At 68.5% G+C, this 446,464-nt stretch carries 447 protein-coding genes, 4 tRNA genes, 1 pseudogene and 3 riboswitches (2 of these 455 only partly in view); of the genes and pseudogenes, 204 read left to right on the top strand and 248 right to left on the bottom strand.

Features of this window, described 5'->3' with window-relative positions; all coding sequences use genetic code 11:
* Window positions 1–594 carry the 3' portion of a pyrimidine 5'-nucleotidase gene (locus PRL19_RS07250; protein ID WP_273744379.1) on the top strand. It extends 69 nt beyond the left edge of the window, so 594 of the gene's 663 nt are visible here — the last part of the coding sequence; its start codon lies off the left edge, out of view; the stop codon is at window positions 592–594.
* 71 nt (window positions 595–665) lie between these two features.
* Entirely contained in the window at window positions 666–1,865 is a 1,200-nt protein-coding gene (locus tag PRL19_RS07245; RefSeq protein WP_273744378.1) for a UbiH/UbiF family hydroxylase, read from the top strand.
* A gap of 64 nt (window positions 1,866–1,929) precedes the next feature.
* On the opposite strand, the gene dapA is transcribed toward PRL19_RS07245, so the two are convergent.
* Window positions 1,930–2,805: a 4-hydroxy-tetrahydrodipicolinate synthase gene (dapA, locus tag PRL19_RS07240; RefSeq protein ID WP_045981115.1), complete on the bottom strand. Its 876-nt coding sequence runs from the start codon at window positions 2,803–2,805 to the stop codon at window positions 1,930–1,932.
* 123 nt (window positions 2,806–2,928) lie between these two features.
* Here dapA and PRL19_RS07235 point away from each other — a divergent pair, with 123 nt between their 5' ends.
* Window positions 2,929–4,992, top strand: coding sequence for a lytic transglycosylase domain-containing protein (locus tag PRL19_RS07235; RefSeq protein ID WP_273744377.1), 2,064 nt, complete (start codon window positions 2,929–2,931; stop codon window positions 4,990–4,992).
* Here the strand turns inward: PRL19_RS07235 and PRL19_RS07230 are convergent.
* The 3 genes from PRL19_RS07230 to PRL19_RS07220 all read right to left on the bottom strand — a co-directional run bounded on the left by PRL19_RS07230 (window position 4,958) and on the right by PRL19_RS07220 (window position 7,787).
* Window positions 4,958–5,911, bottom strand: coding sequence for a DMT family transporter (locus tag PRL19_RS07230; RefSeq protein WP_084693760.1), 954 nt, complete (start codon window positions 5,909–5,911; stop codon window positions 4,958–4,960). The two genes, PRL19_RS07235 and PRL19_RS07230, sit on opposite strands and share 35 nt — an antisense overlap.
* Before the next feature lie 99 nt (window positions 5,912–6,010).
* Window positions 6,011–6,799 carry an inositol monophosphatase family protein gene (locus PRL19_RS07225; protein ID WP_045981091.1) on the bottom strand — a complete coding sequence of 263 codons (789 nt, stop codon included), beginning with the start codon at window positions 6,797–6,799 and terminating at the stop codon, window positions 6,011–6,013.
* Window positions 6,800–6,872: 73 nt separating this feature from the next.
* On the bottom strand, window positions 6,873–7,787 hold the full coding sequence (locus tag PRL19_RS07220) for a LysR family transcriptional regulator (protein WP_217844869.1): 915 nt from the start codon (window positions 7,785–7,787) through the stop codon (window positions 6,873–6,875).
* 92 nt (window positions 7,788–7,879) lie between these two features.
* On the opposite strand from PRL19_RS07220, the gene metF reads away from it, so the two are divergent.
* A complete protein-coding gene (metF, locus tag PRL19_RS07215) occupies window positions 7,880–8,752 on the top strand; it encodes a methylenetetrahydrofolate reductase [NAD(P)H] (protein ID WP_273744376.1) in 873 nt (290 codons plus the stop codon).
* Window positions 8,753–8,759: 7 nt separating this feature from the next.
* Here the strand turns inward: metF and PRL19_RS07210 are convergent, their stop codons facing one another.
* Both PRL19_RS07210 and PRL19_RS07205 read right to left on the bottom strand, forming a co-directional pair.
* Entirely contained in the window at window positions 8,760–9,836 is a 1,077-nt protein-coding gene (locus tag PRL19_RS07210) for a DUF2235 domain-containing protein (RefSeq protein WP_273744375.1), read from the bottom strand.
* 35 nt (window positions 9,837–9,871) lie between these two features.
* Window positions 9,872–11,026, bottom strand: a complete 1,155-nt coding sequence (locus PRL19_RS07205; RefSeq protein ID WP_273744374.1) for a type III PLP-dependent enzyme — start codon at window positions 11,024–11,026, stop codon at window positions 9,872–9,874.
* Between the two features lie 165 nt (window positions 11,027–11,191).
* On the opposite strand from PRL19_RS07205, the gene PRL19_RS07200 reads away from it, so the two are divergent.
* The 4 genes from PRL19_RS07200 (at window position 11,192) to PRL19_RS07185 (ending at window position 15,504) form a co-directional block, all read left to right on the top strand.
* A complete protein-coding gene (locus PRL19_RS07200) occupies window positions 11,192–11,623 on the top strand; it encodes an Lrp/AsnC family transcriptional regulator (RefSeq protein ID WP_273744373.1) in 432 nt (143 codons plus the stop codon).
* A 68-nt stretch (window positions 11,624–11,691) separates the two neighbouring features.
* Window positions 11,692–12,042, top strand: coding sequence for a DUF1428 domain-containing protein (locus PRL19_RS07195; RefSeq protein WP_194886228.1), 351 nt, complete (start codon window positions 11,692–11,694; stop codon window positions 12,040–12,042).
* 102 nt (window positions 12,043–12,144) lie between these two features.
* Entirely contained in the window at window positions 12,145–15,108 is a 2,964-nt protein-coding gene (locus tag PRL19_RS07190) for a valine--tRNA ligase (protein ID WP_273744372.1), read from the top strand.
* Window positions 15,109–15,180: 72 nt separating this feature from the next.
* On the top strand, window positions 15,181–15,504 hold the full coding sequence (locus PRL19_RS07185; protein WP_273744371.1) for a DnaJ family domain-containing protein: 324 nt from the start codon (window positions 15,181–15,183) through the stop codon (window positions 15,502–15,504).
* Here PRL19_RS07185 and PRL19_RS07180 read toward each other — a convergent pair.
* From PRL19_RS07180 to PRL19_RS07170, 3 genes are read right to left on the bottom strand one after another with little or no spacing between them, the layout of a single operon-like run.
* Window positions 15,491–16,594, bottom strand: coding sequence for a pyridoxal phosphate-dependent aminotransferase (locus tag PRL19_RS07180; protein WP_273744370.1), 1,104 nt, complete (start codon window positions 16,592–16,594; stop codon window positions 15,491–15,493). The genes PRL19_RS07185 and PRL19_RS07180 overlap by 14 nt on opposite strands.
* Entirely contained in the window at window positions 16,594–16,830 is a 237-nt protein-coding gene (locus PRL19_RS07175; RefSeq protein WP_045981082.1) for an Lrp/AsnC ligand binding domain-containing protein, read from the bottom strand. Before PRL19_RS07175 ends, PRL19_RS07180 begins: the two co-directional genes overlap by 1 nt.
* Window positions 16,831–16,855: 25 nt before the next feature.
* A complete protein-coding gene (locus PRL19_RS07170; protein ID WP_273744369.1) occupies window positions 16,856–18,229 on the bottom strand; it encodes an MATE family efflux transporter in 1,374 nt (457 codons plus the stop codon).
* A gap of 170 nt (window positions 18,230–18,399) precedes the next feature.
* Between PRL19_RS07170 and PRL19_RS07165 the strand changes: the two genes are divergently transcribed.
* The 3 genes from PRL19_RS07165 to plsY are packed head-to-tail and all read left to right on the top strand — an operon-like array spanning window position 18,400 to window position 21,211.
* Window positions 18,400–19,359, top strand: coding sequence for an aspartate carbamoyltransferase catalytic subunit (locus tag PRL19_RS07165; RefSeq protein WP_045981080.1), 960 nt, complete (start codon window positions 18,400–18,402; stop codon window positions 19,357–19,359).
* Window positions 19,359–20,639: a dihydroorotase gene (gene pyrC / locus PRL19_RS07160; RefSeq protein ID WP_273744368.1), complete on the top strand. Its 1,281-nt coding sequence runs from the start codon at window positions 19,359–19,361 to the stop codon at window positions 20,637–20,639. Before PRL19_RS07165 ends, pyrC begins: the two co-directional genes overlap by 1 nt.
* Window positions 20,636–21,211, top strand: coding sequence for a glycerol-3-phosphate 1-O-acyltransferase PlsY (gene plsY, locus PRL19_RS07155; RefSeq protein WP_273744367.1), 576 nt, complete (start codon window positions 20,636–20,638; stop codon window positions 21,209–21,211). Before pyrC ends, plsY begins: the two co-directional genes overlap by 4 nt.
* A 3-nt stretch (window positions 21,212–21,214) precedes the next feature.
* On the opposite strand, the gene PRL19_RS07150 is transcribed toward plsY, so the two are convergent.
* The 11 genes from PRL19_RS07150 to PRL19_RS07100 form a co-directional block, all read right to left on the bottom strand.
* On the bottom strand, window positions 21,215–21,589 hold the full coding sequence (locus PRL19_RS07150) for a hypothetical protein (RefSeq protein WP_045981077.1): 375 nt from the start codon (window positions 21,587–21,589) through the stop codon (window positions 21,215–21,217).
* A 173-nt stretch (window positions 21,590–21,762) separates the two neighbouring features.
* Entirely contained in the window at window positions 21,763–23,133 is a 1,371-nt protein-coding gene (locus tag PRL19_RS07145; protein WP_273744366.1) for a glutamate--cysteine ligase, read from the bottom strand.
* 71 nt (window positions 23,134–23,204) lie between these two features.
* A complete protein-coding gene (locus PRL19_RS07140; protein ID WP_139598527.1) occupies window positions 23,205–23,711 on the bottom strand; it encodes a hypothetical protein in 507 nt (168 codons plus the stop codon).
* A 40-nt stretch (window positions 23,712–23,751) separates the two neighbouring features.
* Window positions 23,752–24,186, bottom strand: coding sequence for a molybdenum cofactor biosynthesis protein MoaE (locus PRL19_RS07135; protein ID WP_139598528.1), 435 nt, complete (start codon window positions 24,184–24,186; stop codon window positions 23,752–23,754).
* The gene (gene moaD, locus PRL19_RS07130) at window positions 24,186–24,437 is read right to left on the bottom strand and encodes a molybdopterin converting factor subunit 1 (RefSeq protein ID WP_139085116.1); all 252 of its coding nucleotides are present in this window, start codon (window positions 24,435–24,437) and stop codon (window positions 24,186–24,188) included. Before moaD ends, PRL19_RS07135 begins: the two co-directional genes overlap by 1 nt.
* On the bottom strand, window positions 24,427–25,059 hold the full coding sequence (pgsA, locus tag PRL19_RS07125; RefSeq protein WP_252929555.1) for a CDP-diacylglycerol--glycerol-3-phosphate 3-phosphatidyltransferase: 633 nt from the start codon (window positions 25,057–25,059) through the stop codon (window positions 24,427–24,429). The genes moaD and pgsA overlap by 11 nt, the downstream gene beginning before the upstream one ends.
* Before the next feature lie 74 nt (window positions 25,060–25,133).
* On the bottom strand, window positions 25,134–26,984 hold the full coding sequence (gene uvrC, locus PRL19_RS07120; RefSeq protein WP_273744365.1) for an excinuclease ABC subunit UvrC: 1,851 nt from the start codon (window positions 26,982–26,984) through the stop codon (window positions 25,134–25,136).
* Between the two features lie 300 nt (window positions 26,985–27,284).
* A complete protein-coding gene (locus tag PRL19_RS07115) occupies window positions 27,285–28,064 on the bottom strand; it encodes an SDR family oxidoreductase (RefSeq protein ID WP_295169387.1) in 780 nt (259 codons plus the stop codon).
* Window positions 28,061–28,993 (bottom strand): calcium/sodium antiporter, encoded by a 933-nt coding sequence (locus PRL19_RS07110; protein WP_273744364.1) that lies wholly within the window; start codon window positions 28,991–28,993, stop codon window positions 28,061–28,063. Before PRL19_RS07110 ends, PRL19_RS07115 begins: the two co-directional genes overlap by 4 nt.
* Before the next feature lie 105 nt (window positions 28,994–29,098).
* Window positions 29,099–29,908, bottom strand: a complete 810-nt coding sequence (locus tag PRL19_RS07105; RefSeq protein WP_045981110.1) for a S49 family peptidase — start codon at window positions 29,906–29,908, stop codon at window positions 29,099–29,101.
* A gap of 44 nt (window positions 29,909–29,952) precedes the next feature.
* The gene (locus PRL19_RS07100; protein WP_045981069.1) at window positions 29,953–30,978 is read right to left on the bottom strand and encodes a LacI family DNA-binding transcriptional regulator; all 1,026 of its coding nucleotides are present in this window, start codon (window positions 30,976–30,978) and stop codon (window positions 29,953–29,955) included.
* A 110-nt stretch (window positions 30,979–31,088) separates the two neighbouring features.
* Here PRL19_RS07100 and PRL19_RS07095 point away from each other — a divergent pair.
* Window positions 31,089–31,165 (top strand) — tRNA-Arg (locus tag PRL19_RS07095).
* Window positions 31,166–31,492: 327 nt separating this feature from the next.
* On the opposite strand, the pseudogene PRL19_RS15685 reads toward PRL19_RS07095, so the two are convergent.
* From PRL19_RS15685 to PRL19_RS07080, 3 genes and pseudogenes are all read right to left on the bottom strand, one after another.
* Window positions 31,493–31,939, bottom strand: a pseudogene (locus PRL19_RS15685) (transposase); the annotation flags it as partial.
* A 1,156-nt stretch (window positions 31,940–33,095) separates the two neighbouring features.
* Window positions 33,096–33,239 carry a hypothetical protein gene (locus PRL19_RS07085; protein ID WP_273744363.1) on the bottom strand — a complete coding sequence of 48 codons (144 nt, stop codon included), beginning with the start codon at window positions 33,237–33,239 and terminating at the stop codon, window positions 33,096–33,098.
* A gap of 197 nt (window positions 33,240–33,436) precedes the next feature.
* The gene (locus PRL19_RS07080; RefSeq protein WP_273744362.1) at window positions 33,437–33,685 is read right to left on the bottom strand and encodes a hypothetical protein; all 249 of its coding nucleotides are present in this window, start codon (window positions 33,683–33,685) and stop codon (window positions 33,437–33,439) included.
* Window positions 33,686–33,958: 273 nt separating this feature from the next.
* On the opposite strand from PRL19_RS07080, the gene PRL19_RS07075 reads away from it, so the two are divergent.
* Window positions 33,959–36,640 (top strand): hypothetical protein, encoded by a 2,682-nt coding sequence (locus PRL19_RS07075; RefSeq protein WP_273744361.1) that lies wholly within the window; start codon window positions 33,959–33,961, stop codon window positions 36,638–36,640.
* Between the two features lie 81 nt (window positions 36,641–36,721).
* On the opposite strand, the gene PRL19_RS07070 is transcribed toward PRL19_RS07075, so the two are convergent.
* A complete protein-coding gene (locus PRL19_RS07070) occupies window positions 36,722–37,510 on the bottom strand; it encodes a Hint domain-containing protein (RefSeq protein ID WP_273744360.1) in 789 nt (262 codons plus the stop codon).
* A 341-nt stretch (window positions 37,511–37,851) separates the two neighbouring features.
* Here PRL19_RS07070 and PRL19_RS07065 point away from each other — a divergent pair, with 341 nt between their 5' ends.
* A complete protein-coding gene (locus PRL19_RS07065; protein WP_273744359.1) occupies window positions 37,852–38,028 on the top strand; it encodes a hypothetical protein in 177 nt (58 codons plus the stop codon).
* 136 nt (window positions 38,029–38,164) lie between these two features.
* Here PRL19_RS07065 and gltX read toward each other — a convergent pair whose 3' ends face one another.
* On the bottom strand, window positions 38,165–39,487 hold the full coding sequence (gltX, locus tag PRL19_RS07060; RefSeq protein WP_273744358.1) for a glutamate--tRNA ligase: 1,323 nt from the start codon (window positions 39,485–39,487) through the stop codon (window positions 38,165–38,167).
* Window positions 39,488–39,567: 80 nt separating this feature from the next.
* On the opposite strand from gltX, the gene PRL19_RS07055 reads away from it, so the two are divergent.
* On the top strand, window positions 39,568–39,975 hold the full coding sequence (locus PRL19_RS07055) for a metallopeptidase family protein (RefSeq protein WP_045981063.1): 408 nt from the start codon (window positions 39,568–39,570) through the stop codon (window positions 39,973–39,975).
* 1 nt (window position 39,976) lies between these two features.
* Window positions 39,977–40,930: a 1-phosphofructokinase family hexose kinase gene (locus PRL19_RS07050; protein WP_273744357.1), complete on the top strand. Its 954-nt coding sequence runs from the start codon at window positions 39,977–39,979 to the stop codon at window positions 40,928–40,930.
* A gap of 50 nt (window positions 40,931–40,980) precedes the next feature.
* Here PRL19_RS07050 and PRL19_RS07045 read toward each other — a convergent pair whose 3' ends face one another.
* Window positions 40,981–41,307 (bottom strand): DUF6280 family protein, encoded by a 327-nt coding sequence (locus PRL19_RS07045; protein ID WP_042251710.1) that lies wholly within the window; start codon window positions 41,305–41,307, stop codon window positions 40,981–40,983.
* A gap of 372 nt (window positions 41,308–41,679) precedes the next feature.
* Here PRL19_RS07045 and efp point away from each other — a divergent pair, with 372 nt between their 5' ends.
* From efp to PRL19_RS07030, 3 genes are all read left to right on the top strand, one after another.
* A complete protein-coding gene (gene efp / locus PRL19_RS07040) occupies window positions 41,680–42,243 on the top strand; it encodes an elongation factor P (protein ID WP_042251708.1) in 564 nt (187 codons plus the stop codon).
* Window positions 42,244–42,389: 146 nt separating this feature from the next.
* Window positions 42,390–43,373: an MBL fold metallo-hydrolase gene (locus PRL19_RS07035; protein WP_273744356.1), complete on the top strand. Its 984-nt coding sequence runs from the start codon at window positions 42,390–42,392 to the stop codon at window positions 43,371–43,373.
* The gene (locus PRL19_RS07030; protein WP_045999986.1) at window positions 43,370–43,735 is read left to right on the top strand and encodes a DoxX family protein; all 366 of its coding nucleotides are present in this window, start codon (window positions 43,370–43,372) and stop codon (window positions 43,733–43,735) included. The genes PRL19_RS07035 and PRL19_RS07030 overlap by 4 nt, the downstream gene beginning before the upstream one ends.
* Here PRL19_RS07030 and dinB read toward each other — a convergent pair.
* Genes dinB through PRL19_RS07015 form a run of 3 tightly spaced genes read right to left on the bottom strand, consistent with a single transcriptional unit; the run spans window position 43,732 to window position 47,188 of the window.
* Window positions 43,732–44,811, bottom strand: coding sequence for a DNA polymerase IV (gene dinB / locus PRL19_RS07025; protein WP_273744355.1), 1,080 nt, complete (start codon window positions 44,809–44,811; stop codon window positions 43,732–43,734). The genes PRL19_RS07030 and dinB overlap by 4 nt on opposite strands.
* Window positions 44,808–45,527 (bottom strand): CAF17-like 4Fe-4S cluster assembly/insertion protein YgfZ, encoded by a 720-nt coding sequence (gene ygfZ / locus PRL19_RS07020; RefSeq protein WP_273744354.1) that lies wholly within the window; start codon window positions 45,525–45,527, stop codon window positions 44,808–44,810. Before ygfZ ends, dinB begins: the two co-directional genes overlap by 4 nt.
* The gene (locus PRL19_RS07015) at window positions 45,524–47,188 is read right to left on the bottom strand and encodes an ABC transporter ATP-binding protein (protein WP_273744475.1); all 1,665 of its coding nucleotides are present in this window, start codon (window positions 47,186–47,188) and stop codon (window positions 45,524–45,526) included. The genes ygfZ and PRL19_RS07015 overlap by 4 nt, the downstream gene beginning before the upstream one ends.
* Window positions 47,189–47,485: 297 nt before the next feature.
* On the opposite strand from PRL19_RS07015, the gene PRL19_RS07010 reads away from it, so the two are divergent.
* Window positions 47,486–48,679, top strand: coding sequence for a pyridoxal-phosphate-dependent aminotransferase family protein (locus PRL19_RS07010; RefSeq protein ID WP_273744353.1), 1,194 nt, complete (start codon window positions 47,486–47,488; stop codon window positions 48,677–48,679).
* 112 nt (window positions 48,680–48,791) lie between these two features.
* On the opposite strand, the gene rsmD is transcribed toward PRL19_RS07010, so the two are convergent.
* Together rsmD and PRL19_RS07000 are read right to left on the bottom strand one after the other, a co-directional pair.
* The gene (gene rsmD / locus PRL19_RS07005) at window positions 48,792–49,367 is read right to left on the bottom strand and encodes a 16S rRNA (guanine(966)-N(2))-methyltransferase RsmD (protein WP_273744352.1); all 576 of its coding nucleotides are present in this window, start codon (window positions 49,365–49,367) and stop codon (window positions 48,792–48,794) included.
* Between the two features lie 76 nt (window positions 49,368–49,443).
* Entirely contained in the window at window positions 49,444–50,646 is a 1,203-nt protein-coding gene (locus PRL19_RS07000) for an NAD(P)/FAD-dependent oxidoreductase (RefSeq protein ID WP_273744351.1), read from the bottom strand.
* 74 nt (window positions 50,647–50,720) lie between these two features.
* On the opposite strand from PRL19_RS07000, the gene PRL19_RS06995 reads away from it, so the two are divergent.
* Window positions 50,721–51,206 carry a peroxiredoxin gene (locus PRL19_RS06995; protein ID WP_273744350.1) on the top strand — a complete coding sequence of 162 codons (486 nt, stop codon included), beginning with the start codon at window positions 50,721–50,723 and terminating at the stop codon, window positions 51,204–51,206.
* A gap of 75 nt (window positions 51,207–51,281) precedes the next feature.
* Here the strand turns inward: PRL19_RS06995 and PRL19_RS06990 are convergent, their stop codons facing one another.
* From PRL19_RS06990 to PRL19_RS06975, 4 genes are all read right to left on the bottom strand, one after another.
* Window positions 51,282–52,424: a GNAT family N-acetyltransferase gene (locus PRL19_RS06990; RefSeq protein ID WP_273744349.1), complete on the bottom strand. Its 1,143-nt coding sequence runs from the start codon at window positions 52,422–52,424 to the stop codon at window positions 51,282–51,284.
* A 101-nt stretch (window positions 52,425–52,525) separates the two neighbouring features.
* Complete coding sequence (locus PRL19_RS06985) at window positions 52,526–53,275, bottom strand: glycerophosphodiester phosphodiesterase family protein (protein WP_045999978.1); 750 nt, start codon at window positions 53,273–53,275, stop codon at window positions 52,526–52,528.
* The gene (locus PRL19_RS06980) at window positions 53,275–53,730 is read right to left on the bottom strand and encodes a RidA family protein (RefSeq protein WP_045981051.1); all 456 of its coding nucleotides are present in this window, start codon (window positions 53,728–53,730) and stop codon (window positions 53,275–53,277) included. Before PRL19_RS06980 ends, PRL19_RS06985 begins: the two co-directional genes overlap by 1 nt.
* Before the next feature lie 43 nt (window positions 53,731–53,773).
* Complete coding sequence (locus PRL19_RS06975; RefSeq protein WP_273744348.1) at window positions 53,774–57,223, bottom strand: chromosome segregation SMC family protein; 3,450 nt, start codon at window positions 57,221–57,223, stop codon at window positions 53,774–53,776.
* A 156-nt stretch (window positions 57,224–57,379) separates the two neighbouring features.
* On the opposite strand from PRL19_RS06975, the gene PRL19_RS06970 reads away from it, so the two are divergent.
* Together PRL19_RS06970 and PRL19_RS06965 are read left to right on the top strand one after the other, a co-directional pair.
* On the top strand, window positions 57,380–57,760 hold the full coding sequence (locus PRL19_RS06970; RefSeq protein ID WP_273744347.1) for a CidA/LrgA family protein: 381 nt from the start codon (window positions 57,380–57,382) through the stop codon (window positions 57,758–57,760).
* On the top strand, window positions 57,753–58,472 hold the full coding sequence (locus PRL19_RS06965) for an LrgB family protein (RefSeq protein WP_045999975.1): 720 nt from the start codon (window positions 57,753–57,755) through the stop codon (window positions 58,470–58,472). The genes PRL19_RS06970 and PRL19_RS06965 overlap by 8 nt, the downstream gene beginning before the upstream one ends.
* 77 nt (window positions 58,473–58,549) lie before the next feature.
* On the opposite strand, the gene mog is transcribed toward PRL19_RS06965, so the two are convergent.
* Together mog and PRL19_RS06955 are read right to left on the bottom strand one after the other, a co-directional pair.
* Entirely contained in the window at window positions 58,550–59,086 is a 537-nt protein-coding gene (gene mog, locus PRL19_RS06960) for a molybdopterin adenylyltransferase (RefSeq protein ID WP_273744346.1), read from the bottom strand.
* A complete protein-coding gene (locus PRL19_RS06955) occupies window positions 59,083–60,312 on the bottom strand; it encodes an argininosuccinate synthase (RefSeq protein ID WP_148911464.1) in 1,230 nt (409 codons plus the stop codon). Before PRL19_RS06955 ends, mog begins: the two co-directional genes overlap by 4 nt.
* 105 nt (window positions 60,313–60,417) lie before the next feature.
* Between PRL19_RS06955 and PRL19_RS06950 the strand changes: the two genes are divergently transcribed.
* The gene (locus tag PRL19_RS06950) at window positions 60,418–61,146 is read left to right on the top strand and encodes a hypothetical protein (RefSeq protein ID WP_273744345.1); all 729 of its coding nucleotides are present in this window, start codon (window positions 60,418–60,420) and stop codon (window positions 61,144–61,146) included.
* Window positions 61,147–61,184: 38 nt separating this feature from the next.
* Entirely contained in the window at window positions 61,185–62,426 is a 1,242-nt protein-coding gene (ilvA, locus tag PRL19_RS06945) for a threonine ammonia-lyase IlvA (RefSeq protein WP_045983339.1), read from the top strand.
* Here the strand turns inward: ilvA and PRL19_RS06940 are convergent, their stop codons facing one another.
* The gene (locus PRL19_RS06940) at window positions 62,427–62,786 is read right to left on the bottom strand and encodes a hypothetical protein (RefSeq protein WP_045999971.1); all 360 of its coding nucleotides are present in this window, start codon (window positions 62,784–62,786) and stop codon (window positions 62,427–62,429) included.
* Window positions 62,787–62,908: 122 nt separating this feature from the next.
* Here PRL19_RS06940 and PRL19_RS06935 point away from each other — a divergent pair, with 122 nt between their 5' ends.
* A complete protein-coding gene (locus PRL19_RS06935) occupies window positions 62,909–64,195 on the top strand; it encodes a PP2C family protein-serine/threonine phosphatase (protein WP_273744344.1) in 1,287 nt (428 codons plus the stop codon).
* On the opposite strand, the gene PRL19_RS06930 is transcribed toward PRL19_RS06935, so the two are convergent.
* Window positions 64,192–64,635, bottom strand: coding sequence for an NUDIX hydrolase (locus PRL19_RS06930; protein WP_273744343.1), 444 nt, complete (start codon window positions 64,633–64,635; stop codon window positions 64,192–64,194). The two genes, PRL19_RS06935 and PRL19_RS06930, sit on opposite strands and share 4 nt — an antisense overlap.
* 153 nt (window positions 64,636–64,788) lie before the next feature.
* Here PRL19_RS06930 and hslO point away from each other — a divergent pair, with 153 nt between their 5' ends.
* The 6 genes from hslO (at window position 64,789) to PRL19_RS06900 (ending at window position 71,187) form a co-directional block, all read left to right on the top strand.
* Window positions 64,789–65,817, top strand: a complete 1,029-nt coding sequence (gene hslO, locus PRL19_RS06925) for an Hsp33 family molecular chaperone HslO (RefSeq protein WP_045983336.1) — start codon at window positions 64,789–64,791, stop codon at window positions 65,815–65,817.
* Window positions 65,814–66,398 (top strand): NUDIX hydrolase, encoded by a 585-nt coding sequence (locus PRL19_RS06920; RefSeq protein WP_273744342.1) that lies wholly within the window; start codon window positions 65,814–65,816, stop codon window positions 66,396–66,398. Before hslO ends, PRL19_RS06920 begins: the two co-directional genes overlap by 4 nt.
* Window positions 66,395–67,540 carry a CCA tRNA nucleotidyltransferase gene (locus tag PRL19_RS06915; RefSeq protein WP_252928439.1) on the top strand — a complete coding sequence of 382 codons (1,146 nt, stop codon included), beginning with the start codon at window positions 66,395–66,397 and terminating at the stop codon, window positions 67,538–67,540. Before PRL19_RS06920 ends, PRL19_RS06915 begins: the two co-directional genes overlap by 4 nt.
* Entirely contained in the window at window positions 67,537–69,381 is a 1,845-nt protein-coding gene (locus tag PRL19_RS06910; protein WP_273744341.1) for an ABC transporter ATP-binding protein, read from the top strand. Before PRL19_RS06915 ends, PRL19_RS06910 begins: the two co-directional genes overlap by 4 nt.
* Complete coding sequence (locus PRL19_RS06905; protein WP_273744340.1) at window positions 69,378–70,601, top strand: class I SAM-dependent RNA methyltransferase; 1,224 nt, start codon at window positions 69,378–69,380, stop codon at window positions 70,599–70,601. The genes PRL19_RS06910 and PRL19_RS06905 overlap by 4 nt, the downstream gene beginning before the upstream one ends.
* 64 nt (window positions 70,602–70,665) lie before the next feature.
* Entirely contained in the window at window positions 70,666–71,187 is a 522-nt protein-coding gene (locus tag PRL19_RS06900; protein WP_045981359.1) for a L,D-transpeptidase family protein, read from the top strand.
* A 42-nt stretch (window positions 71,188–71,229) separates the two neighbouring features.
* Here PRL19_RS06900 and dalA read toward each other — a convergent pair whose 3' ends face one another.
* The 3 genes from dalA to PRL19_RS06885 all read right to left on the bottom strand — a co-directional run bounded on the left by dalA (window position 71,230) and on the right by PRL19_RS06885 (window position 73,696).
* Window positions 71,230–71,745 carry a divisome-associated lipoprotein DalA gene (gene dalA / locus PRL19_RS06895; protein ID WP_273744339.1) on the bottom strand — a complete coding sequence of 172 codons (516 nt, stop codon included), beginning with the start codon at window positions 71,743–71,745 and terminating at the stop codon, window positions 71,230–71,232.
* Window positions 71,746–71,834: 89 nt separating this feature from the next.
* A complete protein-coding gene (gene hemH / locus PRL19_RS06890; protein WP_273744338.1) occupies window positions 71,835–72,875 on the bottom strand; it encodes a ferrochelatase in 1,041 nt (346 codons plus the stop codon).
* Entirely contained in the window at window positions 72,872–73,696 is an 825-nt protein-coding gene (locus PRL19_RS06885) for a class I SAM-dependent methyltransferase (protein WP_273744337.1), read from the bottom strand. The genes hemH and PRL19_RS06885 overlap by 4 nt, the downstream gene beginning before the upstream one ends.
* 31 nt (window positions 73,697–73,727) lie before the next feature.
* Between PRL19_RS06885 and PRL19_RS06880 the strand changes: the two genes are divergently transcribed.
* Genes PRL19_RS06880 through PRL19_RS06865 form a run of 4 tightly spaced genes read left to right on the top strand, consistent with a single transcriptional unit; the run spans window position 73,728 to window position 76,090 of the window.
* Window positions 73,728–74,462, top strand: coding sequence for a ComF family protein (locus PRL19_RS06880; RefSeq protein ID WP_273744336.1), 735 nt, complete (start codon window positions 73,728–73,730; stop codon window positions 74,460–74,462).
* Between the two features lie 29 nt (window positions 74,463–74,491).
* Window positions 74,492–74,749 (top strand): glutaredoxin 3, encoded by a 258-nt coding sequence (grxC, locus tag PRL19_RS06875; protein WP_045981364.1) that lies wholly within the window; start codon window positions 74,492–74,494, stop codon window positions 74,747–74,749.
* An 8-nt stretch (window positions 74,750–74,757) separates the two neighbouring features.
* On the top strand, window positions 74,758–75,627 hold the full coding sequence (locus PRL19_RS06870) for a carbon-nitrogen hydrolase family protein (RefSeq protein ID WP_273744474.1): 870 nt from the start codon (window positions 74,758–74,760) through the stop codon (window positions 75,625–75,627).
* Window positions 75,602–76,090 carry a MarR family winged helix-turn-helix transcriptional regulator gene (locus tag PRL19_RS06865; protein WP_273744335.1) on the top strand — a complete coding sequence of 163 codons (489 nt, stop codon included), beginning with the start codon at window positions 75,602–75,604 and terminating at the stop codon, window positions 76,088–76,090. Before PRL19_RS06870 ends, PRL19_RS06865 begins: the two co-directional genes overlap by 26 nt.
* 4 nt (window positions 76,091–76,094) lie before the next feature.
* Here PRL19_RS06865 and ubiG read toward each other — a convergent pair whose 3' ends face one another.
* The gene (ubiG, locus tag PRL19_RS06860) at window positions 76,095–76,835 is read right to left on the bottom strand and encodes a bifunctional 2-polyprenyl-6-hydroxyphenol methylase/3-demethylubiquinol 3-O-methyltransferase UbiG (RefSeq protein ID WP_273744334.1); all 741 of its coding nucleotides are present in this window, start codon (window positions 76,833–76,835) and stop codon (window positions 76,095–76,097) included.
* A gap of 51 nt (window positions 76,836–76,886) precedes the next feature.
* On the opposite strand from ubiG, the gene pip reads away from it, so the two are divergent.
* The 6 genes from pip to infB all read left to right on the top strand — a co-directional run bounded on the left by pip (window position 76,887) and on the right by infB (window position 83,942).
* A complete protein-coding gene (gene pip, locus PRL19_RS06855; protein WP_273744333.1) occupies window positions 76,887–77,879 on the top strand; it encodes a prolyl aminopeptidase in 993 nt (330 codons plus the stop codon).
* Window positions 77,876–78,340, top strand: coding sequence for a tryptophan-rich sensory protein TspO (gene tspO / locus PRL19_RS06850; RefSeq protein ID WP_337960273.1), 465 nt, complete (start codon window positions 77,876–77,878; stop codon window positions 78,338–78,340). Before pip ends, tspO begins: the two co-directional genes overlap by 4 nt.
* Before the next feature lie 130 nt (window positions 78,341–78,470).
* Complete coding sequence (rimP, locus tag PRL19_RS06845; protein ID WP_045999958.1) at window positions 78,471–79,103, top strand: ribosome maturation factor RimP; 633 nt, start codon at window positions 78,471–78,473, stop codon at window positions 79,101–79,103.
* A 3-nt stretch (window positions 79,104–79,106) separates the two neighbouring features.
* The gene (gene nusA / locus PRL19_RS06840) at window positions 79,107–80,732 is read left to right on the top strand and encodes a transcription termination factor NusA (RefSeq protein ID WP_045981735.1); all 1,626 of its coding nucleotides are present in this window, start codon (window positions 79,107–79,109) and stop codon (window positions 80,730–80,732) included.
* Between the two features lie 22 nt (window positions 80,733–80,754).
* Window positions 80,755–81,378, top strand: coding sequence for an RNA-binding protein (locus PRL19_RS06835; RefSeq protein WP_045981736.1), 624 nt, complete (start codon window positions 80,755–80,757; stop codon window positions 81,376–81,378).
* Between the two features lie 8 nt (window positions 81,379–81,386).
* Window positions 81,387–83,942 (top strand): translation initiation factor IF-2, encoded by a 2,556-nt coding sequence (gene infB, locus PRL19_RS06830; RefSeq protein ID WP_273744332.1) that lies wholly within the window; start codon window positions 81,387–81,389, stop codon window positions 83,940–83,942.
* A gap of 162 nt (window positions 83,943–84,104) precedes the next feature.
* Here infB and PRL19_RS06825 read toward each other — a convergent pair whose 3' ends face one another.
* The 4 genes from PRL19_RS06825 to PRL19_RS06810 all read right to left on the bottom strand — a co-directional run bounded on the left by PRL19_RS06825 (window position 84,105) and on the right by PRL19_RS06810 (window position 86,830).
* Window positions 84,105–84,233 (bottom strand): hypothetical protein, encoded by a 129-nt coding sequence (locus PRL19_RS06825; protein ID WP_045981737.1) that lies wholly within the window; start codon window positions 84,231–84,233, stop codon window positions 84,105–84,107.
* Window positions 84,234–84,354: 121 nt separating this feature from the next.
* A complete protein-coding gene (locus PRL19_RS06820) occupies window positions 84,355–84,753 on the bottom strand; it encodes a (deoxy)nucleoside triphosphate pyrophosphohydrolase (protein ID WP_273744331.1) in 399 nt (132 codons plus the stop codon).
* Window positions 84,750–85,994 carry a bifunctional glutamate N-acetyltransferase/amino-acid acetyltransferase ArgJ gene (argJ, locus tag PRL19_RS06815; protein ID WP_273744330.1) on the bottom strand — a complete coding sequence of 415 codons (1,245 nt, stop codon included), beginning with the start codon at window positions 85,992–85,994 and terminating at the stop codon, window positions 84,750–84,752. The genes PRL19_RS06820 and argJ overlap by 4 nt, the downstream gene beginning before the upstream one ends.
* Window positions 85,994–86,830, bottom strand: a complete 837-nt coding sequence (locus tag PRL19_RS06810; RefSeq protein WP_045981740.1) for a peptidylprolyl isomerase — start codon at window positions 86,828–86,830, stop codon at window positions 85,994–85,996. Before PRL19_RS06810 ends, argJ begins: the two co-directional genes overlap by 1 nt.
* Before the next feature lie 204 nt (window positions 86,831–87,034).
* On the opposite strand from PRL19_RS06810, the gene secA reads away from it, so the two are divergent.
* Window positions 87,035–89,746 (top strand): preprotein translocase subunit SecA, encoded by a 2,712-nt coding sequence (gene secA / locus PRL19_RS06805; protein ID WP_273744329.1) that lies wholly within the window; start codon window positions 87,035–87,037, stop codon window positions 89,744–89,746.
* 102 nt (window positions 89,747–89,848) lie between these two features.
* Here secA and fmt read toward each other — a convergent pair whose 3' ends face one another.
* From fmt to PRL19_RS06765, 8 genes are all read right to left on the bottom strand, one after another.
* On the bottom strand, window positions 89,849–90,742 hold the full coding sequence (gene fmt, locus PRL19_RS06800; protein ID WP_273744328.1) for a methionyl-tRNA formyltransferase: 894 nt from the start codon (window positions 90,740–90,742) through the stop codon (window positions 89,849–89,851).
* 53 nt (window positions 90,743–90,795) lie between these two features.
* Window positions 90,796–92,196, bottom strand: a complete 1,401-nt coding sequence (locus PRL19_RS06795; RefSeq protein ID WP_273744327.1) for a flagellar biosynthesis protein FlgA — start codon at window positions 92,194–92,196, stop codon at window positions 90,796–90,798.
* Complete coding sequence (locus PRL19_RS06790; protein ID WP_273744326.1) at window positions 92,193–93,701, bottom strand: tripartite tricarboxylate transporter permease; 1,509 nt, start codon at window positions 93,699–93,701, stop codon at window positions 92,193–92,195. The genes PRL19_RS06795 and PRL19_RS06790 overlap by 4 nt, the downstream gene beginning before the upstream one ends.
* Before the next feature lie 12 nt (window positions 93,702–93,713).
* Entirely contained in the window at window positions 93,714–94,229 is a 516-nt protein-coding gene (locus tag PRL19_RS06785; protein WP_273744325.1) for a tripartite tricarboxylate transporter TctB family protein, read from the bottom strand.
* Between the two features lie 61 nt (window positions 94,230–94,290).
* A complete protein-coding gene (locus PRL19_RS06780; protein WP_273744324.1) occupies window positions 94,291–95,292 on the bottom strand; it encodes a Bug family tripartite tricarboxylate transporter substrate binding protein in 1,002 nt (333 codons plus the stop codon).
* Between the two features lie 58 nt (window positions 95,293–95,350).
* Window positions 95,351–96,409 carry a 4-hydroxythreonine-4-phosphate dehydrogenase PdxA gene (locus PRL19_RS06775; protein ID WP_148911447.1) on the bottom strand — a complete coding sequence of 353 codons (1,059 nt, stop codon included), beginning with the start codon at window positions 96,407–96,409 and terminating at the stop codon, window positions 95,351–95,353.
* Window positions 96,410–96,466: 57 nt separating this feature from the next.
* Window positions 96,467–98,173: a dihydroxyacetone kinase family protein gene (locus PRL19_RS06770; RefSeq protein ID WP_273744323.1), complete on the bottom strand. Its 1,707-nt coding sequence runs from the start codon at window positions 98,171–98,173 to the stop codon at window positions 96,467–96,469.
* Entirely contained in the window at window positions 98,170–99,081 is a 912-nt protein-coding gene (locus tag PRL19_RS06765) for a sugar phosphate isomerase/epimerase family protein (RefSeq protein ID WP_273744322.1), read from the bottom strand. The genes PRL19_RS06770 and PRL19_RS06765 overlap by 4 nt, the downstream gene beginning before the upstream one ends.
* A gap of 171 nt (window positions 99,082–99,252) precedes the next feature.
* On the opposite strand from PRL19_RS06765, the gene PRL19_RS06760 reads away from it, so the two are divergent.
* Window positions 99,253–99,921: a GntR family transcriptional regulator gene (locus PRL19_RS06760; RefSeq protein WP_273744472.1), complete on the top strand. Its 669-nt coding sequence runs from the start codon at window positions 99,253–99,255 to the stop codon at window positions 99,919–99,921.
* 50 nt (window positions 99,922–99,971) lie between these two features.
* Here PRL19_RS06760 and PRL19_RS06755 read toward each other — a convergent pair whose 3' ends face one another.
* From PRL19_RS06755 to def (PRL19_RS06740), 4 genes are all read right to left on the bottom strand, one after another.
* Window positions 99,972–100,709: a calcium-binding protein gene (locus PRL19_RS06755; protein ID WP_273744321.1), complete on the bottom strand. Its 738-nt coding sequence runs from the start codon at window positions 100,707–100,709 to the stop codon at window positions 99,972–99,974.
* A gap of 144 nt (window positions 100,710–100,853) precedes the next feature.
* Window positions 100,854–101,354 (bottom strand): peptide deformylase, encoded by a 501-nt coding sequence (def, locus tag PRL19_RS06750; RefSeq protein WP_273744320.1) that lies wholly within the window; start codon window positions 101,352–101,354, stop codon window positions 100,854–100,856.
* Between the two features lie 2 nt (window positions 101,355–101,356).
* Entirely contained in the window at window positions 101,357–101,872 is a 516-nt protein-coding gene (def, locus tag PRL19_RS06745) for a peptide deformylase (RefSeq protein ID WP_273744319.1), read from the bottom strand.
* Window positions 101,865–102,386 (bottom strand): peptide deformylase, encoded by a 522-nt coding sequence (gene def, locus PRL19_RS06740; RefSeq protein ID WP_045999944.1) that lies wholly within the window; start codon window positions 102,384–102,386, stop codon window positions 101,865–101,867. Before def (PRL19_RS06740) ends, def (PRL19_RS06745) begins: the two co-directional genes overlap by 8 nt.
* A 78-nt stretch (window positions 102,387–102,464) precedes the next feature.
* Between def (PRL19_RS06740) and PRL19_RS06735 the strand changes: the two genes are divergently transcribed.
* From PRL19_RS06735 to PRL19_RS06725, 3 genes are all read left to right on the top strand, one after another.
* Window positions 102,465–103,649, top strand: a complete 1,185-nt coding sequence (locus PRL19_RS06735) for a MalY/PatB family protein (RefSeq protein ID WP_273744318.1) — start codon at window positions 102,465–102,467, stop codon at window positions 103,647–103,649.
* A 107-nt stretch (window positions 103,650–103,756) separates the two neighbouring features.
* Entirely contained in the window at window positions 103,757–104,719 is a 963-nt protein-coding gene (locus tag PRL19_RS06730) for an acetyl-CoA carboxylase carboxyltransferase subunit alpha (RefSeq protein WP_045982486.1), read from the top strand.
* 357 nt (window positions 104,720–105,076) lie between these two features.
* Window positions 105,077–105,307 carry a hypothetical protein gene (locus PRL19_RS06725; protein WP_045999942.1) on the top strand — a complete coding sequence of 77 codons (231 nt, stop codon included), beginning with the start codon at window positions 105,077–105,079 and terminating at the stop codon, window positions 105,305–105,307.
* Here the strand turns inward: PRL19_RS06725 and PRL19_RS06720 are convergent.
* The 3 genes from PRL19_RS06720 to PRL19_RS06710 are packed head-to-tail and all read right to left on the bottom strand — an operon-like array spanning window position 105,292 to window position 107,686.
* Window positions 105,292–106,104 carry a lysophospholipid acyltransferase family protein gene (locus PRL19_RS06720; RefSeq protein WP_273744317.1) on the bottom strand — a complete coding sequence of 271 codons (813 nt, stop codon included), beginning with the start codon at window positions 106,102–106,104 and terminating at the stop codon, window positions 105,292–105,294. The genes PRL19_RS06725 and PRL19_RS06720 overlap by 16 nt on opposite strands.
* The gene (locus tag PRL19_RS06715) at window positions 106,101–107,012 is read right to left on the bottom strand and encodes a cell division protein FtsX (protein WP_045982483.1); all 912 of its coding nucleotides are present in this window, start codon (window positions 107,010–107,012) and stop codon (window positions 106,101–106,103) included. Before PRL19_RS06715 ends, PRL19_RS06720 begins: the two co-directional genes overlap by 4 nt.
* On the bottom strand, window positions 107,012–107,686 hold the full coding sequence (locus PRL19_RS06710) for a cell division ATP-binding protein FtsE (RefSeq protein ID WP_273744316.1): 675 nt from the start codon (window positions 107,684–107,686) through the stop codon (window positions 107,012–107,014). The genes PRL19_RS06715 and PRL19_RS06710 overlap by 1 nt, the downstream gene beginning before the upstream one ends.
* Window positions 107,687–107,799: 113 nt before the next feature.
* On the opposite strand from PRL19_RS06710, the gene PRL19_RS06705 reads away from it, so the two are divergent.
* Window positions 107,800–108,657, top strand: a complete 858-nt coding sequence (locus PRL19_RS06705) for a zinc-ribbon domain-containing protein (protein WP_273744315.1) — start codon at window positions 107,800–107,802, stop codon at window positions 108,655–108,657.
* Window positions 108,658–108,661: 4 nt separating this feature from the next.
* Here the strand turns inward: PRL19_RS06705 and PRL19_RS06700 are convergent, their stop codons facing one another.
* From PRL19_RS06700 to argH, 4 genes are all read right to left on the bottom strand, one after another.
* Window positions 108,662–111,121: a DUF4175 domain-containing protein gene (locus PRL19_RS06700; protein ID WP_337960272.1), complete on the bottom strand. Its 2,460-nt coding sequence runs from the start codon at window positions 111,119–111,121 to the stop codon at window positions 108,662–108,664.
* Window positions 111,122–111,204: 83 nt separating this feature from the next.
* The gene (gene lysA / locus PRL19_RS06695; RefSeq protein ID WP_045983639.1) at window positions 111,205–112,470 is read right to left on the bottom strand and encodes a diaminopimelate decarboxylase; all 1,266 of its coding nucleotides are present in this window, start codon (window positions 112,468–112,470) and stop codon (window positions 111,205–111,207) included.
* Window positions 112,471–112,638, bottom strand: coding sequence for a hypothetical protein (locus PRL19_RS06690; protein WP_273744314.1), 168 nt, complete (start codon window positions 112,636–112,638; stop codon window positions 112,471–112,473). It abuts the gene before it with no gap.
* Entirely contained in the window at window positions 112,635–114,035 is a 1,401-nt protein-coding gene (gene argH, locus PRL19_RS06685) for an argininosuccinate lyase (RefSeq protein ID WP_273744313.1), read from the bottom strand. Before argH ends, PRL19_RS06690 begins: the two co-directional genes overlap by 4 nt.
* 23 nt (window positions 114,036–114,058) lie before the next feature.
* Between argH and PRL19_RS06680 the strand changes: the two genes are divergently transcribed.
* On the top strand, window positions 114,059–114,607 hold the full coding sequence (locus PRL19_RS06680; RefSeq protein ID WP_273744312.1) for a TlpA disulfide reductase family protein: 549 nt from the start codon (window positions 114,059–114,061) through the stop codon (window positions 114,605–114,607).
* On the opposite strand, the gene PRL19_RS06675 is transcribed toward PRL19_RS06680, so the two are convergent.
* On the bottom strand, window positions 114,585–115,160 hold the full coding sequence (locus PRL19_RS06675) for a DNA-3-methyladenine glycosylase I (protein WP_420704416.1): 576 nt from the start codon (window positions 115,158–115,160) through the stop codon (window positions 114,585–114,587). The genes PRL19_RS06680 and PRL19_RS06675 overlap by 23 nt on opposite strands.
* Window positions 115,161–115,271: 111 nt before the next feature.
* Between PRL19_RS06675 and PRL19_RS06670 the strand changes: the two genes are divergently transcribed.
* The 3 genes from PRL19_RS06670 to phbB all read left to right on the top strand — a co-directional run bounded on the left by PRL19_RS06670 (window position 115,272) and on the right by phbB (window position 118,184).
* Window positions 115,272–116,072, top strand: a complete 801-nt coding sequence (locus PRL19_RS06670) for an EAL domain-containing protein (protein ID WP_045983643.1) — start codon at window positions 115,272–115,274, stop codon at window positions 116,070–116,072.
* Between the two features lie 130 nt (window positions 116,073–116,202).
* The gene (locus PRL19_RS06665) at window positions 116,203–117,375 is read left to right on the top strand and encodes an acetyl-CoA C-acetyltransferase (protein ID WP_045999935.1); all 1,173 of its coding nucleotides are present in this window, start codon (window positions 116,203–116,205) and stop codon (window positions 117,373–117,375) included.
* Window positions 117,376–117,458: 83 nt separating this feature from the next.
* Window positions 117,459–118,184: an acetoacetyl-CoA reductase gene (gene phbB, locus PRL19_RS06660; protein ID WP_273744311.1), complete on the top strand. Its 726-nt coding sequence runs from the start codon at window positions 117,459–117,461 to the stop codon at window positions 118,182–118,184.
* 81 nt (window positions 118,185–118,265) lie between these two features.
* Here phbB and PRL19_RS06655 read toward each other — a convergent pair whose 3' ends face one another.
* Genes PRL19_RS06655 through PRL19_RS06645 form a run of 3 tightly spaced genes read right to left on the bottom strand, consistent with a single transcriptional unit; the run spans window position 118,266 to window position 119,450 of the window.
* On the bottom strand, window positions 118,266–118,430 hold the full coding sequence (locus PRL19_RS06655) for a YdcH family protein (protein WP_064503545.1): 165 nt from the start codon (window positions 118,428–118,430) through the stop codon (window positions 118,266–118,268).
* 59 nt (window positions 118,431–118,489) lie between these two features.
* Window positions 118,490–119,248 carry a tRNA1(Val) (adenine(37)-N6)-methyltransferase gene (locus PRL19_RS06650; RefSeq protein ID WP_273744310.1) on the bottom strand — a complete coding sequence of 253 codons (759 nt, stop codon included), beginning with the start codon at window positions 119,246–119,248 and terminating at the stop codon, window positions 118,490–118,492.
* Complete coding sequence (locus tag PRL19_RS06645; protein WP_045983647.1) at window positions 119,241–119,450, bottom strand: putative signal transducing protein; 210 nt, start codon at window positions 119,448–119,450, stop codon at window positions 119,241–119,243. The genes PRL19_RS06650 and PRL19_RS06645 overlap by 8 nt, the downstream gene beginning before the upstream one ends.
* A gap of 74 nt (window positions 119,451–119,524) precedes the next feature.
* Here PRL19_RS06645 and PRL19_RS06640 point away from each other — a divergent pair, with 74 nt between their 5' ends.
* The 3 genes from PRL19_RS06640 to PRL19_RS06630 all read left to right on the top strand — a co-directional run bounded on the left by PRL19_RS06640 (window position 119,525) and on the right by PRL19_RS06630 (window position 124,633).
* Window positions 119,525–120,526 carry a polyprenyl synthetase family protein gene (locus tag PRL19_RS06640; protein WP_045983648.1) on the top strand — a complete coding sequence of 334 codons (1,002 nt, stop codon included), beginning with the start codon at window positions 119,525–119,527 and terminating at the stop codon, window positions 120,524–120,526.
* A 245-nt stretch (window positions 120,527–120,771) separates the two neighbouring features.
* Window positions 120,772–122,178 carry an ammonium transporter gene (locus tag PRL19_RS06635; RefSeq protein WP_273744309.1) on the top strand — a complete coding sequence of 469 codons (1,407 nt, stop codon included), beginning with the start codon at window positions 120,772–120,774 and terminating at the stop codon, window positions 122,176–122,178.
* Between the two features lie 175 nt (window positions 122,179–122,353).
* Window positions 122,354–124,633, top strand: coding sequence for a transglycosylase domain-containing protein (locus tag PRL19_RS06630; protein ID WP_273744308.1), 2,280 nt, complete (start codon window positions 122,354–122,356; stop codon window positions 124,631–124,633).
* 63 nt (window positions 124,634–124,696) lie between these two features.
* Here PRL19_RS06630 and PRL19_RS06625 read toward each other — a convergent pair whose 3' ends face one another.
* Complete coding sequence (locus PRL19_RS06625) at window positions 124,697–125,320, bottom strand: MlaC/ttg2D family ABC transporter substrate-binding protein (RefSeq protein ID WP_420704415.1); 624 nt, start codon at window positions 125,318–125,320, stop codon at window positions 124,697–124,699.
* Window positions 125,289–126,077 carry an MlaA family lipoprotein gene (locus PRL19_RS06620; protein WP_273744306.1) on the bottom strand — a complete coding sequence of 263 codons (789 nt, stop codon included), beginning with the start codon at window positions 126,075–126,077 and terminating at the stop codon, window positions 125,289–125,291. Before PRL19_RS06620 ends, PRL19_RS06625 begins: the two co-directional genes overlap by 32 nt.
* A gap of 122 nt (window positions 126,078–126,199) precedes the next feature.
* On the opposite strand from PRL19_RS06620, the gene PRL19_RS06615 reads away from it, so the two are divergent.
* Both PRL19_RS06615 and PRL19_RS06610 read left to right on the top strand, forming a co-directional pair.
* A complete protein-coding gene (locus PRL19_RS06615) occupies window positions 126,200–127,951 on the top strand; it encodes a type I secretion system permease/ATPase (protein WP_273744305.1) in 1,752 nt (583 codons plus the stop codon).
* A complete protein-coding gene (locus tag PRL19_RS06610) occupies window positions 127,948–129,273 on the top strand; it encodes an HlyD family type I secretion periplasmic adaptor subunit (protein ID WP_273744304.1) in 1,326 nt (441 codons plus the stop codon). The genes PRL19_RS06615 and PRL19_RS06610 overlap by 4 nt, the downstream gene beginning before the upstream one ends.
* Here the strand turns inward: PRL19_RS06610 and rnr are convergent, their stop codons facing one another.
* Genes rnr through PRL19_RS06590 form a run of 4 tightly spaced genes read right to left on the bottom strand, consistent with a single transcriptional unit; the run spans window position 129,274 to window position 133,850 of the window.
* Window positions 129,274–131,523 carry a ribonuclease R gene (gene rnr / locus PRL19_RS06605; protein ID WP_273744303.1) on the bottom strand — a complete coding sequence of 750 codons (2,250 nt, stop codon included), beginning with the start codon at window positions 131,521–131,523 and terminating at the stop codon, window positions 129,274–129,276. It abuts the gene before it with no gap.
* Window positions 131,524–131,527: 4 nt separating this feature from the next.
* Window positions 131,528–131,947 (bottom strand): GNAT family N-acetyltransferase, encoded by a 420-nt coding sequence (locus PRL19_RS06600; RefSeq protein ID WP_273744302.1) that lies wholly within the window; start codon window positions 131,945–131,947, stop codon window positions 131,528–131,530.
* Window positions 131,944–133,083, bottom strand: coding sequence for a succinyl-diaminopimelate desuccinylase (dapE, locus tag PRL19_RS06595; protein WP_273744301.1), 1,140 nt, complete (start codon window positions 133,081–133,083; stop codon window positions 131,944–131,946). Before dapE ends, PRL19_RS06600 begins: the two co-directional genes overlap by 4 nt.
* Window positions 133,083–133,850: a sulfite exporter TauE/SafE family protein gene (locus PRL19_RS06590; RefSeq protein ID WP_273744300.1), complete on the bottom strand. Its 768-nt coding sequence runs from the start codon at window positions 133,848–133,850 to the stop codon at window positions 133,083–133,085. The genes dapE and PRL19_RS06590 overlap by 1 nt, the downstream gene beginning before the upstream one ends.
* A gap of 179 nt (window positions 133,851–134,029) precedes the next feature.
* Here PRL19_RS06590 and PRL19_RS06585 point away from each other — a divergent pair, with 179 nt between their 5' ends.
* On the top strand, window positions 134,030–135,628 hold the full coding sequence (locus PRL19_RS06585; protein ID WP_420704424.1) for an acyl-CoA dehydrogenase family protein: 1,599 nt from the start codon (window positions 134,030–134,032) through the stop codon (window positions 135,626–135,628).
* Between the two features lie 81 nt (window positions 135,629–135,709).
* Window positions 135,710–136,165 carry an META domain-containing protein gene (locus tag PRL19_RS06580; RefSeq protein WP_052714564.1) on the top strand — a complete coding sequence of 152 codons (456 nt, stop codon included), beginning with the start codon at window positions 135,710–135,712 and terminating at the stop codon, window positions 136,163–136,165.
* A 3-nt stretch (window positions 136,166–136,168) separates the two neighbouring features.
* Here PRL19_RS06580 and recO read toward each other — a convergent pair whose 3' ends face one another.
* From recO to PRL19_RS06530, 10 genes are all read right to left on the bottom strand, one after another.
* Window positions 136,169–136,912 (bottom strand): DNA repair protein RecO, encoded by a 744-nt coding sequence (gene recO, locus PRL19_RS06575; RefSeq protein ID WP_273744469.1) that lies wholly within the window; start codon window positions 136,910–136,912, stop codon window positions 136,169–136,171.
* 98 nt (window positions 136,913–137,010) lie between these two features.
* Window positions 137,011–137,943: an EamA family transporter RarD gene (gene rarD, locus PRL19_RS06570; protein WP_127897784.1), complete on the bottom strand. Its 933-nt coding sequence runs from the start codon at window positions 137,941–137,943 to the stop codon at window positions 137,011–137,013.
* 40 nt (window positions 137,944–137,983) lie between these two features.
* Window positions 137,984–138,319, bottom strand: a complete 336-nt coding sequence (locus PRL19_RS06565) for a DUF1491 family protein (RefSeq protein ID WP_127897783.1) — start codon at window positions 138,317–138,319, stop codon at window positions 137,984–137,986.
* Window positions 138,312–139,271 carry a GTPase Era gene (era, locus tag PRL19_RS06560; RefSeq protein ID WP_273744298.1) on the bottom strand — a complete coding sequence of 320 codons (960 nt, stop codon included), beginning with the start codon at window positions 139,269–139,271 and terminating at the stop codon, window positions 138,312–138,314. Before era ends, PRL19_RS06565 begins: the two co-directional genes overlap by 8 nt.
* A complete protein-coding gene (gene rnc, locus PRL19_RS06555; protein WP_127897782.1) occupies window positions 139,268–139,957 on the bottom strand; it encodes a ribonuclease III in 690 nt (229 codons plus the stop codon). The genes era and rnc overlap by 4 nt, the downstream gene beginning before the upstream one ends.
* A complete protein-coding gene (gene lepB / locus PRL19_RS06550; protein ID WP_273744297.1) occupies window positions 139,954–140,745 on the bottom strand; it encodes a signal peptidase I in 792 nt (263 codons plus the stop codon). Before lepB ends, rnc begins: the two co-directional genes overlap by 4 nt.
* 73 nt (window positions 140,746–140,818) lie before the next feature.
* Complete coding sequence (gene acpS, locus PRL19_RS06545; protein ID WP_273744296.1) at window positions 140,819–141,229, bottom strand: holo-ACP synthase; 411 nt, start codon at window positions 141,227–141,229, stop codon at window positions 140,819–140,821.
* Between the two features lie 37 nt (window positions 141,230–141,266).
* On the bottom strand, window positions 141,267–142,001 hold the full coding sequence (locus PRL19_RS06540; RefSeq protein ID WP_045981026.1) for a pyridoxine 5'-phosphate synthase: 735 nt from the start codon (window positions 141,999–142,001) through the stop codon (window positions 141,267–141,269).
* Between the two features lie 30 nt (window positions 142,002–142,031).
* Complete coding sequence (locus PRL19_RS06535; protein ID WP_273744295.1) at window positions 142,032–142,850, bottom strand: 4-(cytidine 5'-diphospho)-2-C-methyl-D-erythritol kinase; 819 nt, start codon at window positions 142,848–142,850, stop codon at window positions 142,032–142,034.
* The gene (locus PRL19_RS06530; RefSeq protein WP_420704414.1) at window positions 142,847–144,664 is read right to left on the bottom strand and encodes a tetratricopeptide repeat protein; all 1,818 of its coding nucleotides are present in this window, start codon (window positions 144,662–144,664) and stop codon (window positions 142,847–142,849) included. Before PRL19_RS06530 ends, PRL19_RS06535 begins: the two co-directional genes overlap by 4 nt.
* 470 nt (window positions 144,665–145,134) lie before the next feature.
* Here PRL19_RS06530 and PRL19_RS06525 point away from each other — a divergent pair, with 470 nt between their 5' ends.
* On the top strand, window positions 145,135–145,320 hold the full coding sequence (locus tag PRL19_RS06525) for a hypothetical protein (protein WP_045981028.1): 186 nt from the start codon (window positions 145,135–145,137) through the stop codon (window positions 145,318–145,320).
* Window positions 145,321–145,949: 629 nt separating this feature from the next.
* Entirely contained in the window at window positions 145,950–147,779 is a 1,830-nt protein-coding gene (locus PRL19_RS06520) for a family 16 glycosylhydrolase (protein ID WP_273744293.1), read from the top strand.
* Between the two features lie 65 nt (window positions 147,780–147,844).
* Here PRL19_RS06520 and PRL19_RS06515 read toward each other — a convergent pair whose 3' ends face one another.
* Genes PRL19_RS06515 through PRL19_RS06485 form a run of 7 tightly spaced genes read right to left on the bottom strand, consistent with a single transcriptional unit; the run spans window position 147,845 to window position 154,807 of the window.
* Complete coding sequence (locus tag PRL19_RS06515) at window positions 147,845–148,693, bottom strand: fumarylacetoacetate hydrolase family protein (protein WP_273744292.1); 849 nt, start codon at window positions 148,691–148,693, stop codon at window positions 147,845–147,847.
* 15 nt (window positions 148,694–148,708) lie between these two features.
* On the bottom strand, window positions 148,709–149,422 hold the full coding sequence (locus PRL19_RS06510; protein ID WP_273744468.1) for an SDR family oxidoreductase: 714 nt from the start codon (window positions 149,420–149,422) through the stop codon (window positions 148,709–148,711).
* A gap of 30 nt (window positions 149,423–149,452) precedes the next feature.
* Window positions 149,453–150,919, bottom strand: coding sequence for a UxaA family hydrolase (locus PRL19_RS06505; RefSeq protein WP_273744467.1), 1,467 nt, complete (start codon window positions 150,917–150,919; stop codon window positions 149,453–149,455).
* A 47-nt stretch (window positions 150,920–150,966) separates the two neighbouring features.
* Window positions 150,967–151,977 carry a zinc-binding alcohol dehydrogenase family protein gene (locus tag PRL19_RS06500; protein ID WP_273744291.1) on the bottom strand — a complete coding sequence of 337 codons (1,011 nt, stop codon included), beginning with the start codon at window positions 151,975–151,977 and terminating at the stop codon, window positions 150,967–150,969.
* Window positions 151,974–152,750: an ATP-binding cassette domain-containing protein gene (locus PRL19_RS06495; protein ID WP_273744290.1), complete on the bottom strand. Its 777-nt coding sequence runs from the start codon at window positions 152,748–152,750 to the stop codon at window positions 151,974–151,976. Before PRL19_RS06495 ends, PRL19_RS06500 begins: the two co-directional genes overlap by 4 nt.
* Window positions 152,751–152,809: 59 nt before the next feature.
* The gene (locus PRL19_RS06490; protein ID WP_148911868.1) at window positions 152,810–153,748 is read right to left on the bottom strand and encodes an ABC transporter substrate-binding protein; all 939 of its coding nucleotides are present in this window, start codon (window positions 153,746–153,748) and stop codon (window positions 152,810–152,812) included.
* A gap of 33 nt (window positions 153,749–153,781) precedes the next feature.
* Window positions 153,782–154,807, bottom strand: a complete 1,026-nt coding sequence (locus PRL19_RS06485; protein WP_273744289.1) for an ABC transporter permease — start codon at window positions 154,805–154,807, stop codon at window positions 153,782–153,784.
* Between the two features lie 117 nt (window positions 154,808–154,924).
* On the opposite strand from PRL19_RS06485, the gene PRL19_RS06480 reads away from it, so the two are divergent.
* Entirely contained in the window at window positions 154,925–155,827 is a 903-nt protein-coding gene (locus PRL19_RS06480; protein ID WP_273744288.1) for a GntR family transcriptional regulator, read from the top strand.
* Here PRL19_RS06480 and PRL19_RS06475 read toward each other — a convergent pair.
* Window positions 155,824–156,750, bottom strand: a complete 927-nt coding sequence (locus PRL19_RS06475) for an aldo/keto reductase (RefSeq protein WP_273744287.1) — start codon at window positions 156,748–156,750, stop codon at window positions 155,824–155,826. The two genes, PRL19_RS06480 and PRL19_RS06475, sit on opposite strands and share 4 nt — an antisense overlap.
* Before the next feature lie 96 nt (window positions 156,751–156,846).
* On the opposite strand from PRL19_RS06475, the gene PRL19_RS06470 reads away from it, so the two are divergent.
* Window positions 156,847–157,689, top strand: coding sequence for an amidohydrolase family protein (locus tag PRL19_RS06470; protein WP_273744286.1), 843 nt, complete (start codon window positions 156,847–156,849; stop codon window positions 157,687–157,689).
* Window positions 157,686–158,015: an L-rhamnose mutarotase gene (locus tag PRL19_RS06465; protein ID WP_273744284.1), complete on the top strand. Its 330-nt coding sequence runs from the start codon at window positions 157,686–157,688 to the stop codon at window positions 158,013–158,015. The genes PRL19_RS06470 and PRL19_RS06465 overlap by 4 nt, the downstream gene beginning before the upstream one ends.
* A gap of 15 nt (window positions 158,016–158,030) precedes the next feature.
* On the opposite strand, the gene PRL19_RS06460 is transcribed toward PRL19_RS06465, so the two are convergent.
* Genes PRL19_RS06460 through PRL19_RS06450 form a run of 3 tightly spaced genes read right to left on the bottom strand, consistent with a single transcriptional unit; the run spans window position 158,031 to window position 161,186 of the window.
* Entirely contained in the window at window positions 158,031–158,417 is a 387-nt protein-coding gene (locus tag PRL19_RS06460) for a hypothetical protein (protein WP_127897771.1), read from the bottom strand.
* A 10-nt stretch (window positions 158,418–158,427) separates the two neighbouring features.
* Window positions 158,428–160,731 carry a xanthine dehydrogenase family protein molybdopterin-binding subunit gene (locus PRL19_RS06455; protein WP_273744283.1) on the bottom strand — a complete coding sequence of 768 codons (2,304 nt, stop codon included), beginning with the start codon at window positions 160,729–160,731 and terminating at the stop codon, window positions 158,428–158,430.
* Window positions 160,728–161,186 (bottom strand): (2Fe-2S)-binding protein, encoded by a 459-nt coding sequence (locus tag PRL19_RS06450; RefSeq protein ID WP_045983882.1) that lies wholly within the window; start codon window positions 161,184–161,186, stop codon window positions 160,728–160,730. The genes PRL19_RS06455 and PRL19_RS06450 overlap by 4 nt, the downstream gene beginning before the upstream one ends.
* A gap of 323 nt (window positions 161,187–161,509) precedes the next feature.
* On the opposite strand from PRL19_RS06450, the gene PRL19_RS06445 reads away from it, so the two are divergent.
* Genes PRL19_RS06445 through PRL19_RS06435 form a run of 3 tightly spaced genes read left to right on the top strand, consistent with a single transcriptional unit; the run spans window position 161,510 to window position 164,876 of the window.
* Entirely contained in the window at window positions 161,510–163,027 is a 1,518-nt protein-coding gene (locus tag PRL19_RS06445; RefSeq protein ID WP_273744282.1) for an ATPase domain-containing protein, read from the top strand.
* The gene (locus tag PRL19_RS06440) at window positions 163,024–164,469 is read left to right on the top strand and encodes a sensor histidine kinase (protein ID WP_273744281.1); all 1,446 of its coding nucleotides are present in this window, start codon (window positions 163,024–163,026) and stop codon (window positions 164,467–164,469) included. The genes PRL19_RS06445 and PRL19_RS06440 overlap by 4 nt, the downstream gene beginning before the upstream one ends.
* A gap of 32 nt (window positions 164,470–164,501) precedes the next feature.
* Window positions 164,502–164,876 carry a response regulator gene (locus PRL19_RS06435; protein WP_273744280.1) on the top strand — a complete coding sequence of 125 codons (375 nt, stop codon included), beginning with the start codon at window positions 164,502–164,504 and terminating at the stop codon, window positions 164,874–164,876.
* Between the two features lie 11 nt (window positions 164,877–164,887).
* Here PRL19_RS06435 and PRL19_RS06430 read toward each other — a convergent pair whose 3' ends face one another.
* From PRL19_RS06430 to PRL19_RS06420, 3 genes are all read right to left on the bottom strand, one after another.
* Complete coding sequence (locus PRL19_RS06430) at window positions 164,888–165,103, bottom strand: hypothetical protein (RefSeq protein WP_273744278.1); 216 nt, start codon at window positions 165,101–165,103, stop codon at window positions 164,888–164,890.
* A gap of 173 nt (window positions 165,104–165,276) precedes the next feature.
* Complete coding sequence (locus PRL19_RS06425; RefSeq protein WP_273744277.1) at window positions 165,277–165,516, bottom strand: hypothetical protein; 240 nt, start codon at window positions 165,514–165,516, stop codon at window positions 165,277–165,279.
* 480 nt (window positions 165,517–165,996) lie between these two features.
* Window positions 165,997–167,652, bottom strand: coding sequence for an electron transfer flavoprotein-ubiquinone oxidoreductase (locus tag PRL19_RS06420; RefSeq protein WP_273744276.1), 1,656 nt, complete (start codon window positions 167,650–167,652; stop codon window positions 165,997–165,999).
* A gap of 245 nt (window positions 167,653–167,897) precedes the next feature.
* On the opposite strand from PRL19_RS06420, the gene greA reads away from it, so the two are divergent.
* Both greA and PRL19_RS06410 read left to right on the top strand, forming a co-directional pair.
* A complete protein-coding gene (gene greA, locus PRL19_RS06415; RefSeq protein ID WP_046000775.1) occupies window positions 167,898–168,368 on the top strand; it encodes a transcription elongation factor GreA in 471 nt (156 codons plus the stop codon).
* A 4-nt stretch (window positions 168,369–168,372) separates the two neighbouring features.
* On the top strand, window positions 168,373–169,308 hold the full coding sequence (locus PRL19_RS06410) for a hypothetical protein (RefSeq protein ID WP_273744275.1): 936 nt from the start codon (window positions 168,373–168,375) through the stop codon (window positions 169,306–169,308).
* Here PRL19_RS06410 and PRL19_RS06405 read toward each other — a convergent pair.
* On the bottom strand, window positions 169,305–169,781 hold the full coding sequence (locus tag PRL19_RS06405) for a GNAT family N-acetyltransferase (protein ID WP_052714859.1): 477 nt from the start codon (window positions 169,779–169,781) through the stop codon (window positions 169,305–169,307). The genes PRL19_RS06410 and PRL19_RS06405 overlap by 4 nt on opposite strands.
* A 70-nt stretch (window positions 169,782–169,851) precedes the next feature.
* Between PRL19_RS06405 and PRL19_RS06400 the strand changes: the two genes are divergently transcribed.
* Together PRL19_RS06400 and PRL19_RS06395 are read left to right on the top strand one after the other, a co-directional pair.
* A complete protein-coding gene (locus PRL19_RS06400) occupies window positions 169,852–170,649 on the top strand; it encodes an AzlC family ABC transporter permease (RefSeq protein ID WP_273744273.1) in 798 nt (265 codons plus the stop codon).
* The gene (locus tag PRL19_RS06395) at window positions 170,630–170,956 is read left to right on the top strand and encodes an AzlD domain-containing protein (RefSeq protein WP_046000773.1); all 327 of its coding nucleotides are present in this window, start codon (window positions 170,630–170,632) and stop codon (window positions 170,954–170,956) included. The genes PRL19_RS06400 and PRL19_RS06395 overlap by 20 nt, the downstream gene beginning before the upstream one ends.
* On the opposite strand, the gene PRL19_RS06390 is transcribed toward PRL19_RS06395, so the two are convergent.
* The 4 genes from PRL19_RS06390 to PRL19_RS06375 are packed head-to-tail and all read right to left on the bottom strand — an operon-like array spanning window position 170,944 to window position 174,503.
* On the bottom strand, window positions 170,944–171,567 hold the full coding sequence (locus PRL19_RS06390; protein ID WP_046000772.1) for a hypothetical protein: 624 nt from the start codon (window positions 171,565–171,567) through the stop codon (window positions 170,944–170,946). The genes PRL19_RS06395 and PRL19_RS06390 overlap by 13 nt on opposite strands.
* 16 nt (window positions 171,568–171,583) lie before the next feature.
* A complete protein-coding gene (locus PRL19_RS06385; RefSeq protein WP_064503561.1) occupies window positions 171,584–171,736 on the bottom strand; it encodes an aa3-type cytochrome c oxidase subunit IV in 153 nt (50 codons plus the stop codon).
* A 53-nt stretch (window positions 171,737–171,789) separates the two neighbouring features.
* Window positions 171,790–172,806 (bottom strand): MBL fold metallo-hydrolase, encoded by a 1,017-nt coding sequence (locus tag PRL19_RS06380; protein ID WP_420704423.1) that lies wholly within the window; start codon window positions 172,804–172,806, stop codon window positions 171,790–171,792.
* Window positions 172,806–174,503, bottom strand: coding sequence for an acyl-CoA dehydrogenase family protein (locus tag PRL19_RS06375; RefSeq protein WP_273744270.1), 1,698 nt, complete (start codon window positions 174,501–174,503; stop codon window positions 172,806–172,808). The genes PRL19_RS06380 and PRL19_RS06375 overlap by 1 nt, the downstream gene beginning before the upstream one ends.
* Window positions 174,504–174,614: 111 nt before the next feature.
* Between PRL19_RS06375 and PRL19_RS06370 the strand changes: the two genes are divergently transcribed.
* Window positions 174,615–175,562 carry an L-threonylcarbamoyladenylate synthase gene (locus PRL19_RS06370; RefSeq protein WP_273744269.1) on the top strand — a complete coding sequence of 316 codons (948 nt, stop codon included), beginning with the start codon at window positions 174,615–174,617 and terminating at the stop codon, window positions 175,560–175,562.
* A 75-nt stretch (window positions 175,563–175,637) separates the two neighbouring features.
* On the opposite strand, the gene PRL19_RS06365 is transcribed toward PRL19_RS06370, so the two are convergent.
* The gene (locus PRL19_RS06365) at window positions 175,638–177,065 is read right to left on the bottom strand and encodes a Glu/Leu/Phe/Val family dehydrogenase (protein WP_046000768.1); all 1,428 of its coding nucleotides are present in this window, start codon (window positions 177,063–177,065) and stop codon (window positions 175,638–175,640) included.
* A 230-nt stretch (window positions 177,066–177,295) separates the two neighbouring features.
* Between PRL19_RS06365 and PRL19_RS06360 the strand changes: the two genes are divergently transcribed.
* From PRL19_RS06360 to PRL19_RS06345, 4 genes are all read left to right on the top strand, one after another.
* Window positions 177,296–177,934, top strand: coding sequence for a TetR/AcrR family transcriptional regulator (locus PRL19_RS06360; RefSeq protein WP_273744268.1), 639 nt, complete (start codon window positions 177,296–177,298; stop codon window positions 177,932–177,934).
* 138 nt (window positions 177,935–178,072) lie between these two features.
* On the top strand, window positions 178,073–178,567 hold the full coding sequence (locus tag PRL19_RS06355) for a hypothetical protein (protein WP_273744267.1): 495 nt from the start codon (window positions 178,073–178,075) through the stop codon (window positions 178,565–178,567).
* A 5-nt stretch (window positions 178,568–178,572) separates the two neighbouring features.
* A complete protein-coding gene (locus PRL19_RS06350; protein WP_273744266.1) occupies window positions 178,573–178,854 on the top strand; it encodes an I78 family peptidase inhibitor in 282 nt (93 codons plus the stop codon).
* Window positions 178,855–178,900: 46 nt separating this feature from the next.
* The gene (locus tag PRL19_RS06345; protein ID WP_252930032.1) at window positions 178,901–179,227 is read left to right on the top strand and encodes a DUF2794 domain-containing protein; all 327 of its coding nucleotides are present in this window, start codon (window positions 178,901–178,903) and stop codon (window positions 179,225–179,227) included.
* On the opposite strand, the gene hrpB is transcribed toward PRL19_RS06345, so the two are convergent.
* On the bottom strand, window positions 179,224–181,671 hold the full coding sequence (hrpB, locus tag PRL19_RS06340) for an ATP-dependent helicase HrpB (protein ID WP_273744265.1): 2,448 nt from the start codon (window positions 181,669–181,671) through the stop codon (window positions 179,224–179,226). The genes PRL19_RS06345 and hrpB overlap by 4 nt on opposite strands.
* A gap of 116 nt (window positions 181,672–181,787) precedes the next feature.
* On the opposite strand from hrpB, the gene PRL19_RS06335 reads away from it, so the two are divergent.
* Window positions 181,788–183,158 carry a YcjX family GTP-binding protein gene (locus tag PRL19_RS06335; RefSeq protein ID WP_273744263.1) on the top strand — a complete coding sequence of 457 codons (1,371 nt, stop codon included), beginning with the start codon at window positions 181,788–181,790 and terminating at the stop codon, window positions 183,156–183,158.
* Complete coding sequence (locus PRL19_RS06330; RefSeq protein ID WP_084693825.1) at window positions 183,155–184,219, top strand: YcjF family protein; 1,065 nt, start codon at window positions 183,155–183,157, stop codon at window positions 184,217–184,219. Before PRL19_RS06335 ends, PRL19_RS06330 begins: the two co-directional genes overlap by 4 nt.
* Here PRL19_RS06330 and PRL19_RS06325 read toward each other — a convergent pair.
* Both PRL19_RS06325 and PRL19_RS06320 read right to left on the bottom strand, forming a co-directional pair.
* Window positions 184,216–184,665, bottom strand: a complete 450-nt coding sequence (locus PRL19_RS06325) for a GNAT family N-acetyltransferase (protein WP_273744261.1) — start codon at window positions 184,663–184,665, stop codon at window positions 184,216–184,218. The two genes, PRL19_RS06330 and PRL19_RS06325, sit on opposite strands and share 4 nt — an antisense overlap.
* Complete coding sequence (locus PRL19_RS06320) at window positions 184,662–186,104, bottom strand: MORN repeat-containing protein (protein ID WP_273744260.1); 1,443 nt, start codon at window positions 186,102–186,104, stop codon at window positions 184,662–184,664. The genes PRL19_RS06325 and PRL19_RS06320 overlap by 4 nt, the downstream gene beginning before the upstream one ends.
* A 124-nt stretch (window positions 186,105–186,228) precedes the next feature.
* Here PRL19_RS06320 and PRL19_RS06315 point away from each other — a divergent pair, with 124 nt between their 5' ends.
* Window positions 186,229–187,887, top strand: coding sequence for an NAD+ synthase (locus PRL19_RS06315; RefSeq protein WP_273744259.1), 1,659 nt, complete (start codon window positions 186,229–186,231; stop codon window positions 187,885–187,887).
* Between the two features lie 3 nt (window positions 187,888–187,890).
* Here PRL19_RS06315 and PRL19_RS06310 read toward each other — a convergent pair whose 3' ends face one another.
* Together PRL19_RS06310 and PRL19_RS06305 are read right to left on the bottom strand one after the other, a co-directional pair.
* Window positions 187,891–188,580 carry a hypothetical protein gene (locus PRL19_RS06310; protein WP_273744258.1) on the bottom strand — a complete coding sequence of 230 codons (690 nt, stop codon included), beginning with the start codon at window positions 188,578–188,580 and terminating at the stop codon, window positions 187,891–187,893.
* A gap of 76 nt (window positions 188,581–188,656) precedes the next feature.
* On the bottom strand, window positions 188,657–190,312 hold the full coding sequence (locus PRL19_RS06305; RefSeq protein ID WP_045980930.1) for an MFS transporter: 1,656 nt from the start codon (window positions 190,310–190,312) through the stop codon (window positions 188,657–188,659).
* Window positions 190,313–190,666: 354 nt separating this feature from the next.
* On the opposite strand from PRL19_RS06305, the gene PRL19_RS06300 reads away from it, so the two are divergent.
* From PRL19_RS06300 to PRL19_RS06290, 3 genes are all read left to right on the top strand, one after another.
* Complete coding sequence (locus tag PRL19_RS06300; RefSeq protein WP_273744257.1) at window positions 190,667–191,626, top strand: L,D-transpeptidase; 960 nt, start codon at window positions 190,667–190,669, stop codon at window positions 191,624–191,626.
* Window positions 191,627–191,755: 129 nt separating this feature from the next.
* Window positions 191,756–192,577: a hypothetical protein gene (locus PRL19_RS06295; protein WP_273744256.1), complete on the top strand. Its 822-nt coding sequence runs from the start codon at window positions 191,756–191,758 to the stop codon at window positions 192,575–192,577.
* A 46-nt stretch (window positions 192,578–192,623) separates the two neighbouring features.
* Window positions 192,624–193,559, top strand: a complete 936-nt coding sequence (locus tag PRL19_RS06290) for a lytic transglycosylase domain-containing protein (protein ID WP_273744255.1) — start codon at window positions 192,624–192,626, stop codon at window positions 193,557–193,559.
* On the opposite strand, the gene PRL19_RS06285 is transcribed toward PRL19_RS06290, so the two are convergent.
* Entirely contained in the window at window positions 193,560–195,758 is a 2,199-nt protein-coding gene (locus tag PRL19_RS06285) for a primosomal protein N' (protein ID WP_273744466.1), read from the bottom strand.
* A 119-nt stretch (window positions 195,759–195,877) separates the two neighbouring features.
* Here PRL19_RS06285 and fsa point away from each other — a divergent pair, with 119 nt between their 5' ends.
* From fsa to PRL19_RS06260, 5 genes are read left to right on the top strand one after another with little or no spacing between them, the layout of a single operon-like run.
* Window positions 195,878–196,531 carry a fructose-6-phosphate aldolase gene (gene fsa, locus PRL19_RS06280; RefSeq protein ID WP_273744254.1) on the top strand — a complete coding sequence of 218 codons (654 nt, stop codon included), beginning with the start codon at window positions 195,878–195,880 and terminating at the stop codon, window positions 196,529–196,531.
* Window positions 196,532–196,555: 24 nt separating this feature from the next.
* Window positions 196,556–197,236: a DUF484 family protein gene (locus PRL19_RS06275; RefSeq protein ID WP_045980932.1), complete on the top strand. Its 681-nt coding sequence runs from the start codon at window positions 196,556–196,558 to the stop codon at window positions 197,234–197,236.
* Window positions 197,233–198,144 carry a tyrosine recombinase XerC gene (locus PRL19_RS06270; protein WP_273744253.1) on the top strand — a complete coding sequence of 304 codons (912 nt, stop codon included), beginning with the start codon at window positions 197,233–197,235 and terminating at the stop codon, window positions 198,142–198,144. Before PRL19_RS06275 ends, PRL19_RS06270 begins: the two co-directional genes overlap by 4 nt.
* Before the next feature lie 51 nt (window positions 198,145–198,195).
* Complete coding sequence (gene msrA, locus PRL19_RS06265; protein WP_084697183.1) at window positions 198,196–198,771, top strand: peptide-methionine (S)-S-oxide reductase MsrA; 576 nt, start codon at window positions 198,196–198,198, stop codon at window positions 198,769–198,771.
* Window positions 198,771–199,640 carry a 50S ribosomal protein L11 methyltransferase gene (locus PRL19_RS06260; RefSeq protein ID WP_273744252.1) on the top strand — a complete coding sequence of 290 codons (870 nt, stop codon included), beginning with the start codon at window positions 198,771–198,773 and terminating at the stop codon, window positions 199,638–199,640. The genes msrA (PRL19_RS06265) and PRL19_RS06260 overlap by 1 nt, the downstream gene beginning before the upstream one ends.
* Window positions 199,641–199,723: 83 nt before the next feature.
* Here PRL19_RS06260 and PRL19_RS06255 read toward each other — a convergent pair whose 3' ends face one another.
* Window positions 199,724–199,918, bottom strand: a complete 195-nt coding sequence (locus PRL19_RS06255) for a DUF1127 domain-containing protein (protein ID WP_042250734.1) — start codon at window positions 199,916–199,918, stop codon at window positions 199,724–199,726.
* Between the two features lie 191 nt (window positions 199,919–200,109).
* Entirely contained in the window at window positions 200,110–200,829 is a 720-nt protein-coding gene (locus PRL19_RS06250) for a 16S rRNA (uracil(1498)-N(3))-methyltransferase (RefSeq protein ID WP_273744251.1), read from the bottom strand.
* A 15-nt stretch (window positions 200,830–200,844) separates the two neighbouring features.
* On the opposite strand from PRL19_RS06250, the gene ubiA reads away from it, so the two are divergent.
* The 3 genes from ubiA (at window position 200,845) to PRL19_RS06235 (ending at window position 204,333) form a co-directional block, all read left to right on the top strand.
* A complete protein-coding gene (gene ubiA / locus PRL19_RS06245) occupies window positions 200,845–201,783 on the top strand; it encodes a 4-hydroxybenzoate octaprenyltransferase (protein ID WP_273744250.1) in 939 nt (312 codons plus the stop codon).
* 61 nt (window positions 201,784–201,844) lie between these two features.
* Window positions 201,845–204,007, top strand: coding sequence for an OmpA family protein (locus PRL19_RS06240; protein ID WP_273744249.1), 2,163 nt, complete (start codon window positions 201,845–201,847; stop codon window positions 204,005–204,007).
* A complete protein-coding gene (locus tag PRL19_RS06235) occupies window positions 204,004–204,333 on the top strand; it encodes a hypothetical protein (RefSeq protein WP_045980936.1) in 330 nt (109 codons plus the stop codon). Before PRL19_RS06240 ends, PRL19_RS06235 begins: the two co-directional genes overlap by 4 nt.
* Window positions 204,334–204,351: 18 nt before the next feature.
* Here PRL19_RS06235 and PRL19_RS06230 read toward each other — a convergent pair whose 3' ends face one another.
* From PRL19_RS06230 to smpB, 3 genes are all read right to left on the bottom strand, one after another.
* Window positions 204,352–205,533 carry an amino acid aminotransferase gene (locus tag PRL19_RS06230; RefSeq protein WP_273744248.1) on the bottom strand — a complete coding sequence of 394 codons (1,182 nt, stop codon included), beginning with the start codon at window positions 205,531–205,533 and terminating at the stop codon, window positions 204,352–204,354.
* Window positions 205,533–206,384, bottom strand: coding sequence for a 3-mercaptopyruvate sulfurtransferase (sseA, locus tag PRL19_RS06225; RefSeq protein WP_273744247.1), 852 nt, complete (start codon window positions 206,382–206,384; stop codon window positions 205,533–205,535). The genes PRL19_RS06230 and sseA overlap by 1 nt, the downstream gene beginning before the upstream one ends.
* Window positions 206,385–206,445: 61 nt before the next feature.
* Window positions 206,446–206,919 carry an SsrA-binding protein SmpB gene (gene smpB / locus PRL19_RS06220; protein WP_273744245.1) on the bottom strand — a complete coding sequence of 158 codons (474 nt, stop codon included), beginning with the start codon at window positions 206,917–206,919 and terminating at the stop codon, window positions 206,446–206,448.
* Window positions 206,920–207,012: 93 nt separating this feature from the next.
* On the opposite strand from smpB, the gene PRL19_RS06215 reads away from it, so the two are divergent.
* The 5 genes from PRL19_RS06215 to PRL19_RS06195 all read left to right on the top strand — a co-directional run bounded on the left by PRL19_RS06215 (window position 207,013) and on the right by PRL19_RS06195 (window position 212,133).
* Window positions 207,013–207,450, top strand: a complete 438-nt coding sequence (locus tag PRL19_RS06215; protein WP_273744244.1) for an ion channel — start codon at window positions 207,013–207,015, stop codon at window positions 207,448–207,450.
* A gap of 3 nt (window positions 207,451–207,453) precedes the next feature.
* Entirely contained in the window at window positions 207,454–209,112 is a 1,659-nt protein-coding gene (locus tag PRL19_RS06210) for a thiamine pyrophosphate-binding protein (RefSeq protein ID WP_273744243.1), read from the top strand.
* Window positions 209,109–210,098 (top strand): P1 family peptidase, encoded by a 990-nt coding sequence (locus PRL19_RS06205; RefSeq protein WP_273744242.1) that lies wholly within the window; start codon window positions 209,109–209,111, stop codon window positions 210,096–210,098. Before PRL19_RS06210 ends, PRL19_RS06205 begins: the two co-directional genes overlap by 4 nt.
* A 211-nt stretch (window positions 210,099–210,309) precedes the next feature.
* Complete coding sequence (locus PRL19_RS06200; protein WP_273744241.1) at window positions 210,310–211,779, top strand: NAD-dependent succinate-semialdehyde dehydrogenase; 1,470 nt, start codon at window positions 210,310–210,312, stop codon at window positions 211,777–211,779.
* Between the two features lie 99 nt (window positions 211,780–211,878).
* Complete coding sequence (locus PRL19_RS06195; protein ID WP_198143153.1) at window positions 211,879–212,133, top strand: GlsB/YeaQ/YmgE family stress response membrane protein; 255 nt, start codon at window positions 211,879–211,881, stop codon at window positions 212,131–212,133.
* Window positions 212,134–212,281: 148 nt separating this feature from the next.
* Here PRL19_RS06195 and PRL19_RS06190 read toward each other — a convergent pair whose 3' ends face one another.
* On the bottom strand, window positions 212,282–213,043 hold the full coding sequence (locus PRL19_RS06190) for a DUF1013 domain-containing protein (protein ID WP_273744240.1): 762 nt from the start codon (window positions 213,041–213,043) through the stop codon (window positions 212,282–212,284).
* A gap of 187 nt (window positions 213,044–213,230) precedes the next feature.
* Between PRL19_RS06190 and PRL19_RS06185 the strand changes: the two genes are divergently transcribed.
* Window positions 213,231–213,866, top strand: a complete 636-nt coding sequence (locus PRL19_RS06185) for a ribonuclease T2 family protein (protein WP_273744239.1) — start codon at window positions 213,231–213,233, stop codon at window positions 213,864–213,866.
* Here PRL19_RS06185 and PRL19_RS06180 read toward each other — a convergent pair.
* Together PRL19_RS06180 and PRL19_RS06175 are read right to left on the bottom strand one after the other, a co-directional pair.
* Window positions 213,863–214,849, bottom strand: a complete 987-nt coding sequence (locus tag PRL19_RS06180; RefSeq protein WP_045980946.1) for an NAD(P)H-quinone oxidoreductase — start codon at window positions 214,847–214,849, stop codon at window positions 213,863–213,865. The two genes, PRL19_RS06185 and PRL19_RS06180, sit on opposite strands and share 4 nt — an antisense overlap.
* 10 nt (window positions 214,850–214,859) lie before the next feature.
* Entirely contained in the window at window positions 214,860–215,513 is a 654-nt protein-coding gene (locus PRL19_RS06175; protein WP_046000747.1) for a COQ9 family protein, read from the bottom strand.
* Window positions 215,514–215,605: 92 nt separating this feature from the next.
* On the opposite strand from PRL19_RS06175, the gene rpsU reads away from it, so the two are divergent.
* On the top strand, window positions 215,606–215,812 hold the full coding sequence (gene rpsU, locus PRL19_RS06170; RefSeq protein ID WP_081994671.1) for a 30S ribosomal protein S21: 207 nt from the start codon (window positions 215,606–215,608) through the stop codon (window positions 215,810–215,812).
* Window positions 215,813–215,898: 86 nt separating this feature from the next.
* Here the strand turns inward: rpsU and PRL19_RS06165 are convergent, their stop codons facing one another.
* Together PRL19_RS06165 and PRL19_RS06160 are read right to left on the bottom strand one after the other, a co-directional pair.
* A complete protein-coding gene (locus PRL19_RS06165; RefSeq protein WP_273744237.1) occupies window positions 215,899–216,666 on the bottom strand; it encodes a hypothetical protein in 768 nt (255 codons plus the stop codon).
* Window positions 216,667–216,735: 69 nt separating this feature from the next.
* Window positions 216,736–217,197, bottom strand: a complete 462-nt coding sequence (locus PRL19_RS06160) for an Lrp/AsnC family transcriptional regulator (protein WP_046000877.1) — start codon at window positions 217,195–217,197, stop codon at window positions 216,736–216,738.
* A 134-nt stretch (window positions 217,198–217,331) separates the two neighbouring features.
* On the opposite strand from PRL19_RS06160, the gene ald reads away from it, so the two are divergent.
* The gene (gene ald / locus PRL19_RS06155; RefSeq protein WP_273744236.1) at window positions 217,332–218,450 is read left to right on the top strand and encodes an alanine dehydrogenase; all 1,119 of its coding nucleotides are present in this window, start codon (window positions 217,332–217,334) and stop codon (window positions 218,448–218,450) included.
* 3 nt (window positions 218,451–218,453) lie between these two features.
* On the opposite strand, the gene mscL is transcribed toward ald, so the two are convergent.
* The 3 genes from mscL to PRL19_RS06140 form a co-directional block, all read right to left on the bottom strand.
* Complete coding sequence (mscL, locus tag PRL19_RS06150; protein WP_045980951.1) at window positions 218,454–218,897, bottom strand: large conductance mechanosensitive channel protein MscL; 444 nt, start codon at window positions 218,895–218,897, stop codon at window positions 218,454–218,456.
* A 115-nt stretch (window positions 218,898–219,012) separates the two neighbouring features.
* Entirely contained in the window at window positions 219,013–219,636 is a 624-nt protein-coding gene (locus PRL19_RS06145; protein WP_052714547.1) for a DsbA family protein, read from the bottom strand.
* Window positions 219,637–219,666: 30 nt separating this feature from the next.
* On the bottom strand, window positions 219,667–220,191 hold the full coding sequence (locus tag PRL19_RS06140) for a DUF721 domain-containing protein (RefSeq protein ID WP_045980953.1): 525 nt from the start codon (window positions 220,189–220,191) through the stop codon (window positions 219,667–219,669).
* Between the two features lie 85 nt (window positions 220,192–220,276).
* On the opposite strand from PRL19_RS06140, the gene mutY reads away from it, so the two are divergent.
* The 3 genes from mutY (at window position 220,277) to PRL19_RS06125 (ending at window position 223,025) form a co-directional block, all read left to right on the top strand.
* Window positions 220,277–221,302: an A/G-specific adenine glycosylase gene (gene mutY, locus PRL19_RS06135; RefSeq protein WP_273744235.1), complete on the top strand. Its 1,026-nt coding sequence runs from the start codon at window positions 220,277–220,279 to the stop codon at window positions 221,300–221,302.
* Between the two features lie 9 nt (window positions 221,303–221,311).
* Complete coding sequence (locus PRL19_RS06130; RefSeq protein WP_273744234.1) at window positions 221,312–222,442, top strand: alkane 1-monooxygenase; 1,131 nt, start codon at window positions 221,312–221,314, stop codon at window positions 222,440–222,442.
* Between the two features lie 121 nt (window positions 222,443–222,563).
* A complete protein-coding gene (locus PRL19_RS06125; protein ID WP_052714550.1) occupies window positions 222,564–223,025 on the top strand; it encodes a BLUF domain-containing protein in 462 nt (153 codons plus the stop codon).
* A gap of 90 nt (window positions 223,026–223,115) precedes the next feature.
* Here the strand turns inward: PRL19_RS06125 and PRL19_RS06120 are convergent, their stop codons facing one another.
* The 5 genes from PRL19_RS06120 to PRL19_RS06100 form a co-directional block, all read right to left on the bottom strand.
* The gene (locus tag PRL19_RS06120) at window positions 223,116–224,246 is read right to left on the bottom strand and encodes a site-specific DNA-methyltransferase (protein ID WP_045980956.1); all 1,131 of its coding nucleotides are present in this window, start codon (window positions 224,244–224,246) and stop codon (window positions 223,116–223,118) included.
* A gap of 90 nt (window positions 224,247–224,336) precedes the next feature.
* Window positions 224,337–224,966, bottom strand: a complete 630-nt coding sequence (locus PRL19_RS06115; RefSeq protein ID WP_273744232.1) for a ribonuclease HII — start codon at window positions 224,964–224,966, stop codon at window positions 224,337–224,339.
* Window positions 224,963–225,442, bottom strand: a complete 480-nt coding sequence (locus PRL19_RS06110) for an ureidoglycolate lyase (protein ID WP_127897734.1) — start codon at window positions 225,440–225,442, stop codon at window positions 224,963–224,965. The genes PRL19_RS06115 and PRL19_RS06110 overlap by 4 nt, the downstream gene beginning before the upstream one ends.
* A 9-nt stretch (window positions 225,443–225,451) precedes the next feature.
* Window positions 225,452–227,074, bottom strand: coding sequence for a glycosyl transferase family 90 (locus PRL19_RS06105; RefSeq protein ID WP_273744231.1), 1,623 nt, complete (start codon window positions 227,072–227,074; stop codon window positions 225,452–225,454).
* Window position 227,075: 1 nt separating this feature from the next.
* Window positions 227,076–228,272 carry an MFS transporter gene (locus PRL19_RS06100; RefSeq protein ID WP_127897732.1) on the bottom strand — a complete coding sequence of 399 codons (1,197 nt, stop codon included), beginning with the start codon at window positions 228,270–228,272 and terminating at the stop codon, window positions 227,076–227,078.
* A 205-nt stretch (window positions 228,273–228,477) separates the two neighbouring features.
* Here PRL19_RS06100 and PRL19_RS06095 point away from each other — a divergent pair, with 205 nt between their 5' ends.
* Window positions 228,478–229,224: a GntR family transcriptional regulator gene (locus PRL19_RS06095; protein WP_273744230.1), complete on the top strand. Its 747-nt coding sequence runs from the start codon at window positions 228,478–228,480 to the stop codon at window positions 229,222–229,224.
* Here PRL19_RS06095 and PRL19_RS06090 read toward each other — a convergent pair.
* From PRL19_RS06090 to PRL19_RS06040, 11 genes are read right to left on the bottom strand one after another with little or no spacing between them, the layout of a single operon-like run.
* Window positions 229,221–230,714, bottom strand: a complete 1,494-nt coding sequence (locus PRL19_RS06090; RefSeq protein ID WP_273744229.1) for a class I adenylate-forming enzyme family protein — start codon at window positions 230,712–230,714, stop codon at window positions 229,221–229,223. The two genes, PRL19_RS06095 and PRL19_RS06090, sit on opposite strands and share 4 nt — an antisense overlap.
* Window positions 230,711–231,520 (bottom strand): oxepin-CoA hydrolase, alternative type, encoded by an 810-nt coding sequence (locus PRL19_RS06085; protein ID WP_273744228.1) that lies wholly within the window; start codon window positions 231,518–231,520, stop codon window positions 230,711–230,713. Before PRL19_RS06085 ends, PRL19_RS06090 begins: the two co-directional genes overlap by 4 nt.
* On the bottom strand, window positions 231,517–231,915 hold the full coding sequence (locus tag PRL19_RS06080; protein WP_273744227.1) for a PaaI family thioesterase: 399 nt from the start codon (window positions 231,913–231,915) through the stop codon (window positions 231,517–231,519). The genes PRL19_RS06085 and PRL19_RS06080 overlap by 4 nt, the downstream gene beginning before the upstream one ends.
* Window positions 231,912–232,910, bottom strand: a complete 999-nt coding sequence (locus PRL19_RS06075; protein WP_273744226.1) for an acyl-CoA dehydrogenase family protein — start codon at window positions 232,908–232,910, stop codon at window positions 231,912–231,914. The genes PRL19_RS06080 and PRL19_RS06075 overlap by 4 nt, the downstream gene beginning before the upstream one ends.
* Window positions 232,911–232,914: 4 nt before the next feature.
* On the bottom strand, window positions 232,915–234,096 hold the full coding sequence (locus PRL19_RS06070) for an acyl-CoA dehydrogenase family protein (RefSeq protein ID WP_273744225.1): 1,182 nt from the start codon (window positions 234,094–234,096) through the stop codon (window positions 232,915–232,917).
* Window positions 234,096–235,271 carry an acetyl-CoA C-acyltransferase gene (locus PRL19_RS06065; protein ID WP_273744224.1) on the bottom strand — a complete coding sequence of 392 codons (1,176 nt, stop codon included), beginning with the start codon at window positions 235,269–235,271 and terminating at the stop codon, window positions 234,096–234,098. The genes PRL19_RS06070 and PRL19_RS06065 overlap by 1 nt, the downstream gene beginning before the upstream one ends.
* A complete protein-coding gene (locus tag PRL19_RS06060; RefSeq protein WP_273744223.1) occupies window positions 235,268–237,352 on the bottom strand; it encodes a 3-hydroxyacyl-CoA dehydrogenase NAD-binding domain-containing protein in 2,085 nt (694 codons plus the stop codon). The genes PRL19_RS06065 and PRL19_RS06060 overlap by 4 nt, the downstream gene beginning before the upstream one ends.
* A gap of 13 nt (window positions 237,353–237,365) precedes the next feature.
* Window positions 237,366–238,199: an IclR family transcriptional regulator gene (locus PRL19_RS06055; protein ID WP_045980968.1), complete on the bottom strand. Its 834-nt coding sequence runs from the start codon at window positions 238,197–238,199 to the stop codon at window positions 237,366–237,368.
* A complete protein-coding gene (locus PRL19_RS06050) occupies window positions 238,199–239,527 on the bottom strand; it encodes a TRAP transporter large permease (protein WP_045980969.1) in 1,329 nt (442 codons plus the stop codon). Before PRL19_RS06050 ends, PRL19_RS06055 begins: the two co-directional genes overlap by 1 nt.
* Entirely contained in the window at window positions 239,527–240,033 is a 507-nt protein-coding gene (locus PRL19_RS06045; RefSeq protein ID WP_045980970.1) for a TRAP transporter small permease, read from the bottom strand. Before PRL19_RS06045 ends, PRL19_RS06050 begins: the two co-directional genes overlap by 1 nt.
* Before the next feature lie 4 nt (window positions 240,034–240,037).
* A complete protein-coding gene (locus PRL19_RS06040) occupies window positions 240,038–241,096 on the bottom strand; it encodes a C4-dicarboxylate TRAP transporter substrate-binding protein (RefSeq protein WP_046000728.1) in 1,059 nt (352 codons plus the stop codon).
* Window positions 241,097–241,241: 145 nt separating this feature from the next.
* Between PRL19_RS06040 and PRL19_RS06035 the strand changes: the two genes are divergently transcribed.
* Window positions 241,242–242,585, top strand: coding sequence for a L,D-transpeptidase family protein (locus tag PRL19_RS06035; protein WP_273744221.1), 1,344 nt, complete (start codon window positions 241,242–241,244; stop codon window positions 242,583–242,585).
* Window positions 242,582–243,403 (top strand): extensin-like domain-containing protein, encoded by an 822-nt coding sequence (locus tag PRL19_RS06030; protein ID WP_273744220.1) that lies wholly within the window; start codon window positions 242,582–242,584, stop codon window positions 243,401–243,403. Before PRL19_RS06035 ends, PRL19_RS06030 begins: the two co-directional genes overlap by 4 nt.
* Window positions 243,404–243,407: 4 nt before the next feature.
* Here the strand turns inward: PRL19_RS06030 and PRL19_RS06025 are convergent, their stop codons facing one another.
* Both PRL19_RS06025 and PRL19_RS06020 read right to left on the bottom strand, forming a co-directional pair.
* A complete protein-coding gene (locus PRL19_RS06025; RefSeq protein WP_045980973.1) occupies window positions 243,408–244,139 on the bottom strand; it encodes a Crp/Fnr family transcriptional regulator in 732 nt (243 codons plus the stop codon).
* Window positions 244,140–244,252: 113 nt separating this feature from the next.
* Window positions 244,253–245,575, bottom strand: a complete 1,323-nt coding sequence (locus tag PRL19_RS06020) for a FliI/YscN family ATPase (RefSeq protein WP_046000726.1) — start codon at window positions 245,573–245,575, stop codon at window positions 244,253–244,255.
* Between the two features lie 99 nt (window positions 245,576–245,674).
* Between PRL19_RS06020 and PRL19_RS06015 the strand changes: the two genes are divergently transcribed.
* The 10 genes from PRL19_RS06015 to PRL19_RS05970 all read left to right on the top strand — a co-directional run bounded on the left by PRL19_RS06015 (window position 245,675) and on the right by PRL19_RS05970 (window position 251,285).
* Window positions 245,675–246,064 (top strand): FlgB family protein, encoded by a 390-nt coding sequence (locus PRL19_RS06015; protein ID WP_045980975.1) that lies wholly within the window; start codon window positions 245,675–245,677, stop codon window positions 246,062–246,064.
* A 12-nt stretch (window positions 246,065–246,076) separates the two neighbouring features.
* On the top strand, window positions 246,077–246,469 hold the full coding sequence (flgC, locus tag PRL19_RS06010) for a flagellar basal body rod protein FlgC (protein ID WP_045980976.1): 393 nt from the start codon (window positions 246,077–246,079) through the stop codon (window positions 246,467–246,469).
* 12 nt (window positions 246,470–246,481) lie between these two features.
* A complete protein-coding gene (gene fliE, locus PRL19_RS06005; RefSeq protein ID WP_273744219.1) occupies window positions 246,482–246,766 on the top strand; it encodes a flagellar hook-basal body complex protein FliE in 285 nt (94 codons plus the stop codon).
* 15 nt (window positions 246,767–246,781) lie between these two features.
* Window positions 246,782–247,048: a flagellar biosynthetic protein FliQ gene (locus PRL19_RS06000; protein WP_042250834.1), complete on the top strand. Its 267-nt coding sequence runs from the start codon at window positions 246,782–246,784 to the stop codon at window positions 247,046–247,048.
* A 1-nt stretch (window position 247,049) separates the two neighbouring features.
* Window positions 247,050–247,766, top strand: a complete 717-nt coding sequence (locus PRL19_RS05995) for a flagellar hook-basal body complex protein (RefSeq protein WP_045980978.1) — start codon at window positions 247,050–247,052, stop codon at window positions 247,764–247,766.
* A gap of 9 nt (window positions 247,767–247,775) precedes the next feature.
* Entirely contained in the window at window positions 247,776–248,561 is a 786-nt protein-coding gene (flgG, locus tag PRL19_RS05990) for a flagellar basal-body rod protein FlgG (RefSeq protein WP_045980979.1), read from the top strand.
* On the top strand, window positions 248,561–248,974 hold the full coding sequence (gene flgA / locus PRL19_RS05985; protein WP_045980980.1) for a flagellar basal body P-ring formation chaperone FlgA: 414 nt from the start codon (window positions 248,561–248,563) through the stop codon (window positions 248,972–248,974). The genes flgG and flgA overlap by 1 nt, the downstream gene beginning before the upstream one ends.
* 11 nt (window positions 248,975–248,985) lie before the next feature.
* On the top strand, window positions 248,986–249,711 hold the full coding sequence (flgH, locus tag PRL19_RS05980) for a flagellar basal body L-ring protein FlgH (protein ID WP_046000723.1): 726 nt from the start codon (window positions 248,986–248,988) through the stop codon (window positions 249,709–249,711).
* A gap of 10 nt (window positions 249,712–249,721) precedes the next feature.
* Window positions 249,722–250,273: a hypothetical protein gene (locus tag PRL19_RS05975; RefSeq protein WP_273744218.1), complete on the top strand. Its 552-nt coding sequence runs from the start codon at window positions 249,722–249,724 to the stop codon at window positions 250,271–250,273.
* Window positions 250,274–250,358: 85 nt separating this feature from the next.
* Window positions 250,359–251,285: a glycosyltransferase gene (locus PRL19_RS05970; RefSeq protein ID WP_273744217.1), complete on the top strand. Its 927-nt coding sequence runs from the start codon at window positions 250,359–250,361 to the stop codon at window positions 251,283–251,285.
* Between the two features lie 3 nt (window positions 251,286–251,288).
* On the opposite strand, the gene PRL19_RS05965 is transcribed toward PRL19_RS05970, so the two are convergent.
* The 12 genes from PRL19_RS05965 to PRL19_RS05910 form a co-directional block, all read right to left on the bottom strand.
* Window positions 251,289–252,392, bottom strand: a complete 1,104-nt coding sequence (locus PRL19_RS05965; RefSeq protein WP_045980982.1) for a flagellar basal body P-ring protein FlgI — start codon at window positions 252,390–252,392, stop codon at window positions 251,289–251,291.
* Window positions 252,389–253,402, bottom strand: coding sequence for a hypothetical protein (locus tag PRL19_RS05960; RefSeq protein ID WP_045980983.1), 1,014 nt, complete (start codon window positions 253,400–253,402; stop codon window positions 252,389–252,391). Before PRL19_RS05960 ends, PRL19_RS05965 begins: the two co-directional genes overlap by 4 nt.
* A 2-nt stretch (window positions 253,403–253,404) precedes the next feature.
* On the bottom strand, window positions 253,405–254,850 hold the full coding sequence (gene flgK, locus PRL19_RS05955) for a flagellar hook-associated protein FlgK (RefSeq protein WP_273744214.1): 1,446 nt from the start codon (window positions 254,848–254,850) through the stop codon (window positions 253,405–253,407).
* A gap of 36 nt (window positions 254,851–254,886) precedes the next feature.
* Window positions 254,887–256,185: a flagellar hook protein FlgE gene (locus PRL19_RS05950; RefSeq protein ID WP_273744213.1), complete on the bottom strand. Its 1,299-nt coding sequence runs from the start codon at window positions 256,183–256,185 to the stop codon at window positions 254,887–254,889.
* A 76-nt stretch (window positions 256,186–256,261) separates the two neighbouring features.
* Entirely contained in the window at window positions 256,262–257,038 is a 777-nt protein-coding gene (locus tag PRL19_RS05945) for a flagellar motor protein MotB (protein ID WP_273744212.1), read from the bottom strand.
* A gap of 79 nt (window positions 257,039–257,117) precedes the next feature.
* Window positions 257,118–258,332, bottom strand: a complete 1,215-nt coding sequence (locus PRL19_RS05940) for a phenylacetate--CoA ligase family protein (protein WP_273744210.1) — start codon at window positions 258,330–258,332, stop codon at window positions 257,118–257,120.
* Between the two features lie 10 nt (window positions 258,333–258,342).
* Entirely contained in the window at window positions 258,343–259,164 is an 822-nt protein-coding gene (locus tag PRL19_RS05935; RefSeq protein WP_045980988.1) for an ABC transporter ATP-binding protein, read from the bottom strand.
* 55 nt (window positions 259,165–259,219) lie between these two features.
* Window positions 259,220–260,500, bottom strand: a complete 1,281-nt coding sequence (locus PRL19_RS05930) for an ABC transporter substrate-binding protein (RefSeq protein WP_045980989.1) — start codon at window positions 260,498–260,500, stop codon at window positions 259,220–259,222.
* Between the two features lie 47 nt (window positions 260,501–260,547).
* On the bottom strand, window positions 260,548–261,624 hold the full coding sequence (locus PRL19_RS05925; protein WP_045980990.1) for a branched-chain amino acid ABC transporter permease: 1,077 nt from the start codon (window positions 261,622–261,624) through the stop codon (window positions 260,548–260,550).
* Window positions 261,625–261,703: 79 nt separating this feature from the next.
* Window positions 261,704–262,687: a branched-chain amino acid ABC transporter permease gene (locus tag PRL19_RS05920; protein ID WP_273744209.1), complete on the bottom strand. Its 984-nt coding sequence runs from the start codon at window positions 262,685–262,687 to the stop codon at window positions 261,704–261,706.
* A gap of 33 nt (window positions 262,688–262,720) precedes the next feature.
* Complete coding sequence (locus tag PRL19_RS05915; protein ID WP_217845018.1) at window positions 262,721–263,542, bottom strand: ABC transporter ATP-binding protein; 822 nt, start codon at window positions 263,540–263,542, stop codon at window positions 262,721–262,723.
* Window positions 263,539–265,515, bottom strand: a complete 1,977-nt coding sequence (locus PRL19_RS05910; RefSeq protein ID WP_273744208.1) for an AMP-binding protein — start codon at window positions 265,513–265,515, stop codon at window positions 263,539–263,541. The genes PRL19_RS05915 and PRL19_RS05910 overlap by 4 nt, the downstream gene beginning before the upstream one ends.
* 171 nt (window positions 265,516–265,686) lie before the next feature.
* Here PRL19_RS05910 and PRL19_RS05905 point away from each other — a divergent pair, with 171 nt between their 5' ends.
* Both PRL19_RS05905 and PRL19_RS05900 read left to right on the top strand, forming a co-directional pair.
* Window positions 265,687–267,573 (top strand): hybrid sensor histidine kinase/response regulator, encoded by a 1,887-nt coding sequence (locus tag PRL19_RS05905; protein ID WP_273744207.1) that lies wholly within the window; start codon window positions 265,687–265,689, stop codon window positions 267,571–267,573.
* The gene (locus PRL19_RS05900) at window positions 267,570–268,271 is read left to right on the top strand and encodes a response regulator transcription factor (RefSeq protein ID WP_045980995.1); all 702 of its coding nucleotides are present in this window, start codon (window positions 267,570–267,572) and stop codon (window positions 268,269–268,271) included. Before PRL19_RS05905 ends, PRL19_RS05900 begins: the two co-directional genes overlap by 4 nt.
* Before the next feature lie 156 nt (window positions 268,272–268,427).
* On the opposite strand, the gene PRL19_RS05895 is transcribed toward PRL19_RS05900, so the two are convergent.
* Entirely contained in the window at window positions 268,428–269,870 is a 1,443-nt protein-coding gene (locus tag PRL19_RS05895) for an aldehyde dehydrogenase family protein (RefSeq protein WP_273744206.1), read from the bottom strand.
* Window positions 269,871–270,012: 142 nt separating this feature from the next.
* Here PRL19_RS05895 and PRL19_RS05890 point away from each other — a divergent pair, with 142 nt between their 5' ends.
* Window positions 270,013–270,669, top strand: a complete 657-nt coding sequence (locus PRL19_RS05890) for a peroxiredoxin (protein ID WP_273744205.1) — start codon at window positions 270,013–270,015, stop codon at window positions 270,667–270,669.
* Here the strand turns inward: PRL19_RS05890 and PRL19_RS05885 are convergent, their stop codons facing one another.
* The 9 genes from PRL19_RS05885 to PRL19_RS05845 form a co-directional block, all read right to left on the bottom strand.
* The gene (locus PRL19_RS05885; RefSeq protein WP_273744204.1) at window positions 270,670–271,506 is read right to left on the bottom strand and encodes a glycosyltransferase; all 837 of its coding nucleotides are present in this window, start codon (window positions 271,504–271,506) and stop codon (window positions 270,670–270,672) included.
* Window positions 271,491–272,282 (bottom strand): hypothetical protein, encoded by a 792-nt coding sequence (locus tag PRL19_RS05880; RefSeq protein WP_273744203.1) that lies wholly within the window; start codon window positions 272,280–272,282, stop codon window positions 271,491–271,493. The genes PRL19_RS05885 and PRL19_RS05880 overlap by 16 nt, the downstream gene beginning before the upstream one ends.
* Entirely contained in the window at window positions 272,279–273,403 is a 1,125-nt protein-coding gene (locus PRL19_RS05875) for a rhamnan synthesis F family protein (RefSeq protein ID WP_052715258.1), read from the bottom strand. Before PRL19_RS05875 ends, PRL19_RS05880 begins: the two co-directional genes overlap by 4 nt.
* Before the next feature lie 91 nt (window positions 273,404–273,494).
* The gene (pnp, locus tag PRL19_RS05870; protein WP_273744202.1) at window positions 273,495–275,639 is read right to left on the bottom strand and encodes a polyribonucleotide nucleotidyltransferase; all 2,145 of its coding nucleotides are present in this window, start codon (window positions 275,637–275,639) and stop codon (window positions 273,495–273,497) included.
* A gap of 230 nt (window positions 275,640–275,869) precedes the next feature.
* On the bottom strand, window positions 275,870–276,400 hold the full coding sequence (locus tag PRL19_RS05865) for a hypothetical protein (RefSeq protein ID WP_273744201.1): 531 nt from the start codon (window positions 276,398–276,400) through the stop codon (window positions 275,870–275,872).
* A 299-nt stretch (window positions 276,401–276,699) separates the two neighbouring features.
* Entirely contained in the window at window positions 276,700–276,969 is a 270-nt protein-coding gene (rpsO, locus tag PRL19_RS05860) for a 30S ribosomal protein S15 (protein WP_045982834.1), read from the bottom strand.
* A 134-nt stretch (window positions 276,970–277,103) separates the two neighbouring features.
* Window positions 277,104–278,057, bottom strand: a complete 954-nt coding sequence (locus PRL19_RS05855) for a calcium-binding protein (RefSeq protein WP_273744200.1) — start codon at window positions 278,055–278,057, stop codon at window positions 277,104–277,106.
* A gap of 197 nt (window positions 278,058–278,254) precedes the next feature.
* Window positions 278,255–278,380: a type B 50S ribosomal protein L36 gene (gene ykgO, locus PRL19_RS05850; protein ID WP_042245282.1), complete on the bottom strand. Its 126-nt coding sequence runs from the start codon at window positions 278,378–278,380 to the stop codon at window positions 278,255–278,257.
* An 82-nt stretch (window positions 278,381–278,462) separates the two neighbouring features.
* A tRNA-Val gene (locus PRL19_RS05845) sits at window positions 278,463–278,537 on the bottom strand.
* 155 nt (window positions 278,538–278,692) lie between these two features.
* Between PRL19_RS05845 and PRL19_RS05840 the strand changes: the two genes are divergently transcribed.
* Window positions 278,693–279,556: an N-formylglutamate amidohydrolase gene (locus PRL19_RS05840; RefSeq protein ID WP_273744196.1), complete on the top strand. Its 864-nt coding sequence runs from the start codon at window positions 278,693–278,695 to the stop codon at window positions 279,554–279,556.
* Window positions 279,553–279,963 (top strand): NUDIX hydrolase, encoded by a 411-nt coding sequence (locus tag PRL19_RS05835; RefSeq protein WP_273744195.1) that lies wholly within the window; start codon window positions 279,553–279,555, stop codon window positions 279,961–279,963. Before PRL19_RS05840 ends, PRL19_RS05835 begins: the two co-directional genes overlap by 4 nt.
* Here PRL19_RS05835 and PRL19_RS05830 read toward each other — a convergent pair.
* Together PRL19_RS05830 and pyrF are read right to left on the bottom strand one after the other, a co-directional pair.
* Window positions 279,944–280,648 (bottom strand): DUF998 domain-containing protein, encoded by a 705-nt coding sequence (locus PRL19_RS05830; protein ID WP_273744194.1) that lies wholly within the window; start codon window positions 280,646–280,648, stop codon window positions 279,944–279,946. The genes PRL19_RS05835 and PRL19_RS05830 overlap by 20 nt on opposite strands.
* Window positions 280,649–280,696: 48 nt before the next feature.
* Window positions 280,697–281,377, bottom strand: a complete 681-nt coding sequence (pyrF, locus tag PRL19_RS05825) for an orotidine-5'-phosphate decarboxylase (RefSeq protein ID WP_045982831.1) — start codon at window positions 281,375–281,377, stop codon at window positions 280,697–280,699.
* 147 nt (window positions 281,378–281,524) lie between these two features.
* On the opposite strand from pyrF, the gene clpB reads away from it, so the two are divergent.
* On the top strand, window positions 281,525–284,155 hold the full coding sequence (gene clpB / locus PRL19_RS05820) for an ATP-dependent chaperone ClpB (protein WP_273744193.1): 2,631 nt from the start codon (window positions 281,525–281,527) through the stop codon (window positions 284,153–284,155).
* A gap of 37 nt (window positions 284,156–284,192) precedes the next feature.
* Here clpB and PRL19_RS05815 read toward each other — a convergent pair whose 3' ends face one another.
* Complete coding sequence (locus PRL19_RS05815; protein ID WP_273744192.1) at window positions 284,193–285,083, bottom strand: 5'-methylthioadenosine/S-adenosylhomocysteine nucleosidase; 891 nt, start codon at window positions 285,081–285,083, stop codon at window positions 284,193–284,195.
* A 146-nt stretch (window positions 285,084–285,229) separates the two neighbouring features.
* Here PRL19_RS05815 and PRL19_RS05810 point away from each other — a divergent pair, with 146 nt between their 5' ends.
* From PRL19_RS05810 to msrA (PRL19_RS05800), 3 genes are all read left to right on the top strand, one after another.
* Window positions 285,230–286,198 (top strand): NAD(P)H-dependent flavin oxidoreductase, encoded by a 969-nt coding sequence (locus PRL19_RS05810; RefSeq protein WP_273744191.1) that lies wholly within the window; start codon window positions 285,230–285,232, stop codon window positions 286,196–286,198.
* Window positions 286,199–286,263: 65 nt separating this feature from the next.
* On the top strand, window positions 286,264–286,713 hold the full coding sequence (gene msrB / locus PRL19_RS05805) for a peptide-methionine (R)-S-oxide reductase MsrB (protein WP_273744190.1): 450 nt from the start codon (window positions 286,264–286,266) through the stop codon (window positions 286,711–286,713).
* On the top strand, window positions 286,706–287,212 hold the full coding sequence (gene msrA, locus PRL19_RS05800; RefSeq protein ID WP_046000698.1) for a peptide-methionine (S)-S-oxide reductase MsrA: 507 nt from the start codon (window positions 286,706–286,708) through the stop codon (window positions 287,210–287,212). The genes msrB and msrA (PRL19_RS05800) overlap by 8 nt, the downstream gene beginning before the upstream one ends.
* 139 nt (window positions 287,213–287,351) lie before the next feature.
* On the opposite strand, the gene PRL19_RS05795 is transcribed toward msrA (PRL19_RS05800), so the two are convergent.
* From PRL19_RS05795 to kynU, 4 genes are all read right to left on the bottom strand, one after another.
* Entirely contained in the window at window positions 287,352–290,405 is a 3,054-nt protein-coding gene (locus tag PRL19_RS05795) for an efflux RND transporter permease subunit (protein ID WP_045982825.1), read from the bottom strand.
* On the bottom strand, window positions 290,402–291,502 hold the full coding sequence (locus PRL19_RS05790; protein WP_273744189.1) for an efflux RND transporter periplasmic adaptor subunit: 1,101 nt from the start codon (window positions 291,500–291,502) through the stop codon (window positions 290,402–290,404). The genes PRL19_RS05795 and PRL19_RS05790 overlap by 4 nt, the downstream gene beginning before the upstream one ends.
* Window positions 291,499–292,563 (bottom strand): efflux RND transporter periplasmic adaptor subunit, encoded by a 1,065-nt coding sequence (locus tag PRL19_RS05785; protein ID WP_148911184.1) that lies wholly within the window; start codon window positions 292,561–292,563, stop codon window positions 291,499–291,501. The genes PRL19_RS05790 and PRL19_RS05785 overlap by 4 nt, the downstream gene beginning before the upstream one ends.
* 70 nt (window positions 292,564–292,633) lie before the next feature.
* Entirely contained in the window at window positions 292,634–293,821 is a 1,188-nt protein-coding gene (kynU, locus tag PRL19_RS05780) for a kynureninase (protein WP_273744465.1), read from the bottom strand.
* 61 nt (window positions 293,822–293,882) lie between these two features.
* Between kynU and PRL19_RS05775 the strand changes: the two genes are divergently transcribed.
* Window positions 293,883–294,677, top strand: a complete 795-nt coding sequence (locus tag PRL19_RS05775; protein WP_273744188.1) for an alpha/beta hydrolase — start codon at window positions 293,883–293,885, stop codon at window positions 294,675–294,677.
* Here PRL19_RS05775 and PRL19_RS05770 read toward each other — a convergent pair.
* Window positions 294,665–295,501, bottom strand: coding sequence for an aldo/keto reductase (locus PRL19_RS05770; protein WP_194886109.1), 837 nt, complete (start codon window positions 295,499–295,501; stop codon window positions 294,665–294,667). The genes PRL19_RS05775 and PRL19_RS05770 overlap by 13 nt on opposite strands.
* Before the next feature lie 52 nt (window positions 295,502–295,553).
* A complete protein-coding gene (locus PRL19_RS05765) occupies window positions 295,554–296,024 on the bottom strand; it encodes a YbaK/EbsC family protein (protein ID WP_273744187.1) in 471 nt (156 codons plus the stop codon).
* A gap of 113 nt (window positions 296,025–296,137) precedes the next feature.
* On the opposite strand from PRL19_RS05765, the gene PRL19_RS05760 reads away from it, so the two are divergent.
* From PRL19_RS05760 to bluB, 4 genes are all read left to right on the top strand, one after another.
* Window positions 296,138–296,884, top strand: a complete 747-nt coding sequence (locus tag PRL19_RS05760) for a DUF421 domain-containing protein (protein ID WP_045982819.1) — start codon at window positions 296,138–296,140, stop codon at window positions 296,882–296,884.
* A 3-nt stretch (window positions 296,885–296,887) separates the two neighbouring features.
* Window positions 296,888–297,220 carry a hypothetical protein gene (locus PRL19_RS05755; protein ID WP_273744186.1) on the top strand — a complete coding sequence of 111 codons (333 nt, stop codon included), beginning with the start codon at window positions 296,888–296,890 and terminating at the stop codon, window positions 297,218–297,220.
* A 118-nt stretch (window positions 297,221–297,338) separates the two neighbouring features.
* A complete protein-coding gene (locus tag PRL19_RS05750; protein WP_045982817.1) occupies window positions 297,339–298,607 on the top strand; it encodes a lytic murein transglycosylase in 1,269 nt (422 codons plus the stop codon).
* Window positions 298,604–299,278: a 5,6-dimethylbenzimidazole synthase gene (gene bluB / locus PRL19_RS05745; RefSeq protein ID WP_273744185.1), complete on the top strand. Its 675-nt coding sequence runs from the start codon at window positions 298,604–298,606 to the stop codon at window positions 299,276–299,278. Before PRL19_RS05750 ends, bluB begins: the two co-directional genes overlap by 4 nt.
* Here the strand turns inward: bluB and PRL19_RS05740 are convergent.
* From PRL19_RS05740 to rsfS, 6 genes are all read right to left on the bottom strand, one after another.
* Window positions 299,275–299,772 (bottom strand): RNA pyrophosphohydrolase, encoded by a 498-nt coding sequence (locus tag PRL19_RS05740; protein WP_273744184.1) that lies wholly within the window; start codon window positions 299,770–299,772, stop codon window positions 299,275–299,277. The genes bluB and PRL19_RS05740 overlap by 4 nt on opposite strands.
* A 4-nt stretch (window positions 299,773–299,776) precedes the next feature.
* Complete coding sequence (locus PRL19_RS05735) at window positions 299,777–301,198, bottom strand: S41 family peptidase (protein ID WP_127897689.1); 1,422 nt, start codon at window positions 301,196–301,198, stop codon at window positions 299,777–299,779.
* 16 nt (window positions 301,199–301,214) lie between these two features.
* Entirely contained in the window at window positions 301,215–302,384 is a 1,170-nt protein-coding gene (locus PRL19_RS05730; RefSeq protein ID WP_273744183.1) for a murein hydrolase activator EnvC family protein, read from the bottom strand.
* On the bottom strand, window positions 302,381–303,895 hold the full coding sequence (gene gpmI, locus PRL19_RS05725; RefSeq protein ID WP_273744182.1) for a 2,3-bisphosphoglycerate-independent phosphoglycerate mutase: 1,515 nt from the start codon (window positions 303,893–303,895) through the stop codon (window positions 302,381–302,383). Before gpmI ends, PRL19_RS05730 begins: the two co-directional genes overlap by 4 nt.
* Before the next feature lie 94 nt (window positions 303,896–303,989).
* Complete coding sequence (gene rlmH, locus PRL19_RS05720; RefSeq protein ID WP_273744181.1) at window positions 303,990–304,457, bottom strand: 23S rRNA (pseudouridine(1915)-N(3))-methyltransferase RlmH; 468 nt, start codon at window positions 304,455–304,457, stop codon at window positions 303,990–303,992.
* A 9-nt stretch (window positions 304,458–304,466) separates the two neighbouring features.
* On the bottom strand, window positions 304,467–304,832 hold the full coding sequence (rsfS, locus tag PRL19_RS05715) for a ribosome silencing factor (RefSeq protein ID WP_045982838.1): 366 nt from the start codon (window positions 304,830–304,832) through the stop codon (window positions 304,467–304,469).
* 357 nt (window positions 304,833–305,189) lie between these two features.
* On the opposite strand from rsfS, the gene leuC reads away from it, so the two are divergent.
* The 3 genes from leuC to PRL19_RS05700 are packed head-to-tail and all read left to right on the top strand — an operon-like array spanning window position 305,190 to window position 308,225.
* Window positions 305,190–306,608, top strand: a complete 1,419-nt coding sequence (gene leuC / locus PRL19_RS05710; RefSeq protein ID WP_045982810.1) for a 3-isopropylmalate dehydratase large subunit — start codon at window positions 305,190–305,192, stop codon at window positions 306,606–306,608.
* A 7-nt stretch (window positions 306,609–306,615) separates the two neighbouring features.
* Window positions 306,616–307,221 carry a 3-isopropylmalate dehydratase small subunit gene (gene leuD / locus PRL19_RS05705; protein WP_046000684.1) on the top strand — a complete coding sequence of 202 codons (606 nt, stop codon included), beginning with the start codon at window positions 306,616–306,618 and terminating at the stop codon, window positions 307,219–307,221.
* Window positions 307,212–308,225, top strand: a complete 1,014-nt coding sequence (locus PRL19_RS05700; protein ID WP_273744180.1) for an endonuclease/exonuclease/phosphatase family protein — start codon at window positions 307,212–307,214, stop codon at window positions 308,223–308,225. Before leuD ends, PRL19_RS05700 begins: the two co-directional genes overlap by 10 nt.
* On the opposite strand, the gene PRL19_RS05695 is transcribed toward PRL19_RS05700, so the two are convergent.
* From PRL19_RS05695 to PRL19_RS05635, 13 genes are all read right to left on the bottom strand, one after another.
* Window positions 308,211–309,440, bottom strand: coding sequence for an adenosylmethionine--8-amino-7-oxononanoate transaminase (locus PRL19_RS05695; protein WP_273744179.1), 1,230 nt, complete (start codon window positions 309,438–309,440; stop codon window positions 308,211–308,213). The genes PRL19_RS05700 and PRL19_RS05695 overlap by 15 nt on opposite strands.
* Window positions 309,437–310,087: an ATP-dependent dethiobiotin synthetase BioD gene (gene bioD, locus PRL19_RS05690; RefSeq protein WP_273744178.1), complete on the bottom strand. Its 651-nt coding sequence runs from the start codon at window positions 310,085–310,087 to the stop codon at window positions 309,437–309,439. The genes PRL19_RS05695 and bioD overlap by 4 nt, the downstream gene beginning before the upstream one ends.
* On the bottom strand, window positions 310,084–311,217 hold the full coding sequence (locus tag PRL19_RS05685; RefSeq protein WP_273744177.1) for an 8-amino-7-oxononanoate synthase: 1,134 nt from the start codon (window positions 311,215–311,217) through the stop codon (window positions 310,084–310,086). Before PRL19_RS05685 ends, bioD begins: the two co-directional genes overlap by 4 nt.
* A 15-nt stretch (window positions 311,218–311,232) precedes the next feature.
* Window positions 311,233–312,276 carry a biotin synthase BioB gene (bioB, locus tag PRL19_RS05680; RefSeq protein WP_046000679.1) on the bottom strand — a complete coding sequence of 348 codons (1,044 nt, stop codon included), beginning with the start codon at window positions 312,274–312,276 and terminating at the stop codon, window positions 311,233–311,235.
* A gap of 68 nt (window positions 312,277–312,344) precedes the next feature.
* Window positions 312,345–312,716 carry a hypothetical protein gene (locus PRL19_RS05675; RefSeq protein ID WP_045982803.1) on the bottom strand — a complete coding sequence of 124 codons (372 nt, stop codon included), beginning with the start codon at window positions 312,714–312,716 and terminating at the stop codon, window positions 312,345–312,347.
* Window positions 312,710–313,771 carry a flagellar type III secretion system protein FlhB gene (flhB, locus tag PRL19_RS05670; protein WP_148911171.1) on the bottom strand — a complete coding sequence of 354 codons (1,062 nt, stop codon included), beginning with the start codon at window positions 313,769–313,771 and terminating at the stop codon, window positions 312,710–312,712. The genes PRL19_RS05675 and flhB overlap by 7 nt, the downstream gene beginning before the upstream one ends.
* Window positions 313,772–313,781: 10 nt before the next feature.
* Entirely contained in the window at window positions 313,782–314,540 is a 759-nt protein-coding gene (locus PRL19_RS05665; RefSeq protein WP_273744176.1) for a flagellar biosynthetic protein FliR, read from the bottom strand.
* Window positions 314,537–316,636: a flagellar biosynthesis protein FlhA gene (locus PRL19_RS05660; protein WP_273744175.1), complete on the bottom strand. Its 2,100-nt coding sequence runs from the start codon at window positions 316,634–316,636 to the stop codon at window positions 314,537–314,539. The genes PRL19_RS05665 and PRL19_RS05660 overlap by 4 nt, the downstream gene beginning before the upstream one ends.
* On the bottom strand, window positions 316,633–316,908 hold the full coding sequence (locus PRL19_RS05655) for a hypothetical protein (RefSeq protein ID WP_052714842.1): 276 nt from the start codon (window positions 316,906–316,908) through the stop codon (window positions 316,633–316,635). The genes PRL19_RS05660 and PRL19_RS05655 overlap by 4 nt, the downstream gene beginning before the upstream one ends.
* Window positions 316,908–317,774, bottom strand: coding sequence for a flagellar motor stator protein MotA (gene motA / locus PRL19_RS05650; protein WP_273744174.1), 867 nt, complete (start codon window positions 317,772–317,774; stop codon window positions 316,908–316,910). The genes PRL19_RS05655 and motA overlap by 1 nt, the downstream gene beginning before the upstream one ends.
* Before the next feature lie 11 nt (window positions 317,775–317,785).
* The gene (locus tag PRL19_RS05645; RefSeq protein ID WP_273744173.1) at window positions 317,786–318,328 is read right to left on the bottom strand and encodes a MotE family protein; all 543 of its coding nucleotides are present in this window, start codon (window positions 318,326–318,328) and stop codon (window positions 317,786–317,788) included.
* On the bottom strand, window positions 318,321–318,671 hold the full coding sequence (locus PRL19_RS05640) for a hypothetical protein (RefSeq protein ID WP_046000675.1): 351 nt from the start codon (window positions 318,669–318,671) through the stop codon (window positions 318,321–318,323). The genes PRL19_RS05645 and PRL19_RS05640 overlap by 8 nt, the downstream gene beginning before the upstream one ends.
* Window positions 318,668–319,144, bottom strand: a complete 477-nt coding sequence (locus PRL19_RS05635) for a flagellar basal body-associated FliL family protein (RefSeq protein WP_046000674.1) — start codon at window positions 319,142–319,144, stop codon at window positions 318,668–318,670. The genes PRL19_RS05640 and PRL19_RS05635 overlap by 4 nt, the downstream gene beginning before the upstream one ends.
* Before the next feature lie 117 nt (window positions 319,145–319,261).
* Here PRL19_RS05635 and fliF point away from each other — a divergent pair, with 117 nt between their 5' ends.
* From fliF to fliP, 4 genes are read left to right on the top strand one after another with little or no spacing between them, the layout of a single operon-like run.
* Window positions 319,262–320,839, top strand: coding sequence for a flagellar basal-body MS-ring/collar protein FliF (gene fliF, locus PRL19_RS05630; protein ID WP_273744172.1), 1,578 nt, complete (start codon window positions 319,262–319,264; stop codon window positions 320,837–320,839).
* Window positions 320,836–321,408 (top strand): hypothetical protein, encoded by a 573-nt coding sequence (locus PRL19_RS05625; RefSeq protein ID WP_046000672.1) that lies wholly within the window; start codon window positions 320,836–320,838, stop codon window positions 321,406–321,408. The genes fliF and PRL19_RS05625 overlap by 4 nt, the downstream gene beginning before the upstream one ends.
* Window positions 321,396–321,653: a FliM/FliN family flagellar motor switch protein gene (locus PRL19_RS05620; protein ID WP_042245210.1), complete on the top strand. Its 258-nt coding sequence runs from the start codon at window positions 321,396–321,398 to the stop codon at window positions 321,651–321,653. The genes PRL19_RS05625 and PRL19_RS05620 overlap by 13 nt, the downstream gene beginning before the upstream one ends.
* Entirely contained in the window at window positions 321,653–322,360 is a 708-nt protein-coding gene (gene fliP, locus PRL19_RS05615; RefSeq protein ID WP_405045252.1) for a flagellar type III secretion system pore protein FliP, read from the top strand. Before PRL19_RS05620 ends, fliP begins: the two co-directional genes overlap by 1 nt.
* Window positions 322,361–322,388: 28 nt before the next feature.
* On the opposite strand, the gene dxs is transcribed toward fliP, so the two are convergent.
* From dxs to dapF, 6 genes are all read right to left on the bottom strand, one after another.
* Complete coding sequence (gene dxs, locus PRL19_RS05610; protein WP_273744171.1) at window positions 322,389–324,314, bottom strand: 1-deoxy-D-xylulose-5-phosphate synthase; 1,926 nt, start codon at window positions 324,312–324,314, stop codon at window positions 322,389–322,391.
* A 26-nt stretch (window positions 324,315–324,340) separates the two neighbouring features.
* On the bottom strand, window positions 324,341–325,204 hold the full coding sequence (locus PRL19_RS05605) for a polyprenyl synthetase family protein (protein WP_273744170.1): 864 nt from the start codon (window positions 325,202–325,204) through the stop codon (window positions 324,341–324,343).
* Window positions 325,204–325,440, bottom strand: a complete 237-nt coding sequence (locus tag PRL19_RS05600; protein WP_045982791.1) for an exodeoxyribonuclease VII small subunit — start codon at window positions 325,438–325,440, stop codon at window positions 325,204–325,206. Before PRL19_RS05600 ends, PRL19_RS05605 begins: the two co-directional genes overlap by 1 nt.
* Window positions 325,440–326,351 carry a histone deacetylase family protein gene (locus tag PRL19_RS05595; protein ID WP_273744169.1) on the bottom strand — a complete coding sequence of 304 codons (912 nt, stop codon included), beginning with the start codon at window positions 326,349–326,351 and terminating at the stop codon, window positions 325,440–325,442. The genes PRL19_RS05600 and PRL19_RS05595 overlap by 1 nt, the downstream gene beginning before the upstream one ends.
* Window positions 326,352–326,474: 123 nt before the next feature.
* Window positions 326,475–327,728: a tRNA (N(6)-L-threonylcarbamoyladenosine(37)-C(2))-methylthiotransferase MtaB gene (gene mtaB / locus PRL19_RS05590; protein ID WP_273744168.1), complete on the bottom strand. Its 1,254-nt coding sequence runs from the start codon at window positions 327,726–327,728 to the stop codon at window positions 326,475–326,477.
* Window positions 327,725–328,552, bottom strand: coding sequence for a diaminopimelate epimerase (gene dapF / locus PRL19_RS05585; protein WP_273744167.1), 828 nt, complete (start codon window positions 328,550–328,552; stop codon window positions 327,725–327,727). Before dapF ends, mtaB begins: the two co-directional genes overlap by 4 nt.
* 95 nt (window positions 328,553–328,647) lie before the next feature.
* Between dapF and PRL19_RS05580 the strand changes: the two genes are divergently transcribed.
* The 7 genes from PRL19_RS05580 to PRL19_RS05550 all read left to right on the top strand — a co-directional run bounded on the left by PRL19_RS05580 (window position 328,648) and on the right by PRL19_RS05550 (window position 334,576).
* Window positions 328,648–328,723 (top strand) — tRNA-Lys (locus tag PRL19_RS05580).
* Between the two features lie 126 nt (window positions 328,724–328,849).
* A complete protein-coding gene (locus tag PRL19_RS05575) occupies window positions 328,850–330,076 on the top strand; it encodes a glutathionylspermidine synthase family protein (RefSeq protein WP_273744166.1) in 1,227 nt (408 codons plus the stop codon).
* Window positions 330,077–330,095: 19 nt separating this feature from the next.
* The gene (locus tag PRL19_RS05570; protein ID WP_045981552.1) at window positions 330,096–330,680 is read left to right on the top strand and encodes a DUF1190 domain-containing protein; all 585 of its coding nucleotides are present in this window, start codon (window positions 330,096–330,098) and stop codon (window positions 330,678–330,680) included.
* Between the two features lie 185 nt (window positions 330,681–330,865).
* Window positions 330,866–331,771 (top strand): glycine betaine ABC transporter substrate-binding protein OsmF, encoded by a 906-nt coding sequence (osmF, locus tag PRL19_RS05565; protein WP_194886094.1) that lies wholly within the window; start codon window positions 330,866–330,868, stop codon window positions 331,769–331,771.
* The gene (locus PRL19_RS05560) at window positions 331,771–332,910 is read left to right on the top strand and encodes an ABC transporter permease (protein WP_273744165.1); all 1,140 of its coding nucleotides are present in this window, start codon (window positions 331,771–331,773) and stop codon (window positions 332,908–332,910) included. The genes osmF and PRL19_RS05560 overlap by 1 nt, the downstream gene beginning before the upstream one ends.
* The gene (locus PRL19_RS05555) at window positions 332,907–333,842 is read left to right on the top strand and encodes an ABC transporter ATP-binding protein (protein WP_273744164.1); all 936 of its coding nucleotides are present in this window, start codon (window positions 332,907–332,909) and stop codon (window positions 333,840–333,842) included. The genes PRL19_RS05560 and PRL19_RS05555 overlap by 4 nt, the downstream gene beginning before the upstream one ends.
* Window positions 333,839–334,576, top strand: a complete 738-nt coding sequence (locus PRL19_RS05550; protein ID WP_273744163.1) for an ABC transporter permease — start codon at window positions 333,839–333,841, stop codon at window positions 334,574–334,576. Before PRL19_RS05555 ends, PRL19_RS05550 begins: the two co-directional genes overlap by 4 nt.
* Here PRL19_RS05550 and PRL19_RS05545 read toward each other — a convergent pair.
* Window positions 334,573–335,247 carry a GntR family transcriptional regulator gene (locus PRL19_RS05545; RefSeq protein WP_139597903.1) on the bottom strand — a complete coding sequence of 225 codons (675 nt, stop codon included), beginning with the start codon at window positions 335,245–335,247 and terminating at the stop codon, window positions 334,573–334,575. The genes PRL19_RS05550 and PRL19_RS05545 overlap by 4 nt on opposite strands.
* Before the next feature lie 130 nt (window positions 335,248–335,377).
* On the opposite strand from PRL19_RS05545, the gene PRL19_RS05540 reads away from it, so the two are divergent.
* Window positions 335,378–336,076 (top strand): aspartate/glutamate racemase family protein, encoded by a 699-nt coding sequence (locus PRL19_RS05540; protein ID WP_273744162.1) that lies wholly within the window; start codon window positions 335,378–335,380, stop codon window positions 336,074–336,076.
* 33 nt (window positions 336,077–336,109) lie between these two features.
* The gene (locus PRL19_RS05535) at window positions 336,110–337,465 is read left to right on the top strand and encodes an NCS1 family transporter (RefSeq protein ID WP_273744161.1); all 1,356 of its coding nucleotides are present in this window, start codon (window positions 336,110–336,112) and stop codon (window positions 337,463–337,465) included.
* Between the two features lie 36 nt (window positions 337,466–337,501).
* On the opposite strand, the gene PRL19_RS05530 is transcribed toward PRL19_RS05535, so the two are convergent.
* The 6 genes from PRL19_RS05530 to glgB are packed head-to-tail and all read right to left on the bottom strand — an operon-like array spanning window position 337,502 to window position 348,756.
* Window positions 337,502–339,937, bottom strand: coding sequence for a glycogen/starch/alpha-glucan phosphorylase (locus PRL19_RS05530; protein WP_420704413.1), 2,436 nt, complete (start codon window positions 339,935–339,937; stop codon window positions 337,502–337,504).
* Complete coding sequence (locus tag PRL19_RS05525) at window positions 339,915–341,789, bottom strand: amylosucrase (RefSeq protein WP_273744159.1); 1,875 nt, start codon at window positions 341,787–341,789, stop codon at window positions 339,915–339,917. The genes PRL19_RS05530 and PRL19_RS05525 overlap by 23 nt, the downstream gene beginning before the upstream one ends.
* Complete coding sequence (gene glgX / locus PRL19_RS05520; protein WP_273744158.1) at window positions 341,786–343,870, bottom strand: glycogen debranching protein GlgX; 2,085 nt, start codon at window positions 343,868–343,870, stop codon at window positions 341,786–341,788. Before glgX ends, PRL19_RS05525 begins: the two co-directional genes overlap by 4 nt.
* Entirely contained in the window at window positions 343,867–345,291 is a 1,425-nt protein-coding gene (gene glgA, locus PRL19_RS05515) for a glycogen synthase GlgA (RefSeq protein ID WP_420704412.1), read from the bottom strand. Before glgA ends, glgX begins: the two co-directional genes overlap by 4 nt.
* Complete coding sequence (gene glgC / locus PRL19_RS05510) at window positions 345,291–346,550, bottom strand: glucose-1-phosphate adenylyltransferase (protein ID WP_148911153.1); 1,260 nt, start codon at window positions 346,548–346,550, stop codon at window positions 345,291–345,293. The genes glgA and glgC overlap by 1 nt, the downstream gene beginning before the upstream one ends.
* A 22-nt stretch (window positions 346,551–346,572) precedes the next feature.
* The gene (gene glgB, locus PRL19_RS05505; protein WP_273744156.1) at window positions 346,573–348,756 is read right to left on the bottom strand and encodes a 1,4-alpha-glucan branching protein GlgB; all 2,184 of its coding nucleotides are present in this window, start codon (window positions 348,754–348,756) and stop codon (window positions 346,573–346,575) included.
* A gap of 117 nt (window positions 348,757–348,873) precedes the next feature.
* Here glgB and PRL19_RS05500 point away from each other — a divergent pair, with 117 nt between their 5' ends.
* Complete coding sequence (locus tag PRL19_RS05500) at window positions 348,874–350,478, top strand: alpha-glucosidase (RefSeq protein WP_273744463.1); 1,605 nt, start codon at window positions 348,874–348,876, stop codon at window positions 350,476–350,478.
* A gap of 19 nt (window positions 350,479–350,497) precedes the next feature.
* Here PRL19_RS05500 and PRL19_RS05495 read toward each other — a convergent pair whose 3' ends face one another.
* Together PRL19_RS05495 and PRL19_RS05490 are read right to left on the bottom strand one after the other, a co-directional pair.
* Window positions 350,498–350,686, bottom strand: coding sequence for a hypothetical protein (locus PRL19_RS05495; protein ID WP_046000653.1), 189 nt, complete (start codon window positions 350,684–350,686; stop codon window positions 350,498–350,500).
* The gene (locus PRL19_RS05490) at window positions 350,683–351,657 is read right to left on the bottom strand and encodes a LysR family transcriptional regulator (RefSeq protein ID WP_127897656.1); all 975 of its coding nucleotides are present in this window, start codon (window positions 351,655–351,657) and stop codon (window positions 350,683–350,685) included. Before PRL19_RS05490 ends, PRL19_RS05495 begins: the two co-directional genes overlap by 4 nt.
* 120 nt (window positions 351,658–351,777) lie before the next feature.
* On the opposite strand from PRL19_RS05490, the gene PRL19_RS05485 reads away from it, so the two are divergent.
* Genes PRL19_RS05485 through PRL19_RS05475 form a run of 3 tightly spaced genes read left to right on the top strand, consistent with a single transcriptional unit; the run spans window position 351,778 to window position 354,034 of the window.
* Window positions 351,778–352,710 (top strand): ring-cleaving dioxygenase, encoded by a 933-nt coding sequence (locus PRL19_RS05485; RefSeq protein ID WP_273744155.1) that lies wholly within the window; start codon window positions 351,778–351,780, stop codon window positions 352,708–352,710.
* 17 nt (window positions 352,711–352,727) lie between these two features.
* Complete coding sequence (locus tag PRL19_RS05480; RefSeq protein ID WP_252929620.1) at window positions 352,728–353,282, top strand: NADPH-dependent FMN reductase; 555 nt, start codon at window positions 352,728–352,730, stop codon at window positions 353,280–353,282.
* On the top strand, window positions 353,279–354,034 hold the full coding sequence (locus tag PRL19_RS05475) for a VOC family protein (RefSeq protein ID WP_273744154.1): 756 nt from the start codon (window positions 353,279–353,281) through the stop codon (window positions 354,032–354,034). Before PRL19_RS05480 ends, PRL19_RS05475 begins: the two co-directional genes overlap by 4 nt.
* A gap of 67 nt (window positions 354,035–354,101) precedes the next feature.
* Here the strand turns inward: PRL19_RS05475 and PRL19_RS05470 are convergent, their stop codons facing one another.
* Entirely contained in the window at window positions 354,102–355,598 is a 1,497-nt protein-coding gene (locus tag PRL19_RS05470) for a VOC family protein (RefSeq protein ID WP_273744153.1), read from the bottom strand.
* Between the two features lie 153 nt (window positions 355,599–355,751).
* On the opposite strand from PRL19_RS05470, the gene PRL19_RS05465 reads away from it, so the two are divergent.
* Genes PRL19_RS05465 through aroQ form a run of 5 tightly spaced genes read left to right on the top strand, consistent with a single transcriptional unit; the run spans window position 355,752 to window position 360,271 of the window.
* Window positions 355,752–356,684: a pirin family protein gene (locus tag PRL19_RS05465; RefSeq protein ID WP_273744152.1), complete on the top strand. Its 933-nt coding sequence runs from the start codon at window positions 355,752–355,754 to the stop codon at window positions 356,682–356,684.
* Window positions 356,685–356,695: 11 nt separating this feature from the next.
* Window positions 356,696–357,238: a DUF924 family protein gene (locus PRL19_RS05460; RefSeq protein WP_127897650.1), complete on the top strand. Its 543-nt coding sequence runs from the start codon at window positions 356,696–356,698 to the stop codon at window positions 357,236–357,238.
* A 2-nt stretch (window positions 357,239–357,240) separates the two neighbouring features.
* Window positions 357,241–358,302: a histone deacetylase family protein gene (locus PRL19_RS05455; RefSeq protein ID WP_337960270.1), complete on the top strand. Its 1,062-nt coding sequence runs from the start codon at window positions 357,241–357,243 to the stop codon at window positions 358,300–358,302.
* Between the two features lie 34 nt (window positions 358,303–358,336).
* On the top strand, window positions 358,337–359,803 hold the full coding sequence (locus tag PRL19_RS05450) for an asparaginase domain-containing protein (RefSeq protein ID WP_273744151.1): 1,467 nt from the start codon (window positions 358,337–358,339) through the stop codon (window positions 359,801–359,803).
* A 39-nt stretch (window positions 359,804–359,842) separates the two neighbouring features.
* Window positions 359,843–360,271, top strand: coding sequence for a type II 3-dehydroquinate dehydratase (aroQ, locus tag PRL19_RS05445; protein ID WP_042250123.1), 429 nt, complete (start codon window positions 359,843–359,845; stop codon window positions 360,269–360,271).
* A 246-nt stretch (window positions 360,272–360,517) separates the two neighbouring features.
* Here aroQ and PRL19_RS05440 read toward each other — a convergent pair whose 3' ends face one another.
* The 3 genes from PRL19_RS05440 to cobO all read right to left on the bottom strand — a co-directional run bounded on the left by PRL19_RS05440 (window position 360,518) and on the right by cobO (window position 363,339).
* Complete coding sequence (locus PRL19_RS05440; protein WP_273744150.1) at window positions 360,518–361,876, bottom strand: alpha,alpha-trehalose-phosphate synthase (UDP-forming); 1,359 nt, start codon at window positions 361,874–361,876, stop codon at window positions 360,518–360,520.
* A gap of 9 nt (window positions 361,877–361,885) precedes the next feature.
* Entirely contained in the window at window positions 361,886–362,608 is a 723-nt protein-coding gene (gene otsB, locus PRL19_RS05435; protein ID WP_273744149.1) for a trehalose-phosphatase, read from the bottom strand.
* 101 nt (window positions 362,609–362,709) lie between these two features.
* A complete protein-coding gene (gene cobO / locus PRL19_RS05430) occupies window positions 362,710–363,339 on the bottom strand; it encodes a cob(I)yrinic acid a,c-diamide adenosyltransferase (protein WP_148911143.1) in 630 nt (209 codons plus the stop codon).
* 40 nt (window positions 363,340–363,379) lie between these two features.
* A riboswitch (cobalamin riboswitch) is annotated at window positions 363,380–363,605 on the top strand.
* Between the two features lie 95 nt (window positions 363,606–363,700).
* Here cobO and PRL19_RS05425 point away from each other — a divergent pair.
* From PRL19_RS05425 to cobJ, 7 genes are read left to right on the top strand one after another with little or no spacing between them, the layout of a single operon-like run.
* Window positions 363,701–364,111, top strand: coding sequence for a DUF1636 domain-containing protein (locus PRL19_RS05425; RefSeq protein WP_273744148.1), 411 nt, complete (start codon window positions 363,701–363,703; stop codon window positions 364,109–364,111).
* A gap of 2 nt (window positions 364,112–364,113) precedes the next feature.
* The gene (gene cobW / locus PRL19_RS05420; RefSeq protein WP_273744147.1) at window positions 364,114–365,157 is read left to right on the top strand and encodes a cobalamin biosynthesis protein CobW; all 1,044 of its coding nucleotides are present in this window, start codon (window positions 364,114–364,116) and stop codon (window positions 365,155–365,157) included.
* Window positions 365,157–368,330, top strand: a complete 3,174-nt coding sequence (gene cobN, locus PRL19_RS05415; protein WP_273744146.1) for a cobaltochelatase subunit CobN — start codon at window positions 365,157–365,159, stop codon at window positions 368,328–368,330. Before cobW ends, cobN begins: the two co-directional genes overlap by 1 nt.
* Entirely contained in the window at window positions 368,327–369,415 is a 1,089-nt protein-coding gene (cobG, locus tag PRL19_RS05410; protein WP_273744145.1) for a precorrin-3B synthase, read from the top strand. The genes cobN and cobG overlap by 4 nt, the downstream gene beginning before the upstream one ends.
* A complete protein-coding gene (locus PRL19_RS05405) occupies window positions 369,415–370,044 on the top strand; it encodes a precorrin-8X methylmutase (protein WP_273744144.1) in 630 nt (209 codons plus the stop codon). Before cobG ends, PRL19_RS05405 begins: the two co-directional genes overlap by 1 nt.
* Window positions 370,044–370,781 (top strand): precorrin-2 C(20)-methyltransferase, encoded by a 738-nt coding sequence (locus PRL19_RS05400; RefSeq protein ID WP_273744461.1) that lies wholly within the window; start codon window positions 370,044–370,046, stop codon window positions 370,779–370,781. The genes PRL19_RS05405 and PRL19_RS05400 overlap by 1 nt, the downstream gene beginning before the upstream one ends.
* On the top strand, window positions 370,778–371,506 hold the full coding sequence (gene cobJ / locus PRL19_RS05395) for a precorrin-3B C(17)-methyltransferase (protein WP_273744143.1): 729 nt from the start codon (window positions 370,778–370,780) through the stop codon (window positions 371,504–371,506). The genes PRL19_RS05400 and cobJ overlap by 4 nt, the downstream gene beginning before the upstream one ends.
* Here the strand turns inward: cobJ and PRL19_RS05390 are convergent.
* Complete coding sequence (locus tag PRL19_RS05390; RefSeq protein ID WP_273744142.1) at window positions 371,482–372,219, bottom strand: cobalt-precorrin-6A reductase; 738 nt, start codon at window positions 372,217–372,219, stop codon at window positions 371,482–371,484. The genes cobJ and PRL19_RS05390 overlap by 25 nt on opposite strands.
* Here PRL19_RS05390 and cbiE point away from each other — a divergent pair.
* The 6 genes from cbiE to cobF all read left to right on the top strand — a co-directional run bounded on the left by cbiE (window position 372,218) and on the right by cobF (window position 377,487).
* A complete protein-coding gene (cbiE, locus tag PRL19_RS05385) occupies window positions 372,218–373,414 on the top strand; it encodes a precorrin-6y C5,15-methyltransferase (decarboxylating) subunit CbiE (protein WP_273744141.1) in 1,197 nt (398 codons plus the stop codon). The genes PRL19_RS05390 and cbiE overlap by 2 nt on opposite strands.
* Complete coding sequence (locus tag PRL19_RS05380) at window positions 373,396–373,719, top strand: cobalamin biosynthesis protein (protein ID WP_273744140.1); 324 nt, start codon at window positions 373,396–373,398, stop codon at window positions 373,717–373,719. Before cbiE ends, PRL19_RS05380 begins: the two co-directional genes overlap by 19 nt.
* The gene (cobM, locus tag PRL19_RS05375) at window positions 373,716–374,483 is read left to right on the top strand and encodes a precorrin-4 C(11)-methyltransferase (RefSeq protein WP_273744139.1); all 768 of its coding nucleotides are present in this window, start codon (window positions 373,716–373,718) and stop codon (window positions 374,481–374,483) included. Before PRL19_RS05380 ends, cobM begins: the two co-directional genes overlap by 4 nt.
* Window positions 374,480–375,817 carry a cobyrinic acid a,c-diamide synthase CobB gene (locus PRL19_RS05370; protein ID WP_273744138.1) on the top strand — a complete coding sequence of 446 codons (1,338 nt, stop codon included), beginning with the start codon at window positions 374,480–374,482 and terminating at the stop codon, window positions 375,815–375,817. The genes cobM and PRL19_RS05370 overlap by 4 nt, the downstream gene beginning before the upstream one ends.
* Window positions 375,818–375,837: 20 nt before the next feature.
* A riboswitch (cobalamin riboswitch) is annotated at window positions 375,838–376,053 on the top strand.
* A gap of 31 nt (window positions 376,054–376,084) precedes the next feature.
* Window positions 376,085–376,750 carry an energy-coupling factor ABC transporter permease gene (locus tag PRL19_RS05365; RefSeq protein ID WP_273744137.1) on the top strand — a complete coding sequence of 222 codons (666 nt, stop codon included), beginning with the start codon at window positions 376,085–376,087 and terminating at the stop codon, window positions 376,748–376,750.
* Window positions 376,747–377,487, top strand: a complete 741-nt coding sequence (cobF, locus tag PRL19_RS05360; RefSeq protein WP_273744136.1) for a precorrin-6A synthase (deacetylating) — start codon at window positions 376,747–376,749, stop codon at window positions 377,485–377,487. Before PRL19_RS05365 ends, cobF begins: the two co-directional genes overlap by 4 nt.
* Before the next feature lie 15 nt (window positions 377,488–377,502).
* Here the strand turns inward: cobF and PRL19_RS05355 are convergent, their stop codons facing one another.
* A complete protein-coding gene (locus PRL19_RS05355; RefSeq protein WP_273744135.1) occupies window positions 377,503–378,378 on the bottom strand; it encodes a GAF domain-containing protein in 876 nt (291 codons plus the stop codon).
* A gap of 1 nt (window position 378,379) precedes the next feature.
* Here PRL19_RS05355 and PRL19_RS05350 point away from each other — a divergent pair, with 1 nt between their 5' ends.
* The 4 genes from PRL19_RS05350 (at window position 378,380) to PRL19_RS05335 (ending at window position 382,637) form a co-directional block, all read left to right on the top strand.
* Complete coding sequence (locus PRL19_RS05350; protein WP_337960274.1) at window positions 378,380–378,961, top strand: fimbrial biogenesis chaperone; 582 nt, start codon at window positions 378,380–378,382, stop codon at window positions 378,959–378,961.
* A 25-nt stretch (window positions 378,962–378,986) separates the two neighbouring features.
* The gene (locus PRL19_RS05345) at window positions 378,987–381,332 is read left to right on the top strand and encodes a fimbria/pilus outer membrane usher protein (protein ID WP_273744134.1); all 2,346 of its coding nucleotides are present in this window, start codon (window positions 378,987–378,989) and stop codon (window positions 381,330–381,332) included.
* Window positions 381,329–382,309: a Csu type fimbrial protein gene (locus tag PRL19_RS05340; protein WP_273744133.1), complete on the top strand. Its 981-nt coding sequence runs from the start codon at window positions 381,329–381,331 to the stop codon at window positions 382,307–382,309. Before PRL19_RS05345 ends, PRL19_RS05340 begins: the two co-directional genes overlap by 4 nt.
* A 127-nt stretch (window positions 382,310–382,436) precedes the next feature.
* Complete coding sequence (locus tag PRL19_RS05335) at window positions 382,437–382,637, top strand: hypothetical protein (protein WP_127897629.1); 201 nt, start codon at window positions 382,437–382,439, stop codon at window positions 382,635–382,637.
* Between the two features lie 27 nt (window positions 382,638–382,664).
* Here PRL19_RS05335 and PRL19_RS05330 read toward each other — a convergent pair whose 3' ends face one another.
* From PRL19_RS05330 to PRL19_RS05300, 7 genes are all read right to left on the bottom strand, one after another.
* Complete coding sequence (locus PRL19_RS05330; protein ID WP_127897628.1) at window positions 382,665–384,542, bottom strand: bifunctional sugar phosphate isomerase/epimerase/4-hydroxyphenylpyruvate dioxygenase family protein; 1,878 nt, start codon at window positions 384,540–384,542, stop codon at window positions 382,665–382,667.
* Window positions 384,539–385,399: a shikimate dehydrogenase family protein gene (locus PRL19_RS05325; RefSeq protein ID WP_273744132.1), complete on the bottom strand. Its 861-nt coding sequence runs from the start codon at window positions 385,397–385,399 to the stop codon at window positions 384,539–384,541. Before PRL19_RS05325 ends, PRL19_RS05330 begins: the two co-directional genes overlap by 4 nt.
* 3 nt (window positions 385,400–385,402) lie before the next feature.
* Window positions 385,403–386,896: a tripartite tricarboxylate transporter permease gene (locus PRL19_RS05320; protein WP_273744131.1), complete on the bottom strand. Its 1,494-nt coding sequence runs from the start codon at window positions 386,894–386,896 to the stop codon at window positions 385,403–385,405.
* A 9-nt stretch (window positions 386,897–386,905) separates the two neighbouring features.
* Window positions 386,906–387,406: a tripartite tricarboxylate transporter TctB family protein gene (locus PRL19_RS05315; RefSeq protein ID WP_273744130.1), complete on the bottom strand. Its 501-nt coding sequence runs from the start codon at window positions 387,404–387,406 to the stop codon at window positions 386,906–386,908.
* Window positions 387,407–387,492: 86 nt separating this feature from the next.
* Window positions 387,493–388,482 carry a tripartite tricarboxylate transporter substrate binding protein gene (locus tag PRL19_RS05310; RefSeq protein ID WP_045982582.1) on the bottom strand — a complete coding sequence of 330 codons (990 nt, stop codon included), beginning with the start codon at window positions 388,480–388,482 and terminating at the stop codon, window positions 387,493–387,495.
* A gap of 105 nt (window positions 388,483–388,587) precedes the next feature.
* The gene (locus PRL19_RS05305) at window positions 388,588–389,514 is read right to left on the bottom strand and encodes a LysR family transcriptional regulator (RefSeq protein WP_273744129.1); all 927 of its coding nucleotides are present in this window, start codon (window positions 389,512–389,514) and stop codon (window positions 388,588–388,590) included.
* Between the two features lie 65 nt (window positions 389,515–389,579).
* A complete protein-coding gene (locus PRL19_RS05300; protein WP_273744128.1) occupies window positions 389,580–390,020 on the bottom strand; it encodes a DUF421 domain-containing protein in 441 nt (146 codons plus the stop codon).
* Between the two features lie 204 nt (window positions 390,021–390,224).
* Here PRL19_RS05300 and PRL19_RS05295 point away from each other — a divergent pair, with 204 nt between their 5' ends.
* Entirely contained in the window at window positions 390,225–390,662 is a 438-nt protein-coding gene (locus tag PRL19_RS05295) for a DUF1810 domain-containing protein (RefSeq protein WP_273744127.1), read from the top strand.
* Here PRL19_RS05295 and PRL19_RS05290 read toward each other — a convergent pair whose 3' ends face one another.
* The 8 genes from PRL19_RS05290 to PRL19_RS05255 form a co-directional block, all read right to left on the bottom strand.
* A complete protein-coding gene (locus PRL19_RS05290) occupies window positions 390,663–391,289 on the bottom strand; it encodes a TetR/AcrR family transcriptional regulator (protein ID WP_148911118.1) in 627 nt (208 codons plus the stop codon).
* Window positions 391,290–391,448: 159 nt separating this feature from the next.
* Complete coding sequence (locus tag PRL19_RS05285) at window positions 391,449–392,168, bottom strand: sulfate/molybdate ABC transporter ATP-binding protein (protein ID WP_273744126.1); 720 nt, start codon at window positions 392,166–392,168, stop codon at window positions 391,449–391,451.
* A 13-nt stretch (window positions 392,169–392,181) separates the two neighbouring features.
* Entirely contained in the window at window positions 392,182–393,042 is an 861-nt protein-coding gene (gene cysW, locus PRL19_RS05280) for a sulfate ABC transporter permease subunit CysW (protein WP_273744125.1), read from the bottom strand.
* Window positions 393,035–393,874 (bottom strand): sulfate ABC transporter permease subunit CysT, encoded by an 840-nt coding sequence (cysT, locus tag PRL19_RS05275; protein ID WP_273744124.1) that lies wholly within the window; start codon window positions 393,872–393,874, stop codon window positions 393,035–393,037. Before cysT ends, cysW begins: the two co-directional genes overlap by 8 nt.
* Complete coding sequence (locus tag PRL19_RS05270) at window positions 393,871–394,845, bottom strand: sulfate ABC transporter substrate-binding protein (protein ID WP_273744123.1); 975 nt, start codon at window positions 394,843–394,845, stop codon at window positions 393,871–393,873. The genes cysT and PRL19_RS05270 overlap by 4 nt, the downstream gene beginning before the upstream one ends.
* A 23-nt stretch (window positions 394,846–394,868) precedes the next feature.
* Complete coding sequence (locus tag PRL19_RS05265; RefSeq protein WP_273744122.1) at window positions 394,869–394,994, bottom strand: hypothetical protein; 126 nt, start codon at window positions 394,992–394,994, stop codon at window positions 394,869–394,871.
* Window positions 394,995–395,011: 17 nt separating this feature from the next.
* Window positions 395,012–395,224, bottom strand: a complete 213-nt coding sequence (locus PRL19_RS05260) for a hypothetical protein (protein WP_194886050.1) — start codon at window positions 395,222–395,224, stop codon at window positions 395,012–395,014.
* Window positions 395,225–395,372: 148 nt separating this feature from the next.
* Window positions 395,373–395,837 carry an RrF2 family transcriptional regulator gene (locus tag PRL19_RS05255; RefSeq protein WP_273744121.1) on the bottom strand — a complete coding sequence of 155 codons (465 nt, stop codon included), beginning with the start codon at window positions 395,835–395,837 and terminating at the stop codon, window positions 395,373–395,375.
* A 193-nt stretch (window positions 395,838–396,030) separates the two neighbouring features.
* Here PRL19_RS05255 and PRL19_RS05250 point away from each other — a divergent pair, with 193 nt between their 5' ends.
* From PRL19_RS05250 to PRL19_RS05235, 4 genes are all read left to right on the top strand, one after another.
* On the top strand, window positions 396,031–396,513 hold the full coding sequence (locus tag PRL19_RS05250) for an Lrp/AsnC family transcriptional regulator (protein ID WP_273744120.1): 483 nt from the start codon (window positions 396,031–396,033) through the stop codon (window positions 396,511–396,513).
* 86 nt (window positions 396,514–396,599) lie between these two features.
* Window positions 396,600–397,199, top strand: coding sequence for an RBBP9/YdeN family alpha/beta hydrolase (locus PRL19_RS05245; RefSeq protein ID WP_273744119.1), 600 nt, complete (start codon window positions 396,600–396,602; stop codon window positions 397,197–397,199).
* A gap of 26 nt (window positions 397,200–397,225) precedes the next feature.
* On the top strand, window positions 397,226–397,360 hold the full coding sequence (locus tag PRL19_RS05240) for a hypothetical protein (protein WP_273744118.1): 135 nt from the start codon (window positions 397,226–397,228) through the stop codon (window positions 397,358–397,360).
* A 33-nt stretch (window positions 397,361–397,393) separates the two neighbouring features.
* On the top strand, window positions 397,394–398,791 hold the full coding sequence (locus PRL19_RS05235) for an FAD/NAD(P)-binding protein (RefSeq protein WP_273744117.1): 1,398 nt from the start codon (window positions 397,394–397,396) through the stop codon (window positions 398,789–398,791).
* 513 nt (window positions 398,792–399,304) lie between these two features.
* Here the strand turns inward: PRL19_RS05235 and PRL19_RS05230 are convergent.
* Window positions 399,305–400,207, bottom strand: a complete 903-nt coding sequence (locus PRL19_RS05230; RefSeq protein WP_045983370.1) for a LysR substrate-binding domain-containing protein — start codon at window positions 400,205–400,207, stop codon at window positions 399,305–399,307.
* 77 nt (window positions 400,208–400,284) lie between these two features.
* Between PRL19_RS05230 and pcaD the strand changes: the two genes are divergently transcribed.
* From pcaD to PRL19_RS05165, 13 genes are all read left to right on the top strand, one after another.
* The gene (pcaD, locus tag PRL19_RS05225; protein WP_273744116.1) at window positions 400,285–401,067 is read left to right on the top strand and encodes a 3-oxoadipate enol-lactonase; all 783 of its coding nucleotides are present in this window, start codon (window positions 400,285–400,287) and stop codon (window positions 401,065–401,067) included.
* The gene (gene pcaC / locus PRL19_RS05220; RefSeq protein WP_173403393.1) at window positions 401,064–401,453 is read left to right on the top strand and encodes a 4-carboxymuconolactone decarboxylase; all 390 of its coding nucleotides are present in this window, start codon (window positions 401,064–401,066) and stop codon (window positions 401,451–401,453) included. Before pcaD ends, pcaC begins: the two co-directional genes overlap by 4 nt.
* Window positions 401,450–402,163: a protocatechuate 3,4-dioxygenase subunit beta gene (gene pcaH / locus PRL19_RS05215; RefSeq protein ID WP_273744115.1), complete on the top strand. Its 714-nt coding sequence runs from the start codon at window positions 401,450–401,452 to the stop codon at window positions 402,161–402,163. The genes pcaC and pcaH overlap by 4 nt, the downstream gene beginning before the upstream one ends.
* Window position 402,164: 1 nt before the next feature.
* The gene (gene pcaG, locus PRL19_RS05210; RefSeq protein ID WP_194886046.1) at window positions 402,165–402,758 is read left to right on the top strand and encodes a protocatechuate 3,4-dioxygenase subunit alpha; all 594 of its coding nucleotides are present in this window, start codon (window positions 402,165–402,167) and stop codon (window positions 402,756–402,758) included.
* Window positions 402,751–403,590: a 3-oxoadipate:acetyl-CoA acetyltransferase gene (locus PRL19_RS05205; RefSeq protein WP_273744114.1), complete on the top strand. Its 840-nt coding sequence runs from the start codon at window positions 402,751–402,753 to the stop codon at window positions 403,588–403,590. Before pcaG ends, PRL19_RS05205 begins: the two co-directional genes overlap by 8 nt.
* A gap of 97 nt (window positions 403,591–403,687) precedes the next feature.
* The gene (locus PRL19_RS05200) at window positions 403,688–405,019 is read left to right on the top strand and encodes a lyase family protein (RefSeq protein ID WP_273744113.1); all 1,332 of its coding nucleotides are present in this window, start codon (window positions 403,688–403,690) and stop codon (window positions 405,017–405,019) included.
* Window positions 405,020–405,550: 531 nt separating this feature from the next.
* Window positions 405,551–406,648 (top strand): alkene reductase, encoded by a 1,098-nt coding sequence (locus PRL19_RS05195; protein WP_273744112.1) that lies wholly within the window; start codon window positions 405,551–405,553, stop codon window positions 406,646–406,648.
* 482 nt (window positions 406,649–407,130) lie between these two features.
* Window positions 407,131–407,418: a lipid-A-disaccharide synthase N-terminal domain-containing protein gene (locus PRL19_RS05190; protein WP_273744111.1), complete on the top strand. Its 288-nt coding sequence runs from the start codon at window positions 407,131–407,133 to the stop codon at window positions 407,416–407,418.
* Window positions 407,415–407,885, top strand: a complete 471-nt coding sequence (locus PRL19_RS05185; protein WP_273744110.1) for an ArnT family glycosyltransferase — start codon at window positions 407,415–407,417, stop codon at window positions 407,883–407,885. The genes PRL19_RS05190 and PRL19_RS05185 overlap by 4 nt, the downstream gene beginning before the upstream one ends.
* 24 nt (window positions 407,886–407,909) lie before the next feature.
* Window positions 407,910–408,629 (top strand): hypothetical protein, encoded by a 720-nt coding sequence (locus tag PRL19_RS05180; RefSeq protein ID WP_273744109.1) that lies wholly within the window; start codon window positions 407,910–407,912, stop codon window positions 408,627–408,629.
* A gap of 72 nt (window positions 408,630–408,701) precedes the next feature.
* Window positions 408,702–409,439: a glycosyltransferase family 2 protein gene (locus PRL19_RS05175; protein ID WP_273744108.1), complete on the top strand. Its 738-nt coding sequence runs from the start codon at window positions 408,702–408,704 to the stop codon at window positions 409,437–409,439.
* Window positions 409,440–409,625: 186 nt separating this feature from the next.
* Window positions 409,626–410,174 (top strand): BrnA antitoxin family protein, encoded by a 549-nt coding sequence (locus PRL19_RS05170; protein WP_273744107.1) that lies wholly within the window; start codon window positions 409,626–409,628, stop codon window positions 410,172–410,174.
* Window positions 410,175–410,247: 73 nt separating this feature from the next.
* Window positions 410,248–410,841, top strand: coding sequence for a hypothetical protein (locus tag PRL19_RS05165; RefSeq protein WP_273744106.1), 594 nt, complete (start codon window positions 410,248–410,250; stop codon window positions 410,839–410,841).
* Here PRL19_RS05165 and PRL19_RS05160 read toward each other — a convergent pair.
* The 8 genes from PRL19_RS05160 to PRL19_RS05125 form a co-directional block, all read right to left on the bottom strand.
* Window positions 410,819–411,529, bottom strand: a complete 711-nt coding sequence (locus PRL19_RS05160) for a biosynthetic peptidoglycan transglycosylase (RefSeq protein ID WP_273744105.1) — start codon at window positions 411,527–411,529, stop codon at window positions 410,819–410,821. The two genes, PRL19_RS05165 and PRL19_RS05160, sit on opposite strands and share 23 nt — an antisense overlap.
* 27 nt (window positions 411,530–411,556) lie before the next feature.
* A complete protein-coding gene (carB, locus tag PRL19_RS05155) occupies window positions 411,557–414,895 on the bottom strand; it encodes a carbamoyl-phosphate synthase large subunit (RefSeq protein WP_273744104.1) in 3,339 nt (1,112 codons plus the stop codon).
* A 139-nt stretch (window positions 414,896–415,034) separates the two neighbouring features.
* Window positions 415,035–415,808: a DUF1217 domain-containing protein gene (locus PRL19_RS05150; protein ID WP_052715248.1), complete on the bottom strand. Its 774-nt coding sequence runs from the start codon at window positions 415,806–415,808 to the stop codon at window positions 415,035–415,037.
* A gap of 7 nt (window positions 415,809–415,815) precedes the next feature.
* Window positions 415,816–416,220, bottom strand: a complete 405-nt coding sequence (gene flbT, locus PRL19_RS05145; protein WP_273744103.1) for a flagellar biosynthesis repressor FlbT — start codon at window positions 416,218–416,220, stop codon at window positions 415,816–415,818.
* Window positions 416,217–416,582 carry a flagellar biosynthesis regulator FlaF gene (gene flaF / locus PRL19_RS05140; protein WP_273744102.1) on the bottom strand — a complete coding sequence of 122 codons (366 nt, stop codon included), beginning with the start codon at window positions 416,580–416,582 and terminating at the stop codon, window positions 416,217–416,219. Before flaF ends, flbT begins: the two co-directional genes overlap by 4 nt.
* A gap of 86 nt (window positions 416,583–416,668) precedes the next feature.
* Window positions 416,669–417,511 (bottom strand): flagellin N-terminal helical domain-containing protein, encoded by an 843-nt coding sequence (locus tag PRL19_RS05135; protein WP_045982357.1) that lies wholly within the window; start codon window positions 417,509–417,511, stop codon window positions 416,669–416,671.
* Between the two features lie 169 nt (window positions 417,512–417,680).
* The gene (locus PRL19_RS05130; protein ID WP_273744101.1) at window positions 417,681–417,998 is read right to left on the bottom strand and encodes a hypothetical protein; all 318 of its coding nucleotides are present in this window, start codon (window positions 417,996–417,998) and stop codon (window positions 417,681–417,683) included.
* Window positions 417,995–418,192 carry a rod-binding protein gene (locus PRL19_RS05125; RefSeq protein ID WP_273744100.1) on the bottom strand — a complete coding sequence of 66 codons (198 nt, stop codon included), beginning with the start codon at window positions 418,190–418,192 and terminating at the stop codon, window positions 417,995–417,997. The genes PRL19_RS05130 and PRL19_RS05125 overlap by 4 nt, the downstream gene beginning before the upstream one ends.
* 152 nt (window positions 418,193–418,344) lie before the next feature.
* Here PRL19_RS05125 and fliK point away from each other — a divergent pair, with 152 nt between their 5' ends.
* Both fliK and PRL19_RS05115 read left to right on the top strand, forming a co-directional pair.
* The gene (gene fliK / locus PRL19_RS05120) at window positions 418,345–419,607 is read left to right on the top strand and encodes a flagellar hook-length control protein FliK (RefSeq protein WP_273744099.1); all 1,263 of its coding nucleotides are present in this window, start codon (window positions 418,345–418,347) and stop codon (window positions 419,605–419,607) included.
* A 9-nt stretch (window positions 419,608–419,616) separates the two neighbouring features.
* Window positions 419,617–420,285: a flagellar hook capping FlgD N-terminal domain-containing protein gene (locus PRL19_RS05115; protein WP_045982334.1), complete on the top strand. Its 669-nt coding sequence runs from the start codon at window positions 419,617–419,619 to the stop codon at window positions 420,283–420,285.
* A 117-nt stretch (window positions 420,286–420,402) separates the two neighbouring features.
* Here PRL19_RS05115 and cbbR read toward each other — a convergent pair whose 3' ends face one another.
* The gene (gene cbbR / locus PRL19_RS05110) at window positions 420,403–421,335 is read right to left on the bottom strand and encodes a LysR family regulator CbbR (RefSeq protein ID WP_273744098.1); all 933 of its coding nucleotides are present in this window, start codon (window positions 421,333–421,335) and stop codon (window positions 420,403–420,405) included.
* A gap of 98 nt (window positions 421,336–421,433) precedes the next feature.
* Here cbbR and PRL19_RS05105 point away from each other — a divergent pair, with 98 nt between their 5' ends.
* From PRL19_RS05105 to PRL19_RS05070, 8 genes are all read left to right on the top strand, one after another.
* A complete protein-coding gene (locus PRL19_RS05105) occupies window positions 421,434–422,312 on the top strand; it encodes an FIG domain-containing protein (RefSeq protein WP_273744097.1) in 879 nt (292 codons plus the stop codon).
* Between the two features lie 7 nt (window positions 422,313–422,319).
* A complete protein-coding gene (locus tag PRL19_RS05100; protein WP_273744096.1) occupies window positions 422,320–423,192 on the top strand; it encodes a phosphoribulokinase in 873 nt (290 codons plus the stop codon).
* A 21-nt stretch (window positions 423,193–423,213) separates the two neighbouring features.
* Window positions 423,214–424,674 (top strand): form I ribulose bisphosphate carboxylase large subunit, encoded by a 1,461-nt coding sequence (locus PRL19_RS05095; RefSeq protein WP_045982331.1) that lies wholly within the window; start codon window positions 423,214–423,216, stop codon window positions 424,672–424,674.
* Between the two features lie 12 nt (window positions 424,675–424,686).
* Window positions 424,687–425,106, top strand: coding sequence for a ribulose bisphosphate carboxylase small subunit (locus PRL19_RS05090; RefSeq protein ID WP_273744095.1), 420 nt, complete (start codon window positions 424,687–424,689; stop codon window positions 425,104–425,106).
* 74 nt (window positions 425,107–425,180) lie between these two features.
* Window positions 425,181–426,107, top strand: a complete 927-nt coding sequence (gene cbbX, locus PRL19_RS05085; RefSeq protein WP_371705834.1) for a CbbX protein — start codon at window positions 425,181–425,183, stop codon at window positions 426,105–426,107.
* A 28-nt stretch (window positions 426,108–426,135) separates the two neighbouring features.
* Window positions 426,136–426,819 carry a ribulose-phosphate 3-epimerase gene (gene rpe, locus PRL19_RS05080; protein ID WP_273744094.1) on the top strand — a complete coding sequence of 228 codons (684 nt, stop codon included), beginning with the start codon at window positions 426,136–426,138 and terminating at the stop codon, window positions 426,817–426,819.
* Window positions 426,820–426,956: 137 nt separating this feature from the next.
* Window positions 426,957–427,736: an SDR family oxidoreductase gene (locus tag PRL19_RS05075; protein WP_273744093.1), complete on the top strand. Its 780-nt coding sequence runs from the start codon at window positions 426,957–426,959 to the stop codon at window positions 427,734–427,736.
* Window positions 427,737–427,800: 64 nt separating this feature from the next.
* Window positions 427,801–428,880 carry an ABC transporter ATP-binding protein gene (locus tag PRL19_RS05070; RefSeq protein WP_273744092.1) on the top strand — a complete coding sequence of 360 codons (1,080 nt, stop codon included), beginning with the start codon at window positions 427,801–427,803 and terminating at the stop codon, window positions 428,878–428,880.
* Here PRL19_RS05070 and PRL19_RS05065 read toward each other — a convergent pair.
* Window positions 428,877–430,586 carry a glycosyltransferase family protein gene (locus tag PRL19_RS05065; RefSeq protein WP_273744091.1) on the bottom strand — a complete coding sequence of 570 codons (1,710 nt, stop codon included), beginning with the start codon at window positions 430,584–430,586 and terminating at the stop codon, window positions 428,877–428,879. The genes PRL19_RS05070 and PRL19_RS05065 overlap by 4 nt on opposite strands.
* A 147-nt stretch (window positions 430,587–430,733) precedes the next feature.
* A riboswitch (glycine riboswitch) is annotated at window positions 430,734–430,823 on the top strand.
* Window positions 430,824–430,981: 158 nt separating this feature from the next.
* Here PRL19_RS05065 and gcvT point away from each other — a divergent pair.
* The 6 genes from gcvT to PRL19_RS05035 all read left to right on the top strand — a co-directional run bounded on the left by gcvT (window position 430,982) and on the right by PRL19_RS05035 (window position 437,912).
* Window positions 430,982–432,097 carry a glycine cleavage system aminomethyltransferase GcvT gene (gene gcvT / locus PRL19_RS05060; protein ID WP_273744090.1) on the top strand — a complete coding sequence of 372 codons (1,116 nt, stop codon included), beginning with the start codon at window positions 430,982–430,984 and terminating at the stop codon, window positions 432,095–432,097.
* Window positions 432,098–432,108: 11 nt separating this feature from the next.
* On the top strand, window positions 432,109–432,468 hold the full coding sequence (gene gcvH, locus PRL19_RS05055; RefSeq protein WP_084693814.1) for a glycine cleavage system protein GcvH: 360 nt from the start codon (window positions 432,109–432,111) through the stop codon (window positions 432,466–432,468).
* Window positions 432,469–432,565: 97 nt separating this feature from the next.
* Window positions 432,566–435,400: an aminomethyl-transferring glycine dehydrogenase gene (gcvP, locus tag PRL19_RS05050; RefSeq protein WP_273744089.1), complete on the top strand. Its 2,835-nt coding sequence runs from the start codon at window positions 432,566–432,568 to the stop codon at window positions 435,398–435,400.
* A gap of 133 nt (window positions 435,401–435,533) precedes the next feature.
* On the top strand, window positions 435,534–435,893 hold the full coding sequence (locus tag PRL19_RS05045) for a hypothetical protein (RefSeq protein ID WP_046000590.1): 360 nt from the start codon (window positions 435,534–435,536) through the stop codon (window positions 435,891–435,893).
* Window positions 435,894–435,898: 5 nt separating this feature from the next.
* The gene (locus tag PRL19_RS05040; RefSeq protein WP_273744088.1) at window positions 435,899–437,776 is read left to right on the top strand and encodes a pyrroloquinoline quinone-dependent dehydrogenase; all 1,878 of its coding nucleotides are present in this window, start codon (window positions 435,899–435,901) and stop codon (window positions 437,774–437,776) included.
* A 60-nt stretch (window positions 437,777–437,836) separates the two neighbouring features.
* Window positions 437,837–437,912 (top strand) — tRNA-Ala (locus tag PRL19_RS05035).
* Between the two features lie 16 nt (window positions 437,913–437,928).
* Here the strand turns inward: PRL19_RS05035 and PRL19_RS05030 are convergent.
* The 8 genes from PRL19_RS05030 to PRL19_RS04995 all read right to left on the bottom strand — a co-directional run.
* Window positions 437,929–439,158, bottom strand: a complete 1,230-nt coding sequence (locus tag PRL19_RS05030) for a calcium-binding protein (RefSeq protein ID WP_273744087.1) — start codon at window positions 439,156–439,158, stop codon at window positions 437,929–437,931.
* Between the two features lie 148 nt (window positions 439,159–439,306).
* Entirely contained in the window at window positions 439,307–440,224 is a 918-nt protein-coding gene (gene argC, locus PRL19_RS05025) for an N-acetyl-gamma-glutamyl-phosphate reductase (RefSeq protein ID WP_273744086.1), read from the bottom strand.
* A gap of 69 nt (window positions 440,225–440,293) precedes the next feature.
* Window positions 440,294–440,623, bottom strand: a complete 330-nt coding sequence (locus PRL19_RS05020) for a DUF779 domain-containing protein (RefSeq protein ID WP_273744085.1) — start codon at window positions 440,621–440,623, stop codon at window positions 440,294–440,296.
* Window positions 440,620–441,675, bottom strand: coding sequence for a DNA topoisomerase IB (locus tag PRL19_RS05015; RefSeq protein WP_273744084.1), 1,056 nt, complete (start codon window positions 441,673–441,675; stop codon window positions 440,620–440,622). Before PRL19_RS05015 ends, PRL19_RS05020 begins: the two co-directional genes overlap by 4 nt.
* Before the next feature lie 82 nt (window positions 441,676–441,757).
* Window positions 441,758–443,284: an aldehyde dehydrogenase gene (gene adh / locus PRL19_RS05010; protein ID WP_046000587.1), complete on the bottom strand. Its 1,527-nt coding sequence runs from the start codon at window positions 443,282–443,284 to the stop codon at window positions 441,758–441,760.
* Between the two features lie 117 nt (window positions 443,285–443,401).
* Window positions 443,402–444,373, bottom strand: coding sequence for a GAF domain-containing protein (locus PRL19_RS05005; protein WP_232303328.1), 972 nt, complete (start codon window positions 444,371–444,373; stop codon window positions 443,402–443,404).
* Between the two features lie 78 nt (window positions 444,374–444,451).
* Complete coding sequence (locus PRL19_RS05000; protein ID WP_273744083.1) at window positions 444,452–445,675, bottom strand: ABC transporter ATP-binding protein; 1,224 nt, start codon at window positions 445,673–445,675, stop codon at window positions 444,452–444,454.
* 16 nt (window positions 445,676–445,691) lie between these two features.
* Window positions 445,692–446,464 carry the 3' portion of an alpha-amylase family glycosyl hydrolase gene (locus PRL19_RS04995; protein WP_052715245.1) on the bottom strand. Its footprint extends 769 nt past the window's final position, so only the last 773 of its 1,542 coding nucleotides appear in the window; the start codon falls outside the window, past its right edge; its stop codon occupies window positions 445,692–445,694.

Below are 446,464 nucleotides of genomic sequence, written 5' to 3'. Positions count from 1 at the left end.
CTTTTCGCGCAGATCGAGGTGCGTATGACCGCCTGGATGATGCGCGCGCTGGACGTGCCGCAGGATCATGCGAACCGCCTGCGCGCGGATTACTGGCGGCTGCACGGCACCACGCTGGCCGGGCTGATGGCCGAACATCAGGTCGATCCCGCGGCCTATCTGGCCGACGTGCACGACATCGACTTTTCGGTGCTGACCCCCGACCCGGACCTGGCCGAGGCCATCGCGGCCCTGCCGGGGCGACGGATCATCCACACCAATGGCGACGCGGGTTATGCCCGCCGCGTGCTGGCCGCCCGCGCACTGCCCGAGGACCTGTTCGACGCCGTCTATGGCATCGAGGAGGCGGGCTTTCACCCCAAGCCCGACCCGCGCGCCTATGCGCCGATCCTGGCCGCGTCCGGCATCGACCCCACGCGGGCCGCGTTCTTCGAGGATGACCCGCGCAACCTGATCGTCCCGCACGACCTGGGCATGCGCACCGTTCTTGTGGGCGACGGTCGCCACGGGCCCGACGCGCTGACCGGCGGGGTCGGCCCGCATGTCCAGCACCGCACCCATGACCTGACCGGATTTCTGCGCGCGCTGGTCTGACTGCGACAGCGCCGCCCCTTTCCCCCGCCCGCGCGGCGGGGCAGTCTGACCCGGAACCGAAGGGGCCTGCCATGACCGACACGCGCATCGACGACATCGACATCCTGATCTCGGGCGGCGGGCTGGCCGGTCTGATCGCCGCCTGCGCCTTCGGGGCCCAGGGGTTCTCGGTCCTCTGCGTCGATCCTGCCCCCCCGGTGACGGAGGAGGACGCGGCGGGCGCCGACCTGCGCTCCACCGCCTTCCTGATGCCCTCGGTCGCGCTTTTCGAACGCATCGGGCTGTGGGAGAGCCTCGCCCCCCACGCCACCGCGTTGCAGGTGATGCGCATCGTCGATGCCGGGGGCGCCACCGCCACGCCGCGCCTGACCCGCGACTTCGACGCGGCCGAGATCGGCGACCAGCCATTCGGCTGGAACCTGCCCAACTGGCTGATGCGGCGCGAGCTGATGGCGCGCACCCAGGCCCTGCCCTCGGTCCGGGTGATCCACGGCACCGGCACGGCGACGGTCCTGCCCCGATCCGAAGGTGCGGTCGTGACCCTGACCGACGGCCGCCGCCTGCGCGCCCGCCTGCTGATCGGCGCGGACGGCCGCGATTCCGCGGTCCGTCGCGCCCTGGGCATCGGCACGCGCACCTGGCGCTATGGGCAAAAGGCGCTGGCCTTTGCCGTGACGCATGAACAGCCCCACCACAACGTCTCGACCGAGGTGCACCGCTTCGGCGGGCCCTTCACGCTGGTCCCTCTGCCCGACCGCGACGGACAGCCCGGTTCGGCCGTGGTCTGGATGGACGACGCCGCCGCCATCGACGCGCTGCTGGCCCTGCCCGCCCCAGGCTTCGAAGCCGCGCTGAACGACCGCTCCGCCGGGGTGCTGGGCCACCTGCGCCAGGCGACCCCCCTGACCGCCTGGCCGATCGTCAGCCAGATCGCCGACCGCTTCGCCGGCCCCCGCACCGCGCTGATCGCCGAGGCCGCGCATGTCCTGCCCCCCATCGGCGCGCAGGGCCTGAACATGAGCCTGGCCGACCTCTCGGCGCTGCTGGAGCTCAGCCGCGCCGATCCGGGCAGCGCCGACAGCCTTGCCCGATACAACCGCACGCGCCGCCCGGACGCCTATGCACGCATCCTGGCCATCGACGCCCTGAACCGCGCCAGTCAGGCGCAGCTGCGCCCGCTGCGCGACCTGCGCGCCGCGGCTCTTGGCGGGTTGTACGGAATCGCACCCGTGCGCCGGATGATGATGCGGGCCGGCCTGGGTCTCAGCTAAGACACCGGCACCGCGCGACACCGGGGGGTGCGGGGGGCTGGCCCCCCGCCGTCGCGGGACGCACTCAGATCAGGCCCGCATGCTCCAGCGCCGCGTCGATCAGATGGCGCGTCGGTTCGGTCAGTGGCGTCAGCGGCAGGCGCACCCGCTCGTGGCACAGGCCCAGGCGCGACATCGCGTATTTCGCGCCCACCAGCCCCGGTTCCACGAAGATTGCCAGATGCAGCGGCATCAGCCGGTCCTGGATCTCCAGCGCCGCCGCGTAATCGCCGCGCAGCGTGGCCTCCTGGAACTGCGCGCACAGGCGCGGGGCGACGTTCGCGGTCACGCTGATGCAGCCCACCCCGCCATGCGCGTTGAAGCCCAGGGCCGTCGCATCCTCTCCGGACAGCTGGATGAAATCCGCCCCGCAGGTCATGCGCTGGCAGCTGACGCGCTCCAGCTTGCCGGTCGCGTCCTTGACCCCGATGATCGACGGGATCTTCGCCAGGACGCCCATCGTCTCGGGCATCATGTCGACAACCGACCGCCCGGGGATGTTGTAGATAATGATCGGCAGGTCGCAGGCATCCGTCAGCGCGGTGTAATGCGCGATCAGCCCCGCCTGTGTCGGCTTGTTGTAATAGGGCGTGACGACCAGACCCGCATCCGCGCCCACGCTGGCCGCGTGCTGCAAGAGGCCGATGCCCTCGCGCGTGGAGTTCGACCCGGCGCCCGCGATGACCGGGATGCGACCGTTCACCGCACGCACCACCTCCTCGATGACGGTGCGATGCTCGTCATGGGTCAGGGTGGGACTTTCGCCGGTGGTACCCACGGGCACGATGGCGTGGCTGCCCTGTTCGACATGCCATTCGACCAGCTTCTTCAGCGTGTCCAGATCCAGCTCGCCGTCCGGGGTGAACGGCGTGACCAGGGCTGGCATCGACCCTTTGAACATGACACGCTCCATGATGATCCTTGGTGAAAGCAGGCAATTGCGCGGCCATCCCTAACCAAGGGCCGCGAACTTGCCAAGGTTGTGAATTGCACGCGGGGCGTTTGACGGTGACACAGGGTGGTGATGCGACTTCTGCGTGACATGACGATGGCGGGCCTTCTGGCCCTGTCCCTGGCCCTGCCCGCACGGGCCGAGGATCCGGGCGCAATGGCGCTGGCCCTGGCCGCGACCCAGGTCCAGGACTGGGTGACCGCCCGTGACGCCGCCCGCGCCGCAGGCCCCTTGGGAGAGGCGCTGGTCGGCTGGCACGCCCTGCGCGCAGGCCACGGCGATTTCGCCGATTACGCGGGCTTTCTGCGCAACCATCCCGACTGGCCCGGCCTAGACCTGCTGATCCAGCGCGGAGAGGCGCGGCTGCGTCCCGGCGCCGATCCCGACGACATCCGCCTGTGGTTCGACGGCCGCAGCCCCACCACGCGGGCCGGCCTGAACGCGCTGACCGCGATCCTGCCCGACGCCGATGCCTCCCTGGCCCGTCAGGCCTTCTTCACCACGCAACTCCTGCCGGCCGAGGACGAGGCCGCCCTGCTGGCCGCCTTTCCCGAACTGCTGCCGCTGATCCCCGCGCGCATCACCGCGATGCTGGATGCGGGGGAATGGGCACAGGCCGAACGCCTGCTGTCCCGCCTGCCCGAGGCCGACCGCCCCCTGCCCCGCGCCCGGATCGCCGTGCAGGCGGGCCGTGCCGGCGTCGACGACCTGATCCTGGCGCTGCCTGCCGACCTGCGCTCCGATCCGGGCCTGGCGATGGACCGCTTCGACTGGCGCGTGGGCGCAAAGCAGCATGAGGGCGCCCAGGCCCTGCTGCTGGAATCCTCGACCAGCGCGGAGGCGCTGCGCGTTCCGGCGCGATGGGCGTCGATGCGGGTGGATTACACTCGGCTGGCCATGCGGAACGGCGACTGGGACCGCGCGCTGCGCTTGGCCACGCCGCATTTCCTGACGCCCGACAACCGCCATTACGCCGACCTGGAATGGCTGGCGGGCTTTGCCGCGTTGAAGACCGGCGATGCGGCCCGCGCGCTGACGCATTTCGACCATCTGGAAACCGTCGTCGGCGCCGCGATCAGCAAGTCGCGCGCCTTCTACTGGCAGGGCCGCGCGCATGAGGCCCTGGGCGACGATGCCGCCGCACGCACGGCCTTTGGCGCCGCGGCCGACCTGCCCGGCACCTATTACGGTCAGCTGGCGATGGAGAAGGTCGGCCGCAGCCTGCCCGCCGATTACGCCGTGGCCGACGCGGCCATCGACACCCTGCCCGACTGGCGCGGCAGTGCGCTGCGCGAGAACCCGATCTTTCGCGCAGGCCTGTGGCTGGTCGCCAGCGGACGGCGCGACGATGCGCAGCGCTTTCTGCTGCACTTGGCGGAAACCGCGGCGCCCGACGACATCGCCCGCATGGCGCGCCTGATGTACGAGGCCGGGACTCCCTGGCACGGGCTGCGCCTGGCCAAACAGTCGGCGAACCAGGGCGTGATCTGGCCCGTCGCGCATTTCCCCCTGACCGGGCTGGAGCGCGAGGACCTGGGCCCGCCCCCGGAACTGGTCATGGCCATCGCGCGGCAGGAATCCGAATTCAACCACACGGCCTCCAGCCCCGTCGGCGCGCAGGGGCTCATGCAGGTCATGCCCGGCACCGCCGAACAGGTCACGCGCCAGATCGGCATGCCCTATGACCTAGCGCGCCTGTCCAACGATGCCAGCTACAACGCGCGGATCGGGTCGCAATACCTGATCGACCTGGCCGACCGGTTCGGCCCGTCCGTGGCGCTGATCGCGGCGGGCTACAATGCCGGGCCGGGGCGGTCCGCGCGTTGGCTGAACGATTTCGGCGACCTGCGCCGCGATGCCGATCCCGTGGACTGGGTCGAGCTGATCCCCTTCGACGAGACGCGCAACTATGTCATGCGCGTGGCCGAGGCGCTGCCGATCTATCGTGCGCGCATCCATGGCACGCCCGCGCCGGTCGTCACCCGGTGGGACCTGTCGGGCGGCGGTGCGGTGCCGCCCCCGCCGGCGCGCCTGACGCTGGCCCTGTCGGCCAAGCCGCGGCCCAAGCCCTTCATCGGTCCGCGCCTGCCCGAAGGCTGGTTCAGCGCGACCGCATCCGCTGTCGCCACAGAGTGAACAGGCTGGCCGCGACCACGATCGCGGCCCCGATCACGACGTTGGCGCGCAAGGTCTCGTTGAACAGGACCACGCCCAGGATGCTGACCCAGACGAGCTGCGTATAGCCGAAGGGCTGCAGGGCCGACGCCTCGGCCAGCTCATAGCTGCGGATCATCAGGTAATGCGAGGTCATGCCGCAGACGCACAGGCAGGCCATCCAGACCCAGTCCATCGGTGCCAGCCACTGCCAGTCCCAGATACCCACCAGCGTCATGGCCACCGCCCCTGACACCCCGGTCCAGAAAAAGCTGACCATCGCCGGATCGTCGCGCGACACATGTCGCGTCAGCAGGCCGTACAGCGCGAACATCAGCGCGGCCGCAAAGGGCAGCAGCGCCGCCATGCTGATGACCCCGCCGCCGGGGTTCAGGATCACGATGATCCCGGCAAAGCCCACCGCGATGGCGGTCCAGCGCCGCCATCCGACAGCCTCGCCCAGGACCGGCCCGGACAGGGCCGCGACCAGCAGCGGATAGACGGAAAAGACCGCATGCGTCTCGATCAGGCCCAAGCGGACGAAGGCCTCGACCATGATCAGCACCTCCAGCGCCAGGATCACGCCGCGGGCGATCTGGGTCAGGGGGCGTTTCGTGCGGATGGCGCGTTTCAACCCGCCCGGCTGGCGCGCGACCAGCGCGATCACGAACAGCGCAAAGACCCAGTACCGGATCATCACGATCAGCACCGGCGGATAGCCCCCGCCCAGGATGCGAGAGAACACGTCCTGGAAGGCGAAGATCAGGCTGACCGCGCACATCATGGCGATGGCAAGGCCGGTGCGGTCGCGGACGGGGGCCTGCCCCTGCGGCGGAACCGGGGGCGGCGCCGCGACGGCGGCGGATGCGGCATAGGGCTGGGTCGGTCGGTCGTCGGACATAAGCGGGCGCCTTCAGGGTTGCCCCCTGTTGCGCCCACCATTCCGCAAGGTCAAGCGAGGGTCAGGGTTGCACGGTCTGCAACCCTGACCTGTTGCAGCCTAGTCGCGGGCGCGGATGATCTTGGCGAAGGGGTCCAGCAGGGTGGGGTTCGCCGCGATGAGACGACCCGATTCCAGCGGATCGTCGCCCTCGCGGATGCCGTGGACGAAACCGCCGGCCTCGCGCACCATCAGGATACCCGCGGCCACGTCCCAGGATTTCGTGCCGCGTTCCCAATAGCCGTCGAACCGTCCGCCGGCGACATAGGCCAGGTTCAGCGCCGCGGACCCGAAACCGCGCACGCCCGCACAGACGGGCATCAGCTGGGCCAGATCCTGGATCATCGCGGGCAGCGGGCCGGTCCCGGCATGCGGGATCCCGGTCGAGAACACCGATTCGGACAGCTTGGTGCGGCCCGACACGCGCAGGCGCTGGTCGTTCATATAGGCGCCGGTGCCCTTTTCGGCCACGAACATCTCGTCCTTGGCGGCGTCGAAGATGACCGCGGCGACGATCTCCTTCTTGTGCTCCAGCGCGATGGAGACAGCCCAGTGCGGCAGGCCGTGCAGGAAGTTCGTCGTCCCGTCCAGCGGGTCCACGATCCAGCGACGGGTGGGGTCGTCGCCCTCGGTCTTGCCGGTCTCCTCGCCCAGCCAGCCATAGCTGGGGCGGGCGGTCATCAGCTCTTCCTTGATCAGGCGCTCGGCCTCGCGGTCGGCGCGGGTGACGAAATCGCCGGCGCCCTTGACGCTGACCTGAAGGTTCTCGACCTCGCGGAAGTCCTTGACGAGGGCGCGACCCGCCTTGCGGGCGGCCTTGATCATCACGTTCAGATTGGCGCTTGCCATCGGGTGCTCCGGGAATTGGGGTTGGCCGCGTCATAGGGCAGACGCGGCGGAAAGCCAAGCATCACGCACCGGCCTAGCTGGACGGGCCGCGCAGCATCCGCAGGGGTTCGGTGCGCGATAGGCGCAGCACATGCGCCATGTAGGGCTGCGACAGGTCGTCCGACCGCACCGCCGCGTACAGACGGCGGCGGATCCCCTGCGGCCCCAGCGGCAGCAGCACCAGTTCCGGGTTCGCGGCCTCGCGCCGCAGGACCCAGTCCGGCATGACCGCGACGCCCCGCCCGGATGCCACCAGCATCAGCGCCACCGCGGTCAGTTCGACCGTGCGCTGGCGCGCGGGTTCGATGCCCGCGGGCGTCAGGAACTGGCTGAACACGTCCAGCCGTGCGCGGTCCATGGGATAGGTGATCAGCGTCTCGGCGGCCAGATCGGCGGGATCGGCATGGCCCTTGGCCGCCAGCGGATGTCCCGCCGGCACGACCAAGGTCGGCGCATAGTCGAACAGCGGCTGAAAGGTGACGCCCGCCAGATCCTCGGGGTCCGAGGAGATCACCAGGTCCACCTCCTCGCGCACCAGCGCGGGCAGCGCTCCGAAGGCCAGCCGCTGACGGATGTCCACGTCCACATCCGGCCAGGCGCGGCGAAAGATGTCCAGCACCGGCAGCAGCCAGTCAAAGCAGGCGTGGCATTCCATCGCGATGTGCAGCCGACCGATGCGCCCGGCCTCGACGCCCTTGAACTCTGCCTCGGTCGCCTCGACCAGGGGCAGGACCTGTTCGGCCAGGCGCAGCAGGCGCATGCCCGCGGCGGACAGGCGCATGGGCTTGGCGCGGCGCACGAACAACTGGGCACCCGACTGCTCCTCCAGCGCCTTGACCTGGTGGGACAGCGCGCTCTGCGTGATGTTCAGCACCTCGGCGGCGCGGGCCAGGCCGCCCTGTTCGTGGATCGCATGCACGGTGCGCAGATGGCGCAGTTCCAGATGCATGATGAAACGCCCTCACGTTGATGTTGAAGATTATGAATTTGTCTCACGCCACGCCCCATGGCACAAGAGCCGCCAACACGAAGGGATTCGCCATGACCACGCCGAATGTCAGCTTTGAGTTCTTCCCGCCCAAGACGCTGGAAGCCTCGTTCAAGCTGTGGGAGACCGCGAAGGTGCTGGCCCCGCTGGCCCCCGATTTCGTGTCGGTCACCTATGGCGCCGGCGGCACGACCCGCAAGCTGACCCATGAGGCCGTGACCACGATCAACCGCCAGTTCGGGTTGCAGGTCGCGGCGCATCTGACCTGCGTCGAGGCCACCCGCGCCGAGACGATGGAGATCGTGCAGTCCTATGCCGATGCCGGGATCACCCAGATCGTGGCGCTGCGCGGCGATGCGCCCAAGGGGGCCGACCGCTTCACCCCGCATGACGACGGCTTCGCCAATTCGGTCGAACTGATCGAGGCGATCGCCGCGCGCGGCGACATGACGATCCGCTGCGGCGCCTATCCCGAACCGCACCCGGACAGCGCCGATGGCGATGCCGACGTGACCTGGCTGAAGCGCAAGATCGAGGCCGGGGCCACCAGCGCCATCACGCAGTTCTTCTTCGAACCCGAAACCTTTTTCCGCTTTCGCGACAAATGCGTCGCGGCCGGCATCGACGCGCCGATCATCCCCGGCCTGCTGCCGGTCCAAAGCTGGGCCGGGACCAAGCGGTTCGCCGCGACCTGCAACACCACCGTCCCGGACTGGGCCGAGGAGGCGTTCCAACTTGCGGCCCTGGACGGCCCCGACGCACAGCGCGCGCTTGCGACCGACCTGTCGGTGGAGCTGTGCGAAAAGCTGATCGCGGGCGGCGTGGACCAGCTGCATTTCTATACGCTGAACCGTCCCGAACTGACCCGCGACGTCTGCGCCGCCTTGGGCGTGCGCCCCAAGGCCGGGCTGGAGGCCGTGGCCTGACCACCCCTTAGGCGGGATCGACGGGCGGGCGGCGCCAGCGCGCGGCGATGGTGGCGGGCGATCTGCGGCGCAGCGGGCGGTGCGCGGCCAGGTGTCCGGTCAGGCGGGCCGGGCCGGCAACGGGTCTTGGCACCGTCGGATGCAGCGCCTCGGTCATGTGGCGGCCGGCAAGGCGGGGCGTGCGCGCCAGGAACGCCTTGCCCCAATTGCGCCACGACCCGATTGACGGCGCCGCGGCATCTCCCGGAAACAGCCCCCGCCATCCGGGCGGCAACGGCAGGCCGACCTGTTCGGCCCGATCCAGCATCCAGACCAGCGGGATGTTCGCCAGGGGCCGCGACATCTCGAACCCGGACAGCTGTCCGCCGATGTCGGGATGCGCGCCGCGAAACCACATCTGCTCGATCCGACCCGCCGCATGGGCATCGTCCCACAGCAGCGGCGCAAAGGCGGCGCGGGTCTCATCCAGGGCCAAGGCCTGGAACCCGTGCTCGATCCCCTGCCCCAGATGCGCGTCGTGAAAGCGGAACCGCGGTTCCGTCAGCATCCACAGCACCGGCAGCCGCAGGCCCAGGGCCATCACGGTGTCGAAACAGCCGACCATGCGGATCGGCGCCTGCGCATGACAGCGCCTGCGCCGGAAGGCGGCCATCGCCTGCGGCGTGCCCCCCTGGTGGTAATAGCGCCAGGCCAGCCGGATGTGGCGTTCGGTCGCCGCTTGTGCCTGCAGCAGGCCCACGCGGCTGATCATCCCCGCCAGGCTGCGGATCGCGAAGGCCCCGCGGGAATAGCCCAGCATGAAGATCCGGTCGCCGGGGCGATAGCCGCTGGCCAGCCAGCCATAGGCATCGGTGATGCGGGTTTCCAGGATGCGGCCCATGACCAGGTCGGGCAGCGTGCGCCAGCGGGTCCATTGCTGTCCCATGCCGTAATGGACGCGGATGCGTCCGGGCGGCAGGGCGCCCAGCTGGCCCGTCAGCAGGCGGTGGATGCGGCCGATGGAACTGCGCCTGCCATCGGCCAGCGACGCGAAGGTGCCGTCCATCAGCACGACATGGATGGTGGGTGGTCTGGTCACGCTCATGCCCCCAAGCCTAGCATGGGGGCATGAGCAAACCGTTACGACAGGCGCATCACGGTCGCGTTGGTCATCGCGCCGAAACCGTTGAATCGCGTGTTCGTGACCGTTGAATAGGCGCCCGCGCCGTGGAAGATCACGAAATCGCCTTCCTGGATCGTGTCCGGCAGCGCCAGTTCGCCCGGCAGTCGGTCGACCGAATCGCAGGTCGGGCCAAAGATGACGCGGCCGCCGGCCTCGCCCTCGCGCGGGGTGCCCTTGGGGGTCAGGACCTCGATGCGGTCGATATTGCCGATGATCGGCAGCTCGGCCAGGCCGCCATAGACGCCGTCGTTCAGGAACACGTGGCCGCCGTCGCGCACGCCCTTGACCCGGGTGATCAGCGCATAGGCGTCGGCCACGATGCCGCGTCCCGGTTCGCAGACCAGATCGGGCGCGTCGGTGCCGAACATCTCGGTCACGGTGTCGGCGATCTCCTGGAAGATCGAGGTCAGGTCGGGCTCGACGCCCACGACGCGGTGCGAGGGGAAACCGCCGCCCACGTTCAGGCGCACCGCGCGCACGCCCGCCATGTCGCAGATGTCCTTGGACACGCGGATATAGCTTTCCCATGCGATCGGGTCGGTGCATTGCGTGCCCGGATGGAAGGTCAGCGACGGGACGTACCCACGGCGCGCGACCTCTGCCAGCAGCTCGGCCGCCAGTTCGGGCGATGCGCCGAACTTGGAGCCGAAGTCATAGGCCGCGCCCAGCACCGGCAACTTGAAGCGGGGCGATATCTCGACCCCCTTGCCGTCGACATGGGTCGGCACCTGATCGAACAGCTTGTCCAGTTCGGACCGGCTGTCCACGGACCAGGCGCGGATGTTCTGGGACACGCCGTGCGCGATCTCGGACCGGGCGCGGACGGGATTGTGGTAATGGCGCGCGGCATGCGGCGCCATGCGGCCGATCAGGTCGATCTCGAAGGGCGAGGCCACGTCGAAACCGCGGATGCCGGCGGCGACAAGGTTCTGGATCACGGCCTCGTCGGGGTTGGACTTGACCGCATAGGTCACCAGCCCCGGAAAACCGTCGATGAATTGCCGCGCACGGTCTTGCAAGACTGTCGGCGCGAAGACCATGACCGGATGTTCCGGGGCCAGATGTCGGATGACCTCGGCCGGATTTTCCCAGACGGTCTTCTGTTGTCCCATTGCGGTTCCTTTCGCACGAGGCTGGATGATGGGTTGCGGTCCTGCAACCCGGAATGGCGCTTTTGAGTTCCGATTTCACCGATGAAAAGGCTAGAATCGCATGTCATCCCGGTTATTATGACGCAGTTCATGTCATTTTGACGAAACAGGCAGGCAGGCGCGGCTTTGGACGATCTGGATCGCAACATTCTGGCGCAGCTGTCGGGCGACGCGCGCATGTCGGTGGCGGTGCTGGCCCGCCGCCTGCGCGTCGCGCGCTCGACCGTGCAGGCCCGGCTGGAGCGGCTGGAGAGCACCGGCGCCATCGCCGGATACACGCTGCGCCTGGGAGAGGCCGCGCGCGGGGCCCGCATCCGCGCCACCGTCCTGCTGGGCATCGAGCCCCGCGCCCAGCCCGGCGTGCTGTCGCGGCTCAAGTCCCTGCCCCAGGTCGAGCGTGTGCACACCACCAGCGGCCGGGTCGACCTGCTGCTGCAGCTGGCCACCGCCTCGACGACCGAACTGGACGAGACGCTGGACCGCATCGGCGGGATCGAGGGCGTGCGGTCGTCCGAAAGCCTGATCCACCTGGCGACCAAGCTGGATCGCGCCGTCTAGGCGCGACGCCTGTTGCCTCGAATCCCCTGCGGGCGGACACTGTGCCCACCGACGCAAGGGAGGATGCGATGAGCTATTATTCCGGCTTCGTGCTGGCCGTGCCCGCGGACAAGCGCGACGACTATGCCGATCACGCGACCAGGGCCTGGCCGGCGTTCAAGCGTCACGGCGCGCTGCGCCTGGTCGAATGCTGGGGCGAGGACGTGCCCCACGGCAAGCGCACCGATTTCTATCGCGCGACCGAGGCCACCGGCGACGAGGTCCCGGTGCTGTCCTGGATCGAATGGCCTGACCGTGCCACCGCGGATGCCGCATGGGCCGCGATGATGACCGAGGACCACCCCGACATGGCCGACATGCCCTTTGACGGGGCGCGCATGTTCTGGGGCGGCTTTGCCCCCATCGTGGACCTGCGCTGACGGGCCCGGCCGCGAACCGCCCCGGATGACATGCCCGGTGCCGACGGGCTTGGCCTTTGGCCCCGCATTCGCTAATCCCGCTGCAACAGATGGGGTGATGCGATGACGATGGACAAAAGCTTTGACGCGGCGGATGCCGAGGCCCGGATCGCGGCCGAATGGGAACGCCGGAACGCCTTTGCCGCCGGGGCCAATGCCCGGCGGTCGGAAACCTTCACCGTGATGATCCCGCCCCCCAACGTCACCGGCAGCCTGCATATCGGCCACGCGCTGAACAACACGCTGCAGGACATCCTGGTCCGCTGGCACCGGATGCGGGGCTTTGACACGCTGTGGCAGCCGGGTCAGGACCATGCGGGCATCGCCACCCAGATGGTCGTCGAACGCCGCATGGCCGAACGGGGCGAACCCGGCCGGCGCGAGATCGGGCGCGACGCCTTCACCGCCAAGATCTGGGATTGGAAGCGGGAATCCGGCGACACGATCATCAACCAGCTGAAGCGCCTTGGCGCCAGCGCAGACTGGAGCCGCAATGCCTTCACCATGTCCGGGGCCCCCGGTGCCCCCGCGGGCGAGGAGGGCAACTTCCATGACGCGGTGATCCGGGTCTTCGTGGATCTCTACAACAAGGGCATCATCTATCGCGGCAAGCGGCTGGTGAACTGGGACCCGCATTTCGAGACCGCGATCAGCGACCTGGAGGTCGAGAACCGCGAGGTTCCGGGCCACATGTGGCACTTCAAGTACCCGCTGGCCGGTGGCGAGACCTATGAATACGTGGAACGCGACGAAGACGGCCGCGTGACCCTGCGCGAGACGCGCGATTACATCAGCATCGCCACGACCCGCCCCGAGACCATGCTGGGCGACGGCGCGGTTGCCGTGCATCCGTCAGACGCGCGCTATGCCCCCATCGTCGGCAAGCTGGTCGAGATCCCGGTCGGCCCCAAGGAACACCGCCGCCTGATCCCGATCATCACCGACGAATACCCCGACCCCGATTTCGGGTCCGGCGCGGTCAAGATCACCGGCGCGCATGATTTCAACGACTATGGCGTGGCGATGCGCAACGGCATCCCGCTCTATGCGCTGATGGACGGCAAGGGCGCGATGCGCGCCGACGGGCTGTCCTATGCCGACAGCGCCGCCATCGCCTCCCGCGCCGCCGCGGGCGAGGATGTGGGCGACGTCACCGCCGTGAACCTGGTGCCCGACGACCTGCGCGGCCTGGACCGGTTCGACGCCCGCAAGCGCGTGATCGATGCGATCACTGCCGAGGGCCTGGCGGTCACCTATCTGCACCGTGAGATCGAGCCCGAAACCGGCGCCGAGCATCTGGAACGCCGTCCCGTGATCGACGCCAAGCCGATCATGCAGCCCTTTGGCGACCGGTCCGGCGTCGTGATCGAGCCGATGCTGACCGACCAGTGGTTCGTGGATACCAAGCGCATCGTCGAACCCGCGCTGGAGGCCGTGCGGTCGGGCCGAACGGAGATCCTGCCCGAGCAGCACAAGAAGGTCTATTTCAACTGGCTTGAGAACATCGAACCCTGGACCATCAGCCGCCAGCTGTGGTGGGGCCACCAGATCCCGGTCTGGTACGGGCCGTCACAGAAAGACGGGTCTTTCGACTATTCCGAAACGGTTCAGTTCTGTGCGGCGACCGAGCAAGATGTCATGAATTTGGCGCAAGCGCATTATGGCGATCAGGTTAGCATTGGCTTCTGGGACGAGGGTGGGACTAAACATGATCCTAACTCCGTTGTTGTGGAGTTGCATCGCGACCCGGACGTGCTGGACACTTGGTTCAGTTCGGGCCTTTGGCCCATCGGCACGCTTGGCTGGCCCAAGAAGACGCCCGAGCTGGAACGGTATTTCCCGACCGACGTGCTGGTCACGGGCTTCGACATCATCTTCTTCTGGGTCGCCCGGATGATGATGATGCAGCTGGAGGTCGTGGGCGATGTGCCGTTCAGGACCGTCTATGTCCACGGGCTGGTGCGCGACGAGAAGGGCGCCAAGATGTCCAAGTCCAAGGGCAACGTCATCGACCCACTGACGCTGGTGGACGCCTATGGCGCGGATGCGCTGCGCTTCACGCTGACCAGCATGGCGGCGATGGGCCGCGACCCCAAGCTGGGGCCCAAGCATGTCGAGGTGAACCGCAACTTCGTCACCAAGATCTGGAACGCCACCCGGTTCGCCGAAATGAACGGCGTGCGCGGCGGCGGGGTGCGTCCGCAGCCCAGCCATACCGTGAACCGCTGGATCATCGGAGAGACCGCGCGCATCCTGATGGCTGTCGACGAGGCGCTGGCCGCCTATCGCTTCAACGATGCGGCGACGGGGCTTTACGCCTTCGTCTGGGGCAAGGTCTGCGACTGGTACGTGGAATTCGCCAAGCCGCTGTTCGACGGCGATCACGCCGAGGAAACGCGGGCTACGATGGGCTGGGTGCTGGACCAGTGCTTTGCCATGCTGCACCCGATCATGCCCTTCGTCACCGAGGAGTTGTGGGCGCTGACCGGGGACCGCGACCGCATGCTGGTCCATGGCGACTGGCCCGAACTGGGCGCGGACATGATCGACGCAGAGGCCGACCGGCAGATGAACTGGGTCATCGCGCTGATCGAAGGCGTGCGGTCCGCCCGCGCCCAGATGGGCGTGCCGGCGGGCGCCAAGCTGGACCTGGTCGTGACCGAGGCAGACGCGGCCGCCCGGGCGGCGCTGGCCGCCAACGGTCCGCTGATCGAGCGGCTGGCGCGGGTGAACCCGGCCGCCGACGGGGTCGCCGGCAAGGGGATGATCGCCGTGTCGGTGCAGGGGGCCAGTTTCGCGCTGCCCATCGGCGACGTGATCGACGTGGCGGCCGAGACCGCGCGCCTGCAGAAGGCGGAGGCCAAGCTGCGCAAGGATGCCGACGGCCTGTCCAAGCGCCTGTCGAACCCCAAGTTCGTCGAGAATGCCGATGCCGAGGTGATCGAGGAGACCACCGGCAAGCTGGCCGCGCTGGAGGACGACATCGCCCGCCTGCAGGCCGCGCTGGCGCAGTTGGCGGCGATGTAAGCCTGCGGCCCGGCCTGCCCCGTCGGGCTGGCCGGGCCAAGGGTCTTTCGGCAAGGCGCAAGGGAGGCGCGGATGGGCTGGCTGGAGCGGATCGCCGAACGGATGATGCTGAAGGCCCGCGCCGAGGGCAAGCTGACGGGGATTGAGGGCGAGGGCAGGCCCCTGCCCGACCGGCCCATCGAGACGGATGCCACGGCGGCGGGGTTCCGGATCATGGCGCAGGCCGGGGTGCTGCCGCCCGAGATCGTGCTGAAGAAGCAGGTGATCGCCGCGCGGGCCCGCCTGTCCGACATGCCCGAGGGCCCGGAACGCGCGGCCCTGCTGGCCGAGATCGCCCTGCTGCAGATGCGTCAGGCCATCGCCGAGGAGGCCCGCCGCCGCTTCATGCGGGACTGAGGGCGGCCAGCGCGCGGGGCAGCGCGTCCTCGAACACGTCCAGTTCGTGGATCGGTGCGGCGCTGATGCGGATGCAGCGGTCCAGGGGGGCGACACCCGGCATGCGGGCGAACACGCCCTCGCGCTCCAGTGCGGCGATCAGGGCGCGGGCGAAGGCGCCATCGCGCTGGGTGTCGAGCGCCACGAAATTCGTGGCCGAGGGCAGCGCGGTCAGGCCGTTGGCGGCGCCGATATCGGCGATGCGCAGCCGGGCGGCCTGAACCTCGGCCACGACATGGGCCAGCCAGCCCTGGTCGGCCAGCGCGGCCAGCGCCCCGGCCTGGGCAATGCGATTCACCCCGAAATGATTGCGCACCCGGTCAAAGCCCGCGATCAGGTCCGGCGCGCCGATCGCATAGCCGATGCGCGCGCCGGCCAGGCCATAGGCCTTGGAGAAGGTCCGCATGCGGATCACCCGCGGATCGTCCGCCACGATGTCGGGAATGGCCGAGGCCGGCGCGAATTCCGCATAGGCCTGGTCCAGCACCAGCAGGCAGTCGGCCGGCATCCGGTCCAGCATCGCCGCGATCACCGTGCCGTCGTGCCAGGTGCCCATCGGATTGTCTGGATTGGCCAGATAAAGCAGCCGCGCGCCGATGGCATGGGCACGCGCGACCAGGGCATCCGGATCTTCGGCGTCGTCGCGATAGGGAACCGTGTGCAGCACCCCACCGAAGCCCGCGACGTGATAGTTGAAGGTCGGATAGGCCCCGTCCGAGGTGACCACCGCATCGCCCGGCGCGACCATCATCCGCACAAGGTTGCCCAGCAGGCCGTCGATGCCCTCTCCGACCATGATGCCGTCCGGGGTGGTGCGGTGATGGGCCGCCAGCGCGTGGGACAGATCAAAGCTGGGCGCGTCGCCGTATTTCCAGACCTGGCCCACGGCCTCGCGCATGGCGCGGGCGGCCAGCGGGCTGGGTCCGAACGCGCTCTCGTTCGCGCCAAGGCGGGCGGCGAAGGGCACGCCGCGGCGGCGTTCCAGGGTTTCGGGGCCGACAAAGGGCACGGTCGCGGGCAGGCCCGCCACCAGGGGTGCGAAGGGCGGCATCAGAACGCGCGAAAGGTCATGGTGGTCAGGGTGCGGCTGATATGCGGAATGTCGAACAGTCGGTCCGACAGGAAGCGGCCGACATCCTGGTCCTCGGGGATGTAGACCTTGGCGATCAGGTCGAAATCGCCGGAGGTGGAATAAAGCTCGCTGACGACCTCGCGGTCGTAGATGGCCTCGGCGACCTGATAGGTCCTGCCGGGCTCGCAGCGGAACTGGACGAAGACGGCGCGCATGAAAAAGCTCCTGTTTGGGGGCAGGTTAGACCGTGGCCGCGGCGCGGGTCCAGTCCCCGCGCGCGTGGCCGCGCCAGAACCGACGCATCAGCAGCACCGCGGCAAAGGTCAACCCGACGCACAGGCCCAGCCACAGGCCAGCGGGGCCGAAGCCCAGGGGAAAGGCAAGCGCCCAGGCCACCGGCATGCCCACGACCCAATAGCTGAAGCCCGCGATCCACATCGGCACCTGCGTGTCCTGGACCCCGCGCAGGAAGCCCAGGGCGATCACCTGGAACGCATCGGTCAGCTGGAACAGCGCGGCATACATCAGCAGCATCGCGCCAAGTGCCACGATCTGCGGGGCCTGCGGATCGGTCGGGTCCAGATACAGCCGCACCAGCTGTTCGGCGAACAGCAGGTACAGCATGATGGCCACGGCGGCAAAGGCCAGCGACATCCACACGACCGTGACCGCCGCATCGCGCATCCAGGCGCGATCGCCGCGGCCCTTGGCCTGGCCCACCCGGACGGTCGCGGCGTTGGACAGCCCCAGATGGGCCATGAAGGTGATCGAGGTGATCTGCAGCGCGATGCCGTGGGCGGCCAGCTGGGGCGTCCCGATCCAGCCCATCATGATGTTCGAGGCGACGAACAGTCCGCCCTCGGCCACCATGGTCAGCCCGATGGGCCAGCCGATCCGCGCGATCTGGCGCATGGCCTGCCAGTCGGGGCGCCAGAAGCGCTGGAACAGGTTGTACTTGCGCGCGACGGGCACCCAGCCCGCATAGGAGATCAGGGCCAGCAGCTGGACCACCTGGACGGTGACGCTGGCGATGGCGGCGCCGCGCACGCCCAGTTCGGGCGCGCCCAGGTTGCCGAAGATCAGCACCCAGTTCAGCGCCAGGTTCAACGGCAGCCCGGCCAGGGTGACCCACATGACGACCTGCGTCCGCTCCAGCGCGGCCAGATAGGATGACAGGGTCAGCTGGCCCAGGACCACCGCCAGGCCCCAGCCCGCGATGCGCAGGTAATCCTGCGCCAGCGCGCTGACCGTGTCGGTCTGGCCCAGGGCCTGCAGGATCGGTTCGGACCACCACATCAGCGGCATCACGGCCAGGGCATAGCCGGCCGACAGCCACAGCGCCATCCGAGCCCCGCGGCGGACCTCGGTCTCTCGGCCGGCGGCGACATGGGCGGCGATCAGGCCCAGCACGCCGATGCCGAAGCCCATGCCCAGAAAGAACAGGATGTGGAAGAAGCTGGTCGCGATGACCAGGGCGGCCAGCGGCTCGACCCCGTACCAGCCGACCATGACCGTGTCGCCCACGCCGATGGCCATGCGCGCCAGGTGGCTGCCGATCAGCGGCAGGCCCAACGACAGGGTCGCAAGAACATGGGGGCGGTATCGGCTGTGCATCGTTCTGCCATATCCGCAGCCGCAAAATGCGGCAAGGGGCGGCATTGCACGCCCTGCAACATTTCGCGCCGCATCGGCGGAAAGGCGGCGGCGGGGCGGGTCCGCGCGGCTTGCCGCCCCTGCCCCCATCTGCGATAGATCGCGCGAACACCGACCCCAGGAGGCCCCCGATGAGCTTTCGCGCCCGCCATCTTCTGGGCATCGACCATCTCAAGCCCGACGAGATCGTGTCGCTGTTGGATCTGTCCGAGGATTACGTCAGCCTGAACCGTCGCACGGTCAAGCATTCCGATGCACTGGCCGGCATGACCCAGATCAACATGTTCTTCGAGAACTCGACCCGCACCCAGGCCAGCTTCGAACTGGCAGGCAAGCGGTTGGGCGCGGACGTGATGAACATGGCCGTCGCGCAGTCGTCGGTGAAGAAGGGCGAGACGCTGATCGACACGGCGCTGACGCTGAACGCGATGCAGCCCGACCTTCTGGTGGTGCGCCACCCGCATTCCGGCGCGGTGAACCTGCTGGCGGAGAAGGTCAACTGCGCGGTCATCAACGCGGGCGACGGGCGGCACGAACATCCGACCCAGGCCCTGCTGGACGCGCTGACCATCCGCCGCGCCAAGGGGCGGCTGCAGCGCCTGACCATCGCCATCTGCGGCGACATCGCCCACAGCCGCGTGGCCCGGTCAAACCTGATCCTGCTGGGCAAGATGGAGAACCGCATCCGCCTGATCGGCCCCGCGACCCTGATGCCCGCGGGCGTCGCGGACATGGGGGTCGAACTCTATGAGGACATGCGCGAGGGGCTGCGCGGCGCCGATGTCGTCATGATGCTGCGCCTGCAGAAAGAGCGGATGGATGGCGGCTTCATCCCGTCCGAGCGGGAATATTTCCACCGCTTCGGGCTGGATGCGGAAAAGCTGGCCCTGGCCGCGCCCGACGCGATCGTCATGCATCCGGGTCCCATGAACCGCGGGGTCGAGATCGACGGCACCATCGCGGACGACATCAACCGCAGCGTCATCCAGGACCAGGTCGAGATGGGCGTCGCCGTCCGCATGGCCGCCCTGGACCTGCTGGCCCGCAACCTGCGCGCCAGCCGTGGCCGCGCCGCCGCCGGAGAATCGTGATGGACCTGATCTTCCGCAACGCCCGCCTGATCGACCCCGAAGCCCAGACCGACGACATCGGCAGCCTGCGCGTCACCGACGGTCGCATCGCCGGACGCGGCGCGCCCGAGGACGCCGCCCCCGAAGGCGCCACCGTCATCGACTGTCGCGGCCGCGCGCTGGCGCCCGGCCTGATCGACTGGGGCGTCAAGATCGGCGAACCGGGCGAACGCCACAAGGAAAGCTTCCGCAGCGCGGGCCGTGCCGCTGCGGCGGGCGGCGTCACCACGATCATCGCGCGCCCCGACACCACGCCCCCCATCGACACGCCCGAGGCGCTGGAATTCGTCGCCCGCCGCGCCAGCGACGCGCCCGTCCACATCCGCCACATGGCCGCCCTGACCAAGGCCCGCGAAGGCCGCGAGATGGTCGAGATCGGCTTTCTGACCGATTTGGGCGCGGTGGCCTTCACCGACGGCGTACGGGTGGTGCGCGACACCAAGCTCTTGGGCCGCTGCATGACCTATGCGCGCGGCCTGGACGCGCTGATCGTGGGCCATCCGCAGGACCCGTCCCTGTCGGCGGGGGCTGCGGCCACCAGCGGCAAGTTCGCATCCCTTTACGGCATCCCCGCCGTCTCCCCCATGGCCGAGGTGATGGGCCTGGACCGCGACTTGGCCCTGGTCGCGATGACGCGGGGGCGGTACCACGCCGACCAGATCACCGTGGCCGCCAGCCTGCCCGCCCTGGCGCGGGCGCGCGATGCGGGGCTGGACGTGACGGCGGGGATCTCGATCCACCACCTGACGCTGAACGAATTCGACGTGGGCGATTACCGGACCTTCTTCCGCTTCACCCCGCCCCTGCGGTCCGAGGATGACCGCCTTTCCATGGTCGATGCCGTGGCCCAGGGGCTGATCGACACCATCGCCAGCTTTCACACGCCGCAGGACGAGGAATCGAAACGCCTGCCCTTCGAGGCCGCCGCCCCCGGCGCCGTGGGCCTGCAGACCCTGCTGCCCGCAGCCCTGCGCCTGTATCACCAGGGCGGGCTGAGCCTGCCGCAGCTGTTCCGCGCCATGGCGCTGAACCCCGCGCGCAGGCTGGGCCTCTCGGCGGGTCGCCTGTCCGACGGCGCCCCCGCCGATCTGGTGCTGTTCGACCCCGACGCACCCTTCGTGCTGGACCGTTTCGCGCTTTTGTCCAAATCCAAGAACACCCCCTTTGACGGCGCACGGATGCAGGGCCGCGTCCTGGGCACCTGGGTCGCGGGCACCCCCGTCTTCGGAGAGCAGGCATGATCCTCTGGGCGATCTTCGGCTATCTTCTGGGCTCTGTCCCCTTCGGCTTGGTCATCACGCGCGCCCTGGGCCTGGGCGATCTGCGCCAGATCGGCTCCGGCAACATTGGCGCGACCAACGTGCTGCGGACGGGCAACAAGGGCGCCGCGCTGGCCACGCTGCTGCTGGATTCGGGCAAGGGCGCCATCGCGGTCCTGCTGGCCCGCCATTTCGGTGGAGAGGCGGCGGCGATTCTGGCCGGCGGCGCGGCCTTCCTGGGCCATTGCTTCCCCATCTGGCTGCGCTTCAAGGGTGGCAAAGGCGTCGCAACGTTCCTCGGAACGGTGATCGCGCTGAACTGGCCATTGGGCCTGATCGCCTGCGCGACCTGGGCGCTGACCGCCGCGATCACCCGGATCAGCAGCCTCAGCGCGCTTCTGGCGGCCGCACTGGCCCCGGTCTTCGCCTGGGGCCTGGGGCGGACCGACATCGCGGCGGTCGCGGCCTTCATGGCGGTGCTGATCTTCATCCGGCACCATGCCAATATCAGCCGCCTTCTGGCCGGTACCGAACCCCGGATCGGCCGCAAGTAACCCTCAGCGCTTGGCGACCAACCCGCGTCCCGGACGCACGGCCCGCACGGGCGCGGCGGCCAGACCGGTGGGCGTGAACGGCCCCTGCATCGGCGGGGCGGCCTCGGGTTCGACGGCGGCGACGGGCAGCGTGCCGCCCAACCGCTGCAGCGCATCGACGCCCCGCCGCGCCGACACCGCGATCGAGATCAGCGCAAGGCAGGCCCCCGCCAGCAGGATCAGCGCGACCAGCCCCACCAGCCCCAGAAGGATCGGCCAGGGCGGCACCCCTTCGGCCTGCCGGATCAGCAGCACGACCGCCGCCAGCAGCGCCAGCACCCCCAGCCCAAAGACCGCGGCCACCAACCGGCCGACCCATTGCATCACATCACCGCGCATCGCATGCCCCCGCATCTTTTTCGCCGGGGTGCCACCACCGGCGGCCCAGATCAAGACATCGCGGACGGGCGCGGCTCACACTCGCGTGCGTCGGCATCCGTCATGCGGGACACCCAAGGGGGGTCCGGGGGGACGGGACGTCCCCCCGGCACGTCGCGGGACGCAATCGGCGATCAGTAGGAATATTCGTCGTAGATCCGCGTCAGGTCGCCGTTCCAGGCGCCGCGATACTTTTCCAGCAACTCGTCGGCGGGGACCTTGCCGCTGTCGACGCTTTCCTTCAGCGCGTTCAGGAAATGCGTCTCGTCGGGGACCAGGCCGTCGTTTCCCGACCGGGCGCGGGCCTTCAGCCCGCCCTCGGCAATGGCCAGGACCTCGCGGGCCAGGTCGTGCATCTTCACGCCCCCCGCCTGCGCCTGCAGGCCGTCGCGGCCCGCCGACCGGCGCAGCGCCTCGCGGGTCTCGGCGTCCCATCCCTTGACCAGGTCCCAAGCCGCATCCAGCGCCCCCTGATCATAGGTCAGCCCGACCCACAGCGCAGGCAGCGCGCACAGCCTGCGCCACGGGCCGCCATCGGCCCCGCGCATCTCGATGTACTTCTTGACGCGCGCCTCGGGGAACACGGTGGTCATGTGGTCGGCCCAGTCCGACAGGGTCGGCACCTCGCCCGGCAGGGCCGGCAGCCGGCCCTTCAGGAAATCGCGGAAGCTCTGGCCCAGGGCGTCGATGTACTTTCCGTCGCGATAGACGAAATACATGGGCACGTTCAGCACATAATCGACCCAGGCCTCATAGCCGAACCCGTCCTCGAAGACGAAGGGCAGCATGCCGGTCCGCGCCGCATCCAGGTTCTGCCAGATATGCGCGCGCCAGGATTTCATCCCGTTGGGCTTGCCGTCCAGAAAGGGCGAATTGGCGAACAGCGCCGTGGCCACCGGCTGCAGCGCCAAAGCCACGCGCATCTTCTGGACCATGTCGGCTTCGGACGCGAAATCCAGGTTCACCTGCACCGTGCAGGTCCGGTACATCATCTGCGTGCCAAGCGTGCCCACCCGACCCATATAGTGGGTCATCAGCCGATACCGCCCCTTGGGCATCATCGGCATGTCATCCTGGCCCCAGATCGGCGCCGCACCCAGGCCGATGAAGCCCGCGCCGATATCGGCGGCGACAGCCTCGACCTCGGCCAGGTGGCCGTTCACCTCGTCGCAGGTCTGGTGGATCGTCTCAAGGGGCGCACCGGACAGTTCCAGCTGGCCGCCGGGCTCCAGGCTGACATTGGCGCCGTCGCGCTCCAGCCCGATCAGCTTGCCGGCCTCCAGGACCGGGGTCCAGTTGAAGCGGTCGCGCAACCCCTCCAGCATGGCCGTGATCGACACGGGACCCTCATAGGGCAGCGGCATCTTGCGCGCGTCGTCATAGCCGAACTTCTCGTGCTCGACGCCGATGCGCCAGGCGTCCTTCGGCTTCTCGCCGCTGGCGATATAGGCGGCCAGCTGGTCACGATGTTCGATGGGGCCTCCGCCCTGCTGGGGAATGGACATGGACGATGAGGCCTTTCAAGGGTTTCCGGTCGGTCACAGGTGGCAACGCGGACGGGCCAAGTCAAGCCGCCTCAGCCCGGCCTCCGCCAAACGGTGCGCATCGCGTCCTGCTGTCGGGCCACCTGCGCCAGTGCCGCCGACACCGCGCCCATGTCCAGACCGGGCAACGCGGTGAAGGCATCGGCCAGCGCCCCGGCCCCCGCCGCGTCGGCGGGGATCAGCAACGCCTCGCCCGACTGGCTGCGCAGGCGCCAATGCGCATGGCCGTCCAGCCGCAGCAGGCGGATCTCTATCAGGTCGCGCAGGGGAATCTCTCCGCCCATGTCGGTCGCGCCGTAATAGCGGATCGCCCCCTCGACGATCTCGACCACGCCGGGGGCGGCGACGGGGCGGCGAAACGGCGTGCGGCGCAGCGCCCCCAGGGCCAGGCTGCCTGCAACCAATGCCCCAGCCCCGCCCAGGACCGCAAAGAACCAGCCACCCCAGAACGCCACCCACAGCGCAGCCAGCGCCAGCGCCGCAAAGATCAGCAGTTCGGAGTGGGTGCGCAGCAGGCCGCGCAGGTCAGGCCGGATCACGGGTGGCGGCCGGGCATGGGTATTCGGATGACGAAGACGTTCACCACCGGGTCAGCGCGTCCTCGTCCTCGGGGCGGGCGGCAACCCAGCCCGTCGTGCCGTCGCGCGCGATCTCGCGTTTCCAGAAGGGGGCGCGGGATTTCAGCCAGTCCATCAGGAAATCGGCCGCGTCGAATGCCGCACGGCGATGGCGGGCGGCGGTGGCGACCATCATGATCTGTCCCCCCACCGGGATGCGGCCGTGGCGATGGACGATGCGCCAGTCGGCCAGCCCGAAGCGCGATGCGGCGGCCAGCCCGTGATCGGTCAGCGCGCGTTCGGTCATGCCGGGGTAATGCTCGATCTCCAGCGCGTCCAGCATGCCGCCGTCGTCACGCACGATGCCGGTGAAGGTGACGACCGCCCCGGCCCCCGCGCCAAAGCCCGCAAGTTCGGACGCCAGATCGAAGGGGTCGGACTGGACGCGGGCGCTCATCAGCCGCCCGTCATCGGCGGAAAGAACGCGACCTCTCGGGCGCCGGCCAGGGGCGCGTCCAGATCGGTCAGCTGCTGGTCCACGGCACAGCGCAGGGCCGCGATGTCGCCAAAGGCCGCGGCATGCCCGTCAGACTGCGCGGCCAGTTCTGCGATCAGCGCGCGGGGGGTCGCGGCCTCCGTCTGCACGGTTTCGCGGGGGTGGCCGATGCGTTCGCGCAGCCAGGCGAAATACAGGACCTCAACCGTCACGACGGGAATCCTTCAGATAGGGCAGCGCCTTGATGAAATAGTCCCAGCCCGTCCAGGCCGTCAGTGCCGCGGCGATCCAGATCAGCGTCAGGCCGGCATAGGTGGCAAGCGCCGCCCAGCTGCCCGACCAGATCAGCCCGACCTCGCCCACGCGGGGGGCCAGGCCGTGTTCGACATAGGCCAGGCCCGTGGCCAGGAACAGGATCGAGATGGCGACCATCTGCAGGGTCGTCTTCCATTTCGCCAGCTTGGTCACCGCCAGCAGACGCGACTTGTCGCCCAGGTATTCGCGCAGGCCGGACACGAAGACCTCGCGGAACAGGATGATCGTCACCGGCAGGATCAGCCAGGGGTTCATCCCGGAATACCCGGTGATGACCACCAGCGCGATGACCACCATGGCCTTGTCCGCAATCGGATCCATCGCGGCACCAAAGCGGCTTTCCTGTTTCCAGGCGCGGGCCAGATAGCCGTCGATCCAGTCGGTGATCGCCGCGCCCATGAACAGCGCCAGCGCCGCCCAGTCGGCCCAGGGCCTCTGGAAGTACAGAAACATCAGCGGGACCCCGGGGGCCGCCAGCAGACGCAGAAGGGTCAGGATATTCGGAAGGTTCCAACGCATGGCCGCACGCTAGTCCCTGCCGCGGGCGTTGGAAAGGGCCAACGCGCCGCTGGCGAAGCTGTGATCCGGACCTGTCATCCCTTGGCGTTGAAGTGGTCATAGACCTTTTGCGCCATCGCCGCGGAAATGCCCGGCGCCGCCTGCAGATCGGTCAGCCCGGCGCGGCCCACGGCCTTGGCGCTGCCGAAATGCTGCAGCAGGGCGCGCTTGCGCGACGCGCCGATGCCCGCGATCTCGTCCAGGGGGTTGGCCATCTGCGATTTCGCGCGCTTGGCACGGTGGGTGCCGATGGCCCAGCGGTGCGCCTCGTCGCGCAGGCGCTGGACGAAGTACAGGACCGGGTCGTTCATGCGCAGCGCGAAGGGGCGCTGGCCGTGGCGGTGGAACTCCTCCTTGCCGTGGTCGCGGTCCTGGCCCTTGGCGACGCCGATCATCGGGATGTCCTCGACGCCCAGTTCTGCCATGATCTCGTGGACGGCCGAAACCTGCCCCGCGCCGCCGTCGATCAGCAGCAGGTCCGGCCAGGCCTCGGTCTGGCGGTCGGGATCGTCCTTCAGCAGACGGGTGAAGCGGCGCGTCAGCACCTCCTTCATCATGCCGAAGTCGTCGCCGGGAGTGATCTCGGTGCCCTTGATGTTGAACTTGCGGTACTGGTTCTTGATCCAGCCGTCCGGCCCGGCGACGATCATGCCACCGACCGCGTTGGTGCCCATGATGTGGCTGTTGTCATAGACCTCGATCCGACGCGGCGGGCTGGGCAGTTCGAACGCGTCGGCCAGCCCCTCCAGCAGGCGCAGCTGGGTGGCGCTTTCGGACATGCGCCGCGCCAGGCTTTCGCGCGCGTTGCGCAGCGCGTTGGTCACCAGGTCGGACTTCTCGCCGCGCAGGGGAACGGCCACCTCGACCTTGCGGCGGGCGCGCTCGGACAGGACATCCGAGGTCAGGTCCGGATCCTCGGGCGGGTGGGACAGCAGGATCTGGCGCGGCGGCGGGGTGTTGTCATAGAACTGCATCAGGAAGGCCTGCATCACCTCGTCCGGGCTCTCGGCCCCGCCAAGGCGCGGATAGAAATCGCGATTCCCCCAGCTTTGATTGCCGCGGATAAAGAAGACCTGCACGCAGGCCTGCCCCCCCTCCATGTGCAGGGCCACGATGTCGGCCTCGGCCACGCCCTTGGGATTGATCGCCTGCACCGACTGCACCGCGGTCAGCGCCTTGATGCGGTCACGCAGGGCGGCCGCGCGCTCATACTCCATGTTCTCGGCCGCGCGGGCCATCTCGGTCGCAAGATCGGACTGGATGGTCGTGGTCTTGCCCTGCAGGAACCGTTCCGCGTCATTGACCAGAGCGTTGTAGTCGGGCGCGCTGATGCGGCCCACGCAGGGCGCGCTGCACCGCTTGATCTGGAACAGCAGGCAGGGGCGTGTGCGGCTCTCGAACACGCTGTCGGTGCAGTTCCTCAGCAGGAACACGCGCTGCAGCTGGGTCAGCGTGCGGTTGACCGCCCCTGCGCTGGCAAAGGGGCCGTAGTAGTCGCCCTTTTCCGACTTCGCGCCGCGATGCTTCTTGATCTGGGGATAGTCGTGGGACTTGGCCACCAGGATGTTCGGGAACGACTTGTCGTCGCGCAGAAGCACGTTGTAGCGCGGCTTGAGCTGCTTGATCAGGTTCTGCTCCAGGAGCAGCGCCTCGGTCTCGGTGTTCGTGGTCAGGAACATCATCGACGCCGTCTCGCGGATCATCCGCGCGATGCGCCCCGAATGGCCCGACGGCCGGGCATAGTTCGACACCCGCGCCCGCAGGTCGCGGGCCTTGCCCACATAAAGAACCGCCTGCTGGGCATCCAGCATGCGATAGACGCCGGGACTGCTGTCCAGCGTGCGAAGGTAATCCTGGATGAGGGCGTGGCCGGTTTTCTGGGTCATGACGTGAACTTGGTGATTCTCGGCCCCGCTGCAAGTTCCGGGGACCGAAGGCAAGAAGGAAGCTTTCCACGGAATCTGTGGATAATTCTGTGGGTGGGCTGTGAGGATGACCCCGCAGGGCCAGCAATCGTTACAGTTCCGTGAAGTTGCCCTTATTTTAGGCAGATCGCAATGGCATTGTTATTGCTTGATAATTTTTATTCAGGCCCGTTGTGGACAGAAAAATCTTGCAGAATCCGCATCTTGCAGGGGTCTGCCGCGGTGCCGTGGACAAAACGATCCGATCGTTCCGGATCGGGCCTATTCCGGCCCCAGGACGTCGGGCGTGCGCCACCCCAGATGCTGTCCGCCATCGACGCAGATCAGCTGTCCGGTGACCGCACGCGCGTCCAGGAAGTACCCCAGGGCGTCGGTGATCCCCTGGGCATCCGCCCCCCTGCCAAGAACCGTCGCAGCCCTCTGGGCGGCGAAATGGCGGTCGCTCTGGCGGGCGCCCTGCAGGGTCGGACCGGGACCGATGGCGTTCACGCGGATGTCGGGCGCAAGGGCCTGTGCCGCGGTGCGCGTCAGCGACCACAGCGCGGCCTTGGCGATGGAATAGGTCATGAACTCTGGCGTGGGCTTCAGAACCCGCTGATCGACCATGTTCACCACCAGGCCCGCGGCCTGAGGCTCGCCGTTCTCGTCGGGGCGCGCCTTGGGGCATTGCGCGGCAAAGGCCTGCATCAGCTGGAAGGGCGCGCGAAGGTTCGACCCCAGGTGCCGGTCCCAACCCTGCATCGTCGCGCTGCGCATCGTGTCGTATTCGAAGATCGAGGCGTTGTTGACCAGCACGGTCAGCGGCCCCATCGCCGATGCGACGTCCGGGACCAGCGCGGCGGTCGCATCGGCGTCCAGCAGGTCGACCTGGAAGGTCTGCGCCCGGACGCCCAGGGCGCGTGCGTCAGCAGCCGTGCGCTCGGCATCGTCGGCCGAGCCGGCATAGTGGATCGCCACGTCATGGCCGCGCCGCGCCAGTTCCAGCGTCATCGCGCGGCCAAGGCGGCGGGCCGCCCCCGTGACCAGCGCGACGCCCGTCACAGCAGCACCCAGGCATAGGCGGCATAGCCCGCCACGAACAACGCACCCACCGGCCGCGTCAGGCTGATGCCGCGGAACAGGAACGGGAACAGCAGCAGTGCCGCGCCCAGCATCACCCACAGGTCCAGCCGCAGCATTTCGGGCGGGATGGGCAGCGGAGAGATGACCGCGGTGATCCCCAGGATGGCCAGGATGTTGAAGATGTTCGAGCCGACCACATTGCCAAGCGCCATGTCCGCCCGACCCTTCAGCGCGGATGCGACCGAGGCCGCCAGTTCCGGCAGCGACGTGCCGATCGCGACCAGCGTCAGCCCGATCACGGTCTCGCTGATGCCGAAGGCGCGGGCGATTTCGGTCGCGCCATTGACCAGCAGGTTCGCCCCGACCGGCAGCAGCACCAGGCCCAGGCCCAGCCAGACCGCGATGCGCCCCCAGCCCGCGCCCAGGGTCGCGCCGTCCACGCCGTCGGCCTGCGTGTCCTCGGCGCGGCCTGTGGACAGTTGCCGCCACAGGACCGCGGCCAGCGCCAGCAGCAGGATCACGCCCTCAAGGCGCCCGATCTCTCCGGTCAGGGCGATGCCGATCAACAGCAGCGAGGCCGCGATCATCATCCCCCAGCTTTCGCGCAGGTCGTGCCCTTTGGTGACGATCACAGACACCAGCGCGGTCACGCCCAGGATCACCAGCACGTTGGCGATGTTAGAACCCACGACATTGCCCATGGCGATGCCGCTGGACCCCTTCAGCGCCGCCGACAGCGACACCAGCAGCTCGGGCGCCGAGGTGCCAAAGGCCACAACGGTCAGGCCCACGACCAAGGGCGTCATGCCCAGTTTCAGCGACAGCCCGACGGCGCCCTTGACCAGCAGGTCGCCCCCCAGGACCAGAAGGGCCAGTCCGCCCAGCACCAGAAGCAGTTCAACGATCACGATGGTCGATCCCCAGGAATTTTTTCAGAAAACGGCGCAGGCCCGGTCCGCGCAGCAGGGCGACGACGACCATGACCAGCAGGAACAGGAGGACGATGCGCAGCATCATCCGCGGGTGCCGAACCGCTGGAAGGCGGCGCGATCCTCGGCCGCGTCCATCAGAAGGTCGGCGGACAGGCCCAGGCGGCGCAGCAGCGGCCGGCGCATGCCGTGCACCTCGAAGCGGATCTTGTCGCCGTACAGCGCCTTGAGCCGCGGGACCGGATGGGCGATGCCGTCGGCCAGCCCCAGGCGCACGGATTCCAGCCCTGCCCAGAACTCTCCGGTAAACAGGTCGCGTTCGGCGTTCAGGCGGGTGCCGCGACGGGCGCGGACATGGTCCTTGAACGCCTGGTGGATCGGCTCGAGAATCGCGTGCAGGCGGGCCACGTCGTCGGGATCCTGCGGGCGGAACGGGTCCAGCGTCGATTTCGACGTGCCGGCCGTATGGACGCGGCGTTCGATGCCCCATCGCTGGATCAGCTGGTCGAACCCGAACCCGGCCGAGATCACCCCGATCGACCCCAGGATCGAGCTTTCGTCCGCCCAGATGTCGTCGGCCGCGCAGGCCAGCCAATAGCCGCCCGATGCGGCCACGTCCTCGACGAAGGCATGGACGGGAATGTCGGTCTCATCCGCCAGCCTGCGGATGCGCGCCGCGATCAGCGACGACTGCACGGGCGACCCGCCCGGCGAATTGATGATCAGCGCCACGGCCAGGGGCTTGCCGCGCCGGAACGCGCGTTCGATCACGGGGGCAAGGGCCGCATCGTTCAGGCCGCCGCCGCGCCCCGCACCACCGATGGTGCCGGACAGGCGGATGACCGCGACGCGGGGCTTGCGGGACAGCAGGCGAGAGACGACGGGAATACGCATCGCCCACAGATAGGCCGCGCGGGGGCGGCCCACAAGGCGGGACGTCAGGCGGGGATGTCGCGGATCGTGTCGCCGGGCAGAAAGGTCGGGGTCAGCGCGATGATGCGGTTGTCGGGCGCCGCGTCCTTGCCCGACACCAGCCGCGCCGCGCGCCGCCCGACATCGACGCGCCGCGCATCCGTGGTGGCCAGGCGCATCGGCAGCCCGTCCAGCAGGTCGACCCCGTTGAACCCCGCCAGCCCCAGCCTGCCGGGCACGTCATAGCCGCGGTCGATGCAGTGCAGCAGCCCCCCTGCCCCGATCATGTCGTTCGAAAAATACAGGAAATCCAGGTCCGGTGCGCGGGTCAGGATGCGCTCGGTCAACTCGCGCCCCTTCAGCAGGGACGATCCGCCCTGATAGTATTCGCGCGCCTCCAGCTGGACGCCGGCGGCGGCCAGCCCCTCCTCGAAGCCCAGCAGACGTTTGCGGGCGCGGTGATCCTCGGGCATGTGGGTGCCCACGAAACCGATGCGGCGATAGCCCGCCGCCAGGATACGGTCGGCCATCTCGCGCCCGGCGCGGATATGAGAGATGCCGACCAGCGTGTCGATCCCCTCGCCGTCGACATCCATGATCTCGACCACCGGCAGACCGGAATTCTGCAGCATCGCGCGCGCCGCCTTGCTGTGCTCCAGCCCCGCCAGGATCACGCCCGAGGGCCGCCAGGACAGCATGTCGTACAGCACCATCTCCTCGCGCGCGGGGGAATAGTTGGTGACGCCGATCACCGGCTGCAGGCCGGTATCGTCCAGTTCCGCCGAGATGCCGCCCAGCACGTCGGGAAAGACCAGGTTCGACAGCGACGGGATGACCACGGCGACCAGGTTGACCCGCTGGCTGGCCAGTCCGCCCGCGATCTTGTTGGGAACATAGCCAAGCGTCTTGGCCGCGGTCAGTACCTTTTCACGCGTGGCCGCCGACACGTCGCCACGGTTGCGCAGGACCCGGCTGACGGTCATCTCCGAAACGCCCGACGCCTCGGAGACGTCTCTGAGGGTCAGGGGGCGGCGCGGTCGAATGGGCAGCATGGGGCGTTCCGATCTGTGGATGGCCGATGTTAGCGAAGGACAGACCGGCCCACAACCGCCCCTGCCGCCGCTTGCCAAGCGCCCCCCGGTTTGAGTATGCATGCCCGGCAGGCCCCGTGGCTCAACTGGATAGAGCAGCCCCCTCCTAAGGGGCAGGTTACAGGTTCGAGTCCTGTCGGGGTCACCATAACCACCAGTTAGTTAGATAGACTCTTGGATTTGCCAGTCGCGATCGTGGGCCTGATACAATTCGCATAGGGTTGGGCGATCACAAAAGCGTCCGATTGAAGGTCGGGCGCTTACAGACGGTAGAGCATAGAGCTGGTTCAGCTAACGCTAGCTAAGGTGACCGTTCATTGCGCTTAGATCACAGGAACCGATCCATAGACAGTTGCGTCTGAGTAAGTCGATGTGCGACTAGGCGAAAGGAACGAACAAGAGATCTGTTAGCAGCTTCATTGGAACTCTGCTCGTTCTCGCCTGAACCAAAATAAACGACTGTATTGGATTTTTATCACAACCCCTGTTGGTCGAAGTCCCGTGCCATGAGGCATTGACCCAGCAATTTAGCACAGTTCATCTTGGTCTCGATGCGGCGTCGCCGGTAATATCCGGTAATATTTAGTCCAGTTTCGCCAGATCGCGCGGCTGAGGTATTTCGAAGCTCGCCGGGCCTGGCTTCTGGGTCCGGCACCCGAAGAAACAGCCTTCCACGGCTTAACGTTTTTGCAGGGGGGATGACGGCATTCGCCCCGCGGTCAGGGATGGCGTTGTGGCATTCACGGGTATCGAAAGCACCATCTGTAGTGATGCTTCCGATGGCCTTGTCCGCCGGGATCTGGTTAAGCAGATCCGGCAGCACCGGGGCATCACCGGTATGACTCCAAGTGACCTCGACGGCCCGAACCTCCAGCGTTTGCTCAGCGATTTCAAGATATCCCTTGCGCCAGACCCGCCGCTTGGACCGGTAATCCTCCCCATGCTTGCGTGGGTTCCACTCGCCCTCACCCTCGACCTTGACGCCGTGCTATCGATCATCAGGTGTAGCGGGCCGTTGGGGCCACGATATGGGCTATTCACGGCCAGCGTCCTCTGGCTGCGCAATAGCGTGCCGAACTCCGGCATAGCTCAATTAGAACCCATGAGATGCAACAGGCTCTAGAAGAAGCCACTCGCCAAGATCACTCGGACCAGTGTCGTTTCGATGGCTCGATCTGCCGTAATGCCATGTCGAACAGATCCTTCATCATCAGACAAGTATGGATGACGGTATCGTCGTAGACCTATTGGCGGTCACACTTGCCTGATGGCGCGGCATTCCGGTGCACCTCGGGGTCGAACCAGATCGTAGCGAACTACGGCGCTTGGGCGCTTCATTGCAGGCCGGCCAGTTCCTGGTCCTGTAAACTGGGGGTGTCGGGTTGCTCATGTAGCCGAGTTACCAAGCTGGGTTCATAAGATAAATCCCTTGCAGAATTTGTGTAGCAGAGCCGGCGGAAGCGACACATTTCAACGCGGCTCAAGATACAATAAATAAAACAGAAATCTTTATTATGCAGTATACGCACGAAAGCAAAGCCTGATTTCCAATCCACAGCGACAAGGAGGAAGCTTAAGTCTAACGATCGACATGGCGCCACACATTACCATCAAGCTGAGGGATTCTTTGAATAGCATGCACCGACATAACCTATGCCAAAACCATACATAAATTATTATATTTAAATATATTAACGGCGCCAAATCAGCGCTTATCATTGCGTCGTTCAATTAGGTGAGCATGACTTTTTCAGTTGAGATACTTAAAAAACAAGTTGTGCTAATAATAATTCATTATTTAATAAAACAGTAAATAATTCGGGAATTTTTTTCCAAAAAAGCCGTTATGATCAAAATTCTATAATAATACATTTAAGTCGGGGCTACCCGTTTTATAAATAAGTCCGCAAACACAAACCGTAAAAATTTATTTAGCTCTATATTTCATTTATAAATTGCTATTTTTGATCTTATCGTCCATTCTATTGCCCTCATACAATTACCCTACACACAAGTTCTTTGTGAATATATAGCGCAATATATTTCAGCAGAGCTGGATGTACGCCGGCATAGCATGATCAAGGATGCCGGACCTTGGGCAGGGGGATGACGACTACTCGGTCGCGCTGATCCTCCGCTACAAGTGCTGCAACCTTTGCGCGGACCGTGCGATAGGCGCTGTTGTGCTGATAGGACGACAACGCGTCATCAATCAGGCGCAATTCATCCTCGGTAAACAGTCGGGCCAACGATATCTCTCCAATTGCTGCGTCAAATCACGTGGCGGGGTGTAAAGGATCGATCATTAACAATTTGCACGGAATGCATTCACCACGCTTCGACGGATGCCGGCAAGTAAGGTATCTGTGACCCTGCGACATCTTGCGCATTAGGCGAAATGGCGCCCCATCTTCCGCCGTCAGGCCGACGGCGTGAAGCGGCGCATTGTCAGTTCGACGACCTCCTCGTCATCGGGAAGCGGGATCGCGCTTTCCAGCATCACCTTCTGCATCTTGCCGTCGATCTCGATCAGGCCTTCGGCATATTGTGCCAGCTGATCCTGCGTCATCTCGGTCGTGGTGCGGATCCGGATGTAATCGCCACCGGTGTCGACGATCTCTCCCGACAGTTCGGGGCCGTCTTCCAGGGTCAGTGTTGCATGGGTCATCGTTAACTCCTTGTCGGCCTGCTTATGTGCAGCCCTCATCCGAACGCGCGATGGCGGGAATGGGTCCGCGATCCGCCCGGCAGGTACCGCAACGTTCGCTTGGCCGTGCGGAGGCTGGCGCGACGCGCGACCGTACAGCGCCCGGTCCTCGCCTCGACCGTTGCGGATCCGTTGCCGGCGAACCGGCACCTGCAACGCGCGCATGGTTAAGGAAGTATTACCGCAAAGGCTGTGTAACGGGCCCTGCAAACAGCGCAGATCGGAGACGTCACCATGCCGACCGGAAAGATCGCGGCCCGCCTCGGGGTCATCAACAGCGAAAGCTCCCGCCCATTCGTCAACGCGTTCAAGCAGGCCTGGTCGTGGCAGTCGGACCGGGGCGGCCTGCAATGGGACGCACTAGTGGCCGCAGGGCACATGACTGCCGGTGGGCGGCTGATCTCGATCCCGCCGAACTCGGGGGGCTTCCGGACCCGCGTCTTCCACAACATGCCGGCCCAGGCCGGCGGGACCGGTCGCTGGCGCCTGCGCTGGCAGGGGACCTGCACGATCGACGTCATCGGCGGCACGAACATCAACCGGTCCCTGCCGAACGAAATCTATTTCGACTTCACCGCGAACGGGTCCAGCTGGGTCGACATCATCGTCCGGACCATTGACCCTGCCGGCGGGCAGATCCGCAACATCCGCCTGAACCACCGGGACGACTGGCCCGACGCCGACCGCGGCGCGATCTTTCGCAGCCAGTATCTGGACACGGTGCGCGGCTTTGGCGCGCTGCGGTTCGACGAATGGGTCGGCATCCTGACCAGCGCGGACCAGGGTGGTCTGCGGATCACCAACTGGGCCAGCCGCGCCCTGCCGACCGACGAGATCTTCCACCGCTTCGTGCCCTACGAGTGGATGGCCGCGCTGTGCAACCAGGTCGGCGCGGACATGTGGCTGTGCCTTCCGACCGCGGCCACCGATGATCATTTCCGCCAGTGTGCCACGCTGATCCGGACGCTGATGCCCGCGCCGCGGCACGTCTATGTCGAATACAGCACCAAGACCTGGGACTTTTCTGGCACGCCCCAGGCGCATTACTGCGCCGAGCAGGGCCGCCTGGCCTTTGGCACCGCCACGGGGTCCGAGTTCCGCAACTGGTACGGCATGCGCGCCACCCAGATGGCGCAGGCCTGGCGCGCGGTCTGGGGCAACGACACCCGGCTGCACACCGTGGTCCAGCACCAGGCCGATTGGGTCGGCGGCGAGGCCGACATCCTGGTCGCCCCGCTGTGGCGGGACCGCAGCGGGACACGCGGGCTGCCGACCTATGTCGCGCCGCATTCGGTGATCGACATGCTGACCGTGCATGCCCAGATTGACGGCGGCATGGCCTATGGCGCGCGCGTGGCCCAGATCGACGGCTGGCGCACGACCCTGTCGCAAAGCGCGGCATTCGACCGGATGCGCGACCAGATGCTGACGGGCGCGAACTGGGCGGCCGATCGGACCGTCAGGGCGCTGACCCCCAAGTGGCGCCATTACCGCACCGAGGCGACGAAGTATGGCATGGAGCTGGGCGCCTACGAGGTCGGCAACCATCTGAACGGTGTCGGTGGTACCACCGCCACGCGGGCGTTCCTGCATGCGTTCTCGGTCAGTGCGCAGATGGGCGCGGTCTATGCCGCCACCATCGCCGCGCTGCGGACCCAAGGGTTCGACGGGCCGATGGCGATGTCGGTCGAATGCCGGTTGCCGGACGCGAATGTCTGCCACGGCCTGCAGCGCTGGCTTGGCGACCGCAACCCGGCCTGGACCGCGGTCGCGGCGCTGATGGAACCAGTGGTGGTCCCGACGCCCACGCCTACTCCTACTCCTACGCCGACCCCGGCGCCTACACCCACTCCAACCCCGACGCCGACACCAACGCCAACCCCTACTCCTACTCCAACGCCGACCCCTACTCCCACCCCGACTCCGACGCCCCAGGAACCGAATATGAGCGATCGCAAGAAACTGACCGACGTCTTGGCGGCCCTGCTGGCCACGACCACGGACCTGCAAGCCTATCTGGCTGCGCAGCCGGCCGTGACGCCCGCACCCGTTCAGCCGGCACCGGTTACGCCCGCACCGGTCACGCCGACGCCCACCCCCGCGCCGACCCCAGCACAACCCGCGCCCGTCACCCCGGCTCCTGCGCCGGTCCAGCCTGCACCCGTGCAGCCGGCACCTGTCCAGCCCGCCCCGGTCGCGCCGCTGCTGCCCACGGGCTATCGCGCCGTTCAGGACTTTACCATCGACCGCGCGCTGTCCTTTGACTGGAGCAGCGCGGGGGGCATCAACATCTTCCTGCCGAACTGGGCCGGGGGCGACCGGGGCAACGGCGTGGGCGGCAGCCTGGGCACGCCGGCCCGCGTCACCTACAACACCGACAAGTCCGTCTCGATCAGCGCAGCGATGGAGGGGGGCCAGTGGCGGAACGGTGCGATGCAGCTGAACCGCCCATCCGCCGCCATCGGCAAGTGGGGCGCGGTGGTCACCAGCCACACCAGCAGCGCCGTCAATGCCTTCTTTACCCACGCGGACAACGGCAAGGAGCTTGATTTCGAACTGGTCAAGCGCAACGGTGTGATCGGCTGGGCGCCGGCCGTCCACATGCCCCGCACCGGGGGTGGCCGTGCATCGTCCGACCGCCGCACGCTGGCGCTGGGCGAGTTCAAGCCGGGCGTGCCGCAGCGCCTGGAGTTCGAGCTGTTCGCCGACCGCTGCGTGTTCTCGATCGACGGCAAGGTGTTCGAGACGGTGCGCCATGCCGACATGGCGTCCGGCTTCATCTGGGACCTCACGACGAGAATGGCGACGCTGACGACGATCGAACGTCATGCCGCTTGGGCCGGCTGGACCACCGAGGACTATGCCCGCGAAAGCCGGATGACCATCCACGGCTTTGCCCTGCCCACGATGCCCTGACGGTCAGACGCCAAGGAATGAACCATGCCCCGCCATCGTGCGGGGCATGGTCTATTGCATGGGATGGGTCCGAATCCGGTGTCAGGCCGCCGCAGGCAGGGCGTCCGCCCGCGACAGGCGCGGGGCGACCGGGTTCGCGGCATGGTGATCGACCAGATGCGGAAAGTCCTTGGCCAGCTTCAGATCCTTGGTCAACAGCAGTGTTTCTGCCACCAGCACGGTCCCGGCATCATCGGCCTTGACCGAGAGCCAGCTGTGATCCTCGACCAGGATATGGAAATAGCTGCGGCCGTCGATCAGACCGCGTTTGCTGCTGACCGCGCCGGCCTCGACGTTGAAGCCGTCGACCTGCACGCCATGATTGGCCGAAAGACGAACGCCGGCGACGATGCTAGGACGGTCGCGGAACTGCGTCGGCTGCCATGATCCGACCGACAGGACGCGCTGCGGCCCCTTGGAGGTGGTGACGATGTCGCCGGCCTGGATGGTCTCGACCTTGACCCATGCGTTGTCCGCCAGGATCAGCGTGCCTTCGCAAAAGCACGGACCGCCGATGTTCTGCGGCGGGTTGGATCCGACATCGTCGCCGCCGCGCGTCCCCAGATACAGCAGGGCAAGCGGGATCAGCGCCAGCCAGTAATTGGGCGCATTGCCAACGGCCGCGACGGGCGTAGCGGCGGGGGTGAATTCCACGATTGGCGCCACGTAACCGCCTGCATAGGCCGCAACGGAACTGCCGAAGGCCGCGACACCGGCCGTCAGCGCCTGAAGCAGGCGATGGGACGATTTTGCAGAACCCTGGGAAATGCTGTCGTCACGGCCGAAGCGGTTGCCGATGGCCGGCGCGGTGCGCTTATCGCTGATACGCATACTGTGCGATCCAATTCACTTGTGACTGATTGTCGCGCAAGATGAACGCCCTCTGCTGCCGATAAAAGCGGCAATTTGAGGCGAGAATTGGGCAGTGACGCAATTCAGGGTTTAGTTAATTGTCATTACAGTGGGTTGAATATTCAGATGCCTGTCCAATTATACAGGTGGTTCCTTTTCGCCGAAACGCCCGCGTTCGGGTGTTTATGCCGAGGCGCTCCACATTCAGCAAAAGCACGATACTCTGCGCCAATTTCCTTCGGAATCAGTCGACATCGCGGTCTTGCTGCGCTGACCGCCCCTGGCGCACGACTGTCCGGTGGTTATCAGCGCCTTCTCCAATGGCAGGCGCTGATAACGACTGGCAGGCGGAAGGAGTGAAATCAGAACGACAGTGGATGACGCTCAAATTTTCCAATGAACAGCGCGCACTTTTTAGAATGCGCATCAGCCACGACAATACCAAGATGATGATCCGCAATTCACCGGCAATTACGGTGCAGGTATCGGCGGCATAATATTTTCGGATTGTATTTAGCGCGCATCGCCTGTCAGGCACTGCGCCCGGCATTGGTGCGGGACGCACCATTCGATGCCGTCAACGCGAACGGGTCCGGCTTTGGCCGGACCCGTTCGGATCGTGGGGTGGATGGGTCAGGGACGCGCCTTGACGACCTGCAGCAGGGGCATGACGTCGGACATGTCCGGGCCATGCGCCTGGCCGGTCACGGCCTTGCGCAGCGGCATGAACAGGCCCTTGCCCTTGCGGCCCGTGGCCTCCTTGACCGCCGCGGTCCATTCGCCCCAGGTCGCGTCTGTGAAGGGGCCCGCAGGCAGCAGGGTCATGGCCTTCGCGATGAAGTCGGCATCCTCGGGGTCGATCTGGGGCTCCGCGCCCTCGCTGAAGATCCGCCACCAGTCGCCCAGGTCGTCCAGGCGCGTGATGTTCTGGGACGCCACGCGCCAGAAGCGTTCGGCCTGATCGTCCGGCACGCCCAGGGCCGCGATGCGGTCGGCCACCGCCGCGAAGGGCAGCGCCTGGTTGCGTTCGCGCGTCAGCGGCCACAGATCCTCGGCATCGAACTTGGTGGGCGATGCGCCGAACTGGCCCAGATCGAAGGCCTCTGCCAACTCGTCCAGCGAGGCCAGCCCGACCGGCACGCCCGACCCCAACCGCGCCATCAGCGCGATCAGCGCCTCGGGGGCCACGCCCGCCTCGCGCAGGTCCTTGAGCGACAGGGCGCCGATGCGCTTGGACAGCTCCTCGCCCTTGGCGCCGGTCAGCAGGCTGTGATGGGCAAAGGCCGGGGGCGTGCCGCCGATGGCCTGGATGATCTGGATCTGGGTGGCGGTGTTGGTCACATGGTCCGAGCCGCGCACGATATGGGTCACGCCCATGTCGGTGTCGTCCACGCTGCTGGCAAAGGTGTACAGCACCTGGCCGTCGGCCCGGATCAGCACCGGATCGCTGACGGATGCGGCGTCGATCGAGATGTCGCCCAGGATGCCGTCTGTCCATTCGATCCGGTTCTGATCCAGCAGGAAGCGCCAGTATCCCTCGCGCCCCTCGGCCCGCAGGCGATCCTTGTCGGCATCTGACAGCGACAGACCGGTGCGGTCATAGACCGGCGGCTTGCCCATGTTCAAAAGCTTCTTGCGCTTCAGGTCCAGCTCGACCGGGGTCTCGAAGACTTCGTAGAGGCGCCCCGACGCGCGCAGCGCATCAGCCTCGGCGCGATAGCGGTCCATGCGCAGCGACTGACGCTCGACCCGGTCCCAGTGCAGGCCCAGCCATTCCAGGTCGCGCTGGATGCCGTCGACATATTCCTGCTTGCTGCGTTCCTGGTCGGTGTCGTCCAGGCGCAGGATGAAGGTGCCGCCGGCCTTGCGGGCGATCAGATAGTTGAACAGCGCGGTGCGCAGGTTGCCGACGTGGATATGGCCGGTGGGCGAGGGCGCGAAACGGGTGATGGTCATGGGGCGTCTCCTGTTGCTGTTGCTCTTTCACAGCCGGGCATTTTTGTCCATATCGGGGGGACCATGCAGGAGGCGCTGGAATGAGTGACTGGAACGGCCGCACGGCCCCCGACGCGGCCGAGATCGAGGCCATGGCCCGGCACGCCATGACCACCCTGCCCCCCGAATTCCGCGAAGCCGCGGCCCAGGTCGCCATCCGGGTCGCCGAATTCGCCCCAGAGGACGTGCTGGACGAGCTGCAGATCGACGACGCGTTCGACCTGACCGGCATCTATGACGGCATCCCCGTGACCGAGAAATCGATCAGCGACCAGCCGGGCGGGCCGGACATCATCTGGCTGTACCGCCGCCCGATCATGGACGAATGGGCGTCGCGTGGCGACGTGACCTTGGGCGATCTGGTCACCCATATCGTCACGCACGAGATGGCGCATCACTTCGGCTGGTCCGACGACGACATCGCCACCATCGACCGCTGGTGGGAATGAGATGAGCGGTCAGGCCCCCATCCTGACCGTCACGCTGAACCCGGCGCTGGACCTGTCAACCGCCGCCGACAGCGTCGTGCCCGACCTCAAGCTGCGCTGCGACAAGCCGGTCGTCGATCCGGGCGGCGGCGGCATCAATGTCAGCCGGGCGATCAAGATCATCGGCGGCCAGTCCACCGCAATGGTGGCCCTGGGCGGCGCGACGGGCCAGCGCATGGCCGACATGCTGAAGGCGGCGGGGCTCAAGGTGCTGCGCCTGACCGCGCCGGGCGAAACCCGCCAGTCGCTGGCCGTCACCGACCGCGCGACGGGCGGGCAGTACCGGTTCGTCATGCCCGGCCCCGAATGGCACATGACCCAGCTGGCCAGCACCATCGCCGCCATCGCCGAGGCCGCGCTGGCCGGGGGCTGGGTGGTCGTGTCGGGGTCGAACCCGCCGGGCATCGCGCCGGGGTTCGAACAGATGCTGACCGTCAGGCTCAAGGACGGGCGGGCGCGGCTGCTGGTGGACACTTCGGGGGACGCGCTGCGCGCCCTGGCGGGGTCGTCCATTCCCGTCGACGTGCTGCGCATGGACAGCCACGAGGCCGAGGGCCTGGCGGGACGCCCCCTGCCCCTGCGCAGCGACAGCGCCGAATTCGCGGCGGGGCTGGTGCGCAACGGGGCAGCGAAATCGGTGATCGTGGCGCGCGGCGCGGACGGGTCGGTCATCGCCGGACCCGACGGCGCCTGGCATGCCGCAGCGGCGCCGGTGCGCGTGGTCAGCGCCGTGGGCGCGGGCGACAGCTTCGTCGCGGGCTTCGTGCTGGCGGCGGCGCGCGACTGGCCCATGCAGGAGGCGCTGGCCCTTGGCGCGGCGGCCGCCTCGGCGGCGGTCATGACGCCCGCGACCGAGTTGTGCAACGCCGCCGACGTCCGCCATTTCTATTCACAGCGCATCATGACGCGGCTGTAACAAAAGAGGCCGCCCGAAAGGGCGGCCCTGATCGTCGATGCGCGCAGGTTTCAGGCGGCTTCGGCTTCCTCGGCCTCGGCGGCCATGCGGCGCTCGCTCTCCTCGCGCGACAGCGCGACCGAGGTGCGCACGCCCTTGGACACGAATTCCATCAGACCCTTGACCACACGCTCGTTCGGGTCGATCCCGGCGCACGACAGCACCTCGCGTCCATCGCGCGAGCGCGCCCAACGGGCGATCTGTTCGGGGCCGTTGCCGTATTTCTTGTCATCCGCAATGGCATCATCCAAGGCTGCCAGCACCACCGCTGCAAACAGCTTGCGGGCACGCTGGCCCTGTTCGAAATTGAAGGCCGAGCCGTCGACAAAATCGCGCATCTTGTTTTCGTCCATTCTCTTGCGGCCCCGATCGGGAGTCAGGGCCTTATGGGAAAACTTGACGTTTCCCCTGTTTCTTGAATCCGCTTCTCTGACGGTGCCTGCTGCCTTAGCCGTTCGGCCCGCCGATTCGGTATCCCTTCACTCGCATGTCTGCCATGTCCTTACTGCATGTCGCGCAAATTGCGGGAAAAATCGTGACCCCACTGCGCCAGTGACGTGGCGATGATCTTGTTGGCATCTTGACAACGCCGCAGTTCCGTTCTGGTTGCCTGATGCCGCAGCCCTCGATATAGGGGGCCAGAATTGTCGTTCAACGGCTGGCAATGCCAGGACGGCCCGAAATTTCCGCAAACGCACGAGACCCATCCCATGCCCAAGATCAACGGCAATGAAATCCGCCCCGGCAACATCCTGGAACATGACGGGGGCCTGTGGGGCGCCGTCAAGGTGAACCACGTCAAGCCCGGCAAGGGCGGCGCCTTTGCCCAGGTCGAATTGAAGAACCTGCGCGACGGTCGCAAGCTGAACGAGCGTTTCCGGTCAGAGGACAAGGTCGAGCGCGTCCGCCTGGACCAGAAGGACCAGCAGTTCCTGTACGAATCCGACGGCAAGCTGGTCTTCATGGACAGCGAGACCTTCGAGCAGACCGAACTGGACGCCGACCTCTTGGGCGACCGCCGCCCCTTCCTGCAGGACGGCATGACCGCCACCATCGAATATTACGGCGAGGAGGCCCTGTCGGTCTCGATCCCGCAGAAGGTCACCTGCACCGTCGCCGAGACCGAGCCGGTCGTGAAGGGCCAGACCGCCGCCAACAGCTACAAGCCGGCGATCCTGGACAACGGCGTGCGCATCATGATCCCGCCCTTCGTGGGCGAGGGCGAGGCGATCGTCGTCAACACCGAGATGTTCGAATACAGCGAACGCGCCTGATCCACGGCCCGACCTGACACGCGCGCCCCGCAGGCCCCCTGCGGGGCGCGTCGCGTTCTCACCTTTGCGTGAACGCGCTGATGGGGCGTGGTGCCGGGCATCGCTTCGCGGGAAAGATCGCACAAACCCCGAAAAAGGAGATGCCCGTGACCGTCCTGTCCCGCCGCCACCTGATGCTGACCGCAGCGGGCGCCGCCGTCGCGATGCCGTTCCTGGGCCGCGGCCTGGTCTTTGCCCAGGAACCGGCCGCCGCCGCGATCCCGGCCTTTCTGCCGACCGTGCATACCCGCATCCTGGGCAACACCACCGTCACCACCATCGCCGACGGGCATTTCGACTTTGCCAAGGATCTGGTCGTCAACCTGGACGATGCGGCCTATGGCGCGGCCCTGCGTGCCGCCTATCTGGACCCCGAACAACCGATCCGCGTGCCGGTCAGCGTGCATCTGATCCGCCAGGGCGATCAGCTGACGCTGGTCGATGCGGGCGGCGGGTCGGCCTTCGGTCCCACCACCGGGCATCTGGCGGCCTCGCTTGCGGCATTGGGCGTGACACCCGACCAGATCACCCGGATCGTGATGACGCACCTGCATCCCGACCATGCGGGCGGACTGGTGGGCGATGCGGGCGCGGTCTTTGCCAATGCCGCGCTGCACGTCAACGAGGACGAGCTGGCCTTCTGGACCGACGAGGCGACGGCCAGCGCCGCGCCCGCCGATGTCCAGCCCTTCTTCGCGCTGGCCCGCGGGGTCCGCGACGCCTATGGCGACCGCGTCCAGACCTTTGCCGGAGAGGCCGACCTGGGCGGCGGCATCACCACGATGGCCCTGCCCGGCCACACGCCGGGCCACAGCGGCCTGCGCCTGTCGGATGGCGACGCACAGATGATCATCCTGGGCGATGCCGCCGCCTTGGCCGCGCTGCAGTTCCGCCACCCGGATGCCGGCGTGGCCTTCGACACCGACGCAGGCCAGGCGGCCACGACCCGGCGGAACCTGCTGCAGATGGTCACCGCCGACCGGATTGCGGTAGCGGGCACGCACCTGCCCTTTCCCGGCATCGGCCATGTCGAGGCGCGCGGCGACGCCTTCGCCTGGGTGCCCGAGGACTGGTTCGCGACCCGCGCATGAACAGCGCCCTGAACCTGACGGGCCGCCTGCTGATCGCGGTCCTGTTCATCGGCGGCGCGCTTCAGAAGGTCGGCGATCCGACGCAGGTCATCCGCATGATCGAAAGCCTGGGCCTGCCCGGCGTACTGGTCTGGCCGGTCGCGGCCTTCAACCTGGTCGCGGGCATCTGCCTGATCCTGGGACCGCGCGTGCGGACCTGGGCGCTGCTGTTGGCGGTCTATTGCATCGGCACCAGCTGGTTTCACTGGCAGCTGCGCGCCGACCCGTGGCAGGTCACCATCGTGGTCAAGAATTGGGCCGTGGCGGGGGGCCTGCTGATCCTGGCGGCGCAGGGTCCGGGCCGGTGGGTGCGCTGGCGCTAATCGAACAGCGACAGCTGGGCGGGGCCGTCATCGGGGGCCTCGAACCCCGACAGCGTCACACCCAGCAGGCGCGCGCCGCGCGGATCGGGCAGCACCCCCGCCGCCAGATCGCGCGCGATGGACAGCAGCTCGTCCTGAGAGGCCACCGCATGACCCAGGCTGCGGGCGCGCGTGATCTGCTGGAAATCGCTGAACTTGACCTTCAGCGTCACGGTGCGCCCGCGCAGCTCGTGGCGCGCGACGGCCGCCCAGACCTTGGCGGCCAAGGGCTCCAGTGCCTCCAGCGCCGCCTCCAGCGCCATGATGTCGGCGGAATAGGTGTTCTCGGCCCCCACCGACTTGCGGATGCGGTCGGGGCTGACCCGGCGGTGGTCGATGCCCCGCGCGATGTTCCAGTAGTACCGCCCCGACTTGCCGAACCGCCGCAGCAGGAAGTCCAGGTCCTGCGCATGCAGGTCGGCCCCGGTGGCGATGCCCATCGCCTGCATCTTGGCCGCCGTCGCGGGCCCCACGCCGTGGAACTTGCCCACCGGCAAGGACAGCACGAAGCCCGGCCCCTGTTCTGGCGTGATCACGCACAGACCGTCGGGCTTGTTCTGATCGGATGCCAGCTTGGCCAGGAACTTGTTGTAGCTGACGCCCGCGCTGGCGGTCAGGCCCGTGGTCTCGCGGATGCGGGCGCGTATCTGGGACGCGATCTTGGTCGCGGTGCGCCCGTCAAGGTAATCGGTCACGTCCAGATAGGCCTCGTCCAGGGACAAAGGCTCGACCAGGGGGGTGTAGTCCAGGAAGATGTCGCGGATCTGCTGGCTGACCTGCTTGTAGACGTCGAACCGGTGCCGCACGAAGATCAGGTCGGGGCACAACCGGGCCGCCGTCACTGACGGCATGGCGGACCGCACCCCGAACACCCGCGCCTCATAGCTGGCGGCAGCCACGACGCCCCGCGCGGCAGACCCGCCCACGGCAACCGGCTTGCCGCGCAGTTCCGGAAAATCGCGCTGCTCGACCGAGGCGAAGAAGGCATCCATGTCGATATGGATGATCTTGCGGGGCCCCGGCGCGGGGTCGGTCACAGCGGGAACAGCCGCGCCTCGCCGGCCTGCATCTCGGGGGCCACGCGGTCGTGGCGGACATGGGCGATGGCCTGCCCGCCGGACTGGGTGAAGACCGCGCCGACCTCTCGTCCCTCGGCGGTGATCGGCGTGCCGACAGGGGCGGCACCCTCGATCCGCAGCACGGTCAGGCCCTTGCGCAACTCGGTCTTGTGCTTCATCCGCGCGGTGACCTCTTGACCGACATAGCAGCCCTTGCGGAAATCCACGCCGTGCAGACGCTCGAACCCGGCCTCCAGGATATAGGTGTCGTTCGGGATCAGCTCGACCAATGTCTCGGGGATGCAATGCGCGACGCGGATGGCGTCCCAATCCGTGCCGTCATCCCCCGCCGCGCCGTAATGCCGCCAGCCCAGGGCCGGATGCCGCGGGTCGGCCACCGCACCCTCGGGTGCGGGACCGGTGCCGCGTGCGACGGGCATGTCCACAAGGTCCAGCGCGACCTTGCTGCGCAGCTTGTACATCGACAGGCGGCGCAGCAGGTCGTCGGCCAGCCGCGCATCGACGTCGATCAGCAGCGCGTCGCCGTCGGGCACGACCAGGAAATCGGCCAGGTACTTGCCCTGCGGCGTCAGGATCGCGGCCCAGACCGGGGCACGGGCCACATCGTTGGTCACCAGCCCCTGCAGGAAAGGCAGGCGGTCCTCGCCGGTCAGGCGGATGATCTGGCGGCTCATTCATTGTCTCCGAATTGCAGCGCGACAAGGCGGGCATAGGCGCCGCCCTTGGCCATCAACTGGTCATGGCTGCCCTGTTCGACAACCCGTCCCGATTCCATCACGACGATCTTGTCGGCGTTGCGGATCGTCGACAGGCGGTGGGCGATGACCAGCGTGGTGCGTCCGCGCGACAGATGGTCCAGCGCATCCTGGACCAGACGTTCGCTGGCCGTGTCCAGGGCGCTGGTCGCCTCGTCCAGCAGCAGCACGGGCGCGTCGCGCAGCAGGGCCCGGGCGATCGCCACGCGCTGGCGCTGTCCGCCCGACAGGGCCGACCCGCGCGGGCCCACGGGGCTGTCCAGCGTGCGGCCATCGTCCAGGAAGTTGATGACATTCGCGGCCTTCAGCGCGGCCTGCAGGTCGGCATCGGATGCGTCGGGGCGGCCCATCAGGATGTTGTCGCGCAGGCTCTCGTCGAACAGAGCCGATTCCTGGGCCACGGTCGAATACTGGTCGCGCAGCACGCCCAGGTCATAGTCGCTGACCGGCGCGCCGCCCAGGCTGACCAAGCCGCGGTCTGGGTCGACCATCCGGGTCAGCAGGTTGAAGACCGTGGACTTGCCCGCCCCCGACGGGCCGACCAGCGCGGTGGTCTGGCCGGCCTTGGCGGTGAAGGACAGCCCGTGCAGCACGACCTGCCCGTCATAGGACAGCCAGACGTCGTCCAGAACGATCTCGGTCGTGTCGGGCGGCGCGGTGCGCGGGCCGGACACGACCGTCGGACGGGTGTCGAAGACGTGATAGATGCGCTCCAGGCTGGCGGCGGCGGTCTGCCAGACGCCGGCGATCCCGCCAAGGCGGCGCATCGGCTGGAACGCCAGCGCCAGCGCGGTGAAGAACGCCATGAAGTCGCCGACGCTGCGATCACCGTCCATCACCTGGTTTCCGCCCAGCGCCAGCACCGCGACGAAGCCGATGCCCGTCACCACGTCGGTCAGTGCCGGGATTACGCTGGATGTCGCCGCGACCTTGGTTTCGGATGCCCGGATGCGGGACACGATGGCCGCAAAGCGGGCGGTCTGGTCCGCCTCGGCCCGGTTCAGCCGGATCGAGGCGATGCCGTGCAGCACCTCGTCCAGCCGGGTGGCGCGCAGGCTGGCGTTCACGCGGTTCTGGCGCACCTTGCGGCGGATGTATTTCTGCACCATCGCGGCGGGCATGATCAGGATCGGCGCGCCCACCAGCGCCCCCAGCGTCCAGATCGGATCGATGCTCAGCGCCACCCCGAACAGCATCACCAGGCTGATGGCGTCGCGCGTGGCCCCCGTGATCAGCGTGGCCCAGACCCCCTGGACCGCCATCGTGTCGCCCTGGATCCGCTCGATCATCGCGCCGGGCGAATTGTCTCGGAAGAACCGGCTGTCCAGCGTCAGGATATGCGCTAGCAGCTGCGTCTGCATCGTCGTGGACACCGCCAGCGAGATCGTCGTCAGCAAGGCCCGGCTGGCCACCAGCGTGACCGCGCGCAGCAGGAAGATGCCGAAGATCGCCGCCCCCACCCACCAGATCGCGCCCGGCTGCTTGCCGATGAAGACCAGGTCGAACAACGGCTTCAGCATCCAGCTGATCAGCGCCAGGGTGGACCCCTCCAGCGTCATCAGGAAGAAGGCCAGCGCCATCTTGCCCCAGTGCTGTCGCAGATAGTCGTCCCACAGCCGCCGCAGTAGGCCCGGCACCTTGGACGCATCCGGGGCGGGCGGCACGGTCGCGCCGCGCGTCGCGGCGGCAATCAATCGGGAGGGGCTGTCCTGGCGCGGGTCCACGTGTCTGTCGGGCCTTTCGGTCGCGGGCGCGGGCGCCCTTTTCGATCACGCCCAGCCATACCCCGTTCCGACCTTGCGCCACAAGGCCACCCCCCGTTGACGCGGACGGGGTGTGGCCGTACCGATCTTGCACGATGTGAAGGAACGCTTGCGATGAGCCTTGCCCCCGGACCCGACCTGATTGCCATTCCCGGACCCTCGCCGGTGCCGGCCCGCGTGCTGAACGCGGCGCACCGCGCCTCGCCGGACATCTATGCCGACGATCTGGCGCAGGTGAACCTGCAGGTCATGGCGCAGCTGAAGCGCCTGGCGGGGACGCGGGCAAACCTGGCGCCCTATATCGGCAACGGCCATGCCGGCTGGGAGGCGGCGTCGGCCAACATGTTCGCCCCCGGCGACCTGGCGCTGGTGCTGACCAGCGGCCATTTCGGCCGGTCCTGGGCCGAGATGACCGAAGGTCTGGGCGTCTCGGTCGAGCGGCTGGACTTCGGCGCGCTTGCCCCCGATCCCGCGCGCCTGGCGGCCCGCCTGGCCCAGGACCCGCAGGGCCGCATCCGCGCCGTGATGGTGTGCCAGACCGACACGGCCAGTGCGACCCTGGCCGACATCCGCGCGATCCGGGCGGCGATGGGCGATCACCCGGCGTTGCTGGTCGTGGATGCCATCGCGTCTTTGGGCTGCGCGCCGATGCGGATGGACGACTGGGGCGTCGACGTGCTGATCGCCGCCAGCCAGAAAGGGTTGATGTGCCCGCCCGGCACGGTCTTCGTGTGGTTTTCCGACCGGGCGGCGGCGCGCGGGCGGACGTCGCTGACGTCTCCATGGTGGGACTGGCACCTGCGCGCGGGGTCGGACGCGCTGTGGCGCTGGTGGGGCGGCACGCCGCCCGTCCAGCAGATCTTCGCCCTGTCCGAGGCGCTGACGATGATCCTGGACGAAGAAGGGCTGGAGGCAACTTGGGCGCGCCACGACCGACTGGCCCGCGCCACCTGGGCCGCGGTCGACGCCTGGTCGGTCGGCGGCGGCATCCGCCTGTCGGTGGCCGATCCCGCCGCCCGGGCCTGTTCGGTGACCGCGGTGACGCTGCCCGGGGCCGACGCGCTGCGGGCTTGGGTGACACGCGAATGCGGCGTGACACTGGGCGTGGGCCTGGGCGCGCCCGACCCGTCGGGTGCGCTGCGCATCGCGCATATGGGCCACACCAACGCGGGCGTCCTGCTGGGCACGCTCGGCGCGATCGAGGCCGGGCTGACCGCCCTTGGCATCCCGCACGGAACCGGCGCATTGGAGACGGCGGCGGCCAGCATCGCCCGTTCGGCAGGAACCGCCGACGGCGGCCGGCACTGACGCGCCGGGCCGTCAGGCGCCACGCGCGCCAGGCTGCTGGTTCGGACCAGTGCGACTGCGTGCAGGTGACGGGCGTTCGCCTCAGGTTGGATACGACATCAAAAGGTGGCTTTTACGCAGCTTCGTTGCCTGCGACGCGCGCCAAGGTCACCACCGTATCGCCATAGCTGCGCCGGCCCAGCAGCGTGACTCCGGCGGGCAGCATCGGCGGGCGCGATTCCTCCCAGATGATCCACGCCCCCGCGCCGATCCAGTCGCCCCGCATGGCAGAGGCCAATGCGACCTCTCCGCGCCCCTGGCCATAGGGCGGATCAAGGAACACGACGTCGAACCTCGGCCCCTCGTGCCGCCCCAGCCTGGTCGCATCACGGCGCAGCAGGCTGGTTTTGTCCTGCACCCTGGCCTTGGTGATGTTCTGCCGCATCAGGGCATGGGCGCGGGCGCCGTCATCGACCAGGGTCGCGTGGGCCGCGCCGCGCGACAACGCCTCCAGCCCCAGCGCCCCGGTCCCGGCGAACAGGTCCAGCACCCGCGCCCCCGGCAGCGGATTGCCGTGCGTGCCGTTGATCAGCAGGTTGAAGATCGCCTCGCGGACGCGATCGGTCGTGGGGCGCAGATGCGCCGCCGGATCGCCTGCGCCCAGGTCTGCCAGCTTCAGGCCGCGCAGCGTGCCGCCGACGATCCTCATGATGGCGTCCCGCGGTGGCGGCGGGGGGCATCCTGCCCCCCGCACCCCCCTGGGCCGATCTGCGAACCGGACCCGGTCATGCCATCAGCGCCTTGAGGTCCGCGACGGTCGATATCGCCGCCGGGTCCGGACTGATCCCGCCCTCGATCAGGCGCTTGCCGATCATGTAGGCGCGGGCGTCGTTCAGCGCATCGACCGCGATCAGGGTCCCCTGCCGGTAATACCAGACCGATGCGGCGTGATCGCCCTGCCCCGCCCGCGTGACGACCTGATCATGACCCGCATTCAGACCCGCGATCTGCAGCTTGGCATCGAACTGGTCCGACCAGAACCATGCCTTGGGCACATAGTCCCGCGTCAGCCCCAGCATGTTGTCGGCCACGCATTCCGCCATGTCGATCGCCCCGCCCACGCTCTCCAACCGCAGCCGCCCGCCCTGCCAGGGCGTGCTGGCGCAATCGCCCGCGGCCCAGATCGACGGATCCGACGTGCGGCCGTGCAGGTCAGTCGCGATGCCGTTGTCCAGATCCAGCCCCGCCGCGCCGGCAAGCGCGGTTTCCGGCAGCACGCCGATGCCCATTATCACCAGATCCGCGTCGATCTGCCGGCCGTCGGTCAACGCGACCCCGGTCGCCCGGTCGTCTCCGGTGATGCGGCTGATCCCTGTGCCTTCCAGGATGGTGACGCCGTGCGCCCGGTGCAGCGCGCGGATTAGGTCCGCGGTCTGGGCGGCCGCGACGCGGCCCAGGATGCGCAATGCCGCCTCGATCAGCGTGACCTCCAGGCCCAGCTTGCGCGCGACTGCCGCCGCCTCCAGTCCGATATATCCGCCGCCGATCACCACCAGGCGCCGCCCCTCGCGCATCTGCGGCGCCAGCGCGTCGACATCGGCCAGGCTGCGGATCACATGCGTGCCGGGCAGGTCGCCGCCCATCGCCGCGGGCAGGCGCCGCGGCGCCGCGCCCGTGGTCAGCGCCAGCGCGTCATAGGAATACGTGCCCCGATCGGTCGTCAGGACCTGCCCCGCCCTGTCGATGGACAGCGCGGTTTCAGACAGGTGCAGCGCGATCCCCTGGTCGCGCCACCATTCGGGCGCGCGCAGCGTCAGGCGGTCCAGCCCCATCTGGCCCAGCAGATAGGCCTTGGACAAGGGCGGGCGCTGATAGGGGGCGGCGGGCTCGTTTCCGATCACGGTCAGCGGCCCCTCGTGGCCCTTGGCCCGCAGCCGCGCCGCCATCGACGCTGCCGCCTGCCCCCCGCCCACGATCACGATGCGCATCTGCCGCCTCTCTGGTCTGTTCACCGGAGGCACCCTATAGTCGCCGCGAATCCGTTGCAATTCAGGAGAATGCGATGACCATCACCGCCGGGGACAAGCTGCCCCAGGGCCAATTGCTGCGCGTGAGCGAGGCCGGCCCCGAGACCGTCGACACAGCCGACCTGATGCAGGGCAAGGTCGCCCTATTCGGCCTGCCGGGCGCCTTCACCGGCACCTGCACGAACGCGCATATGCCCAGCTTCGTGCGCAGCGCCGACGCGTTCCGCGCCAAGGGCGTGTCGCGCATCGTCTGCATCACCGTGAACGATCCCTTCGTGGCCAAGGCCTGGGCCGATCAGACCGGCGCGACCGAGGCCGGGATCGAGGTCCTGGCCGATGCCGACGGCAGCATGACCAAGGCCCTCGGCCTGAACTTCACCGCGCCTCCGGTCGGCTTCTTCGGCCGCTGCAAGCGCTTTGCGGCCTATGTCCAGGACGGCGTGGTCAAATCGATGGATGTCGAGGACAGTCCCGGCACCTGCAGCGTCAGCGCCGGAGAGGCCCTGCTGGAAAAGGTCTGACCGCAGACCCATGGCACGACACCGGGGGGGCCGGGGGGCTGGCCCCCCGGCCCTTCGCGGGACGCAACGGCCCACTCACGGCGACGGATCACCCTTGCGGAAGGGAGTGAACTCGGCCAGCGCCTCGATCTCGGCGCCCATCGCGTCGCGTTCCTGATCCAGATAGTTTTCCAGCGCGCGCAGGAAGCCCGGATCGCGCACCCAGTGCAGCGAATGGATCGGCACCGGCTCATATCCCCGCGCCAGCTTGTGATCCCCCTGCGCCCCCGCCTCGACCCGGCCCAGCCCATGCGCGATCGCATGGTCGATGGCCTGGTGATAGCACAGCTCGAAATGCAAAAAGGCGTGATCCGCGACGCAGCCCCAGTAGCGGCCATAGATCGCGTCCGGCCCCAGGAAGTTCAACGCCCCCGCGATGGGCCGGCCGTCGACCTCCGCCAGCACCAGCAGGATGTCGTCGCGCATCGTGTCCTGGATGCGGTCGAAGAAGGCCCGCGTCAGATAGGGCTGCCCCCATTTGCGCGCCCCGGTGTCCTGATAGAATTCCCAGAACGCGTCCCAGTGATGCGGCCTCAAGTCGTCGCCGGTCAGGTGCCGGATCGTGCCGCCGAACGCCTGCGCGCGGGCACGCTCCTTGCGCAGATCCTTGCGCTTGCGCGAGGACAGCGCCCCCAGAAAATCGTCATAGCTGGCATAGCCGCGGTTCAGCCAATGATACTGCTGCGTCACGCGCGGCAGGAACCCCGCCGCCTCGCCCAGATCGGCCTCGTGCTCGGTGCAGAAGGTGACATGCGCCCCCGACACGTCCAGCCGCTCGGCCACCTGCATCAGACCAGCCAGAAGGCCCGCGCGGGCCTCGTCGTCGCGGGCCAGCAGGCGCGCGCCAGTGGCGGGGGTGAAGGGCACCGCGCATTGCAGCTTGGGATAATAGCGCCCGCCCGCCCGCACATAGGCCTGCGCCCAGGCATGGTCGAAGATGTATTCGCCCTGGCTGTGCGACTTGGCATAAAGCGGCGCCGCGGCGACGATCTGCCCGTCGCGCTCCAGCGTCAGGTGCAGCGGCTGCCAGCCGGTGCCGGTGCCCACGGATCGGGACTGCTCCAGCGCGGACAGGAAGCGGTGCGTGGTAAAGGGATTGCCGTCGCCCAGAGCGTCCCAGACCTCTGGGGCGATGGCGGCGATCGAGGGATGGGTGGTCAGGGTCATCATGTCGGTCATGCCCCGGAAGATAGGGTGCGGGGCGCGGCTTGTCAGGGCCCGCCGGTGTCGCGGGGCGCCGCAGGTCGGCGCCCCTTGGGTATTTGTGCAGCGAAAAGGCGTCAGATCGCCGCGCGATAGCCTTCGAAGGTGATGTTCGTGGCGACGCGGCGGGCGGCCTCTTCCTCGGCGGCGCTGCGGATGGTCCAGGTCAGCACCGGAACGCCCTGCGCGCGCAGCGCATCGACGCGCGGATTGTCCAGATCGCCCTTGTCATGCGAGATGAAGCACGCCCCCACCGCATCGAAATCGCGGATCTGCGCCAGCTCCTCGCGTCGGGCGGGCGCGACCTGCGGCCAGTCGCCCTCGGGAAAGGCGCAGGTGGTCAGGCCCACCGGCACATCCGGAGCCGCGGCGCGGAAGGCCGCGATCATGTGCGGGTTGAAGGACATGACCGCCACCGGCCCGTCATAGCCTGCCAGCACCTTGGCCACGCGCGTGGACAGCGGGCCGACATCTGGCCCGCAGGCGCCGTCCTGGTCCTTGATCTCGATCAGCAGCGGCACCTGGCCCGCGACCAGGTCAAGGAACCGGGCCAGCGTCGGCACCGGCTCGTCCGTGCCCAAGAGGCGCAGACCGGCCAGCGTCTGCGCGTCGGTCGCGCCGATCACACCCTCGGCCCCGGTCAGCCGCTTCAGCCGATAGTCGTGAAAGACCAGCGGCTCTCCGTCCGGGCCGGGCTGGATGTCGCATTCGATGCCGTAGCCCGCCTCGATCGCGGCGCGGGCGGCGGCCAGGCTGTTCTCGGGGACCCCCGCGCCATGCAGGCCGCGATGGGTGATCGGCACGGTCAGAAAGCGCGGGTCCAGCATCAGCGGACCTCGAAGACGGCTTCGATCTCGACCGCGACGCCGAAGGGCAGCGAGGGCGCGGACACCGCGGCGCGCGAATGACGCCCGGCCTCTCCGAAGACCTCGACCATCAGATCGGAACAGCCGTTGATGACCTTGGGCTGATCGGTGAAGTCAGGGGTCGAGTTCACAAAACCGGTCAGCTTGACCACCCGCGTCACGCGGTCCAGGTTGCCGATCGCGGCCTTCAGCTGCGCGATCAGCGCCAGCCCGCAGCGGCGCGCGGCGGCGGCACCGTCCTCCAGACTGGTCGTGTCGCCCAGCTTGCCGGTGATCAGGCCGTTGTCATCCGCGCTGATCTGGCCCGAGATGAAGACCAGGTTGCCGGTCTGCACGAAGGGGACATAGTTCGCCGCCGGCATGGGTGCTGCGGGAAGGGTGATGCCTTTTTCGGCCAGGGTCTGTTCGACGCTCATGGGATCCTCGTTTGGTTTCGCCCGGACCCTAGCGCGGGTCGCGTCAGGCGACCAGAGCCTCGGCGCATTTCAGGTCCACGCTGACCAGCTGGCTGACGCCCTGCTCGACCATGGTGACGCCGAACAGCCGGTCCATCCGGCCCATCGTCACGGCATGGTGGGTGATGATCAGGAACCGCGTGTCGGTCCGGCGGGTCATCTCGTCCAGGAGGTCGCAGAAGCGGCTGACATTGGCATCGTCCAGCGGCGCGTCGACCTCGTCCAGCACGCAGATCGGCGCGGGATTGGCCAAGAACACCGCAAAGATCAGCGCCATCGCGGTCAGCGTCTGTTCGCCCCCGGACAAAAGACTCAGCGTCGACAGCCGCTTGCCGGGCGGCTGGCACATGATCTCCAGCCCCGCATCCAGCGGGTCGTCGGATTCGACCATCACCAGACGCGCCTCGCCGCCCCCGAAAAGCGTCGTGAACAGGGTGGCGAAATTGGCGTTCACCGTCTCGAACGCGGCCAGAAGGCGCTCGCGCCCCTCGCGGTTCAGGCTGCCGATCCCGGCGCGCAGCTTGCGGATCGCCTCCTCCAGGTCGGTCTTCTCGGCGGCCAGCCCGTCGCGTTCGGCCTCCAGGGCGCGCTTGTCCTCGTCGGCGCGCAGGTTGACCGCGCCCAGGGCCTCGCGCGCGCCGCGCAGGCGGGCGATCTCCTGTTCCAGCCGGTCGACGGGGGCGGTCAGGTCGATCTCGCCCAAGGCGGCGCGCAGCTGGTCGGGGCCCTGCTCGGTCTCCTCGCGGATGCGGGCGCGGGCCAGGGCCTCGGCCTCGCGGGCGGCCTCCTGGCGGGCCTCGCGCGCGGCGCGGGCCTCGCGTGCCTCGCCCGCCTGCCGCTCTGTCTCGCGCTCGGCCAGGGCGGCGGCGCGTGCGGCGTCCTCGGCGGATGTCAGCGCGGCGCGGGCCGCCGTCAGCCGCGTCTCCAGCTGCACCCCGCGCGTGACCAGCGCCTCCTCCTGCTCGGCCAGGATGGCGGGCTGGTCCTGCGCCTCGGCCAGCTCATCGGCGGTGGCGTCGCGCCGCGCGGACAGCTCGGCCGCGCGCGTGCCGGCCTGCTCCAGGCGCAGCCGCCAGCCCGATTCCTCCTTGACGATCTCCTGCAGACGCTTGGTGCGGGCCTGCCCCTCGCGGCGCAACTCGTCCAGCGCGGCGCGGCGGGTCATCGTGGCGATGCGCGCGCCCTCGACGCCGGTGCGGGCATGTTCGACCGCGGCGGCGGCATCGGCGCGGTCGGGCAGCGCGGCCAGCTGCGCCTCGGCCTCGGTCAGGCGGCTCTGCGCGTCGGCGGCATCGGCGCGGTGGCGCGCCAGCTCCGCCCGCGCCCCGTCGGCGCGACTGGAGGCCATGGCCAGATCGGATTCGGCCCGCGTCGCGGCGCGCGCGGCCTCGGACAGCAGGCGCTCGGCCTCGCGACGGGCATCGCGGGCCGACTTCTCGACCTCGGCGGCCTGGGCCAGATCAGCGCGGGCCGCCTCGTGGGTCTCGCGGGCCCCCTCGGCGCGGGCCTCGGCACGTTCGGCCTGTTCGGTCACATGGGCCAGCTCGTTGACCTTCTGCAGATGCAGCGCGGACGAGGACAGCGCCTGCCCCGCCATCACCCGCAGCCCGTCCCACCGAAACAGGTCGCCCTCGGGCGTCACCAGCCGCTGTCCCGCCGACAGCATCGGCTGCAGCGAGGCCCCCTGGCCTGCGTCCAGCACCAGCCCCGTCTGCGACAGCCGCCGCGCCAGCAGATCCGGGCCGCGCACATGTGGTGCCAGCGGCACGGCGCCGTCGGGCAAGGGCTGCGGATCGTCCCAGCCCGGCAGGTCGTGCCAGCCCGACCCGTCGCCGCCCACGCCCGCGCGCAGATCGTCACCCAGGGCGGCCCCGAACGCGGCCTCGTGCCCCCGCGCGACGGCCACCTGATCCAGAAGCGTGGCACCCCCGGAGCGCCCGCGATCGACCAGCCGCTGCAGGGCGGTACGTTCGGCGGCCAAGGCCGCGGCCTCGCCCTCAGCGGCGGCGCGGGCCTGACGGGCGGCGGCCTCGCGGGTCTCCAGCGCGGCGCGCCCGGCCTCGGCCTCGGCCAGCGCATCTTCGGCGGCCTCGGTGCGGTCGCGGGCCTGATCCTGCGCGGCATCCGCCCGGTCCAGCGCGGCGGCCGCGGCCTCTCCGGCGGCATCGGCGGCGGCCAGCGCCTCGGCGGCCTCGGCGGCGGCCCGGTCGGCGCGGTCGAACATGGCGCGCAGGTCATGGGCCAGACGCTCGGCCGATTGATGGCGGGCGGCCAGGCGGGCGGATTCGTCGGTCAGCTCGGCCAGCCGGGCCTCGACCTCGTGCAGCGTCTCGGCGGCGGCCTCGGCCTGGGCTGTGGCGGCGTCCAGCCGCGCGTCATGCCCCTCGCCGCCCGCGCGCAGCTGCTCGGCCTCCCAGGTCATGCGGCGCACGACCTCCTCGGCATCGCGGTTCAGCGCCTGCTCGCGATCGATGTCACGGTCCAGCTGCGCCAGACGCCCCGACAGCGCGGTGATGGCCTGGGTCGCGCGCCGCCCGGCCTCGGCCAGGGCCTCGGTCTCCACGGCCAGCCGCTGGACCAAGGCGGCGGCGATCTGCTCTTCCTCGCGCAGCGGCGGCAGCGCGGCCTCGGTCTCGGTCCGCCGCAGGGCGGCGGCATCGGCGGCGGCGCCCGCCTGACCGGCGGCCCGCACCGCCTCGGCCAGGGCCTGCGCCGCAGCAAGGCGCGCAGCCTCGGCATCCGACCAGCGGCGATACAGCAGCAGCCCCTCGGCCAGCCGCAGCGCGGCGCCGATCTCGCGGTACTTCGCCGCCGCACGCGCCTGCCGGGCCAGGGTCGCGGCCTGGGACGACAGCTGGTCCAGCGTGTCGTCGACGCGCGTCAGGTTGCCTTCGGCCCCGTTCAGCTTCAGCTCCGCCTCGTGGCGGCGCGCGTAAAGCCCCGAGATCCCCGCCGCCTCCTCCAGGATGCGGCGACGCGACTTGGGCTTGGCGCTGATCAGCTCGCTGATCTGGCCCTGCCGAACCAGCGCCGGGCTGTGCGCCCCGGTCGAGGCATCCGCAAACAGCATCTGCACGTCGCGCGCCCGCACGTCCTTGCCGGCGATCTTGTAGGCGCTGCCCGCGTCGCGGGTGATGCGACGGGTGATGTCGAACTGGTCGTCCTCGTTGAAGCCCGCAGGCGCCAGACGGTCGCGGTTGTCGACGCTCAGCGAAACTTCGGCATGGGCACGGGCATTGCGGCGCGTGGTGCCCGCAAAGATCACGTCCTCCATCCCCTCGCCGCGCATCGCGGTAGGGCGGTTTTCGCCCATGACCCAACGCAGGGCCTCCAGCAGGTTGGACTTGCCGCAGCCGTTCGGCCCGACCACGCCCGTCAGCCCCTCGCGGATGACCAGATCGGTCGGGTCCACGAAGCTCTTGAAGCCGTTCAGTCGCAGGCGGTCAAAGCGCAAGGGGTCGGGTCCAGATTCGAAAAGGCTGGCGGATTGTCCATCCGCAGGGGGGACAAGTCAACCGGACCGCAAGATGTCGCCCCGCCGGGATACTTATCCACAAGATGCGCGGCGTCGCCACTGGCGCGACCGGGGGCCGCACGCTACTCTGGCGGCATGATCCGCAGCCTTGCCATCATCCTGACGTTCCAGCTGCTCGGAGAGATCACCTCGCGCGGCCTGGGCCTGCCCCTGCCCGGCCCGGTGGTCGGACTGATCGCGATGGTCGCGGCCTTCATCCTGCGCCCCGACCTGGCGCAGGCGATCCGCCCCACGGCGACGGGACTCTTGGCGCATCTGTCGCTGTTTTTCGTGCCTGCGGGCGTCGGCATCGTGGCCCACTGGGATCTGCTGCGCGAACAGGGGCTGGGGCTGGCCGCCGCCCTGACGGGATCGACGGTGCTGGCCATCGCCGCAGGGGCCTGGGCCTTCACCGCGGTGGCCCGCCTGACCGGATCCGAGGAACGCGCCGCCCTGAGGGACCAGGGGCGTGAGTGATCCGGTCCTGATCTGGTCCTATCTGGCGCAGGGGCCGCTGTTGTGGCTGACCGCCACGCTGGTCGCGTACCTGGCGGGCGATGCGGTGTCGCGCAGGCTGGGCCGCGCCAGCTGGGCCAACCCCGTGCTGATCGCGGTGATCCTGCTGGCGGTGCTGCTGGGGATGACGGGAACCGACTACGCCACCTATTTCGACGGCGCGCAGTTCGTGCATTTCATGCTGGGACCGGCCACCGTGGCGCTGGCGCTGCCGCTTTATGACAACCTGCCCCGCGTGCGGCGCGCGGCGTGGCCGATGCTGGCAGGGTTGCTGGCCGGATCGGGCGTCGCGGTCGTCTCGGCCCTGCTGATCGCCCGCGCTTTCGGGATCGAGGGATCGGTCCTGGCCTCGCTTGCACCGAAATCCACCACCGCGCCGGTGGCCATCGGCATCGCCGAACAGCTGGGCGGTCAGCCCACGCTGACCGCGGCGCTGGTTCTGCTGACGGGCATCTTCGGCGCGATCGTGGTCACGCCTTTGCTGAACGCGATGAAGATCCGCGACTGGCGCGCGCGCGGATTTGCGGTGGGCGTCGCCGCGCATGGCATCGGCACCGCCCGGGCGTTTCAGGTAAACGCCACGGCAGGCGCGTTTTCGGGCATCGGCATGGGCTTGAACGCGGTGCTGACGGCGATCATCGCCCCGCTGGCCCTGCGTCTGTTCGGCGGCTAGGCGCTTTCAGGTATTTGGACAAAGAAGAAGTCAGTCTCCTTTGTCCAAATACCTCCTTTTCCGGCCCTTATGGGCGGTCAGGTCAATTTGGGACGAAAGGCCTGGATCCGTGCAGGATCGGTCTCGATGCGCGCCGCACCCATCAGGTCCAAGCAGTAGGGGACAGCGGCAAAGACCGCATCCAGGCAGGTGGCGATGGCCGAAGGCTTGCCGGGGATGGTGATGATCAGGCTGCGCCCGCGGATCGCCGCGGTCTGGCGCGACAGGATGGCGGTCGGTACCTCACGCAGGGAGGCGCGGCGCATCTCCTCTCCGAAGCCGGGCAGTTCCTTGTCCATCACGTCGGCCACAGCCTCGGGCGTCAGGTCGCGCGGTGCGGGGCCGGTGCCGCCGGTGACCAGGATCAGGTCCGCGCCCCCGTCAGCCAGATCGCGCAGGGTGCTGGCGACGCTGTCGCGGCCGTCGGGGATGATGTGGCGTTCGATGGTCATGGGCGAGGTGACGACACCCCGCAGCCAGGCCTCGGCGCCGGGGCCGCCCTTGTCCTCGTACTCGCCTCGCGACGCGCGGTCGCTGACGGTCACGATGGCGATGCGGGCGGCCCCGGCGGTCATTTCGCCACGCGGGCGTTGCGGTTCGCGATCAGCTTCAGGCGCAGCGCGTTCAGGCGGATGAAGCCCGCCGCGTCCTTCTGGTCATAGGCGCCCGCGTCGTCCTCGAAGGTCACATGCGCCTCGCTGTAGAGCGAATGATCCGACCAGCGGCCCACGCAGGTCGCCAGACCCTTGTAGAGCTTCAGCCGCACCGTGCCGGTGACATGCTCCTGGCTCTTGTCGATCAGGGCCTGCAGCATCTCGCGCTCGGGCGAGAACCAGAAGCCGTTATAGATCAGCTCGGCATAGCGCGGCATGATCGAATCCTTCAGGTGGCCCGCGCCGCTGTCGAGCGTGATCTGCTCGATGCCCCGATGGGCCTCCAGCAGGACCGTGCCGCCCGGCGTCTCGTAGATGCCGCGCGACTTCATGCCGACGAAGCGGTTCTCGACGAAATCCAGACGGCCAATACCGTGACGGCCGCCCAGCTCGTTCAGCTTGGTCAGGATCGTGGCGGGCGACATGGCCTCGCCATTGATCGCCACCGCATCGCCCTTCTCGAAGGTCACCTCGATGAACTCGGGCTGATCGGGCGCGTCCTCGGGGTTCACGGTGCGCTGATAGACATAGTCGGGCGCGGCCTCGGCAGGGTTCTCCAGCGCCTTGCCCTCGCTGGAGGTGTGCAGCAGGTTCGCGTCCACGCTGAAGGGCGCCTCGCCGCGCTTGTCCTTGGCGATGGGGATCTGGTTCTTCTCGGCGAACTCGATCAGCTTGGTGCGGCTGGTCAGGTCCCATTCCCGCCAGGGCGCGATCACCTTGATCGACGGGTCCAGCGCATAGGCGCTGAGCTCGAACCGGACCTGGTCGTTGCCCTTGCCCGTCGCGCCATGCGCCACCGCATCCGCGCCTGATTCCTGCGCGATCCGCACCAGATGCTGCGAGATCAGCGGCCGCGCGATCGACGTGCCCAGCAGATACAGCCCCTCGTACAGCGCATTGGCCCGGAACATCGGGAAGACGAAATCGCGCACGAATTCCTCGCGCACGTCGACGATGTGGATGTTCTCGGCCGCGATGCCCAGCATCAGCGCCTTTTCGCGCGCGGGCTCCAGCTCCTCGCCCTGGCCCAGATCGGCGGTGAAGGTCACCACCTCGCAGCCGTATTCGGTCTGCAGCCATTTCAGGATGATCGAGGTATCAAGCCCCCCCGAATAGGCGAGGACGACTTTTTTCGGCGCGTCGGACATGCGGTTAACCCTTCGTCGAAGTTTCAGCGGGAATACGGCGATTTGCGCGTTGTCACAAGGGTTCGGGGGCGATTAGGGTCTGGGCGATTTCAAACGAGTGATTTGATGCTGGCCTTTCGCCTTCTCCGCCATTCCATTCTGCAGCTGACCGGCAATCTTGGCGCGGCGCTGACGCTGTCGGTTCTGCCGCTGTTGCTGGCCGTCCTCGGCATCGGCATCGGGATGGCCGCGCACCAGGCCCTAGCGGTCGGCGATCCGCCCGGGATCATTGTCGCAGTGGTGGCAGTGGCGATCGTCGCGACCTTCGTGCTGGCCTTCGTCAGCCTGGCTGCATCCTGGCATCGTCACGTCCTCCTGGGGGAACGCCCGCAGGTCTTTCGCAGCATCGGAGGTTCCGAGGCGCGCTATTTCTGGGCGGCGGTCAGGATGAGCCTCGTCATCATGCTGATCGTCTTCATGCCCATGATCCTCATCGTGGCGCTGACCTCGGCGCTGAACGGCAGCATCTACGTCACGATGCTGGCCAGCCTGATCATCGGGATCGCGGTGGCCATCATCGGCCTGCGCCTTGGAACAGGGCTGGCCGGGGCGGCCATCGGCGCCGCAAAGCCGCTGACGACCGGCTGGAAGGGGACGGAGTCCTGCCTGGGCACCCTGCTCCTTCTGGCCGTGTTCAGCCAGATCCTGCAGACCATTCTGAACCTTGCGTCGCAGATCCCCGGTCTGGTGGGGCTGGTGGCCACGCTTCTGGCTGCCTGGCTGGGCACCCTGCTGTCGCTGTCGATCATCACCACGCTCTGGGGGCATTTCGTCGAGGGTCGCGCGCTGCGCTGACCCTTGCCAACAGGCCCGTTTCGCGGCATGGGCGGGGCATGGAAAACTTTGTCGCCGCCGTCCGTCTGGCCGAGGCCGCGCTTCGCGACCTGTTCGAGCCTACGCCCCTGCAACGCAACGACCATCTGTCGGCGAAATACGGCGCCGACATCTGGCTCAAGCGCGAGGACCTGACCCCCGTGCGCAGCTACAAGCTGCGCGGGGCGTTCAACGCGATGCGCAAGCAGGTCACGCCCGGCGCGCCCGGGCATTTCGTCTGCGCCAGCGCGGGGAACCATGCCCAGGGCGTTGCCTATGCCTGCCGCCATTTCGGCGCGCGCGGCACGATCTTCATGCCGATCACCACGCCGGGACAAAAGATCGACAAGACCCGCATGTTCGGCGGAGACGCGATCGAGATCGTGCTGAAGGGCGACTATTTCGACCAGACTCTGGCCGCGGCCCAGGCCTTCTGCGCCGAACAGGGCGCGCAGTTCCTGTCGCCCTTCGACGCCCCCGACGTGATCGAGGGGCAGGCCACCGTCGGCATGGAGATGCTGGCGCAGCTTGGCCGCGCGCCCGACCTAGTCGTGCTGCCCGTGGGCGGGGGCGGCCTGTCAGCGGGCGTCACCAAGCTGCTGGCGACCCAGGCGCCGGACACCCGCTTTGCCTTTGCCGAACCCCTGGGCGGCGCCAGCCTCAAGGCCGCACTGCAGGAGGGGGCGCCCGTGGCCCTGCCGGCGGTGGACAGCTTCGTCGACGGAGCCGCGGTCGCGCGCATCGGGGCCCTGCCCTTCGAGGCGCTGCAGCGCTTTACCCCCGCCGACGTCTATCTGGCCCCCGAGGACCGCATCTGCCGCACCATGCTGGAGATGCTGAACACCGAAGGCGTGGTGCTGGAACCCGCGGGCGCGCTGGCGTTGGACGTGCTGGGTGATCTGGGCGACCTGTCCGGCAAGACCGTCGTCGCGGTCTGTTCGGGCGGCAATTTCGACTTCGAGCGCCTGCCCGAGGTCAAGGAGCGGGCCCAGCGGTTCCAGGGGGTGAAGAAGTATTTCGTGCTGCGCATGCCGCAGCGCCCCGGCGCGCTGCGCGATTTCCTGGACCTGCTGGGACCGAACGACGACATCGCGCGGTTCGAATACCTCAAGAAATCCGCCCGCAACTTCGGTTCGGTGCTGATCGGGATCGAGACGTCGGACCCGGCCAACCTGATCACGCTGATGGCGCGGCTGGACCGATCGGGCTTTGCCTATCGCGACATCACGAACGACGGCATCCTGTCGGAACTGCTGGTCTGATCACGACGCGCGGGCGGCGGCCTGACCGCCCTGGTCGCCGTCCATCACATGCGGCAGGTCGCGCAGGAACAGCTGCTTTGTATGGCCGAAGCTGGCGCGCAGCGCCGCAGGGGCCAGGGCGGTCTGGTCGCCGCGGGCCAGCTGCTGTTCGGCGCGCAGGCACTGGGCGCAGAACTCGGTGAAGCCGATGTTCAGCGCCAGGCCGCGCAGCAGGTGCAGGTCCTCGGCCAGGTGCAGGGTACGGCTGTCCAGCGCGAACAGATGCGCCTCGATCTCGACCAGGATCATGTCGATGATGGGCAAAAGCTCCTCGGGGCCAAGCTCGTCGCGCAGCTCGATCACGCGGTTCCAATCGATCATTCCCCAAACCCTTCGAATCGCTGACATGCCCTTGTCTAGCGCGGCCGCGTTGCGAAAAGTTTAACCGTGGGAAACGGGGCGGTTTACTCGAAATTTACGACCGGCACGCTATGCATGGTCCCATGACAGCCGCGAATCGCCCCTCTCCCCTCTCCGACACGGCACCGCCCAAGCAGAAGCGGCTGGTGCTGCTGGTCGATGACAGCGCCGCGCAACGCCGGCTGCTGGCGCGGCTGCTGAAACGCGGCGGCTATGACGTGATCGAGGCCGCCAACGGGGCCGAGGCGCTGCAGCTGTGCGAAAGGCTGGCCCCGGACCTTGTGCTGTCGGACTGGGTGATGCCCGAGATGACCGGCCTGCAGTTCTGCGCCGCGTTCCGCCAGTTGTCGCGCCCGAACTATGGCTATTTCGTGCTGCTGACGTCGAATGCTGACGCCCATGCCATCACCGAGGGCTTGCAGGCCGGCGCCGACGATTTCCTGACCAAGCCCGTGGCACCCCAGGAACTGCTGGCGCGCCTTGCCGCCGGCGAGCGCATCCTGCGCATCGAGGAGGAGCTGCGCGCCAGCAACACCCAGCTGCGCCAGGCCCTGTCGCAGCTGTCCGAGACCCAGGCCGCGATGGAACGCGACCTGCGCGAGGCGCGCAAGCTGCAGCAGGGGCTGGTGCGCGAACGCTCCGGGCGGTTCGGCCAGATCGAGATCAGCCTGCTGTTGCGCCCGGCGGGCCATATCGGCGGCGACCTGGTGGGGTTCTTTCCCATCGGCGACGACAGGCTTGGCCTCTATGCGCTGGACGTATCAGGGCATGGCGTGACCGCGGCACTGCTGACGGCGCAGCTGTCGGTGCACCTGTCGGGGTCGTCCGACCAGAACATCGCGCTGCGCGGCGCGCTTGGCGGGGCGGATGCGGGGGGGCCGGCGGCGCTGGCACATTTCTTCAACACGATGATGCTGGAGGAGATGAACACCGACACCTACTTCACCATGATCTATGCCGAGCTGAACCACATGACAGGGCACCTGCGCATGGTCCAGGCGGGGCACCCCCACCCCGCGCTGCAACGGGCCGACGGCACGGTGACGCATCTGGGCGCGGGCGGCATGCCGATCGGCGTCTTCGAAAGCCCGCTTTTCGACGAGATCGACATCACCCTTGGTCCCGGCGACCGTCTGCTGATCGCATCCGACGGCATCACCGAGGCCACGACCCCCAACGGCCGCCAGCTGGGCAATGACGGGTTGGAGGCGGTGATGCGCACCAACGCCTTCCTGAACGGCCATTCCTTCCTGGAATCGATGGCCTGGTCGGTGTCGGAATATTGCCGCGGCGAACGGCAGGACGACATGTCCGCGGTGCTGGTCGAGTTTCGTGGCTCCGGCAAGGTCATCCGCCTGGACGACGGCTAGCGTCCCGCCAGCCACCCCGACAGCGCCGCACGCGACCCCGGATCGGCCAGCGCGTCCATCGCCTGTGCGGGCGTCATCCAATGCGCACTGTGTCCCGGTTCGGTCGGCGGCGACAGGCGGCTGATCGGCCGTGCCACCCAGATCTGACAGCGCTTTTCGGCGTGCATGTCGTAATCGGGCATGAAGCAGAACCGCCGATAGCTGCCCAGATAGCGCGGCGCGCCGATGGTCCAGCCGGTCTCCTCGGCCACCTCGCGGTGCAGGGCCGCCAGGGCGTGCTCTCCGGGGTCGATGCCGCCGCCGGGCAGCTGGAATTCAGGTTCGGGCGCCTGCTGATGCGTCATCAGGATGCGCCCGTCGCGCCACAGGATCGCATAGGCGCCGGGCCTGCGGCGATAGCGGGGTCCGGTCAGCGGCGGTTGTCCGAAACGCGGGATCATGGGGCACCTGTCTGATTGCCCGCCCGTGATAGCCCGGACCGGGCGTGGCGGAAAGCGGCGTGCCCGGGCCCCCTTGGGATCGGCGGAAAATGCCTTATATTGGGCGCAACCGGGCCCGCAATGTCGGCGCCGACACCACCTCAAGGATCAATCATGAGCAAGATCAACCAGATCGCCTGGGACGACACCGTACTGCCCTTTCAACTTGACCGCAGCTCCATCCGGGGCCGCGTGGTGCGTCTGGACGGCGTCTTGGACCATATCCTGTCGCGTCACGACTATCCGCCCGCCGTCAGCGCCATGGTCGCCGAGATCGCGCTGCTGACCGCGCTGATCGGCCCGACCGTCAAGCTGCGCTGGAAGCTGAGCCTGCAGGTGCGCGGCAACGGCGCGATCCGCACGCTGGCCGCCGACTACTTCGCCCCCGAGGGCGAGGGCAAGCCCGCCCGCATCCGGGCCTGGGCCAGCTTCGACCCCGATCGCCTGGATGCCCGCGCCCCCTTCGAGCAGATCGGAGAGGGCTATTTCGCCATCCTGATCGACCAGGGACCGGGCAGCACCCCCTATCAGGGCATCACGCCGCTGACGGGCGGGTCGCTGTCGGCCTGCGCGCAGACCTATTTCGCGCAATCCGAACAGCTGCCGACGCGGTTCCAGCTGGCATCGGGTCAGTCGCGCCTGTCCGGTCAGGACGCGCAGTGGCGCGCCGGCGGCATGATGCTGCAGACTTTGCCCGGCAATCCGGCGCAGCCGACCGAGGGTGGCAGCGGCGAGGGCGGGCTGATCGAGGCGGCCGACATCCTGCAGGGCGCGGAATCCGAGGATTGGAGCCGGGCCAACATCCTGCTGGACACGGTCGAGACGCTGGAGCTGATCGGCCCCACCGTCGGCCCGACCGACCTGCTGCTGCGCCTGTTCCACGAGGAGACGCCGCGGGTCTTCGACGCGCACCGCGTGGAGTTCGGCTGTTCCTGCGACGCCGACCGGGTGCGGGGCACGCTGTCGATCTATTCGGCCAAGGACATCGCGCACATGACCACCCCGGAGGGGACCGTGACCGCCGATTGCCAGTTCTGCGGCGCGCATTACGTCTTCGACCCGCAAAGCCTGGGCTTCGAGGCGACGGTGGATGCCGACGGCAACCCCCTGCCCGACAGCGACAGCGACAAGGCGGCCGAGTGACGGAGTGGTCCGAATCCCGCCTGCGCGGCGCCCTGCGTCGCGCGGCGGACCCCAGCTCTGACTATGACCTGAACCCCGAAGCCGCGCCGCCGGACGCGCCCCTGCGCCCGGCGGGGGTGCTGGCGGCGTTTCGCGCCGATGACGGGCGCCTGGTCCTGACCAAGCGCGCGTCAGGGCTGCGCCACCACCCCGGCCAGATCGCCCTGCCCGGCGGCAAGGTCGATCCGGGCGACGCCGATGCCGTCGCCGCCGCCCTGCGCGAGGCGCGCGAGGAGATCGGTCTGGACCCCGCCCAGGTTCGCGTGCTGGGCTGCCTGCCGCCGCACCGCACCGTCACAGGCTTTTCCGTGACCCCGGTCCTGGCTTTGATCGACGGCCCCTTCGCCCCCGTCCCCGAGGCCGGAGAGGTGCAGGAGGCGTTCGACCTGCCCTTTGCGCATGTCGCCGACCCCGCCCGGTATCGCGTCGAACGCCGGCGCTGGCGCGGCGGCTGGCGCAGCTATCACGCGGCGCCGTTCGGGCCCTATTACCTGTGGGGCGCGACCGCGCGCATCCTGCTGGGACTGGCGCGGCGCCTATGACCCGGTTGCCCGCGCATGTGCTGGAGGATGCCGCCCTGATCCGGGTGCTGGACGCGCTGCAGGCAGAAGGCGATCACGCCTATCTGGTGGGCGGCGCGGTGCGCAACGCGCTGTTGGACCAACCCATCGACGACATCGACATCGCGACCGACGCCCTGCCCGACCGGGTGACCCGGCTGGCACAGGCTGCGGGCCTGCGCGCGGTGCCCACGGGCATCGACCACGGCACCGTGACGCTGATCGCCGGCGGGCGCGGGTTCGAGGTCACGACCTTTCGCCGGGACGTCGACACCGACGGTCGCCATGCCGTGGTCGCGTTCTCGACCGACCTGGCCCAGGACGCGGCGCGGCGCGATTTCACCATCAACGCGCTTTACGCGGGCCGCGACGGGGTGGTGATCGATCCGATGGGCGGCCTGCCCGATCTGGCCGCGCGTCGCCTGCGCTTTGTCGGCGACGCCCACGCGCGGATCACCGAGGATTACCTGCGCATCCTGCGCTTCTTCCGCTTTCTGGCCCGCTACGGGCAGGATGCCGACCCGGCCGCCGTTGCCGCCTGCGGCGCGCATCGCGACGGCCTGTCGCGCATCGCCCGCGAACGCATCGGGGCGGAACTGAAGAAACTGCTGGACGCGCCCGACCCCGGCCCGGCGGTCGCGCTGATGGACCGGACGGGGGTGCTGCATCAGTTGCTGCCCGGTGCCGATGCCGCGCGCCTGCAGGCGCTGCTGGACGCGGAACCCGCACCCGGCGGCTGGCTGCGCCGTCTGGCGGCGCTTGGTCCGGTCCAACCCGACCTGCGCCTGTCGCGCGCCGATCAGCGCGCGCTGGCGGCGCTTGACCGGGCACGCGGCTGGTCGCTGGACCGCGCAGCATGGCACCTGGGCGCGGATGCCGCGACCGACCATGCCGCCCTGATGGCCGCCGACGGCCACCCGCTGCCCCCCGACTGGCAGGCCCGCATCGCGCGGGCGACCCGGTCCCCCCTGCCCGTGGCCGCAGCCGACCTGGCCCCGCTGCAGGGGCCTGCCTTGGGACGGGCCCTGAAGGCCGCAGAGGAGGCGTGGATCGCGTCGGCCTTCACCCTGCCCGCCCCTGCCCTGATCGACGCGGCCCGCTTGGCCGGGAAGGACGACGAATGAGCCTGCACACCCGCTTCGGCCGCATGGTCGACGCCTTTCGCCCGGCCGAGGGCGCGCCGCCCGCCACGCTGATGGCCTTCTTTCGCTGGTGCCTGTCGGGCGCCTGGCCGGGGCTGGGCTTTGCCGCCATCGCCTCCGCCCTGGGCGGGGTGGCGGATGTCGTCTCGGCGCTGCTGCTGGGAATGGTCGTCGATGCGGTCACGACCAGCGCGCCCGGCGTCTTCTGGGACCAGAACTGGGGCCTGGTCGCGCTGTTCGCGGGGTTCTTCCTGGTGGTGCGCCCGGCGATCTATGGCCTGTCCACGGCCAGCTCGAACGTGATCATCGGGCCGAACATCCTGCCGCTGGTGCTGTCGCGCCTGCATCGCTGGACGATGGGACATGCGGTCACCTTCTTCGACAACGACTTTGCCGGGCGGCTGGCGCAAAAGCAGATGCAGACCGCGCGCGCGGTGACCGATGTCGCATCCGAGATGGTGAACGTGGTGGCATTCGCCTTGGCATCCGTGCTGGGATCGGCGGCCTTCCTGCTGGCCGTCGATGGCTGGGGCGCGGTGGCGCTGCTGGTCTGGCTGGCGGCCTATTTCGCGCTGATCCGGTTCTTCCTGCCGCGCATCCGTGCGAAATCGGGCGCGCGCGCATCGGCGCGGGCCAATGTCACCGGACAGGTCGTCGACACCATCACCAACATCAAGACGGTCAAGCTGTTCGCCCATGCCGACCACGAGGATCAGGCCGCCTTGGGCGCGATGGCCGGGTTCCGCGAACGCGCGCTGGATTTCGGCGTCGTCTCGACCTGGTTCCGGCTGTCGCTGATGGTCGTGGCGGGGATCCTGCCGGTGATTTTGGTCGGCGGCGCGATCCTGCTGTGGCGCGAGGGCACCGCGACCGTGGGCGATGTCGCCGCCAGCGGTGCCATCGCCATGCGCCTGTCGCAGATGACCGGGTGGGTCAGCATGGCCCTGATGGGCATGTGGGGCAGCATCGGAGAGGTCGAGGACGGGATGAAGACCCTGTCCCCGCCCCATGCCCTGACCGACCGCCCCGGCGCCCGGATCCTGTCGCGCGTGCAGGGCCGGATCGAGTTCGACCATGTCGAATTCGCCTATGGCCGCGACGCGGGCGGCATCCGCGACCTGACCCTGACCATCCCGGCCGGAGAGAAGATCGGCATCGTCGGCGCGTCCGGCGCTGGCAAGACCACGCTGGTCGGCCTGCTGCTGCGGCTCTACGATGTCGAACGGGGCACCATCCGCATCGACGGCCACGACCTGCGCGATGTGACCCAGGAAAGCCTGCGCCGCCAGGTGGCGATGGTCACCCAGGACACCGCCATGTTCAACCGATCCGCCCGCGACAACATCCTGTACGGTCGCCCCGACGCGACGCAGGACGAGGTCGTGGCCGCCGCCAAGGCCGCCGAGGCACACGACTTCATCCTGACGCTGGAGGATTACGCGGGCCGCACCGGGTATAACGCCTATCTGGGCGAACGCGGCGTCAAGCTGTCGGGCGGCCAGCGCCAGCGCATCGCCCTGGCCCGCGCCTTCCTCAAGGACGCGCCGATCCTGGTCCTGGACGAGGCGACCAGTGCGCTGGACAGCGAGGTCGAGGCCCAGGTCCAGGATGCCCTGACCCGCGCCATGCGCGGCAAGACCGTGCTGGCCATCGCGCACCGACTGTCCACCATCGCCGAACTGGACCGCATCCTGGTCATCGAGGACGGGCGCATCGTCGAACAGGGCGGTCATGACGACCTGCTGGCCCGCGACGGCCGCTATGCCCGCTACTGGAACCGCCAGTCGGGCGGTTTCCTGGGCACCGAAGAGGCTGCCCAATGACCCAATGGACGATCGAGCGGCTTGGCCGCAAGGGCGACGGCGTGGCCCTGTCGGGCGACGCCCGCGCGCTGGCCCCCCTGGTCCTGCCCGGAGAGGTCGTCGAGGGCGAGGCCCTGGACGGCCGCATCGCCGCCCCGCGCATCGTCACCCCGTCCCCGGACCGCATCCGCCCCGTCTGCGGCCATTACCGCGCCTGCGGGGGCTGTTCGCTGATGCACGCGACCGAGACCTTCACCACCGCCTGGAAGACCCAGGTCGTGCTGACCGCGCTGGCGGCCCAGGGGATCGCGGCGCCCTTGCCGCAGGTCCACGTGTCGGCGCCTAACAGCCGCCGCAGGGCCGTGCTGTCGGGGCGGCGCACGAAGAAGGGTGCGACCGTGGGGTTTCATGGCCGCGCATCCGACGTGATCGTCGATCTGACCGAATGCCACGTGCTGCGCCCGCAGATCCTGGCCGCGCTGCCGCTGCTGCGCCGCATCGTCATCGCCGGGGCATCGCGCGCGGCCGAACTGTCGCTGGTCGTCATCCATGGTCCGGCCGGGCTGGACGTCGCCGTGCGTGGCGGCAAGCCGATGGACCCTGCGCTGTTCCAGGCCCTGGCCGCCCTCGCGGACGAGGGCGATCTGGCGCGGCTGGACTGGGATGGCCAGGCTGTTACCCGCCGCGCGCCCGCCCTGCCGATGGGGCGCGCGCATGTCGTCCCCCCGCCCGGTGCCTTCCTGCAGGCCACCGCCCAGAGCGAGGCCGCACTGCTGGCTGCGGTGCGCGACACCGTGGCGGGCGCGTCGAAGATCGCCGATCTTTTCGCGGGCTGCGGGACCTTCACGCTGCCTTTGGCGGAACAAGCCGCAGTCCATGCGGTCGAGGGGCTGGCCGCACCCTTGTCCGCCCTTGATTCGGCGTGGCGGGCCACGTCCGGCCTGAACCGTGTCACGACCGAGGTCCGCGATCTGGCCCGCAGGCCGCTGATGCCCGATGAACTGGGCCGTTTTGACGCGATCGTGATCGACCCGCCCCGCGCCGGGGCCGAGGCGCAGATGCGTCAGATCGCCGCTGCTCGCGTCCCGGTGGTGGCGGCCGTGTCCTGCGACCCGGTCAGTTTCGCCAAGGATGCGCGGATTCTGGCCGATGCCGGCTATGGCATCGATCGACTGTGGGTGGTCGACCAGTTCCGGTTTTCCCCGCATGTCGAACTGGTGGCGGCGTTAACGCACCGCTAGGCAGGCATGGTGTATCCGTGATATTCCGGGCCCATAAAAAATCAAAAACGCTTCAGAGGCAGTGATGATCAGAACCACCCGTCGGACGTTCACGATTTCGATGCTGGCCCTGCTGGCTGCCTGTGGAAAGCCGCAGCAACCCAGCAAGTTCCAGCGCTATTCCGGGCCGCCGATCACCCAGGTGCAGGTGAACAAGGGCCAGCGTCGCATGCACCTGTTCAGCGGCAGCACGCCGGTCCGGTCCTATGACATCAGCCTGGGCAACCAGCCGGTGGGACACAAGCAGTTCTCGGGCGACGGAAAGACCCCCGAAGGCGTCTATTACATCGACCGCTTCAACCCGCGCAGCGCGTTCCACCTGTCGGTGGGCATCTCGTATCCGAACCCCAACGACCGCGCCTTCGCCGAGCAGTACGGCATGGATCCGGGCGGCGACATCTTCATCCACGGCCGCGGCCCTCAGGGCAACAACCTGTTCCCCCGCCAGCGCGACTGGACGGCCGGCTGCATCGCCGTCACCGACGAGGAAATCCAGGAAATCTATGCGATGCTGATGCCCGGCACGCCGGTCGTCATCTATCCCTGACCCCCGCGACCGATGCGGCCCCGCATGGGGGCCGCCCGATGCCTAGCGTCCGGTCAGCAGCGTCCACCAGACCTTGCCCGACGGCTCCTTGAACCAGGCAAAGCCCAGCTGCGTCGCGGTCGGGTCCATGATCACGTCGCGGGTGTCGCGCGTGGACATCCATGCGGCCAGCGTCTCGATCTCGTTCTCGTAGGTCTCCGAGATGTTCTCGCCAATGAGCTCTCCGCCGAACCCCTGACGCTGCGCCCGGTCAAGGGGCGACGATCCGTCCGACCCCCAGTGCCAGGCCCGGTTCTGGGCCGACATGTCGCGCGAATGGACCAGCGACGCCGCCTCCAGCGCGGGGCTGGGCTGCAGCGGGGACAGGCCGATATTGCCGCGCAGCGTGTTGATCTGCTGCAGCACGCGCCCCGCGATGGCCGCGTTGCCGTCGACAACCGGGGCCGCCGCCGCGGCCGGGTCCATGGGCAGGGCCATCGGCGCAGGCGCCAGGTTGCGCGGGCCGCACGCGCCCAGCACGATCAGGCCCAGAATCGCAAGCGCGTTGATTTTCTTCATGTTCCGGCCACTCTCCTCGCGCACATGGCCTAGTCCTATCCAATGCCTTGCACCGGATCAAACCCAACTTGGCGTGAACGCGCCGACGCTCAGCGCGGCTGCACCCAGCCGCCGATGTTCTCGCGCACCACCTCCAGCATGACGCGGATATGGGCGGGGTCGTCGTTCAGGCAGGGGATGTACTGGAATTCGTGCCCCCCGGCCTCCTCGAAGGCTTCCTTGATCTCGCCGTTGATCTCCTCCAGCGTCTCGATGCAGTCCGACGAGAACGCCGGAGAGATCACTGCGATGTCGGTATGGCCCTGCTTGGCCAGTTCGGCCACATGCTCCACCGTATAGGGCTTCAACCACTCCTCGCGGCCGAAGACCGACTGGAAGGTCGTGTCGATGATCCCCTCTGGCCAGCCCAGCTCCTCGCGCAGCAGGCGCGACGTCTTCTGGCACTGGCAGTGGTAGGGATCGCCCTGCATCAGATAGCGCTTGGGCATGCCGTGATAGCTGGCGACCAGCTTCTTGGGCACCTTGCCGTCCAGCGCGCGGCGCACGCTGTCGGCCAGCGCCTTGATGTAGTCGGGGCGGTTCACATAGGGCTCGACCGTGCGCACGGCGGGCTGCAACGTCTCCTTCATCAGGACGCGGAACAGCTGGTCGTTGGCCGTGGCCGAGGTCGGCCCCGCATATTGCGGATAAAGCGGCAGGAACACGATCCGCCGACAGCCCGCATCGACCATCCGCCGCACCACGTCCCCGGTCGATGGATTGCCATAGCGCATGCAAAAATCGACCATCACCTGATCGCCCCATTCGTCATGCGCCATCTGCGCCAGCGCGCGGGTCTGGGCCTTGGTGATGGTCAGCAGCGGGCTTTCGTTCGCCTCGTGGTTCCAGATCAGCTTGTAGTTCTTGCCGGAACTGAAAGGCCGCTTGGTCAGGATCACCCCCTGCAGCAGCGGCTGCCAGATCAGGCGGTTCACGTCGACGACGCGGCGGTCGGACAGGAACTCGTTCAGATAGCGGCGCATCGACCAGTAGTCATAGCCGTCCGGCGTGCCCAGATTGGCGATCAGGATGCCGGTCTTGGCGGGCTTGACCGCGGGATGGTCGGCAGGCGCGTGGGTGGGTCTCATCATGACTTCCTGAGTTTTGTCAGCGCATCGGCCAGCGAGGTGGTGGCCGATCCGGGGCGCAGGGGCTTTGGCTGGCTGTCCGAGGGCGCCCAGCCCGTCAGAAAGACCAGATCGAAGGTGACGGCGACACGGGACGGATCGTCGCGGTCGGGACTGTGGGCGGCCAGCAGATCGGCGGCGCGGGCCAGCACGGCGCGCGGCGTGGGCCGGCGCAGGCGCGCGGCCATCGCGTTGCCCTCGCCCATCGCACGCAGGTCGCGGCCCAGGTGGAACAGGTCGCGGTAGCTGGCGCGTTGCGGGAGCAGGTCGGCCACCGGCAGCGCCAGCCCCGCGCGGGCCAGCAGGCCGCCCAGGTCGCGGATCTCTCCCATCGGCAGGATTCGGGGCGACAGGCCGCCGGTGATCTCGGCCTCGGCCTGGGCCAGGGCGGCGCGGGGTTCGGACAGGGTCTGGCCGCCGAACAGGACGCCGATGAACAGCCCGTCCTCGCGCAGGGCGCGGCGGCACTGCACCATCTGCCCGACCGGATCGTCCGCCCAATGCAGCGACAGAGCGTGGATCACCAGGTCATGCGCGCCGGGGTCCAGGTCCAGCACCGGGTCGTCCGCCACCACCCGCGCACCAGGAAAGTGCGGGCCCCAGATGTCGGGAAAACCGGTCACCAGGGCGGGGGCCGTAAAGGTTCTGTTAACCTCGGCCAGCCTATCGTGGATCTCGTCCGCGGCGATCTGGTGGAACAGGTCGACCATGCCGTCCCGTTGGGCGCGGCGGCGCTGGCGGGTCAGGGCGATGCGGTCGGTCAGGGCGGGTCTGGGGTCACTCATGGGACGGGAACATAAGGTGCTTTCGGGGGCGATGAAAGCCGCGCTGCGGTTGTTCTATCCGCCCCAATGCCTGTCCTGCGGCGCGGGGGTGGCCGACGGGGGCGCGGGCGCCGTGCATCTGTGCGCCGACTGCTGGCCCGAGGCTGCCTTCATCACCGGCGCCTGCTGCGATTGCTGCGGGGCGCCGCTGTCCGATGACGGGTCGGGCGTGGACACGGTGCTGGTCTGCGACGACTGCTTGGGCACGGTGCGGCCCTGGACGCGTGGGCGCGCGGCGATGGTCTATGGCGGCACCGCGCGCAGGCTGATCCTGGCGCTGAAGCATGGCGACCGACTGGACCTGGCCCCACCCATGGCCGCGTGGCTGGCGCGGGCGGCGGCACCATTGGCGATGCCCGGCATGATCGTGGCCCCGGTGCCCCTGCACCTGCGCCGCCTGGCAAAACGCAAGTACAACCAATCCGCGCAGGTGTCGGGCCGGGTGGCGCGCACCCTGGGGCTGGATCACCAGGCCGACCTGCTGGTGCGGGTGCGCCACACGCAGGCGCAGGACCATCGCGGCGTCGCCGACCGCTATGCCAACCAGCAGGACGCCCTGGCCGTGCATCCGCGTCGCGCGGCAGGCGTGGCGGGGCGGCCGGTGATGCTGATCGACGACGTGATGGCGTCGGGGGCCACGATCCACGCGGCGGCACTGGCGCTGCTGGCGGCGGGATCGGGACCGGTTTCGGTGGCGGTGCTGGCACGCGCGGTCAAGGATCACTAGATAGGGGGCAGCCACCAAAAAGGACCGCCATGAGCATCGAGATCTATACCACCCGCACCTGCCCCTTCTGCATCCGCGCCAAGCAGCTTCTGGACCAGAAGGGCGCGTCCTATACGGAAATCGACGTCGGCGCCGACCCGGCGCTTCGCGACAAGATGACGAAACGCGCGGGCAAGCGCAGCGTGCCGCAGATCTTCGTGGGCACCACGCATGTCGGCGGCTGCGACGACCTCTATGCGCTGGAGCGGTCGGGCAAGCTGGACCCGCTGCTCAAGGGCGCCGCCTGATGGGCGCGCTGACCGTCGGGCTGATCCAGCTGACGGTCGGCGACGACCCGGCCGCGAATCTTGGCCCCACGATCGCCCTGATCCGCAAGGCCGCGGGCCGGGGCGTGCGGCTGGTCCTGACGCCCGAGGCGACGAACCTGCTGTCCCCCGACCGCGCGCGTCAGGCCACCCTGCTGCGCCCCGAGGATCAGGACGCGACCCTGGCCGCCCTGCGGGCCGAGGCGCGGGCGCTGGACATCTGGCTGCTGGTCGGATCGCTGGCGCTGGCCAGCGGCGACGCGGACGGGCGGTTCGCGAACCGCAGCCTGCTGATCGCCCCCGACGGGACGGTCGCAGCGCGCTATGACAAGCTGCACATGTTCGACGTGACCATCAGCGACACCGAATCCTATCGCGAAAGCGCCGCCTATCGCCCCGGCGACCGGGCGGTCACGGCCCCCGCGGCCGGGACGGTGCTGGGCATGACGGTCTGCTATGACCTGCGCTTTCCGCACCTGTACCGGTCGCTGGCGCAGGCGGGCGCGCGCATCCTGACCGTGCCGTCGGCCTTCAACCCGGTCACGGGGGCCGCACATTGGGAGACCCTGCTGCGCGCCCGCGCGATCGAGACAGGGTGCTTTGTGCTGGCGCCCGCGCAATGCGGCACCCACCCCGCGCCCCACAGCCAGGACCGCCCCGCCCGGCGCAGCCACGGCCATTCGCTGGTCGTCGACCCCTGGGGCCGGGTGCTGGCCGATGGCGGGGACGATCCCGGCATCACCATTGTATCCCTTGACCTTTCGGCGGTGGATGAGGCACGGTCTCGCATTCCCTCGCTGTATCACGACAGGCCCTTTGCGGCCCCGGAAGGCCATGACGACACCTGCGCCCAACCCTGACAAAGCCGCCGAGGCCCGGTCCACCGACCGGCTGGCCGCAAGCCTGTTCGCCGAGGTGCTGATCGCCGACCAGCTGTCGCGCAACCTGATCGGCAAGGCGCTGCCCAAGGGGATGCAGATTTCGCACTTTTCGGTGCTGAACCTTCTGGCCCACGTGAACGAGGAACGCACCCCCGCCCAGCTGGCGGCGGCGTTCCACATCACGCGGGGCGCGATGACCAACACGCTGGCGCGGCTGGAATGGGCGGGCCATGTCCACATCCGCCCCGATTGGGACGATGCACGGCGCAAGTTCGTGTCGATCAGCACGGCGGGCCGGGCGGCGCGCGATCAGGCCATCGCGGGCTTCATGCCGCTGATCGCGGGCGTGGTGCGCGACATCGGCGCGGAACGGGTGCGCGGCGCCCTGCCCGTCCTGCGCGAGCTGCGCCTGCGGCTGGAGGCCGACCCGCCCAAGCCCTGAGGCCTCAGGCCCGACGCGCCGTCATGATATAGTTCACCGCCAGGTCGCGATCCGACATCGACCAGCCGAAGGTGATCGGGTTGAACACCATCCCCTTGCGGTCCGCGACCATCAGCCCCGCCGCCTGTGCATGGGCGGCCAATTCGTCCGGGGTGATGAAGCGCGCCCAGTCATGCGTGCCGCGCGGCAGCCAGCGCATGATCCATTCCGCCCCGATGATCGCCGCGCCGAAGCTGCGCGCGGTGCGGTTCAGTGTCGACAGGATCAGCAGCCCGCCGGGGCGCAGCAGGTCGTGGCAGGTCGCGACGAAGGCCGCGGGGTCGGCGACATGTTCGACGATCTCCAGCGCCAGGACCGCGTCAAAGCGTTCGCCCGCCGCGACCAGCGCCTCGGCCGTGGTGGCGCGGTAATCGATCGCCAGCCCCTGCTGATCGGCATGGGTCTGGGCCACGGCGATGTTCACCTGGGTCGCATCCGCGCCCACCACATCCGCGCCCAAGCGCGCCATCGGTTCGCTGGCCAGCCCGCCGCCGCAGCCGATGTCCAGCACCCGCAGCCCCGCGAAGGGCCGCAGGCTGCGCCGGTCGCGCCCGTATTCGGCCGCGATCTGGTCGCGGATATAGTCCAGCCGCAGCGGATTCATCAGGTGCAGGGGGCGGAACTTGCCGTTGGGATCCCACCATTCGGCGGCCATCGCCTCGAATTTCGCGATCTCGGCCTGGTCGATGCTGCTGGGCGTGGTCATTGGGGGGCGGTCCTTCTGGCGGGCGGCGTTGTCTGTGCTTATAGTGGCAGGATGGACCGATTGGCAGGACAAATCTCCGCGTCACATGGCCGCCTTCACCCGGCGGTCGAACCCTTTGCCCGCCACGAGATCGACGTGGGCGACGGCCACATCCTGTACGCCGAGGAATGCGGCAACCCGCAGGGCCGGCCCGTTCTGGTGCTGCATGGCGGGCCAGGCGGCGGGTGCAGCCCCTATATGCGGCGCTTTTTCGACCCGGCGCATTACCGCGTGGTGCTGTTCGATCAGCGCGGCTGCGGGCGGTCGCGGCCCACCGCGTCGGTGCGGGCCAACACCACCGCGCATCTGATCGACGACATCGCCCTGATCCGCGCACGCCTTGGCATCGACCGCTGGCTGCTGTTCGGCGGCAGCTGGGGTGCGACGCTGGCCCTGGCCTATGCGCAGGCGCATCCGGACCATGTCACCGGGCTGGTGCTGCGCGGGGTGTTCCTGGGGATGCGGTCCGAACTGGACTGGTTCTATGGCGGGGGCGCCGCGCGGTTCTTTCCCGACCTGTGGGAGCGCTTTCAGGAGCCGATCCCCCCATCCGAACGCCAGGACATGATCGGCGCCTATCACCGGCGGCTGTTCGACGACGACCTGGGCCGTCAGGCGCGATTCGCGCAACCCTGGCTGATGTGGGAAAACGCGCTGGCGGGGCTGCAGTCGCAGGCCGCGGGCCATGCCCCCGCCGATTACGCCCGCGCCTTTGCCCGGCTGGAGAATCACTATTTCAGCAACGGCTGCTTCCTGAGCGAGGGGCAGCTGTTGCGCGACCGCGGGCGGATCGAGCACCTGCCCGCGATCATCGTCCAGGGCCGCTATGACATGGTCTGCCCGCCCGTCAGCGCGCACCGGCTGGCCCAGGGGTGGGACCGGGCCGAACTGCGTCTGGTCCCGGCGTCGGGCCACGCCCTCTCCGAACCCCGCATTACCGCAGAGCTGGCCGCCGTCATGGACGGCATCCGCGACGAGGACCGCAGCCGGAGGGCGCCCCGTTGATCCTGTTGCCGATCTTCCTGCTGGCCAGCGTCGCCGCCGCCGCGACCGGCGTCATCTTCAAGCCCGGCGCGTGGTATGACGGGCTGCGCAAGCCCGGCTTCACCCCGCCGAAATGGGCCTTTCCCGTGGCCTGGACGATCATCTACCTGCTGTCGGCCGCGGCCGCGACGCGGGTGGCGGGCCTGCCCGGCGCGGGGGCCGCGCTGGCCCTGTGGGCGGCGCAGATCGCACTGAACACGCCGTGGACGCCGGTCTTCTTCGGGGCGCGGCGGATGGCCCTGGGCATGGCGATCATCGCCACTTTGCTGGTGACGGTCGCGGCCATGACGGTGACCTTCTGGTCGCTGGACCGGATCGCGGGGGCGATGCTGTTGCCCTATCTGGCATGGCTGGGCGTCGCATCGGGGCTGAACTGGCGCATCTGGCGCGACAACCCTGCCGTGCCGGGGCCCGCCGCTTAAGATCGCTTGCATTCGGGCCCGCCTTTGGCTATAGGACCGATCAACAGCGGTGCAGGCGTCCAAACCCTGCCCACCGGAACTTCCGCATGGGGCCCGCTGACGGCCCCTTTTTCCTGTCCAAGAGGATCTGATGTCCGACGATCTGCCCGTCACGAACGACCTGATCGCCAAGACCGCGATCGACCGCCGCCTGGCCGAGATCATCACCCCGGTGATCGAGGATCTGGGATACGAGCTGGTGCGCGTCCGCCTGCAGGGCGGCAAGACCGCCACGCTGCAGATCATGGCCGACCGCCCCGAGGGCGGCATCAACGTGGACGACTGCGCCCAGATCTCGACCGCGGTCAGCGCCACGCTGGATGTCGAGGACCCGATCGAGGACAACTATCACCTCGAGGTGTCCAGCCCCGGCATCGACCGTCCCCTGACCCGCCTGAAGGACTTTGGGACCTTCGAGGGCTATGAGGCGCGGCTGGACCTGAACCAGGCGATCGACGGGCGCAAGAAGTTCAAGGGCGTCCTGGCGGGCGTCGAGGGCACCGAGGTGCTGATCAACATCGAGGACAAGGGCCAGACCCACACGATCGGGCTGGATTTCGACCTGCTGTCGGATGCCAAGCTGGTCCTGACGGACGAGCTGATCAAGGAAATGCTGCGTCAGAAGAAGGAAGCCGGGGTCGAGATCGACAACCTGGACGAGACCGCCTTCGACGAGATCGAAACCGATGATGACGGCGCGACCGCCGTGCAACCCAAGGAGTGAGTGATGGCCATCACCTCTGCCAACCAGCTTGAACTGCTGCAGACGGCCGAAGCCGTCGCCCGCGAGAAGATGATCGAGCCCGAGCTGGTCATCGAAGCGATGGAAGACAGCCTGGCCCGCGCCGCCAAGTCCCGCTACGGCGCGGAGATGGACATCCGCGTCAAGATCGACCGCCGCACCGGCAACGCGACCTTCACGCGCGTGCGCACGGTCGTGGCCGACGATGCCGTCGAGAACTATCAGGCCGAACTGACGGTCGAGCAGGCTAAGCCCTATCTGGACAACCCCCAGATCGGCGACGAGATCATCGACCAGGTCCCCCCGGTCGAACTGGGCCGCATCGCCGCGCAATCCGCCAAGCAGGTGATCCTGCAGCGCGTCCGCGAGGCCGAGCGCGACCGCCAGTACGAGGAATTCAAGGACCGCGCCGGCAGCATCATCAACGGTGTCGTCAAGCGCGAGGAATACGGCAACATCATCGTCGACGTCGGCCGCGGAGAGGCGATCCTGCGCCGCAACGAGAAGATCGGCCGCGAAAGCTATCGTCCGAACGACCGCATCCGCGCCTATATCAAGGACGTGCGCCGCGAGACGCGCGGGCCGCAGATCTTCCTGTCGCGCACCGACCCGCAGTTCATGGCCGAACTGTTCAAGATGGAAGTCCCCGAGATCTACGACGGTGTGATCGAGATCAAGGCCGTGGCCCGCGACCCCGGTTCGCGCGCCAAGATCGCCGTGATCAGCCATGACGGCAGCATCGACCCGGTCGGCGCCTGCGTCGGCATGCGCGGCAGCCGCGTGCAGGCCGTCGTCGGCGAACTGCAGGGCGAAAAGATCGACATCATCCCGTGGAACGAGGACCAGGCGACCTTCCTGGTCAACGCCCTGCAGCCCGCCGAGGTCAGCAAGGTCGTCTTCGACGAGGAGGCCAACAAGATCGAGGTCGTCGTCCCCGACGAGCAGCTGTCGCTGGCCATCGGCCGTCGCGGCCAGAACGTGCGCCTGGCCAGCCAGCTGACCGGCCTGGACATCGACATCCTGACCGACGAGGAGGAATCCAAGCGTCGTCAGGCAGAGTTCAACACCCGCACCGCGCTGTTCATGGAGCAGCTGGACCTGGACGAGTTCTTCGCCCAGCTGCTGGTGGCCGAAGGGTTCACCAACCTGGAGGAGGTCGCCTATGTCGACCAGGACGAGCTGCTGACGATCGACGGGGTCGACGAAGGCACCGCAGCCGAGCTGCAGGCCCGCGCCCGCGACGTGCTGGAGGCCAAGAACAAGGCCGCCCTGGACGCCGCGCGTGCCCTGGGCGCCGAGGACAGCCTCATTGAATTCGAGGGTCTGACACCCCAGATGGTAGAGGCGCTGGCCAAGGACGACGTCAAGACGCTGGAAGATTTCGCGACCTGCGCCGACTGGGAGCTGGCCGGTGGCTGGACCACCGTCAACGGCGCCCGCGTCAAGGACGAAGGCCTGCTGGAACCCTATGGCGTAACGCTGGAAGATGCGCAGACCATGGTCATGACCGCGCGCGTGATGCTGGGCTGGGTCGATCCGACCGAGCTGGACGACACGGATGCGGAAGACGACCTGCAGGACGATGACGACAACGAGGAGGCCGGGGCCTGATCGCCCCGGATCGGAGCACAGATTGAGCCGTGGTGGACATGACAAGGACCGGGACGACGACCCGGAACGCCGGTGCATCGCCACCGGCGAGGTGCAACCCAAGCGGGGCCTGATCCGTTTCGTGATCGGCCCCGACGGGCAGGTCGTGCCCGACCTGGCGGAAAAGCTGCCCGGTCGCGGCATCTGGGTCGCCGCCGACAAGGCGGCCCTGAACAAGGCGGTGACCAAGGGATTGTTCTCTCGTGCCGCCAAGGCTCCGGTTCAGGCGGCCCCCGACCTGGCCGATCTGGTCGAGGCGGGCATCGCCCGCCGGCTGGTCGAACTGGTGTCGCTGACGCGGAAATCGGGCCGCGCGGTGGCGGGGTTCGAAAAGGTCAAGGGCTGGCTGGCCGAAGGTCGCGCCAAGGTGCTGCTTCAGGCCAGCGACGGGTCGGACCGCGGCAAGGGCAAGCTGTGGACGCCCACCGGCGGACGCTGGTTCGGCTGCCTGACCGCATCAGAATTGGGTTTGTCCTTTGGGCGCAGTCATGTCATACACGGCGCGCTTGCGAAGGGTGGCCTGACGGACAAGGTGATCTTGGAAGCCGGCAGACTAACGGGTCTGCGCGGGCATGACGACGGCAATACGGCTGTCGGGAAGGAATGAAGACGCAGATGAGCGACAAAGACGGAAAAACCCCCTTGGGCCTTGGTGGCGGTAATCGCCCCGGCGCAGTCAAGCAAAGCTTCAGCCACGGTCGCACCAAAAGCGTCGTCGTCGAAACCAAGCGCAAGCGCGTCGTGGTGCCCAAGGCAGCCGCGCCGATGACGGATGCGCAGAAAGAAAAGAACCCGCTGACCGCCCGCGTGGCCGGCGACAGCTCCAAGCGCCCCGCAGGCATCTCTGATGCCGAGATGGAACGCCGCCTGAAGGCCCTTGCCGCCGCCAAGGCACGCGAGGCCGATGACGCCGCCAAGCGCCTGGCCGACGAGAAGGCCCGCGAGGAGGAGCGCGAGCGCCGCCGCGCCGAGATCGAGGCCAAGGCCCGCGAGGAGCGCGAGCGCGAGGAGGCCCTCAAGGCCAAGGCCCTGGCCGAGGCCCAGGCCACGCAGGACGCTGCCGACGAGGCCCGCCGCAAGGCCGAGCCGCGCCAGGAGCGTCCCAAGCCTTCGGCCGGTGCGACCAAGCCCGCCGCCCCCGATCAGGCCGCGATCGAGGCTGCCGCCTCGCGCGCCGAGACCAAGGGCGTCATGACCGGCGTGGCCCGCAAGACCGACCGCGTCGAGCGCACGGACCGCGACAAGACCGCCAAGGCCAAGACCACCGACGACAACCGTCGCGGCGGCAAGCTGTCGCTGAACCAGGCGTTGAACGGCGAAGGTGGCCGCCAGCGCAGCATGGCCGCGATGAAGCGCAAGCAGGAACGCACCCGCCAGAAGGCGATGGGCCAGTCCGCCCGTCCCGAAAAGCAGTTCCGCGAAGTGCGCCTGCCCGAGACCATCGTGGTCCAGGAGCTGGCCAACCGCATGACCGAACGCGCCGCCGACGTGGTCAAGGCGCTGATGAAGATGGGCATGATGGTCACCGCCAACCAGCCCATCGACGCCGATACAGCCGAGCTGGTGATCGAGGAATTCGGCCACAAGGTCCTGCGCGTCAGCGACAGCGATGTAGAGCAGGTCATCGCCCCGACGGTCGATCGTGACGAGGACATGCAGCCTCGCCCGCCGATCATCACGATCATGGGTCATGTCGACCACGGCAAGACCTCGCTGCTGGACGCGATCCGCAAGGCCTCCGTCGTTTCGGGCGAAGCCGGCGGCATCACGCAGCATATCGGCGCCTATCAGGTGACGACCGACAGTGGCGCCGTCCTGTCCTTCCTGGACACGCCGGGCCACGCGGCCTTCACGTCGATGCGTGCCCGTGGCGCGAACGTCACGGATATCGTGGTGCTGGTGGTCGCGGCGGATGATGCCGTGATGCCCCAGACCGTCGAGGCCATCAACCACGCCAAGGCCGCCAACGTGCCGATGATCGTGGCGATCAACAAGATCGACAAGCACGAGGCCGACCCGCAGAAGGTCCGCACGGACCTGCTGCAGCACGAGGTGGTCGTCGAGGCCATGTCGGGCGACGTGCAGGATGTCGAGGTCTCGGCCAAGACCGGCCTGGGCCTAGACAACCTGCTGGAGGCCATCGCGCTTCAGGCCGAACTGCTGGAGCTGCGCGCCAACCCGAACCGTGCCGCACAGGGCGCGGTCATCGAGGCGCAGCTGGATGTCGGACGCGGCCCCGTGGCCACCGTCCTGGTGCAGCACGGCACCCTGCGCCGCGGCGACATCTTCGTCGTGGGCGAGCAGTGGGGCAAGGTCCGCGCCCTGATCAACGACAAGGGCGACCGCGTCGAGGAAGCCGGCCCGTCCGTCCCGGTCGAGGTTCTAGGCCTGAATGGCACGCCCGAGGCCGGAGACGTGCTGAACGTGGTCGAGACCGAGGCCCAGGCCCGCGAGATCGCCGAGTTCCGCGCCCAGCAGACCAAGGACAAGCGCGCCGCAGCCGGTGCCGCGACCACGCTGGAGCAGATGATGGCCAAGGCCAAGGCGGACGTGAACGTGTCCGAACTGGCGGTCGTCCTCAAGGCCGACGTGCAGGGTTCGGCCGAGGCCATCGTGCAGGCCCTGGAAAAGGTCGGCAACGACGAGGTCCGCGTCCGCGTGCTGCATTACGGCGTGGGTGCGATCACCGAATCCGACATCGGCCTGGCCGAGGCGTCGGGTGCTCCGGTCATCGGCTTCAACGTCCGGGCCAACGCTCCGGCTCGCAACGCCGCGAACCAGAAGGGTGTCGAGATCCGCTACTACTCGATCATCTACAACCTGCTGGACGACATCAAGGCCGCCGCTTCGGGCATGCTGTCCAACGAGATTCGCGAGAATTTCATCGGTTACGCGACCATCAAGGAAGTGTTCCGCGTCACGGGCGTCGGCAACGTCGCCGGCTGTCTGGTGACCGAGGGCGTAGCCCGTCGTTCGGCCGGCGTGCGCCTGCTGCGCGACAACGTGGTGATCCACGAAGGCACGCTGAAGACGCTCAAGCGCTTCAAGGACGAGGTCAAGGAAGTGCAGTCCGGTCAGGAATGCGGCATGGCCTTCGAGAACTATGACGACATCCGCCCTGGCGATGTCATTGAGATCTTTGAACGCGAAGAGGTCGAACGCTCGCTGTAAGCGACCGTCTGCGACATGCGAAAGCCGGGCGATACGATCGCCCGGCTTTTTGCGTTCCAGGGTCCGGCAGGATGGAACGGAAAAGGGGGTGACCCTTTCGGATCACCCCCTTGGTGTTCATGCGGTTCCCTTGGCGCTACGCTCCCCCGTGCGCCGGAACGGTCAGTGGCCGACCGGCTTGCCCTCGAAGGTGCGGTTGCCGACGCGGACCAGGATGTTCCCATCCGCGGTCGAGCCTTCGAATAGACCCTGGATCGAGATGTAGCTGCCGACGGAAATAGTGCGAATCATGTCAAGCCTCCTCTGTGCCCTAAACAAAGTTAGTCATGAAATGGTTAAAAAATCGTTCGCAACTTGATCATCTACGACTTTTTTCAGCAACAATGCAATCGGATCACTCAAATTTGCGACACTATAGCCACATCTGCAGGGCCGGGATGAGGGGAATGTCTGCCGCCGGCATGGGGTAATCGCGCAAATCGCGCGCCCGGACCCAAGCCAGCTGCTGCCCTTCGCGCGGCTGGACGATTCCTTGCCAGCGGCGGCAGGCGAACAGCGGCATCAGCAGGTGGAACATGTCATAGGCGTGGCTGGCAAAGGTCAGCGGTGCCAAGCAGCTGTTCCAGGTCTGGATGCCCAGCTCCTCCTCCAGCTCGCGGATCAGGGCGGCCTCGGGGGTCTCTCCGGGTTCGACCTTACCGCCGGGGAATTCCCACAGGCCCGCCATGGACTTGCCCGGCGGGCGCTGTGCCAGAAGCACACGCCCGTCGGGATCGATCAGTGCCACCGCGGACACCAGGACGGTCTTCACGACCGGTAATCCGCGTTGATGTCGATATAGCCGTGCGTCAGATCGCAGGTCCAGACCGTCCGCGCCGCGTCGCCCAGGCCCAGATCGACCGCGATCCGCAGGTCCTGGTTGCGCATGTAGGCACTGGCGGCGGCTTCGTCATAGTCGGGATCGCGCCAGCCGTCGCGGGCCACGACCATGTCCCCGAACGCGATGCACAGGCGGTCACGGTCGGCGCGCGCGCCCGACTTTCCCACCGCAGCCACGATGCGGCCCCAGTTCGCGTCCTGTCCGGCGATGGCGGTCTTGACCAGCGGCGAATTGGCGATGGCCATGGCCACGCGATGCGCGTCGGCCGCATCCGCGGCGCCCGTCACGGCGATCTCGACGAACTTGGTCGCACCCTCGCCGTCGCGGACGACCTGATGGGCCAGATCGCGCATGACGCCGTGCAGCGCGGTCACGAAGTCGCGCCCCGCATCGCTGTCCAGATCGGTGATGGGCGCGCCCGCCCCCTGCCCCGTCGCGGCCAGGATCAGCGCGTCGGACGTGGACGTGTCGCTGTCCACGGTGATCGCGTTGAAGGTCGCGTCCAGCCCGGAGGACAGTGCCTGCTGCAGCACGGCTGCAGGCACCGTGGCATCGGTGAACAGATAGACCAGCATCGTCGCCATGTCGGGCGCGATCATCCCAGAACCCTTGGCGATGCCCGCGATGCGGGTGCCGTCCGCCAGGATCGCGGACGCGCCCTTGGGAAAGGTGTCGGTGGTCATGATCGCACGCGCCGCATCGGCGACCCCGCCCGCATCCAGATCACGTGCCAGATCGCCCACGATGGCCACGATCCGCTCGTGCGGCAGCGGCTCTCCGATCACGCCGGTCGACGAGGTGAAGACCCGCCCCTGCGGCAGGTCAAGCGCACCCGCCACGGCCGCGCAGACGGCATCGACCGACTGCTGGCCGCGCGCGCCGGTGAAGGCATTGGCGTTGCCGGAATTGATCAGGATCGCCGCGCCGTCAGGCGCATCGCCCCCCTGCGCCAGCTTGGCCTGGTTGTCCAGGATGCACGCGGCGCGCGTGGACGACCGGGTGAAGGCCCCGGCCACAGTGCTGCCCGGCGCGATGCGGATCAGCGTGACGTCGCTGCGGCCCTGGTACTTGATCCCGGCGGCGGCGCTGGCGAAATCGACGCCCGCGATCACCGGCAGGTCAGGAAACCGCGCAGGTGCCAGAGGCGAGACAGGCAGACCCGCCTTTCCCATCACTCGGCCTCCAGCAGGTCGGTGGCGTTCAGCTGGGCGGGGTCCAGACCTTCGGTCTTCTTGACGTCGGCGGCGGTCACCAGGCTCTGGATCTGGGCCTCGACCTTCTCGCGCAGGACCATCTGGCTGATCTGGTCACGGACCTCGGCCAGCGGGGGCGCCTCGCGCAGGCGGGTCTCGTTCAGCTTGATGACGTGCCAGCCGAATTCGGTCTCGACCGGGTCGCTGACCTGGCCCGGCTCCAGCGCGGCGACGGCCTCGGCAAAGGGCGGCACCATCTGGTCGGCGGCGAACCAGCCCAGGTCGCCTTTGTTCGGACCCGACGGCCCGGTCGAGTTCGCCTCGGCCACGGTGCCGAAATCGGCGCCGCCATCGACCTCGGCCTTCAGTTCGGCGGCCTTCTCCTGGCTGTCGACCAGGATATGGGCGGCGTTGTATTCCGTCACGCTGCCCGCATCGGCGAACAGGCGGTCATAGCTGGCCTGCAGCTCCTCCTCGGTGGGCTCGGCCTGGGCGATCTGGCTGACCGCGGCCGAGGCCAGGGTGTTGCGGCGCTGCAGCTCCAGCTGGGCGCGCACGCCGGCGGTGTCCTCGGCGGATTCGGCCACGGCGGTCTGGCGGATCAGCTGGTCCAGCATCACGTCCCACAGCGCCTGGTCGGGCATCTCGGCCATGGCCGGGTCCTGGATCGACTGCTTCATGACGATCATCTGGCCCAGGGTGATCTCCTGGCCGTTCACGGTGGCGACCACCTGGTCGGCATCGGCGTCCTGCGCCAGGGCGGGGGCGGAAAGGGCGGCAAGCACGGCTGCGGCCAGCAAAGTCGATCGGGTCATGGGGATGGGTCCTTTCACGGCGCGCACCCCCGCGGGGGCCGGGCCAACATTGACAGTCAGGTGGGCTGCGCCTACATCCAAACCAACTCCGTGGAAGGCGCCGCCGCCGCGTTCGTTCAACGCCCCTGATACGGCAATGCGACCGGCGCGGGCAAGTGGGCCGCAGGTGACGTCCCTTCCCGACAACGTGATGGCGAAGGTAACATGATCGGTAATCTGGCGAAGATGGTCTTTGGCACGCCCAATGACCGCAAGGTCAAGGGCACGCGCGCGCTGGTCGCCCGCATCAACGCCCTTGAGGACAGCTTCAAGGCATTGTCCGATCAGGGGCTGGTCGACAAGACCGCCGAATTCAAGGCCCGCGTGGCGGGCGGCGAATCGCTGGACGACATCCTGCCCGAGGCGTTCGCCAACTGCCGCGAGGGTGCGCGCCGCGCGCTTGGCCTGCGGGCCTTCGACGTGCAGCTGATGGGCGGGATCTTCCTGCATCAGGGCAACATCGCCGAGATGAAGACCGGCGAGGGCAAGACCCTGGTCGCCACCTTTCCCGCCTACCTGAACGCGCTGTCGGGCAAGGGCGTCCATGTCGTCACCGTCAACGACTATCTGGCGAAACGCGATGCCGAATGGATGTCCAAGGTCTATGCCCAGCTGGGCATGTCCTGCGGCGTGGTCGTGCCGTTCCAGCCCGAGGGCGAAAAGCGCGACGCCTATGCCTGCGACGTGACCTATGCCACCAACAACGAGCTGGGCTTCGACTATCTGCGCGACAACATGAAGGGCAGCGTGGCCGAGATGGTCCAGCGCGGTCACAACTTCGCCATCGTCGACGAGGTCGACAGCATCCTGATCGACGAGGCACGCACGCCGCTGATCATCAGCGGCCCCAGCCAGGACCGGTCCGAGCTGTACCGCATCCTGGATGCCTATGTGCCCCTGCTGACCGAGGAGCATTACAAGCTGGACGAGAAGTCCCGCAACGCGACCTTCACCGAGGACGGCAACGAGTTCCTGGAGACGCGTCTGCAGGCCGACGGCGTCCTGCCCGAGGGACAGACCCTCTATGATCCGGAATCGACCACCATCGTCCACCATGCCAGCCAGGCGCTGCGCGCGCACAAGCTGTTCCTGAGGGACCAGCATTACATGGTGCGCGACGGCGAGGTGATGCTGATCGACGAGTTCACCGGCCGGATGATGAAGGGCCGCCGCCTGTCGGACGGCCTGCACCAGGCGATCGAGGCCAAGGAAGGCGTCGAGATCCAGCCTGAGAACGTGACCCTCGCCTCGGTCACCTTCCAGAACTATTTCCGCCTGTACCAGCGCCTGGCGGGCATGACCGGCACGGCATCGACCGAGGCCGAGGAATTCGCCGAGATCTACAAGCTGGGTGTGGTCGAGGTTCCGACCAACCGCGGCATCGCGCGGATCGACGACCATGACCGCGTGTATCGCACCGCGACCGAGAAGAACGCCGCCGTCGTCGAGGCGATCAAGGAGGCCCATGCCAAGGGTCAGCCGATCCTGGTCGGCACCACCAGCATCGAGAAGTCCGAGCTGCTGTCCGAGATGCTGAAGAAGGACGGCGTGCCCCACAACGTCCTGAACGCCCGCCAGCACGAGGCCGAGGCGCAGATCGTGGCCGATGCCGGCAAGCTGGGCGCGGTGACGATCGCCACCAACATGGCCGGTCGCGGCACCGACATCCAGCTGGGCGGCAATGTCGAGATGAAGGTGATGGAGGCCCTGAAGGCCGATCCGGACGCCCATCCCGACGAGCTGCGCGCCCGGATCGAGGCCGAGCATGCCGGAGAGAAGGAAAAGGTCCTGGCGGCGGGCGGGCTGTTCGTGCTGGGCACCGAACGCCACGAAAGCCGGCGGATCGACAACCAGCTGCGCGGCCGTTCGGGCCGCCAGGGCGATCCCGGACGGTCGCTGTTCTTCCTGTCGCTGGACGACGACCTGATGCGGATCTTCGGCTCCGAGCGTCTGGACAAGGTCCTCTCGACGCTTGGCATGAAGGAGGGCGAGGCGATCATCCACCCGTGGGTGAACAAGTCGCTGGAACGCGCACAGGCCAAGGTCGAGGGCCGCAACTTCGACATCCGCAAGCAGCTGCTGAAGTTCGACGACGTGATGAACGATCAGCGCAAGGCGATCTTCGGCCAGCGCCGCGAGATCATGGACAGCGAGGAGGTTGGAGAGATCACCGCCGACATGCGGCACCAGGTGATCGAGGACCTGATCGACGAGCACATGCCGCCCCGCAGCTATCCCGAGCAATGGGACACCGAAGGGCTGAAGAAATCAGTCCGCGAGCGGCTGAACCTGAACCTGCCGATCGCGGATTGGGCGGCCGAGGACGGCGTGGACCATGACGTGATGCGCGAACGCATCACCGAGGCCAGCGACGCCTATATGGCGGACAAGGCCGCGGCCTTCGGCCCCGAGACCATGGTGCAGATCGAGAAGCAGGTCCTGTTGCAGCAGATCGACCAGAAATGGCGCGAGCACCTGATGACGCTGGATCACCTGCGTTCGGTCGTGGGCTTCCGCGGCTATGCGCAGCGCGACCCGTTGGCGGAGTACAAGACCGAGGGTTTCCAGCTGTTCGAGACGCTGCTGGACGGCCTGCGCTTTGACGTGACGCAGCGGCTGGCGCAGATCCGGCCCCTGACGCAGGCCGAGCGCGACGAGATGGCGGCCCAGATGGCCCGCCAGCAGCAGCATGTCCAGGAGGAGGCATCGGCGGAACCCGAGGCGGCAGCGCCCGCGCTTGCCGCGCCCGAGGCTCCTTCCGCGCCACGCCCGGGCTTTGACGAGGCCGATCCGTCGACCTGGGGGATGCCTGCGCGCAACGATCCGTGCCCCTGCGGATCGGGCAAGAAGTTCAAGCACTGTCACGGCGCGATCTGAACATCACGCGGGGCGCCGTTTGCGTCCCGCGATGGCGGTCGCGCCCGCCGGGTGGGGGCAAGCCCCCACCACGTCCGGGCGCGACGGGCCGCTGATGCAGCCCTAGCCCAACCGGGGGGGCAGCGCCCAACCGCGCAGCAGGTCGGCAGGAGTCATCGGCCGCTTGCCCGCACGTTGTGCCAGTGTGATGCGCACCGCCCCGGAGCCGCATACGATGGTGAAATCGGGCAGGACCGTTCCGGGGTCACCCTGTCCCGGGACGACGGTGCTGGCCAGCAGCTTTACGCGTTCGTTCCCGATCATGCACCACGCCCCCGGAAAGGGTGACAGACCGCGGATCTGGCGGTCCACCTGTTCGGCAGGCAGGGTCCAGTCGATACGCGCCTCGGTCTTGTCGATCTTGGCGGCGTAGGTCACGCCATCCTGCGCCTGAGGCACGGCAGGCAGCGGCAGGCGGTCCAGCACGTCGCAGATCAGGTCCGCCCCCATCGCCGACAGTCGGTCGTGCAGGCTGGCCGTGGTGTCGTCCGCGGCGATGGGCGTGCGGGTCAGGGCCAGCACCGGGCCGGTGTCCAGCCCCGCCTCCATCTGCATGATCGCGACGCCGGTTTCCGCATCCCCCGCCAGGATCGCGCGGTGGATGGGCGCCGCCCCTCGCCAGCGCGGCAAAATTGAAGCATGAATGTTCAAGCAGCCAAGGCGCGGTGCATCCAGCACCGGCTGCGGCAGGATCAGGCCATAGGCCACGACCACCGCCACATCCGCGTCAAGCGCAGCGAAGTCGGCCTGGTCCTGGGGGTCGCGCAGGCGGGCGGGGGTGCGGACCGGGATCCCCAGGTCCTGCGCCGCCAAGGCCACCGGAGAGGGGCGGGGCTTCTGCCCGCGTCCGGCCGCGCGGGGCGGTTGGGAATAGACCGCCACCACGTAGTGGCGCGCGGCGATGGCCCGCAGGGCGGGGACCGAGAAGTCGGGCGTTCCCATGAAGATCACGCGCATCGGGCAGGCCTCCGGTTGGTGCCTGCCCTCAATGCCCGCGTGGCGGACGGGCTTCAAGCCCCGGAGACAAGCCCCCAATCGGTGACGGCGTCCTGCATCCGGCGCAGCCGGAGGAGCGTCGAGCCTTCGTCCAGTGCAACGTCGCCACACAGAATCGGTTGCCCTGCCGCGACGTCGCGGCGCAGCGTCCGCCCGGCGGCCAGGTAGTACGGCACCGGCGCATCGTCCGCGACCGCCCGCGCGGGCGTCATGCGGCCCGAGACATGGGCGATGCTGTGATGATGCCCCTCGGCCCGCAGGACGGTGCCGGCGGGCAGGTAGGACTCGGCGAAGGCGGTCAGATCCACGACCGGGCGCGGGGCGCGCGCGCCGGAGGAGACGCCGTGCAAGGCGGCCTCAAACACCGTGGTCGCGGCCTCCAGCCCCAGCAAGTGGCGCGGCAGGCCGATCATCGCGGTGCGCCCGTCGCGGGACACGACATGGCCCTTGTCGCGCAGCATGTCCCATGTCGCGGCGTCATCGCAGGCCACGGTGACGAAGACGCCGCCCGCGAAGCTGACCTCGCCGGCCAAGCGCAGGCAGTGGAACACGTCCAGCCGCCCCTGCCCCGACAGGAGCCCGTCCTGGTCGGTCATCAGGTCCGCGACCTCGGGGATGCGGGCGATGGGGGCGTGCAGGTCAGAACGGTCCGGCATCAGCCCCAGGGCATTGGCGACCAGTGTCAGTTCGCACAGGTCCGGCACGGCGCGCTGCGGCAGCGCGCGCAGGGCGTGCGCCCGGCCCGCGGCCACATCGGCCCAGGGCCGATCCGCCGGGTCCAGCCAGTCGGCCAGCCCCGGCGCGGCCACAGCCGTGCCATTGCTGATCGCCTGCCCCGTATCGGGATCGAAGACGAAATCGTATTCGCTGGACTTGCCCGCCGCGACGATCCGCAGGCCGATGACCTGCGCCCAGGTCGCAAGCCCGATCAGCAGGCTGGGCTGATCACCGTCCACCGGCGCCACGACCACGCCCCGGTCGCGGGCCATGCGCGACAGGATCGGGCCGATGACGCTGTCGGTCTCCTTGGTGACCATGACGACGTGATGTCCCGCTGCAATGGCCATCTCCGCATGGCGGGCACCCGCCTCGGGGTCGCCGGTGGCCTCCAGCACGACGTCCAGCGGGAGGGCGGCCACAGCGGCCAGATCGCCCGCGGCGATGCAGTCGCCGGCCTCCCAGGCCGCCCGCGCACTGGCGGCATCGGCGCAGACCGCGATCCGCGCGGGGTCCACGCCGACAGATGCCAGCGCCGCCGCCGCCGTCTCTGCATCGCGGTCCACCGCCACCCGGCAGGCCAGCCCGTCCACATGGCGCGCCTGCGCCAGAAAGCTGCGCCCGAACCCGCCGGTCCCGATGATGGCGGTCTGAACGGTGCGCGCCTGGCGGGCGGCAAAATGGCCAATCAGGTTCATGCGACCACCTTGCGGTTGCGGCGCAGGCTGAGCGCCAGGCCAAGCGTCTTGGGCAGGATCAGCAGCGCCAGCGCCACGATCATGATCCCTGTCACCAACGGGTTGGCAAAGAAGATGCCAAGCGATCCGTCCGACAGCAGCATCGACTGGTGGAACGCGTTCTCGGCCTTGTGGCCCAGGACCATGGCAAGGATCAATGGCGCCAGCGGATAGTCCAGCTTGGTGAACATGAAGCCCACGAAACCGAAGATCAGCACCAGCCACAGATCGAACGTCGCCCCGGACACCGTGTAGGCGCCGACGAAGCAGATCGCGACGATCATCGGCCCGATGATGGTGAAGGGGATGCGCAGCAGCGCCGCGAACATCGGCACGGTGGCCAGGACCAGGATCACGCCCAGCAGGTTCGACACGTACATGCTGGCGATCAGGCCCCAGACGAAATCGGGCTGGGTCGCGAACAGCATCGGCCCCGGCGTCAGGCCCCAGATCATCAGCCCACCCATCATCACCGCCGCGGTGGCCGAGGACGGCACGCCCAGGGCCAGCATCGGCAGCATCGCGCAGGTGCCCGCGCTGTGATCCGCCGTTTCAGGCGCGACAATCCCCTCGGGGCGTCCCGACCCGAAGGCCGCGCCCTTGCGCGATGCCTGGCGCGCCACGCCATAGGACATGAAGCTGGCCGCCGTCGGCCCGCCCGGCGTGATGCCCATCCAGATGCCGATCAGGCCCGACCGCAGGGTCGTGGCCCAATACTTGGGCAGCTCGGCCAGGGTCTTGAGCACATCGCGCAGGTCGATCCTGGAGGACACGCCGCGGAACCGCAGCCCGTCCTGCACGGTGGCCAACAGCTCTCCGATGCCGAAGAGGCCGATCACCACCACCAGGAAGCTGATCCCGCCCAGCAGGTCCGAGAACCCGTAGGTCAGGCGGATGGACCCGGTCACGCTGTCCATGCCCACGGATGTCAGGATCAGGCCGGTCGTCAGCGACACCAGCGTCTTCATCGGGGCGGCGCTGCCCATGCCGATGAAGGCCGCGAAGGCCAGGAAATAGACCGCGAAATATTCGGGCGCACCGAAGCGCAGCGCGAATTGCGACGCCCAGCCCGCCAGCAGGGTGATGACCAGAATACCCATCAGCGCGCCCACCCCCGCCGACACGAAGGCCAGCGTCAGCGCGCGCGTCGATTCGCCGTTTCGCGCCATCGGATAGCCGTCGAAGGTGGTGGCGACCGATGACGGTTCCCCCGGAATGTTGAACAGGATCGACGTGGTGGACCCGCCGAACAGCGCCCCCCAATACATCGATGTCAGCAGGATGATGGCCGATGTCGGGTCCAGCGCAAAGGTCAGCGGGATCAGCAGCGACACCCCGTTGGGCGCCCCCAGCCCGGGCAGCACCCCCACGACCAGTCCCATCAGCACGCCCGCGACCATCAGCATCAGGTGCATCGGGGTGATGGCCACGGAAAACCCGTGCATCAGCAGATCGAAATTGCCCATTGTCGCGGCCCCTTAATAGATGCCCAGAAGCGGCTCCAGCGGCCCCTTCAACAGCGGAATCTGAAAAATCGTCTCGAAGATCAGGTACAGGCTGACGGCGAAACCCGCGCCGATGGCCAGGCCTTTCCACAGGCGGAACCCGCCCTGCCGCCAGGCGGTCAGCCCGATGTAGAAGGTCGCCGCGACATAGAAGCCGACCGTCAGCATGCCGATGACGAAGGCCGTCATCGCCCCCAGGAAGGTCGCGATGCGGATCAGGTTCTGGCGTGGCAGGAACGGCTCCTCCGGGTCATCCAGGGGGTCGGGGGGCGTGCGCTGTGCCTTGCGATGCGCGACCAGCGCGCTGCCCAGGTTCCACAGGCTGCCCGCGATCAGGACGATCGCCACCCAAAAGGGAAAATAGCCAGGTTGCGGGCCATGATCGCTCCACCCGGTGCCCAGTTCGGCGGCGCCGATGATGGCCGCCACGCCCAGGGCACCGGTGGTGATTGCCGTGCCGATCTCGGCATGAAAACGTCTGACGGTCATGACCCTCCCTTTCCCCATAGGCAAAAGGGGCACCCGGACGATCCCGGATGCCCCGATGCGCTTACTGCGCGGCGGCGGTGACCCAACCCTCGGCCTCGAAGACGGTCACGGTCGCGGCCTCGTTCTCCTCGATGAAGGCCGTCAGGTCGTCCCCGGTCAGCACCGCCGCGGTCTGCGAGGTCTTGGAAAGGTAGTCCTTCCATTCCTCGGTCTCGGCCACGCGGGTCAGGGCGTCCTGGTAAAAGGCCACCACCTCGGGGTCTGTGCCCGCGGGCAGCCAGACGGTGCGCGGCATCTGGTACCGCTCGATCTCCAGCCCCTGTTCGGCGCAGGTCGGGATGTCGTGCCAGCCCATGTCGCCGCTGACCGGCTCGGATTCCGCCATCCGTTCGGGCGAGAACACGCACAGCGGACGGATCGCGCCGGCCTGCCACTGGCCGATGTTCTCGTTCGGGTTGTTGACGTTCGCGGCGATATGGCCGCCGGCCAGCTGCACGCCGACCTCTCCGCCGCCGTTGAAGGGGACGTACTTGAAATCGGCGCCGGTGGTCTGTTCGATCAGCGCCACCAGCGTCTCGTCGGTGTCCTTGGACTGGCTGCCGCCAAAGACGATGGCGCCGGGTTCGGCCTTGGCCGCCTCGATCAGCTCCATCGAGGTCTGCCAGGGGGCGTCGGCCTTGACCCAGATCAGGAACTCGTCCAGCGCCAGCGCTGCGACGGGCTGCAGGTCCTCGGCCGAATAGGCCAGCTGGGCCACATGGGGCAGCAGATAGACGTTGTTCGTCCCGAAGATCAGCTTGTGCGGATCGGCGGCGTTCTGGCGGGCGTACAGGAACGCCTCGGCCCCCGAACCGCCGCCCTTGTTCAGCACGACCATGTTCTGGTCCAGGATGTCGTTGCGCGTCAGCGCGGCCTGGATGGTGCGGGCGAAATTGTCGGTCCCGCCGCCGGCCCCGGATGCCACGACGAATTCCACCGGGCGTTCGGGGGTCCATTCCGCCAGCGCCGGGACGGTGGCTGCCAGCAGGGCGGTGCCTGCGATCAATGCGGTCTTGATGGTCATTTTATCTCTCCTCCCAAAGATGATGCGACCCGCTTGCGGCGGGAAAAAGACCGGGCGCCTATTCGGCGACCAGCAATGTCGGGGCGACCTCTGCCTGCGCCCAGCCCGCGGGCAGCGCGCGCGGCGCGCGGGCAGGGTTCAGCGCGGCCAGGTCGCGGCCAAGCCGCGCGGCGGTCAGCGTCGCGCCCAGATCGGCGCGCCCCTGCCCCGCGATGTCGAAGGCCGTGCCATGCGCGGGCGTCACGATCGGAAAGCCGTAACCCGCGATCAGCGTCACGCCGCGGTCAAAGCCCATCAGCTTCATCGCGATCTGGCCCTGGTCGTGATACATGGTCAGCACCGCGTCGAATTCGCCGCGGATGGCACGCACGAAGACGGTGTCCGACGGGATCGGCCCCTTGGCGTCGATGCCCAGGGCCACGGCCTGCGCCACGGCGGGGGCCAGGATCTCGTCATCCTCGTGGCCGAAATTGCCGCCGTCGCCCGCATGGGGGTTCAGCGCGGCGACGCCGATCCGCGCGCCGGGCTTGCCCGCACCGGCCATCACCTCGGCCGTCAGGCGCAGGCTGTCCAGGATGCGTTCGGTGGTCAGCGTCTCGGCCACCTTGCGCAGCGGGATGTGGCTGGTCACGCGGGCGTTCCAGACCTCCTCCAGGACGTTGAACTCTCGCCCACTGCGATCCGCGTGCAGAACCGCGTCGATAAATCCGATCTCGTCGACATAGCTGGGACGGGCCAGCCGCATCGAATGCTTGTTGAAGGGCGTGAACATCGCCGCATCCGCGATCCCCGCCCCTGCCAGCTGCAGCACGCAGCCGAAATTCTGCAGGCTGGCCGCGCCGGCATGGGCACTGGACTGGCCCAGGGTCATGCCGTCCACCGCGCAATTCGCCAGATCCAGAAGCACATGGCCCGGCGCCATGTCGGGGCCGACCTGATCGGCGCCGATCCGCGGCAGGTCCAGCGTGACCCCTGCATGGCGCGCGCCCATCTCCAGCACCCGCGCATCGCCCACGACGATCACGTCCAAGGCCTTCATGTCGTCATGGGCCAGCAGTTTCGCCGCCAGTTCCGGGCCGACGCCCCCGGCATCCCCCAAGGCCAAAGCAATGCGCATGTGTCTCTCCGTCTGGAATATTGTTGGTGGGCGGCGCGTCGGTCGCGCCGCCCGAATTCAGCGTGCCAGCGCCCCGGCCACGATCCGCGCGCACAGCGCCAGCGAGATCGCGCCCGCATCGGGATGCCCGATGCTGCGTTCCGCCAGCGGGCGTGCCCGGCCAAGACGCGGCGTCAGGTCGGCGGTGGCGTCGGCGGCGGCAGTCGCCGCACGGGCGGCGGCATCCCAGGCATCGGCCAGCGCGGCACCTTGGGCGACCTGCCCCTGCAGCGTGTCGACGAAGGGCGCAAAGGCATCGACCAGCGTCTTGTCGCCGGGCCGCGCGCCGCCCAGGCGGGTCACTGCATCGATCCCCGCCCGCGCCCCTGCGGCCACGCGGGCCGCATCGGGCACATCCGTATCGCCCAGCGCCTGCCCCCAAGCACGCAGGGCCACGCCCCACAGGGCACCCGACGTGCCGCCCGCGCGATCCGCCCAGGCGTCGCCCGCCAGCGACAGGACGGTGCCCGCGCCCGCGCCCTGCGCCGCCGCATCGCGTGCCGCAGCCGCGGCTGCCGCCGACCCGCGCGCCATGCCCTGGCCGTGATCGCCGTCGCCCGCGATGGCGTCGATGCGGCCCAATTCTGCCTCTGCCTCGGCCAGCGCCTGGGCCAACCGTGCCACGATGTCGGCCACGCAGCCGGCCTGCGCCGCACTGGCGGGTTCGCCGCGCGGAACCGCTGCGATGGCCGCTCCCTCGCGGGCCACCTGACGCGCGCCCTGGGCGGCCACGGTCCCCTTGCGGAAGGCGGGTGCATCAGCAGGCGCACACCACAGATCGGCCAGCGCATCGTCCAGCCACAGGATCGACAGAGAGCACCCCTCCATGTCCAGGCTGGTCACGAACTCTCCGACCTCGGGGTCGATGACGGTCAGGCCAGCGTCGGTCATCAGCCCGGTCAGATGATGCCACAGGACAAACAGTTCCTCGTATTTCGTGCGGCCAAGGCCGTTCAGGACCACGGCCACGCGGCCGTCATGGCCTTGGGGCCGTTCCGCCAGCAGCGGCTCCAGCAGCATCCGGGCCAGATCGGCAGCGGGCAGGATGGCCTGCTCGGCGATCCCCGGCTCGCCGTGGATGCCCAGGCCAAGGGCGACCTGCCCCTCGGGCACGGTGAACAGGGGTGCCGCCTGTCCCGGCAGGGTGCAGCCGTCGAAGGCCAGCCCGAAGGACACGGTCCGCGCATTGGCGCGTCCGGCCAGATCCATCACCGCGTCCAGATCCAGGCCCGCCTCGGCCGCGGCACCGGCGATCTTGAAGACCAGCAGGTCGCCCGCCACGCCCCGCCTGCGCGCTGCGTCGGTCGCGGGCGCGCTGGCCACGTCATCGGTCACGGCCAGGATGCGCGCATCGATCCCTTCGGCGCGCAGACGTTCGGCAGCGGCGCCAAAGTTCAGCACGTCGCCCGCATAGTTTCCAAAGCCCAGGATGACGCCTCCGCCCAGGTCCGCCGCCCGCGCCACCCCGGCCACCGCACTGGTCGAGGGTGACGCGAAAACGTCCCCCGCCACCGCCCCGTCGGCCAGGCCCGGACCGACATAGCCCAGGAACGCCGGATAATGCCCCGACCCTCCGCCCACGACCAAGGCCACCTTGCCCGGCGCCCCGGCATATGCGCGCAACGCGCCGTGCGGGACGGGAATGACACGGTCGGCATGGGCGGCGCAGAATCCCGCCAGCGCGGTCGCGGCGAAATCCTCGGGGCGGTCCACGATCTTGGTCATGGCAGGGTCCTTCTCTGCGCCAGGATGCGGCGGATGTAGTCGCGGTTCTCGGCGCAGACCCCAAGTCCGTCGCCGCCGTAATGCTCGACCAGGAAGGGGCTGGAAAAGCCCAGGTCCAGCGCGGTGTTGATCGCCGCGCGCCAGTTGATGGTGCCGCCCATCATGGGCGCGGGATGGGACAGGATGACCCCCGACGGGTCGGTCATCCGGTAGTAGTTCTTGACGTGCCAGTAGCCCGCGAAAGGCGCGCACAGCGCGATCATCTCCGTCCAGGGCTGCACGGGCCGATGCAGGCGGATCAGGTTGCCGATATCGATGTTCAGCCCGACCGACGGGAGGTCCACGTCGGTGACGAAGGCGACCGCGTCGGAGGCGGTGCCCAAATAGGTGTCCTCGTACATCTCCAGCGCGACGTGGATGCCGCGATCGGCGGCGTGGCGGCCCAGGTCGCGGATGCGGGCAACGGCCAGGGCGCGGGTGGCGGGGTCGTCGGGGTTCGTCACCCCCGGCTCGGTCCAGAACCACAGGGCGGCGCGCTGCGCGTCGCTCAGCGGGCCGAACAGGCCAAAGCTGACATGCCCCGCGCCAAGATCGGCGGCGCAGTCGATGACACGATGGCAATAGGCCAGATGGTCGTCACCCTGCACCGGGTCGATCACGCTGCGCCGTGAGGTCGAGATGGCCGGAACGGTCAGTCCCAGGTCACGGCAGATCGCCACGAACCGCGCCCGTCCAGCATCGTCCAGATCGGCCAGCCGCAGCCAGCTGTCGGTCGGATCGACCGCATCGAACCCCGCCGCCGCGACCTGGCCCAGATCGCGCGCCCAGGCGGCCGGCCCGGCATCCTGGACGGATGCGAACGGGATCATCGCACAGGCGATGGGCCAGTCCTGCGGCGTCCAACGCATGGTGTTCCCCGACATCGATCCCCCTCCCGAATCACGTCCCGGGTTCTTGCTAGCACGGCCCCAAAAGCGTATCAATAATTCTGTATACAGCACACAGAAGGCAATATTGACTTGCCACCCCCGCCGTCATAGCCAGAGAGAGACGCGCCAACGGAGACGCCGGTGACCGACATGTCAGACACAGACGCCCGCATCGAACGCCTGCCCCTGCTGGACGCGATCCTGTCGCGTCTGCGCGACATGATCATCGAAGGGCAGCTGCCACCCGGGACCCGCCTGAACGAGGGCCAGATCGGCCAGCAGCTGGGCGTGTCCCGCACGCCGCTGCGCGAGGCGATTAAGTACCTGGCATCCGAGGGGCTGGTCGAACTGGTCCCGGCACGGGGCGCGGTGGTCAAGCAGTTCGGCGCGCGCGAGGTCCGCGACATGCTGGAGGTGATCCGCATCCTGGAGCAGCAGGCAGGGATCATCGCCTGCGCGCAGGCGACGGATGCGGGCATCGCGGGGGTGCGGGCGCTGCATGACAGGATGCTCGCCTGCTATGCCCGGCGCGACCGCATGGCCTATTACAAGCTGAACCAGGCGATCCATACGGCCATCGTGGCACTTGCCGACAACGGTGCCCTGTCCGAGGTGCATGCCCGCCTGCAGACCCGGTTGAAGCGCGTCCGCTTCATCGGGCACGAAGGTGCGGAAAAATGGGCCAGCGCGGTCGGCGAACACGAACGGATGATCGCGGCGCTGGAGGCGCGGGATGCGGACGGACTGTCGGACATCCTGGGCCGCCACCTGACCCTGGCGTGGGAGCGGGTGCGCGACGACCTGCCTGCGCAGACATGAAAAAAAACCCCGCGCAGGGCGAACCTGCGCGGGGGGACCGCCAAAAGATCTTACCAGGAGAAGTCGTCGCTGCTCATCTGGTTCAGGCGGAAATCCTCGATGACCAGCTGGTTGGGGCCAAAATTCAGCACGACGTCGGACCCGCTCTGCACGGCGGCGCCGCGGATCTGGGCATAGCTGTCGACATTGGCCAGGGCGCGCAGGTCGATGTCGTCGTCGCCGTTCTCGAAGTCGGTGATCCGGTCGCGCCCGCCGTTGAAGACGAACACGTCCGCCCCCTCGCCGCCGGTCATCGTGTCGTTGCCCAGCCCGCCGTTCAGCGTGTCGTTGCCCTCTCCGGCGATCAGGCGGTCGGCGCCGAAGCCCGCGATCATCCGGTCGTCGCCCTCGCCCCCGGTCAGGATGTCGTTGCCCGCCCCCGACGCCATGCGGTCGTTTCCGTCACCGCCGTCCAGCGTGTCGCGCCCGGCGCCGGCGTATAGGACGTCGTCGCCATCGCCGCCCCAGACGCGGTTGTTGCCGTGGCCGGCGGCGACGATGTCATTGCCCTCGCCGGCGGCGATCACGTCGCTGCCCGCGCCCGCCCAGATGCGATCGTTCCCCGAGCCGCCGGACACGCGGTTCGCGCCCTCGCCGGCCCAGATGCGGTCGTTGCCCTCGCCTCCGTCGATCGTGTCGTTGCCACGAAAGCCATAGAGCGCATCGTCACCCGACCGGCCATAGATCAGGTCGGCCACGTTGGTGCCGGTCAGGCGGTTGTCGTCGTCATTTCCGAACAGTCGTGCCATGGGGTGCATCCTTCTGAAAATCCTGGCGCCGCGGCGATCTTGCGACGGGGCGCGACGCCGGTCCCCGTTGCACGGACGGCCTTCCGGGCCATTCGACAGCAGAACGGGACGACGGGTCGTTCTATTCCATAACGACGGAAAAAATCAGCGGCGGTGCAGCTTGGCCGACCGCGCGACCAGCATCTTGCGGCGCAGGGGGGTCAGGTGGTCGACATACATCCGCCCGGCCAGGTGGTCGATCTGGTGCTGGACGCTGATGGCCCACAGGCCGACGAAATCACGGTCCTCCTCGACGCCGTCCTGGTTGAGGAACCGCACCTTGACCGCCCGGGGGCGGCTGATCGGGGCCGAGACGCCGGGCAGGTTGGGGCTGGCCTCCTCGTGCTCGCGCAGCTTGACGCTGGCATGCAGGATCCGGGGGTTGGCCATGCGGACCGCCTGTCCGCGCGGCCCCGAGGCATCGACGACGGCCAGCGCCATCATGATGCCGATCTGGGGCGCGGCCAGGCCCACGCCGGGCATCGCCTCCATGGTGTCGACCATGTCCTCCCAGATCATGCGGACGGATTCGGTGATCTCTGCCACCGGCGCGGCGGCGCGATGCAGGCGGGGGTCGGCATAGGGCAGGAACGCGCGCGCGGCCATGGTCAGTCCTTCACGATCAACAGGCCGTCCAGGTGATCGACCTCGTGCTGGGCGATGCGGGCGGCGGGACCCTGCATGTCGCGCACCTGATAGCGGCCGTCCAGATCATACCAGCCGATTCCGATGGCGGCAGGCCGCGTGACGTCGACGGGGCGGCCGGGGATGGACAGGCACCCTTCGGGCGCGGTCTCGGTCTGCGGCGACCGGACCAGGATCTCGGGGTCGATCAGGACCAGGGGGGCGGGCGCGCCGTCCTTCCAGCCGGCATCCATGACGAAGATCCGGCGCAGCACGCCGATCTGCGGGGCGGCCAGGCCGCGGCCCTGAGCGTGATACATGGTGGCCAGCATGTCGGCGGCCAGCACGCGCAGTTCGGGGCCGGTCATGTAGCCGGCGGGTTCCGCGCGCAGGCGCAGGCGCGGGTCCGGCCACAGGACGATGTCGCGCAGGGTGCCGCGGCCAAGATCCCCCGGCAGGTCGGGGCGCATCCAGCCGCTGGCACCCGTGCGATCAGGCACGGGCCAGGTCCCGCTTCAGCTTGACCATCTTGCGGGTGATCATCTGCCGCTTGATGGCGGAGAGGTGATCGATGAACAGCACGCCGTCCAGGTGGTCCAGCTCGTGCTGGGCGCAGGTGGCCCACAGCTCGTCGAACTCGCGTTCATGGGTCTTGCCGTCCAGCCCCAGCCAGCGCATGCGGATCTGCGCGGGCCGCGTGACCTCTCCGTACTGGTCGGGGATGGACAGGCAGCCCTCCTCATAGGTGTTGGGCGTGTCCGACGCCCAGGTCACCTCGGGGTTGACCAGCACCAGGGGCGCGCGCGGCGCCTCGGGGTCGCGGTTGGCATCCATGGTGAAGACGCGCAGGCCCACGCCGATCTGCGGCGCGGCCAGGCCGATGCCGGGCGCCTCGTACATGGTGGCCAGCATGTCCGCGGCCAATGTCTCGATCTCGGGCGTGATGCGGGCCACGGGTTGGGCCACCTTCTTCAGGCGCGGATCGGGATGGATCAGGATGGGTCTCAGGCTCATGGCAAGGGATTTAGGGCAAGCCTTCACCATAAGCAACAACCCCGCTAGGCTAGGGTGACGCAGCCAGCAGGAGCCCCCATGACCCAGCCCGATTTCGACCGCATCATCGACCGCCGCGGCACGCATTGCAGCAAGTGGGACGACATGCAGGCCGCATACGGCGTGGGCGCCGATGACGGCCTGGCCATGTGGGTGGCTGACATGGATTTCGCGCCCCCCGCGGCGGTCCAGGCGGCGGTGGACCGCGCCGCGGCACATGGCGTCTATGGCTATCCTGGCGCGAACCCGCCCTATCTGGCGGCGATCGGCTGGTGGATGGCGCATCGCCACGGCTGGCAGATCCGGCCCGAATGGGTGTTGACCTGCGCGGGGCTGGTCAACGCGGTCGCGATGGCGCTGAACGCCTATACGCGGCCCGGCGACGGGGTTGTCGTGATGGCGCCGGTCTATCACGCCTTCGGCCGGGTGATCCGCGCCGCCGGCCGCGACGTGGTCGAGTTGCCCCTGGCGATGACCGACGGCCAGTACGCCCTGGACTGGGACGCGTGGGAAAAGATGCTGACCGGGCGCGAACGGATGATGATCCTGTGTTCGCCGCACAATCCCGGCGGCCGCGTCTGGTCCGAAGCCGAACTGCGCCAGGTCGCCGATTTCTGCGACCGCCACGACCTGATCCTGATCTCGGACGACATCCATGCCGACCTGGTCCTGCCGGGCGGCCCACGTCACCGGATGATGGCGACCGTGGCACCCGACATCCTGCCGCGCTTGGTGACGCTGACCGCCGCCACCAAGACCTTCAACATCGCGGGCGCTCATATCGGCAACGCGATCATCCCCGACCCCGACCTGCGGGCGCGGTTCCAGGGCGCGCTGGCCGCCGCGGGGATCTCTCCGGCGATGCTGGGCCAGGACATGGTTGCGGCCGCCTATTCGCCCGAGGGCGCGGCCTGGGTCGATGCGCTGGTCGATTACCTGGACGGCAACCGGCGGATCTTTGATCAGGCGGTGAACGCGATTCCCGGTCTGCGGTCGATGCCCCTGCAGGCGACCTATCTGTCCTGGGTCGATTTCCGCGACACCGGCATGACCGACGCGGAAATCACCCGTCGCATCCAGGACGACGCCCGGATCGCGGCCAATCACGGCGCGACCTTCGGGCTGGGTGGCGACGGGTTCATGCGCTTCAACATCGCGACGCCGCGGGCGCGGGTGATCGAGGCGGCAGACCGGCTGCGCGCGGCCTTCGCCGACCTGCAGTGACGCGGGCGCGGCGCCCGGCCCCGCGGATGCCGGCTGCCGCGCCCGCGTTGCAACCCGTCCCGCACCGACCTATATAGCGCCAAACCCGAACCCCAAAGGCATGCCGCATGGTCTATCTGGATTTCGAAAAACCGCTCGCCGACATCGAGGGCAAGGCCGAGGAACTTCGCGCCATGGCCCGCAAGGGCGACGGCACCCTCGACGTCGAGAAGGAGGCCGCGGCGCTGGACCGCAAGTCGTCGGATTTGCTGCGCGACCTCTACAAGACCCTGGACCCCTGGCGGAAGACGCAGGTCGCCCGCCATCCCGACCGCCCGCATTGCAGCGACTATATCCAGGCGCTGTTCACCGAATACACGCCTCTGGCGGGCGACCGCGCCTTTGGCGACGACCACGCGGTGATGGGCGGCCTGGCGCGTTTCAACGACGCACCCTGCGTGGTGATCGGGCATGAGAAGGGCAACGACACCAAGTCGCGCATCCACCACAATTTCGGCATGGCTCGCCCCGAGGGGTACCGCAAAGCGATCCGCCTGATGGACATGGCGCACCGCTTTGGCCTGCCCGTGATCACGCTGGTCGACACGCCCGGCGCCTATCCCGGCAAGGGCGCCGAGGAGCGGGGACAAAGCGAGGCGATCGCCCGCTGCACCATGAAATGCCTTGAGATCGGCGTGCCGCTGGTCAGCGTCATCATCGGCGAAGGCGGGTCAGGCGGGGCCGTGGCCTTTGCCACCGCGAACCGCATCGCCATGCTGGAACATTCGATCTATTCGGTCATCTCTCCGGAAGGCTGCGCGTCGATCCTGTGGAAGGACGCCGAAAAGATGCGCGACGCGGCCGAGGCGCTGCGCCTGACCGCGCAGGACCTGAAGAAGCTGGCCGTGATCGACCGCATCATCGCCGAACCCCTGGGCGGGGCGCAGCGCGCACCCGATGAGGCCATCGCCGCCGTGGGCGCCGAGATCACCGCGATGCTGGCCGAGATGTCGGACATGAAACCCGACCAGCTGATCAAGGACCGCCGCGCCAAGTTCCTGGCGATGGGCTCCAAGGGGCTTGCGGCCTGACGCACACGATACTGTGACCGACCTGCAACAGCCGTCCCGTCTTGGGGCGGCTGTCGCGTTTTGCCGTCTTGCGCGAAATGCAAGGCTGGGCCAGCCTGCACTCCTGCCCGCAACGCATGCGCGAAAGGAGGGGCTCATGACATCATATGCCAATGCCCCCGCCCTGACCCGCACCGGTTCGATGCGTACCTTGTCATCGCGACAAGGCGCCTGACCGCCGCAAGGCAGACCCCGCTGACATCATGACCTGACACGACCGCGATCCGCGGGCCTGTCCACATGGCGTCATCCCTTCCCTGAACCCCATCGACCGCACAAGGCACCGCCCTGTCCGGTCCCCCTATCCGGAGACTGACGATGATTGCCGATCTTCATCCGCAAAGCGCCCGCCTGCGTCCCGCGATGCACCGCCTGATCGCCCGACACGGCGCGACGGCGGTCTTATGGGCCGCGATCCGCGCGGCGCTGCTGCCACGGCGCAGGCGGCCGCGGCCGCCCGATCCGTACCTGATGTCCCCGCACATGCGGCGCGACATCGGGCTGCCGCCGCAGGGGCCGCATGTCCCGCGCTACTACGACCTGAGGTGAGAGCGGTTCCGGGCGGCGTCATCGGCGTCGCCCGGTTCCGGCAGGACCAGCCCGGCCTCGGCCATCAGGCGGTCGGAATGGGTCTCGATCTCGGCCCGCAGGCGGGGCAGGAAACCCTCCGCCGGGATGGCGGGATCGATGGGCGGCAGGAACTCGACCACCGCGCGTCCGGGGCAGATGCCCCACCCGCTGCGCGGCCAGAACATGCCCGTGTTCACCGCGACGGGCACGACCGGCAGGCCGGTCCCCTCGCGGATCGTGACCACACCCTGCTTGTAGGGCTTGCGCTGGCCCGGCAGGGTGCGCGTGCCCTCGGGATAGATGATCAGCTGCCCCAGCCCCTCGGCGGACAGGCGCTGGTTGATGGTGCTGCTGATCGCGGCCATCGCGTCGCGCCCGCGCGACCGGTCGATGGGGATGCAGCCGGTCTTCCACGCGTACCAGCCCATGACCGGGACGCGCATCACCTCGCGCTTCATGATGAAGGCGCGGCGGGGAACGGCATGGGCGATGACCATGATGTCCCAGAACGACTGGTGCTTGGCGGCGACGATGCAGTCATGGGTCGGCGGCGTGCCGCGGATCTCGCAGGTCAGGTGCAGGTGGATGCGCGCGGCCCAGACCATGTAGGCGATCCAGCGCGTGGCGATGCGGTTCGCGCCTGCCCGCCCGTGGCGCAGCGCAGGCAGGCCGAACAGGCCGATGATCAACGTGGCGCAGGCGACATGGGCATAGAACAGCACGTTCTGGACGTACTGCCAGGGGGTCAGCGCGCCGGGACGCGCGCCGTCGGTCATCGCACGGCCTCCAGCATCTTCAGCGCCGCCCACCGCGTGGCGACAAAGCCCACACCGGCCGCGATCAGCGGGATGGTCAGCGGCATCAGCCAGTCGGCGCCCTGAAAGCCCAGCCCGGTCAGGAACCCGCCCGCGGCGCTGGCATCGGGCAGGATGGCGATCGCGCCCATGCCCAGCACGGTGCCGACGGCGGACCCCATCGCGGCGCGCCGGGTGAACCGGCGCACGAAGGCCGTGGCGATGGTCAGGTCGCGCGCGCCGATCAGGCGCAGGACGCGGATCACCTGGACGTTCGCGGCCAGCGCGGCCTTGGCCGCCAGCGTGATCATCGCGGCCGAGGCGGCCCCGATCAGCATCAGCGACACGATGCCCAGCATCCGCAGTCGGTTCGCGGCCGAGACCAGCGGCCGGCGCCATTCGGTGTGATCGTCCAGCACCGCGCCCGGCACCTCGGCCTCAAGGCGCAGGCGCAGGCCCTCGGCATCGAACTCGCCCTCGACGGGCAGGTCGATCAGGGCGGGCACGGGCAGCGCGTCCACCGGCATGTCCGGCCCGAACCACGGCTCCAGCAGCTGGGCCAGCTCGTCCTCGGGCAACAGCCGCGGGGTGCCCGCGCCCGGCGTGGTCTGCAGGATCGACAGCGCCGATTGCACCAGCGCGTCCTGTTCCGCCACCGGCGCGCTGACGCGGACCGTCACGCTGCCGGCAAGTTCGGAGGACCAGCGGTCGGCCAGCCGCCCCGTCGCCAGCGCCAGCGCCAGCGCGAACACCGCCAGGAACGCCATGGCGCCTGCGGAAAACAGCGTCAGCTGCGCCGTGAACCCGGTCGGCGGCACGATGCGGTCGCCGGCGCCGTCCTTGTCACCCGTCAGGCCCTGCCACAGGCTTCCGATATTCAGCCGTCCCATCAGAGATCCGCCCCCGCCAGATGCAGGCTGCCGCCGGTGATCCGCAGGACGCGCGCCGTCACCTGCGCCTTGGTGGCGCGGATCAGGTTTAGGTCATGGGTCGCCACCAGGACGGTCTTGCCCGACTTGTTCAGCTCGATCAGCAATTGCATCAGCCGCATGGACATGTCCCAGTCCAGGTTGCCCGTGGGTTCATCCGCCAGCACCAGGTCCGGCGACAGGATCACCGCGCGGGCCAGCGCCGCCCGCTGGCGCTCGCCGCCCGACAGCGACGGCGGCAGGGCGCGGGCGTGCTGGGACAGCTGGACCCAGCCCAGAAGATCGCGCAGCGCGTCCATGTCCACCTCCTCTCCGGCGATGGAGAGGGGCAGCGCGATGTTTTCTGCCAGGGGCAGATGGTCCAGGAACTGCGGGTCCTGGTGGACCACGCCCACGCGGCGGCGCAGATCGGCGATGCCGTCGCGCGACAGCTCGCGCATGTCCTGGCCAAAGGCCGTCATCTGGCCCGAACTGGGCAGAAGATCCGCAAAGCACAGCCGCAGCAGCGTGGTCTTGCCCGACCCGGACGGTCCGGTCAGGAAATGGAACATGCCCGGCTGCAGGGTCAGCGTCATGCCCGACAACAGCTCGTCCTGGCCCTGATAGCCGAAGCCGACATCCCGCATCTCGATCAAGCGCCACCTCTTTTCCGCTGCGACCCGTCTGGTGCGGGCCCTTGGCGCCCGGCGCGACTTGGAAGCCGGACCCGCGCTTGATAGAACAGCCGCACGATGAATGCGAGGGTGGCATGGCTGAATTCAAGTTGATCTGTCCGGGTTGCCGCGCCGAATATGCGCTGCCCCCCGACGCCATTCCCCAGGGCGGCCGCGAGGTCGAATGCCCCGCCTGCGGCCATGTCTGGCAGGCCCATCCCCCGGCCGCCGGGGGACGGCTGGATCTGGGCCGCTTCTTCAGCAGGCGCCCCGACCAGGACGAGACGCCCCGCCCCCTGCCGCCGGCCCGCGCGCGCCTGTCCCCGGACGTGCTGGACATGCTGAAAAGCGAGGTCGATCACGAACGCCGCCTGCGCGACGCCGAACAGCAGGACGACCCGCGCCCCGGCGCCGAGGAGATCGACTGGCCCGCGACCACCGTGACGCTGCCCCCAATGCCCGCGGCCCTGCCCCCGCCGTCCCCGGCCATCGCGGCGCCGGCCATCGCGGCGCCGATCATCGCGGCGCCGATCATCGCGGCGCCGACCCCCGCGATTCCGGATGCGCCCCGCGCCCAAGCACCCCATGGCCCTGACGCCCGTGACGCCCGTGACGCCCGTGACGCCCGTGACGCCCGTGACGCCCGTGACGCCCGTGACGCCCGTGAACCGGAACGGCGCCAGCCGGACCTGCGCCAGCCCGAATTGCGCCAGCAGGCCGAAACCACGGTGCATCGCCGTGCCACGGTCACGCCCATCCGGGTGATGCGACAGGGCCGCGGCTTCGGCGCGGGCATGACGATGGCCCTGCTGGCGGCTGCAGCGGTGCTGGCGGTCTATCTGCTGGCCCCGGTGGCCGAGGCGCGCGGCTGGCCGCTGTCGGGGACGCTGGCTACGGCGCGCGACGGGCTGGACGCACTGCGACAATGGCTGGCGACCCGCGTCGGCGGCTGAGCCGTCAGAACCGGTCCAGCAACCGGCCCAGGTAATCGCGTTCGTCCTGCGGGCGGTCCGGCTGCCCGCTGCGGCGGCGGATCTCGTCCAGCAGGTCGCGGGCACGGCGTGCGGGGTCCAACCCCTCGGCCAGCGGATCGCCGTTGGTAATGACATTGCCGCCACCCATGCTCTCGCGGCCCAGGGGGTCCAACTGCGGCCGGCCCTGATAGGGCTGCCCCTGGCTGCCCTGCGCCGACTGGCCGGGTTGCTGGCCGGGCTGCTGCCCCTCACCGCCCGGCTGGCCCTCCTGACCCTCCTGCCCCTCCTGGGCCATCATGTCGCCCAGGGCGCGCATCCCCTCGCGCATGGACTGGATCGCATCGGCCTGGCGCTGCATCGCGCCGGCCATGTCGCCGTCACGCAGGGCCTGTTCGGCATCCTCCATCGCGCGCCCAGCCTCGTCCAGCTGACGCCGCGCCGCGTCGCCCTCGGGTGATCCCTGCCCCGGCATCAGCCCCTGCTGCTGGCCCAACTCCTCGCGCAGCGCGCGCTGGCGGTCGGCCATGCTGCCGCCGTCCTGGCCCTCGTCACCGGGCTGCTGGCCTTGGCCGAACTGGCGCTGCATGTCGCGGAACGCCTCGTCCGACAGCTCCTGCTGCTCGCGCAGCGTGTCGGCAAGGCGGTTCATCGGCTGGCTGCCCTGCCGGCCCTCTCCCTCGCCCTGCCCCTGGCTCTGCTGAACCTGCAGGTTCTCCATCATCCGGTTGAACTGGTCCAGCAGGGCCTCCGCCTCGGCCATGCGGCCCTCGTTCATCAGGCGCTGGATCTCGTCCATCATCTCCTGGATCTGATCGGCGGTGATGGTCTGGCCCTGCTGGCCGCCCCGGTCAGGGCTGTCGGCCTGATCCTGCGGCTGGCTTTCCTGCGCCAGCATGTCGGTATAGGCGTCGGTCGCCTCGCGCAGCTCGTCCATCAGCCGCTGGACTTCGTCGGGGCTGGCCCCATTGCGGATCGCCTCTGACAGGCGCTCCTGCGCGGCGCGCATCCGTTCCAGCGCATCCGACAGACCGCCATCCTCCAACAGGATCGCGGCCTCCCACAGGGCCTCGGCCAGACGGTCGCGGGCTTCCGGGGTCAGCTCGTCCCCGTCCAGCAGCCGCACCGCCGCGCGCAGCTCGGCATACAGATCGTCCTCGACGAACCCCTCGGGCTGCCAGGTGATGGCGCGCAGGATCTCGGCGCTGCGCCCGGCATTCTGGCGCGACCACAGCAGGTCGCGGCGCAGCTCGATCAGCGTGGCCGCGAACGGATCGAAGAACCGCCGCCCCGGCAGCGGCAGCGCCATCGGGTCGGACTGGCCCGCTTGGTCGATCCCGTCCACCGCGCGCAGCGTGACGGTCACGGGCAGGTTGGCCCAGGGGTGGCGCGACAGGTCCTCGGCCAGCTGTCCCTGCACATCACGGCGGTCGCCCCGTGGCAGGGGCAGGTCCAGCGCCACCGGGTCGCGCGGCTCGGGCGCGACGGTCAGGCCAAAGCGGCGATCGACCGCGTCCAGGTCCAGCGCGATGACCGCCTGAGCCGAGATGACGCCGTGATCGTCCCCGGCCTGGTAATCCTGGATCATCCGCCCGTCGGCGCGGCGCGTGGGCGCGGCGCCTGCGCGGATCACCGGGACGGCATCGGGCTGTACGGTCACGGCGAAACGACGTCCCTGGACGTCGATGCTGCCAGAGCGGTCGGCCCGGAATGCCGGCGCCGTCGGATCGTCCGACGTGACAGGCCCGATGTCCTGGGTCACCTCTGCCCCCTGGGCATAGAGGCGAAAGCTGACCGTGCTGCCTTGGGGCAGGTCAAGCACCTGCCCCTCCTCCAGGGCGTTCAGGTACAGGGTCGGGCGGCGGGTATAGGCGGGCGGTTCGGCCCAGCCCTCCCAGACTGGCCCCTGCGGCGGCGCGGCGCCCGGCTGCGGCGTGGCCATCGTGGCGGCCAGGGCGCGCAGACCCAGGCCCATCTCGCCCGCCCCCCCGAAGATCAGCGCCATCACCAGCGCCACCAGCCCCGCCAATCGCAGGGCGAACGGGTCGCGCCGGGCAAGGTCCGCATCGGGGCGCACCGCGCGCGCGGCCAGCGCGGCATCGCGCATCTGCGCCAGATGCGCCTGCCACAGCGGCCCCTCGCCGCCGATCGCCGCACGGTCGGACAGCGCGGTCAGCGGGCGCCCGGGCAGGGTGCGGTCCAGCCGGGCCAGCGCCTCGGCCCGGCGCACGCGGCGAAAGCGCCATCCGCCCCGCACCGCCGCGATCACGACCGCCAGCAGCCACAGGCCCGCCAGCCAAGGCAGCAGCACTTGAGGCAAGGCCGCCACCGCGCCCAGCCACAGCGCCGCGATGCCGAAGAACAGCAGCGTCGTCAGCGGCCAGAAGGCCCGCGCCGCGCGTTCCCATGCCATGCCCGCGCGGGTCAGGCGCAGGGCACGGGCCACCGGCCCCGTCTCCGTTGTGAAAATACCCTCGGGGGTCCGGGGGCTGACGGCCCCCGGGCTGTCGGTGTCGTGCTGTCGCCCGATCAAAGCCATGCCGGGATGCTATCCCGTGCCAGCATTTCCTCAAACGTGGGGCGTGCCCGGATGACGGCGAAGTGATCGCCCTGCACCAGCACCTCGGGGACCAGCGGGCGGGAATTGTATTCCGACGCCATCACCGCACCATAGGCCCCGGCCGACCGGAACGCGACCAGCCCCCCTGCCGCCAGTTCGGGCAGATCGGCCCCCTTCTGGAAGGTATCGCCCGATTCGCAGACCGGACCGACCACGTCATAGGGCCGGACCGGCGCGCCGACGGCGGGCTCGACCAGTGGGACAATGTCATGATGCGCGCCGTACATGGCCGGGCGCAGCAGGTCGTTCATCGCCGCATCCACGATCAGGAAATCGCGATCCTCGCCGTTCTTGACATAGATCACCCGCGACAGCAGGACGCCGGCATTGCCGACGATGTTGCGGCCCGGCTCGATCTCGATCTGACAGCCCAGATCCCCCACCGTCTCGCGGATCACCTGCCCGTATTCGATGGGCAAAGGCGGCGCGCTGTTGTCGCGGCGATAGGGGATGCCCAGGCCACCGCCCAGGTCCAGGCGGGTGATGTCGTGCCCCTCGGCGCGCAGCGCACGGGTCAGTTCGGCCACCTTCAGATAGGCGGCGCGGAACGGCGCCAGATCGGTCAGCTGGCTGCCGATATGCACGTCCACACCCACGACGCGCAGCCCCGGCAGGGACGCGGCCTCGGCATAGACGGCCATGGCGCGGCTGATCGGGATGCCGAACTTGTTGTCGGATTTGCCCGTGGCGATCTTCTCATGCGTCTTGGCGTCCACGTCGGGGTTCACGCGGATCGCCACCGGCACCGTGGCGCCCATGCTGACGCACAGCGCGGACAGGGCGCGCATCTCGGGCTCGCTCTCGATGTTGAACTGGCGGATGCCGCCTTCGATGGCCATGCGCATCTCGGGGATGGTCTTGCCCACGCCCGAGAACACGATCCGCTCGCCCGGCACGCCGGCGGCCTTGGCGCGGGCGTATTCCCCGCCCGAGACGACATCCATGCCCGCACCCAGATCGCCCATCAGCTTCAGCACCGCCAGGTTGCTGTTCGACTTGACCGCAAAGCAGACCAGATGGTCGGTCCAGTCCAGCGCCTGCCGGAACAGGCCGAAATGCCGCGTCAGCGTGGCCGCGGAATAGACATAGACGGGCGTGCCGACCTGCTGCGCGATGCAGGACAGGGGCACGTCCTCGGCGTAGAGCTCGCCGTTCCTGTAGAGGAAGTGGTCCATCTACAGCTCGGCCGACACGCCGAACCGGGCATCGCCGCTGACGGTGACGCCCATCTGCTGCTGCAGGGGCTTCACGACCGGCCGCTGCGGGGCGCCGTCGACGCCGCAGCTGGCCAGGACGGCCACGACCACGACCAGGACGACGACGATGATGACCGTGTTTCTCATGCCAGTTTCTCCTTCCAGCGGGCGATCTGCGCGCGCACCTGCGCGGGCGCCGTGCCGCCATAGCTTTGGCGCGAGGCGACGGAATTGTGCACGCCCAGCACATTGAACACATCGTCGGTGATCTGACCATGCACCGATTGCATCTGCGCCAGCGTCAGATCGGGCAGATCGACGCCCCGCTGTTCGGCCAGGGCCACCAGCGATCCGGTGACGTGATGGGCGTCGCGGAACGGCAGGCCCAGTTCGCGTACCAGCCAGTCGGCCAGATCCGTCGCGGTCGAGAACCCGGCCCCCGCCGCGGCCTCCAGCCGGTCGCGGTTCGCGGTCAGGTCCGACAGCATGCCGGTCATCGCGGCCAGCGCCAGCATCAGCGTGTCGGCGGCGTCGAAGACCTGTTCCTTGTCCTCCTGCATGTCCTTGGAATAGGCCAAGGGCAGGCCCTTCATCACCGTGAACAGCGCGACGGTCGCCCCCAGGATGCGGCCGATCTTGGCGCGGATCAGCTCGGCCGCGTCGGGGTTGCGTTTCTGCGGCATGATCGACGACCCGGTCGACCACTTGTCCGACATGGACACGAAGCGGAACTGGGCCGACGACCAGATCACCAGCTCCTCGGCCAGGCGCGACATATGGACGGCGCAGATGCTGCTGGCCGCCAGGAATTCCAGCGCAAAGTCACGGTCGCTGACCGCGTCCAGCGAATTGGCCATGGGACGGTCGAAATCCAGGGCCGCAGCGGTCATGTCCCGGTCGATCGGATAGCCCGTGCCCGCCAGCGCCGCGGCTCCCAGGGGCGATTCGTTCATGCGCTTGCGCGCGTCCTGGAACCGCGACAGGTCGCGGCCGAACATCTCGACATAGGCCATCATGTGGTGGCCCCAGGTCACCGGCTGCGCGGTCTGCAGATGGGTGAAGCCCGGCATGACCCAATCGGCGCCGCCTTCGGCCTGCGACAAAGCCGCGCGGATCAGCGCGGTCAGCCCGTCGATGGCCGCGTCGCACTGGTCGCGCACCCACAGCCGGAAATCGGTCGCCACCTGGTCATTCCTGGACCGGCCCGTGTGCAGGCGGCCTGCGGGTTCGCCGATGACCTCCTTCAGGCGGGCCTCCACGTTCATGTGGATGTCCTCCAGGTCGGTGCGGAAGGCGAACTGGCCGGCCTCGATTTCTGACAAGACGGTGAGCAGGCCTTTCCCGATCGCCTCGGCATCGCTATCGCTGATGATGCCCGTGGCGGCCAGCATCGCCGCATGGGCCCGGCTGCCCCGGATATCCTGGGCGTAGAGCCGCCGGTCGAACCCGATCGAGGCGTTGATCGCCTCCATGATCGCGTCGGGACCGGCGGCAAAGCGCCCGCCCCACATGCTGTTGGCGGTGGTCTGGGGCCGGTCGGTCATCAAGTACGTCCTTCGGAGGTCACATGCTGCGTTCCGCCCTGCTTTATACGGCCCTTGTTTTCGGTGCAAACACCGCCTTCGCCGCAGGCCCCGACTGGCAGGCGGCGCGCGACGGGGGGCTGGACAAGCTGGTCGTGGCCGAAGACCCCGCCCCCGTGGCGGCCGCCGAGTTCACCGACCGCGACGGCGGCACCCACACCCTGGCCGACTGGCAGGGCAAGGTCGTGCTGCTGAACTTCTGGGCCACCTGGTGCGCGCCCTGCCGCGAGGAGATGCCCGCCCTGGACCGCCTGCAGGCCGAACTGGGCGGCGACGACTTCGAGGTGGTGACGATCGCCACCGGACGCAACGCGGTCGAGCGCATCGACGATTTCTATGCCGAGGTCGGCGTCGAGAACCTGCCGGTCCTTTTGGACCCGCGCCAGCAGGTCGCGCGCGAGATGGGCGTCGTGGGCCTGCCCGTGACGGTGCTGATCGACCGCGAGGGCCGCGAGGTCGCCCGCTATCTGGGCGACGCCGAATGGGATTCGAACGCCGCCAAGACGCTGGTCACCCAGCTGACAGCGCCCTGACGGGACCATGCCTGTGGCAGGTCACGACATGGTCGTTCACCATGCCCGTGGCCTGCATGAAGGCATAGGTGATCACCGGACCGCAGAACCCGAAACCGCGCGCCTTCAACGCCTTGGACATCGCGTGCGATTCGGTCGTGTCGGTGGGGACGTGTCCCAGGTCCGGCCAGTCGTTCTGGATCGGCGCGCCGCCGACAAAGGACCACAGCCAGGGGGCGAACCCTTCGGACGCCTCGATGTCCAGAAAGGCGCGGGCGCCGCGCACGGTGGCCTCGATCTTGCCGCGGTGGCGGATGATGCCGGGGTTCGTCAGCGCACGGTCGATCCGCGCCGCGTCCCACGCCGCCACGCGTTCGGGGTCGAACCCGTCGAACTCGGCGCGAAAGGCATCGCGTTTCTTCAGGATGGTGATCCAGGACAGGCCCGCCTGGAACCCGTCCAGCACCAGTTTTTCCCACAGCGCGCGCGGGTCGCGTTCGGGCACGCCCCATTCGGTGTCGTGATAGGCGACATAGACCGGCAGATCGCCGCACCATCCGCAACGGTCCATCATCTGTTAACCCAAACCTGAGAAAGAGATCACGATTCACGGCAGGTTAAGCCAATATGGGCAGACTGCAAGCAGACCCGACTCGGTAAGAGGCCGCCCGTGAGCGACAGAATTATGGACAACAGCTCGCCCCTAGAGGACGCGATCCGCCATCAGGACCGCATCACCCTGGCGGCCGTCACGTCGGCGGTGGAAAAGGGCAGCGCGACGCTGGCCTTCCAGCCCATCGTCCAGGCGCAGCGCACCAAGACCCCCGCCTTTTACGAGGGACTGATCCGCATCATCGACGACAGCGGCCGCCTGGTGCCCCTGCGCGATTTCATGCCCCAGGCCGAAGTCACGGAACTGGGCCGCAAGATCGACTGCCTCTCGCTGTCCCTGGGCCTGCAGACCCTGGCCGAGGATCCGGGCCTGCGCCTGTCGATCAACATGTCGGCACGCTCGATCCTGTATCCCGAATGGATCAACACCCTGCGCCGCGGGGTGTCCGACGACACCACGCTGGGCGAACGCCTGATCCTGGAGATCACCGAAAGCAGCGCCATGGGCATGCCCGAGGAGGTCCAGACCTTCATGGCCGAGGTGCAGGGATACGGCATCAGCTTGGCGCTGGACGATTTCGGGGCGGGCTATACCTCGTTCCGCTATCTGCGCGACTTCTGCTTCGACATGATCAAGATCGACGGCCAGTTCATCCGCGAGATCGCGACCAAGCCCGACAATCAGGTCCTGACGCGCGCGCTGCAATCCATCGCGCATCATTTCGACATGTTCACCGTGGCGGAATCGGTCGAGACCGCGGACGAGGCCGCCTTCCTGATCGATATCGGCATCGATTGCCTGCAGGGCTACTATTTCGGGGCCCCGACCATCGCCCCGCCCTGGAAGAAACCCCCGTCCTTGGCCAGCCGCTGAGGGCGACTTCCGCCCATCCGGGCGGGGGGCCATCATCCGAAAGTCCCAAGGCTTCGACTTGACGTAGCGTCCCGAAACAGCATCCTGACCCCAGGCCGGTTCGTCCGGCACTGATGCGAAGGAGTCTGCCGTGACCAAAGCCGTAATCGTTTCCGCCGCCCGCACCCCGGTCGGAAGTTTCCTGGGGGCCTTTGCGAATGTCCCCGCCCATGACCTGGGCGCAGCCGTCCTGGCCGAGGTTGTCGCCCGCGCCGGCATCGACGCGGCCGAGGTCGACGAGACGATCCTAGGCCAGGTGCTGACCGCCGCGCAGGGCCAAAACCCCGCCCGCCAAGCGCATATCAAGGCCGGCCTGCCGCAGGAATCCTCGGCCTGGGGCATCAACCAGGTCTGCGGGTCGGGCCTGCGCGCCGTCGCGCTGGCCGCGCAGCAGGTGATCCTGGGCGACGCCCGCGTGGTGCTGGCCGGGGGTCAGGAAAGCATGTCCCTGTCGGCGCATGCCGCCTATCTGCGCGCCGGTCAGAAGATGGGTGACATGCAGTTCATCGACACGATGATCCGCGACGGACTGTGGGACGCGTTCAACAACTATCACATGGGTCAGACGGCCGAGAACGTCGCCGCCAAGTGGCAGATCAGCCGCGACCAGCAGGACGAATTCGCGCTGGCCTCTCAGAACAAGGCCGAGGCCGCCCAGAAGGAAGGCCGCTTTGACGACGAGATCGTCGGCTATACCGTCAAGACCCGCAAGGGCGAGACGGTCGTCGACAAGGACGAATACATCCGCCACGGCGCCACGATCGAGGCGATGCAGAAGCTGCGCCCCGCCTTTACCAAGGACGGATCGGTCACCGCGGCCAATGCATCCGGTCTGAACGACGGCGCGGCCGCGGTCATGGTGATGACCGAGGACGAGGCCGCGCGCCGCGGCCTGACGCCCTTGGCGCGCATCGCAAGCTATGCCACCGCGGGCCTGGACCCGGCGATCATGGGCACCGGCCCGATCCCGGCCAGCCGCCGCGCGCTGGAGAAGGCCGGCTGGTCGGTCGGCGATCTGGACCTAGTCGAGGCGAACGAGGCCTTTGCCGCCCAGGCCTGTGCGGTGAACAAGGACATGGGATGGGATCCGTCCATCGTGAACGTCAACGGGGGCGCCATCGCCATCGGTCACCCGATCGGCGCCTCGGGCGCGCGCGTCCTGAACACGCTGCTGTTCGAGATGCGCCGCCGCGACGCGAAAAAGGGCCTGGCCACGCTGTGCATCGGCGGGGGCATGGGCGTCGCCATGTGCCTGGAACGCTAAGCCAATTCGGCGCGCAATGATCTTGCGCGCCGAAACTTCATTGATTAGCAATATTTCAAGAACCTAAAGAAGGAGGGGGAAACATGTCGAAAGTCGCACTGGTCACCGGAGGATCGCGGGGCATCGGCGCCGCCATCTCGAAGGCGCTGAAGGATGCGGGCTATACGGTCGCGGCCAATTACGCCGGCAACGACGACGCCGCGCGTGCCTTCACCGAGGAGACCGGCATCAAGACCTACAAATGGTCGGTCGCCGATTACGACGCCTGCGCCGAAGGCATCAAGCAGGTCGAGGTCGAACTGGGCCCCATCGCCGTGCTGGTCAACAACGCCGGCATCACCCGCGACGCGATGTTCCACAAGATGACCCCCCAGCAGTGGAAAGAGGTCATCGACACCAACCTGACTGGCGTCTTCAACATGACCCATAGCGTCTGGAACGGCATGCGCAACGCCAAGTTCGGCCGCGTGATCAACATCAGCTCGATCAACGGGCAGAAGGGTCAGGCGGGCCAGGCGAACTATTCGGCGGCCAAGGCGGGTGACCTGGGCTTCACCAAGGCGCTGGCCCAGGAGGGCGCGCGCGCGGGCATCACCGTCAACGCCATCTGCCCCGGTTACATCGGCACCGAGATGGTGCGCGCCATCGACGAAAAGGTGCTGAACGAACGCATCATCCCGCAGATCCCCGTCGGCCGCCTTGGCGAACCCGAGGAGATCGCCCGCGCCGTGGTGTTCCTGGCCGCGGACGATGCGGGCTTCATCACCGGGTCCACGATCAGCGCGAATGGCGGCCAGTTCTTCGTCTGACATCGAACCGCACTGCTGAAACGGCAAGGCCCGCGCGATCTGCGCGGGCCTTTTTCCGTCTGGTGTCGGGTCGGCGACGGGTCAGTGACCCAGTCTGTTGATCTGCTCCTTGAGACGCAGTTTCTCGCGCTTCATCGCGGTGATTTCGTGGTCGCGGGCACTGGGGCTCCTCTGGGCCCTCTCCACGGCAACCGAAAGGTTCTGATGCTTCTTGCGAAGCTCCTCGACATGGGAAGCAACCGTCATCGCGTACTCCTCTATAGTTGTCTCGAACCAGTCCAGTGCACCACAGCTTGTTGATTCTGTCACGCGGCTTTCGCAATTCCCATCGCGATCGGCGCACCATCGCGCAGAACCTGGGCAGCCAGGGGGGTCAGATCCTCGGCATCGCGGTCGTGGCGGGGGGCGGCATGGGTGATCAGGGGTGCCAGCAGGCGCAGCGGACCGCGCGCGCCCTTTCGCGCCGCGACCAGGACGCGCCCCGCCGGGCTGCCCTCCCGCGCGGCGATGGGCAGGATCGTCACCGCCCCGGCACGCGCGCCAAGCGCGTCCATCACCCCGTCCAGGCGGTCGGCCCGCTGGATCACCGTCAGCCAGCCGCCGGGGCGCAACCGCCTGAGGCCCGCGTCGATCCACTGCGCCAGCGGCGTCTCCTCGCGTCTGGCCAGGGCGCGGCCCGCGTCGGGCGCGGCCGTGCCGCCCAGGAAATAGGGCGGGTTCATCATCACATGGTCAAAGGAGGCGTCGCGCAGATCCCGCGGCGGGTCGGTCAGATCGCCGATCAGGACCGTCAGCGCGATGCCGTTCGCGGCGGCATTGCCGCGGGCCAGGTCCGCATAGGTCTGCTGCCGCTCCAGCCCGGTGATCGCCAGGTCCGGCACCCGCCAGGCCAGGCACAGGCTGGCCACCCCCGCCCCGCAGCCCAGTTCCAGCACCGCCTGCCCCGGCCGCGCGGGACAGGCCGCGGCCAACATCACCGCATCCGCCCCCGCGCGATAGCCGCGCGCGGGCTGACTGATGCGCAGCCGCCCGTCCAGGAAGCCGTCGATGCGGGTGTCAGTCATCCAGCCCGTTGTCGCGCAGGATGGCGCGGGCCATGAATTCGTCGCGGTCCGCGACCATCAGCCGCGCGGGCAGCACGCCGATTGATCCCTCCAGCACGCTCATGTGCTGATCCATCGGAAAGGTGGCGATCCCTTCGGATTCCAGCAGGCTGGTGGCGGCGGACATGCGGACCGGATCGTTGCTGCGGAAAAGCTCTTTCATGGGCGCGACGTTAAGCGGCGGTTGCGCATTTGTCGATGCCGTGGCAATGCACGGTCGCAGACACGGGGTATGGCATGACTGTGCAGGACAACGTCCGCAAACCGCTGGATCGGCTGAGCGAGGCCCTGACCGCCGAAATGGAGGCGGTCAACGCGCTGATCCGCGACCGCATGGCCAGCCGCCATGCCCCCCGCATCCCCGAGGTGACGGCGCATCTGATCGAGGCCGGCGGCAAGCGCCTGCGCCCGATGCTGACGCTGGCCGCGGCCAAGCTGCTGGGCTATCCCGGCCCGTGGCATGTCCACCTGGCCGCGACGGTCGAATTCATCCACACCGCGACGCTGCTGCATGACGACGTGGTCGACGAAAGCGCGCAGCGGCGCGGGCGCCCGACGGCGAACCTGCTGTGGGACAACAAGTCCAGCGTGCTGGTCGGAGATTATCTGTTCGCGCGCAGCTTTCAGCTGATGGTCGAACCCGGCAACCTGCGCACGCTGGAGATCCTGGCCAATGCCAGCGCCACCATCGCCGAGGGCGAGGTGCTGCAGCTGACCGCGGCGCAGGACCTGGCAACCGACGAATCCGTCTATCTGCAGGTGGTGCGCGGCAAGACGGCGGCGCTGTTCTCGGCCGCGACCGAGGTGGGCGGCGTCATCGCCGGTGCGCCCGACGATCAGGTGCAGGCGCTGTTCGATTACGGCGACGCCCTGGGCATCAGCTTCCAGATTGTCGACGACCTGCTGGATTACGGCGGCGCGACCGAGACGATCGGCAAGAACGTGGGCGACGATTTCCGCGAACGCAAGCTGACCCTGCCGGTCATCAAGGCCATCGCCAAGGCCGACGCCGAGGAACGCGCCTTCTGGACCCGCACCATCGAGGCGGGCGACCAGCGCGACGGCGACTTGGAGCACGCGCTGTCGCTGCTGGCCCGTCACGGTGCGATGGAGGCCGCGCGCGCCGATGCGCTGGCCCATGCCGCACGGGCCCGCGCGGCGCTGCAGGTGCTGCCCGCGCATCCGATTCGCGACATGCTGGCCGACCTCGCGGATTTCGTCGTCAGCCGCGTGGCCTGACCGACCCCCTTTTCGTCCTCTCCCACCCTGCGTTTTCGGCGGCCCTTTCGGGGCTGCCGCGGCCGCACGCGGCGCGCCTGAATTTCGGGCATCGCCCTGCATTACAGCCCATTTTCCCAGCATGACCGGTCTGGACGCCCTGAATCAGTGCCTGCGGCCTGTGCAAGCGGCTGCATTCTGCCAATCCAAGGGGCGAAGTTCGCCGCAGCTGCGGCCCGTGGGGTGATGTTAAGGATGAGAGAAGTATGAGAAAGCTTTCCGCATATGGTCTTTTGGCGGCGATCCTGTCCGCCGTCCCAGCCTTCGCGCAGGACGCCGCGGCCCCGGTCGTCGAGGCGGCGGCCCCCATCGTCGACAAGGGCGATGCCGCCTGGCTGATGATGTCGGCCGTCCTGGTCATCTTCATGACCCTGCCGGGCCTGGCGCTGTTCTATGGCGGCCTGGTGCGCGCCAAGAACATGCTGTCGGTGCTGATGCAGGTGTTGACCATCTTTTCCATCATCGCGATCCTGTGGGTCGCTTTCGGCTATTCGCTGGCATTCACCGGTGCCGGCAGCGCCGAGGACGCGACCTTCTTCACCCCCTATATCGGCGGACTGTCCAAGGCGTTCCTGGCGGGCGTGGGCACCGATGCCCTGGCCGAGACCTTCTCGACCGGCGTGTACGTCCCGGAACTGGCCTTCGTGATCTTCCAGATGGCCTTCGCCTGCATCGCCTCGGCGCTGATCGTGGGTGCCACGGCCGAACGGCTGAAGTTCTCGGCGGTGATCCTGTTCGTGGTGATCTGGTTCTGCTTCTCCTACATCCCGATGGCCCACATGGTTTGGTGGTGGGGCGGCCCGTCGGCCTATGACGCGCCCTCGGGCCTGCTGTTCGGGCATGGCGCGCTGGACTTTGCCGGCGGCACGGTGATCCACATCAACGCAGGCGTCGCGGCGCTGGTCGCGGCCATGGTCGCAGGACCCCGCCTGGGTTACCGCAAGGAGCTGCTGGCGCCCCATAACCTGACCTTCACGCTGGTCGGCGGCTGCATCCTGTGGGTCGGCTGGTTCGGCTTCAACGCGGGCTCGAACCTCGAAGCCAACGGCCTGACCGCGCTGGCGATGATCAACACCGCCGTCGCCACCGCCGCCGCCGTGCTGGCCTGGTCGTTCGGCGAATGGATGATGCGCGGCCATCCCAGCCTGCTGGGCGGCATCTCGGGCGCCATCGCAGGCCTGGTCGGCGTGACGCCCGCCGCGGGCTTCGTCGGACCCATGGGCGCCATCGTGATCGGCCTGATCGCCGGCCTGGTCTGCATGTGGTTCGTCATCTCGGTCAAGCCCCGCATGGGCATCGACGACAGCCTGGACGTGTTCGGCATCCACGGCGTCGGCGGCATCGTCGGCGCGATCCTGACGGGCGTCTTCGCGGCCCCGTCCCTGGGCGGCGGCGGCGTGTTCGACTATTCCACCGGCGCGGTGGGCGAATACGCGATGGGCGCGCAGGTCTGGAACCAGACCCTGGGCGTGATCATTGCCATCGTCTGGTCGGCGGTCGTGTCCTTCATCGCGATCCATATCGTCAAGGCGCTGATCGGCCTACGCGTCAGCGACAGCGACGAACGCCAGGGCCTTGACGTGACCACCCACGGCGAGAACGCCTACAACTGATCGGGCGCCCGCCCCACGGCAAAGGCCCGGCCCCTGCGGCCGGGCCTTTCGCATGACCGGCAGACGGGAAAATCACGCTTCGGTCAGCCCAATTCCCCCCGACGCAAACTTGCTGTAAGCTGGATGCCAATTCCGCCGGACCAACCGGCCACGCAGTCACGCAGGCACCCGACGCATGAAACGACCTACCGGTACCCCGCCCCGTTCGGGCAAAAGCCCTGTTGCCGACAAGCGCAGCCAACCCGCGCCGGCCAAGGCCACGCCCCGCAAGGTCAAGCGGCACGGAAAGCCGCGGCGCGGCGGCATCCTGGGATGGATCGCCGGTCTGGTGACGCTGGCCTGGCGCATCGTCTGGGGGTCGATCTGGCGCCTGGCCATGACGGTCGCGCTGATCATCGGCGCCGCCAGCGCCTATTTCTATGTCAGCCTCCCAGAGGCGCAGGACCTGTTCGACGGTCGCGCCCGCGGCAGCGTCACCATGCTGGACCGCGACGGCCGCGTCTTCGCCTGGCGCGGAGAGACATACGGCGCCGTCACCAGCGACCAGATCCCCGAGGTGCTGCAGCAGGCCGTCCTGTCGTCCGAGGACCGCCGGTTCTTCCGCCATTTCGGCGTCAGCCCGCGCGGCATCGCCAGCGCCATCCGCATCAACATGGCCGAGGGCCGCGGCCCGCTGGAGGGGAACGGCGGTTCCACCATCACCCAGCAGGTCGCCAAGCTGCTGTGCCTGGGCGACACGTTCGATCCCACCCGCTTTGCCAACGAGGCCGAGTTCGAGGCCGAATGCCGGTCGGGCGGCATCTGGCGCAAGATCAAGGAGATCCCCTATGCCTTCGCCATGGAGGCGAAGTACAGCAAGGAGGAGATCCTCTCGATCTACATGAACCGCTCCTATCTGGGCGGCGGCGCCCGCGGGTTCGAGGCCGCGAGCCAGGTCTATTTCAACAAGCCCGCGGCCGATCTGAACGTGTCCGAGGCCGCAATGCTAGCGGGCCTGCTGCCCGCACCCAGCCGCTATGCCCCGACCGCCAGCCTGGAACGCGCCCAGGCCCGCGCCAGCGTCGTCATGGGACTGATGCGCCAGGAAGGCTATCTGGACGACCAGCAGCTGGCCCAGGCCCGCGCCAACCCCGCGACCCTGTCGCAGGCGGCATCGGCCCGGGCGGGCGGTTACTTTGCGGATTGGCTGATGGAATCCGGACCCGGCTTCCTGACCAGCGAGACGACCGAGGACGTGACCATCACGACCACGCTTGACCAGCGCATCCAGCGGGCAGCCGAACGCGCCCTGCAGAAGGTGTTCGACGAGAAGGTCAAGGACGGCTCGACCGCCGAGGCCGCGGTCGTGGTGATGTCCGCCGACGGCGCGGTGCGTGCCATCATCGGCGGGCGCGACACGCGGGTGAACGGTGTCTTCAACCGCGCGACCCAGGCCAAGCGCCAGACCGGGTCCAGCTTCAAGCCCTTCGTCTATGCCGCCGCGCTGGAGGCCGGGTATTCGCCAAGCGACCGGATCGAGGACGGCCCCCTGACCATCCGCATCCCCGGCGGGCGCAACTGGTCGCCCCAGAACTATACCCGCAACTATCGCGGCATGGTCACGCTGACGCAGTCCCTGGCGCAATCGCTGAATACCTCGACCATCCGCCTGCAGGAGGTCGTCGGACGCGACCAGGTGATCCGCGTGGCGCGCGATTTTGGCATCGTCAGCAACCTGACCACCAGCCCGTCCCTGGGCCTGGGCGCGTCCGAGGCGACGCTGATGGAACTGACGGGCGCCTATGCCGGCATCCGAAACGGCGGCACGTCGGTCGCGCCCTACGGCGTGGTCGAGGTCGCGATGCAGGGCGACGACCGCCCGCTGATGGGCCAGACCGGCGGCTTTGGTGAACGCGTCATCAGCCAGCGCGCAGCGGGCCAGCTGATCTACATGATGCAGCAGGTGATCTCGAACGGCACCGGCGGGCGCGCACAGCTGGGCGACCGTCCCGTGGCGGGCAAGACCGGCACGACCAGCAGCTATCGCGACGCATGGTTCGTGGGCTTTACCGAACAGTACGTGACCGGCGTCTGGATGGGCAACGACGACAACACGCCCCTGACCGGGGTCACCGGCGGCGGTCTGCCGGCCGAGATCTGGCAGGCGGTGATGCTGGAGATCCATGACGGGCTGCCCGAGCTGCCCCTGTCGACCGTGTCGCCCGACGGCAGCGGGATCATCATGTCCAGCGGCGGCACGACCCCGCAGGTGGTGACCAGCGGATCGGCCGACGATCCGCTGGCCGCGGCGCTGGCCGGGGTGATGAACGGGATCGAGGCGCAGAACAGCGGCCGCGTGATCACCGCCCCCGGAGAGGTCCAGGGCGGGGCCCCCGTCACGCCGGGCAGCAGCGTAGGCGCCGATTCGGACGACGCCCTGTCCCGCGCCCTGAACGGCATCCTGGGCGGAAACTGACCCCCGGACATGAAGAAGCCGCCCGGTCCTGCGACCGGGCGGCTTTTTCGTGGGCCGGTGCGGTCAGCCCGCCTGACGCAGATCGGCGGCCAGCGCCGCGACATCACCCTGCCGACGGGCCAGCATGGCGCCGATCTCGGCCCGTTCGCTGGCCAGCATGTTCACGCCCTCGATGATGATGTTGAAATAGAGATCCTGCCCCGAGCGGTCCGAGACGTGCCATTCGACCTCCAGCGGCGCGCGACCGTTCAGATAGGCCACCGACGTCACCGCATAAAAGCTCTTCAGCTGCCGCGACCCCGTCACCTCGATCCGCGATCCGATGAACTCGCGGAACCGGGCGCCGTACTTGCGGCCGATATAGCCCTGGAACGCCTGCCGGTACTCGGCAAAGGTCGCCGGATCGGTCTGGCGCGCCGCCGGACCAAGCGCCGAACGCGCGATGACATCCACATCCGCATAGCGGGCAAAGATCGCCTCGAACTGCTGATACATCTGGGGGGCGGGCTGGCCCGAATTGATGACCTGATAGACCTCGGCCAGCGACCGGTCGATCAGCGCGTGCGCCCCATCCGCGTCCAGCGCATGGGCGGGACGCCAGGGCAGCACCGCCGTCAGCGACGCGCATCCGATCAGGCCCAGCAGCCCCCGGCGGTCAGTCCGAATAGGGGTCGATGACGTCCGCATCGTCATAGGGGTCGTAATCGTCACCGGTCTCTCCCAGGTCAAAGCGGCGGTTCATCAGCCAGATCAGCCGCGTCTGCGCATAGCTATCCGCACTGCCCTGCAGAATGCCATCCACCGTATCCCCAAAGCGCGCCCGATCACCGGCTTTTGACGCGACCCGCAGGGTGAATACCGTGGCGGCATCCCGACCGTCGAAGACGTGGTACAGCGGATCGATCAGCAGATCGACGACCTGCCCCACCGCATCGCGCTGCGTGGACGGGCCCAGCACGGGCAGTTCCAGATAGGCGCCCTCGGGGACGCCCCAGACTGCCAGCGTCTGGCCGAAATCGGTGTCACGTTCCGTCACGCCGAAACTGTCGGCGGCCGGATCGAAGACGCCGCCCAGCCCGACCGTCGAATTGACCGCGAACCGGGTCAGGTTCGCGCCCGCATCGCGGGGCTTGCCCTGCAGCAGCCCGTTCACGACCTTGACGGGCAAGGACAGGTTGCGCCCGGCATTGATGACCATCTGCAACAGCCCGATCGGCGCATCGGGGTCGCGCGGCGCGTCGTCACCACTGCCCTTCAGCCGGTTCGCGACGGGGCCGATCACCCGCGCATCCAGCCCCTTGTTGAAGGCATGCACGCGGCGGTTCTGCGCCTCGAACGGGTCGTTGATGGTGATGCCGTCCTTCTGGACGGGCGCCTGCGCGCATCCGGCGGCGACAAGCGCCGTCAGCAGCAGGGCCATGACGGGGGGGCTGTTGGGGCGCAAGGGATCCTTAACCTTTCGATGCGAGGGTCGCGGCAGGCTGGCATAAGCCCTGCGTGGTGATATGGTCGCCGCGGTAACGAGGCAAGCCCCGCCATCGGCGCGGCATTTTCGGGGCAAGACGTATGGCCAAGGCTGCGAACCTGACGGACGGGGCCCGGGAACTGCGCCAAGCGCGCGCCACGGGGTGGCCGCTGTTCCTGTCGGTGGGGGTCTTCTCGGCGGTCGTGAACCTGCTGATGCTGACCGGGCCGCTATTCATGCTGCAGGTCTATGACCGTGTGCTGGCCTCGCGCAGCGTCGAGACGCTGACCGCGCTGTTCGTGCTGGTGATCTTCCTCTTCGTGCTGATGGGTGCGATCGACATCATCCGCAACCGCGTGATGCAGCGGATCGCCGCCCGGTTCCAGGACCGGATGGAGGGTCGCGTCTTCGACGCCGCGCTGCGCGAGGGCGCATTGCGCGGCGACGAATCGGCCGCCACGGCGGGCGGGATGCGCGACCTGGATTCCGTCCAGCGGCTGATCGGGTCACCGGTCATGCTGGCTTTCTTCGACCTGCCCTGGGCACCGCTTTTCCTGGCGGCGGTCTTCATGTTCCACCCGGTCCTGGGCATCGTCGCAACCATCGGCGGCGGGATCCTGGTCGGCACCACGATCCTGAACCGCGTCCTGACCCGCGCGCCGCTGCAGGGTTCGGCCCAGGCCGGCGCGCAGGCGCAGCGCATGGCGGACCTCTATCGCGACGAGGGCGAGGTGATCGGCGCCCTGGGCATGCGCGGCGCCACCTTTGCCCGCTGGCGCCTGGCCCGGTCTGAATCACAGGACAATGCGGTCCGCGCCGGAGACCTGTCGGCGGGGTTCAGCGTCTTTTCGCGGACCTTCCGGCTGTTCCTGCAAAGCGCGATGCTGGCGGCGGGGGCCTGGCTGGTGCTGCGCCAGGAACTGACGCCCGGCGCGATGATCGCCAGCTCCATCGTGATGGGCCGCGCCCTGGCCCCGGTGGACCAGCTGGTCGGCGGCTGGCCATCGGTTCAGGCCGCGCAGGACGGTTGGGGCCGCTTGGCGGGCCTGTTGTCGCGCCAGCCGGCCGATCCGGTCCGCACCCCCCTTCCCCGCCCCGAGGCCCGGCTGGAGGTGCGCAACCTCTCGGTCGCCCCGCCGGGAGAGGGGCAGGCCACCCTGCGCGGCGTCAGCTTCGGCGTGGCGCCTGGCACGGCCCTGGGGGTCATCGGTCCGTCGGGCGCGGGCAAGTCGACGCTGGCGCGGGCGCTGATCGGCGCGTGGCGCGTGGGCGGCGGCAGCATCCGTCTGGGCGGCGCGACGCTGGACCAGTACCACCCCGACGTGCTGGGCGGCCTGATCGGCTATCTGCCCCAGCAGGTGACGCTCTTCGACGGCACGATCGCCGAAAACATCGCCCGCCTGTCCGACCGCCCCGACCCCGACCAGGTGGTGCGCGCCGCACAGGCGGCCGCCGCGCACCAGATGATCCTGGACCTGCCGCAGGGATACGACACGCGCATCAGCCAGACGGCGGGCCGTCTGTCGGGCGGCCAGATTCAGCGCATCGGCCTGGCCCGCGCGCTCTATCCCGACCCCGTGCTGCTGGTTCTGGACGAGCCGAACTCGAACCTGGACAACCTGGGATCCGAGGCGCTGAATGCCGCGATCCGGCGGCTGAAGTCGCAGGGCGGCGCGGTCATCATCATGGCCCACCGTCCCGCCGCGATCAACGAATGCGAAAACCTGCTGGTGCTGGAGGGCGGCGTCCGCCGCGCCTTCGGCCCGCGTGACAAGGTGCTGGAACAGATGGTGCAGAATTCGGCCCAGATCCGTCAGGCGCAGACCTCGGGCCAGGGCGGGGGCGTCGCATGAGCCGCGGTCGGACACGCGCGGCCTCGGGCGACCGGCGCTGGCCGGTGCGCGGCCCGATCATCGCGGGCGTGGTGGCGGTGCTGGTGCTGGTGGGCGGCTTCACGGTCTGGGCGATGTCCACGCGCATCTCGGGCGCGGTCGTGGCGGGTGGCCAGGTCGAGGTCGAACAGCAGCGCCAGATCGTCCAGCATCCCGATGGCGGCGTGGTCCAGGACATCGCCACATCCGAGGGCAGCACCGTCGCCGCGGGCGATCTGCTGCTGACGCTGGACGGCACGCTGCTGCGCACCGAGCACACCATCGTCGAGGGCCAGTATTTCGAGATCCTGGCCCGCCGCGGCCGGCTGGAGGCCGAACGCGCCGATGCCGACACGATCACCTTTCCCGACGAACTGGTGCAGGCCGCGACCGCGTCGCCGGCGCTGCAGAATCTGATCGCGGGACAGACCAGCCTGTTCCGCACGCGGCTGGACACGCTGCGCCAGTCTCTGGACCAGCTGGCCAAGCAATCCGACCAGATCGATTCCGAGGTCGACGGCATCGACGCCCAGTTCGCCGCCCTGGGCACGCAGCGCGACCTGATCGGGCGCGAGCTGACCGACCAGCAGAGCCTGCTGGACCGGGGGCTGGCCCAGGCCAGCCGCGTGCTGGCCCTCGAGCGCGAGGCCGCGCGCATCGACGGTGAACTGGGGTCGCTGCAGGCCAGCCGCGCCTCGGCCGCGATCCGCCAGACCGAACTGCAGATCCAGAGCCTGCGCCTGGCCGCCGAACGCCGCGAGATGGCCGAGACGGAACTGGGCGATCTGGGCTATCGCGAGCTGGAGCTGGCCGAACGCCGCCGCAGCCTGACCGAACAGCTGGACCGGCTGGAGATCCGCGCCCCCGTGTCGGGCGTCGTCTACAACATGCAGGTCACCACGCCGCGGTCGGTGATCCGGCCCGCCGACCCGCTGCTCTACATCATCCCGCAGGACCGCCCGCTGGTGATCGGCGCGCGCGTGGCGACGATCAACATCGACGAGATCCAGCTGGGCCAGCCGGTCGTCCTGCGCTTTTCCGCATTCTCGTCGCGCACCACGCCGGAAATCGACGGGCGGCTGGACCGCATCTCCGCCGATGCCCTGCTGGATGAGGCGACGCGGACCCCCTATTACCGGGCCGAGGTCTCGATCCCGCCCGACCAACTGGACAAGCTGGGCGGGCTGGCGCTGGTGCCCGGCATGCCGGTCGAGGTCTATATCCAGACCGGCGACCGCAGCCCGATGGCTTACCTGATGAAGCCGCTGGCCGACTACTTCAATCGCGCGTTCCGCGAAAGCTGATCAGCGCTTGCGCCGCCGCTTGGTGGCGCGCTTGATCTCGGCCAGCCGCGACTTGACGGCCATGCGACCCGGTCCACCGCCGCGGCGTCCCTTGGACGGACCGCGCGGCAGGGTCGCGCCCTCCAGCTCCAGCAGGTCCAGCAGCAGCCCCCCGGTCAGGGGCAGCGCCTCGGCCAGGCGCACGGTCACCCGCTGTCCGATGCCGATCTCCAGGCCCGTGTCGCTGCCGATCAGCATTTGGCGGTCGGGGTCGAAGTGGAAATACTCCTGCCCGATGGCGCGGATCGGCAGCAGCCCGTCGGCCCCCGTCTCGTCCAGCTTGACGAAGGCGCCGAACTTCTGGATGCCGCTGATGCGGCCGGTCATCTCGGTGCCCACGCGTTCGGCCAGGAACGCCGCCAGATAGCGGTCGGTCGTGTCGCGTTCCGCGGCCATGGATCGCCGCTCGGTCTCGCTGATATGGGTCGCGGTCTCGGGCAGGCGTTCGACCTGATCCTCGGTCAGCCCGTCCTTGCCCCAGCCATGCGCACTGATCAGCGCCCGGTGCACCACCAGGTCGGCGTACCGCCGGATGGGCGAGGTGAAATGCGCATAGCTTTTCAGCGACAGGCCGAAATGGCCGAAATTCTCGGGGTTGTAATAGGCTTGGGTCATCGACCGCAGCGTGCTGATGTTGATCAGTTCGTCAAAGTCGCTGCCCTCGGCCTGGGACAGCAGGCGGTTCAGGTGGCTGGTGTGCAGCACCTGCCCCTTGGCCAGCGTGAACCCCGAGGCCTGGGCCACCTCGCGCAGCGCGTCCATCTTGGCCAGGCTCGGCTCCTCGTGGACGCGGAACAGCAGGGGGCGCTTGCGACGGGTCAGCTCCTCGGAGGCGGCCACGTTGGCCAGGACCATGAACTCCTCGATCAGCTTGTGCGCGTCCAGGCGTTCGCGGAACGCCACGGCCGTGACGCGCCCCTCGGGCGACAGCTCGATCCGGCGTTCCGGCAGGTCCAGTTCCAGCGGCTGGCGGCGCTCGCGCGCGTCCTTCAGCAGGCCATAGGCATGCCACAGCGGGCGGATCACGTCGTCCATCAGCGGCGCGGTCTGCGCGTCGGGCACCCCGTCCGCGCCCGCCTGCGCCTGCTCATAGGCAAGGCTGGCGCGGCTGTTCATCATGGCGCGGTGGAACCGGTGGCCGGTCTTGTTGCCCTGCGCGTCCAGCCGCATCTCGACCGCGATGACGGGTCGGTCGACGCCCTCGTGCAGCGAACACAGGTCCGCCGACAGCGCCTCTGGCAGCATCGGCACCACGCGGTCGGGGAAATAGGTCGAGTTGCCGCGCCCCCAGGCCTCGCGGTCCAGCGCGCTGCCGGGGCGGACATAATGGGCCACGTCGGCGATGGCGACCCAGATCGTCGCGCCGCCGTCCTCCTCGACGAAGGCCGCGACCGCATCGTCGTGGTCGCGCGCGTCCGACGGGTCGATGGTGACAAGCGGCAGATGGCGCAGGTCGTCCCGCCCCTTCAGCGGCGCGGGCTTGGCGGCCTCGGCCTCGTCCAGCGCCTTTTGCGGAAATTCGTCGGGGATGCCGTGCTGGTGGATCGCGATCAGGCTGACCGCGCGGGGTGCCGACGGATCGCCCAGACGTTCGATGATGCGCGCCTGCGGCAGGCCCATGCGGCCGCGTGGGCCGATCTGTTCGCCCTGCACCAGTTCGCCGTTCTCGGCGTCCAGGGTGGCGTCGGCACGGACGCGCCATTCCTTGTCCTGGCCCTTGTCGATGGGCAGGATGCGGCCGCCCTCGCTGTCCTTGCGGAAAATGCCGGTGATGCGGTTCGCGCTGGCCGTGATGCGGCGGATCAGGCGGGCGCGGTACTGATAGTCCTCGCCCAGAACCGGCATCAGCCGGCCCAGGAACCGGTCGCCGCGGCCCAGGGCCGGATCGGCCTTCAGCGGCGCGTACAGGATCCGCGGCATCGGCCCGGTCCCCGACCATTCCAGCGGTCGCGCGAACAGATCGCCCGACCCGTCCGGCGCCAGCAGTTCCAGGACCGTCACCGGCGGCAGCGTCTCGGCGTCCAGGTAATGGCGGCGGCGGCGCTCCAGATGGCCCTCGGCCTCCAGCTCCTTCAACAGGCGCTTCAGCTCGATCCGCGCGGCGCCCTTGATGCCGAAGGCCTTGGCGATATCGCGCTTGGAATTGGCGTCCGGATTGTCGGACACCCATTCGAGGATCTGCGCCTTGCTGGGGATCTGGGTCTGGGTCATCGGCTCACTTCAGGTCCAGGGCCATGTCGCGATGCGGGATGCCCGCGTCGTCATAGACGGGGCCCTCGGCGACAAAGCCCAGCTTTTCATAGAAACCCATCGCATGGGTCTGCGATCCCAGCCGCACCTGGCGCACGCCACGGGCGGCCAGCGCGTCGATGGCGACCCGCATCAAGGCGGCACCCATGCCGGTTCCGCGCTGGTCGGCCAGCACGCAGACGCGGCCGATCTTGCCGATGTCGTCCTTGACCAGCAGGCGCGCGGTCGCGACCGGACGGTCCTCCGCATCGGTCGCCAGCAGGTGGACGGCGTCGCCGTCCAGGTCGTCCATCTCCTCGGCCTCGGGGACGTTCTGCTCCTCGATGAAGACGGTGCGGCGCAGCGCGTGGCAGGCGGCCAGGTCGGTCGTCTCGACGATGGTCATGCAAAGAACCTTTCCAGGATACGCTGATAGATCACCTGCAGCTGGCGGACCTGCTGGGCGGGGACACGTTCGTCCACCTGGTGCATGTGGGCACCGACCAGCCCGAATTCCACCACCGGGCAGTGATCCTTGACGAAGCGCGCGTCCGAGGTGCCGCCCGATGTGGACAGGACCGGCTGCCGGTTCGTCTCCTGCTGGACGACGCCGCGCACCATGTCGACGAAGGGGCCGGGCGCGGTCAGGAACGCCTCGCCCGAGATCTGGGCCTCGACGCTCAGCGTCACGCCGGTCTGCTCCTGCACCGCCGCCGCGCGGTCGCGCAGGCGGTCCAGCAGGCCCGCCCCGGTATGCAGGTCGTTGAAGCGGATGTTGACCACCGCCACCGCCTTTTCCGGGATCACGTTCGACGCGGGGTTGCCGCAGTCGATCGTGGTGATCTGCAGCCCCGAGGGGTCGAAATGATCCGTGCCCTGGTCCAGCGGTTCGGCGGTCAGGTCGGCCAGATAGCGGGTCAGCGCGTGCAGCGGGTTCAGCGCCTTGTGCGGATAGGCGGCATGCCCCTGACGACCCTTGGCGGTGATGGTGTAGGTGGCCGATCCACGCCGGCCGATCTTCATCATCTCTCCCATCACCTCGGGGTTCGACGGCTCTCCGACGATGCAGGCCTCCATGCGTTCGTCGTTCGCGGCCATCCAGTCCAGCAGGGCGATGGTGCCGTCGCGGGACGGGCCTTCCTCGTCGCCGGTGATGGTCAGGATCACGGCCCCGTCCGGGGGCGTCTGGCGCACGAAATCCACCGCGGCGCAGACAAAGGCCGCGACGCCGGATTTCATGTCGGTGGCGCCCCGACCCCAGATCACGTCGTCCGCGTCCCAGTGGCCGGAGAACGGCGGGTGCGTCCAGGATGCCGGATCACCCGGCGGCACCACGTCGGTGTGCCCGTTGAAGCCGATGGCCCGCGCTCCCTTGGCGCCCCATCGTGCGAACAGGTTCGGCGTGCCGTTGCGGTCGACGCGGTGGCAGTCGAAGCCCGCCTCCTCCAGCACCTCCTGCAGCAGGACCAGGGCGCCGCCCTCCTCGGGCGTGACCGAGGGGCAGCGGATCAGGCGGGCGGTCAGGTCGGCGGCGTCAGGCATCACAGGCTCCAGAGATCAAAGGCGCGGCGGATCAGGTTCAGCCCGGTCAGGACCAGCAGCAGCAGCGTCCAGCGGCGGAACTGTTCGACATCCAGCCGGTCCTGCAGCGCAAACCCCGCCATCATCCCCGCAAATGCCGGGATGCACAGGACCGCGGACAGGGGCAGGGTCGATGCGTTCAGCAGGCCGGAAAACAGGTGCGCCACCGTCAGGACGACCGCGCCGATCAGGAACACGACGCCCTGCACCCGCACCTGTTCGCGCTTTTCGGTGCCCACCGACAGCAGATAGACGATCAGCGGCGGCCCCCAGATGCCCGAGATGCCGCCGTACAGTCCGCCGATGACGCCCGACCACCCCTCTGCCCGCCTGCGGTGGCGCAGGTTCAGGACCAGCGGCCGGCCCGACAGCTGCCACAGCGCGAACAGCGTGATCGGCACGCCCAGCAGCGCGTACATCACCCATTGCGGGATCACCGCCGCGAACCCGGCAGAGACGCAGATGAAGATGCCGACCATCGCGATGTGCAGGCGGAACTTGACGGCCGAGGCCACGGCGGCGGGCCGCCCGTCGCGCACGGCCTGCTGGATGTTGGTGAACAGCGTCGGCAGGATCATCGCCGCAAGGGCCACCGGCGCCGGCATGATCGACCCGAAGGCCGAGATCATGATCATCGGCATGGCAAAGCCCAGGGCCCCCTTCACGAAGCCCGCGAAGGCGGTAACCCCGAAGGCCGCCATGAATTGCCAGGGCTCCAGTCCGAACATGGGGGCACGCTAACCGCGACGCCGGGAAAGGAAAAGGCCGCTTTGACGGATCAGTGACATGCGAATCCGGTGCGACACATTAGGTCGCGTGGCGGCCATTGGGCGCAAAATTGTTGCGCTGCAGGTGCGAAGGCGCTACCCATGCTGCAATGCCGCGAAAGGACGAATCGATGAAAGACATGACCCATCAGTCCCAGACCGTCCTGTCCGAACTGGACGATCTGCTGGCCCGTGCCAAGGAGGCCCTGCGCGCCCGCGTGACGGTGGACGGCCGCGTCGACACAGACGCGCTGGAGCGGCACCAGCATGCGGCGCATGCCCTGTCCTGGCTGGCCACCTATGTCATGTCGCTGCGCCAGCTGGCCGACTGGTCCGCGCGCGTGGACGGCCCCGTCGAGGCGCTGATCACCCGCATCGGCATGGGAGAATACCTGACCCAGATCCTAGGCGGCATCCCGATGAGCCAGACCGAATTCGCGCGCCTGTCCGATCTGGGCGTGACGTGGCAGCCGTCGGAACAGGCGCTGTCACTGATGGCGGGCAACACGCCCGAGGCGCGGGCCGAACTGGCCGCTCTGATGGCGCGCGACGCCGGCGCGGCGATCTTTGGCGCCAGCGGCCTGGACGAGGATCTGGAGATGATCCGCGATCAGTTCCGCCGGTGGAGCGACGACAAGGTCGCCCCCCATGCCCATGGCTGGCACCTGCAGGATCAGTTGATCCCGATGGAGATCATCAGCGAACTGGCCGAACTGGGCGTCTTCGGCCTGACCATACCCGAGGAATTCGGCGGCCTGGGCCTGTCCAAGGCCGCGATGGTCGTCGTGTCCGAGGAGCTGTCGCGCGGCTATATCGGCGTGGGCTCTCTTGGCACGCGCAGCGAGATCGCGGCCGAGCTTATCCTGTGCGGCGGCACCGAGGCGCAGAAGGCGCACTGGCTGCCGCGCCTGGCCAGTGGCGAGACGCTGCCCACCGCGGTCTTCACCGAACCCAACACCGGCAGCGACCTGGGCAGCCTGCGCACCCGCGCGGTTCGGGACGGCGACGATTGGGTGGTGACCGGGAACAAGACCTGGATCACCCATGCCGCCCGTACGCATATCATGACCCTGCTGGCGCGCACGGACCCCGCGACCGACGACTATCGCGGGTTGTCGATGTTCATCGCCGAAAAGACCCCCGGCACCGATGCCGACCCCTTTCCCACCCCCGGCATGACTGGCGGAGAGATCGAGGTGCTGGGCTATCGCGGGATGAAGGAATACGAGCTTGCCTTTGACGGGTTCCGCGTCGACGGCGCGAACCTTCTGGGTGGAGAGACGGGCCGCGGCTTCAAGCAGCTGATGGAGACGTTCGAATCCGCCCGCATCCAGACCGCGGCGCGCGCGATCGGGGTGGCGCAGAACGCGCTGGACCTGGGGTTGCGCTATGCGCTGGACCGCAGGCAGTTCGGCAAGCCGCTGGCGGCCTTTCCCCGCGTGGCCGACAAGCTGGCGATGATGGCTGTCGAAATCATGATCGCGCGGCAGCTGACTTATTTCAGCGCGTGGGAAAAAGATCACGGTCACCGCTGCGATGTCGAGGCCGGGATGGCCAAGCTGCTGGGTGCCCGCGTGGCCTGGTCGGCGGCCGACAATGCCCTGCAAGTCCACGGTGGCAACGGTTTTGCGCTGGAATATCCGATCAGCCGGGTGCTGTGCGATGCCCGCATCCTGAACATCTTCGAGGGCGCGGCAGAAATCCAGGCCCAGGTGATCGCGCGCAGGTTGTTAGGCTGATGCGCGCGCGGGCTGGATCGGCGCCGAAAATGACGCTAGACCACCTCAGCCCCGCTTGTCTGCGCCCATAGGAGCCTGCCCATGTCCCTGACGATCCGCCCCGCCCTTGCCCTGGCCGCCATCGCCACCTTGACCCTGTCCGCCTGCTCGGAACCGGCGGGCGACCCGATGGGCGGCATCCCGGCCAACGACTATGTGCTGGTGGGCATCGGCAACGGCACCGTGCCGCTGCGCAACATCACCCTGACGACCCGCCCCGAGGGCGTGTCCGGTCGCGGGCCGTGCAACGGCTATGCGGCCAAGAACACCGTCCCACTGCCCGCCGTCGCCTTCGAGCCGCTGCAGACGACCGGCGTCACCGACTGCAAGGATCTGGCCGTCGAACAGCGCTTCTTCGAGGCGCTGCAGCAAGCCAATTCGATGGAGTTCTATGGCGGCGTTCTGCGCATCAAGGGCCCGACCTGGCTGATCTTCGAAAGCGGCCGCCCCGCTGAACAGGCCACCGACGCGCTGTCGGCCGCCCGCGGCAACCAGTAGGCCTCAGCCGACCTGCGGCCCCGCGGCGGGGCGCAGCAGGCGCCGCACAAGCCGCCCCCGCGCGGCGGGCAACGGGCGTCCGACCAGGTCGGGCGCCAGCCGCCGTTCCAGGAAATGCCCGGTGATGGCCAGCCCCTGGGCCAAGTCGCGGCCGCGATTGTCGCCCGCCCCGCCCATGACCGCCGGCAGTGGCAGCAGGCGGTCGGCCCAGTCCCCCGCCCCCTGCCGGCTGACCGCACGGCCTGATCTTGGGCTGACATAGGCCAGCCCCTCGGTCGCGCCGGTCACCGCGCAGCTGGCAAGGTCCAGGCCGAACCCCATCTCGTCCAGCAGAAGCATCTCCCACGCCAGATAGGCGGGCGGCCAGTCGGCACCCGCCTCGATCTGGTCCAGCAGCGCCTCGGTCCGCTGGACCAGCATCGGGTGCGGATCGCGTTCGGGCAGCGCAAAGACCAGCAGCGCGCAGACGGCGTTCAGGCCGGCAAGCGCGGTCGAATCGGCCATCAGCCCCGCCCGCATGCGCAGCGGCTCGGCGGCAAAGCTGCCCAGCTGGTCCGACTGGCGCGCGCGCCAGCGCAGGGTCAGCCGCGCGCCGGGCTGCAGCATGGCGGCGCGTTTCTGCGATGCCCCGCCGGGGACGACCCCGGCATGGCGCCCGTGTTCAAGGGTCAGCACGTCGATGATGACGGCCGTCTCGCCATGGGGACGGCGGCCGATCACGGTGCCTTCTGCCTGCCATTCCATCACAGCCTCCGGGTCCGCCGACACAGCTTGCGCGATCCGGCCTGCGGGGGCCAGAGGGCGTCACGCGGGCCACGGTCGCGCGCCCCGCCGGCATGGGGTGCCTATTGCATGCGCCGGGCGGCCAGGTCGCGACGGTCGCGGCGTCTCTGGCCCGCCTGGCGGACCAGCGTCACCGAATAGATGACCAGCGCCGCCCAGATCATCGGGAACGCGATCAGGCGGGCCCCGTCGAAGGGTTCGCCGAACAGCACCACCGCGCACAGAAAGATCATCGTCGGCGCGATGTATTGCAGGATGCCGATGGTCGACAGGCGGATCAGCTTGGCCCCGTTGGCATAGAACAGCAGCGGGATCGCCGTGACCGGCCCGCATCCCAGCAGCAACAGCGCCTGGCCCCAGCCGGCGCCAGTGAAATGCGACTGGCCCTGCAGCGTTTGCCAGATCAGGAAGCCCGCCGCCAGCGGGGTCAGCAGCAGCACCTCCAGCGTGAAGCCCTGGTTGGGGCCAAGCGGCAGGCTTTTCTTGCAATAGGCATAGAGGCCCCAGGACAGCGTCAGGCCGATCGCCACCACCGGCAGGCTGCCCGCCTGCACGGTCAGCACGATCACCGCGGTGGCCGCCAGCGCGATGGCCGCGACCTGCCCCCGCGTCAGCCGTTCCCCCAGCAGCGTCGCGCCCAGAAACACGCTGAACAGCGGGTTGATGTAATAGCCAAGCGCCGCGTCCAGCGCGTGATCGTTCGAGATCGCCCAGACATAGATCAGCCAGTTGACCGAGATCAGAACCGCCGTCAGCGCCGCCATCGCCAGCAGGCGCGGCTGGCGCAGGGCTTGGCCGACCTCGGCCGCGCGGCCCTGCCACAACAGGACGGCCGCCGCGATGGGCAGCGACCAGACGATGCGATGGGCGATGATCTCGGCCGCGGGCAGATGCGCCAGCGCCTTCATGTAGATCGGCAGGAACCCCCACAGCCCATAGGCCGCGACGGCATAGGCAAGGCCCTTGGGCGAATCGGTTTGCGGGGTGCTGCTCATGGCGTGATGCATATTCTGCAAACAGCGACCCCGCCAGAGGTCAGAACAGTCCGTCGCGATCCAGCAGCGTGGTGCCGTCGCGCGATTCGATCTCGATCACCCACAGGTCGCGATCGCGGGACCGCTGGCGGGCGATGGCAGCGTCGATGTCACGCTCGGTGCCCCTGTCGGTCGCGACCCAGGGACGGGTGTCGCTGTCCATGTCCCATTCGCGCATCCACAGTGCGGCGGTGCCGTCCAGATGGGCGCATTTCACCGCGATCGCGCCCGCCGTATCGTCACCGCGCGCCAGCACATAGGCGGGGATGGTGGCCTGCGCCAGGCGGGCCAGATAGGCCGCGACCCACAGGGACGCGGCCAGGCGCGGCTCAGCCATCGCCGTCGCGGAAGTTCAGGCCGATCTCGTCATAGCGTTCGGCCTCGTTCTCCCAGTTCTCGCGGACGCGCACCTGCAGGAACAGATGGACGCGGCGGCCCATGAACTCCTCCAGCTCGACGCGGGCGGCCTGACCCACGGCCTTGATCGTCTCTCCGCCGCGGCCCAGGACGATGCCCTTGTGGCCCTGGCGGGCGACATAGACGACCTGTTCGACGCGGGCGCTGCCGTCGTCCTTCTCCTCCCAGGCCTCGGTCTCCACCGTCAGCTGATAGGGGATCTCCTCGTGCAGGCGCAGGGTCAGCTTCTCGCGGGTGATCTCGGCGGCGATCATGCGCATGGGCAGGTCGGCGATCTGATCCTCGGGGTAAAGCCACGGGCTTTCGGGCAGGCTGCGGGCCAGCCAGCCGCGCAGCTGCTGACAGCCATGGCCGCGCATGGCCGAGATCATGAACGTCTCGGCAAAGGGATAGGCCTCGTTCAGCTGCTGGGACAGGGCCAGCAGGGTCTCGGCCTTGACGCGGTCGATCTTGTTGATGATCAGCGCGACGGGCGTCCCCTTGCCCAGGTCGACCAGCTGATCCAGGATCGCCTGCGTGCCGTCGGTCAGGCCGCGATGCGCCTCGACCAGGACCAGCACGATGTCGGCGTCCGACGCCCCGCCCCAGGCCGCGGCGACCATGCTGCGGTCCAGCCGCCGGCGCGGGCGGAAGATGCCCGGCGTGTCGACAAAGACGATCTGCGCGGGGCCGTGCATGGCGATGCCGCGGATGCGTGCGCGGGTTGTCTGGACCTTGTGGGTCACGATGCTGACCTTGGCGCCGACCATCTGGTTCAGCAGCGTGGACTTGCCTGCATTGGGCTCTCCGATCAGGGCGACGAAGCCCGCGCGGGTGGGCCCGTCGGGTTGCGCCGCGGGCGGCTGATCGGGGGCGATGTCGTCGTCGGTCATGTCAGTCCTTCCAGCCGATCCAGCAGCGATTGCGCGGCGGCCTGTTCGATGCTGCGCTTGGTGCCCGTGCCGCGGGCCTGCGCGTCGCGGCCGTCTTCCAGCCGCACGGTGATCAGGAAGACCGGCGCATGGTCGGGGCCGCTGCGTTCGGTCTGTTCATAGACGGGGGGCGGCATGCCCTGGGCCTGGGCCCATTCCTGCAGGGCGGTCTTGGCGTCGCGGCTGTCGGCATCGACCCGCGCCAGACGTGGCGCCCAATGGCGCAGCACGACCTGACGGGCCGCATCGAAGCCCGCATCCAGATAAACGGCGGCCAGCACCGCCTCCATCGCATCGGCCAGAAGGGCGTCCTTGCGACGCCCGCCCGACAGCATCTCGGACCGACCCAGCTTCAGCACGTCGCCCAGGGACAGCTCGCGGGCCACCGCGGCGCAGGTCTCTCCGCGCACCAGCGCGTTGTAGCGCGGGGCAAGCTGGCCCTCGCTGGCGGCGGTGTCTGCGGTAAACAGCGCCTCGGCCATGACCAGACCCAGGACGCGGTCGCCCAGGAACTCCAGCCGCTGGTTGTCGGGCCGCGTGACGCTGGCGATCGAGCCATGCGTCAGCGCGCGGATCAGCAGTTCGGGCCGCGCGAATTCATGCCCCAGACGGGCCATGAAGGCCCGGATGTCGGCCGAGGGCGTCAATTCACCGCCTTGAAGAAGCGGTCGGACCGCCACGTCCAGAAATACAGCAGCGACCGCCCCGCCGACGAGAACATGATGCGGTCGGCGCGGCCGATCAGGTATTCGGCCGGCACGAAGCCCAGGCCGCCGATCTCGGCCGGGAAACGGCTGTCTTCAGAATTGTCGCGGTTGTCGCCCATGAAGAAGTACTGTCCTTCGGGGACGGTGAAGGTCGGCGTGTCGTCGGCCACCCAGCCATCGACGATGTTCAAGATGTCATGGGTATTGCCGCCCGGCAGCGTCTCGGTCATGCGTTCGCTGATGCAGTCGCCGCCCTCGGGCACCGGGTCGTTCACGCAGCGCGGGATCAGGCCCTGCGGCCCCTGCTGTTCCTTGACCTCGATGAACTCGCCGGCGGGGGTGACCTGGACCGGCTCTCCGTTCAGCCACAGGCGGCCGCCGCGCATCTGCACGGTGTCGCCCGGCAGGCCGATCACGCGCTTGATGAAATCGACGTTGCGGGTCGGGTGGCGAAACACGGCCACGTCGCCGCGCGCCGGTTCGCGTTCCAGGATGCGGCCGCTGATCGGGCACATCGAGAACGGGCAGCTGTGCGCGGAATAGCCATAGGCGATCTTGTTCACGAACAGGAAATCACCGATCAGCAGCGTGTCCTTCATGCTGCCCGACGGGATCCAGAAGGGCTGGAAGAACAGCGTGCGGAAGATGCCCGCGATCACCAGCGCCCAGAAGATCGTCTTGATCGTCTCCCAGATGCCGTCCTTTTTCTCGGGCGCTGCCGTTGCCATTCCGCGTGGTCCTCTTATCCCTCGGGCCGGGGGCCCTGCGTCGGGTGTTCATGGGCCGGGCACTGGGTCAAAGTCAAGCAGGCGCAGGGCCGGGACGCGCCTCGATCACCACGAAGGCCTGCGCCCAGGGGTGGTCGTCGGTCAGCGTGACATGCACGACCGCGTGATGATCGGCGGGCGTCATCGCCGCCAGCCGGTCCGCGGCCCAGCCCGTCAGCGCCATGACCGGCTGGCCCGACCGCAGGTTCGTCACCGCCATGTCGCGCCAGCTGATGCCCATGGCAAGACCCGTGCCAAGCGCCTTGGAGCAGGCCTCCTTGGCGGCCCACCGCTTGGCCAGGGTGCCGGCCTCGTCGGCGCGGCGGGCAGCCTTGGCCAGTTCGGTCTGCGTGAAGACACGGTTGCGGAACCGGTCGCCAAAGCGGTCCAGCGTCCCTTGGATGCGGTCGATGTTGGCCAGGTCCGTGCCGATGCCCAGGATCATGCCGTACGTCCCGACGGGTCTTTGGACAGGAATGGGATCACGCCCGCGCCGCGTCCATGCGCGCGCGCATCTCGCGGATTGCGCCCTCCAGCCCCAGGAACACCGATTCCGAGATCAGGAAATGCCCGATGTTCAGTTCGGCCACCTGGGGAATGGCCGCGATGGGACCGACCGTATCGAATGTCAGCCCGTGGCCCGCATGGACCTCCAGCCCCAGGTCATGGGCCAGCGCGGCACCCTCGCGCAGGGCGGCCAGTTCGGCGTCGCGCTCGGCGTGGCGGCCTTCGGTGTCCAGATCGCAATAGGCGCCGGTGTGCAGTTCGACCACCGCCGCGCCGATCCGGGCGGCGGCGCGGATCTGGGCGGGTTCGTGACCGATGAACAGCGACACCCGACAGCCGGCCTCGCGCAGCGGCGCGATGTATCCGGCCAGCGCATTGTCGTTGCCCGCGACGTCCAGACCGCCTTCGGTCGTACGCTCCTCGCGCTTTTCGGGGACGATGCAGACGGCATGCGGACGATGGCGCAGGGCGATGGCCTGCATCTCCATCGTGGCGGCCATCTCGAAGTTCAGGGGCTGGGTCAGGTTGGCCATCAGCGCGTCGATATCGGCGTCGCTGATATGGCGGCGATCCTCGCGCAGATGGGCGGTGATGCCGTCCGCGCCCGCGGCCTGGGCGATCAGCGCGGCCCGCAGCGGGTCGGGCCAGGGCGTGCCCCGCGCGTTGCGGATGGTGGCGACGTGGTCGATGTTGACGCCAAGGCGCAGCATGGGTTCCTCCGGGATCGGGTCGGGCGCAGTCTAGCCGCGCGCCGGGGCGGATGCCAGTTCGGTCGCCACCGCCCACCAGCCGTTGCGCGCAAGGGCCGCAGCCGCGCGCTCCGCGGCGCCGGGGTCGGCAAAGATGCCGAAGCAGGTGGCCCCCGATCCCGACATCCGCGCCAGCCCCGCGCCCTGCCCTTCCAGCGCCCGCAGCACGTCGGCGATGACCGGCGCCGCGGCAATCGCGGGGGGCTGCAAGTCGTTCCGCGTGGTGCCCAGCCAGCCCAGCAGCGCATCGACATCGGCAAAGGCGGGAATGGGCGGCAGGGGCGGATTGTCGCGCGACCGCAGGCCCGCGAAGATCGCCGGGGTGGGCACCGCGATGCCGGGATTGACCAGCACCAGGTGCAGCGGCGGCAGGGCGGACAGCGGGGTCAGCACCTCTCCGACGCCCTGCATGCGCGCGGGCGTCGACGCCAGGCAGACCGGCACGTCGGCGCCAAGCCATTCGGTCCCCTCGGGCAGCGGATGGCCCATCCGCGCCAGCCCGCGCAGCACCGCCGCCGCATCGGCGGACCCTCCCCCGATGCCCGAGGCGACGGGCAGCGCCTTGGTCAGCCGGATCGCGGCCTGTCCTCCGACCAGACGCGCGGCGCGCAGACACAGGTTGTCATCGGTGGACAGACCCGCCGCGAAGGGGCCGTCGATGCTCAGGGACAGCGGGCCGGGGGTCAGGGCGATGCTGTCGCCGACCGCCGCAAAGCAGACCAGCGAATCCAGCAGGTGATAGCCGTCGGGCCGCCGACCCGTCACGTGCAGCGCCAAGTTCAGCTTGGCGGGGGCCGCCTCGATGATCATTCGGCCGCGTCGGCCTCGGTCTGCGGGGCCTGGGTGGGGTGGCTGGCGACGGGGCCGTCCTCCTCGTCCATCACCGCGTTCAGGCCGCGATCCAGCTTGGCGCGGATGCGGTCGGCATCGACCTCTCCGCTTTCGCCGGGCTCCAGCGACAGGGCGCGCTGCCACTGGATCTGCGCCTCGCGGTGGCGGCCGACCATCCAGTAGATGTCGCCCAGGTGGTCGTTGACCAGCGGATCGGCGGCCATCGTGGCGATGGACTGCTCCATCGGGGCCACGGCCTCCTGATAGCGGCCAAGCCGGAAATAGGCCCATGCCAGGCTGTCCAGGATATAGCCGTCGCCGGGCGACAGCTCGACCGCGCGCTTGATCATGTCCAGCGCCCGGTCCAGGTTCTGGTCCCGGTCGATCCAAGAATAACCCAGATAGTTCAGCAGGCTGGCCTGATCGGGGCGGATCTCCAGCGCGGCCAGCAGGTCGGCCTCGGCGCGGTCGAACTGGCCCGCACGCTCCAGCGAGATGCCGCGCGCGTAAAGCGGGAACCACCGCGCCTCGGGCGGGGCGTCGGCCAGAAGGTCCAGCGCCCGGTCATAGCTTGGGATCGCCTCGGCGTATTTCTCCTGCTGGCGGGTCACGTCGCCAAGCGCGATCCAGGACTGCGCCAGGCCCGGATAGGCCGCGGTCAGCGCCAGGGCCGCACGCTCCGCCTCGGCGGGGCGTTGGGCGCGCGACAGGGCGTCGATGCGCGACAGCTCGGCCTGGGGGCGCATCTCGCCCATGCGGCGGACGGCGTCGAACTCGGCCTCGGCCAGGTCGAACTGCTGGCGGTCCTGCAGCAGTTGCGCGGTGGTCAGCCGGGCCTCGGGGTTCTGGGGCGCGATCCAGGACGCCAGGCGCGCATGGATCAGCGCCAGCGGTTCCGGGTCCGGGCTGCTGGACAGGGCCGAGGCAAAGGACAGCAGCAGATGCGCGATTCCGTCCGCCGGGCCGCCCACCACGTTGAAAGGCACTGGCTGCCCCTGTTCCAGGCGCTGGCGCAGGGCCAGCAACTGCGGCTCGGCCTCCAGCCCGTCGATCTGGGACAGCAGCGCCAGCGCCTCGTCGCCGCGATCCAGTTGCGACAGGATCTGGACGCGGGCGGTCAGGCCCATCAGGTGGCCGCTGGCCTCGGACTGCACGATCAGGCGGTCGGCGGCCTCATAGTCGCCCGCCAGCGCCCGGGCCAGCGCCAGGTGATAGTTCACGATGGGGGCCAGGTCCGCATTCGCGGCCATCGCCTCAAATGCCGCGATGGCGTCGGTGGCGCGTCCCGCACCCAGCAGCGCCCAGGCACGGATGGTGCCGTCCATCAGGTCCTGGTCCAGCGGGACGTCCGGCGCATGGGTCGCGTCGATCAGGTCGACCACGCCCTGCCAGTCCTCGGCCCGGACCAACTGCGCGCGGCGCAGAAGGCCGGCCAGTTCCGTCGGACGATCCTCGTCGAACAACCGTTCGGCCATGGCCACCGCCTGATCGACATCGCCCGCCGATGCCAGCGCGACCAGCGCGCTGTCCTGCAGATAGACGTCCTGCGGATCCTGCGCCGACGCCATGACGAAATAGCGCGCCGCCGCGCGAAAGTCGTTCTCGACGGTCGCCATGCGGGCGGCAAGATAGGGGCCGGCCAGGCCGCTGATCTGCGCAGGCTGCTGCGTCGGCTTCGGTTCGGGCGGGCCGTCCTGCGCCAGAGCCGGCAGGGCGGTTCCCGTCGCCAGCGCAGCCAGCACGGCAAGACGCAGCAGGGCAGCAAGGGGGCGGGTCTGGGTCAAGAGCGGCACTTCCGGAAATCACATTTGCGTTGCCCGCAAGCCTAGCGGCCGAGGCCAAGGCAGGCAACGCCCCTGCCCCAAGGTTTCATCACATGTTCGAGTAATCACGTGTGTTTTGGATTTTGACAGGGTCCCTTGAGGCATATCGCCGGTTGCCGTCGAAGACTGCAGAATGCGCGGTTTGTAGCGCACAGCGACGCGGGATACCCGCCCCGATCAGTTTGCAATTGTTAGTCGACGTACCGTCACGCTTGCCGAAAACTAAGGCATCGGCAGCAATCCGTGAAAATCGAACCATGTAACGGCATGATTTCGCCGCTTTTGTCCCGGATGTCACCTCTGCCTAGGCGTTTTGCCGATGTCCATGGTACGTTCAGTTAACCAAGATCGAAACGGTCATCCGCTCGCATCCTGGTTTCTGAATGAAACGTTGTGGCCACCTGTTCTTGAGGGGGTCGGCTATCGAATGGAGGGGTCGGATGATCGCAGCCAATCTTGCCTTTGCCCTAGCCGTGGCCATCGGCGTCATGATGCTGTTCCTGGTTAACGGGTTCGCATATTGGGAATGCCTGACGGCCTATGCACTCTGCGGAGGATTCTCGGTGCTGGCATTTGCCTGGGCATCGGCATCGCGGACGCCCGTCCGCACAGACCAGAGGTCATGACGGACGGGCACGTTGCCTGACTAGTAACCTTCGACACAAGGGAACGACCGGCGACGGGACGGACCTTATCTCTGACAATCGATACGCACGTCTTAGACTTGTGCATATGGCGCAATACGTCAATCAAATATAAGGTTGAATATAAATTAATAATTCACGCCTAAGTTGTTAATAAAGTCTTGATATTGCCATAGTCGTCGTGCGCGATTGCTTTCTGAAAGCTTTTTAGAATCTCCACAAAATAGCAAGCGCATTACCATCTTACGCCCTATACGACGGTGTACACCCCAATTTACGCCCCAATTATTGCATAAGTCAGATTTGCGAACCGAACCCGCACAGAGGCAGCACGCAGAGCCTTGTGTCTCCTGCTGGAGCTTCCGATCACCTTTGACAGGGCCATTGATATAGCTCGCCGACAGAATATCGCGTCGTTCTGGCAGATCCGACGCCGTTCTTTAGCCTGCGTTTGTCCCACATGGGACAAAGCACAAACCGCGCAGCGCAAGATCGCGTTAAAGTTGCATTAGGGTGTCCGGGTCATACTGAGCCTTCCGGTTTCCTGATCGGACCGCGTGCTGCCCTGCCCGTCTCGGCCGCCGCCGTCCCTGCGACCATCTGAGGTGAGCATGACCACGACCCCGACCGCCCCTGCCCTTGATCTGTACGAGATCGGCGAACAGCACGACAATGACAGCTGGCTGATCTCGGACTGGGCGGCCGGGCAATCAAGCATCATGCAGTGGTCGGATGACAATGTCCGCGTCGGCGCGGATGGTGCCATCGAACTGGTCCTGGGCCGGTCCCCATCCGGATCGCCCCGTCCCTATCAGGGCGGCGAGATTCAGGGCGCCCAGATCGCCACCACCGGAACATGGGGATGGACCGTGCAGGCCCCCGACATGCAACCGGGCGCGGTATTCGGACTGTTCACCTACAAGGCGGACTGGCAGCATCAGCCTTGGGTCGAATTCGATTTCGAATTCGTGGGGGGCGACACCACGCAGGTCCAGCTGGCCATCCACATGGAGGACGCTGCCGGAAACCACATTACGCTGAATGACGCCGGCCAGCGGCGCGCGGTGATCGACCTGGGCTTTGACGCGGCGGAAGGCTTTCACACCTACGAAGTCACCGTGACCGACCGTTCCGCCGTCTTCTATGTCGATGGGCGGGTCGTGGCGCAATTCAGCGCCGCGGACATGCCCGGCGGCATCTGGAACATCGGCCCCATGTCCAGCTATGTCGATCTGTGGGCGGTGGCGCCGGGGCAGGAAGGATGGGCTGGACGATGGACCGATCCTGGAGAACCCCTGGTTGCCCGCATCGCCGGGGCAGAGATCAGGCCCGGCGAATACGGCAGTAGCGTTCCCCCCGGCCCCGTGGTCGGCGGGCCGGGTCCGACCCCCGATCCGGTCCCCGGCTTTCCGCTGGTCCCCGCCGATGCCCCTCCGGGCAGCATCATTGGCAGCGCAGGTGCCGATCGCCTGCGCGGGACCGCGGCAAGTGACACGATGTTCGGGCTGTCGGGCAATGATGTCATCGACGGCATGGCGGGCGCCGACAGGATGTACGGCATGGCCGGCGACGACGTCTATCACGTCGACAACGCGGGTGACCGGGTGGTCGAAACGGCGAATGGCGGTCGGGACGTGGTGCATGCCGGCGTGTCCCACGCGCTGTCCGCCCATGTCGAGCATCTGGTGATGACCGGCACGGGGCGGGTGACCGGTGTCGGCAACGATCTGGCCAACCGCATGACCGGCAATGGGGCCGATACCATCCTGCGCGGCGCGGGTGGCGCGGACACGATCGCCGGGGGCGGCGGGGCCGACAGCCTTTTCGGCGGGAACGGAAACGACGTCCTGCATGGCGGGGTCGGCGACGACATGCTTTGGGGCGGGGCGGGCAACGACACGATCGATGGCGGCGCGGGAACGGACTGGGTCTCGTTCATGGGTCAGGCGCGGGCCGCGCGGATCGATCTGGCCATGACGGGCGCGCAGGCCACGGGGCACGGGACCGACGTGATCCGCAATGTCGAGAACATTCACGGCGGGATGGGAAACGACATCCTGCTGGGCGATGCGCGTGCGAACGTGATCCGCGGCGGGTTCGGCGCGGACATCCTTCACGGCAGGCAGGGCGATGATCGCCTGGACGGTGGGGCCGGAAACGACAGCCTGAACGGCGGTGCGGGACGCGATCAGCTGTGGGGCGGCGCGGGGGCAGATGTCTTCGTCTTCGGTCACGGTGCAGGGCGCGATGCGGTCATGGATTTTCAGGACGACATCGACACGATCCGCATGGTCGACTTCGGGATCGCCGGCTTGGCGCAGGCGCGAGACCATGCCGCGCAGATCGGCGCAAACGTCGTCTTCGATCTTGGGGACGGCGACGTGCTGACGGTGCGCAACATGACGATCGACGGGCTGGGCAACGACCTGATCTTCGTCTGACCGGGATTGGCCCGTAACGCCCGGCCCATGCGGGGCCAGGCGTCACGGGCGACGGCATGCGCCCATCAGGCCGGGTCGGCAATGACCTCCTGGCGCTGCTGGCCCAGCCCCTTGATGCCCAGCTCGACGACGTCGCCCGCCCGCAGGAAGCGTTGCGGCCGCATCCCCATCCCCACGCCCGGAGGCGTTCCGGTGGAAATCACGTCGCCCGGATGCAGCGTCATGAACTGGCTGAGGTAATGGATCAGGAACGGCACCTGATAGACCATCGTCGCCGTCGACCCGTCCTGCATCGTCTGACCGTTCACGCTCAGCCACATCGCCAGATCCTGGGGATCGGCGATCTCGTCCGGGGTGACCAGCCAGGGGCCGATCTGGCCGAAATTGTCGCAGGACTTGCCCTTGGTCCACTGGCCCGCGCGTTCGGTCTGGAACGCCCGTTCGGATACGTCGTTGGTCACGGCAAAGCCCGCGACATGGGACATGGCGTCGGCTTCGTCGACATATTTGGCAGGCTTGCCGATGATGACGGCCAGCTCGACCTCCCAGTCGGTCTTTTCGCTGCCGCGCGGGATGATGATCGGATCGTTCGGGCCGCAGATCGCGCTGGTGGCCTTCATGAAGATCACCGGTTCGGGCGGGACCTGCATGCCGGATTCGGCGGCATGGTCGGCATAGTTCAGGCCGATGCAAATGAACTTGCCGGTGCCCGCGACGGGCGGGCCCAGACGCGGATCGCCCTGGACCAGCGGCAGCGTCGCCGGATCAAGGCGCGCCAGGCCGGCCAGTGCAGCGGGATGCAGCGCCTGTCCGGACAGGTCCGACACATGCGCCGACAGGTCACGGATCTGGCCGTCCGCGTCGATCAGGCCGGGTTTCTCGGCGCCCGCGGCACCAAAGCGAACAAGTTTCATGTCGTCTTCCTTGGGTCAGAGTGTCCAGCCGCCGTCGATGCAGACGACTTGGCCCGTGGTATAGGTCGCGCCCGCCAGATACACGGCCAGATCGGCGATTTCCGCCGCATCGGCGATGCGCCCCATGGGCTGGCGCGCGACGAAGGCCGCGCGGGCCGCCACGGCATCGCCCGTCGCGGCAAGGCGGTCGTCCAGGGACGGCGACTGCACCGTGCCGGGGCAGATCGCGTTGCATCGGATGCCGTGGCCCACATGATCGGCGGCGACCGACTTGGTCAGACCCAGGACGGCGGCCTTGGTGGTGGAATAGGCAAAGCGGTTGGGCACCCCCTTGATGGACGAGGCGACCGAGGACATGTTGATGATCGCCCCCCGCCCCCGATCGACCATCCCCGGCAGGACCGCCCGGATCGTGCGCATCATCGATCGCACGTTCAGGTCGAATGCGAATTCCAGGTCGGCCTCGGATGCCTCCAGGATGCCGCCTGCATGCACGACCCCGGCGCAGTTGAACAGCACGTCCACCGGTTCCAGATCGGCAAAGAACGCCGCCACGGCGGCGCCGTCCAGCACGTCCAGGCGCGCGGTGCGGCACCCGTCCAGCGTCGAGAGCCCGTCCATGTTGATGTCGGTGGCGATCACCTCGGCGCCCGCCGCGGCAAAGGCCAGTGCGCTGGCGCGGCCGATCCCCTGGGCCGCCGCGGTGATCACGACGCGCTGTCCGGTCATGGGGGTTGGTATCATTCGCTGTCCTTTCACTTACATCACCGCGCCGATCTGCCAGGGCACGAACTCGACCGCGCCGAACCCCTGCGCCTCGCTTTTCGTCGGGGCACCGGAGGCGACGGCCAGCATCAGGTCGAAGATCTCGTGCCCCTTCTCCTGCAGAGTCGCCCCGGAGAGGATGGCACCGCAATCGACATCCATGTCCGGCTCCATCCGGCGCCACAGGTCGGGGTTCGACGCGATCTTGATGCAGGGCACCGGACGATAGCCCGACACGCTGCCCCGCCCGGTGGTGAAGGCGATCAGGTTGGCCCCCGACGCGACCTGCCCCGTCACCGAACAGGGGTCATAGCCGGGGCTGTCCATGAAGACGAAACCCGGCCGGTCGATGGGTTCGCCATAGCGATAGACCGCCGACAGCGGCGCGCTGCCCCCCTTGGCCACGGCGCCCAGGCTCTTTTCCAGGATCGTGGTCAGGCCGCCGCGCTTGTTGCCGGGCGAGGGATTGTTGTCCATCTCTCCGAAATTGCGGGCGGTGTAATCCTCCCACCATTCGATTAGGTCGATCAGCTTGCGGCCGGTCTCGGGATCGGCGCGTCGGGTCAGCAGATGTTCTGCGCCATAGATCTCGGAGGTTTCCGACAGGATCGAGATGCCCCCCTGCGCCACCAGCAGATCAGAGGCGATCCCCAGGGCCGGGTTGGCCGTGATCCCCGAATAGCCGTCCGACCCCCCGCATTGCATGCCCATCACCAGCGCGGATGCCGGGGCGGTCCGGCGCGTGGCGCGGTCGGCCTCGGCGGCCAGTTCGCGCAGGATCGCCACGCCCTTGTCGACGGTGGCCCGCGTGCCGCCCGTCTGCTGGATGGTCATATAGCGGAACCGGGCGCTGTCCTTCAGCGCGCGCCGGTCGATCAGGTCGGGGATCTGCATGACCTCGCAGCCAAGGCCCACCATCAGGATGGCACCGAAATTGGGGTTGTGGCCATAGCCCGCGATGGTGCGGAACAGCGTCTCGTACCCTTCGCCCTTGCCGGACATGCCGCAGCCGGTGCCGTGCACGATGGGCACGATGCCGTCCACGTTGGGGTAATCGGCCAGCCAGCCCTGACGCTCTGCCTCCTCGGCGATGAAGCGGGCGACCGATCCCGCGCAATTGACCGAGGTCAGGATGCCCACATAATTGCGCGTGCCCACCCGCCCCGATGGCCGGTGAAACCCCTGGAAGGACGCCGGCGCATGGGGGGCGGGCAGCGCACCCGCCGCGCTGCCAAAGCCGTGATCCTGCTTGTGCGCCCCCATGCCAAGGTTCTGGACATGGACATGCGCCCCCGCCGCGATGGGCCGGGTGGCGATGCCGATGACCTGACCATATTTCAGGACCGGTTCGCCGGGCGCGATGGGGCGGATGGCGACCTTGTGGCCCGCGGGGATCGCCTCTGTCGCAGCGCATCCGGCATCAAGCGGCGCGCCGGGGGCCAGGGCGATCAGGGCGACCATGATGTTGTCGCGGTCATGCAGGCGGATGGCGGTCGGTGGGGCTTGCGTCACGGGGTCACCAGGATCTTGACGATGTCGTCGCGGTCATCGACCAGCGCGGCAAAACGGTCGGGCAGATCGGCCAGCGGAACGACCTCGGACAACAGCGCATCGGTGGGGATCAGCCCGTCGCGAATGGCGTCGATGACCCGGTCGAAATCGGGGGCCTGCGCGTTGCGGCTGCCGATGATGCGGGCCTCGCGCTTGTGGAACTCAGCATCCGAAAAGCGGATGTCGCCCTTGACCACGCTGACCAGCACCGTGCTGCCGCCATGGGCCACGAGGGGAAAACCAGCCTCGATGGCCGGCGCGCTGCCGGTCGCGTCGAAGACGACGTCGAAGCCCTGCGCCAATTCGCCGGTCAGGATGTCGTCGCCCGGACGGTGCAGCAGGTCGAACCCGCACAGGCGCCGCGCCAGCGCCAGCCGCCGGTCGCTGAGATCCATCAGATGCACCTGGGCCCCGGCCAGCCGCGCGAACAGCGCGGTGCCAAGCCCGATCGGCCCCGCCCCCGTCACCAGCGCCAGATCGCCCTGCCCCACGCCCGAACGCGCGACGGCATGGGCGCCGATGGCCAGGAACTCGACCATCGCAGCCTGATGCACGCTCAGCCCGTCGGCGGGGTACAGGTTGCCCGCCGGAACCGCGATCCGCGCGCACATGCCGCCGTCGCGATGCACGCCCAGCACCGCGATCGCGGCGCAGCAGTTGAGCTTGCCGCGCAGGCAGGCACGGCAGGCCCCGCAGGACAGGTATGGGTTCACCACGACCAGGCTCCCGGCATCCGGTCCGCTGGCCACATGCCCGGACAGCTCGTGCCCGATCACGCGGGGATAATCCAGATAGGGATGCTTGCCCTCGAAGATGTGGTAATCCGTGCCGCAGATGCCGATGGCGGCGATGTCGACAAGCACCCAGCCCTCGGGGGCATGGGTCGGCAAGGGCCGCGTCTCGATGCGAAACCGGCCGGGTTCGACGCAGACGCCGCATGCCATCGTGGTGGCGGATGCGTCCTTCATTGCACCGGCTCCGGCCTGCGGGCGGACCAGTCGGACGGCAGCTCTCCCTTGACAATCAGGCTGAGGACGTCGTCCTTGCTGACATCGCCGATGGAATGGGCGCCCACGACGCGGCCCTTGTTCATCACCACGACCCGGTCGCATAGCTCGAACACGTCATGGATGTCGTGGCTGACCAGGAATATCCCGATCCCGTCGGCCTGCAGCTTGCGGATCAGGTCTGCCACCATCGCCGTCTCGGACGGGCCCAGGGCTGCGGTGGGTTCGTCCATGATCAGCACGCGGGTGTCGAAATAGATCGCACGCGCGATCGCGATCACCTGGCGCTGGCCGCCCGACAGGCTGGACACGGGGTCGCGCAGGTTGCGGAAGTTGGGGTTCAGCCGGGCCAGCACCTCGCACGCGGCGCGCAGCATGGCCGCGTCGTCCAGGTTGCCGAACCGGGTCTTCAGCTCCCGCCCCAGGAACAGGTTGCTGGGCGCGTCCAGATGATCGGCCAGGGCCAGCGTCTGATAGATCGTCTCGATCCCCTTGGCGCGGGCGTCGTTGGGTTCGGCAAAGCGGACCGCCGTGCCGTTCACGCGGATCTCTCCGCTGCTGGGGGTCATGGCGCCCGACAGGATGCGCATCAGGCAGGACTTACCCGCGCCGTTATGCCCCAGAAGGCCCACCACCTCGCCCGGATAGAGGCTGACCGAGACATGATCGACGGCCCGGACGCCGCCGAAATGCTTTTCTATGTCGATCATCTGGACCAGCGGCTGGTCTGACATGGGCATGCCCCTTGCAACGTGTCGGTGATCGGGGACCGCGCGGGCGGTCCCCGGCAGCATCAGTAGAGGACGTTCCTGGCCTCGTCGGACTCAATGTTGGCCTTGTCGACCATCACCACGCCGGTGTTGATGAACGGCTCGACCGTCTCTCCGGCCAGGATGTCCATCACGGTCTGCACGCCCATCTCGCCCATGGCGAACGATCCCTGCACCGCCGTCGCCGTCAGCACGCCGTCGCGCACGAACTGCTGCAGGTCCTCGTTGCCGTCAAAGCCCAGGGCGGTCAGCTGGCCCGCCTTGCCCGCCTGCTCGATCGCGCGCCCCATGCCGACGGCCGTGGGTTCGTTCGCACCGAAGATGCCGACCAGGTCCGGGTTCGACGCCAGCATGTCGGTGGTCTGGTTCAGCGCGTTGGCCATCTGGCTTTGCGAATAGAGCGGACCCACGATCTCCAGGTCGGAATTCTCCTGCAGGTAGGTGGTGAAGCAGCCGACGCGCCCGATCTCGGACCCGACGCCCGCGACATAGGACATGATCCCCACCTTGCCGGTCGTGCCGGCCTCGTCGATCATGCGCTTGGCCACCTGCTCTCCGGCCGCGCAGTTGTCGGTCGACAGGAAGGCCTGGAACGCGCCTTCTGCGCCCTCGCCCAGGGCGCTGTCGATGATCACGACCGGGATGCCGGATTCGTAGGCGCGCTGCACCACGGGGATCAGCGCCTCGGGGTCGGACGGGGCCAGGACCAGCCCGGCCACGCCGCGGTTGATGGCGTTCTCGACCAGGCTGACCTGATCGGCCACCGCGCTTTCCGCGGCCGGACCGTCAAAGCTCAGCGTATGCTCGGACTGGCCCTCGATCGCGGCCTGGGCGCCCAGGTTCACGTTCTGCCAGAAGTTCGAGTTGGTCGTCTTGACGATGACCGCGATCTCTCCGGCCTGGGCGCCGGCGGCGGTCAGGGCAAGGGCGGATACGGCCAGGCATGTCTTCAGCAGTGTCATCTTGGTTCCTCCTCCGATGATGATGATGCGGGCCTAGCGGCGGTTGCGGACCTGATCGATCCAGACCGCGCCGATGACCACGAAGCCGATGACGATCTGCTGGATGAAGGCGGACACGCCCGACATGTTCAGACCGTTTCGCAGAATGCCGATGATGAACGCACCGATCATCGTGCCCGCGACGGTGCCCACGCCCCCCGACAGGGACGCGCCGCCGATCACCGCCGCCGCGATGGCATCCAGTTCGTACATCACCCCCTCGCTTGGCTGGGCGGTGACCAGGCGCGACATCAGTACGTTGCCCGCCAGCCCCGCCAGCGCGCCTGACATCGTGTATGCGTACATCTTGGTCCAGTCGACATTCACGCCGGACAGGCGCGCGGCCTCCTCGTTCGACCCGGTGGCATAGATGTGGCGTCCGATCTGGCGGCGGCGCAGCAGATAGGTCGCGACCACAGCCACGACCAGCAGCAGGATGGCCGGATAGGGGATGCCCGGAAAGATCACGCGCGGAAAGCCGTTCGGCTGCATCTCGACCACGCGGAACAGCGCGCCGTTGCCAAGCCGCCCGAAGCCCGCGCCCAGCTGCGAGATGGGCGTGGCCCCGGTCAGCTGCAGCGCCACGCCGCGCGCGATCAGCATCATGCCAAGCGTCGCCACGAAGGGCGGGATCCGCAGCCGGGTGATGACAAGGCCGTTGAACGCCCCGCAGGCGGCGCCGGCCAGGACGCCTGCGCACATCGCGGGCACCACCGGCAGGCCGGCCTTGACCGCCATCGCCGATACCACGCCCGACAGCGCCAGCACCGAGCCGACCGAAAGGTCGATCCCGCCGGTGATGATGACCATGGTCAGCCCGATCCCCAGCAGCCCGATGACCGATGTCTGCAACAGCACCGTCAGCCCGTTGTTGACCGACAGGAACGCCGGGCTGGCCATCGCAAAGCCGATGATCAGCAGGACCAGCGTCAGCAGGGCCGATGCGCGGTGCAGCTGGTCGCGGGCGATGGTCAGCCGACGCGCCTTGCCGTCGGCCCAGGGCTTGCTTGCGTCCGTCATCGTTCCTCCCCGACCGATTTCGTCCTGATGTCGGCAAAGCATGTGCAGGCACCTTGCACCTGTCAATTGTTTTTAATAATTTAGGACAAGAACCGCCTGACCCGAGGAAACCCCACCATGGCCCGCAGCGACACCCGCTATCGCGAGGCGTACAACCGCCTTCTGGACCACTGCGCGACTCTGACCCCGGGGGCCAACCTGCCCGCCGAGGCCGCGCTGAGCGAGATCGCCGGGGTCAGCCGCACCGTCGTCCGCCGCTGCCTGGCGCGGCTGGCAGAGCTGGGGGTGATCGCGCTGGATGGGCGGGCCAAGCGGGTGCTGCGCATGCCGGACCAGGACGACCGGATCGCCGTGATCCGCGCCGCCGACGGCCTGCAGGCGCTGGAGCAGCGGTTCCTGGACTGGATCCTGCGGTTCGACGTGCCTGCCGAAACGCCGCTGTCGGTGGCCGAGCTGGCGCGGACCTTCGGCGTCACCCAGCATCAGCTGAACGAGTTCCTGGCCGGCCTCAGCCGGTTCGGCCTGGTCGCACGCAGGCCCAAGGGCGGCTGGATGCTGCGCGGCTTCACCAAGGAATTCGCGGTCGAGCTGTCGGACTTTCGGCTGGTCCTGGAACTGGACGCGATCGCCAAGCTGGTCGAGGCACCGGTCGACCACCCCGTCTGGCCGCGTCTGGCCACGCTGCGCGTCCAGCACCTGGCCCTGGCAGACCAGATCGACACGCATTTCCACGAGTTCTCCAAGCTGGACGAGGCGTTCCACGAGGCCATCAACGCCGTCGTCCGCAACCGCTTCGTGGCCGAGTTCCAGAAGGTCATCTCGCTGATCTTCCATTATCACTACATGTGGGACAAGACGCAGGAAAAGCAGCGGAACGGCGCCGCGATCCAGGAACACCTGGCGATCATCGACGCGCTGGAGGCCCGCGACGCCGGCCGCGCGCTGGATGCCGCGCGCCAGCACCTGCGCACGTCGAAATCGACGCTGCTGTCATCCCTGCGCCATCACGACCTGGGCTAGCGCAGGACCTCCAGGTTGCGGCGCAAGGTCGCCGGATTGGCCGTGCCCAGCAGCACCGCCGCCGCCGCGGGATGGTCACGCGCGAAATGCAACGCCGCGATCGCAAGCGGCATCCCCTGCGCGGCGGCCTGATCCTGCAGGGCAGCCACGCGGTCCAGCACCTGCTGCGGGGCGGGGCCGTAGTCATAGGTCGCGCCGGCCACGGGCCCGGTCGCCAGGATGCCGGAGTTGAAGATCCCGCCCAGCACCAGACTGGTCCCGGCCACGCGACAGCGCGGCACCAAAGCGTCCTCGGCCGAACGGTCCAGCAGGGTCAGCCGCCCCGCCAGCAGGATCACGTCCAGCGGCCCGTGATCCATCACCTGCAGGCAGATCTCGGTTTCGTTGACGCCAAGACCGAATGCGCCGATGCGGCCGGCCTCCTTCAGCCGGACCAGCCGTTCATACCCGGACCCCAGGAACGCCTGCAGATGCCGGTCGTTGTCGGTGCCATGGGTATAGGTGCCCAGATCGTGGACATAGACGATGTCGACCCGCGCGACGCCAAGCCGGTCCAGGCTCTGCTCCAGGCTCTCCTCGATCCCGTCACCGGAATAGTCGTAATGCACGTCGTTCTGCGCGGGGCGGACATAGCTGTCGGCCCCGGGGATCGGCGCGGCGGCAGGGGTCAGGACGCGCCCGACCTTGGTCGACAGAACGGCCCCCGTCCTGCCCGTCAGGAACCGCCCCAACCGCTGTTCGGACAGGCCGCGCCCGTAATGGGGCGCCGTGTCGAAATAGCGGATCCCCGCATCCCATGCCGCCTGCAGAACCTGCTGCGCGTCCTCCTCCGCGACCTCGCGATACAGGTTGCCGATGCTGGCACAGCCGAACGCGATGCGGGTGATCTCCACCCCCGTCCGGCCGATCCTGATGGTCTTCATGCCGCCTCCTGTCCTCCCGGGTCGGGCGTTGACACGCCACGACCGCCTCCATACGGTTTATTATGATTAGAGACACAACCCGGCAAGGACATTCCCGTGATCATTGACGCCCATCAGCATTTCTGGCGGATCGCCCGGGGCGATTACGGCTGGATGACCGATCAGGTCGCGCCCATCCGGCGGGACATCCTGCCCGCGGACCTGGAACCCCTGGCGCGGACGGCCGGGGTCACCGGCACGGTGCTGGTCCAGGCCGCCCCCACGCTGGACGAGACGCAGTTCCTGCTGGAGATGGCCGACCGGTCGCCGCTGATCCGCGGCGTCGTCGGGTGGATCGACCTGACCGGCGACGTGGCCGCGCAGCTATCGCGCATTGCCCACCCTGCGCTGCGCGGCATCCGCCCGATGCTGCAAGATATCGACGACACCCGGTGGATCCTGCAGGACGGCGTGGTCGACGCCCTGCGGCAGGTCGCGGGGGCCGGGCTGCGGCTGGACGCGCTGATCACGCCCTGCCATCTGCCGGTCATCGAGGAATTGGCCGGGCGGGTGCCGTCCCTGCCCATCGTGATCGATCACTGCGCCAAGCCCGTCTTTGACGGCACGGACCCCGAACCGGACTGGCGCCGGGGCATCGACGCCCTGGCCGCCCATCCGCAGGTGTTCTGCAAGCTGTCGGGGCTGGCCAACGAATTCGGGCCCGGCTGGTCCGCAGACACCCTGCGCCCGGTCTTCGACCATGTCCTGCGGGCATTCGGCCCCGAACGGCTGATGTGGGGTAGCGACTGGCCGGTGCTGGAGCTTGCGGGCACCTATGCCGACTGGCTGCAGGTCGCGCAGACCCTGTGCGCGGACCTGTCCGATGCCGATCGCGCTCAGGTCTTTGGGCAGACAGCCGCCCGCTTTTACGACCTTAACGCGAAGGAACAGCGCCCATGAAACGCATGGCCCATGTCATCGGGATCGATCCGGACCGGATCGACGAATACACCCGCCTGCATGCCGATGTCTGGCCCGCGGTGCTGGACCGGCTGTCGCGGTCGCATATCACCAACTATTCAATCTTCCTGCGCCAGCCAGAAAACCTGCTGTTCAGCTATTGGGAATATCGCGGCAACGATTTCGCGGCCGATGATGCGGCCATTGCCGCCGATCCGGTGACGCGCGACTGGTGGGCGCTGTGCGGCCCGATGCAGCGCCCGCTGGACACGCGGGCCCCTGGTGAATGGTGGGCGGGCCTGACCGAGGTGTTCCATTCGGACTAGGCCGCGCCTGCCGGATCACCCGTCGATCAGGCCGACAAGGATCTCCTTGATCTGCCGGGTGCAGGCCTCCTCGTCCCCATCCTGGGCAAGGGTGCGGGCTTCGCCCAGGCGGGCACGCGCCTCGATCAGCTCCTCGCCACCGTCCCCGGCCTCATCGGCCTCCTCGACCGCCGCGGCGGCGTCGTCCTGATAGGGGACGGGTTCCTCTGCCGTCTCCTCGGTCACGGCCTGGGCCTCGCGGGCGCCCGCGACCCCCTGCCCGCCCGTCGAGGCCGAGATGGCCAGCCGCGACGCATCGTCCAGCGCCTCCTCGAGGAAGGTGATCCGGTCGGCGCAATCCGCCAGCGCCGGACCGGCCAGGACAGCAAGGCCGCCGGCCAGAAGCATCTGTTTCAGGGTCATGGACATGTCCTCAGCTGCGAAGTTGATCGGCCACCGGCAGGCGGCGGATGCGGGTGCCCGTCGCGGCAAAGATCGCGTTGACGATGGCCGGGGCGACGGGCGGCAGGCCCGGTTCCCCGACGCCCCCCAAAGGCTGGTCATAGCCGCCCGAGGACACGAGATGCACGTTGATCTCCCGCGGCGCGGTCTCCATGCGGGGGATCAGGTAGGTGTCAAAGTTGTCCTGCTGCGCGCGCCCGTCCTGGAAGGTGATCTCGGCCGTCAGGGCCTGCCCCGCGCCCATGATGACGGCCCCCTCCATCTGAGAGCGGATGCGGTCGGGATTCACATGCGCGCCGCAGTCAATGGCGATCTCGACGCGCGGAATGCGCACCGCGCCGTCCACGACCTTGACCTCGGCCGCCACGGCGACATGGCTGACAAAGCTGTAATGCGCGGCGATGCCCAGGCCGCTGCCGGCGGGCATCTGGCGACCCCATCCGATCGCGTCGGCCACGGTTTCGGTGACCGCCCGCAGGCGTCCGGTGTCGATGGGATAGCGCGCCGGGTCCTCGCCATAGTTCCAGACATCGCCGATCTCGCTGGGGTCGATGAGGCGGGCGGGGCCGATCGTCTCCAGCAGGTATTCCAGCGGATCGCGGCCCGCCGCGGCCGCCAGTTCGGCGATGAAGGACTGGATCGCGAAGGCATGCGGGATGTTGGACACCGACCGGTACCAGCCGATGCGCACATGGGCCGGGGCCTGCGGGTTCTCGGCCCGGACGTTGGGGATGTTCAGGGGCATGTTGGTCAGACCCATGCCCAGCTCGAACGGCAGTTTCTCCTTGGGGTCGGGGGCAAAGATCGACCCGATCGTGGGGGCGGCGGTGCGGTGCAGCCAGGCCACGGCCTTGCCCTGTGCGTCCAGCCCCGCCTCCAGCCGCTCGACCGAGACGGTGTGGTAATAGCTGTGGTGCAGGTCGTCCTCGCGCGTCCAGGTCAGCTTGACCGGGGCGCCCATCTCGCGGCTGAGGATCGCGGCCTCCAGCACGAAGTCGGGCTTGGACTTGCGGCCGAAACCACCGCCCAGCAGGGTGACGTTGACGGTCACGTCCTCCTCGGGCAGTTCCATCCGCTGTGCCAGGCGCAGACGGGTGACCTGCGGCGCCTGAACGCAGGCCCAGACTTCGCAGGACCCGTGGCGCACATCGGCCACGGCGGCTGGCGGCTCCATCGGGGCCTGCGCCAGGTGGGGGATATAGTATTCGGCAACCACGCGGGTCTCTGCCTCGGCCAGGGCCGCGTCGACGTCGCCCCGGTTCAGGATCAGCTTGCCGTCGCCGGTCTGCACCGCCGCCTCAAGCTCTGCCCTGAAGTCATCCGAGGAATAGGCGGCATGCGGCCCGTCCTCCCATTCGATGACCAGCGCTTCGCGCCCCTTGATGGCGGCCCAGGTGTTGCGGGCAATGACCGCGACGCCGCCAAGCGGCTGGAATTCCGCGGGGATGGCGGGCGGGTCCAGCCGCACGATCCGCTCGACCCCAGGCACCTGCAGGGCGGCGCTGTCGTCCAAGCTGGCCACGCTGCCGCCAAAGACCGGCGGGCGGGCGATGACGGCGTACAGCATCCCTTCGCGGCGCACGTCGATCCCATAGGTCGTGGTGCCGCGGGTGATGTCGTCATTGTCGACCAGCCCGATATCGGCCTTGCCGACGTAACGGAACGTCGCGGGGTCCTTCAGGCGCAGGCCCTCGCGGTCGGGAACCGGCAGGGCGGCGGCTTTGGCGGCCAGTTCGCCAAAGCCCATCATGCGGTCCGATCCGGCATGACGTACGACATGCCCCTCGGCGCGCACTTCGGACAGGGGCACGTCCCACGCCTCGGCCGCCGCCTGCTCCAGCATGGTCCGTGCCGAGGCCCCGGCACGGCGCATCGGGCCGAAGAAATGGCGCAGGCTGCGCGAGCCGTCGGTGTCCTGGTTGCCATAGCGCGGCTCGTTGCCGGGGGCCTGGGTCACGCGGACCATGTCCCAGTCTGCCTCCAGCTCGTCCGCCACGACCATCGCGATGGAGGTGCGCACGCCCTGCCCCATCTCGGAACGGTGGACGGTCACGGTGACGATACCGTCCTCGGCGATCGAGACGAAGACGTTCGGATCGTCACGCCAGCCGTTGGGCATCGCGTCGGCGCCGAACTGGACAGGCGCGTCCTGCGCGCGGCCCGGGCGGGGCAGTCCGATCGCAAGGACCAAGCTGCCGGCCCCCATACCCAGCAGCAGGGACCGGCGGCTGACATTGGCGATGCGGGCGGATGCGGGGACGCGGTTCGACATCATTCGGTCCTCGCTTCGGCGGCCTGCTTGATGGCGGCGCGGATGCGCGGATAGGTGCCGCAGCGGCACAGGTTCGCGCTCATCACCGTGTCGATATCCTCGTCGGTCAGGTCGGGGGTGGAATCCACAAGCGCCGCGGCCTGCATGATCTGCCCCGCCTGGCAATAACCGCATTGCGACACGTTCAGGTCACGCCAGGCGACCTGCACGGGGTGGTCGCCGTTCTCGGCCAGACCTTCGATCGTGCGGACGTCCGACCCATCCGCGATCGAGATGGGGGTGATGCAGGCAAAGGTCGGATAGCCGTCCAGATGGATCGTGCAGGCGCCGCATTGGGCGATGCCGCAGCCGAACTTGGTGCCGGTCAGTCCCAATTCGTCGCGCAGGTACCACAGCAGCGGCATTTCGGGATCGCCATCGAAACTGTGTTCCGTCCCGTTCACGGTCAGGGTGATCATGATGGCTTCCTCGCTTTCGGATCAGGGCCGGTCGGCGTCGTGCGCGCATGTGACCATCAAGGGCAACGCCCTTCGGTAAACCGGGTTCCCAAGAAATCGCGCGCCAGTTGCCGCCATGATCCGGAAAGGCATTGAGCCCGGTCCAGGCACCGGTCCCGTGCCAGGACCATCCTTTATCAGGTGGAGCTGTCCGCGGCGACGGATTAGGCGTGACGATCAGACTGCGCCTTTGGCGCTTGACGACCGGCACCCGGTCGGGACAGGAATCCGCCTTGTGTCCGGGGCGCGCACGGGCCGATACCATCCAAGGCATGGGACAGCAGATGAGCCAGGAAACAGCAGGCGCGGACATCGACGCGCGCTTTCGCACCGGAACCCCCGGCCTGGATGCCGTGCTGCTGGGCGGGCTGACGCCATCGCGGCTTTATCTTGTCGAGGGCACGCCCGGATCGGGAAAGACCACGCTGGCGCTGAAGTTCCTGATGGAGGGACGCCAGGCGGGTGACCGCGGCCTCTACATCACCCTGTCCGAGACCGAGACAGAGCTGCAGGCCGTCGCGCGGTCGCATGACCTGACGTTGGACGGCATCGACGTCTTCGAGATGATCGCCGAAGATGAGTTCGGCATTGACCACGAACAGTCGCTTCTGCATCCCAGCGAGGTGGAACTGGGAGAGACGGTGCGCGGCATCTTCGATCTGGTGGACCGGACCGATCCGGTGCGCGTGGTGCTGGACAGCCTGTCGGAACTGCGCCTGCTGGCGCAGAACCCGCTGCGCTATCGCCGCCAGATCCTGGCGTTGAAGCATTTCTTCGCGCGCCGGAACTGCACCGTGCTGATGCTGGACGACCGCACGGCCGAACCCGGCGACCTGCAACTGCATTCGATCGCGCATGGCGTCATCTCGCTGGAGCAGCTGGCCAACGATTTCGGCTCGGAGCGCCGCAGGCTGAGGGTCGTCAAGATGCGTGGCCTGAAATATCACGGCGGCTATCACGACTTTACCATCGAACGTGGCGGCATCCGCGTCTATCCGCGCCTGATCGCGGCCGATCACCACCGCCGCTTTTCGGCCGAACCGGTGACCACGGGGCTTGCCGGTCTGGATGCGCTGCTGGGCGACGGCCTGTTTCCCGGAACCAACACGCTGCTGGCGGGGCCTGCCGGGGTGGGCAAGACGACGACCGCCGTGCGCTGCATGATCTCGGCCCTGCAGCGTGGCCAGAAGGCGGCCTATTTTCTGTTCGACGAACGGCTGGCCACGCTGATGACCCGATCCAAGGTGCTGAACATGGACCTGCAGCCGTTCATCGACGCCGGCCTGCTGACGATCCGCCAGATCGACCCGGCCGAACTGTCCCCCGGAGAGTTCGCCAGCGCCGTCCGCAGCGCGGTCGAGAAGGACGATGTCGGACTGGTCGTGATCGACAGCCTGAACGCCTATCTGCACGCGATGCCAAGCGACAATTTCCTGGTGCTGCAGATGCACGAACTGCTCAGCTACCTGGCCCAGCAGGGCGTGGTCTCGCTGATGATCCTGGGTCAGCACGGGGTGACGGGCGACCTGCGGTCGGACCTGGACATCAGCTATCTGGCCGACACGATGATGATGCTGCGCTTTTTCGAGGCCGACGGAGAGGTGCGGAAGTCGATCGCGGTCATCAAGACGCGCACGTCGGACCACGAACGCACGATCCGCGAATTGCGGATCGACGGGGGCGGCATCGTCATCGGCGCACCGATCCGGGGCTTTTCGGGCATCCTGTCCGGGACCCCGGTGCTGGTGGGCACCGAGAACGACCTGATGGCGACCGATCCGCAAAGGGACCGGGCACGGTGACCGACCGGTCGGCCGCGCGCGACGACCTGGCCCTGGCGGTGGCGATCCTGGCGCCGCGGGGCCGCGACGCCGCCGTGGCCGCGGCGCTGCTGGACAAGGTCGGCATCGCGTCGGTCCAGGCACGGGACCTGCCCGCGCTGGCGGGGCTGGTCGGAGCAACCATCGGCGTGGCCCTGGTCACCGAGGAGGCCCTGGTCGCCGCGGATGAGGGGCTGCTGCAGCAGGCCCTGGCCGATCAGCCGTCCTGGTCGGACGTTCCCTTCATCGTTCTGGCGAACGGGACGTCGCGGCATCGATCGGACCGGGCCAAGGCCCGCATCGACGCGCTGCAGAACGGGGTGGTGCTGTCGCGACCGCTGCATGCGGAGGAACTGGTGCGCGCGGTCGGCTCTGCCCTCAAGGCCCGCGCGCGGCAGTACGAGGCGCGCGACCGCATGCACGAGCTGCAGACCCGGGAGGCGCAGCTGCACGACAGCGAGGCCAAGTTCCACGCCATCGCCGATTCCGTCGACCAGATGATCTGGTCGACCCGCCCGGACGGATTTCACGACTATTACAACCACCGTTGGTACGAATTCACCGGCGTGCCCGAAGGCTCGACCGACGGCGAGGCCTGGGCCGGGATGTTCCATCCCGACGATCAGGACCGCACATGGGCGCGCTGGCGTCAAAGCCTGGAGACCGGCCAGCCCTACGAGATCGAGTATCGACTGCGGCACCGGTCCGGCGAATACCGGTGGGTCTTGGGTCGCGCCAAGCCGGTCCGCGATGCGACGGGGCGGATCACCCGCTGGTACGGCAGCTGCACGGACATCAACCGCATCAAGGTGGTCGAGGAACAGCTTCAGCTGATGCTGGGAGAGATGAACCACCGGGTCAAGAACTCGATGGCGATGGTGCATTCCATCGTCTCGCAGACCCTGCGTCAGGCCGAGACGCTGGACCAGGCCCGCATGTCCATCCAGTCGCGCATCGGCATCATGGCGCAGGCCCATGACCGCCTGGTCAAGGCGACTTGGACAGAAACCGCCATCACCGAGGTGGTCGAGGCGGCCCTGGCCCCCCACCGCATGAGCGCGGACCGCTTCCGGGTTGCGGGGCCGGACCTGGCCCTGGGGTCCAAGCAGGCGCTGGCCCTGACCATGGCGCTGCATGAACTGGCCACCAATGCGATGAAATACGGCGCCCTGTCCGCCGAGACGGGCCATGTCCAGGTCCGGTGGGACCGCGACGACCACGCGGAGCCTGTCGGATTCCGCCTGTCCTGGCAGGAACATGGCGGGCCGACCGTCACCCCGCCCCGCCGCAAGGGTTTTGGCAGCCGGATGATCGAACAGGCCCTTGCGGGATACTTCGACGGGGTCGCGGAACTGGACTATGACCCCGGCGGTTTGCGTTTCGAACTGACATCACCGCTGACCGGCCTGACGCAGCAGGACTGAGCGTCCGCCACCCCATTCCCGGAAGAACCATCATGTCCCAGCCCCGCAACGCCGTCCTTGTCGTCGAGGACGAGATCCTGATCCGGATGGAAGCCGTCGACATGATGCACGACGCGGGCTTTCGGACCTACGAGGCCAAGTCGGCCGACGCCGCGCTGGTCACGCTGAACGGCACCTCCGACATCGCCATCCTGTTCACCGACGTCGAGATGCCCGGATCGATGAACGGCCTGAAGCTGGCAGCCCATGTCAGCGCCACCTGGCCCGACATCCGCATCATCGTCGCGTCGGGGATCCTGGGCGTCAAGGACGCCGACCTGCCGCCCGGTGCGCGGTTCTTTCCAAAGCCCTATCCCACGGACCAGATCATCGACGCCCTGCACCAGATGACCGGCGATCCGGCCTGACGCCCTGCGCGCTACCGGGACGGCGCGTTCGACAGCGCTGCCGCGCGGGCCGCGATGATCTGATCGCGCGTCTCGCGGACATGGACGATCTGCTGGGACCCCTGCCGATGCAGGCCGAGGATGGTCGCCCCCTCGGGTCCGTTCTCGATGGTGAACAGGGTGTCGGCCTCGAAACTGAGAACAACCGGGTGGTGCCCCGGCATTCCCGTCAGCGTCATACGGGGCATAACTTGCCACCTCCTGCGCGATGCTTTGATCCGCAGAGTTGGATACCGAATGCCGCCCTCCATCAAGTGATTTCGACGACATAGCGTACCCAGGTCGGACACCGTCCAGGCGCCGCCTCCGCCTGCCCTACATCGCAGACGGCCCCGCCTCGATTGATCGCGACCCCGCCGGCCTATGCGGTCGAGCGGCGATCCTGACGCGGCCCGGCCGGGGTCCGCGCCCTGTCGTCGCGCGCGTCACGGTGGCCAGCGACCTTGGCGCTGCGCGTCGCACCGTCCAGCGCGCGGACCATGGCGACCTGCATGTCCAGCTTGTCGCGCAGGTCGCGATAGACCGCATTGTGGGAATAAGCCGTCAGCGCCGTATCGATGATCTCCCAGTCCTTGTCGGACATGGACAGCCGAAACGTCATTTCCGTCGGAACACCTTGCATACTCGATACCTCGAACAACTATACGATGTGTGTACCCCCGTTTGTCCATTTTGCGCACTTGGCTATTTGTACAGCCATCTGCCGGGACAGCGATCGCGGCGCCCGCGCCTACGACAATCCGCCGACCGGGTGAGTTTGGTCGGGCCAAATGACAGAACCGTATGGTTCAATACACGCTCTGCGTGCATTTCTGACCATGAGGAGCATGTCATGACGATCATCGACCCCCAGATCTGCGCCATCCTGCAAAAGATGGTCAGACCTGCGAGGATGCGCAGACCCGGTCCCGTGCCCGAAAGATCGCCTGGGACCGCGAGCTGAGGGGCGCCCCTGATCCAAGGGCCGGAACCTGCCGCAGCGGCTAGACGGGCCATGCCGCCCCGCCACGGGGCGCAAGGCTGCAAGCCACCTGCAGGTCGGGGCAAGGAACCCGCCCCGACCTGCCTTATCGGACCACGGTCACATGTTGGGATAGTTCGGCCCGTCTCCGCCCTGCGGGGTGGTCCAGACGATGTTCTGGCTGGGATCCTTGATGTCGCAGGTCTTGCAGTGGACGCAGTTCTGGAAGTTGATGACGAAGCGCGGGCCCGACGCATCCTCGACCACCTCATAGACGCCTGCGGGGCAATAGCGCTGCGCGGGTTCGGCATATTCCGGCAGGTTCACCGCGATCGGCACCGAAGGGTCGCGCAGCTTCAGGTGGCAGGGCTGGCTTTCCTCGTGGTTGGTAAAGGAAAACGCCACGTTGGTCAGCCGGTCGAAGGACAGCTTGCCGTCCGGGCGCGGATAGTCGATCGGCTTGTGATCGCGCGCCTTGCCGGTGGCGGCGGCGTCCGACTTGCCGTGGCTCCAGGTACCCAGGGGGTTCCAGCCGGTCAGGTTGGCGGTCCACATGTCCACCGCACCCAGCATCAGGCTGGCCGACAGACCAAGGCGCGACCAGATCGGCTTGACGTTGCGCACGCGTTTCAGGTCGGCACCGATGGCACCGCCGCGCACCGCGCCGTCGTAATCGGTCAGCCGGTCGCCCTCGCGCCCCGCCTTGATCGCGGCGGCGGCGGCATCGGCAGCCTCGATCCCCGAGAGCATCGCGTTGTGGTTGCCCTTGATGCGCGGCACGTTGACCATGCCCGCCGAACAGCCCAGCAGCACGCCGCCGTCGAAGGACAGCTGCGGCAGCGACTGCCAGCCTCCCTCGGTGATGGCACGGGCGCCATAGCTGATGCGCTTGGCCCCCTCCAAGAGGTCCGCGACCATCGGATGGTGCTTGAAGCGCTGGAACTCCATGTAGGGATACAGGTACGGGTTGGCATAGTTCAGGTGAACGACAAAGCCGACCAGTACCTGGTTGTTCTCAAGATGATAGATGAAGCTGCCGCCGCCGGCATTCTTGCCCAGGGGCCAGCCCATCGTGTGCACGACGCGACCCTTGTGGAACTTGTCGGGAGAAACCTCCCAGATCTCCTTCATGCCCAGGCCGAACTTCTGCGGATCGCCATGGGCCGACAGGTTCAGCCGCGCATCGATCTGCTTGGCCAAGCTGCCGCGCACGCCTTCGGCGATGAAGACGTACTTGCCGTGCAGCTCCATCCCCGGCTCGTATCCGTCGCCGATGCTGCCATCGGGTTCGCGACCGAACTCTCCGGCGACGACACCCTTCACGCGATCCCCGTCCCAGACCACCTGGCTGGCGGCCATGCCGGGGAAGATCTCGACCCCCAGGGCCTCGGCCTGTTCGGCCAGCCAGCGGCAGACATTGCCCATGCTGACGATGTAGTTGCCGTGGTTCGACATCAGCGGCGGCATCGGCCAGTTCGGCACGCGCACCTGCCCCGCCTCGCCCAGGACATAGAAGTTGTCGTCGGTCACCTCGGTGGTGACCGGGGCGCCCTTGTCGCGCCAGTCGGGGATCAGCCGGTCCAGCCCGCAGGGGTCCAGAACGGCACCCGACAGGATGTGGGCGCCCACCTCCGAGCCCTTTTCCAGGACCACGACGGACAGTTCGGCGTCGATCTGCTTCAGCCGGATCGCGGCCGACAGGCCCGCCGGCCCTGCGCCCACGATCACGACGTCGTATTCCATCGATTCGCGAACGATCTCGGTCTGGTCTGTCATGTGCTGGGGCCCCCTCCGTGGCAATCTGGCTGCCAAACAGATAGCGACCCCGGCGGGCGGGGGCAATCGTGACGCGGCGGTTGGCCGCGTGCGATTGCGCGATTCGGGCCATGCAGGCTTGCATTAAGCGTCATTTTGGTGACCATGTCCCCGATCAGCTTCCGCGCCCCTGCCATTCCGCAATGGCAGGGGCGTTGGTTTGGCACCCGCAGGACAAACGCATCCCAACAAGGACCAGGGCAGCGATGGAAAAGATACCGATGACCCCCACCGGCGCGGCAGCGCTGGAACGCGAACTGGGGCAGCTGAAATCCAAGGAACGTCCCGCCATCATCCGCGCCATCGCCGAGGCGCGCGAACATGGCGACCTGTCGGAGAACGCCGAATACCATGCCGCCCGCGAAAAGCAGGGCTTCGTCGAGGGGCGCATCAAGGAGCTGGAGAGCCTGCTGTCGCGCGCCGAGGTCATCGACCCCGCGAAACTGTCGGGCAGCATCAAGTTCGGCGCCCGCGTCAAGCTGATCGACGAGGACACCGAGGAAGAGCGCAACTATCAGATCGTGGGCGAGGCCGAGGCCGACATCGAGCGCGGGCTGCTGAACATCCGCTCTCCGCTGGCGCGCGCGCTGATCGGCAAGGACGAGGGCGACAGCGTCGAGGTGACCACCCCCGGCGGCCAGCGCAGCTATGAAATCGTCGAGATCCGGTACGGATGACGCCATGTCCCTGATTGCACGCATCGCCAGCCTGGCCAACCGCGACCGCCTGACCACGGTCGGCTTTACCCTGACCGGCGTCTGGCTGTTCCTGGTCGCGCTGTTCTGGCTGCTTGGGCCCGCGGGTACCGATGGCGGCCCGTCGGGCGTGGCGCGCCTCGTCTCGATCATGGGGACGGTCCTGCCGCTGGCGCTGATCTGGCTGGGCGTGTCGCTGGCCCGCCAGCTGGCCATCCTGCGCGCCGAGGCCGAGGACCTGCGCGCCCGCCTGACGCATCTGCGGGGCGAGGCAGCCCCGGTGGACGACCTGCCGCCGCCCGCCCCCCGCGCCGCAGCCGCCCCCCGCGCCGCAGCCGCCCCCGCCGAACCGCAGTCGGCCGCCGCGCCCCGCCCCGCGGCCCCCCTGCCCAAGCCCCGCCAGACCGCCGATCAGCGCCAGGCCGCCCTGCGGTTCGAGGCCCAGGGCGTCCCGGTGGACGCCACGACGCTGATCCGGGCGCTGAACTTTCCCGACGGTCCCGACGATGTCGACGCGATCGACGCCCTGCGTCATGCGCTGAAGGACCCCGCGCATTCCAAGGTGCTGCGCGCCGCGCAGGATGTCGTGACGCTGATGGCGGGCCAGGATGTCTACATGGATGACCTGCCGCCAGAGATGGCCCGCCCCGACGTCTGGCGCCGCTATGCCGCCGGTGAACGCGGCAGCGCCGTCGCGGCCCTGGGCGGCATCCACCACCAGCCCGCGCTGGAGATCGCCGCCACCATGCTGCGCGAGGACGAGATCTTTCGCGACACCGCGCATCACTTCCTGCGCCATTTCGACGGGCTGACGGCCCGCCTGGTACCGGAATTGGACGACCTGCAGATCGCCGTGCTGGCCGACAGCCGGTCGTCGCGCGCCTTCATGCTGCTGGGCCGCGTGTCGGGCGTCTTCGGCTAGACGCTCAGGTGCAGCAGATGGACCTGCCCCCACCAGGGCAGGCCATAGCGGCCCCGCCCCCGGTCCGAAAACCCCACCCTGTCGTAGAAGGCCAGCGCGCCCCGGTTGCGGGCGCGCACCTCGGCCCGCAGGCCGGGGCGGCCGTCGCGGGCCGCGACCAGTGCCCCCGCCTCGATCAACGCGCGCCCCGTGCCCTGCCGGGTGTCGGTGACGGCAAGCCCGTCGATGACCAGATCGCCCGTGGGCGGCGCCGCGCGGAACAGCCAGCCTGACAGCCCCGCGCCGCCCTGCGCGAACCCGCCGGCACCATCGCGCAGACCCATCACCCCGCAGACCGCCCCGGATGCATCCACCGCCACCACGCCATGCCCGGCGCGGACCCGCGCAGGCCAGCGTCCGCGCCCGAAATGCGCGCGCCACAGCGCCGCCGCGGCGGGCAGCAGGCTGTCGGGGATCGGGTGCAGGATCTGCATCGGCTGGCCTTGTCTTGCCTTGCGTGTCGTGCAAGCAAGGTGCCGCGAAACGCAGGAAGACGAAAGCGCCATGTCCCCCGCCCCCGAACCCAGGCCCTCGGCCCGGCAAGCCGCCGCCGATCAGGCGGCAATCCGCGTATTGGCCCGGACGCCGGCCGCCGCGTTCCGCCACGGCATCGTCCAGTCGCTGCCCTTCCTGGTGGTGATCGTGCCCTTTGCGGTGCTGTTCGGCGTGGTCGCGACCGAGGCCGGGCTGAACCTGGCGCAGATCATGGGGTTTTCGGTGCTGGTCCTGGCGGGCGCGTCGCAGTTCACGGCGGTGCAGCTGCTGACCGACAATGCGCCGGCGCTGATCGTGATCCTGTCCGGGCTGGCGGTGAACCTGCGCATGGCGATGTATTCGGCGTCCCTGCTGCCGTGGCTGCGGGACGCGACGCCCGGCCACAAGGCCTGGGTCGCCTATGCGCTGATCGACCAAAGCTATGCGCTGTCGATCCAGCATTACGAACAGTATCCGCGCCTGACCATCGCGCAGCGGCTGGCCTATTTCGGCGGCACCGCGCTGGTTCTGTGCGTGCCATGGATGATCGCCACCTGGGCGGGCGCCACCGTGGGCCAGGCCATCCCCGAGGGGATCGCGCTGGATTTCGCGATGCCCATCACCTTCCTGGCGATGATCGCGCCGATGCTGCGCACGCCTGCGCATCTGGCCGCCTGCTTTGTCGCGATCGTCGCGGCGCTGGCGCTGGCGGGGCTGCCGTCGGGGCTGGGCCTGCTGATCGCCGCGCCCCTGGGCATGGCCACCGGCGCCTTGGTCGAGATCCGCACCGAACGCAAGGAGGCGCGCGATGCAGGCGTCCGCGACTGAGATCTGGGTCATCATCGTGGTGCTGGGCGTCGGCACCTACCTGATCCGCTGGTCGTTCCTGGGCGCGCTGGGCGACCGCGACCTGCCGAACTGGATGCTGCGGATGCTGCGCTATACCCCGGTGGCGGTGCTGCCCGCGCTGGTCGCGCCGCTGGTCGTCTGGCCCGCCGCGACCGGCGGCAATGCCGATCCGGCCCGCATGGCCGCCGCCGCCGCGACCGTGGCAGTGGGCGTGCTGACCCGCAACGTGATGCTGGCCATCCTGGCCGGGGGCATCACGCTGGCGGGCCTGCTTTACCTTCTGTAACCGCCGATCGTCCCGTCCTTCTGACGCAGCAGGACGTCGTGGTTGTTGGCCGGGTCGCCGTCATAGTGACGCTTGGACACCACGCCCGGCTGGCGCAGGAACCATTCGCGCAGCTTCAGCGGAGAGAACCCCCGCGGCACCGTCTCGAACCCCGGCACGCCGGACAGGACGTTGCCCGATTCGATCGCGCAAAAGCTCTTGTTGGCGGAACCGTTGGCCTCGGCCCGGCGGATCGCCAGGTCGGCCACCTCGCGCGGGACCAGGATCGTGTCCTCGGCCACCCAATAGGTCTCGCGCGCGTGGTAATCGATGTAGAAGTTCTTGAAGTTGTCGGTGATGCCGTAAAGCACGTCGCGCCGTTCGGGAATGCGCGGATGGCTCCAGCTGCCGGCGGGATCATAGATCACGCGCTGGCTGCCGTTGAACATCAGCGCCGAATGGCCGCCTTCGCCGCGCGGGATGCCGATCACCGTGAACAGCGTGATCGAGGTCGGCGTGGCGGACACATAGCGCGCGTCGCGCACGGCTTCGTCGCTGGCCCAGATGTTGTCGGCCCCGCAGGCGGTCAGCACGACCGGCAGCGTGGCCGCCAGGAAGACGCGTCGCTTCATGTCCCCGCCCGTCCGATCAGGCGTTCGTCAGGGCCATGAAGACCAGGACCGCCAGCGATCCGACGATGACCCAGGTGGATCCGCGGATGAAGCCCGCGAAGGTCTTCTTGTGGTCGGTCAGGTCCATCGTTCCCTGGGTCGCTTCGGGTTTGTTGTCGTAGTCGGCCATCACTGCCCCATCGGTTTGCGTTCATCCTGCGATAGCGGAAAGCGGCGCAGCTGTCACGCCCCCCACAGCACCGCACCCTGCGTTTCGCCCACAGGCCGGATGCGCCCGGCGCGGTGCAGGTGGTTCACATGGGCCACGGCCTCGACCATGGCCAGTCCGTACTCGGCCTCGCCGATGCGGCGGCGGAACAGGATGTCGAAACACCCGACCGCGGTGCGCGGGCCGTCCGCCAGGGCCTGCGCCAGCCGGTCCAGCCCGGCGCGGTGGTTCTGGATCAGCTGTTCCAGCCGGAAGGGCAGCCCGGTGAAGGGCAGCTTGTGTCCCGGCAGCACCAGCTGGTCGGCCCGCGCCAGCGCCGCCAGCCGGGCGCAGCTTTCCAGCCACTCGCCGACCGGGTCGGCCTCGGGCTCGGTCGGATAGACCCCCAGGTTCGGAGAGATCGACGGCAGCAGCTGGTCGCCGCCGATGACCAGATCGCAGTCCTGCGACCACAGCGTCGCGTGGCAGGGCGCATGGCCATGCCCCATCGCCACCCGCCAGCGCCTTCCGCCGAAGGTCACCACGTCGCCCTCGACCAGGCGGGTGAAGCCTAAAGGCAGCGGGTGGACCACGTCGGCAAAGTTGAAGGGCCGGTCGCTGGCGCGCCGGTCCAGCATCTCGGCCGCCATCCCGGCCCGTCGCCAAAACGCCAGCGCCTGCGGGCTGGCACGGTCCTGCACGTCCAAGACCAGCATCCGCGCCATCAGCCATGCGGTGCGGCTGATCCACAGGTCGGCGCCCCGCTCCATGAACCAGCCGGCCAGCCCGATATGGTCGGGATGGTGATGCGTGCCGATCACCCGCACGACCGGCCGCCCCTGCAGCGGCCCGTCCAGCAGCACCTGCCAAATCTCGCGCGTGCGCGCCGTGTCGAAGCCGGTATCGACCACCGTCCAGCCGTCGGGATCGTCGAAGGCATAGACGTTGACGTGGTCCAGCTTCATCGGCAGCGGCAGGCGCATCCACAAGACGCCCGGGGCGACGGTGATGGCCTGCCCCTCGGCGGGCGGGATGTCGTGCGGCGTGCGGATCACGCCGCGAAGTCGCCCGCCAGGGCGGCATCGCTCAGCGCAGTCAGGTCGCCCTGGCCCGCCTGCGCCTCGGCCAGATCGCCGGTGAACCGCGGCAGGACGCGCGCCATGAAGACCCGCGCCAGCGCCAGATGCGCCGGTCCGCCCTTCAGCGCCGCGCGCAGGTGGTAATGCCCGCCCAGCACCCGCGCAAAAGCGGTCAGATAGGCGACCGCGCCCGCGAAACGGTCGGTCATGTCACGCTCCAGCAGGGCCTGGGTCGCCTCGCGCAGGGTCTCGGCGGCCTGCCACAGCTGGTGGGCTAGCTCGGGATGCGCGGACTGCGCGGCCTTGGCCCCGTCCAGCACCTCGTCCAGCAGGCGCATCGCGGCCTCTCCGCCGTCCGACAGCTTGCGTCCGACCAGATCCATCGCCTGGATGCCGTTCGTGCCCTCGTAGATCGAGGTGATGCGCACGTCGCGCAGATACTGCGCGGCGCCCGTCTCCTCGACATAGCCCATGCCGCCATGCACCTGCACGCCCATGTCGGCCACGCGGATGCCCACGTCTGTGCCATAGGCCTTGGCGATCGGCGTCAGGAAGGCCGCGCGGGCGGCCTGATCGGCATCCCCCGTGGCGCGATCCATGTCGATGGCGGTGGCGCAGGCCAGGCCGATGGCGCGGGCGGCAAAGACCTCGGCCTGCGCGGTGGCCAGCATCCGGCGCACGTCGGGATGGCCGATGATTGGCCCCATCTGGTTGCGGTCCACCGCATAGGCCACGGCCTTCTGCAGCGCGGCCTCGGCCACGCCCACGCCCTGCATGCCGACGCCAAGGCGGGCCACGTTCATCATCGTGAACATCGCCGCCATGCCCTTGTTCTCCTCGCCGACCAGCCAGCCGGTGGCGCCGTCATAGGACATGACGCAGGTCGGGCTGCCGTGGATGCCCAGCTTGTGCTCCAGGCTGACCACCTTGAGGCTGTTGGCGACGCCCGGGTCGCCCTGCTCGTCTGGGATCAGCTTGGGGACCATGAACAGGCTGATGCCGCGCGTCCCCTTGGGCGCGCCCGGCAGACGCGCCAGCACCAGGTGGCAGACGTTCGACGTGACGTCGCTGTCGCCCCAGGTGATGTAGATCTTCTGCCCGCTGATCCGATAGGTGCCGTCGCCCGCCGGTTCCGCCCGGGTGGTCAGCGCGCCCACGTCGCTGCCCGCGCCCGGTTCGGTCAGGTTCATCGTGCCCGACCATTCGCCGCTGATCAGCTTGGGCAGATAGCGCGCCTTCAGATCGTTGCTGGCATGATGCTCCAGCGCCTCGATCTGGCCTTGGGTCAGCAGCGGGTTCAGCTGCAAGGACAGGCAGGCGCCCGACATCATCTCGGCCACGGCCATGTTCAGGGCCTGCGGCAGGCCCATGCCGCCGTATTCCGGATCGGCCGACACGCCGACCCAGCCTCCCTCCGCAATCGCCCGAAACCCGTCGGCAAAGCCGGGCGACGACCGCACCACGCCATTCTCCAGCCGCGCGGGGGTCTGATCACTGCCCCGGTTCAGGGGCGCCAGAACGTTCTGGGCCAGCTTGCCGGCCTCGGACAGGATGGCGGTCGCGGTCTCGGCCGTGGCCTCGGCAAAGCGGTTGGTCCGGGCCAGGTCGGCGAAGGGGACGACATGGGTCAGGATGAAGTCGATCTGGGCTGTCGGGGCCTTGTAGGTCATCGGGTTCTCCTCCTGGCGCCTTGGCATCGGGCCGCGGCGCGTCTATCAACGGGCGCTGGCGGCATCTTGGGCCGCCGTCCTTTCAGGCTCAACCGAAACCCCGCGTCACGAATGCAGACCCTGCGACTGATCCCCGACCCTGCCGGCCTGGCCAAGGCCGCCCGCCTGCTGGCCCAGGGCCGCTGCGTGGCGATCCCGACCGAGACGGTCTATGGTCTGGCTGCCGACGCGCGCGACGGGGCGGCAGTGGCCGGCATCTACCAGGCCAAGGGGCGGCCCAGCTTCAACCCGCTGATCGTGCATGTGGCGGACCTGTCCGCGGCGCAGGCCATCGCCGACCTGCCGCCGCAGGCGCTGACCCTGGCGCGGGCCTTCTGGCCGGGCGCGCTGACGCTGGTGGTGCCGCTGCGCACCGATGCGGGCATCGCGGGGCTGGTCACGGCGGGGCTGGACACGATCGGCATCCGCGTTCCTGCCCATCCCGTGGCGCAGGCGCTGCTGCGCGCATCCGGCGCGCCGCTGGCCGCACCGTCGGCGAATGCCTCGGGGCGGATCAGCCCGACCACCGCGGATCATGTGCTGCACCCGGACGGGGGCCTCGACGGGCGCATCGCCGCGGTACTGGATGGCGGTGCCTGCCCTGTCGGCGTGGAATCGACGATCATCGGCTGGCAGGACGGTCGCCCGACGCTGCTGCGTCCCGGCGGCATCCCGGCCGAGGCGATCGCCGCGGCCCTGGGCGAACCCCTGGCCGCGCATCATGCAGACCCTTCGGCCCCGAACGCGCCCGGACAGCTGTCCAGCCATTACGCGCCGCAATCGGCGCTGCGCCTGAACGCAGCCCCCGCCCCCGAAGAAACGCATCTGTCCTTCGGCGCCCCCGGCCCGTTCAGCCTGTCTGAGACGGGCGACCTGACCCAGGCCGCCGCGCGCCTCTTCGACCTGCTGCGCCGTGCCGATGCCCTGGGCCGCCCGATCTCGGTCGCGCCGATCCCGGACCACGGGCTGGGCCAGGCGATCAACGACCGCCTGCGCCGCGCCGCCGCCCCCCGCCCCTGATTTCTCCTTTGCCGGAAATACCCCGGGGGGAGTCCGCAGGACGGGGGGCAGCGCCCCCCTGACGCGCGGTCTTCCTCAAAGCCCCAGCGAATTGTAGACGTTCGAGATCCGGCGGATCGCCACCACATAGGCCGCGGTGCGCATGTCCTGAACCTTGGGATTGCTGATCCAGACCTCCTTCATCTTCTTGAAGCTCTCGCGCATCGTGTCGTCCAGGCCGGACCGCACCAGCTCCAGCTCGTCCGCGCCGGTCAGGAACGCCTCCTTGAAGCCCTTGGACAGGGTCCAGTTCAGGCCGGTATCGGCCGACAGACGCTCCAGCTCCTCGACGATCATGCGGGCGCGGGCCTCCTCGTGGCGGCGCTCCAGACGGCCCAGGCTTATCTGCGACAGGTTCTTGACCCATTCGAAATAGGACACGGTCACGCCGCCGGCATTGGCGTACATGTCGGGGATGATCACGATCCCCTTGCGGCGCAGGATCGCGTCCGCGTCGGCGGTCACGGGACCGTTCGCCGCCTCGATGATCAGCTTGCAGCTGATGCGTTCGGCGTTGTCGGCGTGGATCACGCTTTCCACCGCGGCGGGGATCAGGATGTCGCACTCCTGCTCCAGCATCGCCAGGCCGTTCTCGTGATAGTCGCCGCCGGCAAAGCCCTTGATGCCGCCGGTCGCGCGGATATGGCCGCGCAGCGCGTCGATGTTGATGCCCTGCGGGTTGGTGATGGCGCCGTCGCGCTCGATCACGCCGGTGATCAGGCACTTGTCCTCGACCGACAGGAACTGGGCGGCGTGATAGCCCACGTTGCCCAGGCCCTGCACGATCACGCGCTTGCCCGCCAGCACGCCCGTCAGCCCGGCCTGCTTCATCACGTCGTCATGGCGGAAGAACTCGCGCAGCGCGTATTGCACGCCGCGGCCCGTCGCCTCGACGCGCCCGTCGATGCCGCCCGCGGTGCGCGGCTTGCCGGTGACGCAGGCCTTGGCGTTGATGTCGTCCGGGTGCAGGCGCTTGTAGGCATCGGCCATCCAGGCCATCTCGCGCTCTCCGGTGCCCATGTCGGGCGCGGGCACGTTCTGCGACGGAGAGATCAGGTTCCGGCGCGACAGCTCATAGGTGAAGCGGCGGGTGATGCGCTCCAGCTCGTCCTCGTTCCAGGCGCGGGGGTCGATGCACAGACCGCCCTTGGACCCGCCGAAGGGCACCTCGACCAGCGCGCATTTGTAGGTCATCAGGGCTGCCAGCGCCTCGACCTCGTCCTGGTTCACGTCCAGCGAATAGCGGATGCCGCCCTTCACGGGCTCCATGTGTTCGGAATGGACCGACCGATAGCCGGTAAAGGTGTGGATCTGGCCGCGCAGCCGCACCCCGAACCGCACCGTATAGGTGGAATTGCAGACCCGGATCTTCTCCTCCAGCCCCGGCGCAAGACTCATCAGGCCTGCGGCATGGGTGAACATGCGGTCCACGGAATCCCGGAACGAGGTCGTGTTGACGGACATTGCTGCTTCCTCCTGGTGACGGCGCAAGGTCGATATGGCCGCACGCTAGGCCAATCCGCCCGGTGCCGCCACAGCGGATCGTCGCCGACGCCGCCATGTTTGCGATAAAAACCAGCAGCTTTTGCACGACACGCAGCCCGGCCGGGGTTTTCCTTTTCACACCATTTATTATGCTGATAGGGAAACCGCCTCTCTATCCGCGGTGTTTGGATGGAAACCAAGGAAGAAGAATGAAGACCGATACCACCCATGCACCGGCCCCCGGCATCACGCGGGGCCGCAAGTTCGATCAGGTCCGTGACGGGGCTGCCGTCATCTTTCTGCGCGACGGTTATGCGGCCGCCAGCGTCGACGACATCGCCCGGTCCGCCCGGGTGTCCAAGGCGACGCTCTACAGCTATTTCCCCGACAAATCCCTGATGTTCCGCGAGGTGCTGCGCGCCACGATGGACAGCGCCTTCCGCCAGCAGCCCTTCGCGGCCGACCCCGCGTCCCAAGCCCGGACCGAGCTGCCGCGGGTATTGTCGGACCTGGCGACATGGGCACTGTCGGAACCGCGGCTCAGCCTGCTGCGGGTGATGACCGCCGAATCGACGCGCTTTCCCGACGACGCGCGCGACTATGACGACGCCTTGGCCCACCGCGTCGCGGCCCCCCTGGCACAGATCATCGACGGCTGGATCGCCGCGGGGCAGATCCGCGACCATGACAGCGGTCAATCCTCCCGCCAGCTGGTCGCATTGATCACCGGGCAGGTCCAGCAGCCCGCCCTGCTGACCGGCACCACGCTGCCCGACGCGCAGGTCGCGCGGATCGCCCGCGACGCGGCGGCACTGTTCCTGTCGGCCTACGGCCTGCAGGCCGCCTGAGGGCGCGACGCGCCCAGGGGCTGTTGCATTCCTGCGATGATCGAAACGTGATCCATCACCCCGCTTCTCAAGGCCGGGGGCGCGGCCTATGCTGGCGGGAACAAGGTCCGGAAACAGGACCGGCAGGGGTGACAGGCGATGATCAGCAAGGACTGGACGATTCGGGCCGCGATGGCCGCCGGCGTGGCGCTGGCCGTGCAGGGCTGCGCATCGTCGCCGAACCGCATGCCGCCCGCGGGCGGCTATGCGGGGCCTGCCTATACGGCCCAGCCCGGCTATGCGCCCGCGCCCTATGCCGCCGCGCCCGCGCCCTATGCGCCACCCGCACCGGCCCCCTATCCGACGGCGCCCTATCCGGCCGCGGTCCCCTTCCCGGCGGCACCCGTGGTGGCGGACCTGCCTGCCGCGACGACCGGCATCACCGGGGTGACCGAACGCAAGCCCGACCTGTGCAAGGCCAGCAGCTACGCCTCCAGCGTGGGCCAGCCCGGCAGCACGATCCCGACGCTCGGCCTGCCCGGCGCCTATCGCGTGGTCGAGTATCGCGGGATCGAACCCCAGGACTATGACCCCGACCGGCTCGTCTTCCGCCTGGATGCGACCGGCACCATCACCAAGATCGATTGCGGATGACCCCCATGCACAAGACCACGCTTGCCCTGATCCTTGCCGCGACGGCCCTTGCCGCCTGCGAACCCGCCTATGTCGAGCCGACCCCGCACCCGGTCGTCGACGAATGCGGCGCCGCCGGCTATCAGGGCCTGATCGGCCAGCCCCGCACGGCCCTGTCGGCGATGAACTTCCCCTTGGGCACCCGCGTCATCGGCCCCGAGGACATGGTCACCGCCGATTTCCGCCCCGACCGGCTGAACATCGAATACGGCGTGAATGGACGCATCACCAAGGTCAGCTGCTTCTGACCCGTTTGGCGTTGCGCCGGCCGCGGCGGGCTGTCACCATTCCGACATGATGAACGCGATCCCGCCCGATGCCGACCGCGTGGTGTTCGACCGCAGGGAACTGAGCCTGATCCTGTCGACCTACGGCCGCTTCGTGGCCGCGGGTGAATGGCGCGATTACGGCATGTCCTTTCTGCGCGACGCGGCGGTGTTCAGCGTTTTTCGCCGCGCCGCCGAACACCCCCTTTACCGGATCGAAAAGCGTCCTCGGCTGCGTGCGGCCCAGGGCGCCTATGCCGTGATCGCGATGGACGGGCGCATCCTGAAACGCGGCCACGACCTGGCCCAGGTGCTGCGCGTGCTGGACGCCAAGCTGATCCGCCCCATCGACTAGGTGCCGCGCGGCTTGGCCCGCACCGTCGGATCGGCCGCGGTCGGGTCCTCGGGCCAGGGATGGCGCGGATAGCGGCCGCGCATGTCCTTTCTGACATCGGCATAGGAGCTGGCCCAGAACCCCGGCAGGTCCATCGTCACCTGCACCGGCTTGCCGCCCGGCGACAGCAGCGTGATCCGCAGCGGCCGCCCGCCCACCGCCGGATGGCGGGTGACGCCGAACAGCTCCTGCAGGCGCAACTCGATCGACGGGTCCGCGCCCCCGTAATCGATCGGCACGCGGCGACCCAGGGGGGTGGTGAACTGCCCCGGCGCCTCCTGGTCCAGCCGCTGCTGGCCTGCCCATCCGATCCGCGCCTTCAGCGGCTCGACCAGGTCCAGCCCGCGCAGATCGGCCAGCGTCCGCACCCGGCCCAGCCAAGGCAGCAGCCAGTCGCCATCCGACAGCAGGTCGACATCCGCCACAGAGCCAAGGTCAGGCACCAGCGCGATCCGCGCCCGCAGACGCGCCGCGGCCGGGGTCCAGGGCAGCCCGTCCAGGCGCAATCCCTCCAACGCGGCCGCGGCCATCGCCTCGGCCGGGGCGTCGGGCCAGGGCCGGTCCGACAGCACCAGCGCGCCCAGCCGCTCCTGCAGGCGGGCGACGACGCGACCCTCGCGGCGCGACCATTCGCACAGGGCCTGCTGGCCGATCCGGTCGCCATGCAGCGCGCGCAGATCACCCTCGTCCAGTCGCGCGGCCAGCCTGATGCGCGCCTCGCGCTGATCCCCGTCCAGATCCAGCGCCACGATCATCCGTTGCGCCGCCAGGCTGTCCTCCGATGCAAGCACCGCACCCTTGCCGCCCGACAGCACGAACCGCGCCTCGTCGCCCTTGCGACGCAGCCCGATCCGGTCGGGATAGGCCAGCGAGGCCATGCCGCCTGCCGACAGGGCCGTTAGGGGGGGTGCGGGGGGGACATCGTCCCCCCCGCCGTCGCGGGACGCAACCAGCCGCCGCAACCGCTTGGCCTCGGCCCTGATCCTCTCGATGCCCTGCCGGTTCACCTCGAACGCCGCACGCGCCCCCGGATCGCGGATCACCCGCAGCCGATGCTCCAGATCGGCCCCCGCCCCGCGCAGCGGGTCGCGGTCCGACAGCAGCGCCGCCAGATCGGCGGCAGCCGGCCCCGCCAGCGCCAGCATATGCGCCAGACGCGGATGCAGCGGCAGCCGTGCCAGCACCCGGCCATGCGCCGTGATCCGCCCCTCCGCATCCAGCGCGCCCAGATCGGCCAGCAGCGCCCGCGCCTCGGTCAGCGCGGCTTCCGGCGGCGGCGTCAGGAACGCCAGATCGGCGGCCCCCGCCCCCCAGACGGCCAGTTCCAGCGCCAGCCCGGGCAGGTCGGCCACGGCGATCTCGGGTGGCGCGAAAGCCGGCAGCGCCCCCTCCTCGGCCCGCGCCCACATGCGATAGCAGATGCCCGGTGCCACCCGCCCCGCCCGGCCGCGCCGCTGCTCGGCCTCGGCGCGGCTGACCCGCTCGGTCACCAGCCGCGACATGCCGCTGCCCGGATCGAACCGCGCCCGGCGCGCGCGCCCCGCATCCACGACCACCCGCACGCCGGGGATCGTCAGCGAGGTCTCGGCGATGGCCGTCGCCAGAACGATCCGCCGCACGGCTCCCGGCGGGGCCAGCGCCGCGCGCTGCGCCGCGGCCGGCAGCGCGCCATACAGGGGCAGCACCTCGCAGCCCGTCCCCGACAAGGCCGCCGTCACGCGGCGGATCTCTCCCTCTCCGGGCAGAAAGGCCAGGATCGTGCCGCCCGTCTCGCGCGTCTCGTCCTCGGCCCTTGCGATCAGACGCGCGGCATCGTCCGCCAACCGCCCGCCCGCGGGCAGGGGCCGGTCCAGCCAGCGCGTCTCGACCGGAAAGGCCCGCCCCTCGGACGTCACCACGGGTGCGTCGTCCAGCATCGCCGCCACCGGCCCCGCGTCCAAGGTGGCGGACATCACCAGCACCACCAGATCCTCGCGCAGGGCACCCCGCGCCTCCCAGACCAAGGCCAGCCCCAGATCGGCGTTCAGGCTGCGCTCGTGGAACTCGTCGAAGATCACGCAGCCCACGCCCTCCAGCGCGGGATCGGTCTGGATCATCCGCGTCAGGATGCCCTCGGTCACCACCTCGATGCGGCTGCCCCGAACCGATTCCCCGCGCATCCGGTATCCGACCCGCCCGCCCACGGCCTCGCGCAGAGACTGCGCCAGGCGCTCGGCCGCGGCGCGCGCGGCCAGGCGGCGCGGCTCCAGCATCAGGATGCGGCCCGCGACCTGATCCATCAGCGCCAGCGGCACCCGCGTCGTCTTGCCCGCGCCGGGCGGGGCCACCAGCACCGCGCGGCCGTGGCTGCGGATCGCCGCGCACAGCGCAGGCAGGGCGTCGTCGATGGGCAGGGCATCCGTCATGCCCGCCTTCTAGCGCCGCCGGGGCACCGGGCACAATCGCGCCGCTACACATCGCGCCTCCGCGGACCTATCTTGCACCCGCGGCGTTGGGTGTCGCGAAACGAACAGGGGCAGACATGGGTATCCGCAGCGACGTGATGGAGGGACTGGGCCTGTCCGATCCGGTGATCCGCATCGGCGTGACGGGCCTGTCGCGGGCCGGCAAGACGGTGTTCATCACCTCGCTGGTGGCGAACCTTCTGGAACGCGGGCGCATGTCGTCGCTGCGCGCCGCCGCCGACGGGCGGCTCAAGGCGGTGTGGTTGCAGCCCCAGCCCGACGACACCATCCCCCGCTTCGACTTCGAACGCCACCTGGCCGCGCTGACCGGCCCCGATCCGCACTGGCCCGACGGCACGCGTCACGTCAGCCAGCTGCGCCTGTCGCTGCGCCTGCAGGGCAGCGGCATGTTCGGGGGGCTGCGCGGCGCGCGCAACCTGCATGTGGACATCGTCGATTATCCCGGCGAATGGCTGCTGGACCTGCGCCTGATGGAACGCGACTTTGCGCAATGGTCGACCGAGGTGCTGGACCGCATCGCGGGCCGCCCCGGCGCCGACCGGTTCCTGACCGCGCTGCAGGCGCTGCCCCGCGATGACGGCTTCACCGAACCGCAGGCCCAGCAGCTGGCCGACATCTATACCGCGCATCTGAACGCGGCGCGCGACGCGGGCTGGTCGGACTGCACGCCCGGCCGGTTCCTGATCCCCGGAGAGCTGGCGGGTTCGCCCGCCCTGACCTTTGCGCCCCTGCCGCCCGACCTGCAGGCCACGCGGCTTGGCCGAGAATTCCGCCGCCGGTTCGATGCCTACAAGTCGCGGGTGATCCGGCCCTTCTTTCGCGACCACTTTGCCCGCATCGACCGCCAGGTGGTGCTGGTCGACATCCTGGGCGCGATCCATCAGGGCCCCCAGGCGGTCGAGGACATGCGCCGCGCCATGGCCGACATCCTGTCGGCCTTCCGCCCCGGCCGCGCAGGCTGGCTGGGCCAGCTTCTGGGCACGCGGCGGGTTGAACGCATCCTGTTCGCCGCAACCAAGGCCGACCACCTGCACCACACCCAGCACAACCGCCTGACCGCGATCCTGTCCGCCATGCTGCGCGAGGCTCGCGACCGCGCCGATTTCCAGGGCGCCCGGACTGAGGCGATGGCCATCGCCGCCCTGCGCGCCACGACCGAGGACATGATCGCCCAACCCGACGGCGACCTGCCCGCCGTGCGCGGACGCCTGCTGGACGGGCGGCAGGCCGCGTTCTTTCCGGGTGAACTGCCCACCGACCCCGCGGTGCTGCTGCATCCCGCACGGCAGGGCGCGCAGGCATGGCTGGATGCCGATTACGCGATCATGAACTTTGCCCCCGCCCCCCTGACCACGCGTCCGGGCGACGGCCCGCCCCACATCCGGCTGGACCGCGCGGCCGAGTTCCTGATCGGAGACCGCCTGTGACAGACGCCCCCAAACGCCCGCGCGGCCCGGTCCTGATGCCTCTGGACGACGATACCGGCACCCGGCCGCGGCCGCCCCGCACGGAAACCCGCGCGGACGACGCCCCAAGCCCCGCCGATGCCCCTGCCATCGACATCAGTGACGCCCCGCTGCCCCAGCCGCGCACCATGCAGATGGTGGCCCGCCTGGTCGGGCGCCCGCCGTCGCGGCTGACGCGGCTGTTCATCAATGCCGGGGCGGCGCTGTTCACCTTCCTTCTGGGCGTGATGGCGCTGGATTTCATCGACGGGCTGATGACCCGCTATCCGCTGCTGGGTTGGATCGCCGTCACGCTGTTCGCGGTCTTCACCATCGCGGCCCTGGGGATGGCGCTGCGGGAATGGCGAGCCTGGCGGCGGATGGCCAGGATCGACGCCCTGCAGCGGCAGGCCGGCGCCGCCCTGGCCGCCGAAAGCCTGGATCAGGCCAAGGCGGTTGCCGACGGCCTGGTCGCCCTCTATGCCAAGCGCCCCGAGATGGAGTGGCAGCGTCAGCGCCTGGCCGACCGCCGGGCCGAGACCTTTGACGCGCAGGCCCTGCTGACCCTGGCCGAGACGGAGCTGCTGGCCGGGCTGGACCAACAGGCGCGCCGCGAGATCGAGGCCGCCGCCCGGACGGTCGCCGCGACGACCGCGCTGGTCCCGCTGGCCCTGGCCGACGTGGCGGCCGCCCTGGCCGCGAACCTGCGCATGATCCGCCGCATGGCCGAGATCTATGGCGGGCGCGCCGGTGCCGTCGGCGGCTGGCGCCTGGCGCGGACGGTGATGACGCATCTGATCGCCACGGGCGCGGTGGCGGCCGGGGACGACCTGATCCACACGATGGCGGGGGGCGGCATCTTGGCCAAACTGTCGCGCCGTTTCGGCGAAGGTTTGGTGAACGGCGCGCTGACCGCCCGCGTGGGCATCGCCGCGATGGAGGTCTGCCGTCCGCTGCCGTTCCTGTCCCAGCCCCGGCCCAAGGTCGGAAACCTGGTCAGCCGCGCGCTGACCGGCCTGTTTTCGAACGATGACGCCCGCTAGTCCAGCGCCAGCTTGTATCCGACATGTGACGGGACGAACCCCAGCCCGTCATAGAACCGGTGCGCATCCGTGCGCGACCGGTCCGTCGTCAGCTGCACCAGCGCGCAACCCCGTGCCCGGCATTCCGCGATGGCCCAGTCCATCATCGCCCGGCCCAGGCCCGCGCCGCGATGGCTGCGGGCGACACGCACCGCCTCGATCTGGCCACGCAGCGCGCCGCCGCGCGCCAGCCCCGGGATGAAGGTCAGTTGCAGGGTGCCGACCACCCGGTCCCCGTCCTGCGCCACGGCCAGCAGCTGCGCCGGATCGGCGTCGATCAGGTCGAAGGCCGCACGATACCGTGCGGCATCCGCCGGGTCCTCTCGCCCTGCGCCCAGCGGATCGTCGGCCAGCAGGGCAAGGATCGCGGGCAGGTCGGCCGCGGTGGCGCGGCGGAACGCGGTCACGGGGCCTCGGCCGGCAGGTCGGGCGCGTCTTCGGTGGGGGCCATGTCGGTCGATCCCTGGTCGGCCTCGATCAGGCGGTTGTCCTGCCATTCGCCCGACGCGATCTGGCCGGTGGCATAGCGCATGACGCCCTGCCCCTGGCGCTTGCCCGCAGCAAAGGTGCCCTCGTACCGGTCGCCGTTGCCATAGGTGGCGACGCCGGTGCCGTCGATCTCTCCCGCCTTCCAGCCGCCTTCATAGATGAACCCGTCGGGCGTGGTCAGGCGGCCTTGGCCCTCGCGCAGCCCGTCCACGAAGCTGCCGGTATAGACCGTGCCGTCGGGATAAGTGGCCTGCCCCTCGCCGTGGCGCTGGCCGTCCTTCCAGGCACCGGAATAGACATAGCCGTCGGGATAGGACATGCGCCCCTGCCCGTCGTTGCGCGCGTTGCGAAAGCCCCCCTCATAGACCATGCCGTTGGCATAGCTGGCCTTGCCCTCGCCCTCGATCACGCCCTCGGACCACTGGCCCTCGTAGGTCGAGCCGTCGGCATAGGTGATCTTGCCGGTGCCGTCGGGCCGGTCGGCGCGCATCTGGCCCAGATAGACGGACCCGTCGGGATAGGTGATCTGGCCGCGGCCCTCCATGCGGCCTTCGGACCATTCGCCGACATAGACGTAGCCGTCCGCACCGGTGAACGTGCCCTGGCCGTGGCGGCGGTCATCGGCAAAATCGCCGTCATAGACGTCGCCGTTGGCATAGGTCGCGACTCCCTTGCCCTGCCGACGCCCGCCCTGCATCTGGCCCTCGTACCGGTCGCCCGTCGGCTGGACCAGAACGCCCGACCCGGACATCTGGCCCGCTGCCCAGACCCCCTCGTAGGTCAGCCCGTCCGACATCACGAGCTTGCCCTGGCCCGCGCGCTGGCCGGCCAGCATCGCGCCCTCATAGGTGGCGCCGTCGGGATAGGTGATCTTGCCCTGCCCCTCCTTGACGCCGGCGTTCCAGTCGCCCTCGTAGCGATAGCCGTTGGCCTGGGTCAGCACGCCCTGCCCCTGATGCAGGCCGCTGACGAACTGGCCCTCGTAGACGGACCCGTTGGCATAGCGGGCGACGCCCTGCCCGGTGATCTCTCCCTCGGCCCAGGCGCCTTCGTAGGTGCCGCCGTCGGCATAGGTGATCTTGCCCTGGCCATGCGGCTTGCCGCCCGCGAACTGGCCCTCATAGACGGACCCGTTGGGAAACGCGGCGCGGCCCTGGCCCATGATCTGGCCCTCGACCCAGTCCCCCTCGTAGCGATAGCCGTTGGGCAGGACATAGCTGCCCTGGCCGTGCTGCAGCCCGTTGCGGAAGGTGCCTTCGTAGACGCCGCCATCGTCGTACTGCTTGGTGATGACCTGGGCGGCCGCAGGGCCTGCCCAGATCGCCAATGCCAAGGCCGTTCCGATTGCCGCTTTCATCGCCTGTCGCCCCTTACGGTGTTTTGCCGCAGGTTTACCCCGGAAGGCACCCATGCGCAAAGGCCGACTTTTCCTTGGCCGGGCGATCCTCTATCCAAGGGGCCACACAACCGGGGTGCCCGTGATGACCGACCGTTTCCGCCTGACCATCGGGCAGCTGAACGCCACCGTGGGCGACCTGGACGGCAATGCCGCCCGCGCGCGCGATGCCTGGGAACAGGCGCGCGATGCAGGCGCCGACATGCTGGCCCTGCCAGAGATGTTCATCACCGGATACCAGACCCAGGACCTGGTGCTGAAACCCGCCTTCACCGCCCAGGCCGAGGATGCGATCGTGGCGCTTGGCACATCGCTGACAGGCGGCCCCGCCATCGGCATCGGCGGGCCGTGGCGCGACGGCGGCCGTCTTTACAACGCGTGGTGGGTGTTCCGGGACGGGGCGCTGGTGGCGCGCGTGCTGAAGCATCACCTGCCCTACAAGCAGCTGTTCGACGAATTGCGCCTGTTCGACAGCGGCCCGATCAGCGGCCCCTATCCGGTGGGCGCGGCCCGCATCGGCAGCCCGATCTGCGAGGACAGCTGGTACCCGGACGTGGCCGAGACGCTGGCCGAGACCGGGGCCGAGATCCTGGTCGTGCCGAACGGCAGCCCCTATCACCGCGACAAGCTGGACCTGCGCATGGGCCACATGGTCGGCCGCGTGGTCGAGACGGGCCTACCCTTGGTCTATGTGAACATGGTCGGCGGCCAGGACGACCAGCTTTATGACGGGGCAAGCTTCGTGCTGAACCCCGGCGGCCACAAGGTCGTGCAGCTGCCCGCCTTCCAGGAGGCGGTGGTGCATGTCGACTTTACCCATGGCCCCGACGGCTGGCGCGCCGAACCGGGCGTGATGGAGCTCCAGCCCGACGCGTGGGAACAGGATTACCATGCGATGATGCTGGGCCTGCGCGACTATCTGCGCAAGTCGGGGTTCCGCAAGGTGCTGCTGGGCATGTCGGGGGGCATCGACAGCGCCCTGGTCGCCACCATCGCCTGCGACGCGATCGGGCCGGAAAACGTGCGCTGCGTGATGCTGCCGTCGGAATACACCTCCCAGGCCAGCCTGGAGGATGCGGCCGATTGCGCGACGCGGCTTGGCGCGCGGCTGGACACCGTGCGCATCGACGGGGCGCGCGACGCGGTGGGGGATGCGCTGGCGCATCTGATGGAGGGCACGAACCCCGACATCACCGAGGAGAACATCCAGTCCCGCCTGCGCGGCGTGATGCTGATGGCGCTGTCCAACAAGTTCAACGAGATGCTGCTGACCACCGGCAACAAGTCCGAGGTCGCGGTGGGCTATGCCACCATCTATGGCGACATGGCGGGCGGCTATAACCCGATCAAGGACCTCTACAAGACGCGGGTGTTCGAAACCTGCCGCTGGCGGAACGCCAACCATCGCGACTGGATGATGGGCGCGCCCGGAGAGGTCATCCCCCAGCGGATCATCACCAAGCCGCCGTCGGCCGAACTGCGCCCCGATCAGCGCGACGACGACAGCCTGCCGCCCTATGAGGTTCTGGACGCGATCCTGGACGGGCTGGTGGAACAGGATCTGTCGCTGGCCGATCTGGTGGCGCGGGGGTTCGATGCGGACACGGTGCGGCAGGTGGAAAAGCTGCTCTATGTCAGCGAATGGAAGCGGTATCAGGCCGCACCGGGGCCGCGCATCTCGACCCGCGCCTTCTGGCTGGACCGCCGCTATCCCCTGGTGAACCGCTGGCGCGACCGGCTGTAGGTTTCAGAACTCCAGCCAGGTGCCCAGCCGGACGGCCTGTTCGGACGGGCCGGACAGGGGATTGACCATGCCCAGTTCCACCTTGACCGGGCCCGGCACGTCGAAGACCAGCGACGACATCAGCCGGGCGGAATACTCCTCGTCCTGGGGGTGCTCCAGCCACAGGCTGTTGATGACCATCAGCCCGTCACGCGGACGCAGGCCCAGGGTCACGTCGGTTTTGATCACCCGTTCGGCGGTCAGGAAGCTGGCGGCAAAGGACGGGCGCATGGGCGCGCGCGGGTCCGGCGCGCTGCCGGTCATCTTGGCCAGCACCTGCGCGGTGATCCAGCCCCGGTCGAAACCGCGCCCCCAGGACAGCGCGCCCTGGACCACCGGCAGGGTAAGGTCGTTCCGCCGGATCACCCCCGCGCCCGATTGCATCGCAAAGCGGTTCGGCCCCTGACCGTCGTCCAGCGCGCGTTGCAGCCACAGGATGGCGCTGGTCTCCGCCTGGTCGGCGCGGCCCAGTTCCATCCCCAGCGTGGTGCGCGGCGTCAGCCCGTATTCGGCATAGGCCGAGGCATAGCTGCTGTCCGCGCGATTGCGTTCCCCCGACAGCGACAGGAAGGTCCGCCCGGCCTCGCGCGGCCAAGGCCCGGCCTGCACCGCGGCGGGCAGCATCAGCGCCAGGAACAGGACAAGTCTGATCATCGGCCGGCCCTTTCGTGCCACGGGTCGCACCAGATCTGGCACAACCCGCGCGTGCGGGCGAGAGGGAAACGACCCGTCAGGGGATCTCGATCTTGCCCACCAGGGGCACGTCGTCTTGGGGGCCGACAGTGTGACGCTCGATCATGCGGTGGACCAGCGGGTCGGTGTCGCCCTTGTGCAGCGCGCGCAGGGCCACCGCGACCTCGGCATCCGACTTGGTGCGGCGCAGGTTGTGGCGGACATATTCGTCCCAGGTCGCGATGTGATAGCTTTCGCTCCACTGGTCGGGATGTTCCAGATCGCGCAGCAGCGACCAGTTGCGCGCCCCGTCCCGCCTGCGGATGTTGCGCCGCCGCTGCATCAGGCGCAGGAATTCCGGCACATCGGCCTGGTCGATGCGGTAATCGACCATCACCATGATCGGCCCCGACCGCCCCCGCAGGTCCAGCATCAGCGCGGGCTCGCGGAAGCGGTTCACCGGGTCCAGATCGACCGCCCCGAATTCGGGCGCCCGCAGCCAGAACCCGATGGCAGCCCCCAGCAGCAGCACACCCCCGGCGGCCGTCAGCGCCGCATCCAGGCCCTGCGTGCCCGCCACCATGCCCCAGATCCAGGCGCCCGCCGCCATGCCGCCGAAGGTCGCCATCTGGTAAAGCGCCAGCGCGCGGGCCACGACCCAGCGCGGCGTGGACAGCTGCACCGTCACGTTGAACAGCGACAGCGCCAGCACCCAGGACGCCCCCGCAGGCAGCATCGCTGCCGCGTGCAGCCAGACCGACTGCGTCTGGCCCAGGACCAGGGCCGAGACCGCAAAGCCCGCAAAGGCCATGCGCACGACGTTCTCGTTGTTCAGCCGGGCGCGGATGCGGGGGTTCAGCAGCGCCCCGCCGATCGCGCCGACGCCATAGCACCCCAGCAGGCCGCCAAACAGCAGCGACCCCCCCTCGGGGTGGCTTTTGGCGACCAGCGGCAGCAGCGCCAGCACGGCGATGGCGGCAAAGCCGAACAGCGCGCCGCGCGACATCACCCGCAGCAGGTTGGGCGACAGCGCGACATAGCGCAGGCCCGCCCCCATCGCGGCCATGAACGGCTCGGGCGTGGTGACGCGCGGCGCCAGCTTGGGCTTCCATTGCGACATCGCCCCCAGCAGCGGCAGATAGCTGATGGCGTTGACCGCAAAGGCAGCCGACGCGCCCAGTGTGGCTACGATCAGGCCGCCCGCCGCGGGCCCCACGCTGCGCATCAGGTTGAAGCCCACGGAGTTCAGGCTGACCGCCGCGGGCAGGTCCTTCCGGTCGACCAGATCGCCCATGCTGGCCTGCCAGGGCGGGTTATAGACCGCCTGCCCCGCCCCCAGCAGGAAGGTGAAGCCCAGCAGCAGCCATGGCGTCAGCCCCCCCGTCCAGGCCACCGCGGCCAGGGCCAGCGACACCACCGCCATGAAGATGAGCGCGCCCATCAGCAGCGTCTTGCGGTCAAAGATGTCGGCCAGCGCCCCCGCCCCGATCGCCAGCAGCATGATCGGCAGCGTGTTCGAGGCCTGCACCAGCGCGATCAGCGTGGCGCTGTCGGTAAGCTGGGTCATCAGCCAGGCCGCGCCCACGGCCTGCACCAGGCCGCCGAAATTCGACACCAGCGTCGCGCTCCACAGCAGGCGAAAGTCGCGATAGCCCAGCGGCGCCAGCGCGCCGGTCCGGGCGGGGACGGTGGTGGGGTCTGTCGAAGGGGTCACGGATCGGCCTTTCCTGCGGCGGGCATCGCGGTCAGCCTAGGCGGGCACCCGCGAACCCGCAACGCCGGCGCCCGCCCGATCGCCGCAAAGTTTTCGCCTGCACATGAAACCCGAAGACACGCCAAGTTGTTCATTAGGCGCATAAAGGTGATCCACCTGACGCCGTAGCGCCACAGAGATCGGGCGCAGACGCGGCACGGACCCCGTCGAGGGTGGCTCGGGGTTGACGCGGATCGGCGGGCGGCCTCATGGAAGAACATGCGAATCGCGCCCGCCTTGCGGCGCAACAGAACAGATGCTGCCTCGGAACCGCCTCTGCCGGCGCGACCGACGATGAACAAGGAACAAGCAACGATGCGCCTCGCTTCCCTTTTCGCGGCGCTGGCCCTGGGGCTGGCGGCCTGCGGTCCTTCGCAAGAGACCACGACCCCCATCGCCCAGCAGCCGGTCGAGATCCCCGAGATCTACAAGGCCCGCACCGACCGCGGCCCGGACGGAGAGCCGATTCCCATCGCGGCCGTCCGCGCTGCCTATCTGAACGACCGCAACACCCGCCAGCTGGTGTCCTATAACGGCACCGAGGCCCCCGGCACCATCGTCGTCGACCCCTATGCACGCGTCCTCTATCACGTGCAGCCCGGCGGGCAGGCGATGCGGTACGGCGTGGCGGTGGGGCGCGCTGGCCTGACCTTCGAAGGTCGCGCCACGATCGCGCGCAAGGCGGCCTGGCCCAGCTGGCGCCCGACCGACAACATGCTGCGGACCGAACCCCAGCTTTACGGCCAGTTCGCGGGCGGCCTGCCCGGCGGCATGCAGAACCCCCTGGGGTCGCGCGCGCTGTACCTGTACCAGGGCAGCGTCGACACCTATTACCGCATCCACGGCACGCTGGACCCCTCGTCCATCGGCAAGGCCACGTCGGCGGGCTGCATCCGGATGTTCAACCAGGACGTCATCGACCTGTTCGAACAGATCCCCACGGGAACCGAGGTGATCGTCCGTTCGCAGGCCGAAAGCGTCGCGATGGAAGGCCCGATGCAGGAAACGCCCGAAGGCTATGTCGTGCCCGCCGCCGCGGTGCAACCGACGGCCGACCCGGCTGCGACCGCGCAGGTCGCATCAGCGCCGATGCAGACCGCGATGGTTGCATCCGCGCCGGTCGAATCTGCCGTGCCGACGGGGTTCACCGATCCCTATGCCGCAATGACGGCGGTTCCGGCCGCGACCTCGGTCCAGCCGTCGCTGGTCAGCGATCCGTTCGCCACGGATGCGGGCTTCGTCTCGCCGGTCGAAAGCGCCGTGCCCTCCCGGTAACGGGGCGGCCGCGCCTGCGAAAAGATCAGGGGGCTCCGGTTGCGACCGGGGCCCTTTCCAATTGCAAACGCGCCGATTCCTGCGCACAGTCCTGCCGAACACATCATCCGTCCGCCAAGGGTCCCGCGAATGCCGAATTATGCCAAGCGCGAACAGGAACTGCTCAACCCCGATCAACTGTCGCTGGCCGAACAAAGCCGCCATCCCGCGCTTGGGGCGCTGGACGATGCGGCGTTACTGACGCTGATCGACGCGCTGCGCGCCGCCCGCGCCGAGGCGACGACCGCCGAGGGCGACCCGGCCCCGGCCGAGATGCTGCGCGCGGCCCTGCGCCGGACCGACATGGAACGCCGCAAGCGCCGTCTTGCCGCGCCCGGCACCCCCTCCGCCGCGCCGACGGCGGCCAAGGCGGCGGCCAAACCTGCCGGTGCCAAGCCCGCGACCGCCAAGCGCAAGCAGGCGACCGTGCCGCGCACCCCCGCCGACCGCAAGTCCGCCGAGACGCGCAAGACGGACCTGCGGACCGAACCGCACCGCATTCCCAAGCGCGGTGCAAAGGCCGCGCCCGCCCCGGCCGACGCCGTGGCAGAGCCCGCGACCACCGCGACTGCAAACGACGACAAGGCGCAGAAATCCGCCAAGCAGGCGGCCCGCAAGGCCCAGAAGGATGCCGCCAAAGCCGTCGAGAAGGAAGAAGCCAAGGCTGCCCGCAAGGCGGAGCGCCAGGCCGCCAAGCAGGCCCAGAAGGTCGAGGCCAAAGCCGCCAAGGCCGCCGAGAAGGAGGCCGCCAAGACCGCGCGCCGCGCCGCCCGCAAGGCCGAACGTCAGGCCGAGAGCCCCGAGGCCAAGGCCGCCCGCAAAAACGCCAAGCCCGCCAAGGACAAGCCCGCAAAGGCCAAGTCGGCCGAAGCCAAGCCTGCCAAGAAATCCAAGTCGAAGAAGTCCAAGTGATCGTCCGCCCGCGCACCGGGCGCGGGCGGATGAACGGCCCGTCGCGATGATGACCCTTTCCAGACATCTTGGTGCCGCCGTCGTGGCGCTGTTCTGCGTGGCCGCGCCCCTGTCCGCGCGCCCCGCCATCGACGCCGCCCACGGCCTGCCCCCGCCCCGCACGTCCGAAGACCTGCGCTGCAGCGATGACGGGCGCGACTGCATCGCGCGCGACAGCTATGCCGCGGATGTCTGCAAGCTGATCGAACGCAATGCCGCCGATCACGGGCTGGACCCGGCCTTCCTGGCGCGCCTGCTGTGGAAGGAGAGCCGATTCGAACCTTCTGCCGTCAGCCCGGCGGGCGCGCTTGGCATCGCGCAATTCATGCCGGGCACGGCCGACCTGTATTGGCTGGACGATCCGTTCAACCCGGCCCAGGCCATTTCCAAGGCCGCGTGGTATCTGGGCCACCTGCGCGACCGGTTCGGCAATATCGGCCTGGCCGCCGTCGCCTATAACGGCGGAGAGAACCGCGCTGCGCGGTTCATCGCGCAGGCCACGACCCTGCCCTATGAGACGGTCGACTATGTCGAATCGATCACCGGGTTCAGCGCGCATCGCTGGCGCGACAACCCCCCGCCCCAGCAGGAGGTCAAGCTGGCCCTGGCCGACGACCAGGCCTTTCGCCCGGCCTGCGAACGGATGGCCGGCGACCGGTCGCTGCGCGAGTTCAACACCCAGCCCCCGGCGATGCCCTGGGGCGTGGTCGTGGCCAGCCATCCCAGCCAGGCGGGCGCGGCCCAGCAGGTCGCGCGGCTGAACCGCACCCTGCGGCCGATCCTGACCGACGGGGCGCGGGTGGGCTATGTCCGCAAGCGGCTGAACAGCATGCCGCGCGCCGTCTTCACCGCGCAGGTCGGCTATTCGTCGCGCGACGAGGCCACGCGGTTCTGCACCCGGTTCAAGTCGCTTGGCGGGCGCTGCATCGTGCTGAAGAACTGATCACAGAAAGCTTTGCGGGTCGATGTCCACGGACAGGCGCATGTTCGTGGGCAGCTTGACCCCCGCCAGCCAATCGGCGATCGCCGCCTGCAGCGGCGCCTGACGCGGCGCGCGGATCAGCATGCGCATGCGGTGGCGTCCCCGCACCCGTGCGATGGGCGCAGGCGCCGGGCCCCACAGTTCGGCCCCGACCTCGGCCAGGGGGGTGGCCAGACCGGCCAGATGGCGCGCGAAATCGGCAACCGTGCCAAGGTCCGGATGGGACAGGATGATCCCCGCCAGCCTGCCGAAGGGGGGCATGCCCGCCGCCTGGCGGCCCGCGGCCTCGGCATCCCAGAACGTCTCGTCCTGGCCTGACAGGATCGCCCGGATCACCGCATGGTCGGGCTGGTGCGTCTGCAGAAGCGCAACCCCCGGCGCCGCCCCCGACTGCCGCCCGGCCCGCCCGGCCACCTGGCGCATCAGCTGAAAGCTGCGCTCCGCCGCGCGCAGATCGGCCCCCTGCAGGCCCAGATCGGCATCGACCACGCCCACCAGCGTCAGGCGCGGAAAGTTGTGCCCCTTGGCCACAATCTGCGTGCCGATGATGATGTCGGTGTCGCCTTCTGATATCTGGGCGATCGTCTCCTTCAGCGCGCGGGCGGAATGGAACAGGTCCGACGACAGCACGGTGGCCTTGGCGTCGGGGAACCGTGCCGCGACCTCCTCGGCGATGCGCTCGACGCCGGGGCCGATGGGGGCCAGCTTTCCCTCGACCCCGCAGCTGGGACAGGCCGTGGGGATGGGCCGCGTCTCTCCGCATTGGTGGCAGACCAGGCGGTTCTGGAAGCGGTGCTCGACCATCCGCGCATCGCATTGATGGCAGCCGATCTGCTCGCCGCAGGCGCGGCAGACGGTGACCGGCGCAAACCCGCGCCGGTTCAGGAAGATCAGGGATTGCTCACCCTTGGCCAGCCGGTCGGTCACCGCCTGCGCCAGCGTCGGAGAGATCCAGCGCCCCTGCTCCATCGCCTCGGCGCGCAGGTCGATCGCGGCCATCTGCGGCAGCTCGGCCTCGCCATAGCGGGATCGCAGGTCCAGGCGCGCGTATTTCCCGGTCGCGGCGTTCACCCAGCTTTCCAAGGAGGGCGTGGCCGAGGCCAGCACCACCTGCGCACGGTTGATGGAGGCGCGCAGCACCGCCATGTCGCGGGCGCTGTAATAGACGACGTCCTCCTGCTTGTAGCTGCCGTCATGCTCCTCATCGACGACAATCAGGCCCAGATCGGCAAAGGGCAGAAACAGCGCTGAACGCGCGCCCACGACCAGCCCGACCTGACCGCGCCCGGCCATGTGCCACAGCCGGCGGCGTTCGGTGCGGGTGATGCCACTGTGCCATTCGCCGGGCCGCGCGCCGAACCGCGCCTCGACCCGGTCCAGGAATTCGGCCGACAACGCGATTTCCGGCAACAGGACCAGTGCCTGCCGCCCCTGCGCCAGGCATTCCGCCACGGCCTCCAGATAGACCTCGGTCTTGCCCGACCCGGTGACCCCACGCAGCAGCGTGGTGCCGTAACCGCCCGCCCGGATCGCGCCGCGCAGCGTGTCGGAGGCCGCCTGCTGGTCGGGGGCCAGCGGCTTGCCGGGCCGCGTGGGGTCCAGCGCGGGATAGGGCAGATCGCGCGGTGCCTCGATCTCGGCCAGGGCACCGCTGGCGACCAGGCCCTTGACCACCGACGTGCCGACGCCCGCCAGCTGTGCCAGTTCGGATGCCGCAAAGCTGGCCCCGCCGTGATCGGCCATGACCTGCAGCACGCGGGTCCGCGCCTCGGTCGCACGACCGGGCTGGCCCGACCCGGGCACGATGATGCGCCGCGCGGCGGGCGGCTGGTCGATGTCGGGCGCGCGCGTGGCCATGCGCAGCATCAGCGGCAGCGGCGTCAGCGTGTATTCCGCCGCCCGCGTCAGGAAATCCAGGAACCGCGCATCGAAGGGCTGTGCGTCCAGCACGCGGGCGACGGCGCGCAGCTTGGCCAGGTCGAAATCGCCCTTGCCCGGCCCCCAGACCAGACCCAGCACCCGGCGCGGCCCCAGGGGCACCAGCACCAACTGTCCCTGGCGCACGCCCTCGTCGGGCGCCAGATAGTCCAGCACGCCGACCGTCTCGGCGGTCAGCACCGCGATGCGGGCGCGGGGGGGAAAGAATTCGGGCGGGGTCATGATGGCGCGATAAAGACGGGGCCGCGCGTCGGTTGCAAGCCCCTGCATGGGTTGTGCCCCTTCCCGCCCGCCCCCATCTGCAGTATCACCCAGACAAACGCACCCTGAGGAGACGCGCCATGAAATTCTTTGTCGACACCGCCGATATCGCCGCGATCAAGGAGCTGAACGACCTGGGCATGGTCGATGGCGTCACCACCAACCCCTCGCTGATCCTGAAGTCGGGCCGCGCCATCGCCGATGTCACGGCCGAGATCTGCGCCATGGTCGAGGGTCCCGTCAGCGCCGAGGTCGTGGCCGAGAAGGCCGACGACATGATCGCCGAAGGCCGCCACCTGGCCAAGATCGCGCCGAACGTCTGCATCAAGGTGCCGCTGACCTGGGACGGCCTCAAGGCCTGCCGCGTGCTGTCGGACGAGGGCCACAAGCTGAACGTCACGCTGTGCTTCAGCCCGGCCCAGGCGATCCTGGCCGCCAAGGCGGGCGCGACCTTCATCAGCCCGTTCATCGGGCGTCTGGACGACATCCACCTGGACGGCATGGACCTGATCGCCGACATCCGCGAGATCTATGACAACTACGGCTACGAGACCGAAATCCTGGCGGCATCGATCCGCACGGTGAACCACATCGTGGACGCGGCCAAGATCGGCGCCGACGTGATCACCGCGCCGCCCTCGGTCATCAAGTCGATGGCGAACCACATCCTGACCGACAAGGGTCTGGCGCAGTTCAACGCGGACTGGGCCCAGACCGGCCAGAAGATCCTCTGATCCGCGCCCCCCGGAGAGACCCGCATGACCGACGCGCTGGACCCTGAAACCCGCGACCGGCTGCTGGCCGATCCGGGCGCGATCCTGGCCGACCGGGACCTGATGCGGGCCCTGGTCGCCGCACGCGAGGCCGAGGTCGGCGACAACGTCATCGACATCCGCGGCCGCGCGATGCAGGCGCTGGAGACCCGGCTGGATCGTCTGGAATCCACGCATGAAAGCGTGATCGCCGCCGCCTATGACAACCAGTCCGGCATGGCGGTGATCCACCGTGCCGTCCTGGGCCTCTTGGAGACGGCCGACCTGGCCGATTTCATCGCCGCCCTGCAGACCGACATCGCCCCCCTGCTGCGCATCGAGACGCTGCGCCTTGTGGTCGAGGACGATCCCGCCCTGGACCTGCCGCGCGATGCGGTGGCGGTCCCTCACGGCACCATCGACCGCATCCTGACCGCCGGGCGGCGGGCACCGCGCGGCGACGACATCGTGCTGCGCGCGGCCCTGGTGGTGACCCGCCCCCTGCATGGCCGCACCATCGCGTCCGAGGCGTTGCTGCCCCTGGACCTGGGTCCGGCGCGACCGCGCACGGTGCTGCTGATGGGCAGCAGCGATCCGACGCGGTTCATGCCCGCGCATGGCACGGACCTGTTGCGGTTCTTCGGCCAGGTGTTCCGCATGGCCCTGCTGGCCCGGTTGCCCGGATGATGGCCCCGGCCACGGCCGACGCCCTGCACCGCTGGCTGGAGACCGAGGCCGCGGCCCGCGACCGGTCCGACCATACGGTGACCGCATACCGCGCCGACCTGGTCGCGTTCCTGCAGTTCATCGCGGCCCATTGGGGCGAACCCGTCCCCCCCGCGGCCCTGGCCCGCCTGCGCCAGGCCGACATGCGCGCATTCGCGGCATCCGAACGCGGCCGGGGTCTGGGCGCGCGGTCGCTGGCGCGGCGCATGTCCGGGGTGCGGTCGTTCCTGCGCTGGATCTCTGACCGCGAGGGGGTGGACCTGTCCGCCGCCCTGTCGACCCGCAGCCCGAAATACAGCCGCAGCCTGCCGCGCCCGCTGACCCCCCTGCAGGCCCAGGACACGCTGGACCGCGTGGCCGATCACGCGACCCCCTGGGTGGGCGCGCGCGACCTGGCGGTGCTGACCCTGCTGTGGGGATCGGGGCTGCGCATCTCCGAGGCGCTGGCGCTGGAGGGGGCGGACTGGCCCTTTCCGGAAGGGCTGATCATCCGCGGCAAGGGCGGGCGCGAACGGCAGGTGCCGGTCCTGCCGGTGGCCCGCGACGCGATCGCGACCTATCTGCGCCTGTGCCCCTGGGGGCACCGCACCGACGCGCCGCTGTTTCGCGGCATCCGGGGCGGCCGCCTGACCGCCAGCGCGGTCGAGGGCGCGATGCGCCAGGCCCGCGCGGCCATCGGCCTGCCGGCCAGCGCGACGCCCCATGCCCTGCGCCACAGCTTTGCCACGCATCTTCTGTCTGCGGGCGGCGATCTGCGCACGATCCAGGAACTTTTGGGCCATGCCAGCCTGTCGACCACCCAGGTCTATACCGGGGTGGACGACGCGCGGCTGATGGCCGTCTATCGCGCCGCGCACCCGCGCGGTTGAACCCCGGCGCGCCCGCAGGCGTTTGCCCCATCATCCACCAACGAGGCCCCGATGACCGATCACGCCATCTTTCACCGCCCCCTGGGGGCCACCCCGCCCGCCGGCTATGACCAGGCGATTTTCGGCATGGGCTGCTATTGGGGGGTGGAGCGGCTGTTCTGGAAGCAGAACGGCGTCTGGCTGACCGAGGTCGGCTTTGCCGGCGGCGACGTCCAGAACCCCACCTATGACCAGGTCAAGCGCGGCGACACCGGCCATGCCGAGGTCGTGCGCGTGATCTATGACAGCTCGCTGATCAGCTATGATCACCTGCTGCAGCTGTTCTGGGAAAACCACGACCCCACGCAGGGCGACCGCCAGGGCAACGACGTGGGCAACCAGTATCGCAGCCTGATCATGACCTTCACAGACCTGCAGGAATCGGCGGCCGAGGCGTCCAAGATCGACTATGACAATCGTCTGGCCGTGCAGGGCATGGACAAGATCACCACGCAGATCGTCCCCGCAGGCCCCTTCTGGCCCGCGCACGAGGCGCATCAGCAATATCTGGAAAAGAACCCCGACGGTTATTGCGGCCTGAAGGGCACCGGCGTACAGGCCAGCATTCCCAACCCGGATCCGATCTGATGGCCACCTATACCGCGCTGACCCACCTGCCCGGCCGCGAAGCCGCCGAAGACCTGGCGCTTGCCTGCGAGGACCTGACCCCCGAGCCCGTCGGCACCGGCGTCTTCGAGATCGAGGACGGCAGCGAACGGTGGGAGGTGGGCGCCTACTTCACCGAAGCCCCCGACGAAATCGCACTGGCGATCCTGGCCGCCGCCTATGGCGCCCAGCCCTTTGCGGTGTCCGAACTGCCCGATGTCGATTGGGTTGCCCATGTCAAACGCGAACTGACCCCCGTACGCGCGGGCCGGTTCTTTGTGCATGGCAGCCACGATGTCGACCAGATCCCCGATGGCGTCGAGGCGCTGTGGATCGAGGCCGCGATGGCCTTCGGCACCGGGCACCACAACACCACCAAGGGCTGCCTCGAGGCGCTTGACCGCCTGGCCACCGACGGGTTCAAGGCGACGCGCATCGCCGATATCGGCTGCGGCACGGCGGTCTTGGCGATGGCCGCGGCACGGCTGTGGCACGTCACGGTCCTGGCCAGCGACATCGACCCGGTGGCCGTCGACACCGCCGCCGCCAACGTGATCGCCAATGGCCTGGACGGTCGCGTGGAATGCGTCGAGGCGGCGGGGTTCGACCACCCGATGCTGGAACGTGCGGCACCCTATGACCTGGTGCTGGCCAACATCCTCAAGCAGCCGCTGATCGATCTGGCGCCCGACATGGCGCGCCATGTCGCCAAGGACGGCCGCATCGTGATGTCGGGCATCCTGACCACCCAGGCGGATGAGGTCACCGCCGCATATCAGGCCGTGGGCTTTGCCCCCGACCGGCGCGACGACATGGGCGACTGGACCACGCTGGTGATGATCCGGGGCTGACCCTGCGCCGACATCCGGACATGAAAAAACCCCCGCGAGCATTCCGCTTTCGGGGGTTCGTTCGTCAATTGTGGCAGCAAGCCTTAGAAGCCGCGCGCAACCCGCTCGATGTCGCCGCGGCACAGACCGATATCGTCCAGCTCGCGGTCCGACAGGCGGCCCAGTTCGCGACGCGTCATGCGGGTTTCCCGCCAAGACGCGATCAGCGACGTGATTTGCGCCACGACGTTGCCCACGCCTCCGACAGCCACGCTGCGGTTCGTTTCGATCGTCGACATCAGTTCACCTGTTTTCACTTTGCCCGGTCAGCGGGCACATTTCAGATAGACAGGAGATAGTTTCGGCAGCCCGCGAACGGTAGCCGCAAAACCGGCAACCCCGCTATGCGCTTTTCGCAACAGGTGGGCGTGTTTCTGTCGCAAAAAGGTCACGAAGGGACGCAAATCGAACCCCTTTGTCTGCCTGTTGGTTAACGCCAGTCGCCCAGGGCCGATTGCCACAGCGCCAGCGCGGCCACCGCCGCCGTGTCGGCGCGCAGGATTCGCGGCCCCAGGCTGACCGGCGTCACGAAGGGCAGGCGTGCCAGCCGCGCGCGTTCGGTGGCGGAAAACCCGCCCTCGGGGCCGATCAGGATGGCCCAGGGGCCCTGCGGCAGCCCCGCCAGCGTCGCGGCCGGCCCTGCGCGGGATTCGTCCGCCCACAGGATGCGCCGCGCCGGGTCCCACCCGTCCAGCACGCGCGACAGCGGGGCCAGGTCGGCCACCGGGGGCACGATGGTGCCGCCGCATTGTTCCGCGGCCTCGATCGCGTGCGCCTGCAGGCGGTCCTGGCGGATGCGGTCGGAATTGGTGTGGTCGGTCTGCACGGGCATGATGCGCGCCGCGCCCATCTCGGCCGCCTTCTCGACGATGAAGTCGGTGCGGGCCTTCTTGATGGGCGCGAAGATCAGCCACAGGTCCGGCGGGTCCTGCTGGATCGCGGTCTGCGCGACCACCGACAGGCTGCCGCCGCGCTTGCCGGCATCCAGCAGGGTCGCCTGCCATTCGCCGTCGCGCCCGTTGAAGACCGACACCGCGTCGCCCTGCCGCAGGCGCATGACGCCCGACAGGTAATGCGCCTGCGCGCCGTCCACGGGAACGGGTTGTCCTGCAACCAACGGGTGATCTATGAACAGTCTGATTTTAGCCATGATGGGCGCGACGCTATGCAAAGCCGGACAGAAAGGCCAGACGCCGTCTTTGACGCGCCCCCGGACAACTGGGTGGACCGCTTTGCGCCGGTGCGCACGCGGCCCTGGCTGCGGCTCAGCCGGGCGGACCGCCCCATCGGGACATGGCTGCTGCTGCTGCCCTGCTGGTGGGGGATCGGGCTTGCGATGATGGCGGACGGGCCGCGGTTTTTCGATGTGTGGATCGCGCTGGCCTGCGCCATCGGCGCCTTCGTCATGCGCGGCGCGGGCTGCACCTGGAACGACATCACCGACCGCGACATCGATGCGCAGGTGGCGCGGACCCGGTCGCGGCCCCTGCCCTCGGGGCAGGTCAGCCTGCGCGGCGCCTATCTGTGGCTGGGGGCGCAGGGGTTGGTCGGACTGGTGATCCTGCTGACGCTGGGCCGGGCGGCGGTGTGGATGGGGGTCGCATCGCTGGCGCTGGTGGCGATCTATCCCTTTGCCAAGCGTTTCACCTGGTGGCCGCAGCTGTTCCTGGGCTTTGCCTTCAACTGGGGGGTCATGCTGGCCTATGCCGCGCATATGGGCCGGGTCGATCCGGCGCCGGTGGTGGCCTGGCTGGGCGCGATCGCCTGGACGATCTTCTATGACACCATCTATGCCCATCAGGATGCCGATGACGACGCGCTGATCGGGGTGAAATCCACCGCCCGGCTGTTCGGCGACCGCAGCCCCGCGATTCTGGCGGGTTTCGCGCTGGTGACGGTGGCGGTTCTGGCCGTGGCCGTCGCGCTGACGGGTCGCAATCTGTTGATGGGCTGGGCCGGTGTGCTGGCCCTGGGGCTGCACCTGACGTGGCAGCTGCGGAATTTCCAGCCGGATCAGGGAGCTGTCTGCCTGCGCCTGTTCCGGTCGAACCGCGATGCGGGGCTGATTCTTGCGCTGTTTCTTGCCATTGCGGGGCTGGCATGATTGCGCCACCGCCCCCCCGTCGCTAGACGTTGCACGCTTGCAACAGCACAAGGTTTTTCCGATGGCCCGACGCCGCCGCCTTTCGACATCCCTGGCCACCATCATCGTGTTGGCCGGCGCGGGCGGATTGTCCTGGATGGGGGCCGAGGCCGCAGCGACCTTCGTCGAGGATCGCGCCGCGCGCGACGTGACGCAGGCGCTGCAGGCCGCGGGCCATGACTGGGCGCAGGTGGCGACCGACGGGCTGCGCGTCCGCCTGACCGGCACCGCCCCGTCCGAGGTCGAGCGGTTCCGTGCGGTGACCCAGGCCGGCACCGCCGTCGACGCCACGCGCATCCTGGACGAGATGACCGTCGCCTCGGTCGAGGCGATGACCCCCCCCGATTTCAAGGTCGAGCTGCTGAAGGGCGAACAGGGCCTGTCGCTGATCGGGCTGGTTCCCGCCGCCACCGACCGCGACGCGATCCTGCGCGGACTGCGCCCGGCGGGCCAGCAGGTGACCGACCTGCTGGAGGCCGCGGACCACCCCGTCCCCGACGGCTGGACCGAGGCGCTGCGCTTCGGCCTGCAGGCCGCCCAGATGACCGCGCAGGCGAAGATCTCGATCGCGCCGGGACAGGTGCAGGTGGCGGCGTTGGCCGCCGACCGCGAGGATCAGGGCCGGCTGGAACAGGCGCTGCGCCGGGCCGCGCCGCCGCAGGTCGCGCTGGACCTGCAGATCACCGCGCCGCGTCCGGTGATCGCGCCCTTCACGCTGCGGTTCGTGATGGATGATGACGGCGGCCGCTTCGACGCCTGCGCGGCCAGCGACGATGCGGGCCGCGACCGGATCGTGCAGGCGGCCCGCGATGCCGGCATGCAGAGGGTGCCGACCTGCACCCTGGGCCTGGGTGCCCCGTCCGACGACTGGGCCGAGGCCGCCGCCGCCGCCATCGCCGCCGTGGGGCAGCTGGGCCAGGGCCAGGTGACGCTGTCGGATGCGGACGTGGCGCTGGTGGTGCCTGCATCGGTGACGCGCCAGCGGTTCGACCAGGTCGCCGGCCGCCTAGAACAGGCGCTGCCCCCGACCTATCGGCTACAGGCCCAGCATGAAAAGGCGGCCGCCCAGGCCGCGCCCATCGAATTCCAGGCCACGTTGCCGCCCTCGGGCAGCCTGTCGATGCGCGGACGCATCGCGGATGCGCAGATGCAGCAGGCCGTGGACAGCTTTGCCCGGTCACGCTTTGACGTGGCGCAAAGCGGTCTGCGGACCGATCCGTCGGTTCCCGGCGGCTGGACCGTCCGCGTGATCGCGGGACTGGAGGCAATGGGCGCGCTGCACGCGGGCCAGGTTCGCGTGACCCCCGACATGATCGAGCTGACGGGCGTGTCGGGCGATCCACGCGCCAGCGACCGGGCCGCGGCGCTGCTGTCGGAACGGCTTGGCCCGGGCGCGCGCTATCGCCTGGCGATCAGCTATGACCGCCGCATGGACGAGGCCCTGGGCCTGCCCGACGGAGAGGAATGCGTCGCGCGCCTGAACATCATCATGTCCGAGAGCGAGATCGGCTTTGAACCCAGTCGCTCGTCGATCGCGGGCGATCCGGGGCCGACGATGGAGCGGTTCGTCCGCGCCATGGCCGATTGCAGCGATTTTCAGATCGAGGCCGGTGGCCATACCGACTCTCAAGGTTCGGAGGCGTTCAACGCCGAACTGTCGCGATCGCGCGCGCAGGCCATCGTCTCGGCGATGGCCGATGCCGGAATCAGCGTGGCGAACATGTCGGCCCGCGGCTATGGCGAAAGCCGCCCCGTCGCCACCAACCAGACCGAGGAAGGCCGCGAGATCAACCGCCGGATCGAGTTCCGCCTGCTGTCGCCGCACCCCCTGGATGCCGACACCATCCCCGCCCCGGTCACCATCGCCGGCGTCACCGGCGCCGAGGTCGACCCGGACCCCGCCGAGGATCTGACCCAAGGCCCGCGCCTGCCGCCGATGCAGGGGCCGCAGCTGCCCGACCGGGCGGCGCAGATGCAGGGCCCGCAGCTGCCCCACAGCCGTGCCGCGTCTGGGATGGTGCCGATGACCGTGGGCGTCGCGGAACAGTTCCAGACGCTGGACGAACGCGAGGAAAACCTTAGGGTGCCCGTGCTGACGCCCGATGACGACACCCCCCGCCCCGGCCCGCGTCCCGACAGCGTCGCAGAGCAGGCAGGCGCGCAAGACGAAGCGACAGACGAATGAACAGATCCGAATTCATAGCCGTGACCGCCCTGATTCTGTTCGGGGCCTTCGTGCTGGGCTGGATCGCCAGCTGGCTGGTCCATCGCGTCGCCCGTCCTGCCCGTGCCGACATGTCCGAGCTGGACCGCATGGCCCAGCAGCTGCACGAGGTCGAGGAGGAGCGCGACGAGGCCGTGGCCGCCCTGGCCGAACGCGAGGCGGCGCTGACCACCCGCCTGGCGGGCACGCAGGCCGAATTGCGCGATGCGATGGACGGCCTGCGCGACAGCCGCAACGAGGTCGAGGACCTGCGCGACTACATCGAGCAGGCACTGGCGCGTCGCTGACGCGCCAGTCCGCCCGGATCAGATGCCGGCGTCGATGATGGCGCGGGCCAGGACCGGCACCGTGTCACGGTTCAGACCCGCGATGTTCAGGCGCGAATCGCCCACCATGTAGATGGCCGCATCGGTCTTCAGGCGCTGCACCTGTTCGGGCGTCGCGCCAAGGCGCGAGAACATGCCGCGGTGATGGCGGATGAAGTCGAACCGGTCGCTGCCCGACAGATCGCGCAGTTCGGCTGCCAGCTGGTCGCGCAGGCCCAGCATCGTGTTGCGGACCTCCTCCAGTTCCGCCGCCCAATCGGCGCGCAGCGCGTCGTCCATCAGGATGGTGCTGACGATGCGCGCGCCATGATCCGGCGGGAACGAGAAGTTCTGGCGGTTCAGGAAGGCCATCGACCCCTGCGCCAGGTCGCGGCCCTTGGTGGTGTCGGCCAGCGCGATCAGGATGCCGGTGCGTTCCCGGTAGATGCCGAAGTTCTTGGAACACGACGCCGCGATCAGCACCTCGGGCAGGCTGCGGGCGACCAGGCGCGTGGCCTCGGCATCCGCGTCCAGCCCGTCACCAAAGCCCTGATAGGCCAGGTCGATCAGCGGGATCGCGCCCGATTTCTGCAGGATCGCCACGACCTCGGACCATTGCTCCAGGGTCAGGTTCGCCCCGGTCGGGTTGTGGCAGCAGCCGTGCAGCAGGACGACGTCGCCCTTGCCCGCCTGCGCGATGTCGGCCTTCATGCCCTCGAAATCGACGCCGCGGGTTTCCGCGTCGAAGTACCGGTATTCGGTATAGGGCAGGCCCATGAACGCCATGATCGACAGGTGGTTCGGCCAGGTCGGGTTCGACACGAAGACCCGCACGCCCGGATTGGCCAGCCGCGCCAGCTCCAGCGCCTGACGGATGGCACCCGTGCCGCCCACGGAGGCGACCGAGGCCAGACGGTCGGCGGGCAGATCGCCCAGCACCATCGTGGCCAGCGCGTTGCGATAGTCGGCCTCGCCCGCCAGTCCGGTATAGGCCTTGGTGGTCTGCGTCTCCCAGATGCGCTGTTCGGCCGCCTTGACGGCGCGCATGACCGGGGTGACGCCCTGCGGGTCCTTGTAGACGCCCACCCCCAAGTCGATCTTGCCCTGTCGGGTGTCGGCCTTGAACTCCTCGATCAGCATCAGGATCTTGTCGGGGCTTTGGGCTTTCAGGTCGGTCAGCATCAGGCGTCTCCGGTTGCGATGTTCAGGTCGGCGAAGCTGCCCCATTCGGTCCAGCTGCCGTCGTAAAGCGAATGGTCGCGATGGCCCGCCCGCTCCAGCGCGAAGGACAGCACCGCTGCCGTCACGCCGCTGCCGCAGGTGGTGATGACCGGCTTGGACAGGTCGATGCCCGCCTCGGCAAAGGCCGCGCGGATCGCGTCGGGCGCGATCATCGTGCCGTCGGCGTTGAACAGGCGACCGAAGGGCAGATTGCGCGAGCCCGGAATATGGCCCGCGCGCAGGCCCGCGCGGGGTTCGGGCTGATCGCCGCGAAAGCGTTCGGGGCTGCGCGCATCGACGATCTGCGGGTCGCCCAGCTTGCTGGCCGCGGCCACCTGGGTCACGTCGCGCACTAAGCCCGCCTGGCGCTGGACGGTGATGTGGCGGTCGCGCATGACGGGGGGCATGTCCTCCAGCGGGCGGCCCTCGGCGCGCCATTTCGGCAGGCCTCCGTCCAGCACGGCCACGTCGGTCTTGCCCATCAGGCGGAAGGTCCACCAGACGCGAAAGGCGCTGCGCACGTCGGAATTGTCGTAGATGACCACCTGGTGCCCGTCGCCCACGCCCATCGCGCGCAGGCGGCTGATGAACATCTCGGGCGGGGGGGCCATGTGCGGTAGGGCGGAGCGCTTGTCGCTGATCGCGTCGATGTCGAAGAAGCGCGCGGCAGGGATGTGGCCCGCGTCGTATTCGGCCCGTGCGTCGCGGCCCGTGGCGGGCATGTGCCAGCTGGCGTCGATGATGCGCAGGTCGGGATCGGACAGATGCGCCGCCAGCCAGTCGGTCGAGACCAGTGTCTTCGGATCGTCCATCGCCGTCCCCCTTGGCTTGTGCCGCCCCGATCTACAGGCCGGGGGCCAGGGCTGCAATGGCCTATCCCTGCTTCAGCAGGCGCGCCTTTTGACGATTCCAGTCGCGGGCGGCGCTGGTTTCGCGCTTGTCGTGGTTCTTCTTGCCCTTGGCGACGGCGATCTTCAGCTTCACCATGCCGCGGTGGTTGAAATACATCACCAGCGGAACCAGCGTCATCCCCTCGCGCGCGGTGGCCTGCCACAGGCGGGCCAGCTCGCGCGATTTCACCAGCAGCTTGCGGCGGCGCCGCTCCTCGTGGCCGAAGACGCCGGCCCGCGACAGGGCCGCGATATAGCCGTTGATCAGCCACAGCTCTCCGCCCTCGACCGAGGCATAGCTTTCGGCGATGTTCGACTGGCCCACGCGCAGGGACTTGACCTCGGATCCGGTCAGCATGATCCCCACCTCGAGATCGCTCTCGATGGCATAGTCGTACCGGGCCCGCCGGTTCTCGGCGATCACCTTGTAGTTCTTGCTGTCGTCATCCTTGGCCATGGCAGGTCAGATAGGCGCGGCGGGTGCATCTGTAAAGGCATGCGTTGCGCGATGGCCGTGCCCTGCGCTAGGTCTGTCGCGGGGGGGGGGGACATGCTGGGTCAGATCGCGTTCGGATCGGTGCTGATGGTGATCAGCGTGCTGATGGCCGCCTTGGCCATCTGGGCGCTGGAGACGGCATTCTCACGCAATGCCCGCTGGCTGGCCCGTGCGCCCCATCGGCCCAAGCTGGCTTTGGTGATCGTCGCGACCAGCCTGGCGGTGCTGGCGATGGTCACGGCGTCGGTCTGGCTGTGGGCGGTGGCGTTCCACCACATGGGCGTCTTCGCCACCTTCGAGGAGGCGATGTACTTCACCTTGGTCACCTTCACGACACTTGGCTATGGCGATGTGCTGATGCCCCAGGACTGGCGCATCCTGGGCGGGCTGGCGGCGGCCAACGGGCTGTTGCACTTTGGCCTGATGACGGCATTCATGGTCGAGGCGTTGCGCCATGTCCGCGTGCGCCAGATCGAATTCACGGAAGGGTAGCCGATGCGGCATGGCGGTCAGATCTTGGTGCAGGCGCTGCGCGCAAACGGCGTCACGCGGGTGTTCTCGGTTCCGGGCGAAAGCTTCCTGGCGGCGCTGGACGGGCTAGTCGACAGCGGCATCCGCAACATCGTCTGCCGCCACGAAGGCGGCGCGGCCATGATGGCCGAGGCCACCGGCAAGCTGACCGGCAGGCCCGGCGTGGCCTTCGTTACCCGCGGACCGGGTGCCACGAACGCCAGCGCCGGCGTGCATGTCGCCCGCCAGGACAGCACCCCCATGATCCTGTTCGTGGGCCAGATCGCGCGCGGCGACCAGGACCGCGAGGCCTTCCAGGAAGTCGATTACCGCGCCATGTTCGCCCCCTTGGCGAAATGGGTGGCCCAGATCGACGCCACCGACCGCATCGCCGAATACGTGGCCCGCGCCTTTCACGTGGCGATGTCGGGCCGACCCGGTCCCGTGGTCCTGGCCCTGCCAGAGGACATGCTGTCCGGCCAGGCCGACATTCCCGACCTGGCCCCCGCCCCGGCCCCGCTGTCCCACGTTGCGCCGCAATCGGTAGAGGCCGTGGCCGACGCCCTGGCGACGGCACGGCGTCCGCTGGTCGTCGCCGGCGGCAGCCAGTGGTCGCAGGACGCGGCCGAGGACCTGGCCCGCCTTGCCGCGGCGTGGGATCTGCCTGTGGCCGTGCCCTTCCGCCGCCAGGACCGCATGGACAACCGCCTGCCCCATTACGTGGGCGACCTGGGCGTCGGCATGAACCCCGCGCTGGCCGCGGCGCTGCGCGAGGCGGACGTGATCCTGTCGCTTGGCTCGCGCTTGGGGGACACGCTGACCGGGGGCTACAGCGCGATGGACCCGGTGCGTCCCCATGCCCGCGTGATCATGGTCCATCCCGACCCCGACCAGCTGGGCACGCTGTGGCGGGCCGATCCGGGCCTGGTCGCCGATCCACGCCGCGTGGTGGCCGCGCTGGCCGACCTGCCCGCCCCCACGACGCGCTGGTCCGATTGGCGGGCCCGGCTGCGCGCGTCCTATGATGACTGGCAGACCCCGCGCCCCACGCCCGGCGCGCTGCGGCTGGAACAGGTGGTGGGCTGGCTGGCGCAGAACCTGCCGGCCAACGCGATCGTCACCAACGGCGCGGGGAACTATGCCAGCTTCCTGCACCGCTATTACCGCTGGCGCTGCCATGGGACGCAGCTGGCGCCCACGTCGGGGTCGATGGGATACGGCCTGCCCGCGGCCATCGCCGCCAGCCTGACCCATCCCGACCGGACCGTGGTCTGCCTGGCGGGGGACGGCTGCCTGCAGATGACCGTGAACGAGCTGTCGACCGCTGCCCAGTACGGCGCGACGCCCATCGTCATCGTGGCCAACAACGGCCGCTATGGCACGATCCGGATGCATCAGGAGCGCCACTATCCGGGACGCGTGTCGGGCACCGACCTGTTCAATCCCGACCTGCCCGACCTGGTCCGCGCCTATGGCGGCCATGGCGAGCTGGTCGAGCGGGACGAGGATTTCGCCCCCGCCTTTGAACGCGCCCGCCTGTCGGGCCGCCTGTCCGTGATCGAATTGCGGCTGGACCCCGAGGCGCTGACCCCCGGCGCGACCCTCACCCAGACGCGCGACGCGGCGCTCAGGGCGCGGGCATGATCCGCGGCCCGCGCAACCGGATCACCGACGTGGCCGGGCTGCGCGTGGGCCACGCCCAAGACGACGCCCTGCGGTCCGGTGTCACCGTTCTGACTGCCGATGCGCCCTTTGCGGCCAGTGTCCACGTGATGGGCGGCGCGCCCGGGACGCGGGAAACCGACCTGCTGGCGCCCGACAAGCTGGTGGGCGGGGTCGATGCGCTGGTGCTGGCCGGCGGGTCGGCCTTCGGCCTTGCGGCCTGCGACGGAGTGATGGCGGCGCTGCACCGGGCGGGGCGCGGCTTTGCCGTGGGCCCCGCGCGAGTGCCGATCGTGCCGGGCGCGATCGTGTTCGACCTGTTGAACGGCGGCGACAAGGGATGGGACGCCAATCCCTATCCCGCGCTTGGCGCCGCGGCTTGGAGCGCGGCGGGGGTGGATTGCGCGATGGGATCGGTGGGCGCGGGCACCGGTGCGCTGACCGGCACGCTGAAGGGCGGGGTCGGGTCGGCATCCGCGGTGCTGCAGGGTGGGGCCACCGTCGGCGCGCTGGTCGTGGTGAACGCGCTTGGGCAGGCGACCGTGGGCGACAGCCACCTTTTCTGGGCAGCCCCGTGGGAACTGGAGGCCGAGTTCGGCGGCTTGGGCCTGCCCGCGCGCTTTCCCGCCGCCCATGAACCTGCCCCGGCCAAGCGCCTTGGCGAGGCCACGACGATCGCCATCGTCGCGACCGATGCCGCGCTGGACAAGGCCGGGCTGCAGCGCATGGCGACCGCCGCGCATGACGGCCTGGCCCGCGCCCTGGTGCCGAGCCACACGCCGCTGGACGGCGATCTGGTCTTTGCAGTGTCCACGGGCGCACGACCCCTGGCGGACCCCGCCAGCGATGCGTTCGTCCTGGGCCATGCGGCGGCCTGCGTGCTGGCGCGTGCCGTGGCGCATGGCGTGCACAGCGCCTCGGCGCGGCCGGGTGACCCGCAACCCAGCTGGCAACAGCGGTTCGGATAGGAAAAGGGCGGCGCGACCAGCGCACCGCCCCCGAGAGATCGCCAAGAGGGACAGCTTAGCGATTGCAGGCCGAACGCCGAACCCCGCCCCCGGTTGCGACGCCCGCTTCACGTTTCCGTCATCGTCGGCACCGACCGGCCCCGCGGCGGCTTTGACTTTGCCGCGCCGGGCATGTTCACATGCCGCAACCGAAATGCACCCCGAGGACGCCATGACCAAGCCGACCGATCTGAAAAGCCTTCTTCGCGACCCCTTGCTGTTGGAAACCCGTGCGTTCGTGGGCGGCGAATGGGTCGACGCCGACGACGGCGCCACGTTCGAGGTCACCAACCCCGCCCGCGGCGACGTCATCGCCCATGTGGCCGATCTGGGCCGGGCCGAGACCGCCCGCGCCATCGACGCCGCCGCGGCGGCGATGAAGGACTGGGCCGCGCGCACGGCCAAGGACCGCGCCCAGGTCATGCGCAAGTGGTTCGACCTGATGATGGCCAACCAGGACGACCTGGGCACCATCCTGACCGCCGAACAGGGCAAGCCCCTGGCCGAGGCCAAGGGCGAGATCGCCTATGGCGCCAGCTTCATCGAATGGTTCGGAGAGGAGGCCAAGCGCGTCTATGGCGAGACCATCCCCGGCCACCAGGCCGACAAGCGCATCAGCGTCATCCGCCAGCCCATCGGGGTCGTCGGCTCGATCACGCCCTGGAATTTTCCGAACGCGATGATCGCGCGCAAGGCGGGGCCCGCGCTGGCCGTCGGCTGCGGCTTCGTCGCGCGGCCCGCAGCCGAGACGCCCCTGTCGGCGCTGGCCATGGCGGTGCTGGGCGAACGGGCGGGTCTGCCCAAGGGCATCCTGTCGGTCGTCCCGTCGTCGCGCGCCAGCGACATCGGCAAGGAGTTCTGCGAGAACCACCTGGTTCGTAAGCTGACCTTTACCGGTTCGACCGAGGTGGGTCGCGTGCTGCTGCGCCAGGCCGCCGACCAGGTGATGAAATGCAGCATGGAGCTGGGCGGCAACGCGCCCTTCATCGTCTTCGACGATGCCGATCTGGACGCCGCGGTCGAGGGTGCCATGGCGTCCAAGTTCCGCAACAACGGCCAGACCTGCGTCTGTGCCAACCGCATCTATGTCCAGGCCGGGGTCTATGACGCCTTTGCCGACAAGCTGAAGGCCGCGGTCGAGAAGCTGCACGTGGGCGACGGGCTGACCGAGGGGACCACCACCGGCCCGCTGATCAATCAGAAGGCCGTCGACAAGGTCGAGGAGCATATCCGTGACATCACCCAGGGCGGTGGCCAGGTCCTGACCGGCGGCAAGCGCAAGGACGGCCTGTTCTTCGAGCCGACCATCGTCACCGGCGTCACCCGCGACATGAAGGTCGCGACCGAAGAGACCTTCGGCCCGCTGGCACCGCTGTTCCGTTTCGACACCGAGGATCAGGCGATTGCCGCCGCCAACGATACCATCTTCGGCCTGGCCGCCTATTTCTATGCCCGCGACATCGGCCGCGTCACCCGCGTCCAGGAGTCGCTGGAATACGGCATCGTCGGCGTGAACACCGGCATCATCTCGACCGAAGTGGCACCCTTCGGTGGCGTCAAGCAGTCCGGCCTGGGCCGCGAGGGCAGCCATCACGGATTGGAGGACTATCTGGAGATGAAGTATATCTGCCTCTCGGTCTGACATTTTCGACGCCGTCTTGGAACCGGGGGCCAGAGGCCACGTTGCGCTCACAGAAGGCGCCGACCGTCAGGGTCGGCCGGGACAATCAAGGAGAATGGCATGGGCTGGCTTGCAGCTATCATCGTCGGGGGCATTGCCGGTTGGCTTGCTGAAAAGTTCATGAAGTCCAACATGGGCCTCCTGATGAACATCATCCTGGGCATCGTGGGCGCGGTGCTGTTCAACTTCATCTTCGGCTCGCTTCTGGGCCTCTATGCGGCCGGTGCAAGCTTCAGCTTCGCCTATCTGCTGGCAGGCTTCGTGGGTGCATGTATCCTGATCGCCATCGCACGTGCGGTGCGCGGCCGCGCCTGACACTCAGGCGTTTGCAGAAAGGGCCGCGTCGGGGAAACCTGGCGCGGCCTTTTTCATGCGATCGTTGTTGCGGGCGGGCAGCCGGGCGTCCATCCCAAGATAAAAGGCCGGGCGATTGCCCGGCCTTTTTCATCCTCTGCGGTGCCAATCAGCGGCGCGACTTGCCGTGATCGTCCTCGTCGTCATCCTCGTCATCCGTATCGGGCAGGTTGAAGAACGTGTCCTTGTCCAGCTCCCGCTCGGGCTTGTCCTCGTCGCGCGACAGGCTGAAGTTCTCCAGCCCGGCGATCGCGCTGGGCAGGCGCGGCTCCTCGGACATGGACAGCGATGTCTCGGTGCTGACCAGCTTGCGACGCTCGTCGTCGGTCATCACGCCACCTTCGGCGGCCTTCTTCTTGGCGGCCTTCTGGACAGCCGCGTCCAGTTCGGTCTGCCGGCACAGGCCCAGGGCGACCGGGTCGATCGGCTGGATGTTCTGGCTGTTCCAATGCGTCCGGTCGCGGATCGACGCGATCGTGGGCTTGGTCGTGCCGACCAGCTTGGCGATCTGCGCATCGGCCAGCTCCGGGTGGAACTTGACCAGCCACAGGATCGCCGCGGGACGGTCCTGCCGCTTGGACAGCGGCGTATAGCGCGGCCCGCGGCGCTTCTCCTCGCCGTCGGCGGCGGGGTTGTGCTTCAGGCGCATGCGATAGATCGGGCTCGCCTCGGCGCGCTTGATCTCTTCGGGGTCCAGCTGGTTCGAGGCGACGGGGTCATAGCCCTTGACGCCCGCGGCCACGTCGCCATCGGCGATGCCCTGGACCTCAAGCTCGTGCAGACCGCAGAAATCGCCGATCTGCTTGAAGCTGAGCGTCGTGTTGTCGACCAGCCAGACGGCGGTGGCCTTGGCCATCAGCGGCTTGCTCATGTCAGTCTCCTTCGCGTGTCTCTTGGTCCCGAACATGGGGGCGAGGGCCGGAAAAACGGCTTCGGCTTGCGCCATTCCTCGTTTTCGGGGGGAATTGGCAGGTCGTATACCGATTTCGGAGGCCGGGGAAAAGAGGATTCGCACGTTTGCCGGTGCATGCCGGCGCGGGCGTCGCTATTGTCGCAGGATGCGCATCCTGTTCCTGACCCTCGCGGTCCTGCTGACACCCCTGCCCCTTGCCGCCCGCGACGTTGCGGGGCGGTTCGATTATTACGTGCTGGCGCTGTCCTGGCAGCCGACTTGGTGCAGCACGACGGGCGACGACCGCGACGCCCCCGAATGCCGCGACGGCACGGCACGCGACTTTTCGGTCCACGGACTGTGGCCGCAATACGAACGCGGCTGGCCGCAGGACTGCACGACGCCCGAACGCGATCCGTCGCGCCGCGAAAGCGCCGCGATGGCCGACGTGATGGGGTCCGGCGGGCTGGCGTGGTACCAGTGGAAAAAGCACGGCCGCTGCAGCGGGCTGTCTGCCGCGGGCTATTACGACGCGACCCGGCAGGCGGCAGAGGGCATCGTCATCCCGCCGGTGCTGGATGATCTGGCCCGCGACGTCGCGGCCCCGCCCGTGGTGATCGAGGAAGCCTTCCTGGAGGCCAACCCCGACCTGGATGCCGACGGCGTCACCATCGCCTGCCGCGACGGCGCCCTGACCGAGGTGCGGATCTGCCTGACCCGGGACCTGGAACCCCGGACCTGTGCCCCCGATGCGCGCCGCGACTGCGACGCGCCCCGCCTGCTGATCGAGGCCGTGCGCTAGCCCGCGACCTTCAGGACGATCTTGCCGATATGGTCGCTGCTTTCCATCCGGCGATGGGCGTCGGCCGCGTCGGCCAGCGCGAACTCGCTGTCGATGGTGACGGCGACCGACCCGGCGGCGATCATCGGCCACAGCCGCTTGCGGATCTGGTCGGCGATCTCGGCCTTGGCGACGTCGGATTGCGGGCGCAGGGTGGACCCGGTGATCGTCAGGCGGTTCACCATGATCTGGGCAAAGTTCAGCTCGACCTTGGGGCCTTCCAGAAAGGCGATCATCACCAGCCGCCCGTCCTGGGCCAGCGTCTTGATGTTGCGGGGGATGTAGCTGCCCCCGACCATGTCCAGGATCAGGTCCGCACCACCCGCCTCGGCCAGCACCTTGGTGAAATCCTGGCTGCGATAATTGATGGCGGTGGCGCCAAGCGCGGTGATGGCCGCGCATTTGTCGTCGCTGCCCGCGGTGGCAAAGACACGCGCGCCCAGGGCGTGGGCGATCTGGATGGCCATCATGCCGATGCCGGAGGTTCCGCCATGGACCAGAAAGCGGTCGCCCCCGGTCAGCCCGCCGCGCTGGACGACGTTCGACCAGACGGTGAAGGCGGTTTCGGGCAGGCACGCCCCGTCGCGCAGCGACAGTCCCTTGGGGATGCGCAGCGCGTGATCGGCGTGGCACACCGCGTATTCCGCATATCCACCGCCGGGCAGCAGGGCGCAGACCTGTTCGCCCTTCCGCCAGCGCGTGACACCCGCGCCAAGGCCCACGATCTCTCCCGAGGCCTCCAGCCCGGGCAGGTCGGACGCGCCCGGCGGCGGGGCATAGCTGCCCGATCGCTGCAGCACGTCGGGACGGTTCACGCCGGCATAGGCGATCTTGATCAGGATCTGGTCATGGCAGGGCACCGGCACGGGCCGGGTCGTGGCGCGCAGCTGATCGGCGGCGCCGGGGCCTGCGATCTCGATGGCGGTCATCTGGTCGGGGAACATGGGGTCGTCCTTATCGGGTCTTGCCGGGCAGCGCCCGGTCACGGGGCGCACGAATCCAGCCCAGGGCGGCATCGGCCAGCCTGGAGGCGCCGGGCAGGCTGCGCAGGCGCGCCTTGACGGTTTCGACCGACATCACGCCGTCGATGCGGCGGTCGATGAAGGCGCGAGTGTCGGCACGGCCCTCGGACTCGTCGCCCAGCCAGAACAGCACCGTGGCCGAGATCACCGCCGTTAGCGTCGCGCGTTTCGAATACCAGTTCACGTCCTGCGACCGATCGCCCAGGGCGGTCCAGATCACGTCCGCGGTCTCCCACACCAGCCGCGCGGCCAGGGCCGCATTCTGCGGCAACGCCAGCGTCGCGGCCCCGGCGCGGACCAGTTCGGGGTCCGACAGCTCCAGCCGCTGCCACAGGGCCTGGGCCACGCGGTCGCGGAACCGCCCCTCCAGCGGGGTGGCGGCCAAGGCCTCGCGCAGCGCCCGGTCGGCACGGCGGTGATAGGCGGCGGCCAATCCGGCACCGCCCTGCGGGAAATGCACCCGGATCAGGGCCGCATCCATGCCGATGTCGCGCGCACCGGCGGCCAGCGCCCGCTCGTTCATCCCCTCGAAGGGGACATGGACCAATGCGGCATCCAGCAGCGCGTCTCGGTCGGTGTTGGTCATGCATACCTCGTCTGGACATTTGCGCCCGCCCCTGTTAGAGGGACGCTTCCTGCAATCTATCAACTCTAACCTAGGAAGGTGGTGACAACCACATGCAGGTCAATGTTCGCGACAACAACGTCGAACAGGCGCTCCGTGCTCTGAAGAAGAAACTTCAGCGCGAAGGTGTCTTCCGCGAAATGAAGCTCAAGCAGCATTTCGAGAAGCCGTCGGTCAAGAAAGCCCGTGAAAAGGCCGAGGCCGTTCGCCGCGCCCGCAAGCTGGCCCGTAAAAAGGCACAGCGCGAAGGCGCGCTGTAAGACGACGCGATCTTGTGTCATTTGAAAACCCCCGCGGCGCCATGCCGCGGGGGTTTTCTTTCGTGGTGGGTCGATGCGGGACGCGATCAGCCGTTGCTGTCCGAACCGCCGTCGGAACCGCCATCCGATCCACCATCGGAACCGCTGTCCGATCCGCCGTCGGAACCACCGTCCGAACCGCCATCCGAATCACCGCCATCAGACGCGCCACCGTCAGCGCCGCCATCAGACGCGCCGCCGTCGGATGAGCCGCCGTCGGATGCGCCGCCGTCGGATGCGCCGTCATCGGCGCCATCGTCCGAACCGCCATCCGCGGCACCGTCATCACCGGCCCCGCCATCCATGCCGTCATCACCGGCACCGTCATCCGTGGCGCCATCTTCGGTCGATCCGTCATCGGTCGCGCCGCCGTCCACGGCGCCTGCCGTGCCGACGGGCGCTACGCCGGAATCATCGCCTGCCGAGGATGTCTCGGGGTCGTCCCGCGTCTCTACCCCGTTCACCGAGACCAGCCGCCCGTTGGCGGTGCTGTAGACGAGTTCGGTCGGCACGCCGGCGCGCTGTGCGGTCACCGTCAGGATAGGTCCCTCGCGCTGGATGTAGATGTCGGAATAGCCCTGGTCGGACAGGGTATCGGCGATGGCCTCATAATTCTCCAGGCTTTCCAGCCGCGGATAATCGCTTTCCGAGACGAAGCCGCCGGACGGCGATTCCTCCAGCGCGTCATCAGGGACGATGACGGTCGATTCGGGGGTCTCGATCACGGTGGTCTGTGCGATCGCGGTCGTGGCCATCAGGCTGGCTGCGGCGATCTGGCCGCCGACCAGCAGGGCCTTGAACGGAGTCTTCAGCATCGTGCGTCTCCTGTTGTCTGTCTGGCGGCATAACGCGCATCCGGGCCCGCAGGGTTCCCTGACCGCCGATCAGACGGGAATCGCGGTGGTCCGGAACACCGTGCGCAGGGCAAAGCTGGAATGCATCTGGGCAACTCCCGGCAGGCGCGACAGGTGCTGACGGTGGATGCGGGCGAAGTCGTCGGTATCCTCGACCACGATCTTCAGCAGATAGTCGGCCGTGCCCGCCATCAGGTGACACTCCAGCACGTCCGGGATGGTGCGCACGCCGCGTTCGAAGGCGTCCAGAACCTCGTCCGCCTGACCCGACAGGGTGATCTCGACGAAGACCGTCGTCTGGCGGCGCAGGGCGCGCGCATCCAGAAGCGCGACATAGCCCGAGATCACACCGGCCTCCTCCAGCCGCTGAACGCGCCTGTGGCAGGCCGACGGGGACAGATGCACCCGCAGCGCCAGCTCGGCATTGCTGATTCGTCCCTCGGTCTGGAGCAGGGACAGGATTCGTCGGTCTATTGCGTCAAGATCGGCCATGCCGGCAGAATCTTCGAAGACCGGTCCCGATGCCAGCGGTTTCTTCGCCGATCATCCGCCTATCGGGGGAATGTTCGCAGCACCTTGCGGGCCGGACGGGGCACCATCGGACCACAGCTCTGGGAGGAGAGACCATGAAGATCGGATGCCCCACCGAAATCAAGCCGCAGGAATTCCGCGTCGGCCTGACCCCCGCCGCCGCCGCCGAGGCCGTGCTGCGCGGCCACGACGTGCTGGTCCAGTCCGGCGCGGGCCTGGGCGCGGGATTCGCGGACCAGGACTACGTCGATGCCGGCGCCACGATCGCCCCCGACGCGGCGACGGTGTTCGCCGAGGCCGAACTGATCATTAAGGTCAAGGAGCCGCAGGCCGCCGAACGCAAGATGCTGGCCAGTGGCCAGATCCTGTTCACCTATCTGCACCTGGCGCCCGACCCGGACCAGACCCGCGACCTGCTGGACAGCGGCGTGACCGCCATCGCCTATGAGACGGTCACCGACGCACGCGGCGGCCTGCCCCTGCTGGCCCCGATGTCCGAGGTCGCCGGTCGCCTCGCCCCGCAGGTCGGCGCATGGGCGCTGCAAAATGCCAATGGCGGCCGCGGCATGCTGATGGGCGGCGTGCCCGGCGTGCGGCCTGCGAATGTCGTGGTGATCGGCGGCGGCGTGGTGGGCACCGCGGCGGCGCGCGTGGCGGTCGGCATGGGGGCCAACGTGACGGTCATGGACCGGTCGGTGCCGCGCCTGTCCTATCTGGACGACATCTTCATGGGCCGCCTGACCACCCAGTTCGCCAGCGCCGCGGCCACGGCCGAGGCGATCCGCACGGCCGACATGGTGATCGGCGCGGTCCTGATCCCCGGCGCCGCCGCGCCCAAGCTGATCAGCCGCGACCAGCTGTCGACCATGCCGCAGGGCGCGGTTCTGGTCGACGTGGCGATCGATCAGGGCGGTTGCTTCGAGACGTCGCGCGCCACCACGCACCAGGACCCCATCTATGACGTCGACGGAATCGTGCATTACTGCGTGGCGAACATGCCGGGCGCGGTGGCCCGCACCAGCACGCAGGCGCTTGGCAACGTGACCATGCCGCATCTGCTGGCCCTGGCCGACAAGGGCTGGCGCCGCGCGCTGACCGATGACGCGCATCTGCGCGCCGGGCTGTCGGTCCACGAGGGCCAGCTGACCTCGCCCCCGGTGGGCGAGGCCCTGGGCCTGGACGCCGTCACCCCGGCATCGGTGCTGGGGCTGTAGGCGTCAGGCGGGGCTGGCGCGGTCGGCCAGCAGGTCGCGGATCTGCGCCAGCAGCTCTTCCTGGGTGGGGCCGGCCGGGGGGGTCTCCTTGGCCTCCTCCTTGCGCATCGCGGCGCGCTGCAGGCGGTTCACGCCCTTGACCAGCAGGAACACCGCCCAGGCCACGATCAGGAAGTTCAGCACCGCCATCGCGAAGGCGCCATAGGCAAAGATCGCCGCCCCGGAATCGCGGGCGGCGGCCAGGCTGGCCCCGTCGGCCACGTTGCCGGACAGGACGACGTACTTGTCGGTGAAATCGATCCCGCCGGTCATCAACCCCAGGATCGGGTTGATCAGGTCGACGACCAGCGAATTGACGATGCCCGTGAAGGCCGCGCCGATGATGATGCCCACGGCAAGGTCGATGACGTTGCCGCGGGCGATGAAAGTCTTGAATTCCTGAATCATGACACACTGTCCCCGTGCTGCGCGTCAATTCCGCGCCCGCCGATCCTGCGACCATGCCGGACGAAAATCAATCGCGTGCGTGCAGGGCCCGCGCGGGGCCCTGCGGGGCGATGCGTCACTGGGCCGGGGCGGCCTCGGCCAGCTTGGTGTCGATGATTTCCTTCATGCTGTCCCAGGGCTGGTTCGACACCTTCTCTCCGCCGATGATGAAGGTCGGGGTGGCCTCGACCTCGTCGGCGGTGGCGTTCGTCTGGAACGTGGCGATCAGCTGTTCGACCTTGGCGGTATCCTCCCAGCAGGCGGTCATCTGTTCCTCTGTCATTCCGGCCTTCAGGCCGATGCGGCGCAGGTTCGTCGCGATCTCGTCGCCCGAACCGCCGGCCAGCCACTGTTCCTGTTCGTCGAACAGCATCCCGGACACGGGGAAGAACTTGTCGTCGCCACCGCAGCGCGCCAGGATTCCGGCCCACAGGCCCGGCTGGTCGAAATAGACGTCGCGCTGAACGAAGCGGACCTTGCCGGTGTCGATGTATTCCGCCTTGAGCTGCGGATAGACGTTGGCGTGGAAATTCGCGCAATGCCCGCAGGTGAAGCTGGCGTATTCGACGATGGTCAGGGGCGCGTCCTCGGCGCCCTGGGCGATGTCGGGCAGGGTTTCGGGGGTCGCGGCGGCGTCCTGCGCAAAGGCGGGGGCGGCCAGGGTCATCGCGACGGCGGTTGCGGCAAATCGCAGAAACATGGAAAGTCCTTTCAGGTCGTGCATGTCATGTCAGGTCCGGCGGCTGGCGACGTTCATCGCCAGTTGCGCCATGGCCTGGGCAAGGGTCGGATCGGAAAACTGCTGCCCCACCCCCCGGGCCTGCGCCACGATCGCGGGATCGGGCGCGCGGTCCGGGCGGGGCGCATGGGAAAAGGCCGCCTGCCCTTCGGCAAAGCCGGTTGCGGCGGTCTGCGTCAGGGTGATGCGGCTGACGGCGTTATAGCCGTAGCAGGCGTTGACGCGGTCGCGCAGCCGGGGCAGCTGCATCTCGACCATGGGCGCCATGGGGCCGGTGGTCAGCAGCGTCAGCGTGGCACCAAAGCCTGTGCGGGCGTGACTGATGCGGACCGGACGGGTGACGGGGGCCAGCTGCGGGCCCGCGATCTCGGCCCAGTTGGTCAGCAGGCGGGTGACCGCGAATCCGCGCCCCTCGGCCGCCTTCTGGACGCGGTCGGCCAGCAGGGTGGCTGCCGCCTGGAAGCCGCGGCTGCGACGACGGATCCGGGTCTTTGGGGCGTCGGACGGGTGGGCCATGGGCGCCTTTGCTGCTATCACCCGGCCATTCTTAGCCAGCCATCCCCCCGGATGAAAGCGCGCCCTTTTGCAAAGGCCCACATAATTGCGTGAAAGCAAGGTGATCGCCCCCGACCTGCTGGACTGGTACGACCGCCATGCCCGCAGCCTGCCCTGGCGGGTGCCCCCCGGCGGCGGCCCTGCCGACCCCTATCGCGTCTGGCTGTCCGAGGTGATGCTGCAGCAGACCACCGTCGCGGCGGTCAAGGCGTATTTCCTGCGGTTCACTGCGCTGTGGCCGACGGTCGAGGACCTTGCGGCGGCCGATGACGCGCAGGTGATGGCCGAATGGGCGGGATTGGGATACTACGCCCGCGCCCGAAACCTGCTGGCCTGCGCCCGTGCGGTGGCGGCGCGGGGCGGCTTTCCCGACACGCGCGACGGGTTGTCCGCGCTGCCGGGGATTGGGGCCTATACATCGGCCGCGATCGCCTCGATCGCCTTCGACCGGGTGGAAACCGTGGTGGACGGCAATGTCGAACGCGTGGTGTCGCGGCTGTTCGCAGTCCAGACACCCCTGCCCCGCGCGAAACCGGAACTGGTGGCGCTGGCCGACAAGCTGACACCGCAGTCCCGCCCGGGCGATTACGCGCAGGCGATGATGGACCTGGGTGCGACCATCTGCACGCCCCGCAGCCCCGCCTGCGTCATCTGCCCCGTCCAGGCCCAGTGCGACGCCCGCGTCCAGGGGATCGCGGCCGAACTGCCCCGCAAGACCCCCAAGGCCGCCAAGCCCACGCGTCAGGGCGTGGTCTGGCTGGCGCGCCAGGGCGATGCGCTTGTGCTGGAACACCGCCCGCCCAAGGGGCTGCTGGGCGGCACGCTGGCCTTTCCGTCGGCTCAATGGGACGGGCGCGACATGCCCCCGCCTGGCCCCGCCGACTGGCGCGACCTGGGCGCCGTGCGCCATGTCTTCACGCATTTCACGCTGGATCTGACCGTGCTGCTGGGCGATCTGACCGGCAATCCCACGCGCGGGGAACTGGTCCCCCTGCGGCAGATCGACCGCGACGCCCTGCCGGGGCTGATGCGCAAGGCCTGGGATATGGCGCAGCCGCATCTTCAGGGGTAGCATCGCGGCATGAGCCATGCCCCCCTGCCCGCCGCGGCGCCCTTCTGGCTGTCCGTCGCCCTGATCCCCCTGGTCGCGCTGGCGGCCTGGGGGGGCGGGATGTGGTGGCTGATCGTGCCGGTCTATGCCTGGTATCTGACCACGGTTCTGGACCGCGTGCTGGGCCTGAACGAGGCCAATCCCGACCCGGACACCGCCACCGACCAGCTGTTCTGGCACCGCGCCGTGACGCTGATCTGGTTTCCGCTGCAGGCGGCCACGATCCTGGCCTGCCTGTGGGTTGCGGGGCGCACGGACCACCTGTCGGGGTGGGAATCGCTTGGGCTGTTCTTTGCCATCGGCGTCATGTCGGGCAGCGTCGGCATCGTCTATGCGCATGAACTGCTGCACCAGAAGACGCCGGCCGAACGCTGGCTGGGGGACCTGCTGCTTGCGTCGGTTCTTTATTCGCATTTCCGCACCGAGCATCTGCTGGTGCATCACAGCTGGGTGTCGACCCCGCGCGACGCCGTCTCGGCCCGCTACAACGAAGGCTTTCACCGCTTTTTCGCCCGCGTCCTGATCGACGGCCCCCGCAGCGCGTGGCGGGCCGAGACGCGGTTCCTGGCCCGCGCGGGCCGCGGCCCTTGGGACCGCCGCAACCCCTTCTGGCGTTACGGCGTGCTGCAGGGGGCGATGCTGGGGCTGGCCATGGCCGTGGGCGGCTGGACCGGGCTGGGGCTGTTCCTGTTCCAGGCGCTGATCGCCGTCTGGCAGCTGGAGCTGACGAATTACGTCGAACATTACGGGCTGTCGCGCAAGCATCTGGGGGACGGCCGCTATGAACCCGTCCGCCCGCGCCACAGCTGGAACGCCAGCCACACCGCGACCAACTGGCTGCTGATCAACCTGCAGCGCCATTCCGACCATCACACAAAGCCCGACCGCCGCTTTCCGCTGCTGCAGACCTATGGCGCGGACGAGGCGCCGCAGCTGCCGATGGGCTATCCGGCGATGACGCTGCTGGCGATGGTCCCGCCGCTGTGGCGGCGGCGCATGAACCCCCGCGTGCGCGCCTGGCGGCGCCAGTTCTATCCAGAGATCACCGACTGGACCGACTATAACCGCGGCACGCTGCCCCTGCCCCGCAACGCGCTGTAGCGCGCATGCCGCAGGGGTCGGCAAATATCGCTAAAAGGCTGTGCAGCTTGTTTCCGGCGCAACCTTGCATTGTGTGCACAAAATGGAAAAGTGTCCCAAGGCGTAACAGGGACCGACCGGAATGAACGACGATTCGATGCTGATGCACAGCGATGCGCAGCCCTATCACTTCGCCGCGGGCGACAGTCTGGGCTATCTTCTGTACCGCAGCGTGGCCCGTCCCGGCATGCAACGCGACGACCTGGAACGCATCCTGCATCATGCGCGCGACCGCAACCGGGCGGCGGGGCTGACCGGATGCCTGCACCACGAGGACGGGCTGTTCTTCCAATGGGTCGAGGGGCCGCGCTTTCGCCTGTTCCGGCTGATCGACGTGCTGCGCGAGGATGACCGCCACCTGAACTTCACGGTGCTGGACCAGGGCCCGCTGCAACAGCGCCTGTTCAGCGATTGGGAGATGCGGTTTTCCGACCGCGAGGCCGCATCGCTGCTGGAATGGCTGGCCGAACGGCGCGACCGTGCCGGGTCCGACCAGGACGACGCCGAAAGCATCGCGGCCTTCATGCGGTCGATGAACGGCTGACGGATGAAAATTCCCCGCCATGCGGACATGGCGGGGCAAGGTGGTTCCGGCCGCGCGCATGGCGCGGGGGGAACGGGCGAAGGGTGAAGCTCAGTTGGGCCGGGGGGCGTCGCCCTCCATCTCGGCGCGGATCTGCTGGCGCAGGATGTCCAGCGGGATCATCTTGCCCTCGCGCCGGAAATGCCAATAGGTCCAGCCGTTGCAGCTGGGCGCGCCTTCCAGCGCGGCGCCGACCTGATGGATCGATCCCTTGACATCGTTCCCGATCAGTGACCCATCGGCACGGACCTTGGCCTTGTGGCGGTTACCGATCGAGAACAACTCCTCTCCGGGGCGCAGCATGCCGCGTTCGATGACCTGCCCGAAGGGGATGCGCACCTCGGCGCGCTTGGCGCGGGTGGTGGCGATGGCGTCGGCATCCAGCCGGCGCACGCGCGACAGGCGGCGGCCCGCGACCTCGCGATAGGCCTCCTCGCGCTCGATCCCGATATAGTCGCGGCCCAGCATCTTGGCGACCGCACCGGTGGTGCCGGTGCCGAAGAAAGGGTCCAGCACCACGTCGCCGGGGTTGGTCGTGCCCAGGATCACCCGGTGCAGCAGCGATTCCGGCTTTTGCGTCGGATGGGCCTTGTCGCCGGCCGCGTCCTTCAGCCGCTCGCCGCCGTTGCAGATCGGCAGCACCCAGTCGCTGCGCATCTGGACGCCCTCGTTCAGCGACTTCAGCGCCTCGTAGTTGAACGTGTATTTCGAGCTTTCCGACTTTGCCGCCCAGATCAGCGTCTCATGCGCGTTGGTCAGGCGCTTGCCGCGAAAGTTCGGCATCGGGTTCGACTTGCGCCAGATCACGTCGTTCATGATCCAGAACTGCTGGTTCTGCAGTTCGGCGCCGACGCGGAAGATGTTATGATAGCTGCCGATCACCCAGATCGCGCCGTTCGGCTTCAGCAGGCGGCGGGCGGCGGCCAGCCAGTCGCGGGTGAAGGCGTCATAGGTGGCAAAGCTGGAAAACTGGTCCCAGTGATCGTCCACCGCATCGACCAGGCTGTTGTCGGGGCGATGCAGGTCGCCCTTCAGCTGCAAATTATAGGGCGGATCGGCAAAGATCAGGTCCACGCTGCCCGCGGGCAGGCTGTTCATGATCTCGATGCAATCCCCGCCCAGAATCTGGTTCAGCGGTAATGGCCGCGCGGAATCCGCGCGCTGGTCCTTGGTTTTCGTCATGCTCTGCCTTCGGGAAATGCCGGCTTTTGCCGGTCTGGTATGTCCCCAAAGATGATTCAGATGCGAATCGCCGTCAATTTCTTTTTCGAATCAGTCACTTACCAAAGGGTCTTTACACAAGATGTTGTGGACCGGCCTGAACGACCGCCTATGATGTGGGGTTATCCCCAGATGTAGCAGGGCGCGTTTGTGGCCCGGCGTGGGGTATCCGGCATTCACGTCCCAGCCATATCCGGGGTGCTGTTGCGCCAAATCCACCATGATGCGGTCGCGCAACACCTTGGCCACGATCGAGGCCGCGGCGATCGACAGGCAGCGCGCATCGCCCTTGACCACCGCCTGCGCGGGCAGGGTCAGATCGCGGGGCAGCATGTTGCCGTCGATCAGCACGTGGCAGGGCGGCTGGCGCAGCCCGGCCAGGGCGCGGCACATCGCGACATGGCTGGCGCGCAGGATGTTCAGGGCGTCGATCTCGACCGGATCGACATGGGCCACGGACCAGTCGCAATGCGCCATGATCCAAGCGGCCAGCGCGTCGCGCCGCGCGGCGGTCAGCTTCTTGCTGTCGTTCAGGCCGTCAGGGATGTTCTGCGGGTCCAATACCACGGCCGCCGCGGTGACGGGGCCGGCCAGCGGCCCACGCCCGGCCTCGTCCACGCCGGCCACGCGACGCGCGCCCCCGGCCATGGCCAGGGTCTCGACGCTGTAATCGGGGGTCATGCGGTGATCCGCACCGCGGGGATGGTCACTTCCTCTAGGTTCGTGCCGGTCCCCTCGCGGTCCACGACCAGGAAATCGGCCGGCTGGTCCAAGGGCGTCAGCACGCCGTGCCAGGTTCCCGCATGCAGGTTCACGCCGGTATGCGCCGGGACCAGGAACGCCCGCAGGGCGCCGGGTCGGCCGTCGTCATCGGGCGCGACCACCGACAGCCACGGCCGGTCGCCAAGCGGCATGAACGCCTGCGACCCAAGCGGGTGACGTTCCAGCAGCGTGCAGTCATAGGGCAGGCTGACGGCCTGGCTGCGAAAAAGGGAAATGATCGCCTCTCCGCCGCCGCGTTCGACGGTGGCCAGGGCATGGTGGCGTTCGCAGCGGCCCGCATTGATCATGCGGTCGGGCGTGGCGCGCGGGGTCAGCACCTCGCCGAAGGGGGCGAAGGCGGCGGCGGTCAGGGGTTCGATGCGGATCGTGCTCATGGCGGTGTTCTAGCGCGCCGCAGCCAGCCCGTCGAGGATCAGACGCATCATGTCCGCCCGTGCGGCGGGGTCGCGCAGATGCGCGGCCTCGGCGCGCGCGGCACGCGACATGGCGCGGCAGGCGTCGGGATGGGCGCGGGCCCAGGCCAGCTTGTCCTCAAGGTCGGTCAGGTGGCGCGCGACGGGGATGAAATGCTCCCAAGGCCGGAAGCGCCCCGAATAGAACACCTGCCAGCCGTCATCCTCGGCCAGCAGCACGCCGTTCTGATCCAGCCCCGAGATGAAGTTCGACCCGTGGTCATACCCCGACAGGCACAGCTGATAGCGATAGGCCCGAAAGTCGCGCGGCCCCATGCGCGGGCGGCAATAGGGCGCGATCAGCGGGTCGTCGGCGTGCTGGCGGAAACCGTGCGCCATGACGATGCCCACATCGAAATCGGGATGATCGTGAAACCGGCGGACAAATGCCATGCGATTGGTGCGGCACAGGCCCTGCCATGCGGCCTCGCGATCCGCGGGGGTGGCGGCTTGGGCCAACCGCTGCAGCCAGACATGGCTGGCGGGACCGGGCTTCACCCCCTCGCGCATTTCCGACCCCGAGATCATGCCGCGCCACACCAGCCGGTCCTGCTTGTCGTCCCAGGGGATGTCGTCGTCGGGCGTGGCGGGATCGAACCCCGGCAGGCCGATCGCGTGCTGGTCCGGCAGGGGCCACAGGACCGCGTTCACCGCCCCCGCCCGGCGGTTGTGGCACAGGACCGGACGATCCAGGGGTGCGCCCTCGGGGCTGCCGAACCAGCGACTGTCCTCCATGTCGATCCAGACCGGATCGCGGCGGTCCAGCGCCAGGATGTCGTTGATCACCCCCTCGGCCCGGATCAGCTTGAAGGGACGCCCCTCGCGCGCCAGGGCCAGAGGTCGGTGGCCGGGGGGCGTCAAAAGGGTGAACTGCCGCGGCGCACCCGCCGCGTCGGTCACCGCGCCGCTGCCCGACAGGGTGCCGTCCCATCGGCAGGCAAATCCTGACAGCCCCTGCGCGCCGCCTGCCGCACCGGGGTTCAGGCCCGCAAGACAGAAGCGCGCGACATCCTGCGCCCAGCCCGGCGGTGCCTTGGGCATCGGCGGCGGGTCCACGACGGGGTCCGGGACGGGCCAGCGGTCGGGCCAGTGGTCGGGCAGCCCCCGGTCCAGCGCCAGCAACGGCCGCAACCGTGCGGCCAGGTCCGCGGGGGTGCTGTCGGTCAGGTCCAGCGTGATCAGCCGCGTGTCGTCCGCGAACAGGGCGCGCGTCGCGTCCAGATGCGCCTGCATCCCTTCGGGCCAGCGATGGCGGGGCGGGATGGTCAGCAGGAACAGCGCGTCGGGCAGACGGTCGCGCAGAAAGGCGACGCAGCGCCAGGCCTGCAATGCCGGGCGCCAATGGGGCCGGTCGCGGTACAGCCCCGTGATCAGCCGCGCGTTGGGCCAGCCGCGCAGGGGCTGCGTCCCCTGCCCCATCGCATAGACGATGTCCGCAGCCAGGCGCCCGCCGTCATGGCAGACCGCGCGATGGCCGTTGGCCTGAAACATCCGCGCCAGCGCCGCATCGATGGGGCCGTCGGGGCCGACATGAATGACGACCGGGTGGCCCATCTCAGCCCAGGCTGCGGCGCGGCAGCAGGATCGTCAGCAACCCCAGCACCGGCAGGACCGAACACAGCAGGAAGACCGACCGGATCCCCTGCGCATCCGCCAGCACCCCAAGCGCCGCGGCCGAGATCCCGCCCATGCCGAACGAGAAGCCGAAGAACAGCCCCGCGATCATGCCGGTGCGGCCCGGCACCAGCTCTTGCGCAAAGACCACGATGGCCGGAAAGGCCGATGCCAGCACCAGCCCGATCAGCACGGCCAGCACGCCCGTCGGCACCAGCCCCACATGCGGCAGCGCCAGCGTCAATGGCAGCGCGCCCAGGATCGACACCCAGATGACCGTCAGCGGCCCGACCCTGTCGCCGATCACCCCGCCCAGCATGACGCCCGCCGCCATGCCCGCCAGGAACAGGAACAGCATGATCTGCGCGCCTTGGGTCGACAGGCCGAACTTGTCGATCGTGAAGAAGGTGAAATAGCTGCTCATCGAGGCGCTGTAGATGTTCTTGGTGAAGACCAGCACCGCCAGCACCGCGATGGCGCGGATCACCGTGGCGCGCGGCAGGCGCAGCGTACGGTCGGGGGTGGCGGTGCTGGCGCGGCGCCGATCCTCGGCCCAGCTGCCGACCTGCCACAGGATCGCGGCACCCAGGGCGGCCGCGACCGCGAACCAGGCCACGGCCGGACGGCCCAGCGGCACCACGATGAAGGCGGCCAGCAGCGGCCCCAGCGCCTGCCCGCCATTGCCGCCCAACTGGAACAGCGACTGCGCGGTGCCGAACCGCCCCCCCGACGCGATCCGCGCCACGCGCGAGCTTTCGGGATGGAACACGGCCGATCCGATGCCGATCAGCATCGCCCCCGACAAAAGCCAGGCATAGCCCTCGGCCATGCCCAGCATCAGCACGCCGCACAGCGTCGAGGCCATGCCGAAGGGCAGCGACCGCGGCTGCGGGTGGCGGTCGGTGGCCATCCCGATCAGCGGCTGCAGCAGCGACGCGGTGACCTGGAAGGCCAAAGTCATCACGCCGATCTGGGCATAGGACAGGTCGAATTCGACCTGCAGCAGCGGATAGATGGCCGCCAGCATCGACTGCATCACGTCGTTGATCATGTGGCAAAGGCTGATCGCCATCAGCACGCCCCAGGATGTCAGCGTCGCGGGTCCGGGTGTCACCGAGGGATGGGTGGTCGAGCGCATCGAAAATCCGCCATCATGCTTGCACGATCTGCATTTATCAGACATCCTGCGAAAGGAAAGCGCCGTGCGCCCGTCCGCCCGGGGTTTTTCCCCGGCCCGCGGCCAGCCGGGATGTCGCATGGCGAATTGGACAGCTTCCATTCTTGTGCGTATCATTTATCAAATCGGGACAGGTATATGTCACGAGTTCTTCAAAATGGCCAAGTTGTCCCAAGGTTCGTCCGTTACGATCCGCTCTTCCGGCGTCGACGCCGAACGGCGGCGACTCAACACATGGCAGGCGATCCGCGCGGATGTGCTGGGCCGGATCAGATCGGGCGAATGGCCGCCGGGCAGCCTGATCCCCACCGAACAGATGCTGTCGATCGAGATGGGCTGCGCGCGCGCCACGGTGAACCGTGCGCTGCGTGAGCTGGCCGACAGCGGCATCATCCAGCGCCGCCGCAAGGTGGGCACCCGCGTGACCGCCACCACGTCCCGCCGAACGACCCTGTCGCTGCCGGTCCTGCGCGACGAGATCGAGTCGCTTGGCGCGCGCTATGCCTATCAGATGACCGAATGCCTGCCCTGCAACCCCAGCCCCGCCGCCATGCAGGCGCTGCAGGTCGATGCCGACGACATGATGCTGCTGGTCAAGTCGCGCTATCTGGCCGACGACCGCCCGCATTGCTGCGAGGCGATCTGGCTGAACCCCCGCGCGCTGGCCCTGCCCGATTTTCATCTGTTCGCACATGAACCGCCGCAGGAATGGCTGGCCCGCAGCCTGCCCGTCACGCAAAGTCGCTTTTCGATCCTGGCCGAAGGGGCCAGCGGGTCCTGCGCGGTGAACCTGACCATCGATCCGGGCACGCCGGTGATGACGATCGAGAGGGTCAACACGCTGGATTCGCTGCCTGTGTCGTTTGCCCGCCAGTTCTATCCGCCGATGCACCGCCTGGTGCTGGACGACTAAAGACCCAACAGGTCCGCGAAATGCGCGACAAGGCGGTGCTTGAGCACCTTGCCCGTCGCCGCCGCGGGCAGCGCGCCCGTCAGGATGATCCGCGTGGGCCGCTTGTAGGCCGACAGCCGCGCCGCCGCATGGGCCGCCAGCGCATCGGCCGTCACCGCATCCGGCGAAATCAGCTGACAGAAGGCCAGGATATCCTCGTCGCCCCCCTCGCGCGCGCGGCCGATCACGGCGGTCTGCAGGACGGCCGGATGATCGTTCAGAGCGGCCTCGACCTCGGGGGGATAGACGTTGAAGCCGCCGCGGATGATCAGCTCCTTGCAACGGCCCACGATGTGCAGCCGCCCCTGCGCGTCGATCCGGCCCAGATCGCCGGTGCGCATCCAGCCGTCCCGCAGCACCTGCGCCGTTCCCTCCGCATTGCGGAAATAGCCGCGCATGATGTGCGGACCGCGGGTCAGCACCTCTCCGGTGCCGGGTTCGCGGCCGATCGTCTCGTCCAGCGCGATCTCCACCCCCGGCAGCGGGTGGCCCGCCGACGGGTCCGGGTCGCCGATGGCGTTGTTCGTGACGGTCACCCCCGCCGTGGTCTCGGTCATGCCGTAGCCGTTCTGCAGCGCGATGCCATAGAACGTCTCGGCCCGCCGCTTCCAGTCGGGGTCCAGGGGCGCCGCGCCGCTGCTGACATAGCGCAGGGGCCGGGCCAGACGCTCCAGCCCTTGGGCTCGCGCCTCGGCCATGATGGCCGCGTGCATCTGCGGCACGGCGGGCAGGACGGTCACGTCTGCCTGCAGCGCAGCCAGCGTCTGCGCGGCCGAAAAGCGCGGCTCCAGCCGGATATGCGCACCCGTGGCCAGGCCCGCGGCCAGCATCGAGGTCAGCCCGAAGACATGCGTCAGCGGCAGAACGCCCCAGATGACATCATCCGCCTGCATCCCCCGCAACCGGGCCGAGCTTTCCCCGCCAAAGATCAGGTTCCCGTGGGTCAGCATCACCCCCTTGGGCGTGCCCGTCGTGCCGGTGGTGTAGAGGATCACCGCCGTCATCGCGTCCTGCGGCTCGACCTGCTCCGGCACGGCGTCGAAGGGTCCCGCGACATGCAGCGCCGCCCCGGCCAGCGTGACGGCGCGCGCATCGCCCGAATGGACACGCGCGGGTTCGCTGACATCGGACAGGAACAAGGTCAGGCGCGGTTCGGTATGGGCCGCGATCTTGGCCAGCTCCGGCGCGGTCATGCGCGCGTTCACGGGCACCAGCACCGCGTCCATGCGGCTGGCGGCCAGCAGCAGGACCGGCACCGGGGCCGCGTTCTCGGCCACCACCAGCAGCCGGTCGCCGGGGCGCAGGCCCATCGCCGCCAGATCCGCCTGCGTCCGCCGGACCAGATCGTCCAGCGCGGCATAGGTCAGGGTGCGTCCTGTCCCGTCGGTCAGGGCCGGACGGTTGGGATGGGCCGCGCGGGCGGCGTCGAACAGCTGGTGGATACGGGTCATGAATCCTCGCGAAGGCGGCGGAAATCGGGGGGGCGCTTGGCCAGGAAGGCGGTGATGCCCTCGGCCGCCTCGCGCGAGGCAAGGGCCGTGGCCATCGCGTCGCGTTCGGCACTCAGCTGCGCCTCCAGCAGGGTGGCGCGGGCGCCGGTCAGCAGATGCTTGATCGCGGCCTGCGCCTCGGCCGGGCCTGCGGCCAGGCGGTCGGCCAGGGCCATGGCGGCCATGATGGCCTCTCCGGGCTCGGTCAGTTCCTGGATGACGCCCAGAGCGTGCAGGCGTTCGGCGCCCACGGGTTGGCCGGTCAGGGCCATGGATGCGGCCATCTGCGGCGGCAGGCAGGCGGTCAGCGCCGCGGTCAGCCCGCCATCGGGCACAAGCCCGGCATTCACATAGGCCGCCGTGAAACGCGCATCGCGGGCCGACACGATCATGTCGCAGGCCAAAGCCAGCGACAGGCCCGCGCCGGCGGCGCCCCCCTCGACCACGGCGATGACCGGGCGGGGGCAGGCCACGACCGCGCGCATCAGGTCGTTCAGCGCGTCGATGCGGGCGCGGCGCTGATCCTCGGACATCTCCTGTGCCTTGATCAGCATGGTCAGATCGCCGCCCGCGCAGAAGAAGTCGCCCTCGCCCATGATCAGCACGGCGCCGATGCGGGGGTTGTCGGTCGCCAGTTCCAGCGCGTGGTGCAGGCCCTTGTAGAAATCGGGCGTCAGCGCGTTGCGGCGGGCGGCGTTGCGGTTCTCGACCACCAGGCGGTCGCCCAGGTCGCTGATTTCGCAATGCGGATTGGTGAGGTCGGTCATGGGGCGGCCCTTGTCTTGCGGAAGACGCCGGTCGCGGTGGCGATCAGCGTGCCGTCCTCATGCCGCAAGGCGCCCTCGATGAACAGGGTGGCGCGCCCGCCGCCCGTCACGCGGCCCGTGGCGGTCACGCGCCCCGGATGGCCCGGGGCCAGATAATTCACCGTCAGCGACAGCGTGGTGAAGGGATGGCGGCCCGTGGCATCGACCGTCAGGCTGCCCGTGGCCCCCATCGCGCTGTCCAGAAGGGTCGCGGCCAGCCCGCCATGCAGGATGCCCTGACGGTTCAGATGGCGGTCGTCCAGATCCAGCCAGCAGACCGCCCCCGCCCTGTCGCCCACGTCCAGGACATAGCCGATCAGGGACTGGGTGCCGGTTTCCCCGTGGATCAGGGTCATGCGAAGGCAGGCTCGCCGCGCGCGAAGCGCTCCAGGTGGAAATCCGCGTCGCCCATGGCTGTGTCGGCGGCCAGCAGGCGGCGGATCATGCCGCCGAGCGCATATTCCTCGGTCATCCCGATGCCGCCATGCAGCTGCACCGATTCCTCGGCCACCAGCCGCGCGACCCGACCCAAGGTGACCTTGCAGGCCTGCAGATGCCGGTCGCGCAGGGGTGCATCCGCATCCAGATGGCCCGCGAAATTGGTGACGGCGGACCGCGCCTGTTCGACCTCGACCGACAGGTCGGCGGCGCGATGCGCCAAGGCTTGGAACGCGATCAGCGGCTGGCCGAACTGCTTGCGGGTGCGCAGATAGTCCAGCGTCAGATCGACCGCCGCGCTCAGCGTGCCCAAGGCATAGGCCGCATGGGCCAGGACGCCGCGCGCCAGCACCGTGTCGAAATCGGCCAAGGCCCCAAGCCGCGTGGCGGGGGTGGCCTCAAAGATCAGGTCCGCGCCGCGCTGATCGTCCATCAGCGGATAGGGGCGGACGGTCAGCCCCGCCGCGTCGGGCGCGACCAACCACAGCGCATCGGCAGTGGTGACGATGATTGCCGCCGCCCCCTCGGCCCCCGCCACCATGGTCTTGCGCCCGGTCAGGCGGTCGCCATCGACGCTGATCGCCACGCCGCGGTCGTAACGCGTGCCGGGTTCGGCATCGGCAAAGGCGATGGTGGCCCCGTCGTCAGCAGGCTGACCCGCCTGCGCCAGGGCCGCTGCCCCGATCATCGTGCCGATCAGCGGCAGGGACGCGCCCGCCCGGCCCAGTGCCTCGAAGATCAGCGCCACGGCGGCGCCCGATCCGTCGAAACCGCCCTCGGCCTCGGTCAGCAGGGCCTGGGGGACGCCGGCCTCCAGCAGCGCGGGCATCAGCGCCTCGCCGGAATGGCGGGCCAGGATGCCGCGCAGGCTGTCCTGCAGCATGCGGTGGTCGTCGGAAAGCTGAAAGTCCATGGGCTTATCCTTTCGCCAGCGCGCCGGAAATGATGCTGCGCTGGACCTCGTTCGAGCCGCCATAGATCGACAGCTTGCGGTTGTTCAGCCAGGTGGCGCTGGCGGCCAGGGCCTCGTCGGCGCCCTCGGGGCCTTCGTTGCCCTCCAGCGTCAGGGCCATCGCCTGCCCGCCATAGGCGCGCCGCGTCAGCGCATCCAGCCGCTGGCGGATCTGGGTGCCCTTGATCTTGAGCATGCTGCTCTCGATGCCGGGCGCCTGGCCTTGGGCTGCGGCCGACAGCATTCGCAGGTTGGTGGTGGACATGGCCATCAGCTCGATCTCGACCCCCGCCATCTCGGCGGCGAACAGCGGATCGTCGGACAGCGGCTGGCCGCGATGGCGCTGTGCCTTGGCCACACGTTTCAGATTGTCCAGCGCGGCGGTGGCAAAGCCCACGCCCGCGATGTTCGTGCGCTCATGCGTCAGCAGGTATTTTGCATATGTCCAGCCCTGGTTCTCCTCGCCGACCAGATTGGCGGCGGGCACGCGGACATTGTCGAACCAGACCTCGTTCACCTCGGCCGTGCCGTCCAGCAGGACGATGGGGCGCACGGTGACGCCCGGCGTCTCCATGTCAATGAGCAGGAAGCTGATGCCCTCCTGCTTCTTGCCCGTCGCATTGGTGCGCACCAGGCAGAAGATCATGTTGGCGTGCTGGCCAAGCGTGGTCCAGGTCTTCTGGCCGTTGACGACATAATGGTCGCCGTCGCGCACGGCCTCGCAGCGCAGGCTGGCCAGGTCCGATCCGGCGCCGGGTTCGGAATAGCCCTGGCACCACCAGTCGTCACCGTTCAGGATGCGCGGCAGCCAGTGGTCCTGCTGCTCCTTGGACCCGAACTTCTGCAGGACCGGCCCCAGCATGGCGATGCCGAAGGGCACGATGCGCGGCGCATGGGCGCGTGCCGATTCCTCTTCGAAGATGTGGCGCTGGATCGCGGTCCAGCCCGCGCCGCCGAACTCCTTGGGCCAGTTCCCGGCCAGCCAGCCGCGCGATTGGAGTTTCGCGTGCCAGCCCTCCATCTCGGCCTTGGTCAGGTCGTGATGGAGCCGCACCTTGCGGGCCAGCGCGGGATCCAGCTCGGCCTTCAGAAAGGCGCGGATGTCGTCGCGGAAGGCGGTTTCCTCGGGGGTAAAGCTCATGTCCATCAGAAGATCTCCAGAAGTCCGGCGGCGCCCTGGCCACCGCCCACGCACATGGTCACGACGCCCCATTTGGCGCCCCGGCGGCGGCCTTCGCGCAGCAGATGGCCCGCGGTGCGCGCGCCGGTCATGCCGAAGGGATGGCCGATGGAAATGGCCCCGCCGTTCACGTTGTATTTCGCCGGGTCGATGCCGAGCGTGTCGCGGCTGTACAGGCACTGGCTGGCGAAGGCCTCGTTCAGCTCCCACAGGTCGATGTCGTCCACCGTCAGCCCGTGGCGCTCCAGCAGGCGCGGCACGGCAAAGACCGGGCCGATGCCCATCTCGTCGGGCGCGCAGCCCGCGACGGCAAAGCCGCGGAAGGCGCCAAGCGGTTCCAGGTTCAGCGATGCGGCCAGGTCGGCCTCCATCACCAGCAGCGCCGCCGCCCCGTCGGACAGCTGGGACGCGTTGCCTGCGGTCACGAACTGACCCGCGCCGCGCACCGGCTCCAGCTTGGCCAGCGCCTCCAGCGTGGTGCCGGGACGGTTGCCTTCATCGGCGGCGATGGTGACCTCGCGGTCGGCGGTCTCGCCGGTGGCCTTGTCGGTGACGGACATGGTGACCGTCATCGGGATGATCTCGTCGTCGAAAATCCCGGCGGCCTGCGCCGCGGCGGTGCGGGCCTGGGATTCGACGGCATAGGCATCCTGCGCCTCGCGGCTGACGCCATAGCGGGCCGCCACGATATCGGCGGTCTCGATCATGGTCATGTAGAGGTCGGGGCGGTTCGCCTCGATCCATCCTTCCCGCGAATGGCGCACGGGCGGCTGGACCATCGAGATGCTCTCGACCCCGCCGACCAGCACGGCGCGCGCGCCCTCATGGGCGACCATCTGCGCGCCCTGCGCCAGCGCCTGCAGGCCCGACGCGCAGAAGCGGTTGACCGTGGCGCCCGCGATGCTGTCGGGCAGGCCCGCGCGGATCACCGCCTGACGGGCGATGTTGCCGCCCGTCGCGGCCTCGGGATAGCCGCAGCCCCAGATGCTGTCCTCGATCAGCGCGGGGTCGATGCCCGCACGCTCGACCACGGCGCGGGCGGTGGCGCCGGCCAGCACGGCCCCGTGGGTCTGGTTGAAGGCGCCGCGTTTCGCGCGCCCGATGGCGGTGCGGGCGGTCGAGACGATCACGGGCTGTTTCATGCAGAGGTTCCTTGGTTCAGGTCGGCAAAGCCGCGGCCGTCGGCCACCAGTTCAGCCAGAAGCGGCGCGGGCTGCCAGAAATGGTCGTCGTCTTCGGCAAAGCGGCGGATGTCGGCCAGGATGCGGTCCAGCCCGTGGGCGTCGGCCCAGTGCATCGGCCCGCCCCGCCAGCGCGGAAAGCCGTATCCGTTCAGCATCACGACATCGACGTCCAGCGGTCGCAGCGCGGTGCCATCGGCCACCGTGCGGGCAGCCTCATTCACCATTGCGGCCATGGTGCGGGCGACGATCTCCTCGTCGTCGAAATCGCGGGGCGTGATGCCCAGATCGGACCGCACCGCGTCCAGGATCGCGTGCAGGTCCGGGTTCGGCTGCGGCTTGCCGTCGGCATAAACGTAATAGCCGCGCCCCGTCTTGCGGCCCAGATCGCCCTGTTCGTACAGGCGGTCAGCAAAGACCGGAACACGGTCGCGCGGATGGCGGTCGGCCGCCTTGCGCTGGCGGGTCATCGCGCCGATGTCCAGGCCCGCCAGGTCGCTGACCGCATAGGGGCCCATGGCGAACCCGAAATCGGTCAGCGCGCGGTCGACCTGCTGGGGCGACGCACCGTCCAGCACCATCGCATCGACCGCCGCGCGGTAATGCGACAGGATGCGGTTGCCGATGAAACCGTCGCAGACGCCCGCGCGCACGGCGATCTTGCCAAGGCGCTTGGCCAGGGCAAAGCCCGTGGCCACGACCTCGGGGGCAGTGCGGTCCGCGACCACGACCTCCAGCAGGCGCATGACATGGGCCGGAGAGAAGAAATGCAGGCCGATCACGTCGCGCGGGCGGCGCGTCGCGTCGGCGATGCGGTCCACGTCCAGATAGGACGTGTTGGTCGCCAGCACCGCATCGGGCTTTGCCACGCGGTCGATGGCGGCAAAGACCTGTTCCTTGACCTCCATCGATTCGAACACCGCCTCGACGATCAGGTCGGCCTGACCCAGGGCCGCGTAATCCGTGTCAGTGCGGAATGCCCCGGACAGGATCGCATCCCGGCGCGCGGCGGCCAGCTTGCCGCGGCTGACGGCCCCCGCCAGCAGGTCGCCGACCGTCGCCTGCGCGCGGGCGGTCGCCTGGTCGTCGCGTTCGATCAGGGTCACGTCCAGCCCGGCCAGCAGGCAGGACACCGCGATGCCCGCGCCCATCGTGCCGCCGCCGATCACGCCGATCCGGTCCAGGGGGCGCGGTGCCACGCCCTTGATCTGCGGCAGATGGGCCACGGCGCGTTCGGAAAAGAAGGCATGGATCAGCGCGGCGCGCTGCGGGCTGTCCATCAGCGCCATAAAGCCCGCGCGCTCAATCGCCATGCCCTGGTCGAAGGGCTGCGCCAGGCCGTCGGTCACCACGTCCACTGCCGTCGCCTGCGCGATCTGGCCGGGCAGCTTGCGCGCCAGGGTGGCCTTCAGCGCCTGCGCGGCATCCGGGTCCGGGGCGGGTGCGGGCAGATCGCGCGTCCGGCGCGGCGGCTGGCCCGCCAGCGTATCGGCCAGCGCGATCGCGTCCGCGCTCAGATCGCCCTGCGACAGCGCGTCGATCAGCCCCAGGTCCAGCGCCTGCGCGGCGGGAACCTGGCGGGCGCTGGTGATGATGTCCAGGGCGGCGGCGGTGCCGATCAGGCGCGGCAGGCGTTGCGTGCCGCCCGCCCCGGGCAGCAGCCCTAAGGTCACCTCGGGCAGGCCCATGCGGGTGCCGGGGGCCGCGATCCGCGTATGGCACCCAAGGGCCAGTTCCAGCCCCCCGCCCAGGGCGGTGCCATGCAGCGCCGCGACGACGGGCTTGTCCAGGGACTCGATGGCGGCGATCACGTCGGGCAGGATCGGGGCCTGCGAAGGCTTGCCGAATTCCGAGATGTCGGCACCTGCGACCCAGGTGCGGCCGGCGCACAGGATCACGGCAGCGTCTGCGCCTGTGTCCGCGGCAAAGTCGCGCGCCGCGTCCATCAGGCCCTGCCGCACGGCATGGCCCGTGGCGTTGACCGGCGGGTTGTCGATGGTGATCAGGCCGATGCGGCCTTGGCGGGCATAGGATACGGACATCTGGGAAAACCTCTCAGTCATTCGGGCTGCCGGGCCAGGCGGGCACGCCGTCGGCCCCGACCAGCCGTTGCAGGCGGGCGACCGTTTCGCGCAGCACGGGGCCGACATGGGCATGGATGCGGTCGTCGGGCAGCACGTCGTCCAGCGCCCCGCAGGAGAACATCACCGGGCCGGCCAGCCGCGCCGACCGGAACGGCACCGACACCGCCGAGATGTTGGACGAATAGCGCAGCCCCTGGCGCACCACGGTATAGCCCTTGGCGATCAGCTGGCCGCGCGCCTCCAGCCGCAGATCCTCCAGCGTGCCGCCGTCAAGCGGCGGTTCGGGATGATCGGCCAGCAGGCCCGCGAATTCCTCGCGCGTGGTGGCGCCCAGCAGGGCCAGGCCCGACGACGATCCGGCGATGGGCAGGCGGTGGCCCACCTCCAGCCAGATCGACGCCGCGCGCTGCGGCCGCCAGGTGCGCATCAGGGCGACCTTGTCGCGGTCGCGCACCGCGAACAGGACCAGCGTGCCGGTCTGGTCGGCCAGGGCCTGCATCATGCCCTGCGCCGAATCCAGGAAGGCCAGCGATGCCGCCGCCACATGCCCCATCGCCAGCAGCGTCGGGCCGGGACGATAGCGGTCGTTGCGCTGCGGCTGCGTCAGGTAGCCCAGGCAGCCAAGCGTGTAGGTCAGCCGCGACACGGTCGATTTCGGCAGGCCGGTGCGTTCCGCGATCTGCGCGTTGCTCAGCCCGTCGTCATCGGTCCGGAACGCCCGCAGCACCGACAGCCCGCGTGCCAGCGCGGTGGCAAAGTTGCGGTCGTCCTCATAATCGGGGCGCGTGTCCGGGGCCGGGGTCATCACATGGACCCCGGAATCAGCAGCGACAGGATGGGGAACAGGATCAGCAGCAGCAGGACCAGCATGTCCACGGCCAGGAACCGCGTGACGCCGGCAAAGATCTTGTCGATGCCCACCGACTTGGTGACGTTGCTGACGACGAAGACGTTCAGGCCCACGGGCGGCGTGATCAGCCCGATCTCCAGCAGCTTGACGACGATGACGCCGAACCAGATCAGGTTCAGGCCGTAACCCTCGATCAGCGGCACCATGAAGGGCAGCGTCAGGACCATGATCCCGATCGGGTCCAGGAACATGCCCAGCACCAGATAGATCACCACGACGACCAGCATCAGCATGGCCAGCGACAGTTCGGCGTCCGACACCATGCCCACGACCGCCCCCGCCATGCCCGTCAGCGCGACGAAGCTGACGAAGATCTTGGCGGCGCCCGCGATCAGGAAGATCGCCGCGGTCTGCACCAGGCTTTCGCGGACCGCGCGCCACATCACGCCCATCGTCAGGCGGCGTTGGGCAAAGCCGATGATCGTGGTCAGCACGACGCTGACGGCCGCGGCCTCGGTCGCGGTGAACATGCCGCCATAGATGCCGCCGACGATGACCACGAACAGCAGCAGCGCGGGCCAGGCCGCGATGGCCGCATCGGTCCGGCTGGCATCGCCGCGTTCGCCGCGGGGGGCCGCGTCCGGGTCGCGGTTCACCCACCAGGCGATGACCAGCAGCATGCCCGCCAGCGACAGGATGCCCGGCAGGATGCCCGCCAGAAACAGTTGCGCGATCGATGTCTCGGTGAAGATGCCATACAGGATGAACAGCACGGATGGCGGGATCAGCGACCCCAGGGTGCCGCCCACCGCCACCGATGCGGTGGCCAGCTTGGGGTCATAGCCCATGCGCAGCATCTCGGGGACGCAGATGCGTCCCATCGTCGAGGCGCAGGCGATCGACGACCCCGAGATGGCCGAGAACCCGCCGCATCCCAGCACCGATGCCATGGCCACGCCGCCCCGCACCGGCCGCAGCCAGACTGCCGCCGCGTCATAGATGCGCGTGGTGATGCCGGCATAGAACGCGATGTTGCCCAGGGCCACGAACAGCGGCACCATCGACAGATCATAGGAATGGACCAGGTCGAAGAAATTCGAGAAGACCACCGAACTGGTGGGGTTCAGCGCCCGTTCCGGCATCCACGCGCCGGTGCGCGTGGCATAGACAAGGAACGTGCCGACGCTGGCCACGCCCGCCAGGGCGAACGCGATGGGCACGCGCATCGCCAGCAGCACCAGAACCGCCGCCATCGCGACAAGGCCGATCGTCATCGGGTCCATCAGTTCACCTCGTTTCCGTCGGCATCCAGGATCACGTCGCCGTGGCGCAGCTGCCGCAGGTCACCCACCAGCAGCATCGCCAGCCGCACCCACATCAGCAGCAGCCCGGCCATGAACAGCGCCACGCCCGGCCAACGCGGCAGGTTCAGGTCGCCATAGTAGAACTCACCCGAGGCGAAGGCCTGACCGGCCACCCGCCAGGACGCATAGATCAGCGGCATCAGCGCCAGAAGGCCAACGACATGGCCCAGCACGATCAGGGTCGCGCGCAGGCGCGGCGGCATGCGGTCCGACAAAAAGGTGACGGCGACGTGGCTGCGCGCCGCCGTCGCCGCCGCCATGGGCAGCAGGATGGCCGCGACCATCAGTTCGCGGACCAGGATGATCGCATCGGGCACGCTGGTTCCCCAGAACGCGCGCATCGCCACGTTGGCAAAGATCACCAGCCCCAGCGCGATCAGCGCCAAGACGGCCAGGTCCAGAAGTGTCCGTTCGATCACGCGCATGGGATCAGCCGCGCTCCCAGGGATAACCCTGCGTTTCCAGCTCCTGCGTGTATTGCGCGATCAGCCCGCGGTATTCGTCCAGCAGCGCCTGTCCGTCCAGGCCCGCGGCGTCCGCCCGTGCGACCCATTCGTCCAGGTAGGGCTGGCCCGCCTCGGTCAGCCGCGCGCGATCCTCGTCCGAGAAGCTGACGATCTCCTTGCCGGCATCCTCCAGAATCTTGATCGATTCGGCGTTCGCCTGTTCGATGATGCGGCCGAATTCGTCGGCCAGCCCCTCGCCCGCGGTCATGATGACCTGCTGCTGCTCGGGGGACAGCGAATCGAACATCGACTTGTTCATGACGATGCCAAGCGCGCCGACCTGGCCCCAGTCGATGAAGGTGTAGCTGTCGAAGACCTCGTCGAACTTCAGCGCCGCGACCAGATAGGAATAGGTCTGGGTGCAGTCCAGCAGGCCGTTCTCCATGCCCTGATAGGCCTCGTAGACGCTCATGTCGACCAGGGTCGCGCCCAGGTCGCGGAAGGTCTGGCCATAGGCGCCGACGCCACGCACCTTCTTGCCCGCCAGCTGGTCGACCGAGGTCACCGCAGGCCCCTTGCAGCCCATCTGCACCGCAGAGGTCGTATAGGTGCCCACATAGACCAGGTTCTGCGCGGCCAGGTTGGCCTTGATCTGCTCGTTATTGCGCATCAGCGCATCGGTGGCCTTCATGCCCACCCACGGATCGGGGTTGTCCAGCGGCAGGTCGGCGATGCCGTAGGCCACCATGTCCTGGGGGAAATAGACGCCGATGACGCTGCCCAGGTCGGCCACGCCGTCGCGCAGGGACTGGACGGCGGCCTTTTCCGAAAAGAGCGCCCCGCCCCAGGTGATGTCCAGCGTCAGGTCGCCGCCCGACTGTTCGGCCACCTGGTCGGCGAACCACTGCGTCGCCTCGGCGCGCGCGCCGCGGTTGGGACCGGGCTCGCCATAGATCAGCGTGGTCTGCGACATGGCGGGGGCGGCAAGGGCTGCGGTCAGGCCGGCAGCCATCAGCGCCGTGCGATACGACGGTGTGGTCATGATAAAACTCCTCCCAGTTCCACTTAGCAGGCTGCCATTCCGCACTGCGGAACGCAACCTTGAATTGACCTGATTGTGACCACTGCGCTATCTGGCGGTTTTCCGCCTGATGCCGGATGTTGCGCCTTCACCATCGGAGCTTCCCATGACGCCCCACCCCGTCCGACCGCTGCTGCTGGCCCTTGGCCTGTCCCTGGGCTGGGCCTGGCCCGCCGCGGCCCAGACCCCGGACCTGCCCTTCACCGCCGCCGAGATCGAGGCCGCGCAGTATGACGGCAGCGATCTGCCCCGGGGCCGGTCGGCCCTGACCGCCAAGGTGCAGCTGCTGCTGGACCGGTCCGGGACCTCTCCGGGCGTCATCGACGGGTTCAAGGGCGGGATGAGCCAGAGCGCGATCAAGGCGTTCGAACGCCGCACGGGCCTGCCCCAGGACGGCGTGATGGACCCCCATGTCTGGAACCTGCTGCAGTCCTTCGCGACGCGCCCCGTCACCCAGACCTATGTCGTCACCGCCGAGGACGCCGCCGGGCTGGCCGCGTCGATCCCCACGGATTACGCGGAAAAGGCGCTGATGCCCGCCATGGCCCATACCAGCGTCGCCGAACGCCTGGGCGAGCGGTTCCACATGGACGAGAAGTTCATCGAGTTCCTGAACCCCGGCGTGGCCCTGGTACCCGGCGCGACCATCCAGGTGATGGCGCCGAATCCCCGCCTGCGCGGCCAGGTCACGCGGATCATCATCGACAAGGACAACCGCCGCGTCGCCGGATACAACGCCCGCGGCCAGATGGTCGTGGATTACCCGGCAACCATCGGCAGCAGCGCCACCCCCTCGCCGCAGGGGGCGCACAACGTGCGGACCGTGGCGATCAACCCGAACTATACCTACAATCCCAACGTCAATTTCCGCCAGGAAGGCAACGACAGTCCGCTGGTCATCCCGCCGGGGCCGAACGGGCCGGTGGGCACCGTCTGGATCGGGCTGACCAAGCCCACATACGGCATCCATGGCACGCCCACCCCGTCGCAGCTGTTCGCGAACCAGTCGATGGGCTGCGTGCGCCTGACCAACTGGGATGCCGAGGAGCTGGCCGGCATGGTCACCATCGGCGGCACCGAGGTCCAGTTCCTGGATGCCGGGGTCACCATCGCCGACGTGACCGGTAGCGGCACCGCGGTCAGCCCGCCCGTGGCCGACATCGCGCTGCCCGAGGGCACGACCGACCAGATCACGACGCCAGACCCCGCGCAGCCGCTGTCGCTGCCCGATCCTCAGGCGCCTGCCACCGTCGCCCCGACGACCCCGGCTGCCGCAGCCCCGAGCCCCACTGCCCCGACGCCGATGGCCCCTGCGGCCACGGATCCGGCGGCCATCCCCGCCGCGCCGGATGCCGCCGCGCCCGTGACCCCTGATCCTCTCAGCGATGCCCTCAGCGGCGCGCTGCCCGAAGGGTTCGTCGTCCCGACTCTGGAAGAGGCGCAGCCATGATCCGCGTGGCGGGGACGATCATCGCGTTGACGCTGGCGGTGGTCCCCGCCCTGGCGCAGGAGCGCCCCCCTGAGGCAGAGCCTGACACAGCCCAGACCGCCGACCGCCCGCCCGAAAAGCCCGAAGCTGCGGAACCGGCGCCAACGCCGGACCCGGTCCCTGATGCGATCAGCGAATCGGTACCGGACGAACCTGCAGCGCAGCCCTTTGGCCCGCCGCCCCCGCCGGTCTGGTTCACCTTGGCCGAGACGGATGCGGAATACGACGCCTGTCGACTGGCGCTGTCAGTGATGGGCGCGCAATTCCGCCCCCAGCCCCCCGTGACCGACCCGGACAACCGCGACTGCGGCATCGCCCGTCCGCTGCAGGTCAGCCACATCCTGCCAGACGTCACCCTGTCAGGCGAGCCGGTGATGCGCTGTGCGGCCGCGCTGTCGCTGGCCTTGTGGACGCGGGATTTCCTGCAGCCTGCCGCGGGGCTTCTGCCCGAAACGCCGCGCCTGACCGCGCTGGAGACCGGACCGGCCTATTCCTGCCGCGACCGCGTGGGGACCGGAGAGGCGGATCCGAAACCTTCGGAACACGGCTATGGCAACGCGATCGACGTGATGGGCTTTCGCTTCGACGATGGCGATCCCGTGCTGGTGCAGCCGCGCCAAGGCGACGGCGATGCCGCCGAAAGCTTTCAGAAGGCAGCGCAGGGGACCGGATGCCTGCTGTTCACCACCGTTCTGGGACCGGGATCGAACGCCGCGCATGACGACCACCTGCATCTGGACATGGCGGCCCGGAACGGTGGCTGGCGGCTGTGCGAATGACGCCTCAGCGGCTCTGACGCTCCATGTCCAGATAGGTCGGGTCAAACCGGGCCAGCATCGCCAGGCCCTTCCAGTCCAGGATCGACACATCGGCCCCCGACCAGCGCAGCAGGCCGCGATCGCGCAGATCGCGCACGGCCCGGTTCACGTGAATGGGTGAATATCCCAAGATATCCGCCAGTTCGCGTTGCAGCAAAGGCAGAGAGAACTGATGGTCGGCCGCGGCGCCGACGGCGTTCAGGCGGGTATAGACCTCGCACAGCAGGTGGGCCAGATGCGCGCTGGAGCGCAGCGAGGCCGCCGCGACCAGCCATTGCCGGTGCACCGCCGCGTCGATCAGCGTCGCCATCCACAAGAGGCGCGTCAGGTGCGGAAAATTCTCGGTGATCTCGACCAGTTCGTCGTGATCGACGAACTCGACCTCGGCGGGACCGACAGCGACGACGGAATGTTCCAGCCCGGCCAGAACGAACCCGTGCAGATCGACGAAATCGCCCGGCACGTGCAGGGCGGTGATCACCCGTTCGTCGGGTCGGCCGACCAGGCGGTGCGAACGCGCCGACATGCCGCGCAGCATCATGCAGCTGCGTTTTGCGACCCGGTCGACGGGGACGATCACCTCTCCGGAGGCGAAGCTGACATGCTGGGTGCGCAGGGCGCGAAGACGGGCCAGATCGCGTTCGGGCAAACTGTCACGTCGTTGAAGGAAGCGGATAAAATACTCGGTAATCGCCATTCCGCCCCTCCTTCTAAGGCAGCCGGACAGTTGCAAATCGGGATTCTGGACGCAATGGTCCCCCCTTGCGTTCTAACATTGATTAAGCCAACGCAACGCGGCGCCGCTTGGTTTCACGCGCGCGCGCGCATGGGCAGGCGCAGCGCGGCCTCCAACGCGGCAAAGCTGTCCGCGATGCCGGGGCAACGGCGCGTCACGAATTCGTCCAGCTGGGGGTACAGTCGCACCGCCTCGTCCAGCTTGGCGTCCGAACCGGGCGCATAGAGGCCCGCACGGATCATCAGTTCCGATTCGGCATAGGCGCCCAGCGCCGCGCGGGCCCGCCCGATGGCCGCGTTCTCGACCGCGCTGGCGGCATCGGGCAGCGACCGTGACACCGACCGCACCACGTCGACCGCCGGAAAGCGGCCCCGCTCCGCGATGGTGCGGTCCAGCACGACATGGCCGTCCAGCGTCCCGCGCAGGATGTCGGCCACCGGCTCCTCCATGTCCGATCCTGCGACCAGCACGCTGAAGATGCCGGTGATGTCGCCCGACCCTTCCGGGCCGGGGCCTGCGCGTTCCGCCAGCGCCATGATCAGGTTCGACACCGACGGGGGAAAGCCGCGATAGCTGGGCGGTTCGCCCGCGGCCAGGGCGATCTCGCGGTGCGCCTCGGCAAAGCGGGTGATCGAATCGGCCAGGAACAGGACGTGGCGGCCCTGGTCGCGAAAATGCTCGGCCACGGCCATCGCGGCCCAGGCACAGCGCCGCCGGATCAGCGGCGACTGATCCGAGGTCGCCGCGACGATCACCGCGCGGGCCATGCCCTCCGGACCCATCGTCTTTTCGACGAATTCGCGCAGCTCGCGACCGCGTTCGCCGATCATGGCGATCACCACGACATCGGCCTGTACCCCACGTGCCATCTGCGACAGCAGCGTGGATTTTCCCACCCCCGACCCCGCGAACAGGCCGATCCGCTGTCCCGCGACGATGGGCAGCAGCGTGTCGAAGACCGCCATTCCGGTGGCCAGCCGCGCCCCAAGGCGCTTGCGCGTGGCGGCAGGCGGCGCTTCGGTCCGAAAACTGCGGCGCGTCAGGCCCTGGGTCAGCGGGCGACCGTCCAGCGGCTGCCCCAACGGGTCGATGATCCGGCCGATCCAGGCATCGCAGGGGGCGATTCGCGGCGCGAAGTCCAGCTGCACCTGGGCGCCGACCGACAGCCCCTCGATCGGGCCCTCGGGCAGGATCTGGGCGGCGCGGGGCGACAGGCCCACGATCTCTCCGCCCAGATCGCCCGATTGCAGAGCGATTCGCACCCGGTCGCCGACCGATGCGCGCCCGTTCAGCCCCTCGGCGGCGATCAGGCCCGCGCGGATCGACTGCACGCGACCGTAATGCGTGGCCAGGCGCAGCTGCGACAGCCGGCGCGCGATCGATTCAAGCTTGTCCATCCGGTCTCCTTTCGCCGCGTGTCGAAAATCCGGCGGCTGAAACGGTTTCTAAACCAATTGGGGTTAAGACCGGGTTTATCGAGATTGAGGAGAAGCCTCATGTTTGAGAAGATCGAAATGCTGCGGATGGCCCGCGCGATGGGCCAGCACACGCAGGCCCGCCACATCGAGGTGGCGCGCAACATCGCCAACGCGGACACGCCCGGTTTCCGGGCCCATGACCTGCAGCCCTTTGCCGAGACCTATCGGCAGGCCGAGGAGGGCGGCACGCTGCGCGTGTCGAACGCCCGCCACCTGGATGCGCCGCAATGGTCGCCCGGCGGGGCGCGGGTGATCGAGGTCGCGGGCCCCGTCTCTCCGAACGGCAACTCCGTGTCGCTGGAGGAGGAGATGGTCCGCGCTGCCGAGGTCAAGAGCAGCCATGACCGTTCGCTGACCATCTATCGCTCGGGGTTGGACCTGCTGCGGTCCAGTCTGGGACGCAGGTAAGGAACCACCACCATGACCGATCAGATTTCACCGCTGCGCATGGCAGCGTCGGGGATGCGTGCGCAGACCGAACGCCTGCGCCACACGTCCGAGAACATCGCGAACGCAGACACGCCCGGCTATCGCCGCAAGCTGGTGGCCTTCGAGGAGGCCGTCCGTTTCGGCCGCACGACGGGCGAGGTCCAGGCCGGCCGCATGCAGCTGGACCAGTCGGCGCTGCCGCGCATCCACGACCCCGCGCATCCGATGGCCGACCAGGACGGCTATTACGACGGATCCAACGTCGATCTGGTGATCGAGCTGGCCGACGCCCGCGAGGCGGGCCGCAGCTACGAGGCCAACCTGCGCATGTTCGAACAGACCCGTCAGATGAACGGATCGCTTCTTGATCTTCTTCGCCGCTAGAAAGGCCGACCCATGATTTCCGGATTGAACGCCGCCAACGCCTATTCCGCCGCCCGCACCGCCGTGGCCCCCCAGCAGGGATCGGAGGCCCTGGCCCGCGTGGGCCAAGCCGCCGAGGATTTCGCCGCCCAGATGGCCCAGGTCGACCAGGTCGCCACCGGCGCCATGACCGGCCAGACCAGCACCCAGCAGCTGGTCCTGACCATCGCCGAGGCCGAGCTGACCATGAACACCGTCGTGGCGATCCGCGACAAGGTCGTCGAGGCGTACCAGGAAATCCTGCGGATGCCGGTGTAGGGAAGGAACGTCGTGATGGGAGAGACGGTCCTTTTCGACATGCTGCGCCAGGCGCTGCTGATCTCGGTCCGGATCTCGGCCCCGCTTCTGGGGGTCGCGCTGATCGCGGGGGTGGTGATCGGCCTGTTCCAGGCGCTGACCTCGGTTCAGGAGATGACGCTGACCTTCGTGCCCAAGGTGGGGCTGATGCTGGTCGTCTTCTGGGTCTCGATGAGCTTCATGACCACCGCCCTGGCGGATTTCTACCTGGGCGAAATCATCCCCATGATCGCGGGCAGCTGAGATGGACAACGCAATCTATGCCAGCCTGTCGCGGCAATCCGGCCTGATGGCCGAAATGCGCGTCGTGGCCAACAACATCGCCAACGCCAACACCACCGGTTACCGGCGCGAGGGGGTGATCTTTGCCGAACACCTGTCCGCGCTGGACCGGCAGGGCGACACGCTGTCGATGGCCCACGCCCGCGGCCGCCTGCTGGACCTGCAGCAGGGCGGGCTGACGCAGACCAACAACAGCATGGACCTGGCCATCGAGGGCGAGGGGTTCTTTCTGGTCGAGGCGCCCGACGGGCTGCGCCTGACCCGCGCGGGCGCCTTCATCCCCTCGGCCGAGGGGGAACTGATGACCGCCGACGGCCACCGTCTGCTGGACGAGGGTCAGGCGCCGATCATCCTGCCGGCCGGCGCCAATGCGGTGGCCATCGGTGCCGACGGCACGCTGTCGTCGAACGGCCTGCCCTTTGGCCGCATCGGCCTGTTCACCCCGCCCGAAGGCACCGACCTGACCCGCCAGAGCGGCACCGGCTTCGCCGTCGAGGGCGAGCCGCAGCTGGTCGAGGAGGGCCGCATCCGCCAGGGCTTCCTGGAGGACAGCAACGTCGACCCGATCTTCGAGATCACCCGCATGATCGAGGTCCAGCGCGCCTACGAGCTGGGCCAGACCTTCCTGGATCGCGAGGATCAGCGGATCCGCGGCGCGATCACCGCCATGACCCGATAAGGAGCCACCATGAGAGCCCTGCAGATCGCCGCCTCCGGCATGAGCGCGCAGCAGACCCGCGTCGAGGTCATCTCGAACAACCTCGCGAACATGTCCACGACCGGCTACAACGCCCGCCGTGCCGAATTCGCGGACCTGCACTACCAGCAGGCCGCTCGTCCGGGCAGTGTCACCGCTGCCGACGGCACGGTGATCCCCGCCGGGGTACAGCTGGGCCTTGGCGTGCGCCCCACCGCGGTCAGCGTGAACCTGCAGCAGGGCGCGCTGACGCAGACGGGCGGCGACCTGGACCTGGCCATCGAGGGCGACGGCTATCTTGAGGTGACGCTGCCATCCGGGGTTTCGGGGTATACCCGCGACGGCGGGCTGAAGCGCTCGCCCGAGGGGCAGATCGTGACCTCGGACGGCTATCCGGTCGTCCCCGACATCACCATCCCCGAGGATGCCCGCGCCATCACCATCAATGCCGGCGGAGAGGTCTATGCCTATTTCGCCGACCGGGTCGATGCCGAGCTGCTGGGCCAGCTGACCCTGGCCGGTTTCGCAAACGAGAAGGGCCTCGAGGCGATCGGGTCCAACCTGTTCATCGAGACCGCAGCCTCGGGCGGCCCGCAGGTCGTGAATCCCGGCCAAGACGGCCTGGGCACCCTGCGCCAGGGCTATCTGGAGGAAAGCTCTGTCGATGCGGTGCGCGAGATCACCGACCTGATCAAGGCGCAGCGCGGCTACGAGCTGAACGCCAAGGTCATCACCGCTGCCGACCAGATGCTCGGCGCCACGACGCAGGTGCGGTGATGCGGGCGCTGATCGTGATGCTGGCGCTGCTGCCGGGGGCGGCCTTCGCAGGCGCCCTGGGCGCGGCGCATACCCTGCCGGTCGGGCACGTGATCGCGGCGGGCGACCTGACGGTGATCGACAGCGACCGGCCCGGCCTGACAGACCCGTCCGCCGCGATCGGGATGCAGACCCGCATCACCATCTACGAAGGCCGGCCACTGCACGCCAACATGCTGCAGGCGCCCCGCGTGATCGGCCGCAACCAGATCGTGCGCCTGCGCTTTCAGCGCGGCGCCCTGCAGATCGACACCGAGGGGCGCGCCATGTCGGACGGCGCCGCCGGAGAACTGATCCGCGTCATGAATATGGGCTCGCGCAGCACGGTCACCGCCCAGGTGATGCCGGACGGCACGCTGGCCGTCACCAATTGAGAGGAACGACGATGAAACCCGCCTATCTGCTGTGCCTGGCCCTTGCCGCCGCGGGCTGTTCGCGCGCCGCCAATATCGGCCAGCCGCCCGAACTGACCTCGCCCCGCGAGACCGAGGAATTCCTGGCGATGACCAATCCGCCCCTGAACCTGCCGCTGGATTCGGGTCGCCCCGAGGCCGCGGCCTCGCTGTGGGCCGGCACCCAGTCTTCGTTGATCAGCGACCGTCGCGCGGCCATCCGCGGCGACATCCTGACCGTCGTGATCGAGATCGACGACGAGGCCACGATCAGCAACAGCAGCGGTCGCAACCGCTCCAGCAGCGAGAGCCTGTCGATCCCGCAGATGGTCGGCATTCCGCAGCGTCTTGGCGAGAAGCTGCCCGAAGGTGCCAGCTTCGACAACCTGGCCGACGCGTCGTCGTCGTCATCCTATCGCGGCAACGGCAACATCTCGCGACGCGATCAGCTGACGTTGCGGGTGGCGGCGACGGTCGTGGACACCCTGCCCAACGGCACGCTGCAGATCCAGGGCACGCAAGAGGTCCGCGTGAACTTCGAATTGCGCGAGCTGACCGTCAGCGGCTTCGTACGCCCCGCCGACATCGATCGCAGCAACGAGATCGCCTATGACCGCATCGCCGGTGCGCGCATCAGCTATGGCGGCCGCGGCCAGATCACCGATGTGCAGCAGCCGCGCTATGGCCAGCAGATCGCCGACATCGTCCTGCCCTATTGAAGGTGTTCCCGTGATCAAGAAAATCATTCCCATCGCCCTGCCCGTGCTAGCCCTGGTCGGCGGCGCATTCGGCGGCGACATGCTGCGCGCCCCCGCATTACCGGCCGATCCCGCAACCGAGGCCGCAGCCGCGGACGATCACGGCGCAGCCCCCGCCGATGACGGCCACGGCGGTGGCGAGGATCATGGCGGCGACGATCACGGCGGCGGCGATCATGGTGGCGGGGGTGACCCCACCGAGGCCGCCTATTTCCAGTTCCCGACACAGTTCTTCGTGCCCTTGATGCGTCAGGGCGACCTGCGCGACGTGATGATCCTGACGGTGACCCTGCAGACCGACGGGGCCAACCTCCAGGCGCTGTCGAAGAAAGAGCACATCCTGCGCGACGCCCTGCTGCGCCAGCTGATGATCCACGCCAATACCGGCGGTTTCGACGGCAATTTCACCGCGGATCGCAACCTTGTCACCCTGCGCGAGGGTCTGCTGCAGGCCGCCAAGGCCGCGACGGATGCCCCCGTCACCGCCGTCCTGATCGAGGATATCGCCCGTCAGCCGGGCTGACCTGCTTGCCCTTGCCGCGCCTTCGGGCCAGAACCGCAGACACCCGGAGCGACCGCTTCGGGTGTCTGCTTTTCCGGAGGGGCCGTTGCACGCGCATCACGTGGTGATCCTGATGGCGACCTGGCAGGGCGCGCCGCATCTGGGCACGCAGCTGGACAGCATCGCGGCACAGACGCACGCGGATTGGTCGCTGATCGTGTCCGATGATGGGTCGACCGATGAAACCCGGCAGATCGTCGAACGGTTCGCGGCGGATCGGCCCGCAGGACAGGTGCGCCTGGTCGACGGACCGCGCGCGGGCGCCACGCGGAACTTCCTGTCGCTGCTGGATCACGTGCCCCCCGACGCATCGGCCGCGTTCTGCGATCAGGACGACCAGTGGCTGCCGCACAAGCTGGCCCGCGCAGTGTCCGCCCTGCAGGGGTTGGCCGGACCCGCCCATTACGCCGCCCGGACCATCATCACCGATGCGGACCTGCGCCCCCTGGCACCATCGCGCCGGTTCCTGCGTCCCTTGGGCTTTCGCAACGCGCTGGTCCAGGCCTGCATGGCGGGCAACACCTCGGTGTTCAACCGGCACGCCGTGGCGCTGCTGCAGCACGCCGCGCCGCATGCGATGCGGGCGGGGGTGATCTCTCATGACTGGTGGGCCTATCAGGTCAGCGCGGGCTACGGCGCGACGCTGATCCATGACCCGGAACCCGGGTTGCTGTACCGCCAGCATGCCCGATCCGAGGTCGGGCGCAACGATACCTTGCCTGCGCTGGCTGCGCGGCTGCGCAAGCTGATGGCCGGGCAGTTCGGCGGCTGGCTGCGGGCCAACCGCGCCAGCCTATTGCCCCTGGATCTTCCGTCCGACAGCCGCGCGACGCTGGCGCATCTGGGCCGGATGCTGGACAGCACCGGGCCGCAGGCCATGATGGCCATGCGGCGTGGCGGATTTTATCGGCAGACGCGGCCCGGGACGGCGGCCCTTGCGCTGTCGGCGCTGACCGGCGCCCTGCGCGCCTGATCGTTACTCGACGATCAGGTCCGCGTGCAGGGCACCTGCCGAATGGATCGACTTCAGGATGTCGATCATGTCGCGAGGCCGCACACCCAAGGCATTCAGACCGTCGACAAGATCCGACAGGTTGGTCTCTCCGGCCACCTCCACAAAGCCGATGCCGGGTTCCTGGTTCACGTCGACGGCGGTGCGGGGCACGGTCACTGTCTCTCCAGCGGCAAACGGGTTGGGCTGGGATACCAGCGGCGCCTCGGCCACGCGCAGGGTCAGGTTGCCCTGCGACACCGCCACCCGGGAAATGCGCACGCGTTCGCCCACCACGATCGTCCCGGACTTGTGGTCGATCACCACCTTGGCCCGGTCTTCGGGTTCGATCAGCAGGTTCTCGATCCGGCCGACGACGCGGGCGGGGTTCACGTCGCCCAGGCCGCGGAAGTTCACGACGACCGTGCCGCTGTCCAGCGTGACGGCCAGTTGGCGGTTGAAGTCACGGTTGATCGCGTCCTCGACCCGCGTGGCGGTGGTGAAATCGGCATTGCGCAGCGCGATGCGGATGTCGTCGATGCCGGCGAAATCGAACTCTACCTCGCGCTCGACCCGGGCGCCGACCGGGATGCTGCCGGTGGTGGGCACGCCCTCGACCACGCGGGCCGCGTCGCCCTGCGCCGCGACCCCGCCCGCGATGATCGATCCCTGGGCCACGGCATAGATGTTGCCATCCGCGGCCTTCAGCGGGGTCATCACCAGCGTACCGCCCAGCAGGCTTTTCGCGTCGCCGATCGCAGAGACGCTCACGTCGATCCTGCTGCCCGACCGCGCAAAGGGCGGCAGGGTGGCCGTCACGATCACCGCCGCCACGTTCTTGGACCTCAGGGCGTCATCGGTGACGTTCACCCCAAGCCGTTCCAGCAGGCCGGCCAGCATCTCTTCGGTGAAGGGGGCATTGCGCATGCCGTCGCCCGACCCGTCCAAGCCGACGACAAGCCCATAGCCGACCAGATCGTTGCCCCGAACGCCGTCGAAATCGGCCAGATCCTTGATGCGCACGGGCACAGCCAGGGCCGAGGTCGCCACGGCCATCCACAGGATCAGTGCTTGCAGAACTGTCTTCATCGCAGGAAATCCACCAGCTTGAGGTTCGCCAGCCGCGCCTGGACCGCATAGAGAGATTCCAGCTGGCTTTGCACTTCGGTCAGGGCTGCTGCCGTCTCGAACGGGTCGGCGCTGCGGATGTCGCCGCGGGCCCGTTCCAGCGTGTTCAGGGTCGAGGTCCCGGTGACCTGCGCGCGCTCGACGGTCTGCTGGGCAAGGCCCACACGCCCCATCTCTCCCAGAACGGCGCTGTCCGCGGCGACCATCAGGGTGCCGCCCGTGGACAACAGCTCCCTCCGCTCGGCCACGTTGCCCGCCAGGATACCGCGGTCCAGGATGGCTGCGGTCGCCAGGCCCTTCAGCAGGTCGCGCACCGGGCCAGACGCACCGGTCGTCTGCATCTCGACCGAGACGCCCTCTCCGACGGTGATCCGCTGCGGCTGGCCCAAGGTCCCGTGATAGGCCGTGTCCAGAAACCCGCCGCCCCCGGCCGGAGCGTCGAACCAGTCGGATACCGCCTGTGCGACGTCTGCGGCCGTGGTCAGCGGCGCGACGATGGCCTGCAGGCTGTCCAGGATGCTGGTCGCATCCGACAGGGGGGCCACGTCTGACGCCTCTCCGGACAGAAGGTACCGGTTGCTGTTCGTGCCGTTCAGCCTCTGGATCACCGAATCGAACGCATTGGCCACTTCTGTCGACCGCGTCCCCAGCAGGGCCTGGTCGTTGAACGGGTCGGTGGCCAGAGCCAGGCCCAGCTCCGTCGTGCTGAGCCGGACAGCGTCGAACATGTCCTGCACCGCCTGCAGCCGGATGCCCGCATCCTGGCCGTTCTGGCGCAACTGCCCTGCCAGCTGGATGCGGCCTTCGATCTCGTTCAGGGCGCGGGTGTTGCCGCCGACGCGCTGGCCCACATCCGCGACCTGCCCGGACGCAACCTCCTGGGTCAGGGTGGACAGGGTTGTCTTGATCCGGTTCGAGGCGACCTGCAGCGCATAGGCGCGGGCTTGGTCACCGATACTGTTCAGGGTCACGGCTACATCCTCAGGATCTGGTTGATCATCTCGTCCACGGCGACCAGCACGCGAGCATTGGCGGCATAGGACTGTTCGTATTGCAGCAGGCGTTGCATCTCGGCGTCGCTGTCCACGCCCTCGGCCATCATGCTGGAGGCGATGGTCGACTGGCGGCTGCTGCGGATGGTCAGGTCGGCCTCGGCCTCGACGCGCCGCGTCGACACCCGCGACTCGACCGACCCGAACCGGGCGGTCAACGTGCCGTTCCCCTCGAAGCCGCTGCCCGCCTGCGCCGGGCGCGAGGCGTCCAGTGCCTGGACCAGCGCCGAAAGGATCGCGGATTGGCCTGTCGGTTCGCCGTTCGCCGCCTGCAGGCCCGACCTCAGGCGCCACAGTTGGCCCCCCTGTCCCGGATCGACCGTCGCATTCAGCGCGATCCGACCGGACAGGCCCACGACCGTCGCTGCGGTCGCGCGCGCACCGCCGTCGGTGAACAGCCCGGCATCGGCAGCCCCGAGGGACGGATCGACGGCGGGATCGACCAAACGCTGGTGCAGGTCAAAGGCCATGTCGTCCAGTTCCGACTGCATCTGCGGGGCCAGCTGATCGCGAATCTGGAAGTTGGCGGCCAAGGACCCGCCGCCGAACAGGCGCATCTGCGCCGCGGTAACCGGCGTCCCGTTCAGGGTCAGCAGTTCCAGGGGTGCGCCAACGACCTGGCCCGCGGTCACCTGATCCGCGCCTGAAAATCCTAGCCGGGCCGGCACGCTGCCATCCAGCAGCACCGCACCCTCGGCGCTGAACAGGGCGACCTTGCCCGAGTCGCGCGAGACCTCCTGGATCGGAATGATGCTTGCGATGCGGTCGATCACCTGCTGGCGTTCGTCCATCAACGGGGTAGCATCCTTGCCGTCGGAATCCAGGACGGAGATGCGCGCATTCAGATAGGCCACCCGCTCCAGCGAGGCGTTCACCGTCGCCACGTCGGACGCGATGCCCTGCTGCGCGGCGCTGCGCGCGCCCTGAACCGCGGTCGACGCCGCGTTCAGCCGGTCCGCCAGCGCCGAGGCCGTGCTGACGACCTGCGACAGGCGGATCTCGTCATCGGGCCGCGTCGCCGCACTGCTGAGCGCGGCCTGGAAATCGGTCAGCGCACCCGACAGGGAATGCGCCTCTCCGGGAAGACCGATGACCTTTTCCATCGACCGGTGAAACGACGCGCGTGCGGCGCCGTCACCGACGGACGAGGCCGCCAGGCGCGATTCGGAGAGCAGGCTGGAATTGACGATCCTAGTGATGCCGTCGATGCGCACGCCCCCGCCGTGCAGTTGGGCGGACACCACCATGTCGCGCCGGGCATAACCGGGCGTCATGACGTTGGCGATGTTCGACGCCACCGTCTCGGTGCCGCGCGCGGTGGCGGTCAGCCCCGACATCGCGTTCGATATCGCCTTGGCAATGCTCATGTCCGGCCTCCTTCACCCGATCCCCTGCGGGACGGATCAGCGCTTGATGTTCGTGGTTTCCTGCAGCATCTCGTCGACCGTCTGGATGATCTTGGCGTTCGACGAATAGGCGCGTTGCGTGGTGATCAGATGCGTCAGTTCCTGCGCAATGTCGGTGGTCGACGCCTCGCGCGCATAGCCGGCGATGGCGCCCGTCGGCCCGTCGCCCGCATCCCACAGGAAGAAGCCGCCTGAATCGGGCGATGTCTTGAAGGCCTGCCCCTCGACCGCCACCAGGCCGTTGGGATTCGGGACGTCGATGACGGGGATCTTGTACAGCGCCTTGACGAAACCGGTGTCGTAGGTCGCCTTGACATAGCCCTGCGGGTCAACCTCGACCGCGACCAGCTGCCCCACCGGAGAGCCGTTCTTGACCACGTTCGACGGAGAGAAGCTGGCCGCCAGCTGCTTCAGGCCCGAGGCCCCGCCCGGCACGCCGATGGAAAGCTCTATGTTGCCACCCCCGACGGTCAGCGGGATCGCCCCGGTTGCCGGATCATAGCCGCCGCCGACGACGTTCAGCAGTGCGCCGCCCGCCCCCTGGCTGTCGTCGAACGTCACCTGGAAGGTGGAGATCGGGTTGGCCCCGGGATCACTGGCACTGTCGCTGATGCTGACCGTCCAGGTGTTCGACATGCCGGTTGCATCGCTGGTGTCGGGCGTGAAGGTGATGTCCAGCGATTCCGAGGTTCCCAGGTTGCCGAAATACTCGACACGCAGCGGCAGCGGGTCGCCCGAGCCGGTGGGCAGGGTCTCTGTCGCGGGCAGGTTGGCGCCAAGCGACACCTGCGTCGTCGGATCCCCGACAGGGCGGTTCGATTCGATGCGGATCGGCTGCAGTGCGGCCGACGTGTCGCGCGCGACAAGCGGCATGCTGCCGTCCGCGGCCGTGGGCCAGCCCATCAGCACCAGCCCGCTTTCGGTGCGCAGCAAGCCGCCCGCATCGGGACGGAACGCACCGGTCCGCGTCATCATCAGCGACGGCGTCCCCCCACCGGTTGCATCGTTCAGGGTCGTCACGGGCAGCATGCCCCGCCCGGTCATCGCAAGATCCAGCGCATTCGAGGTGGTCACGATCGCACCGTCCTGCGACACCGATCGCGTCGTCGACGCGCGAACGCCGCCTGCGGTGTAAAGGCCCGCCCCCTGCCCCACGACCAGCGCATTGAAGTCGGTCTCGACGCGCTTGTACCCGAAGGTCGATGCGTTCGCGATATTGTCCGAGATGGTTCCCAGCCGCGACGAGTTCGCGGCAAGGCCGGACACGCCGGCATTCATCGCAGAGGAGATGGACATGGACAGACACCCTTCTGATTTCGGTCTTGTCCGTCACCCTGCCCGTGAACGCTTAAGATAAGGCTAACCGCGACGGCTACCTAAGTAAAATCAGCTCTATCCGGTTGTTCAGCGGGTCCATCGGGTTGCCCTGCCGGTTCTTGCGGTCCGCATAGCCGCTGACCCGCTGCACGCGCTTGCCGTCGAAACCCTGCTGTTCCAGCAGGTTGCGCACCGTATGCGCCCGGGCATCCGACAGCGGCCAGACCGGCGATGCGACCAGGGTTTCTGGATAGGCGCGCACATGGCCCGAGATCGCCACGTCGTTCCTGACATGCCGGATGACCCGCGCGATGATTCCCATCAGTTCGGACAGGGCGGGCTGGGGCTGGGCGGTGTCCTCGACGAACAGGGGGGCGTCGGTCAGATCGCCCAGCTCGATCACCAGCCCCTCGTCGGTCATGCGGGTCACGACATGCTGCAGCAGGTTGGTCAGCTGGGACGATTCGGCGCCCGTGCCGGTCAGGCTGTCCTGGACGGCGCGAGCGACCTCCTCGAAGTCGCCTGCACTGTCGCTGTCGGGCAGCGGCGCCTCGACCGCGTGACGGACGCCGTCCTCGGTCCCGTCGCCGCCGCCGCTGATGGTGGCGTTCGGCGTCTGGATCACCGTCGGTGCGAAGTAGTCGGCCAGACCGGTCTTCTGCTCCTCGGTGGTGGCGTTCAGCAGCCACATCAGCAGGAAGAACGCCATCATCGCGGTCACGAAATCCGCATAGGCGACCTTCCACGCGCCGCCGTGGTGGCCGCCGTCGGACGACGCCTCGACGCGCTTGATGATGATGGACGGCCCGTTCAGCCCCTTGCCCGCAGCCATGATGTCTACCCTTCGTTCCGGTCAGGCATCCTTGTCGCCGGGTCAAAGGTTTCGATCAAGTTAACGGATCAAATGCGTCCTATTCATAGCTGCGGCGATCCTCGATGACCTTGCCGTCATTGGGCAGGCTGCCCGGTGCCACCAGTTCGATGTCGCCACGCAGCTTCAGCGTGTCCATGACGGATGCGGCATAGTCGCCCCCCTGACCCGCGGTTTCCAGTTGCACGGTCATCACGTCCATCTCTCCGCGACGATCGGCGATCACGCGGGCGCGGGACACGTCCGCATGGCGCGCGACCAGGGCTGCCACCTGTTCGGGGCGCACGAACATGCCCTTGATCTTTGTCGTCTGATCGGCGCGCCCCATCCACCCCTTGATGCGCATGTTGGTGCGACCACAAGGACTGGTACCTGCAAGGACCGCAGACAGGTCACCCGTCGCGAAACGAACCAGCGGATAATCCGGGTTCAGCGTGGTCACCAGCACTTCGCCGACCTCGCCGTCGGGAACCGGATCGCCGGTGCCGGGGCGCACGATCTCGACAATCACACCCTCGTCCACGATCATTCCCTCCATCGCCTCGCTCTCATAGGCGATGTTACCCAGATCGGCGGTGGCATAGCATTGCCGCGTGACGATCCCCCGGTCGGCATACATCTGGCGCAGCGACGGGAACAGCGCGCCGCCGCCCACCACGGCCTTGGTGAAGGACAGCACCTCGCCCATCTCGTCGGCACGGTCCAGGATCACCTTGAGGAAATCGGGCGTGCCGGCATAGCAGGTCGTGCCGATGTCGACAGCCGCGCGCACCTGCAGTTCTGTCTGCCCGGTGCCGGCGGGCAGGACCGCCGCATCGACGGCACGCGCGCCCGATTCGAACATCATCCCGGCAGGCGTCAGGTGATAGCCGAAGCAGTTCTGGACGATGTCTCCCTGCCCCACGCCCGCGGCATGCAGGAAGCGGCCAAGCCGCCACCAGTCGCCATCGCGCCGACCGGGTTCATAGATCGGGCCGGGGCTTTGAAAGATATGGTCGAACTGCGCGGCGGGGCGGGTGGTATAGCCGCCGAAGGGGGGCTGCTTGCGCTGCGCCTCGGACAGCTCGGCCTTGCGGATCACCGGCAGGCGGGCCAGCGCGGCGCGGTCGGTCACCGCCTCCGGCTCCACGTCGCGCAGAAGGCGCGCCATCGCGGGGGCCAGCTTGGCGCGGCTCAGCGCCAGCGGCAGGGCCTGGGCCAGCGCCTCGGCGCGCTGACCCTCGTCGCGCGTTTCCAGATCGTCGTAATATCCCATGATGACCCCCTCAGGCCAGCCAGCGCTTGCGCCGGCGATAGCTGCGCACCTCACGGAAGGACTTGCGCCCCTCGTCCGACATGCCCAGGTAGAATTCCTTGACGTCCGGGTTCTCGCGCAGCTGCGCGGCCGGGCCCTCCATCACGACGCGCCCGTTCTCCAGGATGTAGCCCTGATGCGCATAGCGCAGCGCGACGTTGGTGTTCTGCTCGGCCAGAAGGAAGGTGACGCCCTCGCCCTCGTTCACGGCCTTGACGATCTGGAAGATCTGCTCGACCAGCTGCGGGGCCAGGCCCATCGACGGCTCGTCCAAGAGGATCATCTGCGGGCGCGACATCAGCGCGCGACCCATCGCGGTCATCTGCTGTTCGCCGCCCGAGGTGTATCCGGCCTGGCTCTTCCGCCGCTCGCGCAGGCGCGGGAAATAGTCATAGACCATCTCCAGATCGCGCTTGATGGCGGCCGACCCGTCGCGGCGGGTATAGGCGCCGGTCAGCAGGTTCTCCTCGACCGTCAGGTGCTCGAAGCAGTGGCGCCCCTCCATCACCTGGATGACGCCGCGCCGCACCAGGGCGGCGGGGTCCAGCGCGGTGATGTCGTCGCCCTGATAGGTGATCGACCCCTTGGTCACCTCTCCGCGCTCACTGGCCAGCAGGTTCGAGATCGCCTTGAGCGTCGTCGTCTTGCCCGCCCCGTTGCCCCCCAGCAGCGCGGTGATGCCGCCCTTGGGGACCGTCAGGCTGACACCCTTCAGGACCAGGATGACGTGGTTGTAGATCACCTCGATGTTGTTGACGTCCAGCAGCGTCTCTTGGGTCCGGGTATCGAACATGGGCAGCCCCCTTGGATGCGGAACCGGCGGCGGAATGACCGCCGCCGGTCGTGGATCAGTTGCAGCGCGCGGTCAGGCCCGCCTCGGCGGCATAGGCGGCGCTGTCTTCCTTGATCAGCGGGTCCAGGATCTCGGCATCCGGCTCGATGAAGTCGGTGATCAGCGACCACGTCCCCTCGGCGGCGTTCCACTGCTGCACGCGGGCCAGGCCGTCGCCACCGTGGTTCTGACAGGACAGCGCGATGGGCGCGCCGAAATCGGGCAGGCCAAGCTCGGCCATGCGTTCGGCGGTGATGTCCAGCGCCTCGAAGCCGTCGCGCATCTGCGCGGGCGTGATCTCGGGGGTGCCGGCCAGCTCCTGCGCCTTGGCGATGGCCTCGGCGATCACCAGCGCCGCATAGGCGCCGCGCGAATAGAGAACGCTGCCCGCCTGATCGCCTGCACCGGCCGCCAGACCCTTGTCATAGACATGCGTCTGCAGGTCCTCGTACAGCGGATAATCGCGGCCGACGCCGTGGAAGGTCAGCGCCTTGTAGCCCTCGGCCCCGGCCCCCGCCGCGCGCACGTCGTTCTCCGATCCCGACCACCAGATGCCGATGAACTTGTCCATCGGGAAGCGGATGTTCACGGCCTCCTGGATGGCGACCTGGTTCATCACGCCCCAGGCATACATGATCACGTAATCGGGCCGGTCGCGGCGGATCTGCAGCCATTGCGACTTCTGCTCCTGGCCGGGTGCGTCCACGGGCAGCAGGCTCAGTTCGAACCCGTGCTTTTCGGACAGCTCCTCCAGCGTACGGATCGGCTCCTTGCCATAGGCCGAGTTGTGATAGACCAGCGCGATCTTCTTGCCGGACAGGTCGCCCCCCTCCTGGTCCAGGATATGCTTGACCGCGACCGAGGCGCCGTCCCAATAGTTCGCCGGCGCGTTGAACACCCATTCGAAGACAGAGCCGTCCTTGGCCGAGGTGCGGCCATAGCCCGGCGTGTAGAGCGGGATGCCGTCCTGGGTGATCCGCGGGATCAGCTGATAGGTGATGCCGGTCGACAGCGGATTCAGGACCAGCGGGTTCTGGGTGCGCAGCGATTCATAGCACTCGACCCCCTTCTCGGTGTTGTAGGCGGTCTCGCATTCCGGGACCTGGATGCGCTGGCCGCCGATGCCGCCGTCGCGTTCGTTGAGCAGCGTGAAGTAATCGGCAAAGCCGTCGGCATAGGGGATGCCGTTCGCGGCATAGGGGCCGGTCCGATAGGACATGTTCGGCACGATAAGGTCCGCCAGTGCGGGGCTTGCGACCATCATCGTGGTGGCCAGGGCGGCAAGGGTCAGTTTCATTGCGGGTCTCCTCCCAGAGATGCGATGCCGGTTGCCCGGTCTTGACGTTAATGCGGGAACGGCCACAGCCGCAGCTTGTCCTTGGCCAGGCGCCACAGGCGCGCCAGGCCGTGCGGCTCGACGATGAGGAAGGTCACGATCAGCGCGCCCACGATCATCAGCTCGATATGGGCGGCCAGGTCGGTGGGCCAGCCCATGTTGCCGACCAGGAAGTTCTTGAGTAGCACCGGCAGCAGCACCAGGAAGGCCGCGCCGGCAAAGCTGCCGAAGATGCTGCCCAGGCCGCCGATGATGATCATGAACAGCACCAGGAAGCTCTTGTTGATGCCGAAGGCCTCGCCGACCTCGGCCGCGCCCAGGTAGACCGCGAACAGAAGCGCGCCCGCGATGCCGATGAAGAAGCTGCTGACCGCGAAGGCCGACAGTTTCGCGCGCAGGGGATTCACGCCGATGATCTCGGCCGCGATGTCCATGTCGCGGATGGCCATCCACTTGCGCCCCAGGCTGCCGCGCGTCAGGTTGCGCGCGACCCACGCCAGCACGAAGGCGAAGACCAGGCAGATGAGGTATTTCGCGGGCGCGGTCGCGGCCGGGCCGGTCACCGCCTGATCGAACACAGTGCGCGTCGGCGCGGTGATCTGGCCCGAGGCCGAATAGTTGTAGAACCACGGCACCTTGTTGAACAGCCAGACCAGGAAGAACTGCGCGGCCAGCGTGGCGACGGCCAGATAGAAGCCCTTGATCCGAAGGCTGGGCAGGCCGAACAGGACGCCCACCCCGGCGGTGATGCCGCCCGCCAGCAGGATGTGGATGACGATGCTGACATCCGGGAATGCCGTCATCAGCTTGTAGACCGCATAGGCCCCCACCGCCATGAAGCCGCCGGTTCCCAGGCTGACCTGGCCGGCATAGCCGGTCAGCACGTTCAGCCCCAGGGCGGCGATGGCATAGATCAGGAAGGGCACCAGGACCGCATTGGCCCAATAGTCGTTGATGACGAAGGGGATGATCCCGAAGGCCACGGCCAGGATCGCGTAATAGCCCCAGCGGTCCAGACGGATCGGAAAGGTCTGGCTGTCGTCGCGGTAGCTGGTCTTGAAGTCGCCGGCCTCACGATAGATCATCGGGTGTTCCTTTCAGCGCGGTCGGCGGGGGCCAGCCCCCGCACCCCCGGGGTATTTCTGCAATGAAGAAGCGCCATGGTCACACCCGTTCGATGATGCGTTCGCCGAACAGGCCCTGGGGCCGGAACACCAGGAAGATCAGCGCCAGGACATAGGCGAACCAGTTCTCTGTCGCGCCGCCGACCATCGGGCCGATGGTGAATTCGAACAGTTTCTCGCCCACGCCGATGATCAGCCCGCCCACGATGGCGCCGGGGATCGAAGTGAAGCCCCCCAGCATCAGCACCGGCAGCGCCTTGAGCGCGATCAGCGACAGGCTGAACTGCACCCCCGACTTCGTGCCCCACATGATGCCTGCGACCAGCGCCACGAAGCCTGCGATCGACCAGACCATCACCCAGATGAAGCGCAGCGAGATGCCCACGGACATCGCCGCCTGGTGGTCGTCGGCCACGGCGCGCATGGCGCGGCCCTGCTTGGTGTATTGCGCGAAGGCCACCAGTGCGGCCACCAGGATCGCCGCGATCAGCGTGGCCCACAGGTCCAGCCGGTCGATGAAGAAGCCATAGCCGAACCATTGCGCGGTGACGGCCTCGATCCCGTCCGAGATGCCCTGCGGCAGTCCCACGTCCAGCGTCTTGATGTCGGCGCCCCACATCACGTCGCCCAGGCCTTCAAGGAAATAGGCAAGGCCGATGGTCGCCATGAAGAGGATGATCGGTTCCTGCCCCACCAGGTGCTGCAGAACCAGCTTCTCGATCAGGAAGGCCAGGCCGACCATCACCAGCGCGGTCAGGGCCACGGCCAGGACCGCGGGCACCGTCCAGCCGAAATGGTGCAGCTGCGTGCCGAAGGCCGCGTTGATCAGATGCGCGAAGGGCACCTGGCCGTTCTGGATGCCCACCAGCGTCAGCGCCGCGAACAGCGCCAGCACCCCCTGGGCATAGTTGAAGACGCCCGACGCCTTGAAGATCAGCACGAAGCCCAGCGCCACCAGCGCGTACATGACCCCGGTCATCAGGCCGTTCAGCACGACCTCGGCGGCGAAGATCAGCTGGTCCATGGGTCGCGTCCTTTCACTGCTGCACGGATCGGATCAGTCATGGGCCACCCCCAGATAGGCGTCGATCACCGCCTGATTGCTGCGCACCTCGGCCGGCGTGCCGTCGCCGATCTTCTTGCCGTAATCCATCACCACCACCCGGTCGCTGAGGTCCATGACCACGCCCATGTCGTGCTCGATCAGGCAGATCGTGGTGCCGAACTCGTCGTTCACCGACAGGATGAAGCGGGACATGTCCTCCTTCTCCTCGACGTTCATGCCGGCCATCGGCTCGTCCAGAAGCAGCAGGTTCGGTTCCGCCGCCAGCGCGCGGGCCAGCTCGACCCGCTTCTTCAGGCCGTAGGGCAAACGGCCGACGGGCGTCTTGCGGATGTTCTGGATCTCCAGGAAGTCGATGATGCGTTCGACCACGGCGCGGTTCTCGTTCTCCTCGCGCTCGGCCGCGCCCCACCACAGGGCCTGGGACAGGAAGCCCGCCTTCATCTTGTTCAGGCGCCCGGTCATGATGTTGTCCAGAACCGACATGCCGTCGAACAGCGCGATGTTCTGGAAGGTGCGGGCGATACCCAGGCGCGCGACCTGATAGGGCTTCATCGCCGGGCGCGGCTGGCCCTTGAAGATGACCTGCCCCTCCTGCGGGTTGTAGAACCCCGAGATGATGTTCAGCATCGACGACTTGCCCGCGCCGTTCGGGCCGATGATCGCGCGGATCTCTCCCTGGCGGATGTCGAAGCTGATGTCCTTGATGGCTGTCACGCCGCCGAACCGCAGGGTGATGTTTCGCAGCTCCATCACCACGGGGCCGATCTGGCGGCCGTCGGCGGTCACGTAGCCGTCCTGGGTCATCGCGTTCATTGGGCTGCTACCTTCTGACGGGCGGCGTCGCCGAAGACACGGACATCCTCGATGCGCAGGGTCGCGCTGATGGCGCCCTTGCGGCCGTCCTCGTAGGTGACCTCGGTCCGGGTATGGACGCTGGACGATCCGTCATAGAGCGCGGTGACCAGGTCGTGGAACTTCTCGGTGATGACGGCGCGGCGGACCTTGCGGGTGCGGGTCATCTCTCCGTCGTCGGGGTCCAGCTCCTTGTGCAGCACCAGAAAGCGGTGGACCTGACAGCCCGACAGCATCGGGTCCCGCGCGACGGATTCGTTCACCGCCTCGACATGGCCGCGGATGGTCTCATAGACCTGCGGGTGGCCGGCCAGTTCCTGATAGCTGCCATAGGCGATGTTGTTGCGTTCGGCCCAGTTGCCGACGGCGGTCAGGTCGATGTTGATCATCGCGGTGCAGAAGTCGCGGCCGTTGCCGATGACCACGGCCTCCAGGATGTTGGGATAGAACTTCAGCTTGTTCTCGACATATTTGGGGGCGAACATCGCGCCACTGGCCATGCGGCCCACATCCTTGGCGCGGTCGATGATGCGCAGATGGCCGCTGCCCTCCTCGAAGAAGCCCGCGTCGCCCGTGGCGACCCAGCCCTCGGCATCCTTGGTCGATGCGGTGCTGTCGGCGTTCTTGTAATATTCGACGAAGGTGCCGGGGCTGCGGTAATAGACCTCGCCGTTCTCGCCGATGCGGACCTCGACCCCGGGGCTGGGAACGCCCACCGTGTCCGAGCGCACCTGCCCGTCGGGCTGCTGGGTGATGAAGACGCTTGCCTCGGTCTGCCCGTAAAGCTGCTTCAGGTTGATGCCGAGGCTGCGGTAGAAATCGAAGATCTCGGGGCCGATCGCCTCTCCGGCGGTATAGCCCACGCGCACGCGGCTGAGGCCCAGCGTGTTCTTCAGCGGGCCGAAGACGAAGATCTTGCCCAGCGCATAGGCCAGCTTGTCGCCCAAGCCGACCGTCTTGCCGTCCAGCAGCGCGGGGCCCGCGCGATGCGCCACCGCCATGCCGCGCTTGAACAGCCAGCGCTTCAGGCGGCTGGCATCTTCCATGCGGATCATCACGGATGTCAGCTGCCCTTCGAAGACGCGGGGCGGGGCAAAGAAGTAGGTCGGGCCGATCTCGCGCATGTCGGTCATCATCGTATGCGCGCCCTCGGGGCAGTTCACGGTGAAGCCCGACCACATCGCCTGGCCCATCGAAAAGATGAAGTCGCCCACCCAGGCCATCGGCAGATAGGCCACGATCTCCTCGACCTCGGTCAGATGGTCGAAATCGGCGGTGTTGCGGGCGGTCTCGATGATGTTTCGGTTGGACAGGACCACGCCCTTGGGCTTGCCCGTCGTGCCGCTGGTGTACAGCATCACGCAGGTGCTGTCGTAATCCAGCCCGGCGATGATCGCGTCCAGCCGCGGCCCCAAGGTGGCGGCCCCCGCCCGGCCCTGCGCCTGCACGTCGGCCAGCGACGCCATGTTGGCATGGTCGTACTTCCTCAGGCCCCGCCCGTCGGTATAGATGATGCGGGCCCGCGCGCCGGTGGTCTGCTCGACCTCCAGCACCTTGTCGACCTGCTCCTGATCGCCGCACAGCACGAAGCGCGCGCCGCAATGATCCAGGACATAGGCCATCTCCTCGGCCACGGCGTCCTGGTACAGGGGCACCGGGATCGCGCCGCACATCTGCGCCGCGATCATGCCCCAGTAATGCGCCGGACGGTTGCGCCCGATGATCGCCATGTGATCGCCCGGCGCCAGCCCCTGCGCCATCAGCCCCATCGCCAGGGCGCGGATCTCGTCCGCGGCCTGGGTCCAGGTCCAGCTTTGCCAGATCCCGTATTCCTTCTCGCGATAGGCGGGGCGGTCGCCAAAGCGGGCGACGTTGCGCGCCAGCAGCGCGGGCACGGATTGCAGATCGCCCGGGGGCGTGTGCTGAACGGTCATGTATCCTCCCTCAAGGCGCGGACGCCCTGTCGCGCGGCACCTCCCCGTGCCCCGCGACACACATACCATTGGCGCCAAACCTTGCGCCAGTTTTACGCGATTCCTACGAAATGTTACGACGCTTTCGCACGCCCTGCACCGGTGCTAGGCCAACGGGCGGAGGAGACCGCCATGCACCACCCCGACCCCGTCACGCGGGCCGAGATTCGCGCCGACCTGACCCGGTCGGGGCTGAACCTGATCGGCCAGGCGCTGTCCATCTTCGACGCGGACCTGCGCCTGGCGGTGGCCAACCGGCAGTACCAGACGATGTTCGACCTGCCCGACGACCTGACCCTGCCGGGCAGCCATTTCGAGGACACGATCCGCTTTCTGGCCCGGCGCGGCGAATACGGCCCGACCGAGGACCCCGAACAGGCCGTCGCCCTGCGCGTGGCCCAGGCCCGCACGTTCCAGCCCCACTACTTCGAACGCGAACGCGCCGACGGCCGGTGGGTCGCGGTCGAGGGTGCGCCGCTGTCGCAAGGGGGCTGGGTCACCGTCTATACCGACATCACCGACATCAAGCGCCAGGAAGCGCTGCTTCGGGCGCGGTCGGACGCGCTGTCCGAACAGGTGCTGCTGAATGCCGAACGGCTGGCGGCGGCGAACCGCAAGTTGGCCGCGACGAACGCCGCCCTGTCCGAAGCGCAGCGCATCCTGACCCGGACCGAGGCCCGCACCCGCCAGGTGACCGAGATGGTCCCGGCCCATATCGCGCATATGGACGCGCAGTTCCGCTATACCTTCTCCAACCGGCGGCTGCCGGTGATCTTTCCGGGGGCCGAGGGCGACATCGTCGGGCTGACGCTGGAACAGGCCCTGGGGGCGGCCACCGCGCGAACCCTGCACCCGTTCATGGAGCGCGCGCTGGCGGGCGATCCCCAGGTGTTCGAGATCACCCACCCCACCTCGGGCCGACGCATCCGCATCGCGCTGACGCCGGACCGCGATGGTCAGGGGGTCTATATCCTCTCCACCGATGTCAGCGCCGAGGTCCAGTCGCGAGAGGCGCTGGCCCATGCCGCGCGGCGCAACCTGGCCGCCCAGCTGACCAGCGGCATGGCGCATGATTTCGGCAACCTGCTGACGATCATCCTGGGCCTGCAGGCCCGACTGGCCGCGCGCGACCTGCCACCGGACGCGGCCGAGGATGTCCAGGCGACACTGGCGGCCGCCCGGCGCGGGGCCTCGCTTCTGGACCGGCTGGCGCAGATCACCGGCGCGCGCGAACCCGCGCTGGAGCCGACGGACCTGCCGACATTGCTGTCCGATCTGGCGGTGCTGGCCCGCCCGTCGCTGTCCGAAGGGACGCGGCTGGACCTGGCCCTGGCCCTGCCGCCCGGACAGCTACTCTTGGACCCCGGCGCGCTGCAGGATTCGGCGCTGAACCTGATCCTGAACGCCAATGCGGCGATCACCCCACCCGGCGTCATCACGCTGAAGGCGCGGCGCAGCGGCGACTGGCTGGAACTGACGGTGGGCGATACCGGACCCGGCTTCACCCCCGAAGCTCTGTCCCGCGCGACTGAACCCTTCTTCACCACCAAGAAGGGCCAGGGCTCGGGTCTGGGTCTGTCGATGGTCTATGACCAGACCAAGATGGTCGGGGGCACCATGCGCCTGTCGAACGGGCCGCGCGGCGCGCAGGTGATGCTGCGCCTGCCTTGGCGGCCCGTGGCGCGGCGGATGGTGCTGCTGGTCGAGGATGACGACCAGATCCGCGCCCAGGTCCGCGACCAGCTGACCGGGCTGGGCCATGCGGTGATCGAGGCCGCGTCCCTGGCGGAGGCCCGCGCCCTGACCGACCTGCCGGGGCTGGAGGTGATCCTGTCGGACATCCAGCTGGGCGACGGGCTGGGACTGGATCTGGCGGGGACGGTGCCCCTGGTGATGATGACCTCGCTGCCACCGGGCGATCCGCTGCGCGCCCGCGCGCCGGGGCCGGTGCTGACCAAGCCCGTAACGGCCCCGCGCTTGGCCGCCGCACTGGCAGCCCCCGCAAAGGAGATGCCATGACCGACGCCCCCCTGATCGCGATCCTGGACGACGAGCCGCAGATCCGCCGCATCCTGTCCGCCGCGCTGGAACAGGCAGGCTTTCGCACGCAAAGCTTCGGCCGCGCGACCGAGTTCGAGGCCGCGCTGCGCCGCATCACGCCGGATGCCTGCCTGATCGATTTGGGCCTGCCGGACCGGGACGGGTTGGCGCTGGTCCATCGGCTCGCATCGGATTCGGGGGCGGTGATCATCATCGTGTCGGGACGGGCGCAGGTCCAAGACCGGGTGACGGGGTTGGAGCTGGGGGCGGACGACTACATCACCAAGCCCTTCGAGCCGGCCGAGGTCGTGGCCCGCATCCGCGCCCGCCTGCGACGGCCGTCCCAAAACGCGACCCAGCGCCCCCAGACGCTGCGCTTTGCGGGCTGGACGGCGGATTTCGACCGTTACCTGCTGACCGCGCCCGACGGCATCGAGACACCGCTGAGCCACGCCGAGGCAGAGGTGCTGCGCCTGTTCACCGACAATCCCCGCCGCCTGATCACCCGCGCACAGATGCTGGAAACCCTGGGCGGCACGGCCGGCGACAGCTTTGATCGGGCGATGGACGTGCGCATCTCGCGCCTGCGGACCAAGCTGGGCGAGGATCCCAAGAACCCGCGGCTGATCAAGACGATCTATGGCGCGGGCTACATTTTCCTAGCAGAGATCGGCTGAGTTCCGCACCGGATCGCAGTTTGCCCTGCCGGGCGGTAGCGGCGCAATCCTGCACCGCTGTCGCATCTTGACCCGGTCCTTGGGGTATTTCCGCAGGGGGGTCCGGGGGGACGGGAAGTCCCCCCGGCACGTCGCGGGACGCAGATGGCCCGACGGTCAGGCGTCGCGGTCCCATCCGCTGATGGCCTTGCTGTCCATGAACTCCTCCAGCCCCATCACGCCGCCTTCGCGCGCCCGGCCGGATTTCTTGACCCCGCCGAAGGCCGATCCGGCCCCGCGCGATTCGCCGTTCATCTCGACCATGCCCGCCCGCAGCTGCCGCGCCACGCGGTTGCGGCGTGCGCCGTCCTGGCTCTGGACATAGTTCGTCAGCCCGTAGGGCGTGTCATTGGCGATGGCCACGGCCTCCTCCTCGCTGTCGAAGGGGATGATTGACAGAACCGGGCCAAAGATCTCCTGCTGCGCGACTGTCATGTCGTTCGACACATCCGCAAAGACCGTCGGCCGCACGAAATAGCCGCGGTTCACCCCCTCGGGCAGGCCCGGCCCGCCCGCGACCAAGCGCGCGCCCTCGTCGATGCCCGCTTGGATCAGGCCCTGGATCTTGTCCCATTGCTGGCGGCTGACCACCGGGCCGATATGCTTGCCCGGCTGATGGGCCGTCGCCACGGCGGTCTCCTCGGCCACCTTGGCCGCGACCTCGACCGCGCGATCATAGACCGAGCGTTCGACCAGCATCCGCGTCGGGGCGTTGCAGGACTGCCCGCTGTTGTAGAAGCAGTGCCGCGCCCCCCGCACCACGGCCTTGTCGTCGGCATCGGCAAAGACGATGTTGGCGCCCTTGCCACCCAGCTCCAGAACGACCTTCTTCAGGCTGTCGGCCGCGGCCTTGCTGATCGCTATCCCGGCGCGCGTAGAACCGGTGAAGCTGATCATCTCGACATCCGGATGCACCGACAGCTGGCTGCCGACCCCCGCCCCGTCGCCGTTCACCAGGTTGAAGACGCCCGCGGGCACGCCAGCCTCGTCCAGCACCTCGGCAAAGACCATCGACGACAAAGGCGCGATCTCGGAGGGCTTGAGCACGCAGGTATCCCCCGCCAGCAGCGCCGGGATGACCTTCAGCGTCACCTGGTTCATCGGCCAGTTCCAGGGCGTGATCAGGCCCACCACGCCCACCGGCTCCCACGCGACCATGCTGGTCGGCGCATGCGCCCCCAAGGGCCGCACGAACTGGAACTCCTTGAAGGCGGTGATGAAATTACGGGTATGCCATGCCCCGGCCTCGGCCTGGTCGGCCAAGGACATGTCCTCGGGCGCGCCCATCTCCATGCTGATCGCACGGGCGATGTCGGGCATGCGCCGCTCATAGATCGCCAGGATGCGCTCGACCACGGCCAGGCGTTCGGCGGGCGGCGTCGCGGCCCAGGCCGGAAAGGCACGCTTGGCCGCGGCCACCGCGGCATCGGTATCCGCCTGATCGCCGATCGAGATGACCGCGACCGCATCCTCGGTCGACGGGTCGATCACCTCCAGGTCGCGTGCCTGCACGGGGTCCACCCAGGCTCCGTCGATATAGAATTTCCGCTGGTCCAGCATCTGGTCCTCCTGACTGGCATTCGGGCAAAGCCTGTCACCCCGCAGGCCGCGCCGCAACCCCGGCCGCATGGCGCCCCCACTGGCATTCCGCGCCGCGGCGCTTATCTATGGGGCGACGCAACCAACCGGAAAAGGAGCGCCCATGTCCCTGCGCATCAATGACACGGCCCCCGACTTCACCGCCAATTCGACCGAAGGGCAGATCCGCTTCCACGACTGGATCGGCGACAGCTATGCCATCGTCTTCAGCCATCCGCGCGACTTCACCCCGGTCTGCACCACCGAATTCGGCGCCGTGGCGCAACTGGCTCCCGAATTCGAAAAGCGCAACACCAAGGTGCTGGGCGTGTCCGTGGACAGCGTGGATGACCACCAGAAATGGAAGGCCGATATCGGCAAGGTCGCGGGCGTTCCTGCGAACTTCGCCATCATCGACGACAGCGACCTAAGCGTCGCCAAGGCCTATGACATGCTGCCGGCCGAATACTACCTGCCGACCGAAGGTCGCACGCCCGCCCATTCCGCCACCGTGCGCACCGTCTTCATCATCGGGCCGGACAAGAAGGTCCGCCTGACCATGACCTATCCCATGTCCGTGGGCCGCAACTTTGCCGAGATCCTGCGCGCGCTGGACGCGGTGCGCAAGACCGACGGCGTGCCGATCGCCACGCCCGCCAACTGGGTGCCGGGCCAGGACGTGATCGTGGCCCTGTCCCTGGACGATGCCGCGGCCGAGGCGAAATACGGCCCCCTGGACATCAAGCTGCCCTATCTGCGCTATGCCAAGGACCCGGCCTGATCACGGCCAACCGTAATGATCCAGCAGGGCGGCGATGGCACGGTCATTGCCGCCCTGCCCTGTGGCGGGCCGGTTCACCGAACGCAGGCTGACCGCCTGGCTGCCTTCCCATTCAAAGATGCGGGCACGTTCGCCGATCTTGACGGGCTGAGATCCGGCCATGCGATGCATCCAGTACAGCCAGATGTCGTCCGCACCCGGTGACAGTCGCATGAACAGGTCGTCGCGCGTCACGTCGGCATGGAACACGCCGGGCGCATAGATCACCCCCGACACGCCGGTTGGAAAGACCAGCGGCCCGGTCTGCGGCGTCCGCAGATTGTGATACCAGCCCTCGTAAGGGGCGGGACGGCTGCCTTCCATCACCACGCCATGCGCCCGCAGGCAGGCGACGCCCGCGCCCCGATGCGCGGCTTCGACCAGACGCTCCAGCCAGTCGGCAGGATAGTACAGGTCGTCATCCGCCGTGGCGACATAGGCGTCGGGGTGCTCCAGCAGGGTCGGCACGATCTTCTTGTAGGACCGCCACAGCGGGCAGATGCGGATCTCCAACCGAGACATCCCCCGGACCTCGGGGGGCAGGTGCTGCTGATCGCCCTCGTCCAGCCACAGGATCACGCGATCGGGCTGCACCGTCTGGCGCAGCAGCGCGCGCAGCGTCGGTGCCAGCGTCGCGAACCGCGCTCGGTGGCTGGTTAGCGACACGATCAGCGGCGCAGGCAGGCCGTGCGGCCTGCCGGGACGGTCCGGGCGGCTGCCGGTTTCCGCCAGCGCGCGGGCCAGCCTGCGGCGGTGCTTGAACCGGCGGAACGCGTCGCGGATCACGGGTTTTCCCATGCGCGGCGCAGCCAGCCGATGTCGCCGATGCGGCGATACCACTTGTGCCCGCGCCCGGCAAAGACGTCCTCCATCTTGGGCGCGCCGGCGAACAGCACGATCCTTGCCCCCTGGGGCAGCGACGGATTGCGCAGATAGCTGGCCAGATTGCGCGGCACGCAGTCGTTCTTGAAGCTGACGCACCAGCCCTTGGGCCAGTAATGCAGGTCCCCATGCGCGGCCAGCTGCGCCGACTGGAACTGCTGGCTGATCTCATAGTCCCGGGTCGCGGCCGCCGGATCGGCCAGATAGGCGTCCAGCACATAGCCATGATCGCCCACCCGATAGCGGAACACGCTGGAATTGCCGACGCTGTGCAGGAACCGGTCGCGGTTCGGATTCACCTTGCGCAGGGGTTTTGCCCGGAACAGGTCGTCGTCACGGATGATGAAGAAGTCGCCCGGCAGATCGAAGAACGGGCCCAGGTCATCCACCACCACCAGGTCGATGTCCAAGAACAGCGCAGTCCCCGACAGGGCGGCATCGGCGCCGCCCAGGTCGCGCCGGAACAGGGCCAGCTTGCGCCAGCGGGTGTCCGAATGGCCCTGGGGCAGCCCCAGCTCGGGCAGCGGCAACGCCTCGACCTGCGGATCGAGGCCCGCCGCATCCTCCGTGAAGCAGATGAACCGGTGCGGCCGGTCCAGATGCCGCCGGACCTGTGCCGCAAGCCGGTTCACATCGGCACTGCTGTAGAGCGTGCCCCATTTCATCGTCAGGATCAGCAGGGGTTCGGTCATCGCTTGTCCCACATTTCGACTTCGCGCCGGATCGGTTCGGGATAGGCGGCGTGCAGGCCTAGCTCGATCATCTTGGCACGCTTGCCGACCATCATCTCGACGCGCTGCTTCTTGAGGAACGGAAACCCGAGCGAGGTCATGACCGCCGGATGCAGCGCGGTCGAAAAGACCAGCAGTTCGGTGTTGTCGATACGCTCGCGCAGCATGTCGCGGATCTGCAGCGCGCTGAGCGTCGGGTCCGCCAGCAACGGATCCAGCAGGCGCGAATCCTTGCGGTTCACCTGCGCCTGGTGGTGCAGGATGTCGCGCATCATCTGTTCGTCATCCAGCGTCAGCAGGAATTGCACCACCTCGCGCCAGCTGTGCAATCCGCCGACGGAGTAGCCCAGCTTGCGGAAATGGCGGGTCAGACCCAGTTCGCGCAGCTGGATCACGATGCGCTTCTCGTTGACCAACGACATCTTGCGCCAATAGCGGTCGAAATCCGGGTCGCGCACCATCCGGCCCGAAAAGCGGAAGAAATATGACTGCACATGCTGGGCGTTCATGTCGCCCGTCTCTCGATGCTGCTGGTCCAGGTCGATGAACAGGCCCCACAGATCCTCGGGCGCGGCACGGCTGCGCTTCAGCACGTCGGAATCCTCGGACAGGGGGAACCACATGCTGTCGTTCATGATGTACAGCGCCTTGGGGCGAATGCCGCGGTCAAGAACCTGCAGCACGCCCTCGCGGTATCCGCCGAAATCATAGCCCAGGTTGGGCCGTTCGACGACAAGATGGGACAGCTCTGCCAGACGCGCGCGGTCATCCGCCGCCAGCGGTGCATTGGTCACCACGACCACTGACACGCCCTGCGACGCCATCCAGCGCAGCTGCCACAGCGTCGAATCCAGCAACCCGCGCGGCTGATAGATCAGAAGGACCGCGACCTCGTCCATCAGGGGCTGGGCGCCTTCTGTCACGTGAACCGTCTTGTGGCGCCGCAGATCGTGCGCCGCCCGCGCGACGTGGCCCCAGGACGGCAGCACCAAGGCCGCGATCTGACGACCGACGCGCCGCGTCTCTCGGACCAGCTTTTCGGAAAGCGTCTTCTCGGGCGGCATGAAGGGTTTTTCGGTCACGACACTGGCCTTGTGCAGCGTGCACGCCACGGCGTGCGGAACGTCGAAAGGGGGCAGATGCCCTGCCCCCTTCTGTCTTTCGGTGCGGATATCAGCCTTCGGCCGACTGGTCCTGCTTTTCCTCTATCTCGGCGCCGGTCTCCTGGTCGACCATCTTCATGCCCAGACGAACCTTGCCGCGATCGTCGAAGCCCAGCAGCTTGACCTTGACCTCCTGGCCCTCCTTCAGGATCTCGTTCGGATGACCCAGGCGGCGGTTGGCGATCTGGCTGACATGGACCAGCCCGTCGCGCTTGCCGAAGAAGTTCACGAAGGCGCCGAAGTCGACCAGCTTGACGACCTTGCCGGTATAGACCTTGCCCTCTTCCGGCTCGGCCACGATCGAATAGATCATGTCATAGGCCTTCTTGATCGAATCGGCGTTGGCCGACGCGATCTTGATGATGCCGTCGTCGTTGATGTCGACCTTGGCACCCGAAACCTCGACGATCTCGCGGATGACCTTGCCGCCAGAACCGATCACTTCGCGGATCTTGTCGGTCGGGATCTGCATCGTCTCGATGCGCGGCGCATGGGCGCTGAACTCGGTCCGGCCTGCGGTCAGGGCGTTGGCCATTTCCGACAGGATGTGCAGACGACCGTCCTTGGCCTGGGCCAGGGCCTGCTCCATGATCTCGGGCGTGATGCCCGCGACCTTGATGTCCATCTGCAGCGACGTGATCCCGTTCTCGGTCCCCGCCACCTTGAAGTCCATGTCGCCTAGGTGGTCTTCGTCACCCAGGATGTCGGTCAGCACGGCAAAGCGGCCGTCCTCTTCCAGGATCAGGCCCATCGCCACGCCCGCGACCGGCGCCTTGAGCGGCACGCCCGCATCCATCATCGACAGCGAACCGCCGCAGACCGACGCCATCGACGACGATCCGTTCGATTCGGTGATCTCGGACACGACGCGGATGGTGTAGGGGAAGTCCGTCGCCGCGGGCAGAACCGCCTGCAGCGCGCGCCATGCCAGCTTGCCGTGGCCGATTTCGCGACGGCCGGGGCTGCCCACGCGACCCACTTCGCCGACCGAATACGGCGGGAAGTTGTAGTGCAGCAGGAAGTTCGAGCGCGAGTTGCCATGCAGCGCGTCGATGATCTGTTCGTCATCGCCGGTGCCCAGGGTCGTCACGACCAGCGCCTGCGTCTCGCCCCGCGTGAACAGCGACGAACCGTGGGTGCGCGGCAGGATGCCGACCTGGCTGACGATCGGACGAACGGTCTTGGTGTCCCGGCCGTCGATGCGGGCGCCGCCGCTGATGATGTCGCCGCGCAGGATGCCCGATTCCAGCTTCTTCAGCGCCGAACCCAGGTTGGCATCGGCCAGCTCTTCCTCGGTCAGGGCGTCCTTGACCTTGGTCTTGGCGGCGGCGATGGCGTCCTGACGCTCGGACTTGTCGCGGATCGCGTAAGCCGCGCGCATGTCGGCCTCGCCCAGCGTCTTCACGCGGTTGTAGAGCGCGCTGTAGTCGGGCGACTGGAAGTCGAACGGCTCCTTGGCGGCATCCTCGGCCAGGTCGATGATCAGGTCGATCACCGGCTTGATCGCGTCATGGCCGAACTTGACCGCGCCCAGCATCTCCTGCTCGGTCAGCTCATAGGCCTCGGATTCGACCATCATCACGGCGTCGGCGGTGCCGGCGATGACCAGGTCCAGGCGCTGTTCGGGGTTGTTGCGCAGGCCGTCCATGTCCTGAACCTCGGGGTTCAGCACGTATTCGCCGTTCGAGAAGCCGACGCGGGCGCCCGCGATCGGGCCCATGAAGGGCACGCCCGAGATGGTCAGCGCGGCGCTGGCCGCGATCATCGCGACGATGTCGGGATCGTTGACCAGGTCGTGGCTCAGCACGGTGCACATCACCAGCACTTCATGCTTGAAGCCGGGGGCGAACAGCGGGCGGATCGGACGGTCGATCAGGCGCGCGGTCAGCGTCTCCTTTTCGGACGGACGCGCCTCGCGCTTGAAGAAGCCGCCCGGGACCTTGCCGGCGGCATAGTATTTTTCCTGGTAATGCACCGTCAGCGGAAAGAAGTCCTGTCCGGGCTTCGGCGCCTTCGCGAAGGTGACGTTGGCCATGACGCTGGTCTCGCCCAAAGTGGCGATGACGCTGCCGTCGGCCTGACGGGCAACCTTGCCCGTTTCCAGCGTCAGGGTTTCCTGGCCCCACTGGATCGATTTCTTCACTTCATCAAACATCTGATTTCCTCAAAGGGTGCTCCGGCCCTCCGGCCACCCATGTCATGTATCGCGGCCCCATTGCCGCCGCCCCTATCCTTTGCATGTGCCCCGGGGCAGGACCTCACGTCACAGATGACAGGGGCCATACAGGAAAACGCCGGATTTGGGAAGGGCGGCGACGGATGCGTCAAAGGCGGCCGGACCACGGTGCGGCCGCCCGTTTCCGGCCCGCCGACCGGGCGGTCGCGTCAGGCGGCGACCGGAACGCGGCGATCGGCCACCGGGGCGGCGGTGGCCGAAATCGGGGCCGCGGCCTCTGGCGCGCGGAACAGGTCGCGCAGTTCGGCATAGCCCGTCCTGGCAAGGTTCAGCAGACGGTCGCGCTGCAGCTGGCTTTCGGCAAAGCTGCGCGCCTGCGCCTCCTCACCCAGACGCGGCTCGTCGGATTTGACGGCAGCGGGTACGGCATCCGCGACAGGCGCGGCCTCGCCCAGCGGCGCGGGGCGCGGGGCGGCGGGGGCTGCCGCGGGCGTCGCATCGGGGGCAGGCTCCGTCCGGGCCGCCTGGCTGCCATCGGCGGCGCGTGCCATCGCGTCGGGATCATAGCCGGCCTCGGCGTCCGGCGCTGGTTCCGGTTGCACCGCCACGGGCTGCTCCTCGGCCGGGACGGGCTGGGTCTGCTGCGCCGGGGCAGTTTCCTGCGGTTGCTGCGGCGGGGGGCTGCTGGGTGCCGGGGCGGTGTTCGTACGCCAGCCACTGGTCAGACCACTGATCAACATGTCAACTCTCCTACGATGATGGCGGGCTGTTAACGTTTCAGTCACCACACGATCCAGAAGACGGTCCTGAAAGTTTTAGCGATTGCCGGGACGCGGCAAAGCCCCGCGATTGCCGGGCATGCAGGCTGTTTTCGACAGCATATTGATTTGACTTTGATTCTTTCCGCGTGGCTGCCCAGGTGGCACCACCGGGCCGTTCGGGGATCGCCAAGCGACCTGCCCTTAAGGACAGCCGCCGCCCGCAATGCAAAACGCCCGCGACAGGGTCGCGGGCGCGAGGGAAATGCGTGGTGCCGGTCTTAGCGACGCAGGCCCAGCTTGCCGATCAGGGCGGTGTAACGCGCCTCTTCCTTCTTCTTCAGATAGTCCAGCAGCTTGCGGCGCTGTGCGACCATCATCAGCAGACCACGACGCGAGTGGTTGTCTTTCTTGTGCGACTTGAAATGCTCGGTCAGGGTGGCGATGCGCGAGGACAGGATCGCGATCTGCACTTCCGGCGAACCGGTGTCGCCTTCCTTGGTGCCGAACTCTGCGATGACGCGGGCTTTTTCTTCGACGGTGATCGACATCGGGATCTCCTTTCGGATGAAGGGTGAGGGCACAGGCCGGGATGTCGTCCAGCAAGGTCCATGAAACACCGCACGGACCGGATGTCCGGCGGATGCGCGCGTCTAGCCCATCAGGGGCGAAAAGGAAAGTCCGTTCAGCCGCCGATGGCCACGATGCGAATGTCGCCCAGGCGCAGGGCCTCGGGGTTCAGCAGGCGCCCCACGGCCTGGCCGTTCACCTCCAGCAGCGTGCTGCCATCCGCGTCCTCGCGCAGCGACAGCTGCACGTCGCGCGCGACCTGCGCATCCAGGTGCAGGACCAGCTGGTCATGATCGCCGTGGAAATCGGCCAGCGTCGGAAAGCCCTCCTGGACCTGGCGCAGCAAGAAGGTGTCGTCGCCCGCGTTGCCCGACGCAAAGTCATGCGCGCCGGGCATCAGCGTGTCGTTGCCGTCCCCGCCGTTCATCCAGACGGTTTCGGGGCCGTCATGGCCGATCAGCACGTCGTCGCCAGCGCCTCCGTCCAGATCATCCGTGCCGCCGGTCGAGACCAGCAGGTCGTTACCCTCATGCCCGGCCACGACGTCGTCGCCCTCGCCTCCGAACAGCGAATCATCGCCCTCGCCGCCCATCAGGGTGTCGTCGCCATCCTCTCCGAACAGCATGTCATTGCCGCCCTGACCGGCCAGCAGGTCGTCGCCCTCGCCACCATAGATCAGGTCGTCGCCGCCAGGCCCATAGACCGCGTCGCCCTGAACCCAGTCATCACCGGCCCCCGCCTCGATCGTGTCGGCGCCCAGGCCGCCCCGCAGGTCGTCCGCGCCGCCCTGACCGCGAATCAGATCGTCGCCGGGCGTCCCCATCAGGAAATCCAACCCGTCCGATCCGTCGATCACCGATTCGTCCGGCGCGGCCGGCACCTCGGGCTCCGGTTCGGGCTCGGGCTCCGGCTGGGGTTCGGGCATGGTGGGGGGCAGGCTCTCGCCCTCCTCCTCATCGGGGACGGGGGTGTCGTCGTCGTCATCCTCTGCATGCCGACTGGTCAGCGCGCTGACATCGACCATCATCCCGGCCATCAGCACGCCCAGAATCCCGCCCAGAATGATCATCGACCCAGACCCCGTTCGCGACCGGCCCCATGCCGATGCCCCGATACTAACGCGCCATGGCCCGGCATCGTACGGAAAAGTTGATAAAACCTTAATGCGGGTTGGCGGCCCGGCATGAAAAAACCCGCCCTGTGAGGGGCGGGTGGTACTGTCGTTTCCGCGTGACCTGCCGGATGACCCGGCCAGGACCCGACCGATCAGCCTTGGCGGGCCTTGAAGCGGCGGTTGGTCTTGTTGATCACGTAGATGCGGCCCTTGCGGCGCACGACCTGGCAGTCGCGGTGCCGGCTCTTGAGCGAGCGGAGCGAGTTGCGAACCTTCATCGGTTTTCTCCATCGTCGCGGCGCGTCGCAGCCGCATTGGAAAACGAAATGCCCCCGGTTTTGGCCGGGGGCGGCGAAATAATGGTGGGCGGTACTGGGATCGAACCAGTGGCCACTACGATGTCAACGTAGTGCTCTACCGCTGAGCTAACCGCCCGTTCCTTGGTGATTCCATCACGTTTCCTTGCGAAAACCCGGTGCAATCCCCTCGGTCCGCAGGTCTTTAACCGAGGTGTCTGGGGTATTCAAGGCCTATCGGTGGGCAATTTTTCAGGTTTATATGCGATGACGCGCCGGATGCCGAGGTCTGCCTTGTCCCAGCCTGATCTGCCCTATGTCGTGACACGCCCCCGCCACTGGCTTTCGGGGGTGATCTTCGCGTCCCCGCATTCGGGCCATGACTATCCCAACTGGTTCCTGCAAGGCACCCGCCTGCCCATCCAGACCCTGCGATCGTCCGAGGACGCCTTCATCGATCGCCTGATCGCGCCCGCCACGGCCTTCGGCGCGGTCACGCTGGCCGCGCGCATCCCGCGCTGCATCGTGGACCTCAACCGCGGCGCGGACGAGATCGACCCCCTGGTCGTGCGCGGCGTGCCGCGCCACCCGCTGAACCAGCGCACCCTGGCCGGGCTGGGGGTGATTCCCCGCGTGGTCAGCCAGGGCCGGGTGATTCACGACCGCCAGATCGACCGGGCCGAGGCCGACCGCCGGATCGACGCCTGCTGGCGCCCCTATCACGCGGCGCTGTCCGGGCTGATCGCGCAGGCCCGCGCCCGATTCGGGCAGGCAATCCTGATCGACATGCACTCCATGCCCCATGATGCGCTGTCGCATCTGCAGGGGACGCGGCCCGACATGGTGCTGGGCAACCGTCACGGCCTGTCGGCGGCGGCGCGCATCTCGGACGCGGTCAGCGCCGCGGTCGAGGCCGAGGGCTGGACCCTGCGCCGCAATGCTCCCTTCTCGGGGGCCTACATCTGCTCGGCCTATGGCCGCCCCGCCCAGAACGTCCATGTCGTGCAGCTGGAGATCGACCGCTCGCTCTACATGGACGAGGCGACGATCACCCCCCGCCCCGACTTCGACGACTTCGCGGCGCGAATCGCCCGGGTGATCGGCCGCCTGTCCGGCCTGGGCCAGGATCAGTCGGGCGGGCGCGTCGCCGCGGAATGACCGCCGCGGCCTTCAACGGTGCCAAGCTGCTGCTGACCCATGGCGACCGGCTGCTGACCTGCCTGCGCGACGATCGCCCCGACATTCCCTTTCCGGCGCATTGGGACCTGCCCGGCGGCGGCCGCGAAGGACAGGAGACGCCCGTCCAATGCGCCCTGCGCGAGCTGGACGAGGAGTTCGGGCTGCACCTGTCCCCGCAGGCGCTGACCGGTCGGGCGTTTCCGTCGCATTCCGCGACCGGACTGATGTCCTGGCTGTTTGCGGGGCAGATCAGCGCGGCCCAGATCGCCGCGATCCGGTTCGGGGACGAAGGTCAGGGGTGGTGCATGATGCCGGTGGCCGACTATCTGGCCCATCCGCGCGCGATCCCGCATTTCTGCCGCTGGATCACCGCGATGCGGCGATGACGGCGCGGGTCAGCGGGCGCAGGCTGTCGCCCTTGACTGCCCAACTGGTCGCAAAGGCGAAGGTGGCCGCCGTCTCCAGCCAGAAGACCGGGCGCAGGCGCGCCAGCGTATCGTCCAGGCCCGTCGCGAACAAAAGCCCGATCAGGCCGATGCTGACGATGATCGTCCAGCCGCAGATGCGATAGATGCGGTTCGACGCGGCCTTTTCCGGGCCGTCCACGGTACCCCTGACGAACAGCACCAGGCAGAACACCGCCAGCGCGGCAAAGAACAGTCCCGCCGCGACGACATGGATCAGCGCCGACAGGCTCGGACCCGCGATGCATTCCAGCGCGGTGCAGGGCCCGTCCGGCCCGTCGGTGGGCACCAGGGCCACCAGCGCGATGGAGACCGCCGCCAGCCGCGCCATGGCCTTGTCGGTGATCCATTCGCCCGCATCGGGGCGGAACCCCTCATAGCTCCACAGGAACACGGCCTGCGCGATCAGCGTGCCGACGAAGACCTCGCGCATCGGCGAATAGTAATAGGCCGAGATGCTGGTCCGCAGTGGCTCGGGCCACAGCACCGCATAGGCGATCAGCGCCAGCGGCAGAAAGAACCCCAGGGCGCCGATGGCGCGGCGCACCGCCAGAAAGGACAGGACCAGCTCGTTGCGGACCTTCTGCACGCCGCCGTCATCGTCCATCGCCACCCCCGCGTTTCGCGCCATGCTGGGACGCGGGGGCGCCGGGCGTCAAGCCAGTTCGGCCAGGATCGCCTGCGCCGCCGCGCGCGGATCGGCGGCCTGCCAGACCGGGCGGCCCACCACAATGTGGTCGACCCCGGCGGCGATGGCCGATGCGGGCGTCTCGACCCGTTTCTGGTCGCCCAAGGCGCTGCCCGCGGGGCGCACGCCCGGCGTCACGATCAGGCGCGATCCCGGCAGGGCGCGGATGTCGGCCGCCTCGCGCGGGGAGCAGATGATGCCGTCGGCCCCCGCCTCGAAGGCGCGGGCGGCGCGTTCCACGGTGATGTCGTGCAGATCGCCCGCCTGCATCAGCCCCGCGTCCAGGTCGGCCCGGTCCAGCGAGGTCAGGATGGTCACGCCCAGGATCTTCAGGTTCGACCCCGCAGCCCCCTGCTTGGCCGCCGCCACCACATGCGGGTCGCCATGCACGGTCAGGAAGTCCAGGTCGAACTGCGCCAGCCCCCGCACAGCGGCCTCGACGGTCGCGCCGATGTCGAACAGTTTCATGTCCAGGAAGATGCGCTTGCCGTGCTCCTGCTTCAGCTCGTTGGCCAGGGCCAGGCCGCCGCCGGTCAGCATGCCCAGCCCGATCTTGTAGAAGCCCACGGCGTCGCCCAGGCGTCCCGCCAGGTCCAGCCCCGCCACGGCATTCGGCACGTCCAGCGCCACGATCAGCCGGTCATCCATCACGCATCCCCTTCTTTGTTCCGCGGGCCTTATGACATGCTTGAAACCACCCCGCGACCCCCCCAAATCTGATCCATCAGACCCGGACCGGGGCGTGCCGCAACAGGGCGCCACCAGCACGGGGGCTTTGCAAAAGGAGTACTGCCGATGAACATGGAAAAGTTCACGGAACGGTCGCGCGGCTTCCTGCAATCCGCCCAGACCATCGCGATCCGCGAGAATCAGCAGCGCGTGATGCCCGAGCATCTGCTGAAGGCGCTGATGGATGACGACCAGGGACTGGCCTCGAACCTGATCACCCGTGCGGGCGGCGACGCCAAGCGCGTGCGCGAGGCGGTGGATGCCGCCGTGGCGAAACAGCCCAAGGTCAGCGGGTCGGGCAGCGGTCAGGTCTATGTCGACCCCACCCTGGTCCGCGTGCTGGACGAGGCGGAGTCGGTGGCCAAGAAGGCCGGCGACAGCTTCGTGCCCGCCGAACGGGTGCTGATGGCGCTGGCCATGGTCAACACGAACGCCCGCGATGCGCTGGCTGCGGGTTCGGTTAACGCGCAAGCACTGAACGCCGCGATCAACGACATCCGCAAGGGACGCACCGCCGACACGGCATCCGCCGAGGACAGCTATGAGGCGTTGGAGAAGTATGCCCGCGACCTGACGGCGGCCGCGCGCGACGGCAAGATCGACCCGATCATCGGCCGCGACGAGGAGATCCGCCGCGCCATGCAGGTCCTGTCGCGGCGCACCAAGAACAACCCCGTCCTGATCGGCGAACCCGGCGTCGGCAAGACCGCCATCGCCGAGGGCCTCGCGTTGCGCATCATCGACGGCGACGTGCCGGAATCCCTGCGCAACAAGCGGCTGATGGCGCTGGACATGGGCGCGCTGATCGCGGGCGCGAAGTATCGCGGCGATTTCGAGGAGCGGCTGAAGTCGATCCTGAAGGAGATCGAGACCGCCGCCGGCGAGATCATCCTGTTCATCGACGAGCTGCACACGCTGGTCGGCGCGGGCAAGGGCGACGGCGCGATGGATGCCGCCAACCTGATCAAGCCGGCCCTGGCGCGGGGCGAGCTGCATTGCGTCGGCGCCACCACGCTGGACGAATATCGCAAGTATATCGAGAAGGACGCGGCCCTGGCCCGGCGCTTCCAGCCCGTGCTGGTCGAGGAGCCGACGGTCGAGGACACGATCAGCATCCTGCGCGGCATCAAGGAGAAGTACGAGCTGCACCACGGCGTGCGGATCAGCGACGCGGCCCTGGTCGCGGCGGCGACGCTGTCGCATCGCTACATCACCGACCGTTTCCTGCCCGACAAGGCCATCGACCTGATGGACGAGGCAGCCTCGCGCCTGCGCATGGAGGTCGACAGCAAGCCCGAGGAGCTGGACCAGCTGGATCGCCAGATCCTGCAGCTGCAGATCGAGGCCGAGGCGCTGAAGAAGGAGGACGACGCGGCATCGAAGGACCGTCTGGAGCGACTGGAGAAGGACCTGTCCGGCCTGCAGGAGCGCAGCGCCGAGATGACCGCCCGCTGGCAGGCGGAACGCGACAAGCTGCAGGGGTCGCGCGACCTCAAGGAGCAGCTGGACCGCGCCCGCGCCGACCTGGATCAGGCCAAGCGTGAGGGGAACCTGGCCCGCGCCGGAGAGCTGTCCTATGGCATCATCCCCGGACTGGAGAAGCAATTGGCCGAAGCCGAGCAGGGCGACGGTCTGATGGTCGAGGAGGCCGTCCGCCCCGAACAGATCGCCGAGGTCGTGGAACGCTGGACCGGCATCCCCACCGCCAAGATGCTGGAGGGCGAGCGCGACAAGCTGTTGAAGATGGAGGAGCAGATCGGCAAGCGCGTGATCGGCCAGCAGGAGGCCGTCACCGCGGTCAGCAATGCCGTCCGCCGCGCCCGCGCGGGCCTGAACGACGAGAACCGGCCGCTTGGCAGCTTCCTGTTCCTGGGGCCCACCGGCGTCGGCAAGACGGAACTGACCAAGGCGCTGGCCGAATACATGTTCGACGATGACAGCGCGATGGTCCGCATCGACATGTCCGAGTTCATGGAAAAGCATTCCGTGGCCCGGCTGATCGGCGCGCCTCCGGGCTATGTGGGTTACGACGAGGGCGGCGTGCTGACCGAGGCCGTGCGGCGGCGTCCCTATCAGGTGATCCTGTTCGACGAGGTCGAAAAGGCGCATCCGGACGTCTTCAACGTGCTGCTCCAGGTGCTGGATGACGGGGTGCTGACGGACGGCCAGGGCCGGACGGTGGACTTCAAGCAGACGCTGATCATCCTGACCTCGAACCTGGGCTCTCAGGCGCTGTCGCATCTGCCCGAGGAGGCGGATGCGTCGGACGCCCGCCATCAGGTGATGGAGGCGGTGCGCGGCCATTTCCGCCCCGAATTCCTGAACCGCCTGGACGAGATCATCATCTTCCGCAGGCTCTCGCGGACGAACATGGACGGGATCGTCAAGGTACAGATGGCGCGGCTGGAAAAGCGCTTGGCGGGTCGCAAGATCACGCTGGACATGGACGACGCGGCGCGGATGTGGCTGGCCGATCAGGGTTACGACCCGGTCTTCGGCGCGCGTCCGCTGAAGCGTGTGATCCAGCGCGCCCTGCAGGACCCGCTGGCGGAACTGCTCTTGTCCGGAGAGGTCATGGACGGGGCGACCGTCCATGTCAGCGCCGGGCCGGACGGCCTGCTGGTCGGCAACCGTGTGGGCCAGGCGGGACCGCGGCTTGGCGCGATCGGCGAAGGCCCGCGCCCGAAGGTCCACTGAAAAGACGGCCCCCGGAGCGATCCGGGGGCCGTTTCCGTCAGGGCATCTCGGCCAGGAAGGCCTTGACCAGCGCCGCCGAATTGTCGGAGGCCAGCGACATGAAGACGCCCATCTCGTTCTCGCCCTCGCCGCCGCCGGCCAGGTCCGACAGCGAGCGGAAGGCGATGAAGGGCACCTGGTTCGCCCAGGCCACCTGCGCCACGGCGGCCGATTCCATATCCACGACCTGCGCCTCGAAGGTCGTGGACAGCCAGTCGCGCACCCCGGCATTGTCCATGAAGGACGACCCCGACACGCCGTTTCCGCCGACCCGAATCTGCGGCGCGGTGGTCAGGCAGTCGTTCTGGGCATTGCAGTCGGCCAGATCGGTCGTCTCGGCCACGCGGGCGGCGACCTCCAGAAGGGCCGGGTCGGCGGGAAACCAGAACCGCGTCTCGGGCTCGCCCCGGTCCGAGGCCACGGTCGTTTCGCGCGTGTAGATCATGTCATAGTTCGGAAAGGGCGATTCCAGGAATCCCGGCAGGGCGAAGCCCTCCTCGGTCCGGCGCGCCATGACCGTCTCCAGCCACTGGCCCCACTGGTCCGCCACGACCACGTCGCCGATGTTCAGCGCCGGATCGACCCCGCCCGCGATGCCCGAGAACACGATCGCCTCGATGTCGAACTGCTCCAGCGCCATCTGGGTGGTCATGGCCGCGTTCACCATCGACACGCCCGACAGGAACAGCACGACCTCCTGCCCCGACAGGGTGCCGGTGATGAACTCGGTGCCGTTGATGGCCTGGGTTTCCGCGCCCTCGAGGTCAGCCTGCAGGCTGATCCATTCTGGCTCGAAGGCCGACATGACGGCGATGCGGGGCGTGTCGTCGACACCATGCGCGGCCAGGGGGGCGGCAGACAGCATCAGGGCTAGGGCGGGACGGATCATGGGGCGGGCCTTTCACGATATGCAATTCCGCCCCGGCTTACGCTGCAGCACCCGCGATGGCCAGTGCCGCCGCCCTGTCGCCGCGTCACGGCTTGCCCGCTGCCCAAGGCGCGGGCATCGTGACGCAAATCCAAGGGAGATCATCCATGCTGCCACCGATCCTGCAGGGCCTGCGCATTCCGGTCGTTGCCTCGCCCATGTTCATCGTCTCGGGGCCCGATCTGGTCATCGCGCAGTGCAAGGCGGGCATCGTCGGCAGCTTTCCGGCGCTGAACGCCCGCGAAAAGGACGGCGAGCCCTCCATGCTGGACGCCTGGCTGACCCGGATCGAGGAGGAGCTGGACCGTCACAACCAAGCGAATCCCGACCACCCCGCTGCCCCCTTCGCGGTCAACCAGATCGTGCATCGCAGCAACGCGCGGCTGGAGCGTGACATTGAGATCTGTCACCGCCACAAGGTGCCGATCTGGATCACCTCGCTTGGCGCGCGGGTCGAGGTGAACCAGGCCGCCCATGACTGCGGCGGGATCGCGCTGCATGACGTGATCAACAACATGTTCGCGAAGAAGGCCATCGAGAAGGGCGCCGACGGGCTGATTGCGGTGGCGGCGGGTGCGGGAGGCCATGCCGGGCCGCAATCGCCCTTCGCGCTGATCCAGGAGATCCGCGCGTGGTTCGACGGGCCGCTGCTGCTGTCGGGCTCGATCGCCACCGGGCGGGCGGTGCTGGCGGCGCAGGTGATGGGGGCGGATCTGGCCTATATCGGCAGCCCCTTCATCGCGACCGAGGAGGCGAATGCCCAGCCCGACTACAAGCAGATGATCGTGGACAGCACGGCGGAGGACATCGTGACCTCGTCCCTGTTCACGGGCGTCTCGGGCAACTACCTGGCGCCGTCGATCCGCAAGGCGGGGCTGGACCCGGACAATCTGGCGGGGGCCGATGCCAGCGCGATGAATTTCAGCGACGGATCGTCGAAGCCCAAGGCCTGGTCCACCATCTGGGGCGCGGGCCAGGGGATCGGCGCGGTGCGGGCGGTGGAACCGGCGGGCGCGCGCATCGACCGGCTGGCTGCGGAATATCAAGCCGCGAAAGAGGCCGTTTCGCGCCTGTGACCTTTGCGGATGGGCGGGACGCTTCCCATATAGGGGATCGAACCGTCCCATCCGTGGAGGACCAGATGGCCTATGAGAAAACCCCCGACGCGATCGCCCGGCTGACCCCGGAGCAGTATCGCGTCACCCAGGAGAACGGCACCGAGCGGGCCTTCACCGGCGAATACGACCACCATTTCGATGCGGGCATCTATGTCGATGTCGTCTCGGGAGAGCCGCTGTTCGTCAGCAGCACGAAATACAATTCCGGCTGCGGCTGGCCCGCCTTCACCAAGCCCATCGAGGGCAACGTGACCGAGCATCGCGACACCACCCACGGCATGGTCCGGGTCGAGGTGCGGTCCAAGCACGGCGACAGCCATCTGGGCCACGTCTTCCCGGACGGTCCGCGCGATCAGGGCGGGCTGCGCTATTGCATCAATTCGGCGTCGCTGCGCTTTGTCCCCAAGGACCGGATGGAGGCCGAGGGTTACGGCGACTATCTGGCCCAGGTCGAGGAGGCGCATCATGGTTGAACGTGCGGTTCTGGCCGGTGGCTGCTTCTGGGGCATGCAGGACCTGATCCGGCGCATGCCGGGCGTGATCGCGACGCGCGTCGGTTATTCCGGCGGCGACGTGCCCAATGCGACCTATCGCAACCACGGCACCCATGCCGAGGCGATCGAGATCATGTTCGACCCCGACCTGATCAGTTATCGCCGGCTGCTGGAGTTCTTCTTCCAGATCCACGACCCGTCCACGCCGAACCGGCAGGGCAACGACATCGGGCCGGGCTATCGTTCCGCGATCTATTACGCGGACGAGGCACAGAAGCAGGTGGCGCTGGACACGATCGCGGATGTGGACGCATCCGGCATCTGGCCGGGACGCGTCGTGACCGAGGTCGAGCCGGTGGGCGATTTCTGGGAGGCCGAGCCCGAGCACCAGGATTATCTGGAGCGGTTCCCCAACGGCTATACCTGCCATTTCCCGCGCCCCGATTGGGTCCTGCCCAAACGCGACGCGGCCGAGTGAGGCACGGGCGCCCCGGAACGCGGTTCCGGGGCGTTCTCTTGCGTCCCGCGACGGCCGGGGGGCTGCCGCCCCCCGGACCCCCCGCACGGACGGTTCCGGTCAAAACGGTTCAGGCCCGATTGGTTCCGGGACGGACGTTTCAGGAGCGGGGCGGCCTGACCCGGAACACCGCGCAGTAAAGCGCGGGCACGAAGACCAGCGTGACCAGCGTGCCGGCGATGATGCCGCCCATCATCGCATAGGCCATCGGCCCCCAGAACACCTGCCGCGAGATCGGGATCAGCGCCAGCGACGCCGCAGCCGCGGTCAGCAGAATGGGGCGGGCGCGGCTGTCAGAGGCCTCGAACACGGCGTCCCACTGGCTGCGGCCCTTGTGCAGCAGCTCCTGGATCTCGTGGACCAAGATGACCGAGTTACGGATCAGGATGCCGATCAGCGCCAGGATCCCCAGGATCGCCACGAAACCCATCGGCACGCCAAAGGGCACCAGCACCGCCACCACGCCGATCAGGCCAAGGGGGGCTGCGGCGATCACCACCAGCGACATCCGAAAGCTTTGCATCTGCGCCATGACCAGGACGGCCATGATCAGCAGCATCACCGGCACCACCGCGGCGATCGGCGCCTGGCTGTCGGCCGAGGTCTCGACGCTGCCGCCGACCTCGATGCGGACATCGGGGGGCAGGGTTTCCTGGTATTCGGCCACCTGAGCAGCCAGCGCCGTGACCAGGGTCGCGGGCTGGTCGGCGGTGCCGATGGCGGCCTTGACCGTGACGGTGGGCAGGCCGTTTCTCTGCATGATCAAAGGCTGTTCGGATCCGTATTCCAGCGTCACCAGCGCGGCCAGCGGCACGACCCGCCCGTCCGCCAGGTTCAGCTGCATGTTGCGGATCGAGGCCAGAGACTGGCGGTCGTCGGCCACGCCGCGGGCGACCACGTCGATCAGGAAGATGTCGTCGCGCAGCTGCGTCACGCTGGTGCCGCTGAATAGGGCCGACAGGGCCTGGGCGATGTCCTGGCTGGTCACGCTGAGCCGGCGGGCCTGGTCCTGGTCCACGACCAGGCGGACCATGCGCGCGGGCTCGTTCCAGTCCAGCGCGATGTCGCGCAGGCGCGGCTCGGAGGCGATCAGCGTGGCAAGACCCTGGGCCGCATCGCGGGCGGCGTCGGTATCGGGGCTGGTCACGCGGTACTGGACGGGCTTGCCCACGGGCGGGCCGATTTCCAGGTTCTTGACATAGATGTCGACGCCCGGAAATTCGGCGGCCGCCAGCGCGCTCAGCCGCGCCTTGACGCGGTCGCGCGCGGCCAGGTCGGGGGTCTGGATCACGATCTGGCCCATATGCGGCCCTGCCGTTGGCACGTCCATCGACAGCACGAAGCGCGGCGCCCCCTGCCCCACATAGGAGGTCCAGAACAGCACGTCGTCATCATCCGCCAGGCTCGCCTCCAGCCGGTCCATGTCGGCGCGGGTCCGCGCGATCGAGGCGTTCTGGCGTTCCGTGATGTCGACCAGCACCTCGGTCCGGTCGGAGGTGGGGAAGAACTGCTGTTCCACGAAGCGCATCCCCCAGACCGATGTCGCAAAGATCGCCAGCGTCACCGCGATGGTCAGCCACTTGAACCGCATCGCCGCCCGCAGCAGGCGGTGGAAGGCGCGCCGCAACCGGCCCGGCCCCTTGTGGCCATGCCCCATGTCGGCGCGCAGGAACGTGACCCCCAGCAGCGGCGCGAACAGCACCGCCACGATCCAGGACACGATCAGCGACACCGCGATCACCACGAACAGCGAGAACGTGAACTCTCCCGCGGCAGAGCTGTTCAGACCGATGGGGATGAAGCCCGCGACCGTCACCAGCGTGCCGGTCAGCATCGGAAAGGCGATCGAGGTCCAGGCATAGCTGGCCGCATCGGTCAGCGATTCCCCGATCTCCAGCCTTGAGATCATCGTCTCGATGGCGATCATCGCATCGTCGACCAGCAGGCCTAGGGCGATGATCAGCGCGCCCAGAGAGATCCGCTGCAGCGTGATGCCGTAAAGGTCCAGGATCACGAAGGTGATCGCCAGGCACAGCGGGATGGTCAGCGTCACCACCAGCCCCGCGCGCAGGCCCAGGCTGATGAAGCTGACGACCAGGACGATGGCCACGGCCTCGGCCAGGGCCTTGACGAAATGGCCCACGGCGTCTTCGACCACATGCGGCTGGTCGGCGAACTTCGCCATCTCGATGCCGATGGGCAGGTCGGCGGCGATGCGGTCCATCAGCGCCTCCAGTTCGGCGCCGAACTCCAGGATGTTGCCGCCCTGGCGCATGCCGATCTGCAGCCCGATCGCGGGCTGGCCGTTGTGGCGGAACAGCGATGTCGGCGGGTCCTGATAGCCGCGTGTGACGGTAGCCACGTCGCCCAGATTGAAGAACCGCTCTCCGACGCGCAGGTTCACGGCCTCGATCGATTCCGCCCCGTCGAACTGGCCGCCGACGCGCACCAGGATGCGTTCGGGCCCGGCCTGGATCACGCCGGACGGCGCAATGGCATTCTGTTGGGCCAGGGTCTGGATCACCTGCGCCTGGTTCAGGCCCAGGGCCGCCAGTCGCGCGGCGGAGAACTCCAGGAACACCTGTTCGTCCTGCACGCCCAGCAGCTCGGTCTTGCCGGCGGCGTCCAGGGCCGCGACCTGGCGACGGATCGCCTCGACCCGGTCGCGCAGCTCGCGCGGCGTGAACCCATCGGCGGTGAAGGCATAGATGTTGCCGAACACGTCGCCGAAATTGTCGTTGAACTGAAAGCCCGCGAATTCCTGGGGGAATTCGGGGCGGATGTCGCCCATCATCTGGCGGACCCGCTTCCACACCTCGGGGACGGCGGGGCCGCGGATGGTGGGGTCCAGCTCAACATAGACGACCGCCTGGCCGGGCGTCGTGACCGACCGGGTAAAGTCCAGCTCGTCCAGCTCCTCCAGCTTGGTCTCGATGCGGGTGGTGACCTGCTTCAGCGTCTCGTCGATGGTGGCGCCGGGAAGGGCCGCGCCGATGATCATCGTCTTGATCGTGAAGTCCGGGTCCTCCTCGCGGCCCAGGTTCAGATAGCTGATGGTGCCCGCGATCATCGACACGATCAGCAGGAACCACACGAAACTGCGATGTTTCAGTGCCCAGTCGGACAGGTTGAAGCGGGTCTTGGGGGTGCTCACGGCTCCAGCCTCCGGCCGACGGGCTGGCCGGGGGCCAGGGATTTCACGCCGCGGATCACGACCTCGTCGCCCGCGTCAAGGCCGTGGGTGATGGAGACGCGCCCGCGAAAGGGGGCCGCCGCCTGCACGGGGACCTGTTCGACCTGCGCCCCCGCATCGTCGCGGATCACCCGCCAGACGAAGGGCATGCCGTCGGTCGCGACCAACGCCTCGGCCGGCAGCGACAAAGACGGCGCATCGACCGTTCCGAACCGCGCCCGCACCAGCGCGCCAAGGCGGAACGGCGCGCCGGGCGGCAGCGTCAGGTACAGCCGCCGCGTCCGGGTGGCACTGTCGGCGATGGGGTCGACCCGGTCCAGCGTGGCCGCGATCTCGACCTGGGGGTCGCTGCGATGCCAGACGGTAAAGTCGGCGCCCGGCGCAAGCCCGACCAGCGCCTGTTCGGGCAGGTCGATCACCACCTCGGGGGTGTCCTGGGCCGACAGCTGGATCACAGGCGCGCCCGCATCCACGACTGCGCCCGGCGCCTCATAGACGGCGCTGACCACACCGGCGAAAGGCGCGGTCATCTTGGCGAACCCTTCGGCATCCTCGGCCTGCAGCAGCTGCGAGCGGGCCTGCTCGACCGCGGCGGCGGCGGCGCTGGCCTCCTGCTGGGCCTGTTCCAGCTGGGCGTTCGACGCGACGTTGCGCGCCGCCAGCGCCTGCGTGCGTTCCAGCGTCGCGCGCGCGGTGCGGTCCTGCACGTCCGCGGCATCGACCGCGGCGCGCGCGGCGCGGGTTGTCGCGGCCAGATCGTCCGTGGACAGCTGCGCCAGCAGATCGCCGGCCGCCACCTGATCGCCCAGATCGACGGGCCGCGCGATCATCCGGCCCAGGGTCTGAAAGCCCAGCTGGACCTGGGTGCGCGCCTCGACCACGCCGGGGATCCAGCGCGCGTCCAGGCCGCGATCGTCCACGATCACGCTGACCACCGGGCGCGGCGGGGCCGCGGGCTCCTCGGCCTGACCGCCAAGGCCCAGCCAGTCGGGCAGCGACAGTGCCGCGGCCGGCCCGCAGGCCAGCGCAAGCACGCCGGCCAGGATCAGCGCCCTCATTGCACGCCCTCCGCGACCGGCTGGACCCGGCGGCCGGGATACAGCAGCTGCGCCCCGTCGCCCACGACCCGCTGTCCGTCGGACAGGCCCTCGGACACGAAGATCGTGCTGTCCGCAAAATGGTTGATGACCACCTTGGTCAGCGCCACGCGCCCGTCATCGTCGACCACCCAGACGGCCGGATCGTCGCCCGACCGCATCAGGGCGGTCCAAGGCACGACCACGCCCTTTTCCATCGCCATGCTCAGATGCCCGCGCACCGACGCGCCCAGAAGGACGATCCCGGCATTGGGCGTCAGCAGCCGCGCGCGCACGGTCACCGTGCCGGTCTGCGGATCGACCAGGGGCGCGATCTCGGTCACGGTGCCGACCATGTCGGGACGGTCGACGTCCAGCGTCTCCATCCGCACGTCGCGGCCCAGGATGTCGTGCAGCAGCGGGTCGTCGGGCGCGTGAAAGACGGCCTCCAGCCCCGACAGCGCGGCCAGCGTCAGCACCGGCTGCGCGGCGGCGACCACCTGGCCGGGGGCCACCGACTTGTCGGTCACGACGGCATCCTCGGGCGCCCGCAACACCGCATCGTCGACGGCGCGCCGCGCCTGTTCGACCGCGGTTTCCGCGCGCTCCAGCGCCCCCTGGGTCTGGGACAGCGCCTGTTCGGCCTGATCGGCCGCCGCCCGCGTGCCGACCCCCCGCGCCAGCAGCGCATCGGCGCGATCGCGGGCCTGACGGGCTTGGTCGCTGCCCGCGCGCGCGGCGGCCAAGCCCGCCAGCGCGACGTTCAGCGCCTGATCCTGCTGGACCGCGTTCAGCCGGGCCAGGGGCTGGCCCGCGACGACGCGGTCGCCCTCGGCCACCAGCACCTCGGTCACGCGGCCGCCCTGACGAAAGCCCAGCTCCAGCGTGTCGACGGCCTCGATCTCTCCGGACAGCTGCATGTCCAGGTCCAGAGGCTGGGTGCGGGCGGTCACGATGCGCACGCGGATATCGTCGGGGGCGGCCTGGGCCGCCGCAAGCGCGGGAATCATCATGGCAAGGGCAAGGGGCAGCAGCTTGAACATCGGAACCGATCCACGACATCTGTGGCTCAATCTGTCGACGGTTTTGGCCGCCTTGGAAAGCCCCCTTACCCTAGGTCACCGCAGCCTTGCGACGGAATTCCGCACTGTCCCAGCTGCCGTCGCGCAGGATTCGCGCCAAGGTCGCGACCGCCTGCGACACGTCGTCCAGATCGTTGTAAAGCGGCGCGAACCCAAAGCGCAGCACGTCGGGCGCGCGAAAGTCGCCGACCACCCCCGCCGCGATCAGCGCCTGCATCACCGCATAGCCCTGCGGATGGCGGAACCCGACCTGCGATCCGCGCCGCGCCGGGTCGCGCGGGCTGTTCAGGACCAGGTCTGGGCATTGTGCCTCGACCCCCGCAATGAACGCCTCGGTCAGTTCGATCGATCGCGCCCGCAGCGCGGCCATGTCGACCGTGTCCCAGATGTCCAGCGACGCCTCCAACGCGCTCAGCGCGATGACGGGGGGCGTGCCCACGCGCATCCGCTCGATCCCCGGCGCGGGGCGGTATTCCTGGTCGAAGGCAAAGGGCGCGGCATGGCCCATCCAGCCCTGCAGGATCGGCTCGGCCTGTTCGGCGTGGCGCGGATGGGTCCAGATGAAGGCCGGCGCCCCCGGACCGCCGTTCAGGTATTTATAGGTGCAGCCCACCGCGAAATCGGCATCCGACCCCAGCAGGTCCACGTCCACGGCCCCCGCCGAATGGGCCAGATCCCAGATGGCCAGCGCGCCGGCGTCATGCGCGCGGGCAGTCAGGGTGGACATGTCGTGGCGGCGGCCGGTGCGGTAATCGACCTCGGTCAGCATCAGCACGGCCAGGTCGGGACCGATGGCCGCCTCGACCTCTTCGGGGGACACGACGCGCAGGGTCGCGCCCAGGGCGCGGGCGATCCCCTCGGCCACGTACAGGTCCGACGGAAAGTTGCCGCTGTCCGACAGGATCACCCGGCGGTCGGGCCGCAGGGCCAGGGCCGCGCTCAACGCCTGGAACACCTTGATGGACAGCGTGTCGCCCATGACCACCTGGCCATCCCCCGCGCCGATCAGCCGGGCAATGCGGTCGCCGACCTTGCGCGGCTGGACATACCAGCCCGCCTTGTTCCAGCCGGTGATCAGCATCTGGGACCATTCGTCGGCCATCATGGTCGCGACCCGGTCGGCGGCGGCGCGGGGCATCGGCCCGAGCGAATTACCGTCCAGATAGGTCATGCCGTCCGGCAGGTGGAACGCGGCGCGGGTCTTGGTGAAATCGGTCATCATGGGCTCCCTCTTGACGCGACGATAGCGCCGCGATTGGTTGCCCGAAAGAGGGGGAACCATGCTGTATCAGATCACCGACTGGGACGACGCCTATGCCAATGGCGCGCATATCCCGCATGCCGACACCTATGTCCCCCGCTGGACCGAGGCGGCGGCGGCCTTCCGCGCCGCCCATCCGCCGCAGGATCTGGGCCGGGGGCATCTGTTCCTGCCGGAGGGAGACCCGCGCGGGCTGATGGTGTTCATCCATGGCGGCTACTGGATGCGGTTCGACCCGACGCTGTGGTCGCATCTGGCGGGCGGTGCACTGGCGGCGGGATGGGCCTGCGCCATGCCGGGCTATCCCTTGGCGCCGGACGCGCGCATCGCCGACATGACCTGCATCGTTGCGGAGCAGATCGCAGAGGCGGCGGGTCGCATCGTAGGGCCCATCGCGCTGACCGGTCATTCGGCGGGCGGGCATCTGGCGGCGCGGATGATCTGTCCGGGGGTGCTGTCCGAGACGGTTGCCGCGCGGGTCACCGCCTGCGTGCCCATCTCTCCGCTGACCGACCTGCGCCCGCTGATGCGCACGGCGATGAACGACACCCTGCGCCTGGACGCGGCCGAGGCCGCATTGGAAAGCCCCGCCCTGCTGGAACCCCGCACGGGCATCCCGGTCACGACTTGGGTTGGGGGGGCCGAAAGACCCGAATTCATCCGCCATGCTCGGCTGCTGGCGAATGCCTGGGCGGGGCTGGGCGCGGCGACCGAATGCGTCATCGACCCCGGCCGCCACCATTTCGACGTGATCGAGGGACTGGCGGACCCCGCCAGCCCCCTGATGCGTCGCCTGCTGGGTTACAGCGGCTGACGATAGTCGAACGTGTCCGGGTCCGGCCCGGTGCGATGGCCGCGGTCCAGCGCGTCGATGGCCGACATCTCCTCGGGCGTCAGGGTAAAGTCCAGCACGTCGAAATTCTCGGCCAGGCGTTCGGGCTTTTCCGATTTCGGAATGACCGACAGCCCATGCTGGATGTGCCAGCGCAGGATCACCTGCGCCACCGTCCGCCCCGTGCGCGCCGCCGCATCGCGGATCGCGGGGGCGTCGAAGCTGTCGCCACGGCCCAGGGGGGTCCAGCTTTGCGTGACGATGCCAAGCTGCTTGTTCACCGCCCGCATGCGCTCCTGCGTCAGCGACGGGTGCAGCTCGATCTGGTTCAGCGCGGGCGCAACGCCCGTCTCGTCGATCAGGCGACGCAGATGCGGCTCGTGGAAGTTTGCGACGCCGATGGACCGTACGCGCCCTTCGTCGCGCAGGCGGATCAGCGCCTTCCAGCTGTCGACATAGGCGTCCATCGCCGGCAACGGCCAGTGGATCAGGTACAGGTCCAGATAATCCAGCCCCGACCGCTCCATCGTCGCGTCAAAGGCCCGCAGCGCGGCGTCATGCCCCTGCGCATCGTTCCACAGCTTGGACGTGACGAAGATTTGGTCGCGGGCCACGTCGCTGTCGCGGATGCCCCGGCCCATCCCGGCCTCGTTCTTGTAGGCAGCGGCACCGTCGATCAGCCGGTATCCGACGCGCAGCGCCTCGGCCACGACCTCGGGGGTCTTCGCATCCTCGATCTGCCAGATGCCGGTGCCCAGCTGGGGCATGGTCCGGCCGTCGTTCAGGGTCATCATGGGTTGGGTCATTGGGGCTTCCTTTCAGATGTCGCGTTCCAACGCCCCGGACCCGCCGCGGGGTTCATGCGACAAAATCACCGGTCCGTGCGGCGGTCACGGCCTGCAGCCGGTCGGGCGCGATGGCAAAGACGTGGCGCGGTGTGCCCGCCGCAGCCCAGACCTGCGCGAATTCGGCCAGGCGCGGGTCCAGAAAGGCCCTGACCGGCGACAGATGCCCCACCGGCGCGACGCCGCCGATGGCGAACCCCATGCGCGCCCGCACCAGCGCCGCATCGGCCCGGCTCAACGGCTCTCCGGCCAGCGTCGCGGCCTTGTCGGGATCGACCCTGTTGCCGCCCGCGGTCAGGAACAGCAGCACCGCTCCGCTGTCCTGGCCATGAAAGATGATCGACTTGGCGATCTGGTCCAGCGCGCAGCCGACCGCGTCCGCGGCCTCGGTGGCGGTGCGGGTGCTGCCCGGCATCTCGCGGATGTCGACAGCGACGCCGGCCGCGTCCAGGGCCGCGCGGACCCGCTCCAGACTGTCGCTCATGGCATGCCCCCCTGCTGCTGCGCGGACCCTAGCGGGCGGGACCGGGCGGCGGAACCCCTCGGTTCGGGCACGGTTATAGGTTGTGCAGCATTCACTGCCGCGAAAGGCCTTTCATGGACCAACCGGTCATCCCCTTCGATCTTGCCCGGATGTTCCTGGGCGAGCATCCACCCCTGTTCTATGCCGAGATCCTGGTCCGCACCGTGCTGGTCTATGTCTATGCGCTGCTGATGATCCGCTGGATCGGCGGGCGCGGCGTGGCGCAGCTGTCGATGGTCGAGTTCCTGCTGGTCATCGCTCTGGGGTCCGCTGTGGGCGACGCGATGTTCTATCCCGACGTGCCGCTGCTGGCGGCGATGGCGGTCATCACCGTGGTCGTCGGGCTGAACAAAGTCTTGGACCGGCTGATCGTGCGGTTCGACGGGGCCAAGCGCATCATCGACGGCCGCCCCGTGGCGCTGGTCCTGGACGGGCGCATCCTGCCCGAGGCGGCATCGCAGCGCGACCTGGGCCTGGCCGAAATCAAGGCGATGCTGCGCCTGGCCGGCGTCGGCAACCTTGGAGAGCTGCGCGCCGCCTATCTGGAGGCGGGCGGCGGACTGTCCGTCTTTCGCCGGTCGCAGGTGCAGCCCGGCCTGTCGCTGCTGCCGCCCGAACATCTGGTGAACGGCCCGCCCCCGCCCGCAAAGGCGCTTGCGATGGACGGGCAGACATGTTGTGCCATGTGCGGCGCGTCCGCGGGCGCGCAGATCATCGCCACCCGTGCGCCCTGCCCCGAATGCGGCAACCGCATGTGGCAGGCCCCCGAATGGCCCGAAGGGGCCGAAAGCGCCCAGGGCGGCGCCAAACCGATGGAGTAAGCCATGAAGGTCTTCACGCTGGTCATCGAGCTGGGCAGGCGGAAGGGCGACGGTCTGCCCAAGGGCGCCACCGGGGCGGGGCTGGTCTGCTATGCCCCCGCAAACGACGAACCCGAGGCCGTGCGAGAGACCGTGGCGATCCTGAAGCAGGCCGACATGGCCCCCCTGGACGTCACCGGCTACGGCACGCTGGACGAGCGTCTGGCCGACGGCCACGAGATCGACGAGGCGGAACGCGCGCTGATGGATCGGGCGCTGGCCGAAAACTCTGTCATCATCGCGCAGATGACGCCTTGGTTCGGGACCGCGCCGGACCCGGAATCGCTGCTGCACTAAGCGCGCCCGCGCCCTACCCAAGCGGGAGTGGTTCGTCTAGACTGCACGCAGAAGACCAAATCCGGGCCATCAAGATCCGGGCCAAGAAACCTCGGCAGTCCAAAACAGGCGATCCATAATGAGCTTTTCCCGCATTCTTCTGTCCACCACCCTGATCGGCGCGCTGGCCGCCTGTGCATCGCCGATGTCGCGCATGCCCGCCGCAGGCGGCCCCCGCGCGCCCGCCGACGTGACCGTGACCCCGATCCCGCCCGCCAATCCCGGCGACGAGGCCGGCCTGCAGCGGTTCGTCCAGCAGTTCCGCGCCCGCGCCCTGTCGTCGGGCGTGTCGGGCCCGACCTATGACCGCGCCATGGCGCTGGCCCGCTACAACCCCGAGGTGATCCGCCTGGACCGCCGCCAGGCCGAATTCTCGCGCCCCGTCTGGCTGTACCTGGACAGCGCCGTGTCGGACGTGCGCATCACCACCGGCCGCCAGAAGCTGGCGCAGCTGTCGCCCGTCCTGGCCCGGATCGAGGCGCAGTACGGCGTCCCGCGCGAGATCGTGCTGGCGGTCTGGGGGATGGAATCGAACTTCGGCGCCAACCGCGGCCGGATGCAGATCATCCCATCGCTGGCGACGCTGGCCTATGACGGCCGCCGCGGAGAGATGTTCCAGAACCAGCTGATCGCCGCCCTGCAGATCCTTCAGGCGGGCGACACCGACCCCCAGCACATGCTGGGCAGCTGGGCGGGCGCGATGGGGCATACCCAGTTCATGCCGACCTCCTATCTGGAATACGCGGTCGACTTCAACGGCGACGGCCGCCGCGACATCTGGTCCGAGGACCCGACCGATTCGCTGGCTTCGACCGCGGCCTATCTGGCGCGCAGCGGCTGGCAGCGCGGTGCGACCTGGGGCGCCGAGGTCCGCCTGCCCGCCAACTTTAACATGGGCCTGATCGGCAAGGGCACCCGTCGGTCGGCCGGCGACTGGTCGGCACAGGGCGTGCGCACAATGTCGGGCGGCGGGCTGCCGGCGGGCAACGGCTCGATCATCATGCCGGCGGGGGCGCGGGGGCCCGCGTTCTTCATCACCGACAACTTCCGGTCGATCCTGCGCTACAACAACTCGGACAACTACGCCCTGGGCGTGTCCTACCTGGCGGAACGCATCGCGGGCCGTCCGGGCATCCAGGGCGCTTGGCCGCGCCAGGACCGCACCCTGTCCACCGCCGAACGCCAGGAGATCCAGCAGCGCCTGGCACAGCGCGGCTTTTATCAGGGAGAGATCGACGGCCTGTTCGGATCGGCGACGATGGAGTCGGTCTCGGCCTTCCAGCGGTCCATCGGCGTGACGCCGGACGGCTATCCGACCTCGATCCTGCTGGACCAGCTGCGCCGGTGAGCGACGCCTGCGGCCTCGCCCCGGCGGGGCCGTTCTCGGATGCGGAGCGCGCGGCGGTCTATCGCGCGATCCGCGAACGCCGCGACGTGCGCGGCCAGTTCCGCCCCGACCCGGTCGATCCCGACACGTTGCGCCGCCTGCTGCAGGCGGCGCATGACGCGCCGTCCGTCGGGCTGTCGCAGCCGTGGAACTTCGTCCTGATCCGCGACGCGGCGCTGCGCGGACGCATCCATGACGCCTTCGCATCGGCCAATGCCGAGGCCGCCGACCGCTTTCCCGACCGCAAGGCGCTCTATTCATCGCTGAAGCTGGAGGGCATCCTGCAGGCGCCGGTCAACCTGTGCATCACCTGCGACCGGACGCGGGGCGGCGCGCATGTGCTGGGCCGCACCCATGACCCGGCGACCGACCTCTATTCCACCGCCTGCGCGGTGCAGAACCTGTGGCTGGCCGCGCGGGCCGAAGGCATCGGGGTGGGCTGGGTCAGCATCTTCCAGCCCGACGACCTTCGCGGTCTGCTGCACCTGCCCGACCATGTGGTGCCGGTGGCCTATCTGTGCATCGGCCATGTCACCGAACTCTACCGCCAGCCCGAACTGCAAAGCCGGGGCTGGGCGGCGCGCCTGCCGCTGGATGACCTGATCCTGGAGGATCGCTGGCCCGCGCCCTAGGCCAGATGGGGGCGAAACGCGCCCAGCACCTCGGCATAGACGGCGCGCTTGAAGGGCACGATGCTGTCCAGCACGTCCTCGGCCCGCATCCACCGCCATTGGTCGAACTCGGGATGGGCGGTATCGATGCGGATGTCGGTGTCCTGGCCCAGGAACCGCAGCGCCAGCCATTTCTGGCACTGCCCGCCATAACGGCCCTTCCAGATCCGGCCGACCATCTCGGGCGGCAGGTCGTAGAAGACCCAGTCGGGCGTCTCGTCCAGCACCTCGACCAGCGACGGGTCGATGCCCGTCTCCTCGGTCAGTTCGCGCAGCGCGGCCTCGCGCGGGGTCTCCCCCTCGTCGATGCCGCCCTGGGGCATCTGCCACGCAGGCGGCTGGTCGGGGCTGCGATCGATCCGGCGCCCGGCAAAGACCAGGCCCCGGTCGTCGATCAGCACCACGCCGGCGCAGGGCCGGTACGGCAGGCCGCCCGGCCCCATGCGTCCGTCCATCGGATCAACCCTGGTCCGGGGCGGCCTCGGCCCCCTCGCCCGCACCTTCACCGGTGACCGCGGGCGTCTCCGCGGCAGGCACCTGGTCGGCGCGGAAGTTCACCGCGGCCAGACCCTTCAGCACGTCGACCGCATAGGCCAGCTGATAGTCCTCCTCGCGCAACGCGGCGGTGGCCTCGACCTCGGCGGCCTCCTCCTCCATCTGCTTGCGCATCTCGTCGCTGACATCGTTGCCCAGGGCACCGCGCAGGTCGGCCTCGGACCGGCTGAAGTCGCTGTTGCTGCGGGCTTCCTCCTCCTCGACCTCGGGGGCCGGGGCGGGCTGGGCGACCAGGATGTCGGGCTGCACGCCCAGGGCCTGGATCGACCGGCCCGACGGGGTGAAGTACCGCGCCGTGGTCAGGCGGATGGCGCTGTCGGCGGTCACCGGCATGACCGTCTGGACCGAACCCTTGCCAAAGGACTTCTCGCCCACGACGATGGCGCGGCGGTGGTCCTGCAAGGCGCCCGCGACGATTTCCGACGCGCTGGCCGAACCGCCGTTGATCAGCACGACCATCGGCTTGCCCTCGGCCAGATCGCCCGCCTCGGCGTTCCAGCGTTCGCTTTCGTCCGGGTTGCGGCCGCGGGTGCTGACGATCTCTCCGGCGTCCAGAAAGGCGTCGCTGACGCTGATCGCTTGGTTCAGCAGGCCGCCGGGGTTGTTGCGTAGGTCCAGCACGAAACCGGTGACCCGGTCGATGCCGCCGGCTTCCTCGACCGCCTTCTTCAGTTCCGCCTGCAGCGTGTCATAGGTCTCGTCGTTGAAGGTGGACACCCGCAGCACGACCGCATGGCCCTCGACGCGGCTGCGCACCACGGTCAGCTTGATCGTGTCGCGCGACATGGTCAGGTCGAACGGCTCGCTCTCGCCCTCGCGCAGGACCGTGATGGTGATCTCGGACCCGATCGGGCCGCGCATCATCTCGACCGCGTCGTCCAAAGGCAGGCCCAGCAGCGATTCGCCGTTCACATGGGTGATGAAGTCGCCCGGCTGGATGCCCGCATTCGCGGCGGGCGTGTCGTCGATGGGGGCCACGACCTTGACCAGACCCTCCTCCTGGCTGACCTCGATCCCCAGGCCGCCAAAGCTGCCGCGGGTCTGGGTCTGCATGTCGGAATAATCGTCGGCCGACAGGAAGCTGGAATGCGGGTCAAGCGAGGTCAGCATGCCGTTGATGGCCGCCTCGATCAGCTCCTTGTCCTCGGGTGCCTCGACATAGTCGGTGCGGATGCGCTCGAAGATGTTCCCGAACAGCTCCAGCTGCTGATAGACCGAGGCATTCCCCTCGGCCGTCTCCTGCGCCAGCAGCGGACCGGCGATCTGGGTGGTGGCCAGGGCTCCGGCCAGAACGCCCCCCAGGCCTGCGATCAGATAATGTCTCATGGCGGTCTTTCCTGCCTCAGTCCTGTTGCGGGTCGACGACGGGATTCAGCACGAACCAGTCGGCGGGGTCCAGCGTTTCATTGCCCTGGCGCAGTTCCAGATACAGCGTCTCGCTGCGTCCGGCCTCGGCGCCCTGGGCGGCATCGGCGACGAATTGCGATCCGAATTCCTGGGCGGGGGCTTCCGCGCCCCCCATCAAGCCCACCGGATCGCCCGCCTTCAAGACGTCGCCCACTTCTCCGAAGACCTGGGACAGGCCTGCGAAGATCATTAGATAGCCGCGCGCGGGCTCGACGATCATCACATTGCCGTAATCCAGGAACGGCCCGCGATAGCGGATCGTCGCAGGCCAGGGCGTCTGCACCAGCGCCGCGGGGGCGGTGGCGATCACCCAGCCCGGTCGGCTGACCCCCGCCGCGTCCGGCTCCCGATAGGGGCGCAGCACGGTCCCCACCACCGGCAGGGCCAGGCTGCCGCGCGCGCCCTCGAAATCGTCCATGGGCGCGCCCACGTCCTTTTCCATCCGCGCGATGCCGGTCGCGAAATCGTCCAAGCTCTGCGCGGCGGCACGCAGGGCCTGCAGCTCCTCAGGGTCCTCGGCATATCGCGCGGGCATCGAGCTGCGGTCGGTCACGGCGCTGGCCAGCAGGCGGCGGGCCTCCTGGACGCTGTCCAGGCCGCTGCCCAGCATGCCGGCGGCGTTCGACTGCAGCTGGCGGACGGTGGCGATCTCGTCCAGATCGGCCTGCAGGGCCTCGGCCTCGGCCCGCAGGCCGGGGGTGACGCCCGACAGGATCATCCCGGACCGCGCATTGGCCAGCGCCCCCGCCGGATGCAGCAGCATCGTCGATTCGGGGCTTTGCTGCAGCGCGGTCATCGCGCCCAGGACGCGCGCCAGTTGGTCGCGCTGCGCCTCGAACCGGTCGCGCAGCTCGGCCTCGCGGCCACTGGCCTGGCGCAGGCCGCCGCGCAGGGCGGCCAGGCCCAGTTCGTATCCGCGAATGACCTCGGTCAGGGCCACCACCTGGTCGTCGGCGCTGACCGCCTCGGCCAGCTGGCCGATGGCCGCGCGCAGCAGGGCCGCGGCGGCCTCGGCATCCGCGACCGCCTGGTTGGCGGGGGTGGTCTGCGCAAAGGCCGGACCGGCAAGGGCGGCGCAGAGCGCCAGGGCAAGGCGGGTTCTCATCGGACGATCAGGCTTTCCCCGGTCATGTCGGAGGGCTGATCCAGCCCCATCAGCGCCAGGACCGTCGGCGCCAGATCGGCCAGGCGCCCGTCGCGCAGACCCGTGACGCCCGGCGCGCCATTGACGATGACCGGGACCGGGTTCAGCGTGTGCGCGGTATGCGGCCCGCCCGTCACCGGGTCGATCATCTGTTCGCAATTGCCGTGATCGGCGCAGATCACCGCCGCCCCCCCGACCGCGTCCAGCGCGGCCAGCATCCGGCCCAGGCCGCGATCCACCGCCTCGCAGGCGCGGGCGGCCGCGTCCAGATCGCCGGTATGGCCGACCATATCGGGGTTGGCATAGTTCACCACGATCAGATCGTAGCCCTGACCGATCACTTGGACCAGCTTGTCGGTGACCTCGACGGACGCCATCTCGGGCGCCAGGTCATAGGTCGCGACCTTGGGGCTTTGCGGCATATGGCGATCCTCGCCCGGTTCCGGCGTTTCCTTGCCGCCGTTCAGGAAGAAGGTCACGTGGGGGTATTTCTCGGTCTCGGCCAGGCGGAACTGGCGCAGGCCCTTGGCCGCGACCCAGGCCCCAAGGGTGTTCTGCACCTGCCGCTTGGGAAAGGCCGCCTGCATGAAGCTGTCATGGCGGGTCGAGTAATCGACCATGCCCAGCATCGCGGCCCAGGCCGGGCGTGCGGCGGCGTCAAAGCCGTCGAAGACGGGATCGCCCAGGGCAGACAGGATTTCACGCGCGCGGTCGGCGCGGAAGTTCAGGCAAAAGACCCCGTCACCATCCCGCGCACCCGCATAGCCACCGATGACGAAGGGCGGCACGAACTCGTCCATCTCGCCGCGCGCATGGGCCGTGGCGATGGCGGACGCGGCGTCCGGCGCGGCCTCTCCCTGTCCGGCGACGACGGCGTCGAACGCGCGCTGCACCCGGTCCCAGCGGCTGTCGCGATCCAGTGCGTAATAGCGACCGATCACCGTGCCGATCTGCGCCCCCGCGGGCAGGCCGTCCTGCAGCGTGGCCAGGAAGCCCGGTGCCGAATCGGGGGCCACGTCGCGACCGTCGGTGATCGCGTGGATCACAACCGGCACGCCTGCCTGCGCCACCGCGCGGGCCGCGGCCAGCACATGGACGATATGACCGTGAACACCGCCATCCGAGACGACACCCAGAAGATGCGCGGTCCCGCCGGTGGCCTTCAGCCGGTCGATGAACGCCAGCAGCGGCGCGTTGCGGCCAAAGCTGCCATCCTCGATCGCCAGATCGATCGCGCCCAGGTCCATCGCGACCACGCGTCCGGCGCCGATATTCGTGTGACCCACCTCGGAATTGCCCATCTGGCCGCGCGGCAGGCCCACGTCGGGACCGTGCGTCACCAGCGTCGCATGGGGACAGTCGCGCATCAGACGGTCGAAATTCGGGGTCGCCGCCCGGTCCGGGGCGCTTTGTTCGGATCGGGTGGACTGGCCCCAGCCGTCCAGAATGCACAGGATCACGGGTTTGGTCATCGGAGCCTCGCGGTTTTGCCCTTACTTACGCCTCGCGGGCGGCGGCGGCAACCAAGCCCGCCCAAGCCCGGTGCCCCCCTATGCCCGGTGCCCCCTATGCCCGGTGATAGGGCGACCCGGCGAGGATCGTGGCGGCGCGGTACAGCTGTTCGGCCAGCATCACGCGGACCAGCAGATGCGGCCAGACCATCCGGCCCAGGCTGATCTGCCAGTCGGCCCGCGCCCGCAGCGACGGGTCCAGCCCGTCCGCGCCGCCGATCACGAAGCACACGTCGCGCGCCTGGTCGCGCCAGTCCGCCAGCCGCGCGGCGAATTCGGGAGAGGTCGGCTGATCGCCGCGTTCGTCCATCATCACCACCGCCGCGCCGGGCGGGATGGCGCGGGACAGCAGGTCCGCCTCGGCGGCCATGGTGCCGGCGCGGCGATCCTCGACCTCGACGACGGACACGGCCGGCAGCCCCAGGCTGCGGCCGGTCTTGGCAAAGCGCTGCAGGTAATCGGCGACCAGCGCCGCCTCGGGGCCGGTCTTCAGCCGCCCCACGGCGGCGATGTCGATCCGCATCGCGGCGGATCAGTCCTGCGGCTGATAGCTGGACGGTTGGGCGGGTTCGCGCACGCGGGCCAGCGCATCGGCGGGCAGCCACATCTTTTCCAGCTGATAGAAGTCGCGGACCTCGGGGCGGAACACGTGGACGATCACGTCGTCCGTGTCGATCAGCACCCAGTCGCCGGCATCCTTGCCCTCGATCCGGGGGCTGCGGCCGGTGACCTGCTTCACGCGCTCGGCCAGCTTCTCCGCGATGGCGCCCACCTGGCGCGAGCTGCGCCCCGAGGCGATGACCATGTGGTCGGCAATGGCCGTGCGACCGCGCAGGTCGATGCTGACGACCTCCTCGGCCTTGTCGTCATCAAGGGAATTCAGCACCAGGGCCAGCATGTCGTCACTGGTATGCTGGCTGGTCTGCTGGGTCGAGGTCGGCCGACCGGCCGACGGGGCGTCTTGTGACAGGGTGTAGTCCTCCGGTCCGCGCGCCGATAGCCCCCGGCGCAGGGGTTCCCCCAACATAGCATCTTTTCGGCCCGTCTCAATCTCTCGCGGCATTTTCCTTGACATGCGCGCGCTTGCCAGCAGGCGGATGCTGGCCTAATCTGGCCCGATGATGCGTTATTTCGACATTCATGACCGCGCGCGCCTGCCGGGCCGCTTCTACGGCGAGATGCTGGGCGTGACCGCGCAGGGCTGACGGCTGCCCGCCTGTCACCCTTCCCGCATCACAGCCGAAAGACCTCAGCCATGACCCCTGCACGCACGCTTTACGACAAGATCTGGGACGCCCATGTGGTGGACCGCCAGGAAGACGGCACCTGCCTTCTGTATATCGACCGCCATCTGGTCCACGAGGTGACCAGCCCGCAGGCCTTCGAGGGGCTGCGCATGACCGGCCGCCCGGTCCGTGCGCCCGAACGCACGATCGCCGTGCCCGACCACAACGTGCCCACCACGCTGGACCGTCAGACCGGCATCGACAACGAGGAAAGCCGCATCCAGGTGGATGCGCTGGACCGCAACGCCCGCGAATTCGGGGTGGTCTATTACCCGGTGAACGACATCCGCCAGGGCATCGTGCACATCGTCGGCCCCGAACAGGGCTGGACCCTGCCCGGCATGACCGTCGTCTGCGGCGACAGCCATACCGCGACCCACGGCGCCTTCGGCGCGCTGGCCCACGGCATCGGCACGTCCGAGGTCGAGCATGTGCTGGCCACCCAGACCCTGATCCAGGGCAAGTCCAAGAACATGAAGGTCGAGATCACCGGACGCCTGGCGCCCGGCGTGACCGCCAAGGACATCGTCCTGCGCATCATCGCCGAGACCGGCACCGCAGGCGGCACCGGCCATGTCATCGAATATTGCGGAGAGGCGATCCGCAACCTGTCGATGGAAGGCCGCATGACCATCTGCAACATGGCGATCGAGGGCGGCGCCCGCGCCGGCCTGATCGCCCCGGACGAGGTGACGTTCAATTACGTCAAGGGCCGCCCCCATGCGCCCAAGGGCGCCCAGTGGGAGGCCGCCGTCGCCTGGTGGAAGACGCTCTTCTCGGACGACGGCGCGCATTTCGACAAGGTCCTGACCATCCGCGCCGAGGACATCGCGCCGACCGTCACCTGGGGCACCAGCCCCGAAGACGCGCTGCCGATCACGGCATCCGTGCCCGACCCGGAAAGCTTTGCGGGCGGCAAGGTCGATGCCGCGCGCCGGTCGCTGGACTATATGGGCCTGACCGCCGGCACGCCGCTGACCGACATCGCCATCGACGCGGTCTTCATCGGATCCTGCACCAACGGCCGGATCGAGGACCTGCGCGCGGCCGCCGACGTGCTGCGCGGGCGCAAGCTGGCGCCGGGCGTGCGCGGCATGGTCGTGCCGGGATCGGGCCTGGTCCGCGCCATGGCCGAGGAGGAAGGGCTGGACCGCATCTTCATCGACGCGGGCTTTGAATGGCGGCTGGCCGGCTGCTCGATGTGCCTGGGCATGAACCCCGACCAGCTTAAGCCCGGCGAACGCTGCGCCGCGACCAGCAACCGCAACTTCGAGGGGCGCCAGGGCTACAAGGGCCGCACCCACCTGATGAGCCCCGCGATGGCGGCCGCCGCCGGCGTCACCGGACGCCTGACCGACATCCGCGAATTCGCGCACGAACCGGCCTGAGGACATCATGGACAAGTTCACCACCCTGACCGGCATCGCGGCCCCCATGCCGCTGGTCAACATCGACACCGACATGATCATCCCCAAGCAGTTCCTGAAGACCATCAAGCGGTCCGGCCTGGGCGTGAACCTGTTCGATGAGATGCGCTATGACCGCGACGGGAACGAGATCCCAGATTTCGTCCTGAACCGGCCCGCCTATCGCGACGCCCAGATCCTGATCGCGGGCGACAATTTCGGCTGCGGCTCCTCGCGCGAACATGCCCCCTGGGCGCTGCTGGATTTCGGCATCCGCTGCGTCGTCTCGACCAGCTTTGCCGACATCTTCTTCAACAACTGCTTCAAGAACGGCATCCTGCCGGTGGTCCTGCCCCAAGATGCGGTCGACGCGCTGATGCGCGATGCCGAAAAGGGCGCGAATGCCCGCATCACCGTCGATCTGGACGCGCAGACCGTGACCGGCGCGGACGGCACCGAATACGGCTTCGACATCGACCCGTTCCGCAAGCATTGCCTGATGAACGGCCTAGACGACATCGGCCTGACGATGGAAAAGGCCCCCGCCATCGACACGTTCGAGACGCAGATGGCCCAGGCCCGCCCTTGGGTCTAAGGGCCCTTGCCCTGGCCTTGCTGCTGGCGGGCCCGGCGGCGGCCGATCCGCTGCGCATCGCCACCTGGGACCCCGGCCTGTCGCGCGACGGGCCGGGTCTTTTGTTGCGCGACATCATGGCCCGCGATCCGCAGGTTGTGGCCGCGGCGCAGGTGATCGCCCATGCCGCGCCCGATGCGATCCTGCTGACAGGGCTGGACTGGGACCTGGACAACCGCGCGCTGACCGCATTCGCGGGCCTTCTGGCCGAACAGGGTCATGCGATGCCGCATCATCATGCGACGCAATCCAACCGCGGCATGGCCACGGGCGTGGACCTGGATGGCGACGGACGCGCGGGCCAGCCCCGCGATGCGCAGGGCTATGGCGCCTTCACCGGACAGGCAGGGCTGGCGGTGCTGTCGCGGCTGTCCATCGCGGGCGTCACCGATCACAGCGCGACGCTGTGGCGCGACCTGCCGGGCCACCGGATGCCCGGAAGCCCCCATGCCGACATCCAGCGCCTGTCCAGCACGGCGCACTGGGACGTGGCGCTGGACACGCCTGCGGGGCCGCTGCACCTGCTGGCACTGGCCGCAACGCCGCCCGCCTTCGAGGATCGCAATCCCGCCCGCAACCATGACGAGGTCACCTTCTGGCTGACCCACCTTCCCGACGCGCCTTTTGCGATCCTGGGCAACCTGAACGTCGATCCGCAGGACGGCGACGGCGATCCGGCCACGCTGGCGGCGCTGGCCGCCGTTACCCAGGACCCCCGGCCGCGCGGCGCATGGCAACCTCCGCAGACCGGCCCGAATGCCGGCCAGCGGGGCGACCCGGCGCTGGATACGGCGGAATACGACCGCGCGCCTGGCAACCTGCGACTGGACTACGTCCTGCCTGCGAAGGGGCTGTCGGTGCTGGCGTCGGGTGTCGTCTGGCCCGCGCCCGACGATCCGCTGGCAGAGGCCGTGGCGCTGGCCTCGCATCGCAGGCTGGTCTGGGTCGACCTAGACCTCAAATGAGGTGACGGCCTCCCAGGCCGCATCCAGGTCGCCCCCCGTCACGCAATAAGGCGGCAGCACATAGACCGTGTTCCCCAAGGGACGCAGCAGCACGCCGCGATCCATGCAATGCGCCCGCATCCGCGGCCCGACTTCGGACAGATAGCCGCCCTCGGGCACGACCAGGTCGGCGGCGGCGATGGTGCCGCATTGGCGGATGTTGGTGAACCGCCCGTCCAGCCGCGCCAGCCGTTCGGCCTGCATGGCGGACAGCGCGTCCAGCCGCGCCTGCATCGGGCTGGCCTGCCACAGCCGCACCTGCGCCAGCGCCGCCGCGCAGGCGATCGGGTTCGCGGTATAGCTGCTGGAGTGATAGAAGGTCCGTCGCCGGTCGGTCGAGCGATGCGCGTCGAAGATCCGCCCGCTGGCCAGCGTCGCCGCCAGCGGCACCACGCCCCCGGTCAACCCCTTGGACGTGCACAGAATATCGGGCGCGACGCCCGCATGATCGCAGGCCCACAACCGCCCGGTGCGGCCCCATCCGGTCATCACCTCGTCGGCGATCATCAGCACGTCGTGGCGGTCGCAGATCGCCCGCAGCCCGGCCAGAACCGCGGGGTCGTACATCCGCATCCCCCCCGCGCCCAGCACCAGCGGCTCCAGAATGATCGCCGCCATCCGCCCGCTGGCCGCCAGCGCCTCGAACGCCGCCAGCGTCGCGGCACCGTCGCCCTCGGGAAAGGGCAACCGGTCCACCCCGAACATCAGCGGGTCATAGGCCGCGTTGAAGACCCCCCGCTCTCCGACGCTCATCGTGCCGATGGTGTCGCCGTGATAGCTGTCCTCGATCACCGCGATGCGGTGGCGGCCGTCGCCCTCGTGGCGCCAATAGCCCAGGGCCATCTTCAACGCGACCTCGACCGCGGTCGATCCGCTGTCGCTGTAGAACACGTGGTCCAGCCCCGCGGGCGTCATTGTCACCAGCGCCTCGGCCAGCTCCTCCGCCGGGTCATGGGTCAGCCCGGCAAAGATCACCTGGTCCAGCCGCCCGGCGGTCTCGCGGATGGCCTCCACGATCTGGGGCTGATTGTGGCCATGGGTGACCACCCACCAGCTGCTGATCCCGTCCAGCAGCGGGCCGCGATCGGTCAGGATATGCGCGTCCTGGGTGCCGACCGCCCGGGGCGGGGCCGGTTCGGTGCCATGCTGAAAAAACGGATGCCAGACGGCGCTCATGCGAAATCCCCTGCACTAAACGCGGATCGCATCGCGGCGCTCAGGCTGTCCCTGTCCAGCCGGTCCAGCAGGGGCAGGCGTCCCAGCACCCTGACCCGACCCAGATCGCCGATGGTCGCCATGTTGTCGTCATTCGCAGGCCCGACGAAGGCTACGCCATGCACCGGCACGCCCCGCGCGCGCAGGCTTTCCAGCGCGGTCAGGCTGTGGCTAATCGTGCCCAGCCCCGTGGCACAGACGACGATCACCGGCACCTGCCAGCGCGCGAACAGGTCCGCGAACAGCACCTGCCGCGTGACGGGCACCAGCGCGCCGCCCGCCCCCTCGATCACCAGCCGCGCGGCATCGGGCGGCGTCCAGCCCGCCGGGTCCAGCGTGACGCCCGCCAGTTCCGCCGCCCGGTGCGGCGACAGGGGCTGGGGCAGCAGCACGGCCTCGGGGTGGGTCCGGGCGCCGGACAGCCGCTCGACCTCGGCGCGGTCGGTGCCGGGTTGGGCGGCATCCCCGCGGGCGGCGGAAATGGCGTCGTTTTCGACGTTCCCGGCCAGCCCCGACTGCACCGGCTTCCAGTACTCTGCCCCGATCAGCCCGCACAGCCCGGCCGCGAAGACCGTCTTGCCGACATCGGTGCCGGTGCTTGTGATCACAAATCCGGCCACAGATCCTCCAGCGTCTCGGCCAGCCGCAGCACATCCGCGCGCGTGGCGTTCAGCGTCAGCGACACCCTCAGCCGCGACGTGCCCTCGGGCACCGTCGGAGGGCGGATGCCGCGCACGTCGAACCCGCGCGCCTGCACCTGTGCGGCCAGCGCCATGGTTTCGGCATTGGGTCCGACGATCAGCGGCACGATCTGGCTGCCGCTCAGCGGAACCTGCGGCAGGCGGCGCGCCATCTGGTCGTGGAACGCCACGACATGGCCCGCCAAGGTCGCCTGGCGCCACGGTTCGTCCTGCAGCATCGCCAGCGCCTCCAGCCCCGCGGCCGCCATCAGCGGCGACGGCGCGGTGGCAAAGATGAAGGGCCGGCAGCGGTTCACCAGGAAATCGATCAGCACCCGCGCCCCGCAGATCAGCGCACCGGACCCGCCCAGGGCCTTGCCAAGCGTATGCAGCGTCACGACGTTGTCGCGCCCTTCCAGGTGATGGGCCAGTCCCCGCCCCCGGGGACCGAAGACACCCGTCGCATGCGCCTCGTCGATCAGCAGAAAGCCGTGCGCGTCCGCCAGCCGCATCAGGTCGTCCAGCGGCGCCCGGTCCCCGTCCATGCTGTAAAGGCTCTCGACCGCGATCCAGACCGCCCCCGTGTTGCCCGCGCGGCGCCATGCGGTGATCACATCCTCGGCGTGGCCGACATCGCCGTGGCGAAAGCTGGCGACCTCGGCGCGCCCGGCCCGCGCCCCCTCATGCGTGCTGGCATGGGCCAGCGCATCCATCAGCAGCAGGTCGCCCCGCTGAGGCAGGGTGGTGATGACCGCAAAGTTCGCGACATAGCCCCCACCAAAGCCCAAGGCCGCCTCGGCGCCGAAGAACCGTGCGGCGGCATCCTCGAACCCGGCCTGCCGGTCGGTGTTGCCCCGCAGCAGGCGCGACCCCGCCGCGCCCACCGGAACGCCCGCGTCCAGCGCCCGCACGACCGCGGTCCGCATCCGGTCGCTTTGCGCAAGGCCCAGATAGTCGTTCGACGAAAAGTCGATCCCCCGGCGCTCAGCCAGGCTGCGCAGCCGCGCATCGCCCGCCAGACCCTGCAGGTCGCGTCGATAGGTCGCCAGCCGGTCCAAGCCGCGGCCCCGGCCCTAGCGCAGGATCGGAATGGCGGGATCGGCGGCCAGCAATTCGGCCCGGCGCGCTGCGTCGGGATGATGTTCGTGCGCCTGCATGGGCTGAAGGCCCAGCTTGGCGAACAGGCGCATGTCGCTTTCCTCCTCGGGGTTGTCTTTGGTCAGCAGCGTGTCGCCCACGAAGATCGAATTGGCCCCGGCAAAGAAGCACATCGCCTGCATCTCGTCCGACATGGCGGTGCGGCCGGCGGACAGGCGGACATGGCTGCGCGGCATCATGATGCGCGCGGTGGCGATCATGCGCACGAAATCGATGGGGTCCACCGGGGCGGCGTCGGCCAGCGGGGTGCCCTCGACCGGGATCAGCATGTTGATCGGCACGCTTTCCGGCGCGACCGGCAGGTTGGCAAGCGTCACCAGCATGTCGACGCGGTCCTGCGGCCCCTCGCCCAGACCCAGGATGCCGCCCGAGCAGACCTTGATCCCGGCCTGCCGGACGGTGTCCAGCGTATCCAGCCGGTCGGCAAAGCTGCGGGTCGTGATGACGTTGCCGTAATGCGCCTCGGACGTGTCGATGTTGTGGTTGTAGTAGTCCAGCCCGGCATCGGCCAACTGGCGCGACTGGTCCGCATCCAGCATGCCCAAGGTCATGCAGGTCTCCATTCCCAGGGCCTTGACGCCCTCGACCATGGCGATGATCTGCGGCATGTCGCGTGCCTTGGGGCTGCGCCAGGCGGCGCCCATGCAATAGCGCGTGGCACCGGCGTCGCGTGCGCGGCGCGCCTCGGCCAGCACGCGCTCGACCTCCATCAGCTTGGATGCCGACAGGCCCGACGCATGGCGGGCCGACTGGCTGCAATAGCTGCAATCCTCGGGGCAGCCGCCGGTCTTGATCGACAGAAGGCGGCTCAGCTGCACGCGGTTCGGGTCGAAATGCTGGCGGTGCACGGTCTGCGCCTGAAACAGTAGATCCATCAGCGGCAGGTCAAAGACGGCGCGCGCGCCCTCGGCGGTCCAGATCTTGCGGTGGCTGTCGGTGTTCGGATCGCTGTGCAACATGGCTCTTCCCCGTGGCTTGGCACCGTGCCTAGCATCCCGGTCGCAGCCTGTCCAATGCCGCCGACGGCTCAGTATTTCTCCTTGCGGCGGCGTTCCGCCTCGTCCTGTCCCAAGCCCAGCAGCGCCTCGGCCCGGCCGAATTCGCGCGCCGCCTGCTGGCGGGCGATCTGGAACCGGGGCAGCATCCGCTGCAGCTCCTGGTCGGCATGGCGCAGCTCTCGTGCGGCACGCCCGGCCTGGGCGTTGGCGATGCGCGCCTCGGGCAGGGTCAGGGGGGCGGTGCTGTCATAGCTTTGCGCCAGCGTGGCCTGCAGCGAATCGATGCGCTGGCGTGCGACGGTCATGTGCGCATTGAACGCCGCAAAGGTCTTGAGCTGACGCTCGGCCTTCAGCCGCGCGATGCGTTCCAGCTGCTGCAGCTGCTTGATCTTGTCTACCATCCGGAACGGGCCTTCTGTCGCATCTTCTCGGCAAAGCGGATCGCGGCGGCGACGGCGGCGAAATGGGCGCGGTCGATCTCCTCGCCCACCTTGACCTGGGCGTGGATGGCGCGGGCGCAGGGCGGGTCGGACCAGATGGGCACGCCCGCCTCGGTCGCCTTCGCGCGAATGCGGGCGGCGACCTCGTCGGTGCCCTTTGCCACGCAGACCGGGGCACGGCCGGACCCCCGCGACCATTTCAGGGCGACGGCATAATGGGTCGGGTTGACGATGATGACGTCGGCGGTGGGCACGTCGGCCAGCATCTGTTTCATCGCGATGTCGACCGCGCGCTGGCGGCGGGCGCCCTTCATGTGCGGGTCGCCTTCGGAATCCTTGAACTCGTCCTGCATCTCCTGGCGGCTCATGCGGTTCTTGCGTCGGTGGTCGAACCACTTCCACAGCATGTCCGGCACGGTGAAGACGATCGAGACGACCAGCCCCAGCATCAGCACCTGCCCCAGGATCGAGCCCAGCGCCGCAACCCATTGCCCGTCCGCCATCGCCGCGGCGGCGATCCGGTCCAGCAGCGATGCGAACAGGAACCACCCCCCCGCACAGACCAGTCCGGCCTTGCCCAATGAAAAGGCGAAGGTCACCAGGCCGTCCTTGCCGAACTTCTGCGCGGCGTTCTTGACCGGGTTGATGCGCTTGATGTCGAAGGCCAGCTTCTGGGGCGAAAAGATCAGCGCCCGCGTGGCGATCAGGCCCAGAAGGATCGCCCCCATCACCAGCGCGGCCAAGCCGATCGTGGCGGTCGCGGCATAGGCGGCCAGGCCGCGCGCGATCGGTGCCGGCCCGCTGTCCGACCAGCCCTCGGCACCAAGCGCCCGCGTGGCCATGGCCATCCATTGGCGCACCGCAAAGCCGGCCATGACCGAAAAGGCCAAGAATGCCCCCAGATACATCATCGTGACGTTCAATTCCGTCGATCGCGGAATGTCGCCCTTTTCGCGCGCACGCTGCAGCTTCTGGTCGGTGGCCTCGAACTGCTTGTCGTCGGTATCCTCGCTCATCCGCGGTCCCTCATGGCAGTGCCGGCAGCATGAAGCCCATGACCGCGTTGGCCCAGATGCCGACCAGCAGCGGCGCCAGGATCACCAACCCCATCAGCGCCAGCAGGATGGAGGCGGGCGCGCCGATGAACACGACCGGCAGGGCGGGCATCACCCGGTTGATGACGCCCGACAGCGCCTGGTACAGGAACCCGCCCAAGGTGAAGGGCGCGGCCAGCATCATCGCCAGCCAGAAGCTGTCGGTGACCATGCGGACGACGGCCATCACCAGTCCCTCGACCTGGGGCAGGTCCGCGGGCGGCCAGAGACGCAGGCTGTCGGCGATCAGTTCGACGATCATGACCGGCAGGCCCATGGCCATCAGGACCGCCATGCCGGCCAGGTGCAGCATGTTGCCGATGGGATGGGGCGACATCTCGTTCTGGATGCCCATGATCTGGGACAGTGACGCGGTCGCGGCAATGGCCGTGGTGGCGATGTCTATGGCGATGGTCAGCAGCCGCAGCATGATGCCCGTGGCAAAGCCCAGAACCATCTCGACCCCGACCTGCGCGATCATGCCCAGGGGCTGCGCGGGCATCTGCGGGCCGGGCGCGATGCCCGACAGCAGCGGCGCCAGCGCCAGCGCGATCGCCACCTTGACGCGGGCCGAGATCACGCGTTCGCCCAAGCCCGGCAGGGCCACCACGCAGGCCTGCACGCGGACATAGACCAGCACCAGCGCCCAGTCCAAGCCCGGGACGATGGCCTGCAGCTGGTCCCACATCATGCGGCCTCGACGGTGCCCAGCAGGCGCAGTTCGGCGGCGGGATCGATCTCCTCCAGACCCAGGACCGGGACCGCCATGCCGTTGGCCCCCAGCACCGCGCGGACCATGCGGCGCCGGTGGTCGGGCGCGACCAGCACGGTGCGGGCGACGGGTTCAGCCAGGGACAGCGCGCGGCGGGTGGCCTCGACCAGCTTCTTGGACATGGCGGGGGTCATCGCCCCGCCTCCCGCACGTCCGGTTTCGGCATCGGCGCGCACGAACTCCGCCTCCCAGGCGGGATGCAGCTGCAGGGCTGCGACGCGACCGGCCTCGTCCGAATATTGCTGGGTGATCTGGCCGCGCAGGCGCTTGCGCACCAGCTCATAGATCGTCTCGGCCGATTCCACGTTGCGGAACTCGCAGATGGCATCCACGATCAGCGGCAGGTTGCGGATCGAGATCCGCTCCTCCAGCAGGGCGCGCAGGATCGCCAGCAGCGTCTCGGGCGTCACCTTGTCCGGCATCATCGCGTCGAAATACTTGCGATATCGTTCAGCGCGGCCGGTGTCGGACAGGGTCTTCAGTTCCTCGATCTGGCGCTGCATCGCGCCCAGGGTCAGCAGTGCGGGCAGGTTGGCCTTGACCACCTCCATCAGATGCGTGGACAGCACTTCCATCGGGGTCACGACGGTGGCGCCCATGGTCGCCGCGTCCTCCTGGTCGGTCGGATGGATCCAGCGGGCCGGGCTGGAATAGACCGGCTCGCGGACCGCCACGCCGCGCAGATCGGCCAGCACGGCATCCGGGCCAAGCGCCAAGATCTCGGCCGGGCGCAGGGTGCCGCGACCGCGGATGACGCCGTGGATGCGGATCTGATAATCGCCGGGCGGCAGATCGTCGGTGTCGGTGATGCGCACATCCGGCAGGATCAGGCCGAAGCTGTGGGCGATGTGGATGCGCAGGTTGCTGATGCGGCTGCCCAGGCCCCGCGCCTGGTCCAGCGCGGTCACGATCAGGTCCGACCCGATCTCGACGCTGATGTCGTCGGTGTCCAGAACGTCCCCAATGCGGGCGGCGGGCTTGATCGCGCTGTCGCCCAGGGGCAGGTCGGGCAGCGCCTCGTCCGCGATGCGGCGTTTCTGCGCGATGCGCCAGGCCATGAAGCCCATCCCCGCCGCGATCCCCAGAAACAGCGGCTTCGGCATGCCCGGCACAAGGGAGATCACCACCATCGCCGCCGCGACCATCGCCGCCGGCTGCCAGCTGCGCACGAACTCGGTCGACATCAGGCCCGCGGTGGTTTCCGTGGCCCCGCCCCGCGACAGCAGCAGCGCCGCCGCCATCGAGGTGATCAGCGCCGGGATCTGGCTGACCAGCCCGTCCCCGACCGTCAGGTGGGAATAGGTCGCCGCCGCCTCTCCCAGGGGCATTCCGTGGATCGTGATGCCTACGACCAGACCGATGCACAGGTTGATCAGCGTGATGACGATCCCCGCCACCGCGTCGCCCTTGACGAACTTCGACGCGCCGTCCAGCGAGCCGAAGAAGCTGATCTCGCGCTGTTCCTGGATGCGGCGGCGCTTCGCCTCCTGGTGGTCAATGGCGCCGGCGTTCAGATCGCCGTCGATGGCCAGCTGCTTGCCGGGCAGCGAATCCAGCGCAAAGCGGGCGGCGACCTCGGCCATGCGGCCCGAGCCCTTGGTGATGACCATGAAGTTCACCACAGAGATCACCGCAAAGATCGTGATCCCGACCAGGATCGACCCCCCTGCCACGAATTCGGCAAAGCCGTTGATGACCGAACCCGCCGCCTCCTTGCCGTTCTGCCCTTCGGTCAGGATCAGCCGGGTCGACGATACGTTCAGCGACAGCCGGATCACCAGGCTGACCAGCAGCAGGACCGGGAACGCCTGAAAGTCGGTGGGCTTCTCGACCAGCGAGGCCATGACCAGCACCATCACGGCGGTGGCGATAGAGATGGCGATGCCGAAATCCAGCACGCCGGCCGGCAGCGGGATCACCATCGAGATGACGACCAGCACAAGGCCGCCCGTGACAAGCAGGGGCGCGTCCAGGATCTTGGTGGACTTGCCCGAGAGGGCGGCAATGGGGGTCATTCGCGGGGCTCCGTTCTGGTGGCCGCGGGGCGCAGGAGGTCGTCAAGCGACCAGGGACGTTCCGTTAACAATCCGATGCGGCGCAGATAGGCGATCGCCTGCAGCCGGTCGGCACTGTCCATCTGCAGCAGCGTCACGCGATAATCGCGCGGCAGCCCCTGTCCGGTCAGCAGCCATTCGTCGGCGGTGCGGCGAAAGCCGTCCAGCCCGGCGGCGGCGACCGGACCAGCGGCCAGGCAGGCGATCAAAAGCGGCAGGCCGATCCGGGTCATCACGCCGCCTTCTTCAGCTCTCTCAGGGCGCCTTCCAGCGTGTCGAAGCTGGGGCGCACATGTTCGGGCACGGTCTGGCGGCCAACCTCGACGCACAGGGTGGTGGCGTGCTGGTGCAGGCCCGCGACCAGGACCGACTTGACGACCTCGTAAAAGCCCAGGTCCTGCTTGACGACCGCGCCAAGCCGGTTGGCCAGCGGCGCCACGAAGCCATAGGACAGGAACACCCCCAGGAAAGTACCGACCAGCGCCCCGCCGATCATCTTGCCCAGAATCGAAGGCGGCTGATCGATCGAGGACATGGTCTTGATCACGCCCAGAACCGCCGCGACGATCCCCAGGGCGGGCAGCGCGTCGGCCATGTTCTGCAGGGCGTGGGGGACGTGCATCTCCTCCTCCTTGAGGACGGCGATGCGGCGGGACAGCATGTCCTCGACCTGGTAGGGATCGTCATAGTTCAGGCTGGCCGAACGCAGCGTATCGGCGATCAGCGAGACGACATGATGATCCGCCGCCAGCTTGGGATAGGCGGTGAAGATCGGTGATTCGCCCGGATTCTCGATGTGCTGTTCCAGCGCGACGGGGTTCTCCTTGGCGATCTTGAGCAGCTGGAACATCAGACACAGCACGTCCTGATGATCTTGGGCGTTCCATTTCGGGCCCTTGAAGGCGCGGATCAGCCCGCCCAGGGTGGCCTTCAGCGTATGGCTGTCGTTGCCCAGCAGGTAGGCGCCGACGGCGGCACCCATGATCATCATCATCTCGAAGGGCAGCGAATGCAGGATCACGCCCATCTTGCCGCCGGCCAGCAGGTAGCCGCCGAACACCATGGCGATCGTAAGGAATATTCCGACGAAACCGAACATTGCGGGGTTCCTTATGGGTTGCGGACGCTGCGCGCGCCCATCTGGGCGGTCAGCAGGGCGGCCTGGCGCGGCTCGACCGCGGCGATGATGCGGGCGCCGGCCTCGGGCTGGACGCGCATCAGGATCTCGGCCGCGAAATCGGCGGGCAGGTTGGTCAGGATGGCGGCGGCCTCGGCAGGTTTCATCTGGTCATAAAGCGCGATCAGCCGGTCGATGTCGGTGCGCACGGCCTGGGTCGCGCCGTCCTGGCGGGCCGTGATGCTGCCCTTCTGGGCGCGCAGTTCGGCCAGCCGTTCGCGCAGCGTGCTTTCCGCCTGCACAAGCTCGGCCTTCCGCGCGTCGATGGATTCCATGTAGCGTTCTATGCGCAGCGCACGGTCGCGCAGCTCCTCGGCCAGGGCCACGGCCTCGGGGACATCGCCGCAGCCGTCCAGCAGGTCGGTGGGCGCGGCCACGGCGGCAAACACCCCCGACAGGTTCTGGCCCTGCCAGATCATCGCACCGGCCGGCAGGGCGAACAGCAATGTCAGCGCGGGCAGCAGATGCCTAGCCATGGGACACCTCGCGCTTGCGCAGGCGGCGACCCGAAGGCATCGGCTGCGGCGCCTCGGAGGCGGCGGCCCCGATGCGCTGCCGCAGATCCCAGATGGCGCGTTCGCGGCGTGCGGTCTCGATCTCCTCGGCCAGGCGCTCGCTGGCGGCGGTGGCCTCGTCGCGGGCCGACCGGATGGCGCGTTCCAAGCGGTCGACCTCGGCGGCCATGACGGCGATCGCGCCCCCCAGACCGCTTTCCAGATTGTTCATCCGCCGCAGGCGCCGTGCCAGGGTGGCGCAGAAGACGCCAAGCCCCAGACAGGCAGCCAGCAGCAGGATCTGCATCAGTTGTTCCAGGGTCATTTGAATCGAAACTCCGTGATCAGAAGGTCCTTGACCGGCTCCTCGCCCAGGACGAAGCGGGTGCGAGTGACCAGTTCGGCGCGGATCACCTCGAGGACGCCGCGCTTGTCATAGGCCGCCGGATCGACGCCCGAGAGGAAGGTCGTGAACGCGTCCGACACGCGCGGCATCAGGTGGGTCACCTCGGCCTTGTGGGTGGTGTCGGTCTCGATCGTCGCGGACAGGACCAGGCTGCGGGCGCGGCCACCCGGGATGACGATCTCGATGGTGGGGATGTCGATGAACTCGACGCTCATGTGCTCGGTCGACTGGACCGGCTCCTCGGGGCCCGACAGCATGCCGGAGGGCGACCAGAAGCCCAGATAGCTGGATGCGAATCCCGCCCCGCCCAGGACCAGCGTCGCCACCAGCGGGATCAGCAACCCCTTCTTTCCGCGCGGCTTTTCGGGTGCCGCCGCAACAATGTCGGTCATCGTGATTCTCCGTCCTGACCAGACCGAAATATCAGGTTGCGACTAACCAATTCTTAACGTGGCCCATGTCATTTCAGGGTCAGACGACCATGACGCGATGATTCGAAAGGAACGGTTTTGCAAAAACTGCAGGACTACTGGAACGAGCGAAGCTCTCGACAGCGGATGATCCTGGGGGCGGCCTTTCTGGGGACGTTCCTGGTGATCGCAGGGTTCGGCTGGATGGCCAGCCGCCCCAGCATGGCCCTGATCTATGGCGGGCTGGACAGCGCCCAGGCCGGCGAGGTCATCGCCGGCATCGAACGCGCCGGCGTTCCCTACGAGGTGCGGGGCGACTCGATCTATGTCGCGGCCGATCAGCGCGATCGCCTGCGGATGGATCTGGCTGCCGAAGGCCTGCCCGCCGCCGGCAGCACCGGCTACGAGCTGCTGGACGGCATGTCGGGCTTTGGCACCACGTCGCAGATGTTCGACGCCGCCTATTGGCGCGCGAAGGAGGGAGAGCTGGCGCGCACCATCCTGGCCCTGCCCAACGTCCAGACCGCCCGCGTCCACCTGGCGATCGAGACCGGACGCGGATACCGCCGCGACCAGAACGGCAGCGCCTCGGTCACCCTGACCACCAATGGGGGCACGATCACGCGCGAACAGGCCGCGGCGCTGAAATACCTGGTGTCGTCGGGCGTGCCGGGCATGCAACCCGACCGCGTCACCGTCATCGATTCGCAGCGCGGGATCATCGCCGCGACCGAGGACCAGACAGGAGCCGACCGCGCGGCCGAGATGAAGCGCAACGTCGAACGCATCCTGGAGCCCCATGTCGGCATTGGAAACGCCATCGTCGAACTGAACCTGGACCTGCTGACCGAAACAGAACTGCTGACCGAACAGCGTTATGACCCCGAGGCCCGCGCCCTGATCTCCACCGTGACCGAGGAGACGACGGACGAGAGCAACTCGACCGGAAAGGGCGCAGTCACCGCGGCCTCGAACCTGCCCGACGCCACGGAACAGCCGGGCGACACCAGCCAGAGCAGCCGCGCCGAGAACCGTACCCAGTCCAATTTCGAGGTCAGCCGCACCACGCGTGAGGTTCAGCGCCAGCCCGGATCGACCCGCCGCCTGACCGTCGCCGTCCTGGTGAACGGCGTCCCGCAGAGCGGCGCCGATGGAGAGACCACCCTGACCCCCCGGTCCGAGGCCGAGCTGCAGACGCTGCGCGAGCTGGTCGCCTCTGCCGTAGGCTATGACGAGGCGCGGGGTGACCAGATCACCGTCAAGTCGCTGCCCTTCGCCACGCTGGGCGAGAATGGCACCCTGGCCACGCCGGGCTTCCTTGATCGGCTGGCGCTGAACGATCTGGCGCGCATCGCGCTGATCGGCGTCTTTGCGCTGGCCGTGATCGTGATGGTCCTGCGCCCGATGATGCGCAATCGCGCGCCCGCCCCTGCGCCGATGCTGGACAACAGCCTGCCGCCGATGCCCCCGATGATGGGCGGGCTGACGGGCATGATCGACGACGAGCCCTCTCCGGACAACCCGCGGATCGTGCCGATCGAGTTTCCGGGGCTGGACCAGCTGGCCCTGCCCCCTGCCGATCCGGTCGCCCGCCTGAAGGCGATGATGAAGGACCGCCATGACGAGAGCGTCAAGATCCTGTCGGGATGGATCGACAACAAGGAGAAGGTGAATTGAGCCTGGCCCTCTTCAAGCTTGAGTCCTTCTCGAACGCTGTCGCGGCGCGTGTCGAGGTGACCTACACGCAGGCCGACCTGGACCAGGCCTTTGCCGACGGCGTGGCGCAGGCCAGCGCGCAGGCCCAGGACGACCAGCTGCGCGCCCTGAGCGCCAGCCTGGAACAGGTCGCCGCCGGTCTGGCCGCGGACGAGACCCGCCGCCGCCAGATGCGCCAGGAGGCGGTCGATGCGCTGGCGCCGATCCTGCATCAGGTCCTGGACCTGATGGCCCCGCCCCTGTCGTCGCGCCGGCTGGAGGAGGCCCTGCAGGCAGAGCTGACCCATCTGGCGCAGCGCGCGACCCCCGTGGGCCTGCGCATCGCCTGCAGCGACCGGCTGGCCGACATGGTCCGCCGCTGCCTGGCCCAGGCCGGCCTTGAGGGCATCGAGATCGCCCCGGTCCCGCAGGACCTGATCACCGTGTCGCTGCAGGGCGGCCACATCGACTTTACCCCCGACAGCATCGCGGGCGACATCCGCGCCCTGATCGCGGAAATCACCCAGGAGGACAGCACATGGACGCACTGAAGCATCTGATCGACACCGACACCATCCAGGTTGAGGTGACCATCCGCCTTGGCCGCACGCGCCAGACCGTCTCGCAGCTGTCCTCGCTGCGCGCCGACGACATCCTGGTCCTGGACCAGGCGATCGAGGACGGGGTCGAGATCTGCGTGGGCGACAAGGTCATCGCGCGGGGCGAGCTGACCGGCGACGGATCGGCCGAAGACCGGCTGTGCGTGCGCGTCCTGGGCGCGACGGGGGCGGCGTGATCCGCGCCGCGGCCCTTGTCGCGGTCGCGGCCCTGCTGCCCTCGCCCCTGTGGGCGCAGGACCTGGGCGGCGCCCTGGGCGCCGGGCTGGGCGACAATGCGGTGATGCTGGTCCTGGTGCTGACGGCGCTGTCGCTGGCACCGGGCATCGCGATCATGGTGACCGCGTTCCCGTTCATCGTGACGGTCCTGTCGATTTTGCGCCAGTCGATCGGCCTGCAGCAATCCCCGCCGAACATGCTGATCGTCAGCCTAGCGATCTTTCTGACCTGGTTCATCATGGACCCGGTCCTGCGCGAGGCCTGGACCGTCGCGGGGCTGCCCCTGCAACAGGGTCAGATCGGCATCGCCGAGGCTTTCCAGCGCGGCATCGTGCCGTTCGAGGGGTTCATGGCGGCCCGCACCGACCCCGACACCTTGGCCAACCTGGCCGAGATCGCGCCCGGCACCGGCCCCGCAGACCGCCTGTCGGTGCTGATCCCGTCCTTCATGCTGTCCGAGATCCAGCGCGCATTCGAGATCGGGTTCCTGATCGCCCTGCCCTTCCTGATCATCGACCTGGTCGTGGCGGCCGTGCTGATGTCGATGGGCATGATGATGCTGCCCCCGGTGGTGGTGTCGCTGCCCTTCAAGCTGGCGTTCTTCGTGGTCGTGGACGGATGGGGAATGATCGCGGGCGCGCTGGTGCGCAGCTATGCGCCCGGCTGACCCCCCTCAGGGGATCAGCCGACACCAATCAAGCGCGGTCGGTGCGCCGCGCCGCCAGCGACTGGACACCCATCACGGAGAGGACCTTGTCCTCGATATGCTGGGCGTTCAGGCAGCTGCTGTCATACATCGCCCGCGGCGCGTCGTGGTCGACGAACGCATCCGGCAGGACCATCGACCGGAAGCGCAGCCCCTTGTCGAAGGCGCCCTCCTCGGCCAGCAGATGGGCGACATGGCTGCCGAAACCGCCGACGGCGCCCTCCTCGATGGTGATCAGCGCCTCGTGATCGCGGGCTAGGGCCAGGATCAGGTCACGATCCAGCGGCTTGGCAAAGCGCGCGTCGGCGACCGTGGGCGTGATGCCCCGCGCCATCAGCGCCTCGCGCGCGGTCATCACCTCGGACAGGCGCGTGCCGAAGGACAGGATGGCGACGCCCTTGCCCTCCGCGATCATGCGGCCCTTGCCGATGGGCAGGACCTGCCCGCCCTCGGGCATCTCGACCCCGGTGCCCTCTCCGCGCGGAAAGCGGAAGGCGATGGGGCCGCTGTCATGTGCGGCGGCCGTGGCGACCATGTGGACCAGTTCGGCCTCGTCCGCGGCGGCCATGACGACAAATCCAGGCAGATTGGCCAGGAAGGCGGTGTCATAGGCGCCGGAATGGGTCGGACCGTCCTGGCCCACCAGCCCGGCACGGTCGACGGCGAACCGGACGGGCAGGTTCTGGACCGCGACGTCATGCACGATCTGGTCATAGCCGCGCTGCAGAAAGGTCGAATAGATCGCGACGAAAGGCTTCATGCCTCCCGCGGCCAGACCGGCGGCAAAGGTCACGGCATGCTGTTCGGCGATGCCCACGTCGAAGCAGCGGCGCGGAAAGCGCTGCGCGAACTGCTTGAGGCCGGTCCCGTCCGGCATCGCGGCGGTCACCCCCAGGATGCGATCGTCGCGGCCCGCCTGATCGATCAGCGCCTGCGCGAAGACCGCGGTATAGCTGGGCGCGTTCGATTTCGCCTTGGCCTGCACGCCGGTGATCACGTCGAACTTGGCAGTGGCATGGCCCTTGTCCGCGGCCGCCTCGGCCGGGGCATAACCCTTGCCCTTCTTGGTCACGACGTGGATCAGGACCGGACCGTCAGCCCGTGCCCGCACGGTGCGCAGCAGGGGCAGCAGCTGTTCCATGTCGTGACCGTCGACCGGCCCGATGTAGGAAAAGCCCAGCTCTTCGAACAGGGTGCCGCCCACGGCCATGCCCTTCAGCATCTCCTTGGCGCGGCGCGCGCCCTCCTGCAGGGCGTCCGGCAGCATGCCGACGGCGCCCTTGGCCACCGCCTTCAGCTCCTGGAACGGCCCGCCCGCATAAAGGCGCGTCAGATAGGAGGACATCGCGCCGACTGGGGGCGCAATGGACATCTCGTTGTCGTTCAGGACCACGAACAGGCGCTTGCCCTCATGGCCCGCATTGTTCAGCGCCTCATAAGCCATGCCGGCGCTCATGGCGCCGTCGCCGATGACGGCGATCGCATCGCCCGGGTCGCCGCCCAGTTCCCGCGCCATCGCGAAACCCAAGGCCGCGCTGATCGAGGTCGACGAATGCCCCGCCCCGAACGGGTCATAGGGGCTTTCCGCGCGCTTGGTGAAGCCCGCAAGGCCCCCGCCCATGCGCAGCGTGCGGATGCGGTCGCGCCGCCCGGTCAGGATCTTGTGCGGATAGCACTGATGCCCCACGTCCCAGATCAGCTTGTCGCGCGGCGTATCGAAGACAGCGTGCAGGGCCACGGTCAGTTCGACCACGCCCAGGCCCGCGCCCAGATGGCCGCCGGTCACGCTGACGGCGCTGATGGTCTCGGCCCGCAGCTCGTCGGCAAGCTGGCGCAGTTGCGCGTCGGTCAGGGTCTTCAGATCCGACGGCAGGCTAACGCGGTCCAGAATCGGCGTCTTGGGTCGATCGGTCATGGCTGGCCCTCCTCCGGGGCGGGCGTTCAAGTGTCGCGCTCGATAACGAAACGCGCGAGATCGTGCAAGTTCCCGGCAGCATCACCATAGTGCGACAGCGCATCGGTTCCCATGGCGACACGACGCCGCGCCTCGGCCTGTGCGCCGTCCAGGCCCAGCAGCGACACGAAGGTCGCCTTGCCGGCCCCGGCATCCTTGCCGACGCGCTTGCCGGTCACGGCCTCATCGCCGGTCACGTCCAGGATGTCGTCGGCGATCTGGAAGGCCAGGCCCAGGGCCATCGCATAGCGGTCCAGCGCCGCGGGATCGTCGCCCGCGATCAGCGGCCCTGCGGTCGCGGCAAAGCGGATCAGCGCGCCGGTCTTGCCACCCTGCAATTCGGTGATCGCGTCCAGGTCCAGCGGCGTGCCCGCGGTTTCGGCGGCGATGTCCAACGCCTGCCCCCAGACCATGCCCGCCGCCCCCGATGCCTGCGCCAGCGCGGACACCAGCCGCACCTGCGCTTCGGGCGCGCCGATGCGCGGATCGGTCAACAGCTGAAACGCCAGCGTCTGCAGCGCGTCGCCCGCCAGAATCGCGGTCGCATCGGTCCATTTGACATGGACGGTCGGCTGACCGCGCCGCAGGTCGTCGTCGTCCATCGCCGGCAGGTCGTCATGGACCAGGCTATAGGCATGCAGCGCCTCGACCGCCGCCGCGACCGGCAGGGCGGCATCGTCGGACACCCCATGCAGGCGCGCCGATTCCATCACCAGAAAGGCGCGCAGGCGCTTGCCGCCGTTGACCGCATAGGCCATCGCATCGCGCAGATCGCCGGGCGGCAGCGCCGTGATGGCGCGATCCAGCTCGGCCTGAACCTCGGTGCGGACACGTGCAAGGCGGTCCTGCATCACAGGCCCTCGACGGGGGTGGTGCCGGCAGGCTGGCCGTTGGCGGCCAGGGTGATCTTCTCGACCCGCTCCTCGGCCTCGCGCAGGCGGGCCTCGCAATGCGCACGCAGGGCGGCGCCGCGTTCGTACAGCGCGATCGATTCCTCCAGCGTCGCCTCTCCGGTCTCCAGCTTGCCGACCGTGGCCTCCAGCTCGCGCATGGCCTCCTCGAACGAGAGGGTGGTGATATCGCTCATCAGTCGGCCTCCATCAGCACATCGACATGGGCCCGCACGCTGCGACCCAAGGCCCGAAGGTCATAACCACCTTCCAGGCAGGATACCACCGGGGCCTTTCCCGCCGCGTCCAGGATCGCGCGTGTCAGGGCGGCATAATCGTCGTCGTCCCATTCCAGCTGCGCCAGCGGATCGTCGCGATGGGCATCAAAGCCGGCGGAAATCAGCACCAGCTGCGGCGAAAACTCCCGCATCCGGTCCAGCGCGCCCCGCCATTCCGACAAAGCCAGCGCCCCGTCCGATCCGGGCGGCAGCGGCAGGTTCACCACCTGCCCATGCGCGCCACGCTCGGACGCGGCCCCGGTGCCCGGCCACAGGGGAAACTGCTGGCTGCTGACGAACAGCACCCGCGCCTCGTCCCACAGCAGGGCCTGCGTGCCGTTGCCGTGATGCACGTCGAAATCCAGGACCGCCACCCGCTCCAGCCCGTGATGATCCAGCGCGCGTTTCGCCGCGATCGCCACAGTGCCGAACAGGCAGAACCCCATCGAGACCTCGGCCTCGGCATGGTGCCCCGGCGGGCGCAGGGCGACGAAGGCCCGCCGCGCCTCTTCGGCAAGAACAGCGTCCACCGCCGCACAGGCCCCACCCACGGCACGCAGCGCAGGCTCCAGGCTGCCGGGCGACAGATGCGTGTCCGCGTCGATCTGGCGGGTCCCCGTCTGCGGCATTGCATCGCGCAGGCCCTGCAGATAGCGGACGGGATGACAGCGCAGCACCTCGGCATCCTCCGCCACGGGCGCCTCGCGCCGGTCCAGCGCCAGCCCCTCCAGCGCCGCCATCACGGCATCATGTCGTGCCACCTGCTCGGGGTGGCCATCGGGCGTCACGTGGCGGCGGGCGCTGTCATGGGAATACAGGATCACGGTCATTCATCTCCTCCGAAGGGGCAGGCTAGAAGCCCCCGCGCATCCCGGCAACCCGCCATTTCTCCGTTGTGAAAATACCCCGAGGGAGCCCGCAGGGCGGGGGCAGCGCCCCCATGCACCCCCCTGTCAGACCGTCAGCCGTTGCCCGTCATGCCCCGCGACGGTCAGGGTCATCAGCGCCCCTTCGGGCTGGTCGCTGTCAAAGGCGACTTCGGTGAACTGTTCGGTCCGGCCAAGGCGCGGCCCTTCGGTCAGCACCCGGTGCGCAACCCCGACCTGCGCCTCCAGATGCGTGCGCAAGGCCGCATCGCCCGCCGCCCGCAGCCGCGCGGCCCGGTCGCGGATCGCGGGACCGGGCACGGCGGGCATGCGCGCCGCGGGCGTGCCCTTGCGCGCCGAATAGGGGAAGACATGCAGGAAGGTCAGGCCGCAATCCTGAACGAGCTTCAGCGAATTGTCGAACATCGCCTCGGTTTCGGTCGGAAAGCCGGCGATGATGTCGGCGCCGAAGACCATGTCGGGACGCAGCCGCCGCGCCTCCTCGCAGAAGGCGATGGCATCGTCGCGCAGGTGGCGGCGCTTCATCCGCTTCAGGATCATGTCGTCGCCGGCCTGCAGCGACAGGTGCAGATGCGGCATCAGGCGCGGTTCGGTCGCGATGGCCAGCATCAGGTTCTCGTCCGCCTCGATCGAATCGATTGAGCTGATCCGCAGGCGCGGCAGGTCCGGCACCAGCCGCAGGATGCGCATGACCAGATCGCCAAGCCGCGGCGTGCCCGGCAGGTCCGCGCCCCAGCTGGTCAGGTCCACCCCGGTCAGCACGACTTCGTTAAAGCTGCGCCCGACCAGACGCTTGATCTGCTCGACCACCACACCTGCGGGCACCGACCGCGAATTGCCGCGGCCATAGGGGATGATGCAGAAGGTACAGCGGTGATCGCAGCCGTTCTGGACCTGCACATAGGCCCGGTGCCGCCCGAACCCGTCGATCAGGTGGCCCGCGGTTTCCCGCACCGACATGATGTCGTCCACGACCACCTTCTCGGTCTCGCCGATCAGGTCGGGGGCGCGCAGGGACGCCCAGGTGGCGGGCTGCATCTTCTCATGGTTGCCGATGACCTTGGTGACCTCTGGCATGGCGGCAAAGGTTTCGGGTTCGGTCTGGGCGGCACAGCCGGTGACGATGACCGGCACGCCGGGATTCTCGCGCGACAGGCGGCGGATCTCTTGGCGGGCCTTGCGGACGGCTTCGGCGGTCACGGCGCAGGTGTTGACCACGACCGCGCCGGACAGGCCCGCGGCCTCGGCCATCTCGCGCATGGCCTCGGTCTCATAGGCGTTCAGGCGACAGCCCAGGGTGGAAAAGACCGGCGCGCTCATGCCAGCCACGCAGGCGTCAGGCACCCCTCGAAGACGATGGCGGTCGGCCCCTCCATCCAGACGCCATCCTCGCGCCAGTCGATCAACAGCTGCCCGCCCGGCACATGCACCGTCACGCGCCGCTCGGTCAGCCCGCGCCGCGCCGCCGCCACAACCGCCGCGCAGGAGCACGAGCCCGAGGCCAGCGTCGGCCCCGTCCCGCGTTCCCAGATGCGCAGCCGGATCGCGTCGCGCGACAGGACCTGCACGACCTCGACATTGGTGCGCTGCGGATACAGCGAGTGATGCTCATGCTCGGACCCGAAACGGTCCAGATCGACGGCATCGGCGTCATCCACGAAGAAGGTCACATGCGGATTGCCCATGCCGGTCGCCACCGGATCACCCGCGATGGGCAGATGATCGATGTCCACGTCCCGCGCCAAGGGGATCGCGCGCCACTCCAGAACCGGCGGCCCCATGTTGACACGGGTCAGCCCGCCGCCCGCGTCCTCGGCCAGCAGCATGCCGTGATCGGTCCGCAGGCGCAGCGACGCCGCCCCGGTCTGGTCCATCAGCCAGCGCGCGATGCAGCGCGTCGCATTGCCGCAGGCGGACGACAGCGACCCGTCCGCGTTCCAGAACACCAGGCGCGCATCCGCGTCACAGCAATCCTCGACCCCGGCCAGCTGGTCGAAACCCACGCCGCGATGGCGGTCCGCGATGCGCGCGACAAGGCCCGCGTCCGGCCGGGCCAACCCGCCGCGCAGATCCAGTACCACAAAGTCGTTGCCCAGCCCGTGCATCTTGAGGAAGGGCAGCCCGGTCGAATGAGAATGCGTCATGGCCGCGATATAGGCCGCACGGACGGATTCCGCCAGATGGGTTGATTTTTCTGCTTGACGCCACCGGCCACCCCCCCTAGGAACCGCCTCGTGATGGGCCCATAGCTCAGTTGGTAGAGCAACTGACTTTTAATCAGTGGGTCACAGGTTCGAATCCTGTTGGGCTCACCACTGTATCCTCCGATCTGCAGATCACCGGCCGCCCGCGGCGATCGCCGTGGCGGATGCCGGGGATTTCACCCGCGCGCGACATCCGGGGCACTGGTCCTCGCGGCACGCAGCGACTACATCTTGGGCATGCGCAAGATCACCCTTCCCGAACGCCCCGACCTGGCCGCCAAGGCCGCCGATGTCGGCTTCACCTTCGCCCATATGCATGGCGAGCCATATTGGGACGAAACCACCGCCTATCAGTTCACGCTGGCCCAGATCGAAGACGACCTGGAAGGCCCCGCGACCGAACTGCACGCGATGGTGCGTCAGGCGGTCGACCGCATCGTGGCCGACCCCGCGCTGATGACGCGTCTGGGCATCCCGCAGGCGCATCACGCGCTGATCGCCGACAGCTGGGCGCGGTCCGAGCCCGCGATCTATGGGCGGATGGATCTGGTCTATGACGGCACCGGTCCGGCCAAGCTGCTGGAATACAACGCCGACACGCCGACCTCGCTGTATGAATCGGCGGCCTTCCAGTGGCAGTGGCTGGAGGATCAGTTGGCGGCGGGACACCTGCCCACGGGGGCCGACCAGTTCAACGGCATCCACGAAGCGCTGGTCGAGCGGTTCCGCGAGCTGTTCGCGCCGAACACCGACATCCACTTCACCGCCGTCGCGAACAACGCCGAGGATTACGCCACGGTCGAATCGATGGCTTGGGCCGCGCGCGAGGCCGGGATGGGGGCGCATTACACCGATCTGGACAAGCTGGCCGTCAGCAAGAAGGGCCAGTTCCTGGACGCCGAGGATCGGGTGATCGGCACGCTCTTCAAGCTGTATCCGTGGGAGGACCTGCTGGCCGACGACTATGCCCGCCATATCGCGGGGTCGGGCTGCATGTTCCTCGAGCCCGCGTGGAAGGCCGTCGTGTCGAACAAGGGCCTGCTGCCCGTCCTGTGGGAGATGTTCGAGGGTCACCCGAACCTGCTGCCCGCCTTCTTCGCCGACGACGTGGCACCCGCCCTGGTCGAGAACGGCCAGCCCGATCGGTCCGTGGCCCAGGCCTTCGGGCGCGTGGCCGACCAGTTCCGCGCCGCCCATGTGGTCAAGCCGATCTTCTCGCGCGAAGGCGCGGGCGTCGTCATCGTCGAGAACGGCGCGGTCACCGAGGCGTCGGACAACCACGATTACGACGGGCATGCGCGGATCGTGCAGGCCTATCACCCCCTGCCCGAATTCGAGGGTTTCCGCCCGGTCATCGGTGCCTGGATCGTGGGCGATGCCTGCGCCGGCATCGGCATCCGAGAGGATCGCGCCCGCATCACCCAAGACCTGTCGCGCTTCAAGCCGCATTTCATCGCGGGCTGACCCGCCAAGGAGGATTTCCATGAGGACACGTTCACGGACCGTCGCCCTGACCATTCTGGGGGCGGCCGCCTTCACCGTCGCGGGCTGCCGGGACGAACAGGTCGAGGCGCAGGCCTTTCCTGACCTTGCCAGCTGCCAGGCGGCGGCGGTGAACGGCGGCCTGGTGACTGCCGATCAGTGCAGCCAGGCCTTTGCCGAGGCCGAGGCCCTGCATGTCGAGGCCGCGCCCCGCTATGACAGCCTGGCCGTCTGCGAGGAGCAGCACGGTGCCGGCAATTGCGGGTCCGAGGATCAGCAGGTGTCGCAGGGCGGGTCGGGCAGCATCTTCATGCCGCTGCTGGCGGGCTATCTGATCGGCAGCATGCTGGGTCGCGCGGGTGGCGGGATGGCGGCCTCGCAGCCGATGTACCGCAATGCGCAGGGCGGCTTCACCAACGCCGCCGGCACCACCAATTTCGGCAGCAATGCCGGGCGTGCGTCGATGTCGTCGCAGAACTTCACGCGGCCCGCCACGACCGCGGGCCAGGCGCCGATGACGCGGGCCACGGCCGCGTCGCGCGGCGGGTTCGGCGGGTCCAGCGCGGGGCGCAGCATCGGCGGCTGAGGCCGGGCCGGCGCGTCCGTGACAGGCGGACGACCGGCATCCGGTGCGGCACGGGCCAGCCCCGGTCGGCCGGATCGCCATCGGCGGGACGACAGGATCCTACCCATCCATGCCGGAACCAAATCGCCGCGCGGGCATTTGCATTGTCGAGCCCAACAATGCCGTCCGCGCGACAGGAGATCCGCATGAAAGCCCTTACCCCCCTTGCCGCGCTGCTGATCGGCCTCGGTGGCGCCGCCGGTGCCCAGGACATCACCGTGTCCTCCAAGATCGACACCGAGGGTGGCCTTCTGGGCAACATGATCCTGCTGGCGCTGCAGGATGCGGGCCTGCCGGTGCAGGATCGCCTGCAGCTGGGCGGCACGCCGATCATGCGCGACGCGATCACCTCGGGGCAGATCGACATCTATCCGGAATACACCGCCAACGGCGCGTTCTTCTTCAACGAGGCCGACAGCGATGTCTGGAAGGATGCCGAAGCCGGCTACAAGCGCGTGGCCGAGCTGGATCTGGAACAGAACGATATCGTCTGGCTGCAACCCTCGCCCGCGAACAACACCTGGGCCATCGCGCTGCGCCAGGACGTCGCGACCGAAAACGACCTACAGACCATGACCCAGATGGGCGAATGGATCGCGGGGGGCGGCGACGTCAAGCTGGCGGCATCGACCGAATTCGTGACTTCGGCCGCGGCGCTTCCGGCGTTCCAGGAAACCTATGGCTTCACCATGAGCCCCGACCAGCTGGTGCAGCTGTCGGGCGGTGACACGGCCGCGACCATCGCGGCGGCGGCGCAGCAGACCTCGGGCGTGAACGCGGCGATGGTCTATGGCACCGATGGCGGCATTGCGCCCGCCGGTTTGGTCGTGATGGAGGACGACAAGGGCGTGCAGCCCGTCTATCAGCCCGCTCCTATTATCCGCGCCGAGGTTCTTGAGGCGCATCCGGAGATCCCCGACATCCTGGCGCCGATCTTCTCGTCGCTGGACCTTGAAACCCTGCAGGAGCTGAACGGCCGCATCCAGATCGGCGGCGAACCCGCCGCCACCGTCGCGCGCGACCACCTGACCCAAGCGGGCTTTCTGGACTGATGCGCGCGCGGCTGGACCGGCCCGGCCTGCTGTTCGCGGTAATCGGTCTGGCCGGGCTGGCCCTGCCGCTGGTGCAGTTCAAGCCGAACCGCATCGTGCTGGGCGAGGGGCTGTCCCTGACCGCCGCCCTGCCCCATGGACTGATCCTGACCGTGGCCTTGGCCGCGGTGTTGGTTTCGGGCTGCCTGCGCTGGCCGCCCGCGCTGCGCCTTGGGGCTGGTGCGGCGGCGCTGCTGGCGATGCTGCTGGCCTTGGGCGCGGCGGCGACGCATCTGACCCCGCCCGACAACACCTTGGCCCGCGTCGCGCCATCGGTCGGGTTCTGGCTGATGGCACTGGCGTTCGCCCTGATGCTGGCCGATGCGCTGGCGCGGATGAACCCGGCGCTGTGGCTGCGCTGGCTGATTCTGGCCGGGGCGGTGGCCGCCATCGGCGCTATCTTGGGGTCGGGCGCGCTGGACGGGGTGTCCGTCATGCGTGAATACGCCGCCCGACAGGACATCTTTCTGCGCGAGGCGCGGGCGCATCTGACGCTGGCCTTCGGGTCACTGGCGTTGGCGCTGCTGATCGGGCTGCCGCTTGGGGTGGCGCTGTATCAGGCGCGGCGGCTGAGGGGACCGGTTCTGTCGGTGCTGAATATCCTGCAGACGATCCCGTCGCTGGCGCTGTTCGGCGTGATGATCCCCGTCTTCGGCTGGATCGCGGCCAATGTGCCCGGCGCGGCGCAGGCGGGGGTGGCGGGCATCGGCCTGTTCCCGGCGCTGGTCGCGCTGTTTCTCTATTCCCTGCTGCCGGTCGTGTCGAACACGCTGACCGGGCTGACCGGCGTGAACCCCGCCACGCGCGAGGCCGCGATCGGCCTGGGCCTGACGCGGACGCAGCTGCTGGTGCAGGTGCTGATCCCGCTGGCGCTGCCAGTGCTGCTGGCGGCGGTGCGGATCGTGCTGGTCCAGAATATCGGGCTGGCGGTCATTGCCGGGCTGATCGGCGGCGGCGGCTTTGGCACCTTCGTCTTTCAGGGCCTGAACCAGACCGCGATGGATCTGGTCCTGCTGGGCGCCCTGCCCACCATCGCGCTGGCGCTGACCGCCGGCATCGCTCTTGATCTGCTGGTGCGTTCCAGCCGGAGGTCCGCATGATCGACATCCAGAACCTGACCCGAATCTATGACGGCCGCGCCGCGGTCGACGATGTCAGCCTGACGGTCGAACCGGGCCAGATCGCGGCGTTGGTCGGCACCTCGGGGTCGGGCAAGACGACGCTGTTGCGCATGATCAACCGCCTGGTCGAACCGAGCAGCGGTCGCGTGCTGATCGACGGGCAGGACACGCGCGAGGTCGCGCCCCATCTGCTGCGGCGCCGCATCGGCTATGCGATCCAAGGCCACGGCCTGTTCCCGCATCGCAGCGTGGGCCAGAACATCGCCACCGTCCCGCGCCTGCTGGGCTGGGACCAGGCCGCGATACGCGAGCGGGTGGACGAACTGCTGACCCTGTTCCAGATGGCGCCCGACCAGTTCCGCGATCGCATGCCCCATGAACTATCCGGCGGCCAGCAGCAGCGCGTGGGCGTGGCCCGTGCGCTGGCGGCGAAGCCCGACCTGCTGCTGATGGACGAGCCCTTTGGCGCGTTGGACCCGGTGATCCGCGCCAAGGCGCAGGCCGACCTGCGCGACATCCAGCGCCAGCTTGGCACAACGCTGATCCTGGTCACCCATGACATGGAGGAGGCGGTGACCTTGGGCGACCGCATCGCCGTCATGGACAAGGGCCGCTTGGTCCAATACGCCCCCCCGTCCGAGATCCTGACCGCCCCCGCCACGCCCTTCGTGCGCGACCTGATCGGGCTGGATCAGCGACCCTTCCACCTGCTGTCGCTGACCCCGGCCCATGCCCTGGCGCGCGAGGGCCAGGCCGACGGCCCCGCCCTGCCGCGCGAGGCGACCCTGCGCGACGCGCTGGCAGAATGCCTGTGGAGCGGGCGCGACGCCCTGCCGGTCGAAGGCGGCGGCGTCATCACCTTGGCCGCCCTGCGCGCCCAGGCCGCCCCGCAGGCCCGGGCGGCGGAATGATCGGACGCATCCTGCTGGCCATGGCCGCGGTTCTGCTGCTGGCCTTCCTGATTGCGCCGGGCTGGTTCGCGCCGGTCTTTCAACCCTTCACCCGCAACAATGCGCCCGCGATCTATACCCAGACCCCGCTCTGGTCGCTGACCCTGTCGCATCTGGCGCTGGTCGGGCTGGCGGTCATCGCCTCGACCGTGGTGGCGCTGGTGCTGGCGGTGCTGGTGACGCGGCCCGCGGGGCGCGAGTTCCTGCCCTTGGCGCGCACGATCACCAGCGTGGGCCAGACCTTTCCGCCCGTGGCGGTGCTGGCACTGGCCGTGCCGATCATGGGGTTCGGCGCCGGGCCGACCCTGGTGGCGCTGTTCCTCTACGGCCTGCTGCCGGTGTTCGAGAACACCCTGGCAGGCCTGACCACCCAGCCCGCCAACGTGGCCGAGGCCGCGCGCGGCATGGGCCTGACCCATCGCCAGCGGCTGTGGCAGGTCGACCTGCCGTTGGCCCTGCCGGTGATCCTGGGGGGAATGCGGCTGACGGCGGTGATCTCGCTTGGCACGGCCACGATCGGCTCGACCGTCGCGGCCCGCACCTTGGGCGAGGTGATCATCGCGGGGCTGCTGTCGTCGAACACGGCCTTCGTCCTGCAAGGCGGGCTTGTCGTCGGCATCATCGCGGTGCTGATCCACGAAGGCTTTCAGGCGCTGGAACGGATCGCCGCCCGCCGCACCGGCCTGGACCGCTAGCGCCCCCGCAACGCCGCGGACAGCGCGCCCGTCACAGGCAACGCGTCGTCGAACCGGATCCCCGCCTCGATATGGCGCAGGTGCGTGTCCAGCAGGGACAGGGCCCGCCCCTCATCCCGCGCGGCGATGGCCGCGACGATGTTCGCATGCTCATCCTCGGCGCACAGCGTGGCGTGGCCCTGGGCGTACAGGCCGATGATCAGCGACGACCGCATCGTCAGCTCGTCCAGATAGCGGGTCAGCACCGGGTTGCGCCCGATCCGCGCCAACAGGATGTGAAACCCGCGCGACAGGCGGATGGCGGCGGGGCGGTTGTCCTGCCCGCGGGCCGCATCCTCGGCCGCCAGATGCGCCTGCAGGTCGGCCAGGTCCTGCGCGTCGGCCAGCCGGACGGCATTGCGACAGATCGTCGTCTCGATCGCACGGCGCGCCTGAAAGACATCGCGCGCATCCTGTGGGGTGGGCGTCGCGACATAGGCGCCGCGATTGGGCAGGTGATCCACGACCTGCCAGCCGGTCAGCATCGACAGCGCACGCCGCACATGGGCGCGGTTGCAGGCAAAGATATCCGACAGCGCCTGTTCGCCCAGCTTGGTCCCCGCGCGCAGCCGCTGATCGGCGATGGCGTCCAGGATGCTGTCCACGATCAGTGTTTCCAAGGGCTTGTCCATGGTTTCCAATTTGCACCTTCCTTGGGCCTTCGCAACATTGTTCCGCCCGGAAAGGCGGCAGAAAAATATGATTATAGATTGTTAACAATTCGTGATAACAATAGGGCGACTCAGGAACACGGAGACGCCAATGAAGCTGGTCGTGATCAATCCCAACTCCACCGCATCGATGACCGACAAGATCCTGGCATCGGCCCGCGCGGTGGCCGCCCCCGGCACCGACGTCGCCGGCCGCACCGCCCATGGCGCCCCCGCCAGCATCGAGGGCCATTTCGACGAGGTGATGTCCGCCGCCCACCTGCTGCGCGAGGTGCAGCAGGCCCAGGCCGAGGGTGCTGACGCCATCGTGGTCGCCTGTTTCGACGATCCCGCCATCGGCGCCTGCCGCGAGGTCGCGACCGGCCCCGTGCTGGGCATCTGCGAGGCGGGCATCAAGGCCGCCAGCATGATCGCCACGTCGTTCTCCATCGTCACCACCCTGCCCCGCTCCGTCCCGGTGATCGAGGAATTGGTGCGCAAGTACGGCCTTGACCACCAGTGCCGTCGCGTCCGGTCGGCGGAAATTCCGGTGCTGGCCCTGGAAGAGCCCGGATCGAATGCACGGCAGCTGGTTCGTGCCGAAATCCTGCGCGCCATCGAGGAGGACCGCTGCGAAGCCGTCGTTCTGGGATGCGCCGGCATGTCCGACCTGACCGAATGGCTGAGCCACGAGACGGGGATTCCCGTCATCGACGGCGTGACCGTCGCCACCAAGTTCGCCGAGGCGCTGGTCGGCGCCGGGCTGCTGACCTCCAAGATCGGGGCCTATGCGCACCCGATCCAAAAATAAGAAATCCGCCATCTCCATACAGGGAGTATCCCCATGACCCATACCGGAACGATCGCCGATCACGCCCCACATGCCCTGGACGACAAGAGACCGGGCGAGGAGAGCCTTGCCCCGCAGACCACCCGCATCATGGACCCCTGGTCCTACCTGTTTGCCTGGCTGGGCGGCTGCGTCAGCATCGGCACCTTCACCGTCGGATCGGGGCTGGTGGGCACGCTGAACCTGATCCAGACCGTCGTGGCCATCGCCATCGGCTGCACGGTCATCGGCCTTGCGCTGATGATCAACGGGCGCGCGGGCCACAAGTACGGCATCCCCTTCATGGTGCAGGCCCGGTCGTCCTTCGGCTTTGCCGGGACGCGGCTGCCCGCGCTGGTGCGATCGGTCCCGGCGATCGTCTGGTACGGCTTTCAAAGCTGGATCGGCGCCGGCGCCCTGAACCTGGTCTCCGAAACGATGTTCGGCTACTCCAACATCTGGGTGTTCTTCATAGGCTTCCAGTTCCTGCAGATCGCCCTGTCGGTGCTGGGTTTCCACGGCATCAAGTGGCTGGAGAACATTGGCGCCGTGTTCATCATCGGCGCGCTGATCTACATGTTCTTCAGCGTGATCGGGCAGTATGGCGACCAGATCAGCACCAACCTGATCCAGGCCGAAGGCACCTGGGGCGCGCCGTTCTGGGGGGCCACGATGCTGTTCCTGGGCGTCTATTCCACGATGATGCTGAACGTGTCGGATTATTCGCGCGAATTGCAGCACCGCGTGGGATCGGTGCGGCAGGTGGTGATCTATGCCAACTCGATCCTGCCCGCGACGCTGTTCATGGGGATGATCGGCCTGATGGTGTCCTCGGCCACCGGAGAGGTCGACCCGATCAAGGTCTTCTCCAGCGCGGTGGACAACCCGATCCTGCTGGTTGTGACGCTGTTGTTCATCGCCTTCGCGCAGGTGACGACCAACATCCTCAACAACGTGGTGCCGCCCGCCTATGCGATGATGGACGTGTTCAAGCTGTCGTTCAAATCGGCCGCCGTCATCGTGGGCCTTCTGGCCTTCGCAACCTTCCCCTGGCTGCTGGTGCGCGACGAATCCGCAGCGGGGCTGGGCCTGTTCATCCAGACCTACAGCGCCTTCCTGGGGCCGATCTTCGCGATCCTGGTGGTCGACTATTACGTGATCCGCCGTCAGACCCTGAACCTTGATCACCATTACGATGCCGACGGCCCCTATCGCGGCTGGAACCCGGCGGCGGTCATCGCGACCGTGGTGGGCGTGATCGTCGCGCTGATCTTTTCGGGCATCAGCTGGTATGCCAGCCTGATCCCGGCGGGGTTCACATATTGGCTGCTGATGCAGTACCTGCCATCGGCACAGCGCTTCCGCGCCTGACAGGAAAAAGGCCCCCGGTGACGGGGGCCTTTGGCATCATGCGGGCACGACCGGCACCGCGTGCCAGATGTCGCGCATGTATCCCCGGATCGTCCGGTCGGACGAGAAGAACCCAGACCGCGCGATGTTCAGGGCCGCCATCCGGTCCCAGGCCGCATGATCGGCATAGGCCCGGTCCACCGCCCGCTGCGTCGCGAAATAGCTGTCGAAATCGGACGCGACCAGGAACGGGTCGTCGTTCCAGGTCCGGTCCAGCAGCGTGTAATAGCTGTCGGCCCGGCCGAACTGACCTTCGGCGATCAGCTGCAGGGCGATCTTCATGTCCTCGGACGCCTCGATCGCGGCGCGGGCATGGCCGGGGCGGGCCTTCTCGGCCGCGGCCTCCTCGGCGGTCAGGCCGAACAGGAAGAAGTTCTCGGGGCCCACATGCTCTCGGATCTCGACGTTGGCGCCGTCCAGCGTGCCGATGGTCAGCGCGCCGTTCATGGTGAACTTCATGTTGCCGGTGCCCGACGCCTCCTTGCCCGCGGTGCTGATCTGTTCGGACAGATCGGCGGCGGGGATCAGGTCCTCGGCCATCGAGACATTGTAGTTCGGCGGATAGGCGATCTGCAGGTATTTTGCCGTGACCGGGTCGTTGTTGATCTTGGCGGCCACGTCGTTGATCAGGTGGATCACCGACTTCGCCAGCCAGTATCCCGGCGCCGCCTTTCCGCCGAAGATCTTGACGCGGGGCGTCCAGTCGCCGTTCGGGCTGTCATGGATGCGCTTCCACAGGGCGATCGCCTCCAGCACGTTCAGCAGCTGGCGCTTGTATTCGTGGATGCGCTTGATTTGGACGTCGAAGATCGCGTCCGGGTCGGCCTTGACGCCCAGCCCTGCCAGCAACCCGTCGGACAGGGCGACCTTGTTGGCGCGCTTTGCGCCCCGCAGATGTTCCAGGAAGGTCGCGTCGCCGGCATGGGTTTCAAGTCCCGCCAGCTGGTCCAGGTCCTTGGTCCAGCCGGTGCCGATGGTGTCGTCCAGAAGCCGCGTCAGCGCCGGGTTCGACATGCGCAGCCAGCGGCGCGGCGTCACGCCGTTGGTCTGGTTCACGATCCGGTCGGGATGCAGCTTGTGCAGGTCGGCAAAGACCGTGTCCTTGACCAGATCGGTGTGCAGCGCGGACACGCCGTTCACGCGGCCCGCCATGATGAAGGCCAGCTCTCCCATGTGGACCTGGTCGCCATGCACGATGCCGATATGGGCGGGGCGGTTGGTGGTCTTGCGGTGATCCTCGTCGATCATCTGGATGATCTGCATGTGCCGAGGCAGCACGCGGCCCATCAGCCAGGTGGACCACCGCTCCAGCGCCTCGGGCAGCAGGGTGTGGTTGGTATAGTTCAGCGTCCGCCGCGCCAGGTCCTGCGCGCGGTCGAAGGCCAGGCCGTGCACGTCCATCAGCAGGCGGATCAGTTCGGGCCCGGCGATGGCGGGATGGGTGTCGTTCAGCTGGATCGCGACCTTGTCTGGCAGGATCTCAAGGTCGCCATGTTCGGCCAGGAACCGCGCCAGGATGTCCTGCAACGCGGCCGAGGTCAGGAAATATTCCTGCTTCAGGCGCAATTCCTTGCCCGATTCCGTGGTGTCGTCGGGATAAAGAACGCGCGACAGCGTGCGGGCCAGCGCCTCGGGTTCAGCCGCGGCCGTGTGATCGCCCGCGTTGAAGCGCTTGAGGTCCAGCAGCGTCGTCGGATGCGCCCCCCACAGCCGCAGCGTGTTGGCCCAGTCCCCGCCCCAGCCGATGACCGGCGTGTCATAGGCACGCGCCACGACGCTTTCGCCCGGATGCCAGACGGCATGGCCGTCGACCATGTCGACATGACCCTTGAACCCGATCTCGTAGCTGTAGTTGATGCGCACGAATTCCCACGGATGCGGCTGGTTCAGCCAATCCTCGGGGGTCTCGACCTGCTGGCCGCCCTCGAAGCGCTGGCGGAACAGGCCATGCTCATAGCGGATGCCATAGCCGAAGGCCGGGCAGGACAGCGACGACAGCGATTCCATGAAACACGCCGCCAAACGCCCCAACCCGCCGTTGCCCAAGGCCGCGTCGGGTTCGTCGTCCAGGATCACCTGCTCGTCCAGACCCAGCAGGGTCAGCGCCTCGCCCATGGCGGGCTCCAGGTTCAGGTTGATGATCGCATCGCCCAGGATGCGGCCGATCAGGAATTCCATCGACAGGTAATAGACCCGCTTCGCGCCCTGGTCGCGGGCGGCACGGATGGCGCCGACCCAGGGGCCGACCATCAGGTCGCGCACCGTATAGCTGACGGCAAGGCGCCAATCGAAAACGGTTGCGAATTCCGGGCCGCGGCCCTGGGTGTGGGTCAGGTGATGCAGGATCTGATCGCGCAGATCCTGTGCCGACAGGGATTGGGTCACATTCCGCCTCTTGCGCAGGGAAAAATCAGGACAACCAGACGCGGCCATAGGGTGGCAATGCCAGCATGTCGTCATGCAGCGTCACCGTCGCGTCCGACAGAATGTCGCGCATGTCCGTCACGCCTTGAAAGCGCAACCAGTCGCCGCTGACCTGTTGCCAGCTTTCCGTGAAGTTGAAAAGACACAGAATGCCGCCTTGGGGCGCGCGGCGTGCGAATGCCAGCAGCGCGGCGTTGCCGCAGTCCAGAATTTCGGTCGGATGCCCGCCATGCAGGCGGTCGCAGGACCGGCGCGCGGCCAGGATGGCGCGGGTGCCGTGCAGGACGCGGCCCTCGGGCGTGGCGGGGTCGGCGCTTGCGCGGGCGGCGCGGTCCCAGTCCATGGCGGGGCGGTTGATCCAGCGGCTGTCATGGGCATGCTCGGGCACGTCCAGATAGCCGTGATCATTCACCATCGCCAGTTCGTCCCCCATGTAGATCAGGGGGATGCCGCCGAAGGACGCGATCAGCGCATGGCCCAGCAGGATGCGGTCCACGGCCCGGTCGACCGCCAGCGGATCGCCCGCGGCCAGACCGGCCTCCAGCCCCGCCAGTGCGGCAAAGCTGCCGGCGATGCGCTTGTCGCCGGTTTCGGGGTTCTCCTGGAACAGCACGCCGCGGGCGAAGCTGCCCGGATAGCTGCCGTCATAGAAATCCGACAGGAAGGCGCGATGCGCCGCCCCCGACAGGCCCAAGGCGCCCGCGTCCTCGTCCGTGATCGCCCATCCGATGTCGTCATGACAGCGGATGTACGTTGCATAGGTCGCGTTCGTCAGCACGGGCGGGAAATGCGTGCGCAGCACATGCGTCATCAGCCGCGTGTCGCGCGTGGCCAGGGCCGACCAGTACTGGACCATCAGGCTGTTGTGATAGCACAGGTTCCCCTCGCGCCCGTCATGTTCGCCGCGCCCGAAATAGGTCAGCATCTCGGCCGGGCCGACGATGGCCTCCTCCAGATGGATCACCGCGCTGGCCGCGATCCGGGTGCAGGCGCGCAAAGCGCGCAGGATCAGATGGACTTCGGGCTGGGACTGGCAGGTGGTGCCCATGCGCTTCCACATGAAGGCCACCGCGTCGAGGCGCAGCACATCAACCCCCTTGTTGGCCAGGTTCAGCATGATCCGCACAATCTCTAGGAACACCCGCGGATTGGCCCAGTTCAGGTCCCATTGATGGGCGTTGAACGTGGTCCAGACCCATTTGCCGAATTCGGGGTGATGGGTGAAGCTGCCCGGCGCGGTCTCGGGAAAGATCTCGATCAGCGACGCCTCATAGGCGCGGGGCAGCGTGTCGTCGTCGAACATCAGGTACATGTCCTGGTATTCCGGATCGCCCGCCGCGGCGCGCCGCGCCCATTCGTGTTCCTGCGCGGTGTGGTTCAGCACCAGATCCACACACAGCGACATGCCCCGTTCGCGCAGGCTGCCCGCCAGCCGCGTCAGGTCGGCCATGCGCCCGAAGGCAGGGTTGATCTGGCGATAGTCCATCACCGAATAGCCGCCATCGCTGTCGCCCGGCCGCGGCATCAGGCAGGGCATCAGGTGGACATAGCTGATGCCCAGATCGCGCAGGTAATCCAGCCGGCCATGCACCCCGGACAGCGTCCCCGCAAAGCGGTCGATGTAGAAGACATAGCCCGCCATGCCAGACCGCTGGAACCAGTCGGGCTCCAGGTCGCGCATCAGGTCCAGGCGCTTCAGGTCGGCGGGACGCGCGGCCCAGCCCTCGCGCAGCGCGGCCTCCAGCTCGGCGCAGAAGGCGTCGTAATCGGGGCGATCGCCGTACAGGCGTTCCAGCATGGGCCACAGGTCGGGCGCGCTGCGCGCAAGGCGCATGTCGAAGATCGAGGGGGCTTGGGTCATGATACGCTCGGGGTGGTCAGCACGAAGGCCGCGACGCTGTCGGCGGCGATGGGTTCAAGGTCCTGGGCAGGCAGATCCGGGTCGTCGTCCCGCGCGCTGTCCAGGCGGCGGCGCCAGCGGCCGTCGGGCGCGTCGGGCAGGCGGACCTGCGCCTCGGGGCCGTTGTTGAAGACCAGGAACACCGCCCCCGGCAGGGCCGCATAGGCGGGCGTGCCGGATGCCATGCGCATCTCGGCCGCCAGCAGGCGGCGGTCGGGGTCGTTCCAGTCGTCGGGCGTCATCGGCGCGCCATCGGCCCGGCGCCAGAACAGGTCGGGCAGACCGTCCTGTTCGCGCGGCTGGCTGTGCAGGAACCGCTTCTGCCGCAGGATCGGATGCGCGCGCCGGAACGCGATGACGCGGCGCACGAAGTCCAGGAAGGCCGGGTCCGCGCCGTCCCAGTCGACCCAGCCCGTCGGGTTGTCTTGGGCATAGGCGTTGTTGTTGCCGCCTTGGCTGTTTCCCAGCTCGTCGCCCGCCAGCAGCATGGGCGTGCCTTGGGACAGCATCAGCGTGGCGATCAGGTTGCGGCGGCGGCGGTCGCGCGCGGCGGTGATTGCGGGATCGTCGGTCGGGCCTTCGGCGCCCATGTTGTCGGACAGGTTGTGGTTGTGGCCGTCGCGGTTCTCCTCGCCGTTGGCCTCGTTGTGCTTGTCGTTGAAGCTGACAGTGTCCATCAGCGTGAAGCCGTCATGGGCGGCCACGAAATTCACCGAACTGGTCGCGGGGCGACCGTCATGGTCGAACCGCGCGGCCGATCCCGCCACCCGCTTGGCCAGCTTGCCGATCAGGCCCTGATCGCCCCGCCAGAACCCGCGGATCTGGTCGCGATAGCGGTCGTTCCATTCGGCAAAAGGCGCCGGGTACGCGCCCAGCTGGTACCCGCCCGGCCCGATGTCCCAGGGTTCGGCGATCAGCTTGACCCGGTTCAGCACCGGGTCCTGGCGGATGGCACGGAACAGCGGCGCGTCGCGGTCGAACGCGCCGCGCGTGCGCCCCAGCACGGATGCCAGGTCGAAGCGGAACCCGTCCACATGCATCACCTCGACCCAGTATCGCAGCGAATCCATGACCAGCCGCAGCGTGAAGGGGCTGTCCAGGTTCAGCACGTTGCCGGTGCCCGCATCGTTCACATAGAACCGCCGATCCTCGGCCAAACGGTAATAGGACGCGTTGTCCAGCCCGCGGAACGACAGGGTCGGGCCCAGTTCGTTCCCTTCGGCGGTGTGGTTGTAGACGACGTCCAGGATCACCTCGATCCCGGCCTTGTGGAACCGTGCGACCATCTGCTGAAATTCGGCGATGTCGCCCGTCTGCATGTAGCGCGGTTCCGGCGCGAAGAACCCATAGGACATGTAGCCCCAGAAATTCGTCAGCTTCCTGTCGGTCAGAAAGCGGTCGTCGGCAAAGGCATGGACGGGCAACAGCTCGATCGCGGTAACGCCAAGCCGCGTCAGGTGATCCAGGACGGGTTCGGACGCCATCGCCAGATAGCTGCCGCGATGCCCGATATCGGTGCGCCCCGCGGTCAGTCCCTTGACATGCGCCTCATAGATCACCGTTTCCGACAGGGGCCGGTGCAGGGCACGGTCGTCGCCCCAGGCGAAGCTGGGGTCCACGACCACCGACTTCGGCATGTGCTGCGCGCTGTCGCGGCGGTCGAATGACAGGTCGGCATCGTGATGCCCGACCCGGTATCCCATCAACGCGTCATGCGCGGCGGGCCGTCCCGTCAGCCGCTTGGCATAGGGGTCGATCAACAGCTTGCGCGCGTTGAAGCGATGCCCCTCATGGGGGCGATAGGGGCCGTGCATCCGAAAGCCGTATTTCTGGCCGGGGCGCAGCCCCTCGACATGGCCGTGCCAGACATGGCCCTCGCGTTCGGGCAGATCGACCCGCGTCTCTCGGTTGCGTTCGTCGAACAGGCACAGCACGGCGCGTTCGGCATGCTGAGAGAACACCGCAAAGTTCACCCCCGCGCCGTCGAAGGTCGCACCCAGGGGCGTGGGGCGCCCTGCGGTCATCGCGATGGTCTGGGTCATGACGGATGGGTCAGCCTTGCATAGAGATCGGCATAGGCACGGGCCGACTGCCCCCACCCGACGGGATGGGCCATGGCGTTGGCCTGCATCTGGGACCAGGTGTCCCGGTCCGCGTAAAGGGTCGCCAGCCGCATCAGCGCCCCGCGCAGCGCCACCGCCGTGACGGGCGCGAACTGGATGCCCGTGGCCACGCCGCGCGCCAGCCCCGCGGGCGAGGCGTTGATGACCGTGTCGGCCAGCCCGCCGGTCAGCGCGACGACCGGGATGGTGCCATAGCGCAGTCCGTACATCTGCGTCAGCCCGCAGGGTTCGAACCGCGACGGCACCAGGATCGCGTCCCCCCCGGCGATCAACCGATGAGAGAACGCCTCGTCATAGCCGATGCGCACGGCCACGTGGGGGTCCGCCGCCGCCTGCCGGAACGCCTGTTCCAGGCCCGGATCGCCCGACCCCAGGACCGCCAGCTGACCGCCCGCCGCCATCAGCGCGGGCAGCGTCTCCAGCACCAGGTCCAAACCCTTCTGATGGGTCATCCGCGACACGATCACGCAAAGCGGCCCCTCCGCCTGCGGCAGGCCCAGCTCCGCCTGCAACGCGGCCTTGGCGGCGGCCTTGCCCGCCGGGTCCGTGAAGGACAGGATGGCCGGGTCGGTCGCGGGGTCCCAGGCCTGTTCGTCGATGCCGTTCAGGATGCCGGTCAGGGCGGCCTGCCGGTGGCGCATGACCCCGTCCAGCCCCATGCCGAATTCGGGCGTCATCAGTTCGTCCGCATAGCTGGGCGACACGGTCGTCAGCGCGTCCGCACCCATCAGCCCGGCCTTCAGCGCCGAGATGCCGCCCCAGAACTCGTACCCCTCGCTGTAGAACCGCGCGGGGTCCAGGCGCAGCGAATGCAGCCGCCCCGGATCGGTCGACCCGGTGAAGGCGATGTTGTGGATGGTCAGCACCGTCCGCACATCGGCCCCGCCCATGCGCGGCAGGTATTCGGTCATGAATCCCGCCTGCCAGTCGTGACCGTGCAGCACCTGGGGGCGCCAGCCGCCCGCGCCATGGGCCGCGACATGCGCGCCCACCCAGGACAGCGCGGCAAAGCGTTCCGGGTTGTCCGGCCAGTCGCGCCCGTCGGGGCCCAGATAGGGGTTGCCGGGGCGGCCATACAGATGGGGTGCGTCGATCACCAGCAGGTCCAGCCCCGCGCCCCGCCCCTGCAGCAGGACCGCGGGCCCGCCGAACAGGTCGTCGAAGGCATGGACGGCCTCGGCTTCCTGCAGCGCGGCCATCACCGCGGGATAGCCGGGGACCAGGCTGCGCATGTGGACGCCCACGCCCGCCAGGGCGGCGGGCAGCGCGCCCGTGACGTCGGCAAGCCCCCCGGTCTTGACCAGGGGGGCGATCTCGGAGGCGACCGACAGCACCCGCATCACAGGGATGCCGCCCTTCGGTCCAGCATGTCCTGGGTGATCAGGGTCACGCCGCCCTCGCTGACGCGGAACCAGCGGGCATCGGCCTCGGGGTCCTCTCCGACGATCAAGCCCTCGGGGATGACCACGCGGCTGTCGATCACGACGTTGCGCAGCCGGGCATGGCGGTTCACCGTCACGTAGGGCAGCACCACCGCGTGATCCAGGACCGCATAGCTGTTCGTGTGCACCTCGGTGAACAGCAGCGAATTGCGCACCTCGGTCCCCGAGATGATGCAGCCCCCGGACACCATCGACGACACGGCAAGGCCGCGGCGGTCGGTCTCGTCATGGATGAACTTGGCGGGCGGCACGCTTTCGGAATAGGTCCAGATCGGCCAGTCGCGGTCCCACAGGTTCAGGTCCGGGGTGAAGTCGGTCAGCGCGATGTTGGCCTGCCAGAAGGCGTCGACCGTGCCCACGTCCTTCCAATAGGCCGGCGCATGCGCCTCGCGCACGCAGGACGTGTCGAACCGATGCGCCATCGCCTTGCCGTTCTTGACGATGTCGGGGATCAAGTCGGTGCCGAAATCGTGGCTGGAATTGGGGTCCTGCGCATCGCGCAGCAGCAGGTCGCGCAAAAAGGCCCAGTTGAAGACATAGATGCCCATCGACGCCAGCGCCTTGTCCGGCTCGCCCGGCATGGCGGGCGGATCGGCGGGCTTCTCCAGGAAGGACACGATGCGGCCCGTGGCGTCCACGTCCATCACGCCAAAGGCCGTGGCCTCCATCCGGGGCACGGTCAGGCAGCCCACGGTGACGTCCGCGCCGCTTTCGACATGCTCGCGCAGCATGATCTCGTAGTCCATCTTGTAGATGTGGTCGCCCGCCAGGATGACGATGTAATCGACGTCGTAATCGTCCACGATGTCGATGTTCTGGGTGACCGCATCGGCCGTGCCGCGGTACCAATGGTCCTCGGACGTGCGCTGGCTGGCGGGCAGGATGTCCAGGAACTCGTTGCGTTCGGCCCGGAAGAAGTTCCAGCCGCGCTGGCAATGCCGGATCAGGCTGTGGGCCTTGTACTGCGTGGCGATGGCGATCTTGCGGATGCCGGAGTTCATCGCGTTCGACAGGGCAAAGTCGATGATGCGGGTCTTGCCGCCGAAATAGACGGCGGGCTTGACGCGCCGGTCGGTCAGCTCCTTCAGGCGACTGCCCCGGCCCCCCGCCAGCACGAATGCCATCGCCCGGCGCGTCAGCCGTTGCGTTTCCACCATGGTCCTCTCCTCCCTCATGATTTCAGCCTGCCGCCACGAAGATCACCACGGACAGGGGCGGCAGGGTCACAGCCATCGAAGCCGGCTGACCGTCCTGCGGTTCCCCGTCCGCCACGACGCCGCCCAGATTGCCCATGCCGCTGCCGCCATAGGCGGTGGCATCGGTGTTCACCGCCTCGCGCCAGCGCCCCGCCTGCGGCACGCCGATGCGGAAACCGGGACGCGGCACGGGGGTGAAGTTGCAGACCAACACCACCGGCGGATCGCCCGCATCGCCACGCCGGATCCAGGAATAGGTCGACTGCGCGGGATCGGTCGCGATCCACTGGAACCCCTCGGGCTCGGCATCCTTGACGTGCAGGGCGGGGGTGTCGCGGTAAAGGCCGTTCAGGTCGCGCACCAGCGCCTGCACGCCCTGGTGCATCGGCTGCCCGGCGGCGTGCCAGTTCAGCTCTCCGTTGTGGTTCCACTCCTCGGGCTGGCCGAACTCGCAGCCCATGAACAGCAGCTTTTTCCCCGGATGCCCCCACATGAAGCCGTAATAGGCGCGCAGGTTCGCGAACTGCTGCCATTCGTCGCCGGGCATCTTGTGCAGCAGGCTGCCCTTGCCGTGGACGACCTCGTCATGGCTGATCGGCAGGATGAAGTTCTCGGTGAACGCATACATCAGCCCGAAACTCATCAGGTCGTGGTGATAGCGGCGGTGGACCGGATCGCGGCTCATGTAGCGCAGGGTGTCGTTCATCCAGCCCATGTTCCACTTGAAGCCAAAGCCCAGCCCCCCCGCATCGACCGGGGCCGACACCTTGGGGAATGACGTGCTCTCCTCGGCCACGGTCATGATGCCGGGCTGTTCGCCGTAAGCCTCGATGTTCATGTTCTGAAGAAAGGCGATCGCCTCGTAATTCTCGCGCCCGCCATCCTTGTTCGGGACCCATTCGCCCGCCTTGCGCGAATAGTCGCGATAGAGCATCGAGGCCACCGCATCCACGCGCAGCCCGTCGACATGATATTCGTCCAGCCAATAGACCGCATTGGCCGTCAGGAAGTTCTGCACCTCGGTCCGGCCGTAATTGTAGATCAGCGTGTTCCAGTCCTGGTGGAACCCCTCGCGCGGGTCGGCATGTTCGTAAAGCTCGGTCCCGTCGAAGCGGGCCAGGCCATGCGCGTCGGTCGGGAAATGCCCCGGCACCCAGTCCAGCAGCACCCCCAACCCTGCCTGGTGCGCCGCATCGACCAGGTCGCGGAACTCATGCGGCGGGCCGAACCGGATCGTCGGCGCATAAAGGCCCACCGGCTGATAGCCCCATGACCCGTCAAACGGAAATTCGCTGACCGGCATCAGCTCCAGATGGGTGAAGCCCATGTCCTTGGCATAGGCCACCAGATCCCGCGCCATCTCCTGATAGGAGAGCGGCCGCCCGCCATCGTCGTACTTGCGCCGCCAGCTGCCCGGATGGACCTCATAGATGCTGATGGGGGCGCGGCGATCCTGCGCCCGCGCGCGCCGCGCCATCCATTCGGCGTCCTTCCAGCCATAGCCGGTGATGTCGCGCACCACGCTGGCCTTCTCGGGCGGATGCTGGCTGCCGAAACCCATCGGGTCGGCCTTCAGCATGACCCCGCCATGGGCGTCCAGGACCTCGTACTTGTAGAGGGTGCCCTCGCCCAGGTCGGGCAGGAAGATCTCCCAGAACCCCTGGCCCACGCGGCGCATCGGATGACGCCGGCCGTCCCACCCGTTGAACTGGCCCACGACCGACACCCGCCGCGCATTGGGCGCCCAGACCGCAAAGCGGGTCCCTGCGACGCCCTGATGGGTGGTCACATGCGCGCCCAGCGCCTGCCACAGCCGCTTGTGCGTGCCTTCGGCTAGCAGGTGCAGGTCCATCTCGCCCAGCACGGGCGCGAACCGATAGGGGTCGTCAAAGGTCCATTCGACGCCGCCGCCCGACCGGGCCTTCAGCCGATAGGGACCGGCCGGGATCGGGCCGGCGAACAGATCGCCCGCCACGCGCGGCAGATCCGTCTCTCCATCGGGCCCCACGGCCGACAGTGCGGCCAGGTCGGGGTGATAGACGGTCAGCCACTGACCGTCGCCGAACGGGCGCGGTCCCAGAATTGAAAACGGTTGCGAACATCGCCCCTGGGCCAGCAGGGCCTGATCTTCGGGGCTAACATGCGGAGAATTCTTGCTTTTGTCCATGCGGCCCACCTTAGCCCGATCACAGATTCGGGCAATCGTCTGGTTAACGCTAACACCTCCTTTTTGATCCCGCTATAGTCATCCGCGACGACAGGATTTTCCGGAAAGGTATCGATGATGGCGGAATGGTGGCGCGACGCGGTGATCTATCAGATCTATCCCCGCAGTTTTCAGGACAGTGACGGCGACGGCATCGGCGACCTGCCGGGCATCACGCGCCGGCTGGACCATGTGGCGGGCCTTGGTGTGGATGCGATCTGGCTGTCGCCCTTCTTCACCTCGCCGCAGAAGGACATGGGCTATGACGTGTCGGACTATACCGGCGTCGACCCGCTGTTCGGCAGCATGGCCGATTTCGACGCCATGGTCGCCCGCGCGCACGCCCTGGGCCTGAAGGTCATCATCGACCAGGTCATCAGCCATTCCAGCGACAAGCATCCCTGGTTCGACGAGAGCCGCCGCGACCGCACCAACCCCAAGGCCGACTGGTATGTCTGGGCCGACCCCAAGCCCGACGGCACCCCGCCCACGAACTGGCCCTCCGTCTTCGGCGGCCCGGCATGGGAATGGGAGCCGCGCCGGCGCCAGTACTACCTGCACAACTTCCTGATCGAGCAGCCCGACCTGAACATGTGGAACCCTGCGGTCCAGGACGCCCTGCTGGATACGATGCGTTTCTGGCTGGATCGCGGCGTCGACGGGTTCCGGCTGGACACGGTCAACTACTACTTCCACGACGCCAAGCTGCGCGACAACCCGCCCAATCCTGACCACAAGGGCCCCGAGACCTACGGCTTTCAGCGCCACATCCATTCCAAGAACCAGCGCGAGAACATCGCCTTCCTGGAACGCATGCGCGCGCTGACCGACGAATACGACGCCCGCATGATGGTCGGAGAGGTCGGCGACGGCGGCCAGACCGCCATCGACATCATGGGCGATTACACCCAGGGCGATGACCGCCTGCACATGTGCTACAGCTTCGAGATGCTCAGCCCCGACTTCACCGCGCGCCATTTCCGGCACACGATCGAGGGCGTGCACGATCATGCCCCCGACAGCCATTCCTGCTGGTCCTTCTCGAACCACGACGTGATCCGGCACGTGTCCCGTTGGGCCGACCATGCGCAATCCCCCGAGGCGCTGGCACGGCAGGCGGCGGCGATGCTGCTGTCCTTTCCCGGCACGATCTGCCTCTATCAGGGAGAGGAGCTGGGCCAGACCGAGACGACCCTGGTCTATGAGGAACTGACCGACCCCCCCGCCCTGCGCTTCTGGCCCGAGGTCAAGGGCCGCGACGGCTGCCGCACGCCGATGGTCTGGGACCAGAGCGAACCGCATGCGGGGTTCTCGGACGCGGCGCCCTGGCTGCCGGTCAAGGACGACCAGGCGGTCCGCGCCGTGGCGCATCAGCAGAACAGCAACGACAGCGTGCTGGCCGCCTATCGCGGCACGATCGCCTTCCGCAAGGCGTCCGATGCGCTGCGCTTCGGCAAGACCGCCTTCCTGGACATGCCCGAACCGATCCTGGCCTTCCGCCGCGACCATGACGGGCAGGCGCTGACGGCGGTGTTCAACCTGTCGCGCACGCCCCTGTCGGTGGCGGTCGCGGGCGATACCGACCTCAGCGGCCCGGTCAACGCCACGCTGGAGGGCGGCACGCTGCACCTGCCGGCGAACGGCTTCGCCTGGCTGACGGGTGTGCCGGCGCTGACCGCCTAAGATACGGGTGGCTGGGGCCTCAGGGCTCCGGCCGCCGCCACACGAACAGGGCCAGCCCCAGATAGATCCCCGCGGCCCCGAACAGCATGGCCCAGGCGGGACTGCCCGACCACAGCTCCACCCCCGCCCAGATCAGCGGCAGGATCACGCAGATCACCCGCACCCACAGCGGGCGAAAGAACGGCGCATCGGGATCGACCAGCTTCATGGCACACCTTCCAGGGGCTTGGGGGGGCGGGGGGTCCGGGGGGCTGGCCCCCCGGCCGTCGCGGGACGCACCAGGCCGCGCTGCCATGGCGGGTCCTCGGCAAAGGCCGCCGCGATGTGATCGACAAAGGCGCGTGTCTTGCGGGGCAGCGGCCGGATTGGCGGCCAGACCACGCTGATCGGCAGCGGGTCCTGCGCCAAGTCCGGCAGCACCTGCACCAGCCGCCCGTCGCGCAGCGCGTCATGAACGATGAACAGCGGAAGCAGCGCCAGGCCCAACCCGCCGATGGCCAGATCGCGCATCGCCTCGCCGTTGTTGGCCGACACCCGGCTTTGCCGGGGCGGCGCGACCTGGGCGCCAAAGGGCCAGATCTCGGCCAGCCGCGCGTTCAGGTATCCGATGACCTCGTGCCCCGCCAGATCGCCGGGCGCCCCGACCGCGCCGTGCTGCGCCAGGTAATCGGGACTGGCCACCAGGGCGCGCGGATCCTCGCACAGGCGGCGCGCCATCAGGCTGCTGTCCTTCAGATGCCCGATGCGCAGCCCCAGATCGAACCCCGCCCGCCCCAGGTCCATGTGCCGGTCATCGTAATCCAGCACGATCTCCAGCCCCGGATGGGCGCGCGCGAAACCCGCGATCACCGGGCCCAGGTGGCGGATGCCGAAACTCATCGGCGCTGCGATGGCCAGCCGCCCGCGCAGCGCGGCCTCGGGCGCGGCGGCGCTTTCGGTGGCGGCGACCAGTTCGGCCAGCGCCGGGCGCAACCGTTCGGCCAGGGACAGCGCGCTGTCGGTGGGCGCGATGCGCCCGGCATGCCGGGTGAACAGCGCGACGCCCAACGCGGCCTCGAAATCGGTGATCCGCTTGCTGACCACGGATTTCGACAGGTCCGACCGCGCCGCGGCACCCGAGATGCTGCCCGCATCCAGCACCGACAGAAAGGTTCGGATATCCGTGATCGTCCAGGTCATAGCGCACCCTAGCACGTCGCCGGTCGTTCGCAAGAACCGAACGCGGCGTTGCCGCGCGCATGGGTGCCGCGAACGCCCCGCCTGCGCCATATTCCCTTCAAGCAAGGAAAGGAGCCTGCCATGCAGCTGACCGGAATCCATCACCTGACGGCGATCACCGCCAATGCGCGGGGCAACAACCAGTTCTATACCCAGACCCTTGGCCTGCGCCGGGTCAAGAAGACCGTGAACCAGGACGACACCTCGGCCTATCACCTGTTCTTCGCGGACGGGGCGGGCAGCCCCGGCACCGACATCACCTTCTTCGACTGGCCCGCCGCGCCCGAACGCCGCGGCACGAACGCGATCACCCGGACGGGGCTGCGCGTGGGCGAGGACAGTATGGACTACTGGGCCGACCGTCTGTCGGGCCTGGCCAGCAAGATCACCACGCTGGACGGCCGCCCGACCCTGGATGTCGAGGACCCCGAGGGTCAGCGCCTGCGCCTGATCGCCGCCCCCACCCCGGCAGGCCAGCCCTGGGATCGCAGCGACGTGCCCGCCGAACACCAGATTCACGGGCTGGGGCCGATCACCATCTCGGTTCCCGAACTGGCCCCGACCCAAGCCGTGCTGACCCAGGTCATGAACATGCGCCTGGTGCGCGACTATGCCAGCCCCGATGGCCAGGGCCAGGTCCATGTCTTCGAGATGGGCGAGGGTGGTGCCGCGGCCGAACTGCATGTCGCGGTCCAGCCCGGCCTGCCGCAGGCGCGCCAGGGCGCGGGCGGGGTGCATCACGTGGCCTTCCGCGTGCCCGATACCGCTGCCCTGACCGCCTGGACCGACCGCGTGGCCCGGTTCCGCGTGCCCAGCAGCGGCGAGGTCGAGCGGTTCTATTTCCGGTCGTTGTATTTCCGCGAACCCGGCGGCAATCTGTTCGAACTGGCGACCGACGGGCCGGGCTTCGACGTGGACGAACCCTTCGAGACGATGGGCGAGAGCCTGTCCCTGCCCCCCTTCCTGGAGGGCAAGCGCCAGCAGATCGAGGCCGGGCTGAAACCCCTGGCCTGAACGCAAGGAGAGACGCGATGACCACGATCCTGGGACTTTCCGGCAGCCTGCGTCGGGCATCGCTGAATTCCGGCCTGCTTCGGGCGGCGGCGGATGCCGCCCCCGAGGGTGTGACGATCACCATCGGCGACATCGCGCAGGTGCCGCTCTATGACGGCGACCTGGAGGCCGCGTCGGGCATTCCCGCCGCGGTCACGACCCTGACCGACCAGCTGGCGGCCGCGGACGGGCTGCTGCTGGTCAGCCCTGAATACAACAACGGCGTGCCGGGCGTGCTGAAGAACGTCATCGACTGGATGTCGCGCGGCCAGGGCATGGCCATCTTCAAGGGCAAGCCCGTGGCCGTCATCGGCGCCTCTCCGGGCAATTTCGGAACCGCGCATGCGCAGTCGCACTGGCTGCCGGTGCTGCGGATGCTGGCCACCCGCCCTTGGTGGGAAGGACGGCTGATGGTGTCGCGCGCGGGCGATCTGTTCGACGACCAAGGCAACCTGACGGACGACAAGACCCGCGAAAGGCTGGTCGAATTCGTGGCGGGCTTTGCCGGCTCGATCGGCGGCGGCCGGTCATGACCGGCATCGCCCATGTCGCGCTGACCGTGCGCGACCTGCCCGGCATGGCGCGGTTCTATCAGACCGTGCTTGGGCTGGAGCCGATGGGCGCGGACGGGGCACAGCGCGATCTGGGCGCGGGCGGGCAGGTGCTGATCCGCCTGTCGGGCGATCCCGCCGCCATCCCGCGCGATCCGCGTGACGCAGGCCTGTTCCACACCGCCTTCCTGCTGCCCGACCGCGCGGCCCTGGGCCGTTGGCTGCGCCACGCCGCCGATACGGGCGTGCGGCTGACCGGCGCATCGGATCACGATGTCAGCGAGGCGCTGTATCTGGACGACCCCGAAGGCAACGGGATTGAGATCTATCGCGACCGGCCTGCCTCGGACTGGACCCGCGACGGCGACCGCGTGCGGATGGTCACCGAACGGCTGGACCTGAACGATCTTGCGGCCGCGGCGGACGGGCCCTGGCAGGACGCGCCCGCCGGGACCCAAATCGGCCATGTCCACCTGCAGGTCGGGGCGATGGACGCGGCCGATGACTTCATGCAGGGCACGCTTGGCCTGACGCGCACCCATGATGCGCCGGGCGGGGGCTGGTACGGCTGGAACGGCTATCACCACCATCTGGCCGCGAATGTCTGGAACAGCCGGGGGGCCGGTCCCCGCCCCGACGGCCGGACCGGGCTGGATCACGTCGCCTTGACCGGATTTCCGGAGAAATCGGCGGCCGTGGCGGACCCGTTCGGGAACCGGTTCGAATTTGTCTGAGTTATAGCGCCGTACACAGTCTGACCAGTGCGCCCCGCCTCCGGCCAAGACCGGAGGCGGGGCTTTTTCATGCCCCGGAACTGGCCATCCAGGCGCTGGCCGCGGCAAGGTCCTCGGGGGCGATCTCGTGTCCCGCCGCGATCGTGCGGGCGTCCAGATCGGCCCCGCTTGCGGCCAGCCAGTCGTTCAACGCCGGGGCGTAATGTCCATAGGGGTCGCGCGCCCCCTGCAGCGTCAGAACCCGGACCCCCGACAGATCGGCCCGTGGCGCCGGGTCCAGCACCAGCATCGGCCGGATCAGGATCGCCCGCGCGATCAGCCCCGGATGCAGAGCCATCACCGCCCCCGCAAAGTTTGCGCCGTTCGAATAGCCCAGCACCGTCAGCCGCGCGGGGTCGAGGCCATAGGCCGCCATCGCACCCTCCCAGAAGCCGGCAAAGGCCGCGGCTTCGGACCGGATGTCGTCCTGGTCAAAGCTGGCCATGGACAGGCGCCGGAAGAACCGGGCGACGCCCTCCTCGGTCGACCGGCCGCGCAGGCCCAGCAGGGTGGCGCGCGGCGCGATGCGATGCGCCAGCGGCATCAGGTCGGATTCCGATCCGCCGGTGCCGTGCAGCAGGAGGATCACCGACCCGTCTGCATCGTCAGGGGTGTGGATGCGGTGGATGAAGGGCAGATCGCGCATGGGGGTCCTTTCCTCGCCCGGGCGGGCGAATTGCGGCAGGCGCAGCCGCAGGTCGGTGTCGTCGGTCATGTGTGGCGGGACCTTCAGGGTCCGGCCGAGGTCGTCCTCGTCCACGGCCATGCCGGGACCGTCGGTCGCCAGTTCGATCAGGATGCCCGCAGGATCGCGGACATAGAGAGAGGTGAAGTACAGCCGATCATGGACCGTCACATCGGTCAGCGCGGCCCGGTGCTCGTCGATCGCCGCGACATCGGGCACGCGCAGGGCGACATGGTCGATCACCCCGGTTCCCGGAATGCCCGGCACGAACCCTGCCGTGTCGCGGATGTCGATCGCGTCGCGGTTTGATGCCAGGCGCGTCACGCCGCCTTCGATGCCTTGGGGGGCATAGCCGAAGCGTGCCAGGAACGCCGCCGTGGCCGGGGCGTCCTGCGACCACAGGGTTACGCCCTGCAGGCGGGCGGGGGCCGCGGGCCAGCCGGTATCGGGGATGTCCCCGCCCACCAGCTTGACGATGATCCCGTCTGGGTCGCGCAGGCGCAGGACCGGCGCACCGAATTCGCGGACCGGCCCCTCGACGCGCAAGCCGCGCTGCATGGCGCGGGTCAGCCAGTCGCCGATCCGCGCGCGGGGGATGGCCAAGGCGATCTCGGCCACCTGTCCGTGTCCCACGCGACCGGGCGCGCCGTCCTGCCAGACCAGGAAGCTGACCAGCGACCCGGGCGCGCCCGTGGCATCGCCATAGAACAGGTGCAGCTGTTCGGCATCCTCGAACCCCGCGGTCTGCTTGACCAGCGACAGGCCCAGAAAGCCCATCCAGAAATCGACATTGGCCTGCACGTCGCGCGTGATGGCCGTCACGTGATGAAGTCCCGTCATGGCGACCTCCTTTCAGGATCCAACATGCCCGTGGCGGTCGTTCGGCGCCACGGGGGTCGTACGCAACCCAGCGTTCGCACGAACCGAACGCCTGCACGCTTGCCCGATGGCCCGCAAACCCCCACCCTTGGGAACAGCACAGGAGAGAACGCCATGAGCTGGAACCCCGCCCTGACCCCCGGATGCCCCGACGCCGTCGGCGCCGATGCCATCGAGACGCTGATCATCCCCCGCGCCCGCGACCTGGGCGGGTTCGAGGTGCGCCGCGCCCTGCCCGCCCCCAAACGCCAGATGGTGGGGCCGTTCATCTTCTTCGACCAGATGGGCCCGGCGGAATTCCTGACCGACCAGGGCATCGACGTGCGCCCGCACCCCCATATCGGGCTGGGCACGGTCACCTATCTGTATCGTGGCAGCTTTCAGCATCAGGACAGCACCGGCGCGGATCAGATCATCACGCCCGGCGCGCTGAACTGGATGGTCGCAGGCCGTGGCGTGACCCATTCCGAACGCAGCCCCGAGGCCGTGCGCGCCGGGCCCAGCAGCCTGCTGGGGATCCAGACCTGGATCGCCCTGCCGGAGACGCATGAGGACATCGTCCCCAGCTTCGAACATCACGCGGCGGACGCCCTGCCCGAGATCCGCGACCAGGGGATCGAGGCGCGACTGATCCTGGGCCGCGCCTATGGCGAGACAGCGCCCGCGACGATGCATTCCGACACGTTCTATCTGGACGTGACGCTTGCCGCCCGCGCCCGCTTTCCCCTGCCCGTCGATCACGAGGATCGAGGGATCTACATCACCGAGGGCAGCGTCAGCATCGCCGGGCAGGAGTTCCAGGCCGGGCAGATGATGGTGTTCCGCCCCGGCGACGCGATCACGGTGGCGGCGGGCGACCGGGGCGCACGGCTGATGGCGCTTGGCGGTGCCACGCTGAACGGGCCGCGCCACATCTGGTGGAACTTCGTCGCGTCGTCGCGCGAACGGATCGAGGCCGCGAAACAGGAATGGCGCGAGGCGCGTTGGGGGCAAGGACGGTTCGACCTGCCGCCGGGCGACCGCGACGAACACATCCCCTTGCCGTGACGGAGAGACCCATGCCCAAGACCCCCCACGAGGTGCTGGAGTTCTGGTTTTCGGACCAGATGCGCCCCTATTGGTTCGCCAAGTCGGACGACATCGACCGCGACATCGCCGCCCGTTTCAGCGACACCTACGAGGCCGCGCATGCCGGGCGGCTGGACGACTGGATGGACGCGCCCGACAGCGCGCTGGCTCTGGTGATCGTGCTGGACCAGTTCCCGCGCAATATCTATCGCGGCGGGCCGCGCAGCTTCGAATCGAACGACCTGGCGCTGCGCCACGCGCGGACCGCGCTTGACATGGGCCATGACGTGGGCCAGGCCCCCGACCGGCGGCAGTTCTTCTATCTGCCGTTCATGCACAGCGAGGATCTGGCCGACCAGACCCGGTCGGTGGCGCTGTACGAAGACCTGGGCAACGACCATTCGCTGCATTTCGCGCGCGAGCATCGCGACATCGTCGAACGCTTCGGCCGCTTTCCGCATCGCAACGCGATCCTGGGCCGCGACAGCACCCCCGAGGAGGCGGAGTTCCTGAAGACGCATAGCGGCTTCTGATCTTGCCGACGCGGCGCGCGCGTCCTAGCCTGCGCCGCATGGACAGCCTGCCCTGCTTTTACGCACCCGACACCGCCGCCCACGATCCCCGGTTCTGGATGCTGCGCGGGGTGCCGATGGCGAACAAGGAAACCGCCGAACGTGCGGACCGCCTGCTGGCGGGCATCGCCGCCGCGGGGTTGACCGCGACCGATCCGCCGGTGGCCGACCGCGCCCCCATGCACGCGGTTCACACGGCGCGCTATCTGCAATTTCTGGAAACCGCATGGGACGAATGGCAGACGGCCCCCGGCGCGGGGGCCGAGGTCGTGGCCAACCTGCATCCGCAGAAGGCCGACCAGACCTATCCGTCGGGGATCACCGGGCGGGCGGGCTGGCACATGGCCGATACCGGCTGTCCGCTTGGGCAGCACACCTACGCGGCGGCGCTGCGCGGGGTGGACACCGCGCTGGCGGCCACCCGCGCGGTGCTGGACGGTGCGGGCGCGGCCTATGCGCTGTGCCGCCCGCCGGGGCACCATGCCGATGCAGACACCGCGGCGGGGCACTGTTTCCTGAACAATTCCGCCATCGCCGCGCAGGCCCTGCGCGCGGCGCATGACCGGGTCGCCATCCTGGACATCGATGTCCATCACGGCAACGGCACGCAGCAGATCTTTTTTGACCGTGCCGACGTGCTGACCGTGTCCGTTCATGCCGATCCGGACGCGTTCTACCCCTTCTATCTGGGCCATGTGCATGAGGTGGGGCCGGCCGGCACCAACCTGAACCTGCCGCTGCCCCTGGGATCGGACGATGCCGTCTGGCTGGACGCCATCGACCGCGCGCTGGACCGCATCGCGGATTTCGCGCCGGGGGCGCTTGTCCTGGCCCTGGGGCTGGACGCGCACGAGAACGACCCGTTTCGCGGGCTGCGCGTCACCACCCCGGGTTTCGCCCGCGCCGCCGCCCGCATCCGCGCCGCGGGCCTGCCCACCGTCATCGTCCAGGAGGGCGGCTATCTGTCCGAGGATCTGACGCACAACCTTGCCAGCTTTCTGCGGGGCTGGATCGGCACCGCCTGAGCGTTCTATAGCGGTCCGGGAACGGGGGACCCTCATGCGCATCTGCATCATCAACACGGGCGGCACGATCAGCAGCACGGGCCAGCCGCTGGCCCCCATGGCGGCGGACCGCTTTGCCCGCGGCGCGAACGATCTGCTGGGGCCGGCGCTGGCGGCGGCCCTGCCGGGGGACGCGCTGCATTTCGACATGGGACTGCGGTTTTCGGATGACGGGCCCGGAACGCTGGACAGCACCGACCTGCGCCCGTCCGACTGGTGCCGGATCGCGCGGCGGGTGCTGGACCTCTATGCCGACCACGACGCCTTCGTAATCCTGCACGGCACCGACACGATGGATTACACCGGCGCGGCGCTGCCCCTGCTGCTGAACGTGTTCGACGATCTGGGGCTGGCCCGCGCGGCGCTGTCCAAGCCGGTGATCCTGACGGGCGCACAGCTGCCGCTGTTCACCGACACCCCCGCCGGGCTGGTCCTGAACGCGGGCAGCGATGCGCTGGCCAACCTGACCGGCGCACTGTCCTGCGCCCGCCTGCGCCTGCCCGAGGTCGCGATCTTCTTCGACGGACGCCTGCTGCGCGGGTGCCGCGCACTCAAGGTGTCGACGACACGCTTCGCGGCTTTCGACAGCCCGCATCTGGCGCCCCTGGCGGAACGCGGCATCGGCATCCGCCGGGGCACGGTCGCGCCCCTGCCCGGCCCCGCCGCCCCCGACCTTGCGCTGGACGCGCCCGCGGCCCATGCGCAGGCGATGGCCCAGCTGGACGCGGTGCAGGCCTGCATCGACGATCAGCGCGCGGTGCAGATCACGGCCGTGCCCGCCGATCACCGCACCGCCGCCCCGATGCTAGCGCAGCAGGTGCGCGCGGCGCTGGACCAGGGCGCGACCGGCCTAGTGCTGGAAGGGTTCGGCCCCGGCAATGTCCCCGCAGGAGATGGCGCGATGGCCCAGGTGCTGGCGGATGCGGACATGCCCGTGCTGATCGCCAGCCGGGTGATCGGCGGGCAGGTCGGCGCGTTCGATTACGCCGCCGGGGCCTGGATCGCGGCGACAGGCGCCGTCGCGGGGGGCGACATGACGCCCGTCGCGGCGCTGGCCAAGATGGTGGTCCTGACCGCGGCGGCGCCCCATCACGGGTGGGACCGCGCCACGCTGGCCGCCCTGCTGGCGCGCGGGCTGACCGGGGAATGTGCGCCCACCGACCGGATGGACGGCCCGCTGTGGCCCGGACAGGTGCTGACCTGCGGCCCCGTGCGGCTGGAGAACGACCCCGATGCCGGGCCGCGGCTGATGCGGGGCGGCGCGGTCCTGTGGCAAGCGCCGGGGCCGGGCGTGCTGCGGATGCAGGGCGACCGGCTGGCGCTGATCGGTCACGACGGGGCGGTGCTGTGGTCCGGCCCTCTCGCCCCCGGCGCGGTGGCGATCCTGTCGGACGATCCTCCGGCGCTGCGCATGATCGACCCCGCCCATCGCGCCGCCCCCGTCACCGCGCTTGCGGGCTGACACCCGCCCGCGCTAGCAAGCCCCAGCAAGGAGACCCCGATGCCGCTGATCCATGTCCTGAACGGTCCGAACCTGAACCTGCTGGGCCAGCGCCAGCCCGAGGTCTATGGCCACGAGACGCTGGCCGATCTCGAGGCGCTGTGCCGCAAGGCCGCCGCCCCGCATGACATCCGCTTCCTGCAGTCGAACTGGGAAGGCCAGATCGTCGACTGGATCCACGAAGCCCGGCTGGAAGCCGCGGCCATCGTCATCAACCCGGCGGCACTGACCCATACCTCGGTCGCGGTGCTGGATGCGCTGAACGCCTTCGACGGCCCGGTGATCGAGGTCCATATCAGCCAGGTCCACAAACGCGAGGCGTTCCGCCACCATTCGTTCGTGTCAAAGCGCGCCGACGGGGTGATCGCGGGGCTGGGGCTGAACGGCTATGCCGCAGCCCTGCGCCACGTGGCGGGCCTGATCGGCTGAGACGAAAAGACCGCCGGACCTGGCCGCAGGGAGGAGGGGGGCGGCAGGACCGGCGGCTTTCCGAAGTGTCCGTGGCCGGACCGGGAGGAGGACGCCACGAAGCATCTGCTTCATAGGTCCACCATGCGCCGGACCCGCGCTCCTGTCACCGAAGGCCGCGCCGCTCGGTCAACCGGGACGTGCGCTGCCACGGGACCGGGCGCAATTTAAGGGTATTGCCCGATCCTTAGGCACACCCCGCGCGAATCACCGCACCGTCAGCGCCTCCAGATAGGTGCGCGACCACCAGGCGACATCGTGGTCCACTACACCTTCCAGCAGGGCGGCATGGCGGTCGCGGCGTTCGGCTTGCGACATCCGCATCGCCTGGGCCATCGCGACGGCCAGATCATGCGGGTCGTGGGGGTTGATGATCAGCGCCTCGGCCATGGTCTCTGCGGCCCCGGCAAAGCGCGACAGGATCAGCACGCCCGGATCGTCGGGGTTCTGGGCGGCGACGTATTCCTTGGCGACCAGGTTCATCCCGTCGGCCAGCGGCGTGACCAACCCGATGCGCGCCTGCCGGTACAGCCCCGCCAGAACGGGACGCGGGAACGGCCGGTGAATGAACCGGATCGGCGTCCAGTTCAGCGTCGCGAATTGGCCGTTGATGCGTCCGGCCAGGTGTTCGGTCTCCTCCCGGATGTCCTGATAGGCTTCGACCTCGCCCCGCGTCGGGGGCGCGATCTGCAGGAACGAGATCTTCTCATGCAGGTCGGGGATCTTTTCCAGCAGCAGCTGATAGGCCCGGAACCGCTGCGGGATGCCCTTGGAATAATCCAGCCGGTCGACGCCGATCATCATCTTGGCCCCGGTCAACAGGCGCATACGGTCGCTGTCGGGGGCGTCTGCCGCCTCGGTGATGAAGGCCGCGGCGTCGATGCCGATCGGAAAGACCTGCGTGCGGACCATGCGTCCCGACAGCCGGAAGCGGTCCGGCGCGACCTGATCGCCGTCCGCCAGCTGGCGCGCGCTTTCGGCAAAGGCGCCAAGGTCGCGTTCGGCCTGGAACCCCAGCAGATCGTAGTGGGACAGCCAGTCGAACAGCTGCGCGGGGTTGGGCAGGGCCGCGCAATCGGCCGGACCCGGAAACGGGATGTGCAGGAAATGGCCGATCGGGTTTTCCACCCCCAGGGCGCGCAGTTCGGCGGCCAGCGGGAACAGGTGATAATCCTGCACCCAGATCCGGTCATCGGGGCGCAGGACCGGCAGCAGCATCCGCGCGATGCGCTGGTTCACCCGTGCATATCCATCCAGGTATTCGGGCCGGATGCGCATCAGGTTGGGGCGCCCATGGCACAGCGGCCACAGGATGGAGTTGGAATAGCCCAGATAGTATTCGTCATGCTCTTGCGGGGTCAGGTCAAAGGACAGCCGCTGGAACGCCGCGCCCGGATGGTCCTGCAGGTCGGGCGCGGGATCGTCCGTCACCTCGCCCGAGAAACCCACCCACACCCCGCCGGAACTGCGCAGCGCATCCTCCAGCGCCACCACCAGCCCGCCCGAGGGATCGTCCCCCAGCGGCAGGCGGTTCGAGACGACGATCAGGCGCGGTTCGGTGGACATGGGCATTCCTCAGTTCAGCGATGCGTCAAGCCAGGCGGCCAGCGCGGCAGGGTCGGACAATCGGTGATGCGCGGCGGTGGGACCGTCGCCGATCTTGATGGCAAAGCCGCCGCGGGCCTGCGCCTCGGCCATGGCGGGTTCGTCGGTGGTATCGTCGCCCGCAAAGACTGGCACGCGCCCGGCAAAGGGCTCAAGCGTCATCAGATGCGCCAGCGCGCTGTCCTTGCCGACGCCACCGGGGCGCAGTTCGACCGCCATCTTGGCGGGCTGCAGCACCAGATGCGGGTTCCGGTCGGCCAGATCCTGCATCACCCCCTCGACAAAGGCGCGCAGTTCGGGGGCGTCCCGATAATGCAGTGCGACGCCGTGGGGCTTTTCCTCGACCAGCAGGGCGGGATGGGGCGCGGCGGCGGCATGGGCCGCGGCATGAAGGGGGCCCGCGTCGAAATCGACCCGGTGCAGGTTCTGGATGCGGCCGGGGCGCAGCGACAGTTCGGCGCCGTGGCTGCCCGCCACGATGCCCTCGAACCCGTCCATATGTCCGCGCAGGTCGGCCACGTCGCGCCCCGAGATCAGCGCCACCGCACCCCCCTGCCGCCGGTACAGCGCCGCCAGCCGGTCGCGCAGCGCCTGCGTGACAACGACCGCATCGGGCCGGGGGGCGATGTCGACCAGGCAACCATCGAAATCGAGAAACAGCGCGGCGTCGGGGTCAAGCGGGGGTGGGGTCACGTCAGGCGGGCTCCGGCGATTGGGATATACCAAAGGGAACCCGTAACTCCCCCCGAGGGTTCACCGCCGCGTGAGGTTTTTTGACCGCCGACCCGCGCGCGTCAGTATTCGACCCCGGCCTGCGCCTTGATCCCAGACCGGAACGGATGCTTGACTTGGGTCATCTCGGTCACCAGGTCGGCGGCCTCGATCAGCGCGTCGGGGGCGCCGCGCCCGGTCAGCACCACATGGGTCATGGCGGGCTTTTCCGCCTGCAGAAAGGCCACCACCTCGGCCGCGTCCAGATAACCATAGCGCAGCGCGATGTTGATCTCGTCCAGCAGGACCATGCGGATGGCCGGGTCACGGATCAGGTCCTGCGCACGTGCCCATCCGGCCTGCGCCATGGCGATGTCGCGGGACTTGTCCTGCGTCTCCCAGGTAAAGCCCTCGCCCATGGCGTGGAACTGGCAGATGTCGGTGAAATGCGTGGTCAGCAGCGTGCGTTCGCCCGTGTCCCACGCGCCCTTGATGAACTGCACAACGGCGCAGGGCATCCCGTGCGCGATGGAGCGCATGATCATGCCGAACCCCGATGACGACTTGCCCTTGCCCGGCCCGGTATGGACGATGATCAGGCCCTTTTCGCCGGTCTTGGTCTCCATCATGCGGTCGCGGGCGGCCTTTTTCCTGGCCATCTTGGCGGCGTGGCGGTCCTGATCCTCGGCGGAAATCGGGTCGGTCTGCGTCATCGGGTCGCTCCTTGCGGTTGACAAACGGCGGGTGCGGGGGTTTGGGTGAGGGCGTGTTGGTTCCTGTCTATGACAGGCGAAGAGGGAATGCGACAGGGCCCCGGGTCACCAGACCCGCGACCCCAAGCGCAGCCGCCCCCGCGACCGTGACCGGAGAGGTCGCCCGATCCACTGGCCCCGATTGGGGCTGGGAAGGTGGGACGACCGTCGGGGCATCCGCCCCTGAATCCGCAAGCCGGGAGACCTGCCAGCACCTGACGATGACGGGCGAACGGGGTGTTTCGCGACCGGCAGGTGATGGCCGGATGCCCCGTGCCGCCTCCTCTCGGACGCCCCTTGCCGCAACAAGGAAGGGGCCGCGATGCGCGCCGTTCTGCATGTCTGCACCACCTGTCGCGGCACCGTGCCCGACCCGGTTCCCGATGCCGCATGGACCGATGCCGCAAGGACGGATGCCCTTGGCCCGGACGCGCCGCGCCTTGGCGCCCGGCTGCACGACCTGCTGTCCCGCACCGCCCCCGACGGCGTCGAGATCCGCCCCATCGAATGCCTTTCCGCCTGTTCGCAGGGTTGTTCCGTCGCGCTGTCCGCGCCGGGCAAGTGGTCCTATGTCTATGGCCGCCTGACGCTGGACGACGCCGCCGACATTCTGTCGGGCGCGCGCGCCTATGCCGGGACCGCCGACGGCATCGTGCCGTGGCGCGAACGCCCCGCCGTCTTCCGCAAGCAGAGCCTTGCCCGCATCCCCCCGCATACCCTGTCGCAGGAGTGACCATGATCGACCTTATCAAGACCCCCGTCACCGTGATCACCGGCTTTCTGGGGTCGGGCAAGACGACCCTGGTGCGCCATCTGATGGCCAACCCCCAGGGGCTGCGCCTTGCGGTGATCGTGAACGAATTCGGCACGATGGGTGTCGATGGAGAGATCCTGAAGGGTTGCGCCGACGCCTCCTGCCCGGCCGAGAACATCGTCGCGCTGTCGAACGGCTGCATCTGCTGCACCGTCGCCGACGACTTCATCCCCACGCTGGAGGCGCTGATGGCGCTTCCCGCCCGCCCGGACCACATCCTGATCGAGACGTCCGGGCTGGCGCTGCCCAAGCCCCTGCTCAAGGCCTTCGACTGGCCCGCCATCCGCTCGCGCATCACCGTGGACGGCGTGATCGCCTTGGCCGATGCCGAGGCCGTGGCAGCAGGTCGCTTCGCCCCCGACGTGGCGGCGGTGGACGCGCAGCGCGCGGCCGACCCCAGCCTGGACCACGAGACGCCCCTGTCCGAGGTCTTCGAGGATCAGATCGCCTGCGCCGACGTGATCCTGCTGACCAAGGCCGATCTGGCCGGGCCGGAAGGCGTCGCCGCCGCGCGCGCCGCGATCGAGGCAGAGCTGCCCCGCCCCCTGCCCATCCTGACCGTGACCGAGGGCGCGGTCGATCCGCGCCTGGTCCTGGGCCTGGGCAAGGCCGCCGAGGACGACCTGGACGCCCGCCCCAGCCATCACGACGGCGCCGACGACCACGAGCATGAGGATTTCGACACCGTCGTCATCGAGTTGCCCGAAATCACCGACCCGGCCGATCTGGCCGCCCGCATCGCCCGTCTGGCCGCCGAGCAGAACGTGCTGCGCGTCAAGGGCCATGTCGCCGTCGCGGGCAAGCCCATGCGCCTTCTGGTGCAGGCCGTGGGCTCGCGGGTGCGCCATCAGTACGACCGCCCGTGGGGCCAGACCCCGCGCCGGTCGCGCCTTGTGGTGATCGCGGAGCACGACGACGTGAACCCCGACGCGATCCGCGCCGTGCTGGAGGGTGTCCCCGCCTGATGCATGTCGTCTTCCGCGAACAGGTCGGGCTGGAGCAGTCTGATGTCCCCTTCGATCCCGGTCAGACGCCCGGCGATCTGGTGGTCCTGTCCTTTTCGGACAGCGACCTGGGGGCGTTTGCGGAGGGCTGGCGGCGCGCGGCGGGGGGGCTTCCGCCCACGCGGCTGTGCAACCTGGTGGCACTGCGGCACCCGGTCTCGGTCGACACCTATGTCGAGAACACCCTGTCGGGCGCGCGCGGCATCCTGATCCGGTTGATCGGTGGCGAGGCTTACTGGCCCTATGGCATGGCGTCGGTCCAGGACCTGGCGCGCAGGCGCGGCATCGCGCTGGCCGTGCTGCCGGCCGACGGGCGCGACGATCCGCGGCTGGAGGAGATCTCGACCGTTCCCCCCTCGGTCCTGCGCGTGCTGCGGCGGCATTGCGACCAGGGCGGCGCGGTCGCGGCGCAGGCGGCGCTGGCGCAGATGGCCATCGCATCGGGCCTGCAGGCCGCGCCCGTGCCGGGGGTCAAGACCCTGCCCGCGATGGGCTTTTACGACCCCGACCGGGGGGTGGTCGCCGACCCGGGCCCGGTCGCGGCGCTGGTCACCTTCTATCGCAGCTGGCTGGCGGCGGCGGATGTGGCGCCCATCGATGCGCTGATCCGGGCGCTGCGGGCGCGGGGCATCGCGGCGATGGGCGTCTTTGCCCCGTCGCTCAAGGCGCCGGGCCTGGGCGACTGGCTGGCCGATGCCCTGCCGGGCGGGCCTGCGCTGGTCGTGAACGCGACCGGGTTTTCCGGGGGGAACGCGGGTCCGTTCGACGGCTGGTCCTGCCCGGTGCTCCAGGTGGCCCTGTCCACCAACCGCCGCCGCGACTGGCTGGCGGCCGAACGCGGGCTGTCGCCGTCGGACCTGGCGATGAATGTCGTCCTGCCCGAGGTCGACGGACGCATCTTCGCGGGCCTCATCAGCTTCAAGGCGGTCAGCCCGCGCGACCCGGACCTGCAGTATTCGCGCTTCGTGCACCGGCCCGATGCGCCGATGCTGGCCCGGGCCGTCGACCGCATCGCCTCCTGGCACGCCCTGGCGCAGGGCGTGGGCCGGGTGGCAATGGTGCTCTCCACCTATCCGGGGCGCGATTGGCAACAGGCCCATGCCGTGGGGCTGGACGCGCCGGCATCCGCGCAGGCGGTGGGGGCGATGCTGGGCACGGACCTGCCCGCGCTGCCGGACGGCACGCTGGCTTGGCCGCTGGACGATTACCGCGCGGCGCTGGCCCACCTGCCGCAGGCGCTGCAGGAGGACCTGCACGCGGCCTGGGGGCCACCCGAGACCGATCCCGATTGCCGCGACGGCGCCTTCCACCTGCGTGCCAGCCGGCACGGGCCGGTGATCCTGGCGCTGCAGCCCGAACGCAGCCACCGCGCCGGGCGCGAGGACAGCTATCACGACCTGACGCGCGTGCCGCGCCATGCCTATGTGGCCTTCTATCTGTGGCTGGCGCAGCAGGGCGCGCGGGCGCTGGTCCACATGGGCGCGCATGGCACGCTGGAATGGCTGCCGGGCAAGGCGGTGGCGCTGTCGGGCGATTGCTGGCCTGCGGCGCTGCTGGGGGCGATGCCGGTGATCTATCCCTTCATCGTCAACGATCCGGGCGAAGCCGCGCAGGCGAAACGCCGCATCGGGGCGGTGACGCTCGGCCATATGCCGCCCCCCATGCGGGACGCCGCTCTGCCCCCTGGCATGGCGGGGCTGGAGCGCAGCTTGGACGAATATTCCACCGCCGACGGGCTGGACCCGGCGCGCCGCGACCGCCTGATCGCCGCGATCCGGGACGAGGCGCGCGCCCTGGGGGTCGAAGCCGATCTGGGCATCCCGCCGCACGCCAGCGCCGCCGAGGCCATCACCCGCATCGACCGGTTCGTCTGCGACATCAAGGAAAGCCAGTACGGAGAGGGGCTGCATGTCTGGGGCAGCGGCGCCTGTGGCCAGGCCGAACGCGACGGGCTGATGGCCGCGCTGGCCGGGCGGTTCGTTGCGCCGGGGCCGTCGGGTTCGCCCAATCGGGGGAGGTCGGACGTGATGCCCACCGGGCGCAACCTGTTCAGCGTGGACCCGCGTGCCGTGCCCACGCCCTCCGCCCATGCGCAGGGGGTGAAGCTGGCCGAGGAGCTGCTGCGCCGCCACCTGCAGGATCACGGCGACTGGCCGCGCGGGCTGGTCGTGGATCTCTGGGGCAGCGCGACCATGCGCACCGCGGGCGAGGAATTCGCCATGGCCCTGCATCTGGCCGGGCTGAAGCCGGTCTGGGATGCCGGATCGGGCCGCGTCTCGGGGGTCGAGGTCCTGCCGCTGGCCCTGCTGGGCCGCCCCCGCATCGACGTGACGTTGCGCGTGTCGGGCCTGTTCCGTGACGTGTTCCCGGTGCTGGCGCAGCTGTTCCAGACCGGGGCCGCGACGCTGGCTGCGCGGGACGAAGCGGCGGATCAGAACCCCTATGCCGGGGGCGCGCGGGTCTTTGGCCCGCAGCCCGGGCAATACGGGCTGGGCATGGGCACCGCGCCCACGGAATTCACCGATGCCGCGCGTCAGGCCGCGGGAGAGGCCTGGATCGCGGCCTCCAGCTGGGCCATCGGCGCGGATGGCGCCAGCCATGAGGCCCGCGACGCGCTGGAGGCACGGCTGGCTGTGACCGACAGTTTCGTTCATGCTCAGGACCTGCCGGAAACCGACCTGCTGCTGGCCGCCGATTATGCCGCGCATGAAGGGGGCTTTGCCGCCGCCATGGCACGGATCGGGGCGGATGCGCCCGCGCTGTACCATCTGGACGCCACGCAACCCGACCGCCCCCGCGCCCGGACCCTGACCGAGGAGATTGCCCGCACCACCCGCTCGCGTGCCACCGATCCGGCCTGGGCCGATGCGATGACCGCACATGGATACCGGGGCGCGGCCGAGATCGCGGCGACGCTGGACCACATGGCGGCCTTTGCCCATCTGGCGGGCGCGGTGCCCGCGCATCTGTTCGACCTTTATCATCAGGCGACCTTGGGCCGCCCCGAGATCGTCGCCTTCATGCAGGACGCGAACCCCGCCGCCCTGGCCGCGATGCGCGACCTGTTCCAGCGGCTGCACGATGCCGGTCTGTGGGTCACGCGGCGCAACTCCATCGCGGCGGGGCTGTCATGATCCGCGGCTGGTGCCCCGGCGCGCTGCAGCCGATGGAGTCCGGCGACGGGTGGGTGGTACGTATCCGCCCCCCCGGCGGGCGTCTGGACGCAGCCCAGGCCCAAGCCATCGCCGATGCCGCCCAGACCCATGGCAACGGCGTGATCGAGCTGACGGGCCGCGCCAACCTGCAGCTGCGCGGCGTCACGCCCGCGACCTATGCGCCGCTGATCGCGGCGCTGCGCCCGCATGGGCTGATCGACCCCGACATCGCTACGGAGACGCGCCGCAACATCCTGGTCACGCCCTTTGCGGATGCCGCCGCCGATGCGCTGGCCGCCGATCTGGCGGCGGCGCTGGCGGCCAGCGACCTGGCCCTGCCCGCCAAGTTCGGTTTTGCGGTCGATACCGGTCCCGCGCCGGTGCTGACCCGCGACCCCGCCGATATCCGCATCGAGGCAGGCCCGACGCTCCGCGCCGATGGCATGGACCGCGCCGCACCCTATCACGGGCCGCAGGACGCGCTGGCGCTGGCCCGCTGGTTCCTGGATCAGGGCGGCGCGCCCGACGGGCGGGGCCGCATGGCCGCATTGACCGCGCGGGTGCAGCCCCCCGGCGCCACCCTGCCCGCCCCCCGACCCGCCGCGCCGGCGCAACCGGGTCCGCATCCGGAAGGCCTACTGGTCGCGCTGGAATTCGGCCAGATCACCCCCGACACACTGCGCCGCCTTGGGCGCCTGGCACCGCTGCGCCTGACGCCGTGGCGGATGCTGCTGGTCGAGGGGGTCCGACACCTGCCCGCGCTGGAGGGGCTGATCCTGGACCCCCGCGATCCGCGCAACCGTCTGCGCGCCTGTCCCGGCGCGCCCGCCTGCCCGCAGGGACGTGCCGCGACGCGCCCCTTGGCGCGGGCGCTGGCGCCGCTGATCCCGCCGGATGCGGTGCTGCATGTCAGCGGCTGTGCCAAGGGCTGCGGCTGGCCGCGTGCCGCCGACCTCACCCTGACCGCGACGCCCGAGGGGTTCGACCTGATCCGCCATGGCCGCGCCCATGACCCCGCCGCCCTGCGCGGCCTGCACCCCGATCAACTGCCGAAGGTTCTGTGATGCCCCATGACTACGAAAGGGACGGCGCCGCGATCTATCGCCAGTCCTTCGCCACCATCCGGGCCGAGGCCGATCTGGCGCGTTTCGACGCGGACGAGGAACCCGTCGTCGTCCGCATGATCCATGCCGCGGGCCTGGTGGGGCTGGAACGCGACGTGGCCTTCACCCCCGGCATGGCGACCGCCGCCCGCGCGGCGCTGGCAGCCGGCGCGCCGATTCTCTGCGACGCGCATATGGTCAGCGAGGGCGTGACCCGCGCCCGCCTGCCCGCGGACAATGCGGTGATATGCACCCTGCGCGACCCGCGTGTGCCGGACATGGCGCGCGACATGGGCAACACTCGCAGCGCCGCCGCGCTGGAGCTGTGGCGGCCGCATCTGGCGGGCGCGGTCGTGGCCATCGGCAATGCGCCCACCGCGCTGTTTCACCTGCTGAACATGCTGGAGGACCCCGCCTACCCCCGCCCCGCCGCAATCATCGGCTGCCCCGTGGGCTTTGTCGGCGCGGCGGAGTCGAAGGACGCGCTGATGGCCGCGCCGTCCGCGCCGTCGGTCGTCGTCCGCGGCAGGCTGGGCGGGTCGGCCATCACCGTCGCCGCGATCAACGCGCTGGCCAGCCGGAGGGAATGATGGGACGCATCATCTGCGCAGGTCTGGGGCCGGGCGACCCGGACCTGATCTCGGTCCGGGCCGACCGGGCGGTGCGCGCCGCGCGCCACGTCGCCTATTTCAGGAAGCCCGGCAGGCCCGGTCAGGCGCGGCGCATCGTCCAAGGCATGCTGACCGCCGATGCGGTCGAATATCCGATGGAATACCCTGTCACGACCGAGATCCCCTTCGATCATCCTGACTACAACGACGCGCTGGCGGGGTTCTATGACCTCTGGGCCGCGCGTCTGGCGCAGCTGGCCCAGACCGACGACGTGGTGGTCCTGTGCGAGGGCGATCCGTTCCTCTATGGCAGCTTCATGCATCTGCAGGTGCGTCTGGCCGGTCTGGTCGAGGTCGAGGTGATCCCCGGCATTCCCGGCATGGTCGGCTGCTGGAACGCGGTGGGCCAGCCGATGACATGGGGCGACGACGTGCTGACCGTGCTGATGGGCACCCTGCCCGAGGCGGACCTGATCCGCCACATGCAGGGCAGCGACGCGCTGGTGGTGATGAAGACCGGCCGCAACCTGCCCAAGCTGCGCCGCGCGCTGGCGGCATCCGGGCGTCTGGCCGACGCCTGGCTGATCGAACGCGGCACCATGCCCGGCCAGCGCATCCAGCCGCTGCGCGAGGTGGCCGATGACGACTGCCCCTATTTCGCGATCCTGCTGGTTCATGGCCACGGGCGGCGCCCCATGGCGCGGGTGGCGGAATGAGCGGCTGGATCACCGTCGCAGGGCTGGGGCCGGGGTCGGACGCCATGGTGACGCCCGAAGTCGCCGCCGCGCTGGATCAGGCGACGGACGTGATCGGCTACATCCCCTATGTCGCGCGGGTGGCGGCGCGGCCCGGCCTGACACTGCATGCCAGTGACAACCGGGTGGAGCTGGACCGCGCCCGCCATGCGCTGTCGCTGGCGGCGCAGGGCGGGCGGGTGGTGATCGTCTCCTCCGGCGATCCGGGCGTCTTCGCCATGGCTTCCGCCCTGTTCGAGGCGCTGGAGGGTGAGGGCAGCGATCCTGACATCCGCATCCTGCCCGGCATCACCGCGATGCTGGCGGCGGCGGCGCGGGCGGGCGCGCCCTTGGGCCATGATTTCTGCGCCATCAACCTGTCGGACAACCTCAAGCCCATGGCGCTGATCGAACTCCGCCTGCGCCACGCGGCGCGGGGCGATTTCGCGATGGCCTTCTACAACCCGCGCTCGGCCAGTCGGCCCGCAGGCTTTGCCCGCGTGCTGGAGGTGCTGCGCGAGGAATGCGAACCCGGACGCCTGATGATCTTTGCCCGCGCCGTGACCACGCCGGACGAGGCGCTGCGCGTGGTCACGCTGGCCGAGGCCACGCCCGAGATGGCCGACATGCGCACCGTCGTGCTGGTCGGCAACCGCGCCACGCGGCGCGTGGGCCGGTGGGTCTATACCCCGCGGGGGGCGGTCTGATGCAGCCAGTCCAGCGCCTGTTCCGGCGTGGCGACCTGCGGCCGGTCGGGTGCTGTGGGCCGGTCGATCAGCACGACCCGAACGCCCAGATCACGCGCCGCGTCCAGCTTGGCCCGGGCCCCCGCACCGCCGCTGTTCTTGGCGACCAGATGGGTGATGCCATGCGCGGCCATCAGCGCCCGGTCGCCCTCGGCCGTGAAGGGGCCGCGGGCCAGCACGACCTGCGCGCCGGGCAAGGGGGGTGCATCCGGCGCATCGACCAGCCGCAGCAGCCAGCGATGCGGCAGGGCGGCAAAGGGCGCCAGGGTCTGCTTGCCGATGGCCAGGAACACGCCGGTGGGCACGCGGGGCAAGGTCGCGACCGCGCCCGCGATGTCGGGGACGCGGCTCCAGCCGGGATCAACGGGCCAGGCGGGGCGGCGCAGCATCAGCATGGGCACGCCGCCCGCGCGGCAGGCGGCATCCGCATTGCGGCTGATCTGCGCGGCAAAGGGATGGGTCGCATCGACCACCGCGCCGATATCCTGGTCCCGCAGATAGCGCGCCAAACCATCGGCCCCGCCAAAGCCGCCGATCCGCGTGGGCAGGGGCTGGGCGATGGGCGCCTCGGTCCGTCCGGCATAGGAGAAGACCGCCGCGACACCGGCGCGGGCCAGAAGGGCGGCCAAGCGGCTGGCCTCAGTCGTGCCGCCCAGCAGCAGGATGCGTCGCATGTCTGACCCTTGGCTGACGATCATCGGGATCACCGAAGATGGACCGGACGGCCTGCCCGGCGCAAGCCTGCGCGCGCTGGCGGCAGCCGAGATCGTCTTTGGCGGCCCGCGCCACCTGACCCTGGCGGGCGTGGGCGCGCGGGGGCGGGCCTGGCCGGTGCCCTTCGACCTGGCGCCGCTGCTAGAGCTGCGCGGGCGGCGCGTGGCGGCGCTGGTCTCGGGCGATCCGTTCTGGTGCGGCGCGGGGGGCGGCATCGCCGCCGTGCTGGAGCGCCACGAATGGCGCGCCCTGCCCGCGCCGGGGGTGCTGTCGCTGGCCGCATCGCGCCTTGGCTGGCGGCTGGAGGAGGTGGTGACCCTCGGCCTGCATGCCGCCCCGTTCGCCCGGCTGCGCCCGCATCTGGTGCGCGGCTGCCGCATGATCGCGACGCTGCGCGACGGCGACGCGCCCGCCGCGCTGGCCGATTGGCTGGTCGCCGCGGGCGCGGGGACCGCGCGGCTGACGGTGCTGGAGCGTCTTGGCGGGCCATCGGAACAGGTGCGCAGCACGCGCGCCGATGGGTTCGCGCTGACCTGCGCGGCGCCGGTGGCGGTGGCCATCGACGGGGCGGATCTGCCGCGCGGCTTCGGCCTGCCTGCGGTGCCGGGGCGGGCGGATAGGCTGTTTGCCCATGACGGGCAGATCACCAAATCGCCCATCCGCGCGCTGACCCTTGCGGCCCTGGCCCCGCGGCCGGGCGAGGTGCTGTGGGATATCGGCGGCGGTTCGGGATCGGTCGCGGTAGAATGGGCGCTGGCGGGGGGCCGCGCCGTGACGGTCGAGCCGCGCGCGGACCGCATCGCGCATATCCGCGACAATCTGGACGCCTTCGGGGTCACGCATCGTATCACCGCCATTCACGGCGCGGCGCCGGACATGCTGCCACCCGGAGCCCCCGATGCGGTCTTTGTCGGCGGCGGCGCGTCACAGGCGCTGCTTGAGGCGCTGTGGACCCGCCTGCCCCCCGGCGCGCGGCTGGTCGCCAATGCCGTGACGCTGGAGACGGAATCGCTGCTGACCCGCTGGCACGCCGATCACGGCGGCCACCTGCTGCGCATCGACATCGCCGAGGCTGCCCCCCTGGGCCGGATGCGCGGCTGGAGCCCCGCCCGCCCGATCGTGCAATGGAGCGTGACATGCGCATCGCCGGAATAGGCTGCCGCACGGGCACCCCCCTGACCGCCCTGCTGGCCGCGCTGGAGGCCGCAGGCGGGGCCGACGCGCTGGCCAGCATCCCCGAACGCGCGCCCGAACTGCGCCCGCTGGCACAGGCCCGCGGCCTGCCGCTGCATCTGGTCGCGGTGGCGGGCATCGCCACGCCCACGCAATCCGCCCGCATCCTGGCCGCCTTCGGCACTGGATCGGTGGCCGAGGCCGCCGCCATCGGGGCGGGCGGCCGCCTGACCCATCCACGCCGGACCTTCGGCCCCGTCACCATCGCCATCGCAGAGGTTCCATGACCGTCCATTTCATCGGCGCAGGCCCCGGCGCGCCCGACCTGATCACCCTGCGCGGCCGCGACCTGATCGCGGCCTGCCCGGTCTGCCTATACGCAGGGTCGCTTGTCCCTGCCGCGCTGCTCTCCCATTGCCCGCATGGCGCGCGCATCGTGAACACCGCGCCGCTGTCGCTGGACCAGATCATGGAGGAGATCGCCACGGCCCACGCGGCGGGCCAGGACGTGGCTCGGCTGCATTCGGGCGACCTGTCGGTCTGGTCCGCGATGGCGGAGCAGATCCGCCGCCTGCGGGCGCTGGACATCCCCTTCGACGTGACGCCGGGCGTGCCGTCCTTCGCCGCCGCCGCCGCCGCGCTGCAGACCGAACTGACCCTGCCGGGCCTCGCGCAATCCGTGGTGCTGACCCGCACGCCGGGGCGCGCCTCGACCATGCCCGAGGGCGAGACGCTGGCGGCCTTTGCCGCGACCGGGGCGACGCTGGCGATCCACCTGTCGATCCACGCGCTGGATCGGGTGGTGGCCGATCTGACCCCGCATTACGGCCCCGATTGCCCGGTGGCGGTGGTTTGGCGGGCCAGCTGGCCCGACCAGCGGGTGATCCGCGCGACCTTGGCCACCGTGGACGCACAGGGCATCGACCGCACCGCGCTGATCCTGGTCGGGCCCGCGCTGGCGGGCGAGGGGTTCGAGGACAGCCGCCTTTACGCCGCCGATTACGACCGTCGCTATCGCCCGGTGGGCGACGCGCCTAGGTTCCCGGAATGACGCGCCCCCTGACGCCGGGCCTGATGATCTCGGCCCCCGCATCGGGGACCGGCAAGACGATGCTGGTGCTGGGCCTGCTGACCGCTTTGCGCAGGCGCGGGCTGGTGGTGCAGCCCTTCAAGTCGGGGCCCGACTACATCGATCCGGGGTTTCACTTGGCGGCCTCGGGGCGGGCCAGCTTCAACCTGGATGCCTGGGCGATGGAGCCGGGGCGCCTGATCGCTCATGCGACCGGCCAGGCGAACGCCGATCTGGTCTTGGCCGAGGGGTCGATGGGCCTGTTCGACGGGGTCGCGACGAAGGGAGAGACCGGCATCGGCTCCAGCGCCGAGATCGCCCAGATGATGGGCTGGCCGGTGGTGCTGATCCTGGATGTCAGCGGGCAGGCACAGTCGGCGGCGGCCACGGCGCGGGGCTTTGCCACGCTGCGCCCCGACCTGCCCTTTGCGGGGGTGGTGCTGAATCGCGTGGCCTCGCCGCGCCATGACCGGCTGATCCGCGAGGGGATGGATCAGGCCGGCATCCGCGTGCTGGGCAGCCTGCCGCGTCAGGGCAACATCACCCTGCCCGAGCGCCATCTGGGCCTGATCCAGGCCGAGGAGACGGCGGGCCTGCAAGCCATCCTGGACCATGCGGGCGATTTCATCGCGGCGCATTGCGACCTGGAGGCGATCATCGCGGCCGCCGCCCATCGCGTCCTGCCCGAGGCGCCTGCGCCCCGACCGCTGACGCCCCCCGGCGGGCGGATCGCGCTGGCCCGCGATGCGGCCTTCAGCTTCGTCTATCCGCATGTGCTGGAGGCGTGGCGGCGGGCGGGGGCCACGATCCTGCCCTTCTCTCCGCTGGCGGATGAGGGGCCGGATGACAGCGCCGACTGCTGCTGGCTGCCGGGCGGATACCCGGAGCTGCACGCGCCCCGGCTGGCCGCCTGCGACGGGTTCCGCACGGCCATGCACCGCTTTGCGGGCACGCGTCCGGTGCATGGGGAATGTGGCGGTTACATGGCGCTTGGGGCAGGCCTGGTGGATGCCGATGGAAAGCGACACCAGATGTTGGGGCTTCTGGGATTGCAGACCAGCTATGCCAAACGCCGCATGCATCTGGGATACCGCCGCGCCGATCCGCTGACCGCCCTGCCGGGATTGGGTCGCACGGCGCTGCGGGGGCATGAATTCCACTATGCCTCGATCCTGTCCCAGCCCGATGCGCCCTTGGCGCGCGTGACCGACGCGACCGGCGCCGCGGTGGAGGAAACCGGCAGCCATCGGACGATGTCCGAGGGCGGGCATGTGACCGGCACGTTCTTTCACCTGATCGCCCCGGCCGCGACTTGACGCAGGCCCTGCGATCCCGTCTATCTGACCCTCTGAATGGTGCCCGTCAGGCGTGAAACGCCGGGCTTCATCGGGAACGGGGAAGGGTGGACCCAATCGCGGCACCCGAAGCCCCGGCCGCCCCCGCGACTGTATGCGGAGAGCGCGCGTCACCCATGCCACTGGAGCGATCCGGGAAGGCCGACGCCGCGCCCGGACCCGCAAGCCAGGAAACCGGCCATGTCAGGCAACCCCATGCCGTCGGGTGGACGGCCACAGGAGGATGACATGCATATCGAAGAGGGCGTCGTCACCGGCGCCAAGCTGATACTGGGCTATGCCACGGCCGCCACGGCCGGGCTTTACGCGCTGAGGCTGGCGGACCAGGCCCTGCGCGCGCAGGGCGGGGCATCGCTGGCGGCGCGCGGGGCGCTGGCGACGGCCGCGACCTTCGTGTTCTTCCAGGTCCTGCCCACCGCGCCCGTGGGCGTGTCCGAGGTGCACCTGATCCTGGGATCGACACTATTCCTGATCCTGGGCGCGGCGCCGGCGGCGATCGGGCTGGCCCTGGGCCTGCTGATCCAGGGACTGTTCTTCGCGCCGTTCGATCTGCCGCAATACGGGATGAACGTGACCACACTGCTGGTGCCGCTGTTCGCGCTGCAGGCGGTGGCGGGGCGGGTGATCGCGCCGGGAACGGCCTATGTGGACCTGCGCTATGGCCAGGCGCTGGCGCTGTCGGCGACCTATCAGGGGGGCATCGTGGCCTGGGTCGCGTTCTGGGCGTTCTATGGTCAGGGCGCCGGTGCGACGGCGGGGGTCCTGTCCTTCGGCGCGGCCTATCTGCTGGTCATCGTGGTCGAGCCGCTGGTCGATCTGGCCGTGCTGGCGGGCGCCAAGGCGGCCCGCGGCCTGCGCGGCAGCGGGCTGGTGACGCCACGGCTCTACGCATGATCGATCTGGTGCTGATCGGGGCCGGCACGGGCCATCCCGACCACCTGACCCTGCAGGGCGTCCGCGCCCTGCAGGAGGCCGATCTGGTCCTGATCCCCCGCAAGGGCGCCGGGAAGGAGGATCTGGCCCATCTGCGCCGCGCGATGCTGGACCGCCACCGCCCCGGCGGCGCCGTGGCCCAGATCGACCTGCCGGTGCGCGATGCAAACCTGCCCTATCTGGAGGCCGTCGACCGATGGCATGATGCCATCGCGCAAGCCTGGGCGGGGGCCGTCGCGGCGGCGCTGCCGCAGGGCGGGACGGTGGCGATGCTGGTCTGGGGCGACCCGTCGCTCTATGACAGCAGCCTGCGCATTGCCGCGCGTCTGGACTGGCGCGCACGGGTGATCCCGGGCATCACCGCGATCCAGGCCCTGTGCGCGGCCCATGCCATTCCGCTGAACGCCCTGGGATCCGAGGTGCGGATCACCACCGGGCGGCGGCTGCGCGACGCGGGCTTTCCCAATGACGCCGACCGGGTCGTGGTGATGCTGGACGGCACCTGCGCCTTTGCGACGCTGCCCCCGCAGGGCCTGCGGATCTGGTGGGGCGCCTATCTGGGCATGCCCGAACAACTGCTGGAGGCGGGCCCCTTGACCGAGGCCGGACCGCGGATCGAGGCGGCACGCGCCGCCGCCCGGGCCGCGCATGGCTGGATCATGGATTGCTATCTGCTGGCCCGCGACGATGCAGCGTGACCGGCGCGCGGGACGTCAGGATGTCAGGCGGGTCGCGTCGTTGATCGTGCAGTCCCATGTCAGCCCGCCGTTCCGACCGGATGCGGGAAGCCCATGCCCCTCCAGCCACTTGACCTGACCGTCAGGCAGACGGATGCGCCAGCGATGGTGCCATGGGATCATCCCGGCGGCAGAGTTTCCGAACGATGCGCGGGCCAGCGGGTAATCCTCGACCATGCAAAAGGCGAAGACATCGCCGAACCGCGCAATGAATTCGGCGGCCGGGATGCCCCAGATCTGCTGCGTCTCCGCGGTCGCCGCGTCGATCGTCTCGGTCCCGTCGGGGGCATGGTGATAGGTCAGGACCGCGCTGGCCGGCTGTGGCAGGGCCGAGGCGCCGCCTGGTTCCTGACCGATGGCGGTCCGCATCCGTTCGGACAGGACCATCGTCTTGATCTGAGTCGAGACACCCTCCGCGAAAGCCTGCAGCACCTCGACATTGGCCGACGTCCAGTCCCGCGGCCTGCTTTCGGCGACGCAGAGGGCGGCGATGGCCCTGCCCGTCTCATCCTTGACCGGCACGCCCAGATAGGCGACCACGCCGAACCTGCCGATTGCCAGATGCCTGCTGAACCGCGGGTCGATCCGGGCATCCGCGATGACCAGCGGCGCGGAATTCGCGACGACGATCCGGCAGAAGGAATAAGCCAGCGACGTGACGCGATCCTCGTCCGCGGTCAGCATCAGGCCCGCCTCGGCCTTGAAGAACTGGCGGTCGTTCGCCTCGTCGATGATCGTCAGCAGGCTGGCTTGGCAGGAGAATATCCGCCGCGCCTGCTCGACGACGCGGTCGAAGACTGGCGTCCGCGTCGGACGCAGCACGCCGTTCTCGTAAAGCGGGGCGGCGACCACCCTGACCCTGCGCAACGACGGCAGCCAGCCGATCACCGTCCAGTCGCGCGTCTTCCGCTGGCTGCAGCCCGGCGCCCAGGACAGCCTGGAACGCAGCGCGGATGTCGTGGTCAGCCCGCCCGCGATCCAGCTTGCACCCGGCGCGACGCAGACGATCCGCGTCGTCCGCGTCGCGCGCACCCCGGTCAGCGGAGAAGAGGCCTATCGCGTCGTCCTGAACGAGATCCCCGACCAGTCGCGCAGACAGGCGGGCGCCGTGGCCTTTGCCACCGAACTGCGCATCCCGGTGTTCTTTGCCGATGCCGGGGTACGATCCGCCGATGTCCGCTGGTCGCTGCGCCGATCGGGGGGCGCGACCCATCTGGTGGCCCAGAACACCGGGGACAGCCGCCTGCGCATCGCCGACGTCACGCTGAGCGCGCCGAACGGCGCAACGGTGCGCCATCCCGGCCTGCTGGGATACGTGCTGGGCGGATCGTCGATGGAATGGCCGATCGCGCCGGCGGGGCAGATGGGCGGTTCGGCGCGGCTGTCGGCTGCGACCAACCTGGGGGCGCTGGACGTCGATGTCCCCATGCGCTGAGCGCATCGGCCGAGGGTGGCTGGTCATGACCGTCCTTGCGTCGCTGTGCTGCGGACCGGCGGGGGCCCAGGACATCCCGCCACCCGAGGCGGGGCAGGACCTGTACCTGGAGGTGTTCGTGAACGGCCAGCCCAGGAACCTGATCGCCCGCTTCACCGACATGGGCGACGGCGTCCTCAGCGCGGATGCCGAGGACCTGCGCACCAGCGGCATCCTGGCCGGTGATGCCGTGACCGGAGAGGTCAGGCTGGACCAGATCCCCGGCCTTGGCTGGCGCCTGGTCGCGCCCGACCAGACGATCCGCTTCATCGTCCCGCCCGACATCGCAGCGCCCCACGAACTTGACGCCGGTACCCTGGCAGAGGACACCCCGCCCGGCAACGATGCCGGACCCGCGGTCGATCAGGGCTATGGCGTGGTGCTGAACTATGGGCTGAACGTCGAGACCTGGCGCGGCGATGCGGGAGCCGGCGGCCAGCTGGTCTCGGGCAGTGTCGACGGGCGGCTGTTCATGCCCTTGGGGGTGCTGAACCACGCATTCGTCGTCGCGCCGGACGGGGACGGATCGCATCGGTACCGACGGCTGGAGACCAGCTGGCGCAGTTCGTTCCCCGGGCGCGCGATGCAGGTCCAGGTCGGGGACATCGCGTCACGCGGTCCCTCCTGGGCCAGGCCGGTCCGCATGGGCGGCGCCATGGTCGAGCGCAATTTCGGCCTGCAGCCCGATCTGGTCACGATCCCGCTGGCCGGGTTCGAGGGCAGTGCCGCCCTGCCCTCGACGGTCGAGGTCTTCTCGGATTCGATACGGGCCTATTCCGCCGAGGTGCCCGCCGGCCCGTTCAGCATCCGCGACCTGCCCTTGAGCGGGGGGTCGGGGGTGGCGCGCGTCGTCGTGCGCGACGTGACGGGCCGCGAGACGCAAGTCGATCTGCCCTTCCTGATGTCGGACCTGCTGCTGAAACCGGGGCTTGCCGATTTCGCGCTGTCCGTGGGGCGGCCCAGGCTGGGCATCGGTACGCCAGGCGATCGCTATGGCGACGACATCTTCGGCGTGGGCACGCTGCGCTATGGCGTGACCGACGCGCTGACCCTGTCGGCCCATGCCGAAGGGGGGCGCGGCCTGCAGATGGCGGGGGCGGGGGCGGTGGTCCGGATCGGCCATCTGGGCACGGCCAGCCTTGGCCTGGCCGACAGCCGGTCCGACAGGGGCAGCGGCGCGCTGCTGGATCTGTCGACCAGCCTGTCGATCGGGTCCGCCGCCCTGTCAGGCCGCCTGATGCGGACCCAGGGGCGGTTCGATGACGTCGCCGCCGTGTCGGCCACCCCGCGGGGCGCGCGCACCGACCGATACGACTTTCCCCGCCAGATCGCCCAGGTCAGCCTGGCGATGCCGCTGGACAGCCGGATCGGCAGCGGCGCCAGCCTGTTTCTTTCCGACATCCGTGCGCCCGGTTCGGTCGCACGCGAAACCGCCCTGGGCCTGTCCTTCAGCCGGAGGCTGTGGGGCGACAGCAGCGTGACGCTGAGCGCGACATCGCTGCGCGGATCGCGGCGCGACACGACCGCGGGGGTCCAGCTGCAGATCCCCCTGGGAACCCGGCATTATGCCGGGATGCAGTCCGAACGCCGCCAGGGCGGATGGCGTCACTATGCGCAGATCAGCGGTCAAAGCGCGGGCGACATTCCGCGCTGGAACTGGCGGGTGCAGGCGGACCAGGGGGACGGGCGCTCGATCCGGGCCGATGCGGGATACGAGAACCAGCTGGGTCGGGTCGAGGTCGCGGCGCGCAGCCAGTCGGGCGCCCAGGCCGTGGGCCTGCGGGTCGACGGTGCCATCGTCGCGTCGGGCGGCGGCGTCTTCCTATCGCGCCCGGTCCAGGACGCCTTTGCCGTCGTCGATGCCGGCGCCCCCGGGGTCGAGGTCAGCGCCGAAAATCGCACCGTCGGCCGCACCGGGCGGTCGGGCCGCATCCTGGTTCCCGACCTGCGCGCCTACGAGGGCAACGCGATCTCCATCGACCCGCTTGGGCTGCCGCTGGATGCGGCCGCCGATGCCACGCAGCGGGTCGTCCGCCCGGCCCACCGGTCGGGGGCGACGGTCACCTTCGGCGTGCAGACCAGCACGCGCGAGGCGCTGATCGGGCTGGTCGACGGCCAGGGCCAGCCGCTGGAGGTCGGGGGACGGGTGGTGCTGAACGATGACGGCGGCGACAACCTGGTCGGATTTGACGGAGAGACGTTCCTGTCCGGCATGCAGGAGACCAACGTGATCGCGGTGTCCTATCCCGACGGGCGGCGCTGCCGCGCCGAGGTCGCCTATGTCGACGAACCCGGTGTGCTGACCCATCTGCAGAAGGTGCCCTGCCTATGACCCCTGCCCCCTTCCAGCGTGCCATCCTGCTGTTCCTGATCGCAGGTCTGCTGGCCCTTGGGTTGGCCGCTCCGGCCCGGGCGCAAAGCTGCACCTTCTCGGCCAGCAACATCGTGCTGGGGCCCGTCGATGTCCTGGGCAGCAGCCCGACCACCGCCACGGGCAACATCGCGGTCAACTGCTCGACCTTCCTTGGGCTGCTGACCTCGATCACGGTGACGATCGAACTGGGCGACGGTTCGGCGGGTCTGTTCGGCAGCCTGCGCCGCCTTGGGGGGCCGTCGGGCAGCAGCCTGGCCTATGACCTGTACCAGAAACCGACCCACACCACGATCTTCGGAGGAAGTCAGGGAACGCATGGCGGGCAGCCCGTGGTCCTGACGGGCAGCTCGGTCCTGTCGCTGCTGACGACGACGGGCATGAACGTGCCGGTCTATGCCCGCGTCCCCGGCGCGCAGAACGCGGCCGTTCCGGGTGCCTACAGCGCGACATTTTCGCGTCAGCCGTTGGATGTCCGCGCCACGACAAGGGCCTGCAGCGTGCTCGGATGCGACACGCGCGTGACGGGCTTCACCTTTGGCGTGCAGGCCCAGGTCCGCCCGAACTGCCGCGTCGTCGCCGACGATCTGGACTTTGGCCAGCATGGCCTGCTGGATCGACCGGTCGATGCGACCAGCCAGGTCCGCGTGACCTGCACCGCGGGAACCAGCTACAGCCTGGGGCTGGGTCACGGGTTGCAGGCGGCGGGGATCGGCGGCCGGCAGATGCGCGATCTGGCGGGACATCGCGTGGGCTATCAACTGTATCGCGATGCGGCCCGGACGCAGCCATGGGGGCTGATCGCGGACGGCCTGGCCACGACGGATGCGGGGACCGGGGTCTCGCGCGCCGTGACGGTCCATGGCCGCGTGCCCCCGCAGCCGACGCCCCCGCCCGGTGCCTATTCCGATACCGTCGTGGTCACGGTCACCTATTGATCTGTCCAAGGATCGGGCAGCGGCGAAAATCGGCTGATCCGGGCTGGCATGATGCAACCAAAGGATGAACGATGCAGTTTACCTGCGCCGACCGACAGTGCCCAGCCTTTGCGAAGACGGACATGCCATGCCCCGAATGATCCTGACCGATCCCGACACGCTGCAACCGCGGGCCATCGATTTCGACCGCGACACGGACTTTGAAACGCACGAAACGGTGGGTGGCTTGACCTCGCTCACGGTGCTGCATCGCAACCGCGCGACCACCTATCGGGTGGTCGAGACGGTCACGCAGATCCAGCTGCTGCGCAACGTCGCGCTGCGCTGACGCCTGTGAGCCGCGGCCGCCGCGACGCTAGTGGCGCGGCATTCCGGCAGGACGGGCGGCGCGTTTCTGCGCGGCGATGCGGAACGGGGCATTGGGCGCGCCATAGCCCGCATAGTTGCCCTGCCGCTGGACGATCTCAAGGAAGAAGCCGTCGGCGCGCGGTTCGCTGTACAGCTGGAAGAACTGTCCGCCCTCATCCTCGTCATACATGATCGATGCCGCCTGCATCCTGTCGACGAAGCCCTGATCCAGCCCGAACCGGGCCTGGATGTCGTCATAGTAGTTGGCGCCGATCCGCAGCGTGGCGAAACCGCGTTCTGCCAAGGCGGCGGCGGTGGCGAACAGGTCGTCGCTGGCAAAGGCCACATGCTGGACCGAGGCGCCGAAGCTGTCCTCGATGAACCGGCCGGCCAGGGTATGGCGCGCATCGGCCCCGTTCAGCGTCACCCGCAGCCCGCCCGACCGGACCGCCCGGCTGCGCACCAGCCCGTCGGGGTCCACGACATCGACCATGGGCGCCTTCTGCGCGTCGAAGATCGACGTGTAGAACAGCGACCAGCTGAGCATCTCGTCATAGGCCATGGTCTGGCCGATGTGGTCGATCCCGGTGATCCCGGCCCCGGCCTGCGCGGGCGTCGCGCGGAAATCGACCTGCCAGATGCCCGCCAGGTCCGACGTGGCATCCAGCAGGCGGATCACGTTTCCGCTGACGCCCCGGATCGCGGGAATCGCCAGCTGTCCCGGCGGCGTCTCTTGGACCAGCGGCCGCGCCAGAAGCGCGGTCGCGCGCTGATACGCGGCGCGGGCATCGGGGACCATCAGCGCGATTTCCGACACGGTCGTCCCGTGGGTCACGTACGCGCTGTGGGCAAAGCCCGAGGGGTCGGAATTGACCAGCACGTTCACGCCGCCCTGACGCCAGACCGTCACCGGCTTGGAGACATGGCGCCCCCCTGCCGCAAAGCCAAGGCTGGACAGCAGCGTCTCCAGCGCGGGGGCCTCGGCCGCGCTGGTGGCGAATTCGATGTATTCGATCCGCTCGACCGGGGCCGGGGCGGGAAAGCGCGGCAGGTCGGGGGCGGCGGCCGGTTCGACACGCCGCACCTGATCCATCAGCGCGATCAGGCTGCGATGCCCGTCCTTGGCCACCATGCGCGGCAGGCCCGACCGGAACTGGTCGTTGAAGATCTCAAGGCTCAGCGGTCCGGCATAGCCCGTCGCCGCGACCGCCTGCATGAAGCTGGTCACGTCCAGATCGCCCTCGCCCGGCATGTTGCGATAATGCCGCGACCAGTACAGCAGGTCCATGTCAATGGCCGGCGCATCGGCCAGCTGCACGAAGAAGATCCGGTCGCCGGGAATGGCCCGGATGGAGGCCGGGTCGATCCGGCGTGCCAGCGTGTGGAAACTGTCCAGGATCAGGCCGACATTCGGGTGGTCGGCGCGGCGTACCACCTCCCAGGCGTCGCGGTGGTCGTTCACGAAGCGGCCCCAGCACAGCGCCTCGAAGCCCACGCGGATGCCGTGGCGGGCCGCCAGATCGCCCAGGTCGCGGAAATCGCGCGCCATGCGATCGATGCCGCCGATGGCCGCCGGATGGACGGTCGAGCAGACCAGCATCAGGTCGGTGCCCAGCTGGTTCATCAGGTCGAACTTGCGTTCGGCCCGGGCCAGTGCGCGGCTGCGATGCGGTTCGGGCAGGCCCTCGAAGTCGCGGAAGGGCTGGAACAGCGTGATCTCCAGCCCGTGATCGCGGACCATGCGCCCGACCTCGGCCGGGGTGAAGTCCGAGGCCAGGAAATCCTGCTCGAAGATCTCGATGCCGTCGAACCCGGCCTCGGCGATGGCGGCCAGCTTGGCGGTCAGGCTGCCCGACAGCGACACGGTGGCGATCGAGGTCTTCATGGCGCGTCCCGCCCGGCCGCCAGATCGTCGCGCAGGCGCACCTCTTCCAAGGGCAAGCCGGTGAAGATGGCCCAGGCATCCACGCCCTGCCCCACGAACAGCTCGTATCCCGAGATGACGTCCAGACCCGCCGCACCCGCATCGCGCAGGAACGGCGTGTCGACCGGGGTATAGACCGCGTCGAAGACCCACTCCGCCCCCATCATCAGATCGGCGGGCAAGGGCGTGCCGCCATAGCCGACCATGCCGACGGGGGTGCAGTTGATCAGCCCCTGCGCGCCGGGCGCCAGCGCCGCCGCATCGGTGCCGGTCCGCACGACCAGCCCCGGCGCGGCGCGGCGCAGCGCATCGGCCAGGCCGTCGGCCTTGGCCGCGTCGCGATCGGCCAGCCGGATCTCGGTTGCGCCCAAGGCGATCAGGCCGAAGGCCACCGCGCGCCCCACACCGCCCGCGCCGATCATCAGCACGGCCCCCGGCGCCCGCTCGCCCCGCACGCGCCGATAGGCCGCGACAAAGCCGGAATAGTCGGTGTTGAAGCCGCGCGGCCCCTCCGGGTCGAACAGCACCGTGTTGCAGGCCCCGATCGCCCTGACCAGCGGATCGTCGATGCGCAGCCGGCCCGCCACGACCTCCTTGTAGGGATAAGTGACGTTAATGCCGCGATAGCCCCCCGCCGCGCAGCGGGCGAACAGGGCGTCGAAGTCCAGCCCCTCGACCGCGGGGATCAGGCTGTCATAGCGCACCCGGCGCCCGTTCTGCAGGCCCGCCAGACGGTGCAGACGGGGCGACTGCGAGGCCGCGATGTTGTCGCCGATCAGGCCCAGCAGGATCGTGTCGGTCATGGTCAGGTCTTTCATTGCTCAGGCCTTGCGGGCGCGCCGCCGGGCCCACCACGGCGTGTTGGTGACAAGGATCATCACGACCGCCAGGAACAGGCACAGCGACAGCGGGCTGGTGAAGATGCCCATCATCATCGCGCCGAAATCCTCGCGCTCGCTGATGATGGCCCGGCGCCAGTTGTCGTCCAGAAGCCGCGACAGGATCACCCCCAGGATGATCGGCGCCAGTGGATAGCCGTAAAGCCGCATGAAATAGCCCAGCACGCCGAAGCCCAGCATCCAGTAGACATCCGTCAGGCTGTTGTTGACCGCATAGGCGCCGACGATCGACAGCACCATGATGACCGGCAGCAGGACCGTGCGCGGCAGTTCGACGATGCGCACGAACAGGCGGATCCCGGTCAGGCCGAAGATCAGCATGAACACGTTGGCCAGCGCCAGCGAGCTGACGATGAACCAGAACATGTCTGGCTGTTCGATCATCAGCATCGGGCCGGGGTTCAGGCCGTGGATGAACAGCGCGCCGATCATGATCGCGGTGACCGCGTCGCCCGGGATGCCAAGCGTCAGCATGGGGATGAACGCCCCGCCCACGGCGGCATTGTTGGCGGACTCGGGGGCGACCAGCCCTTCGATGGCGCCCTTGCCGAAGGGGGTCTCGGGGTTGCGGGTGACGCGCTTGGCGTGGTCATAGGCCATCAGCGCGGCGATGTCGCCGCCGGTGCCCGGCAGGGCCCCCACGACCGTGCCGATGGTCGAGGTCTGCAGGCCAAGCGGCAGGTGCCGACGCACCTTGGACCAGCTGGGGATGATGCCGGTGATCTTCTGGCGCACGGCCGGGGTGTGGATGCTGTGCAGCTGGATCAACGCCTCGGACACGCCGAAAAGGCCGATCATCACCGCCACGAACGAGATCCCGCCCCGCAGTTCCGAGATGCCGAAGACGAACCGGTCCTGGATGGTCAGCGGGTCCATGCCCACCGCGCCCACGCCGATGCCCAGGGCGCCCGCGAAGATGCCCTTGACCAGGCTGTCGCCCGACAGCGATCCGACCAGCAGGATGCCCATGATCGCCAGCAGCATGAAGTCGCGCGGCTGGAACCCGATGGCGAAATCCGACAGCAGCGGGGCAAAGGCGCCCAGGGCGAAGATGCCGATGAAGCCGCCGATGAACGAGACCACGGTCACGATGCCGATCGCCTCTCCGGCGCGGCCCTGCTGGGCCATGGGAAATCCGTCCAGGGCGGTGGCGATGGCCGATGGTGCGCCGGGAATGTTCAGCAGGATCGCGGTGCGCGATCCGCCATAGACCCCGCCCATGTAGATGCCGATCATCAGCGCCAGCGCCGGATAGACCTCCCATGAGAAGGTGAACGAGATCAGGATCGACACGGCCATCGTCACCGACAGGCCGGGGATCGCGCCGACATAGATGCCCGCGAAGGTCCCCACGGCGATCAGCATCAGCAGGTCAAGATTGACGATCGGGATCAGCAGGTTCGACAGGATGTCCATGATGCGCCCTCAGAACAGCGACGTGATGGCAGAGACGATGCGTCCCTCGGGGATGATGCCCTGGGGCATCAGGACGGCGAAGATCAGGCGGAAGATGATCCAGATCACGAAGACGGTGCCCACCGACACGACCAGGCAGAAGCCCCATCCGCGCCGCGACAGAAAGCGGATCATGACCAGCAGGAACAGCACCGAGGTCGGCAGGAAGCCAAGCGGCCGCAGCAGCACCGCATAAGCGGCGATCATCGCGATGGTCACGATCACGATCAGCGGCAGGATGTCGGCGGCCACGGTCTGCCCGCCGCCCGTGCCCTTGCGCAGCGTCTGGACCAGGATGATGATCGCGCAGACCGCCATGATCGCGGTGGTGGCCATCGGCACCGCGCCGGGGGCCGAAAGCGCCTCGAAGCCCGAGATGCCGTAGGCGGAATAGAGCAGGCCGAAGCTGGCCAGCATGACGGCGATGTTGAAGACAAGTTCGCCCGGACGACGTTTGGGGGTCGGTTCCATGGATGGGTCCCTCCGTCGGACCTGTGACTTGCGCGGACCTTGGGATGCCGCCCCGGTCAGACGGGGCGGCGGATGATCGGGCAGGATCAGGGACGGCTGATGCCGAAATCCTCGGGCGAGTTCTTCGCGATCTCGGCGTCGTACAGGATCCAGGCGGTCTGGCTCTGCCAGCCGTCCAGGAACTCCTGGGCTTCGGCGCCGGTCAGCGACAGCATGCGGAAGCCGCGTCCCTCCATCATCGACAGGAAGTCGGCGTTCTGCGTGGCCTGGCCATAGGCGTCGGTCAGCTTGGCCACGATGTCGTCGGGGGTGCCCGCCTTGACGAAGATGCCGAAGAACGGACCCCAGGGCAGCAGGTCGGCGAATTCCGGGTTCGTGTCGGTGATCGCCGGGACGTCGGGCAGCTGCGGCACGCCCTCGGTGTCGAAGATCGCGATGGCCTTGAGGTTGCCGGCCCGCACCGGCTCCAGCGCGGCGCCCAGCACGGCGGGCATCACGTCGATCGCCCCGCCCTGCAGCGCGGTCAGCGCCGGGCCGTCGCCGTCATAGGGCACGGCGGTCACCTCGATCGGGGTCTTGTCGTTGATCATCGCCGTGACCACCGACGGCAGGCCGCCCGGCCCGGTCGAACCGAAACGGACCTCTCCCGGGTTCTCGTTGATATAGGCGATCATCTCGGGGAAGGTGTCGAAGGGCGCATCGGGCTGGGCGACCAGGATGGGGATGCCGCGCGCGATGACGTTGATCGGCACGAAGTCCGAATAGTCCTTCTCTCCCAGACCCATGACCTTGTAGAGCAAGGGGTTCTCGGCCCCGAACAGCAGGGTATAGCCGTCGGCATCCGCGCGGTCTGCCTGGTTCAGGCCGATGGCCCCGACCCCGCCGGTCACGTTCTGCAGGATCACCTTGGCGCCCAGGATCTCCTCGGCATGCGGCGTCACAGAACGGCTGACCGTGTCGGTCGACCCGCCGGCACCCCACTGGATGATGCCCTGGATGTCGCGTTCGGGGTATTCGGCCATCGCAGGCATCGCCAGACCCAGCACCACGGCCGCGCCGTAAACAAAATGTCGCATCGTTCCTCCCTCAGATCAGCGCCCATCCTCCTGGGCCGTCGCCCATGCATCTCAGATCGCAGGGCTAACCGCAAATACCGATTGAACGCGGAACGTAACCTGACGTTAATCTGCAGGCTGGTCCCACCTTTCGCGTGCCCGCGCCCGGCCCAGTTCGCGGCGGAACAGGGTCACGGTCTGTTCGGCAAAGCTGGACAGCTGGCGCCCTCGTTTCTGCACCGACCAGGCGGTGATCGTCGCGGGCTCGACAAGCGGCCGGCGGACCAGCCCGGCCATGTACACCTCGGCCACCGAGAATTCGTCGATGACCGCGACGCCCAGGCCGTGGCGCACCAGGCTGACGATGGTCTGGGCGAACCGCCCGCGCATCGCGTGACGCGGGGTCAGGCCGGCGTCGTCGAAGGGCCGCGCCAGGGTCTGGCCATAGGGGTCGGACGGATCGACGCCGATGAACGGATACTGGACCAGATCGTGGATCGACACGGCCAGCTTCCGCGCCAGCACGTGCCCTTCGGGCATGATGGCCACGATCCGGCCCTCGCCGATGGGGGTGCACTGGATGCCGGGATTGTCCAGGTGCGACGACATGATCACCACCTCGCCCTTTTCCAGCAGCAGATAGTCCAGCGTCTCCTCGATCTTGAGGATGTCCAGGTCGATGTCCAGATCGGGGAACCGCTGCCGCAGCCCGCGGATGACTCGCGCCGCGATGAACTGCGCGATCGAGGGCGCGGATGCGAAGGACAGCGTGAACTGGTGCCCCTTCTGAAGCGCGCTGACCGCGACGTTCAGGTTGTCCATCTGGCGGTGAACCTGCTCCAGCATGGCAAAGATCGCATGCGCCTCGGTCGCGGGGACGAAGATCCCGGCCTTGCGTTCGAACAGCCGGATGCCAAGGCCGCTTTCGGTATGCTTGATCAGCCGGCTGATCCCGGGTGCGGACACATTCAGCAGATCGGCGGCGCCCTGGATCGTGCCGGCGATCATGACGGCGCGCACGACCTCGACCTGGCGCAGGGTAAGCTCTCTCATCGCTTATGCTTCGGGCGGAAAGGCGCGCATTGCAAGGTTCCGATCGCGCCCCGCGCCGGTCGCCCTCACGGCTGCAGCGACACGCTGATGGTGCCGTCGGCCTCCAGGATGACGAAGCGGACCTCGGCGATGTCGCGCGCCCCGGCCGACCGGACGACGCCCATGATCTCGTCCTCGGTCAGCCGCTGCTGGGTCATCGTGGCGCTGCAGAACCGGCCGTCGCGGGCCAGCAGGCTCGGCTCGGCCCGGATCAGCCGGGCGAAGGTGGTGGAATGGACCGACCCATAGGTGACGATGAACTGCAGCAGCAGAAGAAGGCCGATCGCCGTGGCCCCTTCGGCCAGCGCGATGGATTCCTGCAGCAGGATGCTGGCCAGGATCGAGCCCAGGGCGACCGTCACCACAAAATCGAAGGCGTTCAGCTTGGCAAGGCTGCGCTTGCCGGCGATGCGCAGAAAAGCCACCAGCACGACATAGGCCAAGGTGCCGACAAGCAGCGTCCGCACGATGCCTTCCCAGCCTTGAAAGAACATTGCGCCCCAATCCATCCGATCCCCTCCATCATCACGTTGCAGGGTCCAACGTGGCGGGAACGGATCGGTTCGCCTTAGGCCCATGCCCATCGAACATCGGCCAGGGCCATGTGAACCCGGCAGGCGGGCCGGGGCGTTGTCCCGATGTCCCGTCCGAAATCCAAAGGCAGCATATCCATGACCCGTCATTCGTCCGCACAGGACCCCGAAAGCCTCGATCGGTTCGTCGCCGCGCAGGACCGCGTCTATGCCGTCGCGCTGTCCGAACTGGAGCGGGGCCGCAAGGAAAGCCACTGGATGTGGTTCATCTTTCCGCAGCTGCGCGGATTGGGACAGTCGGCGATGTCCCACCTGTACGGCATAGTGGACCGCGGCGAGGCACAGCGGTACCTGGCGCACCCGCTGCTTGGTCCGCGCCTGGTCGCTTGCGCGCAGGCCGTTCTGGCCCATGACGATCGGTCGGCCGAGGCGATCTTCGGCACCATCGACGCGGGCAAGCTGCGGTCGTCGGCCACGCTGTTCGCCGCCGATGGCCCCGTGGTCTTCACGACGATTCTGGACACCTTCTTCGACGGTCGGCCCTGCCCCGTGACGGCGCGGCGGCTGCACGCCTAGTCACGCGACCGCCTGACCCGACGGGCGCAGCAGGTGCAGGATAAAAACGCGCATGTTGGTGCGGGCGGCCTCGATGTCGGACGATCCGGGGTTCCAGCGGGCCAGATCGCCCAACAACATCTTGCTGGCCACCCCATAGGCAAAGGTGTGCGCGACAGAAACGAAGGTCACCAGATCCTGGTCCTGCGCGATCAGCCCGGATGCCTGCGCCCGCTGCAGCAGCCTGATCATCAATTCGTGGATCGACGCCTCATATCGCATCAGGCGTTCATTGCCCTCGAAATTGCCGGCGGGCATCGACCCGACGATCCGGAACTCGCGGGGATGGCGATGCGCCCATTCGACATAACCGTTCGCGATGGCCAGGAACTGCGCGACCGGATCGTCGCGGCGGGCGGCCGCGACACAGTCGATCAGCGTCTGGTTCAGCACCATCATCGCGCTTTCGGCCATCGCGACCAGCAGATGCTGAATGCTGGGAAACAGCTGGTCGATCCGGTCCCGGCACACGCCCATGTGGTCGGCGATCTCCTGGATCGACGGGACCGCGCCGTTGCGCGCCGCAAGCTCTGTCAGCGCCTCGATGGCGTTCGCATAGACGTTGCCACGCAGGGTCGTCCCGGTCATCGCAGCCTCTGTGTCCTGTCCGTCATCGCAGCATCGCGAACCGCATTTGGTCTGCGCAACTGCAAGCAGAGTTGGCCGCATTTCGCAAGAGGCGGCAGCGGCATTCGCGACACCTGACCACCCGCCACCGACAGGACATCGACCCGCGGCGGGCGTCCGTCACACGCCGACGAATTCGCGCACGAAGGCGGTGGCAGGGCGGGTGCGGATGTCCTGGGGCTTTCCGATCTGCTCGATCCGGCCCATGGACATGACGACGACCAGATCGGCCAGCGCCATCGCCTCGTCCTGGTCATGCGTGACGAAGATGGTGGTCAGCCCGGTCTCGTCATGGATGTCGCGCAGACCCTGGCGCAGCTCCTTGCGGACCTTGGCGTCCAGCGCGCCGAAGGGCTCGTCCAGAAGCAGCATGCGCGGCTCGATCGCCAGGGCGCGGGCCAGGGCCACGCGCTGGCGCTGCCCGCCCGACAGCTGGGTCGGATAGCGGTCGGCGATTTGGGGCAGCTGGATCAGGTCCAGCAGCTTCAGCACCCGCCGCTCGATCTCGGCCTTGGGGGGGCGGCTGGCGCGGGGCCGGGCGCGCAGGCCATAGGCGATGTTCTCGAACACCGTCATGTGGCGAAACAGGGCATAGGACTGGAACACGAAGCCCGCGCGCCGGTCCTGGACGGTCATGCCGGTGGCGTCCTGGCCGTTGAACAGCACCCGCCCCGAGGTCGGGAACTCCAGCCCGCCCAGGATGCGCAAGAGCGTCGTCTTGCCCGAACCCGATGGCCCCAGAAGCGCCACCAGCGCGCCCGAGGGGATGGACAGCGACACCGGATGCAACGCGGTGGTGGACCCGAATTCCTTGGCGATCTCGTCGATCTGGATATGCATGGGTCGTCCTTCCCTAATGGCGGCGGGTAGCCGACAACGCGTCGGCATGGCGCAGTTCCAGCGCGGTCTTCAGCATCAGCGTCAGCAGCGCGAACCCCGTCAGCAGCGCCGCCATGGAAAAGGCCGCGACCGACAGGTATTCGTTATAGAACATTTCGATGGTGATCGGCATGGTCGCGGTCTGGCCGCGGATCTTGCCCGACACGACGGCCACGGCGCCGAATTCCCCCATCGCGCGGGCGGTGCACAAAAGCGTGCCGTACAGCAGCGCCCACCGGATGTTGGGCAGCGTCACGGTGCGGAACACCCGCCAGCCCGATGCGCCAAGCGTCAGCGCGGCCTCCTCCTCGGCGCGGCCCTGCTCGATCATCACGGGGATCAGTTCGCGCGCGACGAACGGAAAGGTCACGAAGACCGTGGCCAGCACGATCCCCGGAACTGCAAAGACGATTGGGTATCCGCTGGCCACCAGCCAACCGCCGATGGCCGAATTTGCCCCGAACAGCAGCACGATGCACAGGCCCGCCACGACCGGGCTGACGCTGAAGGGCAGGTCGATGAGGGTGATCAGGAAGGCCTTGCCGCGAAAGTCGAACTTGGTAACGAACCAGGCGGCGGCGATGCCGAAGACCGCGTTCAGCGGCACGGCGATGGCGGTGATCAGCAGCGTCAGACGGATCGCGGATTGCGCGTCGCGGCTGGCCAGGCTTGCGACCGCGGCGGCCCAGCCCCGCGACAGGGCCTCGGCAAAAACGATGACCAGCGGGGCGCCGACAAGCAGGGCCAGGCCCCCCACCGCGACGGCGATCAGCGCCCACCGGCCCAGGGGGGTCTCCTCGGTCGCGCGGCGGAAGGGGTGGGTGGCGTCAGACATGACCGATTCTCCGGCGTGACCAGATCTGGATGAGGTTGATCGCCAGCAGCATGGAAAAGCTGATGCCCAGCATCGCCAGGCCGATGGCGGCGGCGGCACCGTAATTGTACTCCTCCAGCTGGATCACGATCAGCAGGGGGGCGATCTCGGTGCGCAGCGGGATGTTGCCCGCGATGAAGATGACCGACCCGTATTCGCCGACCGCGCGGGCCAACGACAGCGCGAAGCCGGTCAGGGCGGCGGGCATCAGCATCGGTGCGATCACGTGGCGCAGGGTGTGCCAACGCGACGCGCCAAGGGTGGCGGACGCCTCCTCGACCTCGGTCTCGATCTCCTCGATCACCGGCTGGACGGTGCGGGTCACGAAGGGCAGGCCCACGAAGACCAAAGCCAGCCAGATCCCCCATTGCGTATAGGCGATGCGCCAGCCCAGATCACCGGCCATGCTGCCAAGCACTCCGTTCGGCGCGTAAAGCGCGGTCAACGCGATGCCCGCCACCGCGGTGGGCAGTGCGAAGGGCAGATCCACCGCCGCATCGACGATGCGCCGGCCCGGAAAGCGGTAGCGGACCAGAACCCAGGCCAGGATCACCCCGAAGATCAGGTTGAAGCAGGCCGCCAGGAAGGACAGCCGGAAGGACAGCCACAGCGCCGCCCAGACCCGCTCGCGGTTAATCGTGTCCCACACGGCCGCCGGGCCGAAGACTGCGCCCTGCCAGAGCAGCGCGCCGATGGGCAGGAACACCACCAGCGTCAGCATGAACAGGGTGATCCCGGCCGACAGGCCGAGACCGGGCATCGCCGTGCGGCTGATGAGGGGTCGGCCGCTCATTTCGCCACATAGATCTGGTCGAAGATGCCGCCATCGCCGAAATGCTGGGGCTGCAGCTTGGCCCAACCGCCCAGGTCGTCGATGGTGACCAGCTCCAGCTTGGGGAAGCGGGCGACATCCGCGGGGTCGGCGGCGCTGGCGTCCCATGCGCGATAGTAGTGTTTGAAGGCCAGGGCCTGCCCTTCCGGGGTATAGAGGTAGTCCAGATAGGCGCTTGCCAGGTCACGCTGCGCGTCGTCCGCGATGTTGCCATCGACCAAGGCCACCGGCGGTTCGGCCAGGATCGACAGGCTGGGCACGACGATGTCGAACTGATCCTCGCCCAGTTCGGCCAGCGCCAGATAGGCCTCGTTCTCCCAAGCCAGCAGCACGTCGCCGATGCCGCGCTGTGCAAAGGTCGTGGTCGAGCCGCGCGCGCCGGTGTCCAGGACGGGCACGTTGGCAAAGATCTGGCCCACGAACTCGGCCGGATCGTGGCCGTTCTTCTGGGCCCAGGCCCAGGCCGCCAGATAGTTCCAGCGCGCCCCGCCGGACGTCTTGGGGTTGGGCGTGATCACCTCGACCCCCTCGGCGGTCAGGTCGCCCCAATCCTGGATGCCCTTGGGATTGCCGTCGCGCACCAGGAACACGATGGTCGAGGTATAGGGGCTGGAATTGTGCGGCAGGCGCGACTGCCAGTCGGCCGGCAGCTTTCCGGCGGCGGCGATCTGGTCGATGTCGCTGGCCAGTGCCAGCGTCACCACCTGCGCGTTCAGGCCGTCGATCACGGATCGTGCCTGCGCGCCCGACCCGCCGTGGCTGGTCTCGATGGTCGGGGCATCATGGCCCTGGGCCTGCCAATGGGCGGCAAAGGCCTGATTGACGTCGCGATAGAGCTCGCGCGTGGGGTCATAGCTGACGTTCAGCAGATCCTGCGCATGGGCGGCGGAGGCCAGCAGCAGCAGCGACAGGATGGCGGGGCGGATGAACATGATGGTCCTCGTGATGGGATGGGTCAGATGCCGGTGGACGTCAGACGGGCGGTCAGCCACCAGCCCGGCGCGGTGCGCCGGGTCTGGGGGGCCGTGGCCGCGTCCGGGCCGGCGGTCTGCGCGGGGGTGCTGGATGCGATCGGGGTCATGGGCCGGCCTGTCCGGGTCAGCGGGCGCTGGCGGGCAGCGGCTGGATGCGGGCATCCCACAGCCGGGCGTCGCGCCCGGCCAGCAGTTCGGCCGCGGCGCCGTGGGGGTCGCGGCTCAGCGCGACCAGGGCCGCGCCGTTCACGCGGTGCGGGCGGCCGGTGCGGCGGTCGATCAGCGTCACGGCGCACAGCGCCGGGCGGCCATGGGTCAGGGGGTGGGTCGAGGTCATCGGGTCATCCCTTTCGGTTCGGGCCAAGTGCGGCGCTACGGTACCTTAATAACGACAGGGATACTCGTGTTTAGCAAAGGAAGAATCACGCCTATTTCGGTCGTGAAAAGAGATGATTATTCTCCGAAACCGCTGGATCGCGGTCGGCTCAGGCGGTCGCGCTGTCCTGCAGCACCGCCTGCGCCACGTCGGGCGTGCCCAGCATGTCGGCCAGGCTGAGGGATTCGATCAGGATGAGATAGGACCAGAACACCTCCGAGAACACGCGACGCAGGCGGCATCTGGCCTCGTCGGTGCAGTCCTCGCAGCGCTGATAGGCACGCCGCGACAGGCACGGCAGGGGCGCGATCGGCCCGTCGATCAGCCGCAGCAGCTCCGAGATCGACACGTCCTCGGGGCGCTTGATCAGCGTGTACCCCCCCGACCGTCCACGGATCGAGGCCACGACACCGGCATTGCGCACCTCCAGCAGGATCTGCTCCAGGAACCGCTTGGGGGTGCCCGACCGCCTGGCAATGACTTCGATCGTCAGCGGCTCGGGACGCGGGCTGCGCGCCTCGTCGCCCAGAACCAGCAGGGCCTTCAGCGCGTATTTCATCTTTTGCGTGATCATGACCCTGCCCCGGACTGCGTTGCTGTCCACCGGATATAAGGCGGATCGCGCCCTGCGAAAAGAAAAGACGACCCGGCGGCGGGGTTTTTATTGGACATGTCTGCGCCGGGATCACCCGGTCATCGCTAATAACGACAATCACGCTAGACTTTATATTCTATTGCGGCATGCTGGCGGCGAAAGGAATCGCACGATGACCCAGATCCCGCCCCTAGACCTGATCGACCGCAAGATCGTCGCCACGCTGATGGCAGACGCCACCACCCCCATCGCGCAGATCGCCGACAGGGTGGGCCTGTCCCAGACCCCCTGCTGGAAGCGCATCCAGAAGCTGGAGGCGAACGGCGTCCTGACCGGGCGCGTGGCGCTGGCCGATCCGGCGATGCTGGGATTCGGCCTGACCGTCTTCGTCGGCATCGAGGCGCCAGACCACGGCACGGAATGGCGCGCGGCCTTTGCCCGCGCCATCGACGCCCTGCCCGAGGTCATGGAAGCCTGGCGGATGGCCGGCGACATCGACTATCTGCTGCGCATCGCGGTGCCGGACATGGCCGCCTATGACCGCTTCTACAGGGCGCTGACCGACGCCGTAGCGATCAAGAACATCACATCGCAATTCGCGATGGAACGGCTGCGCCACACCACCGCCTATCCCGTCAACACCCGCGACCGATAGAACCCTGTTCCCTTTTCGGGGTGATCTTTGGAATCGCAATACACGACCATCCTTGTAGTCTTATGCGAGATAAAAGGAGACATCCGATGACCAAGACCCTGATCGTCCCCGGCCTCGACGGCTCTCCTGCGCCGCACTGGCAGGACTGGTGGGCACGCACCGACCCCAACGCGATGCTGCTGGACATGGGTGACACGGGCCGTCCCGTCCGCGAGGTCTGGGAGGCCACGCTGGCCGTCCACATCATGGCCCATCCCGACAGCATCCTGGTCGGCCATTCGCTTGGCGCGGTGACCATCGCGCATCTGCTGGCCCGCTGGCCGGGGCTGCGGGTGCGCGCCGCGCTGCTGGTCGCGCCTGCCGATCCGGCCACCTCGGACCGCACCCGCGGTTTCGGTGCCCTGCCGCGCGAACGGTTCGACGTGCCCGCGACGCTGGTGGCAAGCCGCAACGACCCGTGGATGGCTTTCGACCACAGCCGACAGCTGGCGGCGCATTGGGGCGCGCACCTGCACGACATCGGCCATGCGGGCCATGTCAATGCGGCATCGGGCTTTGGCCCCTGGCCCGCGGGCAAGGCGCTGCGCGACGATCTGCTGGCGCGCACCGCGCGACCCGGGGTCCTGCGGCGCCTGTTCGGCGCGCGCCCCGCCCCCCTGTCCCTGCCCGCCCGACGGCTGGCCTGACCCCCATCACCGGACCCGAGGTTGCCATGTTCGACATCCAGACCGAGGCCTATCTGCGCCGCACCCATCCCCGCGACACCGATCGTCCCGACCGCATCGTCCCCACGCTGGTCGGTGCCAGCCTGGCCCTGTGGACGGGGCTGCTGATCGCCGCCCTCTAGGACCGCCCCCGCAGCCAAGCGAAGGAGCCCGCCATGAAGACCATCCCCCTGGCCGACACGTCTGCGCCCCATGCGGCCCATCTGCCCCATGTCGTCATCATCGGTGGCGGCGCCAGCGGCGTCCTGTTGGCCGCCCATCTGCTGCGCGACCCGGCCACGCCCCTGCGTGTCACCGTGATCGAGGGGCGGCACATGCTGGGCTGTGGCGTGGCCTATTCGACCAGCGATCCGGGCCATCTGCTGAACACCCGCGTCGCCAACATGAGCGCCTTTCCCGACGATCCCGACCATTTCCGCCGCTGGCTGACCGCGCGCGGAGACGGCGCGACGGGCGCCTGCTTCGTGGGCCGCGCGACCTATGGCGCCTACATGACCGACCTGCTGGCGCCGCTGTCGGCCGACGGACGGCTGCGCTGTATGCGCGCGACATGCATCCGGCTGGTCACCACGCGGGCCAGGGTCGCGGCGCATCTGGACGACGGCCAGGTCGTTCCCGCCGACCGGGCCGTGCTGGCCACCGGCCATGCCCTGCCCGAACCGGACCCGACAGGCCTGGTCCACGGCGCCTGGCAGCAGGCCGACCCCCCGCCCCAGGGCGGGCGCGTGGTCATCATCGGGTCCGGCCTGTCGATGGTGGACCAGGCCATCAGCCTGCTGTCCCACGGCCACCGCGGGGAAATCGTGGCCCTGTCACGTCGTGCCCAACTGCCGCGTGTGCATGCCACGGGCGCGCCCCTGTCGATCACCCGGGCCGAGGTGCCCCTGGGCGCGCCCGTCAGCTTTGTCCTGTCCTGGCTGCGCGATCTTGCCGCCCGGGCCGGGGCGCAGGGCGGCACCTGGCGCGACGCGGTCGACGGCGCCCGCCCGCACCTGCCGGCCCTGTGGCGTGCCATGTCCGTGGCGGACCGCGCCCGCTTCCTGCGCCACGCCGCCCCCTGGTGGGAGGTGCACCGCCACCGCCTGCCCCCGGAAACCGCGGCCATCCTGCAGCGCGTGCTGGACAGCGGCCAGATGCGGCAGCTGGCCGGCAGCTTCGACGGTGCCAGCCGCGACGGCGCGATCCTGCGCGCGCATTGGCGCCCGCGCGGGGCCGATCGTATCCTGACGCTCGATGCGGCGCGCATCGTCGACTGCCGCGGCATCCGCCGCGACCCGCGGGCCAACGCGACGCCGTTGGTCGCCGACCTGCTGGCCACCGGCCGCGCCTGCATCGATCCCGTGCGGATCGGTCTGGATGTCGCGGCCGACTGCGCCCTGATCGGCGCCGACGGCCGCCCGGACCCCCGCATCCGCGTCATCGGGCCTGCATCCCGCGCCGCCTTCTGGGAGATCACCGCCATCCCCGACATCCGCGACCAGGCCCAAACGCTGGCCGTTGCGCTGATCCGCGACGTGGCCCCGCACCGGCAAGCGGCCACAGCGGCACCCTGAAACCGACGGCAGAGCCGGTCGCCCTGCGGCATCGACTGCTCAGGGGGGAGGCCCTCCTATCGGACATCTCGTTTGTGGGTCTGCAAGGGCGAACCTATCGCCAGGTGACTGGCCGTTTTGCCCGGCATGGACAAAGACAGATCGTGGTGCCGTACGGCCAAGTCACGACAGACAAAGCCACAAGCACGCCTGCTTGAGGAAGCGTCCGAACCGCCAGTTGTGCCGTGCTCCGCGATAGACGGCGAAAAACGGCCTCGATCGCGCAACGTACCAGATGACAGTGCAGCCAAAGGCATTGCGTGCCGCGATGACAGCACCGAACCTTGCAACAGACAGCGCAAAGACCGCCGGTGGACCGCGCTTGCGGTCGCAGCACCTCAGAACATCGATGCGCAGGGGGCGGTCAGTGGGATTGAGGGTTGCAGGCCACCGGCGCGTGCCGTTGTCGACCATGCCCCATGCCGCGGTGGCATCGCGGCAAGACATGCGCAATCATGACGCCAGCGATCCTGCCTAGGTCCGTGCCCCGTCTGTCGCCAGGCGCGTCAGCACGTCCAGCATCGCATTGTCCGGCCCGACCTGCCGGCGCGTCAGGCCGACTGCGCCGGTCAGGAACCCTGCATCGGTCGGCCACTGGATCAGCGCGCCCCGGTCCAGCTCGTCCCCGACCACGCCTTGCGAGATGAACCACAGCGCGTCCGATGCAGCCAGGATGCCCCGACCCACCGCCAGGGCCGCGGTCTCGAACGCGGGATGCAGCCCGGCCAGGTTGCGGGCCTGCAGGTAATCGTCGACCGCCCGGCGGATCAGCGCGTCCTGCGGCGGCAGGATCACCGGACAGGCCGACAGGACGTCACGCACCGGCTGCCCCCAGCACGGATGCCCGGCGCGGGACACCAGCGCGATCTGATCCTCGTAGAGGTGATCGAAGCGCAGGCCCGCCATGTCGGCGGCGGCCGGCATGCGCCCGATCATCAGGTCGATCCCGCCCTCGCGCAGCAGGCGGATCAGATGCGGATGCGGCCCCGTCTCGACCGACAGGGTCACATGCGGATGCATCTCGCGAAAGCGCAGCGCCACGCGCGGGAACAGCCGCGTGGCCGCCGTGGGCAGGATGCCCACCCGCAACCGGTCCGTCCCCGCGACCGGATGCAGCGCGGCGACCCCGCTTTCCAGCATCTGCAGCGCAGCGGCGGCATGGGTGCGCAGCAGCGTGCCCGCATCGGTCAGAACCAGCCGCCGCCGCTCGCGCCGGAACAGCGGCACCTGCAGCAGGGCCTCCAGCTCGGCCAGGGTGCGGCTCAGCGCGGGCTGGGTGATGCCCTGCGCCCGCGCCGCCGCGGTCAGGCTGCCGCGGGCCGCGATGTCCAGAAAGACCCGCAGATGGCGCAGCTTGATGCCGGGATGCATAATCATATGGGCATCCTTTGCTGCCGATTTTGCATTATCGGAGATCCTGCCCCCATGTTACGTTATGGACAGGAGGGTTATCCATGCAAATCTTGTCCCGCCCCTATGGCGCGCTGCACTATCGGCTGGACGGGCCAACGGGCGCGCCGGTGGTGCTGATGGCCAATTCGCTTGGCACGGATCTGCGTCTGTGGGACGCGGTCCTGCCGCTGCTGCCGCAGAGGCTGCGCTATCTGCGCTATGACAAGCAGGGGCACGGGCTGTCGGATCTGGGCGCCGCAGACCGCATCGCCGACCACGCCGCCGACGCAGCCGCGCTGATCGAGGCCGCGGCCCCCGGCCCGGTGGTCGTGCTGGGCCTGTCCATCGGCGGGCTGATCGCGCAGCGCCTGGCGGCCGACCGGCCCGATCTGGTCCGCGCGCTGATCCTGTCCAACACCGCCGCGCGTCTTGGCACGCCCGACAGCTGGCAGACCCGGATCGACGCGGTGGAACGGGACGGCATGGCCGGTATCGCGGATGCGGTAATGGAACGCTGGTTCGCGCCGGCCTTCCGCGCGACGCCCGCGCTGGCACCCTGGCGCAACATGCTGGCCCGCACGCCTGCCGCGGGCTATGTCGCCGCCTGCCGGGCGCTGGCCGGGGCCGATCAACGGCAGGCCAGCGCCGCACTGCGCCTGCCCACGATGGTGATCGCGGGCGAGGCCGACGGCGCATCGCCCCCCGACGTGGTGCGCGCCACCGCCGACCTGATCCCCGGTGCGACCTTCGACCTGATCCCCGGCGCGGGCCACCTGCCCTGCGTCGAGACGCCCGACGCCCACGCCGCGCTGATGACCCCCTTTCTGGAAAGACATGCCGCATGACCGAATTGTCAGACACCGGCCTTGCCACCCGCAGACGCGTGCTGGGACCGGCCCATGTCGCCCGCGCGCAGGCCGCGCAGACGCCCTTCGACGCGCCGTTCCAGGCGCTGATCACCGATGCGGCCTGGGGCCATGTCTGGTCGCGCGGCACGATTCCGCTGCGCGAGCGGTCGATGATGACCATCGCCCTGCTGGCGGGCCTTGGCAACGACGGCGAACTGGCCCTGCACCTGCGGTCCATCCCGAACACCGGCACCAGCCGCGACGACGTGATGGAGGCGCTGCTGCACGTCGCCATCTATGCCGGCGTCCCGCGCGCCAATCACGCCATCGCCCTGGCCCGCCGCATCTTTGCCGAGGCCGATGCCGAAGGAGGACAGGCATGACGCTCTATCAACGCGACCGCACCTGGCATCCGCCCGCGCTGGCCCCGGACTACAAGACCTCGGTCGCGCGGTCGCCGCGACAGGCGATGCTGTCGATCGAGGGCACCGTGTCCGAACTGACCGGCCCCCGCTTCGGTCATGGGGCCATCACCCCGCTGGATGGCGACTTGATCGCGAACTATGCCAAGGACGGCGATCCGGTGGGCGAACGCATCATCGTCCACGGACGCGTCCTGGACGAGGACGGCCGCCCCGTCCCGCAGACCCTGGTCGAGATCTGGCAGGCCAATGCCGGCGGCCGGTACCGCCACAAGAAGGACGGCTATCTGGCCCCGATCGACCCGAATTTCGGCGGCTGCGGGCGGGTTCTGACCGACGATCAGGGCCATTACGCCTTTCGGACCATCAAGCCCGGCGCCTATCCGTGGCGCAACTGGGTCAACAACTGGCGGCCCGCGCATATCCACCTGTCGGTCTTCGGCACGGCCTTCGCGCAGCGCCTGATCACCCAGATGTATTTCGAGGGCGACCCGTTGATCGCGCATTGCCCGATCGTGCAGGCGATCCCCGATCCCCGCGCCATCGACGCGCTGATCGCCCCGCTGGACCTGAACCAGGCGGTGCCGCTGGACTGTCTGGCCTATCGGTTCGACATCGTGCTGCGCGGGCGGCGGTCGACCTTCTTCGAGAACCGGTCGGAGGGAAACTGACATGCCGCAGCCGTTGAACTACCTCAAGGAGACCCCGTCCCAGACCGCCGGACCCTATGTCCATATCGGGCTGGCCCCGCGGGCGGCAGGATTCGACATCTATGACACCGAACTGGGCTTTGACCCCATGCCGGACGACGTGCCCGGCCCGCGCATCCGCGTCACCGGCTGCGTCTTCGACGGCATGGGCGCACCGGTCCGGGACGTGCTGATCGAGGTCTGGCAGGCCGACGCGGCCGGGCTGTACCCCGATCAGCCGGGGGCCGCCGCGGGGTTCCGGCACTGGGCGCGCGTGGTGCCCGATTTCGACACCGGGCAGTTCACGCTGGACACCGTCCTGCCCGGCGCCGTGCCGGGGCCGCGGGGCCGCATGCAGGCACCGCACCTGTCGCTGTGGCTGGTCGCGCGGGGCATCAACACCGGACTGCAGACGCGGATGTATTTCGCCGATCAGGACAACGCCGCCGACCCGGTGCTGTCCCTGATCGAACAGCCGCATCGCCGCGACACCCTGATCGCCCGTGGCGCCGACGGCCACTATCACTTCGACATTCACCTGCAAGGTGACAAGGAAACGGTATTTCTCGATGTCTGACCCCTGCATCATCTGCGTGGCCATCACCGGCAGCCTTCCGACCAAGACCGACAACCCGGCCGTTCCCGTGACCATCGCCGAACAGGTCGAATCGACCCACGAGGCCTTCGAGGCGGGCGCCGCCATCGTTCACGCCCATGTCCGCGACGACGAAGGCAAGCCCACCAGCGATCCCGACCGCTTTGCCCGCCTGCTAGAGGGGGTCCGCCGGCATTGCCCCGGCATGATCGTGCAGCTGTCCACCGGCGGGCGATCGGGCGCGGGCCGCGACCGTGGCGGCATGCTGCCGCTGCGGCCGGACATGGCCAGCCTGTCGGTCGGGTCGAACAACTTTCCGGCCCGCGTCTATGAAAACAGCCCCGACCTGGTGGACTGGCTGGCGGCGCAGATGGCCACCCACGGCGTCATGCCTGAAATCGAAGCCTTTGATCTGTCCCACATCCTGCAGGCCCATGCGATGTGGCAGGACGGGCGACTGACCACCCGGCCCTATGTGCAGTTCGTGATGGGCGTCAAGAACGCCATGCCGGTCGACCGCAACGTGTTCGACTACTACATCGCCACGGTCCGGCGGCTGTTCGGCACGAACGCGCCCTGGTGCGCGGCGGGGATCGGCCCGAACCAGATCGTCCTGAACGAATGGGCCGTGGCATCGGGCGGTCACGCCCGCACGGGCCTGGAGGACAACGTGCGCCTGGACCGCACGCGCCTGGCACCGTCCAACGCGGCGCTGGTGCGGCGGGTGGTGGACCTGTGCGACCGCTATCGCCGTCCGGTGGCGACATGGCAGCAGGCCCGCGCGATTTTGAACCTGCCAGAGGTCGCATCATGACCCATGCGCAGGTAACAACGGGGCGGCAATCGCCCCTGCCACCGCCGACCCACGGCCCGCGCCGCCAGGGGGAGCGCAGCCCTGGCATGGTCGGTCCATGACCGCGGCCGGAAACCCCCTCTATGCCATGCTGTTCGGCGACCCGGACACCCAGGCGCTGTTCACGGCCGAGGCCGAACTGGACGCGATGATCCGGGTCGAAGTCGCGCTGGCCCGGGTTCAGGCGCAGCTTGGGGTCATCCCCCCCGATGCCGGTCCGGCCATCGCCGCGGCCAGCCGTGGCCTGATGATCGATCCGGCATCCCTGGCCCAGGCCACCGCCCGCAACGGCGTCCCCGTCCCCGCCCTGGTCCAGGAGATGCGGCGGCAGATGGCCGGCGATCCCGCGGCCGCGCATCTGCACTGGGGCGCCACCAGCCAGGACATCATGGACAGCGCGCTGGCCCTGCGCCTGCGCCCCATGCTGGACCTGTGGGGCGCCCGCCTGGATGCCGTTCTGACCCAGCTGGCTGCGCTGGCGGATCGGCACGCCACCCTGCCCATGGCCGCGCGGACCTATGGCCAGACGGCGACACCCACCAGCTTCGGTGCGGTCGCGGCCAGCTGGGGATGGCCCCTGCTGGATCACGCACAGGATCTGGCACGGGTTCGCGACGCGGTGCTTCGCGTCTCGCTGTCCGGGGCGGCGGGCACGCTGTCGGCGATGGGTCCGCAGGGCCCGGCCGTGCGGGCGGGCCTTGCGCGGGCGCTGGACCTGTCGGATCCCGGCCATGGTTGGCATTCCGACCGTTCAGGGCTGGGTCGGCTGGCGGATTGGGCTGCGGCGGTGGCCGTCGCCCTGGCCAAGCTGGCCGAGGACCTGCTGCTGATGACGCAGTCGGGCCTGGCCCTGGTGCGGATCGAGGGCGGGGGGGCATCCTCGACCATGCCACAGAAGCAGAACCCGGTCGGCCCGTCGGCGCTGGCGGCACTGGCGCGGCAGGTGATCGGGCTGGCATCGGTTTTCGGGGCGGCGGGGGTGCATCGCCAGAACCGCGACGGTGCGGCGTGGTTCACCGAATGGCTGACCCTGCCGCAGATCTGCGTCAGCCTGGGCGCGATGCTGCGGCTGACGCAGGATGTCCTGGACCGGTTGACCCCTGACCCCCAGGCAATGGAGCGCGACCTTGGTGGCGGGTCCGGCACCATCCATGCCGAGGCGCTGACATTCGCGGTCCTGGCCGAACTGGGCCTGGACCGGGCCTCTGTCGCAGGCAGGGTCGGTCAGCTTTGCGCAACCGCCCTGGCGGAGGGTTGCGACCTGCTGGACCTGGCCCGGAAGGAATGGCCGGACCGGGACTGGGCCGCGCTGGTCCGCGCCAACGGTCTCGGCCTGGCCCCGCAGGAGGCCTGCGCCTTTGCCGACCGTCAGCGGACCCGTATGCCCTAGGCGTCGGTCTGTCGGTCTGGCGGCAAGGTGAACAGCAGGCGCACGACCAGCGGTCGTCGCAAGGCCCGCCGTGGCTGGCGTTTCCGACACGACCCCGTCGCGGCGGGCGCCCTTCCCTGTTGAGATGGTCATGCATCATCCCATGCCTGGACAAACCCCGGCTGCCAGAAGTCATGCCGGAGTTCGGCAGCCGGCGCCCTAAACCAACCTGCGCCCAGCCAACGTCCCCCTCATCGCGTCGCTACGGCGAAGGTCCGCCTCACGATCAGTAAGGGGTCTGCAAGCAGTTGACCATGCCCCGATGAGGGGACGGAAACGCCCCTTGGCAATGGAATGGCTTAGGCGACGCGCAGGCTCTACCGTGCCTAGACCGCCCGCCTTGTGCCGCGGCTGTCAGCCCCCCATCGCCCGGGCTGCGGATGCTGCGACACCGTGCGTCAGGCAATATTTCACGGCCCTGAAAACATTCCGCCCGCTGCGCGTTACCTGCCCTGAACGACCATGACCAATCACACCCGGAAAGCGGAAACGATGAACCAGAACACGCTCTTTCAGCCCTATGACCTTGGCCCCCTGCGCCTGGCGAACCGCATCGTCATGGCACCGCTGACCCGCAACCGCGCCGCAGAAGGCCTGGTGCCCGGACCCCATGCGGCCGAATATTACGCACAGCGCGCGACCGCGGGGCTGATCATCGCCGAGGCGACGCAGATTTCGGCGCAGGCGCAGGGCTATCAGGACACGCCCGGCGTCTATACGCCCGAACAGATCGCCGGATGGCGAAAGGTCACCGATGCGGTCCATGCCAAGGGCGGGCGCATCTTCCTGCAGCTGTGGCATGTGGGTCGGGTGTCGCATGTCGACGTGCAGCCGGGCGGCGCGGCCCCCGTGGCCCCCTCGGCGATCGCGGCAGAAACCAAGACCTTCGTGAACGGCGGATTTGTCGAGACCTCGACCCCGCGCGCCCTGCGCCTGGACGAGATCCCGGGCATCGTCGACGATTTCCGCCAGGCTGCGGCCAACGCCATCGAGGCGGGCTTCGACGGGGTCGAGATCCATGGGGCCAACGGTTATCTGCTGGACCAGTTCGCCAAGGACGGCGCGAACAAGCGCACCGACGCCTATGGCGGCTCGGTCGAAAACCGCGCCCGGCTGATGCTGGAGGTGGCCCAAGCCGTCGTGGCCGAGATCGGCGCGGACCGCACGGGCATCCGCCTGTCTCCGGTCTCTCCGGCCGGCGGGGTGTCCTGCAGCGATCCGCAGCCGCAGTTCGATCACATTGTGGACGGGGTGGAGGCGCTTGGCCTGGTCTACATCCACGTCGTCGAGGGCGCGACCGGCGGGCCGCGCGACGTGGCGCCGTTCGATTTCAACAGCCTGCGCCAGCGGTTCTCACGCACCTATATCGCCAATAACGGCTATGACCTGGACCTGGCGACGAAACGCCTGAAGGAGGGCAAGGCGGACCTGTTCGCCTTTGGCCGCCCCTACATCGCGAACCCCGACCTGGTCGCGCGGATGAAGGCCGGCGCACCCCTGGCCAAGCCCGACGAGTCCACGATGTATGGCGGCGGTGCCGAAGGCTATGTGGACTATCCGCCGATGGACGCGACGGCCGATCAGGCCTGAGTCCCCTCCGCGGCGCCCCATGACAGGGCGTCGCGTCGCACCCGATGGACCGGCCCGATACAGGGGCTGGTCCCTGTCATGCGACGCAGTTCACTGGATGGCGGGACAGCAGGATGGCAGCTTAACCACTTCGCAACGTCCCCCTATCTAAGATGATTTGGCCCGATCACGGCGGTGAGCATGCCCCGTCAGTTGGCCTCCACTGACCATAGATAGTCGGCACAGCCTTGATGGGGGGTCGCATCCGGCTGAAACCATAATGGGGCGTCCGGGCCAGCGCGGCCCCTGATTCCACGGCCTATCAGCGGCCCGGTGTCGCAGCTGCCATGACCTGAGGGACGGCCCCGGCCATTCGATGACAGGCCTTTTGGAAGACGCCCGGCGATCGACAATGCAGTTCGGCGCATCCAAGCTCTCGACTGCACGCTTGCTGCAAGCCTTGCGGGGCACGGCTGTCCTGCAACGACGGGGCGGCTTGGCGGATGACGGGACAGACGGTGTGGCTCGGGATCGGGTCTCTGGGGCAGGCACTGTTCAGCGCCCGTTTCGTCACCCAGTGGCTGGCCAGCGAACGAATGCGACGCAGTGTCGTCCCGCATCCGTTCTTGTGGGTCTCGCTGGCGGGCGGGGTCACCCTCTTTGCCTATGCGTCGTGGCGTGGTGACCCGGTCTTTGTGCCGGGCCAGGGGCTGGGCCTGGGGCTGGGACTGTTCGTCTATCGGCGCAACCTTATGCTGATCCGCAGGCATCGCCAGATGGTCGCGGCATGAGGATGCGTCCCGTCCTGTTCGCTACGCTGCTGTTCGCGCTGACCGCGCTGACGCTGATCCTGCTGCGCCCACTGATGCCCGTGGACGAGACACGCTATCTCGCCGCCGCGTGGGAGATGCCTGTCGGCGGGTCGCCCTGGGTTCCGCACCTGAACGGGGCGATCTACGGGCACAAGCCGCCGCTGCTGTTCTGGCTGATCAACCTGGTGTGGGCGGTCGTGGGCGTCGATGCCTTCGCGGCCCGGCTGGTCGGGCCGGCCTTCGCGACAGCCTGCGTGGCAATGATCCGGCTGCTGGCATTGCGGCTGCGGCCGGACAGGCCAGCGCGCGGCGGGGCTGCGGCGCTGATCCTGGCGGTGTCGCTGGTCTGGCTGCTGTTCGGATCGACGACCATGTCCGACGCGATGCTGACCGTGGCCACGCTGCTGGCGAAGTTAGCACTGTGGTCGGCGGTCCGCAGGCCGTGACGCGGGGCCTGGGTTGCTCTGGGAATGGCCGTGGCCCTGGGCGTCTATGCCAAGGGGCCGGTGATCCTGATCTACGTGCTGCCCGTGGCGCTGTCGATGCCGTTGTGGGCAGGGCGGGACCGCCCGTCGGCGCGACAATGGGCGGGCGGGCTGACGCTGGCGCTGGCCGTCGCGCTGGTGGCGGTCGGCCTGTGGCTGGTGCCCGCGCTGATCCTGGGCGGGCCGGAGTACCGCATCGAGGTCCCGTGGCGGCAAAGCGGCGGGCGCATGATGGCATCCTTTGCCCATCGCAAACCCTGGTGGTTCTATGCCGCCCTGTTACCCGCGATGGTCTGGCCGTTCGGCTGGACCGGGGCGGGGCTTGGTGCGCTGCGGCCAAGGCAACTGTGGGCCGATCCCGGCACGCGGCTGGCGGCGGTCTGGGCCATGGGGGCGTTCCTGCGGTTGCGGCTGCGGGCGCGGGTCACGGCGCTGGCCGCGCTGCCGCTGGCGCTGATGATCGGGCTGCATCTCGGGCTGAGCCCGCTGCTGTCCGCGTGCTATGACATGACCGATCTGGGCCGGGCCGTGACGCCCCATGATGCCGCAGGCATCGCCGTCACCGACGGCACCTATCACGTGCAGCTGAACTTTTCCGGACGCCTGCTGAACCCGGTCGCCCGCCTGTCCGACGACGCCGTTGCGGGGTGGCTGCGCGACCATCCGGGCGGCGTGCTTCTGGACCAGACGGACCCGCCTCCCTAGCATGACCCCTGTCCTGCCGCTGCCGTTCCGCGACAAGACCTATACCCTTCACCGCTCACAGAAGGTCGCGCCATGACGCCCGACATTTCCGTCGTCCTGCCCGCCCGCGACGAGGCCGGCAACATCACCGCCCTGCTGACCGGCATCGCCGCCACTCTGCGGGACCACGCGCACGAGATTATCGTTATCGACGACGCCTCGCGCGATGGAACGCGGGCCGAACTGGCCGCGCTGCAGACGCGGCTGCCGCAGCTGCGGGTGATCTGCCACGACCGGTCCTGCGGGCAGTCCGCCGCGATCCGCAGCGGGGTCTGGGCCGCGCGCGGGGCGCTGATCGTGACGCTGGATGCGGACGGTCAGAACCCGCCCGACAACATTCCTGCCCTGCTGGAGTCATTTGCCGGGGGCGGCATTGCGCTGGGCCTGGTCCAGGGCCAGCGGGTGGACCGCCGCGACCGCCCGTCCCGGCGGCTGGCCTGGGCCGCGGCGAACGGCATCCGCAACGCACTGCTGCGCGACGGCGTGCGCGACAGCGGCTGCGGGCTGCACGCGCGACCTGGCCCGGTCCGGAGCCACCGACCTAAGGGGCACAGCATGAGCCTCCTGATCACCGGCTCTGCAGCGTCCATCGGCATCACCGCCATCCAAGGCCCTCTGCGATGCCCATGCCATTCCCCTGAACGTGCTTGGCGGAGAGGTCCGCATCACTACCGGCCGCCAGATACAAGAGCGCGGCTAGCCCGCGGGGTAGGAATGAGTGGTGGTGGTGGTGGACAGGGGCTGCGCTGCTGGATGCTGAGTTGTTGGTAGAAAACGGGGCCGTGGATTGGGCGCGCTGAAACAGCGGCGCGCGCGGCGCATGGCTAGGTCACGGATTGCTTTCTTCTAACCCGGAACGGCGCGCGCCAGGTGGTCACTGAGGGCGCATCGCGCAGATACAGGGCGTACACCGACAACGCACGGTCGCTTAGGCATCGTTAACGGTCGGGACGCAGCTTGCCGGACATCCATAACCGCGAAGACAATGTGTCTGTCGCCAAGGCCGAAGGAACCCGGCACGCGGATTACTACTATTTGGCCGAAGCGATGCGGATGCTGGAATGGGACCTGCACAGCACCGTCATGGCGCGGATGCGCATTCCCGACGACTGGCACCGCATCGCGCAGGAAAAGGGCACGGCGCCCAAGACGCGCGTCACGCTGCGGCTGGATGCGGATGTGGTGGCGTTCTTTCGCTCGATGGGGCCGGACTGGCAGGTGCGGGTCAACCGGCTGATGGCGGCGTGGATGCATGCGCGGCTGGCAGGGCTGATCGAGGGGGCCGAGACGATGGATTACCTCAAGCGCCGCGAGGCCGAGGGCATGGACGGCCCCCGCCCCGAATTCGGCGACCTGCAGCGCGCCGAGGACGCGGCCTGGGCCGAGATGGGCGAGACGCCCTTGCCCCCGGATGCGCCGGGGGTGCCGATGGAGGGGCCTCGGCGGCTGATTGCGGCGGGGAAGCGGGCTTTGTTGGAGCAGTTGAGAGCTAAGAGCGGGCTATGAAAATCGAAGAAAAGCTTGTTACTTGGTCGAATCAAGGCAGTAAATACATGCAAGCTTCAAAGGACTATCTTCAATGTTTGGTATACCTATCGCAGCCATTCTTGCAATTGTAGGAATTTTTATCACAGCTAACTACCAGAGACGACATTGGTTAAGGGCGACGCATGAAGAAATTCGCACCCGAGAAACCAGAGAAGCCAATGATCTATTGCGCGATATAGCCAGAATTTTTGACAAAAGGATAGCTTGTCAAAGACTATACTTGCTCAATCTAGAAGATGAAAATTCATCTGAATACAAGAAAAGCTACATGGATTCCGTCAAAGAATATTCGGGAAGCTACAACGATCTTAGATATCGACTAAGATTCTACACCTCATATGCTTCGGTTCTTGATTTCGAGAAAACGCTTAATGACAGAATCGTAAAAAATGGAAATAGAATTTCGACAATTGCAAAATTGAATAATCGCTCTGAGTCGGAAGTTTCAGAAATAGATAAAGACCTGTCCATTATTTCAGCAAAGGTTTTTGAGTTTTGCGCGCGCCTTGCAAATAAAATTTCAGCCGAAGATTTTGGGTCACTCCGGAAACTTTCATCTTGGAATAACCCCAGTAACGAGTACATAACTAACTGGTGGCTTATCAAACGACTTCTGAATATTTAGCCCGCAACTGTGTCACGTATGACATTCTCATCTTGATCCGAGATACCCACCAAGGGTTAGAAAGATCATATTTTAATAAAATTTCCTCGGAGCTTGGGGCGGGTCCTTTACGACGTAGATCTAGAGAAATATTAGCAGGGAGAGGGTAAGGAAGTAAGCTAGCTATAAGCGCGCTTTTATTATCACTCAGATCACATGCGCGGCAACCAAATATCACTTCTGCTGCAGTGTCGACGCCATTTAAACGAGGGCCAAAATAAGCAGAATTCACAAAAGCCGCTAATATTTCTCCTTTAGATTGATGCATATTAAGTATATATGCAAGGATGATTTCCCTCCCCTTCCGGGATATTGTCCTTTCACTTCTTTTAAAGCATGTCCTTACTAGGAGTTGATCAATAGTACTAATTCCTCCAAACTTCCCATATACAAACCGCCGCTTTGCGCCTCGCGCAATGGCCCGAACTTCGAACCCTCTATGAGAAAAAAACTTGCGGTCTTCTAAAATTAAAATGTCTGTCACGACCGGCGGTCGATCCTTCGACTGAATATAAGTGGCATCGATTGATGAGTGCCAATCGGCTAATCCATGTTGCCTTACCCAAGACGTTAGGACGTCAAGATCTTCATTCATCCCTATAAGGAATTTCCTAAGACTCAGGCCATTTCTTAGTTGCCGTTGGCCCATAGAAAACCTCTTTTTGAGTATGTAGCGTTAAGCCTGCAACGACCTCACTCCGACTTCCCCTTCCTCACGCGACTTGATCGCCGCCACGGCGGCGATGCTGCCTGCGGCCGTGGTGAAGTAGGGGATCTTGTCGTAGAGGGCGACGGCGCGGATGTCGCGGCTGTCGGCGATGGCCTGGACGCCTTCGGTCGTGTTCAGGACCATCGCGATCTCGTCGTTCTTGAGGCGGTCAACGATGTTCGGGCGGCCTTCATAGACCTTGTTCACGCGGGTGGACGACACGCCCTCGGCGTCGAGGAAATCGGCGGTGCCCGAGGTCGCGACCAGATCGAAGCCCATCGTCACCAGGTCGCGGGCGGCCTGCGCCAGGGCGGGCGTCTTGTCGGCGTCCTTGACGGACAGGAAGACGCGGCCGGTGGTCGGCAGGTCGGTGCCCGCGCCCATCTGCGCCTTGAGGAAGGCGCGCGCGAAGTTGCGGTCCCAGCCCATGACCTCTCCGGTCGAGCGCATCTCCGGGCCCAAGAGCGTGTCGACGCCGGGGAAGCGGGCGAAGGGCAGCACGGCCTCCTTGACCGAGAACCAGGGCGTGATCGGGTCGGCCAGCGTCATCGGGTCGGCAAAGGGCAGGTCGGTTTCCGGGCCAACGCCTTCGGGATAGGGCGCACGCGCGGGGAAGTTCGACATGGGCTCGCCCGCCATCAGCCGCGCGGCGATCGAGGCAATGGCGCTGTCCGTGGCCTTGGCGACGAAGGGCACGGTGCGGCTGGCGCGCGGGTTGACCTCCAGCACGAAGATCTCTCCGTCCTTCAGGGCGAACTGTACGTTCATCAGGCCCTTGACCTTGAGCGCACGGGCCATGGCCGTGGTCTGGACCTTGAGTTCCGCGACGGTCGCCGCATCCAGCGTGTGGGGCGGCAGCGAACAGGCACTGTCGCCCGAATGGACGCCGGCCTCTTCGATATGCTCCATGATGCCCGCGACGTGGACGGTCTCGCCGTCGCACAGGGCGTCGACGTCGACCTCGATCGCGCCGGACAGATAGCTGTCCAGAAGGACTGGACTTTTCCCGCTGACGGTCACGGCCTCGGTGATGTAGCGGCGCAGGTGGTCCATGTCGCGCACGATCTCCATCGCGCGGCCGCCCAGGACATAGGACGGGCGGATGACCAGCGGAAAGCCGATGCGCTCGGCGATCTCGATGGCTTGGGCGTCGCTGCTGGCGATGCCATTGATCGGTTGCTTGAGGCCCAGATCCTGCAGCAGGCGCTGGAACCGCTCGCGGTCCTCGGCCAGGTCGATGGCGTCGGGGGTCGTGCCCAGGATCGGGATACCCTCGTCCTGCAGCGCATTGGCCAGCTTCAGCGGCGTCTGGCCGCCGAACTGGACGATGACGCCGTGCAGGGTACCGTTCTGCTGTTCGGTATGCAAGATCTCCAGCACGTGTTCGAAGGTCAGCGGTTCAAAATACAGCCGGTCCGAGGTGTCGTAATCGGTGCTGACCGTCTCGGGGTTGCAGTTGATCATGATCGTCTCGTAGCCCGCCTTGGTCAGCGCATAGCAGGCGTGGCAGCAGCAATAGTCGAACTCGATCCCCTGGCCGATGCGGTTCGGACCGCCGCCCAGGATGACGACCTTTTTCGCATCGGTGGGGCGGGATTCGCATTCCACGTCGCCCATCGCGGGCGCCTCGTAGGTGGAATACATGTAGGGGGTCTGGGCCTCGAACTCGGCCGCGCAGGTGTCGATGCGCTTGAACACCGGGCGGATGTCCAGGTTGCGCCGGGCGCGGCGCGCCGTTGTCTCGTCGGTCTTGGTCAGGTGGGCCAGGCGGGCATCGGTAAAGCCCATCATCTTGATGCGGCGCATCCCGTCGGCATCGGTCGGCAGGCCGTTCTCGCGGATCTGATGCTCGACATCGATGATCTCGCGGATGCGGGCCAGGAACCACGGGTCAAAGCTGGTGACGCGATGGATCTCGTCATCCGACAGGCCGAACCGCATCGCCTCGGCGATGACGCGGATGCGGTCGGGGGTGGCCTTGGACAGGGCAGCGATGACGGCGGGCTTGCCCTGCTCGGACGCGCCCTCGATGGCGATCTCGTCCAGGCCGGTCAGGCCGTTCTCCATCGAGGCCAGCGCCTTCTGCAGCGATTCGTGGAAGCTGCGGCCGATCGCCATGACCTCGCCCACGGACTTCATCGCGGTGGTCAGGTCGGGCTTGCTGCCCGGAAACTTCTCGAACGCAAAGCGCGGGATCTTGGTCACGACATAATCGATGCTGGGCTCGAAGCTGGCGGGCGTGACGCGGGTGATGTCGTTGTCCAGCTCGTCCAGCGTGTATCCCACCGCCAGCTTCGCGGCGATCTTGGCGATCGGAAAGCCGGTGGCCTTGGAGGCCAGCGCGGACGACCGCGACACGCGGGGGTTCATCTCGATCACGACCATGCGGCCGTCGGCGGGGTTCACCGCCCATTGCACGTTGGAACCGCCGGTCTCGACGCCGATCTCGCGCAGGACCGCGATGCTGGCCGTGCGCATGATCTGGTATTCGCGGTCGGTCAGGGTCAGGGCCGGGGCGACGGTCATGCTGTCACCGGTATGCACGCCCATCGGGTCGATGTTCTCGATCGCGCAGACGATGATGGCGTTGTCGTTGCGATCCCGCACGACCTCCATCTCGTATTCCTTCCAGCCCAGCAGGCTTTCGTCGATCAGAACCTGCGCCATGGGCGAGGCGTCTAGGCCCGACCGGACGATGCGTTCGTAATCGTCGCGGTTATAGGCCACGCCGCCGCCGGTGCCGCCCAGGGTGAAGGCCGGGCGGATGATCGCGGGCAGGCCGATCTCCTCCAGCGCGTCCATCGCCTGGCTGACGCCGGCATTGATGTCGTATTTGCCCGATGCCAGCCTGGGGGCGGCGATGATCGTGGCCTTGGGATTCTCCAAGCCGATGCGGTCCATCGCCTCGCGGAACAGCTTGCGGTCCTCGGCCATCTCGATGGCGCTGCGCTGCGCGCCGATCAGCTCGACCCCATAGCGGTTCAGCGCGCCGCTGTCGGCCAAGGCCAGGGCGGTGTTCAGCCCAGTCTGACCGCCCATCGTCGGCAGCAAGGCGTCGGGGCGTTCCTTGGCGATGATCTTTTCGACGATCTCGGGGGTGATCGGCTCGATATAGGTGGCATCGGCCATTTCCGGGTCGGTCATGATCGTCGCCGGGTTCGAGTTCACCAGGATGACCCGGTAACCTTCCTCGCGCAGCGCCTTGCAGGCCTGGGCCCCGGAATAGTCGAACTCGCAGGCCTGCCCGATGACGATGGGCCCTGCCCCGATGATCAGGATCGACTTGATATCGGTACGTTTCGGCATGGTTCTGGCCCCCGGGCTGGTCGTGCATCGATCGCGGCAAATCGTCCGGGGTTATAGCCAGCCACGCCTTGGGCGCAAGGTGCGGCGGGCCGCTGGCGCGTGGAAATCAGGCTTTGCCCGCCGCTAGGGTGACGCAGGGTCAGAAGTTCTGCAACAGGGTCAGCGCCGCGCTGTAGCGATTGGCCGTCGGCGACGTGGTCAGCTGCGATCGCGCCATGAAGGTCTGGATCAGCTTCTCCACGTTCTCGGGCTTGGAAATATCCTTGAAGCTGGAACTGCCCAGCAGCCTCTCCGAAGCCTTGGTGTATTCCTCCAGTTGGCGGTCGATTGGCAGTCGGGCATAGTTGTCGCCGAACCCGAATGCACCCTGAAAGACCTTGCGCAGCGGGGCGTTGCCGATGACCTCGAACCACAGGGTCCGGTCGGTCGAGGTGCGGCCTGCCAGCTCCTGCACCTCGCGCCGGGCATTCAGGCTAAGACGCAGGTTGTCGTCGCTTTCACCGATGCGCCGTTCGAATTCACGCTGCACAAAGGCGGTGCTGATGGTGTCGGCCAGATCCTTGGCGGGCTTCGTCGACCCAAAGCCCATTGCCTCGTTCATGCGCAGATAGCGCTTGTCGGCCAGACGGTTGACCAGCGACGACTTGTCCGCGGGATCGCTTTCCAGGACTTTCTGGATGAAGGCCTTGTTGGGCAGGTCCGCCTCCAGCCCGAAGGCCGAAAGCGTCGTGCTCAAAAGGCGGTAATCCTTGACTAGCTCCTCGGCCTTGGTGGTGGCCGCGATCTTGTCACGGAAGTAGGTCGTGCTGCGCTGGACCACAGGGTCGCGGGCAACGGATTCGATCTGCCGGGCCTCGGTTCGCTGGACGATCTTCCAGCCCAGCAGGCCCGTGGCGCCGACAGAGATGGTCATGATACCCTCACGTCCGGGCGGCGGCGAACAGCCGCGCCTCTCGGGGCAGCAGATCGCGCAGCTTGCGCAGCGCCTGATAGGCATTCGAATCGACCGCGGCGGCACTGGCCTCGGCCAACAGCAGGCGGCTGTCGCGATCGTCGAACACCTGGCTCAGCTGTTCGATGGCGATCAGCAATTGCCGGCGGCCCTCGGACGGTTCGGCATCGCCGGACAGGATCATCTGCGCGACATACATGGCGCGCGACACCGGTGTCTGAGCGCTATCGGGGTGGATCGCGTCGCGCAGGCGCAGGACGTTCACATTGGGCGTCTTGATCGCGATCTTGGTGCGGCGGTCGCCGTTCTCGATTACCGCGCCGTTGATCAGGACGCGTTCGTTCGGTGCCAGCTTGAGGACAAGGCCGCTCATGGTGCGCTCTCTCCGCGCAGACCGCGCATGACGGTCATGTTGATGTCGATCAGCGGATCGGTCTGGGCGCTGCCCGCCATCACGGCCTGACCGTGGCGGATGGCAAATCCCGCCAACGAAATCAGGCCGGCCTTGACCTGATCGGGCAGCCCGTTGCCGGGATCGGCAAGGTCGGTTGCCAGGATCGTCCACAGTTCGGAATTCTTGTGCACCGCCTGGATGGTATCGGTGTTGTCGGCCTTTCGCGGGGCCTGCCGCAGCATGCGCGTGACGCGCGAGAAGATGTCGTATTCCGCATCGCGCGGAGAGCGGATGGCGGATGTCCTGTAGCCATGGTCGGTCAGTGGCGTTACCGCGTTCAAGATCGTGCTTCCCATTCTGGAGTGTGATCAGGGGCTGAATGATATTCAGAGGGTGGCGGGCGCCCTTGGGGCGCCCGCCGGTCTTATCAGCGGAACAGCGACATGACGGCCGACGGCCCCTGGTTGGCGATCGACAGCGCCTGGATGCCCAGCTGCTGCTGCGTCTGCAGGGCCTGAAGGCGAGCCGACGACTCCTCCATGTCGGCGTCGACCAGCGAGCCGATGCCGGTTTTCAGCGAGTCCGACAGCTTGCCCACGAAGCTGGACTGGTCAGAGATCCGCTTGCCGGCCGAACCCAGATCGGCGGCACCCTGAACAGCGACGTCGATCAGGGCCTCGATCTCGCCGATCGCGGTTTCGGCCGAGGCACGGTCGGTGACCGCGGTCAGACCGGCGACATCCAGGCCTGCCTCGAAGTCGACCGAGTCGACCTCGATGTTGGCAGCACCGGTGGCCACGGTGCCGTTGGTGCGGTCCAGCGAACCCAGAACCGTAAAGGCGGTGTTGGTGCCGGTCGGGTTCGTCTTCAGCAGGTTGACGCCGTTCAGCTGCGTCCCCTCGATGATCGCCGTGATCTGCTCGACCTTCTTCGCCATATCCGTCTGGATCTTGCCGAAGTCAGCAGCGTCGTTGGCACCGCCGATCGCCAGGTTCTTCATCTCCTTCAGCAGATCGGTGATCTGCTCGGCGCCAGCGCGGGCGGTTCCCACCACGGCGTCGGCCACGTTCAGGTTCGACTGGATCGTCTTGAATGCCGACTGGTCGGTTTCCATGACTTTCGAGATCGCCCAGACGGCAGCGTTGTCCTTGGCGTTCGCGACGGTCTTGCCGGTCGCGATGTCGGACTGGGTTTTACCCAGCTGCGAGTTGATGCTTTTCAGGGTCTGCAGCGCGACCATGGCGCTGTTGTTGGTCAGAATGCTGGACATGGTGTCCTCCGATATAAGGTGCTTTGCACCCAGGTTGCATCTTGTGGCCTTCTGACCTGTCGGGCGGTTGCCCTTGCCATTTCCCTGGCATGTCCCCGGTTTAGCGGCCGGTTATTGACAACTAGTGAATATCGGCCCTCCTCTCAAACAAACCTTCCGACGCATTTTATCAAAACCTTTGCGGTGCATTCGCGCGGGTTTCATTCACGTGCCGCTGACCCAGGGAATCATAGGTCTGCAGGCTGCGCGCGGCCTGCACGATGGCGCGCACCTGTTCGGCCGCCTGCTGCGCGCCCTTGAGCGAGGCCTGTGCCAGCGCGCGCAGGTCGGCCAAGGCGGGCTCCAGCAGATCACGGGTGGGGGTGTCGATGCCCTTGCGCGCGGCGATGCGGGTCAGTTCGTCCAATCCTGTCAGCGCTGCTTGGGCATTTCCGGCCATCAGCGCGCCGCGGATCTGGGCCACCTGGCGGGTCAGGGCGCGGCTCATGCGCGGCCCTCCAGCATGGCGGCAAAGCCCAGGTCCAGACGTTCCGCCAGCAGCCCCGCATGTTCGCGCGTCAGGAAGCTGGAGAACTGCTCTTCTCCGGCGCCGCCGGAAAAGGCGCCTTCGGACGGGCCGGGGCCGCAATATTTCAGCATCTCCTCCAGAAATGCGTGTTCAAGTTGATTCGCGACGGCCACGGACGAGGGCTTTTGAGCCGCCGTGGGAATAATCGGTTCGATCTGCATTCGGTCCCCGCTGCATATGACGATGGGATTCAAAATATCGGGGCGTCGTAAATAATTAGTAAGGAATAAGGACTAATCAGGAAAAAACCCAAAGAGGCTTTTTCATGGCTGACATCCAGATCATATCGCCCATACCCACCCGCGCCGAGGCCTTCGTCGATGCGGCGACGCCTGTTCACGTGACGGGCGAATCGGGTTTCGATGTCTGGTCGGCAGGCGCGATGGTACCAGCCGCTCCGGCGACCGCGGTGTCGGCACCACCGAAGGACCCGCTTGCGGCATGGCTGCAGCAGCAGATGGGCTTCAGCGGAGAGTTCAGCGCACCGCCCGGCACCGATCCCGCGATCGAGGCGCTGGCCGCAGGCCTTCCGCAGCTGCCAGCGCCCGAGATTGACGAATCAGCCGACATTCAGGGCGGCGATCCTTTGGCCAGCCTGCTGCCCGTGGACGCACAGACATCCGATGCGAGCCTGATCGGCGATGCGGTTCCAACGGCACCGCAATCGACCGATCCGACGACCCCTGCTGCGACTGATCCCGCGGAGGCGCCGGCCGTGCAGATCGCAGTCGCGCCGACCACGACCCGCATCGTCGCTGCAGGCGTCACACAGCAGGCCGCCAACCCGGCCCCCACCCTGCCTGGGGCAACCGCCGCACAGGTGGCCCCGATCCATGGCGGCGGCCAGCCTGTCGCACCGGCGCGCCCGGGCCGTCCGATCCCGGCGACCGAGAGCGCCGCGACCGCCCGTCCCGTCGATGCCGGCCCGATCAACGCCGCCCCGCCCCCGGTCGACCGGGCGGCACCGGACCGTCCGGCGCCAATGGTGGCCCGCGACCCCGTCATTGCCGCTCGGTCCGAGATCGCCTTGCCCGCAGGCCTTGCCGAGACCTTGGCCGAATTGCCCTTCGGCACCGATTCGCACACCCCCGCCGCCGCACGGCCCACCGCCGCTGCCGGGTCTGGCTGGCAGGCTGCGTCGCACGATCCGCGCCCCGTGCTGCAGCAGGTCACCGACGCGCTGGTCAGCACCCGTGGCGACCGGACCGAGATCGCCCTGTCCCCCGAGGAGCTGGGCCGCATCCGCCTGGTCATGTCGGGCCCCGATCGCGGCCAGATCACCATCTGGGCCGAGCGCCCCGAGACGCTGGACCTGGTGCGCCGCAACGCGGACCTGCTGACGCAGCAGCTGGCCGATGCGGGCGTGTCCGCGGGCAGTCTGGATTTCCGCCGCGACGACCGCAGCGACAGCCAGCCTGCGCAGGGCCGTGCCGGCGATGACGACGACATTCCCCTTTCGGCCGCCCCCTTGCGGGTCCGCATGTCACCCACCGCGTTGAGCGACCGCCGCCTGGACATCAGATTATAGGAGCCTTTCATGGTTGACGCGATCACCAGCCCGACAGTGACCATTCCCGCAGCCACCCCCTCTGCGGCAGGCGCGGGCGGGTTCGCAGGCGCCGGCGCGGGAGGGGACTTTCAGACGTTCCTGACCATGCTGACCGCGCAGCTGCAGAACCAGGATCCGCTGAACCCCATGGAAAGCACAGACTTTGCGATCCAGCTGGCGACGTTCGCCGGGGTCGAACAGGCGGCGCTGAGCAACAAGTTTCTGGAGCAGATGGCCGGGCAGGCCGGTGGTGCGGGCATCGCGGGCTGGATCGGCAAGGAGGGGCGGACCACCGCCCCGGTCTGGTTCGGCGACGACGCCATCACCCTGGACGTGGTGCCCCATTCCCTGGCCGACAGCGTGCAGCTGGTCACCCGCGACGCGCAGGGTCGCGAGGTGACGCGCGAGGAGATCGGCCCCGGAGAGGGCCAGATCGACTGGCTGGGCCGCAGCGCCGACGACACCAAGCTGCCCGACGGGCTGTACAGCTTTACGTTGGAGAGCCGGCGCGGCGGCGAGATGATCCTGGAGAGCAAGGTCGGCGCCTATGCCCGCATCGTCGAGGCGCAGTTCGACGCCAGCGGCGGGCGGGTCGTGTTCGAAGGCGGCGCCTCTGCCCCGGCGGGAGAGGTCACGGCCCTGCGCGACGCCGGCTGACGGATCAGCGTTAAGAGGCGGTGTCGGTGGATTAGGGGAACGGCCCGCCATAGCGGCCGGCCGTTCGTATTTGACCGGGCGACGGCCGCACGACAACACGACCCGGAACCGGCAAGATCAGCCGCGCCCCTCCAGACGGGGCAGGAAGCTGCCGCCAAGACCCGCGATGGCCGCGCGGATGCGTTCGGTGGCCGGGCTGGGCGCGCGGTCGGCGCGGTGCAGCAGGTACCAGCTGCGCTGGATGGGCAGGCCGATGGCCTGCAGCGCAACCAGGCGGCCGGTGCGCAATTCCTCCGTGCAGGTATGCTGAGAGATCAGCGCGATCCCCAGGCCCGCGATCACCGCCTGCTTGATCGTCTCGTTCGTGCCCATCTCGGTCGCGCGCCAGGGCGTGCCTTCGCCGATGCGGTCCAGAAAGCGGGTCATCAGGATGCGGGTGCCGGACCCCTCCTCGCGCGACAGGAAGGTCTGGGATAGCAGGTCCATCGGCATCACCGGGTCCTGGGCCGCCAGCGGATGGTCGGGTGCCGCGATGATGATGTGCGGATGCGGCCCGACGGGGGCGGCGATCACGGCGGGTTCGCGCGGCGGGCGGCCCATGATCGCCAGGTCCAGCTCATCCGCGGCCAGCGCGGCCAGGATCGCGTCGCGGTTGCCGATCCGCAGCGTCACCTCGATCCGCGGCAGGGCGCGTTGCAGCGTGGCGACCAGGAACGGCGCGAAATACTTGCCGGTGGATACCACCCCCAGGACCACGTTGCCGCTGTGCCCCTGGGCCAGGGACGCGACCTCGCGCCCGGCGCGGGCCAGTGCGGTGGCGATCTGGGCCTCTGCCATCAGCAGGGCACGACCCTGTGCGGTGGCGCGAAAGGCCCCGTGCTCGGCGCGCTGCAGCAACGGCGCCCCAGCCAGATCCTCCAGCGATTTCAGCTGACTGTGAATGGCGGGCGGGCTGAGACCCAGCTGCGCCGCGGCTTGGGTCAGGCTGCCGCTGTCGGCGACCGCGCGCAGGGCGCGCAACTGGCGCAGGGTGACGGCATCATGGCGCATCTTAAGTTTTCCTGAATGCGTCTTTCGCCTTATTAAATTTTCCGAAACGCGGGCGCCTGTCAATGTCCCTTGGCAGCACTCGTGCCGGGGAGGGGACGATGACCGAAGCGACCATCGACACGGACCTGATCCCGGCCGATCTGCACGCCTGCCTGGATGATCTGGCGCGCCACCTGGCCACCGGGGCTGCGCTGCGAGGCAAGGGGCTGCGCTGGATCAGCCGGGCGGATCGGGCCACGCCCGAAGGGGGCGATCCGCAGGGCGCGCTGGCCCTGGCCATCGCGCATTCGCCGCCCGACCAGCCTGATGCCAATGCCCCCACGGGCACCCTGTTCGCGATCTTCGACGCGGCGGCCACGGCCGAGGACAGCTTTCTGCGCCCCGCGCGGCAGATGCGGGCGGCGGGATACGTGATGCACGGACCGCGCTGCCTGATGGTGCTGACCTGCGGCGACGGCGTGCAGGTGCAGGCGCTGGACGGGTGGGCCTTCGCCATCGAACGGGCGCGGGCCACCCTGCCCGACGCCGTGCGCGACCTGGCCATCGACATGTCGCAGTACCGCCACTGGCCGCGCCCCGTGCGGGCCTATGTCGACGACTGCCTGGCCGGCGTTCAGGGCCCGCGCGGACGGACCATCGACCTGCGCTGGACCCCGTCGCTGGTGGCCGAGGCGCATCGCATCCTGATGCGCGGCGGCATCTATCTGGCGCCCGCCGATGCGCGGTCGGGCCACGGGCGGGGCAGCCTGTCGATGCTGCATCAGGCGGCGCCCATCGCGTTTCTGATCGAACAGGCCGGGGGACGGGCGACGGACGGCGCGCTGCCGATCCTGGACGCGGTGATCACCGGGTTCGACAGCCGCACGCCGCTGGTCTTCGGCTGCGTCGACAAGGTCGACCGCGTCGCCGCCTATCACGACCTGCCCGAGGCCGAGGTGTCGGCCCTGTTCGGCCATCGCGGCCTGTTCCGCACCTGAGGACCCCATGAGCCACAAGCATCCCATCATCTCGGTCACCGGCAGTTCGGGCGCGGGCACCACCACGGTCAAGTCGACCTTCGACCAGATCTTTCGCCGCGAGGGCATCACCGCCGTCAGCATCGAGGGCGATGCCTTTCACCGCTATGACCGCGCCGCGATGAAGGCGGAACTGGCTGCCCGGTTGGCCGCGGGCGACGCGACCTTCAGCCATTTCAGCTATGACGCCAACGAATTGCAGGCGCTGGAGGAGATCTTTCGGATCTATGGCGAAACGGGGCGCGGCCAGACCCGCCATTACGTCCATGACGACCGCGAGGCGGAACGCTGGGGCAGCGCGCCCGGCACCTTTACGGACTGGGCGCCTTTTCCGGATGGCAGCGACCTGCTGTTCTATGAGGGGCTGCACGGGGCGGTGGCCAACGACACCGTCAACCTGGCCGCGCTGGCCGATCTGAAGATCGGCGTGGTGCCGGTGATCAATCTGGAATGGATCCAGAAGATCCACCGCGACAGCGCCCAGCGCGGCTATTCGACCGAGGCCGTGACCGACACCATCCTGCGGCGGATGCACGCCTATGTGCACTGCATCTGTCCGCAGTTCACCCAGACGGACATCAATTTCCAGCGCGTGCCGGTGGTTGACACGTCGAACCCGTTCATCGCCCGCTGGATCCCCACCGCCGACGAAAGCCTGGTGGTGATCCGGTTCCGCAACCCGAGGGGCATCGATTTTCCCTATCTGACCCAGATGATCGACGGATCCTGGATGAGCCGCGCCAACTCGATCGTCGTGCCCGGCCCCAAGATGGACCTGGCGATGCAGCTGATCCTGACGCCGATGATCCTGCGCCTGACCCATGACGCCAAGCGCGCCTGACCCTTTCACGGAGGACTGACCATGAATGAGATGCCAGCCAAGTTGGACGCGAAAAAGCGGTACTCTGCCGGGGTGCTGAAATACGCGCAGATGGGATACTGGGAGCCGGACTATACCCCCAAGGACACCGACATCATCGCGCTGTTCCGCATCACGCCGCAGGACGGGGTGGACGCGGTCGAGGCCGCGGCGGCGGTGGCGGGCGAAAGCAGCACCGCGACCTGGACCGTGGTCTGGACCGACCGGCTGACCGCCTGCGACAAGTACCGCGCCAAGGCCTATCGCGTGGACCCCGTCCCCAACGGCCCCGGAGAGTTCTTTGCCTATATCGCCTATGACCTTGACCTGTTCGAGGGGGGCAGCATCGCCAACTTGACCGCGTCGATCATCGGCAACGTCTTCGGCTTCAAGCCGCTGAAGGCCCTGCGGCTGGAGGACATGCGCCTGCCCGTGGCCTATGTGAAGACGTTCCAAGGTCCCGCCACCGGCATCGTGGTCGAGCGCGAGCGCCTGAACTGCTATGGCCGCCCGCTGCTGGGTGCCACGGTCAAGCCCAAGCTGGGCCTGTCGGGCCGGAACTATGGCCGCGTCGTCTATGAGGCGCTGAAGGGTGGTCTTGATTTCACAAAGGATGACGAGAACATCAACAGCCAGCCCTTCATGCATTGGCGCGACCGGTTCCTGTACTGCATGGAGGCGGTGAACCGCGCCAGTGCCGCGACCGGAGAGGTCAAGGGGACGTACCTGAACGTCACCGCCGGCACGATGGAGGAGATGTACGCGCGGGCCGAGTTCGCGAAATCGCTTGGGTCGGTGATCGTGATGATCGACCTGGTGATCGGGTACACCGCGATCCAGTCGATGGCCAAATGGGCGCGCGACAACGACATGATCCTGCACCTGCACCGGGCCGGGCATTCGACCTATACCCGCCAGCGCAGCCACGGCGTCAGCTTTCGCGTGATCGCGAAATGGATGCGCTTGGCCGGCGTCGATCACCTGCACGCAGGCACCGTCGTGGGCAAGCTGGAGGGCGATCCGGCGACCACCAGGGGATATTACGACATCTTCCGCGAGGAGCGGAATCCCATGGCGCTGGAGAACGGGATCTTCTTCGACCAGGACTGGGCCAGCCTGAACAAGATGATGCCGGTGGCGTCGGGCGGCATCCATGCCGGCCAGATGCACCAGCTGCTGCATTACCTGGGCGAGGATGTCGTGCTGCAGTTCGGCGGCGGCACGATCGGCCACCCCCACGGCATCGCCGCCGGCGCGCAGGCCAACCGCGTTGCGCTGGAGGCGATGGTATTCGCGCGCAATTCGGGCCGCGACATCTGGAACGAGGGCGAGGACATCCTGCGCGATGCCGCCCGCACCTGCACGCCGCTGAAGCAGGCCCTGGATGTCTGGAAGGACGTCAGCTTCGACTATGCCTCGACCGATGCGCCCGATTTCGCGCCCACCCCCGAAGTGTCCCACTGAGGAGCCAGAGCCATGAAGATGACACAAGGCCAGTTCAGCTTTCTGCCCGACCTGTCGGATGACGACATCCGCGTGCAGGCCCAGTACGCCATCGACAGGGGCTGGGCGGTATCGGTCGAATACACCGACGATCCGCATCCCCGGAACACCTATTGGGAGATGTGGGGCCACCCGATGTTCGACAATCCCGACGCCGCGGCGGTGGTGTTCGAGGTCAACGAATGCCGCAAGGTGCATGGCGGGGTCTATATCCGCGTCATCGCCTTCGATGCCTCGCCCGGATGGGAATCGATCCGCATGGCGATGATCGTGAACCGACCGGCGGTGGAACCGGGCTTTCGGCTGGTGCGCCAGGAGGGCGAGGGCCGCGCGGTCCGATACAGCATCGAGAGCTATGCCATGCGCGAGCCCGAGGGCGCACGCTATCCCTGAGAGGTTGCTCCTCCGCAGGGCCAGGTCCGGGCGATGTCCTCCCATCGCCCGGACGCATTCCACGAAAGAGGTGCATGATGACCGAAGACGTCCCGACCCATGTCGACCTTGCCCGGGACTTTGCCGACAGCGGCGTGGCCGAGGTCCTGGCCGAGCTGGACCAGGAGCTGGTGGGCCTGGCCCCCGTCAAGGCGCGCATCCGCGAGACGGCGGCCCTGCTGCTGGTCGACCGGGCGCGGCGGCGGCTTGGCCTGGCGACCGAAACGCCGACGCTGCACATGAGCTTCACCGGCAATCCCGGCACGGGCAAGACGACCGTTGCGCTGAAGATGGCCACGCTGCTGCACAGGCTGGGCTATGTCCGCAAGGGGCACCTGGTGACCGTCACGCGCGACGACCTGGTGGGCCAGTACATCGGCCATACCGCGCCCAAGACCAAGGAGGTCCTGAAGAAGGCGATGGGGGGCGTGCTGTTCATCGACGAGGCGTATTACCTCTACCGGGCCGAGAACGAGCGCGACTATGGGCAGGAGGCGATCGAGATCCTGCTGCAGGTGATGGAGAACAACCGCGACGACCTGGTGGTGATCCTGGCGGGCTATGGCGACCGGATGGACCGGTTCTTTGCCTCGAACCCCGGGTTCCGGTCGCGGATCGCCCACCACATCGAGTTTCCCGACTACAGCGACGACGAGCTGCTGCACATCTGCGAAGGCATGCTGGCGCGGCAGAATTATCGCCTGGACGACGCGGCCCGCACCGCGATGGGCCAGTACATCGCCGCGCGGCGCACGCAGCCGCATTTCGCGAACGCCCGGTCGATCCGGAACGCGCTGGACCGCGCCCGGCTGCGGCAGGCGAACCGTCTGTTCACCGAGGCGCAGGGGCCGCTGGACGCCGCCGCCCTGTCCACGCTGAGCGCGCCGGACATCCGCGCCAGCCGGGTCTTCGACGGCGGTCTTGACGTGGACCGCGCCAGCAGGCAGGCCGCAGCGGAGTGAACCCCGCCCGAACAGACTGGAGAGCGCCATGGATTTCGACCGCACGATCAAGATCGCCCCATCGATCCTGTCCGCCGATTTCGCCAATTTCGGGGCCGAGATCCGCGCCATCGAGGCGCAGGGCGCCGACTGGGTCCATGTCGACGTGATGGACGGGCATTTCGTGCCGAACCTGACCTTCGGCCCCCCGGCGGTCAAGGCGTTCCGCCCGCATGTCAAGACGGTCATGGACGTGCATCTGATGATCGCGCCGGTCGACGCCTATATCGAGGCCTATGCCGAGGCGGGGGCCGACATGATCACCGCCCATATCGAGGCCGGGCCGCATCCGCACCGCACCCTGCAGGCGATCCGCGCGACGGGCAAAATGGCCGGGATCGCGCTGAACCCCGGCACCCCGGTCGAGGCGGTCGAATACCTGCTGGACCTGTGCGACATGGTGCTGGTGATGACGGTGAACCCCGGTTTCGGCGGGCAGAAGTTCATCCACAGCCAGGTCGACAAGATCGCCCGCCTGCGCGGGATGATCGGCGATCGGCCGATCCATATCCAGGTGGACGGCGGGGTGGACCCGGCGACGGCGCCGCTGGTGGCGCAGGCCGGGGCCGACGTGCTGGTCGCGGGATCGGCGGTCTTCAAGGGCGGGTCGGTGGACCGGCCCGACGTCTATGGCGCGAACATGCGCGCGATCCGCGAGGCCATCGCGGGGTGAGCATGGGCAAGGGCGGGGCCGTCGAGGCCCCTTCCTTGCCGCGGGGCTGCGCCCCGCCGCGCATCGCCGCCGTCATCGCGTTTGACAATGCCGCCCGGCCCGCGTTTCCTGCGCGTCGAACGCAGAGGGAGAACGCGATGGATCTGGGGATCAAGGGCAAACGGGCGCTGGTCTGTGCGGCGTCCAAGGGGTTGGGGCGCGGCTGCGCCGAGGCACTGGCCGAGGCCGGCGTGAACCTGGTCATCAACGCCCGCACCGAGGCCGAGATCACCCGGACCGCCCGCGAGATCGCCGAACGGCATGGCGTCGAGGTCACCCCGGTCGCCGCCGACATCACGACCGAGGAGGGCCGCGCCCGCGTGCTGGCCGCCGTGGGCCATGCCGACATCCTGGTCACCAATGCGGGCGGCCCTCCGCCGGGCGACTGGCAGGACTGGACGCGCGACGATTTCATCCGTGCCATCGACGCCAACATGTTGTCGGCCATCGCCCTGATGCAGGCGCTGGTGCCGGGCATGATGGACCGTGGCTGGGGCCGGGTCGTGAACATCACCTCGGCATCGGTGCGGTCGCCGATCTCGGTGCTGGGGCTGTCCAACACGGCACGTACCGGGCTGACCGGGTTCGTGGCCGGCATGTCACGCCAGGTCGCCGGCAAGGGCGTCTGCGTGAACAACCTGCTGCCCGGCATCCACGCGACCGACCGCGCCAACAGCCTGGATGGCGGCGTGGCGTCCGCGCAGGGGATCACCGTCGATCAGGCCCGCGCACAGCGGCAGGCGACCATACCCACCGGCACCTATGGCACCGCCGCCGATTTCGGCGCGACCTGCGCGTTCCTGTGCAGCCAGCAGGCGCGGTTCATCGTCGGGCAGAACGTGCTGCTGGACGGCGGCGCGCTGAACGTCACGGTCTGAGGCCCTGTTGCGAGGCGGGGGCGCGCCTGATACGCAACCCCGACCAAAACGCCAAGGATCGCCCGTGACCGTGCCCCCCCGCCTGGAAGTTCAGGGACTGACCCGCCGATTCGACGGCCATGCGGTGGTGGACGATGTCAGCTTCCAGGTCGAGGCGGGCCAGGTGGCCTGCCTGCTGGGCCCGTCGGGCTGCGGCAAATCGACCACGCTGCGCATCGTGGCGGGCGTCGACATGCAGGACCGGGGGCGGATCTTCGTTGACGGCCAGCTGGTCTGCGACACCCAGTTCCGCATCCCGCCCGAACGCCGCGCGATCGGGCTGATGTTCCAGGACTTCGCGCTGTTCCCGCATCTGCCCGTGCGCGAGAACGTGGCATTCGGCCTGGCCGGCGGCTGGAAGGCCAACCGCGACCGCGTGGCCGAGCTGCTGGACCGCGTGCGCATGACCGCCCATATCGACAGCTACCCGCATGAGCTGTCCGGCGGAGAGCAGCAGCGCGTGGCCCTGGCGCGCGCCCTGGCCCCGCGGCCGCGCGTCCTGTTGATGGACGAGCCGTTCAGCGGCCTGGACGAGCGCCTGCGCGACGGCATCCGCGACGAGACGCTGGCCCTGCTGAAGGATGAGGGCACCGCCGTCCTGCTGGTCACCCACGAGCCGCACGAGGCGATGCGGATGGCCGACCAGATCCTGCTGATGCGGGGGGGCCGGATCGTGCAGCAGGGTGCGCCCTACAACCTCTACAACGCGCCGGTGGACCGGCTGGCGGCGGGGTTCTTCAGCGACATCAACGTGCTGACGGGACGGGTGCAGGGCGCGCTGACCGACACGCCCTTCGGCCAGTTCCTGACCCCCGGCCTGCCCGAGGGGGCAGAGGTCGACATCGTCATCCGGCCCCAGCACCTGAAGATGGATTTCGACCGCGCCGGACAGGGCCCCGCCCCCACCGCCGAAAACGGCAGCGCCGCGCTGGCGCGGGTCACGCGGGCCCGCTATCTGGGTCGCGAATCGCTGGTCGAGTTCGCGACCGATGCGGGCGGCATCGCGCTGAACGCGACGGTGCCGGGGGTGTTCCTGCCGCCTGCCGGGACGCCGATGTGGCTGATGCTGCGCCGCGACCGGGTCTTCGTCTTTCCGCGCCGCTAGTCCTGGCCCGTGGCGCGGCGGTAATCGGCCAGCACCTGTGCCAGATGCAGCCTGCGCCCGGCAGGATCGGCCAAGGCATGGCACAGCCTGCGCGCCTTGCGCGACATCTGCCGGCAGGCGTCCGGGTTTGCGCGGGCCCAGGCCAGCCGGTCCGGCAGGTCGGACTCGTCCTGCGCCATCGGAATGACGTGGACCCAGGGCCGGAACAGCCGCCCCGCAAAGCTTTCCCAGCCGTCATCCTGGCGGATCACCACCGCATGGCTGTTGGCCAGGGGCAGGAGGTCGGCATCCCCCTCGGAGCCGGACAGGCACAGGGCGTGGCGCGGCGGCCGGGGCGGCGCCTGCGGCGCAGGCGGGCGCAGTCCCGCGCGGTCCAGCGCCCGCGCGACCCGCGCATCGGGGATCAGCGCCAGGTCGACGCCGTCGCGCCCTGCATGATCGGCCAGGAACCGCCAGCGCGACATCCTCGGCAAGGCATCGACCGCCTGCTCGAACGCGTCGGACCCTGGTGCGCTGGTCAGCAGGGCGGTGATCGCGCCCTCGGCCGTCAGGCGGTCGTGATGGCCGGACAGCGTTCCGCGCCACCCCGCCACGTCGGCGCGGTCCTGCCATGCGGGGTCATCGCCCGCGGGTGCGCCTGGAAAGCCGTTATTGCCGATGCGGTGCAGCCAGGGCGCGGGCCACAGGAACACGTTGCGCGCCCCCGTGCGGCGCAGGCTGGCGATCAGCGGAACGTCGGCGGGATCGTCCGGTCCGCTGCCCGCGAAGGTCGCGGGGCGCATGTCCAGCCAGTACCGCCCCCGATCTGTCAACGCGGCGATGTCATTGGCCACCGCCGCCGCGCGCAGAAGGCCGGGGCGCTGTGCGGCCAGGTAGAACCGCCCGTCCGGCCCGCGATGCAGCGGCAGGTCGGCCCCGTCGGCCGTGCGCAGGCGGCCTTGATCCATGTCTAGGCACAGCGCCTGCGCATGGGGCGGGCGGTCGACCGTACCATTTTGCCGCAGGCGGGCGGGCGCGGCCAGCCGGGCAAGGCGCGCCGCCAACCGGGCGCGACGGTCGGGGTCGATGTCGGTGCCGGGAACCGCCCTCTGCATCATCGCCAGCACCCGCGGCAGGTTCGCGCGCCGGGCCTGGCGCACCCCCGCGCCCGGCAGTGCGGGCAGATGCGGCAGGTCGTACCAGGGCGACAGGGCGCGGCGGTAATCCTCGGGGGCGGCCTGGTCGATGTCGATGTCGATGAAGGTGGGACGGCCCGCGAAATGCGCCCGCACGGCGGACAGGTGGTCGGCCCAGTCCCGCGCCCAGATGTCGCCCAGATCGCCCAGGGAAACGCCCAGATTGGCCGCGATGCTGCGGGCATAGGCGCCGCCCCGGTGCAGATAGCGGCTGGCGATCCAGTCCTCGACCCGGCGGGTGTTCAGCAGGAAGATCGAACCGGGATAGTGACGATCCAGCAGGACGAATTCGCGGAATCCCTCGATCACCGGCATGTTCAGGAAGCGCACCGATTCCATGTCGGTAAAGGCCGTGACGCTGTCCGCCCATCGCGCCAGCGGCCGGGCACCGGTCAGCTTGGCATAAGCGATGTCATCGGCCAGCGCGCCTTCCAGCCAGTGTGCAGCCGGGATGCGGTTCAGGTCGAACAGGCGCGCGATGAAGGTCGTGCCGCATTTGTTGAAGCCGATCTGGAAGAACTTGGGCGGCATGGGCGACCTGTCCGGGGGCAAGCCGCGACGATGCGCATGGGGGTGCGGCCTGTCAACGTCTGCCTGGCCCTTGGGCGGAAAGCGCCGCTTTGACGCACGGCTGCGACAAAGGTCTTGCCTTGCCGCAAGGGGGCGGCTAGCACCGAGGGCAGGAATTCGGGAGACACCGGCGCTGCGCCGGGGCCGAAGGAGAAGCCGCCCCGGCAAGCTCTCAGGCAAAAGGACCGTCTTCCCCAAGAACTCTGGAGAGTGGCCGAGAGGCCCGCCGAAGGGATAACGATCTCAGGCGCCCAAGTCCCGACAGGGGCACCGGCACGGACAGAGGGGGCATCGACGCACGGGGGCATTCCCCGTCCAACCGATGCCGGCTGCCCGGCAGACACGCAGGAGGCCAGATGGCCGAGACGAGCCGCCGGACCGGTCTTTACGACCTTCATGTCGAACAGGGCGCCCGCATGGTGCCCTTTGCGGGCTGGGACATGCCCGTGCAGTACCCGATGGGGGTGATGGCCGAACATCTGCACACCCGTGCGCAGGCCGGGCTGTTCGACGTCAGCCACATGGGACAGGTGGTGGTCACCCCTGACGATGGCGACATGGCCACCGCCGCCGCGGCGCTGGAGACGCTGATCCCCGCAGATGTCGCGGGCCTGGCGCCCGGGCGGCAGCGTTACGGCCTGTTCACTAACGATGCGGGCGGGGTCCTGGACGACCTGATGTTCGCCAACCGGGGCGATCATTACCTGCTGGTTGTGAATGCGGCCTGTGCGGAACAGGACATCGCGCATCTGCGCGGTCTGGCGGGCGTAACGGTGACGCCGGTGACGGATCGCGGGCTGGTGGCGCTGCAGGGGCCGCAGGCGGAGGCGGCGCTGGCCCGGCTGGTGCCGGGGGTCGCGGCGATGCGGTTCATGGACAGCACCGCGCTGGACTGGGATGGGGCGACGCTTTGGGTGTCGCGGTCGGGCTATACCGGAGAGGACGGGTTCGAGATCTCGGTTCCCGAGACCCGGCTGGAGGATTTCGCGCGGACGCTGCTGGCAGAGCCCGAGGTGGCGCCCATCGGTCTGGGGGCGCGCGACAGCCTGCGGCTGGAGGCGGGGATGCCGCTTTACGGTCATGACATGGACGGGGGCGTGACGCCCGCGCAGGCGGCGCTTGGCTGGTCGATCCCCAAGGTTCGCCGCGCGGGTGGCGCGCGGGCGGGCGGGTTTCCCGGCGCCGACGCGGTGCTGGCCGAACTGGGATCGCCCGCCGTCACCCGCCGCGGGCTGCGCCCCGAGGGCCGCGCACCGATCCGCGAGGGGGTCGCGCTGTTCGCCGATGACGGGACGCCCATCGGGACGGTCGGTTCGGGCGGCTTCGGGCCGTCTGTGGGCGGCCCGATCGCCATGGCCCGCATTCCCGCCGACATCCCCGAGGGCGCCACGATCCAGGCGGAGCTGCGCGGCAAGCGCGTGCCCCTGACGGTCTGCGCCCTGCCCTTCGTCACCCCATCCTATAAACGCTGAAGGACCTGATCATGCTGAAATACACCGAAGACCACGAATGGCTGCGCGCCGAGGGCGACGAGATCGTCGTGGGCATCACCAAGCATGCCAGCGAACAGCTGGGCGACGTGGTGTTCATCGAGCTGCCCGAGGAGGGGCGCGAGGTGTCCGCCGGCGACGAGATCGTGGTGATCGAGAGCGTCAAGGCCGCGTCCGACATCACGGCCCCGGTGGCGGGCACGATCACCGCGGTGAACGAGGCGCTGTCGGACAGCCCCGGCGACGTGAACGGCGATCCGATGGCCGCTTGGTTCTTCCGGATCAAGCCCACGGATGCCGGTGCGTTGGACGGGTTCATGGACGAGGCCGCCTACAAGGCGCTGGTCGACTGAAGATCGACCGCCGGCCGGGGGTTTCACCCCCGGACCCCCAGGATATTTGAACAAAGAAGAAGGGCCGCCGCCGCGCGTGCCCGGCAAGGAGGCCAGGATGAGCCGCTGGACGCCCACCGACTACAACCCCGACGATTTCGCGAACCGCCGGCATATCGGCCCGTCCCCGGTCGAGATGGCCGAGATGCTGAAGGCGGTCGGGGCCGACAGCGTGGAGCAGCTGATCGAACAGACCGTGCCCGCGGCGATCCGCCAGTCGGATGCGCTGGACTGGCCGGCGCTGTCCGAGGCCGGGCTGCTGGCACGCATGCGTGAGGTGGCGGACAAGAACCGGGTGATGACCAGCCTGATCGGCCAAGGTTACTATGGCACCGTCACGCCCCCCGCGATCCAGCGCAACATCCTGGAGAACCCGGCCTGGTACACGGCCTATACCCCCTATCAGCCCGAGATCGCGCAGGGGCGGCTGGAGGCGCTGCTGAACTTCCAGACCATGGTTGCGGATCTGACCGGGCTGCCGGTGGCGAACGCATCGCTGCTGGACGAGGCGACCGCGGCGGCCGAGGCGATGGCCATGGCGCGGCGGCAGTCGAAGTCCAAGGCGGACGCATTCTTCGTGGCCCATGACCTGCACCCGCAGACCATTGCGGTGATCGAGACGCGGGCCGCGCCTTTGGGCATCCGCATCATCACGGGTTCGGTCGATGATCTGGTGGCGGATCAGGTCTTTGCCGCGGTATTCCAGTATCCCGGCACCTATGGCCATGTCCGCGACCTGACCCCCGAGATCGAGGCGCTGCATGCCGCGGGCGCGCTAGCGATTGTCGCAACCGATCTGCTGGCGCTGTGCGTGCTGAAGGAGCCGGGCGCGATGGGCGCCGACATCGCCGTCGGATCGTCGCAGCGCTTTGGCGTGCCGATGGGCTATGGCGGGCCGCATGCGGCCTTCATGTCCTGCCGCGACGCGGTGAAGCGGGCGATGCCGGGGCGCATCGTCGGCGTCAGCATCGACAGTTCGGGCAACCAGGCGCTGCGCCTGTCGCTGCAGACGCGCGAGCAGCATATCCGCCGCGAGAAGGCCACCAGCAACGTCTGCACCGCGCAGGCGCTGCTGGCGGTGATGGCGGGATTCTATGCGGTGTTCCACGGGCCGGTGGGCCTGCGTGCCATCGCGCAGCGGGTGCATCTGCACGCGGTCACAGTGGCCGATGCCCTGCGTGCTGCGGGGGCCGAGGTCGCGCCGGAGGCGTTCTTTGACACGATCACCGTCAAGGTGGGCGTGGGCCAGCAGGGCATCATGGCCGCCGCGCGTCATCGCAGCATCAACCTGCGCAAGGTGGGCCGCGACCGCGTGGGCATCAGCGTGGACGAGACGACCGATGCGGGCGTGATCATTCGCCTGCTGGACGCGTTCGGGATCACCGATGCGGCACCGGCGGCGACCGCACCCGCGATCCCCGAAGCGCTGCTGCGCGAGAGCGCGTACCTGACCCATCCGGTCTTCCACATGAACCGGGCCGAATCCGAGATGATGCGCTATATGCGCCGCCTGTCGGACCGGGACCTGGCGCTGGACCGGGCGATGATCCCGCTTGGCAGCTGCACCATGAAGCTGAACGCCGCGGCCGAGATGATGCCGATCACCTGGCCGGAATTCGGTGCGCTGCATCCCTTTGCGCCTGCCGATCAGGCGGCGGGGTATCATGAGGCGATCGCGGACCTGACCCAGAAGCTGTGCGTGATCACCGGCTACGACGCCTTCTCCATGCAGCCGAACAGCGGCGCGCAGGGGGAGTATGCCGGGCTGCTGACCATCCAGGCCTATCACAAGGCGCGTGGCGAGGAGCGCGACATCTGCCTGATCCCGGTGTCTGCGCATGGTACGAACCCGGCCAGCGCGCAGATGTGCGGGATGCAGGTCGTGGTGGTGAAATCCGCGCCGAACGGCGACATCGACCTGGAGGATTTCGCCGACAAGGCGGTTAAGGCGGGCGACCGGCTGGCAGCGGTGATGATCACCTATCCCTCGACCCATGGCGTCTTCGAGGACACCGTGCGGCAGGTCTGCGACATCACGCATGAGCATGGCGGGCAGGTCTATATCGACGGCGCGAACATGAACGCGCTGGTCGGTCTGGTGAAGCCCGGAGAGATCGGCGGCGATGTCAGCCACCTGAACCTGCACAAGACCTTCGCCATCCCGCATGGCGGCGGCGGCCCCGGCATGGGGCCGATCGGGGTCAAGGCGCATCTGGCGCCCTTCCTGCCCGGCGATCCGCAGGGCGGCGAAGGCGCGGTCAGCGCGGCGCCCTATGGGTCGGCGTCGATCCTGCTGATCAGCTGGGCCTATTGCCTGATGATGGGCGGCAAGGGCCTGACCCAGGCCACGCGCGTGGCCATCCTGAACGCGAACTATATCGCGGCGCGGCTGGCCGGGGCCTATCCGATCCTGTTCATGGGCAATCGCGGTCGGGTGGCGCATGAGTGCATCATCGACACGCGGCCCTTTGCCGAGCATGGCGTGACGGTGGACGACATCGCCAAGCGGCTGATCGACAACGGCTTCCACGCCCCCACGATGAGCTGGCCGGTCAGCGGCACGCTGATGGTCGAGCCGACCGAGAGCGAGACCAAGGCCGAGATCGACCGCTTCATCACCGCGCTGCTGGCCATCCGCGACGAGATCACCGACGTGGCCGAGGGTCGCATTGCCGCGGATCAAAGCCCGCTGCGCCACGCGCCGCATACGGTCGAGGATCTGGTCCGCGATTGGGACCGCCCCTATTCGCGCGAACAGGGCTGTTTCCCGGCAGGTGCGTTCCGCGTGGACAAGTACTGGCCGCCGGTCGGGCGTGTGGACAACGCCCATGGCGACCGCAACCTGATCTGCACCTGCCCGCCGCTGGAAGCCTATGCCGAGGCTGCCGAATAGGCGATGCCAGCCCCCAGGGCCTGAAATCCGGGCCTTGGGGGGAACCCTGCCCCGCCCCGGGCATTGCCCTTGCATGTCACGATCTGACACGGCCCCGTGATCGCGCCGGTCAGACACCATGCCAGAGGTCCCGATGCCCGACACCCTGCCCCCCGCCCACCGCGCCCGAGAGGAGCTGGTCGCCAATCTGATGGCGGTCCCTGCCGTGATCGGCCTGGTCTTGGCCATCCTGGCCTTCTTCCAGCGCGGATCGGGCATCACCGGAACCGCCGGCGCCGGGCTGGCCATCCTTGGCATGGTCGCGCTGACCGTGGCCGCGCTGCTGGTCGGGCGTCTGTCGCCGGGCCGGTTCCGCACCTTCGTCGCGGTGATGATCCTGATCGGAGGGCTGCTGACGCTGATCTGCGCGTGGTTCCTGATGCAGGGCTGGCTGATGCTGGCCATCGCGCTGACGCTGGCCCTGTGGCTGATCTTCATCCTGGTCGCGAGGTAAAAGCCATGATCCGCATCCTTCCCGCCCTGATCCTGCTGGCCCCCGCCGCCCATGCGCAACAGACCGAATGGACCGGTTTCCACGGCAACGGCATGGCGCAGAAATACAGCGCCTCCACCCAGATCACCCCCGAGAACGTCGGCGATCTTGAAATGGCGTGGGAGATCCACACCGGGGATGTCTCCGACGGGTCGGGCGACATTCCGGGCACGGTGTGGTCTGCGACGCCGATTCTGGCCAACGACCTGCTGTACGTCGGCACGCCCTTCTACCGCATCTTGGCCGTTCATCCCGACACCGGAGAGATCGCTTGGACGTATGAGCCCGACGACACCACGCTGGAGCCCCTGTCCCAGCCCGAACTGAAGAACCGCGGCGTGACCTATTGGGAGGGAGAGGGCGACGGACCCTGCGCCAGGCGGGTCTATATCGGCACGATGGACGCCGAACTGCATGCGGTGGATGCCGATACCGGGGAACTGTGCGCCGATTTCGGCGAGGGCGGGATCCTGGACGTGAACCAGTGGAACAAGCCCGACGCAAACTTTCCGCTGTCGCAGCTGCAGCCGCCCACCGTCTTTCGCGACAAGCTGTTGCTGGGTTGGGCGGGCAAGGACTGGCACGACGCAGCGAACCCCCTGGGGTCGGTCTTTGCCGTCGACGCGCGCACCGGCGAACTGGACTGGACCTTCCATTCGATCCCCGAGGATTACGACGGCGTGACCGGCACCTCGAACGTCTGGACCGCCATGTCGGTCGACGAGGAGAACGGTCTGGCCTTCCTGCCCGTCTCCAGCCCCAGCGCGGATTTCTATGGCGGGACGCGCACCGACCCGATCCCCTTGGCGACCTCGGTCACCGCGGTGAATGGCGACACCGGAGAGGTCGTGTGGTCGCGCCAGTTGGTGAACCACGACATCTGGGATTATGATACCGTAGCGGCACCAACCCTTGTGGATATCCCCGGTGAGGGTGGCAGCACCCCCGCCTTGGTCCAGCCGACCAAGATGGGCTATGCCTTCGTTCTGAATCGCCTGACCGGAGAGCCGATTTTTCCGATCGAAGACACCCCCGTCCCCGCGACGGATGTCGAGGGAGAGGTCTCGTCCCCGACGCAGCCCATTCCGACCCTGCCGAAATCGCCCATCGGCGATGACTGGGGCGGCGTGTTCGGCTTGGCCGACATCGCGTCCTTCGGCTATTGCTCGCGCAAGTTCGACGAGCTGCGCTATGAGGGCCGTTACACCCCGCCCAGCCTGGAAGGGACGTTGGCCTATCCGGCCACCGCGGGCGGCTTTCAGTGGGGCGGCGGCGCGGTCGATCCGGAAAGCGGCATCCTTTATATCAACAGCTCTCGCGTGGCGCAGATCTATCAGCTGATCGAGCGCGAGGATTACGACACCATGACCAGCGGCGGCAGCGAGGCCGAGGGCGGCCTGTTTCCGATGACCGGCACGCCCTACGGTTTCAGCCTGACCAACTTCCTGAACCCGATCGGCATGCCCTGCTGGAAGCCGCCCTATGGTCTGATGTCCGCCATCGACCTGAAATCGGGTGAAACGCTGTGGGAGCGTCCCTTCGGACAGACGCAGCAATGGGGCTTCTACATGCCGGAAAGCTGGGGTTCGCCCACCATCGGCGGGCCGGTCGTGACGGCGTCCGGGCTGATCTTCATCGGCGCATCGATGGACGCCCGGGTCCGCGCGCTGGACGCCGCCACCGGCGACGTGTTGTGGAAGGCCCAGGTCGACGCCCCGGCCGTGTCGATCCCCGCGGTCTATGATTATGACGGCCAGCAATACGTGGTCTTTGCCGTCGGCGGCAATTCCATCATCAAGCCGCAGGTGGCCGATCAGCTGATCGCCTTCACCCTGCCCAAGTGATGAACAGGGCGGCGCGGCCCACTTGACAAACCGCGCCGCCCACGCGATCAAAACAGCGTTGGGGTCGTAGCTCAGTTGGTAGAGCGCGTCGTTCGCAATGACGAGGTCAGGGGTTCGATTCCCCTCGGCTCCACCAGATCCGGATCATCCGTCTACAGAATGAAATCCGCCTCGGTCAGCGACAGCTGGCCTGACAGGCGGATCATCCCGTCCACGCGGCCATCTCCGTTCGCATCCATCATCACACGCGTCACGTTGGTCTGCGGGACATACTGCACCATCAATTGTGCACCCTGCCCGGGCTCGAAGCTGTCAGTCATGTGGAACGCCTGGTTTCCGGGGGTCCGCCAGTCCGCATCGATGCCGGACAGGTCGATCCGATCGCTGCCGCGCCGGAAATCAAGGATCAGGTCGGTCTGGGCGCCCTGGCTGTCGGCCATCGACCCGAAGACGAACGTATCTGCCCCGACGCCCCCGGTCAGCAGATCCGCCCCCTGTCCGCCGATCAGGGTGTCGTTGCCCGCTCCGCCCGCCAACCGATCCGTCCCCTGCCCGCCATGCAGACGGTCATTGCCGAACCCGCCCTCCAGCGTGTCGTTGCCCGCGCGCCCCTCCAGCCGATCATTGCCCGCGTTGCCGCGCATCAGGTTGCCCTGCGCGTTGCCCAGCAGCACATCATGGCCGGCGCCGCCTTCGGCATTCTCGACCCCGCGGATGATGTCCAGGCCATGGCGGGTGTCCTGCCGCCCGGTCAGCGCCAGGTCGATGCGGCCACCCGTGGCGCCCTGCAGGACGACCGTATCGACGCCCGAACCGCCGTCGATCACGTCATTGCCCGCATCCATCAGCACCCGGTCCAGGCCGGCGCCGCCATACAGCGCGTCATGGCCGATCCCACCGCCAAGGATGTCGTTGCCGCCATTGCCGTACAGCGTGTCGTCGCCCGCCATTCCAAAGGCGCGGTCGTCTTCGAAGCTGAGGGTGAAGACGTCGTTGCCAGACAGCATCCGTTCGATGATCCGCTGATCATCGACACGCGAGAATGTCATGGACGCGTTGTAGATATCCGCCAACGGCACCCTCAGCTGATCGATCTGCCATTGATCGTAGTAATTTCCGCCGATATTGGCGGCCCCGCCGATCAGAGTGACGGTTCCACCCGTGATGTCCCCACCGGTCAGACGAAAGCCGCTGCCGCCGAAGATCGTCGCAAAATCGTAGCCGCCGCTGTAATAATCCACCAGCAGGACATCCTCGAACTGCTGTCCGTCATAATTGAAATAAAGATTGTCAAAGAATTCGACATTGAACGCATCGTAATACAACACGCTGAGATCAAAGTTCGTGATGTCGAAACCGGAATACGCCTGCACGCGCGCCATCGTTAACCCCTTGCAAAACAACCATGAAAATCGGCTCTGTCCCGTTCATGTGCGGGGACAGAATGGCATTCATTAACGACGTCGCACGACAGGCGTCAAAACCTATCGCGCAACGTCGTTAACGTTTCCGCAAGGATGGCGTGGCGCGTCAGAGGCTGGTGCCCTCGGGCAGGCCCAGCATGATGTTCATGTTCTGGACCGCGGCGCCCGATGCGCCCTTGCCCAGGTTGTCCAGCACCGCGACGATCGTGGCGCATCCGGTCTCATCGTCGCCATGCACGCTGATGCGCAGCACGTTGCTGCCGTTCAGCGCGGTCGGGTCGATGCGGGCGCCGATCTGGTCGGCGGGCACGACCTGCACGAAGGCCTCGTTCGCGTAATGATCGGCCAGCGCCTGGTGCAGCGCCGCGACGCTGCGGTCGTCATCCAACTGCAGCGGCAGCTGGACCGCCATGCCCTGGGCAAAGTTCCCGACCGAAGGCGCGAAGACCGGCTGCAGCAGCAGGCCGCCATGGGTCATGATCTCGGGGATGTGCTTGTGGCGCTGGTCCAGGCCATAGATGAAATGCACGGGCGCGGTGCCCGCCTCGAAATCCGCGACCATTGCCTTGCCGCCGCCGGTATAGCCGCTGACGGCGTTGATCGACAGCGCCTCGGTCTCGTCGATCAGGCCGGCGGCGACCAGCGGGGCCACGATGGCGATCGCGCCGGTCGAATAGCAGCCCGGATTGCTGACCAGCCGCGCGGCGGCGATGCGCTCGCGCATTTCGGGGGCCAGTTCGGGAAAGCCGAAGACCCAGTCCGGATCGATCCGGTGCGCGGTCGAGGCGTCGATCAGGCGCACGTCCATGTCGGCCGTCAGGGCCACGGCCTCGCGTGCGGCGGCGTCCGGCAGGCACAGGATCGCGACATCGGCCTGCGCAAAGCAGTCGGCGCGGGCCTGCGGGTCCTTGCGCATCGCGGGGTCCAGCTGGACCAGGCGGATGTCGTCGCGTCCCAGCAGGCGGTCGCGGATCTGCAGGCCGGTGGTGCCGGCCTCGCCATCGATGAAGACGCTGTGGGTCATGGGGCAAGCCTTTCGCAGGTGTCGCCCGTGTCTAGCGCAGCGCGGCCTTGGTCACAACGCTGCTTGGCGCTAGATGCTGCATATCTCGGATCGGGTCAGGAACCGCTTCTCGCGACCGTTGTCCAGACTGAACATGCCGCCCCGCCCCGGCACCACGTCGATGATCAGGTCGGTATGGGCCCAGGCCTCGGCCTGGCTGGCCGAGATGTAGAAGGGCGCGCCGCCGATCTCTCCCAGCTTCACGTCGCGTTCGCCCACGCGGAAATCGCCTTGGGGATAGCACATCGGCGACGACCCGTCGCAGCAGCCGCCTGACTGGTGGAACAGGACCGGGCCGTGATCGGCCACGATCTCGGCGATCAGTTCCAGCGCTGCGGGGGTGGCGGTGACGGTGCTCATGTCTTCAGCCTCTTTTTGAGGAACCGCAGGACCTGCGTCTCTTCGGGGCGCAGGTCGGTCTGGGTCAGGGTGTCGTCGATCGTGTCGGCCAGCTCCAACCGCAACTCGTCGGCCAGATAGGCGTCGATGATCTGGGGATGCACATAGCACTGGCGGCAGATGGTGGGCGTGTTGCCAAGCCGCGCGGCAACCGATTCGATGGCGTCGCGCACGTTGCGCTTGGCGGCTGCCTCGCTGTCGGCCTTCTCGTATTCGGCCAATGCCAGGGCGGCCAGGACCGTGCCGGTCCAGGTTCGGAAATCCTTGGCGGTGACCTGCCGCCCGGTGATCTGGCGCAGATAGTCGTTCACCTCGGTCGAGGTGACCTGACGCCGCGCGCCGTCGTCGTCCACATACTGGAACAGATGCTGGCCGGGGATCTCCTGCACGGCACGGATGATCCGGGCAACGCGGCGGTCGCGCAGGCCCAGGTTCCATTCCTTGCCCGACTTGCCCTTGAACTTGAAGCGGACCTGATTGCCGTCCAGCGTGACATGCCGCATCCGCAGCGTGGTCAGCCCGTGCGACTTGTTCTCGCGCGCATAGCGGGTGTTGCCCACGCGGATCATGGTGTTCTCCAGCAGGAACACGATGGTCGCCAGCACCTTTTCCACCGGCAGGCCGCGGCGCGACATGTCGGCATCGACCTGCGCGCGCAGCTGCGGCAGGCCGCGCGCGAAATCCAGCATGCGGTCATACTTGCTGCTGTCGCGCAGCTCGCGGAATTCGGGGTGATAGCGGTACTGCTTGCGGCCCTTGGCGTCGCGCCCGGTCGCCTGGATGTGGCCGCGCGGATCGGGACAGATCCAGACGTCGACATAGGCGGGCGGAATGGCCAGCGACGCCAGCCGCTTGCGTTCCGCCTTGTCGGTGATGGTGCGCCCGTCCGGTCCCTTGTACGAAAACCCCTTGCCCGACCGCTGGCGCGTGATGCCCGGCATGTCGTCGTTGACATAGGTCAGGCCCGCGCTGATCGCGGCGTCCTCGGGGTCGATGATGCTGTCCTTGGGCATGGCGCGCTCCGCAGGTGGCGTCTGGCCCAACGCCGCGGGATCGGTGCGGGTTGCGGGCGACCCGAAGGCCGCCCGCATCGCGTCAGAAGAAGCCCAGCTTCTTGGGGCTGTAGCTGACCAGCATGTTCTTGGTCTGCTGATAGTGGTCCAGCATCATGCGGTGGTTTTCACGCCCGATGCCCGACTGCTTGTAGCCGCCGAAGGCCGCATGGGCCGGATAGGCGTGATAGCAGTTGGTCCAGACCCGGCCCGCCTGGATCGCGCGGCCGAAGCGGTAACAGGTGTTCGCGTCCCGCGACCATAGGCCGGCGCCCAGACCGTACAGCGTATCGTTGGCGATCGACAGCGCCTCGTCCTGGTCCTTGAAGGTGGTCACGGACACGACCGGGCCAAAGATCTCCTCCTGGAAGACCCGCATCTTGTTGTGGCCCTTGAAGACCGTCGGCTTGATGTAGAAGCCGCCCGACAGCTCTCCGCCGTGATCCGCGGCCTCGCCGCCGATCAGCACCTCGGCGCCTTCCTTGCGACCGATGTCGAAGTAGGAGAGGATCTTCTCCTTCTGCTCGCTTGAGGCCTGCGCGCCGATCATCGTCGCGCTGTCGCGCGGGTCGCCCTGCACGATGGCCTCGACGCGCTTCAGCGCGCGTTCCATGAACTGATCATAGATCTTCTCGTGGATCAGGGCGCGCGACGGGCAGGTGCAGACCTCGCCCTGGTTCAGCGCGAACATCACGAAACCCTCGATCGCCTTGTCGAAGAAGTCGTCGTCCTCGCGGCAGACATCCTCCATGAAGATGTTGGGCGACTTGCCACCTAGTTCCAGCGTGACCGGGATCAGGTTCTCGGACGCGTACTGCATGATCAGGCGGCCGGTGGTCGTCTCGCCGGTGAAGGCGATCTTGGAGATGCGCGGGTTCGACGCCAGCGGCTTGCCCGCCTCAAGGCCGAAACCGTTGACGATGTTCAGGACGCCCGGCGGCAGGATGTCTGCGATCAGTTCGGCAAAGACCATGATCGTGGCCGGGGTCTGTTCCGCGGGTTTCAGCACCACGCAGTTGCCGGCGGCCAGCGCGGGCGCCAGCTTCCAACAGGCCATCAGCAGCGGAAAGTTCCACGGGATGATCTGACCCACCACACCCAGGGGCTCGTGGAAATGGTACGCAATCGTGTCGTTGTCGATTTCCGAAATGCCGCCCTCCTGCGCGCGCAGGACGCCCGCGAAGTAGCGGAAATGGTCGATGGCCAGCGGCAGGTCGGCGGCCATCGTTTCGCGGATGGGCTTGCCGTTGTCCCAGGTCTCGGCGGTGGCCAGCAGCTCCAGGTTCGCCTCCATCCGGTCGGCGATCTTCAGCAGCGCGTTGGACCGATCGGTGGTCGAGGTGCGGCCCCAAGCCCCCTTGGCCTTGTGCGCCGCGTCCAGCGCGGCCTCGATGTCGTCGGCATTGGACCGGGCGATCTCGCCGATCTCGGCCCCGGTGATGGGCGTGGTGTTGGTGAAGTAGCGGCCCGACTTGGGCGCCGTCCATTCGCCACCGATGAAGTTGTCATAGCGGCGGGCAAAGGGCATCACGCCCACGCCCTTGAATTCGTGCGTCTGGTCGTTCGGCATCGGTTCCTCCTCCTCAGGATGTCAGCCCCCGGATCTCCTGGTCCGGGTATGCGCAAATCGTCGGACAGCGCGTGATTCGTCGCAACCGCCGATCCACGCCGCAGCGCAGAAGCTGTCTCACATGTGAGACAGTCCCCCGTGATTTTCACCAAGCCCAAGGCGCGCCATGCGCCGGTACATCGTCGCCCGCCCGATCCCAAGCGCGCGTGCAGCCGCCGACACGTTGCCCTGCGCCCGGGCCAGGGCGCGCATCACGGCGGCGCGTTCGGCCCGGTCGAACCCGGTCAGGTCGTCCTGGCGGCCCAGCAGGTCGGCGGCCGGGCGCGGGCGGATCGCACCCTCGCGCTCCAGCCCCAGGGCGCGGCGGGCGGCGCGGGTGGCGCCGATGGCCAGGTCATCCTTGTCCACCGCCAGCAGCACTGCCTGTTCGCCCTGATCGTCCGAGGCCACGACGATGCGCGCGTCCGGAAACGACATCCGGAAGAACAACGATTCGATCGCCCGGGCGGTTTGCGCGACCTGCGCCGAGATCAGCCGGTTGTAGCGTTCGGTCTGGTCCGCCCGCGCCGAACTGACGTCCAGCGCCGCCAGCAGCCGACCGTCCGGTCCCCAGATCGGCGCGTCCATGCAGGACATCGCGGTGTTTAGGGTGCGGAAATGTTCGTCACGGTGGATGGTCACCTGCCGACCCTCGGCCAGGCAAGTGCCGATGCCGTTGGTGCCCTGCGCGGCCTCGGACCAGTCGGCGCCCTGCCACAGGCCCCAGTCGCGGAACTGCTGGGCGTCGGCATCCGACACCCGCTGGTCCAGCACGATGCCATGCGCATCGGTCAGCAGCACGTTGCAGCCCGACAGGCCGACCAGATTGTACAGCTGGTCCAGCTGCGGTCCGGCGACGTTCAGGAAGGCCTGCATCGCCTGATGGCGATCGGCCAGTTCGCTGTCGGACAGGCGATCCGGGCGGCGGCGGTCAGCGGGGTCTAGCCCGTGCTTCAGCATGGACCGCCGCCAGGATGCGGCCAGCGCCGAGGTGGCGCTGCGTGACTGCGACTGCGCGGCCACAAGCTCCGCGTGGTTGCGTTCGGTCATGGTCTCCCCCTCAGGACGGGGAAAGTATAGCACGGTTTGCGGGGCGCGATCTGCGACTTTGGTCGCGCCCCCCGGGGCTCAGCGTACCGGGCCTTCAGGGATGACCATCCCGTCCATTGCCCGGTCCGCACCGCGATCCGAATGCGCGGGCGTACCGCCCATGCTGCCTGAGGGCGCGGCCATGCGCGGCTGATAGGGCGGCAGACGGTCGGCGCCGTCCCGGTACAGCAGCGACTGTCCTTTGTGGAACAGGTGCAGCGCATGGGGATCGGCGGTCAGCCGGACCCGCTTGCCCTTCAGGTCCGGGTGGATGCCCGGCAGCTTGGCGGTGATCGGCGCGGTCTCGGCCCCGGTGCCGAAGTACAGCAGCGTGACCTCCCCCAAGGCCTCGGTCAGATCGACGGTTCCCTCGAAGACCGGGGTGCCGTCAGTCTCGCGCATGTCCTCGGGGCGGACGCCCAGGTTGACGACCATGCCCTCGTCGCCGGCACGGGTCGGGATGGCGACCTGCGCCTCCAGGCCCACGTCCAGCGCGACGGTGGTCATCGCGCCCACGGTCTTGACCCGCCCGGGCAGCAGGTTCATCGCCGGGCTGCCGATGAACTGGGCCACGAATTCGGTCATCGGACGCTCGTACAGCTCCAGCGGCGCGCCGACCTGGGCGATGCCGCCGCCGGCCAGCACCACGATGCGGTCGGCCAAGGTCATCGCCTCGGTCTGGTCGTGGGTGACATAGATCATCGTGCGGTCGGGCATCGAGGCCTTCAGCTGTGCGATCTCGATCCGGGTGGCGACGCGCAGGGCGGCGTCTAGGTTCGACAGTGGTTCGTCGAACAGATAGACCTTGGGGTCGCGCACGATGGCCCGCCCGATGGCCACGCGCTGACGCTGGCCCCCCGACAGGGCCTTGGGCAGGCGGTCCAGATAGGGCGTCAGCTGCAGCATCTTGCCGGCGCGGTCGGTGGCGGCCTGGATCTGCTCCTTGGACTGGCCCGCGATCTTCAGCGCGAAGGCCATGTTGTCGCGGACCGTCATGTGCGGGTAAAGCGCATAGGACTGGAACACCATCGCGATGCCGCGCTGGCTGGGCGGGATGTCGTTCATCACCTGCCCGCCGATCTTCAGCTCTCCCCCGGTGATCTGCTCCAGGCCCGCGATCATGCGCAAGAGCGTGGATTTCCCGCAGCCGGACGGCCCGACAAAGACGATGAACTCTCCTGAACGGATGTCCAGGTCGATGTCCCTCAGCACCTGCACGTCGCCATAGGACTTGGCGACGTCCGTCAGTTTCAGATCGGCCATTTGCGGTCTTCCTCCCCTACCCTTCGATGATCTGGACCTGCCACGGCATCAGCCCGCCCGCATCGTCGTCGGACAGGTTGGCGCGGATCAGCAGGGTCTGCTTGTCGTCACGGCGGCGGAAGGACAGCACCGGCCCCTCGGCCTTGATGTCTGTCATGTTTCCGCAGCGCAATGCGCTGTGCTTGCGGCGCAGGCCGACCGCCCAGCGATAATGGTGCAGCATGGACTGGGCGTCGGCCTCCTGGCTGACGACGGTGCGCTGCAGATGCGTGTGCGGCACCGGCAGCCAGGGCTGACTGGTCGAGAAACCGCCGTTCACACCCATGTCCCAGACCATCGGCGTCCGGCAACCGTCGCGGCCCTTGAACTCGGGCCAGAACTCTATGCCATAGGGATCGCGCAGATCCTCGAAGCGCAGCTCGGCCTCGGGCAGGCCCAGTTCCTCTCCCTGGTACAGGCAGACCGACCCGCGCAGGCACAACAGCACCGTCGCATAGGCCTTGGCCGCCTGGTCCGGCAGGTTCCAGCGCGTGACGTGGCGCACCACGTCATGGTTCGACATGGCCCAGCAGGGCCAGGCGTTGGGCGCGATGTCGTGCAGCTTGTCGAACACCTCGACCACGCGCGCGGCGGGCAGGTCGTCACCCGACAGGAAGTCGAAGACATAGGACATCTGCACCCGGCCCGGCACGCCGGTATATTCCTCCAGCAGTTCCAGCCCGCGCTCGCTGTCGCCGATCTCGCCCACGACAGCGGCGCCGTAAGGCACCAGCGCCTGGTGGAACCGTT

The organism is Paracoccus marcusii (assembly GCF_028621715.1).
Lineage (GTDB): Bacteria > Pseudomonadota > Alphaproteobacteria > Rhodobacterales > Rhodobacteraceae > Paracoccus > Paracoccus marcusii.
The sequence above is the reverse complement of the archived record's forward strand: the minus strand, read 5'-3'. Positions and strand labels throughout refer to the sequence as shown.

Bases quoted from the DNA above. Each gene is read 5' to 3' on its own strand.
- PRL19_RS07245 (WP_273744378.1), top strand. From the start codon at position 666: ATGACCGACACGCGCATCGACGACATCGACATCCTGATCTCGGGCGGC.
- dapA (WP_045981115.1), bottom strand. From the start codon at position 2,805: ATGTTCAAAGGGTCGATGCCAGCCCTGGTCACGCCGTTCACCCCGGAC.
- PRL19_RS07235 (WP_273744377.1), top strand. From the start codon at position 2,929: ATGCGACTTCTGCGTGACATGACGATGGCGGGCCTTCTGGCCCTGTCC.
- PRL19_RS07230 (WP_084693760.1), bottom strand. From the start codon at position 5,911: ATGTCCGACGACCGACCGACCCAGCCCTATGCCGCATCCGCCGCCGTC.
- PRL19_RS07225 (WP_045981091.1), bottom strand. From the start codon at position 6,799: ATGGCAAGCGCCAATCTGAACGTGATGATCAAGGCCGCCCGCAAGGCG.
- PRL19_RS07220 (WP_217844869.1), bottom strand. From the start codon at position 7,787: ATGCATCTGGAACTGCGCCATCTGCGCACCGTGCATGCGATCCACGAA.
- metF (WP_273744376.1), top strand. From the start codon at position 7,880: ATGACCACGCCGAATGTCAGCTTTGAGTTCTTCCCGCCCAAGACGCTG.
- PRL19_RS07210 (WP_273744375.1), bottom strand. From the start codon at position 9,836: ATGAGCGTGACCAGACCACCCACCATCCATGTCGTGCTGATGGACGGC.
- PRL19_RS07205 (WP_273744374.1), bottom strand. From the start codon at position 11,026: ATGGGACAACAGAAGACCGTCTGGGAAAATCCGGCCGAGGTCATCCGA.
- PRL19_RS07195 (WP_194886228.1), top strand. From the start codon at position 11,692: ATGAGCTATTATTCCGGCTTCGTGCTGGCCGTGCCCGCGGACAAGCGC.
- PRL19_RS07190 (WP_273744372.1), top strand. From the start codon at position 12,145: ATGACGATGGACAAAAGCTTTGACGCGGCGGATGCCGAGGCCCGGATC.
- PRL19_RS07185 (WP_273744371.1), top strand. From the start codon at position 15,181: ATGGGCTGGCTGGAGCGGATCGCCGAACGGATGATGCTGAAGGCCCGC.
- PRL19_RS07180 (WP_273744370.1), bottom strand. From the start codon at position 16,594: ATGCCGCCCTTCGCACCCCTGGTGGCGGGCCTGCCCGCGACCGTGCCC.
- PRL19_RS07175 (WP_045981082.1), bottom strand. From the start codon at position 16,830: ATGCGCGCCGTCTTCGTCCAGTTCCGCTGCGAGCCCGGCAGGACCTAT.
- PRL19_RS07170 (WP_273744369.1), bottom strand. From the start codon at position 18,229: ATGCACAGCCGATACCGCCCCCATGTTCTTGCGACCCTGTCGTTGGGC.
- PRL19_RS07165 (WP_045981080.1), top strand. From the start codon at position 18,400: ATGAGCTTTCGCGCCCGCCATCTTCTGGGCATCGACCATCTCAAGCCC.
- pyrC (WP_273744368.1), top strand. From the start codon at position 19,359: ATGGACCTGATCTTCCGCAACGCCCGCCTGATCGACCCCGAAGCCCAG.
- plsY (WP_273744367.1), top strand. From the start codon at position 20,636: ATGATCCTCTGGGCGATCTTCGGCTATCTTCTGGGCTCTGTCCCCTTC.
- PRL19_RS07150 (WP_045981077.1), bottom strand. From the start codon at position 21,589: ATGCGCGGTGATGTGATGCAATGGGTCGGCCGGTTGGTGGCCGCGGTC.
- PRL19_RS07145 (WP_273744366.1), bottom strand. From the start codon at position 23,133: ATGTCCATTCCCCAGCAGGGCGGAGGCCCCATCGAACATCGTGACCAG.
- PRL19_RS07135 (WP_139598528.1), bottom strand. From the start codon at position 24,186: ATGAGCGCCCGCGTCCAGTCCGACCCCTTCGATCTGGCGTCCGAACTT.
- pgsA (WP_252929555.1), bottom strand. From the start codon at position 25,059: ATGCGTTGGAACCTTCCGAATATCCTGACCCTTCTGCGTCTGCTGGCG.
- uvrC (WP_273744365.1), bottom strand. From the start codon at position 26,984: ATGACCCAGAAAACCGGCCACGCCCTCATCCAGGATTACCTTCGCACG.
- PRL19_RS07105 (WP_045981110.1), bottom strand. From the start codon at position 29,908: ATGCGTATTCCCGTCGTCTCTCGCCTGCTGTCCCGCAAGCCCCGCGTC.
- PRL19_RS07100 (WP_045981069.1), bottom strand. From the start codon at position 30,978: ATGCTGCCCATTCGACCGCGCCGCCCCCTGACCCTCAGAGACGTCTCC.
- PRL19_RS07080 (WP_273744362.1), bottom strand. From the start codon at position 33,685: ATGACCCATGCAACACTGACCCTGGAAGACGGCCCCGAACTGTCGGGA.
- PRL19_RS07075 (WP_273744361.1), top strand. From the start codon at position 33,959: ATGCCGACCGGAAAGATCGCGGCCCGCCTCGGGGTCATCAACAGCGAA.
- PRL19_RS07070 (WP_273744360.1), bottom strand. From the start codon at position 37,510: ATGCGTATCAGCGATAAGCGCACCGCGCCGGCCATCGGCAACCGCTTC.
- PRL19_RS07065 (WP_273744359.1), top strand. From the start codon at position 37,852: ATGGCAGGCGCTGATAACGACTGGCAGGCGGAAGGAGTGAAATCAGAA.
- gltX (WP_273744358.1), bottom strand. From the start codon at position 39,487: ATGACCATCACCCGTTTCGCGCCCTCGCCCACCGGCCATATCCACGTC.
- PRL19_RS07055 (WP_045981063.1), top strand. From the start codon at position 39,568: ATGAGTGACTGGAACGGCCGCACGGCCCCCGACGCGGCCGAGATCGAG.
- PRL19_RS07050 (WP_273744357.1), top strand. From the start codon at position 39,977: ATGAGCGGTCAGGCCCCCATCCTGACCGTCACGCTGAACCCGGCGCTG.
- PRL19_RS07045 (WP_042251710.1), bottom strand. From the start codon at position 41,307: ATGCGCGATTTTGTCGACGGCTCGGCCTTCAATTTCGAACAGGGCCAG.
- efp (WP_042251708.1), top strand. From the start codon at position 41,680: ATGCCCAAGATCAACGGCAATGAAATCCGCCCCGGCAACATCCTGGAA.
- PRL19_RS07030 (WP_045999986.1), top strand. From the start codon at position 43,370: ATGAACAGCGCCCTGAACCTGACGGGCCGCCTGCTGATCGCGGTCCTG.
- ygfZ (WP_273744354.1), bottom strand. From the start codon at position 45,527: ATGAGCCGCCAGATCATCCGCCTGACCGGCGAGGACCGCCTGCCTTTC.
- PRL19_RS07015 (WP_273744475.1), bottom strand. From the start codon at position 47,188: ATGGCGCTGGCCTTCTTCCTGATGACGCTGGAGGGGTCCACCCTGGCG.
- PRL19_RS07010 (WP_273744353.1), top strand. From the start codon at position 47,486: ATGAGCCTTGCCCCCGGACCCGACCTGATTGCCATTCCCGGACCCTCG.
- rsmD (WP_273744352.1), bottom strand. From the start codon at position 49,367: ATGAGGATCGTCGGCGGCACGCTGCGCGGCCTGAAGCTGGCAGACCTG.
- PRL19_RS07000 (WP_273744351.1), bottom strand. From the start codon at position 50,646: ATGCGCATCGTGATCGTGGGCGGGGGGCAGGCGGCAGCGTCGATGGCG.
- PRL19_RS06995 (WP_273744350.1), top strand. From the start codon at position 50,721: ATGACCATCACCGCCGGGGACAAGCTGCCCCAGGGCCAATTGCTGCGC.
- PRL19_RS06990 (WP_273744349.1), bottom strand. From the start codon at position 52,424: ATGACCGACATGATGACCCTGACCACCCATCCCTCGATCGCCGCCATC.
- PRL19_RS06985 (WP_045999978.1), bottom strand. From the start codon at position 53,275: ATGCTGGACCCGCGCTTTCTGACCGTGCCGATCACCCATCGCGGCCTG.
- PRL19_RS06980 (WP_045981051.1), bottom strand. From the start codon at position 53,730: ATGAGCGTCGAACAGACCCTGGCCGAAAAAGGCATCACCCTTCCCGCA.
- PRL19_RS06970 (WP_273744347.1), top strand. From the start codon at position 57,380: ATGATCCGCAGCCTTGCCATCATCCTGACGTTCCAGCTGCTCGGAGAG.
- mog (WP_273744346.1), bottom strand. From the start codon at position 59,086: ATGACCGCCGGGGCCGCCCGCATCGCCATCGTGACCGTCAGCGACCGC.
- PRL19_RS06955 (WP_148911464.1), bottom strand. From the start codon at position 60,312: ATGTCCGACGCGCCGAAAAAAGTCGTCCTCGCCTATTCGGGGGGGCTT.
- PRL19_RS06950 (WP_273744345.1), top strand. From the start codon at position 60,418: ATGCTGGCCTTTCGCCTTCTCCGCCATTCCATTCTGCAGCTGACCGGC.
- ilvA (WP_045983339.1), top strand. From the start codon at position 61,185: ATGGAAAACTTTGTCGCCGCCGTCCGTCTGGCCGAGGCCGCGCTTCGC.
- PRL19_RS06940 (WP_045999971.1), bottom strand. From the start codon at position 62,786: ATGATCGATTGGAACCGCGTGATCGAGCTGCGCGACGAGCTTGGCCCC.
- PRL19_RS06935 (WP_273744344.1), top strand. From the start codon at position 62,909: ATGACAGCCGCGAATCGCCCCTCTCCCCTCTCCGACACGGCACCGCCC.
- PRL19_RS06930 (WP_273744343.1), bottom strand. From the start codon at position 64,635: ATGATCCCGCGTTTCGGACAACCGCCGCTGACCGGACCCCGCTATCGC.
- hslO (WP_045983336.1), top strand. From the start codon at position 64,789: ATGAGCAAGATCAACCAGATCGCCTGGGACGACACCGTACTGCCCTTT.
- PRL19_RS06915 (WP_252928439.1), top strand. From the start codon at position 66,395: ATGACCCGGTTGCCCGCGCATGTGCTGGAGGATGCCGCCCTGATCCGG.
- PRL19_RS06910 (WP_273744341.1), top strand. From the start codon at position 67,537: ATGAGCCTGCACACCCGCTTCGGCCGCATGGTCGACGCCTTTCGCCCG.
- PRL19_RS06905 (WP_273744340.1), top strand. From the start codon at position 69,378: ATGACCCAATGGACGATCGAGCGGCTTGGCCGCAAGGGCGACGGCGTG.
- PRL19_RS06900 (WP_045981359.1), top strand. From the start codon at position 70,666: ATGATCAGAACCACCCGTCGGACGTTCACGATTTCGATGCTGGCCCTG.
- dalA (WP_273744339.1), bottom strand. From the start codon at position 71,745: ATGAAGAAAATCAACGCGCTTGCGATTCTGGGCCTGATCGTGCTGGGC.
- hemH (WP_273744338.1), bottom strand. From the start codon at position 72,875: ATGATGAGACCCACCCACGCGCCTGCCGACCATCCCGCGGTCAAGCCC.
- PRL19_RS06885 (WP_273744337.1), bottom strand. From the start codon at position 73,696: ATGAGTGACCCCAGACCCGCCCTGACCGACCGCATCGCCCTGACCCGC.
- PRL19_RS06880 (WP_273744336.1), top strand. From the start codon at position 73,728: ATGAAAGCCGCGCTGCGGTTGTTCTATCCGCCCCAATGCCTGTCCTGC.
- grxC (WP_045981364.1), top strand. From the start codon at position 74,492: ATGAGCATCGAGATCTATACCACCCGCACCTGCCCCTTCTGCATCCGC.
- PRL19_RS06865 (WP_273744335.1), top strand. From the start codon at position 75,602: ATGACGACACCTGCGCCCAACCCTGACAAAGCCGCCGAGGCCCGGTCC.
- ubiG (WP_273744334.1), bottom strand. From the start codon at position 76,835: ATGACCACGCCCAGCAGCATCGACCAGGCCGAGATCGCGAAATTCGAG.
- pip (WP_273744333.1), top strand. From the start codon at position 76,887: ATGGACCGATTGGCAGGACAAATCTCCGCGTCACATGGCCGCCTTCAC.
- rimP (WP_045999958.1), top strand. From the start codon at position 78,471: ATGTCCGACGATCTGCCCGTCACGAACGACCTGATCGCCAAGACCGCG.
- nusA (WP_045981735.1), top strand. From the start codon at position 79,107: ATGGCCATCACCTCTGCCAACCAGCTTGAACTGCTGCAGACGGCCGAA.
- infB (WP_273744332.1), top strand. From the start codon at position 81,387: ATGAGCGACAAAGACGGAAAAACCCCCTTGGGCCTTGGTGGCGGTAAT.
- PRL19_RS06825 (WP_045981737.1), bottom strand. From the start codon at position 84,233: ATGATTCGCACTATTTCCGTCGGCAGCTACATCTCGATCCAGGGTCTA.
- argJ (WP_273744330.1), bottom strand. From the start codon at position 85,994: ATGGGAAAGGCGGGTCTGCCTGTCTCGCCTCTGGCACCTGCGCGGTTT.
- PRL19_RS06810 (WP_045981740.1), bottom strand. From the start codon at position 86,830: ATGACCCGATCGACTTTGCTGGCCGCAGCCGTGCTTGCCGCCCTTTCC.
- secA (WP_273744329.1), top strand. From the start codon at position 87,035: ATGATCGGTAATCTGGCGAAGATGGTCTTTGGCACGCCCAATGACCGC.
- fmt (WP_273744328.1), bottom strand. From the start codon at position 90,742: ATGCGCGTGATCTTCATGGGAACGCCCGACTTCTCGGTCCCCGCCCTG.
- PRL19_RS06795 (WP_273744327.1), bottom strand. From the start codon at position 92,196: ATGAACCTGATTGGCCATTTTGCCGCCCGCCAGGCGCGCACCGTTCAG.
- PRL19_RS06790 (WP_273744326.1), bottom strand. From the start codon at position 93,701: ATGGGCAATTTCGATCTGCTGATGCACGGGTTTTCCGTGGCCATCACC.
- PRL19_RS06785 (WP_273744325.1), bottom strand. From the start codon at position 94,229: ATGACCGTCAGACGTTTTCATGCCGAGATCGGCACGGCAATCACCACC.
- PRL19_RS06780 (WP_273744324.1), bottom strand. From the start codon at position 95,292: ATGACCATCAAGACCGCATTGATCGCAGGCACCGCCCTGCTGGCAGCC.
- PRL19_RS06775 (WP_148911447.1), bottom strand. From the start codon at position 96,409: ATGCGCATTGCTTTGGCCTTGGGGGATGCCGGGGGCGTCGGCCCGGAA.
- PRL19_RS06770 (WP_273744323.1), bottom strand. From the start codon at position 98,173: ATGACCAAGATCGTGGACCGCCCCGAGGATTTCGCCGCGACCGCGCTG.
- PRL19_RS06765 (WP_273744322.1), bottom strand. From the start codon at position 99,081: ATGCGTTGGACGCCGCAGGACTGGCCCATCGCCTGTGCGATGATCCCG.
- PRL19_RS06760 (WP_273744472.1), top strand. From the start codon at position 99,253: ATGTCAGACACAGACGCCCGCATCGAACGCCTGCCCCTGCTGGACGCG.
- PRL19_RS06755 (WP_273744321.1), bottom strand. From the start codon at position 100,709: ATGGCACGACTGTTCGGAAATGACGACGACAACCGCCTGACCGGCACC.
- def (WP_273744320.1), bottom strand. From the start codon at position 101,354: ATGGCCGCGCGCGCGTTCCTGCCCTATGCCGACCCCCGCCTGCATCGC.
- def (WP_045999944.1), bottom strand. From the start codon at position 102,386: ATGAGCCTGAGACCCATCCTGATCCATCCCGATCCGCGCCTGAAGAAG.
- PRL19_RS06735 (WP_273744318.1), top strand. From the start codon at position 102,465: ATGACCCAGCCCGATTTCGACCGCATCATCGACCGCCGCGGCACGCAT.
- PRL19_RS06730 (WP_045982486.1), top strand. From the start codon at position 103,757: ATGGTCTATCTGGATTTCGAAAAACCGCTCGCCGACATCGAGGGCAAG.
- PRL19_RS06725 (WP_045999942.1), top strand. From the start codon at position 105,077: ATGATTGCCGATCTTCATCCGCAAAGCGCCCGCCTGCGTCCCGCGATG.
- PRL19_RS06720 (WP_273744317.1), bottom strand. From the start codon at position 106,104: ATGACCGACGGCGCGCGTCCCGGCGCGCTGACCCCCTGGCAGTACGTC.
- PRL19_RS06715 (WP_045982483.1), bottom strand. From the start codon at position 107,012: ATGGGACGGCTGAATATCGGAAGCCTGTGGCAGGGCCTGACGGGTGAC.
- PRL19_RS06705 (WP_273744315.1), top strand. From the start codon at position 107,800: ATGGCTGAATTCAAGTTGATCTGTCCGGGTTGCCGCGCCGAATATGCG.
- lysA (WP_045983639.1), bottom strand. From the start codon at position 112,470: ATGGACCACTTCCTCTACAGGAACGGCGAGCTCTACGCCGAGGACGTG.
- PRL19_RS06690 (WP_273744314.1), bottom strand. From the start codon at position 112,638: ATGAGAAACACGGTCATCATCGTCGTCGTCCTGGTCGTGGTCGTGGCC.
- argH (WP_273744313.1), bottom strand. From the start codon at position 114,035: ATGACCGACCGGCCCCAGACCACCGCCAACAGCATGTGGGGCGGGCGC.
- PRL19_RS06680 (WP_273744312.1), top strand. From the start codon at position 114,059: ATGCTGCGTTCCGCCCTGCTTTATACGGCCCTTGTTTTCGGTGCAAAC.
- PRL19_RS06675 (WP_420704416.1), bottom strand. From the start codon at position 115,160: ATGATGGACCGTTGCGGATGGTGCGGCGATCTGCCGGTCTATGTCGCC.
- PRL19_RS06670 (WP_045983643.1), top strand. From the start codon at position 115,272: ATGGACAACAGCTCGCCCCTAGAGGACGCGATCCGCCATCAGGACCGC.
- phbB (WP_273744311.1), top strand. From the start codon at position 117,459: ATGTCGAAAGTCGCACTGGTCACCGGAGGATCGCGGGGCATCGGCGCC.
- PRL19_RS06655 (WP_064503545.1), bottom strand. From the start codon at position 118,430: ATGACGGTTGCTTCCCATGTCGAGGAGCTTCGCAAGAAGCATCAGAAC.
- PRL19_RS06650 (WP_273744310.1), bottom strand. From the start codon at position 119,248: ATGACTGACACCCGCATCGACGGCTTCCTGGACGGGCGGCTGCGCATC.
- PRL19_RS06645 (WP_045983647.1), bottom strand. From the start codon at position 119,450: ATGAAAGAGCTTTTCCGCAGCAACGATCCGGTCCGCATGTCCGCCGCC.
- PRL19_RS06640 (WP_045983648.1), top strand. From the start codon at position 119,525: ATGACTGTGCAGGACAACGTCCGCAAACCGCTGGATCGGCTGAGCGAG.
- PRL19_RS06635 (WP_273744309.1), top strand. From the start codon at position 120,772: ATGAGAAAGCTTTCCGCATATGGTCTTTTGGCGGCGATCCTGTCCGCC.
- PRL19_RS06630 (WP_273744308.1), top strand. From the start codon at position 122,354: ATGAAACGACCTACCGGTACCCCGCCCCGTTCGGGCAAAAGCCCTGTT.
- PRL19_RS06625 (WP_420704415.1), bottom strand. From the start codon at position 125,320: ATGCGGACGTCATCGACCCCTATTCGGACTGACCGCCGGGGGCTGCTG.
- PRL19_RS06615 (WP_273744305.1), top strand. From the start codon at position 126,200: ATGGCCAAGGCTGCGAACCTGACGGACGGGGCCCGGGAACTGCGCCAA.
- PRL19_RS06610 (WP_273744304.1), top strand. From the start codon at position 127,948: ATGAGCCGCGGTCGGACACGCGCGGCCTCGGGCGACCGGCGCTGGCCG.
- rnr (WP_273744303.1), bottom strand. From the start codon at position 131,523: ATGACCCAGACCCAGATCCCCAGCAAGGCGCAGATCCTCGAATGGGTG.
- PRL19_RS06600 (WP_273744302.1), bottom strand. From the start codon at position 131,947: ATGACCATCGTCGAGACGACCGACCTGGCCGCCTGCCACGCGCTGCGC.
- dapE (WP_273744301.1), bottom strand. From the start codon at position 133,083: ATGCCTGACGCCGCCGACCTGACCGCCCGCCTGATCCGCTGCCCCTCG.
- PRL19_RS06590 (WP_273744300.1), bottom strand. From the start codon at position 133,850: ATGTTCGGACTGGAGCCCTGGCAATTCATGGCGGCCTTCGGGGTTACC.
- PRL19_RS06585 (WP_420704424.1), top strand. From the start codon at position 134,030: ATGACCCATCAGTCCCAGACCGTCCTGTCCGAACTGGACGATCTGCTG.
- PRL19_RS06580 (WP_052714564.1), top strand. From the start codon at position 135,710: ATGTCCCTGACGATCCGCCCCGCCCTTGCCCTGGCCGCCATCGCCACC.
- rarD (WP_127897784.1), bottom strand. From the start codon at position 137,943: ATGAGCAGCACCCCGCAAACCGATTCGCCCAAGGGCCTTGCCTATGCC.
- PRL19_RS06565 (WP_127897783.1), bottom strand. From the start codon at position 138,319: ATGGCTGAGCCGCGCCTGGCCGCGTCCCTGTGGGTCGCGGCCTATCTG.
- era (WP_273744298.1), bottom strand. From the start codon at position 139,271: ATGACCGACGACGACATCGCCCCCGATCAGCCGCCCGCGGCGCAACCC.
- lepB (WP_273744297.1), bottom strand. From the start codon at position 140,745: ATGGCAACGGCAGCGCCCGAGAAAAAGGACGGCATCTGGGAGACGATC.
- acpS (WP_273744296.1), bottom strand. From the start codon at position 141,229: ATGATCCTGGGCATCGGCACGGACCTGGCCAACATCGACCGCATCCAA.
- PRL19_RS06540 (WP_045981026.1), bottom strand. From the start codon at position 142,001: ATGCTGCGCCTTGGCGTCAACATCGACCACGTCGCCACCATCCGCAAC.
- PRL19_RS06535 (WP_273744295.1), bottom strand. From the start codon at position 142,850: ATGATCATCGAGGCGGCCCCCGCCAAGCTGAACTTGGCGCTGCACGTG.
- PRL19_RS06525 (WP_045981028.1), top strand. From the start codon at position 145,135: ATGATCGCAGCCAATCTTGCCTTTGCCCTAGCCGTGGCCATCGGCGTC.
- PRL19_RS06520 (WP_273744293.1), top strand. From the start codon at position 145,950: ATGACCACGACCCCGACCGCCCCTGCCCTTGATCTGTACGAGATCGGC.
- PRL19_RS06515 (WP_273744292.1), bottom strand. From the start codon at position 148,693: ATGAAACTTGTTCGCTTTGGTGCCGCGGGCGCCGAGAAACCCGGCCTG.
- PRL19_RS06510 (WP_273744468.1), bottom strand. From the start codon at position 149,422: ATGACCGGACAGCGCGTCGTGATCACCGCGGCGGCCCAGGGGATCGGC.
- PRL19_RS06505 (WP_273744467.1), bottom strand. From the start codon at position 150,919: ATGGTCGCCCTGATCGCCCTGGCCCCCGGCGCGCCGCTTGATGCCGGA.
- PRL19_RS06500 (WP_273744291.1), bottom strand. From the start codon at position 151,977: ATGAAGGACGCATCCGCCACCACGATGGCATGCGGCGTCTGCGTCGAA.
- PRL19_RS06495 (WP_273744290.1), bottom strand. From the start codon at position 152,750: ATGTCAGACCAGCCGCTGGTCCAGATGATCGACATAGAAAAGCATTTC.
- PRL19_RS06490 (WP_148911868.1), bottom strand. From the start codon at position 153,748: ATGACACTGCTGAAGACATGCCTGGCCGTATCCGCCCTTGCCCTGACC.
- PRL19_RS06485 (WP_273744289.1), bottom strand. From the start codon at position 154,807: ATGACGGACGCAAGCAAGCCCTGGGCCGACGGCAAGGCGCGTCGGCTG.
- PRL19_RS06480 (WP_273744288.1), top strand. From the start codon at position 154,925: ATGGCCCGCAGCGACACCCGCTATCGCGAGGCGTACAACCGCCTTCTG.
- PRL19_RS06475 (WP_273744287.1), bottom strand. From the start codon at position 156,750: ATGAAGACCATCAGGATCGGCCGGACGGGGGTGGAGATCACCCGCATC.
- PRL19_RS06465 (WP_273744284.1), top strand. From the start codon at position 157,686: ATGAAACGCATGGCCCATGTCATCGGGATCGATCCGGACCGGATCGAC.
- PRL19_RS06460 (WP_127897771.1), bottom strand. From the start codon at position 158,417: ATGACCCTGAAACAGATGCTTCTGGCCGGCGGCCTTGCTGTCCTGGCC.
- PRL19_RS06455 (WP_273744283.1), bottom strand. From the start codon at position 160,731: ATGATGTCGAACCGCGTCCCCGCATCCGCCCGCATCGCCAATGTCAGC.
- PRL19_RS06450 (WP_045983882.1), bottom strand. From the start codon at position 161,186: ATGATCACCCTGACCGTGAACGGGACGGAACACAGTTTCGATGGCGAT.
- PRL19_RS06445 (WP_273744282.1), top strand. From the start codon at position 161,510: ATGAGCCAGGAAACAGCAGGCGCGGACATCGACGCGCGCTTTCGCACC.
- PRL19_RS06435 (WP_273744280.1), top strand. From the start codon at position 164,502: ATGTCCCAGCCCCGCAACGCCGTCCTTGTCGTCGAGGACGAGATCCTG.
- PRL19_RS06430 (WP_273744278.1), bottom strand. From the start codon at position 165,103: ATGCCCCGTATGACGCTGACGGGAATGCCGGGGCACCACCCGGTTGTT.
- PRL19_RS06425 (WP_273744277.1), bottom strand. From the start codon at position 165,516: ATGACGTTTCGGCTGTCCATGTCCGACAAGGACTGGGAGATCATCGAT.
- PRL19_RS06420 (WP_273744276.1), bottom strand. From the start codon at position 167,652: ATGACAGACCAGACCGAGATCGTTCGCGAATCGATGGAATACGACGTC.
- greA (WP_046000775.1), top strand. From the start codon at position 167,898: ATGGAAAAGATACCGATGACCCCCACCGGCGCGGCAGCGCTGGAACGC.
- PRL19_RS06410 (WP_273744275.1), top strand. From the start codon at position 168,373: ATGTCCCTGATTGCACGCATCGCCAGCCTGGCCAACCGCGACCGCCTG.
- PRL19_RS06405 (WP_052714859.1), bottom strand. From the start codon at position 169,781: ATGCAGATCCTGCACCCGATCCCCGACAGCCTGCTGCCCGCCGCGGCG.
- PRL19_RS06400 (WP_273744273.1), top strand. From the start codon at position 169,852: ATGTCCCCCGCCCCCGAACCCAGGCCCTCGGCCCGGCAAGCCGCCGCC.
- PRL19_RS06395 (WP_046000773.1), top strand. From the start codon at position 170,630: ATGCAGGCGTCCGCGACTGAGATCTGGGTCATCATCGTGGTGCTGGGC.
- PRL19_RS06390 (WP_046000772.1), bottom strand. From the start codon at position 171,567: ATGAAGCGACGCGTCTTCCTGGCGGCCACGCTGCCGGTCGTGCTGACC.
- PRL19_RS06385 (WP_064503561.1), bottom strand. From the start codon at position 171,736: ATGGCCGACTACGACAACAAACCCGAAGCGACCCAGGGAACGATGGAC.
- PRL19_RS06375 (WP_273744270.1), bottom strand. From the start codon at position 174,503: ATGACCTACAAGGCCCCGACAGCCCAGATCGACTTCATCCTGACCCAT.
- PRL19_RS06370 (WP_273744269.1), top strand. From the start codon at position 174,615: ATGCAGACCCTGCGACTGATCCCCGACCCTGCCGGCCTGGCCAAGGCC.
- PRL19_RS06365 (WP_046000768.1), bottom strand. From the start codon at position 177,065: ATGTCCGTCAACACGACCTCGTTCCGGGATTCCGTGGACCGCATGTTC.
- PRL19_RS06360 (WP_273744268.1), top strand. From the start codon at position 177,296: ATGAAGACCGATACCACCCATGCACCGGCCCCCGGCATCACGCGGGGC.
- PRL19_RS06355 (WP_273744267.1), top strand. From the start codon at position 178,073: ATGATCAGCAAGGACTGGACGATTCGGGCCGCGATGGCCGCCGGCGTG.
- PRL19_RS06350 (WP_273744266.1), top strand. From the start codon at position 178,573: ATGCACAAGACCACGCTTGCCCTGATCCTTGCCGCGACGGCCCTTGCC.
- PRL19_RS06345 (WP_252930032.1), top strand. From the start codon at position 178,901: ATGATGAACGCGATCCCGCCCGATGCCGACCGCGTGGTGTTCGACCGC.
- hrpB (WP_273744265.1), bottom strand. From the start codon at position 181,671: ATGACGGATGCCCTGCCCATCGACGACGCCCTGCCTGCGCTGTGCGCG.
- PRL19_RS06335 (WP_273744263.1), top strand. From the start codon at position 181,788: ATGGGTATCCGCAGCGACGTGATGGAGGGACTGGGCCTGTCCGATCCG.
- PRL19_RS06320 (WP_273744260.1), bottom strand. From the start codon at position 186,104: ATGAAAGCGGCAATCGGAACGGCCTTGGCATTGGCGATCTGGGCAGGC.
- PRL19_RS06315 (WP_273744259.1), top strand. From the start codon at position 186,229: ATGACCGACCGTTTCCGCCTGACCATCGGGCAGCTGAACGCCACCGTG.
- PRL19_RS06310 (WP_273744258.1), bottom strand. From the start codon at position 188,580: ATGATCAGACTTGTCCTGTTCCTGGCGCTGATGCTGCCCGCCGCGGTG.
- PRL19_RS06300 (WP_273744257.1), top strand. From the start codon at position 190,667: ATGCGCCTCGCTTCCCTTTTCGCGGCGCTGGCCCTGGGGCTGGCGGCC.
- PRL19_RS06295 (WP_273744256.1), top strand. From the start codon at position 191,756: ATGCCGAATTATGCCAAGCGCGAACAGGAACTGCTCAACCCCGATCAA.
- PRL19_RS06290 (WP_273744255.1), top strand. From the start codon at position 192,624: ATGATGACCCTTTCCAGACATCTTGGTGCCGCCGTCGTGGCGCTGTTC.
- PRL19_RS06285 (WP_273744466.1), bottom strand. From the start codon at position 195,758: ATGACCCCGCCCGAATTCTTTCCCCCCCGCGCCCGCATCGCGGTGCTG.
- fsa (WP_273744254.1), top strand. From the start codon at position 195,878: ATGAAATTCTTTGTCGACACCGCCGATATCGCCGCGATCAAGGAGCTG.
- PRL19_RS06275 (WP_045980932.1), top strand. From the start codon at position 196,556: ATGACCGACGCGCTGGACCCTGAAACCCGCGACCGGCTGCTGGCCGAT.
- PRL19_RS06270 (WP_273744253.1), top strand. From the start codon at position 197,233: ATGATGGCCCCGGCCACGGCCGACGCCCTGCACCGCTGGCTGGAGACC.
- msrA (WP_084697183.1), top strand. From the start codon at position 198,196: ATGACCGATCACGCCATCTTTCACCGCCCCCTGGGGGCCACCCCGCCC.
- PRL19_RS06260 (WP_273744252.1), top strand. From the start codon at position 198,771: ATGGCCACCTATACCGCGCTGACCCACCTGCCCGGCCGCGAAGCCGCC.
- PRL19_RS06255 (WP_042250734.1), bottom strand. From the start codon at position 199,918: ATGTCGACGATCGAAACGAACCGCAGCGTGGCTGTCGGAGGCGTGGGC.
- PRL19_RS06250 (WP_273744251.1), bottom strand. From the start codon at position 200,829: ATGGCTAAAATCAGACTGTTCATAGATCACCCGTTGGTTGCAGGACAA.
- ubiA (WP_273744250.1), top strand. From the start codon at position 200,845: ATGCAAAGCCGGACAGAAAGGCCAGACGCCGTCTTTGACGCGCCCCCG.
- PRL19_RS06240 (WP_273744249.1), top strand. From the start codon at position 201,845: ATGGCCCGACGCCGCCGCCTTTCGACATCCCTGGCCACCATCATCGTG.
- PRL19_RS06235 (WP_045980936.1), top strand. From the start codon at position 204,004: ATGAACAGATCCGAATTCATAGCCGTGACCGCCCTGATTCTGTTCGGG.
- PRL19_RS06230 (WP_273744248.1), bottom strand. From the start codon at position 205,533: ATGCTGACCGACCTGAAAGCCCAAAGCCCCGACAAGATCCTGATGCTG.
- sseA (WP_273744247.1), bottom strand. From the start codon at position 206,384: ATGGACGATCCGAAGACACTGGTCTCGACCGACTGGCTGGCGGCGCAT.
- smpB (WP_273744245.1), bottom strand. From the start codon at position 206,919: ATGGCCAAGGATGACGACAGCAAGAACTACAAGGTGATCGCCGAGAAC.
- PRL19_RS06215 (WP_273744244.1), top strand. From the start codon at position 207,013: ATGCTGGGTCAGATCGCGTTCGGATCGGTGCTGATGGTGATCAGCGTG.
- PRL19_RS06210 (WP_273744243.1), top strand. From the start codon at position 207,454: ATGCGGCATGGCGGTCAGATCTTGGTGCAGGCGCTGCGCGCAAACGGC.
- PRL19_RS06205 (WP_273744242.1), top strand. From the start codon at position 209,109: ATGATCCGCGGCCCGCGCAACCGGATCACCGACGTGGCCGGGCTGCGC.
- PRL19_RS06200 (WP_273744241.1), top strand. From the start codon at position 210,310: ATGACCAAGCCGACCGATCTGAAAAGCCTTCTTCGCGACCCCTTGCTG.
- PRL19_RS06195 (WP_198143153.1), top strand. From the start codon at position 211,879: ATGGGCTGGCTTGCAGCTATCATCGTCGGGGGCATTGCCGGTTGGCTT.
- PRL19_RS06190 (WP_273744240.1), bottom strand. From the start codon at position 213,043: ATGAGCAAGCCGCTGATGGCCAAGGCCACCGCCGTCTGGCTGGTCGAC.
- PRL19_RS06185 (WP_273744239.1), top strand. From the start codon at position 213,231: ATGCGCATCCTGTTCCTGACCCTCGCGGTCCTGCTGACACCCCTGCCC.
- PRL19_RS06180 (WP_045980946.1), bottom strand. From the start codon at position 214,849: ATGTTCCCCGACCAGATGACCGCCATCGAGATCGCAGGCCCCGGCGCC.
- PRL19_RS06175 (WP_046000747.1), bottom strand. From the start codon at position 215,513: ATGACCAACACCGACCGAGACGCGCTGCTGGATGCCGCATTGGTCCAT.
- rpsU (WP_081994671.1), top strand. From the start codon at position 215,606: ATGCAGGTCAATGTTCGCGACAACAACGTCGAACAGGCGCTCCGTGCT.
- PRL19_RS06165 (WP_273744237.1), bottom strand. From the start codon at position 216,666: ATGCTGAAGACTCCGTTCAAGGCCCTGCTGGTCGGCGGCCAGATCGCC.
- PRL19_RS06160 (WP_046000877.1), bottom strand. From the start codon at position 217,197: ATGGCCGATCTTGACGCAATAGACCGACGAATCCTGTCCCTGCTCCAG.
- ald (WP_273744236.1), top strand. From the start codon at position 217,332: ATGAAGATCGGATGCCCCACCGAAATCAAGCCGCAGGAATTCCGCGTC.
- mscL (WP_045980951.1), bottom strand. From the start codon at position 218,897: ATGATTCAGGAATTCAAGACTTTCATCGCCCGCGGCAACGTCATCGAC.
- PRL19_RS06145 (WP_052714547.1), bottom strand. From the start codon at position 219,636: ATGTTTCTGCGATTTGCCGCAACCGCCGTCGCGATGACCCTGGCCGCC.
- PRL19_RS06140 (WP_045980953.1), bottom strand. From the start codon at position 220,191: ATGGCCCACCCGTCCGACGCCCCAAAGACCCGGATCCGTCGTCGCAGC.
- PRL19_RS06130 (WP_273744234.1), top strand. From the start codon at position 221,312: ATGAGCCATGCCCCCCTGCCCGCCGCGGCGCCCTTCTGGCTGTCCGTC.
- PRL19_RS06125 (WP_052714550.1), top strand. From the start codon at position 222,564: ATGAACGACGATTCGATGCTGATGCACAGCGATGCGCAGCCCTATCAC.
- PRL19_RS06120 (WP_045980956.1), bottom strand. From the start codon at position 224,246: ATGACGAAAACCAAGGACCAGCGCGCGGATTCCGCGCGGCCATTACCG.
- PRL19_RS06115 (WP_273744232.1), bottom strand. From the start codon at position 224,966: ATGACCCCCGATTACAGCGTCGAGACCCTGGCCATGGCCGGGGGCGCG.
- PRL19_RS06110 (WP_127897734.1), bottom strand. From the start codon at position 225,442: ATGAGCACGATCCGCATCGAACCCCTGACCGCCGCCGCCTTCGCCCCC.
- PRL19_RS06105 (WP_273744231.1), bottom strand. From the start codon at position 227,074: ATGGGCCACCCGGTCGTCATTCATGTCGGCCCCGACGGCCCCATCGAT.
- PRL19_RS06100 (WP_127897732.1), bottom strand. From the start codon at position 228,272: ATGCGCTCGACCACCCATCCCTCGGTGACACCCGGACCCGCGACGCTG.
- PRL19_RS06090 (WP_273744229.1), bottom strand. From the start codon at position 230,714: ATGACCCGTATCCACCAGCTGTTCGACGCCGCCCGCGCGGCCCATCCC.
- PRL19_RS06085 (WP_273744228.1), bottom strand. From the start codon at position 231,520: ATGACCGACCTCACCAATCCGCATTGCGAAATCAGCGACCTGGGCGAC.
- PRL19_RS06080 (WP_273744227.1), bottom strand. From the start codon at position 231,915: ATGACCCTGATCCACGGGGAAACCGGCACCCAGTCCCTGATCGGCTAT.
- PRL19_RS06075 (WP_273744226.1), bottom strand. From the start codon at position 232,910: ATGGACTTTCAGCTTTCCGACGACCACCGCATGCTGCAGGACAGCCTG.
- PRL19_RS06070 (WP_273744225.1), bottom strand. From the start codon at position 234,096: ATGGACATGAGCTTTACCCCCGAGGAAACCGCCTTCCGCGACGACATC.
- PRL19_RS06065 (WP_273744224.1), bottom strand. From the start codon at position 235,271: ATGAAACAGCCCGTGATCGTCTCGACCGCCCGCACCGCCATCGGGCGC.
- PRL19_RS06060 (WP_273744223.1), bottom strand. From the start codon at position 237,352: ATGTCCGTATCCTATGCCCGCCAAGGCCGCATCGGCCTGATCACCATC.
- PRL19_RS06055 (WP_045980968.1), bottom strand. From the start codon at position 238,199: ATGACCCCGGCCCCGGACACGCGCCCCGATTATGAGGACGACCGCAAC.
- PRL19_RS06050 (WP_045980969.1), bottom strand. From the start codon at position 239,527: ATGGACCCGATGACGATCGGCCTTGTCGCGATGGCGGCGGTTCTGGTG.
- PRL19_RS06045 (WP_045980970.1), bottom strand. From the start codon at position 240,033: ATGCGCGTGATCGAACGGACACTTCTGGACCTGGCCGTCTTGGCGCTG.
- PRL19_RS06040 (WP_046000728.1), bottom strand. From the start codon at position 241,096: ATGACCACACCGTCGTATCGCACGGCGCTGATGGCTGCCGGCCTGACC.
- PRL19_RS06035 (WP_273744221.1), top strand. From the start codon at position 241,242: ATGACGCCCCACCCCGTCCGACCGCTGCTGCTGGCCCTTGGCCTGTCC.
- PRL19_RS06030 (WP_273744220.1), top strand. From the start codon at position 242,582: ATGATCCGCGTGGCGGGGACGATCATCGCGTTGACGCTGGCGGTGGTC.
- PRL19_RS06025 (WP_045980973.1), bottom strand. From the start codon at position 244,139: ATGGCGATTACCGAGTATTTTATCCGCTTCCTTCAACGACGTGACAGT.
- PRL19_RS06020 (WP_046000726.1), bottom strand. From the start codon at position 245,575: ATGGACAAGCTTGAATCGATCGCGCGCCGGCTGTCGCAGCTGCGCCTG.
- PRL19_RS06015 (WP_045980975.1), top strand. From the start codon at position 245,675: ATGTTTGAGAAGATCGAAATGCTGCGGATGGCCCGCGCGATGGGCCAG.
- flgC (WP_045980976.1), top strand. From the start codon at position 246,077: ATGACCGATCAGATTTCACCGCTGCGCATGGCAGCGTCGGGGATGCGT.
- fliE (WP_273744219.1), top strand. From the start codon at position 246,482: ATGATTTCCGGATTGAACGCCGCCAACGCCTATTCCGCCGCCCGCACC.
- PRL19_RS06000 (WP_042250834.1), top strand. From the start codon at position 246,782: ATGGGAGAGACGGTCCTTTTCGACATGCTGCGCCAGGCGCTGCTGATC.
- PRL19_RS05995 (WP_045980978.1), top strand. From the start codon at position 247,050: ATGGACAACGCAATCTATGCCAGCCTGTCGCGGCAATCCGGCCTGATG.
- flgG (WP_045980979.1), top strand. From the start codon at position 247,776: ATGAGAGCCCTGCAGATCGCCGCCTCCGGCATGAGCGCGCAGCAGACC.
- flgA (WP_045980980.1), top strand. From the start codon at position 248,561: ATGCGGGCGCTGATCGTGATGCTGGCGCTGCTGCCGGGGGCGGCCTTC.
- flgH (WP_046000723.1), top strand. From the start codon at position 248,986: ATGAAACCCGCCTATCTGCTGTGCCTGGCCCTTGCCGCCGCGGGCTGT.
- PRL19_RS05965 (WP_045980982.1), bottom strand. From the start codon at position 252,392: ATGAAGACAGTTCTGCAAGCACTGATCCTGTGGATGGCCGTGGCGACC.
- flgK (WP_273744214.1), bottom strand. From the start codon at position 254,850: ATGAGCATTGCCAAGGCGATATCGAACGCGATGTCGGGGCTGACCGCC.
- PRL19_RS05950 (WP_273744213.1), bottom strand. From the start codon at position 256,185: ATGTCCATCTCCTCTGCGATGAATGCCGGCGTGTCCGGCCTTGCCGCG.
- PRL19_RS05945 (WP_273744212.1), bottom strand. From the start codon at position 257,038: ATGGCTGCGGGCAAGGGGCTGAACGGGCCGTCCATCATCATCAAGCGC.
- PRL19_RS05940 (WP_273744210.1), bottom strand. From the start codon at position 258,332: ATGGGATATTACGACGATCTGGAAACGCGCGACGAGGGTCAGCGCGCC.
- PRL19_RS05935 (WP_045980988.1), bottom strand. From the start codon at position 259,164: ATGTTCGATACCCGGACCCAAGAGACGCTGCTGGACGTCAACAACATC.
- PRL19_RS05930 (WP_045980989.1), bottom strand. From the start codon at position 260,500: ATGAAACTGACCCTTGCCGCCCTGGCCACCACGATGATGGTCGCAAGC.
- PRL19_RS05925 (WP_045980990.1), bottom strand. From the start codon at position 261,624: ATGATCTATCGTGAGGCCGGCGACTTCAAGACCAGCTACCGCGACGAC.
- PRL19_RS05920 (WP_273744209.1), bottom strand. From the start codon at position 262,687: ATGGACCAGCTGATCTTCGCCGCCGAGGTCGTGCTGAACGGCCTGATG.
- PRL19_RS05915 (WP_217845018.1), bottom strand. From the start codon at position 263,542: ATGAACGCGATGACCCAGGACGGCTACGTGACCGCCGACGGCCGCCAG.
- PRL19_RS05910 (WP_273744208.1), bottom strand. From the start codon at position 265,515: ATGACCGTTCAGCACACGCCCCCGGGCGATCTGCAATCCGTGCCCGCG.
- PRL19_RS05905 (WP_273744207.1), top strand. From the start codon at position 265,687: ATGCACCACCCCGACCCCGTCACGCGGGCCGAGATTCGCGCCGACCTG.
- PRL19_RS05900 (WP_045980995.1), top strand. From the start codon at position 267,570: ATGACCGACGCCCCCCTGATCGCGATCCTGGACGACGAGCCGCAGATC.
- PRL19_RS05895 (WP_273744206.1), bottom strand. From the start codon at position 269,870: ATGCTGGACCAGCGGAAATTCTATATCGACGGAGCCTGGGTGGACCCC.
- PRL19_RS05890 (WP_273744205.1), top strand. From the start codon at position 270,013: ATGTCCCTGCGCATCAATGACACGGCCCCCGACTTCACCGCCAATTCG.
- PRL19_RS05885 (WP_273744204.1), bottom strand. From the start codon at position 271,506: ATGGGAAAACCCGTGATCCGCGACGCGTTCCGCCGGTTCAAGCACCGC.
- PRL19_RS05880 (WP_273744203.1), bottom strand. From the start codon at position 272,282: ATGACCGAACCCCTGCTGATCCTGACGATGAAATGGGGCACGCTCTAC.
- pnp (WP_273744202.1), bottom strand. From the start codon at position 275,639: ATGTTTGATGAAGTGAAGAAATCGATCCAGTGGGGCCAGGAAACCCTG.
- PRL19_RS05865 (WP_273744201.1), bottom strand. From the start codon at position 276,400: ATGTTGATCAGTGGTCTGACCAGTGGCTGGCGTACGAACACCGCCCCG.
- rpsO (WP_045982834.1), bottom strand. From the start codon at position 276,969: ATGTCGATCACCGTCGAAGAAAAAGCCCGCGTCATCGCAGAGTTCGGC.
- PRL19_RS05855 (WP_273744200.1), bottom strand. From the start codon at position 278,057: ATGATCATTCTGGGCGGGATTCTGGGCGTGCTGATGGCCGGGATGATG.
- ykgO (WP_042245282.1), bottom strand. From the start codon at position 278,380: ATGAAGGTTCGCAACTCGCTCCGCTCGCTCAAGAGCCGGCACCGCGAC.
- PRL19_RS05835 (WP_273744195.1), top strand. From the start codon at position 279,553: ATGACCGCCGCGGCCTTCAACGGTGCCAAGCTGCTGCTGACCCATGGC.
- PRL19_RS05830 (WP_273744194.1), bottom strand. From the start codon at position 280,648: ATGGACGATGACGGCGGCGTGCAGAAGGTCCGCAACGAGCTGGTCCTG.
- pyrF (WP_045982831.1), bottom strand. From the start codon at position 281,377: ATGGATGACCGGCTGATCGTGGCGCTGGACGTGCCGAATGCCGTGGCG.
- clpB (WP_273744193.1), top strand. From the start codon at position 281,525: ATGAACATGGAAAAGTTCACGGAACGGTCGCGCGGCTTCCTGCAATCC.
- PRL19_RS05815 (WP_273744192.1), bottom strand. From the start codon at position 285,083: ATGATCCGTCCCGCCCTAGCCCTGATGCTGTCTGCCGCCCCCCTGGCC.
- PRL19_RS05810 (WP_273744191.1), top strand. From the start codon at position 285,230: ATGCTGCCACCGATCCTGCAGGGCCTGCGCATTCCGGTCGTTGCCTCG.
- msrB (WP_273744190.1), top strand. From the start codon at position 286,264: ATGGCCTATGAGAAAACCCCCGACGCGATCGCCCGGCTGACCCCGGAG.
- msrA (WP_046000698.1), top strand. From the start codon at position 286,706: ATGGTTGAACGTGCGGTTCTGGCCGGTGGCTGCTTCTGGGGCATGCAG.
- PRL19_RS05790 (WP_273744189.1), bottom strand. From the start codon at position 291,502: ATGAGGGCGCTGATCCTGGCCGGCGTGCTTGCGCTGGCCTGCGGGCCG.
- PRL19_RS05785 (WP_148911184.1), bottom strand. From the start codon at position 292,563: ATGTTCAAGCTGCTGCCCCTTGCCCTTGCCATGATGATTCCCGCGCTT.
- kynU (WP_273744465.1), bottom strand. From the start codon at position 293,821: ATGACCGATTTCACCAAGACCCGCGCCGCGTTCCACCTGCCGGACGGC.
- PRL19_RS05775 (WP_273744188.1), top strand. From the start codon at position 293,883: ATGCTGTATCAGATCACCGACTGGGACGACGCCTATGCCAATGGCGCG.
- PRL19_RS05770 (WP_194886109.1), bottom strand. From the start codon at position 295,501: ATGACCCAACCCATGATGACCCTGAACGACGGCCGGACCATGCCCCAG.
- PRL19_RS05765 (WP_273744187.1), bottom strand. From the start codon at position 296,024: ATGAGCGACAGTCTGGAGCGGGTCCGCGCGGCCCTGGACGCGGCCGGC.
- PRL19_RS05760 (WP_045982819.1), top strand. From the start codon at position 296,138: ATGGACCAACCGGTCATCCCCTTCGATCTTGCCCGGATGTTCCTGGGC.
- PRL19_RS05755 (WP_273744186.1), top strand. From the start codon at position 296,888: ATGAAGGTCTTCACGCTGGTCATCGAGCTGGGCAGGCGGAAGGGCGAC.
- PRL19_RS05750 (WP_045982817.1), top strand. From the start codon at position 297,339: ATGAGCTTTTCCCGCATTCTTCTGTCCACCACCCTGATCGGCGCGCTG.
- PRL19_RS05740 (WP_273744184.1), bottom strand. From the start codon at position 299,772: ATGGACGGACGCATGGGGCCGGGCGGCCTGCCGTACCGGCCCTGCGCC.
- PRL19_RS05735 (WP_127897689.1), bottom strand. From the start codon at position 301,198: ATGAGACATTATCTGATCGCAGGCCTGGGGGGCGTTCTGGCCGGAGCC.
- PRL19_RS05730 (WP_273744183.1), bottom strand. From the start codon at position 302,384: ATGAGAACCCGCCTTGCCCTGGCGCTCTGCGCCGCCCTTGCCGGTCCG.
- gpmI (WP_273744182.1), bottom strand. From the start codon at position 303,895: ATGACCAAACCCGTGATCCTGTGCATTCTGGACGGCTGGGGCCAGTCC.
- rlmH (WP_273744181.1), bottom strand. From the start codon at position 304,457: ATGCGGATCGACATCGCCGCCGTGGGGCGGCTGAAGACCGGCCCCGAG.
- rsfS (WP_045982838.1), bottom strand. From the start codon at position 304,832: ATGCTGGCCCTGGTGCTGAATTCCCTTGATGACGACAAGGCCGAGGAG.
- leuC (WP_045982810.1), top strand. From the start codon at position 305,190: ATGACCCCTGCACGCACGCTTTACGACAAGATCTGGGACGCCCATGTG.
- leuD (WP_046000684.1), top strand. From the start codon at position 306,616: ATGGACAAGTTCACCACCCTGACCGGCATCGCGGCCCCCATGCCGCTG.
- PRL19_RS05695 (WP_273744179.1), bottom strand. From the start codon at position 309,440: ATGAGCGCCGTCTGGCATCCGTTTTTTCAGCATGGCACCGAACCGGCC.
- bioB (WP_046000679.1), bottom strand. From the start codon at position 312,276: ATGTTGCACAGCGATCCGAACACCGACAGCCACCGCAAGATCTGGACC.
- PRL19_RS05675 (WP_045982803.1), bottom strand. From the start codon at position 312,716: ATGGTAGACAAGATCAAGCAGCTGCAGCAGCTGGAACGCATCGCGCGG.
- flhB (WP_148911171.1), bottom strand. From the start codon at position 313,771: ATGAGCGAGGATACCGACGACAAGCAGTTCGAGGCCACCGACCAGAAG.
- PRL19_RS05665 (WP_273744176.1), bottom strand. From the start codon at position 314,540: ATGATGTGGGACCAGCTGCAGGCCATCGTCCCGGGCTTGGACTGGGCG.
- PRL19_RS05660 (WP_273744175.1), bottom strand. From the start codon at position 316,636: ATGACCCCCATTGCCGCCCTCTCGGGCAAGTCCACCAAGATCCTGGAC.
- PRL19_RS05655 (WP_052714842.1), bottom strand. From the start codon at position 316,908: ATGACCCGGATCGGCCTGCCGCTTTTGATCGCCTGCCTGGCCGCTGGT.
- motA (WP_273744174.1), bottom strand. From the start codon at position 317,774: ATGTTCGGTTTCGTCGGAATATTCCTTACGATCGCCATGGTGTTCGGC.
- PRL19_RS05645 (WP_273744173.1), bottom strand. From the start codon at position 318,328: ATGGCTAGGCATCTGCTGCCCGCGCTGACATTGCTGTTCGCCCTGCCG.
- PRL19_RS05640 (WP_046000675.1), bottom strand. From the start codon at position 318,671: ATGACCCTGGAACAACTGATGCAGATCCTGCTGCTGGCTGCCTGTCTG.
- PRL19_RS05635 (WP_046000674.1), bottom strand. From the start codon at position 319,144: ATGACCGACATTGTTGCGGCGGCACCCGAAAAGCCGCGCGGAAAGAAG.
- PRL19_RS05620 (WP_042245210.1), top strand. From the start codon at position 321,396: ATGGACGCACTGAAGCATCTGATCGACACCGACACCATCCAGGTTGAG.
- dxs (WP_273744171.1), bottom strand. From the start codon at position 324,314: ATGACCGATCGACCCAAGACGCCGATTCTGGACCGCGTTAGCCTGCCG.
- PRL19_RS05605 (WP_273744170.1), bottom strand. From the start codon at position 325,204: ATGCAGGACCGCCTTGCACGTGTCCGCACCGAGGTTCAGGCCGAGCTG.
- PRL19_RS05600 (WP_045982791.1), bottom strand. From the start codon at position 325,440: ATGAGCGATATCACCACCCTCTCGTTCGAGGAGGCCATGCGCGAGCTG.
- PRL19_RS05595 (WP_273744169.1), bottom strand. From the start codon at position 326,351: ATGACCGTGATCCTGTATTCCCATGACAGCGCCCGCCGCCACGTGACG.
- mtaB (WP_273744168.1), bottom strand. From the start codon at position 327,728: ATGAGCGCGCCGGTCTTTTCCACCCTGGGCTGTCGCCTGAACGCCTAT.
- dapF (WP_273744167.1), bottom strand. From the start codon at position 328,552: ATGACGCATTCTCATTCGACCGGGCTGCCCTTCCTCAAGATGCACGGG.
- PRL19_RS05575 (WP_273744166.1), top strand. From the start codon at position 328,850: ATGCGCAAGATCACCCTTCCCGAACGCCCCGACCTGGCCGCCAAGGCC.
- PRL19_RS05570 (WP_045981552.1), top strand. From the start codon at position 330,096: ATGAGGACACGTTCACGGACCGTCGCCCTGACCATTCTGGGGGCGGCC.
- osmF (WP_194886094.1), top strand. From the start codon at position 330,866: ATGAAAGCCCTTACCCCCCTTGCCGCGCTGCTGATCGGCCTCGGTGGC.
- PRL19_RS05560 (WP_273744165.1), top strand. From the start codon at position 331,771: ATGCGCGCGCGGCTGGACCGGCCCGGCCTGCTGTTCGCGGTAATCGGT.
- PRL19_RS05555 (WP_273744164.1), top strand. From the start codon at position 332,907: ATGATCGACATCCAGAACCTGACCCGAATCTATGACGGCCGCGCCGCG.
- PRL19_RS05550 (WP_273744163.1), top strand. From the start codon at position 333,839: ATGATCGGACGCATCCTGCTGGCCATGGCCGCGGTTCTGCTGCTGGCC.
- PRL19_RS05545 (WP_139597903.1), bottom strand. From the start codon at position 335,247: ATGGACAAGCCCTTGGAAACACTGATCGTGGACAGCATCCTGGACGCC.
- PRL19_RS05540 (WP_273744162.1), top strand. From the start codon at position 335,378: ATGAAGCTGGTCGTGATCAATCCCAACTCCACCGCATCGATGACCGAC.
- PRL19_RS05535 (WP_273744161.1), top strand. From the start codon at position 336,110: ATGACCCATACCGGAACGATCGCCGATCACGCCCCACATGCCCTGGAC.
- PRL19_RS05530 (WP_420704413.1), bottom strand. From the start codon at position 339,937: ATGGCCGCGTCTGGTTGTCCTGATTTTTCCCTGCGCAAGAGGCGGAAT.
- PRL19_RS05525 (WP_273744159.1), bottom strand. From the start codon at position 341,789: ATGACCCAAGCCCCCTCGATCTTCGACATGCGCCTTGCGCGCAGCGCG.
- glgX (WP_273744158.1), bottom strand. From the start codon at position 343,870: ATGACCCAGACCATCGCGATGACCGCAGGGCGCCCCACGCCCCTGGGT.
- glgA (WP_420704412.1), bottom strand. From the start codon at position 345,291: ATGCGGGTGCTGTCGGTCGCCTCCGAGATCGCCCCCCTGGTCAAGACC.
- glgC (WP_148911153.1), bottom strand. From the start codon at position 346,550: ATGGTGGAAACGCAACGGCTGACGCGCCGGGCGATGGCATTCGTGCTG.
- glgB (WP_273744156.1), bottom strand. From the start codon at position 348,756: ATGGACAAAAGCAAGAATTCTCCGCATGTTAGCCCCGAAGATCAGGCC.
- PRL19_RS05500 (WP_273744463.1), top strand. From the start codon at position 348,874: ATGGCGGAATGGTGGCGCGACGCGGTGATCTATCAGATCTATCCCCGC.
- PRL19_RS05495 (WP_046000653.1), bottom strand. From the start codon at position 350,686: ATGAAGCTGGTCGATCCCGATGCGCCGTTCTTTCGCCCGCTGTGGGTG.
- PRL19_RS05490 (WP_127897656.1), bottom strand. From the start codon at position 351,657: ATGACCTGGACGATCACGGATATCCGAACCTTTCTGTCGGTGCTGGAT.
- PRL19_RS05485 (WP_273744155.1), top strand. From the start codon at position 351,778: ATGCAGCTGACCGGAATCCATCACCTGACGGCGATCACCGCCAATGCG.
- PRL19_RS05480 (WP_252929620.1), top strand. From the start codon at position 352,728: ATGACCACGATCCTGGGACTTTCCGGCAGCCTGCGTCGGGCATCGCTG.
- PRL19_RS05475 (WP_273744154.1), top strand. From the start codon at position 353,279: ATGACCGGCATCGCCCATGTCGCGCTGACCGTGCGCGACCTGCCCGGC.
- PRL19_RS05470 (WP_273744153.1), bottom strand. From the start codon at position 355,598: ATGACGGGACTTCATCACGTGACGGCCATCACGCGCGACGTGCAGGCC.
- PRL19_RS05465 (WP_273744152.1), top strand. From the start codon at position 355,752: ATGAGCTGGAACCCCGCCCTGACCCCCGGATGCCCCGACGCCGTCGGC.
- PRL19_RS05460 (WP_127897650.1), top strand. From the start codon at position 356,696: ATGCCCAAGACCCCCCACGAGGTGCTGGAGTTCTGGTTTTCGGACCAG.
- PRL19_RS05450 (WP_273744151.1), top strand. From the start codon at position 358,337: ATGCGCATCTGCATCATCAACACGGGCGGCACGATCAGCAGCACGGGC.
- aroQ (WP_042250123.1), top strand. From the start codon at position 359,843: ATGCCGCTGATCCATGTCCTGAACGGTCCGAACCTGAACCTGCTGGGC.
- PRL19_RS05440 (WP_273744150.1), bottom strand. From the start codon at position 361,876: ATGTCCACCGAACCGCGCCTGATCGTCGTCTCGAACCGCCTGCCGCTG.
- cobO (WP_148911143.1), bottom strand. From the start codon at position 363,339: ATGACGCAGACCGACCCGATTTCCGCCGAGGATCAGGACCGCCACGCC.
- PRL19_RS05425 (WP_273744148.1), top strand. From the start codon at position 363,701: ATGCGCGCCGTTCTGCATGTCTGCACCACCTGTCGCGGCACCGTGCCC.
- cobW (WP_273744147.1), top strand. From the start codon at position 364,114: ATGATCGACCTTATCAAGACCCCCGTCACCGTGATCACCGGCTTTCTG.
- cobN (WP_273744146.1), top strand. From the start codon at position 365,157: ATGCATGTCGTCTTCCGCGAACAGGTCGGGCTGGAGCAGTCTGATGTC.
- cobG (WP_273744145.1), top strand. From the start codon at position 368,327: ATGATCCGCGGCTGGTGCCCCGGCGCGCTGCAGCCGATGGAGTCCGGC.
- PRL19_RS05405 (WP_273744144.1), top strand. From the start codon at position 369,415: ATGCCCCATGACTACGAAAGGGACGGCGCCGCGATCTATCGCCAGTCC.
- PRL19_RS05400 (WP_273744461.1), top strand. From the start codon at position 370,044: ATGGGACGCATCATCTGCGCAGGTCTGGGGCCGGGCGACCCGGACCTG.
- cobJ (WP_273744143.1), top strand. From the start codon at position 370,778: ATGAGCGGCTGGATCACCGTCGCAGGGCTGGGGCCGGGGTCGGACGCC.
- cbiE (WP_273744141.1), top strand. From the start codon at position 372,218: ATGTCTGACCCTTGGCTGACGATCATCGGGATCACCGAAGATGGACCG.
- PRL19_RS05390 (WP_273744142.1), bottom strand. From the start codon at position 372,219: ATGCGACGCATCCTGCTGCTGGGCGGCACGACTGAGGCCAGCCGCTTG.
- PRL19_RS05380 (WP_273744140.1), top strand. From the start codon at position 373,396: ATGCGCATCGCCGGAATAGGCTGCCGCACGGGCACCCCCCTGACCGCC.
- cobM (WP_273744139.1), top strand. From the start codon at position 373,716: ATGACCGTCCATTTCATCGGCGCAGGCCCCGGCGCGCCCGACCTGATC.
- PRL19_RS05370 (WP_273744138.1), top strand. From the start codon at position 374,480: ATGACGCGCCCCCTGACGCCGGGCCTGATGATCTCGGCCCCCGCATCG.
- PRL19_RS05365 (WP_273744137.1), top strand. From the start codon at position 376,085: ATGCATATCGAAGAGGGCGTCGTCACCGGCGCCAAGCTGATACTGGGC.
- cobF (WP_273744136.1), top strand. From the start codon at position 376,747: ATGATCGATCTGGTGCTGATCGGGGCCGGCACGGGCCATCCCGACCAC.
- PRL19_RS05345 (WP_273744134.1), top strand. From the start codon at position 378,987: ATGACCGTCCTTGCGTCGCTGTGCTGCGGACCGGCGGGGGCCCAGGAC.
- PRL19_RS05340 (WP_273744133.1), top strand. From the start codon at position 381,329: ATGACCCCTGCCCCCTTCCAGCGTGCCATCCTGCTGTTCCTGATCGCA.
- PRL19_RS05335 (WP_127897629.1), top strand. From the start codon at position 382,437: ATGCCCCGAATGATCCTGACCGATCCCGACACGCTGCAACCGCGGGCC.
- PRL19_RS05330 (WP_127897628.1), bottom strand. From the start codon at position 384,542: ATGAAGACCTCGATCGCCACCGTGTCGCTGTCGGGCAGCCTGACCGCC.
- PRL19_RS05325 (WP_273744132.1), bottom strand. From the start codon at position 385,399: ATGAAAGACCTGACCATGACCGACACGATCCTGCTGGGCCTGATCGGC.
- PRL19_RS05320 (WP_273744131.1), bottom strand. From the start codon at position 386,896: ATGGACATCCTGTCGAACCTGCTGATCCCGATCGTCAATCTTGACCTG.
- PRL19_RS05315 (WP_273744130.1), bottom strand. From the start codon at position 387,406: ATGGAACCGACCCCCAAACGTCGTCCGGGCGAACTTGTCTTCAACATC.
- PRL19_RS05310 (WP_045982582.1), bottom strand. From the start codon at position 388,482: ATGCGACATTTTGTTTACGGCGCGGCCGTGGTGCTGGGTCTGGCGATG.
- PRL19_RS05305 (WP_273744129.1), bottom strand. From the start codon at position 389,514: ATGAGAGAGCTTACCCTGCGCCAGGTCGAGGTCGTGCGCGCCGTCATG.
- PRL19_RS05295 (WP_273744127.1), top strand. From the start codon at position 390,225: ATGACCCGTCATTCGTCCGCACAGGACCCCGAAAGCCTCGATCGGTTC.
- PRL19_RS05290 (WP_148911118.1), bottom strand. From the start codon at position 391,289: ATGACCGGGACGACCCTGCGTGGCAACGTCTATGCGAACGCCATCGAG.
- PRL19_RS05285 (WP_273744126.1), bottom strand. From the start codon at position 392,168: ATGCATATCCAGATCGACGAGATCGCCAAGGAATTCGGGTCCACCACC.
- cysW (WP_273744125.1), bottom strand. From the start codon at position 393,042: ATGTCTGACGCCACCCACCCCTTCCGCCGCGCGACCGAGGAGACCCCC.
- cysT (WP_273744124.1), bottom strand. From the start codon at position 393,874: ATGAGCGGCCGACCCCTCATCAGCCGCACGGCGATGCCCGGTCTCGGC.
- PRL19_RS05270 (WP_273744123.1), bottom strand. From the start codon at position 394,845: ATGTTCATCCGCCCCGCCATCCTGTCGCTGCTGCTGCTGGCCTCCGCC.
- PRL19_RS05265 (WP_273744122.1), bottom strand. From the start codon at position 394,994: ATGACCCCGATCGCATCCAGCACCCCCGCGCAGACCGCCGGCCCGGAC.
- PRL19_RS05260 (WP_194886050.1), bottom strand. From the start codon at position 395,224: ATGACCTCGACCCACCCCCTGACCCATGGCCGCCCGGCGCTGTGCGCC.
- PRL19_RS05255 (WP_273744121.1), bottom strand. From the start codon at position 395,837: ATGATCACGCAAAAGATGAAATACGCGCTGAAGGCCCTGCTGGTTCTG.
- PRL19_RS05250 (WP_273744120.1), top strand. From the start codon at position 396,031: ATGACCCAGATCCCGCCCCTAGACCTGATCGACCGCAAGATCGTCGCC.
- PRL19_RS05245 (WP_273744119.1), top strand. From the start codon at position 396,600: ATGACCAAGACCCTGATCGTCCCCGGCCTCGACGGCTCTCCTGCGCCG.
- PRL19_RS05240 (WP_273744118.1), top strand. From the start codon at position 397,226: ATGTTCGACATCCAGACCGAGGCCTATCTGCGCCGCACCCATCCCCGC.
- PRL19_RS05235 (WP_273744117.1), top strand. From the start codon at position 397,394: ATGAAGACCATCCCCCTGGCCGACACGTCTGCGCCCCATGCGGCCCAT.
- PRL19_RS05230 (WP_045983370.1), bottom strand. From the start codon at position 400,207: ATGATTATGCATCCCGGCATCAAGCTGCGCCATCTGCGGGTCTTTCTG.
- pcaD (WP_273744116.1), top strand. From the start codon at position 400,285: ATGCAAATCTTGTCCCGCCCCTATGGCGCGCTGCACTATCGGCTGGAC.
- pcaC (WP_173403393.1), top strand. From the start codon at position 401,064: ATGACCGAATTGTCAGACACCGGCCTTGCCACCCGCAGACGCGTGCTG.
- pcaH (WP_273744115.1), top strand. From the start codon at position 401,450: ATGACGCTCTATCAACGCGACCGCACCTGGCATCCGCCCGCGCTGGCC.
- pcaG (WP_194886046.1), top strand. From the start codon at position 402,165: ATGCCGCAGCCGTTGAACTACCTCAAGGAGACCCCGTCCCAGACCGCC.
- PRL19_RS05205 (WP_273744114.1), top strand. From the start codon at position 402,751: ATGTCTGACCCCTGCATCATCTGCGTGGCCATCACCGGCAGCCTTCCG.
- PRL19_RS05200 (WP_273744113.1), top strand. From the start codon at position 403,688: ATGACCGCGGCCGGAAACCCCCTCTATGCCATGCTGTTCGGCGACCCG.
- PRL19_RS05195 (WP_273744112.1), top strand. From the start codon at position 405,551: ATGAACCAGAACACGCTCTTTCAGCCCTATGACCTTGGCCCCCTGCGC.
- PRL19_RS05190 (WP_273744111.1), top strand. From the start codon at position 407,131: ATGACGGGACAGACGGTGTGGCTCGGGATCGGGTCTCTGGGGCAGGCA.
- PRL19_RS05185 (WP_273744110.1), top strand. From the start codon at position 407,415: ATGAGGATGCGTCCCGTCCTGTTCGCTACGCTGCTGTTCGCGCTGACC.
- PRL19_RS05180 (WP_273744109.1), top strand. From the start codon at position 407,910: ATGGCCGTGGCCCTGGGCGTCTATGCCAAGGGGCCGGTGATCCTGATC.
- PRL19_RS05175 (WP_273744108.1), top strand. From the start codon at position 408,702: ATGACGCCCGACATTTCCGTCGTCCTGCCCGCCCGCGACGAGGCCGGC.
- PRL19_RS05165 (WP_273744106.1), top strand. From the start codon at position 410,248: ATGTTTGGTATACCTATCGCAGCCATTCTTGCAATTGTAGGAATTTTT.
- PRL19_RS05160 (WP_273744105.1), bottom strand. From the start codon at position 411,529: ATGGGCCAACGGCAACTAAGAAATGGCCTGAGTCTTAGGAAATTCCTT.
- carB (WP_273744104.1), bottom strand. From the start codon at position 414,895: ATGCCGAAACGTACCGATATCAAGTCGATCCTGATCATCGGGGCAGGG.
- PRL19_RS05150 (WP_052715248.1), bottom strand. From the start codon at position 415,808: ATGACCATCTCTGTCGGCGCCACGGGCCTGCTGGGCTGGAAGATCGTC.
- flbT (WP_273744103.1), bottom strand. From the start codon at position 416,220: ATGAGCGGCCTTGTCCTCAAGCTGGCACCGAACGAACGCGTCCTGATC.
- PRL19_RS05135 (WP_045982357.1), bottom strand. From the start codon at position 417,511: ATGTCCAGCATTCTGACCAACAACAGCGCCATGGTCGCGCTGCAGACC.
- PRL19_RS05130 (WP_273744101.1), bottom strand. From the start codon at position 417,998: ATGAGCCGCGCCCTGACCCGCCAGGTGGCCCAGATCCGCGGCGCGCTG.
- fliK (WP_273744099.1), top strand. From the start codon at position 418,345: ATGGCTGACATCCAGATCATATCGCCCATACCCACCCGCGCCGAGGCC.
- PRL19_RS05115 (WP_045982334.1), top strand. From the start codon at position 419,617: ATGGTTGACGCGATCACCAGCCCGACAGTGACCATTCCCGCAGCCACC.
- cbbR (WP_273744098.1), bottom strand. From the start codon at position 421,335: ATGCGCCATGATGCCGTCACCCTGCGCCAGTTGCGCGCCCTGCGCGCG.
- PRL19_RS05105 (WP_273744097.1), top strand. From the start codon at position 421,434: ATGACCGAAGCGACCATCGACACGGACCTGATCCCGGCCGATCTGCAC.
- PRL19_RS05100 (WP_273744096.1), top strand. From the start codon at position 422,320: ATGAGCCACAAGCATCCCATCATCTCGGTCACCGGCAGTTCGGGCGCG.
- PRL19_RS05095 (WP_045982331.1), top strand. From the start codon at position 423,214: ATGAATGAGATGCCAGCCAAGTTGGACGCGAAAAAGCGGTACTCTGCC.
- PRL19_RS05090 (WP_273744095.1), top strand. From the start codon at position 424,687: ATGAAGATGACACAAGGCCAGTTCAGCTTTCTGCCCGACCTGTCGGAT.
- cbbX (WP_371705834.1), top strand. From the start codon at position 425,181: ATGATGACCGAAGACGTCCCGACCCATGTCGACCTTGCCCGGGACTTT.
- rpe (WP_273744094.1), top strand. From the start codon at position 426,136: ATGGATTTCGACCGCACGATCAAGATCGCCCCATCGATCCTGTCCGCC.
- PRL19_RS05075 (WP_273744093.1), top strand. From the start codon at position 426,957: ATGGATCTGGGGATCAAGGGCAAACGGGCGCTGGTCTGTGCGGCGTCC.
- PRL19_RS05065 (WP_273744091.1), bottom strand. From the start codon at position 430,586: ATGCCGCCCAAGTTCTTCCAGATCGGCTTCAACAAATGCGGCACGACC.
- gcvT (WP_273744090.1), top strand. From the start codon at position 430,982: ATGGCCGAGACGAGCCGCCGGACCGGTCTTTACGACCTTCATGTCGAA.
- gcvH (WP_084693814.1), top strand. From the start codon at position 432,109: ATGCTGAAATACACCGAAGACCACGAATGGCTGCGCGCCGAGGGCGAC.
- gcvP (WP_273744089.1), top strand. From the start codon at position 432,566: ATGAGCCGCTGGACGCCCACCGACTACAACCCCGACGATTTCGCGAAC.
- PRL19_RS05045 (WP_046000590.1), top strand. From the start codon at position 435,534: ATGCCCGACACCCTGCCCCCCGCCCACCGCGCCCGAGAGGAGCTGGTC.
- PRL19_RS05040 (WP_273744088.1), top strand. From the start codon at position 435,899: ATGATCCGCATCCTTCCCGCCCTGATCCTGCTGGCCCCCGCCGCCCAT.
- PRL19_RS05030 (WP_273744087.1), bottom strand. From the start codon at position 439,158: ATGGCGCGCGTGCAGGCGTATTCCGGTTTCGACATCACGAACTTTGAT.
- argC (WP_273744086.1), bottom strand. From the start codon at position 440,224: ATGACCCACAGCGTCTTCATCGATGGCGAGGCCGGCACCACCGGCCTG.
- PRL19_RS05020 (WP_273744085.1), bottom strand. From the start codon at position 440,623: ATGAGCACCGTCACCGCCACCCCCGCAGCGCTGGAACTGATCGCCGAG.
- PRL19_RS05015 (WP_273744084.1), bottom strand. From the start codon at position 441,675: ATGCCCAAGGACAGCATCATCGACCCCGAGGACGCCGCGATCAGCGCG.
- adh (WP_046000587.1), bottom strand. From the start codon at position 443,284: ATGCCGAACGACCAGACGCACGAATTCAAGGGCGTGGGCGTGATGCCC.
- PRL19_RS05005 (WP_232303328.1), bottom strand. From the start codon at position 444,373: ATGACCGAACGCAACCACGCGGAGCTTGTGGCCGCGCAGTCGCAGTCA.
- PRL19_RS05000 (WP_273744083.1), bottom strand. From the start codon at position 445,675: ATGGCCGATCTGAAACTGACGGACGTCGCCAAGTCCTATGGCGACGTG.